A 455,004-nucleotide genomic window follows, 5' to 3' on the forward strand; every position below is an offset into this window, starting at 1 on the left:
GGTTCTCGCCGTGCTCGGCGATGCGCGGGGTGAAGTACCCGGACAGCGCCACGCCCCCCATGCCCATGCCGAAGATGCCGAGCGCGAGGCCCCGCTTGGCGGGCGGGAACCAGGAGTTGACGAGCGGGATGCCGATGGCGAACGTGGTGCCGCCCAGGCCGAGGAGGAACCCGACGGCGAGCATCGCCGCGTACGAGTCCTTCGCGAGGATCAGCAGCAGGACCGGAACGATCGTCAGCGCCGACACCAGCGGGAACATCCTCTTGGCGCCGTACCGGTCGGTGAGGGCGCCGACCGGGATCCGACCGAGCGAGCCGACGAGCACCGGCACGGCCACGAGCAGCGACTGCTCGGAGGAGCTGAGGTCGAGCCGGTCGCCGTACCAGCTCGCGATCGGCGCGATCAGATTCCAGGCCCAGAAGGTGAGCGTGAATCCGATGGTGGCCATCACCAGGTTCCGGTAGGCGGCTGCGGGGGGCTTCGCGACGGTGTCCACGCCCCCAGTCAAGATCGCGGGTCCGGCGGTGGCGCGCCGGACTGGGCCGTTCGAGGGCCCCGCGGCGGGCCCCGGTCCGGGCCGGCGCGCGGGCCCCGCGGGCTCACGGCCAGCGGACCGTGGTGGGCGGCCGCGCGTCGTCCGTGACCCGCAGGGCGGGGCCCCGCGGCGGTGCCGAGACCTCGACGGTGATGGCGCGGACCTCCGGCCGGCGGTGGGCCGCGGCCAGCGCGCTCCGCAGGGTGGCGAGGATCCGCTCGGCGTCGGCCTCGTCGACCAGGGTGTCGACCGCCCCGGAGAAGTGGACCGAGGGCTGGAAGCCGAGCAGCGCCGCCGCGCCGCCCGTCTCGCGCAGGACCCGGCCCCGGAACGACGCCGGCACCTCGGCCGGTGGCTGCTGGAGGGCGAAGATGGCCGTCCGCACCTCCTGGATCGTGGAGTCCAGCTCGTCCACGGCCCGCCCGAGCAGGGAGCTCTCCTCGACGGAACCGGCGGCCCGGCGCCGGGTGGACTCCAGCATCATCTCGGTGGCGAACAGCCGCTGGACGACCAGGTCGTGCAGGTCGCGCGCGATGCGGTCGCGGTCCTCGTACACCGCCAGCCGCTCCCGGTTGTGCTGGGCGTCCGCGAGGACCAGCGCGAGCGCCGCCTGCGAGGCGAACTGGGAGGCGAGCAGCCGGTCGACCGCCGTGTAGGGGCGCCCGCCGCGGCGCCGGGGGAGCGCGAGGGTGCCGATCAGCTTTCCGCCGCTCTGCAGCGGCAGCATCATCGAGGGCCCGAACCGCGACCGTACGTGCGTGGTCATCCGCGGGTCGGTGGCCGAGTCCTCGATGAACACGGGCTCCCCTCCGAGCAGCTGCTCCAGGACGGGCGATCCGGGCGCGATCGCCGTGCCGACCAGATCGCCCGGGTCGTCCGGCGTCGAGGCCGCCACGATCTCCATCCCGCCCTCCCCGGTGGGCTGGAGGACGACTCCCGCCGAGGCGTCGGCGAGCAGCCGGGCCTGCTCGGCGACCGTCGTCAGCGCGTCGGCCGCCGGCCTTCCGGCCAGCAGGGCGGTCGTGACCGCGGCCGCGCCCTCGATCCAGCGTTCGCGCTGCCGCGCGGTCTCGTACAGCCGGGCGTTGCCGATGGCGATGCCCGCTTGGGAGGCCAGGACCCGCAGCAGCGACTCGTCCTGCTCGGTGAAGGTGCCCGAGCGCTTCTCGGTCAGATAGAGGTTGCCGAAGACCTCGGTGTGGACCCGGATCGGCACGCCCAGGAAGGAGCGCATCTCGGGATGGCCCTCCGGGACGCCGGAGGAGCGCGGATCGGCGGTCAGGTCGTCCAGGCGCAGCGGCCGGGGGTCCTGGATGAGGACGCCGATCAGTCCGGTGCGGCCGTCGGGGAGATCACCGATCCGGGTCCGTTCGGCCTCGGTGAGACCGGACGTGAACAGGGCGGTGAGCCGCCGGCGCTCGGGATCGACGATCCCGAGCGCCCCGTAGCGCGCGCCCGCCAACTCGGTCGCGGAGTCCACGATGTGCTGGAGGGTGGCCCGCAGTTCGAGGTCCGTGCCGACGCTGAGGACGGCGTGCAGCAACGTCGGCAGGCGGGGAGCGGACGCGTCCCGGTCGGTGAGCGACATGGGTTCATTGTGGTGCGAAAGGGAGCAAATCGGGGTATCCGACGATCACTCCGTGTCGGCCAGCGGGTCGAGCACCATCGCCTGGATCTTGCCCTCCAGCATCGCGCCGAGGCCGAGGATGGCGCAGACGTCGGGCCGCTCGGCGATGTGCACCGGCATCCCGGTCGCCTCGCGCAGCATCTGGTCGAGGCCCGGCAGCAGGGCGCTTCCGCCGACCATCATGATGCCGCGCTCCGCCAGGTCGGCCACCAGGTCGGGCGGGCACTCGCGCAGGATCTTGCCGATGCCGTCGAGGACGGCGGTGAGCGGGGTGTGGATGGCGTCGCGCACGGCGGCGGTGTCGACGGTCACCGAACGGGCCAGGCCCGTGGCCACGTCGCGGCCGTGGATCTCGGTGAAGGTGGGGCCCTGGAGGGTCAGGCCGTTGCCGCTGAGGGCGAGTTGGAGCGGACGGACGGACTGGCTGGGCAGCATCAGCTCGTGCTGGTGGCGCAGGTGCTGGATGACGGCGTGGTCGATCGCGTCGCCGCCCACGGGGATGCGTTCGGCCGTGACGATCGACCCGAGGGAGAGCACGGCGACCTGGGTGGTGGCGGCCCCGCACACCATGATCATGGTCGCGGTGGGCTGCTCGACGGGGAGTCCGCAGCCCACGGCCGCCGCGATCAGGGTGTCGACCAGCTCGACCCGGCGGGCACCGAGACCGACGAGGGTCTCGACGGCCGCGCGCTGCGCGAGCGGGTCCGAGTCGTGCGGGGTGCAGGCCGCGGCACGCAGCCGGGGCTTGCGGCGCAGCTGGCGGCGGAGCTTCTCGCCGAGGAGGTGGCGCAGCATCCGCTGGGCCATGTCGATGTCGACGACGGTGCCGCCGGAGACGGGCCGGGTGACCCGGATGTAGTCGGGGGTGCGGCCGGTCATCTTCTCCGCCAGCGCGCCGACGGCGATCAGCGCTCCGGTACGGGTGTTCACGGCGGCCACACTGGGCTCGTCGACGACGAGGCCGGCGCCCTTGACGAAGACGCGGGTCCGGGCGGCCCCGAGGTCGACGGCGACATGGCAACGGCGCAGCTGTTCGAGACTGACGGTCACGGCAAGTCCTCCGGAGTGCGGTGCTGGCACGGAGCGAGGTGGTTCGCGGTGTCTACGCGGTCCTGTTGGCATCGTCCGCCTCCGCGCGGTGCGGCGCGCGTTGAGCTGCGCCGGCCGGGGGGCCGGGCCTGCTGACGGTGTGTCGGACGAGACGAGAGAGCTCACAGAGGCAGAAGAGGCTGCCGGGTGCGTGTCGTACGAGGCGGGAGTGGATCCTGTGTCGGACGTGTCGAACATGTCAGCTGCGTCGGACGTGTCGGACGAGGTGTCAGTGGCACACGTGCCGTACGGGCCGTGAGAGGCGCCTGTGGCTGATGGGGGGTGAGTGGCCGTGCCGGGTGTGCCGGCCGCGTCGTACGGGTCACAGGAGGCGCTGCAGCAGGCCCCAGGTGAACTCGGCGGCGCGCGGGGTGCCGTCGGGGAGGGTGAAGTCGAGGCGCAGCCGCGTCGGGGCGCTGCCGTCGCGGGGCCGGGCCGGCGGGAAGGCGTTGCCGACCTCGGCCAGTGTGCAGCTCCAGGGCCGCAGATCGTCCTCGGTGCGCAGTGCGGGGGAGGGGAAGCCGGGGGCGCGGACCAGGCCGCAGCCCCACACCGCGACGGGAGCGCGGCCGCCGAGCGGGCCCACCATGGCCTCCCAGCGCAGCTCGGGCCAGAGCGGCAGCGGCCAGCGCAGCACCTCGGACGCGTACGCCTCGACGGTGTGGCGGGACTCGGGCTCGCCGAGCGCCTTGCGGTACCGGTGGAGTTCGCCCGGACCCCTTCGGGCGTGGGCCCACGCCTGCCACCGGCGGTTGGCCTCCCGCATCTCGGCCCGGCTCGCACCCAGCGCCCGCCGGGCGTCGTCGACCAGTTCCGGCTGGTGGTCGGCCATCCGGCGCAGCAGCACGAGCTGGAACTCACGCGGTCCGAAGTCCGGTCCGGCGGGCTGGGAGCGGGGACCGAAACGGGACCCCGGAGACTCGGCTGACGTCATCCGCCCATCCTGCCCGAAGCGGGACTTTGGTGACGGCACGCCGTGGACCTGCGGTTTCCTTACAGGATCCTCACGTTCAGGGGTACCTGCGGTGTTCGGGCGCGACATAGCCTGCGGGCGCCATGGACTACTGCCACCAGTGCCGGCGGCATCTCAACGGCGCCCTCGCCTGTGCCGGGTGCGGGACCCCCGTCGAGGAGCTTCGGTACGAATCACCCCACACGACCGCTCACGCGGCCGAGGCCGAGCACGTCTACGAACTGGACCTGCTCGAGCCTCCGCGCCCCGCCCAGGGCGGCCGTCGTGCCGCCCGGCGCGCTGCCGTCGGACCCGCCGCCACGGGGCGCGCCGCCGCGCGCCGAGGCCGCCGATCGCGCGGCCGCAAGGGCCGCGCCGTCCTCGTCGGGGCGCTGGGGGTGGTGCTGGCCGCCGGCGCGCTGGGCCTGGCGAAGTCGGTCCTGGAACAGCCGGCCGAGGGCGGGGCCGCCACCGCCGTGCAGGAAGAGGACGTCGTCGAGAGCTCGCTGCCGCCCGAGCCCTCGCAGAGCCCCGAGGAGTCCGACGGGCCGGTGTCCGTCGAGAAGCCGGTCCAGGCGTCCCCCGTCGCCACCCGCGCACCGGCCTCCGGCGGGTCGGGCAAGGGCGGCTCGGGTACGGGCGGCGGCGGTTCGCAGGGCTCCGGCGGAGGGCCGGCGGAGCCCTCGGGCTCGCCCACGGCCTCCGCGTCCTCGTCGACCGGTGGGCCGACTCCGACCGCCACGATCTCGCGCGACCCCTCCTCCACCGCTTCGGGCGGTCTGCCGCCGACCACCGCACCGGCGCCCACGCCCAGCCCGACGGAGAAGCCCTGCACGCCGTTCCTGTGGTGGTGCGTCTGAGCGGCGGTCACGCGCGGGGCGTCAGAGCGCGCCCTCGCCCAGCATCCGCCTGAGCAGATCGCGCAGCAGCGCGCGCTCGGCCTCCGAGAGCCGGCTCAGCGGCTCCCGCGCGAAGTCGAGGGACTCGCGCAACCGGCGTGAGGTCTCCAGGCCCTCCGGGGTGGGCGCGGCCAGCTTGACGCGCCGGTCGTCCGGGTCCGGGCGCCGCTCCACCAGGCCGCGCGTCTCCAGCCGGTCCACGATCCCGGTGACGTTCGACGGCTCGCACCGGAGCTTCTGGGCGATCCTGCGCATGGGGACCGGCTCCAGGGAGAGCAGTCCGAGGACCCGCGCCTGGGCGCCGGTCAGCGAGTGCTGGGCCGCCGCCTGCTCGTACTCCGTGTAGTACCGCGCCACGACCGTGCCGATCAGCTCGACGACTTCGAGGGTCAGGGGGTCGGTGGGTGAGGTGGTCATGGGCCACATCGTACCCGGATACTTGACAACGTGAAATATCCAGGGGCATGGTTGTTTCAGGTTGTTAAGTATTGGCAACCTGAAGTTTTCTCAGAGTGAAGCATTCCCAGGAGGCCGTGCAGATGTCCGTACTTCCCGCGTCCAGCCGTGAGTGGCACCTCGTCGCCCGCCCGCACGGCTGGCCCACCCCGGCGGACTTCGCCCTGCGCGAGACGCCCGTCAGCGAGCCCGCCGAGGGCCGGATCCTCGTCAAGAACCTCCACTTCTCCGTCGACCCGTACATGCGCGGCCGGATGAACGACGTGAAGTCCTACGTCCCGCCGTTCAAGCTCGACCACCCCATGGACGGCGGCGCGGTCGGCCAGGTCGTCGCGTCCAACGCGGAGGGCTTCGCCGTCGGCGACCACGTGCTGCACGGTCTGGGCTGGCGCGAGTACGCCGACGTCCCGGCGCAGCACGCCACGAAGGTCGACCCGGAGCTCGCCCCGCTCTCCACCTACCTCGGCGTCCTCGGCATGACGGGCCTGACCGCCTACGCCGGCCTCTTCGAGGTCGCCTCCTTCAAGGAGGGCGACGCCGTCTTCGTCTCCGGCGCGGCCGGCGCCGTCGGCAGCCAGGTCGGCCAGATGGCCAGGCTCAAGGGTGCCTCCCGGGTCATCGGCTCCGCCGGTTCCGACGAGAAGGTCAAGCTCCTCGTCGAGGAGTACGGCTTCGACGCCGCCTTCAACTACAAGAACGGCCCCGTCCGCGACCAGCTGCGCGAGGCCGCCCCGGACGGCATCGACGTCTACTTCGACAACGTCGGCGGCGACCACCTCGAAGCCGCGATCTCCTCGCTGAACGTGCACGGCCGCGCCACCATCTGCGGCATGATCGCGCAGTACAACGACACCGAGCCGGTGCCCGGCCCGCGCAACATGGCCATGATCATCGGCAAGCGGCTGCGCCTCCAGGGCGTCCTCGTCGGCGACCACTACGGCCTGCAGGGCCAGTTCGTCCAGGAGGTCGGCGGCTGGCTGCGCTCCGGCGAGCTGAAGTACGGCGAGACCGTCGTCGAGGGCATCGAGAACGGCGTGGACGCCTTCCTCGGCCTGCTCCGCGGCGACAACACCGGAAAGATGATCGTCTCGGTGACCGGCTAGTCTTCCCTCAGCCGTCGCGATCGTGGGCGCGAGTCGCGGCGAACCATGAGAAGGAAGACCCAGATGTCCATACAGCAGTCCGACGTCCTGTACACGGCCATCGCCACCGCTCAGAACGGGCGCGACGGCCGTGTCGCCACCGACGACGGTCAGCTCGACGTCGTCGTCAACCCGCCCAAGGCCATGGGCGGGTCCGGCGCCGGCACCAACCCCGAGCAGCTCTTCGCCGCCGGGTACAGCGCCTGCTTCCAGGGCGCGCTGGGCGTCGTCGCCCGCAACGAGAACGCCGACATCTCCGGCTCGACGGTCACCGCCGAGGTCGGCATCGGCAAGAACGACGACGGCTTCGGCATCATCGTCAAGATCTCGGCCGCCATCCCGAACGTGGACGCCGAGACCGCGAAGAGCCTGATCGAGAAGGCCCACCAGGTCTGCCCGTACTCCAAGGCCACCCGCGGGAACATCACCGTCGAGCTCGCCGTCTGAGTTCCGCGTACGCTAGACGAGGGCCGCACCCCGACCGACCGGGGTGCGGCCCTCTCTGCATATGCCAAAGGCAATGCCGCGGAGTTTGTCAGGTTGAAGAATATGAATGACGAGGGTTGACGAACTCCTTTCGCGATCACTAGTTTCTGCGACGGCTCAGAAACCAGTACGACTCCGCGCTCACCGGCGCATCACCATCCTGGGCCGCCCTGTACGGCGCCACCTGCGTCCGTAAGCTCCGATTCCGGTTTACCCCTCACCCGGAGGCAGTCACTTTGAGCACGACACCCCCCATGCTTCTCCACCGTCCCGACCGAGCTCACGCCCGCCGATTCAGCGGCGTCTCCGAAGCGTCTCGGTCCATGTCCTGACGGTGCGGGCCGCGTAGCCCGCCCCCTGCCGGCCCGTTTCCCCACGGCCGTGCGTTCTCCCACTGTTTCCCGGTGAGTACCGGCTGATTCACGCGCTCTTCGCCCCCGGCGGTTCCCTGTGTCCGGCGCGTGCAATTCGGCATGCCTTCTTCCGGAATTGCCTGCACGGCATTCCGGCTGTTTCGACGCGTGTTCCTCCACTCTGCCCAACCCATCGAAAGGTTCCAGGCTGCGATGAGTGCTGCCCCGATCACGACGCCGGTCGAGCGACGGTCCCTGCCTGTCGGAGGAAAGGGGACCCTCTGGGCCGCCCGCCCCGCCTACGGCGTCTTCGAGTACCGCGGCCGGCCGCTGCGCATCGAGGTCGAGGACCCCGCCGAGGTCCTCTTCCCGACCGACTGCGGCCTGAGCCTGGTCGCCGCCCTCAACAACCCGAGCGCCCCGGACCCGCGCGGCCTCACCGCGTTCGACCTGGGCTGCGGCTCGGGCCTGTACACGGTCGCCCTGCTCGCGGGCGGCGCCTCCCACGTCACGGCCATGGACGTCAACGCCGCCGCCGCGGGGGACACGCTCGCCAACGTCGCCCGCAACGGGCTCGACGTCAACCGCGTGACCTGCGTCGCCGCCGATCTCGCCAGCTTCACGCCGGTCGAGAAGGCCGACCTCGTCGTGACCAACCCGCCGCACCTGCCGTACGACCCGCGCTACTCCACCGACAGCGGACTGGAGACGGCCCTGGTCGCCGGCCGCGAGGGCCGCGGCATGTACGACGCCGTCGTCGCCCGGATCGACGACCTGCTCGTGCCCGGCGGCCGGCTGGTCATGGCCCACTCCTCGCTCGCCGACGTGGCGCGCACGATTTCCGAGATGCGCGACAAGGGCTACGAGGTGCGCACCATCGAGGTCTGCGAGATGGACATTCCGCTGGAAAGCTACGCGGAACACAAGGAGATCATGCTCGGCCACCTCGAAAAGCTGCGGGCCGACGGTCGCGCCGAATTCGAGGGCGAGCGCTTCATGGTCCACGCACTGGAATTCACGCGTCCGTCCGACGCCGCCGGACTCTGATCGCTCCGCAACGCACCGAAATCGCACGAAAAAATCGACGAGGGGGAACGCATGACGATCGACGGAAGTGCGGTGCACGTGGCCGCGGAAGAGGTGGACGGCCTGCTGGGGCGCCACTTCGCCGAGAAGTTCGACGCCGCGGCGACGGCTGAAATACGTGAGAAATTCGCAGCGGAACACATCGTGCCGCTTCGCGGACTGCTTCCGCCGGAACTCTTCGGTCCGATCCGGGACGAGGCATTCGGCATCATGGACCGCTACGGCGTCAGCCACGACCTCACCTTCGAGATCACCGACGGCACCCCGCGCAGCATGACCACCGTCGGCCAGCCCGTCATCAAGGACGAGGGCCCGCTGATCGACGCCTTCTACTTCTCCCCGCAGGTCCTCGACCTCGTCTCCCGCGTCGTCGGCGAGAAGGTCCACACCTGCCCCTACGCCGGCGAGCACTACGTCATCAGCCGCCTGCTGAAGTCGGGCGACACCCACGGCTGGCACTGGGACGACTACACCTACGGCATCATCCTCGTCCTCGAGGCCCCGCACTACACCGAGGGCGGCTTCGTCCAGGCGGTCTCGCACACCTCCTGGGACAAGGAGAACCCCGACGTCCACGGCGCGCTGATCAGCAGCCAGGTCCGCTCCTACGCGCTGGAGCCCGGCGACGCGTACGTCGTGAAGACCAACACCACCATGCACCGTGTGTACCCGATCCGCGGCGAGGGCCGCCGCACGATCGTCAACATGACGCTGGCCAGCGAGGACGACCTCAGCCGCCCCATGACGCACGAGACCAACGACGCCCTCTTCGGCGGCGTCCGCGATCCGCGAGACGCCGGCTGACGCCCCGGTCGCCCACCGAGGAGCCAACGATGCAACCACGCGAGACGATGCGCGGCCTGCCGCGCCTCGTGCAACCCTTCCTGACCTGGGTGACCGGCGTGCCGCTGGCCGGCGCCGAGCCCCGCGTCATGTGGCGCCCCACCCTGGCCCTGATCGCCGGCGCGGTGCAGACCGCCGTCTCCGTCGCCGCCGGCGCCTGGGCCCTGACCCAGCCCTGGTACGTGCTCGTCCCGGTGCTGCTGCTCAGCTGGCCGGTCACCGCCGGCGGCATGCGGCGGCTGGACGTCGTCGTCGTCCACCAGACGCTGCACCGGATGTTCACCGCCTCCAAGGAGGGCAACCGGGTCGTCAGCGAACTGATCACCACCCTGCTGTGGCGCCCGCCCTTCGACGGCAACCGCCAGGAGCACCTCACCCACCACGCCTTCCCCTGCTCCCTCAAGGACGGCGACACGCTGTACCTGCAGAGCACCGGCGCCCGGCCCGGAATGAGCCGCCGGGAGTTCCGCGGCTACCTGCTGCGCGCGGTGCTCTCGCCCCGGCACCACTGGTCCTTCCTGTTCAGCCGGGTCCGGGCCAACTTCCTGACCCGTTCGCCGCTGTACCGGATGGCGATGGCCTACGGCTTCCTGGCCGCGACCGTCGCCCTGCTGGCGGTCACCGGCTGGTGGGCGCAGTGGCTGCTGCTCTGGTTCGTCCCGCTGACGTTCTTCTTCCAGAACCAGACCCTGCTCTACACGCTCAGCGAGCACCGCTGGTGGATCCACGACAACGCCGAGCGGCTCACCAAGGCACAGCGCGACGAGCTGACCTTCGGCCGGTTCTGCGGGGAGTCCGTCCCGGACACCGCCTCGCTGGGCGCGGCCGGCCGGCTCGCCGCCTGGACCGGCTGGTGGCTGCGGATGACGCTGCTCTACGCCCCGTACCGGATGTGCATCCTCGTCGGCGACACCGTGCAGCACGACCTGCACCACGTCCGGCCCAAGTGCGACTGGGCGAACTCCTCCTGGGTCCGCAACGACGACCTGGCGCAGGGCAACGCCGACCGCTACTACGAGGCGTGGGGCGGCCTGCTCACCCACGTCTACGTCGGCAACAGCGTCCGTGACTGGACCGCTGTGCCGTCCGCCCCCCTCACCCCGTCGACGGCGGGGTGACCCCGTGACCACACGAGCAAGGTCCATGAAGAAGATCCTCGTCGTCGACAGCACCGGACGCGGCCACGCGATCTGCGACCTGTTCACCCGCACCGACCCGGACGTGACCGTCTACTACGGCCCCGGCTGCGACGTGATCGACCACCCGCGCATCGTGCCCGCCCCGTCGGTCTCGCTGACCGACCCGGCCAGCGCCCTGTCGTTCCTGGAGCGGCACCCCGTCTCCTTCGTCTTCGTCTCCAACATCGACGCCCTGTCCCTGGGATACGTCGACGAGCTGCGCCGCGCCGGACACCGGGTCGTCGGCCCCACGCGGGCCGCCGCGGCGCTGGAGTCGAGCAAGACCCGCGGCAAGGAGTTCTGCGCCGACCACGGCATCCCCGTGCCCGAGTTCGAGGTCTTCACCGACCCCGAGAAGGCCAAGGAGTACCTGCGGACCCTCCCGTACCGCTGCGTCGTCAAGACCGACGGGCTGACCCCCGACGGCGACGGCTCGGTGGTCTGCGACTCGACGGCCGAAGCGGAGGCGGCCGTCGACCGATTCGCCCGCGAGTGCCGCGAGGGCCTGCGGCTGGTCGTCGAGGAACGCCTGACCGGACCCGAGATCTCGGTGTTCGCGCTGCTGGACGGGGACAGCGCCCTGCTGTTCCCCACCGGCCTCGACTACAAGCGCACCCTGGAGAACGACGCCGGCAAGAACTGCGACGGCATGGGCTCCGTCGCGCCGCACCCGGACGACAGCCCGGAGCTGCGCGAGGAGCTCCGGGCCGCCCTGGTCGAGCCGCTGCTGCGCGGACTCAGGGCGGAGGGCCTGGACTTCACCGGGTTCGTGTACATCGGCGCCATGCTCACCCCGCGCGGCCCCGTCGTCATCGAGATCAACGCGCGCTTCGGCGACTCCGAGGCGGAGGTCGTCCTGCCCGGGGTGCTCAGCGACTTCACCGCACTGTGCGAGGCGGTGCTCGCCCGCGAGCTGGGCCGGCACCGGCTGGAGACCGACGGCCTGGCCCGCTGCTCGGTCGCCCTCGTCCAGGGCAGCCTCGACCCGGGGTCCGCGGACGCCCTGGCCGGCTGGCCGTTCGGCCCCTTCGCCGTCGGCCAGGCGGTGAGCGGGCTGGACCGCGTCGACCCCGCCGAGGCCGTCGTCTTCTGCGCGAACGTCCGGCTCGACACCGCGGGCACCCCGCGCACCACGGGCGGCCGGGTGCTCCACGTGGTCGGCGCCGGCACCACGCCCGAGGAGGCGCGCGCCCGCGCCTACGGCCAGATCGAGCGCATCGGATTCCCCGGCATGCGCTATCGGACCGACATCGGGGCCGTCGCGGTTCCGGCAGGGAAGTGAGCACCCGATGCCCCGCAGAAGAGCGTTCGTACTCTTCGAGATGATGAACGCGATGCTCGTCACCGCGCAGGCCGCCAAGGCCCGCGGTTTCGAGATCGTCGCCCTCAACCGCAACCCGCTGTGCTCCGAAGGCCCGTTCACCGTGCCGGACGGGCTGGTCGACGAGTACGTCCAGGTCGCCTCCTGGACGGACCCCACCATCGTCGAGCCGCTCCTCAAGTACCTGGTCAACCGCTACGAGATCGTCGGCACCCACAGCGTGTTCGAGGGGGCGCTGCCCCACCAGGCCGCCCTCCGCGAGCTCGCCGGCCTGCCGACGACCGACCCCGCGACCCTGCGCCGCATCCTCGACAAGGCGCAGGTCCGCGCCCGGCTCCAGGAGGCCGGACTGACCGCCCTGCGGACGGCCCCGCTCGACGAGGCGCTCGCCTGGGAGACCTGGGGCTTCGACCGGCCCGCCGTGCTCAAGCCCGCCAACGGCACCGGCAGCGCCCTGTGCTTCGAGGTGTCCTCGCCCGAGGAACTCCGCGCGGCGATGGAGACGGTGGAGCGGACCGAGGTCGTCAACCCCCTGATGCGCGACTACATCCGGGCCCACGGCGCCTTCGTCCTGGAGGAGCGCGCGGAGGGCGAGCTGCTGTCCGTCGAGTCGATGGTGCACCGCGGCGAGGTCGGCTTCGTCGCCCTCACCGGCCGCTACGTGCTCGCCGCCGACCCGGTGGTCGAGCAGGGCACGCAACTGCCCTACTTCCACCCGCACATGGACCGGATCGTCGAGACCTCGCGCGCCGTGCACGAAGCCCTCGGCTTCCACCACGGCGGCACCCACCTGGAGTTCATGGTGGCCGAGGACGGGACCGCCGAGCTGATCGACTTCAACCCCCGCTCGGCCGGCTTCGCCTCCCCGGTCGCCACCGGCGCGGCCTACGGGGTCGACTTCGCCGAGGTGCTGGTCGACGTCGGCTGCGGCATCCGGCCCGATCTGTCCTTCACCGAGCGCACCCACCGGTTCGCCGTCGAGATGCTCGTGATGCCGCGCCCGGGGACCACCGAGTTCCTCTCGATCGAGTTCCCCGCCGACGCCCTCGCGGCCCGCGCCAGCAAGACCCGGGGCGAGAAGCTCAGCGGCCGGGCCGACCAGCTCGACGCCGTCGGCATGTTCATCGTCACCGGCGACACGGCGTCCGAGGCGCACCGGCGCGGCCTCGCGGCGCGGTGCGAGGTCGTCGTCAACGGCGAGCCCGTGGGCGACCACCCGCGCAACGCCGTCGCCCACTCCCGCCACATCGGCCGGGACCTCCCGGCCCCGACGCCGACCGGAGGCCCGCGGTGACCCGCACGCACGAAGAGGCAGTCATGACGCAGGACAGCGGCCCGGCCGCCGTGTTCGACAGCCGGGAGTCGGCGGTCCGCTCGTACTCCCGGTCCTTCCCCGCCACCTTCGAGACCGCCCAGCGGGAGTTCGTGACCGGCGCCGACGGCACCCGGTACCTCGACTTCCTCGCCGGAGCGGGCGCGTTGAACTACGGCCACAACCCCGCGTTCGCCAAGCGCGCCCTGATCGACTACATCGAGCGCGACGGCCTCACCCACGCCCTCGACCTGGCGACCACCGCCAAGCAGGACTTCCTGGAGACGTTCCAGGAACACGTCCTGGCGCCGCGCGGGCTGGACCACCGGGTCCAGTTCTGCAGCCCCTCCGGCACCAACGCGGTCGAGGCGGCCCTCAAGGTCGCCCGGCTCGTCACCGGACGGACCAACGTCGTCGCCTTCGGCGGCGGCTTCCACGGGGTGAGCACCGGCGCACTGGCCGCGGTCGGCTCGGAGTTCTACAAGGCCGGCCTCCACGCCACCCTGCCGAAGACGACCCACATCCCCTTCCCCGACTCCCCGATGGGTCCGTTCGACTCGCTCGACCTGCTCGACCGGCTGGTGTCGGACAGCAGCTCGGGCGTCGAGAAGCCGGCCGCGGTCATCGTGGAGACGGTGCAGTGCGAGGGCGGGGTGTACGTCGCGCCGACCGAGTTCCTCGTCGGCCTGCGGACCTGGTGCGACACCCACGGCGTGCTGATGATCGTCGACGACATCCAGGTCGGCTGCGGCCGCACCGGCACCTTCTTCTCCTTCGAACGCGCGGGTGTCCGGCCGGACCTGATCACCCTCTCGAAGTCGATCAGCGGATACGGCCTGCCCATGGCGCTGCTGCTGGTCAAGCCCGAGTACGACGTGTGGAAGCCGGGCCAGCACAACGGCACCTTCCGCGGCAACCAGCTCGCGTTCGTCGCCGCCGCGGAGACCATCCGCACCCACTGGGCGGACGGCGCGGGCGAGGCGTTCGGCGCCGAGGTGCGCCGCAAGGGCGACCTGGTCGCGGCCTACCTGGAGCAGAACGTGACCGCCCGCTTCCGCGCCTCGGTCCGGGGGCTCGGGCTGATCTGGGGCATCGACGTGAGCGCCGCCGGCATCTCCGGCGCGAAGATCTCCCGCCGCTGCTTCGAGCGCGGTCTGATCGTGGAGACCTGCGGCCGGGACAGCGAGGTCATCAAGATCCTCCCGCCGCTGATCGTGTCCGACGAGAGCCTGACGGCCGGCCTCGACGTGATCGTCGAGGCCCTCTACGACGAGGCCCAGGACGACCGGCGGACCACCGCGGGCGCCACCCCCGCCACGTCGACCACCGCCACCCCGTGACCACCGGAGGAACAGCCAGCATGAACACGATCCTGATCATCGGCGGGCGGCTGCAGGCCATCGAGAAGGCGAAGGCGCTCGGCCTGCGCGTCGTCCTCCTCCAGCACAAGGAGCGGCTGCTGCCCGGCCAGGCCGAGGCGGCCGACGCGCTGCTCCTGGTGGACTACCTCGACTGGGACGTGACCTGGCCGATCGTCCGCGCCGCCCACGAGGCGTACGGCTTCACGGCCGTCATGACCCTGGTCGAGCAGGCCACCGAGCTGGCCGGCCGGCTCAACGACCGGCTCGGCCTCGTCGGCACCTCCTACGAGGTGGCGAACCGCCTGCACGACAAGCTCCGGATGCGCGAGTGGCTGCACCACAGCGGCTTCGAGTCGGTGGGCTGCGCCGAGGTCAAGTCCGGTGACGACATCCGCGAGTTCGGCACCCGCCACGGCTACCCGGTGATCGTCAAGCCGCTCGACGGCACCGCGAGCCGCGGCATCGCCATCATCGAGGGCCCGGACGAGGCCGACGCCGCGTGGGCGGAGCTGGCCGGGCTGCGCGACCGCGACGACCTGCCCATGGCCACGTTCTACCCCGTCACCTCCTTCATCGCCGAGGAGTACATCGACGGCGTCGAGTACAGCGTCGAGTCGTTCTCCTTCGCGGGCCGCCACATCGTCGTCTCCGTCACCGGCAAGTTCCACGACGGCGTCGTCGAGATGGGCCACGCGCTGCCCGCGATCCTCGACCCCGAGGACGAGCGGACCATCGTGGACCACGTCGTCGGCTTCCTGACGGCCATCGGACTCAAGGACGGCGTCGGCCACACCGAGATCAAGCTGTCCTCCAAGGGCCCGCGGATCATCGAGGGCCACGACCGGGTGGCCGGTGACCGGCTGCTCGACTTCATGGCCGTCACCCACGGCGTCGACCTGGAGCAGTACGCGGCCGGCTGGCCGTTCCGCCTGGTCACCGAACTGCACGAGCGGCCCCGGGCGGTGCTCGGCGGCGCGACGAAGTGGGTCAACGGCCGGCCCGGCGTCGTCGAGTCCATCGAGGGCGTGGACGAGGTCCGCGCACTGCCCGGCGTCCTCGGCGTCGACGTGTACCTCGCGCCCGGCGACGTCATCAGCCCGATGACCGACAACTACGGCCGGCACGTCCAGGTCCTCGTCACCGCCGAGGACACCGCGGCCGCCATCGAGCGGTGCGACGGCCTCCTCGACCGGATCCGCGTGGTCACCCGGCCCGAACAGGGCTGACCCGCACCCGTCAGGCACGAACCGAAGCGAGAGAGAGCCAGGAAGTGGCAACCACCGTCGAACCCGAGTCGATAGGCCGGAAACTCGGCATCCCACGGTTGAAGGGGCACGGCAAGTTCGTCTCCGCGAGTCTGATCGACAGCCTCGGCACCGGACTGATCCTGGCGTTCACGGTGGTGTACTTCGCCCGGACCACCCCTGTGTCGCTGGCCGCGATCGGCGCCGCGATGACCCTGGCGCGGCTCCTCGCCCTGCCCACGTCGATGATCGTGGGCCCGCTGATCGACCGGTTCACCGCCCGTCGCACGGCGGCCTGGGGCAACCTGGTCTCGGTCCTGGGCTACCTCGGCTTCCTTCTGGCGCACTCCGTGTGGCAGATCGTGATCGTGGTCTTCCTCGTACAGGTGGGACACACCACCTACTGGACGTCCAGCAGCGGCCTGGTGGTGCTCGCCGCCCCCGAGGACCGGCGCACCACCTGGTTCGGCTTCATGACGGCCCTGCGCAACACGGCGATGGGCGTCGGCGGCGCGCTCGCCGCCTTCGCCTTCACGCTGGGGGAGGGGACCGCGCTCCACGCCATCGTCATCGGCAACGCGGCCAGCTACGTCCTCGCGGCCACCCTTCTCTACACCTGGCGGCCCGCACCCCAGGAGACCTCGCACGAGACCCCGCAGGCGACCGCCGACGTGATCCTCGACGCGGCCCCGGAGGAGCGGACCGCGCCGCCGGAGCAGCCCCGGGCCGGCTACGGAACGGTCCTGCGGGACGTCTCGTACACGCTGCTCATCGGGGTCAACGCCACCATGGTGTTCGCCCAGATGCTCATCAAGGTGCTGCTGGCGATCTACATCGTCGACGCGCTGGAGATGCCCGCCTGGACCGCGGGCACGCTGATCGTGGTCAACGCGATCCAGGTCTCCCTCACCCAGACCCTGGTCGCCCGCAAGGCCGAGTCCTCCCGGATGACCCGCGCCGTGATGCTCGCCGCGGTGCTCAACGCCGCCGCGTTCGTCCTCTTCGCCGTCCTCTACGTGACGCCGGACGCGGTGACCTACGTGGGGCTCTTCCTCGCGATGGTCGTCTTCACCCTCGGTGAGGTCATCGCCTTCCCCGCCCTCGACACCCTGAGCGTGTCGATGGCCCCCAGCACCATCCGTGGCCGCTACCTGGCCACCTACCAGCTGTCCTGGACCGTCGGCGAGGTCGTCGCGCCGGGACTGCTCACCTTCCTCCTCGCCCGGGGCGAGGTGCTGCCGATGGTCTTCCTCGCCTCGCTGAGCCTGCTGGCCATCCCGCTGCTCCTCGCCCTGGAGAAGCGAGTGAGGACCAAGACGTCCGAGACGGCCGGGACCACCGGGACGTCCGACGAGACCAAGACGATGACAGGAGAAAGCGCATGAAGACGGTCGTCGTGATTTCGACCCGGGGCTTCGGGGTGTTCCGCCACGACCTGCTGGTGGAGCCGGACCAGGTGCGGTTCGTCGGCATCTTCTCCGAGCAGGACAGCGCCAACGTCTCGCAGGAGGAGCGGAACTACTTCCACCAGATCCATGTGGTCCCGTGCGGCCTCGACGACCCTTCGTACACCGAGTCGTCGATCGCCGACCCGGCGTCCGTCCGGGCCCTCGTGCGCGAGCTCGCCGCGGAGTGCGCTCCCGGTGAGCTCACCCTGCACTGCTTCGACGAGCGGAACCTGCTGCTGACCGGCGAACTGCGCGAGGAGCTGGGGCTGCCCGGCCCCACGTACGACGAGCTGCTGCCCTACCGGGACAAGTGCCTGATGAAGGAGCGGCTGGCGGGCACCGGTCTGCGCGTGCCGAGGTTCGGCCGCTTCGACGCCGAGGCCAGCGCGGCGGACCCGGCGGCCTACCTGGACCGGATCGTCGCCGAGGTCGGCCTCCCCTTCGTGCTCAAGCCCGTCGACGCGGCCTCCGCCGACGGCGTCTACAAGGTCTTCACGGCGGAGGAGTTCTTCGCCCTGCCGGCGGACCTCGGGCGCTCGTACGAGTACGAGGAGCACATCGACGGCACCATGTACAGCGTCAACCTGGTGACGCAGAACGGCGAGACCGTCTTCCGCGGGGTCACCGAGTACCTGGTCAACTCCACCGAGGTGCAGAAGGGCCGGGTCAACGCCGACATCAACCTGATCGACTCCGACCCCCGGGTCGACCGCATGGTGGCCTTCACCGAGACCGTCCTGGACGCGCTCGGCCGGCTGGACGGCGGCAGCCACCTGGAGCTCTTCCACACGAAGGACGACGAGCTGGTCTTCCTGGAGGTCGGCGCCCGGTTCAAGGGGCTGGCCGGACTCGCGGCCATGCAGGAGAACTACGCGGTCGCGCTGCTCAACCTGGCCTTCGAGATCGAGGCCGGAGTGCGCAGCCACCCGTGGGACCAGGAGCAGATGTACTGCTTCGACGCGGTGATCCCCAAGCGTCCCGGCGTCGTCGCGGAGCTCCTGGACCCGGAGGTCGAGAGCGACTTCACGATGAAGTGGAAGGTGGAGCTCGGCGAGGAGATCAAGCAGGGCGCCTCGCTCATCGACAACGGCGGCACCTTCCTCGTCCGCAACAAGGACTACGAGACCCTCTACCGGGACTTCGAGAAGCTGGCCGGCTACACGCCGATCCGCTACACGGACGAGGTCTGACGCCGTGCTGCGACGCGCGCGCGAGGCGGACGACGTGGACATGGATTCGCTGCGCGCCACCGTCGGCCGCATCGTCGAGGCGGACCGCTTCGACGGCTGGCTGATCGAGCTGCCCGACCACGTGCTGGTCGCGGTCGCGGCGCCGCTCGAGATGCTCGGATTCCAGCACTATCTGACGCCGCCCCAGGACGATCTGCTGGTCAGGGCGGCCCGGGTGGTGTGGGACTCTGTGGCCGGTCTCCTGGACGACTGCCCGGCCGATCTGGCCGCCGAGTTCGCCTCCCTGGGCGCCGCCGTCACCCCGCGTGACGCCGGCGCGGTGGCGCGGCCAGGGGTGAGCCGAGCCGACGCGACATGAACGACAGGAGTCCCTCCGTGCACTACACCGGACTTGAACTGGACCGGGCCGGCGACCGCCGATCCGACGCGGCCTGGGTCGCTTCGCAGGCGTCCCGCCCCGGCACCCGGGTGCTCCCGCTCTGGCGCGACCAGTGCCTCACCCGGGGCGGGACACCGGTGGTACGGAGGGTCGCCGACGCGGCCGAGTTGCTCGACCAGGCCGCCGAGGCGGTGTTCCTGGGACTCGACGGGGACGAGGCGGTCTTCGCGGCCGACCTGTCCGCACTGGAGGAGGACCGGGCCCGCGACCTGGCCGGCGCCGACGCCGTCCAGGACGTCCGGCAGCTCGTCGCCGGCATCACCGCGGCCGAGGCCGGACTGCTCGCCTACGCGCGCGGCCTGCTGCACTGGCACCGCAACCAGCGGTTCTGCGGTGCCTGCGGCGGTCCCGCCGACTCCAGGGACGGCGGCCATCTGCGGGTCTGCCGCGACTGCGGAAAGCTCCTCTTCCCGCGCATCGAACCCGCCGTGATCATGCTGATCGAGCTGGCCGGTCAGCCCCGGCGCTGCCTGCTGGCACGGCACGCCAAGTCCGGGCCGCAGTCCTTCAGCACCCTCGCCGGCTTCGTCGAGATCGGCGAGAGCCTGGAGGACGCCGTGCGGCGCGAGGCCTTCGAGGAGGCGGGCGTCCAGGTGAAGTCCGTCGTCTACCAGGGCTCGCAGGCATGGCCCTTCCCGGCGGGCCTCATGGTCGGCTACCGCGCCGAGGCCGACACGGACACCGTCCGTGTCGACGGTGCCGAGGTGGTGGACGCGCGGTGGTTCACGGCGGCGGAACTGCGGGCCCGCATCGACGCCGGGCACGTCTACCGCGCCGACTCCATCGACAGGTTCCTCATCGAGGGCTGGCTCGCCGAGAACGACGCGAGCGCCGCGTCGACGGCGGCCGAAGCGCACGCCGCCGAGTCCGGCGACACGGAGTACACGGATGGATGAAACGGATGGATGACCTTCATGGATGACACGGATGGCTGACACAGCCGCGGCACCGACCACGCCCCGACGGCCACAGCCCGCGTCCCGGGTTCTGGCCGTCCCCGCCGCCGAGCCCGGTCAGGCGCTCGACTACTTCCTCCGGGCCCGGCTGGCCTGTGAGACGGACCCCTTCGACGTCCACCACGACGTGTCCGACGGGGTGGCCGGCTTCGTCCTGATCGACGCCCGGCAGGAGGCCGCGTACCGGGAGGAGACGCTTCCCGGCGCGCGCAGTGTTCCGCACCCCACGATGACCGCCGACGTCCTCGGCGCGCTCGACCCCGAACTCCTCTACGTGACCTTCGGCTGGGGTCCCGCCTGCAACGCCGGCACGAAGGCGGCGGCCGCGCTCGCGGCCGCCGGATTCCGGGTCAAGGAGATGATCGGCGGCCTGGAGTACTGGAAACGCCAGAACTATCCCACCACCGGAAGGGGCGAGTGACATGAGCGAAGAGATCAAGCGGGTCATCGACGAGGTGGACGGAATACGCAAGGGCCTGGACAGAAGCGCGGACCCACGCGACCCCGAATTCCTCGACGGGCTGCTGAAACAGATGGAGAAATCCCCGCATCTGCGTGAACAGCCCATCGCGCGGGCCCTCATGGAGGACCTGCGCGGGTTCGCGGAGGAGCCCCGGCTGCTGCGTACCAAGGCCCATGTCAACACCCGGCGTGACCAGCACATCTTCTCGTACTTCGATGCCTCGTACTTCCCCCGGCTGTCCCTGGACTACCTGACCTACGAGACGCTGCCGACCCACCCGCTGCTGGCCGAGCGGTACGCCAGCAACACCATGCCGGTGAACATCACCGCGTGCTCCGAGGGGTTCGATTCCCGGGTGGTCGTGGCGCTGTTCCCGGAGAACCACCTCGACGGCCGGCAGGACCCGGACGACCTGATCTTCTACTTCATCAACAAGTTCGTGGAACGCCACAACCGCATCACCCGCAAGATGATCGACGCGGTCATGGCGCCGGGTAGTTTCCCGCTCATCCAGGGCGCCGACGACGACCTCGTCGAATCCGCCTCCGCCTGGTGGGTGCGGCTGCACGAATTCCACCACCGGCAGGGCGACATGCCCATTCCCGACTACCTCCACGCCAAGAAGCTCAAGCCGCTCGCCGGTCTGGAGGAGCTCCGTGTCGACGTCTCCTCGATGCTGGTCTGCCTGAACGACGACGAGCTTCCCGCCGACGAGGCCCGGCGCGCCTACGAGTACATGCTCGCGGAACGCCTGCTGCGCTACGCGGTCGAGGGCATCCCCCGGCCCAACTACGACGCCGTCGCCTCCCAGTTGCTCTTCAACTACCTGTCCGAGAACGGCGGCATCGCCCTGCGCGGCGACCGGATCCACCTCGCGCCCGAACTCCCCGCGGTCCTGGCCCGTTTCCTGGACGAGATCGTGACCGTGGAACGGCGCATTCACACCGAGTCCGTGGCGGACGTCAAGGCCGGCCTGCTGGCGTTCACCAACGCCTACACCGACTACGACGAGGCGGCCAAGGACTACCGGCACATCCCGTTCTTCGCCGACGTCAAGCAGCGACTGGGCGTCTGACCCGCATGGCGCCACCACCGGCACCGCGGTGCTCGCTGCCCGCCCGGCTGGTCCTGGCCGCCCACGAGGACCCCAGGCTGCGCTCCCGGATGTTCCGGACGGAGCTGGGGTTCGGCGCGGCCGGCGCCGCCCTCCTCGAACTAGCCCTGGAGGGACGGATCAGCGTCTCGCACGACGAGATCGTGGTCCGCGGCGCACGGCGCTGTCCCGACCCGGTCGTCGACCTCGTCCTCGAACGGCTGCTGTTCGCCGACCGGGGACGAGGGCCGCGCGGCTGGGTCGAGCGGCTGGGCCCGGACGTTCTGGAGGGGACCCGGGACCAGCTGCTCGACCAGGGCCTGCTGGTGCCCGTACGGCGCCGGATCCTCGGGCTGTTCCCGGTCCACGGGTACGCGCTCGCCGACACCGGTCCCCGGCGCCCGGCGGACCCCGCCGTGACCTGGCTGCTCGACGCCCTCCGCCGGCCGACCGGGGCCCCGCGCCCGGAGTGCACGGACCCGGTCGTCCTCGCGGTCCGGGCCGCCACGGCGGCGGCGGCCCTCCCGCTCGCCTGCTCGGGCTGAGCGCGGGGGCCGCCCGGCCCGTCCGGAGCCCCCGGATAGGGTGATCGGCATGCGTGATTTCGGGGTGGGTTTCCGTTACCTGGTGCGAGGCCAGAAGTGGGTCGGCCGGCACGGCCGGTGGTTCGGCTTCGGGCTGCTGCCCGGTCTGGTGACGCTCGTGCTGTACGCGGGGGCGCTCATCGGTCTCGGCTACGGCGCCGACGACTTCACCGGCTGGGCGACGCCGTTCGCCGACGACTGGGGCTCGCCCTGGCAGGGGCTCTTCCGCGGCTTCCTGACCGGGCTCGTCTTCTGCTTCGGCCTGTTCCTCGCGGTGATCACCTTCACCGCGGTGACGCTGCTGGTCGGCCAGCCGTTCTACGAGTCCCTCTCCGAGCAGGTCGACCGCGCCGAGGGCGGCGACGTCCCCGAGTCCGGCCTCCCGCTCTGGCGCGAACTGTGGATCTCCGCGCGGGACAGCGTGCGGGTCCTGCTGCGGGTCGCGCTCTTCGGCGTCCTGCTCTTCGCGTGCGGTTTCATCCCGGTCGTCGGCCAGACGGTCGTCCCGGTGATCGGCTTCTGCGTCTCGGGCTTCTTCCTCGCCGAGGAACTCTCGGCCGTCGCACTCCAGCGCCGGGGTGTCGAGCTCAAGGAGCGGCTGGCCATGCTCCGCGGCCGCCGGGCGATGGCCCTCGGCTTCGGCGTCCCCCTCACCCTCTCCTTCCTGGTCCCGCTGGTGGCCGTGTTCCTGATGCCGGGCGCGGTCGCCGGCGCCACGCTGATGGCACGCGAGCTGACGGGGGAGTCGGACGACGCCGACGACGCCGACGACGCCGACGACGCCGACGACGCCGTCGGCCCCACGGCACCGGCCCCCGCCCCGGTCCGGCCGCCGGCCGGCAAGTAGCCGGCCCGCCGTTCCGCGGATTCCGCCGGCGGCCCCTGCGGCTACGGAGGGCTGTCCGGGAGCGGCTGCGGCACCGGGTCCAGGACCGGGTGCAGTTCCGTGCGGGCCTCCCACCAGGTGCGGTGGAAGGCGTTGTGGCCGACGTTCGCGAGGTAGGCGAGGGCCGCCGCGCGGTAGAGCAGGTCCGCGTCACGGGCCGGGACCGCCGCGCGGTTCCAGGCCAGCCGGATCCGGCCGTTGATCGGCTCGCCGTCCAGCGGCCGCAGCACCGTGCCCTCCGCCGGCAGCGCCGTGGGCTGGCTCAGTGAGATCGCGCGGCCCGAGGCGATCAGGTCGTAGTGCATCTTGCGGTCCGCGATCCGGTACCGCAGCGAGGGGGTGAACCCGGCCTTCGCGCAGGCGTCGACGAGGGCCTCCGGCCCGCCGTCGTCGTCCTCCACCAGCGTCATCCACGTCTCGCCCGCCAGGTCCGCCAGCGAGATCAGCCGCCGGTCCGCCAGCCGGTGCGCGGCCGACATCCGGACGCAGAACGGCTCCTTCGGGATCAGCGTCCGGGCCAGCGTGCCGTCCGGCAGCGGCACCTCGTGGTCGTTGACCTCGCCGTAGACGATCGCGTCGTAGCGGCCCGCGCCGAGCATCCGCGTCAGCGTGGTCACCGAGTGCTCCAGGCTCACGGCGATCTCCCGGCCGGTCATCACCGGCTCCAACTGCTCGATGAGCCCGTCGACGAGCACGAGGAGGATGCAGCCGAGCCGCAGCGAGGGGTGCGGGGCGGCGGCCCGTGCCCCGGCGGCCAGGGCGTCCATCTCGCCCAGGACCCGGCGTGCCCGGGACAGCACGAACTCGCCGAGCGGCGTGGGCCGTACGCCCTCCCTGCCGCGGAAGAACAGCTCGCCGCCCGCCGCCCGTTCGATCCGGCGCAGCTGCGCCGACAGCCCCGGCTGGGAGACCCCGAGCCGTACCGCCGCACGCCCCAGACTTCCCGCGTCGGCTATCCGGCAGACAGCCTCAAGATGCCTCAACTCCAGCTGCATCCGGGCAGCGTACGCACGGTGCGGCGGCGGCACCATAACGCGGGTCTTATGACCGGTGGGATGTCCCGAACTGGCCATGTCCACGCCCATACTCGGCGCGACGATCCGTCTCCCCCACCCTGAAACGGAGCAGACGTTGCACTCCATCAGACTCACGGCGGCCGTGGCAGCCCTCGCGCTGTCGGCGAGCCTCGCGACCGCCCTCGCCGGCCCCGCCGCCGCGGCCCCGCAGGCCGCGCCCGTGCCGCCCGGCCAGGGCAGGTCCCTCGCTCTCGCCGCCGCCGACAAGGCCGCGGACAGCGGGCTCGACGAGCTGCGCCACGGTGCCGACGAAGACCTCGTCCGCACCGCGGTCACCCCCTGGGCGAACGGGCTCTACTACGCCGCCTACCAGCGCACCTACCGCGGTCTCCCCGTCGTCGGCGGGGACGCCGTGGTCCTCTCGGACAGCGCCGGCAAGGTCCGCGACATCGCCGCCGCCCCGGCACCCGCCATCCGGATCCCCACGACGGCGAAGGTGACGGCCGCCGCGGCCCTCGCCACCGCCCGCGCCCAGCTGGCCACCGTCGAGAGCGCGAGCACGCCCGAACTCACCGTGCTGCTCAAGGGCGACAAGCCCGTCCTGACCTGGCACACCCGGGTCGTCGGCCGGACCGCGGCGGACGCCCCGAGCGCGCTCGACACCTATGTCGACGCACGGACCGGCGGCGTGGCCCGGTCCACGGACAAGATCCTGCACGCCGACGGGCGCGGCTACCACGACGGCAACGTCACCATCGACACGGCCGCCTCCTCGATGACCGACCCGAACCGCGGGGGCTTCAAGTGCGGCGGGCAGAACGGCAGCGCCTACACCGGCTCCTCGCCGTGGGGCAACGGCGGCGCCAACGACCTGGTCACCGCCTGCGTCGACATCATGTACGCGGCCCAGAAGGAACACTCCATGCTCAAGGAGTGGTTCGGCTACAACGGCCAGAACGGGCAGGGCGGCATGGTCCCCGCGCGGGCCGGCCTGAGCGAGGTGAACGCGTACTACGACGGTACGAAGACCACCTACGGGCGCAACCAGAACGGCACCAACCAGCTCACCGGCATCGACGTCGTGGCGCACGAGTACGGCCACGAGATATTCGACCGGACGCCCGGCAGCTCCGGTTCGAGCAACGAGAACGGCGGGCTCAACGAGTCCACCGGCGACATCTTCGGCGCGCTCACCGAGCACTACGCCAACAACCCCAACGACACCCCGGACTACACGGTCGGGGAGAAGCTGAACTTCCTCGGCGACAACAAGCCGATCCGCTACATGTACAACCCCTCGCTGCACAGCAACGACCCCAACTGCTACACCCAGTTGAACTCCGGCACCGAGGTGCACGCGGCGGCCGGCCCGCAGAACCACTGGTTCTACCTGCTCGCCGAGGGTTCCAACCCGGGCGGCGGCAAGCCCGGCAGCCCCATCTGTTCCGGCGGCCCGTCCTCCGTGACCGGCATCGGCATCCAGAAGGCCGGCAAGATCTTCATGGGCGCCCTGCTGAGCAAGACCTCCTCCTGGAACCACCTGGCGGCCCGCAAGGCGACCCTGGCCAGCGCCAAGAACACCTACGGCAGCGCCGAGTGCAACGCGGTGAAGGCCGCCTGGAACGCGGTCGCCGTGCCGGCCCAGTCCGGGGAGACCGACTGCGGCGGCACCACCACGCCGGACTTCTCGCTCGCCCTGAACCCGTCCTCCGGATCGGTCCAGCCCGGTGCCTCGGTGACCTCCACGGTCAACACCTCCACCACCGGCGGCAGCGCGCAGACCGTCCAGCTCTCCGCGAGCGGCGCGCCGAGCGGGGTCACGGTCTCCTTCAGCCCCACCTCGGTGACCTCGGGCGGCTCCTCCACGATGACCGTCCAGGTCGCCGCCGGCACGGCCCAGGGCACCTACCCGATCACCGTGACCGGAACGGGCTCCGCCACCCACACGGTGACGTACCAGCTGAGCGTCGGCACCACCACGCCGCCCACCGGCTGCGACGGCACCGAGTACACCTACCGGGGCACGCTGAGCTCCGGCCAGGCCCAGGCGCAGCCGGACGGCTCGTACTACTACTCGGCCGGCTCCGGCACCCACGTGGGCTGCCTCCGCGGCCCGGCGGGCACCGACTTCGACCTGTACCTGCAGAAGTGGAACGGCGCCAACTGGGCCGACGTGGCCGTCGGCGGCACCGAGGGAGCCGACGAGGACGTCCGCTACAACGGGACCGCCGGCTACTACCGCTACGTGGTCCACGCCTACAGCGGCTCCGGTGCCTACACGCTGGGCATCAGCGCCCCGTGACGGAGCCGGGTGCACCCGTCGACGGGCGGGGGGTCCGTGACGGGTGACGCCGAGACCGCCTCCCCGCGGTCGACGCCCCTGGCCGGGCGGCCGGTTCTCCGGCCGCCCGGCCTCGGCGCGCGTCAGACCGGGATGTGCGCCAGGACGTGTCCGGCGACCTCGCCGCCCGCGTCCGCGACCCGCTCCCCGTCCGGGCCCCAGGCTCCGGCGGCGCCGCACCCCACGCCGTCCTCGTTGCGGCCGAGGACGTTGCCCAGCACGACGTACAGGCCGAAGTCCCGGGCGCGCGCCGGATAGACCTTCTCGAACGAGTCGTTGTCGGCGGAGAGCACCGAACTGGCGAGATAGACCCGGCAGCCGTCGCCCGCCGCCCGCTCGGCCAGTTCCGGGAACCGGTTGTCGTAGCAGGTGGCCAGCGCGAACCCCACGCCGTCCAGCGCGAACCGGCCGTCCCGCGTGCCCGGCGTGAACACCTCCCGCTCGACGCCGTACAGGTGCTGCTTGTCGTAGCGCGCGAGCAGCGCGCCGTCGGGCCCCATCACCAGGGACGTGACGGCCGGCCGGCCGTCCGCGGCGCGCACCGGACCGTTGACCACGGCCGCGGCCCCGGCCGCGCGGCACGCCTCGCGGACGGGTTCGAGCCGGGGGTCGTCCTCGGTGAGCACGAGTGCGGGGGTGTCCCGGATCAGGCTCGGCTCGTAGCCGGACAGGGCGAGCTCGGCGAAGACGACGACGCGGGCGCCGTCCGCCCCGGCGGCCCGGACCAGCTCGGCCGCGGTGCGCACGTTGGCGTCGATGTCCCCGGCGACCGGGGCGAACTGGGTGGCTGCGACGATCATGACCCCCATCATCACAAGCGTTCGGCCCGCGGGGAACCCCGGGACCCGCTCAGGGCGTCGGCCGTCTCACGCAGCAGCCCCGGGAAGGCCGCGGCCGGCCGGCGCCCCTGAACTGCCCTACCGCCGTGCCGGCCCCTCCGGCCGCCGGCTCCCGGCGGCGACGGCGACGGCCACGATGGCGCGGACCTGGGTGATGATGTCGAGCCGGTTCCGCACGAACACGGGGTCGGTGACCGTCCCCGTCGCCGGATCCGTGTTGTCCGCGCCGAACTGGAGCACCGGGGTGTGGACATGGCCCCCGGACAGGGCCTCCAGACCGAGCCGGTCGCGCAGCAGGGTGGCCCGGTAGGCGATCTCGTTGGAGAGGTAGTTCCCGCCGCCGCCCGAGCGGGCCAGTGAGCCGGGCGTGGGCCCGTCGGCCCTGACCACCGGTTCGCTCGCCCCGGCCGGTATCTCCGTCACCGACGTGTTGTCGTAGACCGGGAAGCGCCCGGTGTCCGCCGCCGTGACGGCGCGGTACGGAAGCGTCGTCGCCGTCCACTGGGGCTGGGTCGCGGGGTCGGTCACGGGGACCGTCTCCGTGCGCGACACGTCGTCGTTGTCGGGGAAGCCGCCCCGCCAGGCCCCGTTGTGGCGTTCGAGGTCGAAGCGGCCGACCCGCCCCTGGCTGACCGTGGTGAACAGATCCGCCTCCGGCAGCCGGTGGCGCAGCGTCCGCTCCACGGTCCCGTCGGCGAAGTCCTGCCAGCGGACCGGGAAGACGGCCGTCTCGATCCGTGCGAGGCCGCCGTCCGCCGTCCGGATCCAGGTCCCGTCGAGGGCCAGGGCGGTGGCGCCGGACGGGTTGCCGATCCGGACGTCCCGGTCCAGCGTGAACGGGTCGAAGCCGGTCAGCAGCACCCGCTTGACGCCCGGGCCCGCCGGGAAGCGGATCGAGTCCTGACCCCGGGAGGACCGTTCGAGCCGGTCGAGGAGCCGGGCCCGGGCGGCGTCGTCCAGCGCGAAGGCGGGCTGCCAGGAGCGCAGGGCGCGGGTCAGCCCGAGCCGCGCCCAGTACAGCGGACGGTCGTCGTCCCGGCTCAGGTCGCCGGTCGCCGGCCCGCGTCCCTGGGCCCGGTCGACCGCCCGCCGCCACAGCCGCGCGCCCTGGCGGTCGACCGTACGCTCAGCCTCCCGGTAGGAGCCCGCGTTCGCGAGCGCGGCGGCGAACTCCGGTGCCACGGAGTCGAATCCGCTGCGGCGCAGGATCTCCCGCGGCACGGCCCGGTCGAGCCGGGCCTCCTCCACGGTGACGGGGGCGACGGCGGTGTCCGCCGCGGTCGCCGGCGGGCCTCCGAGGCCGAGGGCGGTGGCGGCGAGGGCGAGACAGAGCGAGACAGGGCGCATCCGTGACACGGGAGTCCTTCCGTCGGGTCCGGGCAGTATCCCGGCCTCACCGCAACTCCCGCTACGGCGCCCTCAGTCGTCCCTGAGGTCCCCGGGGTCACCGGCGTCCGGGCGGTGCGTTCCCCCCGCGTCCACCCGACCCCCGGCGTCCGCGGTGCCCAGGCCGAGCAGCCGCAGGAAGTCCCGGAACGCCGCCGGCATGTCCACCGCCGCCGGATCCAGGAGCCACTGGTACTGGAGCCCGTCCATCACCGCGGTGAGCAGCGGCGCGGCCCGCTCCGGGGTCAGCCCGCCGGGCAGCCGTTCGCCGAACTCCAACCGCAGGACCTTCGCCATCTCCTCGCGGACCTGGGTGTAGCGCTCGGTGAAGAAGTCCCTGGCCGGGTGCCCGTCCGTCACGCTCTCGCCGAGCAGCGCGGAGAAGGTCTGCACGATCCCCGGCCGCATGGCGTTGTACTCGACGAGGGAGTCGACGAGGTCGAGCCGCCACCCCTCCCGTCCGCGGCCGCCGCTGGTGTCCCAGGCGTCGCGCTCCTGGAGGACCGCGACGAGCAGGGCCTCCTTCGTCGGGAAGTAGTGCAGCAGTCCCTGCTGGGTGAGGCCGACCCGCTCGGCGACCGCGCCCAGCGAAGCGCCCCGGTAGCCGCGCTCCGCGATCACCTCGAGGGCCGCGCGCACGATGTCCGCCCGCCGTTCCTCGCTTCTGGCCCGCACCATCGCCGTGGCCCCCTTCCCGGGTCCCTGGGTGGAAGTCCTGTCGCACAGGACCGTACGGCATCTCAAGATAACGAAGAAGTAACGTAACCTACCGATCTACAGGGAGCCGGGTCACCATGGCCCCTCAGCACTTCGACGAGGAGGTACGGCCGTGGCAGAGACCCCTGCGGACACCGTTCGCGAACAGGCCGTCGACGCGGCACTCGCCCAGCTCGACCTGGACACCAAGACCCGGCTGCTGGCCGGCCGGGACATGTGGTCGCTCCCCGCCCTGCCGGAGATCGGACTGGCGTCCCTCGTCATGTCCGACGGCCCGATCGGCGTCCGCGGTGTGCGCTGGACCGCCGACGACCCCTCCGTCGCCCTGCCGTCGCCGACCGCCCTCGCCGCCTCCTGGGACCCGGCCCTGGCCCGCCGGGCCGGCCGCCTGCTCGCCCAGGAGGCCCGCCGCAAGGGCGTCCACGTCCTGCTCGCCCCCACGGTGAACCTGCACCGCTCACCGCTCGGCGGCCGCCACTTCGAGGCCTACAGCGAGGACCCCCACCTCACCGGCGAGATCGGCACCGGCTACGTCCTGGGCGTCCAGGACGGCGGCGTCGGCACCACGGTCAAGCACTTCGTCGCCAACGACGCCGAGACCGACCGCTTCACCGTGGACAACAGGGTCGCCCCGCGCCCGCTGCGCGAGCTCTACCTCGCCCCCTTCGAGGCCATCGTCGAGAACGCCCACCCCTGGGGCATCATGACCGCCTACAACGGGGTCAACGGCGTGACGATGACCGAGCACCGCCACCTGGTGAACGAGGTCCTGCGCGGTGAGTGGGGCTTCGACGGACTCAACGTCTCCGACTGGATGGCCGCCCGCTCCACCGTCGGCGACATCCAGGGCGGCCTCGACCTCGCCATGCCCGGCCCGCACACCGTCTACGGCGAGGCGCTCGCCGCCGCCGTCCGCGCCGGCGAGGTGGCCGAGTCGGCCGTCGATAGCGCCGCCCGCAACGTCCTGCGGCTGGCCGCCCGGGTCGGCGCCCTCGACGGCGCGCCCCCGGTCGTCACCGAGCCGCACGCCCCCCTCGACGGCGTGGAGGTCGCCCGCGAGGTCGCCCGCCGGGGTCTCGTCCTCGTCCGCAACGAGCGCGACGCGCTGCCGCTCGCCGCGTCCGGCACCGTCGCCCTGAGCGGCGCAGCGGCCCGCGACGCCCGCGTCCTCGGCGGCGGTTCGGCCCAGGTCTTCCCCGACCACGTCGTCTCCCCGCTCGACGGCCTCGCCGACGCCCTCCCGCCGGGCGCGCTCACCTACACCGTGGGCGCCGACCCCAGCGACGAACTCGTCCCCGCCGACCAGGGATTCACCCTCCGCGCCGTCTGCCGCGACGCCGCGGGAGCCGTCATCGGCGAGGGCACCCTGCCCAACGGCCAGGTCCAGTGGATCGGCGACGACCTCCCGGCCGGGGTCACCCACGAGACGCTCGCCTCCATCGAGGTCGTCGGCAGCTTCACCCCGCGCGAGAGCGGCGAGCACTCCTTCGGCACCCGGGGCCTGGGCGCCTTCACCCTCGGCATCGCGGGCGAGACCCTCTTCGAGGGCGTCCAGACGATGGGCCCGGAGACCGACCCCTTCGAGGCGTTCTTCGGCACCCCCGTCGAGCGCGCCACGGTGACGCTCACCGCCGGCGAGACGGTCGAGGTGTCCCTGCTGCACCCGCTCGACAAGGAGTTCGCGGCCCCGCTGGCGGCCGTGATGTTCTCCTTCGTCCACCTCGGTCCGCGCCGTGACCCCGACGAACTGATCGCCGAAGCCGCCGAGGCGGCACGCGCCGCCGACACCGCCGTCGTGGTCGTCGCGACGACGGAGCGCGTCGAGTCCGAGGGCTTCGACCGCACGGACCTGGCCCTGCCGGGCCGCCAGGACGACCTCGTACGGGCCGTGGCCGCCGCCAACCCGAACACCGTCGTCGTCGTCAACGCCGGCTCCCCGGTCGAGATGCCCTGGCGCGACGAGGTCGCGGCGATCCTCCTCAGCTGGTTCCCCGGCCAGGAGGGCGGGGCCGCGCTCGCCGACGTGCTGACCGGCGCCGCCGAGCCGGGCGGACGCCTGCCCACCACCTGGCCGGTCGCCCTCGCCGACACACCCGTCACCGAGGTCACCCCCACCGACGGCGTCCTCGACTACGCGGAGGGTCTCTTCATCGGCTACCGCGCCTGGGACCGCGCCGGCGCCGTGCCCGCGTACCCCTTCGGTCACGGCCTCGGCTACACCACCTGGACGTACGACGCCCTGGAGGTCACGGGGGCCACCGCCCGCGTCCGGATCACCAACACCGGCGCCCGGCCCGGCCGCGAGGTCGTGCAGGTCTACCTCGCGCCGCAGGACGACACGGTCGAGCGCCCGGCCCGCTGGCTGGCCGGCTTCGCGTCCGTCGAGGCGGGCCCCGGCGCGTCCGTCGAGGCCGAGATCCCGCTGGCCCGGCGCGCCTTCGAGATCTGGGACGAGGAGAAGTCCGCGTGGACCTTCGTCGCCGGAACGTACGAGGTCCGGGCCGCGCACTCGCTCGACGACACGCGTCTGACGACCACGCTGGAGATCTGACCCCCGTGAGCGGTCCCGGGGCGGAACCTGACATCCGCCCCGGGGCTTCAGCGCGTCCCGAAGCGGAAGCGGGTGGTCGAGACGAGGACCTCGCCCGGCCGCAGGACCGTGGACGGGAACTCCGGACGGTTCGGCGAGTCCGGGAAGTGCTGGGTCTCCAGCGCGACGCCGCCCAGCCCCGGATCGGCGTACACCTGGAGCCCCGGCTCGGTGGTCTCCACCGTGACCGTCCGGCCGGTGTCCGGCGCGTACAGCTCCGCGACGGCGTCCGGACCGCCCTCGTCCAGCACGAAGTTGTGGTCCAGCGGCATCGACAGCGGCCGGCCCGCCCGGAAGTCCAGCTCCGTGCCCGCGACCTCGGCGAACGCACCGGTCGGCAGGCCCGTCGCGTCGGTCGGCGTCCAGCGCGAGGCCGCCACCCGCAGCTCGTGCGGGCCGCTGCCCAGATCCCAGTACGAGTGGTTCGTCAGCGCCACCACCGTCGGCGCGTCGGTCCGCGCCCGGTAGGCGATCCGCAACGCCCCGTCCGGGTCCAGGGTGTACGCCGCGGAGACCTCCAGGCGGCCGGGGAAGCCCTCCTCGCCGTCCGGGCTGACCCGGGACAGCAGGACGCCGTCCGTGATCTCCCGCGCGTCCCAGACCCTCTTGTCGAAGCCGCGCTCTCCGCCGTGCAGACAGTTCGGCCCGCCGCTCAGCGGCAGCCGGTGCGTCCGTCCGTCGAGGGTGAAGGACCCGCCCGCGATCCGGTTGGCGTAACGCCCCACCAGGGCGCCGAAGAAGGGCTCCGGACGCTTCAGATACCCCGTCAGGTCGGGGAAGCCCAGGACCACGTCACCGGGCACACCGTCCCGGTCCGGCACCTGCACCGACTGCACGATCCCGCCGTACGTCAGCACCCGCACGCGGATCCCGCCGCGCTCCAGGGTCCAGCGCCGCACGTCCGTCCCCTCGACCGAACCGAAGGGCTCCTGCGTGATCCTCATGATCCAGAACCCTACGCGGGCGGCGCTTCCGCCGTCACCCGGCGGTGGGCGATCTCGGCGAGCCGCGCCTGTCCGTCCCGGCTCGGATGGAACCAGTCCCAGGGGCTGAGCTGCGCCTCGTCGAACCGGAAGGCGAACACCGCCCCGCCGTCGTACCGGCAGCGCGGATCCTTCGCGCAGACCTCCTTCAGGACCGCGTTGTACGCCACCACCCGGTCCTGCACCGTGGCGCGCCGCCGCTCGGCGGCCGCGCCCAGGTCCTCCGCGTCGGCCAGCATCGAGGCGCAGATCCCCAGCTTCCAGACCTGCCGCCCCACCGGGTTCGTCCGGCCCGTCGACCACAGCCGTTTGAGGTCAGGCACGCTCGACACGTACACCTGCGCCTTGGGCGCGGTCTTCCGCAGCCGGGCCAGCGCCGCCTCGAACGAGGAGCGGAACTCCTCGACCGGCGTCATCCGTTCGGGACTTTCCCGGCAGGCGTCGTTCGCGCCCATCATGACCGCCACCAGCTCCGGCGCGCGGGCACCGGCCTGGGCCATCTGCTCCGGCAGCTCCTCCATCCGGGCCCCGGACCGGGCGAGGTTCCAGCTGTGCCCCGCCAGCCGCTCCGGGCCGAGCAGCCGCAGGGCGAGGCTGTCGACCGCCGCGTCCGTGCCGGTCGCCCAGGACGCCTCCGGACAGTCCGTCAGGACGCCGCAGGCGTCGAAGGCCCGCGTGATGGAGTCGCCGACGGCGGCCACCGAGGCGGGGGAGCGGTCCCAGACGGGCGTCGGCCTCGGCTTCGGGCTCGCCGACCGGGACGGCGCGGCGGCCCCCGGCGGGGCCGCGTCGCAACCGGACAGGGTGCCCGCGCACAGCAGCACCGCCACCGCGGAGGCGACGGCGGTGCGAAAACGTTGTCGGGCGTGCATGCCTCGGCTTCTCCTCCGGCGTCCGTTCGGCGTCCTGGCGAGTGAAAGCTTGGTGTCCACCGGCCCCCGGACCGACCGTACGTCACCCCAAGGGCGGTGCGGCACGGTAGCTTTTCCCCCGTCGAACCAGAGGCACCTTTGCCAACCGGCTCCGGTAAATTACATCACGTCACATGCTGTCCCTTTTTCGGGGGTTTGTGGAGTTTTGCTCCCGATGCTGTTTACTGAGGCCGCTGGGAAGGCGAACCTCGTCCCACACTGGAGGTCCCGGTGACGACACGTGGAGTCCTGTACGTTCACTCCGCACCGCGCGCGCTCTGCCCGCACGTCGAATGGGCGGTCGCGGGTGTCCTCGGTGCGAGGGTCCAGCTCGACTGGATCCGTCAGCCGGCGTCGCCCGGCACCTGGAGAGCGGAGTTCTCCTGGCGGGGCGAGACCGGCACCGCCTCCAGACTCGCCTCCGCGCTGCGCGGCTGGCAGATGCTCCGCTTCGAGGTCACCGCGGAACCCTGCCCGACCGCCGAGGGCGAGCGCTACAGCGCCACCCCCGAACTCGGCATCTTCCACGCCGTGACCGGCATGCACGGCGACATCCTGATCCCCGAGGACCGGCTGCGCGCCGCGCTCGCCCGCTCGGTGCGGGGCGAGACGGACCTGGAGGCCGAGGTAGCCAAGCTGCTCGGCAAGCCCTGGGACGACGAACTGGAACCCTTCCGCTACGCGGGCGAGGGCGCGCCGGTCCGCTGGCTGCACCAGGTCGTCTGAGGGCCGTCCCGCGATCCCCGGTGGACCGGCGCGCGGCGCCGGACGCGGTGCGCCGCTCCGTCCTGTCCGGGCGGTGTTCCCGGGCCCGCGACGACGGCCGCCGTTCCCCCTGTCCGGTCCCCGCGCGGGGCCGCGGCCCGTGGACGGCACGAGGCCCCTGCCGGCGGGTGCCGGACAGGGGCCTCGGGTCAGCGTCGGGTGCGTCCGCGGATCAGACCGTGCGGAACGCCAGGACCACGTTGTGGCCGCCGAAGCCGAAGGAGTTGTTGATCGCCGCGATCGTGCCCTGCGGCAGCGGGCGCGGCTCGCCGATGACGATGTCCGCCTCGATGGCCGGGTCCAGCTCGTCGACGTTGATCGTCGGCGGGGCCGTCCGGTGGTGCAGCGCCAGGACCGTCGCGACGGTCTCGATGCCGCCCGCGCCGCCCAGCAGGTGACCGGTCATCGACTTCGTCGCGGAGATCGCGACGTGGTCGAGGTCGTCGCCCAGGATCTGGCGCAGCGCCTTGATCTCGGCGACGTCACCCTGCGGCGTCGAGGTGGCGTGCGCGTTGAGGTGCACGACCTCGGACGGCTTCAGGTCCGTGGAGTCCAGCAGGTTCTGCATCGCGGCGGCGATGCCCCGGCCGGTCGGCTCGGGCTGCGCGATGTGGTGGCTGTCGGCCGACAGGCCCTGGCCCAGCACCTCGCAGTAGATCTTCGCGCCGCGTGCCTTCGCGTGCTCCTCGGACTCCAGGACGACGACACCGGCGCCCTCGCCGAGCACGAAGCCGTCACGGGCGGTGTCGTACGGACGCGAGGCCTTGGTGGGCGCGTCGTTGTTCTTGGACATCGCCATCATGTTGGCGAAGGCCGCGATGGGAAGCGGGTGGATGGCCGCCTCGGTGCCGCCGGCCACGACCACGTCGGCCCGGCCGGTACGGATCATCTCGACGGCGTAGCCGATCGCCTCGGCGCCCGACGCGCAGGCGGAGACCGGGGTGTGCACGCCCGCCCGGGCGTTCACCTCCAGGCCGACGTTGGCGGAGGGGCCGTTCGGCATCAGCATGGGGACGGTGTGCGGGGAGACGCGGCGTACGCCCTTCTCCTTCAGCACGTCGTACTGGTCCAGCAGCGTGGTCACACCACCGATGCCGGAGGCGATGACGGTGCCGAGCCGCTCGGGCACGATCGTTTCGTCTTCGCCGGCGGGCGCGGTGTAGCCCGCGTCGGCCCACGCCTCGCGGGCCGCGATCAGCGCGAACTGCGCCGAGCGGTCCAGCTTGCGGGCCAGGGGGCGGGGCAGAACGTCGCCCGGGTCGACCGCGGCGGGCGCGGCGATCTGCACGGGCAGTTCGGCGAAGCGGTCGCCCTCGAGGGGCTTGACGCCGGAGCGTCCCGCCATCAGACCTTCCCAGGTCGATGCGGAATCGCCACCCAGCGGTGTGGTTGCGCCGAGACCGGTGACGACCACGGTGCGATTGGTCGAGCTCACAGGAATTCTTTCTCCACGTGTGTGATGGTCGAAATACGGCGCCACCGCCGGGTGGCGAACCGAATCAGCAAGGACCGAATCAGCCCTGGTGCTTCAGGATGTAGTCCGCGGCGTCGCCGACGGTCTTGAGGTTCTTGACGTCCTCGTCCGGGATCTTGACGTCGAAGCGCTCTTCGGCGGCGACAACGACCTCGACCATGGACAGGGAGTCGACGTCCAGGTCGTCGGTGAACGACTTGTCGAGCTCGACGTCCTCGGCCGGGATGCCGGCGATCTCGTTCACGATCTCGGCGAGACCTTCGACGATCTCTTCCTGGGTGAAGGCCATGTTGGCGCTCCTTCTGTGATTGCTTCGGTAAGGGGCTTCCGGGAGATCCGGTGTGCCTAGGGGAGGGTAACGACCGTGGCGGCGTAGACGAGACCCGCCCCGAAGCCGATGACGAGCGCGGTGTCGCCGCTCTTCGCCTGCCCGGTCGCCAGCATCCGCTCCATGGCGAGCGGAATGGAGGCGGCCGAGGTGTTGCCGGTGGTCTCGACGTCGCGGGCGACCGTGACGTTCTCCGGCAGCTTCAGGGTCTTCACCATCGAGTCGATGATCCGCATGTTGGCCTGGTGCGGGATGAAGACGTCCAGGTCCTCCGGCGCGATGCCGGCGGCGTCCAGCGCCTGCTGGGCGACCTTGGCCATCTCGAAGACGGCCCAGCGGAAGACCGCCTGACCCTCCTGCGTGATGGCCGGGAACTTGATCTCGCCCTTCTCGTTGAGGGGCAGCTTCGACACGTCGCCGACCTGGAACTCGTTCCACGGCACGGTCTGCTTGATCGTCTCGGACTTGTCGCCCTCGGAACCCCAGACGGTGGGGCCGATGTGCGGCTCGTCGGAGGGCCCGACGACCACGGCGCCCGCGCCGTCGCCGAACAGGAAGGCCGTCGCGCGGTCCTCCAGGTCGGTCAGGTCGCTCAGCCGCTCGACACCGATGACGAGGACGTACTCGGCCGAACCCTCGACGATCATGCCCTTGGCCAGCGTCAGGCCGTAGCCGAAGCCCGCGCAGCCGGCGGAGATGTCGAAGGCGGCCGGCTTGCCGGCGCCGATCTTGTCGGCGATCTCGGTCGCGACGGCCGGGGTCTGCTTGAAGTGCGAGACGGTGGAGACGACCACGGCGCCGATCTGCTCCGGGGCGATCCCGGCGTCCGCGATGGCCTTGCCGGCCGCCTCGACCGACATCGCGGTCACGGTCTCCTCGGGGGAGGCCCAGTGGCGGGTGGCGATGCCGGAGCGCGAGCGGATCCACTCGTCGGACGAGTCGATCGTCTCGAGGATCACCTCGTTCGGCACGACCCGGACCGGGCGGTAGCCGCCCACACCCAGGATCCGCGCGTACGGGGCGCCCTTGCTGGGCCTGATCTTCGACATGCTTCTCGACACTCCTTGTCAGGCTGCGGTGTGCTCGGCGACAAGCGTGCGGGCCGCGTCGAGGTCGTCGGGGGTCTTGAGGGCGACCGTGGCGACGCCCGGCAGGGCGCGCTTGGCCAGCCCGGTCAGGGTGCCGCCGGGGCACACCTCGATCAGGGCGGTGGCGCCCAGTGCCTTGAAGGTCTCCATGCACAGGTCCCAGCGGACCGGGTTCGCGACCTGGCCGACGAGGCGCGAGACGACCTCGGCGCCGGTGGCGACGGTCCGGCCGTCCTTGTTGGAGACGTAGGTGACCGACGGGTCGGCGACGGTCAGCTCGCCGGCCGCGGCCTCGAGCTTCGCGACCGCGGGGGCCATGTGGTGGGTGTGGAACGCGCCCGCCACCTTGAGGGGCACGACGCGGCGCACACCCTCGGGCTTGTCGGCCTCCAGGGCGGCCAGCTGCTCCAGCGTGCCGGCGGCCACGATCTGGCCGGCGCCGTTCACGTTGGCCGGGGTCAGGCCGAGCTTCTCCAGATGCGGGACGGTCACCTCGGGGTCGCCGCCGAGCAGCGCCGACATGCCGGTCTCGGTGATCGCGGCGGCCTCGGCCATCGCCAGACCACGGTTCCGTACGAGGCGCAGCGCGGCGGTGTCGTCGAGGACACCGGCGAAGGCGGCGGCGGTGATCTCACCGACGCTGTGGCCCGCGACGGCGCCGGGGGCCAGGTCACCGAGAGCGGCGGCCGACAGCAGACCGGCGGCCACCAGCAGCGGCTGGGCCACGGCGGTGTCGCGGATCTCGTCCGCGTCGGCCTTCGTGCCGTAGTGGGCGAGGTCGAGCCCGATCGCGTCGGACCAGGCCGCGATGCGGTCGGCGGCGCCGGGCAGTTCGAGCCAGGGAGTCAGGAAGCCGGGCGTCTGAGCGCCTTGGCCGGGAGCGACGAGTACGAGCACCCTCACACTCTCTCTTGTGGACGGTCCGGTGCGCCCGTGGGGACAGGGACGAAGAACCGTCGGGGGAATTGTTGGTGTTCGACAAAAGTCTAGGACTGCGGATCACCGTCGGCCAAGCGCCCCAGGATGAGGGCGATTCGCAGCGTGAACGCGGATCGGACATCGGAGGGTGACCAGCCGGTGACATCTGTCACACGTCGGAGCCGGTAGCGCACGGTGTTGGGATGGACGAACAACATCCGGGCGGCGCCTTCGAGGCTGCTCGCCTGCTCCAGATAGACACTCAGCGTCTCCAGGAGGGCCGAGCCCGCTTCCTCCAGCGGTCTGTAGATCTCCTCCACCAGCTGTTCGCGGGCCGAAGGGTCGGAGGCGATCGCGCGCTCCGGCAGCAGATCGTCCGCGAGAACCGGCCGCGGGGCGTCCTGCCAGGCCGAGCACGCCTTGAGGCCGGCGGCGGCGGCCTGTGCCGAGCGGGTCGCGGCGAGCAGGTCGGGGACGACGGGTCCGGCGACGACGGGCCCGGCCGCGTACGGCCCGATCAGGGCCTTCGCGACCTGGAGGGGGTTGTCGTTGCCGCCGGCGATCACCACGAGCCGGTCGCCGAGGACGCCGGTGAGGACCTGCAGCTTGGCGTGCCGGGCGGCGCGGCGGATCGCCTCGACGGTCAGCTCGCTGTCGCCGTCGGGGGCCGTGCCGAGGACGACGCAGACGTGGTCGGGGGAGTTCCAGCCGAGGGCGGCGGCCCGTGAGACCGCGCCCTCGTCCGCCTCCCCGGACAGGACCGCGTTGACCACCAGCGACTCCAGCCGCGCGTCCCACGCGCCGCGTGCCTCGGCGGCCTGGGCGTAGACCTGGGCGGTCGCGAACGCGATCTCGCGGGCGTAGACCAGGAGCGCCTCGCGCAGGATCGACTCGTCGCCGGGTGCGGCGACCTCGTCGATCGCCACCTCCATGACCTCGATGGTGGTGCGGACCATCTCGACGGTCTGCCGCAGCGTGATGGCCCGGGTCAGCTCCCGCGGCGCGGTCCCGAAGACGTCCGTGGAGATCGCCTGGGGGGTCTCCGGGTGCCGGAACCACTCGGTGAACGCGGCGATGCCGGCCTGGGCCACCAGACCGATCCACGACCGGTTCTCGGGCGGCATCGCCCGGTACCACGGCAGCGTCTCGTCCATGCGGGCAATGGCGTCGGCGGCGAGCCGCCCGGAGGACTGTTCGAGGCGCTTCAGGGTGGCGGTGTGCGGGTGAGCGGCGTTCGCGGGTTCAGACACGGGGACAAGACTGCCTTATCGGGACGGCGCCGTGCGGGGTCGGGGCGGTTTCGCCGGCCCGGGTCCGGCGGGCCCGGCGGGTCCGCCGTCCCGCCGGGGACGGGCCCGCGCCCCGGCCGGACCCCGTACCGTGGCCACCGTGATTCGCATCCAGCGCGCCGGCGACCGATACCCGGGGGGCGATCCCGATGCCGGGATCGAGACCCGGCACGCCTTCTCCTTCGGCGGTCACTACGACCCCGACAACCTCCGTTTCGGCGCGGTCCTCGCCTGCAACGAGGAGCGGCTCGCCCCCGGCGCCGGCTTCGCCGAGCACCCGCACAGCCACACCGAGATCGTCACCTGGGTCGTCGAGGGCGAGCTGACCCACCACGACTCGGCGGGCCACACCACCGTCGTCCGCCCCGGGGACGTGCAGCGCCTCAGCTCCGCCGGGGGCGTGCGGCACGAGGAGCGCAACGACGCGGACGTGCCGCTGGTCTTCGTCCAGATGTGGCTGGCGCCGCTGGAACCGGGCGGCGAGCCCTCGTACGAGATCGTCCGCGGCATCGCCGACTCCACGCCGTACGCGCTCCCGGAGGCGGCCTCGATGCTGCACGTCCGGCGCCTGACGGCGGGCGAACGGACGGCGGTCCCGGACGCCGGCCTCGTGTACGCGCACGTCGTGCGCGGCACCGTCCGCCTCGACGGCGAGGAACTCGGCCCCGGCGACGCGGCCCGGGTGACGGGAGCCGCGGGCCTCGCCCTGCTGGCCACCGCCGACGCCGAGGTCCTGCTGTGGGAGATGCGGGAACGCTGACCCGGGGCGCGGGGCCGGCGTGCTCACGCGGGCGTCAGTTCGCCAGCGCGCTCTTCGAACGCCACTTCTCCCAGCTCACGTTCCACGCCCCGTAGCCGTTGCCCTCGGCCACCGTGCCCTTGGTCTCCGCGCCCTTGATCTCGAAGGGGTCGCCCACCTTCACCATGGCGTAGAAGGCGGCGGCGTTCTCGGTGCTCATGCCGATACAGCCCGAACTGTGGTTCGCCCGGCCGAAGTAGGCCGCGTTCCACGGCGCCGCGTGCGCGTACATGCCCGACCAGGTCAGCCGCATCGAGTAGTCGACCATCTTGTCGTAGGCGTCGCCGAGCCCGACCGTCTCCGAGTTCATGTTGATCGTGCCCTCCTTCGCCATCAGCACCGCGGTGCCCCGCCAGGACCGCTTGTCCCCGCCGGGCGTGCCGCCCGAGACGGGGATGGTGCGCACCGCGCGCCCGTTCTTCTCCACGGTGAGCCGGTGGGCGTCCAGGTCGACCCTGACCACCTGCGCGTCGCCGACGGTGAAGCCGGTCCGGTAGTCGCGGACGAACCAGCTCCCGCCCGAGTCCGTCCCGTTCAGCCGGGCGTCGAGCGTCACCCGGGTTCCCGGCTTCCAGTACACCTGGGGCCGCCAGTCCGCCCGGTCCCGGCCCGAGTAGTCCTTCACCCAGCCCCAGGAGCCGACCGTGCCGTTCGAGGTGGTGACCTTGAGCTCCTTCTCCACCTCCGCCTTGTTCGTCACCGGCCGGTCGAACACGATCGACAGAGGCTGCCCGATCCCGACCGTCGTGTTCTTCCCCGGTGCCAGCGTCAGCTTGTTGACCAGCGAGGCCTTCTTCGTCGTGAACGACGACCGGGTCGTCGTCTCCTTCCCGCCGGCGCTGCGCGTCGTCGCCTCGACCGTGTACGAGGCACCCGGCACCGCCTTGCGGTCCGAGACCCACGACGCCCCGCCGGCCTCGGTGCGCCCCGCGAGCACCGCGCCGTCCTCGTCGGCCACCTTCACGGACGTCAGCGTTCCGTCCTTCGCCGTCACGGTCACCGGCCGCCCAGCCGCCGGGGACACGACGCTCACCTTCACCGGACGGTCCGCCGCGCCACCGGGCTTCGCGTCCTGCCCCTCCCGGGGCGCGCCCACCGCACCGGCCGTGCAGGCGGTGAGGGAGACGCTGAGGGCGACGGCCGCGAGTACCGGGCGTATGCGGGTGCGGACGGGATACACGGGAACCACGGAAGCCTCCGGAAAAGTGTGGGATGTTCCGGACTCTAGGTCGCCGCCCCGCCCCGGACACCCGCCCCGGCCCATGTGACGACGGCTATGGCGGAACGGTCATCGTCCGGTCACATTCGACGCGCGGACCGGTCAAAGTCGGCTGTGAGCATCCTGTGCGCCCCCCGAACGAGGGGCGGAACAAGGAGGCTCCCGTTGTGTCAGCGCTGCTCGTGACGGCCGCACCCACCGTGCGGGATACGCGACTTCGGATCGTCACCCCCGAGGTGTACCGCACCTTCCTGACCTCCCGCTCCACCGGCGCGGACGGCCCCAGCTTCCTCCAACTCCCCTCCTGGGTAAAGGTGAAGGACGGCTGGCAGCACCAGCTCGTCGGCTGGGACGGGGAGTCGGGGGAGCCGGCCGGAGTCGCCCTCGTCCTGCTGCGGCCCTTCCCCGGCACCCGCAAGTTCTTCGCGTACCTCCCCGAGGGGCCCGTCGCCGACTGGTCCGCACCGGACCTCGACGGCTGGCTCACCCCGCTGCTGCGGCATCTGCGGACCGCCGGCGCCTTCGCCGTGCGCATCGGCCCCACTCCCGCCTTCCGCCGCTGGGACGCCGCCACCCTCAAGGCGGGCACCGGGCCCGGCCGGAAGCTGGCCGACGTCCTCGCCAGCGAGGTCGACCCGCTCGGCACCGCCGTCGCCGAACGGCTGCGGGCCCGCGGCTGGCGCCGCTGCGGCGGCGACTCCGAGGACGGCGCCGACGCGCAGCCCCGCTTCGTGTACCAGGTCCCGCTCGCCGGGCGCACCACCGACGACCTCTGGAACGGCCTCAACCAGGAATGGCGGCGCAACGTCCGGAAGGCCCGCAAGTCCGGGGTCGAGACCGTCGTCGGCTCGGCCGCCGACCTGCCGGAGTTCTACCGGCTGCTGAGGATCACCGAGGAGCGCGACGGGTTCCGCCTCGGCCGCTCGCTCGCCTACTACCAGCGCCAGTACGAGGTCCTCAACGCCGAGCACCCGGGCCGCATGAAGCTCTACCTCGCCCGCCACGAGGGCGAGATCCTCGCCGCCCACACCATGATCACCGTCGGCGGCCGGGTCTGGTACCAGACCGGCGCCTCCGCCGACCACCGCCGCGAGGTCCGCCCCTCCAACGCCCTGCAGTGGCGGATGATGCTCGACGCCCACGCGCACGGCGCGGCCGTCTACGACATGCGCGGGATACCCTCCACTCTCGATCCGGGCGACCGCGCCCACGGCCTGCTGCGCTGGAAGCTGGGCACGGGCGGGCAGGCCGTCGAGACACTGGGGGAGTGGGAGACACCGTTGAACGGCACGACCAACCACGCGCTGTACCGGGCCTTCCAGGCCTACCTGGCCCGACGATGACGGCGACCGCCCTCGCGCCCGCGAAGACCGGCTCCTCCGTGCTGCGCAGCGGCGCGCTCATGGCCGCCGGCTCCCTCGTCTCGCGCGCCACCGGATTCGTACGCTCCGCCGTCGTCGCGGCGGCCCTCGGCGTCGGACTCGTCTCCGACGGGTACGCGGTCGGCAACTCCGTGCCCACGATCGTCTACATGCTGCTCCTGGGCGGAGCCCTCAACGCCGTCTTCGTCCCCGAACTGGTCAAGGCGGCAAAGGAACACGAGGACGGCGGCGCCGCCTACACCGACCGGCTGCTGACCGTGTGCGTGCTGGCCCTGCTGGCCCTCACGGCCGGCGCCGTCCTCGCGGCGCCCGCGATCGTCGACGCCTACACCGACTACACCGGCGCGCAGGAGTCGACGACCGTGGCGTTCGCCCGGTACTGCCTGCCGCAGATCTTCTTCCTCGGACTCTTCACGCTGCTGGGCCAGGTCCTCAACGCGCGCGGCCGGTTCGGCGCGATGATGTGGACGCCGGTCCTCAACAACCTCGTCGTCATCGCGGTGTTCGCGCTCTACCTGGTGACCGCCACGACCGGCGGCGGCGCGCTCACCGCGGGCGAGACCGCCCTGCTCGGCTGGGGCACCACGGCGGGCATCGCGCTCCAGGCCCTGGCCCTCGCACCGTCCCTGCGCGCGGCCGGATTCCGCTGGCGCCCGCGCTTCGACTGGCGCGGCAGCGGGCTGACGGCGCCCCTGCGCTCCGCCGGCTGGCTGGTGCTGCTGGTCCTCACCAACCAGGCCGCCTACTGGGTGACGACCCGGCTCGCGACGGCGGCGGGACAACGGGCGGGAGCCGGCGACGGCGCCGGGGGCTTCGGCTTCGCCGCGTACAACAACGCCTACCTGCTCTGGGCCGTGCCGCACGGCATCGTCACCGTGTCCCTGGTGACCGCACTGCTGCCCCGCATGAGCGGCTCGGCGGCCGACGGCGACCTGGCGGGCGTGCGGCGGGACGTCTCGTACGCGCTGCGGACGAGCGCGGCGGGCATCGTGCCGGCCGCCTGCGCCCTGTTCGCACTGGCCGCGCCGCTGATGGCGACGGTGTTCCAGTACGGCAGGACGGACGCCGACGACGTCCGGGCGATGGCCTGGATCCTGATGGCCTTCGCCCCCGGCCTGATCGCGCTGTCGGGCCAGTACGTCTGCACCCGCGCCTTTTACGCCCTGCGGGACACCCGCACCCCCTTCTTCCTGAACCTGGTGATCGCCGGACTCAACGCCGGCCTGTCGGTGACCGCGTACACGCTGCTCCCGGCGCACTGGGCGGTGGCGGGCATGGCCGCCGGATACTCGACCGCCCTGTGGGCGGGCTGGGCGCTGACGGCCTGGGCCCTCGCCCGGCGGCTGGGAACCGGCACGGAGCGGACGCACCCCCGCGCCCTGCCCGCGCTGGCCCGCCTGCTGGCCGCGGCCGTCCCGGCGGCCGGGGCGGGACTGCTCGTCGCCGACGCGGTCGGCCCCGCGGGAGCGGTCGCCGCGGACGCGGCCGGCGCCCTGGCCGTCCTCGGGGTCTTCGCCCTGCTGGCCCGCCCGTTGCGGCTCACCGAGCTGCAGGCCCTGCTGACGGGCGCGACCGGCCGGCTGCGCCGCCTCGCCCGCCGCCCCTGACCCGAACCTCCCCGCCGTCCGTCCCGTACCGCGCCCCCCGCCGTCCACCGCACCGGCCGCAGCCGCGAGCGGTTCCGTCCGCCCTCCCCACGGGGAGGGCGCTCGCACACTCTTGGGATACTCGCCAGATGCCTCGCGTGCTCCTCATAGAAGACGACCCCTCGGTACGCGAAGGGGTCGAACTCGGCCTGCGGCGGCGGGGACACGAGGTGCGGGCCGCCGCCACCGGAGAGGCGGGTCTCACCGCCCTCGGCGAGTTCCGCCCCGACCTCGTGCTGCTCGACCTGATGCTGCCCGGCATGAACGGCGTGCAGGTCTGCCGCCGGGTCCGGGAGAGCAGCCAGCTGCCGATCATCATGCTCACCGCCCGCGGCGACGACTTCGACGTGGTCGTCGGCCTGGAGGCCGGTGCCGACGACTACATCGTCAAGCCCGCCCGCACCGAGGTCATCGAGGCCCGCATCCGCGCCGTGCTGCGCCGGATCGAGGAGCCCGGCGGCGGACGGCCCGCCATCGAGTTCCACGGCGACCTCGCCGTCGACCGGGCCGGGCTCACCGTCGCCAAGTCCGGGGAACGGCTGGCCCTCGCCCCCTCCGAACTCAAGCTGCTGCTCCACCTGACCGCGGCCCCCGAGCAGGTCTTCAGCCGCCAGCAGCTCCTCGAACACGTCTGGGAGCACAGCTACCACGGCGACGCCCGGCTGGTCGACGCCTGCGTCCGCCGCCTCCGCAACAAGATCGAGGACGCCCCCGGGACCCCCCGCTACATCCAGACGCTGCGCGGCTTCGGCTACCGGTTCGGACCGCTGTGAGGCGCGCCCCGCGCGAGCGCACCGGCCCGCCCGCCCGCCGCTGGTGGGCCCGGCCCTTCGGACTGCGGACCCGGCTCGTTCTCGCCTTCCTCCTCGTCGCCGCCGTCGGCTGCGGCACCACCGCCGCCCTCACCTACCGGGCCGCCCGCAACGCCATCCTCGAACAGACCCAGAACACCGCGGTCTCCGCCTTCCGCGACGAGATCGGCCGGCTCGAGACCCCGCTCCCCGTCGACCGGACCGCGCTCTCCGTCCAGTTGCAGCGGATCGCCCGGCTGGGCAAGCCCCGGCCCTGGATGGTCTACGCCGAGTACGGCAGCGTCCGGGTCTCCTCCGCCCAGCGTCCGACGTCCACCGTCATCACCCCCGAACTGCGCGCCCGCGCCCAGGGCACCCCGCACGGCAGCTTCCAGCGGGTGCTGCGGGGAGGCACCCCGTACCTCACCATCGCCGTCCCCGCCGTCTTCCAGCCGTCCCCCCGCGTCACCGCGTTCCACCGCACCGGCCTGGTGTTCTACGCCGTCCTCGAACTCGACGAGGAGGAGGCCAACATCGAGGCGATGGTCACCGCGGCCCGCGACGGCGCCCTGCCCGCGCTGCTCGTCGCGCTCGTGCCGGCCCTCCTCGCCGCCCGCAGTGTCCTGCGCCCCGTACGCGACCTGCGCCGGGCCGCGCACAGCATGGGGCGCGGCGAGCTCGACACCCGCATCCAGGCCCGCGGCACCGACGAACTCGCCGACCTGGCACGCACCTTCAACGAGTCCGCGGCAGCACTGGAGAGCTCCGTGGCCGAACTGCGCGGCGCCGAGGCACGCGCCCGCCGGTTCGCCTCCGACGTCTCGCACGAACTGCGCACCCCGCTCGCCGGGATGCTGGCGGTCACCGAGGTCCTCGACGAGGACGCGGAAGGGCTCGACTCCGACACGGCCCGGGCCGTGCGCCTCATCAGCGCCGAGACCGGCAGGCTCGCCGACCTCGTCGAGGACCTCATGGAGATCTCCCGCTTCGACGCCCGGGCCGCCGAACTCCACACGGACGAGGTCGACGTGGCCGACTCGATCCGCAAGACCCTGCAGAGCCGCCGCTGGACCGACGCCGACACGATCGACACGGACCTCCCGTCCGGCATCCGCGCGCGCCTCGACCCGCGCCGCTTCGACGTGATCGTCGCCAACCTGGTCGGCAACGCGCTGCGGCACGGCCGCCCGCCCGTCACGGTCCGCCTCTCGACCGAGGGGCCGTGGCTGGTCACGGAGGTCGCCGACCACGGCCCGGGCATCCACGAGGACGTTCTGCCCCATGTCTTCGACCGTTTCTTCAAGGCCGATCCGGCCCGTACCCGCTCGTCCGGCAGCGGCCTCGGGCTGGCCATCACCCTGGAGAACACGCGGCTGCACGGCGGCACCGTCGAGGCGGCCAACCGGCCCGGCGGCGGAGCCGTCTTCACTCTGAGGATCCCGCTGTGAACCCCGGACGGACCCTGACCGCCGCGGCCGCGCTGGCGCTGGCCGCCGTGCTCGGCGGCTGCGGCATACAGAAGAGCGACGTGGTCGAGGCCGGCGACGCGGCGACGATCGCAGTCCAGCCGTCCCCGTCGTCCCGGCTCCTGTTCTTCTTCGTCGACCGGGACGGCGATCTGGTGCCCGTTGCCCGGCGGGTGGCCCCGCCGGGACCGGAGCAGGGCGTGGCGGACGGCGGCGCCGTCGGCGACGCGGGCGAGGGCTCGCCCGATCCGGGCACCACGGGCGGGGCCGGGCCGACCGCGAACCGGCCGCAGATCGCCACCGAGAAGATCCTCGCCCTGTTCCAGTACGGCCCGACGCCCGAGGAGCGGGCCGCCGGGCTCGACTCCCGGGTCCCGGTGCCGCGCACGGAGAAGCACGGGTTCATCGTGGACCGTCCCGGCGAGGACCCGCACGCGGACGAGGACGGCGTCCTGGAGATCCGGTTGTCGACGCAGCTGCTCGTGCACGACCTGGAGGAGGTCGCCGTCCAGCAGATCGTCTGCACGGCCGCCTACGCCGAGAGCCCGACCGGGCAGGCGCTCGTCACCCTCGTCGGCACCGACGGATCGCTCCCGCCCGCCCACTGCGGCTGAGGCCGCGGGGCGCCCGCCCCCCGCGGGGTCAGCCGCGCAGCTCGGCGAGCACCGCGTCGGTGAACGGCGGCCACGCCTCGACCGCCCACGGCCCGAAGGGCCGGTCGGTCAGGGCCACGCACGCGGCGCCGGCGTCGGGGTCGATCCACAGGAACGTGCCCGACTGGCCGAAGTGCCCGAAGGTGCGCGGCGAGGAGCCGGACCCCGTCCAGTGGGGCGACTTGGAGTCCCTGATCTCGAAACCGAGCCCCCAGTCGTTGGGCCGCTGGTGCCCGTAGCCCGGCAGGATGCCGGTGAGACCGGGGTGGGTGACCGTCATCGCGTCGAGCACGGTCCGCGCGTCGAGCAGCCGCGGCGCCTGCACCTCCGCGGCGAAGCGCACGAGATCGTCGACGGTCGACACCGCGTCCTTCGCGGGCGAGCCGTCCAGCGTCGTCGCGGTCATGCCCAGCGGCTCCAGGACCGCCTGGTGCAGGTAGTCGGCGAAGGGGATGTCCGTCGCCTTGGCGACATGGTCGCCGAGCACCTCGAAGCCGGTGTTGGAGTAGATCCGGCGGGCACCGGGCGCGGACATGACGCGCGGCTCGTCGAAGGCCAGACCCGAGGTGTGGGCCAGCAGGTGGCGGACGGTCGAGCCCTCGGGCCCGGCGGGCTCGTCGAGGTCGATCGCCCCCTCCTCGTACGCGACGAGGACGGCGTAGGCCGCCAGCGGCTTGGTGACCGAGGCCAGCGGGAACCGCTGTCCGGTCGGGCCGTGCGTCCCGGTCACGGTGCCGTCCGCGCGTACGACGGCGGCGGCCGCGGTGGGAACGGGCCAGTTCTCGATCATCGCCAGGCTCTGCATGCACCCGAGCCTACTGGGACGATGAACCTACTTGCTTCGAGTGCACTCCAAGTCCTTAGCGTGGAGGTCATGAGCGTGATCGAGAGCACCACTCCGACCCATCCGAGGCCGGACGGCCAGGACCGCTACACGATCAGCGAGGTGGCCGCCTGGACCGGCCTGACGGCGCACACCCTGCGCTGGTACGAGCGGATCGGGCTGATGCCGCACGTCGACCGCTCGCACACCGGCCAGCGGCGCTTCACCAACCGCGACCTCCAGTGGCTGGCCTTCGTCGGCAAGCTGCGGCTGACCGGGATGCCGGTCGCGTCGATGGTGCGGTACGCGGAGCTGGTGCGGGCAGGCGATCACACCTTCGCCGAACGGCGCGAGCTGCTGGAGACCACACGGCGGGACGTGGTGTCCCGCATGGCAGAGCTCCAGGACACGCTCGCCGTTCTGGACATCAAGATCAGTCACTATGGGGAGGCATGACCCGATGAGCAGGATTCCCACGACCCGGCTGGGCACCGACGGCCCGGAGATCGGTGTCCAGGGCTTCGGTGCCATGGGCATCAGCGAGTTCTACGGCGACACCGACGAGGCCGCGGCCCGCGACACCCTCGACGCGGCCCTGGAGGCCGGCGTCACCCTGATCGACACGGCGGACGTGTACGGGCAGGGCGCCAACGAGCGCTTCCTCGCGCCGTTCGTCGCCGCGCACCGCGACGAGATCACCCTCGCCACCAAGTTCGCCATCGAGCGGCGCCCCGACGACCCCCACTACCGGGGCATCCGCAACGACCCGGCCTACGTACGGCAGGCCGTCGAGGGCAGCCTGCGCCGCCTCGGCGTCGAGACCATCGACCTCTACTACATGCACCGCCGCGACCCGGCCGTGCCGCTCGCCGAATCGGTCGGGGCGATGGCCGAGCTCGTGCGGGAAGGCAAGGTCAGGCACCTGGGCCTGAGCGAGGTGACCGGCGCGGAGCTGCGCGAGGCGTACGCGGTGCACCCGATCGCCGCCCTCCAGTCGGAGTGGTCCCTCTTCTCCCGCGACGTCGAGCGCAGCGCGGTCGGCGCGGCGGCCGAGCTGGGCGTCACCCTCGTGCCGTACTCGCCGCTCGGCCGGGGCTTCCTGACCGGAGCCTTCGCGGACGCCTCCAAGGACCTCTCGGGCGGCGACTTCCGGCGTCACCAACCGCGTTTCACCGGCGAGAACGCGGTGCGCAACGCCGCGCTCCTGGAGCCGGTGCTGAAGATCGCGGCGGCCCACGGCGCGACGGCGGCGCAGGTCGCCCTCGCCTGGGTCCAGCAGCGGTCCGCCGTGCACGGCCTGACCGTCGTCCCGATCCCCGGCACCCGCAAGCGGTCCCGGCTGCTGGAGAACGCGGCGGCGACCCGGATCTCGCTCACGGACGCCGAACTGGCCGCCCTGGAGCCGATCGCCGGCCAGGTGGCTGGCGACCGGTACCCGGACATGAGCTCCACCGCGGCCGCCCGCGAGTAGCTCCCGGGGGCCGACCCCGCCAGGGCCGGTGAGACGGGGCGGCCGGCGACCTCGCCGTCGCGCCGCCCCGGCGGGACCCGCGTGCGGCCGGGGCAGGTCGCGCGGTTCACGCCAGTCCCAGCGCGAAGACCGCGAAGCCCGCCGCCAGCAGCCCCGCCGCCGCCCGGCGGGCCGTGCCGGTCCCGGCCCACGGCGACTCGAAGCCGCGCGCGTACCGGCCGACGAGGACGAGGAGCCCGGCGAAGAGCGGCATCCAGGCCAGCCGGGCGACGATCCAGCCGAGCGTGTCGGGCGCCGTGGTCAGCCCCGGCAACTCCCCGGCGTACGAGGCGGGGATCGCCGCGGCGAGCATCGCCGTCTGGTGCCAGCACAGGATCGTCATCGCCGACAGGTTGACGACCACGACCGGCGCCCACAGCGCGGGCCGACGCAGCAGCCGGCCCAGCCGGTCGCGCAGCAGGACGGCCAGTCCGCTCTGGGTGGCGGCGAGGGCCAGCACGAGCAGCGACGGCGGGTGGGAGTTCGTACGTGCCTCGCCGGGGACGCCCACCATCGAGGCGGGATAGCCGAAGAACAGGAGGAGAGCGGCGAAGAGGGCGGCGCCGCCGACGAGCAGACCCCAGGCGTGCCGCCGGGTGACCCTGCCCAGCCCCCAGGCGGCACCCAGCTGGTAGGCGAAGAGCCAGCCGGGGAGGATGTTCAGCACGCTCAGCCACGACGGCACGGCATCCGCGTACGGCCCGTAGCGCAGGAGGTCGACGACCGCGACCGTGCCGAGCAGCGGGGCCGCCGCCCACACGCCCGCCCGTTCGGCGGCGCGGACGCAGAGCGGGGTGAGCGCGGTGACGACGGTGTACACCCCGACGAACCACAGCGGCTGGACGACGAGGGTGGACGCCGTCCGCAGCGTGTCACCGGGCACCCCGAACCCGAGGTGGAGCAGCGGGAGAAGCAGCGCCCACACGGCCGTGACCCCGAGGACGGGCCGGCCGAGCCGGGCGATCCGCCCCTTGAGCCAGGCGCGGGAGGAGCCGGTGCGCCTGCCGTAGGACAGGACGGAGGAGCAGCCCCCGACCAGGAAGAAGATCCCGAGCATCTGGAGGATCCAGCTGACCGGGGCGAAGGGGCCGAAGGCCGACAGCGGGCTGGCGTTGTGGATCGCCCCGTCCGCGGAGAGCGTGAACCCGCCGAGCAGCCAGTGCCCGGTCGGCACGGCGAGCAGGGCCAGGGCGCGCAGCCCGTCGACGGCACGGTCGCGGTGCGCCGGGGTCCGCGCCTCGATCCGGGCGGCCAGGCTCCCGATCCGTCCCGTTCTCGCGGTCCCCTCCCGGTGCTCGGGTGCGTTCGTCGGCGTGCCGTGCGTGCGCGAGCTCATCGGGCGTCTCCCTGGGCGATGGCGGCGAAGGTGCGGAGGGACCGGGTGCCGGGGGCGAAGTAGCCGCCGTGGCCGGGGACGTCGTCGGCGGCGACGCGACGGGCGCCGAAGGCCGGGGCGGCCGGGTCCGGGCCGTGTCCCAGCCCCGCGAACTCCACGTGCGGGACCTTGTCGATCCAGTCGGTCGGGGCCTTGGCCGCCCACACGCGTGCCGAGGTGTTGAGCGCACCGGCGTCGGCGGCGCGCATGCCGGGGGAGCCGAGGACGACGAGGTCCTTGGCCTTCAGCTGGTGCGCGGCGAGGCCGCAGACGACGGAGCCGTAGCTGTGGCAGAACACGGCCGGGGTGGGCGTGCCGACGGCGGCGAGACCGTCCGTGAGGCGGACGAGCCGCTCGGCCCCCGCCTCGGCGAGCCTCCCGGTCGCGGCGTCCGGACCGACGCCCACGGGGGTGGTGTACCCGGCCCAGGCGATGACGGCGGTGTCGCCGCGGGTGGCCTCGCGCAGACCGGTCGCCATGGCGGCGAGCGGCGCGACGTTCCCGGCGTCGATGTCGGAGCCGGGGACGATCACGGCCAGGTGGCGGGCGGTCGCCGGGTCTCCGTAGACGAGGGCGACCTGCCCGCGGTCGCGGGGGTCGAACGCGAGGACCCGGGCGCCGCCGAACCGGGCGCCGACGGTACGGGCGTTGGCCTCGTACCGCAGGGCGAGGGGCGCTCCGTCGAGGTTCCCCACCACGGACGGGTGTTCCCTGACCAGCTCCTCGCGCCGCTGGTCGGTCAGTCCGGCGAAGAAGTCGCCGACCCGTTCCGGTGTCATGCGCTCCGGATCGGGCAGCCCGTCCGCGATCCAGGCCCTCGTCCCGACGGGCACCCCCGTCACGGCCTGCTGCGCGCTGCCGGACGCCCAGCCCGCCGTCCCCGCGACCGCGGTGACCGTGAGCGCCGCGGTGATCAGGGTCCTCGTGTAGCGGCCCATGTCCCGGCCCCTCCCCTTCGTCTCTCTCGTCGATGACGGGAGGAAGGTAGGGAGAGGGTGGGTGAGGGAGCGTCACACCGCGGGGCCAACCGTGCGGTGCTACCGGGGTAGGGGGTGGACGAGGGGCGGGCCCCCGGCGAGGGGTGGGGCTGTCCCCCGGCCGGCCCGGTCCGCGTCCCCGGTCGCCGCGAGCCGGGCGGGACCCGGGGCGTGTTGCGGCAGGCCCTCAGCGCGTCGCGTCGCCCGGGGTGACCAGGCCGGATTCGTACGCGAAGATGACCGCCTGCGCGCGGTCCCGCAGGTCCAGCTTCGCCAGGACCCGGCCGATGTGGGTCTTCACCGTCTGTTCCGCGAGGACCAGGTGGTCCGCGATCTCCTGGTTCGACAGCCCGCGGGCGATCAGTTCCAGTACCTCGGTCTCACGCGGCGTCAGGCCGTTGAGCCGCAGCGCGGCCCGGCCCGCTCGCGGCGCCGGGCGGGACGCGGCGAAGTCGGCGATCAGACGGCGCGTCACCGACGGGGCGAGCAGCGCCTCGCCGGCCGCCACCACCCGCACGGCGGCGATCAGGTCCGCCGGCGGCGCGTCCTTGAGGAGGAAGCCCGAGGCGCCCGCGCGCAGCGCCTCGTACACGTAGTCGTCCACGTCGAAGGTCGTCAGCATCAGCACCCGCGGCCGGTGCACCACGCCGGGCGGCGGGTTCAGGATCTCGCGCGCCGCCGCCAGGCCGTCCATCTCCGGCATCCGCACGTCCATCAGCACGACGTCCGGATGCGTGGACCGCGCCACGTCCACGCCCTGCCGCCCGTCCGGCGCCTCGCCCACCACGTCGATGTCGGCCTGCGCGGCGAGCAGCGCGGCGAATCCCGCCCGCACCATGGCCTGGTCGTCGACGATGATCACGCGGATGGTCACGAGGTGTCCTTCGAGGTCAGCGGGAGGCGCGCGGCCACCCGGAAGCCGCCGTCCGGCAGCGGGCCGGTGTCCAGCGTGCCGCCGGTCAACCGTACGCGTTCCCGCATGCCGACCAGCCCGTGCCCCGTGCCGGAGCCCTCCAGGGGCGAAGTGCGCTCCGGAGCCGGCCCGTTGACGACGAGCACATGGAGCCAGCGTCCGCCCTCTCCGCCGCCCGCCCCGTCGTCGGACCGCACCGACACCCGGGTCGCCGCGCCCGGCGCGTGCCGCACCACGTTGGCCAGCGCCTCCTGCACGATCCGGTACGCGGACAGGTCCACCGCCTGCGGCACGTCGCCGAGTTCGGCCGCCAGCGAGAGTTCGGCCGGCACCCCCGCCCGTACCGTCGCCTCGATCAGCTGCTGCACCCGGTCGAGCCCCGGCTGCGGAGCGCGTTCGCCCTCCGTCCCCTCGTTGCGCAGCACCACGAGCAGCCGGCGCATCTCGGCGAGCGACTCCCGCGCGCTCGCCGCGATCGAGGTGAACTCCTCGCGGGCGGCGTCCGGGAGTCCGGGGATGCGGTACGGCGCGGAGTCCGCCTGGACCGTGATCACGGACATGTGGTGCGCGACGACGTCGTGCAGTTCCCGTGCGATCCGGGCCCGTTCCTCCAGCAGGGTCCGGCGGGCGCGTTCCGCCTCGCTGATGGTCTCCTGCTCCACCAGCCGCCGCTGGGCGTCCCCCCGCTCGCGCAGTGTCGCGGTGAGCAGGAGGACCACCCCGCTCAGCACGAAGAGGAGCACCTGGACGCCGTTGGTGTGCTTCGGCGCGATGAGGACGAAGCCGAGACCGGCGGCTCCGGTCAGCAGCCACACCCCGAACAGGGCCCGGCGCGACTCGCGGAGCCCCAGGGCGAGCATCAGCGCCAGATAGCCGACCACCACCGGGGGTGTCCACGGCCAGGCGCGGCCGTCGAGCCCGTCGGCGCCCAGCGTCACGAAGGCCCCGGCGATGTCGGCCGCCCCGATGATCCACCACGCCTGGAGCGGACGGGTGACGGCGAGCAGCAGCGGCGCGGTCTGGGCGACGGCGAGCGCGCCTGCCAGCGCGCCGTTGACCTCGTAGTCGTTGACGAGGACGGTGATGGTGGAGGGGAGCAGCGAGGCGACGAAGGCGAGGGCGACGACGTACGGCAGCAGCCGCAGCCACCGCTTCGAGGCCGTCGCGAGCAGCGGGGCGCCCGGCCGGGTCGGGGTCGCGAGGGCGAGTCCGACGGCCTGCAGGGAATCCCCGGCGGGTGTGAGCAGTCGGGCGACGCGGGCGCGGAAGGTGGCGGGTTCGGTACTCATGGCCTGTTCAGGTTAGGCAGCGGGGCCGGCTCCTCGCGTCATACCGAGGGGCCGGTCCCGGACTCGTACCGGGGTATGACGGGCCGGCCTCCGAGGGCGCCGTCCCGTCCGGCCCTGCCTCGCCCCGGCTCCTCGTCCGGCCCTGTCCCGCCCCGGCCCCGGGTGCCGCGCGTCCCGTCCCCGGGTTCCGCGCGTCCCGTCCCGCCCGTCACAGCTCGGCCAGCAGCTCCGCCTTCTTCGCCGTGAACTCCTCGTCCGTCACCAGACCCGCCCGGTGCAGGTCGCCCAGCTGCCGGATCCGTTCGGCGATTCCCGCCGGGTCGCGCCGCTCGGCCTCCAGGGGCGTGGCCCGCCCCGCGCCCCGGATCGCCGCGAGGACCGACGCCGCGAACGGCAGCGACTCGTGGACCGGGCCGTAGCCGAGGCCGAAGACGACGGCCGCCGGGTCCCGGTCGGCCTGCGCGTGCTGCGGTTCGCCGTTCCGGGGCAGCAGCCGCAGGTACCCGTCGAACACGTCCGGCGAGCGCCACTCGATCCCGCTGAGCTCCCGTACCGGGAAGGTCTGGTCGCCCGCCTTCCACTTCTCCGAGGACGCGCCGGTCCAGAACCAGCGGAACGCGACCTCCGCCTTCCCGTCGAACGTCGCCTTCCCGTCGTACGCCTTGAAGGACTGCGGCCCCTCCGGGGCTGCCACCAGGAATCCGTCGGCCGGCCCGTCGTCCACGCCGCCCGGCCGGTCCGCCAGCACCGACCGCAGCTCGTCCCGGTAGTACTCGGCCAGCGTCTCGCGCTCGGCGGGCAGCACCAGCCGGTACGGGTCGCAGACGTCCTTCAGCTGGCCCGCCGCCGCCTCCATCAGAGGATCGGATCCCGGCCGCGGCACGGCGTGCAGCACGACGGTGCCCCGCTTGCCCGGGGCGAGCGTCACCGACGCCAACGCCTCGTGCGGGATGCGTCTTTCGCGCAGCGCCTGGAAGAGTCTCGGTGTGCGGATCCCCCGTTCGAAGCGGATGACGACGGCGTCGCTCTCGAACTCCCAGGTGGCATGAATTCCGGCCAGCACATCACCCATGTGCCTCATCGTATGCGGCCGACGCCTGTGCGTCGCCCCCCGCGTGAGGGCGCGATGCCGTGCGCTCTACGCGCGTCAGTCCTCTTCCGCGCCGGAGATTCCACGGCGGCAAGCGCTGTCGGCGCTCGCGCAGGTCAGGCGCTGGTACGCACCGACGCCTATCGCGGCGAAGTTGTCGAGGCTCTCCGTACCCGGCTCGAAATAGCCGGCATGGCCGGTCGCACCGGCCGCCGACAGCAGCCGTGCCCCGAACTCCGGCGCCACCGGGTCCGCGCCGTGCCCGACCCCGCCGACCTCCAGGTTCGGCACGTCCTGGATCCAGTCGTCCGCGTCCCGCATCGCCCAGACCCGGGCCCGGGTGGACAGGCCGGCCGCGCTCTCCACCCGCATGCCGGGAGATCCGGCCACCGCGACGTCCGTGACCCGGGCCGGGAGCCGGCGCGCGGCGACCCCGCAGAGCACGGAGCCGTAGCTGTGGCAGAACAGGCTGACGCGCGAGGTGCCGGGGAGCGCGTCGGTCATCTCCACCAGCCGCACGGCCCCGTTCTCGGCGAGCCGGCCCATCGCCGCGTCGATGCCGACCCCGACGGGCGCGGTGTAGTCGGCCCAGGCGATGACGGCGGTGCCCGAGTCGGGTGCCGCGCTCCGCTCGGCGGCGTACAGCGACTCCGCCATCCCGGCGGGGGCCGAGTACTTGCGCCGGCTCTTCTGGAAGGTGAGGAGGTTGGTGTCGACCCCCGGCACGATCACCGACACCCGCGGGGCCCGGTCCAGGTCGCCGAGCACCTCGGCCGTCCGCCCGGCGCCGCTGGGGTCGAAGGCGAGGATCTGCCGGTCCCGCCGCATCAGCGACATGAACCGGTGCACCCGGCGCAGTGCCTCGTGGCGGCCGCTCGCGTTCAGTCGAGGGTCGTCGACGCGGCCCCGTTCGGCGGCGAGCGCGCGGGTGAGGGACAGCCGGTTGGCGCGGTAGCGCAGGGTGACCGGCGCGCCGTTGAGGTTGCCGACGACCAGCGGGTGCGCGTCGGCGAGCCGGGCGCCCAGGGACGGGCCTATCGAGCCGAAGAACGAGGCGATCGTCCGGGCCGGCGAGGCCGGGTCGGGCAGGGCCCGGTGACCGACGCGGTCGCGCGCCCAGGCGCTGAGCGCGAGCGCCCGGGGATCCCCTGGCCCGCGCTGATGCCGGATCGTCGTCCAGCCGGTGGTCGTCAGGAGCACGAACACCACGGCCAGCGCGAGCAGCGTGCGCCAGACCGGGAGAGTGGGGGAGGAGTCGAAGGAAGTCACTGCGGGACACCCTAGGAGACGCGCGCGGCGCGCCGGGCAGGCGGGTGACGGGGATCACAGGGAGCGGGAGGTGGGGTGACGCTCGGTACGCGCGGGCGCACGCCCCGCAGGTTCGGGAGCGCCCCGGCAGGCGGGGTCCGTGGAGCGGGCGCTCCGCTGTATACGACGACCTCGCGGGGCCGGCGGACGGGCCCCTGGACGACCGCGCCCCTCGTGTCCGGCGGCAGGCGCTACGGCCGCCAGTGCGGGGCCAGGGCCGGGCCCAGCTGGTCCAGGTAGCGCTCCGTCAGTTCGCGGATCGCCTCCAGAGTCAGGTCGCCACCCCGTCCCCACAGCTGGCCCGTCACCCGCATCACGCCGCTGAAGGCCGCCACCGCGATGCGGGGCCGCGGGTCGGTGTCCACGTCGAGGCCCTCCCGCTCGGCGATCAGGCGGGCGATGCTCTCCTCCATCTCGGTGGAGCGGCGCAGGTGGGTGGCGAGGAGCGCCGGCGTCGACTCGATCATCCGGTACGTCCGCAGGTACAGCTCGACGGGGATGACCTCCATGACCGCCTCGCCGATGGTGTCCCAGGAGCTCAGCACCGCGTTGCGCATCGCGTCGAGCGGCCCCTCCTCGGCGGGCCGCTCGGCGAGCGCCCCGACGAAGCGCTCCTCCACCATCTGCTGGACGGCGAAGGCGACCTCCTCCTTGGACGCGAAGTAGCGGAAGAAGGTGCGCTGCGAGACCTCCACCGCCTCCGTGATCTCGTCCACGGTGGTGTGCTCGTACCCCTTGGTCGTGAACAGCTCCAGGGCCACGCGCAGCAAGGCGTCGCGCGTCCGCTGCTTCTTCCGCTCCCGCAGGCCGGAAGCCGTCACGGCATGGTCCATTTTCCGCCCTTTTTCCGACGCTTCGTGCTGCTCAGCGTACCTGTGAGCAACGTGTCAGTTACCGACGCGTGAATCGCTTTGTCAATTGTCAGTCGCTGACATTAGCCTTCCGGCATGACTAGTCAGATCACCGTGGAAAAGGCCCCGCAGGGTCAGGGGGGCGACCGGAGCCCCGCGCCGGCTCCGGCGAAGGGACTGCGCGGCCACCCCTGGCTGACTCTGTTCGCCGTCGCGATCGGCGTCATGATGGTGGCCCTCGACGGCACCATCGTCGCCATCGCCAACCCCGCCATCCAGAAGGACCTCGGCGCCTCGCTCGCCGACGTCCAGTGGATCACCAACGGCTACCTGCTCGCCCTCGCCGTCGCCCTGATCACGGCCGGCAAGCTGGGTGACCGGTTCGGCCACCGCCAGACCTTCCTCATCGGCATCGCCGGCTTCGCCGCCGCGTCCGGAGCGATCGGCCTCTCCGACTCGATCAGCCTCGTGATCGCGTTCCGCGTGCTCCAGGGCCTCTTCGGCGCCCTGCTGATGCCGGCCGCACTCGGCCTGCTGCGCGCCACCTTCCCCGCCGAGAAGCTGAACATGGCGATCGGCATCTGGGGCATGGTCATCGGCGCCTCCACCGCGGGCGGCCCGATCGTCGGCGGCCTGCTCGTCGAGCACGTCAGCTGGCAGTCCGTCTTCTTCGTCAACGTGCCCGTCGGCGTGGTCGCGCTCCTCTTCGGCCTGGTGATCCTCAAGGACCACCGCGCCGAGAACGCCCCGCGCTCCTTCGACATCCTCGGCATCCTGCTGCTCTCCGGCGCCATGGGCTCCCTCATCTGGGGCATCATCAAGGCCGGTGACTCCTGGGGCTGGGCGAGCGGCAACACCTGGGGCTTCCTGGGCGGCGCGATCCTGCTCTTCCTGCTCTTCGCCCTCTGGGAGACCAAGGTCAAGGAGCCGCTCATCCCGCTGGGCATGTTCCGCTCCGTGCCGCTGTCGGCCGGTGTGGTCCTCATGGTCCTCATGGCCTTCGCCTTCATGGGCGGCCTGTTCTTCGTGACCTTCTACCTCCAGGGCGTGAAGGGTCTCAGCCCGGTCGACAGCGGCCTGCACCTGCTTCCGCTGACCGCGATGATGATCGTCTCCTCGCCGCTGGCCGGCGCGCTCATCACCAAGTTCGGCCCCCGCATCCCGCTGGTCGGCGGCATGGTCTGCACCGCCGCCGCCATGTTCGGCATGATCACGCTCACCTCCGGGACGGGCACCCTCGCCATGTCCCTCTGGTTCGCCCTGCTCGGCCTGGGCCTCGCCCCGGTCATGGTCGGCGCCACCGAGGTCATCGTCGGCAACGCCCCGCTGGAGCTCTCCGGTGTGGCCGGCGGTCTGCAGCAGGCCGCGATGCAGGTCGGCGGCGCACTCGGCACGGCCGTGCTCGGCGCCGTCATGTCCTCCAAGGTCTCCGGCGCGTTCGCGGAGAACTGGAAGGACGCCGGCATCCCGGTACCGGCCGACCCGCGGCTGGAGCAGGCCGCCGAGTTCGGCATGGTCCCGCCGGAGCTGGCCAAGGCACCCGGCATGACCCCCGACCTGTTCGACAAGATCGGCGGCGTCATCCACGACACGTTCATGGACGGCATGGGCCAGGCCTTCACCGTCGCCGGAATCGTCGCCGTCGTCGCCGCCCTGGTCGCCACGCTCACCAAGCGCGGCGAGAACGCGGAGGCCGGCGCGGGCGCCGCCCACATCTGACCGCCCCGCACGTCGCACGTCGCACGCCGACGTCCGCGCCGCCCCCAGCGGCGGCGCGGTGACGCGGTTGAGCACACGGCCCCGCCGGACCTCGTCCGGCGGGGCCGTGTGCTGTCCGGGGGCCGTTCACTGTCCGGCGGGGCGGCTCGGAGGGCCGGTGTCCCGAGCGCAGGGCCGTGTTGTCCGGCGCGGGCCGCGCCGCCTTCGGCGGGTGCCACCGTCCGGCCGTCGTCACGCCGGGACGTCACCCGCCCGGCGGGGTGGTCACCCGTCCGGGTGGACCTGCGTGGGGGCCCTTCCCAAGCGGAGAGTCACTGCCGCAGAGTTCTGATTACAGAGAGTGACTATTTCGGGGGTTCAGCATCATGCGTACGAAGACCGTTCTCACCGTCGCCGCCCTGGCGGCGGCCACCCTGCTCACCGCCCTGCCGGCAACCACGGCCGGTGCCGTGACCACCGCGGCGCCGGGGCCACGGCTCGGCGCCTGCGGGCCCGGCCAGCTCTGCCTCTGGCCCAAGACCGACTTCCGAGGCAGGGCCGTGGCCCGCGAGCTGTCCGACACCGACATCGACAGCTGCGTCCCGCTCCCGGCCGGCACGACCGCCCAGTCCCTCGCCAACCGCACCGGGCGGCCGGTCACCACCTTCCAGTCGGCGGAGTGCGCGGAGACCGGCGCCTTCGAGACCTATCCGGGCGGGGGCACCTGGGTGCCGCAGTCGCCCCACCAGGTGCGGGCCTTCAAGATCTGGGAGCGGTAGCGGTGTCGCCCTGCGGCGGTACCCCGGTCGGCGCCGCGAGGCGCGCGACCTCGGCCCGCAGTTCCTTCACCTCGCGGGTCAGCGCTTCGAGCAGTTCGGTCTGGCGGCGCTCGGCCTCGTCGTCCCGGTCGAAGCGGGAGATGAACCAGGCGGCGATGTTGGCGGTCACGACACCGAGCAGCGCGATCCCGGAGAGCATCAGACCCACCGCCAGGATCCGGCCGAGTCCCGTCGTCGGCGCGTGGTCCCCGTAGCCCACGGTCGTCATCGTGGTGAACGACCACCAGACGGCGTCGCCGAGGGTCTTGATGTTGCCGTTCGGCGCGTCGCGCTCCACGTGCAGGACGGCCAGCGAGCCGAACATCATCAGCCCGACCACCGCGCCCGCCACGTACGTGGTGAGCGTTATCTGCGGGGCCATCCGGGCCCGCCGGCCCACCAGGAGGAGTGTGGAGACCAGACGCAGCAGCCGCAGCGGCTGCACGAGCGGCAGCAGCACCGCCAGCAGGTCCAGCGGATGGCCGCGGACGAAGGCCCACTTCGCCGGTGCGAGGGCCAGGCGGACGAGGTAGTCCAGCGCGAAGGCGACCCAGACGACCCACTCGGTCAGGGAGCAGACCGAGTGGACCCACGGATCCGCGTCGGGCAGCACGATCCGTACGGCGTAGGCGATGCCGAACGCCACCGCCAGCGCCAGCAGCGGCGTCTGGGTCCGCGCCTCCCAGTGTTCCCTCATGCGAGGCATCGTAGGGAACGCCGAAGGGCGGCGGGACCATCGGTCCCACCGCCCCTCACCAGGCGTGACTGTTGTCTCGCGGCCGTCCGGGCGGATGCCCGGCGCGGAAGGCCCCCGGCGGGCGCGTGCCCGCGCGGAGGATCTAGGCGTCGCCGCCCGCGGCGCCCGGGTCCGCAGCCGCCACGTCGAGAAGCTGGTAGCGGTCCACGGCCTGCTTCAGGACCGAGCGGTCGACCTTGCCGTCACGGGCCAGCTCGGTGAGGACCGCCAGCACGATCGACTGGGCGTCGATGTGGAAGTAGCGGCGGGCCGCACCGCGCGTGTCCGCGAAGCCGAAGCCGTCCGCGCCCAGCGAGGTGTAGGCGCCCGGGACCCAGCGGGAGATCTGGTCGGGGACGGAGCGCATCCAGTCCGAGACCGCCACGAAGGGACCCTGGGCTCCGGAGAGCTTCCGCGTCACGTACGGGACGCGCTGCTCCTCGTCGGGGTGGAGGAGGTTGTGCCGGTCGACGTCCACGGCCTCGCGGCGCAGCTCGTTCCACGACGTCGCCGACCAGACGTCGGCCCGTACGTTCCACTCCTCGGCGAGGATCCGCTGTGCCTCGACCGCCCACGGCACCGCGACACCGGAGGCCATGATCTGCGCGGGGATCGAGCCGGTCTCGCCGCGACGGTGGAGGTGGATGCCCTTGAGGATGCCCTCGACGTCCACGTCCTCCGGCTCCGCGGGGTGCTGGATCGGCTCGTTGTAGACGGTGAGGTAGTAGAAGACGTCCTCGGCGTCGGGGCCGTACATCCGGCGCAGGCCGTCCTTGACGATGTGCGCGATCTCGTAGCCGAAGGCGGGGTCGTAGGCGATGCAGCCCGGGTTCGTCGAGGCGAGCAGCTGCGAGTGGCCGTCCGCGTGCTGCAGGCCCTCGCCGGTCAGGGTCGTGCGGCCGGCGGTCGCGCCGAGCACGAAGCCGCGCGCGAGCTGGTCGGCCATCTGCCAGAACTGGTCGCCGGTCCGCTGGAAGCCGAACATCGAGTAGAAGACGTAGACCGGGATCAGCGGCTCGCCGTGCGTGGCGTACGCCGAACCCGCGGCGATCAGCGAGGCCGTGCAGCCCGCCTCCGAGATGCCGTCGTGCAGCATCTGGCCGGTCGGCGACTCCTTGTACGCCAGGAGCAGTTCGCGGTCCACGGCCTCGTACTGCTGGCCCAGCGGGTTGTAGATCTTGGCGCTCGGGAAGAACGCGTCCATGCCGAAGGTGCGGTACTCGTCGGGGGCGATCAGCACGAAACGCTTGCCGATCTCCTTGTCCCGCATGAGGTCCTTGAGGATGCGGACGAAGGCCATCGTGGTGGCGATCGACTGCTGCCCCGAGCCCTTCTTGGCCGCCGCGTAGGTGGCGTCCTCGGGCAGGGTCAGGGGCTTCGCCCGCACGACCCGGGTCGGGACGTACCCGCCCAGCGCCTTGCGGCGGTCGTGCATGTACTGGATCTCCTCCGAGTCGCGACCCGGGTGGTAGTACGGCGGGTAGCCCTCGTCCAGCTGCTTGTCCGTGATCGGGATGTGCAGCCGGTCGCGGAAGCGCTTGAGGTCGTCGACCGTCAGCTTCTTCATCTGGTGGGTCGCGTTGCGGCCCTCGAAGTTCGGGCCGAGGGTCCAGCCCTTGACCGTCTGCGCCAGCACCACGGTCGGCTGGCCCTTGTGGGCCTTGGCCGCCGCGAAGGCCGCGAAGATCTTGCGGTGGTCGTGGCCGCCGCGGCCCAGGTGCAGGATCTGCTGGTCCGACATGTTCTCGACCATCGAGCGCAGCCGCTGGTCGTCGCCGAAGAAGTGGTCGCGGATGTACGCGCCGGTCTCCGTCGCGTACGTCTGGAACTGGCCGTCCGGCGTCGAGTTCAGCTTGTTCACCAGGATGCCGTCGCGGTCCTGTGCGAGCAGCGGGTCCCAGGAGCGGTCCCAGACCAGCTTGATGACGTTCCAGCCGGCGCCCCGGAACTGCGACTCCAGCTCCTGGATGATCTTGCCGTTGCCGCGGACCGGCCCGTCCAGGCGCTGGAGGTTGCAGTTCACGACGAAGGTCAGGTTGTCCAGGCCCTCGCGGGCGGCGATGGACAGCTGGCCGAGCGACTCCGGCTCGTCCATCTCGCCGTCGCCGAGGAACGCCCAGACGTGCGACTTGGAGGTGTCGGCGATGCCGCGCGCCTCCATGTACCGGTTCATCCGGGCCTGGTAGATCGCGCCGAGGGGGCCGAGGCCCATCGAGACGGTCGGGAACTCCCAGAAGTCCGGCATCAGCCGCGGGTGCGGGTAGGAGGACAGGCCGTTCGGGTACTTCGACTTCTCCTGGCGGAAGGCGTCGAGCTGCGTCTCGTTCAGCCGGTCGAGGAGGTAGGCGCGGGCGTAGATGCCGGGGGAGGCGTGGCCCTGGAAGAAGATCTGGTCGCCGCCGTCGCCCTCGTCCTTGCCCCGGAAGAAGTGGTTGAAGCCGACGTCGTACAGCGAGGCCGAGGAGGCGAAGGTGGCGATGTGGCCGCCGACCCCGATGCCCGGGCGCTGGGCGCGCGAGACCATCACGGCCGCGTTCCACCGGGTCGCGTTGAGGACCTTGCGCTCGATCTCCTCGTTGCCGGGGAAGAAGGGCTCGTCCCGGGTGGCGATCGTGTTCACGTAGTCCGTGCTGCGCATCTCGGGCACGGCGACACGCTTCTCGCGCGCCCGCTCGATCAGGCGGAGCATCAGGTAGCGGGCCCGCTCCCGGCCCCGCTCGTCGACGGCGGCGTCGAGGGAGTCGAGCCATTCCTGGGTCTCTTCGGGATCGAAGTCCGGGACCTGGCTGGGAAGGCCGCCAATGATGATCGGGTTGCGATCGGATCCGGAAGCCACGCTGTTCCTTCGCTGTTCGGTGGAGCCCACGGGGAGGCCGGGAAGTCCATCGTGTACCCCGTCGGTGTCAAACGTCATCTCTACCGAGGGGTAACCCCCGTGGGGCGCCTGGTGGGGTCAAATCGCAACCTTACGCCCATCCCGCGCATGCGTTTCGTCCGCGCGTTCGGCAGACTGAAGCCGCACGAGACCACAAACCAGGGCGAAGAGTGTGTGCCGTGTCACGGAGCGGAGTGGATCCGGCCCGGAAGTTGCGGCGAGACGGCCCCAAACGTCACCGTTTCGGCGGTCTCGACGGCCGGGTACTTGCGCGATCCGCCCAGCCCGTGTGGACTACGGCCAGCGCCGCGCGTACGCGCGTGGCCGAAGCATTTTCCGATACATGATCAGGAGGCAAGCCGTGAGCGCGACCGCGGACCACGCGGAGGAGCGGACCAACCCGGCAGCGAGGCTGGGGTTCGAGCCCGGACAGGTGGTCCAGGAGATCGGTTACGACGAAGACGTCGACTTCGATCTCCGTGAAGGCATCGAGTCCATCATCGGGTCGGACCTGGTGGACGAGGACTACGACGACGTCGCCGACGCCGTCGTGCTCTGGTTCCGCGACGAGGACGGAGACCTCACCGACGCACTGGTGGACACCATCGGTCTTCTGGAGGACGGCGGCGTGATCTGGCTGCTGACGCCGAAGACCGGCCGCGACGGCTACATCGAGCCGAGCGACATCAGCGATGCCGCGCAGACCGCCGGTCTCTCCCAGACCAAGAGCGTCAGCGTCGCCAAGGACTGGGCGGGGAGCCGCCTGGTGGCGCCCAAGCGCTGACCCCACAGCAGCAGGGACCCCCGCCGGCACCGCCGGCGGGGGTCCCTTGCGTAGGCTGGGGCCTCACCTGTTCGGTCCAGTGGAGGGACGCGTACGTCATGGCGATCGAGGTCGGCACCAAGGCCCCCGAGTTCGAGCTCAAGGACAACCACGGCCGCACCGTCCGGCTCTCGGACTACCAGGGCGAGAAGAACGTCGTCCTGCTCTTCTACCCCTTCGCCTTCACCGGGGTCTGCACGGGCGAGCTGTGCGAGCTGCGCGACAACCTGCCGAAGTTCGTCAACGACGACACCCAGCTGCTCGCCGTCTCCAACGACTCCATCCACACCCTGCGCATCTTCGCCGAGCAGGAGGGCCTGGAGTACCCGCTCCTCTCCGACTTCTGGAAGCACGGCGAGGCGTCCCGCGCCTACGGCGTCTTCGACGAGGAGAAGGGCTGCGCCGTGCGCGGCACCTTCATCATCGACAAGGACGGCATGGTCCGCTGGAGCGTCGTCAACGCCCTGCCGGACGCCCGCGACCTGAACGACTACCTCAAGGCCCTCGACACCCTCTGAGGCCCGCCGGTCCACCGGACGGCACCCCGACCGGCCCCGCAGCCGTCGACACCTGCGGAACACCGGGGCGAATCGCCTGTCCAGGCCGGGAACCCGTCACTAGGATCCAGTCGTTGATCCGATGCCAACGCACGACGGGGGCGCTGCCCCTGGAAACCAATGGAGGGACTCGTGGGAGTCAGCCTCAGCAAGGGCGGCAACGTCTCGCTGACCAAGGAGGCCCCTGGCCTGACCGACGTCACCGTCGGTCTCGGCTGGGACGTCCGCACCACCACCGGTACGGACTTCGACCTCGACGCCAGCGCCATTCTGGTCAGCGCGGAGGGCAAGGTCCGCAACGACCAGGACTTCGTGTTCTTCAACAACCTGAAGAGCGCGGACGGCTCGGTCGAGCACACCGGTGACAACCTCACCGGTGAGGGCGAGGGCGACGACGAGCAGGTCAAGGTCAGCCTGGCCACGGTGCCCGCCGATGTAGCCAAGATCGTCTTCCCGGTGTCGATCTACGACGCCGAGAACCGCCAGCAGTCCTTCGGCCAGGTGCGCAACGCGTTCATCCGCGTCGTGAACCAGGCCGGCGGCGCCGAGATCGCCCGGTACGACCTCTCCGAGGACGCCTCGACGGAGACCGCCATGGTCTTCGGCGAGCTGTACCGCAACGGCGCGGAGTGGAAGTTCCGCGCGGTCGGCCAGGGCTACGCCTCCGGGCTCCGCGGCATCGCGCAGGACTTCGGCGTCAACGTCTGAGCCACGCACCGACCCCGTCCGGCGCCGCACTCTCCGTGCGGCGCCGGACGTGCCTCATCGGCCGTACGCGCGTCACCGGCCGGTCGCGCGCGCACGGGCCCGCACGCAGCAGTTCTCACCGGGGAGGAACCACATCATGGGCGTCACGCTCGCCAAGGGAGGCAACGTCTCCCTCTCCAAGGCCGCACCCAACCTGACCCAGGTGCTGGTCGGCCTCGGCTGGGACGCGCGCTCCACCACCGGCGCGCCCTTCGACCTCGACGCCAGCGCGCTGCTGTGCCAGGCGGGTCGCGTGCTCGGGGACGAGTTCTTCGTCTTCTACAACAACCTCAAGAGCCCGGAGGGCTCCGTCGAACACACCGGCGACAACCTCACCGGCGAGGGTGACGGCGACGACGAGTCGCTGATCGTCGACCTCAACCGGGTGCCGGCCCACTGCGACAAGATCGTCTTTCCGGTCTCGATCCACGACGCCGACAATCGGGGCCAGACATTCGGCCAGGTCAGCAATGCCTTCATCCGCGTGGTGAATCAGGCCGACGGGCAGGAACTCGCGCGCTACGACCTCTCCGAGGACGCCTCGACGGAGACCGCGATGATCTTCGGCGAGCTGTACCGCTACGGGGGCGAGTGGAAGTTCCGGGCGGTGGGACAGGGGTACGCGTCCGGGCTCCGGGGCATCGCTCTAGACTTCGGGGTCAACGTTTCGTAAAGCCGCGTACATAACACGATGGGGTAGCCAGTGGTTCTGAAAACCTTCGGCTGGTCGTTTGCCATTACGGCGCTCGGCCTGGTCGCAGCGGTGCTCTACGGGGGGTGGGAAGCGTTCGGGATCGTCGCGATCCTCTGCGTCCTCGAGATCTCGCTGTCCTTCGACAATGCGGTGGTCAACGCCGGAATCCTGAAGAAGATGAATGCCTTCTGGCAGAAGATCTTCCTCACGATCGGTGTGCTCATCGCCGTTTTCGGCATGCGGCTGGTCTTCCCCGTCGTGATCGTCGCCATCAGCGCCAAGATCGGGCCCATCGAGGCCGTCGACCTGGCACTCAACGATGCCGACCGCTATCAGGAGCTCGTGACCGACGCGCACCCGTCGATCGCGGCCTTCGGTGGCATGTTCCTGTTGATGATCTTCCTCGACTTCATCTTCGAGGACCGTGACATCCAGTGGCTGCGCTGGATCGAGCGTCCGCTCGCCAAGCTGGGCAAGGTCGACATGCTGTCGGTCTGCATCGCCCTCATCGTCCTGCTGGTCAGCTCGATGACCTTCGCGACCCACGCCCACCAGCACGGTGGCATGCACGTCGACAAGGCGCAGACGGTCCTCATCTCCGGTATCGCCGGTCTGATCACCTACCTCGTGGTCGGCGGTCTCTCCGGCTACTTCGAGAACAAGCTCGAGGAGGAGGAAGAGCGCGAGCACGAGGCGGAGGAGGAGGCCAAGCGCAGCGGCAAGAAGGTCTCCGCCGTGCAGCTGGCCGGCAAGGCCGCCTTCTTCATGTTCCTCTACCTCGAGGTCCTCGACGCGTCGTTCTCCTTCGACGGCGTCATCGGCGCCTTCGCCATCACCAACGACATCGTCCTGATGGCGCTCGGCCTCGGCGTCGGCGCCATGTACGTCCGTTCGCTCACGGTCTACCTGGTCCGCCAGGGCACCCTGGACGACTACGTCTACCTGGAGCACGGCGCCCACTACGCCATCGGCGCGCTCGCCGTGATCCTGATGGTCACCATCCAGTACGAGATCCCCGAGGTCGTCACCGGCCTCATCGGTGTCGCACTGATCGGCTGGTCCTTCTGGTCCTCCGTCCGCCGGAACAAGGCGATCGCGGCGGCCGAGGGAAAAGCTGACGCCTCGGACGACAAGACCGAGGTCTCTTCCGGGGTGTGACATCCCCGGCAACGAGGAACGCTTCACTGCGGGGCGGCCGGTGCACCCGGCCGCCCCGTCGCGCGTCCCCGCCCTGTCGGCGGGGACCAGTCACGAGTGGGGGGTGGGGACGCATGGCCTTCTGGGACGGCCTGTTTCCGGGCAGGGTGGCGCAGTTCGACTCGGGCAGCGCCTCGACCAACGCGATCGAACTGACCAAGCGACGTCCGGCGGTCTCGCTCACCAAGCAGGGAGCGGCCACCGGCAACCTCCGGGTCAACCTCTCCTGGCGGATGCGCACCTCGGACATCGAGGGCCGCTCCCGGCAGAGCGGCCGGCTGCTGCGCCACCCCTCGAAGCTGTTCAAGCCGGAGGTCGTCCAGGCGCACACCCAGGGCGTGGTCAACGTCGACCTGGACCTCGGCTGCATGTACGAGCTCGCGGACGGCAGCAAGGGCGTCGTACAGCCGCTGGGCGGCTTCTTCGGCTCCCTGAACGCGCCGCCGTACGTGAACCTCAGCGGCGACGACCGCTTCGGCGGCTCGTCCGGCGAGACGATCTTTGTCAACCTCGACCACCGGGACGCGATCAAGCGGCTGCTGTTCTTCGTCTACATCTACGACCAGACGCCCGCCTTCGACCGCACGCACGCGAAGGTCACGCTCTACCCGAGCAACGGCCCGCGGGTCGAGATCGAGCTCGACGAGCGCGCCCCGCAGGCCCGCTCCTGCGCCGTCTTCACGGTGGAGCGGGTCAAGGAGGAGCTGGTCGTCCGCCGCGAGGTCAAGTTCGTCTACGGCTTCCAGGCGGAACTGGACCGGCTGTACGGCTGGGGCCTGCAGTGGGGACGCGGCTACAAGACCAAGGCGTGACCCGTGGCCTTACGGACGGACGAACTGAGGACCCATCGGAGGCATCCGGAAGTTCGGGTCGGGTGCGGGCGCGGCGGCCGCCGCGGGCTGCGGGTAGCCGTACGCGGGCTGGGCCGAGGCCGGCTGCGGGTAGCCGTACGCGGGCCCGGTGCCCTCGCCGGGCTGCGGGTAGCCGTAGGCCGGGGGAGCGGACGGCCGGGGCGGCACGGCGACCGGAGCCGGCGACGGGCCGGGCACGTGCGCCACGGTCGCGTCGAGGTCCTGCCCGGGGGCCGGGTCCTGCGCGGGCGCCCCTGCCTCGTCCACGGCCTCGTCGACCGAGATCCCGAAGTCGGTGGCGAGCCCCACGAGGCCCGTCGGGTAGCCCTGTCCCACCGCGCGGAACTTCCACGTGTCCCCGCGCCGGTACAGCTCGCCGCAGATGATCGCCGTCTCCTCGCCCGTCTCCGCCGTCACGTCGAAGACGGCGAGCGGGTCCTGCTCCGACGAGACCGCGTCGTACACCAGGATCCGCAGGTCACGGACGGAACGGAAGGTGTCGCCGTCCGAGGAGGCGGCGATCACCACCTGGTCGACCGAGGGGTCGAGTCCGCCGAGATCGGCCTCGACCGTGTCGGTCAGCCCCTCGGCCACCCGCTTCTTCGGCAGCCGCCGCACCAGGCCCGACGGATGGCGCGGCTGGTTGTAGAAGACGAAGTCCTCGTCGGACCGCACCCGCCCGTCGGCGCCGAGGAGCAGGGCCGAGGCATCCACGTCGGGGACCCCGGGGCCCGGGGTCCAGCGGAGCACGGCCCGTACGGCCGCGGTGTCGAGAGGGACGTTGGAGCCCTTCAGCATCGCGTGCGTCATGGGCGTCATCCTGCCTTCCCCGCCCGGCCAGGGACAACGCGGGGGCCGTACCGATCCGGGGGAGATGCAGTGGATGCGGATGAGTTACCTGGATTTCATGCGCGAAGGGAACTAAGGACACCCACACCTACGTACTATTACCGGCCACATGTCTTCAGGGCCCGCAGCAGCAGTCGGGGGAGTTATCTTGCGTCATTTCGGGCACATCCCGTCCGCCACGCGGGCAGGGCTGTTCCACCAGGAGCCGGCCGAGTTCACGGCCGACTCGCCCGCGAACATCCTCGCCGTCGCCCTCGGCGCCACCCTCTACAGCCCGGCCACCCGGCCGCGCCTCGCCGATGACGTGCGCAAACAGGCCGCCCGCGGGGTCGTCTCCATGGTGCTCTGCCTGGAGGACTCCATCGCGGACGCCGACGTCGAGGGCGCCGAGGCCAACCTCGTCGAGCAGTTCGCCCAGCTCGCCGCCGGCGAGACCGGCGCGCCGGAAGACCTGCCGCTGCTCTTCATCCGGGTCCGCGAGCCCGGCCAGATCCCCGATCTGACCGCCCGCCTCGGCGACACCGTCCGCCTGCTCTCGGGCTTCGTCCTGCCGAAGTTCGACGAGCCCCGCGGGCGCGCGTTCCTCGACGCCCTCAGCACCGCCGAGACGGCCTGCGGACGGCGACTTTTCGCCATGCCCGTCCTCGAGTCGCCCGAGCTCCTGCACCTGGAGACCCGCGCCGCCACCCTCGCCGGCATCGCCACGCTCGTGAACGAGCACCGCGACCGCGTCCTGGCCCTGCGCCTCGGCGTCACCGACTTCTGCTCCGCCTACGGACTGCGCCGCTCGCCCGACATGACGGCCTACGACGTCCGGCTCGTCGCCCACGTCATCGCCGACGTCGTCAACGTCCTCGGCCGGTCCGACGGCACCGGCTTCACGATCACCGGCCCCGTCTGGGAGTACTTCCGGCTCGGCGAGCGCATGTTCAAGCCCCAGCTGCGCCGCAGCCCCTTCCTGGAGGGCCGCGCCGAGGACCTGCGCACCGCCCTCATCGAGCACGACCTCGACGGACTGCTGCGCGAGATCGAACTCGACCGGGCCAACGGCCTGCTCGGCAAGACCTGCATCCACCCCACCCACGTGATCCCGGTCCACGCACTCTCCGTGGTCAGCCACGAGGAGTTCAGTGACGCCCAGGACATCCTGCGTCCGGAGCGGGGCGGCGGCGGGGTGCTGCGCTCGGCATATACGAACAAAATGAATGAAGTGAAGCCGCATCGCGCGTGGGCCGAGCGCACCCTCCTGCGCGCCGAGGTGTTCGGCGTCGCCAAGGAGGACGTCGGCTTCGTGGATCTGCTCACCGCCGGACTGTCCGGCTGACGGAAGGTGAACCAAGACGTGGTGTGGTCGGGAACGTGGGTCGCAGAGCGGCTCGGCGTCGAACTGAACGGCGACGAGCAGCTTCCGGGCCTCCTTGGCCTCGCACTGCGCCGCAACCCCAGGCGAGCCCATCTGCTCGTCTCCAACGTGCTGGGCAAGCACGTGCCCCAGCGCCCCTCCGTGGTCCGCGACGCCGGCCACGCCCTGGGCGTACGGGTACGCGACCTGCTCGGCGACGAGGACGCGGCGCGCTCCGTCGTCCTCGGCTACGCGGAGACCGCGACCGGCCTCGGCCACAGCGTCGCCGACGGCCTGGGCCTCGCCCCCTACCTCCACTCCACCCGCCGGCCGGTGGACGGAGTCGCCCCCGCGGGCGGCTTCGAGGAGTCCCACTCGCACGCCACCTCGCACCTGCTCCTCCCCGAGGACCCCAAGCTGCTCGCCGGCGACGGACCCCTGGTCCTCGTCGACGACGAGTTCTCCACCGGGAACACCGTCCTCAACACCATCCGCGACCTGCACGCGCGCTACCCGCGCGACCGCTACGTGATCGTCGCCCTCGTCGACATGCGCACCCCCGCCGACCGCGACCGGCTCACCGCCTTCGCCGCCGAGATCGGCGCCCGCGTGGACCTCCTCACCCTCGCCGCGGGCACCGTCACCCTGCCCGACGGCGTCCTGGAGAAGGGCCAGGAGCTCGTCGCCCGCCACGAGACCGCGCCCGCCCCGGCCCCCGCGCCCCGCGCCGCCGCCTCCCGCGTCGTCCTGGACTGGCCCGAGGGCGTCCCGGACGGCGGCCGTCACGGCTTCACCCCCGAGCACCGCGCCCGCCTGGAGGCCGCCCTGCCCGCGCTGGCCGCCCAGGTCGCCGAGGCGCTGCCCCAGGCCCCCGGCGCGCCGCGGCCCCGCGTTCTCGTCCTCGGCTTCGAGGAGCTCATGTACGCCCCGCTGCGGCTCGGCACCGAACTGGAGCGGACCGGACACGACGTCGCGTACTCCACCACCACCCGCTCGCCCGTCCTCGCCGTCGACGACCCCGGCTACGCCATCCGCACCCGGCTCGTCTTCCCGGCCCACGACGCCCCCGCCGACGGACCCGGCGAGCGCTACGCCTACAACGTCGCGGGCGCCGGCTTCGACGCCGTCGTCGCCGTCGTCGACTCCGTCGCCGACACCCCCGACCTGCACGCCCCCGACGGCCTGCTGGCCCAGCTCGCCGCCCACGTCCCGCACGTGGTCCTGGCCGTCGTCCCCTCGTACGTGCCCGCTCCCGCCACCGAAGCTCCCGAAAGGAGCTCCATGCTGCCCGAGCCCCTCCGCGGCCCCGCCTTCTCCTCGTACGCCCCCGAGGAGGTCGGCTGGCTGCTCCAGGACCTCTCGGACGTCGAGCTGGAGGCCCCGACCGAGGAGCGCGAGGAGGCCATCCAGAGCGGCGGCGCCCACTACGCCGAGTCGCTGCCCGTCGAGTACCAGCCCAGCGCCCGGTACCAGGAGCTGTTCCAGGCGGCCCTGGAGACCTCCGCCGCCCGGATCGCCCGGGCCGTCGGCACCGTCACCGAGACCGTGCTCGCCGAACGCCCCGGCACCCCCGTCCTCGTCTCGCTCGCCCGCGCCGGCACCCCCGTCGGTGTCCTCATGCGCCGCTGGGCCCAGGCGCGCCACGGCCTCGACCTGCCGCACTACGCCGTCTCCATCGTCCGCGGCCGCGGCATCGACACCAACGCGCTGCGCTGGCTCGCCGCCCACCACGACCCCGCCGACGTCGTCTTCGTCGACGGCTGGACCGGCAAGGGCGCCATCACCCGCGAACTCGCCGAGGCCCTGGAAGCCCACCGGGAGAAGCACGGCGGCCCGGCCTTCGACCCGGAGATCGCGGTCCTCGCCGACCCCGGCTCCTGCGTGCGCACCTACGGCACCCGCGAGGACTTCCTCATCCCCTCCGCCTGCCTCAACTCCACCGTCTCCGGCCTCATATCGCGCACCGTGCTGCGCGCCGACCTGGTCGGACCCGACGACTTCCACGGCGGGAAGTTCTACCGCGAACTGGCCGGCGCCGATGTGTCGAACGACTTCCTGGACGCCGTCACCGTACGCTTCGACGAGGTCGCCGACTCCGTCGACGCCGAGGTCAAGGAGCTGCTGAGCGCCGACCGGACCCCCACCTGGGAGGGCTGGGCAGCCGTCGAGCGGATCAGCGAGGAGTACGGCATCCACGACGTCAACCTGGTCAAGCCCGGTGTCGGTGAGACCACCCGGGTCCTGCTGCGCCGCGTCCCCTGGAAGATCCTCGCCCAGCGCGGCGCCGGAGCCGACCTCGCCCACGTGCGCCTGCTCGCCGAACAGCGTGGGGTGCCCGTCGAGGAGGTCGACGGACTCCCGTACACCTGCGTGGGACTGATCCACCCCCAGTACACGCGGGGCGCCACCGGCGCCGACGGGAAGGCGGTGGTCTCCCAGTGAGCGCCACCATCATGGTCGCCAGCGACCTCGACCGGACCCTCATCTACTCCACGGCCGCCCTCGCCCTCGGCATGCCCGACGCGCAGGCGCCCCGGCTGCTCAGCATCGAGGTGCACGAGAGCAAGCCGCTGTCCTTCATGACCGAGGACGCCGCCGTACTCCTGGAGGAGCTGGCCACCGAGGCCGTCTTCGTCCCCACCACGACCCGCACGCGCAAGCAGTACCAGCGCATCCAGCTCCCCGGAACGGCCCCGACGTACGCGATCTGCGCCAACGGCGGCCACATCCTCGTCGACGGCGTCAGCGACCCCGACTGGCACGCGGCGGTCGTGCGCCGGCTCGCCGACGAGTGCGCGCCCCTCGCCGAGATCCGCGCCTACTTCACCGCCACCACCGACCTCTCCTGGGTGCGCAAGCACCGGGTGGCCGAAGACCTCTTCGCCTACCTCGTCGTCGAGCGCGAGCGCCTGCCCGACGAGTGGCTCCGGCGCTTCGGCGAGTGGGCCGACGGCCGCGGCTGGACCGTGTCGCTCCAGGGCCGCAAGGTCTACGCCGTGCCCAAGCCGCTCACCAAGAGCGCCGCGATGCGCGAGGTCGCCCGCCGCGCCGGCGCCACCCTCACCCTGGCCGCGGGCGACTCCCTGCTCGACGCCGACCTGCTCCTCGCCGCCGACCGGGCCTGGCGCCCCGGCCACGGCGAACTCGCCGACACCCAGTGGACCGCACCCCACCTCGACGCCCTCGGCGAGCGGGGCGTCGCGGCCGGCGAGGAGATCCTGCGCCGCCTCCTCGCGGCGGTACGGGCAGACCGCTCGACCGTGCCCCCGCAGACCGTCATTTCGCTCAACGGTTCCCCCGCCGCGCTCCCCGACCGGGCCTGAGCAACCGCAGCCCCAGGAACCACAGCACCGCGCCCGCCGCGACCACGAGCACCGCCTTCGAGTAGACCGACACGTACCCGGTGACCTCCTCCCAGTTGTCACCGAGGACGTAACCGGCCGACACGAAGGCGGTGTTCCACAACGCGCTGCCGAGCGCGGTGAGGACGAGGAACACCGGTAGCGGCATCCGCTCGACGCCCGCGGGAACCGACACCAGACTGCGGAAGATCGGCACCATCCGGCCGAAGAACACCGCCTTGGTGCCGTGCCGCAGGAACCACGCCTCCGTCCGCTCGATGTCCGCGACCTTCACCAGCGGCAGCCTCGCCGCGATCGCGAGGGTCCGCTCCCGGCCGAACAGCGCCCCCACCCCGTACAGCGCCAGCGCGCCGACGACCGAACCGAGCGTCGTCCACAGCAGCGCGGCGGCCAGGTCCATCCGCCCGTTCGCCGAGGCGAACCCCGCCAGCGGCAGGATCACCTCGCTCGGAATCGGCGGGAACAGGTTCTCCAGCGCGACGGCGATGCCCGCACCCGGGGCGCCGAGCGACTCCATGAGCTCGTTGATCCAGGTCTCCATGGCCTCCACGCTAGGAATCGGGCGCCCACCGCGGACTGATGGCGACCGCACGACAAGGTGCGGACAACCGCAGTGCGCGCACACGGCGCCTGCGTCTAGCGTGACCGATCATGAGCACTCTCGCCGGGCACACCATGCGTCTGCTGCGGACGGCCGCCGGGCTCGCCCTCGGCGCCGCCACCGCCGCGGCCGAGCTCCTCGGCCTGGTCGCCACCGTCCTCGCCCTGCTCCCCGTCCTTCCCTGGCCACGCGGCCGGCGCGCCGTCCTGCGCCGCGCGGCCGCCGCCGCCCGCGGCCTCGTCGCCCTGGAACGGCGACGGCTCGACCGCTTCCTCGACGTCCGACTCCCCAGCGGCCAGGACGACCCGGCCGCCCTCCGCTACCTCTGCGCCCGCTGGATGCTCGGAGTCCTCGGCGGCGTCGTCCTCCTCTGCGCCGGCTACGGGCTCGGGTTCGGCACCTTTGTCCTCTGGGGCTGGCTGGTCACCGACATCACCTTCCCCGGAATGGTCGCCCTCGGCAGCCTCGGAGGGCTCTTCCTGCTCTTCCTCTCCGTCCAGGGCGCCCTCGGAGTCGCCTCCCTGGAAGGCCAGTTGGCCCGCCGCTTCCTCGGCCCCAGCCTCGCCGAGGCGCTGGAGGCGCGGATCGCCCAACTCGCCACCAGCCGCGCGGAGGTCATGGACGCCGTGCACGACGAGCGCCGCCGCATCGAGCGCGACCTCCACGACGGGGTGCAGCAGCGGCTCGTCGCCCTCGGCATGCTCCTCGGCCGGGCCCGCCGGCTGCGCGGCCGCGATCCGGAAGGCGCCGACGCACTGCTCCTCCAGGCCCACGACGAGAGCCGGCGCGCCCTGGCCGAACTCCGCGAGGTGGCCTGGCGGGTCTACCCGGCCGTGCTGGACGAGTCGGGCCTGCGGGCCGCCCTGGAGACGGTCGCGGAACGCGGCCCGCTCCCGGTCGGCCTCGTCTACGAGGTGCCGCGACAACTGCCCAGAGCGGTCGAGACCGTCGCCTACTTCGTCGTCTCGGAGGCCGTCACCAATGTCGCCAAGCATGCGGGGGCGACCCGCATCGACATCCATGTCTCGCTGGAGGAGCAGGAGTTGAACGTACGCGTGAGCGACGACGGAACCGGCGGGGCGGACGCCTCCGGCAGCGGCCTGGCCGGCCTGGCGAGCCGGGCCGCGGCCCTGGACGGACGACTCGCGGTCGACAGCCCCGTCGGCGGCCCGACGGTCATCAGGGCGGAGCTGCCGTGCGTGTGATCCTCGCGGAGGACTCGACCCTGCTGCGCGAGGGGCTCGTGCGGCTCCTGGTGGAGGAGGGCCACGAGGTGACGGCGGCCGTCGGCAACGCGGTCGAACTCCTCGCCGCGGTCCGGGCGGACCCGCCGGACGTGGTCGTCGCCGACGTCCGGATGCCCCCGACCCACACCGACGAGGGCCTGCGGGCCGCCCTGGAGATCCGGCGGAGCAGCCCCGAGGTCGGGGTGCTCGTACTCTCGCAGTACGTGGAGCGGCGGTACGCGACCGAGCTGCTCACCGGCGACACGGGCGCGGTCGGCTACCTGCTCAAGGACCGGGTGGCGCAGGTCGACGAGTTCCTGGACGCCCTGGAACGGGTGGGGGACGGCCGCACCGCCTTCGACCCGGAGGTCGTCCGCCGCCTGCTCGTCCGCTCCTCCCACACCGACCCGCTGTCCCGCCTGACCCCGCGCGAGGGCGAAGTGCTGGCGGCGATGGCACAGGGACACACGAACGCGACGATCGCGGCCCGGCTGCACGTGTCGCAGAGCGCCGTGGAGAAACACATCAACGCGATCTTCGACAAGCTGGAGCTGACCGGCCGCGGCGAGGGCGGCGAGGGCTACAGCAAGCGGGTGCTGGCGGTGCTCCGGTACCTGGGCAGCTGAGGGCGCGCCCCGGCCGGACGGCCGTACAGCCGTCGGCCGGGGTGTTCCGTCGGGGCGCCGGCGCGGTCAGCCGCAGCAGCCGCCACCGCAGCAGCCGCCCCCACCCCCGCCGGCGGGCGCGGCGCCGCCCTTCGCGGTGCCGCCGACGGCGACGGCCGAGAGCAGCTTGACGGTGTCGTCGTGCCCGTCGGGGCAGGAGGCGGGCGCGGACGACTCGGCCATCGGCCGGTTCAGTTCGAACGTGTCGCCGCAGGTCCGGCAGCGGTATTCGTAGCGAGGCATGGGCCCAGGCTAGCGGGCGCCACGGCCCCGGCACACCGTGCGAGGCCGCCTGGGAAGCGTCTCAGTGGTGGCCGGCGCCCCGCTCCTCACGGATCTGTTCGACGACGCGCGCGGCGGTCGCGCGGACGGCCTCCAGCTCGGTCAGGAAGTGCCAGTAGTCGGGGTGCCGGCCGCTGTCCAGACCCTCGACGGCGCGATCGAGCCGGCCGACGGCGTCGTCGAGCGGGCGGGCGTGCCGCGGATCGGGGGTGCTGCGGCCGTCCATCGCCAGGCGCTGGGCGTCACGCACCGCGAACCGCGTGCGGTCGATCTCCTGCTTCGGGTCCTTGGCGACCGCGTCGAGCCTCCGCAGCCGGTCACCGGCCGCGGACACGGCCTCGTCGGTGCTGTTCAGCAGGGCCCGGGCGGTGGCGAGGAGACTGGTGGCATCCGGCCAGCGCTGCTCGGCCCGGGCCGCCGCGGCCTCCCGCAGCTTCTCCTCGGCCTGCCGCCCGGTCTCGGCGGCCTGCTCGGGAACGTGCTGGAGATCCTGCCAGCAGGCGGCCGAGAAACGGCGCCGGAGCTCCGAGAGCACCGGCTCGACGGCAGCGGCCCGGGTGGCGAGGGCCTGGGCGCGGGTACGCAGCGACACCAGGCGCTTGTCCGTCTCGGCCGCCCGCTCGGGCAGCCGCTCGGCCTCGGTGCGGACCGCCTCCGCGTCCCGCAGCACCTGGTCGGCGCGCTGGAGGGTCTCGGCGACACCGTGCCGTCCGGCGCCCTCGTTGAGCCGGGTGAGCTCGGGCCCGAGCGCCGCGAGCCGGGCGGCGAGGTCGTCGGCACGGAGCCCGGACTCCCGTACCGCGTCGAGCGCGGTGCTCGCGCCCCGCAGCGCCTGCCGGGCCCGCTCGACGGCGGGGGCGAGCCGGGCCAGCTGCGTCTCGGCCTTGTCCAGCAGCGGCCCGAGGCCCTGCTCGAAACGTTCCAGCTCCCCCCTGACCCGGACGAGCTCGTCCTTGGCGCGGGTCAGCTCGCCACGGGCCCGTACGGCGGTGGCCGCGTCCAGCTCGTCCCGGTCGAGATCGTGGGCGTCGACGGCCGTGATGTAGGCGTGGCTCACCTCGTCGATCCGCCGCCCCAGCGCGCCGAACTCCTCGACGGCGCGGCGGGCGCCGGGCGAATCGTCGACGGCCGTGATGGTCTCGATCGAGATCCGCAGATCGCGCTGGGCGGTGTCGAGTTCGTAGAACGCGGCGGCGGCATCGTCCTTCGCGGCCTGGGCCTCGGCCCGCTGACTCTCCCCGCGCCCACCGAACCAGCGCCGCGTGCCACCACCGGCGAAGGCACCGGGCAACAGGGCCAGACCCAGCAGCGGCAGCGCCACCATGAGCCGCAGCACGCCGCGACCCGCCCCCGCGGAGGCCTCCGGGCGCTCCCCGGATACGGCACGCGTCGCACTGCCCCTCGTGTGAGTCGCCGCCACTCCCACTCCCGTGTCCGCCGTGTCCGGTTCGGTTCATTCTCCCACCGGGTAAGGACGAACACACGGGCCGATCAGTTCACCGCACGGACGGTGACTTCTCCGTTGTCGCTGCGCGCGGTCACGGCGTGCCCGCCGCCCTTCGCGGTCGGCACGTCGATCCGGACGTCGCCGTTGTCGCTCCGACCGTCCACGTCGTAGGTGGCACGGGGCAGCGCGATGTCGATGCTGCCGTTGTCGGTGACGGCCTCGACCCGCCGCGGCACGGCGCCCAGCGCGAGCCGCACGTCCCCGTTGTCGGTGCGCGCGGCGACGTCGGTGGAGCCGGAGGCGTCCTCGACGACGACATTGCCGTTGCCGCTCCCCAGATCGAGCGCGCCGGTGGCGCGGCGGACGACGACGTCACCGTTGTCGGACCGGATCTTCAGGGGGGTCGCGAAGCCCGTGGCGGTCACCTTGCCGTTGTCGTCCTCCACGTTCACGGAGACACCGCGCGGCACCTGGATGCGGTGGACGGCCCCGCAGCTGGACGCGAGCGCGTCGCACTCCAGCCGGAGGGTGAGCCGGCCGTCGGCCATCCGCCAGGTCGCGTCGGGTCCGTCGCCCATGAACACCCACCCGTCGACCTGCCGGCTGACGCGGACGTCCTGGACGTCGGCGGGCACGATCTCCAGGTCGGAGTTGTCGGAGTCGATGGTGAGGGTCGTCCCGGAGAGGGCGAAGCTCTTCGACTCCACGGGCGCCCCCTCGACATCCGCGGACCCGCACCCGGTCACCCCGAGAGCGACGACGACGGCCCCGCCCGAGGCGAGGAGCATACGGATGCGGCGGCGAGCTGCCATGACGATCGAACCCCCAGGTGAAGCGCTGACTGTCCCCTCACGATAGGGACCCCTCACACCCCCGACGATCCGGCGACCCACCGCCCCTGTGGTGGGGCTACCCCCCGCTCCCTATCGGTTTGCGGGACCCACCCGTGGGCCATGTACGCTGTTGTTTCCTTGCACGGGCGCGTAGCTCAGGGGTAGAGCGCTGCTCTTACAAAGCAGATGTCGGCGGTTCGAAACCGTCCGCGCCCACCAGCAGGTAGCACGACAAAGGCCCAGGTCACCGGTACTGAACCGGGAGCCTGGGCCTTGTTCGTTCTTCGGCCGTGGAGGCGGGGGAGGGGCGCCGTGCCAGTCACGTGCCAGAAGCGTCGCCGGACTCGCCCGGCCGGACTTTCTTGATCTGCTCGTCGACGTGGGCGGCGATGGCGTGGTCACGCCCGTTCACCAGGTGCTGATAGATCAGCGCGGCCCGCACCGACGAGTGCCCCATCCGCTGCATCAGCTCACGCGTCGTGGCGCCGCCGGTCGCGGCGAGGGTGTTCCCGGTGTGGCGCAGATCGTGGAAGTGGACGTCTTTGAGCCCGGTGGTCTTCAGGGCCCGCAGCCACAGTCGGCGGAAGTTGTTCCGGCGCAGCTGCCCACCGCGGGCTCCGGTGAAGACCAGCCCGGTCCGACCCAGCTCGGCGTAGACCGCGAGATGAGTCGCCAGACTTTCCGCCAGTGAGGCCGGGAAGGCGACGGTGCGCACACCGGCCGCGCTCTTGGGCGTCTTGATCAGAATGCCGTCGGTACGGGTCTCGGCCAGAGAACGTCGTACGGCGACGGTTCGGCGGTCGAGGTCGACGTCATGGCGCTGAAGCGCGGCAAGCTCTCCGAAGCGGAGGCCGGTGAAGGACGCCAGCAGGATGAACACGCGGAAGCGCGCCGGCACGGCGTCGGCGAGTTGGAAGACCTCGGTAACGTCGAGGAACGGCCGCTCGGCCGTCTTGGCTGCCCCGGCACCCTTGATGCGGCAGGGGTTTCGCTGGATCACCTCGTCGTCGACCGCGGTGTTCAGGATGGCGCGGAGGATCTGGTACGCCTTGGCGACAGTCGGCTCACCGACACCCGACTCCAGGAGGGCAGCGCGCCAGCGGCGGATCTGGGGCGTGGTGATCTCACTCAGGACCACGTCCGCGAAGGTCGGCAGAATGTGGAGGCGCAGCGCGCTGCTGTTGCGTTCGCGGGTGGTCGCCGCGTAGTCACGTTCCTTGAACCAGGCATCGGCGTAGACCCCGAAGAGAACCTTGTCGTCCGGGTTCTTCCATTTGCCGTCGATGATCTCCGCTTCCTTGCGGACGAGCCACCGATCGGCATCGGTCTGCGAGGCAAACGTCTCGGGCGCGGATCGCGTCAGCCCGTCCGGCCCCTGATAGCGAGCCTGGAAACGACCTGAGGGCAGCTTGCGCACCGCACCGAAGCGGCGACGCTTTGCTTTGGTGTTCGCCATCAGGCCACCGCCGCGAATCGGCGACGAGTGGTGATCGGCTGGACGGTATGGGCAGCTATGAATTCCTCCAAAGCTCGCTCAGGGATACGTACATGGCGCCCGACCTTGACGAAGACGATCCTGCGCTCGGCGATGAGCCGACGAGGAAACCTCTCGGTTGTACCCAGCAATTCGGCAGCCTGCCCCACGGTCAGCAGTCGGTCGGTCATGCGGTTGCTCCCTCCAGGGCGAGTTGGTCGCGTAGGGCTTCGCGGGCGGTCTCACGGTTGAGCTGGATGTCCCGGGCGATGGAGGCGGCGAGGGCGGCCTCACCGGGGGAGTGGCCTTGGCCGGCGTACGTCCAGGAGGTGAGGACGAGGACGGTGTCCGGCTCGATGTCGTCGAGGCCGCGGGCGGTGCGTTCCTGGGCGGCGCGGTAGTCGGCGCGGGTCTGGCGCAGCTCGCTCAGAGTGGTGGAGTACTGGCGGGACTTGGTGGAGAAGTGGCCCCGGAAGCCGAGCATGTGGGCCCAGGCGAGGAGCCGACGATCCGGGTAGAGCGGGTCGAGGTCGAAGCAGGTTTCGACGAGGCGACGGGTGTGGTCGGGGACGCCGAGGAGGACGAGAGCCTCACGGTTGCCGATGCGGCGGTCGAGGCTGCCGGTGGTCTCGGCGGCTTTGGTGGCGTACTTGGCGATGTAGGAGGCGACGGCTTGTTCGGTGATGTCGGAGCCGTCGCCGAAGGCTTTGACGGGCCGGATGTCGAGCTGGGTGCCCCAGCGCAGGCGGCGTAACGGCTGATCACCGGCGGCAGGGACGGTGATGGTCGTGTACGAGTGCGCGGCAGCGGACTGGACCGAGGCGGTGAGGAGTTCGGTGGTGGCCCAGGACGGGGGCGGGGTGTCCGGTCCGTCCGGGCCGTCGAGGCGAACCACGACGTGGAAGTGGACGGCGCCGCGCTTCTGGAACTCGGCGACCTTCCCGTAGGAGATGCGGGCGACCTCCTTCAGGGCCCGCTGGGAGAGGCCGGCAGCGGCGGCGATCTCTCGGCGCAGCCGCTTGACGAAGCGGTCCCAGAGCTGTCCGGCGTGGTTGTTGAAGAGGACGGCGGCGGCGTAGTCGTACGACTCGGGATCGAGTGGGGTGCCCAATTCGGGGGTGTCCTCGGGGTGGCGGGTGCCGCAGCGGCATGGCCGGGCGCCGGGCCGGTTGTGGACCGGGCCGAACGACGGCGCCGTAAGGGTCAGGAACACGCGGGGGTGATCGCGAACCGTGCCGGGGATGTCTCGGCGGTCGTCTCCGGCGAGGCCGGCGCGGATGAGGTGGTAGGTGTCGCCCGCGTAGGTCCAGGCGCAGGCGGGGCAGCGAGAGGCCCGTCGGTTACCGCAGGCGACCCGGAGCCGTCCGCCGGGTTCGGTGTCGGTGGAGTAGCGGTGCAGGGTCTCGCCGGTGGTCTTGTCCTGCGTCAGCGTCCAGCCCTGGAGGTGGATGGGCTGGGAGCAGCCACCGGTGCGGTGGATCTGTTCCTTCCAGCGGTCGAAGCCGGGGGACCCGGCCACCCGGAGCAGGTCGCTCAGGGTGGCCGAGTCCAGGCCCGCCGCGGTGGCGGTGTCGGTCAAGGTGGTCACTTCCCGGCGCGGGTGAGGGCGGCGGGGATGGTGTGGCCGAGGCCCCGGCAGGTGGGGCAGTTGACGCGGATGGTGTCGCGGGTGCCGTCGGCGGCCTGGAGGCCGGTGGTGATGGTGGCGGTGGCGAAGCCGTCGCAGTCGCGGCAGACACGCGGGGTGGTCTGGGGCATCATGGGCTTTCCCTTTCGGGCCTGTTGGGTCTGGGAGGGGTCAGGCGCCCGGGGTGGCGGATGTTTGGCGACAGAGGCCGTCCCGGGGGCCGCTTAGCGTGTGTGGTTGCGCCTGCCGTGGCCCTTTGCCGCGTACATCGCCGCGTCGGCGGCCGAGAGGGCGTCGGTCAGGGTCGGGGCCAGCAGCTGGTCGCGGAGGCAGCAGCCGACGGAAGCGGAGATCGGCAGAACGTGGCCGTTGTGGGTGACCGGCTGGTCCAGGGCGGACCAGAGATCGAAGAGGTTGACGGTGCCGAGGTCGGTGACGATGGCGGCGAACTCGTCTCCACCGAGCCGGGCGGCGATGCCGTGCCGTCCGCACCAGTCGGTCAGGCGGCGGGCGGTTTCGGTGAGGACCGCGTCCCCGGCGGCATGACCATGCGTGTCGTTGATGGCCTTGAAGTCGTCCAGGTCGACCAGGAGAACGAGCGCACCGGGGTGCTTGGCGATGAGGCGTTCGGCGCGAGCGGTCCATCCGGCGCGGGTGTGCAGTCCGGTCAGGGGGTCGCGGCGGGCGGTGGCCAGGCGGCGCGAGAGCAGTCCGCCGTGCAGGACCCAGCCCAGGGCCGGTAAGCCCGCAGCGGCCATGGTGTACGTGTCCACGAAGGTCACCGGCCCTTCTGCATGTCGCGGACGAGCAGCCGCAGGACGACCGCCACGACCGCGATCGAGGCGCCGGTGATGGCGACGGCGAGCAGCATCGAGACGAGGACCGTGCCGACGATCAGGACGAGTCCGGCACCACCGGCGACGAGGGTGACCAGGCCGGACGGGGTGAGGCGGACGGCCGGGACCTGGACGCGGGGCGCGGCCGGGACGGGCGCCGGGGTGTGGTCGTGGTGGCAGGCCGCCGGCTCGATGTCGGTCGGGGTGGTCGGCAGGACGAGCGGGGTGACGATGCCGGTCGGGAGCGGGTTGACCGGGATGCGGGGGCGGAGCATGGCGGTTCTCCCTACTTGTTGATCGTGTTGTCGATGAGCGGGGCGAGGACGCTGTCGGCGAGGAGGTAGCCGCCGAGGAGGATCACGGCGACGAGCCACCAGGGCGGGCGGATGAGCTTGATGCCGAGGCCGCCGACGACGATCAGGGCGAGCCAGAGCGGGACGTCCATGACGCGGTTCTCCTTCGGTTCAGCGGGCGGTGCAGCGGTGGGTGCGGGCGGCGAGCTGGGCGGCGGAGGAGCTGGAGTAGTCGGCGGACCAGCCGCAGCGGTCGGCGGTGCAGACGGCGGCGTACTTGGTGCGGCCGTGGCGGTCGCGGTGGGTGCCGATCTGCACGGGGCCGATCCGCATCACGGAGTGGAAGCGGTCACGGGCGGGCATCGTGGTCTCCTTTCAGGCGAGTTGGGCGGCGATGGCGTTGGCCATCAGGGGCGGGACGCCGAGGCGGGCACGCAGGGTGTCGGCGTCGATCGGGTAGCCGGTCCGAGCGCGGTAGTCGTCGGCGACCTTCCGGGCGTGAGCGACGAGTGCCGGCGGTACGGCCACAGGAGCGGGTTCGGGCTCCGGGACCGGTTCCGGGACGGGGGAGGGCAGGGCCGGTGCGGCGGCGATCTCCGGCTCCGGCTCTAGCTCGGTCGTGTCGTCCCGCTCGATGACCGCTTCCACGGCCGCAGGCTCCTCGGTGTCCGTGGTGGGTTCGGCAGGCTGGGCGACCGCCGGGTGCCCGGGGGAGTGGACGAGGAGGGTGCCGCCGAGGAAGGCCAGGGCGGGCCATCCGGCGACGAGGATGCGCAGCCAGTCCGGCACGTCGGTGAGGTCGAGGAGTCCGGCGGTGGCGATGTTGGCGCCGAGGGATGCGGCCAGGGCGACGGTGAACCAGGTCCAGGCCGAGCGGGCCGAGGTGCCGGCGGCCCGGAGGCTCCGGAGCCGGTGCCAGGCGGCGACGAGGAGGAGATCGACGGAGACGGGGTAAGCCCACGCCTTCCATCCGGTCTGGCCGGCCGCTTCGGCGAGGTCGTGCAGGTGAGCGAAGGACAGGGCACCGGCGATCACGGCCTGTACGAGGACGGCGTCCGGCCGGAGCGTGGGGCGCATCGCGGTACCTCCTTCCTGGATCGACGGGGTCAGGTGGTGGCTTCGCCGGTGCCGAAGCAGGTCAGGCACAGGGCGGCCTGCTGGTGGTCGGTGTCGCGGAGCTTGCGGGAGCCGACGCGTACGGTCTCGGCGGTCTCACCGGCGCCGGTGCAGTCGGGGCACTTCTTCGGCGCGGTCTTCCGGGTGGTGGTCTTACGAGCGGCCATCGGGGCGCCTCCTTTCGGTTTCAGGCATGGGAGGGGTAGGGACCTGGCGTGAGACGGTCACGCCGGCCGTGGAGCGGGGTGGGTCAGGCGATCGCGGGAGCCGTGACGGTCGAGGGCGCCGCGGCTTTGCCCAGGGGCGGTAGGACGGGCCGGAAGGCGTCCAGCGCGGGAATCTCCGGGGTGCGGTGAGCCTGGGCGTTACAGGCGTTCACGGCCCGGCGCAGGGTGAGGTGCGGGGTGCGGATGCGGACCCAGCCGCCGGAGGAGTCGCCGACGACGGCGGTGCCGGGCCGATCGGTGGGGATCTGGATGGTGGCGAGGACGGCGTCCGGGGAGATGTCCCCGAAGGCCATGTTCGCGGAGGTCTCGTCGTTGACGCGGTGAGCGGTGCGGCCGGTGAGCTGGGCGCGGAGCATGGTGATGCCCTTGCCGAGTTCGGAGCCGAAGCGTTGCCCGCAGATCTCCAGGTAGATGCCGGCGGCGCGGCCGAGCTGGGAGAGCCGGACGAGGGAGGTGATGATCCGGTCCCGGCGCTTCTCCTCGTCCTTCGTGGCGAAGAGGGCGAGTTCGGCGACCTCATCGACGAGCAGGACGATCGGTGTCGGACGCAGGTGGTCGGGGAGGTCCCAGATGTCGGCGGTGATCTCCGCATCCGGGATGTCCGCGCTCAGCCGCTGCTCGTGCCGGATGAGCTGGTAGACGTCCTCCATGTGCCCGACGAGGGCATCGAGGAGTTCGGCCGCGGTGTCAGGGTTGTCGGCCAGGGCCGTGAACCTTCGGGCGAGCGGGGCGAGTTCCACGCCCTGCTTGCAGTCGATGCCGACCAGGGCCACATCGAGCGCGGCGAGGCCGGCGACGAGGTTGCGCTGATAGACGGACTTGCCGGACTGAGTGGCGCCGACGTTCAGCGCGTGCGGGATCTGACGGTAGTCGCGGTAGTAGACCTCTCCGTCCTCCCGCAGGGCGACCGGTACCCGCATCACCCCACCACCGGGCAGGGTGGGCATCTGCACTCGCTTGAGCACGTCGTAGCCGGTCATCCGCAGTTCCACCACACCTGAGCGGATCTCCCGGGTGGTGACGTTCCGCATGACGAACGAGTGCCGCAGCCGGTCCGAGGCGGCGGAGAAGTCGAAGGCGTCCTGTCCCGGGCGGAGCTTCACCCGAAGCACCAGGCCCGTCCGCGTCGGCCGCAGTCGGAGAATCCGAGGGGCCCGGGAGTCCGGGACGGGCCGGCCGGTGAGCTGGGCCAGGGCGAGGCGCCAGCGCGAAGGCGGGACGGTCAGCCCGCACGCGTCCATGACGGACGAGTACCGGACCAGGACCCGCACGATCGCGAGGCCGATGCCGAAGCTCATCCAGTACCAGGCCGGACGCTGCCACCGCAGCAACAGCGCGACCGTGGCGACCAGCGCGAGGGTGATCGTTAACGCGGTCATGGTCAGGCCGCCTGGGCGGCGGTGAGGGAGGTGACGGCGACGGCGCGGAAGCTGATGCCGTGGCGCTTCTGGCCGTTGAACTCGTTCTCCCAGGGCCGGGCGACGACGCCGGTCAGGGCGACCGGGGTGCCCATGGCCAGCTCGCCAGAGATGCCGGTCTCGGGGACGGTCAGGTTCAGGATCTCGGCGTTGCCGTCCATGACGAACATGACGTCGATCGTCATCAGCGTCGCGCCGGTCTCGCGGTCGGTGGCTACCTCACCAGTCTGCCGGTTCGCGATCTTCGGGGCCGGAGGCTGGGCCACCATCACCATGGCCGTGGTCGTGTCGACGGGGATCTGACGCATCGTCTTATCTCCTGATTTTGGAGCCTGCTTGAGCCCGCTCGTTCGGCGGCGAGACAAGAAAACCGCGACAGGCCATGGACGCATCACGACCCGTATGGACGTTTGGGGACGTCTGAGCTATCGTCAAAACGTCCCTAGCGTCCCTCAGTTGGGTGGTGTCGTGATGGCGAACGAGCGTCTGCGGGCGACGATTTCAGCGAAGGGGGAGACGATCCATTCGCTGGCCCAGCACGTAGGGGTAGACCCGAAGAGCGTCGAGCGTTGGATCACGACGGATCGAACTCCGCACCGAGGGCACCGCTGGAAGGCATCGAGCTTCCTGGGGGTCGATGAGGTCTACCTCTGGCCTTCGGTCTCCAAGCAGGCAGAGACAGCAAGTACCTCGGAACTGGTCACCTACTACCCCCACCGGGGTGCGGTGCCGGCTGCACTTTGGTCGTCACTCATCGAACGGGCCACCAGCCACGTCGAAATCCTGGTGTATGCAGGTCTGTTTCTCTTCGACAGTCACCCCGACCTGCCGGACCAGCTATCGGACAAGGCCAAGGCAGGAGCACAGGTTCGGATCCTCCTCGGCGACCCGGACTCTGAGATGGTCCGCCAGCGAGGCGAGGAGGAGGGCATTGGGAGTGACCTTGCAGCTCGCGCTCGCATCACCCGCCGATACCTCGAACCGGCAACGAAGACGCCGGGCGTCGAGGTCCGTCTGCACGACACGATCCTCTACAACTCGATCTACCGATTCGATGACGACGTCCTGGTCAACCCCCACGTTCTCGGGGCGCCGGCCGGACAGAACCCGGTCTTGCACTTCCGCTACATCCCCGGAGCCCGGACGTTCCGTCACTACATGAAGAGCTTTGACTACGCGTGGGAGCTTGGCACCCCGTCGTAGCAGGGATCGGCCATGGTCATGCGACGCTGGAGGTATGGCCCGCATCGATCACTTCAACGACCCGAATGCCCCGAAGGCGAACAGCATCGTCCCGTCTGTCACAATCGCCGCTCGCAACGAGGCAGGAGCGGTACTGCTGATCCACAAGACGGACAACGACCTGTGGGCTCTGCCCGGCGGGGGCGTGGACGTGGGCGAGTCGGTTGCCGCAGCAGCCGTACGAGAGACGAAGGAAGAGACGGGGCTCGACGTCGAGGTGACTGGGTTGGTAGGGATCTACACCAACCCGGCACACGTCATCGCGTACGACGATGGCGAGGTACGTCAGCAGTTCTCGATCTGCTTCACCGCGAAGATCACCGGTGGCGATTTGCGTACCAGCAGTGAGAGCAAGGAAGTCGCTTTCGTCAGCCCGGAACGGCTTGACGAACTGAACATCCACCCGTCGATGAGGCTGCGGATCGACCGCGCTCTGTCCGATGAGACCGAGCCTTACATCGGTTGACCGCCCAATCGAGCGAGGGTCCGTCCGACGGCGGCGCCCAGGTAGGGCCGAGCGTTGCTGATCGCGGTGTGGACCTCGGAGCCAGGTGCGTAGCGGACGAGGATCTCGTCAATGCGTCGTTCGAAGTCGAAGCTTTGACCGGCCGGACCCGTGGTCATGTCGGCGAAGATCAACGCGTCGAGAACCGGGGAGTCTTCCCGGTCGTACACAGCCAGTTCTGCCGAGAGTCCGCGCTGCTCGGCTTCGTACACGGCGCCTGAGTGATGGGCCACGAGCCGCACGAGGCGGTCGGGAGCACCGAGCGAGGCAAGGTGTCGGGCACCGTCCAGCGGGTGGAAACCCGTATCGCGCAGCTCGGGCGCGTACCCGATGTCGTGGAGCCAGGCTGCGGCGATGAGCAGATCGCGCTCATCCTCGGGGAGGGCCTTCGACGCCTCCACAGCCCGAGCAGCAACCGCTTGGGTGTGCAGCCAGCGATTCCCGAGCGGCGGCAACAAGGACTCAGCCAGCTCAGCCGCTCCATGAGGCGTATCCAGTGCAGAAGGCATGAACGGCACCGTAGCTCAACGAACGGAAGCCTCAACAGGCCAACCACTGGCCACAGGACGAGTGCGGTGAGAGTTTCTCTACTTCATCAAGGCACCCACCGCGCATAGCGCGGTGCGCGCGGCCCGTCGCCCGGGCCTGCGCTCCTGTCTACGCCCCGCTCCAGCCCGGGCGCCGGCCGCACGCCTGACAGCTTGGGTTGATGGGTAGCGAACCCACGTGGCCGAGGCAGTACGCGAGTGCGACTCAAAGCGATGCCTCCGGCGGGGGCGCTCAGACTCCGGGATGGGAGAGGGCCGTGCGCGGGTGTCGGCCGGTGGTGTGTAGCGGTGGGGGACTCCCATCCCGTCTGCCGTCGACCCAGGCAGAGCCGAGCAGACACGGCACCGGGCGTCCAGGTCGTTCGTACAGTGGCGCGCTCCACCTGGACGCCCGGCACCGCGCCTGCTCCACGGAGTGTGGGTCGACGGCAGACGGGACGGGAGTCAGAGGTGGGGGTGGCACACGAGCACTGCGTAACTTCAACTTCCAGCAGAGACTGAAAGGTAGTCCATATCCAGCTGCTCAGTACGCCGCATGTCTTCCATGCTGAAGAGCTCGGTAGTAGTCACCTGCGCAGAAATCGATTTGATGGCCCCGGTGGGCTCACAAAGCGACACCCATGCGTGTACCAGAGCCATCCACGCCTCAGCCCCCTCCGCCCCTGATGAGTTCGCAACATTCCTGGCCGCTTCGACGATGGAAACCGAAGGCAGATTGGGATCACCTTCGGGCCATGCCTCCACTTCAGGCAGCACATCAGGCTCCAGGATGAAGTGGAGAACTACCTCGATGGATTCGGCGCCCCAATTCGGCAACGCTTGCGCGCGGATCTGATGAATCTTCCGCAGGGCAGAGCCTTCATCGCTCTCCTTTGCATGCTTAGACACGATCTTGGATCGAAATCGAACCAACGAGTCATGGAGGTCATCCGGGAATGCGAACCTACCAAAGCGACGCGCCACTACTGCCGCGAAGTTTCGGATCTGCTCATCTGTCTCGACTCCATGAATCGGCTCCTGCCCGACCAGAATGCTCTTCTCGACAGTGAATGTCCGGGTCAAGTCTGCGGCCTGGTCTTCGCCGAGCTGTGGTAGCCAGACGAACTGAGTGGACTCATACTTCTGGATCTGGCGAATCTGGCCGGCAGGGATAGTCCTGACAGGGCAGAGCTGGACGAACGGCTGGGCTGAAACGTGTCGAACCACGTCACACGTCTGCGAGACAATCGCGTACCCCCCGGGCTCCGTGGAGTCCAAGATCGCCAGCTCGGGAGGCTGCCCATCGACGCTCGCTAGCGGAACACCTTCAATCCCACGCAAAGACTCAGCGGCAGCGGTCAGGGGGCGGCTCAAATCAACGAGTCGCACGGCAGAGACGTTTTTCATTACGTCACCTTGACGCCATTGGGTCGAAACATCACTTACCTGCTCACGGATGCGCGCCCATTGATCGTCAGCCGCTTCCTGGCTCCCCATTCACGCTCCGGTCGGCAGCCTTGCCAAGACGACGGCCGCCTCGAACGACTTCCGTGCCCGACAAGGGAGTTGGTTCAGTTGCTGCCAACAGCGTAGCCGCTGGGAGCTCCCCGCGAAGCGGCTTCCCGCGGTACTTCAGCTGATAATCGACCATCAGCTGGTAAGGCGAACGCTCCCCCGGGGCAGCCGCGAGAAGGTACCGCTTGGTAGCTTCCGCGTCTCCCTGATCGTGTCCTCGCACCACGGCAAGTTGGCGCCCGAGCAGGGCAGCGTGATGGTCCGTCATGCGCCCACCCGCAGCCCACATGTGAACTGCACGTCGACTGACACCAAAGATCCGAGCCACCTGCTGCCAACTGAGGCCTGACCGCTCTCGGAGCAGGCGGACCTCTGCTGCCGTGCCGATTTGCCCCTCTAGGACAGGGCGCGGGGCCACCGCCGTTCCGTCACCCGTCTGAAAACTGACGTAGGGGATCTCTTCCTGGCGCGGCGGGTTCGCATATGCTGTGCTGGCTGTTCCTGTGAGTCCCCAGAAGCTAAGCACGGCGGCCGATATCATGCGAACAGGCCTAGAGATGTCGCCATTGATGCGCGACCCTGTTGCCTCAGTTCGGGAACCAAATGAACGAGTAAGGGTAGTCACCTGAAACTCCTTATGAGTAGTGTTCCAGGAAGTCTTCAGTCACGAGCGCCCTAAACGCTCGATAAGCGGCATCAGCTAGGTCTCGAACGCGTACCGAGACATCCTCAGGTGAGTAATCCTCGGATTTGTCGGTGAATGCATCTAGGTCTAGGGCGCAGCTGAGCTCGTCTAGAACGGGAATCGTAGGCTCAACCATCCCGCCCGGTGGAATCCAAGCGCTTCGAACGAGCATCTTTTCTGATTCCTCAATGAAAAGTGCTTCGTTTACCGATTGGATCAGCGTGGCCTTTTCTGTTGATCTAGAAAGAGTCCACCCCGCTACGAGGTGAGGGCTGAGGAACCTGCCGATGTCCTGGAGTGGGCTTCCGGTGATTTGGTTGATGTATCGGATGCCAATCCGGTCGCAAAGCACCGGCTCGCCTACCACAGCAAGAGCTTCAAGGACTTCTTTCAGGCGGGTGCAGAAATCGTCCCTAGATGTGTACTTCGAGGTCTCAAGGGAAACGAACCCGTCGGAAAATGAGACTTGCCATACGCTCTCCCTATCGTGCAGCTGCCAAACGCCTGCTTGCCCCTCCTGCTGCATCACGCCGCTGGGAGTGATGAGGAAGTTCACACCGGTCTTCTGGCGGACGATTGGATAGGTCTTGCGAAGCAAACTGCTGAGACGGTGCTGACCGTCACCGAGTGCAATCTCTGGTACCGAAGGGAAGCGGACCTGGGTCAGCACACGCGTCAGCGGAGCCCGGCTCAAGGGCACCTCGATCGCGGGCATGTCTCCGAACAGTCCGTCTCCCATGCTTCACACCCTACTTCACACCTACCCACGATGCACCCGCCTTGCTGGACAAGAGCGGGCAGTCACCCTGATGGCGGCAGGAACAGGGGACCTGAGCTCGCCCGAGCGGGCACGGCAGCCCCTGGAAGCTCCATCGCAGCCCCAGTCTCAGTGGATGCTGTGGCTTGCAAGACAGGAGGGTGCAGGTGCGACCGTCTCTTGGGTTGGGCCTCATCATCGTGCGGGTGGCGTTGGCCTTGAAAGGTGCAGCGGGCGGAAAGCCCGACCTCTGCGCCATGGAACACCCGTGGACACACGGGGCCCGGCGAGCCTTCAGTAACCCGGTGACCTGTAGGACCAATCAAGGTGTACCCGCCCTGCTGAGTCGCGTGCGATCGGCGTCATCATGGTCGGCATGAACCCTGAAGTCAGCAGCGCGCCGACGGAGAGCGCCCAGGGCACGGCCGTGGTGGACGGTGCCGGACTGGTCTTCACGTGGGATGCGGACGCGCGCATCGAGGTACGCGACCTCGGAGGCGAGGTTGTGATCGAGGCGAATGCGACCGGTCTCCGGACGCTGGCTGGGCATCTGCTGGTGCTGGCCGGGGATGGTGTCCCCGATGGGGCCCATCTGCACCTCGAAGAAAGCAACGGGCTGGAGAAGGGGTCCATCAGCCTGGTGCTGGAGCGCAGCGACGAGGAGTAGCAGCGTCGGTGCACGGTCGCGGGCGGCGATGGCTGGGCTGCCTGTGGACCGTGCGAGGGAGCTCAGGGGTGACCGATGGCGACCAGGGGTGACACGTCGCCTACCAGGGTGACCCGGGGGCGCGCAGGTCAGAGGCCCTCGCCTACTGGTTCGCGCCCGGTGGGAGTCGGGCGAGATGGAGTGTGTTCCTCACCGCGGCGGTAGGTGAAGTGGCTCGTGGTGGTGCCAGATGAGGTAGCGGTCCTCGCGGCGCAGTTCGGCGGAGCCCCACTCGATGCGCATGACGCCCTGAGTCATGGAACAGGCGTAGGCGACGAGTACGAGCTTGACGTCCTCTGACAGCAGGGCGAGGTCGGGATGGGGCTCTTGCTCGTCCAACTCGTCGAGGCCCAGGTCGAAGGCTTGTTGCATGGGCTCGGGGCCGTGCCGGCGTATCAAGTTGGCTCGGAAGCCCGTGGCGCGTCGCAGTCGTGCCGCGGTGACGGGGACGTCTTTCTTCGCGTAGCGAAGCGGATAGATCACATGGTCGCCAAGGATCATGAGCGTTCGCCCCTGTAAGCGCACGGGCGTGGCCGCGGGGAGTGAGGCGAGGCCCACTTCTAATTCCTCGTACTGCGCGGCGTACAGGCCGTGTCCGTATGCCTCCAGGGTCTGGGTCTGCACTCCCTCGTGGCCGCTACGGGCTCGGGCATGGGCTCGAACCAGGCTGGCGGGGATTAGGTCGACCAAGGGTCCTGCGGCGTCGCCGAAGGTCTTCTCGGCCCACCCTGTCACGGTTGCCATGGCCTACCGCCCTTCCCCCTTGTGGCACCTGAGTGCCGAGCAGCATTCAACGAAACCGTGCAGGCTGGGTGCGAACAGCGCAAGGGGGCATACGGCGCATGACGAGGCGCACGGTGCCCAGCATCGGTTGCGCCGGGTGGCAGGTGACCGCCAGTGATGGGCCGTACCCTGCCGCCATGCGCAGAGGAGCGATCACACAGGAATCGGTGCTCAAGACCATCGCGGAGTACGACGAGTTGGGACAGGCTGCGTTCCTGGCGAAGTACGGCTTCGGCGAGGCTCGCTCGTACGTTGTGGTGCACGAGGGGCGGGAGTACGACTCCAAAGCCGTAGCCGGCGTGGCACACCAGTGGGATCAGGGGCGGGCCCTCAGACCTGATGAGTTCAGCGGAGGCAAGGAGCACGCCGCGGCGTGGCTGAAGCGCGCAGGCTTCCAAGTCAAGGCTGTCAAGAATCCTGACTGGGCCCGGGACGAGATCATCCTTGCCTGTCAGCTCGTGATGGAGAACGGCTGGAAAGGGCTGGATGCTCAGGACGCCAGGGTGGTCGAGTTGTCAGGCCTGCTCCAGCTGCTTCCCATCCACGCCGAGGCGGAGCGCAACGAGAAGTTCCGCAACCCGAACGGAGTGGCGCGCAAGACGTTCGATATCGCTACGCGACATCCGGAGTATCAGGGCAAGCCCACCAACGGCGGCTCTCTCGACGTCGCCGTGCTGATGGAGTTCCTTGCCCGGCCCGACGAGATGGCCGAGGTCGCTCGGCTCATTCGGCAAGGCATCGTGGCCGGCGAGCTGCAGAGCCTTGCGCCCACTGAGGATGAGGAGTTCGACGACTACAGCGCTCCTGAGGGACGGCTCCTCATGCGTCGGCACCAGGCTCGCGAGCGGAACAAGAGCCTGCGGAAGAAGAAGATCGCTACTGTGATTCAGCGCGGTGGGCGGCTGGCGTGTGAGGCGTGTGGGTTCGACTTCGAGGAGGTCTACGGCGACCGCGGTGCTGGGTACATCGAGTGCCATCATGTCGTGCCATTGCACGAAGCGGGCGAGGGGCGGACCAAGCTCAGCGATCTCGCCCTCATATGCGCCAACTGTCACCGTATGATTCACCGGCGGGCGCCTTGGTCGACCCCTGAGGAGCTGCGGGCCTCCATCGAGCGAAAGCATGCAGCTGACAGACGTGCCGCGGGAGCCGTTGCATGGCCACGCAGGACGGCTGACGAGCAGATGTCGAACCCGTGATCTGACATCAACATCGATGCACAGAGGCAGTTCCGGAGGGCTGTGAGCGACAGCCATCATCGGGGCTGGCAGGGTGTTCAGCCGCCATCGGACGAACTTACAAGGCTGCTATCGGCACCCGGGCCCGTGCCAGTTCCGTGCCAGATTGAGCAGTCAGCCACGGTCAATTGGGGTCCGCGGCGGTGCAAGCGAGCGTGGGGCGCGCAGCACCGTTGTGCGTCCATTGACCAGCCAAGACCCCTGTGTGATCGGCGCCAGGCTTACAAAGCAGATGTCGGCGGTTCGAAACCGTCCGCGCCCACCAGCACAAAGGCCCCCAGCCGATCTTGGCTGGGGGCCTTTGACATCCACATCTGACATCAACGGGGATGGTCGGTCACGACCGGGGCTGCCTCCTGAGTAGCCGGTCCATCTGGCTCCCCCGCGTCCGCAGCCATGATGGCCGCCAGCTGATCACACAGTCATGACCGCGCAGCCGACGTGGCGGATGACCAGTGAGCAAGCGAAACCCCTGGTCGAGCGTCTCTGGGACCCTGATACGCCCGAGGAGGAGTCCTCCGCGATCTTGGTCAGCCTTGAACAAGGCCTGGTCTGCCCGCCCATCCTCAACTTTGCGTACTGGGACTTCGACCCCGAGCTGACAGCCGAGAAAGTGGTCGACAGGGCCCTGAACTGCAAGCCGATCGCTCTCTGAGGGCAGCGCGGTAAGACTTTCTCTATTTCATCAAGGCACCCGCCGCGCACGGCGCGGCGCGCGCGGCCCGTCGCCCGGGCCGCCGCTCCCGCGCAGGCGCGCGCGGCCCGTCGCCCGGGCCGCCGCTCCCGCGCAGGCGCGCGCTGAAGGCGGCGTGAGAAGACCCCTGCACAGCCACGGACGCCTCCTCGGCGGTGTCTGGGAGAGCCGGACCGATGCCAAAGTGCCGGCGTCCGGGGAGATCGCTGCACGGCTCGGGATCGCCAACGGTGACTTGTGCGTCCGAACTGTTTACGAGTTCTGGCCGACGGTCGACCCGTGCACTTGTCGACGAGCTGGGAGCCGTACGACCTCACTGGCGGATCCCTCGTCGTCCTCCCTGAGGGCGGGCCTCACGCCGGGGTCGGCGTCGTGAACCGGATGGCCGACATCGGCGTCATGGTCAGCCACGTCGTTCAGCGCCCCGAGCGCGACAGGCCACTGCCGAGGACGTCTCACTCCTCGGCCTTCAGAAGGCCGCGCTTGTCACGCACATCCGGCGACCTGCTACAGCGGCCAGGGGCGGCCGGTGGAGGCGGCGGACATCGTCGTGCCCGCCGCACTGTGCGAGATCGTCCACGAGATTCCCATCAATCGCTAGGTCACCTCACGCCGGCAGGTCCGGCCAGCCGTCCTTGTTGGAGTAGCTCTCGAAGGAGTACCGGGTGAGGCGGTTCCACTCCCTGCCAGTGGCCAGCTCGTACGCCTTGTCCGGCACGTAGAGCAACCACTCGCCGTCGCACTCGCTGGAGGTGTACGGGGCGAACCTGTCGACGTCGAAGAAGACGCTCTCCCACACGGCCTGCCCTGCGGCCACCACAGCGCAACGTGTGTAGAGGAACACGTCGGAGGACTGCGGGAAGGGCCTGCCGTCCCGGGCCGTCAAGTCGACCACCGGCAGGGTGCCGAACTTCTCCTGGTCTAGACGGTAGAGAGCCTCGGCGTGGCGCTCCGCGAAGCCGATGATGTCGGGAACGGATCGGCGGCTCAGCACCTCGGCGAGGCGCTGGCAGCTCTCTTGCGTGGCTTCGCCGTCCAGGGTGGCGATCAGCGCCCAGAAGTCGGCCCATGTCATGGTCACGGGCGCAGGATGTCAGGGCGGTCTGACATCCACGGTTGACATCGATATCCGCCCGCTGGTCCGACCTGGCGGCATCGCCTGCAGCAAGTGGCTGAGCTAGGTGACGGTTGCCGACTAGAGTCGTCTCGCTACTGCTGGTTGTGGGGCCAGAACTCGGTGAATGCGCCGGGGTTCTGGGGGGAGGGGCCTGTAACGCATGAGTCGTCGCTCTAATGGATTGGTCGGCATTTGGGCCGAGGCTCAGCGCCAGCAGCAACGCCAAGTCGAGGCACAAGCCAGGCAACAGCGGGAACACGAGCGGCAGCAACGCGCTCATGAGCGGGCCCTGGCGCGCAGTCATCGTGAACAGCAAGCGGCCTATCGGCAGCAGCGAGACGCTGAGGCCAGGCGGCGAACCGAGGAGCTGGAAGCTCGAGTCGAGTCGCTACAGGGTCTGCTGGCCTTTGGGTGTCGTGCTCCAGCGTTCACCACCGCCGCTCTCACACGTCCCGAGGAGATTGCGGGGTTCTCCCCGGGGCAACTCGCCTACCCCGTACGGATGCCAGATCCGAACCAGTACCAGGCTCAGAGTGGTTGGACGGCCAACCGCCGGGCTCAGGCTCAAGCGGAGGCCCGGACCAGGTTCGAACGCGACTGGCAGGCCGCACAGGCTGCGGAGACACAGCGTCAACAACAGCTAGCGGCCTATCAACAGCAATACGACCAGTGGGCCACTGCGCAGCTGACAGAGATCCGTCGACACAACGCTGGCATCGATGAGATGGCAGCGGCACTCCGCAGTGGTGATCCCGATGCCGCAGTGGACTACTTCTCTGCTGCCCTCTACTCGTCTGCCGCGTGGCCGGAAGGATTGCCTCGTCAGATTACTGCTGCGTACGACTCGGCTGCACGTCAGCTCGTACTGAACTGGGAACTGCCCAAATACGACGTTGTTCCCGAAGCGAAGTCGGTCCGCTACATGCCTTCTGCGGACCAGGACAAGGAGACTGCTCGCCCCGCTGCCCAGCGTCGAGCGCTCTATCGGGACGTGCTCGCCCAGTGCCTACTCCTCGTTCTGCACGACCTGTTCGCAGCCGATGAGTTTGGTGCTCTGGAATCGGTTGCCCTGAACGGCTTCGTAGACGATCACGACCCGGCGACGGGCAGACAAGCACAGCTCTTCCTGGCCACGGTTATGGCAGCGCGTTCAACATTCGCAGGGCTCCACTTGGAGCAGGTGAACGCTGCTGATTGCCTGGTGGACGGTCTCCGAGGGCAACTGTCCGCCCGCCCCGATCAGCGAGCAACAGTACGACCCAGCCGGGTGCCCGAGGATGTCGGCAACGCTGTCGTCACTCACGGCGGAGACGAAGAACCGGATCTGTACGAAATGGATCCGCTCGAATTCGAGTCGCTGGTCGCCGACCTGTTCCGCGCCATGGGCATGCAGGCCGTGACGACTCAGCGATCAAACGACGGCGGTGTAGACGTCGACGCTCTGGACCCGACTCCGATCCGGGGCGGCAAGATCGTCGTGCAGGTGAAGCGCTACAGAAGCACCGTGCCACCCACCGCAGTGAGGGACTTGTACGGCACAGTTCAAGACGCGGGGGCGAACAAGGGCGTGCTAGTCACGACTTCCGGGTTCGGCCCCGGTTCGCACACTTTCGCCAACGGTAAGCCCCTGGAACTGGTGTCTGGCAGCGAATTGGTCGATCTGCTGCATCGACACGGGCTGCGCGGACGGCTGGGCAACCGCGGAAGCTCGGTTCCTGCCCAGCGAACGGAGTCGACTCCTGCGGCAGATTCGGACCACAACATCCTGGGAATGTCCTGGTCTGGCAGCGTCGCGCTGGACGTGTGCGCACTTGTCTGCAGTGGCAACCGGGCTCTGGACGATGATCATTTCGTCTTCTACAACAACCCTCAGACACCATACGGCGAGGTGCGCTCGTTTCCTGCTGCTGTACCGGACAAGGCTGCGATCCGGGTGTCCTTCGATGCCCTGCCCGAAAGGTCGGACCGACTCGTCCTCGTAGCTGCGATCGACCCCGCTGTGAACCCCGACGCGGATCTCTCCGGCTTCACCGAGGCGTGCATCCGACTGCTGGCCCCGTCGGGGGCCGAGCTCGGCCGGCTAGAGGTATCCGACGGCCGTGTCAACGAGACGGCCTTGGTGCTCGGTTCCTTCCGGCGTCGATCGACGGGGGACTGGGACTTCGTCATGGGAGGCAAGGGGTACAGGGGTGGTCTAGAGGAGCTGATCCGGGAGTACGGAATCAACGCCCAGTAGCCGCTCACTCTCGTGGTCACTGCCCTCCTTAGCATGTGCTTGGAGCCAAGCTAGCCATTCGCGTCGACCGACTGGCCAGGCGTGTCGCCGAGGGGCTTCAGTGACCCCTGTGGCGCTCATGACAGCATCCTCATCGACCGCTCGCGAAGAGCACAGGGACTCCGCGGTGGCGCAGCGTCGGCCCCGTGCAGTTCTCGGAGCACACAATGACAAGGGGCAGCATGGGCGAGACCTCAACGCATCAAGACTTCAGGGTCGGCGACGTTCTCCGGGTGACCTGCCCACCAGCCCAAGGCCGAGTGACTGCCGTGTCCCGCTTCCACGCTTCGGTCGAGTGGCCGTGGGCCGAGATCGATCCGCAGTCTCGGTTCAGGTGGAACGGCCAGAGGGCCTTCGGGATATCGCCGGACTCCCGAGACTGGACCATGAGCCTATTCAAAACCGACCCTGAGCCATGGAACCTGCAGGTTGGTGACACCTGCCTCGTAGGCATACCTGAGACGCTGGTGCGGATCACCGATATCGGTCGCTACGACCCGCCTCAGGATGTGGGCTGGCTTCCCCGCCCTCACACGATGCTCGGCGTAGTGCCTGTCGACTACCCCGCCGAGGCTCTTTCCGAGGACGACGGAGACACGATCGACCTCGACTCAGCGGCACCGGTGTCGATCGAGCTGGTGTCTCGAAGCTGATCCGAGCGTGACCTTCGCGTGCCCGATCACGCGGGATTTTACGGGGAATCACGGAGCAGATCACCCAGAAGACGCGACCGGCCCCTGACCATCGCTCCTGGTCAGAGGTCGGTCACCTGCGGTGGGTGTGGGATTTGAACCCACGGTGACTCGTGCCACGACGGTTTTCAAGACCTCTGCCCGACTCCTGTGACTCAGTGTGAAAGCGTCTGGCGGGTGGTTTCAGTCGGATGCCGGGAGACAATAGACGGCCTCATCGCGCCGGATGGGTCGTTGGCGCTGGTCATGGATCGCAGGGAATCTCAGCCAACCATTCCGGGGTGTAGCACTCGGCGAACGACCACTTCTGGTCCGAGTAGTGATCGTCTGTGCTGTCGGTGTACACCTCAAGCCTTCCTTGCGGCGTCAAGCGGTAGTACTCGCGAACCGGGTCACCCTCCACGGTGGGATAGGTCACCTTCAATTCCGCGCCCTCGCCGTTCTTGAGGGCTCGCTGGAGGCAGTCAATCTCCCGCGCCGCCTGTTTCTGCATCTCCTCACCTTGATCCAGGCTCACCTCGCCACAACTTGAGAACTCGGCTCTGGACTCCCAGCGTTCCTCGACTGGATCGTTCAGCATGCCGCAACCGGTGGCCAGCAAGGACATCAGCGCTACCGCGACGAGCCGCGCGCGGATCGAAACAGCCGCCATGCGGCGACGACGGGTCCTGCCTTGAGCGATCACGCCGCCCCCTTCCTGGCCGTCAGACGCGGCTTCGATCGAACCGGTTCCGTGCGCATGCGTGCAAGATCCGTGCCAGATCGAGCGGTCAGCCACGGTCGATCAAGGGGGAGTGACGGCGCAGAGGTCGTTGGCAGGCCCCGCTCCCCTATGTGGTGAACTGCAAGGGTTGTCCCGCGAGCGATGCCAGGCTTACACAGCAGATGTCGGCGGTTCGAAACAGCTCGCCGCGGGACACCCTTAGGGCATGCTCCTCCGGCTCGTCGGCCGGGGCCCCTGCGGTTTCGGCCTATATCGCCCAGGCTTCGAAGAGGCCTGACTCCCTCCCAAGGAAGAGCGCCGCCGAAGTCGGAATCAGCAAGCAGATGCCGATGCCGCCAAGCACATATGGTGCCGCTTTCGTCACCTTCGGGAAGCGGCCGGCGGATCGACGCTTGCGCGCAATGGCAAAGCGCCGGATCAACAGGGCGGTACTCAGCAAGAGCAGGAAGGCGCCGACGATCTGCAACGCCATCAGGACGCATGCAATAAGGAAAAGGAGCAGGTACGAGAGCAGCACCCCCACGGCTACCCTCACTTACTCCGATTTCGGCGTTGACAGAATCCGGTCGGCGTTCATTGCCGACGGCTGCAACCACGTGCAAGGCGGACAATAGGATCATGGTCTGGATCGCGTCAACCCGTGGAGCTGAACGTGGTGGCCGATGCGTGCCCGAGCGGTTGGTGAGTACAGGAGTCCACAGCGGCGCCCCGGCCTCCAGGCTGCTCGCTCTCCGGTGGCAGCGCAGACTGGGGCGCCATCCGCTTGATCACGTGCCCCGTGCGTGCCCGATCGCGCGAGGGCGCGGTGGCTTGCGGGGCGGGTCCGTCAGCCCGGACTCCCGGTAAGCGGCGCAGTGGCGGCGCGGTGTTGGTCGCCCGCCCGGGTTCCGCAGCCGCGCCTTGTTCGTGGTGGGGCCTGGGCTCGTCGCTCTGGGCCGCACCGTCAGGGTCTGCGCCGATCGACTTCCTGTCCGTGACTTGGCCGGCTACGACCGGAACACGAAGCGCCATTGCTGGTTCAGACCGAGATCGCCGTTGCTGCCGGCCGGATATGCCTGGACCACCGGAGCGCCGTGCTGCTGACTGGCATGGGCCACGTCCATCGCCATCCCGGTGTGGTCCACGACGATCCCGACGCTGTTCCCTACCTGGGGTACCAGACCGAGGGAGCCGTTCACGAGCGGAGCCCTCCCCGGCGGCTGTACGAACCACCACACCTGGTTGCTTCCGCCGTTGCAGGTTGCCTGGACCACCCGAGCGGCGTGCTGCCTGCTGCCATGCGCGACATCCAGGCACATGCCGGAATGCCGGGCCTGGATCCTGAACTTCTGGCCATCGCTGTAGGGCACCAGGCGCCACTGCTGGTTGTGACCGCCCCCGCACGTGGCCTGCACGATGGGGGCGCCATGCGTGTAGCTGTAGTTCGCGACGTCCAGGCACATGCCGGAGTGTTTGGCCTTGATCTGGTAGTAGCCGCTCCCGACCGGGGCCGTGGGTGCGGCGACGGCAGGACCTTCGAAGGCCGACAAGACGCCCACGGCCGCAAAGCCGGCACACAACGCAGCTCGCGACGCCCTTCGCAGGGTGTGAATCATGGCTCCACCTTCAAGCGGGCAGGCCGCCGAACCAGCGCTCTGGGGCAGGAATACGGCGGACACCGCGCGAGAGTGAGAGGGGAAATCCGGGTCGGAGACTCACGACCACCGGTACTGACCAGGCTAGGCCTCCACGAGCCCCGTCGCGACTCGGAGGCGTACTCCGCACAGCTGTCCGGACACACCCCGAGCTCCCGAGAGACGGCGTCAGTGCGGCGGTTGAGGCAGTTCGCCGCGGTGGCTGGGTGTACCCGGGACCCACATCCCTGACGGCCTGTGACCCCCGGGTCGACCTGCCGTCGCCAGAGACCTCGCACAGCAGGCGATGAGCATCATGTCGGGCGCCACGCATGAGACAGGAAGCCGCTACGGAGGTCGAGGGCTCCGGCACCACCGTCTCAGTTCCGTCTCGCTGAGCGACGGTCAGGCCCGTTCGGGAGAGCCCGGAAGCGAGAAGCCGTCCGGCGATCAACCGCACGCGAACGAGCCCGGACAGGGCACGCGCGCGGCACCGCCGACCTGCGCGGCGGACGGTGGGGGACATGCCGCTGGTGGCGTAATGGGGGGTTGGGGCCGTCTGGCGGGATGACGCTGTGTTGCGTCGGATGGCGGGGGCAGCCCGGGGTGCACACGTCGCGCGAGTGGTCCCTGAGCGGATCCACCGAAAAGGAGCCGGACATGGTCGAGGGTTCTGCAGGGCTGGCCGGACTGCTTGCCGCGGCGGAGGCAAGGATGCCTGTCGAGTCGGCCGAGGCGGTCGCCTTCGAGTTGACGAGGACCCTGGATGCCCGATCCGTGTCCTTCCTGATCACCGACTTCACGGGTAACGCCGTCGTATGTCTGACCAACACCCGAGCCGCCGAGGAACGGGAGCACATCAAGCTGCCCGGCACCGTCTACGAACAGGTACTGCGCGACCAACGGGTGTCCGTCCGCCCAGCCCCGGATGCCGACGGGCAGGTCCGGATCGTGGCCCCGGTGACCAACCGCGGGGATGCCGTCGGGCTGCTCGAGGTCTTCCTCCCGGAAGCCCCCGAACCCGCAACCGTGCAGACGATCGCCGAGGCGGCCCATGCCCTGGCCTACATCCTCATCGCCAACCGCCGCTTCACCGACCTTTACCAGTGGGGTCGCCGCACCCTCCCGGTGAACCTGGCGGCCGAGATCCAGAACACTCTCCTGCCCGACAGCCTCACCTGCGAAGCACCGCAGTTCACGATCTCCGGGGAGCTGATCCCGAGCGAGACGATCGCCGGCGATACCTTCGACCACTCCCTCGACCGACACACCCTTCATGTGTCCATCACCGACGCCATGGGGCACAACGTCCGTGCCGCCCTCATGGCCACCCTCTTCGTCGGCGCTCTGCGCTGTGCCCGGCGCAGTGGAGCCGATCTGGCCGAACAGGCCCGGCAGGCCCATCAGGCCCTGCTCGACCACGGACTCCTCGGCCCGCTGGTCACCGGCCAGCTCCTGCGCGTCGACCTGCGGACGGGAAGCGTCGGCTTCGTCAACGCCGGCCACCCCTGGCCCTGGCGCCTGCGCGGGGGACGCCTCGAACACATCACTCCCGAGATCGATCCGCCCTTCGGCGCCCCCCTGCCGCACCCGCACCGCGTCCAGTCTCTCCAGCTGCAACCAGGCGACCGCCTCATCCTGGTCACCGATGGCATGCTCGAGCGGAACGCCGCCGCCGAAGACCTTCCCACCCTGATCGAAAGCACCCGCGATCTGCATCCTCGCGATGCCGTTCACACGCTCACCCAGGCCGTTCTGCATGCCCAGCAGGGTGTCCTGCACGACGACGCCACCGTGGTCTGCCTGGACTGGCGAGGCACTCAGGACTAGGTCCTGCCCGGGCGATCTTCGAGGATCGGCGCACGGCGTCGGATGCGGTGCACGCCAGGCGGAGGGTCGTCCTTCAGGACACCGGATCGACGGCCTCGCGCCGGCGCGAGCCGGGCAACGCCGGTCACCAGCCCGTCGGGAGCGCTCCCCTCGACTCCGTTCGAGGTGGGGGACGTCGTGTGTGATCGGATAGGGGAATGAGCACTCGGACCCTGTACCTGTTCTCCAGCGCCGCCGCGCCCGTCCGCGACATCGCGCGGGTCATCGAGGACGCGCAGGCCGACGGCTGGGACGTCTGCCTCGGGCTGACCCCGACCGCGGCCCGGTGGCTCGGCGGATCGCTCGACGGGCTCGCGGCGCTGACCGGGCACCCCGTCCGCTGGGACCACGGCCTGCCCGGCGATCCGGAGCCGTGGCCCGTGGCCGACGCGATCCTGTTCGCCCCGGCCACCTTCAACAGCGTGAACGCCTGGGCCCTCGGGCTGACGTCGTCCTTCGTCGTCGGCGTGCTCGCCGAGGCGATCGGGAAGGGCACCCCCACGGCGGTCATGCCGTGCCTGAACGCCGCGCTCGCCGCGCACCCGCAGTTCGAGCAGTCCGTGGCCACGCTCCGCGCCGCCGGGGTGCGGGTCCTGCTCGGCGAGGGCGGTGCCGTACCGGACGGGTCGGGTCAGGCGAACGCGGCGGCCTACCCCTGGCGGACCGCCCTCGACGCCCTGCGCGAGCCGCGTCTCCACGTGTGACCGAGGTGACGGACTCGGCCGGCGTGGTTTCGCCGGTTCCGGTTGACGGCGCGGGGCGGCGGCGATGTACTCCGGGCATGTCAGACGTGGGGGACGGGGACGGCCCGGTGATCGAAGTGCGGCCCGGCGGCGGGGACATGACCCCGCAGGCGTATGTGGAGAGCCGGCTGCTGCAGTACCAGGAGTGGTACGACCGCAAGGCGACCAGGATGAAGGCCATGCATCTGCGGATGCGGACGGTCTCGGTCGTCGGGGGCGCGCTCGTGCCCGTACTGGTCAACCTGGATCTGTCGTTCGCACGGATCACGGCGACCGCGCTCAGCCTCGTCGTGGTCGCGTCGGTGTCGCTGGAGAGCGTCTACCGGTATCGCGAGCAGTGGAAGAACTACCGTTCCACCGAACAGCTGCTGGGGCACGAACGGATCTACTTCGAGACCAGGGTGGGCCCCTACCACCGGCTGCCCGAGCGGGACTGCTTCACCCTGCTCGTGGCGCGGGTCGAGAAGGCCATCGCCAGCGAGAACTCGGCGACCCTCAACGTCATGACGCTCGGCGGGCAGGTCGACGCCGACGTGCAGCAGCACGCCGTGCCGGCCGCGCGCCCGGTGCGCGGGGGCGGCTGAGGGTGGGCGAGTCCCCGGCCAGGGGCTTGGCCGGGGACTCGCCGTCAGGGGCGGGTCAGCACATCGTGTAGTCGACCCGGGTCGAGTTGTACGAGCAGTTGTCGACCCAGCGGCCGGACGGCGTGCGGAGCGTCGCCGTGTCGCGGTCGTTGTTCCAGACGTACGCCCCGCGGCCCTGGTAGAGCGTCGCCGACGTGTTCGTGCCGCGGCCCGTGCGGATCGTCACCGTCTTGCCCTTGCCGAGGGTGAAGGTGCCGAAGGTGTACTTGTGGTTCGCCGCGTCCGTCACCGTCCAGCCCTTCAGACTGACCGCCGCCGGGGTGGTGTTGCGTATCTGGACGTACTCGCCGTTGAGGCTGGTGTTGGAGCGGGTGTCCGAGCCCGGGCTGTCGTAGTAGATCTTGTAGACGTGGACCGAGCCGGCGGCCTGTGCCGGGGACGGCAGCAGGAGGAGGCCGGCGGCCGCCGCTGCGGCGGCAGCGACGACGGAGCGCGTACGGAGCATGAATGTCCCTCGGTTCTGCCGGGAGGTCACCGAATCGACCCCGGCGAGGACACAGAATACGCACGACGTTCACGCTTCAAGCACAACTTCCGGAATACGTACACGAATCCCCGTCGGGCCCTAGAATCCGGGCATGGCCGACGACGCTCTGCGGATCACCGTGCTCGGATCCGCCACGCCCTACCCCCGGCCCGGCAACCCCTGCTCCGGCTATCTCGTCGAGGGCGGGGGCGCGCGGGTGTGGGTGGACGCCGGCAGCGGGTCGCTCGGGGAGCTCCAGCGCCACACGGGGCTCGGGGAGCTCGACGCGGTGTGGATCTCGCACCTGCACGCCGACCACAGCGCCGACCTGCTCACGGCCTACTACGGCCTCCGGTACGCCGACGTCCGGCGCGACGCCCCGTTGCCGCTGTACGGGCCGCCCGGCATCGCCGACCGGCTCGCCGGCTTCCTCACCAACGGCCCCCTGCGCAGCCCGGTCGAGGACGCCTTCGCGGTCGAGGAGCTGCACGACGGGCACGAGGCCCGCGTCGGCGGGCTCACCCTGCACAGCCGGTCCGTGGAGCACGGAGGGCTGCCCGCCTTCGCCCTGCGGGTCGGGGACGCCGAAGGGCGTCGGATCGCCTACTCGGGGGACTGCGAGCCGTGCCCCGCCCTCACCGAACTCGCGCGCGACTGCGAGTTGTTCGTCTGCGAGGCCGACGGCGACCTGCCCGGGCACCACTCCGCGCCGCAGGCCGGGCGGAGCGCCGCCGACGCCGGCGCCGGTCGCCTGGTGGTGACGCACGTCGGACCGGGCACCGAGCCCGCGCAGGCCGTGGCGGAGGCGGCCGGGACGTTCGGGGGCGAGGTCGCCTACGCCGCGCCCGGCCGCGTCTTCGCCGTCACGCGTCGAAGTCGTACTCCAGGACGTACGACGCCGAGTCCAGCGTCATCTCGTTGAGCTCCACCGCCTCACCCGTCGCGGTGAAGGCCGTCCGGCCGATGAGGATCACGGGGGTGCCGAACTCCAGCGTGAGGCGGGACGATTCGTCGGCCGTCGGCATCCGGCAGCGGATCTCCTCCCGGAAGTGCACCGGCTGCCGGCCGAGTTCGGCCAGCCGCGCGTAGGTGCCGCCCGGGCCCGTGTCCGGCGTCGAGATCGGGGTGCCCTGGGCCAGGCGGGCGGGCAGGTAGGAGACGGAGAGCAGAACCGGTTTGTCGTCGAGGACGAAGCGGCGGCTGCGGACGCAGACCTGAGCGTCGGGCGTCAGCCCGAGCGCGTCGGCGACCCGGGTGTTCGCCGCCGTCTCGCGGACCTCGATCTGGTCCACCACCAGGGCGCGGTCCTCGATGTCCGCCGACCAGACCGAGCGGCCCGTGCCCCAGTGCTCCTGGGCGAGGCGGGGAATGCCCCGGCGGCGCAGCGGGCGGAAGGCGCGCACGAAGACCCCGGCGCCCTTGCGGGCCTCGGCCAGGCCCTCGTTGCGCAGGACGGACAGGGCCTGCCGAGCCGTCATCCGGGCCACCTCGTACGTGGTCATGAGGTCGTTCTCGCCGGGGAGCCGGTCGCCCGGGGCGAAAGCGCCTGCCTGGATGGCGGTTCTCAACTCGTCGGCGATGCGCTGGTACTTGGGCCGACGGCCGCTGTCCGGGTCAGTCATGGGTGGACCACTCCCTTCGTCTGCGGGACACCCTACGGCGCGCTCCTTCGCACCCGTGCACGCGTCTGGGCCGTCCCGCGCGGGCGATCCATCCATCGGGGGACATCTCTAGAGATACGTTGACAGGGAGGTGCCTCCAGGATTCCCTGTCTGTATCTCCAGAGATCTGCGACTCCGGGACGGAGGGGATTCGTGCAGTCACTGCCCGAGGTCGGGGACCTCGTACGCGATATCGCCACCGGGCGGGTCGGCTTCTACATGGACAGCGTCGCAGGCCGGTTCCTGATCCGGCCGGTCAGCGGCGGCAGTACGTGGGAGGCCGAGCCGGACGACGTACAGCTCGCGACCCCGATGCGGGAGTTGCGGGCGCGGGCCGCGGAGATCAACGCGCGAAGTCGGCGCGGCCTCAGCTGAGGCGCCCTCGCACGCCCGCGTCCGGCTCCGCCGCCCGGCTCCCTTTGCCCTGGCACACGGTGCCGTGCCGCGCCGGCCCGTGGTGTCGCGTCCGCCGGGCGGGCCCGGTCGCCTCGGGGCCGGCGGCCCCGTCGCCCCCGGTCGTACGCGTGCGCCCGCCCCGCGGACGCGCCGAGCCGCCGGTTGTCGGTGCCGCGCGCGACACTGGAGGCATGTGCCGAAGCATCAAGACGCTCCGCCCGCCCGCCCTCCCCGAAGAGGCGACCGAGGAGGACATGAGGGCCGCCGCCCTGCAGTACGTCCGCAAGGTCTCCGGCTTCCACCACCCCGCCGCCCACAACCGCGAGGTGTTCGACCGCGCCGTGGACGAGATCGCGGAGGCGACCGCCCGGCTGCTCGACGGCCTCGAGGTGCGCGGGGTCAGGAGGCCGCGACCGGAGGCGCAGCCGGACGCCGTATGACATAGGCGGCCAGCGCGCCCGCGAGGAACAGCGCGACCACGGAGACGCCCGCGCTGATCCAGGTCGGGCCCAGCCACAGCCCGCCGAGCCAGCCGAGCGCCACGCTGTAGCCCGCCCAGGCCACGCCGGCGAGGGCCGACCACGGCAGGAACTCCTTGATCCGGCGCCGGGCCGCGCCGGCGCCCAGGGAGACCACGGAACGCCCCGCCGGGGCGAAGCGCGCGATCACGACGAGCAGGCCGCCACCTCGCGCCAGCGCAGTGCCGAGACGTTCCTGCGCCCGGGTGAGGCGGCGCGAGCGGGCGATCGCCCGGTCCAGCCGGGCCCCACCGCGCCAGGCCAGCCGGTAGGCGACGTAGTCGCCGAGGACCGACGCCGTGGCCGCGCACAGCAGCAGCGGCAGGACGGAGGGCACGTCCGTCGACGTCGCGGTGGCCGTCGCCGCCGCCGTCGCGGCCGTGATCACCAGGATTCCGCTCGGCAGCACCGGCAGGAAGACGTCGAGGAGTACCGACGTCGCCACCGCCGCGTAGATCCACGGCCCCGCGGTCAGCGACCGCAGTGACCCTATGCTGTCGAGCACATTCACAGCGCCAGAGCCTACGCGGGCCGGGCGCCGCACACAGCGACCGGGGCCGGAAACCGCTCTTGCGGTCTCCGGCCCCGGTGGTGCACGGGTGTCACACGCCCGGCGCGGCAGGAGGGACGCCTGCCGCACCGGACGGCCACGGGGTCAGGCGGCGACCGGCGCGCGCCGCTCCTCGACCTGCTCCCCGGCGCCCGCGCTCCGGGCCCCGAAGAGCCGGTCCAGCGCGAGCGCGCCCGGCCCTGTGAACACGAGGAGCAGGAACACCCAGCAGAAGAGGGCCGCACCCTCGCCGCTGTTCTGCAGCGGGAAGAGCGCCTCGGGCTGGTGGACCTTGAAGTACGCGTACGCCATCGACCCGGAGGCGACGAACGCCGCGGTACGGGTACCCAGTCCGACCAGGACCAGGACACCCGCGACGAGCTGGATCACCGCCGCGTACCAGCCCGGCCAGGTGCCGGCCTCGACGGTGCCTCCGCCCATCGCGCCGCCGAGGACGCCGAAGAGCGAGGCGGCGCCGTGGCAGGCGAAGAGCAGGCCGACGACGATGCGGAACAGGCCGAGCGCGTAAGGCTGCGCCCGGTGGAGGCGGTTCGCCAGGTTGTTCATGGGGACGGACTCCTTCGGTCGTGTCCGTTCGTGGGGGAACGGAACGTGGGGGACGGAACCGATGAGGCCGTCAGGTTAGGCATCCCTCACCTGTACTTGCAAGTTCAACATTCGGCCACGTGGGCGGCTGTGGGGAGCGTCACCCCGCGTCGAGCACGCGCTCGTCGACGGTCACCAGGCCTGCCCCCGCCCGCGCCTGATCGAGGGTCAGCATCGCCGAACGCCCCCGCAGGGTCAGTGTCATGAGCTGGTTGCCGAACCACGGGCCGCCCGTCCTGCGCCAGCCGATCGAAGGCCGGGCCACCCGGCCGTGCCGGGCCAGCAGCCGCCCCAGCCGGCGCCCCGCCCGGCTCCAGCCGAAGCGGAAGCCGAGCCGTATCGACGCGGGGACGGCGTTGTGGAGCGGGGAGCAGGTCAGCTGGACCACCCGGGCCGGGGGGCCGCCGTCCGGCCAGCGGGGCTCCGCCACGTAGGCGTGGTGCACGTCCCCCGAGAGCACGCACACGGTGGCCGGCGCCGCCGCGGTGTCCACTCCCGGCGCGCGGCCGCCCGGGGGTCCGCCGGCGGCCTCCGCGAGCAGCCGCGTCAGCTCCTCGAACGACTCGGGGAACGCCGCCCAGTGCTCCAGGTCCGAGCGCTGCCGCAGCCGCTCCCCGAACCGGGCCCAGCGCCCGGCGGGCCCGCCCCGTTCGCCCCGGCACAGGGCCGCGTTCCAGGCCTCCGCGTCGTGGATCAGCGGCGGCAGGAGCCAGGGCAGCGAGGTGCCGACCAGCAGGTGGTCGTACGTGCCGGGGCCGTCCAGAGCCTGGGCGCGCACCCAGGCCGCCGTGGCCGGGTCCAGCATCGCCCGGGAGTCCTCCGTCAGGACACGCGCCGCCCGGGTGTCGACCATCAGGACGCGGGTCCGGCCGAAGTCCCTGCGGTGACTCCACCGCACCCGCGCCGGATCGGCGTCCGCCTCGGCCGCGAAGCGGCGGAGCGGCTCGGTCCCGTCGGGCACCGCGCGGATCTCGGCGTACAAGGGGTCGGCCGCCAGTTCCGCGGGGGAGAGGTTGCCGAGGTGCTGGTACACCCAGTACGACATCAGCCCGCTCACCACCCTCTCGTGCCACCAGTGCGTGGACCGCATCGTCGCGAGCCAGGCGGCGCTGGTGTTCCAGTCGTCGATCACGTCGTGATCGTCGAAGATCATGAGACTGGGGACGGTCGAGAGCAGCCAGCGGACCTCCGGGTCCCGCCAGGACTCGTCGTAGAGCCGGGTGTACTCCTCGTAGTCGCCGACCTCCGAGCCCGGGGCGTCGCGCGGGTCGCGGCGGGCGGCGAGCCAGCGGCGGGTGGCGGCCGAGGTCTCGTCCGCGTACACCTGGTCGCCCAGGAGCAGCAGGACGTCGGGCCGTTCGCGGCCCGGGTCGGCGATCAGGGCCGTCGCCAGGGTGTCGAGCGCGTCCGGGCCGACGGGGTCGTGGCCGGCGGCCGGTTTCGCCGCCCAGCGGCAGGAGCCGAAGGCGACCCGGAGTCCGTCGGCCGGCGTGCGGACGGTGCTCGGCGGGAAGCCGGAGCCGGGCTCCGGCCAGACCGGGCGGTCGTCGAGCAGGACCTCGTAGGCGGTCGCCACGCCCGGGGTCAGCCCGGTCACCGGGACCAGGGCGTAGTGGTGACCGGCGATCTGGAAGGTCCGTGCGCGGCCGCCCGCGCCGTCCGCGCACCTAATCTCCGCGGTGCACGGGCGGTCCGTCTCGACCCACACCGTCGCCGAGGTGCCCGTCACCCCGTCGACGTACCGCAGTACCGGTCCGATCCTGAGTCCGGCCGTCATCGTGATCCCCCTCCGCCGTTCCGCCGTACGGTACGGAACGACGGGGCGGATCACACGGGTACCGGCGTCAGCAGCCGTTCAGGACCGACTGGAGGGCGCTCTTCTCGGCGGAGTCGACGCTCAGGTTCCAGTAGTACTTCACGTGCACCCAGGCCCGGGCGTACGTGCAGCGGTACGCGGTGCGCGACGGCATCCACTCCGCCGGATCCTGGTCTCCCTTGGACTGGTTGACGTTGTCGGTGACGGCGATGAGCTGGGGGCGGGTCAGGTCGTTGGCGAAGGACTGCCGGCTGGCGGTGGTCCAGGAGCTCGCGCCCGAACGCCACGCCTCGGCGAGCGGGACCATGTGGTCGATGTCCAGGTCGGAGGCGGCGGTCCAGGTGGCGCCGTCGTACTGCGAGTACCAACTGCCGCTCACGGACGCACAGCTGGAGTCGGTGACGACGTTGACCCCGTCACGCTTGAGCACGGTCTCGCGGGTGTTGCAGGCGCCCGACTGGGTGATCCAGTGCGGGAAGAGGTCGCGGCTGTAACCGGTGGAGGAACCTTCCGCCTTGACCGTGAGCGAGGCGAGGTACGACCGCGCGGTGGCGGCGCTCACCGGCGTGGGCATCGCGGCCTGGGCGGTCGGGGCGGTGGCGAGGAGGCCGGTCACGGTGAGGGCGGCGGTGGCGCCGAGCACGGTGGCGCGGCGGGCTATTCGACGCGCGTAGACACTGGAGAGAGGCATGCGAACTCCCTTGGTGTGGGGGGACCTGGGCCGAACCGTCCCCGAGCGGGTGCCGGGTGGCCAGGTCATCGTGGCGGCGCGAGGTTTCCATGCGGGATGCGCCAGGTAACAGGGTGGCGACATGGGCACGTCACATCAAGGGGTCGAACGGGACTGACGAAGTGCCAGATCAGGCGCCGGCGCCGGGTCTTGCCCGGTACGTCCCACCTGGTCCACGGCGCCGGCCCTCGCGCGGGTGCCGCTCGTCCCGCGCGGGGCCGGGGGGGGTGTCCTGTCGATCAGGCCGAACCCGGCAGGAACCAGACGAGAGGCCCTGGCCCGCCCGGGCGGACGGCGCTCCCTGCGCCACACGCCCTACGGGACAGCCCTTAGGGTTTGGCGCGTGCTTCTCGACGTCGGCGTCGCTTTCGGGGTGGTCCTGGCCGTTCTGCTCGCGGCGGCCGCGGACGTGGTCGCGGTGGCGCGGCTCGGGAGGCCGCGCGACACCCTGGTCGCCGGCCTGCGGGCGGCCGTTCAGCTCGTGGCGGTGTCCCTCGTCATCGGATGGGTGATGCGGCACCTGCCGTTGCTGCTCGGATTCCTGCTGCTCATGTACGGGGTGGCGGTGTGGACCGCGGGGCGGCGCGTCACCCGGGCCGGCGCCGGCTGGTGGTGGGCGGGCCTGCCCATCGCGGCGGGGGTCGCGCCGGTCGTCGGCACGCTCGTCCTCACCGGGCTCGTCCCGGTGCGGGGCGTCGCGCTCATTCCGGTGACGGGCATCCTCATCGGGGGCGCGCTGACCGCGACCGTCCTCGGCGGGCGGCGCGCGCTGGACGAACTCGGGAACCGGTGGGGCGAGGTCGAGGCGGGGCTGGCCGTCGGCCTGGGGGAGCGGGAGGCGCGCCTCGAAGTGGCGCGCGAGGCGGCCTCGGACGCGTTGCTGCCCGGGCTCGACCAGACGAGGACGGTCGGTCTCGTCACGTTGCCCGGCGCCTTCGTCGGCATGCTGCTGGGCGGGGCGTCACCGTGGGAGGCGGGCGCGGTCCAGCTCTTCGTCCTCGTCGCGCTGATGGTCGTCCAGGCGGTCGCGGTGGCGGTGGTCCTGGAGCTGGTGGCGCGCGGCAGGCTGGTGCGCGGGCCGGCCGCCCGGGAGGGCGCGAAGCCGGGCCGGTGAGATGGGGCGAGACGGTGCGTGCCCGTCGCCTACGGCAGGACCGTGAGCCGGATCGTGCCGTCCTCGGAGACCGACAGCGCCAGGTCCGTGAGATCGCGGACGTGGATGTCGGGGCCGAAGGCGGCCGCCCGCGGTCCCACGCCCACCACGCGCATGCCGGCCGCGCGGCCGGCCTGGATCCCGGCCTCGGAGTCCTCGAAGACCACGCAGTCCTCCGGGGCGAAGCCCAGTTCCGCCGCGCCCTTGAGGAAGCCCTCCGGGTCCGGCTTGCTGGCGCCGACGCACTCCGCCGTGACCCGGATCGCCGGCATCGGCAGCCGTGCCGCGCCCATCCGGGCCCGCGCGAGGGCCGCGTCCGCGGAGGTGACCAGGGCGTGCGGGAGGGAGGCGATCGCGGTCATGAAGGCGGGGGCGCCCGGTACGGGCACGACGCCGTCGAGGTCGGCCGTCTCCTCGGCGAGCATCACCTTGTTGTCCGCGTGGTTCTCCGCCATGGGGCGCTCGGGCAGGAGGACGGCCATCGTCGCGTAGCCCTGGCGTCCGTGGACGACCTTGAGCGCCTCCACGGGGTCGAGCCCGTGCCGGACGGCCCAGCGGCGCCAGCAGCGCTCGACGACCGCGTCGGAGTTGACGAGGGTGCCGTCCATGTCGAGCAGGAGGGCGCGGGCGGTGAGCGTTGCCGGGGTGCTGGCGGGCATCAACGGTCTCCAGAAGGGGTGGAAGGAGAACGAAGTGGACCCGCCCACCGGTCAGGGAATGCGAGCGGGACCCACTTTGTTCCTTCACGATACAAAAAGCGGCGCGGCTCCGCCAATCCGTCCGCATCGCGGACCTCAGCCGCTCGTCTCCGCCTCCAGCGCCCGGCGGGTGTTCGACCCGTACACGCCCTCCTCGTCCCCGTCGATGTCCTTGTACGACTGGTACACCTCCACCGCGTGGCGGACCTTCCTGCCGTACTCGCCGTCCGACGGGCCGCTGTACAGCCAGAGCTGCCGCAGCCGGTCCTGGAGCTCCCGGACCTCGGGCCCCGAGTCGCCGTACCGCAGCGTCGGGCCGAGCGCGTCTCGTGACGGGTTCGGGGGCGCCACCGAGTTGCTCGGGGGCGTCGCGGACGACGCGGTGGCGCCGGTCGTGGCGGCCGCCGTGGTCCGGGTCGCGGAGGCGGTGGCCGTCGCTCGCGCGGACCGCGAGGCGGAGGCCGAAGCGGACGGCGACGCGGACGCGGAGGCGGACGGCGAGGCCGTCGGCGACTCGGAGACGGCGACGTTCTCGGACGCGCTCGACGTCACGGTGGGGACGGCCGCCCGGTCCTCGGTCGACTCACCGCCGTCGAAGATGCCCGACGCGAAGGCGGCGGTACCGACGACGGCCACCGCCACGGCCGCCGCGAGCGCGACGACCGCGCCGCGCCGACGGGTGGCGGGCCGCTCGGGCCCGTACCCCATCTCGAAGTCCTGTTCGGTGTCGTACGCGGACCCGGGGTCGGCGAAATCCGGCCCGGGGGCACCGGGCCCGGTGCCCGGCGCCGGGTACGGCGCGACCTCGGCCGCGAGGTGCGGCACCAGGCCGTCGGCGAAGTCCTGCGCGGCACCGGGTGCCGATCCGGCGACGGCGCCCGCGGCGACGCCGTGCTCCGTGCCCGCCGCGATGCCCGCGCCCCCGTTCCTGCCGTGCCCCACCGATGCCGCCGGCCCGCCGCCCTGCCCGCCGAGTCCGGGCAGCAGCAGCGGCATCGTCTCCGACGGGTCGCCGGTCGTCCCGGGCCCGGTGGCCGTCGGCGGCAGCGGCCGCCCGTGGCCACCGCCGGCACCCGGGTCCGTCAGCGGCGGAAGCCCGTGCGGGGCCTCCGGCGGCAGCGGTCCCGGTCCCACCGCTCCCGGCACGTACGGGGACAGCTCCCCGTACGACTCCGGGGCGCCGTACACCGGCCCGGCCGCGGGCGGAGCCGGCGGAAGCCCCTGCTCCGTCGCCGGCTGCGCGGGACCCGCCGACGGGTGTCCCGGACCCTCCCCTTGCCCGTACACCCCCTCCGGCGCCTCCAGCGTCACGTACGGCCGGATGCGCAGCGGGTCGAAGTCCTCCGCCTCCGCTATCCGCTTCCGGGCGCAGGCGCAGCCAGGTCTGTGTACACCGCATTCAGGACATGCTTGTCCGCTCACCATGGATCCCCTCCCCATACCAACTTGCGAGCGATTATGCAGGCCGTTCCTGGACGGGGAAGGGGCGGCAGCCCCCTCCCGCAGGCCATAACCGGACATTCGGATCAGGATGGAGGGGTTACGACCCCGAGGACACCCCCGGAGACGCCCATGGCCCAGGAAGTACGCCCGCCGGACATCGGCGGCGGCCCCGCGCCGGGGGAGGGGAGCAGCCGGCGAGGAGTCGTCGTCGCCATCGGCGCACTGCTCCTCGGCATGCTGCTCGCCGCACTCGACCAGACCATCGTCTCCACCGCGCTGCCGACCATCGTCAGCGAACTCGGCGGCCTCGAACACCTCTCCTGGGTCGTCACCGCGTACATGCTCGCGGCGACCGCCGCGACGCCGCTGTGGGGCAAGCTCGGCGACCAGTACGGCCGCAAGAAGCTCTTCCAGGCCGCCATCGTCATCTTCCTGATCGGCTCGGCGCTCTGCGGCGTCGCCCAGAACATGCCACAGCTCATCGCCTTCCGCGCGGTCCAGGGCCTCGGCGGCGGCGGACTCATGGTGCTGTCGATGGCGATCGTCGGCGACCTCGTGCCGCCCCGCGAACGCGGCCGGTACCAAGGGCTGTTCGGCGCCGTCTTCGGCGCCACCAGCGTCCTCGGCCCGCTCCTCGGCGGGCTCTTCACCCAGCACCTCTCCTGGCGCTGGGTCTTCTACATCAACCTGCCCATCGGCATCGTCGCCCTCTTCGTCATCGCCGCGGTGCTGCACATCCCGGCCCGCGGCACCCGCCACACCATCGACTACCTCGGCACCTTCCTCATCGCCTCGGTCGCCACCTGCCTGGTCCTCGTCGCCTCCCTCGGCGGCACCACCTGGGCCTGGGACTCCGCGCAGATCATCGGTCTCGCCGTGCTCGGCGCCGTCCTCCTCGTCGCCTTCGTCCGCGTCGAACGGCGGGCCGCCGAACCCGTCCTGCCCCTGAAGCTGTTCCGGATCCGGACCTTCACCCTCGTCTCGGTCATCAGCTTCGTGGTCGGCTTCGCGATGTTCGGCGCGATGACCTTCCTGCCGACGTTCCTCCAGGTCGTCCAGGGCGTCACCCCGACCATGTCCGGCGTCCACATGCTGCCCATGGTCCTCGGCCTGCTCATCACCTCGACCGCGTCCGGCCAGATCGTCTCCCGCACCGGCCGCTGGAAGGTCTTCCCCATCGCCGGCACCGGCATCACGGCGCTCGGGCTGCTGCTGCTCCACCGGCTGACGGAGACCAGCTCCACCTGGGAGATGAGCGTCTACTTCTTCGTCTTCGGCGCCGGACTCGGCCTGGTCATGCAGGTGCTCGTCCTCGTCGTGCAGAACGCGGTGTCGTACGAGGACCTCGGCGTCGCCACCTCCGGCGCGACCTTCTTCCGGTCCATCGGTGCGTCCTTCGGCGTCGCCGTCTTCGGCACGATCTTCACCAGCCGGCTCAACGCCGAACTGGACGCCGCGCTCGCCGGACAGACGCTCCCCCCGGGCACCGGCCCCGACCGGATCGCCGCCGACCCGCGCGCCATCTCCGCCCTGCCGGCGGACCTCCAGCCCTCGGTCCTGCACGCGTACTCGACCGCCATCACCGACGTCTTCCTGTACGCGGCACCCGTCGTCCTCGTCGCCTTCGTCACCGCCTGGTTCCTCAAGGAGGACAAGCTGCGCGGTTCGGTGACGGCCCCCGACACGAGTCAGACCCTCGCCTCCAACCCCGTGGAGCGCTCCTCGCACGACGAGTGCGCCCGCGCCCTGTCCGTGCTCGGTTCACGGGAGGGCCGCAAGGAGATCTACGAGAAGATCACCGAACGCGCCGGCTTCGACCTGCTGCCCGCGGCGAGCTGGCTGCTGCTGCGGATCCGCCGCCACGGCACCGTCGAACCGGCCCGGCTCGCCGAGGCCACGCCCGTACCGCTGCGGGCCATCACGGACGCCTCCCGCCAGGTGGAGGAACGCCGGCTGGTACAGCGCGAGGGCGTGCAACTCGTCCTGACGGAGGAGGGGCTCCTGGCCGCGACCCGGCTGGCGAAGGCCCGCGAGGACTCGCTCGCCGAACTGCTCGGCGACTGGTGGGGGCCCGAACGGCCCACGGACCTCGTGGCGCTGGTGGAGGAGCTGACGTCCGAGCTGTGCGGTTCGGACGCCGAACGGCCTTCCGCGCCCGAACCGCCCCGCGACCACCACGCGTAGGCTCCCGGACAGTCCGGGGGCGCGGGCCCCGTCGGGCCCCGGACGTTCAGAGCTTCTTGCCGTACCAGACATCCATGTACGGGCCCTCGCAGTAGGCGGGGATCTCCGCGTACCCGTGGCGGGTGTAGAGCGTGCGCGCCTCGATCAGGTCGAGCCGGGTGTTCAGGACCATCCTGTGCGCGCCGAGGTCGCGGGCGGCCGTCTCCAGCGTGTCGAGCAGCAGGCCGGCGCCGCCCGTGCCGCGGTACGGCGGGCGGACGTACACGCGGGTCAGCTCGGCGCGTTCGGCGTCGAGCATCAGCAGCCCGCCGCAGGCCGCCGGAGCACCCGCGAAGGCGCCGACGAGGAAGGCCCCGGTGGGCGCCGTCAGCAGCTCGACCCCGTCGCCCGCCAGCCCCTCGTCGATCTCGGCCTCGGTCGCCGGCCGCTTCCAGTAGCGGCCGGCGACCTCGCCGTAGTAGTCGCGGCGCAGGGCGGTGGCGTCCGGGGTGTCGACGCGTTCGGGGGAGAAGGACCAGCTCATGCGGGTCATTGTGGCCGGGGACGCCCCGGGCCCGCCTCCGAATTGACGGGCCCTCCCGCGCCCGGGGCACCCGGAGCCTTCCGCTCCCGACCGGACCGGACCAGGCCAGCCCGGACCCGGCTCTGCCTCCGGCTACTTGGGGGAAGCCTGCTGGACGACCTCGAAGGACCACAGAGTGGATCCCGTCGCGGCCGGCTTCGGGCGCTCGCCGCCGCCCTCGCCGCCCTCGCCGCCCGCGGTGCCCTGGTGGGCGGCCTTCATGGAACCGTTCATCCAGTTCTGGAAGTCCTCCTCGCTGCGCCAGCGGGTGTACACCAGGTACTGGTCCGTGCCCTCCACCGGGCGCAGCAGCTCGAACCACTCGAAGCCGTCGGAGCCCTCCACGGCCCCGGCCCGGGAGGCGAAGCGCCGCTCCAGCACCTCGCGCTGCTCCGCCGGGACACTCAGTACGTTGATCTTCACGATGCTCATGAAGGGCAGGATATGACCGTCATCGATCCGGCGACGCATACGGGTGCGATTCGGGCGCTGGCCGAGCGCTGGCTGCCCCACCTCGGCGACGGCGACTTCGTCTGCTCCCCGGCCGGACTGTGGCTGGCGCTGGCCGCCGTCGCCTCGGGGGCCCGGGGGGCGACCGCCACGGAGTTGCGGGGACTCCTCGGCGTCGAGGGGGACGCGGCGGCCGACGCGATGACGGTCGTGGGGCGGCGCGTCGGCCGGACCGGCGCGCTCTCGGTGGCGACCGGGGTGTGGAGCAGGGTGCCGGTGCTGACGTCGTTCCGGCAGGGGCTCCCCGACGTCGGCTTCGGCCCGCTGGGCGACCGGGCGCAGGAGGAACTCGACGCCTGGGTGCGGAAGTCCACCGACGGCCGGATCGACCGGCTGCCCGTCGCGCTCGACGGCACCGAGGACCTGGTCCTGGTCAACGCCCTTGCGCTGAAGGCCACATGGGCGACCCGCTTCCGCGCCGAGGACACCCGGCCCGCGCCGTTCACCGACCGGCGCGGCTCCACCGTCGACGTACCGACCATGCGCCGGCGGATCCCGGTGTCCTGGGCCTGGCGGGTCGGCGCGACCACCGTCGTCGAGCTGCCGTGCGCGGGCCCCGAAGGGACGGCGGCGCGGGTGCGGTTCGTGCTCGGAGCAGAGGGCGAGGGGCCGGCCGGGACCCTGCCCGCGGCCTGGGCGGCGCGCGGACGGCGGGCGGTGGAGGCGGACGGCGTCGACCTCGCGCTGCCCCGGTTCTCGCTGCGGACGAGGACGGAGGTGCACGGGCAGCTGCCGGCGCTCGGCGTCACCCGGTCCCTGCGCCCGGGCGCCGATTTCTCCGGGCTCTCCCCGCGGGAGCTGTTCCTCGCCGACGTCGTCCAGGAGGCGCTGGTCGAAGTCGCCGAGGATGGGGTGGAGGCGGCCGCCGTCACCGCCGTCGTGATGACCCGGAGCGCCGCCCGGCCCCGCCGGCAGGTCATCGAGGAGATCGTCTTCGACCGGCCCTTCGGTGTCGTCGTCCTCGACGGATCGGGCACCGTCCCCCTCTTCGCGGGCTGGCGGTCCAGCGCCCCCACGGGCTGAGCGGGTCCCGCTTGACGGCGCCCGGCATCAGGCGTAGTCCGGAACACGGGGATCGACCACTCCGGGAGGGAACGGAGAGGAGTCCCGTCATGCTCGGCGAACTGCTCGGCGAGATCCAGGGAGAGACCACGGGGACGCGAGTCCTGTCCACCGACGGGGGCCACCCCGTCGTGGAGGCATCGTTCCAGGCGACCGGCACGCTTCTGGGCGCACCGGTCAAGGACATGGGGACCTACGAGTCCCTCGTACGGCCCGACGGCACCCTCTTCGGCGAGGGCCAGGGCGTCACCATGACCCAGGACGGGGAGACCATCACCTGGCACGGCTCGGGTGTGGGACGTTTCAACGACTCCGGCGGGGTCGACTGGCGGGGCGCGCTGTTCTACGAGACCGCCGCCTCCTCCTTCGCCCGGCTCGTCGGCGTCGCGGCCCTGTTCGAGTTCGACACGGAGGAGAGCGGGAAGGTCTCGGGCCGGATTTACGAGTGGAGGTAGCCGCCTCGACGCGGCCCCGCACCGGTCAGCCGACGACGCGCGCCAGCAGCAGGCCGTCGTACCCCTTCGACCCCACCGTCTGGAGGGCCGTCGCGTCCAACCGCGGCTCGCGCGAGACGAGTTCGAGCATCTCGCGGGTGCCGGTGACGGCCGGGTCGTCCGGGTCGGGCTCGACGACGCGGCCGCCGCGCACCACGTTGTCGACGATGATCACCGTGCCGGGGCGGGAGAGCCTGAGCGCCCAGGACACGTAGTGCGGGTTGTTCACCTTGTCGGCGTCGACGAAGACCAGGTCGAACGGGCCCGCCCCCTCGGCCTCCAGCAGGGGGAGGGTGTCCAGCGCCGCCCCCGTGCGGACCTCGACGATCTCGTCGAGTCCGGCCCGGGCGATGTTGGCCCGGGCCACGTCAGCGTGCGCCGGGTCGTACTCGAGGCTGATCAGCCGGCCGTCGGCGGGCAGCGCGCGGGCCAGCCAGATCGTGCTGTACCCGCCCAGCGTGCCGATCTCCAGGACCGACCGCGCCCCGTGCACACGGGCCAGCAGGTGCAGCAGCTTGCCCTGGTTCGGGGCGACGGCGATCTCCGGGAGCCCGGCGGCCGTGGAGTCGGCCAGCGCGGCGGCGAGGGCGTCGTCGGCGGGTGCGAGCAGATCGGTGAAGTAGCGGTCCACGGCGGTCCATCGCTCTTGTGTCATGCGGCCGAACGTACCCCGGTGCCCCCGCGTCGCACCCGGATCGCCACGACGGAACCGACGGCCGCCACCAGGACGCCCGACACGGCCAGCAGCCACACCGGCACCCCGCCGGCGACGGTCAGCAACCGGTCCTCGAAGACGACCTCCCGGTACGGCGCGTCGGAGGGCGCGGCCCGCAGTTCGTGGTCGCCGTCGATCAGGGACGGGACCGGGAACTCCTGGTCCAGGGCGGTCAGATACACCTTTCCCGGCCCGGCGAGGTCCGCGAGGGGGCCTTCCGGTTCGACGGCTCCGGCGAACCTGACCTCGGGCGGGCGGCCGCCGATGTCCGTGCGCGGCTCCATGCGGTGGTCCGCGAGGACGTACAGGCCGAGCGACTGCGGGGTCTGCGCCAGCCGGGAGAGCCGCATCGGGTAGACGAGCCGGTCACTGGCGAAGGAGATCCGCAGCGGGTCGAGTCGGCCGTGCAGGGCCGTGCCGCGCTCCTGCGGCGCGAGGCGGACGGCGACGTACTCCCACTTCCGTTCGACGTAGGGCTCCAGTTCGGTGGCGAGCCGGTCCGAGAGCTCGAAGCCGTTCTCCTTCAGCCAGCCGCTGAGCGCCTTCGGATCGGTGGCGGTCAGCCGTGCCACGTCGAAGGGGCCGAGTCGTTCGCGGCCGACGACGCCGACGTCCGCTCCGGCGCCGGGCGGGGCGGCCGCCGCACCGTCCGTGTCGCCGCCGGCGAAGGGCCAGTCGTCGCCGCGCGGCCAGAAGTAGTGCCGTTCGCGGTGCTCGGGCCGGGTGATCCGGTCGAGCACGTCGAAGAGCGCCCCGTCGCCGAGCGTCACGTCGGCCCGGCCGGGTACCGGCATGATCCAGGCGGCCCGCTCCGCGGTCCCGCGCACGGTGAAGCGCATGACGATCTGTTCGGTGCGGCCGTCCCAGCGCACGGCCGAGGTCTCCCGGTCGACGCCGATGCGCTGGGTCCGGTCCGGGATCATGGCGCCGCAGCCGCAGGCGTACGCCGGTGCGACGAGTGAGCCGAGCTGCAGCGCGAGCAGCGCGAACAGCGTGGCCAGGATTCTGTGATTCCCCCGCATGCGGGTTCAGACGCGGCGCACCAAGATCCGGTTCCGGCGACTCCGGTCCGGGGCCGCCGCGCCCCGGGCCCACCGGCGGCCCCTGGCACCCGCCCCTGAGCCCCTGCCCACCGGCACCCGCGCCCCTGCATCGACGCCCGAGCCCGGCCCGGCGGGAGGCGGGGACGTCAGGCGTCGGGGGGAGCCCCCGCCTCCCTGCTCAGTCGGCGATCCGGACCCGCAGCTCCTTGATCCCGTTCAGCCAGGCGGCGCGCAGCCGACGGGGTTCACCGGCCGGCACGAGGTCGGGCAGGACGTCCGCGAGCGCGTGGAAGATCAGCTCGATCTCGTTGATGGCGAGGGACTTGCCCAGGCAGAAGTGCGGACCGCCACCGCCGAAGCCCAGGTGCGGATTGGGGTCGCGGGTGATGTCGAAGTTCTCCGGGTTCTCGAAGACCTCGGGGTCGTTGTTGGCGGAGGAGTAGAAGAGCCCGATCCGGTCGCCCTTGCGGATCTTCTGGCCGCCGAGCTCGGTGTCCTGGGTGGCCGTGCGCTGGAAGGAGACCACCGGCGTGGCCCAGCGGACGATCTCCTCGGCGGCCGTCGCCGGGCGCTCCCGCTTGAAGAGCTCCCACTGCTCGGGGTGGGTGAGGAAGGCGTGCATGCCGTGGCTGATGGCGTTGCGGGTGGTCTCGTTGCCGGCCACGGCGAGCAGCAGGACGAAGAAGCCGAACTCGTCGGAGGAGAGGTTGCCCTGACCCTCGGCGGCGACGAGCTGGGTCACGATGTCCTTGGCCGGACACTCCTTGCGGGCCGCGGCCAGGTTCATGGAGTAGCCGATGAGTTCCATGGCGGACTCGGCGCCGATCTCCTCGGTGATGGCGTACTCGGGGTCGTCGTACGCCACCATCTTGTTCGACCAGTCGAAGATCCGGGCGCGGTCCTCCTGCGGGACGCCGATGAGTTCGGCGATGGCCTGGAGCGGCAGTTCGACGGCGACCCGGGTGACGAAGTCGAAGGAGCCGTCGGCGTCGGCGCTCCGCCTCGCCTCCTCGGCGATCGCGCGGGCGCGTTCGCGCAGGGCCGTCTCCAGACTCCGGATGGCGCGGGGCGTGAAACCGCGCTGGACGATCTGGCGGACCCGGGTGTGCTCCGGCGGGTCCATGTTGAGCATGATCAGCTTCTGGACCTCGATCTGGTCCCGGGTGATGTGCTCGTTGAAGCGGATGACGGCCGTGTTCTCCGCGGAGGAGAACAGTTCGGGGTGGGTGGAGACGTACTTGACGTCCGCGTGCCGCGTCACGGCCCAGTAGCCCTCGTCGTCGAAGCCCGTGACGCCGCGCGGCTGGGGGCACCACCAGACGGGCGCGGTCTGCCGGAGCCGCGCGAACTCCGGGAAGGGGATGCGGCTGTGGAGCAGGTCGGGGTCGGTGGCGTCGAACCCTTCGGGGAGGTGAGGGCAGGGCATCGGCAACACGCTCCATTGTCTGACGGCCCATCAGAAGTTGCCCGAAAGGTAGTAACGAGTTCTACAAGTGGCAAGGCCCGTGGCGGGAAGTGTTGCCGGAAGGCGGTGCACGCAGGTGTGTGCACAACTCTTGCGTACCCGCGGTAGCAGTCATAAGACTGCACTCAGAACTAGAACGCGTACTAGTTCCCTGCGGCGGGGTGCCGGGACACCCCGCCCGGGCGAGGAGAGGACGAGCTCATGGCCGCGGAACCCGTCATCGTCGAAGCCGTACGCACCCCCATCGGCAAGCGCGGAGGCGCGCTCGCCAACCTGCACCCCGCCTACCTGCTGGGCGAGACCTACCGTGAACTCCTCGGGCGCACCGGCATCCACGCCGACTGCGTCGAGCAGATCGTCGGCGGCACCGTCACCCACGCCGGCGAGCAGTCCATGAACCCGGCGCGCAACGCCTGGCTCGCCATGGGCCTGCCCTACGAGACCGCCGCGACCACCGTCGACTGCCAGTGCGGTTCCTCGCAGCAGGCCAGTCACATGGTCGCCAACATGATCGCCTCCGGGGTCATCGACGTCGGCATCAGCTGTGGCGTGGAGGCCATGTCGCGGGTGCCGCTCGGCTCCGGCTCCAAGCACGGCCCCGGCAAGCCCTGGCCGGACGAGTGGAACGTCGACCTGCCCAACCAGTTCGAGGCGGCCGAGCGGATCGCCCGCCGCCGGGGGCTCGGTCGCGAACGGGTCGACTCGCTCGGGCTGCTGTCCCAGGAGCGGGCCGCCGACGCCTGGGCCGAGGAGCGCTTCAAGCGGGAGACCTTCGCCGTCCAGGTCCCCACCACCGAGGAGGAGCAGGCCGCCGGGCAGGGCATGTGGCGCCTCGTCGACCGCGACGAGGGGCTGCGCGACACCAGCATGGAGGCGCTCGCCCGGCTCAAGCCGGTCATGCCCACCGCCGTCCACACCGCCGGGAACTCCTCCCAGATCTCCGACGGCGCCTGCGCGCTGATGTGGGCGTCCAAGCGGATGGCCCGCGCGCTCAAGCTCCGCCCCCGCGCCCGGATCGTGGCCCAGGCTCTGGTCGGCTCCGACCCGCACTTCCACCTCGACGGCCCCGTCGACGCGACCCGGGCGGTCCTCGGCAAGGCGGGGATGTCGCTCCGGGACATCGACCTCGTCGAGATCAACGAGGCCTTCGCCTCGGTGGTGCTCAGCTGGGCGCAGGTCTTCGACCAGGACCTGGAGAAGGTCAACGTCAACGGCGGCGCCATCGCCCTCGGCCACCCGGTGGGGGCGACCGGGGCGCGCCTCATCACCACCGCGCTGCACGAGCTGGAACGCACGGACAAGGAGTTCGCCCTGATCACGATGTGCGCGGGCGGCGCGCTGGCGACCGGCACCATCATCCAGCGGCTCTGACCCCCCAGGGGTGTCCGGGGCCCGGGACGGCGGCAGGAACGGCGCCGCGAAAGCCCAGGAGAACGCGGCAGGCCCCGCCCCTCCGAGCGGAGGGCGGGGCCTTGCGTATGCGTGCGCGGCTGCCGGTGGCGGTACGAGGTGCTCTTAGTACCAGCCGTTGGCCTGCCAGAACGACCAGGCGGCGTTCGGGCTGCCGTAGCGCTCGTTCATGTAGTTCAGACCCCACTTGATCTGCGTGGCGGGGTTCGTCTTCCAGTCGGAACCGGCCGAGGCCATCTTCGAGGCCGGAAGGGCCTGGACCAGGCCGTAGGCGCCGCTGGAGGAGTTGGTGGCCGTGAAGTTCCACCCGGACTCGTGCTCGACGATCTTGCTGAAGGCCTGGTACTGGCCAGCAGGGACGATCTTCTTGGCGATCTCCTGCGGGCTGGCGGCCGAGGCCGAAGCGGTCGTTCCCAGCACCGCACCCGAGGCGGCCAGCAGCACGGCTGCGGAGGCGGCGACGGTCTTCTTGCGGTCGGAGACACGAGTGGCGATGGAGCGGATCAAGGGAGACACCTTACGTCGGGGACATGTCTGCGCCGGGCGATTCGGGCAAGCCGGAACCAGAGCCCGGGGAATCCGGGAACCGGGGGATTCGGCCTGTCCGGGGGAGCAGCGGCGAACGCTTGCTGCCCGGCGACGTCCACCAGAGAAGCAGGGCCGGAAGAGCGACGCAACGACCCCTTGTACTAGTGCCCATCGCACCCCCGCGGAAGGTCCCGGGGCCGGACCCATGGCGTTTTCGCGGTCCAGAACCGGTTATGGGGGGATTTGGAAGGGTGTGACCCGCTACTACTCCGGGCCGTAGGGGACTTTGGTCGTGTGGGGCGCCTCACCGCGAAGGGACCCTTCCGAGGGCTCGAATGTGACCTGGGCCTCGAAGTTGGCCCGCCGCGTCGCCCGTCGCAGCGCCCGCAGGAGCGTGCCGCCGACGGTGAGCGTGAGGACGACGGTCAGCACGGCGCGGCCCAGGTCCCAGCCGAGCGAGGTCGCCAGCACGTAGGCCAGGAACCGCACCAGGTTCTCGTCCACCGGCTGCCCCGGCTGGAACGAGACCCCGTGCGCGAGACCACCGACCGTCACCCAGCCGTACAGATTGGTGACGGTGCCGTACGCGAACGCCGCGACGAAGCCGTAGGCCGCCAGCACCAGCAGCTCGCCCCGACCCCGCAGCCGCTCCGGCCCCGGCAGCAGACCGGCCCCCATGGTGAACCAGCCCATCGCCAGCATCTGCACCGGCATCCACGGCCCCACCCCGCCGGTGAGCAGGGCGGACGCGAACATCGTCACCGAGCCGAGGACGAAACCGAAGCCCGGCCCCAGAACCCGGCCGCTCAGCACCATCAGGAAGAACATCGGCTCGATCCCGGCCGTCCCGGCGCCCAGCGGCCGCAGCGCGGCCCCCACCGCCGCCAGCACGCCCAGCATCGCGACCGCCTTCGCGTCCATGCCGCAGTCGGCGATCGTCGCGACCACCACGCCGATCAGCAGCGGCAGCAGCGCCGCGAACAGCCACGGCGCGTCCGCGGCATGCGTGGTGACCGCGGCGTCACCGTCCGCGAGCAGCGGCCATCCGATGGCGATCAGCCCGATCACGGAGACGAGAAGGAGGGCGGCGACGGAACGCGGTCCGAGCCGGATCGGACGGGCCCCCGCGCTCACAGCGCCTCCCGTACCTGCTCGACCGTGAGCCAGGGCTGCGGGGCGAGGATCTTGGCGACCTGAGGGGAGAAGGCGGGGGAGGAGACGACCACGTCGGCGGTCGGGCCGTCCGCCACCACCTCGCCGGAGGCCAGGATCACCACGCGGTGCGCCAGCTCCGCCGCGAGTTCCACGTCGTGCGTGGCGAGCACGATGGCGTGCCCCTCGGCGGCCAGCGCGCGCAGATGCGCGACGAGCCGGCCCTTGGCCGCGTAGTCCAGACCCCGGGTCGGCTCGTCGAGCAGCAGCAGCGGCGGACGCCCGGTGAGGACGACGGCCAGGGCGAGCGCCAGACGCTGGCCCTCCGACAGGTCCCGGGGATGAGTCCCGTCCGTCACCCCCGGCAGCAGCTCCGACACGAGGGCGCGGCAGCTCCCGGGCGAGGCGCCCGCGTCCGCGTCGGCCGCCGCGCACTCGGCGGCGACCGTGTCCGCGTACAGCAGGTCCCGCGGCTCCTGCGGCACCAGGCCCACCCGCCGGATCAGCTCGCGGGGATCCGTACGGTGCGGGGCCCGGCCACCCACCAGCACACTGCCGGACGTCGGCTCGACCATCCCGACGAGCGAACCGAGCAGCGTCGACTTCCCGGCGCCGTTGCGCCCCATCAGCGCGACCGTCTCGCCCGGCGCGACCCGCAGGTCGACCCGCCGGAGCGCCTCGACCCGGCCCCGCCGCACCCCGAGCCCGCGGACGTCGACCAGGCCCGGCTCCCCGGCCCGCCCCGACGCTTCCACGCCGCCGCTCCGACGCCGGAACGGCGAGAACCGCCCCCGCCGCCCGGAGCCGGACGCCTCGGAAGCCGGGCCGGCGTCCCGCACCGGCGGCGCGGCCGGCACGGCCGGGACCGGGCTCGCCGGGGACACGTCCCCGAGCCGCTCCCGCAGCCCGGCCGCCTCCCGACGTGCGTCGCGGACCGTCAGCGGCAGCGGACTCCAGCCCGCGAGCCGGCCCAGCGCCACCACCGGCGGACACACCGGGGACACCGCCATGACCTCGGCCGGCGGACCCATCACACCCTCGGGCAGCAACAGCACCCGGTCCGCGTACTGCACCACACGCTCCAGACGGTGCTCCGCCATCAGCACCGTCGTCCCCAGATCGTGGACCAGCCGCTGGAGCACCGCGAGCACGTCCTCCGCCGCCGCCGGGTCAAGCGCCGACGTCGGCTCGTCCAGGACCAGCACCCGGGGATGCGGGGTCAGCACCGAGCCGATCGCGACCCGCTGCTGCTGCCCCCCGGACAGGGTGGCGATCGGCCGGTCGCGCAGCTCCGCCAGCCCCAGCAGGTCCAGCGTCTCCTCCACCCGGCGCCGCATCACCGCCGGCGCCAGACCCAGCGACTCCATCCCGTACGCCAGCTCGTCCTCGACCGTGTCCGTCACGAAGTGCGCCTGCGGATCCTGGCCCACCGTCCCGACCACGTCCGCCAGTTCGCGCGGCTTGTGCGTCCGGGTGTCCCGCCCCGCGACCGTCACCCGGCCCGTCAGCGTCCCGCCCGTGAAGTGCGGGACGAGCCCCGACACCGCGCCGAGCAACGTCGACTTGCCGACCCCCGACGGGCCGACGAGCAGCACCAGTTCGCCCTCGGGGACCGTCAGGTCCAGATTCCGCAGCGTCGGCGCACCCCTCTCGGCGTACGTCACCGAGACGTTCTCGAAGCGGATCACGAGGAGACCTCCTTGGCAGCGGGCACCGGAGCGACGAACGCGGGCAGCAGGCCCACCAGGACCGAGACGGCGGGCCACACCGGCAGCTCCGGCGCCACCAGGGGCACGACCCCCGGATGCAGGGCCCCGTACGCGTACGCGTTCGCCCGGATCATCAGCGCCGCCACCGCGACACCCGAACCGGCGACCAGCCACGCCCTGCCCCCCCACCGGTCCGGCCGGTACCGGGTCCGGACCGCCCGCCGGCCGCCGAGCCGCAGGCCGGCCATGGCCGCGACGAGTCCGGCGACGACGAGCGGCAGCCCGTACGAGGCGCCCTCCGCGGCCAGCAGACCGTACGAACCGGCGCACATCCCCAGCAGCCCGCCCAGCGTCAGCACGTTCGTCGTCCGCCGCACGGCCACCGGGACCTGCGCCGTACGCCCGTACCCGCGCGCGTCCATCGACGCCGCCACCGCGACCGACCGCTCCAGGGCGCCCTCCAGGACCGGCAGCCCGATCTGCAGAACCGCCCGCACCCCGCCCGTCGGCCGCCCCCGCAACCGCCGGGCCGTCCTCAGCCGCATCACGTCCGCGACCATGTTCGGCGCGAAGGTCATGGCCACCACCACCGCCACCCCGGCCTCGTAGAGCGCACCCGGCAGCGACTTCAGCAGCCGCGCCGGATTGGCCAGCGCGTTCGCCGCACCCACACAGATCAACAGGGTCGCCAGCTTCAGGCCGTCGTACAGCGCGAACACCACCTGCTCGGCGGTGACCCGGCCCCCGATCCGCACCCCCTGCGCCCACTCCGGCAACGGCACCTCGGGCAGCGTGACCAGCACGTGCGAACCCGGGATCGGCGAGCCCAGGACGACCGAGAACACCACCCGCAGGAACACCACGAACAGGCCCAGCTTCACGAACGCCCCGTACGAGCGCGCCCAGGGCGCGTCGGTACGGCGGGCCGCCACGACATAGCCGGCGACCCCGACGATCAGACCGAGGACCAGCGGATTGGTGGTGCGGGACGCGGCCACCGCCAGACCGAGCGCCCACAGCCACCAGGCGCCGGCGTGCAGGGCGTTGGAGCGGTTCGCCTCCGGGGCGCGCAGCGGTGTCATCGCCGGCGGCGGGCCTGCCGGACGGCCGCGCCACCGAGCAGGAGCACGGCCGCTCCGCCCGCGACGATCCCGACGGACGGGCCGGCGCCGTCGTCCTCCCCGGCGCTCTCCCGCGTGCCGTCCGAGGACGTCGGCCGACCGCCGCCCGGCTTCTCGGTGGCGGTCGCGCCGGACGGCGGCGTGTCCGCCACCTGCTCGCCGCAGCCCCGCGCCGGGTAGCCCGCGATCCCGCACAGCAGCGCGGCGCTGTCGTAGCGCAGCGGCTTGGCGACCGCCGCCAGCGCCTCCGCGCTCGTCGCGTCCTCGCGCACCTGCGCGCAGCCGGTCCTCAGCGCGGGCGCCGGCGGCTGCTCGCCCTGCGGCGCGTCCGCCGGAACGCCGAAGTCGACCACGACCGCGACGCGCTTGGTGCCGGCCTTCGCCCGGGTGTCGGCGCACACCGCCGTGAAGTCGGGGGCGACCGAGGGACGTGCCGCGTCGTTCGAGTCCTTGCTGACCGCGAAGCGGAAGCCGTTCACGTCGCCGTCCGCGGGCCGGGCCGTCGCCGGGCCCTGCGTGGCGTACGCCCATGTGCCGCCGCCGTCGCTCTCCCAGAACGACCAGTAGCGGTAGCCCGCGGCCTGCGCGGGTGCGGCGCCGGCCAGCGCCGCGAAGGCCGCCGCGAGCAAGGCGACGGCGAGCACGGCGGCGGACCGCGGCGCGGTGCCCGGGCGCGACCGGCCGGCCGGTCCCGGGGCGGCGCCGGCGAGCCGGGCCCTCACTTCTTGCGGCCGCTGATCAGGAAGCCGACGCCGACACCCACCACCATGCCGATGCCGATGATCCACCACAGGTCGAAGCCGGAGTCGTCGTCCTCGGCCTCGTCACCCGCCGAGGACGCGGCGGTGGCCGTGGCCTGCGGCGCCGGGCCGCTGGCGTTCAGCGCCTTGAGGAGGTCGGTCGAACCGAAGTGGCGCGGGTCGACGCCCATCGCGTTCGAGGCGAAGACGAGCTGCGCGTAGGCGGCGGGGCCGTTGTCCCGGGCCCAGCCGAGGGCGTTCTGCTCCAGCCAGGTCAGTGCCCCGTTCGCCTCCTTCATGGCGCCGGACGCGGCGAGCGCGACGACCGCGTCGGCGGTGTTGCCGAAGTCGGGCAGCGGGGCCGTCTCGGCGGCGCCGGGCATCGGCGGGGTGTCCAGGTGACCGGTCTTCGCGAGGGCGGTGGCCAGGTAGGAGGCGCCGTTGAGGGCGGCCCGCTCGGCGGTCGGCTTGGGCAGGTCCGTGCAGACCGGGGCCTGCTCCGGCGTCACACCGCGGGCGGTGATGCCCTTGCCGAGACCCGCGAGGGTGGCGGCCGCGGTGGCGTCGGCGTTCGCGAGCAGCTTGCCGCTCTTGTCGGGCTGGTAGGCGAAGGCGCCCGCGCCGTCCTTGACCGCGCAGGGCACGGCGAAGCCGAGCAGCGCGTCGTACGGGGTCTTGCCGGCGGTGGACCTGACCTCGCCCGGCTTCTCGCCCAGGGCGGCGAGCGCGCCGATCACGATCGAGGTGGAGTTGGCGTCGCTGGGGCTGCCGGGGTTGTAGCCCCAGCCGCCGTCCTTGTTCTGCACGCCCTTGAGCCAGCCCGCACCGGCCTTGGCCGCCTTGCCGACCGCCTCGGGGTCGGCGCTCTCGCGCCGCACCCCGGACAGCGCCTGGACGGCGACGGCGGTGGCGTTGGTGTCGAGCATGGTGGCCGGGTCGCAGGGCTTGGCCGGATCCGGACGGTACGAGGCGAAGGCACCGCTCTCGCACTGCTGACGCTGCAGCCAGGTCACGGCCTGCTCGGCGGGCTGGACGTTGTTCGTCCGCTGGGCGATGAAGGCGAGCGACTGGCGCCAGACACCGTCGTACGTCGGGTCCTTCTCGCCGTACAGCCCGGCGGGGATCACGGGCGCGGGGGTGGGCGACGGCGACGGCGCGGCGAACGCGGTCGGGGCCATCCCGGTGCACAGCACGGTGGCGGCTGCGAGCGCGGCGGCGCCTCGGCGAACGGTGATCATGCGTGCTGGCCTCTCCTGCGGCCGGGCACCGGCACGCACAAGGGCACCAGGCTCGGCTCCGTATTCCTCGACGGTGCCGGCGCTCACGTCCCGGACGGGGCATTCCGACTCACCGACGGCGGCCTGGGAGGCTGCGAGGACGGCTCACGGTTGCGGGTCAGCGCCGGATTCCCACCGGCTTCCCCCCGCACGGGCATGATGACGACGCGCCCACTGTACCGGGCCGTAGGGGGCCCGCCCCGTGGGTGCGAGGCGCCTCACACCGCGACGTACGCCACCGGGTCCGTGCCCTCGGCCCGCTCCGCCCGTCCCAGCTTCACCAGCCGCCGCACATGGGCCTCGGCCTCGCTGACGGCGATGTTCCGCGACCCGCTCGGGATCTGCTCCCACGGCCGGTTCCACTCCATCCGCTCGGCCAGCTGCCAGGGCGTGAGCGGCGTCGTCAGCAGGTCGAGCAGGCCGGTCAGCCGCTCCTCGTGGTGGTCGAGCAGTTCGCGCACCCGGCCGGCGGCGTCGGCGAAGGCGTGCTGGTGGGCGGGGAGCACCTCGGCGACGCCGAGGCGGCCGATGCGCTCCAGCGAGTCCAGGTAGTCGCCGAGCGGATCGGTGACGGTGGCGTCGTCGGGGTCTTCGTAGAGCCCGATGTGCGGGGTGATGCCGGGCAGCAGGTGGTCGCCGGAGAAGAGCCGGCCGTGGCCGGGCAGTCGCGCGGGATGCTCCTCCTCCAGGTGGAGGCAGACGTGCCCGGGCGTGTGGCCGGGGGTCCAGATCGCCCGCAGCCGCCGTCCGGCCAGGTCGAGCAGCTCGCCGGGGACGATCTCGCGGTCGGGCAGGGCCGAGCGCAGCCCGGGAAGCGCCCGGATCCGGCGGCCCGACCGGGCGGCGAGCAGCGGGGCGGTGTGCTCCTCGGGGGCGCCGACGGCGGCCAGCTTGCGCGCGAGGTAGTCGAGCCAGGCGGCGGGCTCGGAGGCGCGGGTGCGGCGTACGACGTCGGTGTCGGCGGCGTGCATGGCGATCCACGCACCGGACTCCTCGCGGACCTTGCCCGAGAGGCCGTGGTGGTCGGGGTGGTGGTGGGTGATGACGACACCGTGCACCTCGCGCACGGAGGTCCCCAACGCCTCCAGCCCGTCGGAGAGTTCGCTCCAGGACGCCGGATCGTCCCAGCCGGTGTCGATCAGGACGGGACCGCGATCGGTGTCGAGGAGATGGACGAGGGTGTGGCCGAGCGGGTTGTCCGGAATGGGAACCCGGATCGACCAGACGCCTCCACCGTGCTCGGTCACCTGGGTCATGGGCCCTCATCTCTGCGCGACGCACGGCACTTGCTCGACCAGGGCCACTATAACGAGAACTGACGATGCGTCAGAGAGGGTGGGCGAATCATCCCCGCACCGCCTTCGCACCGGCGGGGGGCGGGGGTCCCGCGCGGTGGAGCGGCCGCCGCCCGTCATGAGACGGACCCCGCTCCAGCGGAGGAGCCAGGTGGACGCGGCGGCGGCCGTCCCCCGAGCTTGTCGGCGCCCGCGGTTCGGTGGGGAGTGGGGTGATGTGTAGGCGGGTGTGGGGTTGGCTGGCCTACTGTCGGTGGTCTGGTGCCGGGGTTGCGTCGGGGGTGTGGGTTGGTCGGCGATGTCGGTCGGGTGTTCGTCAGTCATGCGGGGGCGGACCGGGCGTGGGCGGAGTGGGTGGCCTGGCAGTTGGTGGATGCCGGCTACGAGGTGGAGCTGGACTACTGGGACTGGGGCGCGGGGGAGAACTTCGTCCTGAAGATGAACGCCGCGCTGGCCTCGGGGCGGATGCTGGCGGTGTTCTCGGAGGCGTACTTCGACCCGGTCCGGTTCACGACCGCGGAGTGGACGGCCGTCCTCGCGGCGAAGCAGAAGCTGATCCCGGTGCGGATCGACTCCACGCCTGCCCCGCCCGTCCTGCGCCCACTGCTCGCGCCCTCGCTGGCGGGCCTGGGCGAGGACGAGGCGCGGACGGTGCTCCTTCAGGCGGTGGGCGGGCCGCGCCGTCCTGACGGCCGGCCCGGATTCCCCGGCGATGCGGGCCGGTTACGGGGGGTGGGCGGCTCGGTTCCACGGCTGCCGGGCAGCCTGCCGCGGGTGTGGAACCTGCCGGGGCGCAACGCCGGGTTCACCGGCCGGGACGATCTGCTGGTGCGGCTGCGGCAGACACTCGCGTCGGGTTCCCGGGTGGCGGTGCAGGCTCTACGCGGCCGGGGCGGGGTGGGCAAGACGCAGCTGGCGATCGAGTACGGGCACCGGTTCGCCGGGGAGTACGAGCTGGTGTGGTGGATCCGCTCCGAGGAACCAGCCCTGATTCCCGATCAGTTAGCGGAGTTGGCGGTCAAGACCGGAGCGGCGCAGGCCGGCATCGCTTCGGGTGAGGCGTGCGAGGCGCTGACGGAGGAACTGCGCACCCGGGGGCGTTGGCTGCTGGTCTTCGACAACGCCGAGGACCCCGCCGCCCTGAGCCCGTTTCTGCCCGGGGGGAACGGGCATGTGCTGATCACCTCCCGCAATCCCCACTGGCACGACCAGGCTGTGGCGGTGGAGGTGGACGCCTTCGCCCGCACCGAATCGATCACCCTGCTGCGCTCCCGTGTCCCGGGTCTGAGCGAGGCCGATGCGGACCGGCTGGCGCAGCCGCTGGAGGACCTGCCGCTGGCCCTGGTCCAGGCCGCCGCCCTCCTCACCGACGGCCTCACGGTCGCCCAGTACCTGCAACTGCTCCAGGAGCGGATCAGCGAGGTCCTGGACGAAGGCTGCCCCGACACCTACCCGGTCTCGCTGGCGGCCCAGATCCGCCTGAGCACCCGACACCTGGCCACGACCCGACCCGACGCGTTGACTCTGCTGCGGGCCTGCGCGTTGCTGGCACCCGAACCCTTCCCCCTGCACACGTGCACCCACCCCGTCACCGACCCGTCGCCGTCGCTGACGGGACTGCTCAGCAACCCCCTCGCGGTCCGCACCGCCCTGCGTGCCCTTGCCGCGCAGGGTCTGGCACGCATCCAGGACGGCACAATGCAGTTGCACCGCCTCACCCAGGCCGTGATCCGCGACCAGCTCACCCCGGCCGACTACGCGGATGCGGCCCGGGCCGCGGAAACCCTCCTCACCGCCGCCTATCCCGGTGGCGCAGCGCACCCTGAGACCTGGCCCGCCTGGCCCGCGCTGGTGCCCCACCTGCTCGCCCTGGAGCCCGGTGACTTCACGACTGCGGACGGCCGGTTCGCGGCATGCGAGGCATGCTGGTACCTCATGGACCGCGGCAGCGCTCCCGCCGCCCTGCCCCGCCTGCAACAGCTGCACGACACCTGGACGCAGCAACTGGGCCCGGACCATCCGCACACCCGGTGGGCCGTCAACTACCTCACCCGCGCCTACGGCGAGACCCACGACCTCACGAAGGCCCACGCCTTGGCCGAGGACACGCTGGCCCGCCGACGGCGGGTGCTGGGTGAGGACCACCCCGACACACTGAGCAGTGCCCACAGTCTCGCCATCCGGCTGGCTGCGCTGGGGGAGAACGAGGCCGCACGCGCCTTGGCCGAGGACACGTTGGCCCGCAGGCGGCGGGTGCTGGGTGAGGACCATCCCAACACTCTGCGCAGCGCCAACAACCTGGCCATCCGGCTGGCTGCGCTGGGGGAGATCGAGGCCGCCCACGCCTTGGCCGAGGACACGTTGGCCCGCAGGCGGCGGGTGCTGGGTGAGGACCACCCCGACACCCTGACCAGTGCGCACAACCTCGCGATCTGGCTGGCTGAGCTGGGGGAGAACGAAGCCGCACAGGCCCTTGCCGAGGACACGTTGACCCGCCGACGCCGGGTGCTGGGTGAGGACCACCCCAACACCCTGCGCAGCGCCAAGCAGCTCGAAGAGCTGGCGGAAGACGGATCCGCCTGATCCGGCGCCAAAGACGCGGATAGCCGAACGGCGCGGGCAGGCGAGGCCGAGGCTCTGCGGCGCCGTGCCGGCCAGCCCGAGCAGCGGGAGTCGGACCCGGACACCCGTCGACGACATGGAACGAAAGCTCGGAGGGCGTCCGCCGGCCCAGAGACGGCTTAAGCGGCATGACACAGGCCCCACCCGCGCCGAACCCGCTGGTGGGGGCCCGTCCTGCCCTGAGCCTGGCCAAGTATAACTAGAACTGGTATCAGTTCTGAAACACAGTCAGAAACCATCGCGGGTTCCGGGAGGCAGTCGGTCATGACCGAGCTTGTGGAGCACGGAAAGCTGTTCATCGGCGGAGCACTGGCCGACCCGCTCGGCGGTGATGTCATCGAGGTCGTCTCGCCCCACACCGAGGAGGTCATCGGCCGGGTGCCGCACGCCTCCGAGGCCGACGTCGACCGGGCCGTCGCCGCCGCGCGCGCGGCCTTCGACCACGGCCCCTGGCCGCGGACGACCCTGGAGGAGCGGATCGAGGTCGTCGGCCGCATCAAGGACGCCGTCGCCGTGCGCCACGAGGAGATCGCCCGCTCCATCTCCTCCCAGAACGGCTCCCCGTACTCGTGGAGCGTGCTCGCGCAGGCGCTCGGCGCGATGATGGTGTGGGACGCCGCCATCACCGTCGCGCGCGACTTCCCGTTCGAGGAGCGGCGCGCGGGCGTGCTCGGGCCGCTTCTGCTGCGCCGCGAGCCGGTGGGCGTGGTCGCCGCCGTCGTGCCCTGGAACGTGCCGCAGTTCACGGCCGCGGCGAAGCTCGGCCCCGCGCTGCTCGCCGGCTGTTCGGTGATCCTCAAGCCGTCGCCGGAGTCCCCCCTCGACTCCTACATCCTCGCCGAGATCGCGGCCGAGGCCGGACTGCCGGAGGGCGTGCTGTCGATCCTGCCCGCCGACCGCGAGGTCAGCGAGTACCTGGTCGGGCACCCGGGCGTCGACAAGGTCTCCTTCACCGGGTCCGTCGCCGCCGGCAAGCGCGTGATGGAGGTGGCCTCGCGCAACCTCACCCGCGTCACGCTGGAGCTCGGCGGCAAGTCCGCGGCCGTCGTCCTGCCCGACGCGGACCTGGCGACCGCCGTCGCCGGGATCGTCCCCGCCGCCTGGATGAACAACGGCCAGGCGTGCGTCGCCCAGACCCGGATCCTCGTACCGCGCAGCCGGTACGACGAGATCGCCGAGGCGTTCGCGGCGGCGGCCGGCGCGCTGGCCGTCGGCGACCCGCTCGACCCGGCCACCCAGGTCGGCCCCCTGGTCGCCCGGCGCCAGCAGCAGCGGTCGCTCGACTACATCAGGCTCGGCCAGGAGGAAGGCGCCAAGATCCTCACGGGCGGCGGCCGGCCGGCCGGACTCGACCGGGGCTGGTACGTCGAGCCCACCCTCTTCGGCGGTGTCGACAACACGATGCGCATCGCCCGGGAGGAGATATTCGGCCCGGTCATCTGCCTCCTGCCCTACGGCGACGAGAACGAGGCCCTGCGCATCGCGAACGACTCCGACTACGGGCTGAGCGGCAGCGTCTGGACCGGGGACGTGGAGCACGGCGTCGACTTCGCCCGCCGGGTGCGCACCGGCACCTTCAACGTCAACACCTTCAGCCTCGACATGCTGGGCCCGTTCGGCGGCTACAAGAACTCCGGCCTGGGACGGGAGTTCGGTCCCGAGGGACTCGGCGCGTACCTGGAGCACAAGATGATCCACCTGCCCGCCGGCTATGAGGGGCCCGGTGGCGCGTGATGGGGGACCGCTGGCTCGTGGAGGTCGACCGGGGGGTCTGCATCGGTTCCGGCATGTGCGTCAACCACGCTCCGCACGGCTTCCGTCTGGACACGGCCCGTCAGTCGCACCCCACCGCACCGGAGTCGGACGCGAACGAGGGCGTCCTCGCGGCGGCCGAGGGCTGCCCGGTGGAGGCGATCCTGATCACCCTCCTGGACGGCGGGGAGCCGGTCTTCCCGCCGGAGGAGTAACCGAGGAGTCGTTCCCACGTGCAAAACTTCTGCCTTGATCACGGGGGCAACGGGCCCGCGTGCGCCCAGGATCGGGAGCGTTGTGCGCAAGGCGAAGTGGGTGGCTGCGGCCGCCGGTGTGGTGATGCTGGTCGCGGGCTGCGGCGGCGAGGGCGGTTCGGACAAGGGCCAGGGCGGTTCGTCGTCGGCGGGCTCGACCGCCGGGTCCTCCGGCGGCGGCTCGGAGGCGGGCGGCGACCTCGACGGCGCCGCGGTCACCAAGGAGATCGCGGCGGCGGCCACGGCCGCCGGCTTCACCGAGAAGACCTCGGACGACCCGGTGCCGGCCGAGCTCAAGAACTGCATGGTGTCCTGGCAGGCCGACGCCGACAAGGCGGCCGACCCGAAGAAGTCCTTCGACGCCACCACGGCGGCGCTGGGCAAGGGCGGCTGGAAGGAGGGGCAGAAGGTGGACCAGAGCGGTTCCACCGTCATGTCCCTGACCAAGAGCGACTGGACCGTGAAGGCCAGCCGGCACGGCATGTCCGGCTTCCAGATGGTCCTCTTCGTCGCCACGGACAACGGCGCCGAGTGCGAGGCGCTGTTCAAGGCCGACCTGGAGAAGAACAAGAAGTCCTGAGGGCTGCCCGAGGGCCTGTCGGTCGCCGCGACGGCGTCGGCGCGCGTCGCCGGCCGGGCCGGCCGGCGGCCGGCCGCTCAGTGCGAGGCCGTGAGCCGTCCGCGGCCCTCCGGGGGCGTGGCCGGCTCGGCCGGCGCCGTCAGGTCGATCAGCCGGCAGACGGTCTCGATGTCGATCTTCACCTGCGCGATCGACGCCCGGCCCGAGAGCCAGGTGATCAGGGCCGAGTGCCAGGTGTGCTCGATCACGCGCACCGCGGACAGCTGCTGCGGTGTCGGCTGCTCCAGACCCATCGAGTCCAGGATGATCGCCGTGGTCACCCGGGACACCGTGTCCACCTCCGGGCTGACGCTCCGGTCGGCGAACGTCAGTGCCCGCACCATCGCGTCCGCGAGCTGCGGTTCCCGCTGGAGCGCGCGGAACGCCCGCATCAGCGTCTCCGCCACCCGCTCCGCCGCCGTCGCGCCCGCCGGAGGCCGCTTCCGCAAGGTGGTGTGCATGTGCTGGAGCTGGTCCTGCATCGTCGCGACCAGCAGATGGATCTTGGAGGGGAAGTAGCGGTACAGCGTCCCCAGCGCCACCCCGGCCGCCTCGGCGACCTCACGCATCTGTACGGCCTCGAAGCCGCCCCGCCCGGCCAGCTGCGCGCTGGCGTGCAGGATGCGGCGACGGCGCGCCTCCTGGCGCTCTGTCAGGGGCGGCGAGTCGGGTCTGTCTTCCGCGGTCATGGGTCCCGTTCCGTGCGGTGAGGGAGCGACAGTATGGCGCGCTGCCCGCCGTGGCGCGAATCACCTGATCCGGCTCTTACGGCGGAGCTACCTGCCGGTAGATTCAGTGCTCCTTGAAGGATCAAGAACGATCAAGTCTGTAACTTGTTCTAGATTAGCGCGAGCGGTTACGCTCCCGCGAAACGCAAGCTCGAAGGGGGCAGCGAGTGACCGCTGAGGCCATAGAAGCAGGCCCCCGCCAGGGCGTCGCCATCGACGGTGACCGTCCGTTGCGGATCGCTCTCCTGACGTACAAGGGGAACCCGTTCTGCGGCGGCCAGGGGGTCTACGTACGGCACCTCTCCCGCGAACTGGCCCGCCTCGGGCACAGCGTCGAGGTCATCGGCTCGCAGCCCTACCCGACCCTGGACGAAGGCGTTCCGCTCACCGAGCTGGCCAGCCTCGACCTCTACCGGTCGCCGGACCCGTTCCGCACGCCCAAGCGCGACGAGTACCGCGACTGGATCGACGCGCTCGAGGTCGCCACCATGTGGACCGGCGGCTTCCCCGAGCCGCTCACCTTCTCGCTGCGCGCCCGGCGCATGCTCGCCGCCCGCCGCGGCGACTTCGACGTCGTGCACGACAACCAGACGCTCGGCTACGGACTCCTCGGCGGCCCCGGCGCGATCGGCGCCCCCCTGGTCACCACCATCCACCACCCCATCACCGTCGACCGGCAGCTCGAACTCGACGCCGCCGCCGACTGGAAGCGCCGCGCCTCCGTCCGCCGCTGGTACGGCTTCACCCGGATGCAGAAGCGGGTCGCCCGCCGGCTGCCGTCCGTGCTGACCGTGTCCGGCACCTCCCGCCAGGAGATCGTCGACCACCTCGGCGTACGGGACGCCCGCATCCGCGTCGTCCACATCGGCGCCGACACCGACCTGTGGTCGCCCGACCCCTCCGTCGCCGAGGTCCCGGGCCGGATCGTCACCACCTCCAGCGCCGACGTCCCCCTCAAGGGCCTGATCCACCTGATCGAGGCCCTCGCCAAGCTGCGCACCGAGAACCCGGCCGCCCACCTCGTCGTCGTCGGCAAGCGCGCCGAGGACGGCCCGGTCGCCCAGGCCATCGAGCGCTACGGGCTCCACGACGCCGTCGAGTTCGTCAAGGGGATCTCCGACGCAGAGCTCGTGGACCTCGTGCGCTCCGCCCAGGTCTCCTGCGTGCCCTCCCTGTACGAGGGGTTCTCCCTGCCCGCCGCCGAGGCCATGGCGACCGGCACCCCCCTCGTCGCCACCACCGGCGGCGCGATCCCCGAGGTCGCGGGCCCCGACGGCGAGACCTGCCTCGCGGTGCCCCCCGGCGACGCGGGCGCGCTCGCCGCCGCCCTCGGCCGGACGCTCGACGACGCCGAGCTCCGCGCCCGCCTGGGCGCCGCCGGCCGGGCGAGGGTCCTGGCGAACTTCACCTGGGCCCGGGCCGCCCAGGGCACGGCGGACCTCTACCGCGAGGCCATCGCCCGCCAGGGAGCGCGCCGGTGACCGCCCGCGGACACCGCGCCGCGCCGAACCACCACCCCCACTCCCGCCCCGCGGGATCCCCCCTGTCCCGCACCGCGGGTACGACTCCGGGCCGCCCCGCGGCCCCCGGCCATCCGGAAGGGCAGACCTCGTGCTGACCGTCGACTTCACCCGCTTCCCGCTCGCCCCCGGCGACCGCGTGCTCGACCTGGGCTGCGGTGCGGGCCGGCACGCCTTCGAGTGCTACCGGCGCGGCGCCCAGGTCGTGGCCCTCGACCAGAACGGCGAGGAGATCCGCGAGGTCGCCAAGTGGTTCGCGGCGATGAAGGAGGCCGGCGAGGCCCCGGCGGGCGCCACCGCGACCGCCATGGAGGGCGACGCGCTCAACCTGCCCTTCCCCGACGACTCCTTCGACGTCGTGATCATCTCCGAGGTCATGGAGCACATCCCGGACGACAAGGGCGTCCTCGCCGAGATGGTCCGGGTGCTCCGCCCCGGTGGCCGGATCGCGATCACCGTCCCGCGCTACGGACCCGAGAAGGTCTGCTGGGCGCTCTCCGACGAGTACCACGAGGTCGAGGGCGGCCACATCCGCATCTACAAGGCCGACGAGCTCCTCGGCAAGATCCGCCAGGCCGGCCTGCGGCCGTACGGCAGCCACCACGCCCACGCGCTGCACGCCCCCTACTGGTGGCTCAAGTGCGCCTTCGGCGTGGACAACGACAAGGCGCTGCCGGTCCGGGCGTACCACAAGCTCCTGGTCTGGGACATCATGAAGAAGCCCGCCGTGACCCGGGTCGCCGAGCAGCTGCTCAACCCGGTGGTCGGCAAGAGCTTCGTGGTCTACGCGACCAAGCCCCACCTGCCCTCCACCGGCTCCGACGCCGCCGGGGCCGGCGCGTGACGAGTCCCGAGCGGATCGCGGAACACCTGCTCCTGCCCGGTGTCCTGACCGCCGAGCAGGCCGCCGAGACCGTCGCCGGCATCCTCGCCGGCCAGCGCGCTGACGGCGCCATACCCTGGTTCCGCGGCCACCACCTCGACCCCTGGGACCACACCGAGGCCGCGATGGCCCTCGACGCGGCCGGCGAACACGCCGCCGCGGCCCGGGCGTACGACTGGCTGGCCCGGCACCAGAACGGCGACGGCTCCTGGTACGCGGCGTACCACGACGGCGAGCACGACCGGGTCACCGACCACAGTCGCGAGAGCAACTTCGTGGCCTACGTCGCCGTCGGCGTCTGGCACCACTACCTGGCGACCGGCGACGACGCCTTCCTCGACCGGATGTGGCCCGTCGTCTACGCGGCCGTCGAGTTCGTGCTGGCGCTCCAGCAGCCGGGCGGCGAGATCGGCTGGAAGCGCGAGGCCGACGGGACACCGGTCGACGACGCACTGCTGACCGGCAGTTCGTCCATCCACCAGGCACTGCGCTGCGCCCTCGCCATCGCCGAGACGCGCGAGGAACCGCAGCCCGACTGGGAGCTCGCGGCCGGCGCCCTCGGACACGCGATCCGCCGTCACCCCGAGCGCTTCCTCGACAAGTCCCGCTACTCCATGGACTGGTACTACCCGGTCCTCGGCGGCGCGCTCACCGGGCCGGCGGCGAAGGCCCGCATCGACGCGCACTGGGACGACTTCGTGGTGCCCGGACTCGGCGTCCGCTGCGTGCTGCCCAACCCCTGGGTGACGGGCGGCGAGAGCTGCGAACTCGCCCTCGCCCTCTGGGCGACGGGGGAGTCGGACCGGGCCCTGGAGATCCTCCAGTCCATCCAGCACCTGCGGGCCGAGGGCGGCATGTACTGGACGGGATACGTCTTCGAGGGCGACACGGCCGTGTGGCCCGAGGAGCTCACCACCTGGACCGCCGGATCGCTGCTGCTCGCCGTCGCGGCACTCGGCGGCGACGAGGCGACGGTGGCGGTGTTCGGCGGCGAACGGCTGCCGAAGGGGCTCGATCCCGACTGCTGTTGACCATTTGGGAACAGTGTTCCCCAAACGGTAAAGCCACGGCAAAGTGGTCCTCTCCCCGGTTCTACGATGTCCGCGTTCATGGCTGGCATGAACATGCGTGACAGATGCGGGAGAGCAGGACCAAGTGGACGGTGCGGGGACTGTCAGCGGTAGATCCGGAGCTGCGGCCGAGGAGCTGGCGAGCGAACTGCTCGCCCTGAAGAAGGCGTCGGGACTGAGCTTCGCCCAGCTCAGCCAGAAGACCCACTACGCGAAGTCGTCGTGGGAGCGATGGGTGAACGGCAAGCAGTTCCCGCCGCGTGACGCGGTCGAGAGCCTGGCCCGGCTGTGCGAGACGCCGCCGGCGCGGCTCCTCGACGTCTGGGACCGGGCCGACGGGGAGCGGGCACTCGCCACCGGGCGGGAGTCCGAACTCCCGGAGTCCGGCACGGGCGCCGGTGCGGCGGAGGCGGGCGCTGCCGCCGACGCCGTGCCGCAGCCGGCCGTCGCGGGCGTGGATGCCGCCCCCGAGGCCGGTGCCGAGGCCGCCCCGGCGCGGCGCGGACGCCGCGGGCTGTGGATCTCGGCCGTCGTCGGTCTGGCCCTGGTGGCGGGCGCTGCCGCCGCCTACGCCTACGCCGGCGTCGGCACCGGCGGCGAGGAGCCGGCCGCCCGGCCCACCGTCAAGATCGCCGGCCCCGCGACGGGCTGCGAGGGGACCGGGTGCGAGGGCAAGGACCCGAAGAAGATGAACTGCGGTGCCGACGCCGTCACCGTACGCACCGGCTCCATCCCCAAGGACCTGGTGATGGAGCTGCGGTACAGCAAGGCCTGCCAGGCGGCCTGGGGCCGCATCACCTTCGCCGAGGTCGGCGCCACCGTCGTCGTCAACAACTCGGACGGCGCCGCCGCGGCCGACGTCGTGCACTACGACCGGGACGTCTACACGCCCCTGATCGCGGCGCCGGAGTCGGGCTCGACCTGGGTCTGCGCCTCACTGCCCAAGGGCAAGCAGAGCTGCACCGGCTACTTCGTGCCCAGCCAGGAGCACTGACCCGGGCTCAGACGGACGTGGGGCAGCCGTACGTGATGTCGATCGCGACGACGCCGGAGCCCAGGCCGAAGCTCTGCCCCGGACGCAGCTGGTCGATGAAGCCGCTGGAGAACTTCAGCCAGGCGCAGTCCTCGTTCCGCGCGTTGGTGACCCAGCGCGCGGTACGCGTCTTGGCGCTGGTGGTCTGCCAGCCCGTGTCCTTGTACATGGTCAGGATGGCGCCGTTGCCGTCCTGGAAGCAGACGTAGGGCCAGGGGCACGAGGCCGCGGCGGCGGGGCTCGCGGTGGCGCCGCTCAGGCACGTCGCGGCCAGCAGTCCGGCGAGGGCGACGGACGCGGACTTCGAGCGGTTCTTCCGGTTGTTCCGGTTCTTCATGGACTCACCTGGAGGGGACGGGCGTGGAAGCCGGCCCGGAGGAAGCACCGGGCCGGCACGCGGCACGCGAGGAAGACGGACAACCCGACGCACCCCCGTGTCGTCGGGTCGTTCGGGACGGAAGACTGCCAACCCTCCCGCTGCCGGGTCTTGGACAAAAACGAACAGCGGGCGACGTCCCGTCGGGCCCGGGTCCCACGGGCCTCCCGCGCCCGCCGGTTCGGCCGGCCGGCCCGTCGGCCCGCCCGTCCCCGACCCCGGTCAGCCGGCCAGCCAGGGACTCGCCGCGGCACGCGCCGCCAGGAACCGGCCCGGCGGCATGCCCGTCATCGCCCTGAACTCGCGGCTGAGGTGGGACTGGTCGCAGAAACCGCAGCCGAGCGCGGCGTCGACGGCGGAGCTCCCCGCCGTCAGCAGCCGGATCGCCCGGTTGAGCCGCAGGATGCGGGCCAGGCGCTTCGGCGGCAGCCCGATCTGCTCGCGGAATCGATTCTCCAGATGGCGCAGGCTCCACCCCGTCCGAGCCGCCAGCTCCGTCATCGGCACGGCCCCCGACGTCCGGTTCAGCAGCTGCCAGGCCCCCAGCACCGCCGGCGACGGCCCGCGGGACGGCGCGGCCTCGGCCGCCCAGCGCAGCAGCGTCTCGTCGAGCACGGCGAACCGGCCGTGCCAGTCGGGAGCGGCCTCCAGCGCGCCGGCGAGATCCCGGGCCCGGCGGCCCAGCACGTCGGCCGGATCCGTCACCGTGTCCGCGAGCTCGCCCAGGGGGGTGCCGAACAGCCGGTACGCCGCCCAGGGCGCGAGGGTCAGCTCCACCCCGTGCAGGTCTCCCTGATGACCCAGTACCCGCGCACGGGTGTGCAACCCCGACACCACCGACGTGTGCACCGGGGCACGGTCCCCGGACTCCCGCCGGACTCCCGCCCGACCGATCCGCATCTCGCTGCCGAACCCGATGAGCAGCGACACCCGGCCGCTCGGCACCACCAGCCGCTCCTGAGCCAGACCGGCCGTCGACCGGAAGCCCCTGTACACCCCGATGCCCGGCCGGAGCCGCGCGTCCGGCCGCGCGTAGAACCACTGGCATCTCCCGCCCGCCTCACAGACACGGCGCCTCACCATGAACGAAGTCCCCCCAGGGTCCGGAACCGTCCCGGACCGTCCCGGACCGTCCCGATCACTCTCGGATCACCCGGTCGGGGAGGGCCAGAGACGGCGCCGTCCCAGGGATGGAGCGGGACGTCCCACGGCCCTGACCTGCCGTGATGCCGCGAACGAGGGACATGCGGACGACGGGTGGAGCCCGGCGAGGCCGGACTCGCGGGCGCCGAGGTCGGCGACCGGGTCCCTAGCCCGGTTCTCCGGACGCCTCCCGGGAACCCCGGCCGTTCAGCTCCGCGAGGACCCGTAGGGTCGCCGGGTCCGGCGCCGTCACCAGCAGGTCGGTGACCGGGCCCTTGCGCCAGAGCTCAAGCCGTTCGGCGATCCTCTCCTCCGGTCCGACGAGCGAGATCTCGTCAGCGAAGGCGTCGGGCACGGCGAGCACGGCCTCCTCGCGCCGCCCGGCCGCGAACAGCTCCTGGATGCGCCGGGCCTCGGCCTCGTACCCCATCCGCCCCATCAGGTCGGCGTGGAAGTTGCGGGCCGCGTGTCCCATGCCGCCGATGTAGAAGCCGAGCATCGCCTTGACCGGCAGCAGCCCCTCGGCGAGGTCGTCGCAGACCCGGGCGCGGACCAGGGGAGCGACCAGGAAGCCCTCGGGCAGCGCCGCAGGCAGGTCGTACACCTGCGCGTACCGGGTCGGCGACCAGTAGAGCGGCAGCCAGCCGTCCGCGAGGGTGAGGGTCTGGGCGATGTTCTTCGGCCCCTCGGCGCCGAGCAGGACGGGCAGGTCCGCCCGGAGCGGGTGGGTGATCGACTTGAGCGCCTTCCCCAGGCCGGTGCCGTCCGCCCCCGCGTAGGGGTGGGAGTGGAAGCGCCCGTCCAGCGCCACCGGCTCCTCGCGGCGCAGCACCTGGCGGACGACGTCCACGTACTCGCGGGTCGCGGTGAGCGGGCTGCGCGGGAAGGGGCGGCCGTACCAGCCCTCGACGACCTGCGGTCCGGAGAGCCCCAGACCGAGCATCATCCGCCCGCCGGAGAGATGGTCGAGGGTGAGGGCGTGCATGGCCGTGGCGGTCGGGGTCCGGGCCGCCATCTGCGCGACGGCGGTGCCGAGCCGGATCCGGCTGGTGTGCGCGGCGATCCAGGTCAGCGCGGTGAACGCGTCGGACCCCCAGGCCTCGGCCGTCCACACGGAGTCGTAGCCGAGTCCCTCGGCCTCCCGGGCGAGCGCGAGGTGGTCGGGGGAGGGGCCGCGTCCCCAGTAGCCGAGGGCGAGTCCGAGACGCATGGACCCCACCAACCTTTCTGACGGGTCGTCAGTTCATGGATGGGGGGACTGTACGACAACGGCCCCGCCCCCGGAAGGGATTCCGGGGGCGGGGCCGTCGGGCGGTACTGCTGCCGATGTGTCCGGTCAGCCGCGCTGGATGCCGGTCGTGTCCTGCAGGACACCGCGCCGGCCGTCCTGGGTCTGGGCGATCAGGCCGGGACCACGCTGCTCGACCGCCAGGTACCAGGTACCGGGGGCCAGTTCGGCGATCGGCGACGGCGAGCCGTCCTCGCCGTACAGCGGACGGGCGACCGGGACCGCGAACCAGAAGGGCGAGAAGTCCCCCGAACCCTGCGGGGCCTGGGCCTGCGGGGCCTGGGCGGCGGCCGGCGGCTGCTGGCCCTGGGCACCGAAGGGGGAACCGTGCGGCTGGCCCTGCTGCGGGTCGGGCTGCCCCGGGTACGGCTGCTGCTGGGCGCCCGGGTAGCCGTAGCCGTTCGGGACGCCGGGCTGGCCCGGCTGCACGCCGTACGGCTGCTGCGCCTGCGGCGACGGAGCGCTCATCAGCGGGGCCTTCAGGGCCGGCACCAGCGGGCTGGCGACCGCCGCGCCCGCGAGGACCAGAGCGGCGATCAGGCCGAGGATGAGGCCGGCGCCGGCGTTCTCCGACTCGAAGACCCACATGAGCAGCGTCCAGGCGGAGGCGATGGCGAACGCGGCACCGACCTGGCCGAGCTCCAGGCCGGCCACCTTGCGCTGCTGCGGCAGGCCGTGCGAGACGACGACCAGCGCGGCACCGGCGATGCCGAGGAAGAACGAGCCCCAGCCCAGCGGCGAGATCTCCCAGGAGTTGGGAATGTCGATGGAGTCGCAGATCGACGCGCTTGCTTCACAGCTCGAAGTGCCGAGGAACGAGGCGATGAACAGCACCACCGCTGCACCGATCAGCACGCCATCGCCTCGAGTGAGGGAGCGGATATTCACGTAAGAGTCCTTCGTCGGGTCGTCTCGTCGGGGTGGCGCGAAGCACGGGGGCGGCCCCATCGTACGGAGCGAATCTATCGCTCGCCGGTTCTACCCCTCGAGGTAGGTCCTGATGCCGTCCGCGAGCCCCTGTGCCGCCTTCTGGCGCCACGCCGCATCGGTCAGCAGTGCGGCGTCCTTCGGATCACGCATATTGCCGCATTCGACGAAGACCTTGGGGACGGTTGAGAGATTGAGCCCGCCGAGATCGTCGCGGACGTCCAATCCCGTACCGGAACCGATGTAGTTGGAGGGTGATGTGTGCGTCGCGCGCGCGAAGTGTGTGGCGATGTCCTCGCCGAGCGCACGGGACGGGCCGACGATCTTCGCGGTGTCGGCGCCGCCGGAGTCCACCCGTGCGGGCAGGATCACATGGAAGCCACGGTTCCCTGTCGCGGAGCCGTCGGCGTGCACGGACACGACGGCGTCGGCCCGGGCGGCGTTGCCGGTCCGGGCCCGCTCGTCGATGCACGGGCCGAAGGGGCGGTCGGCGTCATGGGTCAGTACGACCTTCGCGCCCAGCCCCTTGAGGAGATCGCGCAGGCGATGCGAGACGTCCAGGGTGAACGCGGCTTCGGTGTAGCCGGCATTGGTCGACGTGCCGGTCGTGTCGCACTCCTTGCGTGCGGTACCGATGTCGACCTTCTGATTGATCTCCTTGGAATGCCGGAAATTGCCGGGGTTGTGTCCGGGATCGACGACGACCGTGCGACCGGCCAGGGGAAGCCGGCCGGGAGCGTCGTCTCCGGAGCCCGTGCTCCCCGTGGTGCCGGTCGCCTCCGCCGGGCCGGACGGGTCGGCAGAGGCGCGAGGCGCCGGAGAGGACGATGTGGCGTCGGGCACACCCGACGCGTTGTCGGCCGCCCTGCCGCAGCCCGCCAGCGCGACACACCCGAGGGCGCATCCGAGCAGGGCGAGGGTGGGGGCGAGGGACTTCCGGTGGTCGTACGGCACCCCGCGACTCTAATGCGAGCCGCCGGAGGCGATGCGCGGCCCGCCGATCACGATCGAATAGTTCGTCGGCGCTGCGTGACTGTGGAGGGATTGTGACGGGTATGGGGAGGGTGCGCCGGTGAGCGGCATCGCGCACGGACCACGGGGGGCACTGTGGCGGGGGAAGAACAGCACGAGGCACGTCCGGAGCCGGAGGACCGCGCACCCGGTGCCGCGGACGCCTTACCGGAGGGGCCGGGCACCCCGGACGGGGGCGACGGCAGGACCGTCGCCGAGACGCCCTGGGCCTACGGACCCGGGAGCACGTCCGGCGCCGGAGCGGGCGAGGGGGCCGGGGCGTTCGGCGGCGGGCACGGGGCGCCGACCGTGACCGCCTCGCCGTGGGCGGCCGGCGGAGCGATCCCGCCGCCACCCGGGCAGCCGCCCGTCATCGGCTCGTCCACGCCGGGCCTGCCCGGCCCGCCGGTGCCGCTCGAATCGAACCCCGCCCAGGCCGTCCTGGTCGGGCTGCTGAACCTCTCCTGCCTCGGCCTCGGCTACGTGCTCCTCAAGCACTGGCGGTCCGCCGCCGTGTGCTGGGCCGCCACCGTGATCCTGCTCGTGATCGCCCTGCCCGCCGACGTCGACGGCGTGCCCCCCGGCGCACTCATCGGCTACGGCCTGTTCCTGCTGGCCGCCGCGGCCGACGGGGCGCGGCGCGGACTGCGCGCCCCGCTCGTCCTGGGCCCCGCCGGCCCGGCGGACGCGGGCAGCGGGAGACCGAGCCGGCTGCGGTTCGCGCTCCCGCTCGCGGTCGTCCTGCTGCTCGTGCCGGTCGGCGGCTCGGTGGCCTACGGAGCCGCACGGGACGAGGCCGTGGAGCAGTCGTACCTCGACCGGCTGGCGGCGGCGGACACCCTCGTGAAGGCCGTCGAAGGACAGAGCTTCGGCGGGGCCGCGGAGAACTACCGCAAGGCGCTGGCCACGTACCAGGAGCTCGGCACGAAGCACGCCGGCTCCCGCGCCGGACGGCTCGTCCCCGACCGGCTCGCCGCCTACTACCGCAGCGTGTCCGTCCCGTACGAGCAGAAGAAGTACTGCGAGGCCGTAGAACCCCTCAAGCACCTGCGCGACCTGCCGACGAAGGTGGACCGCGGGCTCCTCACCGGCCTGATCGGCAAGGCAGACGAACCGCTGGCCCAGTCCTGGTACGAGTGCGGCACCAGCAGCATCGGCAAGGCGGGCGCCGAGCGGACGGCCGGAGACCAGCTCAACGCCCTGCTCACGACCTTCCCGCAGTCGCCGCACGCGACCAAGGTCGAGGCCGCGGTCAAGGACAGCATCCGCACCCGCGCCGCCGCGCTCGACGGCTCCTCCATCGACCCGTGCGAGACGGTGACCGAACTGCGGCGCGTCGGCACGACCGTCGACCTGCTGCCCCGGGACACGTACACCGCGCTCTCGAGGGAGAACGGCGAGGCGGTGGAGAAGGGCGACTTCAACTGCGGGGTCAAGCAGTTCAAGGACAAGGAGTACACGGACGCCAGGACGTCGATGACCGAGTTCGTCACGACGTACCCGGGCAGCCGGAGGGCCGCCCAGGCACGGAACATCGCCATCGCCGCGGAGATCGCCCAGGAGGCCCCGGCGGCCGGCGCCAAGCTGCCCCCGGCGACGGCGCCCGGCGGGTCCCGGATGGTCATGGTCGTGTCCAACGACGGGCCGGGGGAGGTCGAACTGCTCTACACGGGGCCGATCACCGGACGGGTCACGCTGAAGTCCTGCGGGACGTGCAGGACGTACCCCGGCAGCCTGGCCGCGCTGAACACGCAGAAGGTGAAGGCGTGCACGGGCCCGTCGTCCAAGTACCCGAAGGCGACCCTGCTGCTCCCGCCGGGCAACTACCACTTCCTGCAGAAGCGGGACAGCTCGAACACGTCGATGGCGGTGAACAAGGCGAGCACGACGAAGATCGAGTCGGGGTACAGCTACACGAACTGCCTGTACGTGACCTCGGGCCTGGGGTTCTGAGGGGCGGGGGCGGTAGGGGGAGGGGGCGGAGGGGGGCGTCGGGGTGGGGGCGCTTGGGGGGGTGCGGGTCCTGGCTCTTGGGGCCGGGCGCCTCGGTGGCTTCTGGTGGTTGGCCGCCCTCTCTCCGAGTGTGGCGGGTTACGGCGCCGCTTCAAGGGCGCTCCTTCGTCGCGTCGCTGCGCGATGGGCTGCGCCCACCCTTGACCCGTCGCCTCCACCCGCCTTTTCACACTCGGAGGGCGGCCCGGGGGAGGGGCCAGGCGGGGGGTTCGGGGTGCCCCGGGCGCCGTAGGCGGCCATCGGCATTCGGGGTGGCTTCCCGCACCCATTGAATGGGGTGACGCGGCGGCGCTTAGCGGCAATCCGTCGTGTCTTGGCTGGGATTCATGCCCCGCTGGTCATTCCCGGTGGTGGGTGAAGCCGGATCCGAGAGCCCTTGGAAAAGTCGACGCCTCAAGCCGGCCCCCCTCCGGTCCGGTGTCGATCCTTCACCGGCAGTGGGACTCCCGGATGACGCTAGCGCGTACATTACCTGCGGTAACCCAGACGAGATAAGGAACTTCACGGGCATATCGGACTCTCGGAGGGCTTAATGTACGCCGTAGCGTCATTGAGCAGTCGATCCCGGGTCGGCGATGGGGCTGGTGGGGCGGATGGGATCCGCGCGACCGCCGCCCCACGCGACCAATGCCCCTGACCCGAGCCAGCGATGACGGCTCCGGATTCGGATTCACCCACCACCGGGAATGACCAGCGGGGCATGAATCCCAGCCGACAGACGAGCGGCATCCGCTAAGCCAAGCCCACTGCCCCATTCAATGGCTGCGGGAAGCCACCCCAAAAGCTGTCGGCCGCCTACGGCGCCCGGGGCACCCCGAACCCCCCGCCTGGCCCCTCCCCCGGGCCGCCCTCCGAGTGTGAAAAGGCAGCCGGGGCCGGGCGGTCAAGGGTGGAGCGAAGCGAAATCGGCGAAGCCGACGCGACGAAGGAGCGCCCTTGAGGGCACGGACCCGGCTGCCACACTCGGAGAGAGGGCGGCCAACCACCAGAAGCCACCCAAGACCGGCCAGCCCCAAGAGCCAGGACCCGCACCCCCCAAGCGCCCCGCCCCGCCCCCCGCCCCCCTCAGGGCTTGCGGCGGAGGACCCGCAGGGAGTCCGTCACCGAGATCTCCTCGAAGTCGCCCGACTCCAGCGCCCGGCAGTAGATCCGGTACGGGGCCTGGCCGCCGTCCTCCGGGTTCGGGAAGACGTCGTGGATGACGAGGATCCCGCCCGCCGCGACCTTCGGCGCCCAGCCCTCGTAGTCCGCCGTCGCGTGCTCGTCCGTGTGACCGCCGTCGATGAAGACGAAGCCCAGCGCTCCGGTCCACACCTTCGCGACCTGCGGGGAACGTCCCACCACCGCGATCACGTGATCCTCCAGGCCCGCCTTGTGCAGGGTCCGGCGGAACGTCGGCAGGGTGTCCATCAGGCCGACCTCCGGGTCCACGACGGTCTCGTCGTGGTACTCCCACCCCGGCTGCTGCTCCTCGCTGCCCCGGTGGTGGTCCACGGTCAGTACGACCGTCCCCGCCTCCCGGGCCACGTCGGCCAGCAGGATCGTCGAGCGCCCGCAGTAGGTGCCGACCTCGAGGAGCGGCAGCCCGAGCTTCGCCGCCTCGGCGGCGGCCTCGTACAGCGCGAGCCCTTCCTTCACGGGCATGAAGCCCTTCGCGGCCTCGAAGGCGGAGAGAATCTCCGGAGCGGGCATCGGTCCTCCTACTGGCGGGTACAGACGTGCGAGCGCCCATGGTGCCCTACGCGCCGCGGGCGGACCACACCCGCCGTCGCGGTGGGGCCGCCGCCACCTGCGCCGACGGCGCCGGCGGGCCCCGGCCCGTGCCTCCGCCGCCCTCCCGGCCGTCGTTGCGCGCACCCGGTCCGGAGGGCGGGGCGTCACCGGTCTAGAGCGGCGCCAGGACCTCGCGCAGTCGGACGAGGGTCGCCTTCCACGGTCCGGCCTCGTCGGTCTCGCCCCACAGTTCGAGGAGTTCCGAGGGTTCCGTGAGGACCCGGTCCAGGGCCTCGACCGCGAGCGGGCGCAGCTCCACCGGCAGTTCCGGCAGCGCTTCGTCCGGGCCGTAGGGGGCGGGGACGGGGTCCCCGCCCGGGCACTGCGAGGCGACGAGTGCGGCCGCGGCGACTGCCTGCACCGCGACGTCGCTGTCCAGGTAGTCCGTGCCCGTCTCGATCACCTCGCCGAGTGTGGCCCGGATGAGCGCGGCGCGCTCGGCCGGGGGTGTGTCGTCGAGGTCGCCCGAGAAGTCGGCGGCGGTGTCGTTGTCGAAGGGGCCGATGTCCCAGGTGCCCATGATGCGTTCACTTCCGATCGTTCGATCGCCGCCGGTCTGACGTGCGTACCGTGATCGTGGCAGCTGCCTCTGACAGTCGGGCGGTGGCCGGGAGCCGGCGACCTCCTCGCCCTGCGGCCGGCGATCGACGTTCGGCATTCGGCGTGTATCTGACCTTCCGTCAGATTGGAACGTGTTCTAGTCTGCCGCGCATGGGCATCGCCATCACGCAGGAACAGCGGGAGTTGGCCGGGTCCGTGCGCGGATGGCTGGCGCGCACCGTGCCTCCCGAGGAGGTGCGCAAGCACCTCGACGTCCCCGACATCGCCACCGGCCGGCCCGTCTACTGGGACGCCGCCGCCGGGCAGGGGCTCCTCGGCATCCACCTGCCCGAGGAGCACGGCGGCGGGGGCGGCGATCTCGTCGACCTGGCCGTCGTCCTGGAGGAGGCCGGGCAGGCGTTGCTGCCTGGGCCCTACCTCCCCACCGTCCTCGCCGCGGAAGTGCTCCGGCGCGCCCACGACGCCGCCCCGGGCCCCCGGTCGACCGGGGCGGCCGCGCCCTGCGCCGTCCGCGAAGCCGCCGGCCTTCTCGCCGGTCTCGCCGATGGGACGCGGACCGGGGCCGTGGCGCTCGGGCCCGGCACCCTGACGGCCGTCGGCACCGCCGACGGGTACCGGCTGGACGGGGTCGCGCCGCCCGTCCTCGGGGGCGGGCAGGCCGACCTGCTCGTCCTCGCCGCCCGCACCGCCGACGGCACCGTCTGGCTGGCCGCCGACGCCCGGGACCTCGCGGTACGGACCCACGAGAGCGCCGACCCCACCCGGCCGACCGCGGAGGTGGCCGCCGACGGGGTCCACGTCCCGGGGGACCGGCTCCTCGCCGTCGACTCCGCCCTCGTGCGCGACCTCGCCGCCGTGCTGTTCGCCGCCGACGCCTGCGGGACGGGCGCCCGGGCGCTGGACACCGCCGCCGCGTACGCCAAGGTGCGCGAGCAGTTCGGGCAGCCCATCGGGCGGTTCCAGGGGGTCAAGCACCTCTGCGCCGACATGCTGGTCCGGGTCGAGCAGGCCCGCACGCTGACCTGGGACGCGGCCCGGGCGGCCGGTGCCGGCCCTGCGGGGCCGCGGTCCCTGACGGCCGCCCTCGCCGCGGCCACCGCTCTCGACGCCGCCTACACGTGCGCCAAGGACTGCATCCAGATCCTCGGCGGGATCGGCTTCACCTGGGAGCACGACGCCCACCTCCAGCTGCGCCGGGCCCTCGTCGCCCGGCAGCTCCTGGGCGGCGGTGACGGCCACCGCTCCCGGGCCGTTCGTCTCGCCGCCGACGGCGTCCGGCGCGAGCTGCGCCTCGAACTCCCCCCGGAGGCCGACGACTTCCGCGCCGCCGCCCGTGAGGCGCTCGCCGTCGCCGTCGGTCTTGACCCGCGCGCCGCGCGCCGCGCCCTCGCCCCCACCGGCTACGCCGCCCCGCACCTGCCGGCGCCGTACGGACTCGACGCCGGACCGCTGCGGCAACTCGCCGTGCAGCGGGAACTGGACGCGGCGGGAATCACCCTCGCCGGGCTCGGCATCGCCACCTGGGTCGTCCCCTCCCTGCTCGCCTACGGGACCCCCGAACAGCAGGCCCGCCACCTCGGCCCCACCCTGAGCGGCGACCGGCTGTGGTGCCAGCTGTTCTCCGAGCCGGACGCCGGCTCCGACCTGGCCGCTCTGCGCACCCGGGCCGAACGGACCGAGGACGGCCGCTGGCGGATCAACGGGCAGAAGGTGTGGACGAGCGCGGCGCAGTGGGCCGACCACGGCATCCTGCTCGCCCGCACCGACCCCGACGCGCCCAAGCACCGGGGGCTCACGTACTTCCTCGTCGACATGAGGAACACGCCGGGGATCGACATCCGGCCGCTGAAGGAGATCACCGGGGACTCCCTCTTCAACGAGGTCTACTTCGACGACGCGCTGCTGCCCGCCGACGCCGTCGTGGGCGCCGTGGACGACGGCTGGCGCGTCGCCCGCAACACCCTCGGCAACGAACGCGTCCACATGGCCGACCAGGTCGCCTTCGACTCCGGCCTCGAAGCGCTGATCGAGCGGGCGGACGGCGCCGGCGACTCCGTACGCGTGCGGATCGGCGCGCTCGCGGCCGAGGCGCACGCGCTCGCCTGCATCGGGCTGCGCACCACGATGCTCCAGGTGTCGGGCCTGGAACCGGGCGCCGGAGCCAGCGTCCGCAAGCTCGTCCAGACCCTCCACCAGCAGAAGGTCGCCGAGCTCACGCTCGAACTGCTCGGGCCGGAGGGCGCCGTGCGCGAGGGGGCGGGGGAGCGGGCCGTGCACGGGCTGCTGATGTCCCGCTGTCTGACGATCGCGGGCGGCACCACACAGGTTCAGCTCAATGTCGTCGCCGAGCGGCTGCTCGGCCTGCCGCGGGACTGAGGGGATCGGAAGATGGGGAAGGCGTACATCGTCGGCGTCGGAATGACGAAGTTCGAGAAGCCGGAGACGCGCGACTGGCAGTACTGGGACATGGCGAGGGAGGCGGGGACGGCGGCGCTCGCCGACGCGGGCGTGGACTACGCGCGGGTGGAGCAGGTGCCGGTCGGCTACTGCTTCCAGGCGTCCACGGCCGGGCAGCGCGCCGCGTACGAGCTCGGGCTGACCGGCGTGCCCGTCTACAACGTCAACAACAACTGCGCGACGGCGTCGACGGCGCTGATGATGGCCCGCCAGTTCGTCGAGGGCGGGGTGGCCGACTGCGTCCTCGCGCTCGGCTTCGAGAAGATGACCCGCGGTGCGCTCGGCGGCGGATCGGGCGCCGGTGACTTCAGTGCCTCGCCGGTCGCCCGTCACTACGGGATCATGGCCGCCGGCCACGGCTTCGAGATGTCCCCGCCGACCGCGCAGATCTTCGGCAACGCGGCCCGTGAGCACATGGAGCGGTACGGGACGACGGAGGTCCAGCTGGCGGCCGTCGGCGCCAAGAACCACCGGCATTCGGCGAACAACCCCTACGCCCAGTTCCGGGACGTGTACTCGGTCGAGGAGATCCTCGCCGCCAAGACCGTCCACCGGCCGCTGACCAGGCTGCAGTGCTCGCCGACGTCGGACGGTTCGGCGGCCGCGGTCGTCGTGTCGGAGCGGTTCGTCGTGGAGCACGGCCTGCACGACAAGGCGGTGGAGATCGTGGCCCAGTCGATGACGACGGACACCGAGGAGTCCTTCGCCTCCGGGTCGTGCATCGACGCGGTCGGCCTGCCGATGTCCCGGGCCGCGGCCCGGCAGGTGTACGAGCGGTCGGGCCTCGGCATCGAGGACGTCGACGTCGTCGAGCTCCACGACTGCTTCTCCGTCAACGAGCTGCTGACGTACGAGGCCCTCGGGATGTGCGAGGAGGGGGCGTCGGGGAAGCTCGTGGAGTCCGGCGCGACGACGTACGGCGGGCGGTGGGTGGTGAACCCGTCGGGCGGGCTGATCTCCAAGGGGCATCCGCTGGGCGCCACCGGGCTGGCGCAGACCGCCGAACTGGTCTGGCAGCTGCGGGGTGAGGCGGGTGCCCGGCAGGTGGCCGGGGCGCGGGTGGGCCTCGCGCACAACATCGGCCTCGGCGGCGCGGCCGTGGTGACCCTGCTGCGCCGTTCCTAGAGAGGGGGCGGGGCGGGCGGACCTACGTCCGTGGTCCCGGGCCCGTACATCGATTTTCTGATGTACGGGCCACGGAGGCTCTGCGACCATGACCCGCATGGTCCACACCGAGTCAGCGGCGGAGCAGTCCGCCCACGCACGCCCCGCCCCGCGCGCCTGGCTGGTGGTGCTCGCCGCCTGTGCGGGGCAGTTCCTCGTCGTCCTCGACGTGTCCGTGGTGAACGTCGCGCTGCCGTCGATGCGGGCCGATCTCGGCCTGTCGGCCACCGGGCTGCAGTGGGTGCTCAGCGCGTACTCGATCGCCTTCGCCGGCTTCATGCTGCTGGGCGGGCGGGCGGCCGACCTGTTCGGCCGGAAGCGGATGTTCCTGCTGGGTCTCGGGCTCTTCACCGCGGCGTCCGTGGCGGGCGGTCTGGCGCAGGAGGGCTGGCAGCTGGTCGCGGGCCGTGCCGTGCAGGGGCTGGGGGCGGCGGTCCTGGCGCCCGCGACGCTCACCATCGTGACGGCCGCCGTCCCCGCGGGCTCGGCCCGGACGCGTGCCATCGGGACCTGGACGGCGGTCGGCGCGGCCGGTGGCGCGGCGGGCGGCTTCGTCGGCGGTGTCCTGGTGGACCTGCTGTCCTGGCGCTGGGTCCTGCTGATCAACGTCCCGGTCGGGGTGCTCGTCCTCGCCGGCGCCGCGCTGTGGCTGCGCGAGAGCCGGACCGCGGCGGGCCGGCGGCTCGACCTGCCGGGTGCGGTGCTGGTCACCGGCGGTCTGGCGGCCGTCGCCTACGGCATCGTGCAGACGGAGGAGGTGGGCTGGGGCTCCCGTTCGACGCTGGTGCCGCTGCTCGGCGGCCTGGCGCTGCTGGCCGTCTTCGTCACGGTGGAGGCGCGTACGGCGGCGCCGCTGATGCCCCTGCGGCTGTTCCGTTCGCGGGCGGTCTCGGCGGCCAACGTGGCGATCCTGCTGTGCGGTTCGACGTCGTTCTCGATGTGGTTCTTCATGACGGTGTACGCGCAGAACGTTCTCGGGTACACGCCGCTGGAGGCCGGGCTCGCCCTGGTGCCGAGCTCGGTCAGCGTCATCCTCGGCTCGAAGCTGGCGCCCCGTCTGATGCCGGCCACCGGCGCCCGGGCGCTCGCGGTCATCGGTGCCGTCGTGGCCGCGGCGGGCTTCGCCTGGCAGTCCACGATGACCGCCGACGGCACGTTCCTGGGGATCATCCTGGGTCCCGGCATCCTGATGATGGCGGGTATGGGGCTGCTGACCACGCCGCTCGCCACCCTCGCCACGTCGAGCGCGCCGCCCGGCGAGGCGGGGCTGGTCTCGGGGCTGGTCAACACCTCCCGCACGATGGGCGGCGCGCTGGGTCTGGCGGTGCTCTCCACCGTCGCCGCGTCCCGCACGGGCGGTGCCGCCGACCCGCAGGCCCTGACGGAGGGCTACGCGCTGGCCTTCCGCACGGCGGCGGGGGTGCTGCTGGCGGGCGCGCTGCTGATGCTGCTGTGGTTGCCGAAGCGGCGGCCCGCGGGGTCTCCCGAGCCCGCGGTCTGAGCGGCGGGACCTCCCGGCCGCCTGCGAGGAGTCTCCGCCGGTCGGCGCGGCCGTGGGCCACCGGGTGCTACAGCCAGCCCTGCTGCCGTGCCGCCCGCACCGCCTCCATGCGGTTGCGGGTGCCCGTCTTGCCGATCGCCGAGGAGAGGTAGTTGCGGACCGTCGACTCCGAGAGGTGGAGCGAGGCCGCGATGTCGGCGATGGTCGCGCCGTCGACGGACGCGCCGAGCGCGTCCCGTTCGCGTGCGGTCAGCGGGTTCGGGCCCGCGCCGAGGGCGGCCGCGGCGAGGGCCGGGTCGATGACCGTCTCGCCGCGCAGGACCCGGCGGATCGCCTCCGCGAGTTCCTCCACCGGGCCGTCCTTGACCAGGAAGCCCGCCGCGCCGGCCTCCATCGCCCGGCGCAGGTAGCCGGGCCGGCCGAAGGTGGTGAGGATCAGGACCCGGCAGTCGGGGGCCTGGTCGCGCAGGTCGGCCGCGGCGTCCAGACCCGAGCGGCCCGGGAGTTCGATGTCCAGCAGGGCCACCTCGGGGCGGCCGGCCAGGGCCGCGTCCACGATCTCGTCGCCGCGGCCGACCTGGGCCACGACCTCGATGTCGGGTTCCAAGCCGAGCAGCAGCGCCAGGGCGCCCCGCATCATGCCCTGGTCCTCGGCGAGGAGAACTCTGATCATTCGGTCGGCTCCAGCTCCGTCGACGCCAGGGCCGCCACGGGCAGTTCCGCGGTGACCCGGAACCCGCCGCGCGGCGCGGGTCCCGACTCCAGGGTGCCGCCTGCGGAGGCGACGCGCTCGCGCAGGCCCGTGAGTCCGCTGCCCGCCGCGCTCCCGTCGGCACCGCGGCCGTCGTCCGTGACCGTCAGCCGGACCCGCTCGGGGGTGCCGCCGACGTCGATCTCGCAGCGGGTCGCGTGGCTGTGCCGAACGGCGTTCGTGGCCGACTCCCGGACGACCCAGCTGAGCAGGGCCTCCGTGTGGGGTGCCAGCGGCGGCCCCGACTGCCGGACGACCGGCTCGATCCCGGCCGAGGACAGGGCGTCGCGGGCCCGGTCGAGTTCGGTGGCGAGGCTGCCCTCCCGGTAGCCGGTGACGGCCTCGCGGATCTCGGTGAGGGCCTGGCGGCCCACGGACTCGATGTCGGACACCTGGGCCAGCGCCGCGTCGATGTCGCGCGGGGCGAGCCGCCGGGCGGCCTCCGACTTCACCACGACGACGGACAGGGTGTGGCCGAGCAGGTCGTGCAGGTCGCGGGAGAACCGCAGCCGTTCCTTCTCCACCGCGGTGCGCGCCAACTCCTCCTTGGTACGGCGGAGTTCCTTCACGGTCTCGGAGAGGGTGAGGACCGCGGACGTGACCATGGCCGAGATGAAGGTGCCGTACACGACGTTGATCGCGCCCCAGCCGTCCCGGTAGCCGGCGACGGCGCCGGCCACGACGCACAGGGGGAGGACCACCTGGGCCAGTCTCCGGCCGCGCAGGACCGAGCCGGCGGCGAGGCCGAGCAGCGGGAAGTAGAGCAGCCAGGGGCCGCCGTACGCGAGGGCCAGGAAGAGGGTGACCGCCGTCATGGTGCCGAGCAGCCACCAGGTGGCCGGCGCCTCCCGGCTGCGCCGGTGGAAGGCGCGGAAGACGACGGAGATGTAGAGGGAGTTGAAGAGCAGGACGCCGATCCCGCCGATCCAGGGGTCGGGTGTCTCGCCGTGGAGGAGGTTGGAGACCGCGCCCATGCCCATCAGCAGCCAGGGCAGCATGGTGAAGCCGTTCGGCGGCCCCATCTCCTCGGCGGTGCGTTCGCGTCGTTTCCCCGTACCTCTCATGACCGCTCCCCTCACGCCGTCCTGCCGGCACGACCGTACGAGACCACGGCGTACGCCCCGAGCACCAGCGCCCGGCGGGCGATCACGGTGACGGTGGCGGCGCCGGGCGTGCTGCCGAGGTCGCCGCCGGCCGCGCGGGCGGCGCGGCCCGGCAGGGCGACGGTCTCGCCGCGCCGGATCCCGAGGTCGACGCCGTCGAGGGCGCGGACCGGGCCGAAGGTCTGGTGGACGCCCTCGATGGCGACCGCGGGCTCGTTCCTCATGTCCACGACGCTACGGAGCGGGGCGGGTGCGGCGGCAGGCGTGAATGTACGGACCCGGCGGTGACAAATGTCCCGGGTCCCCTCCCCGACACGACATCTGACATGCCGTCAGGAGGGTTCACAACTCCTGACGGCTCGGCTATACATGAGGATCACCGACCTAGAACGCGTTCTAGAACGGCGCGTACGGGGCGGTCCCGCACGGCCTCGGTGCGGCCGACGGTGCGGACGGTCGCACCGAGGTCCTTCCCTCTTCACGGATCCCCACGGATCTCCAAGGAGCAGCATCCCGATGCCCATTGATGCCGCCAAGGCCGTCGCCGCCGAGCCCCGCAGTGCCGAGATCGGCTGGGACCACAAGGACGTCCAGCTCTACCACCTCGGTCTCGGCGCCGGCACGCCCGCCACGGACCCCGACGAGCTCCGCTACACCCTCGAGTCCCGGCTCCACGTGCTGCCCAGCTTCGCCACGGTCGCCGGCGCCGGCATGGGCGCCGTCGGCGGCCTCTCCGCCCCGGGCATCGACGTGAACCTGGCCGCGGTCCTGCACGGCGGCCAGAGCATCACCCTGCACCGCCCGATCCCCGTCGCGGGCCGGGCCGTCACCACCTCCCGCGTCGCCGCCGTCCACGACAAGGGCAAGGCCGCCGTCCTCGTCCTGCGCTCCGAGACCGCCGACGACGACGGCCCGCTGTGGACCAGCGACGCCCAGATCTTCGTCCGGGGCGAGGGCGGCTGGGGTGGCGACCGCGGACCCTCCGAGCGTCTCGAAACGCCCGATCGCGAGCCGGACAGGACCGTCGAGCGGCCCGTCCGCGAGGACCAGGCGCTGCTCTACCGGCTCTCCGGTGACTGGAACCCGCTGCACGCCGACCCCGAGTTCGCCAAGCTGGCCGGCTTCGACCGGCCGATCCTGCACGGCCTCTGCTCGTACGGCATGACCCTCAAGGCGGTGGTGGACACCGTGCTCGGCGGCGACGTCGCCCGGGTCCGCTCGTACCGCACGCGCTTCGCCGGGGTCGTCTTCCCGGGCGAGACCCTGCGCATCCGGATGTGGGCCGGGGACGGCCGCGTCCAGGTGACGGTGACGGCCGTGGAGCGCGACGACGCCCCGGTCCTCGCCGACACCCTCGTCGAACACTCGTAGATCCATCCCGGAGGGAGCCGCACCATGCGCGCAGCCGTACTGCACGAGATCGGCCAGGACAAACTCGAAGTGCTCGACGACGTCGAGGCCGTGGGCTTCGGCCCCGGCAAGGTGAGGATCCGCGTCCGGGCGACCGGGCTGTGCCACTCCGACGTCTCCGCCATGAGCGGTGTGCTGCCGCAGCCCGCGCCTTTCGTCCCCGGTCACGAGGGCGCGGGTGAGATCGTCGACCTCGGCGACGGCGTCACCGGGCTGACCGAGGGCCAGCGGGTGCTGCTGTGCTGGCTGCCCGCCTGCGGGATCTGTCCGGCCTGCAAGCGCGGCCAGACGCAGCTGTGCCTGGCCGGCTTCATGAACGCGGGCACGCCCAACTTCAAGCGGCCCGGCGGGGACCTCTTCGGATTCGCCGGCACCGGCACCTTCGCCGAGGAGGTCGTCGTCGACGCGGGCTGCGCCGTCCCGATCCCCGACGACGTGCCCTTCGACATCGCGGCGCTGATCGGCTGCGGCGTGACGACCGGCCTCGGCGCGGCGATCAACACGGCCAAGGTGGAAGCCGGTTCGTCGGTCGCCGTCATCGGCTGCGGAGGCGTCGGCATCTCCGCCATCCAGGGCGCCAAGCTCCAGGGGGCCGCCCAGATCATCGCCGTCGACCCGGTCGCGTCCCGGCGCGAGGCCGCCCTGCGGTTCGGGGCGACGGAGGCGGTGGCGCCCGACGCGCTCGGCGACGCCAAGCAGCGGATCACGGCGGGCGAGGGCTTCGACTACGTCTTCGAGGTCGTCGGGAAGTCCGCCACCGCCCGGACCGCCTACGAGACGACCCGGCGGGGCGGCACCCTGTGCGTGGTCGGCGCGGGAGCGCTCGACGACCACCTCCAGCTCAGCATGTTCGAGCTGTTCTTCGACGAGAAGCGGATCCTGCCGTCCATGTACGGCGGCGGCGACGTGCTGCGTTCGTACGAGCGGGCCATCGCGCTGTGGCGCGCGGGCCGGATCGACCTGGAGTCGCTGATCACCCACCGGGTCCCGCTGTCGGGGATCAACGAGGCGCTGGAGCAGATGCGCACGGGCGTGGCGCTGCGCACCTGCATCGAGATCTGAGAGGACACCGCGAGATGGCACTCCCTCTGGAGGGGTTGAGCGCGATCGTCACCGGCGCGGGCCGGGGCCTCGGCCGGGCCGAGGCGCTGGAGCTGGCGCGGCTGGGGGCGGCGGTCGTCGTGAACGACTACGGCCGGCCGGGGCGCGACGGCTCCGGCGCGGCCTCGGCGGCGCCGGCCGAAGGGGTCGCCGAGGAGATCCGCGCGGCCGGCGGCCGGGCGGTCGCGCACCTGGGCGACGTGGCCGACTTCGGGACCGCCCGGGAGCTGGTCGACCTGGCGGTGGAGACCTTCGGGAAGCTGGACGTCCTGGTCAACAACGCGGGGATCCTGCGGGACCGGATGGTCTTCTCGATGAGCGAGGACGAGTGGGACTCGGTCGTCCGGGTGCATCTGAAGGGGCACTTCAACACCACGCACTTCGCGGCGGCGCACTGGCGCGGGCGGGCGAAGGCCGGGGAGTCCGGCGTCTACGGCCGGATCGTCAACACGTCGTCGGAGGCGTTCCTGGCCGGCTCGGCGGGCCAGCCGAACTACGCGGCGGCCAAGGGCGGGATCGTGGGGCTGACGACCTCGACGGCCCTGGCGCTGGCGAAGTACGGGGTGACGGCGAACGCGATCTGCCCGCGGGCCCGGACGCGGATGACGGAGGACGTCTTCGCGGGCTTCGCGGAACCGACCGCCGAGGGGGAGCTGGATCCGCTGTCGCCGGAGCACGTGGCGCCGCTGGTGGGGTATCTGGCGTCGCCCGCGGCGGCGGTGGTGAACGGTCAGCTGCTGGTCGTCCACGGCGGGATGGTGGCGATTGTCGACCGGCCGAGGGTGGCGGCGAAGTTCGACACGGCGAAGGACGTCTTCACCTACGAGGAGCTGGACGGGCTGCTGTCCGCGCACTACGCGGGGCGGCCGGCGGGGGAGACCTTCGCGGCGGCGGAGGTGCTGGGCCTCAGGAAGGGCTGAGGGCTCTCGTGCGGATCGGGCCGGGCTCGCGGTGTCCTGGGCGCCGGTCGCGGCGGAGAGGAGAACGGGCCCCGGGGGAGTCCCCCGGGGCCCGTTCGCTCAGTGCGCTTCCGGTTCGCGGCGGTGGCGGCCGTGCGGGGAGGACGTGGTGTCCTCCGCGGGCGCCGAGGGTCCGCGGTGCTTGCCGGACCCGTTCGGCTCCGACCCGTCCGTGCTTGCTTGCGACATGCTGGAACTCACCCCGTAGTGATCTCTGTTGCTGTGCGACCCGAGAGTCTAACCAGCGGCTTTGGCGTCCGTGAGGGGTGCCTGCTGCAGGGGCACCGGCCGGCAGACCCGGGGTTCGAGCGCGGCCGGTTCCGGTTCGCACGGCACCTCCAGGTCGGTGAGGCCGCAGGGTGCTTCCGCCGTCGTGTACGGCAGTCGGAGGACGCCCTCGGGCGTCCACAGTCCCGCCCCGGCGAGCCATCCCGCGGGCGCCGACGTCTGGTGCATCCGGCGCCCCGACGGCCGCCACATCCCGACCCAGCTGCCGGTCGCCGCGTCGATCCGCAGCGCGACCCCGCAGCTCTCCGGCAGCAGCACCTGGCCCGGCTGCACCGCGAACGGGGTGACCGCGGCGTCGTCGAGGCGCAGGCAGTCCGGGAACCGGACCGGCAGCAGGCTGCCGAGCACGCCCCAGCCGAGCCGGTCGTGCCCCGGGGACGGCGCGTCGGACCGGAGCAGCAGCAGTCCGCTGTCCGGGTCGGCCATCAGCAGCCGGTCGTCGCTCTCCTCGGTGATCTGGAGGAGCGGTGTCACCTCGCCGCCCCGTTCGAGGTCGACCGCCACCGCCTTCACCGGCCCGTCGTCCAGGCGGCGGTCCAGGGCCAGCATCCGCCCCGTGCGGTCCAGCCACACCCCGCCCGAGCAGCGGCCCTTGATCTCGGCGACCTGCTCCGGTCCGAACGCCCCGCCCGCCACCAGCCACAGCGTCGTCGTGTCCGGGCCGGCGCACAGGGCGTAGGCGCAGATGCCGTCCGGCGAGGGCGGCAGCAGGGTCAGCTCCTCGGCCTCCACCGCGCCCAGGGTCAGTTCGCCCGTCCCCGGCCCGGTCGGGTACAGCAGCGAGAACGTGTGGCGCTTCCCGTCCACCCGGCGTGCGGCGAGCACCCGTCCGTCCGCCAGCGGCAGCAGCCGGGTCGTGGGGTCCTCGGGCTGGTCCAGCGGCAGCGGGACGGCGTACGGCTCCGGGCCGTCGAGTGTCCAGCGCTCCGCGTACAGGGCGTCCCCGGCGCCCGCGAGCCGCGCCGCGTACGCCCCGTTCGCCGTGATGATGATCTCTGTCGGCCGTACCGCGCCGTTGTCCTCCGCCGCGGTCTCGATGGCACAGGCTGTCATCGACTCGTCACCTCCGGCCACCGAAGCTAGTTTTCGCACTTCCAGCCGAACAACACGAGCTCCGGCAATTCACACATTGGGATGGCGCTGAACCGATTTTGCTGAGGGGGGAGTGGGGGTTGTGCTGAAGAGACAAGGGGTGCGCGAGGTAAGGCGACCCTGAATGGAGTCTGCGACTCCGGGTGCGGGCGCCTCTCCCGTCCCGGTCGCGAACCGCCGCACCCGTCCTCGTGCGCGAGTCCCTCCCCCTCCCTCCGCCGACGTGGCACCGCCGCCGCGCTCGGTCCCGCGGCCCGCGGAGGGAGCGACGGGGCCCGGACACGTGCGCAGGTGAGAGGGATGGCGGGGGCGGGAAGTCCGCGTCGCCGGCGGCGGGGGCGTCGGCGACGTCGCCGCCAGGACCGCGGCCGTGGGCACGGACGCCCCGCCCTGCCGGTTCCCCCGCACCGCCACCCCCGCCCTCGGCGCGACGAAGATCGAGTCCGCCCCGGGGCGGGTCGTCGTCCTCGACGTCGGCGAGCTCGACGACGTCGTCCCGCCCGGCGCGAAGCCCGTCGGTCACGTCCCCTGGCGACGGGGACGATGGCATCCCCACGTATCTCCGGAAAGGACGCGGGCGACCCCGATTCCTTCGGGCGCCCGCCAGGGGAACCGCCGCGGGCCCGGCGTGACGGCGGCCGGCCGAGTCCTGGACGACCTGTGCGGCGGCCTCGCCGACCGGCGGGGTGCCGACCGGCGGGATCCGGAGCCTCCGCGCCCCTCCCACGGCACCCCCGGGCCCCGCGGCGGCCCGCCCCCGCAGGACGCGGCGGGAACGGCGGCGCCCTCGCCGCCCACGGGGCAGGAGGACGGGGTACGCAGGGCAGGTAGCCTTTGCTCCGTGCCCCGTCTGTCTGAAGTCATCGCCGAACTCGACGCCCTCTGGCCGCCCGAGCGGGCCGAGCAGTGGGACGCCGTCGGCACGGTGTGCGGCGAGCCCGACGCCTCCGTCACCCGCGTCCTGTTCGCCGTCGACCCCGTCCAGGAGATCGCCGACGAGGCGGTCGCGCTCGGCGCCGACCTGATCGTCACCCACCACCCGCTCTACCTGCGCGGGACGACGACGGTCGCGGCCTCCCACTTCAAGGGACGCGTCGTGCACACGCTGATCAAGCACGACATCGCCCTGCACGTCGCCCACACCAACGCCGACACCGCCGACCCCGGGGTCTCCGACGCCCTCGCCGGCGCCCTCGACCTGCGGATCACCGGCCCCCTGGTCCCCGAGAACAACCTCGGCCGGATCTGCGAACTGGACCAGCCCGAGACCCTGGCCCAGTTCGCGGCCCGCGCCGCGAAGCGGCTCCCCGCCACCGCGCAGGGCATCCGCGTCGCGGGCGACCCCGACATGACCGTCCGCCGGGTCGCCGTCAGCGGCGGCTCCGGCGACAGCCTCTTCGACGCGGTACGGGCCGCCGGCGTGGACGCGTTCCTCACCGCCGACCTGCGCCACCACCCGGTCTCCGAGGCCACCCAGCACGCGGCCCACTCCGGCCGGCCCGGCCCGGGCCTGGTCGACGCCGCCCACTGGGCCACCGAGTGGCCCTGGTGCGAGCAGGCCGCCGCCCAGCTCGACGAGATCTCCGACCGTCACGGCTGGGACCTCCGCGTCCACGTCTCGAAGACGGTCACCGACCCCTGGTCCTCCCACCACACCTCCCCTGGAGCCCCCAACTGAACGCCGCGCCCGCCGACCAGATCCGACTCCTCGACGTCCAGTCCCTGGACGTACGTCTCCAGCAGCTCGCCCACAAGCGCAGGTCCCTGCCCGAGCACGCCGAGATCGAGTCGCTGACCAAGGACCTCACCCAGCTGCGCGACCTGCTCGTCGCCGCGCAGACCGAGGAGAGCGACTGCGCCCGCGAGCAGACCAAGGCCGAGCAGGACGTCGACCAGGTCCGCCAGCGCGCCGTGCGGGACCAGCAGCGCCTCGACTCCGGCGCCGTCTCCTCCCCGAAGGACCTGGAGAACCTCCAGCGGGAGATCACCTCGCTGGCCAAGCGCCAAGGCGACCTCGAGGACATCGTCCTGGAGGTGATGGAGCGCCGCGAGTCCGCGCAGGAGCGGGTCGCCGAGCTGACCGAGCGCGCCTCCGCCGTCCAGGCCAAGACCGACGACGCGACCTCCCGTCGCGACGCCGCGCAGGCCGAGCTGGACCGCGACGCCGCCTCCGTCGCCAAGGAGCGCGAGCTGATCGCCGGCTCCGTCCCGGCCGACCTGCTCAAGCTCTACGAGAAGCTGCGTGAGCAGCAGGGTGGTGTCGGCGCCGCCCGGCTGTACCAGCGCAGGTGCGAGGGCTGCCACATCGAGCTGAACATCACCGAGCTGAACGAGGTCCGGGCCGCCGCCGCCGACACGGTCGTACGCTGCGAGAACTGCCGCCGGATCCTCGTCCGCACGTCGGAGTCCGGCCTGTAATGACGGCCAGGGAACTGATCGTCGAGGCCGACGGCGGCTCCCGGGGCAACCCGGGGCCCGCCGGCTACGGCGCGGTGGTCCTGGACCCGGCGACCGGGGAGACCCTCGCGGAGGCCGCCGAGTACATCGGCGTCGCCACCAACAACGTCGCCGAGTACAAGGGCCTGATCGCCGGGCTGAAGGCGGCGCGCGAGCTGTTCCCCGACGCCGCCGTCCACGTCCGGATGGACTCCAAGCTGGTCGTCGAGCAGATGTCCGGCCGCTGGAAGATCAAGCACCCCGACATGAAGCCGCTCGCAGCGGAGGCCGGCCGGGTCTACCCGGCGGGGCAGGTCCGCTACGAGTGGATCCCGCGCGAGCGGAACAAGCACGCCGACCGACTCGCGAACGAGGCGATGGACGCGGGCAAGCAGGGCCGGCAGTGGCAGCCTGCGGACTCCTCGGGGTCCTTCGCCGCCCGTGACGCGGCCGCGGCCCGCGCGGCCGCCGCACCGCCCCCGTCGGGTCCCCCCGGCGACGCCACGGCCGGCGCGGCACGGGCCCGCGCGGCCCTGACGGGCACGGGCGCCGGCAGGAGCACGGGAACCGGCACGGGCGGCTCCGGGCACGCCGGGCAGTCCGACGACGCGCTCTTCCCCGCGGACGAGGCCGTCGCGGCCCAGGCCCGCGCGTCGCTGGCCGCGGCCGGCACCGCCGAACGGGAGTCCGCCGCGGCGGCACGGTCCGGGTCCGGACTCGCCGAGGCGAGCGGGGACTTCGAGGCCGAGGCGGCCGCCGAGGGACACGCGGGCCACGACGGGCGGGGCCGGACGCACGCCCCCGCCGCCGAGGCGCCCCCCGCACAGGGCTGGACCGGACCCGACATGGGCGCCCCGGCCACCTTCGTCCTGCTGCGCCACGGGGAGACCGCCCTCACCCCGGAGAAGCGGTTCTCCGGAAGCGGCGGCACCGACCCCGAGCTCTCGGCCGCCGGACTGCGGCAGGCCGAAGCCGTCGCCGCCGCGCTCGCCGCCCGGGGCACGATCCAGGAGATCGTCAGCTCGCCGCTCACGCGCTGCCGCCAGACCGCCGAGACCGTCGCCGCCCGTCTGGGCCTGTCCGTACGGATCGAGGAAGGGCTCCGCGAGACCGACTTCGGGGCCTGGGAGGGGCTGACCTTCGCCGAGGTCCGCGACCGCCACGCCGAGGACCTCGACGCCTGGCTCGCCTCGCCGAAGGCCGAGCCGACGGGTGGGGGCGAGAGCTTCGCGACCGTCGCCCGCCGCGTCGCGGCGACCCGCGACCGGCTGACGGCGGCCCACGCCGGCCGTACGGTCCTCCTGGTCACGCACGTGACGCCGATCAAGACCCTGATCCGGCTGGCGCTCGGCGCCCCGCCGGAGTCGCTGTTCCGGATGGAGCTGTCGGCGGCCTCCCTGTCGGCGGTGGCCTACTACGCGGACGGCAACGCCTCCGTACGGCTCCTCAACGACACCGCGCACCTGAGGTGACCGGCCACGGGGCGACGGGCCGGGCACCCGGAAAAGACGTGGCCCGCCCCGCCGCCTCGTAGCACCATCGGGTCATGACCTGGCACTTCACCGAGCAGGCCGAGGTGTTCCGGCGTGCCGCGGCCGCCCCGCTTGCGGCCGATCCGGCCCGGCACACCGCCGTGCTCACCCTCGTCGACGGAGCGGAGCTCCTCGGCTGGTGGACCGGACCGGACGGCCGCGTCACCGGCACCTGCGTGGTCTCCCCGCCCGGCGTGCCGGTCCTCGGCGTCATGACCGCGCCGGTCGCCCGCGCCCTGGCCCGCGCCCTGCCCGGCGCCGGTGCGGTGACCGGCGTACGGGGCGAGGCGGCCGTCTGCGAGGCCTTCGCCCGCGCCCTCGGCCGCCCCTGGACCACCACCCGCCGGATGCGGCTCTTCCGGCTCGACGCGCTCACCCCGCCGGAACCGGCGCCACCGGGCCGGGCACGGCGGGCGACCATGGCGGAGATCCCCTTCGCCGTGGCGTGGGCCCGGCAGTTCGCCCGCGACGTCGGCGAGACGGCCGACACCGATCCCACCGCGAACATCACCACCCGTGTCTCCGAAGGCCGCCTGTACTTCTGGGAGGCGCACGGCGCCCCCCGGTCGATGGCGAGCGTCTCGCCGACCCTCGCCGGCCAAGCGCGGGTGTCCCTCGTCCGTACCCCGCCGGAGGAACGCGGACGGGGCTTCGCGGGGGCCGTCACCAGTGCGGTCAGCCGCGCCGCCCTGGACGCGGGCGCCGAGCAGGTCCTGCTCTTCACCGACCTGGCCAACCCGACGAGCAACGCCCTGTACCAGCGGCTGGGTTACCGCCCGCTGGGCGACCACGCGGCGCTCGCGATCGACGCCCGCGCGTGAGGGGCGGGCGCCGGCGCCCGGGACGGCTCAGCGGGGGCCGCCCGCGACCGGTGCGACCGGCAGGATCGCCCGCAGCCCTCAGGCCGGCCCCCGGGTCGTCCGCAGCCCCGCGGCCTCGCGGGCCAGTGACTCCACCCGCGCCCAGTCGCGGGACGCGAGCGCGTCGGGCGGCAGCATCCAGGTGCCGCCGACGCAGGCGACGTTGGGCAGGGCGAGATAGGACGGCGCTGACGCGAGCGAGATGCCGCCGGTCGGGCAGAAGCGGGCCCGCGGGAGCGGTCCGGCCAGGGACGAGAGATAACGGACGCCGCCGGCGGCCTCCGCCGGGAAGAACTTCATGTCCCGGACGCCGTGCTCCAGCAGGGCCACGACCTCCGAGGTCGTCGAGACGCCCGGCAGGAACGGCACGCCCGACTCGCGCATCGCGCCCAGCAGGCCTGCCGTCCAGCCGGGGCTGACGAGGAACCGTGCCCCCGCGCCGACCGCGTCAGCGACGCCGGCCGGGGAGACGACGGTGCCGGCGCCGACGACCGCCCGGGGGACCTCGGCGGCGATCGCACGGACGGCGTCCAGTGCGGCCGGCGTCCGCAGCGTCACCTCGATCAGCGGCAGCCCGCCGGCCACCAGGGCACGGGCCAGCGGGACGGCGTCGGCGGCGTCCTCGATCACGACGACCGGGACGACGGGGGCTTCGGGGGCAAGGTCGAGCACGCTCTCCATGGGCTCATCGTGCCGAGGGGAAGCGTGATGCGCAACGCTCGTTGCGCATGCTGCAATGACATTGATGCGGCGGTCCGGCGGGACCTCTTCAGAGGGGGGTGTCCCGCCGTACTGCCGGGCCGGATCACGTCCTCCGCACGGGGTCGAGGGGGTGCCCGCCGATCGTCCGGGAGGGGCCTAGGTGTATTGACTCGCAGGGTTGTTCACACGGGTGATGGGCGGTTTGCCGCCGAGTGCGGTGTGGCAGCGGTGGTGGTTGTAGGTGTGGAGGAAGTCTGCCAGGGCTTCGGTGCGCTCGTTGTTTGAGTGGTAGGGCTTCAGGTAGGCCCATTCGTCGAGCAGGGTGCGGTTGAAGCGTTCGACCTTGCCGTTGGTCTGCGGCCGGTAGGCACGGGTCAGCTTTCCGGTCGCACCGAGCTCGGCGAGGGCGTTTTTCCAGGCCAGGCCCTTGCGGTAGGCCCAGGCGTTGTCGGTCAGGACTCGCTCGATGTGGTCGATGCCGTGGCTGTGGAAGAAGGCGGCCGCGCGGGTCAGGAAGCCTGCGCAGGTCGCGACCTTCTCGTCGCTGTGGATCTCGCTGTAGGCGAGGCGGGAGTGGTCGTCGACGGCGGAGTGCACGTAGTCGAAGCCCATGCCGCGGATCGGCCGGCCGGCCTCGCGGCCGTTGGTCTTGTGGCCGCCGCCGTCGGGGATCCGGCCGAGTTTCTTCACGTCCACGTGGATCAGTTCGCCGGGCCGGTCGCGTTCGTATCGGCGGATCACCGTGCCGGTCGGCCGGTCCAGCCATGTGAGCCGGTGCAGGTGGTGGCGGGTGAGGATGCGGTGGACGGTGGAGGCGGGCAGGCCCAGGATCGGGCCGATCCGGGCGGGTCCGAGTTTGCGGTCCCGGCGCAGGTCGCAGACCCGGGCCTCGATCGCCGGCGGGGTTCGGTGCGGTGTCGAGTGCGGGCGGCTGGAACGGTCGTGCAGCCCGGCCTGTCCCTCGGCTCGCCAACGGCGGATCCATTTGTGGGCGGTGGCCCGGGAGATGCCCATCTCGGCCGCGACATGAGCGACCGGACGGCCCGATTCGACACGTTCGACCAGCAGTCGTCTCCCGAAGACGGTCAGTCGGGCATTACGGTGGGACACGAAGGCCTCCGTGCGGTGAAGATTCGACACCTCCACCACACACGGGGGCCTTCGCCATGTTCAAGACCCAACCGTGTCAACAACGTCCGTGATCAATACACCTAGGTCCTGTCCGGGCGATCTTCTCGGGCCCGCGACGACGGCTGCGGCGTCTCGCGGCGTTGTCGGAGTCGCCCGAGTACGCCCAGTACGAGGGCGATCCTCCGCCTTGCGATACACCACATCCGACGCCGCGGGCCGATCCTCGAAGATCGCCCGGACAGGACCTAGTGGATCTCGTCCACCAACACGTCCAGGGCCCCCGCCCGGCCCTCCTCCACCACGTATCCCAGGTCCCGCAGGATCTCGACCAGTTCCTGTCGCCGCTTCGGCCGCGCCCCGGCCTCCAGCAGGCTCCGGACGATCCGGCCCTTCGTCGCCTTGTTGAAGTGGCTGACCACCTTCCGGGTCGGCGCGTGCAGCACCCGCACCGTCGCGGTCCGCTCCGCCGACTCGCCCTTCGGCTTCCAGGCCGAGGCGTACGCCGACGAGCGCAGGTCGAGGACGAGCCCGTCCCCTGCGGCCTCGGGCATCACGGTGGCCATCGCACCCCGCCAGTGCGCGCCGAGCGCTCCCAGACCCGGCAGCTTCACGCCCATCGAGCAGCGGTACGACGGGATCCGATCGTCCACCCGGACCGCTCCCCACAGCCCGGAGAACACGAGCAGCGACTCCCGGGCGCGCCTGCGCGCCGCCGCGTCGAGGGTGGCCAGGCCCAGCGCGTCGTACAGCACGCCCGTGTAGATCTCCCCGGCAGGCCGGGCCCCCGCCGTGCGCAGTTCGGTGTTCTTGGCGATCTCGCCGCGCAGTCCCTCGCTCAGACCGAGCACCTCGCGCGCCTTCTCCTCGTCGGCGGCGCACAGCTCGACCAGCTCGTCCAGGACCGCCGCCCGGGCCCCGGCCAGGCCCGGCAGGGACAGCGACTCCGGCTTGAGCGGTGCGCCACGGCCCGAGGCGGCCTTTCCTTCGGAGGGCGGCAACAGCACGAGCACGGCGGTTCTCCTTCGTACGTACGGGGTGGGGGTGCGGCCCCGGCTGTTCAGCCTACAAAGCCGGCGGCGCCCGCCGGTCCCGCGTCCACCGCCGCTCCCCGTACGTCCGGGCCCGGCCCCGCCCGGACGCCGACGTGCCGGGGCCCCGGCACGGCCATACGCTCGGTCCATGCCCCGCCGCCACCTCCACGTGACCGGCGCAGCCGAGGCTCCGCTGCGGGCCGCCCTGCGCGCACTGCGTACCGAGCTCGCGATCCCCGACGCCTTCCCGCCCGCCGTCCTCGCCGAGGCGGACGCCGCGGCCAAAGCCCCCCGCCTCCCCGGGCACGACGCGACGGACATCCCCTTCTTCACGATCGACCCGCCCACCTCCACCGACCTCGACCAGGCCATGCACCTGGCCCGGCGCGCCGACGGCGGCTACCGCGTCCACTACGCCATCGCCGACGTCGCCGCCTTCGTCACGCCCGGCTCCGCCCTCGACACCGAGGCCCACCGCAGGCGCCTCACCCTCTACTTCCCCGACGGCAAGGTGCCCCTGCACCCGCCGGTGCTCTCCCAAGGCGCGGCCAGCCTGCTGCCCGGCGAACCCCGGCCCGCGCTGCTGTGGCGGATCGACCTCGACGCCGAGGGCCGCCGCGTCGCCACCGACCTGCGCCGCGCCCTCGTGCGCAGCCGCGCCAAGCTCGACTACGCGGGCGTCCAGCGCCGCATCGACGACGGCACGGCCGAGGAGCCGCTGGCCCTCCTGAGGGACGTCGGCCGGCTCCGCGAGGCGCTCGAATCCGAGCGCGGCGGGATCTCCCTCAACGTCCCCGAGCAGGAGATCGTCGAGCAGGACCGCACCTACTCCCTCGCCTACCGGGCGCCGCTCCCCGCCGACGGCTGGAACGCGCAGATCTCCCTCCTGACCGGCATGGCCGCGGCCGACCTCATGACGGCGGCGGGCACCGGGATCCTGCGCACGCTCCCCACCGCCCCCGACGGCGCCGTCGCCCGGCTGCGCCTCTCCGCGCAGGCCCTCGGGGTCGACTGGCCGCACCACGTCTCGTACGCGGACGTCGTCCGCTCCGCCGACCCCTCCGACCCCCGCCACGCCGCCTTCCTGCAGGACTGCACCAGCCTGCTGCGGGGGGCCGGCTACACCGTGTTCACCGACGGCAACGTGCCCACGCCCGCGGTCCACGCGGCGGTGGCCGACGAGTACACCCACTGCACCGCCCCGTTGCGCCGGCTGGTCGACCGGTACGCGGGCGAGCTCTGTGTGGCGGCCGTGGCGGGGGAGGAGCCGCCGGAGTGGGTACGGGCCGCCCTGCCGGCGCTTCCCGACGAGATGGCGGCCGGCTCGCGGCTCGCCAACACCGTCGAGCGCGAGTCGGTCGACATCGTCGAGGCCGCCCTGCTGCGGGAGCGGGTCGGCGAGATCTTCGACGCGTACGTCATCGACGTGAAGGACCGCGAGCCGGCCGTCGGGACCGTGCATCTGGAGGATCCTGCGGTGGTGGCCCGGGTCGAGGGCGGTGACTCCCGGCTCCCGCTGGGGGAATGGCTGAGGGTCAGGCTGACGCAGGCGGACCCGGGAGCGGCGAAGGTGCGGTTCGCGCCGGCGTAGCCCCCGCCCGCCCGGCCGGAACCCGGTCGGCGGCCTCCTCCGCGGGCGCCGGAGTGTCCTCGTCCGGAGCCGTCGGGGCGTCCCGTGCCTCGGCGAGCGCGCCCGCGAGGGCCCGGGCGAGCGCGCGGGCGTCGTCGGCGTGGCAGCGCACGATCCGCACGGGACGGGGCCTGCCGAGGAGCCGGGGCGCGTCGACCGGCTCCCTCAGTTCGACGGTGAGGGAGGTCTGCGAGCCGACGGCGAGGTCGAGTTCGCCCTCGGCCTTCTCGTGCGAGAACCGCAGCTCGTGCCGGACGGCGGCGATCCGCTCCAGCGGGACGAGGAGGTCGACGTGTGCGGCCTGGCGCAGCCGCAGGCCGTCGGGGCCGAGGACGTGCGGCCGGGTCACGGACGCGGCGTGCAGCCCGAGCACGAACAGCACGGTGTAGACGTCGAGGACGAGGACGACGGCGTGGACGACCGGCAGGCCGGCGAGCAGGTACGACATGCCGACCGTCTCGACGAGGCAGACGAACGCGAAGCCGTACATGAGGGCCGCCTGGTCACGGGCGTGCGGGAAGGGCGTGTCGCCCGCGCGGACGCCGACGCGGCGGCGCGCGACCCACAGGCCGAGGCTCGCCAGCAGCCGCAGCTCGTGACCGGCCAGCCGGAGCACCGGCTCGGGCACGAGCTCGGTGAGCGCGTCCCGGCGCGCCACCCCGCGCCGGCGCAGCCGGACGAAGACCCAGGCCCCGGCGGCGAGCAGGAGCAGGGTGGCGGCCTCCGCGGCCAGGACGGCCTGCTCGGGTATCCGCACCCCCGCGACGAGGCAGACCGCGAGGACGAGTTCCGCCGGCAGGACGGCGTACCCCGCCCCCCGCAGCAGGCGGATGCCCGGGCCCCGCCGCCGGGGCACGGCGCTCTTCCCACGGTCGGTGCCGCGGCGACCGTACGGCGCGGGGCTCACGCCGCACGCTCCCGGACCAGTCGCAGCGCATGGCGGACGGCGGCGGTCTGCGCGGCGGAGAAGACGCCGAAGAAGGCGTCGGTGACCCGGCCCTCGGGCAGGCCCTCGTCGCCGAGCTGCGCCACGACCGCGTCCGGCAGGCAGGCCGCGAGCGCCTGCCCGGCGTCCGCCACCCGGGGATCCCCGGGGTCCGCCCCGGCGAGCGCGTCGAGCCGGGCGTACACGTCGTGCAGGCGTTCCCGCGCGCCCGGCGCCTCCGCCATCTCCCGCATCGCCCCGATCAGCCGGGCCCGCTCGTCATCGGGGGTCACGGTGTCGAGCAGCCCCAGCATCTCCCGGTCCATGGCGGCGGTGGGGGACGCGGGGACCTCGCCGATGCCCGCGAACAGTCCGGTGAGCTCCGCCGAGAACGGCCCCTCGGCGTTCAGCCGCCCCGCCCGGGCCTCGTCGAGCAGCCCGGCGAGCCGCGCCCGCCGTTCCCGGATCACCGCCTCCTGCCGCCCGAGATCGGCGTCGAGCTCCTCCAGCACCTCCACCAGCTCGCGTCCGGCGTCGTCGGCGAGCACGTCCCCGACCTCGTCGAGCCCGAGTCCCAGTTCGGCCAGCCGGCGGATCCGGGCGAGCAGGACGGCGTCCCGGATGTCGTACTCCCGGTACCCGTTGGCCCGCCGTACGGGCTCGGGCAGCAGCCCGAGCCGGTGGTAGTGCCGCACGGCCCGCGGGGTGACCCCGACGAGCGCGGCGATCTCGCCGATTCGCATGAGCCCAGTACAAACCCTGACGCTGCGACAAGGTCAAGCGGACCGCGACCGGGGCTCGCCCGTCACGGCGCCGGCCCCGCACGGGAGGCGGAGGCGTCCGGCCCCCGCCGCCCGGGCGGGTAGCATGGGCGGCACGGCAGACGAGCCGGGCGGGCGGCCGCGTGGGGATCCTCGGATCCTCCCGAGGAACGTCCGGGCTCCACAGGGCAGGGTGGTGGCTAACGGCCACCCGGGGTGACCCGCGGGACAGTGCCACAGAAAACAGACCGCCGGGGACCTCGGTCCCCGGTAAGGGTGAAACGGTGGTGTAAGAGACCACCAGCGCCTGAGGTGACTCAGGCGGCTAGGTAAACCCCACCCGGAGCAAGGTCAAGAGGGGTCGCCTGGTGACAGGCGGCCCTGCGCGGACGTTCGAGGGCTGCTCGCCCGAGTCCGCGGGTAGACCGCACGAGGCCGGCGGCAACGCCGGCCCTAGATGGATGGCCGTCACCCCGACGACCGCGAGGTCCCGGGGGACAGAACCCGGCGTACAGCCCGGCTCGTCTGCCGCCAAGGGCCCATGACCAGGGAACATACTGGTCATGGCCCTTTCTTGCCGAGTCGCGAGCTTGGTCGAACCCCGGTCCGTACCGGCTCAAACCGGACCTCACGGCTAGGAGCGTAGCCACGAAGGTAGCCATTGCGGGCACTCGTCCTGATCACTGGGTTGCGGTGATTCTCCGCGCCTTGTAGCCCGGCCAAGTGTCAAATCCATGAGATTTCCGCTGCTGCTCGCCGCTCAGGATGGCAGACGACGCAGGAACGGGCTCGGGGTGCCGTGCCAGAAGATGTCGAGGCTGTCGCGTGCCCGGGTCACCGCCACGAACAGCAGGGATCGTGCTCGCTGGAGTTCCTTCCGGTAGCGGGCTGGGTCCAGCTGACGCAATCGGTTGACCTGTTCGCGGGGGACCAGACCGTCGCTGACGCCGGCGATGATCATGCGCTGGTACTCCAACCCTTTGAACCGGAACATGGTTCCGATGTGGACTCCGGGCTCGCCCCGGGCGCCGTCGGCGCCGATCTCCAAGGCCCGGATGCCGTGTTCCCCGAGTGTGTGTCCCAGCTCACTCGCCATCACATTGGTGGGAACGCAGATGGCGATCTGCTCGTGTGCGATCCGCTCTTCCGGCTGGGCGTCCCAGGCCAGGATGTGTGCGGCGATCGAGTCACGTTCCGTCTGCCAGTCCGTGCACGGGTGCATGCCGGGTGCGCTGCCGCTGAGCACGGAACGGTATCCGGCGAGGGTCTCCGAGTTCCCGTCGAGGTCGTCGTACGTCTCCTCGCCCAGCATCTCCAGCGCGGAGCGCAGGATCTGCCGTGTTGTGCGATAGCTGAGACTGAGCTTTGCGGACCGGCCCCGGATGTTGATACCGAGACTGCCCAGCGTCACCTGGTTCTTGTAGATGCGCTGGTGGGTGTCGCCCACCAGAAACAGGTCGTCCGAGTCGCGGGCCGTCATGGCGCGCAGCATCTTCCAGTGAGCGGGGCCCAGGTCCTGAGCCTCGTCGACCACGATGTGCCGGTACCGGTAGCGGAGCCAACCACGCGAGCCGTCCTGGAGGTGGATGTTGTCCAGGCCGCCCGCTTCCTCCCGCTGCCGTTCGATGGCGCGGATGCGCTGCTCGCGCCCTATTTCCAGACGGGCGGCCCGTTCGGCGACCTGGTCCCACGTCTGACGCCCGAGCCGGTCCAGACGCTGCGTGAAGCGTTCGGCGAGCTGCCAGATGGCGGCCCGTTCAGCCCGGCCGATGTTCTTGCCGCGTCCTGCCCGGCGAGCCCGGAAGTAGTCGGTGCGGGTGCCGACGGCCTGTCCGAGGATCACCTGCGTCCACTCGTCGTGCAGGAACTCCGCGTCCCAGCCGCTCTCGCCGAGTTCGTCGAGCATCGCACGCCATTCCCGGACGGCCTGGCTGTCGTCGATGGTCTGCTTGCGGCTGCCGGGCTCGGCTTCCCTCACGACGCGTAGCGCGAGCTGGTCGACGTGGCTCACCTCCACCCGCGACAGCAACTGCTCACCGCCCAGTTCCAGGAGGCGGGAGCGCAGGTCGGCAGCGAGATTCTTGTTGTAGGTGGTCAACAGCACCGGCTTGCTGTGACCGGACGGCAGCTGGGACACGAGGTGGCGGACGCGGTGCAGGGCGACGATGGTCTTCCCGGTGCCTGGGCCGCCACCGACCCGTGCGGGACCGGAGTAGCGGCGCTCGACCAGCTTGGACTGAGCAGGGTGGAGGAAGACCTTCCAACGACCGAAGTCCCCTGCCTCCAAGGCCTCGCGCAGCGCGTCGTCGGACGTGGTGACAACGGTGGCCGGCCGTTCGGCTGCCGTCTGGAAGTCCTCGGTGTCGACAGGCTCCGGAGCGGCGACGGGGGCGGTGACCTCGTCCAGTACCTCTTCGAAGGGCTTTCCGTCGTAGAGCGCGAGCAGGACTTCGCCGGTGAGCTGCGGAGCGTACTCGATCAGGCCGAGGAGCTGTTCATCGGTGGTGAGTGAGCGGATGACCGGAACCAAGGGCTCGGCCACGCCCAGTTCGATCAGCTGCCCGTCGGTCCAGGCGGCGAACAGCGGCTCAGGAGCAGGCGGTTGGGCTTCGGCGGGCGGAACCGGGGCGGACGGGGCGGCGGGCGACGGCTCCTGCGGCGGGATGCGCCGCAGCACGCTGTCCTCCACCACCTGGAGGTCGACGTACTCGATACCACCGGTGACGGTGTTGATTCCGTACGCCAGCCGGTCGTAGACCTCCTTGCGGTGCTTGACCGAGACGATGAGCCAGTCGTCCTCGGCCAGACGGAGCAGCAGGGCGCGGTACTCGTCGTTGATCCGAGCGGACCAGATGCGGCTGTCGCCCTTGAGCTGCTTCAGCTTGAGCCCCGGTGTCCGCGGGTTCTCCTTGAACTTGTGCTGGAAGTCGAACAGCGCGCCCTTGACCGTGCGCGGGAGCCGGAGGATCTCCTTGTCAGCCTTGTCGAGCAGGCGCAGCGTCACGCCCCCGGTCCTCGTCATGCCAACTCCCCGTTTTCGTTATCGTTCTTGTCGTTCTTGCAGTTCCTGGCTGTGCCGACCTCCGGCCGCCCGGCCTCCCTTTGGCTGCCGTCGCTTGTCCGCGTGGCAGCGTCCCCGAGGCGTCCGGCGATCTCCTCCGCGGTCCATTCGCCCGCCGGACGTACGTCCCAATGGGCGGCGGCGAAGGCACGGTCACGGTCCTGTGCCTCGTGATCCGGCTCGTCGGGCGTCCCTTGCGGCGCCAGCACCACGCCGAGCCGGGCGTCCGGCCAGGCCAGTTCGGCCTGCCAGCCGTGTTCGTCGAGTTCGAAGCCGTCCTCAGGCGCGGGAACGCCCAGGTCCGCGAGCGCGTGAGCCAGTTCGGCCAGGCCGGCTTCGTCGGGGTCCACGTACTCCAGTACCGCGTCCCAGGCGCCGTCCCGCCGGGGCCGGGTGCCGGACGGCGGTTCATCGGTCGTTCGCGCCGGTACCGCGGGCAGTCCGGCGGTCATGGCAACCGGTGGCAGGCTGTCCGGGGCCCACTGAGGCTCGCCGGCGACCACTGGCGTGACCCGCGTCGAGGACAGCCACCCCTGGCCGCCGGTCACGGTCAGTACGTCGGCGGTGAAGCCGTGGAGCAGCGTGGTGGTGAGCTGGGCGCTGTCGCCCCCGCCGTGCTCCAGGAACTGCAGCACGTTGCTCCAGTACAGCCAGGCCTGCCAACGCCTTCTGTGGGTCTTTTCCTCCGTGAGGGCTTGGGCGCTGTCGTCGAGGAGTGTCAGCCCCGTCCAGGTCGGGGGCCGGTGCCGCACGTCGGCGACCAGGACGAGGCGGCATCCGGACCTGTCCGTCGCCGCGAGGACGCGCACAGGCCCCTTCGGCTCGTCCACGACCTCGTCGTGCAATGCCGCCTCGACGGCTCGGCCGACCGCTTCCGCCGCGACCGGTGCGTCCCGCAGGCCGGGCGCGCCGATGAGCCCGGCCACGGTGGCTTCGGCGCGATGATGCCACCGTCGCGCGTCAGGGTCACGGAGGTAGGCCAGCAGCAGCTCGGCCGGGTTGACCCAGACGGTTTCCGACAGCTCTCCGGGCAGCCCACCCCGCGTCTGGGCGTAGTAGGAGCGCGCCCGGTCCTGCGCGGTGCGGTCGTACGGCATCCACACCGGATCGACGGGGGCGACTCCGGCATAGCCGGTGTCGCGGACGCGGAGCCGCCACTCCTTGACGTCGTAGTACGTCAGTTGGAACACCCTCAGCCCGTCGGCCCGCAGCCGTGCCCGTTTCGTTGCGTCGTCCGCGAGACGGTTGTGCTCGGGGCTCGCGTGATACCGGTATCCGTCCAGATAGACGGGGAGCCGTGGTCCGGGAGCGTCGAGCCGCTCGAAGAGCACGTCGGGCCGGGTGCCGTCCAGGACGCGCTGCTGCGAGACCCGCCAGCTCACGGTGGCTCCGTCGCCGGTCGTCAGCCGCAGATCCAGTGCCCGGGTGCCCGCCGGGGTGGTGTACGTGTTCGCCGCCGCACGGGACTCCGGCTGCTTGGCCCACTCCTCCAGCGTGTCGACGAACATGACCTCCAGGTCGCTCTCCGCCTGCTGTTCCAGCGGGATCTGGCGGGTCGTCGAGACCGGTGAGGTCCGCCAGCGCTCGCCGTCGGCGCCCAGCAGTTCGTCCAGCATGGACTGGACTTCGCGGCGGGAGACCCGGTCGTAGTCCGACGGGGGCACCCTGCGCAGGAGGCACTGGTGGCAGCCATCCAACTCCTTCTGCTGGCACCGGCAGTTCTCGATGACCTCGCGTGCCTTCAGCAGCACCTCGCGGAACCCGGCCGCGGATGCCAGCCTGTGCAGATAGCCGGTGCCGCCGGGCAGCCGGTCGTAGACGACCAGGAAGCGCCGCGGGAAGTCGGAGCCGAGTTGGTCCGGACTGTCCGGCATCGAGGCTGCGGCGATCTCGATGTGGTCGGGGTCGCCGCCGTAGCGCGCCGCGATACCGGCGAACAGCGCCGCGGTGAATGAGGCGAGCCGTTCCCGGGCCCGCGTGACGGAGGCGGGCAGCAGAATGCGTACGGCTTCCGTGGTCAACTCGTGGGCCAGCAGCAGCGGTACGTCCTGACCCGTCTCTCGCCTCTCGCCGTGCCCGGAGCCCTGAGTGCGTCGCCGGGGGCACCACAGCAGATGATGGGCGCTCCCCTTCGTGGCAGCGGCCCCCGACTCGGTCAGCGCGTGCTGCGACTGGTCCACGACCGGTCGGCCGTCCGCCGTCGCGCCGCCGCAACTCGTGCATACGTAGAACGGGTTGATCCGGACGTCCTCGCCCGCCAGCGGAACCGTGGAGCTGCCGTCCTGCCGGTCGAGCCCCAGGTTCAGCGTTCTGATGACGGCCCGGCGGGAGAAGTCCACGCCGAAGGTCGCCGTGTCGTGCCGCCAGGAACCGGTCGCCAGGTGCGCGGGGTCGATGTCCACGGTGGTGATGACCGCGTACTGTCGGCGGGCGCGCTCGTCGCGGTCGTCGCGCACCCGTGCGTCGTCCCGCTTGTCGCGTGCCACGACCCGACGCGGCTTGAGCACGTACTGGACACACCCCGCGTCCGCGATCTCACGTCCGTCACAGCGCGGACAGGGCGAGGTGTCGGTCTGGGCGTCGCGTGTGCGCGCGTAGCCGCAGGCCGGGCACAGTCGCCACACCGACCAGGCCCGCCGTTCCGGGCTGCCGATGTCGAGGGCGCGTACCACGTGCTTGTAGCCGTTGACGTAGAAGCTGTTGCCCGGGGCGAGTTCGGTCAGGGCGATCTTGCTGGAGCGCTCGTAGTCGCGGGTCTCGCTGCGGTAGACGCGAGGCGTACCGGCGGGGGTGCGGTGTTCCTTCGGCGCGTCGGTCCCGCCGGGCGTCTGGGCGGTTTCGTCGGTGTCCGAGGGGACCTCGGACCAGTACAGCGTGGCCTCCAGCTGCGTCGTGGTGTCGGCCAGGCTGTAGTTCGGCAGGAGACCCAGCTCGACGAGCGTGCCGTGCGCGCTGGTGCGGCTCAGGTCCCGCAACAGATCGCCGGTGCTGCGGCGCTCGGCGAGCAGCTCCCGCCGTTCGCGGTCCTGGACCTCGTCCGTGCGGGCCAAGGAGTCGACAGCCTCGTCGATGGCGGCGATCCTGCGCCGCAGTTCTTCCCGCCGTCCCGTCCAGTCCTCCTCCGCCTCCTGGAGCGCGCGCACGATGCCGCCGTTCGCGTACTCCTGGAGCGCGTCGGCGGCGTGCGCGGACACCCCGGCGTCGTCACCGTCCCGCGCGGGAGAGTCACCTGGGCCTTGCACGGGGGACCCACCCTCAGGGAACAGGGCCAGGAACTGCTCGACGAGTGTCGCCCCATGCGTCTGTGCGGCATCCGCGAGGTCCTGGCACCAACCCGTCGTTCCGAAGAGCGCGGACGCCAGCCGGGGCACCGGCTGCAACTGCTCGCCGTCCGCGGTCCTGAGCCCGCCCCGCGCGGCGAGATCCAGGAGCCACGCGGTGTACTGGCGGCGCAGGATCTCCACCGCCGACAGATAGCAGCCCGGCGGCACGATGTCGCCCGCGATCATCTCTCGAGGCTGGTCCAGGTAGTACAGGTCCCGAGCCCTGCGTCCACCGAACGCGACGACCAGCGCGTTGCCCGTCTTACGTCCCGCGCGGCCCGACTGCTGTACGTAGTTCGCGGGCCCCTTCGGCAGCGAGCCGATCAGGACGGCCGACAGGTCGCCGATGTCGATGCCGAGTTCGAGCGTGGGTGTGCAGGACAGGACGTTCGGGTCGGTGTAGTGCGTGCCGGCGCGGAAGGTCCGCTCGACCCGCTCGCGCTGCGCACGGGTCAGCATGCCGGTGTGCTCGGCCGTCACGACACGGAAGGTGCCACCGGTCAGGTAGAGCCGCCGGTAGTAGTCGTTCGTGTAGTCCCGCTCCTGCAGAGCACTGAAGCCCGCCCCGGTGACGCCTCCGCTGCCGCCGCCCGGTTCGGACGGTGCAGAGAGGCGCATCCCTGGTTGCGGCGGTGTCAGGTACCCCTTGCACCGGTAGCGCGGGCACGGATGGCCGTACCAGCGAGTACGCCGCTCCGGGGGCACGACCTGTTGCCAGCCGCAGTCCTCGCACGCCACGAACGCCTTGTTGACAATTGAGTCGTCCAGCAGCCGAACCTGGATGTGGCCCGGCTGGAGACCGTAGACGCGCGTGGTGCGGTCCTTCGTGGTGCGCACGCTGAGCACGTGCTCGTCGGCCAGGGCGGGCAGCAGCCGGCGGAGGTACTCGGTGGCCCCGGCGGCGTCCAGCCCCAGACAGCGGCGGGTCCAGTCCTGGAACCAGGCCTGCCGACCGGTGACCACGTCGAACTCTGTCCTGTCCTTCTGGCCGTCCAACAGAAATCTCGGCGGGGCGACCCCTTCAGGGAACGCGGGCATGCCGTCCGGTCGCCGCCCACTGATGAGGAACCGGTCGGCTCCGGCCTCCCGCATCCACTGTTCCAGCCACCGGTGCCGGACCGCGCCGCGCAGCCGCAGCCGCTCCAGAAGGCCACGCACATAAGCGAGATACCGCTCGGGTGTCGGGAGTCCGCCTGTCATCACCATCTGGCCCGGCAGCGCGAGGTGCAGATCACGGGCGAGGTCGGTGACCCGCTCAGGGTTCTCGACGACGACCTCGGCGGCGGCCGTCCGCGTGAGCTCCAGGGTGCGACCGAGCCGTGACCGCAGCCCGAACTCCATGACCGTGGCGAACGCCAGCCGTTCACCGATCAGCCGCCAGGTACGGGCGTCTCCGGTACCGCGCCCCGACAACACCCGGTCGACACCCGGCTCGTCGTGCAGATCCGGCGGTACGACGGCGGCCAGCGCCTCGGGGTCGTCCACCGAATCGAGTACGTTGCCGATCAGGTCGTTGAGCGCCGTCGCCGCGCCCGAGTCGTCGAGGTTGTGCGCGAGCAGCGACCTCAACGAGAACTTGTACGAGGCGTTGGCGACGTACCCGGCGCGGTGCGCGGCGTCCTGCGTCGAGTCGTTGAACAGCAGCGTCTTGCGTTCCTCCGGGACCAGCGCGATGTCCCCACCCGTGAAGAGCTGGGTGACCGTGGCCGAGGCGAGCGCCGCCTGTGCCGTACCGAGGAACCGGATGCTGTTGTCGGTGTTGCACGCCGGACAGCGGTCGTCCCTGGCTGCCTTGTCGGCGGTCTTCTTGTCGAGCAGCGCGAGCGCGAACCAGGCGTCCACCAGGTCCCCGTCGTCTCCCGCAGTCGGTAGCCGGTAGGTGCCCTGCGCCCCGTCGAGTACCACCACGGAGAGTGGATCGACGCCGCTGCCCGCGGGCAGTCGCCCGGCCAGCGCGTCGAGTGCCTGGCGCCGCTCCGGCTCGGTCGCGGAGATGAAGTAGCGGATGCGGCGCTTGTCACGGCCGACGCCGGCCCGCCAGATCCGGTCCTGTGCCATGACGAGCTGCTGCGGATCGGCCTCCGGGGACAGCGCTGCCCAGCCGGATCGCCCGCACGCGCGACAGTAGACGGCGGGCAGGTGCACCTGCGCGGGCCGCACCGCCGTATCCGTGCCTGCCAGGGGCTGCGGCCGGTTCGCCCCGCCCGAGAACCCGTTGTCCGAGGAGGTCCCGTCTTCGTCCTCCGAGGGGGGAGCCGCGGCCAGGGCAGCGCGCCGGGCCTGCGCGCGGTCGTCCTCGTACCAGCGGAATTCTGGTGTCCGGCCTACCCCGCGCAGCACACGCGTCACCGGCCGCACCCAGAGGTGGGCCTCCACGTGCAGCAGCGGACGCGGACGCCGTTCGTCGGAGTCGGGGTCCCGGGCGGCGGACAGCAGGGCCACGAAACGGGACAGGGCTTGCAGCACCAGCTGCGGATTCTCCCGGGCGGTGCGCCCCCAGGCGTATCCGAAGCGCGCGAGCCGGTCCCGTAGCCCCCACTCGTCCAGCGGCTCCCCGTCGAGCAGCGCGAGCACGCCTTGCGTGAAGTCGTGCCGCTTCAGCAGACGGCCGATACGGAACGCGTCGAGGCCCTGCCGCCCCAGCATGCGGGCGGCGAGCCCGTCCAGGTCCAGCAGGTCCGGCTTCGCCTCCACGCCTGCGCCGCCCGACACCGCGATGACCTCCTGCGGAGTGGGCGGCTCGGGAAGCGCGTAGTCGACCTCGCCGGTGAACTCCTCGGCGGTCATCCGCTCCTCGCCGATGACCGCGTCCGCCGTGAACGGCATGCCGAACACCTGCGCCGCTACGTCCAGGATGCCCCCGGCCGGCGTGCCCGCCCTCCCCGCGCCGAGCGTCGCGGAGGTAGCCACGGGGCAGATCCGCCCCAGCGGACGGTCCGGCCGCGTCGCGCCGACCGCCGTCGCCAGCCGGCGCAGCAGCATGGCCACGTCGGTGCCCTGCGCGCCGTCGTAGGTGTGGAACTCGTCCAGCACTACGTACGCGACGTCTGCGCCTTCCCACAGGGCCCGGTCCTCGCCGCGCTGCAGGAGCAGGTCCAGCATCTTGTAGTTGGTGATCAGCACGTCCGGCGGGGAGACACGCATTTCCTCGCGCCGGGTCAGGACCCGCCGGAAGTCGGTGTCCGGCCGGTCGCCGATGTACAGACCCGCGGTCACCTGGGCGAGGTCGGTCGCGGTCAGGTAGTCGCTGATGCGGCCCGCCTGGTCGGTGGCCAGCGCGTTCATCGGATACAGGAGTACGGCCTTCACACCGCGCCGCCCGAGAGCCTGCTGCCGTCGGCAATGGTCGAGCACCGGTACCAGGAACGACTCCGTCTTGCCGGAACCCGTGCCGGTCGTCACGAGCGTCGGCTCGGCTTCCCTGCCGCCCAGTGTGCTGAGCCGCTGCCATGCCCTGGCTTGGTGCCGCCAGGGTGTGAACTCGGGCCGCCACTCCAGATGCCGTTCCCACCCGTCGTCCGCCTTGTGGAACGGCGTCCTGATCCGCAGATACGGGCCCCGAAAGATCCCCGACTCCGGGTCCCCCAGAAACCGCTCCAGCGCCCGCCGGGTGTCGTCGTCGGCCAACGCGTAGGTCGTCGTGAGGTACTGCGTCAGACTGCCCCGCAGCTGCGCGGCGGCCAGAGTGGGTTTCACGACGCTCCCCTTCGTCTGTGGATCCCGAGACGCTTGCGTGGCAGCGGTCGCCTCGTGTGGTGCGGATCAACCGTATAGCGCAGGTCGGACACTGTGTGAGGGGACGGGTACACCCGCGGTCCGGGTGATGCGGCGCAGACCCGCTGTCGCATCGGACGTGCCCAGCCGCGAACCGGTGGCTGATTGGCGCCCTTTCCGGCCCCGGCCAATGGTTTCACCCTGAAGGAAAACAAGGAAACACCGTGCACGGGCAGCGCCGAGGGGGGACGCCATGTCCGTACCGCTGTACGTTCCCGTCCTGCCGACCCGGCCGCACGCCACGGCCGCCTACCGTGAGCTGACGCCGGACGTACAGCGCCGGGTCGCTCCCCTGTGGACACTGCCTCCCCGCCCCGGCATGCTGCCGAAGCCGCTGGCCGAACGGATCGGCAAGGACGCCGACGGCGTCGCCGCCGCACAGCGCCACGGATCCGCGTGGTTGGACGCGCCGTTCGCCGACGCCACCGAAGCCGCGGTCCTGGCCGAGGCTCTCACCCTCGACTGGTGGGACCACCGCAACCTGCGGCCCGTAACCGGACCCGGACGCCCCGTCGCGCAGCAGTCACTCGCCCTCGCCGTGGCTCGGCGACGCGAGGACGTACTCGGTATCCGCGTGCGTCTCCCCGGCGAGTGGAACGACGGCACAGCCTCGGGCGTCAGCGAGTTGCTGGACCGGCTTCCCGCGAACCACCCGGCCGCCCTCTTCCTCGACCTCTGCACGGTCCTGCCCGACCGCTCCGAAGCCGCCAAGGAGACGCTGCGCGCCCTGGACGCCCTGATCCCGCTCATCTCGTGGCGCACCGTGACCGTGGTGGCGGACGGCTTCCCCGAACCGCCGGCCGACTTCCGGGAAGGCGCCCCGTACGAGGCCCCGCGCACGGACTGGGAAACCTGGCACGAAATCCAGCACGGCGAACGCCTGTACCTCCCGCGACTCCGCTACGGCGACTACGGAATCCACCCCGCCACGTACGTCACCCAGACCCCGCCCGCGCACGGCGGAGGCCCGCCGTGGGGCATCCTCCGCTACACCACCGCCCGTTCCTACCACCTGTCCAAGGTGCCGCACGGCAGGCAGTACGACGACGCCAACCGAGAGGCCGTGCGCTGTCTCACCAGGCTCGCGGACTTCCGGGGCGCGGAGGCGGGAACAGGAGAGAGGTGGTTGCGCGACCGGACCGAAGGCTCAGTCAGCATCGGTAACCACTCGACGTGGAACAAGGTGGGCGACATCCAGCACATGAAGTTCGTGGTGCGGAGCCTTGGCCTGTGAGCGTTCCCGAGCCGAGTGGAGCCGAGCCGAGGCCAGTCGGACCGGCTCGAGACTGCCAAGCTTTATGCCTCGGGGAACGCCTGCTGACCGGGCATGGGTGCGTAACGACGCTGCCTGCGCAAGCGGTTGGCGAGCGCCTTGTCGTACCCCTGAGCGTGGTTGCGCTTGTGCCGCTCCTTGACCGTCTCGCGCAGCGGGCCCGTGGCCCTCTCGACGGCGAGGACTACAGACATCTTGTCCTCCTCGGCCCGTTGCGCACCGATTGCCGCGAGTTCCTCAATCGTTGTGCCGACGGTGCCCACCAATCCATTCTTGATGAGCGTGGTGAACTCGGTGTTCGTCAGATACCGGTCGATCTGGGGGTACCCGAGCAGCCGTCCGCCATTGGGGCCCCGCGTGACGTCGTCTTCCAGTAGAAGCCGCACGTACGGTACGGGCAAATACATGCCGGGCGAGGGGCCTGGATCGATGGTTTCCGTCAGGGGCCAGTAGGAGAGCTTCACAAAGCATGGATCAGGGCCGAGCCGCCATTCGTGGGGAAGGCCCGCTGGGCGGCTGAGGGCGGCCACGCGCTCCAGTCGGTCCAGCTGACTCAGCAGTTTCTTGTCAACGCGAATCCAGCGATTTCCGGCCTCGTGCGGCAGGCGCTTGTACTGCACCAGCACGAAGCTTTGTGTCGGCTCATGGTAGGAAATCAGGTCGGTGCCGAGGCGGGTTTCGACCGGTGATGCGTTGACGTTCGCGATTTCGATTCGGCGGCCGAGGTGTTCGAAGACTTGGATATCGCATCGGAAGGCAGATCCGAGAGAGCCGCCGACATACGGAGGCCCCATGGCCTGGAAGACGTCGTCTCCGTCGAAGAAGTGATGCATGTCGTAGTCGAGTAGCGACGGTTCGTAGGGTTCGGCGATCAAACCAGCCAGAGCTGGCGCGTGGCGATCGGCCGGACGGCGCCAAGCGGCAAGCCGAGCAGGCGGAATCCCCACGGTTGCCATTGCCAGCCGGGCAGCTTCGAGTTGCTCCTGCCAAGAGGCGTCCTCGGCCCGACTCAGCGGATCGAGGCGTTCTGGCTCGGCGGCCTCACCCAGAAAGTCGAGCAGCTGGCGCAGCATCTCATGGTGCTGGGCGAGGGCCGAAAGGAGAGCTTCGGACGCGACGGCGTCGAGGATGGTGAATTCCCTGTCCGAAGCAGCAACGATCACGTTGCGGACATCAAGGGGCAATTTCGCTTCGATGGCCTGTAACGAGACCGAGATGGGGCACTCTCGTAGCAGTTCCACGTTGACCCGGGAGTCGACTGCGGCCACCTTCTCTCCGCGTGGCTGTCGTACGACCCCCAGCCAAACCAGCGGAGCCCGCCCGGCCACGGACGACCGTCTGACGAGCAGAGTGATCTGCGGCTCAGAACCATTCGGCAAGGACTCGGCAGCGACAGTCTTGGTGAAGGACCGCTTCAGCCGTAAGTCCATGTCAATACGGTCAAGTTCCTTCTCGCTGAGCGCTATGACGTAAACCATGCACGGAGAGTACGCGAGTCATCGCGGCTTCCCGAGGGCGGGCAAGCTGCTGGTGAGGGGGACAGCCCGTCTCCGCCCACACGGTCTTCCCGGGGCCCATCGCCCGGGGCTCGATGCCCCACCGGTCGGCCAGAGCGGCTACGAGCATCAGCCCACGACCGGTCTCGGCGTCACCGGGAGCCTCCCGCGGGGAGAGCGGCGGCACGCGCTCCGCACGCGTGTCGGAGACCTCCACGCGCAGCGCCTCGCTGGTAATGACGAGTCGCACCTCGAAGTCGCGCCCCTGTACGTGCCCGTGGCGTACGGCGTTGGCGGCCAGCTCTGCCGTGATGAGGGTCAGCGTCTCGTTGGCGGTGGACGTATGAGGGTGGCCCCACGCGTCGAGCCGGTCGGCGACCAATCGGCGGGCGAGGCGGGCGCCGCGCGGAGTGGAGCTGAAGCGCATCGTGAACTCGACGGTCGTGGCCCCCACTTCTGCCGAGTCACGTGTTGCGGCCACCGACATGATGGTGGGCGAGTGCTTCCTGTTCATGGCGCCTACGCTGCCGGGCGCACACGGATGTGCCCAGGGCCGACGCGCACACAGCGAGCCACCGTAGGCGACGGTGTGTGGCGTGTAGGCGGCGGTGTGCGGCAGTTCCCTGGATCTACTCCCCGTACTCCCGCAGCAGCTTGTTGAGGTTGCGGATCTTGTCCACGTCCTCCTTCGGTAGGGGATCGCTGCTGTTGAAGTGCATGACGTTGTTGCGGATCCTGCGGATCTCCTCAAGCCGGTCGATGAACACCTTGCGGTCAAGCGGCCATCCCAGTTGCTGCCACAGGTCGGGGTTCTCCAGTACGCGCTTGTAGTCGCCGACGCTCATGTCGCCGAAGGAGGTGATGCGTTCTCCCTTCGGGTCGCAGAGTCTTGTGACCTCGGGCAGGGTGAAGGCGTCCGCGATGACCTGCCGCAACCTGCGGTCCATCTCACCGATCAGGAGGAAGTGTCCGGCCAGTTCGCCGTAGGCCTTGGCCACGTCGGCGGCGGTGACGATGCCGGCGATGGCGTTCCGCTGGTCACGGACGAGGACGAAGTCGTGTTCGGCCAGTGTGGGAAGGACATCGATCAGGTCGTGGTCGTAACGTACGTCCCGGGCGTCCACGATGGCCTGGGAGAGATGGGCGCCGGGGTCGGCGTGCCGGGCACGCGCTATCGACTTCCACGAGACGGATCCCCGCAGGTTGTGCGGACCGGCTAGGACGGGGAGCTGCGAGAAGTCGTGGAGCACCATCAGCGTGATGACCTCCTCGAAGGTGGCGGTCAGCTTCACGCTGACGACACCGCCGAGGGCGGAGGGCAGGGTGCCTACGGTGAGCCCGGTCTCGCGTGACTCCTGTTCTTCGGACGTGCCGACCGACGCTGTGAGGGGCGCTGAAGACCCGGCGAGAGGAATGTCCTCGGCACCCTCTTCCGCAGCCTTGACCAGCTGGACCGTGGCGGTCAGGGGGACCTTGTCGAACTCGGGCGAGGTGATGAGGCTGTGGTTGGCGAGGTCGGCCTCGATCTGTTCATTGACCAGTCCCCGGCCGGTCGCACCCCACCAGCCCAGCAGCTCCTGCACGGTGAGGGTGAACGGGCTGCCTGCCTCGGCCGACTCTCGTGCGTTCTTCAGCCGGGCATGGCGTTCACCGGGGGACAGCGACGTCTGTCGCTCCTCCTCAGGTTCCGTGGGCTCGGCTTCCTCCGCGGCCCGGTCCAGCAGCTCCTGGCGCAACTGCGTCAGGAATCTGCCGTCGTCCACCTGCCAAGCCTCCCATCCGTCGAACGTCCCGTACCCGACAGCGGCCGTGGCCGCCTTGGAGGGCGAGCGGAACTCCTCGCCGTCCGCCAGCCGGATCCATCCCCGGGGCGTGACCGTGGCGTCGTGCGACTCGCCCATCCGGGGGCGTACGAACCTCAGCTGCTCGCCTTCTGTGAGCAGCCCGGCACTGAGGAGGTCGGTGAGTGTCACCCGTCGTCCGTCCAGGAGGTAGCGGGCGCGGGACTGCGTCTCTGCGGGGCCGACGGTGGAATCAGTCATGTCACCTGCGTCTTTGTCGGTGGGGGAGGGGCGCAATTGTCTGTTTCAGAGGTGGCGCCCGATGTGGGCGATGCGGATGGCCTTCTCGTCGTGAACGAGCCGGAAGTAGATGCGGCCGGCGCCTCGGTTGAGGTTTCCGTGCAATTGGAAACACTCGTCCTTGCCGTTGTCCTCCCACATCCGGTCCTTGCGGGCGTTCTCGTGCTCGCCTCTGATGTTCGGGGCCTCCCAGTGCGGCCCGGTGGGGGAAGCCGGGTCCCACTGGGCCGCGGTGGCCTCAAGCTGTCGCAGCAATTGGCGGGCTCCCTTGAACCACCGCGGGTCGAGGTTTTCCAGATCGTCCTTCACCCGGTCGAGAAATTGGAGGTGGGGGAAGAAGTCCGCTCGTCCCGCCCAGAGTTCGGCTCCGCTGGAGACGCGGTCCAGTCCCTCCCTGAGGATCCACTCCTCGTGTTTGGCGAGGTGTGCCTTCCGGGAGGTGTGCCGGACCTGGTCCCTGTACTCGTCGGCGACGACGTCTCCGGGCTCGGGGCCCTCGGACAGCTCCTCGATGTCCAGATCCAGCCAGGCGGTGTCCCACTCCGGGGCCAGCGGGAGACTGAGGGCGAGTCCGTCCGCCATCAAGGCCGCGCGAAGTCCATGGACGTCGACTCCCTTGAAGCGGTGCCATATGTCGTCCCGCTCCTCCATCGCCGCCGCGTGCAGAGCCGCTGTGAAGGTGACACAGCGGTCGCGCATTCGCTGGAAGTAGAGAGCTTCTTCCTTGTTGCGGGCGTCATTGCGCCACTGCGCGTAGTAATAACCTTGTGCGAGTTCCGTTTCGTCGAACGGATTCTGCGTAGCGAGGCTGATGCCGCGCAGACGCTGTAACCGCCTCAGCACGCCCACGAAGGTGCGCATGCCCTCCGAGACTTCGTCCGCTCCGCAATCGGACGCACAGGACTGTTCGTTGAGAAACACGTGCAGCGGCACGCCCCACCCCATTCTCGTTCCGCACCGATCACCCCGACCCCCCGGGGCGCTTCAATGACTCCGTGCTGCAGCTCAGTCGAGCAGTTGGTCGAGGGAGTTCTCCCACTCGTCGAAGAAGCCCTCGGGCCACTCGGAGAGCCGCCCGTCCGGCCCGATGACCGGGCTGACGACCTCCGAGGTCTGATCCTTTCGACGGAAGTAGTGCACGGCGGTCGCGTCGGCGCTCAGCAGCTCCTGCTTGACCCGTAGCCGCAGGCCGTTGAGTACGTGGTCGCTGTGCGTCTCCATTACGATCTGTGCCCCGCTCGCCGCCGCCGCGCTCGCCAGGTACGCCATCCAGGTCTGGCCCTGCGGATGCAGGTGCGCCTCCGGGTTCTCCAGCAGGATCAGCGTCCCAGGCTTGGCCGACAGGCAGGCCACGACGATCGGCAGGACGTACGTGAGTCCGAAGCCGACGTTGGTGGGGCGGTAGCGGTTGGACTGGGAGACTCCGGAGCCGAAGCGGTAACTGAGCCGGACCGTGTCGGTTCCGTCGATGCCGGCCGCTTCCAGGCTCACCCCGGGGCAGAGCTTCTGCATCCAGGCTTCTGTCTGACCGAGCAGAGTGGCGGACGCCGCGTCGGGGACCAGGAGCGCGGGGGCCTCGACCGGATCGTCCTGGTGGGCACGCAGGTAGTTCACGGTGTGCTCACCATGCGCGCCGAGGAAACCGCGCGTGGACACGGCGTGGTGCGAGCGCGGGTAGCTGACCTGTGGTGAAACGCGGTCGGCCTTCAGGTACTGGAAGCCCGGCCCGAACAGGGTCGGAAGCAGACCGGCATGATCCCGGCCGTCCCTGTCCCCGCCCTTGTCCGACAGCAGCTTCAGATGGTCGGCTTCCCGCTCGTAGAGGGCGCTCCACTCGATGGAAGCTCCGTCGCCGCGCACCCCGAGCGTGATGTGCGGACCTGTCTCGTCGTACGACTCGTGTCGTACGTCCTGTCCGATGCCGAGCTGGACCAACTCCTCGTTGAGGAGCAGCCCGGCCTCGCCGCCGCCGACCGGCGCAAGGTCACCGGACTCGTACGACTGCCGCAGCAGTGCCAGGGACTGGAGTACAGAACTCTTTCCGGAGGAGTTGAGTCCGGTGAGCAGGGTGAACGGGGCCAGACAAAGTTCCTGGTGGGCGAACGCCTTGAAGTTGGTGAGAGTGAGCGACTCAAGCATTCGTGGACTCCAACACCTCGCGGAACAGGTCCTTCATGGACTGGAAGCGGTAATTGACCTTGTCGGCGTCGCCGGTGCCGGAGGAGATGGCATCGTAGAAGGCCGGGTCGTCCATCAGCTTCTTGAATCTCTCCTCCACGAGGCGCGCCCGCCGGCAAAGGGTCTTGATCTCTTCCGGGGTGCACTCGGCCAGGGTGACGGCCTGTACTTCGAAGAGAGCCTTGTTGATGGGGTAGCGGCGTGCTGATCCAGCGAACTGCTTACGAAATGCGTGCTCCCCAAAAACGCGGGCGCTGGCGAGCATAGTGCGGTAGAAGCGTCTCTCCAGATCGAGCAGCTCCGACGGCGTGAGAGTGTTGACATGGCGCATGGCCTCACGCAGGAAACCGTCGAAGTCCTGGGTTACGTACCGCTCCGGTGGCGTCATCCAGAACGCCAGGAATCGCAGGCACAGTTCGCGCTCTGCCATGCGGCTGGGAGAGACGCTGCGTGCCGTCGCATACAGGAAGAACAGGCTTTCCGAGAGCCTGGCGAGCAGATCCCGTGCTGGCCCTGGAATGAGCGCGTGCCGAAGCTCCTGCTGGGAGAGAGGCAACCCCCCGGTGTTGATCCGCGTGAAGATGTTGAACCGGGCCTCTTCGGGCGTGCCTTTGCGGATCAGCAGCAAGGACAGCTCGGTCTCCAGGACACGGGTCTGCATGCGCCCGGGCAGGTCCTCGAACCTCTTGCCGTTGTATTCGAGGTACTCCAGGTTCCTCAGCACCAGAGGGTCCAACCCGGCGGCCTCGGGCTTGACGAACCGGACGATGGTGGTGAGCCGCTGCACCCCGTCCACGACGGTCCAGGAGTCGTCGGCCTCCTCCGCCACATAGATCGTGGGCAGCGCGATGCGTAGAAGAAGGGACTCGATCAGTCTGCTCTGGGCCGTCTCGTTCCAGATGCCGGAGCGCCGCTGGAAGTCGGGTTGTAGATCGATGAGCCCTCGTTTGAGGCGCTGAAGCATCAGGTCGATTGTCGTCGCGCGCGGATAGACGTCGATCAGCTCCGGATCGAATGGCGCCCGGTGGCTCGGACCGAGGTCCTCCGCCTCGATTCCGGCACTGAGTCCGGTGTCGGTCAGCTCGACGAGCGGTTCGTCGTTCCGCGGTGTCGAGGACGCGGCGGACGCGGGGTCCGGTGAGGACTGTTCCGGCTCCGGCACGGGAGCGCTGCCGACCAAGATGTGCCCCTCCGCAAACGTGCATGCCACCCATGAATCGAACGTGTCCGTACAGTAGCTGATCGGCTACGGTCAGCGCCCTGCGTTCCACCGCAGTCCCCGGCCGAACTCAGCGGCCGATACCGCCATGGTGGGAGCAGGTTCCGCGGCCGGTGGAGCCGGAGACCCAGCCGTCGCGGCAAACGGTCCCGGGAAGCGCGGCCGTGGGCGTCGGAACTGCGAGGGTAGGCGGTGGAGCTGATGTGGCGGGCAGTGGCGGCAAGGTGTTGACGGCGGTCCAGCAGTTTCCCCGGTCACCGATCCAATAGGCCTGGGGTGCGGTGTCCGGGCAATCCCCGTACGGAGTGCCGGCCGGTACGAGGCCCTGTTCCACGAAGAGGTCCACCGTCGTGTCCAGAGCACTTGCGGGGGCTTTCGTCGGAACGACCTCACGCTTCACCTCGACGAGGCGGACGGCCAGCCCGCGGCCGTCGGTCGGCAGTACCCCGTAGGCCGTCCTCGACATGGTCGCCGAGGCGCTCACGTGGCCGAAGTAGGTGTACTCAGTGGCAAGCGAGTGCTGCTCGGAGTCGAGGAACTCGACGGTGACGTAGTAGTTGGCTTCGCCCGTGCCGGTGTTCTTCACCGTGATGTCCACGGCGCTCATTCCCGAGTCCTCGTCCGAGCACCGCACGTCGCCCAGCTCGACCTGACGTACGGGCCCGGAAGCGCGCGTGGGAGTAGCTGAGACGTCGGACGCGACGGGCGGACAGAAGTCGCTCTGCGCCTGGCCGGTGCGCGGCTGAGCCGAGCAGCCGGTGGCGAGAAGCAACGCGACTACCGCGACGACCGACAACCTCATGCTCTCCACTGGCGATCCCCCATCGCTGTCCGGCCGCCCCGGACGACGCTTGCGTAAGTCGGCGCCAGGGCGCGGATCTCCATGTCTCTGTCTGCCTAGACGTGTTCTCGTCCGTGCGGATTTGCCCCGAGCGTGTCACCGTCGCTGGGCAGACGGCGCCGGATTGGGTACGCGGCGGTTGAACACCCACACACCCTGTGACTGAGTCGCCCCCATGACCCGTCCAGCGACCCGCAGCCACGGATTCGCCTTCTGGAAGGGCGCGAAGTTGTCGTTCGAGATGATGACTCCGCTGACCTCCTCGGCGATGCTGATCACCAGGGCGTCGCCCCGTCCCTCGGTCCCGGCCGGAGGCTGTACGACGGTGCCGTCGGCGATGGCTGCCTCCACGAGGGGCCTCTCCTCGGCGGATACGTCGTGGCGCAGGGTGGCGTCGACCACCACGTGGATGTCGCGATCGGGGTGCTTGAACCGCAGCGATCGGACAGCGGCCTGCAATGCCGCGAAGCTCGGCTTTCCGCCCGCTGCACGCGGCGGGCGTCCGTTCCAGGCGAGGTTGGATCCGTCGATTACGAGCGGCGGCGCGGCCGTGTTCGCGCCGGCGGACTGGGGCGCGGAGCGAGGCGGGGCGGGCTTGGGCGCCCCGTTGCTGCCCTGGCCTTGGGGCCGGACCTGCTGGGGATGGGTTGGGGTGGTCGCGGGCCGGGTGGTCGGGGCGAGTGCGAGCAGCCGGTGGAGCTCCTTCTTCACCTCCGGCAGGACGTTCCCGTCCCCGAATACATTCACCTCGCCGTCGAGGACGACCTCGCCGGTCTTCTGCAGGGTCGCCCGGACGGTCAGCAGGCCTTCCTTGCTGTAGGTGTACTCCAGGTCGAAGACACCGTCCTCGGCTGTGCAGTGTCGGGGGTAGGTCAGAACAAGGTCGGTCAGTTTGACGTTGTCCGGATGGCCGACCTCGCGGTCCGGGTCTCCCTCCCACACCTCGACGGTCAGTTGGGAGACGTTGTCCTTCGTCGGCTCGTACGACTTCACGCGCTGCTGCGGAAGGCGCTGGTTGCGGTCGATGAGGGCGCTGAACTTCCTTCTGCCCTCACGGTCCTTGGTGATCGTGCCCAGGGCGTGCGTGTTGACCACCCGGATGATGCTCTTCAGCTCGCCGTCCATGGCGGCGGCGCTGATCGCCGCTCCCTCAGCGACCGCGGTCATCGGGTCGCACAGGGAGGTGTCCACAAGTTCGCAGTCGAGTGCCTCCGAGACCGCGGCGCGCACTGCCGGGATCTGGCTGCTGCCGCCGATCATCAGTACCGCGGTGAGGTCCTGCGGGTCGATCCGAGCCTGCTCCAGGCATTCCTCAACCGGATCGAGGGCCCGGTTGATGAGGTCCTGGATGGTCTCGGAGAACTCGTCCTGCCCGATCTCGACGGTGACGTCGTCGGGCGTTTGGATGCGGACCGATTCCTGGTGGGAGAGGAGGATTTTGGCCCGCTCGATCTCCAGGGCGAACATCCGCTTCTCGGAATCGCTCCAACGCCCGCGGGCGGGCGCCTGGTCGAGAACCATGCGGCGGAGCCGGGCGTCGATCTCCAGGCCGCCGAGGCGGTTGACGCCCCGGCTCGCCTTCTCGTCGAAGAACCCGTCGTCGTGAAGGAGGAGAGTGGCGTCCATCGTGCCGCCACCCCAGTCGAAGACCAGGAACTCGCCGTCGATCTCCATCTCGTGCGCGTATGCGATCGCCGCCGCCGTCGGCTCGTTCAGCAGGGTGCGGACCGTGATGCCCGCGGCACGGGCGGCCTCGCGGGTCCGGAAACGGGCCGCGCCGGTCGCGTTGGCGGGCACAGTGATGACTGCCTCGCGGATCTCGGTAGCGGCCTCCTCCTCCGCCGCCCCCGCGATGGCGTGGAAGACCCCGGCGGCAGCGGTGGTCGCGGCGAAGCGTTCACCGCCCAGTTTGACGAACGGCTCCTCGCGCAGCACCCGCTTGCACGCCTCTACGGCCCGCTCGGAACGGAGTTTCGCCTCCCAGCCGAACAGGGTGCCCGGCCGCAGGGAACTCGTGCCGACGACTGACGGGTAGAGCAGCTCGAACCCCTCGCGCCTCCAGTTCGCGTCCAGGCCCTGCCCGCCGATCTCCAGCAACTCGACGTATTCGCCGTTCCACTGGGCGGCGACCGAGTTGGTGGTCCCGAAGTCGATTCCGGCAGCCGTCATGCTTCCTCCCCCGCCCTCACACCCGCGGGCCCGGCGATGCGCCGGAGCTGCCCTGCGAGAATGACCTTTCCCGTCAACTCATCCACGTACGCCGGACTCAGCAGTTCGAAGGCGTCTCCCTCGCCCTCCGTCACCACGAACCGGTCGCTCTCCTCGGGCTCTGTCACCCGCAGCAGTCGTAGTTCCCGCAGGTGCGCCGCCATCGCCCCCTCGACGGTCTCGCGGCTGTCTCCCGCCCGGGACCAGAGCAGCGCGTCGATCTCGGCGAGACGACCGGCGAACTGGGCGCGGGTACGGAACTCGTCCAGGACCGCCCTGCGCACCGCAGCGGTGAGCGCGCCGGCCGGGGGCACCTCGTCGGCCCCGGCGGCCTCCAGCGCCTCCGGCACGCGGGCCGCCACCCCTTTGATGACTGTCATCGCGTCGATCGGATCAGGACCAGGAGGGGCTTCGCCGACACCGGTCTCCGCGGGCTTGACCTCGGTGTCCGTGTGCTGCGCCCGGCGGCGTTTCAGACCTCCGGGTTTGTGCGGTGGCGGCGCGCCCTGCGCTCCGGGTTGCGTCTGGCCACACGCGGGACACGGGCGATGTGCTCGCTGTCTCTTCGGAGTCTTCTTCTTCGGAGGCATCAGTGCTGCTCGGCTTCGTTCGGCTCGGACGGTTGGTCAGGACTACGGCGCGGAACTGTGGCGGTCGAGGCGTGGGGCGGTGGTCCGGAAGTCTTCGAGCAGCTCGGCGGCGGCACGGGCACGGATGGCTTCCAGCTCGCCGCCACTGGTGACCGAAGTCCGGCGTTGCAGGGCCTCCACCGGGGGCACCAGATGGTTCGGCACCTGACAGGGCATGACGTATCGCGACCGGTCGAGCGGCAATTGATAGAAGACGTCCCAGCCCGCCTCGCCGCGCAGCGCGCCCCGGATGCGTTCCTCGGCCATGTTCAGGTCTGACTGGGCTTTGGCGTCACCTTCGCGCTCCCGGAAGATGTCCCGGCAGCGTTCCTCCCACCCGTCGGCCCCGTGATCGAGGCCGATGTCGAGGAAGGGATTGTTGAACGGACCACGGTCGTTCCTTCTCGTCCCCCGCCAGGCGCGAAAGAGCCGGAGGTTGCGTTCGGCGACGGCTCCTCCCTGCGCGGCGGCCTTACCGGCGTACTCCTCGGCGGAGTCGAGAAGCCTGTCCCGTCCGGCGGGCGAATCGTGCTGTTCGCTCTGCGCCACGGCCACGTACGCCGCGAGGGCGAGGGCCTCCTGTGCCAGCTCGGCGGGAACCTTGCGGTTGCTCACGCTGCCCCGGGTGAGGGAGTAGGCCTGTTGCGCTGCCGCATCCAGATCACCGGCCTTCACGAGGTCGTAGGCACGGTTCAGGGCTACGAGAGCGTAGAACGGACTGCGTCCGGCGTCGACAAGACTCCCGGGGCGCCACAGGGTGGCCATCAGCAGCCAGAGCCCCCGGTCCTCGGTCATGCTCGGCGGCCACTGCCCGGACAGTGCACCGGACTTGAGGTCGCGTAGCTCGATCTGCTGAGTCCGGGGCAGAGCCGCGTCGAGTGCGTTCATGGCCGTCACGTCGCCGTCCATCACGACGTCGTACAGCAGGTCCCACACATCGTCCGGTTCCTGTCGGACGAGGGTCTCTCCGCGGAGGAACGACTGCCGGCGTAGATAGGCCTGCCACGCGAGACGTTCGGCCTGCTCATTGGTGATGTTGGCGGGGGTGAGACGCGCCCGCAGATAGAGGCCTTCCTCCGCGTCCCGTCTTGTCCAGGGTGCGTCCTCGGGCATGAGGCCACCGTGGTCGATCAGATCGTCGATGACGGACAGCGGCGCCCATGCGAGAAGATCGTCGAGAAAGCGGTTCGGCACAGGTATCGCGCCGCGCGTGGCGGCGGTTGCGAAGAGGCTGAAGGCGGGGCCGCCCGAGATCGCCTGGGAACGCTTGCTGACGAGATCCAGGCTGGGCGCTGTCGAACACAACACCCTGCACCGCTCCAGGCCCGCCTCGTTGAGCCACCGCACGCCGTTGGCCCAGAGGCTTCGCAGATGGCCCAGGACCGACTCCGGCGGCAGGAGCATCAACCCCGCGTGTACCGCGGGCAGCAGGCTCTCGCGGTCCGGATCGCCATCGAGGGCCTGCGAGAGGACTGCCCGCTCTGCCTCCGGCATGCCAGCGGCGGCTGTTGCCTCCGTGAGCATGGCCTGCACGGCTTCGACCGCGTCGCTGCCTCCGACGCCGAGCCAGCGCCACTTGCGCTGGACGAAACCGCTCACGCCTGAGGAGCCCTGCCTCTCCCGGCGTTCACGCGCACGCTGCAGGCGTTCTTTTTCAGCGGCTTTCGCCGCCTGACGAGCGGCTATCGGGTCCGTCGTGTCGTACACCCCGACAGATTATCCGCGCCGTCTGACAATCCACATCGTCTCGCACGTTTCGTGACCATGGATGATGAGCGGATACACCCACGGTCGACTGGCTCGGTAGCTACTCGGCATCGTCGGCAGTGGCCTCGGATCCAGTTGATTTCGTAGACCCCGTGTCCGTGGTCTCGCCCTGCCCGCCCGCCTCGATGGGCACGTGGCGTCGACGTTGCAGCTCATCGCGTTCCACGTCAGGGATCGTCATCGACTCGGCGAGCACGGCGGCGAGCGCGTCCACTTGAGTGGCGTCCATGTCTGCCTGGAAGAGCCACCGGATGTTCTCCTCGCGTGTGATGAGGTCGATCGCCAAGCGTGCGTTCTTGTCCTGGGTGGTCGCTGTCCGGACGTATCGCACTTGGTCGATCGGGATGACTTGACGGATCTCACCTTGTTCAAGGAACGCGTTCGACTTGGCGGTGATGATGCGGCGATCCGTGACGGCGACCAGCGTCTTCGCCGCCATCTTGTCCCTCCCGGCGGTCAGCTTCTCCTTCGCTCCGCCGAAGATCGCGGAAATGGGACCGAGAGCATCGAGCTGATCGGGGAAGCCGAGGACACGCAGGGTCTCACCGTCCTCGAGGAACCATCGCAGGATGCGAAGGTGCGGCTTGAGATCCAGTGACGTGGGTGCGCAGACGACGCCCGGAGCCTCCAGCGGAGGGGCCGGCGGATGGAGGGCATCGGCAAGAGGCTCGATCGCCTCCAGAAGACGGGCGGAGGCTTGGCGGGCTGCGATCGACTCCTTCCGCTTCCCCGGCAGTGGCAGTGTGTCGCGTCCGGGGAGCTCGGCGATGACGCGCAGCTCCCGCGTCAGCGAGTCGGCGAGGCTCGTCGCCTCGGTGAGAGCGGAGTCGAGCTCCGCGCGAGTGTCGCGCGCGATGACGTCGACGAGCCGCGCCTCGTCAGCGTCTTCGCGTCCAGCGGCTCTCGCCCTGCCGGCGCGGAGTGCCTGATACCCGGTCCATGCCTTGAGGGAGGACAGCAGGGCGTTGGCGTCGAAGACGATCGCCTCGGCGTTCAGTTGGAGATACTCGCGGCGGCGACTCGCGTCGGCTCGATCGATCTGCTTGACGTGGCCACGGACGTTCAGCCTGTATAGGTCGAGCTGTTTACGCAGCGCCGCTTCGCTACCCGCGACGTTGTCCCACAAGGAGGCGGGGACCGATTCGATCTCCCGCGCTTGGTCGACCGCGCGATCGATGGTGGCGACGAGCCCCGTCAGTTCGGTCCACTGCTCGTTGCGGATGGCTGTGAGTACCTGGCTCGTCAGCGCGATGTTGGTCCTGACGAGGTCCGTGACCTCATTCAGCTGCATCTGAAGGCCGACCATGGCCAGCGCCGGCCCGATCGACGCCGCGGACTGTGCCCTGCGTACCGAAGTCACGGCCTCGAAGCGAGCCGCGTGCACGATGCGGACCCGACCACCACTGCGGAGGAGCACCGCTCCGAGATTCGCGCCGTCCTTGACGGCGAGCGTTGCACCGGCATTCAGCCAGGCCTGTGTCGCGGCGCTGAGTCTGTAGAGCCCCTGCACGCTGGCGAGTGCGTTGCCGAGATTGCCGGCCACGGTCGCCGTGTTCCCGATCGCGGCCAGGACCGTGGAGATCTGCTTGCGGTCGGCGGCCGACACGATCCCGAAGTCGAGCAGATCGGGCTTGAGTTCCGCCGGAACCTCAGCGCCACAGACGACAGCAACCCCTGGCAGCACCTCCACCAGGACCGTCGGTGCCGTCGCTGAGTCGATGTCCGAGTCGGGTGTCGGATCGTCCACCACAGGGGAGTCGGCGGTATCGCTCCGGCCGTTTTCCTCAGGCTCGGCGATCTCCATTGAGTCCGAAGGGTTCTGCATGCGATGTCCTCCCCCAAGAGCGCGCGACGGCCAGACCTCGTCGGCGTTCGCCGCCGAAGTCTACGGTTCGACGCCCTGTGGTCGAGCCTGAATTCACCAGGCGGAGGCGCGCAGCCGTCCGGTGGACCCAGCTTGTTCCACTGGGTGTCGGTGGCCAACGTGCCCTCTGGCAGCTTCTCCGCCTCTGCCGCATTCCCCGGCCCCCTGGCTGAAGTACTTGAGCCAGGCGAGCGGTCACGCCGGCGCGCCGAGGACTGGCACGCCGAGATGTGGTTGGACGACGCCGACAACATCGCCTTGTACGCGAAGGTCTGGCGCACCCTGCGTGAGTCGGCGGTGTACGGGGCCGTCGCCCACAACGTCGTCAACGCGGCCAGGCGTGCCCTGAACCCGAGTTGACGGGTCGCCTGGGCGCCGAGGCTAGAGATCGCAGCTGTCGAGGCGTAGTCGGGCGGCCCGGTGGTCGGCTGTCTGCCCAGGTCGGCACCGGGGCACGGGAAGCCGCGACGCGGTGGTGCGCGATGTTCTTGAAAGCCCCTGGGGTAACTACCGACCCAACCAAACCCGGCCTGTTCGCCCGCGAGTTGGGGCGCCACTCGTTCGAGTGATGGGAGCGTCGGCTCGTCAGCCGGGTGGGGTACGGTCGCCGCACACACAACCGCAAACAGAGAACGGCCCCCGGCAGGACGGCAATCCCGGCGAGGGCCTGACCAACCAGGAAGATGATGGCTTCCCGATGGCTGACCCGCAGTCTAACGCGGCCCTGCCCGCACACCCGTCGCCCGAGCGGCAGTCGCCGCCCGCGCCTCCAGCACTCCCGCCGGACGCGCCCCGCGCCGGAGTCCTCCACGTACGGCACCGCCACACCGAGCGCTACACCGTCGTCGGTAACCACCTCGCCCAGCACCCCCGCCTCTCCGCCACGGCTATCGGCATCGGCGTCCACATCCAGTCCCTGCCCGATGGCGCCTCGGTCACCATCAAGGCGCTGACCCTGCGCTTCCCGGAGGGCGAGGTGACGATCGGCAGGGCGTTGAGGGAGCTGGAGGAGGCCGGGTACCTCGTGCGTCGCCGGGTGCCGCTCGGGGGTGGCCGGATCGCCACGCGTACGTTCTTTCTCGATCATCCGAGGGCTGTTGTACACGCCTCGGTGGCGGGCGGCAGCTTGGAGGCCGTTACTCCTGGGGCGGCTGCCGGGCCTGAACCTGGAGTTCCGTCTGTACCTGGGCCGGTGGCTGTTCCGGTGGCGGCGGAAGTCTCGGTTCCGGTTTGCGCACGTACGAGGAGTGCCGCCCCCGAACCCGTCACGGTGCCCACCGGCCCGGCGGCTGACCTGCTCGCGCGTTTACGGCTCGTCGACACCCGGCTGTTGCTGTCCGAACGGGACGTCGCGCGGCTCGTGCCCGCCGTCGAGACCTGGCTCGGCCGTGCCGCGACGCCGGACCAGATCACCCGCACGCTCACCGCGGGCCTGCCGCCCGAGGCCGACCCCATCCGCCACCCGGCGAGCTTCGTCGAATACCGCCTGACGACTCTTCTCCCGCCGCCATTGCCGACGGCGCCCATCCGCACGGCGACGGCGGCGACGCACCCAGCACAGCGGGCGCCGCTGGTCACCTGCGACGGCTGCGAACGCGCGATCCGTACGCATGATCCGCGCGCATTGTGCCGCGAGTGCAGGGAACGCCATGACCGCGGCAAGGCCAGAGTGGTCAACTTGGCCGCCTGAACGCTTGTGCGGGTGAACTTTCGAGCTTCGGCGACGTGGGCAGCGTGTGCTTTCTACGGTGTTCGTTGATCGGTACGGGTGGTGGAGGTGAGCAAGCGGATGAGCGAACTGGCAGGGGAGCCGGACGGAACCGCGGCTGCGGTCATGGGCTCGGACGTCGGGACGGAGTCTCCGGGGCCGCCCGAGCCAGACTCAGGCATCCTCCGCGTGTTCGGACGGCAGTTGAAACGCTTCCGGCTGCGGGCGGGGTTGGAGCGAGCCGAGTTCGGTGCGCGGACCGGCTACTCGGCGTCCACGATCGCGGCGTTCGAACAGGGGAGGCGGGTACCGCCGCCTCGGTTCATCGATGTGGCGGACGGGCTGCTGGACGCGGGCGGGGTTCTCCAGGAGATGAAGGAGGAGGTGGCGAGGGCTCAGTATCCGGCGTTCTTTCGGGATGCGGCTCGGTTGGAGGCGGAGGCGGTTGAGCTGCACGTGTACGCGACGAAAGCCGTGCCAGGACTGCTGCAAACGAAGGAGTACGCGAGGGCTGTGTTCGCCATGTGGCGGCCCTTGCTGCCGGAAGGAGTCATCACGCAGCGAGTGGCAGCGAGGCTTGCTCGACACGAGTTCTTCGCTCGGGAGCCGCTGCCCACCATCAGCTTCGTGATCGAGGAGGCGGTGCTGCGAAGGCCGCTGGGGGGCTGGCCCGTTATGCGGGGTCAGTTGGAAAACATCCTGCGCTACGGACAGCGGCGAAACGTCGAAATCCAGGTGATTCCGACAGAGCTGGAGGAGCACGCTGGGCTGGAAGGCCCGTTCACCTTGATCGAGACGCGTGACGGGCGCAGGATCGCATATGTGGAGGGGCACAAGGACAGTCGTCTGCATACGGAGCGCAAGCCGGTCCGGGAGATCGAGGAGCAGTACGGCATCCTCAGAGCACAAGCGCTCACTCCGCGTGCATCGTTGACCTTCATCGAGAAGTTGCTGGGAGACCAATGAACGCCAAAGAGATTGCCGCTGCCGTTCCCGAATCGGCGTGGTTCAAGAGCAGCTACAGCACCGGTTCCGGTGGCGAGTGTGTCGAGGTGGCTGCCCGCCCTTACACGATCCATGTGCGGGACTCCAAGGACACCGCCCGCCCGGGGCTGGTTGTTGGCACAGGCGCCTGGGCGGCGTTCGTCGGGTACACGGTGGATCAGGCCGTCTAACCTGGTCGGCAGGCTTCTGGACGGCTCAGCGTCGGCGCGGATTCGGGGCAGACGCTTCGGACCACTGGCCAAGTTCGTGGACGAAGTCCTTGTAGGAGCGGTTGGTACCGGTCGGGCCCGAGGCCAGTAGGCCAAGCGACCGGGCCTGCTCGGCGACCTTGGGTCCGTCGCACTCCCGGAATGCTGGCGAACCGAGCTTGCGCTTCAGGTCTTCCTTGGGGCTCTTGATGGTTCCGGTGTCGCGGCCTTGGAGCTGCGCGGGAACCTTCCAGTTGGGCCGGACGGCCGGGAAGGCGTCCGGGAATAGTAAGAGCCACGCCTCCGACTCCCAAGCGGCAAGCGCCAACGCTGAGTTGCAGGGGCTCTCGCGGGATAGTGCTCCGGCGACGTTCGCTCGGACACGGGTGTACTCGGCGTCCGTGTAGCCGTCCAGGCCCTCGTGGATCACCAGGCCGACGAGTGGGCCCTTCGCTCGGAGCGCGCGGCCCTTCGCTTTGCCAACGATGGTGCGGACGCGGGCCGCGAGGTCGGGCCCGGAGGCCGTCTTGAGGCGGGTTTTGTCGCTGATCTCGACCAGGCGGGCGCTGCCCAGATCTGGATGGTGCTGCTTGATGATCTCGGCGACGATCCGGCAGTCGTTGGAGTCCTCGCCGACCAGCACGATGACGCCGCGCCCCTGGGGGCCTCTGCTCCCGGCCACTACAGCTCGTCTCCCGTCAGGTCACCGCCAAGAACACCGGAGAACCACAGCTCACCGAGCGGCAGGTCCCCGCTCTCCTCGACGATCGCACTCACCTCGTCCGTGCTGATCGCGGGAATGAGCGAGGCGCCCTCGTCGTCCCGCTCGCAGATCACGATCTCCTCGGGCAAGAGTCGGTCGGTGAGCGCCGGGGAGTGCGTCGCGACGATGAACTGGGTCCGTTCGCTGGCTTCCCTCAGGCGCTCGACGATCACCCTCAGCGCCTGAGGGCGGAGACCGTGGTCGATCTCCTCGACACATGTGAGCGCGGGGGGCGTGGGGTCGTGGAGCAGGGCCAGGAGACCGAGGAGGCGGACGGTCCCGTAAGAGGCGTCGGCGAGGGGGGTGGGCTGCCGCAGCCCGCGCTCACGCAGGATGACAGTGACCTGATCTGCCCGGCCTCCGACGTGGACGAATTCGATGTCCAGCAACTGCGGAAGGACGGAACGGGCGTCGTCGACCAGCCGGTTCCAGAGGTCGTCATCGCCCGTATGGAGCGTGTACAGGAAGGCGGCCAAGTTGTCTGCGTCGGATGACAGGTCGCCGTGGTCGACGCGGGAAGGTCGGCGTGCCGCATCGACGTTCACGTCGAACACGCGGAACGAGGAGAGTTGCTGCGCCACCCGGGCCACCTCGGTTCCACCCTCGGTGCTGGTCAGGCGGGGGAGTGTGGACAGACCGCTGCTGAGTCGCTGGATACCGAACTCGCTGCTGTCCTCAAGACCGCTGCTCGGCCGAGTATCGACCACTGTGGCGCGCTCGCCCGACACAGTGATGCGGCGGCCTCGTCCCCGCGTCCGCTTGAACTGGAAGCTCTCGCTGCGGGTGAGTCGGTAACGGCCGCTGTCCTTGTTGCTGGGCGCCGAGTAGCGCCGGACCTTGAGGTCGTATTCGTCGGGGGCGTTGGGGCTTGAGTGGGTGGTCCAGGTGGCCTTGAGCCGGATCCGGAGGGTGGTCGGGGGCTTGGGGCCGCCCCAGAACGCGACCTCGTCGAAGCCACCCCGGGATTCTAGGGCGGGTTCGAGGTCGGTACGGATGATGTCAGCGAGCAGGTCGAACACCTTGAGGACGTTCGACTTGCCGACACCGTTCGCACCGACGAGGACCGTCAGCGGACCTAACGGGATCGTCACGTCCCGCAGGCTGCGGAAGTTCTCCACGTGCAGTTCGACCAACTGTCCTGGCATAGACCGGAACCTATCGGGAGGCGTGGGCCGGGGTGGGGTACGGCGGGTGTGGCGTCGGCACACACCACTGACGGTCAGCCATCCACCGACACTTCACGCCCGCCGTCCGCCGGCTCGGGCGGCGTCCACCGCCCTGCGGAAATCTCGGCGTCCAGCCGCGCCTGGAAGTGAGCGTGCGCACCCCGCATTTCCGCCTCGCGGTCCGCTTTATAGAACGGGGGGATGTACCCGTCGGGGGGTGGGGTGGTGTTGGGCGATTCGAGGTGGGCGAGGAGGGTCGGGTAGGTTTCCTTGGTTTGTCCGTATCCATAGGTGTGATGGCTTGCAGCGACCTTCCGGCCTTTGGCATCGAAATACATCTCCGATTCCCGCTGGGCGAGGATGTAGTAGCGAGATGTGTAGATAGCGGCCAATTCATCGGCGGAGATGCCAATCCAAACAGAGGCAAGTGCGTCGAGTTCTACCAGCGCTGCACGGCGCTCGTACTCCGTGCGAAGAGGGCTGTTGCATTCCCAATCCGAAGTGAGACTCGTAGCCAACGGGGCAAGATTGGGCCACTTATTGGCCCAATCTTCATAGTGAGGCCAGGTCGGATGGAAGAGCTGGCGCCAGAGGGGCGCGTAAGCATTCGTTAGGCAATTTAGGCGCATAGTGCGGATTAGGAGGCCTTGGGCAAGGGGGTGTGTAGATGACGCGGCGGGCATCTGGCGCACACCCGCCGGGGTGAGATCTGCCCGTCCGGTAATTCTTAGGAGATAGTCAAAGGGTAGGGACGCCCAAAATCCTGCGTTCAGAGTGGTGAGCCGAACATTGTCCAGTGCCATGGTCTGGACGGTGTATAGGTGTGCAGGTCCTGGCGGGATGAGTGCAGCAAATAGACTGCGTTCTCCATCGAAGGCGATCATACGACGCCAAGCGAGACGGAAGTAGTCCGTATATCGTTTCCCGTCCCAATCAACCTGCGCGTCTTGGTATACGCTCAATTCTGCAGCGCGCAGGTAATTTGTTCGAGGTGTCAGACTCTTTGGAAGTGTGGTGAGATCGTAGTCGCTGTAATCATTGTGATTGCGCAGGGGGTGATTTGGTTGCTTCTCGAACGGCGTAGCAATTCCAAAATGCGGCCCCTGCAAGATTACTTCGTAAAGGTTCTCCGGCTTGCCCTCGGCCCATCGGATGATGCCAGCCTTCCTCGCGTTCGCTTCGTCGTAGCCTCGGCTTATCCGCGGGTTGTGCTGGGAGATCCGCTCGGCTGCGTTCGAAAGGGTCGCGATGGCGGCTTCTTCGTGGATGGTTACCGGATAGAGGAGTGGGGTTCGATCGATAGGTGCTTCGGTCTCTCCGGAAAGTTTCTGCCACTCTTTCAGGCGGTCCCAAGTTACATGGACGAGGCGGTCGCGGTGTGGTGTCAAATCCCACGCTCCACCTCGTTTGATGCCGGGAATTGACCCCTTGCCATCGTGCTTGAGTGAGTTTGTGAGGGTTTCTGCCTCGAATAGCCAGCTCACGTGAGGGAAGTTAATCTGCTTGCTCTGGCCATACACATTCACCGAGAACTGGCGGGTTTCTTTGATGTCGGGGAATACTTTTCGCTGATTCCAGAAATGTGCATGGAACCTCAAGTGGCGGTAGGTTGCGGCCCGCAGGGATCCTTCTCTTGTTCCACCAAAATGTGAATCTGGGTGAATTAGTCCAGAGGTTCCGGCCGGGCTGGCGTTAGACCAGACCTTGCACATGAATGCCCGGTACAGATCCGGCTGTGTCCCTTCGAAGAGAGGGTAATTCTCGGGTGCGCTAAGCATTGAGGCCATGCTGGTATTTGACGCCAACTCGGATGTGTAGAAAAGGCGACCTTCGTTGTTGAGTGTTTCATCTCTGCGTGAACGCTTCTCGCTAGCGGTAGGCTTGTCAGTGAGGGCGAACCAAGGATCGAGTTCCGCAAGAACGACATCCTCTTCCCACCTCGGCCGGACCCAAGGCGGATTCCCGACCTGCAAGTCATACCCACCCTTGGCAAACACCTGCGCGAAGTCCAGCTCCCAATGGAAGAACCCCTGCGCCCGCGCCACATCCCCCGCAACCCCCGCCCAGGGGAACCGCAGCTCCAGCTGCTGGAAATGCTCCATGCCCATCAAATCGGGCAGCGCATCCTCATAAGGCTCAAGCTCAGCCAGCGACCCGAACTCCGCCACCAGCGAGTCAGCCGGAACATCCTCCGTGCCAACCAACGCCTCCGCGAACTCCAGCCAGTCGTCCAGCCCCGCCAGCGGAACCACCGCCCGCTTGCGCGTACCCCCGATGGCCTCCTTGCGCCGCCCCGCGCGCCGGCGCTCCATCGAGGCCGCCGTCAGCTCGCCGCCCCCGGTGATCTCGCCGAACAGATCCTCCGTCTCCCAGGACATGAGCACCCCGGACTCGCCCGCAGCCCGCAGCCCCTCCGCCACTGCACCCGAGGGAAGCTCCTCAGCCCCCCGCGCGTACACCGCCGCCGTACCGTCCAGCAGCCCAGCCTCCTGCACCGGCCAGAACCACAGCGCGCACCACGCGTCCATCAGCGTCTTCAGGCGCCAGTAGGGAGTGTCCGGAGCCGTCAAATCAGCGACGACCTTGTCCCGCTGTACCGCGACCTCCGGCGACCGCAGCCAGCCGTCCTCCGCGCCCCACACGTCGATCCGTCGCGAGATGTCCCGCTCGGAGATCTCCAGGCGTCGTACAACCAACCCCCACAGGAACTCAACCCTCCGGGCCGCAGCCTGAAGTCGTTCCGCCTGCTTGGCAGTTGGCGTGCGTGTGATCATCTTGCGCCAGTTGCCCAGCGCCCGTGCCGCCTCCGGGGCCAGCGCCTTCGCCTCCTTCTCGGCCGCGACCGCGCCCCACTCCTTCGCGGGGAGGAGGAAGTGGTGGACGGCGTTCTCGGTGACCCGCTGCACCGAGCCGCTTCGGGTGGTGCGCTCGGTCACCGTCACCGGGAGGCCGTTCGCCGCCTCCGTCAGCGGGAAGCGTTCCGGCGTCGTCCCCAGCCAGGCCGCCTTCTTCAGCTTCTCCGGCGGGTACACCTCACGCCGGCCGCCGATCAGCGAGTTGCCGCGCCGCAGGTGCAGGCCGAACCACGGGGCCTCCATGCCGGGGTGCATGGTGTTGAGCCACAGCGACACCTCCGCCAGCTCCACGGCCGTCTCGTTGAGGTCGACGCCGTAGGAGTTGTGCAGGGCGACGTAGGCCTTCGCCTTCTGGAACTCGACGGCGTACTTCTCCGTGTCGATCGGCGTGCCCAGCTCCTCCTGGCGGCGGCGCAGGTACTCCGCCGCGACCTGGTTGATGGCCTCGTTGAGGAAGGCCCCGGACCCGAGCGCCGGCTCGCAGATCTTCCAGTCGAGCAGCTCGCGCGCCTCGGTCGTCGTACCGTCCTGGTCCAGGCGGTGCTGGAGGGCCAGTTGGACCGTGACCTTGGTGAGGGACTCGGGGGTGTAGTACGAGGCTGACGTCTGGCGTTCGCGGCCGGACAGGCGGTAGACGAACGAGCCGGGGGCGTACCTGACGCGGACGTCCTCGCCGGTCTCCTCGTCGCGGCGGTGCACGAACACGTTCCCCGGATAGTCGTCGACCTTCGACTTCGGGATGAGCCAGGAACCGTCCTTCGGGTCGCCGTTCTTCGCGACCTCGTACAGTTCCTCGTCGCCCGCGATGAACCCGCTGTACGACATCAGGCCCTCGTACACGGCCCCGAGCTGGTTGATGCCGAGCTGGGCGTACGAGATGAAGCCGCCGCGCTCGCCCTTCTTGCCGCGCGTGATCATCAGCAGGCGCAGCACCTTGTAGAGGGTGGCGTTCCGCAGCCGGGTGTCCAGGACGCCGCCTGAGCCCTCAAGGCCGGCCTCGTCGTCATCGTCGTCGGTGTCGTCGTAGGGGTGCGGGATCGTGCCGAGGCCGATCAGCCGGATCGACTCCGGTTCGAAAAGCTTGGAGTGCAGCGGCTCGAAACGCAGGCCCACGTCCTCGCTGGCCTTGGGGGTGGCCTCCACGCCGTCCGCTTCCGCCCCTGCGGGGCCGTGCGTCCGCCGCGAGCGGTAGCCCTCCTGCACCTTGCGGAAGAGCAGGTCCAGTGACTCGTACAGATACGTGCCCTGCCGGGACTTCTCGTCGACGAGGTCCCGTTCGGCGATCAGTTCGCCGAGGCGGCCGAGGCCGTATCCCTGCTGGTACTCGGGATAGTCGGCGGGCAGGATGCCCAGTTCGGGGCGGGCCTCCGCGTAGAGGAGGAACAGGACTCGGTAGAGGTAGCGGAGCGACTCGCGAGTCAACTGCTTGCCGAGGTCGGGCAGTTCGCCGATGTCCTCGGGGCGTACGCCCTGCTCGCGCAGCCGGGCGAGGACCTCGCCCGCGATCAGCTCGACGCTCAGCCGCAGACCGTCGCGCAGTTCGCTGGAGACACCCACCGCGTGCTTGGTGGACTTGCCGACGAGTTCCGCAAGGGGGTTCTCGCCGCCCTCGTCCGGCGTGCGCAGTGAGTCCGCGCCGAACAGGGCGGCGATCGTGTCGAGTTCGCCGCCCGCCTTGGTGTCGTTGCGCTGGAGGGCCGCGTCGAGGGAGACCGCGAGGTAGCGGCCCTCGCCCCACACCATCCGGTCCGCGAGGACGACGACCCCGCCGACCAGCAGCAGCACGTAACGGGGCGCGTCCTCGCACGCGAAGAGGAACGAGGCGAGCTTCGAGCCCGTCGGCACGGTGTTGCGGCCGTCCAGCGGTACCGGCTCCAGGAGGCGGCCGGGGCCCTCCGGGTCGAGGGCGGCGTCCGTTTCGGCGGCCCAGCCGCAGTCGACCGCGACCAGGCCCTTCTCGGCGTGCGCGACCCGGACCTCGTACGGCTGGTCGGCGCGCGTGACCGTCATCGTGCGCGGCTTGGCGTCGTAGCCGAGCGCGCGCAGCACCTCCGCGTTCAGGGCGCGGACCCGCTCGCACCAGGCGGGGGAGTCGTACGTCGCCGAGTCGTCCTCGGTGTCCTGGGCGGCCGCCGTGCCGTCCTCGTCGTCCTCGGGGAGCGCGAAGGAGGAACGGGCCCGGAAGTAGCGGCGGCGCAGCTCACGCAGGCCCGCGCGCGGGGTGACCGGCAGGGCGTCGGCGTCCAATTCTCCCGGCACCGCTTCGGCCGCTGCGTCGGCCCCCGCCGTGGCCGCCCGCTCGGCCTCCGCCCTCGCCTCGTCCTCGCGCTGCTTCCAGGCGGCCAGCAGGCCCGACTTGAGGTCCTTGGGCAGCACCTCGGCGAGGTAGTGCGCCGAGAAGTAGTCTCCTCGGTTGACCAGGGAGTCGTACGTCATGTCCGGTCTCTTCTCAGGGAATCTCAGGTCGGGAGGTCTGGCGGGCGACAGGGCGGCGGGCCGGGCCGTGGGCGGGCGTCGGCTCAGGCCGTGGACGGCGGACGCGCGGGCGCTTCCGGGTCGGGGACCAGGACGGCGAGGACCCGCATCAGGGGGCGGCCGGTGGTCAGCAGCGAGTCCGCGAGCGAGGCGAGCGACTTCTTCGTCCGCTCCCCGGCGAGGGTGGGCTGCTCCCAGTCGCCCAGACGGGCCTTGTAGTCGTCGATCGGCTTGCGCAGCGGCTCGTCCCAGGCGTCGCGGTGCCGGTCGAGGAATTGCTCGGCGGCGGCCAGTGCGTCGGGGATGCCGGCCTCCAGCGCCGTCGCCGGTTCGCTGTGGCGCATCGGGTTGGCCATGGTCGGTCCGACCCCGGAGCGGTGCAGCAGGCCGACCATGTCGTCCTCGACCGTGCCGCCCCGCGTCACGCCCATCCACTTGACGACGGTCGGACGGCCCAGCGCGTTGGAGTAGACGCCCTGCACGAGGTACGTGGGCTCGGGCACGTCCGCCGTGATGATCAGCGCCTCCTGCCGGCCCAGGCGTACCAGGACCTTGTCCGTGAGCCACTCCACCACCGGATGCAGGTCCGTGAGCAGGGAGATCTCCGGCCAGCTGGACGTGGACGACTCGCGGGCCCGCTTCAGGGAGTGCTCGGCGAGCCGGCGGTTGAAGGTCACCAACAGCCGCTCGCGCAGGCGCTGTTCGCGTACGTAGTCCAGCGGGAGCGCCTTGAGGCGGTGCACCAGGTCGGTGGGCGGGCGGAAGGACAGCAGGCCCGACTCGGTGTCGCGGTGCAGGTCCAGGCTGGTGGTCGCGTCGGGGAACACCTCGCTCAGCGCCTCGTCGAGGAACTCGGCGGTCGACGTGAACAGCCGGGGTACCGCCGCGCTGCCCGGTGCGGACGTGCCGGCGCCACTTCCTTCGGTGTCCTGCGGAGCGCCGTCCTCCGCGCCCGGTCCGGCGTCGCCCACCGAACCGAAGAAGTCCGCCAGGAAGTCGTCCATGGCCGCGTCCGCCTCCGCCTCCGCCCGGTGCGCGTCCAGCGACTCGTCCACCGTACGGCCGCGCAGCAGATCCTGGATGAGGGACTTCTCCTCGGCCTCCGCCCGGTACAGGCCCGTCACCGCCTCGGCCGTGCCCAGCGCCCGGTGCGCCTGGTCCTCCCGGTCCAGCAGCCGCTCCGCCACCACCGTGTCATCCTTGGCGCCCTCCACCTCACTGGTGAGGATCAGCGCGCGGAACTGTGGCTGGTGCGCCTGCCCGTACCGGTCGATACGGCCGTTGCGCTGCTCGATGCGGATCAGCGACCACGGCACGTCGTAGTGGATCAGCTGGTGGCACTGGCGGTGCAGGTTGACGCCCTCGGACGCCACATCGCCGGTCAGCAGGACGCGTACCGGCGCGTCCGCCAGGCCGAAGTCCTCCACGCACTGCATCTGCTGCTCGTCCGACAGGCCGCCGTGCATCACGCGCGTCGACTCCTCGGCCGCCCGGCCCCGGAAGCCGAGCGCGGCCGGCAGCACCGTGCGCAGCCACTCCAGGGTCTGCACTCGCTCGGAGAAGACCACCACCCGCGCGTCCGACTTCGGGCCGACACCGATCGTCTTCAGCTGCTCGACCAGCGCCGCGAACTTCGCCGAGTCCGCTTCCGTCAGCGGCTCCACCAGTTCCTGGAGCGTGCGCAACGCGGCGAGTTCGGCTCGGGTCGCCGTCGGTTCGTCCTTCTTCTCCAGTGTCTTGATACGTGCGCTGACTGTCGCCTTCAGGGCGGCGTGCGAGGACAGGAACGACTTGAGCAGCGTGTACGGGAAGAGAGGGACGCCGCTCACCGAGGTGCCGTTCTCTCCGGGCAGCCAGACGGCCGCCAGCTCCTCGAAGATCTTCTCCTCTGCGGGTGTCGCCGCACACCGCACCGACTGCGAGGGGCCCCGGTCCGCCCACTGGCCCTTCATCTGCTCGCGGACCTCGGGGCTGATCTTCGTACGGCGGATGAAGAGGTGCTCGATGTCCTCGGCGCGGTAGTGCTCCGGGTCGCGGATCGCCGCCGGGTCGAGGAGGCCGATCAGCTCCGCGAACGACTTCGCGTCACCGTTGTGCGGGGTCGCCGAGGCCAGGATCAGGGCGTCCGTGCGCGGAGCGAGGATCTGCGCGAGCTGGTTGCGCAGGGAGCCGCGGTTGATCAGGTTGTGCGACTCGTCGATGACGACCGCGTCCCAGTTGATCCTCTCCAGGTGGTGCTTGTACTGGTCGGTGTTCTTCAGGGTGTCGATCGAGACGATGACCCGCTTGAAGTACGTGAACGGGTTCCGGCCCGCCGGGATCTCCCGCTGGATCCGCTCGATGCCGACCGAGTCCAGCCGTACGAGAGGGATCGCGAACCGGGTCCACAGCTCGTGCTGGAACTGCTCCAGGACGTGCTGCGGGGTGACTACCAGGATGCGCTCACCGCGCCCCCGACGGATCAGCTCGGCCAGCGTCAGACCGATCTCCAGGGTCTTGCCGAGCCCCACCACGTCGGCGATCAGCAGCCGCGGGCGCAGGTTGCGGCCCGACAGGGCCAGCTCGGCGGGGCGGCGCTGGTAGGGGAGGGAGTCGAGGAGGAACGAATCGGCGAGGGCCAGTCGGCGCTCGGACTGGGGGAGCGCGGTCTTGCGCAGGACCGCCTCAAGGAAGAGACGGGAGCGGCGGAAGTTCGACGACTCGTCCCGGACCAGCTTCGTACGGCGGGGGTCGATCAGCTCGATCGTGTCCAGGCCCGTGAAGAACACGGCTTCCTGGTCCCGTACGAAGTCGGAGACGCCGACGACGTCAACCTTCGCGCCGTCGTGCTCGGTGCGTACGGAGTTCCGCACGAGCCACACCTCGTCGCGCACAAAGACCTGCGCGCCTGCCGGGAACTGGTCCTCCCCGTCGGGGCGAGGGTCCACCGGTGCGGTGCTGCTCTGCTGGGCGGTCACCCGCTGCCTCCCGTGTCCGTCATGCTGTGCTGTTGTCGCGGCCGTCGCCCGGCTCGGGCGGACCTGCCGCTCACGCTGTTGTACCGCTCCACTGTGCCGTATGGGCGGCAAAGTGCGTGAACCACCCTCACCGGGGCAGACCCGCAGGTCAATGGCGCGCGGTGCGAGGGCGCCGGGGGAGGCACCTTGAACGGTGTGTGGGACGGGAGTCAGAACGCGGCACGTGCCGCGTACGCCTCGCGCAGCTGCTGGGCGGTGCGGCGCGCCTGGGCGGAATGGCGCAGGGAACGAGCCGGGGTCCGACCGGTGGGGCGGGGCCGCCGTGGCACGTCCTCGCTCGGAGCGCTCTGCTGGTGCTCCGCGCTCGGAGGCACGGGGGCCGTGGGCGCCGATTGAGCGGGTGGCCCGGCCTGTGTCGTCTGCTGCGGCGCGGCGAGATGCATGGTGGGCTGGGTATCCGGAGCGGGCCCGTCCACGACCACGGGCAGGGTCGGCGGTTCGTCATGACGCGGCCCGGCTGCCGGATCGGACATGGCAGGGACGGGAACAGGAAGGGTGCTTTCCGGCGGCGCCGGTAGGAGCGTCGGGAAGTCATGAGGGGGCGCGGCCGTGTAGGTGGTGAGACGCCGGCGTGCCTGCGCGAGCTTCAGCCCCTGCGCCTCGACCAGGCCACGGCACTGCTGGACGACCTCGGTGATCGTGGGCCGGTCCTGAGCGTGGTGGGACAGCATGGCCGTCAGGAGGGGGACCAGCTCGGGTGGCGCTCCCGTCAGATCGGGGGCGGTCCTCGGATCGGTCACCATGTGGAACAGCACGTGGATGTTGTTCGCGTGGTACGGCAGGTGGCCCGTCGCGGCGAACAGCAGAACCGTACCCAGTGCGTACACGTCGACGGCGCTCGTCAGCGGCTTCCCGCCGTTGGCCTGCTCGGGCGGCATGCACGACGGGGTGCCCACGACCGTGTTGGCGGCGGTGAGGGAAGCGCTCGACTCGGCGAAAACCGCGAGGCCGAAGTCGATGATCTTGGGACCGTTCGGGCCGAGCAGGATGTTCGCGGGCTTCAGGTCCCGGTGCAGCAGTCCCTGCTTGTGCACATATCCCAGGCCTTCGGCAAGGGTAGCGCCGACGGACAGGACGAGGAGTGCGGGCAGCGGGCCGTGGGTCACCACATGCTTGCCGAGGTCCGGACCCTCCACGTACTCCGTGGCCAGCCAGGGCTGTTCCGCCTCCGCATCCGCGTCGAGGAGCTGTGCGATCCGCGCGCCCCAGACCGTCTTCAGGATCTCGATCTCCTGCGCGAAGCGCAGCCGGGCGGTCGAATCGACGACCGACGGCTTGATGATCTTCACCGCGGCCGGCTCACCGCCCGGAGACTCGCCCAGGTACACCTGTCCCATGCCGCCCTGGCCAATCCGGCCCAGCAGCTCGAAGCCGCCGATCTGTGCCGGATCCTCGGGGCTGAGCGGCGTGGTCTGCACGTCTGTGTCTGTCCTTCGGTCGGGTCCGCCGGTCGGGAGCTGTCGAAGCGGCTCCGAAACAAGCTAGCCGATCCGGCCGACAACCTGAGCACATCGAGCGGACCGTCTGAAGCCCCGATGGCGATGAAGCCTCCCGGCCCGGAATGCTTGGGAACGAGGGAGGCTGGTCCTGCCGATCTGCAGCAGGCGTGGAGGTCCGCGACCCCTGCACGAAGGCTGATTCCGTAAACGGGGAACCGTGCCGCGTCCTGCCCCGTCCTCGCGACTTCCGATGAGGGGGCCAGCTTGCGTAGCCGTCAGAGTAGCCGTGGGCGCGGTCAATTGGAATGTTTACGCAGGTCATAGCGCTGCGATGACTCTCCCCGGCGTACAGCCCGGCTCGTCTGCCTTCCGGATTCGGGGAGCCCCCGACCGTGACACCGGTCGGGGGCTCTTTCCGTCCGGGACGGCCCTCAGCGGTCGCAGGCGACGCCGTCCCCGTCCCGGTCGAGGGCGGCGCGGTAGCCGGGTTCGCCGCTGCGGATCGGTGCGGCGTGCGCCGCTCGGGCGGCCGCGCAGTTCGCGTAGTACACGCCCCCGCCGCCGGTCGTCCCGCCGTCCGTCGTCCCGCCGTCGCGCGTGGAGCCGTCCGCCTCGTCGTTCCCCGCGGCCGTCCCGCCCGTGTCCGGACGCAGCGCGGTGTTCGGGTTCGGCGGGCACGCGGTCGCCGGGGCGGTCAGGGAGAGGTAGGCCGTCTGGTACTGCGGGGTCTGGACCTCCTCGGCCGGGCGCGGGTCCTGGAAGCAGACCTTCCAGGCGGCCACGTCCTCGGGGAGCGTGACGTCGGTGTACGCGCTCCGCGGCTCGCTCGCCCTGAACCCGGTCCGTGCGATCACCTGCGAGGCCTCGTCGAAGGTCTTGCCGGTGACGGCCGGCATCTTCGGCCACGGCACCTTGTCGCCGTCCTTCGCCGGGCACAGGGCGTCGATCCGGACGACACCGAAGTCCAGCACGGGCCGCCCGCCCGGCTGTTCGTCGGCCGGCGTCTGGAAGCAGACCTTCCATCCGTCGGCGTCCCACTGGGCGGCGTCCTGGTCGGAGGCGTCGTGCGAGACGGAGTCGTACCCGGCCGTCCGAGCGCCCGACTTCGCCTCATCGAGGCTCCTGCCCACGAAGGTCGGCGGGCCGGTGGGCGTCGGCCGGGCGGTCGGGCCGCCCGTCGCGGCACCCGCCGACGCGGTGGCCCGCGGCTCGGCGTCGGCCGCGGGGTCCGCGGGCGGCGGGTCGGCGAACAGCAGCACGAGGAACCACAGGCCCGACAGGACGGTGGCGACGATCTTCCGGTTGCGGCTCCACCGGCCCAGCCAGGTCAGCGCGATGCCGACGGGTGGCAGGACGACCAGCGTCGCGACGGCCAGTGCCGGGTGCCGCCACCACGCCCGGGCGGGCGCGGCGGGGGGCGGGTACGGCGACTGCGGCGGTGGGGGCGGGTACACGGGGCTCCTCGCGGCAGGGCCGCTCGCGGCGGCGGTCAAGTGCCCGGATCCTACTAAGAGTTGCGGTTCGCCCACGGGGAGTACGGAAAGTCCGGGGCCGGGAGGGGCCCGGGGGCGCCGTGTGGTGCGCGGCCCGCAGCGGCCGCGCCCGGGCCGGATGGGTGCTCAGGCCGGCAGGGACCGCTCGGCCACCCGCCGCAGATGCCCGGCGAAGACGTCGCCGGCCTCGGGGGTGAGGGTGCGCAGCGCGACCATCGCCGTGATGATCACGTCGGAGAGTTCGGCCTCCACGTCCTGCCAGGAATGACTGGTGCCCTTGCGCGGGTTCTGGCCGGTCGCGCCGATCACGGCCTGCGCGACCTCGCCGACCTCCTCGGAGAGCTTCAGGACCCGCAGCAGGACCTCCTGCCCCGGCTGCAGGTCCTGATGGTCGGTGAGCCAGCCGTGCAGCCGGTCGATGGTGCTCCAGGCGTCGTCCATGTGGGCCAGCCTGCCAGGTGGGGCGCGCGGACGACGCCCGGACGCGGGACACCGCCGATCCGGGTGAACCGGGCCGGGCGGCGGCCGCCCGTGCCGCTCGCCCAGGTGGCCGAGTCCGTCCGCTGAACGCGGCACCCCGGCGGCCCGGGTTCACCCGGATCGGGGGCCGCCAGGTGTACGGGTAGGCCATGACCATCCCCGTGGACAAACTCACCGACCCCGCCGTGCGCGCCTTCGTCACGGCCCTCAACGCCAACGACCGCGACGCCTTCCGCACCGCACTCGTCGACGGCGCCACCATGTCCGACGACGGTTCGGAGCGCGACCTCGACGACTGGACCGACAAGGAGATCTTCTCCTCGCGCGGCCACATGGAGATCGAGTCCGTCAAGGACGGCGGGCACGCGCTCGTCGCCCGCTTCCGCAACGACACCTGGGGCGAGATGCGCACCCGCTGGCGCTTCGTCGTCGAGGGCGGCAAGGTCGCCCGCTTCGAGACCGGCCAGGCCTAACGCCGTACGGGCGGGGCCGGTCGGCGCGGCGGAAGGACGGTCGGAGGGTGACCGGCGGGCCCGCCCCGCGCCCCGCGCCCCGCCCGCGGGGCGTGCCCCCGCGCCCCGCCCGGCCCGCTCGCTACCCCCGGCCGATGTACGGCATGGTCGTCGCCATCACCGTCGCGAACTGCACGTTCGCCTCCAGCGGCAGCCCCGCCATGTGCACCACCGTCGCCGCCACGTCGGCGGCGTCCATCACCGGCTCCACCGCCAGTTCGCCGTTGGCCTGCAGGATCCCGGTCCGCATCCGCGCCGTCATCTCCGTCGCCGCGTTCCCGATGTCCAGCTGCCCGCAGGCGATCCGGTACGGGCGGCCTTCCAGCGACAGCGACTTCGTCAGCCCCGTCATCGCGTGCTTGGTCGCGGTGTACGCGATGGAGTGCGGGCGCGGCACGTGCGCCGAGATCGAGCCGTTGTTGATGATCCGGCCGCCTTGCGGGGCCTGTTCCCGCATGGTCCGGAACGCCGCCTGCGCGCACAGGAACGCGCCCGTCAGGTTGACGTCGACGGCCGCCCGCCAGGTCTCGTAGTCGAGGTCCTCGACCGCGACTCCGCCGCCCGCGAACGTCCCGGCGTTGTTGAACAGCAGGTCGACCCGGCCGAACCGGTCCCGTACCGCCTCGAACAGAGCCGTCACTGCCTGCGGCGACGTCACGTCGGTCGGGACGCAGAGGGTCTCTCCCGAGCTCACGGCCGCGGCCGTCTCCTCCAGGGCCTCCTGCCTGCGGCCCGCCAGCGCCACCGACCAGCCGGCCTCCGCGAGGGCCCGTGCCACGCTCCGGCCGATACCCGAACCCGCTCCCGTCACCACTGCCACACGCGACTCAGTGCTCATGGGCGCGCAGCGTACGGGAGGTCGGTGCACAGGGAACTCATCTGTCCGACACGCGGATGTTCTGTACCCGACAACCCTGGGTCTTCCCGTGCCACTCCAATACCGGACGGACAACATCCGTCAGGGGAGGGGCTCATGACACCCGCGCAGACCCACACCGACGAACTCCGCGCCGCCGCGGCCCGGTTCGGCCGCCGCCGGTTCCTCACCGTCACCGGGGCGGCCGCCGCGCTCGCCTTCGCCGTCAACCTTCCGGCCGCCGGTGCCGCGAGCGCCGCCGAACTCGACGCCCGCCGGATCACCGAGGACCCGTTCACCCTCGGGGTGGCCTCGGGAGACCCGCTGCCCGGCTCCGTGCTGCTGTGGACCCGGCTCGCCCCCCGCCCCTTCCAGGCCGACGCCGGGCTGCCGCGCGAGCGGGTCGCCGTCCGGTGGGAACTGGCCCACGACGAGCGGTTCCGCAGGATCGCCGGACGGGGGACGGCCACCGCCCGCCCGGAGTTCCAGCACACCGTGCACGTCGAGGTCGGCCACCTCGCCCCGGGCCGGGCGTACTTCTACCGCTTCCGCGCCGGCGACTGGGTCAGCCCCGTGGGCCGCACCCGCACCGCGCCCGCCCCCGGGGCCCGGATCTCCGGCCTCACCCTCGCCGCCGTGTCCTGCCAGGCCTACCACGACGGCTACTTCACGGCCTACAAGCACCTCGCCGACGAGGACCTCGACGTCGTCTTCCACCTCGGCGACTACCTCTACGAGTACGCCGTGAACGCCACCGGCGGCGCCCGCGCCTACACCGACCGCCGGCTGCCCGACGTCTTCGACCGGGAGACCCTCACCCTGGAGGACTACCGGCTGCGCTACGCCCTCTACAAGTCGGACCCCGAGCTGAGGGCCGCGCACGCCGCACACCCCTTCGTCGTCACGTGGGACGACCACGAGACCGAGAACAACTACGCGGACGACATCCCCGAGAACGACGTGCCGCCGGAGGAGTTCCTCGCCCGCCGCGCCGCCGCCTACCGCGCCTACTGGGAGAACCAGCCGCTGCGCGCGCCCCAGCGGCCCGTCGGCCCCGACATGAAGCTCTACCGCCGCCTGCGCTTCGGCCGGCTCGCGCAGTTCGACGTCCTCGACACCCGCCAGTACCGCTCCGACCAGGCGTACGGCGACGGCTGGCAGGTCCCCGGACCGGAGTCCGAGGACCCCTCCCGCACCCTGACCGGCGCCACCCAGGAGCGGTGGCTGATCGACGGGTGGCGGCGGTCGGACGCGCGCTGGAACGTCGTGCCGCAGCAGGTCGTGTTCGCCGAGCGCCGCAACGTCCCGACCGCCGGCTACAAGCTGTCCATGGACTCCTGGGACGGCTACCCGGCCTCCCGGCAGCGGGTCCTGGACGGGGCCGCCGCCGCCGGCGTCGACAACCTGATGGTCCTCACCGGCGACGTCCACGTCGGCCACGCGTTCGACCTCAAGGCCGACTTCCGCGACCCGGCCTCCCGGACCGTCGGCACGGAGATCGTCGCCACCTCCATCGCCAGCGGCAAGGACGGCGCGGACCGGCCGGCCAACCACGACGCCCTGACCCGGGCCAACCCGCACATGAGGTTCTACAACGGGCGGCGCGGATACGTGAAGGTCGCGCTCGGCGAGCGCAGCGCGCGGGCGGACTTCCGTACGGTGACGGCCGTGACGACCCCGGGTGCCCCGGTCGCCACGGCCGCGTCCTTCGTCACGGAGGCGGGGAGGCCGGGCCTCACGCCGGCCTAGGTCCTGTCCGGGCCTCCGCCCGGATCGGTACCGCCGCGCGCCCGGCCGGATCCGTCCCGATCCGGCCGGGCGCGCCGCGGCTCACCCTCGTCCGTGCCGCGGCGCCGTCACACCCGTGCCGAGGCCCGCTCCGCGGGATAGCGGACGCCGATGCGGTCCCGCACCGCGTCGAGCGTCCGCATCACCGCGAGCGAACCGTCCAGCGGGACCAGCGGCGACTCGGTCTCGCCGGCCCGCAGGCACCGCATGACCTCGGCCGCCTCGTGCCGGAAGGTGTACCGCTCGGCGGTGCCGTCGCCCGCGATCACGTGGTCCTCCGGCTCGTGACCCGTCCGGTGCAGGGTGAACCGCTCCGGGTGGAAGAAGCCGCGCGGGAAGTCGATCCGGCCCCGCGAGCCCGTCACGGAGGCGGTCATCGGGGTGTCCGCCGCGATCGAGCAGGACAGCAGGGCCGAGGCCCCGGAGTCCGACCAGCCCAGCAGCACGGCCGTGTTCAGGTCCACGCCCTCCGGCGAGAGCAGCGCGTGCGCCTGGACGGAGTCGGGTTCGCCGAGCAGCAGCTGCGCGAACGAGACCGGGTACACCCCGAGGTCGAGGAGCGCCCCGCCGCCCACGGCGGGATCACGCAGCCGGTGGTCGGCCGCGAAGGGACCTTCGAGGCCGAAGTCCGCCTGGACGGTCCGGACCTCGCCGATCGCCCCGTCCGCGACCAGGGCGGCCACCCGCCGGATCAGCGGGTTGCAGTACATCCACATGGCCTCCATCAGGAAGAGGCCCCGGTCCCGGGCGAGCGCGACCAGCTCCTCCGCCTCGACGGCGTCGATCGTGAACGCCTTCTCGCACAGGACGGCCTTGCCCGCTTCGAGGGCGAGTCCGGCCGCTGCCCGGTGGGCGTGGTGCGGCGTCGCCACGTACACCACGTCCACGTCCGGGTCGGCGGCCAGCGCGGCCCAGTCCCCGTAAGCCCGTGGTATCCCGAAGCGATCGGCGAAGGACTTCGCCGTCGCCTCCGTGCGGGAGGCGACGGCCACCACCTCCGCGTCTTCCATCCCCAGCAGGTCGGTGGTGAACTGCGCCGCGATCCCTCCGGTCGCCAGCACGCCCCACCGCACGGTCGTTCCGGATCTCCCCATGCCTCACCTCGGAAATAGGTCTCGACCACCCCGGACGAGCTGAGAGCATAGGGAAAGATTCAACGAAATGGAGCAGTCGATGCCGGAGAGCGGCCAGACCACGGCGCAAGGCCATATATCCACCGGCTCCCCCACGGACGGAGTCGCCGCCCGCCGCGCGGGGCTGCTCGTGACCCTCGTCCTCGGTGGTCTCACGGCGCTCCCGCCGCTCTCCATGGACATGTACCTGCCTGCATTGCCGGAGGTCACCGAGGCGCTGCGCTCACCCGCGGCGACCATCCAGCTCACCCTCACCGCCTGCCTCGCCGGCATGGCGCTGGGCCAGCTCGTCGTCGGCCCGATGAGCGACCGGTGGGGGCGCCGCCGCCCGCTGCTCATCGGCATGATCGTGTACGTCGCCGCCACCGCCGTCTGCGCGCTGGCGCCCTCCGCCGAACTGCTCATCGGCTTCCGGCTGCTCCAGGGCCTCGCGGGCGCGGCCGGCATCGTGATCGCCCGGGCCGTCGTCCGCGACCTGTACGACGGCGTCGAGATGGCCCGCTTCTTCTCCACCCTCATGCTGATCTCCGGCGTCGCCCCGATCATCGCCCCGCTCATCGGCGGCCAGATCCTGCGGATCGCCGACTGGCGGGGCGTCTTCCACGTCCTCACCCTCATCGGCGTGCTGCTCACCCTCGTCGTCTGGCGCTTCCTCGGCGAGACCCTGCCGCCGGAGCGGCGGCACGAGGGCGGGGTCGGCGAGGCGCTGCGCACCATGCGCGGACTGCTCGCGGACCGGGTCTTCACCGGCTACATGCTGTCCGGCGGACTGGCCTTCGCCGTCCTCTTCGCCTACATCAGCGCCTCGCCCTTCGTGGTGCAGGAGATCTACGGGGCCTCGCCGCAGACCTTCAGCCTGCTCTTCGGGCTCAACTCCATCGGCCTCGTCGCCGTCGGCCAGGTCAACGGCAAGCTGCTCGTCGGCCGGGTCAGCCTGGACAAGGCGCTCGGCTGGGGGCTGTGCGTCATCCTGCTGGCCTCGGTGGCGCTGCTGCTGATGACGAGCGGGGTCTTCGGCGAGGTGGGCCTGGTCCCGATCGCCGCGGGTCTGTTCGTGCTGATGTCCGCGATGGGCCTGGCGATGCCCAACACCAACGCGCAGGCGCTGATGCGCACCCCGCACGCGGCGGGCTCGGCGTCCGCGCTGCTCGGTACCTCCTCCTTCCTCATCGGGGCGGTCGCCTCGCCCCTCGTCGGGATCGCGGGGGAGGCGACGGCGGTGCCCATGGCCGTCGTGCAGCTGGTCTGCGCGACGGCGGCGCTCACCTGCTTCCTGGGCCTCTGCCGCCCGTGGCGCGGCCGCGAGCAGCGGAAGGCCGTCTGAGCCGAGGGGTCCGGCGGGCGGCCCGCCCGGCTCGCGGCGCCCTCCGAGCACCCGCGTCGGCGCCCTGCGGCGCCCGGGGTCCGGCGGGCGGCCGGAGCGCCCGCGCGCGCCGCCTAACATGTCCGGGTGAACGCCTCTCCTCCGACCGCTCCCACCGCCGACACCCTGCGGGCCGCGCTCGCCGGGCTCCTCGACGGGCTGCCCCCGCGGCAGGCGGCGTCGGCCGTCGAGCGCCTGATCGCCAACTACCGCGGGACCACGCCCACCGACGCCCCCGTGCTGCGCGACCGGTCCGACGTCGCCGCGTACGCCGCGTACCGGATGCCGGCGACCTTCGAGGCGGTACGTGCGGCGCTCGACGCGCTGCGGGACGCGGCACCCGAGTGGGAGCCGGCCGCGCACACGGACATCGGCGGCGGCACCGGCGCGGCGAGCTGGGCGGTCGCCGAGGCATGGGAGGGTGCGGCCCGCACGACGGTCCTGGACTGGGCGGAGCCGGCCCTCGCGCTGGGACGGGAGCTCGCCGAGGGCGTCTTCGCGGCGGAGTGGCGGCGGGCCCGGATCAGCGGGGCGCTCACGCTCGACGGGACCGACCTCGTGACGGTCTCCTACGTCCTGAAGGAGCTGACCGAATCCGATCGCCGGGCGGTCGTCACCGAGGCCGCGCGGGCGGCTCAGGCCGTCGTGATCGTGGAGCCGGGCACGCCCGACGGCTACGAACGGATCATCGCCGCGCGGTCGCTGCTCGTGGAGGCGGGGCTGACGGTCGCGGCGCCGTGCCCGCACAGCGGCGCCTGCCCGATCGAACCGGGTACGGACTGGTGCCACTTCGCGGCGCGGGTGAGCCGTTCCTCGCTGCACCGCCAGGTGAAGGGCGGCTCGCTGCCGTACGAGGACGAGAAGTTCAGCTACGTCGCGGCGACCCGCTTCCCCGTCGTGCCGGCGCCCGCGCGGATCACGCGCAGGCCGCAGATCCGCAAGGGGCAGGTCCTGCTCGACCTGTGCGGGCCCCCGGAGGCGGGACTGACCCGCGAGACGGTCACCAAGCGCCACGGTGCGCTCTACCGTGCGGCGCGCGACGCCGACTGGGGCGACGCCTGGCCGCCGGAGGACTGAGCCCGCGGCGCTCGGCCCGCGGGTGCGACCCCCGGAGGCGTGACGCCCCCGGGGGCGGGGCGGGTGTCAGGCCGCCGTGCGCAGCTCCTGGGTGCAGCACTTGACGCTGCCGCCGCCCTTGAGGAGTTCCGACAGGTCCATGCCCACCGGGTCGAAGCCCCGGTTCCGCAGCGGTTCGAACAGGCCCACCGCGGCCTGGGGCAGCAGCACGTGCAGGCCGTCACTGACGGCGTTCAGGCCGAGCGCCGCGGCGTCGCGCTCCGTGGCCAGCAGGGCGTCGGGGAAGAGCCGGGCCAGGACGGCCCTGCTCCCGGGGGAGAAGGCGCCCGGGTAGTACATGATCTCGTCGCGGGCGTCGTCCAGGACGCACAGCGCCGTGTCCAGGTGGTAGTAGCGCGGGTCCACCAGCTCCAGACCGATCACCGGGCGGCCGAAGTACTCCTGTGCCTCGTCGTGCGAGAGCGGGCTGGAGCGGAAGCCGCGGCCGGCCAGGATCCAGGAGGCGGTCACGGCGAAGTCGCCCTCGCCCTCGTTCACGTGCTCCGGCTCCCACAGGTCCGCGTAACCGTTCCTGCGGAACCAGTCCAGGTGTGCCGCCGCCTCGTCCGTGCGCTCCGGGTGGGCGAACCGGGCGCCGAGCACCCGGCCGTCCACGACGGTCGCGCCGTTCGCGGCGAAGACCATGTCCGGCAGGCCCGGTTGCGGGTCGAGCAGCTCGACGGCGTGGCCGAGCGAGCCGTAGCGGTCGCGGAGGTCCTCCCACTGGGCGAGGGCCAGGGGCAGGTCGACCGGTTTCGTGGGGTCCATCCAGGGGTTGATGGAGTACGTCACCTCGAAGTGCGTGGGTGGGCACATCAGGTAACGGCGAAGCGAAGCCTCGCGCGGAGTAGGGCGCAATGAGGGCTCCTCACGGACGGTGGTTCGGATGGTCCCCATGGTCCGCCCTCCCCGGCGTCCGCGCAGTGAACCGTTCGGGTGGTTCGGCCGAATATCGGCGTGGCACAGGCGGCGAGACGCGTCGTCTCGCGACTGCTAGATTGCTTCCATGTCCGACACCAAGGCCCCCGACGCCTCGCGCCGCAGCGAACGCTCCCGCCGCGCCATCTACGACGCCGCCCTCGCCCTCGTCACCGAGTCCGGGTACACCAGGACCACGATCGAGGGCATCGCCGCCCGCGCGGGTGTCGGCAAGCAGACGATCTACCGCTGGTGGCCCTCCAAGTCCGCCGTCCTGCTCGACGCCTTCCTCGACCTCGCCGCCCGGGCCCACGAGGCCCTCGGCGGCGACTCCGGGAGTGAGATCCCCGACACCGGGGACCTCGCCGCCGACCTCAGGTTCGTGCTGCGCGCGACCGTGGACGAGCTGAACGACCCGACCTACGACGGCCCCACCCGCGCGCTGGCGGCCGAGGGCCTGGTCGATCCGGAGCTCGGCGCCCGGTTCGTCGAGCGGCTCCTCGAACCCCAGCTCCAGTACTACGCGCGCCGCATCGAGGCCGCCCAGGCGGCCGGGGACGTCGACCCCGCCGTCGACCCGCGCATCGCCCTCGAACTCCTGGTCGGCCCGCTGAACCACCGCTGGCAGCACCGCACCCTGCCGCTGACCCACGCCTACGCCGACACCCTCGTCGACTACGTCCTGCGCGGTATCGCCCCCCGCTCCTGAGGTCCCTGTGCGCCGTCCCACCCCACCCCGGTTGGGAAGTCCGGTCACCCGGAGCGCAGGATGGTGGGACCATGGGCAGAGCCGAACGGGCGAGCACGAGCGTGTGAGGGGATAGATGGGCGACGGCAAAGGCCGCTACCGCGGCACGGAGAGCAGGCTCGCGGGCTGGCTGCGCAGGCGCCCCCGCCGCACCCCCGCGGACGACGGGAACGACCGCGAGAAGCTGCTCCTGGCCGTCGCCGCCGCGGGAATGCCCCTCGCCCCCGCCGCGTATCCGGTCGGCTACCGATGTTCCTGCGAGCGCATGGGCTGTCCCACCCCGGCCCGGCATCCGGTGTCCTTCGCCTGGCAGACCCAGTCGACCACCGACCGCGCCCAGATCGAACGCTGGGCCCGTGCCGAGCCGGGCGCGAACTTCGTCACCGCCACCGGCATGGTGCACGACGTCCTCGACGTCCCGCTGGAGGCCGGGCGCGCCGCCCTGGCCCGGCTCCTCGACCAGGGGATCGACGTCGGCCCCGTCGCCGAGTCCGCGCCGACCGCGGGCGACGGCGGCCGGATGCTCTTCTTCACCGCCACCCGAGGCACCCCCGAGGACGAGGACGAGTGGTGGCCCTGCGAGCTGGACTGCCATCCGGAGACCATGGACGAGCATCCCGGGCTGCGCTGGCACTGCCGGGGCAGCTACGTGCTCCTGCCGCCGTCCCGGCTCATCGGTGACGAGGAGGAGCATCCGGGCGTCTCCTGGGCCCGCGGCCCCGAGCACCCGCTGCCGGACCCCCTGAACCTGCTGGAGACCCTCACCGACGCCTGCGCCCGGCACCTCGCCGAGCAGGAGCAGCAGTCGGGCCACGAGGTCGCCTGGCCGTTGAGCCGTTGAGCCCCGCGGGTCCTGTCCGCCCGGACAGGACCCGGACCGCCTACGAGCCCTCCGCCGCCGTCACGCCCTGCAGCCGCCCCGCGACCGTGACCCCGTCCTGCGCCGCGCCCGCCGGCTTCACGAGCACCGCCTGGCTGGACACCCACGTCTTGGTGACCGACCGCTTGATCTCGCCGGTCAGCAGGGCCTTCACATCGGCGCCGACCTTCGGGCGGTAGCCCTGGGCCGCGGTCTGCCGCTCGAAGTACTTCGTCGCGAAGAAGACCAGCGCCCCGCCCTCGCGCGTCGCGAGCCCCAGCGGCGCGAAGTCGCCGGTGTCCGTGGCCTCGTCGATGTACTGGGTGGCGAGACCGGCCCGCTGGGCCGACTTCTGCCGCTCGGTCCGCCACACCGAGGTGTGCGGACCGGCGGCGAACGGCCCGGGCCGGCCGGTCGAGAGGTAGGAGACGTACTCCCTGCCGAGGTTCTGCGGCGCGACCGCCAGCCGCGTGGAGTCGGGTGGGACCGGGACCGCGAAGCCGGCGTCGTCGGTCGCGAAGGCCGGCACCTCGTCCGGGGTGAGGATCGTCAGATAGGCGACCTCCCACAACTGCGTGGCGCCGTTGCGGACGAACACCAGCAGCCACCGGTTGTCGCCGGGGCCCTGGTCGGTGTCCCGGTTGGAGTCGGTGTCCGCGACGAACCAGCGCGGCCAGCCCGCCTTCTTCGGCAGCAGGAACTTCGCGTCCGACAGCTCCAGCGGCACGTGGCCCGGGTTCCCGTTCGGACTTGTGACCGAACGGGACTTCAGGCCCGCCTGGTTGATCGCCCCGAGCGGACCGGTGACCCGGCCCGCGGTGAGGGCCGGGTCGTTCGCCTTGTCGCCCTTGTTGTAGGCGTCGACGAAGTCCTTGAGAGCCTGCTCGGCCTCAGACTTCGTCGCCGCCGGCAGGAGCTCCAGCTCGCCGTGCACCGTCACGCAGCTGCTCGCCGTCAGCGCCAGCACCGTCGCCGCCGCCGTCGCCACGAGCGCCCTCGCCGGCCGCCTCAGCTTTCTCATCGGTCGCCTTCTGCTCCTTCACCCGCACGGACGGAACCGACCCTACCGGGGCCAGGAACAGGACGAGTGTCGGGATCAGATAGAGCGCCCACACCGTGACCTGAACGACCGTCGGGTCGGGCTGGAAGTTGAAGACGCCCTTCAGCAGGGTGCCGTACCAGCTGTCCGGCGGGATCGTCTCCGAGACGTCGAAGGCCTTGTTCGCGAGGCCCCCGACGAAACGCGCCTCCTGCAGGTCGTGCACGCCGTACGCCAGCACGCCGGCCGCCACCACGACCAGCATGCCGCCGGTCCAGGTGAAGAACTTCGCCAGGTTGATCCTGAGCGCGCCGCGGTAGAACAGCCAGCCGAGGACGATCGCGGTCGCGATGCCCAGCAGCACGCCGGCCAGCGGGGCGGACGTGCCGTCCTGCGAGGCCCGTACGGACGCCCACACGAACAGCGCCGTCTCCAGGCCCTCGCGGCCCACGGCCAGGAAGGCCGTGGCGACCAGCGCGCCGGTGCCCATCTGCAGCGCCGCGTCCAGCCGCCCGTGCAGCTCCTTCCTCAGGTGCCGCGCCGTCCGACGCATCCAGAAGACCATCCAGGTCACCAGGCACACGGCGACGATGGAGAGCGAGCCGCCCAGCAGCTCCTGCGCCTCGAACGTCAGCTCCTGCGAGCCGAATTCGAGGGCGAAGCCGAAGGCCAGGGCCAGCGAGACCGCCACCCCGATGCCGATCCAGATCGGCTTCAGGGCGTCACGGCGGCCCGTCTTCACCAGGTACGCGATGAGGATGCAGACGACCAGGCTGGCCTCCAGGCCCTCGCGGAGGCCGATCAGATAGTTGCCGAACACGCCGGCTCCCTTCGGTAATGCCCGACCACTGCTACGAGAACAGCGCCCGGCCCCACCAGTCGTCCTTGTCGCGGACGCCCGGCGGGACGGCGAACAGCGCCGAACCCACGTGCTGGATGTACTCGTTGAGGACGTCGGCCCGTGCCAGCGAGGTCTGTACCGGGATGAAGCCCTTGCGGACGTCGCGCTGGTACGCGAGGAAGAACAGGCCCGCGTCGAGGCGGCCCAGGCCGTCCGTGCCGTCCGTGAAGGAGTAGCCGCGGCGCAGGATCGTCGCCCCGTCGTTGGAGTCCGGGTGCGCGAGCCGGACGTGCGCCTCCGGCTTCATCGCCTTCAGGAACGGCTCGTCGTGCTCCTTGGCCTTGCCGACCGGCGCGCCCTCGCGCTTGTCGCGGCCGAAGATGTCCTCCTGCTCCTGGAGCGAGGTGCGGTCCCAGGTCTCGATGTTCATCCGGATCCGGCGCGCCACCAGGTAGGAGCCGCCCGCCATCCACGCGGGGCCGTCCTTCTCGGCGGCCCACACGTGCTTGTCGAGCGCGGCGGTGTCGGTGCCCGCGATGTTCCGGGTGCCGTCCTTGAAGCCCATCATGTTGCGCGGGGTCTGCGCCTCGGGCGTCGTCGAGGAGGTCTTGCCGAAACCGAGCTGCGACCAGCGGACCGCGACCTTGCCGAAGCCGATCCGGGCCAGATTGCGGATCGCGTGCACCGCGACCTGGGGGTCGTCGGCGCAGGCCTGGACGCACAGGTCGCCGCCGCTGCGGGCCGGGTCCAGGTTGTCGCCGGGGAACTTCGGCAGGTCGACCAGGGCCCCGGGTCGCCGGTCCTTCAGGCCGAAGCGCCCGTCGAACAGGGAGGGGCCGAAGCCGATGGTGAGCGTGAGGCGGCACGGCTTGAGGCCGAGGGCCTCGCCGGTGTCGTCCGGCGGAGCCTCCGGCAGGCCGCCGTAGGCGCCCTCGCCGACCTCGTGACCGGCCGTCATGAGCTCGGCGGCGCGCGTCCAGTCCTTGAGGAGCTGGACGAGCTCGGCCCGGTCCTTCGTCTTCACGTCGAAGGCCGCGAAGTGCAGCCGGTCCTGGACGGCGCTGGCGATGCCGGCCTGGTGGGGGCCGTGGAAGGGGACGGCGGAGCCGCTGTCGGCGGCGGGCACCGTGGTGTCCCCGCTGCGGGTCAGGGCGACGGCGCCGCCGGCCGCGGCGGCGCCGAGCGCGAGCCCGGCACCTCCCCAGCCCAGCACCTTGCGCCGAGAGGCCGTCGGCTCGTTCGGGTGTTCGGTCGACTCGGTCATCTGGTCCTCCCGGCTTACTTCACGACCGCGGCGGCGAGCTTGGAGAGCGGCTCGGCCAGCGCGTTGACGCCGTCCGAGAGCTCCTTGCGCTCCGTCTCGCCGACCTTCTCGTAGGAGGTGAAGACGTAGGAGGCCTTGTCCGTGCGGTACTTGTCCAGGAGCGCGTTCAGGGCCGCGAACTGCTTGTCCAAGTCGGCGACGAGCTTCGGGTCGTTCTTGGAGGCGACCGGCTTGAGCAGCTCGAAGGACTTCTGGGCGCCCTCGACGTTCGCCTTGAAGTCGACCAGGTCGGTGTGGGAGTAACGCTCCTCCTCACCCGTGACCTTGCCGCTGGCGACCTCGTCCAGGAGCTCCTTGGCACCGTTGGCCATCGAGGTGGGGGTGATGTCGGCCTTGCCGACGCGCTTCACCCAGTCCGCGAGGTCCTTGTCGAGGAGGTCGGCGAGCTGCTTCTCGCGGTCGCCGATCTTCTTGTCCTGCCAGAGCGCCTTCTCCAGGCGGTGCCAGCCGGTCCAGTCCTTGGCCGGGTCCTGGCCGTCCTCCAGGCCGTCCTCGCGGACGTCGACCTTCGGGTCGATGTCGCCGAAGGACTCCGCGACCGGCTCGGTGCGCTCCCAGCCGATGCGGGAGTCGGCGTAGGCCTTCTTCGCGGCCTCGACGTCACCGGCGCGGACGGCGTCGGTGAAGACCTTCACCTTCGGCAGGGTCTCCTCGGCCTGCGCCTGCACGTACTGGCGGTAGGCGGCGACGGCGGCGTCCATCTCGGGGGAGCGCGCAGCACCCTTGGCGCCACCGGTGACGGTGACCTTCTGGCTGATGCCCGCGCCCTTCATGCCCGGCTTGCAGACGATCGCGTAGTCGCCGGCCTTGACCTCGGCGGTGATGTTCGCCTTGGTGGAGGGGCCGATGTTCTCGCGCTCGGTGACGATCCGGCCGTCCGGGTAGAGGACGTAGACCTCGGTGACCTTGGAACCCTGGTTCTCCACGGCGAGCTTCACGTGCCCGGCGGGGAACTCGGTCTTGGAGACGGTGCAGGAGTCGTCCTTCGCGACGACCTGGACGGCGCCGTCGCCCTTGGCGTCGCTTTTCTCGGCGCAGCCCGTGACAGCGGTCAGAGCTGCCGCGGTCGCGGCGGCGGTGACGACGGAGAGACGGACGGCTCGCATAGAGGGCTCCATGGAAGGACGAGGGTGCCGGGAACGGGTTCGTCCGGCGGTGAGGCGGACCTAACTTAACCGAGGCTTACCTGAGCGGTACCCAGGCGTCCAGTGATTCAGCTCTCAGGTTCCCGGCGGGGGCACGGCGGGATCACAGCTCGCTCATGGCCGACCCATGGCAGGGTCAAGTACGGGTAAAGCCAGTCGATTCGGGTGTTTTGCGAAGAGGAGGCGCCGCGTGGGGACGACGCGGGGCACGCCCGTGCCGCGGACGCGGCAGGCGCGCGGGATATCGCCCGGTCCGGGGCCTCCCGGCCTTACCGCGAAGGCCCCGCCCGGGCGTGTCCGATTGCGGGTGATCCGGCGGAACGGGACTCCTGGATGCTTCAATTCCGCCATGAACACGACCGTGACTGACATCGTGCGCAGCGCCACCGACATCGACGTACTGCGCGTCTTCTGCGCCGGCGACGGCCGGTACGGCAACGCCCTCGGCGTCGTACGCGACGGCCGTACGCACCCCGACGAGGCGTCCCGGCAGGCGCTCGCCAAGGAACTCGGCTTCAGCGAGACGGTGTTCGTCGACGACCCGGAGCGCGGCGTCGTCGACATCTACACGCCCGGCGTCCGGCTGCCGTTCGCCGGGTATCCGGTGGTCGGCGTGGCCTGGCTGCTGGATCTGGAGGTCGTCTGTCCGCCGGTGGGCGAGGTGTGGGTGCGCGGCGACGGGGAGTTCACCTGGATCGAGGCCCGTGCCGAGTGGGCCCCGCCGCGGACCCTGCGGCGGTACGCCTCGGCCGCGGAGGTCGACGCGCTGGAGGTGCCCGAGCCGGGGGAGTGGATCTACGCCTGGGCCTGGGAGGACGAGGCGGCCGGCCGCGTCCGGGCGCGGGCCTTCCCGGGGCGCGGGGACGGCATCGACGAGGACGAGGCCACCGGCGCGGCGGCGATCCTGCTGACGGCCGAGCTGGGCCGGGCCCTGAACATCACGCAGGGCCGGGGTTCACAGCTCCTGACAGCACCCGGCCCCGACGGCGTGATCGAACTCGGCGGGCGGGTCCGGCTGGAGGCGATGCTGGCGCCGCCGCTCACGAGCTGAGTCCGGCGGCGGGGACGTCTCCCCGCCCACGAGCGGACTCCGGGTGGGGGTACGTCCCCGCACCCGGGCCCGCGCGGGCTTTCAGGCGCTGAGCGGGAACTCGCCGGCCAGCTCGCGGAACACCGCGCCGTTGAAGTCGAAGGCGCGCTTGCACTCGTCGACGATCCGCTGCTTCTCCAGGTCGTCGGCGGCCACGCCGTCGAGCAGTTCGCGGTAGCCGCGCTTGAAGGCGGCCGGGTTGGCGATCTTCTCGAAGACGTAGAAACGGACGCCGTCGCCCTTGCGGGCGAACCCCCAGGTGCGCTCCGCCCGGTCGCGGATGATCTGGCCGCCGGAGAGGTCGCCGAGGTAGCGCGTGTAGTGGTGCGCCACGTATCCGGCGGGCCACTCGCGGGCGCAGTGCGCGACGCGCTCCGCGTAGGCCGCCGTGGCGGGCAGCGGGGAGAGCCCGGCGCGCCAGTCCGGGCCCCGCAGGTGGGCCAGGTCCTGCTCCAGCGCGGCCGTGCGGAACAGCTCCGGCTGTATGAAGGGCCCGGCGACGCGGTCGCCCTCGAGCGCCCCGGCGCCCTCCTCCAGGGCCCGGTACACGAACCAGAGCTGCTCCGTGTAGCGCGCGTAGGCGTCCACGCCGAGCCGTCCGCCCAGGAGGTCGCTCATGAACGTCGACGTCTCGGCCTCGGTGTGCTGCTCGTGCGAGGCCGTGCGGATGAGCGTCGAGAAGGGCGTGTCCAAGGCGTGCCTCCGGGACCTTGCCGATGGGGACGGGAACCTGCTGGAATACTGCTACTTAGGCTTACCTAAGTCAATTGGTTCCCGACGTCCTGTCGGTAAGAAGCTACCCCGCGCGGGCGTCAGGGCAACGTGAGGATTTCGGTCCCGGTGTCCGTCACCACGAGGGTGTGCTCGAACTGCGCGGTCCGCTTCCGGTCCTTGGTCACGACGGTCCACCCGTCGTCCCACATGTCGTACTCGTGGGTGCCCAGCGTCAGCATCGGCTCGATGGTGAACGTCATGCCCGGCTGGATCACCGTGGTCGCGTGCGGGGAGTCGTAGTGCGGGATGATCAGGCCGGAGTGGAAGGACGAGTTGATGCCGTGCCCGGTGAAGTCCCGGACGACGCCGTAGCCGAAGCGCTTGGCGTACGACTCGATGACCCGCCCGATGATGTTGATCTGGCGGCCGGGCTTCACGGCCTTGATGGCGCGGTTCAGGGACTCGCGGGTCCGCTCGACCAGCAGCCGCGACTCCTCGTCGACGTCACCGCACAGGTAGGTCGCGTTGTTGTCGCCGTGGACGCCGTGGATGTACGCCGTGACGTCGAGGTTCACGATGTCGCCGTCGTTGAGGACGGTGGAGTCCGGGATGCCGTGGCAGATGACCTCGTTGACCGAGGAGCACAGCGACTTCGGGAACCCGCGGTAGCCGAGGGTGGAGGGGTAGGCCCCGTGGTCGCACATGAACTCGTGCGCGACCCGGTCCAGCTCGTCCGTGGTCACGCCGGGGGCGATGTGCTTGGCGGCCTCCTCCATCGCCTGGGCGGCGATGCGACCGGCGATCCGCATCCGCTCGACGGTGTCGGAGTCCTGCACCTCCGGTCCCTTGTACGGCGTGGGGGCGGGCTTCCCGACGTACTCGGGACGGCGGATGGCTCCCGGAACGGAGCGGTGGGGGGAGAGTTCCCCGGGCACGAGCAGCGACTGGCCAGACATACCAGCGAGTCTAACGACCGGGTCTGGGGCAGCATGGCGACAGAGGAAGGAGCCGACGATGGCCCTGTTCAAGAAGCGCACGGCGGGCAAGCCGGGCGAGTGGTACTACTGCCTGGAGCACAAGAAGGTCGAGGAGGGCCCCGAGTGCCCGGCCAAGAACCGCTTCGGCCCGTACGCGTCCCGTGAGGAGGCGGCCCACGCCATGGAGACGGCGAAGGAACGCAACCTGGAGTGGGAGAACGACCCGAAGTGGCACGACGCCCCGGCGTCCGACGGCTCCCGGGACGACACCCCGGACTAAGGGGTGTCCGAGGCCCTGCCCCGGCGATCTCCAGGGCGGCTCTGACGCCGAGGCCCTGACGCCGAGGCCCTGACCCCGGGGGTCGCCCGGCCGGCCCCTTCGCGCGCCGGCCGGGACGGCCGCGGTCCGTGCCGCGCCCGTCCCGGCCGGCGCGCGAAGGCACTCGATCGGGCGATCCGGCACGGCGGCCGTACCCGCTCGCGCGGTGTGCCGGACGGGCTTCCGGCTACCCGACCTCCGACGTCTCCCGCCCCCGCGCCGCCTTCCGGCGCACCGCGTCCTCGTCCGTCGCGGCGTCGTACGTCAGCAGCCGGGGCAGCGTCAGGCAGAGCAGGCCCACCGAGGCGACGCAGGCCAGCCCGCCCGACCAGATCGCCGGGCGGGTGCCGGTCCAGCCGGCCATCGCACCGGCGCGGACCTGCCCCAGCTGGGGGCCGACGCTGTAGGACAGGACCTCGATGCCGGCCAGCCGGCCGCGGAGCTCCTCCGGGATCGTCTGGTTCCAGATCGTGGAGCGGCCCAGTCCGCTCAGCATGTCGCCGGCGCCGGCGAAGGCCAGGCACAGCAGCACCAGCCAGATGTCGTCGAACCGGCCGGCCAGCGCGATCGCGAGTCCCCAGCCCGCCGCGCCGAACACCACCAGGAGGCCGTGCCGGCGGACCTTCGAGGTCCAGCCGCTGGTGAGGCCGAGGACGAGGGAGCCGACCGATCCGGCCGCGTACATCAGGCCCAGCGCCCAGTCGGCGTCCAGCTCGTCCGCGAGGAACGGGAAGATCGTGTTCGGGAAGGCGAAGAACATCGCCGCGAGGTCGATCGCGTAGGTGCCCAGCAGCACCGGCCGCGACCAGGCGTAGCGCGCCCCCTCCGCGATGCCGCGCAGCGAGGGCTTCTCGGCGTCGGGCGCGGGCGGGGCGGGGGCCAGCCGGCGGCAGAGCAGCACCGACGCGGCGAAGCCGGCGATCGTCAGGCCGTAGGCCGGCGCGTGCCCGGCGTAGGCGACCACGAGGCCCGCGAGCGCCGGGCCCGCGATCGCGCCCGTCTGCCACCGCAGCGAGTTGAGCGCGGCCGCGGCGGTCTGCTGCTCGTGCGGCACGATGCGGGCGAGGAGGGAGTCCAGCGCGGGTCGCTGGAGCCCGGCCAGCGCGGAGACGCAGGCCGCGACGAGGTACAGGGGCCAGAGCATCGGCGAGGGCAGCAGCGCGTTCAGGAACAGGACCAGCGCGAGGACCCCCAGTCCGGCCTCGGTGAGGATGATCACCTTGCGCCGGTCGACCGCGTCGGCGAGTGCCCCGCCGTAGAGACCGAACACCACCAACGGGACCAGCTCCACCGCGCCCATCGCCCCCACGGCGAACGGCGAGTTCGTGAGGTCCTTGATCTGGAGGGGCAGGGCGATCAGCGCCATGAAGCTGCTGAAGTACGTCACCAGCCCCTGGATCCACAGCAGCCGGAAGTCGGCGGACGACCGCCACGGCGCCGTGTCGGGCAGGACGGATGCCAGTCTCACCGACAGCTTGGAGGTCACGAGGGGTCATGCTCGTGCCGATCGGTGCCGGAGGCAACCGGATTTCGTCCCCCCTACCAGGGCGCCTGCGGAGGGACCGTCAGGTGGTCGGCCAGTGCGGAGAGCCGGTCCCGGAAGCGTCGCCGGCCGCGTGCGGCGGGCAGGCTGTTCTCCCCGGCCGCCGCGCTGACCAGGTGCTGGACCGTGTCCAGGTCGACCTCCGCCGAGGCGTCCACCGTGAGCGCCTCGTGCGCCAGTCCGTGCACCTCGGGATCGCCGCCGTCCAGCGACAGGACCGTCGCCCCGGCCCGGCGGGCGTCGTGCACCCGCTCCAGGAGGCCGGCGTCGGCCCGCTCGGGGGCGACCATCAGCAGCGTCGACCCCCGGCCGGCCGACTCCAGCCGGTTCAGCCCGACCGCCAGGTGCGCCGGATCCCCGGGCCGCACTCGGTGCCGGACCAGCGTCGGCGCCAGCTCCGGCTGCCCGGACCAGGCCGCCTCGTCGACCAGGTGCGCGGCCAGGTGCCAGGGCTCGTACCCGGCCGTCCCCACCAGGAGCAGCCCGCCGCCCCGGGGCACGACGGAGGCCCGCAGGGCGCCCGCGAACCGGCGGGCCTCCCGGGGCCACGCCGTTCCGGCCAGTACTTCCCGCAGCAACGCGACGCGTACGGCATCCATGGGGCCGCATACTGCCGCAGCCGGGCCCCGCGCCGGGGCCGGTCGCGCGCATTCCACCCGTACGGGACACCCGTCCGCCCGACCGGCCAGTAATGTCGGGTCCATGACTTCCGACACCCCCTCTCCCGCTCCCGCGCCCAAGGACCCCTGGGACCTGCCCGACGTCTCCGGACTCGTCGTCGGTGTCCTCGGCGGGACCGGCGACCAGGGCCGCGGCCTCGCCTACCGGCTCGCCAAGGCCGGCCAGAAGGTGATCATCGGTTCGCGTGCCGCCGACCGCGCCCGGGCCGCCGCCGGCGAGCTCGGCCTCGGCGTCGAAGGAGCCGACAACGCCGAGTGCGCCCGCCGCAGCGACATCGTGATCGTCGCCGTTCCGTGGGACGGGCACGCCAAGACCCTCGAAACCCTGCGGGACGAGCTGGCGGGCAAGCTCGTCGTCGACTGCGTCAACCCGCTCGGCTTCGACAAGAAGGGCGCCTACGCCCTGAAGCCCGCGGAGGGGTCCGCCGCCGAACAGGCCGCCGCCCTGCTGCCCGGCTCCCGGGTCACCGCCGCCTTCCACCACCTCTCCGCGGTGCTCCTCCAGGACGCCTCCATCGACGAGATCGACACGGACGTGATGGTCCTCGGCGAGGAGCGCGCCGACGTCGAGATCGTCCAGGCGCTCGCCGGCCGCATCCCCGGCATGCGGGGCGTCTTCGCGGGCCGGCTCCGCAACGCCCACCAGGTCGAGTCGCTCGTCGCCAACCTGATCTCGGTCAACCGCCGCTACAAGGCGCACGCCGGGCTGCGCGTCACCGACGTCTGAGCGCCCCGTCCGGGCGCCTGCGGGCACGGGCGCGGGCATGGGGGACACTGGTCGGGCACCATCAGCCGTATCGGACAGGAGCCGACCCCCATGCCCCGCCTCGCTCTCTACGCCCTCGTCGTCTGCGCCCTCGCCGTGGTCGCGGCCGTCGTCTCCTTCGTCCAGGGCAGCTTCCTCGGCGTGATCTGGGTGCTGCTCGCCGGCCTGTCCTCGAACATGGCCTGGTACTACGTCCGCCGGGCCAAGGCCGAGCGCACCGCGGCCTCCGAGGCGTAAGGACCCGGGGAGCGTCTGGCCGGGCTCGCCGGGACACCCGTGAGGCCCGGCCCCCGTGAAGCCCGGCGCCCGTCCGGCCCCGCCCGTCCGGCCCGGACCCGGAGCGCCAGGGCTCAGCCCACCCGGCAGAGCTCCGGCGTCTCCTGCCAGAACCGGAACAGCTCCGAGCCGCAGTAGCGGTACACCTCCGGCACCCCGAGCGAGCGCATCAGCGCGTCGATCGTGTCGAAGAACGCGCCGTTGACCGCCGGCACGAAGAGCAGCGCGATCACGACGAAGAACCCGTACGGCGCGTACGGCTCGATCTGCCGCTTCAGCCGGTACGACAGCCACGGCTCGACGACCCCGTACCCGTCGAGGCCGGGCACCGGCAGCAGGTTCAGCAGTGCCGCCGTCACCTGGAGGAACGCCAGGAAGGCCAGCGCGAAGCGGAAGGGCAGCGGCACGCCGTCGAGCAGGTGCAGCCAGAAGGGCGCCGTGCAGACGACCGCGAACAGGACGTTGGCCAGCGGCCCCGCGACCGAGATCAGGCTGTGCTTCCAGCGGCCCCGGATCCGGCCCTGCTCGATGAAGACCGCGCCGCCCGGCAGACCGATGCCGCCCATGATCACGAAGAGCACCGGCAGGATGATGCTGAGCACGGCGTGGGTGTACGCGAGCGGGTTGAGCGTGAGGTAGCCCTTCGCCCCGATCGTGATGTCCCCGCTGTGCAGCGCGGTGCGGGCGTGCGCGTACTCGTGCAGGCACAGCGACACGATCCAGGCCGAGGTCACGAAGAGGAAGACCGCGAGACCGGGAGAGGTCGCGAAGCCGGTCCACACGGCCCAGCCGGTGACCGCCATGACGGCGAGGATCGCCAGGAAGACCGGGCTGATCCTGCGCTCGTGGCTGCGGGTGGTGGCCGTGGACATCGGTGGGACTCCCTGGAGGACGGGGTGCTGTGCGGGAAACGTGCCGGGGTGGGGGTGAGTTCCTGCGATGTCCCCCGGCTCACGGAGAATAGGGCCTGTGCGCTACTCAGTCCTCGGCCCCACCCTCGCCCACCGCCCCGACGGCACCCCCGTCCCCGTCGGCGGTCCCCGGCTGCGGGCCCTGGTGACCGTGCTCGCGCTGCGGGCCGGGCGCGCCGTCCCCGTCCCCGTCCTCGTCGACGAGGTCTGGCACGGGGAGCCGCCCGCGGACGGCGCCGCGGCGCTCCAGGCCCTGGTCGGGCGGGCCCGCCGGGCGCTCGGGCACGAGGCCGTGGTCTCCGCGGACGGCGGCTACCGGCTCGCCGCGGACCCCGAGGACGTGGACGCGCGGCGCTTCGAACGGCTCGCGGCTGACGGCCTCCACGCCCTGGAGTCAGGGGATCCGGCCCGCGCCGCCGGGCTCCTCGACGAGGCCCTCGGGCTCTGGCGGGGACCCGCGCTCGCCGACCTGCCCGACCGCGCGGCCGAGGCGTCCCGCTGGGAGGCCCGCCGCCTGGACGCCCGTCGCGCCCGCCTCGGCGCCGCCCTCGCCCTCGGACAGGCCGCCACCGTCCTGCCCGAACTCGCCGCGCTCTGCGAGGAACACCCGCTGGACGAACTGCTCCAGGCCCTGCGGATCCGGGCGCTGCGCGACACCGGCCGGGCGGCCGAGGCCCTCGCGGCCTACGACGCGGTCCGCCGCGAACTCGCCGGCCGGCTCGGGACCGACCCGTCCCCCGCGCTGCGGGCCCTGCACACGGAGCTCCTGGCCACGGACCCGGCCACCGCCCCCACCGCCTCGGCCCCCGGCTCCGCCCCGGCCTCCGCCGGGACCACCGGCAACCTCCGCGCCCGGCTGACCAGTTTCGTCGGGCGCGAGAGGGACATCGCCGCCGTACGGGAGGACCTGCGCGGCGCCCGGCTCGTCACGCTCCTCGGGCCCGGCGGCGCCGGCAAGACCCGGCTCTCCCAGGAGGTCGCGGACGTCGCGTCCGACGCGTGGCCGGACGGGGTGTGGCTGGCCGAACTGGCCCCCGTCACCGACCCGCAGGCCGTGGCCGAGGCCGTCCTCGGCGCCGTCGGCGCGCGCCAGACCGTCCTCAGGGGCGCCGGCGCCGAGGAACTGCGCACGAACGTCCACGACGACCCGGTGGGGCGTCTGGTGGAGCATTGCGGGTCGCGGCGGTTGCTGTTGTTGCTGGACAACTGTGAGCACGTGGTGGGTGCGGTGGCGGGGTTGGTGGAGGTGTTGTTGGCGCGGTGTCCGGGGGTGTCGGTGTTGGCGACGAGTCGGGAGCCGTTGGGGGTGCCGGGGGAGTTCGTGCGTGCGGTGGGGCCGTTGTCGCGGGGTGAGGCGTTGCGGTTGTTGGGGGAGCGGGGTGCTGCGGCGCGTGCGGGTTTCACGGTGTCGGAGGATGCGGAGGCGTGTGCGGAGATCGGTCGGCGGTTGGACGGGTTGCCGTTGGCGATCGAGTTGGCGGCGGCGCGGTTGCGGTTGTTGAGTCCGCGGCAGATCGCGGATCGGTTGGACGATCGGTTCGCGTTGTTGACGTCGGGGGCGCGGACGGTGTTGCCGCGTCAGCAGACGTTGCGTGCGGTGGTGGACTGGTCGTGGGATCTGCTGGACGAGGGTGAGCGGGGGGTGTTGCGGCGGCTTTCGGTGTTTTCGGGCGGGTGTGGTCTGGAGGCGGCGGAGGCGGTGTGCGGGGGGTCCGGTGGGGGTGGGGCCGGGGTGTTGGGCGTGTTGGGTGCGTTGGTGGACAAGTCGTTGGTGGTGGCGGCTCCTTCGGAGGAGGGGGTGATGCGTTACCGGTTGCTGGAGACGGTGGGGGAGTACGCGGGAGAGCGGTTGGACGAGGCGGGTGATCGTGCGGTGGCCGAGCGGCGGCATCTGACGTACTACCGCGAACTCGCCCGCACCACCGACCCCGAACTCCGCGGCGGCGGACAGCTCGCGGCCATGGCCCGCTTCCGCCTCGAGTACGAGAACCTGCGGACCGCCCTGCGCCGCGCCGTCGCCGCCCGGGACGAGCACGAGGCGCTCAGCCTCGTCCACGCCCTCCTCTGGTACTGGCAGATGCGCGACCTGCGTGCCGACGCCCTGCACTGGGCCGAGGCCGTCGCCGCCCTCGGCCCCGACCCGTTCGGGCCGGACGCGCCGCCCGTCGTCCCCCTCTTCGAGCACGTCACCGCCGCGCCGCCGCCGTTCGACGAGGACACGCTGTGGGAGGCCCGGCGCGGGGCGCGGCTCATCGAGCTGCTGAACATGGACCACCAGACCGGCCGCTGGACCACCCCCGAGGGCATCGAGCGACTGCGGCGCATCACCGACGCCTACCCGCCCGGGCTGCCGCAGACCTGCCGGCTGCCCGGCTCCTTCTCCGTCTTCGCGGTGCTGCTGACCGGCGACGTCGAGGGGATGCGCACCTCGCTCGACGCCACCGTCGAAGCCTGCCGGACCCACGGCTACGCCTGGGAGCTGGCCAACATCCTCCAGCTGCGCGCCAACATGCTTGCCAACCGGGTCTCCTGGGCCGACGGAGCGAGCGCCGACGCCGACGAGAGCCTGGGCATCTTCCTCCGCCTCGACGACGCCTGGGGCGCGGCCGAGGCGCTCTCCTCGCGGGGCGAGGCCCGCGAGAAGCGCTGCGAGTTCGAGGGCGCGGCCGAGGACTTCGCCGCGGCCATCGGATACGCGGAGCGGATCGGCGCCCAGTCCCAGATGGCGTTGCTGCGGGCCCGCTACGCCGACACGCTCGCCGCCGTCGGCCGGCACGAGGAGAGCGAGGCGATCCTGCGCCAGGTCCTTGCGGAGGGTCCCGGGCGCGGCCACGAGCCGATGCTCGCCGCGCGGATCTTCCTCGCGATGCTCCTCGGCCGGACCGGCCGCACCGCCGAGGCGCGCGAGCAGCTCACCGAGCTGCTGGGCGAGTTCGGCTCCGACACCCTGTCGATCTTCGAGGGCTTCACCTTCGGCAGCCTGGCCTGGCTCGACAACCTGGACGGCCGGTACGCGGCGGCCCTGAAGCTCGTCAGGGAGGCCCTGGACCGGGCGACCGGCGCCCTGTCGCTGATGGTCGCCCCGCAGATGCCTACGATCCACCTGGTCACCGCCGCCTGGGCGCTGGCCGGTCTCGGCGGCGACGACGCCACCCGCGCCGCCCGGCTCCTCGGCGCCGTCCCGGACCTGCTCCCGAACGAACACCGCCTCGCCCCGATGGAGCGGGAGAACCTGGACGCGGCCACCGCGCTGACCCGGTCCGTACTCGGCGACGCGGCGTTCGAGGCCGCGTACGCCGAGGGCGGTGGCCTCTCCCTGGAGGAGGCCACCGCCCTGCTCGACGGCGCCGACGCGATCACGAGGCGCGCCGAGTCCTGACGTTCCCGGGCCGTCCCCGGGCGGATCAGGTCTTCTTGCGGAACTTGGCGACCGCGAGCGGCGCCGTGACGACCGTGATCGCCACTGCCCAGCCGAGGGTCATCCACACCGAGTGGGCGACCGGACCGCCGTTGATCAGGTTCCTCGCCGCGTCGGCCAGGTTGGACAGCGGGTTGTAGTCGGTGAAGGTCTCCAGCCAGCCGGGCATCGAGGTCGGCGGAGCGAAGATCGAGGAGCCGAACTGGAGCGGCATCAGTACGATCATGGCCATTCCCTGGACGGCCTGGGCCGTCTTCAGCGTGAGACCGAGCAGGATGAAGATCCACATCAGCGAGGCGCCGAACACCATCGACAGGCCGATGGCGGCGAAGAGGTCGAGGACCGAGGTCTTGATCTCCATGCCGAGCAGGAAGCCCATGCCGAGCAGGATCGCGGTGGCGATCAGCATGCGGCCGACCTCGACGACGATCTTCGCGATGAGGACGGAGGACCGGGCGATCGGCATCGTGCGGAACCGGTCCATGACCCCCTTCTTGAAGTCGTCGTTGATGCCGGTGCCGACGGCCATGGCGATGTTCATGCCCATCATCGCCATCAGGCCGGGGACCACGTAGTTCACGTACGCGTCGTTGTTGCCCTTGCCGGAGATCGCGCCGCCGAAGACGTACACGAACAGCAGGACGAAGATGATCGGCATCAGGACCGCGTCGAACATCGACTCCGGGTCCTGCTTGATCTGCAGCGCGTTGCGGCGCACCAGGGCGCCGATGTGGCGGAGGTTGTTCCGCAGGCCGATCCGTCCCTCGCCGGGCTGCGCGGCGCGCATCGGCGCCGGCCCGGGGGCGGAGCCGGCGGGCGACTTCGAGAGCTGCGTGGTCGTGGTGGTGCTCATGCGGCGACCTCCTCGGGAAGCGTGTCGGACACGGTGGCCTTCTCGCCCGTGATGGCCAGGAACACCTCGTCCAGGCTGGGCAGGTGGGTACCGATGTGGGCGATGCCGTAGCCGCGGGCGCCGAGCAGGCCGACGACGGCCGTCAGCTGCTCGTCGCTGAGGATCGGCACGTAGAGCGCGCCCTCGTCGGGGACGACGGTGGCGCCGGCGACGCCGTCCAGGCCGGACTCGCGCAGGGCGCCCGCCATGGCGGGCAGGTCGGCGGAGTCCACCGGGCGGACGGTCAGCGTGCGGCCGCCCACCCGCGCCTTGAGCTCGTCGACTTTGCCGTTGGCAATGACCCGGCCGCGGTCGATGACCGTCAGCTCGCTGGCGAGCTGCTCGGCCTCCTCCATGTACTGGGTGGTGAGCAGCACGGTCACGCCCTCGGAGACCATGTTCTGGACCTCGTCCCACACCTCGTTGCGGGTGCGGGGGTCGAGACCGGTGGTGGGCTCGTCCAGGTAGAGGACGGCGGGCCGGCCGATCATCGAGGCGGCCAGGTCGAGGCGCCGCCGCATGCCGCCGGAGTAGTTCATCGCCGGCCGCTTGGCGGCCTCGGTGAGGGAGAAGCGCTCCAGCATCTCGTCGGCGCGGCGCCGGGCGTCGGCGCGGGACAGGTCGAGCAGCCGCCCGATCATGTAGAGGTTCTCCCAGCCGGAGAGCTTCTCGTCGACCGAGGCGTACTGGCCGGTGAGGCCGATGGTGCGGCGGAGCTGGCGGGGCTGCTTCACCACGTCGTACCCGGCGACCCGGGCGGTCCCGGCGTCCGGGACGATCAGGGTGGACAGGCAGCGCACGAGGGTGGTCTTGCCGGCGCCGTTCGGGCCGAGGACCCCGAGCACCGTGCCTTCCCGGACGTCCAGGTCGACCCCGTCCAGGGCCTTCGTCTCGCCGTAGTGCTTCACGAGGCCCCGGACCTCGACGGCGTTGGTGTGTGATCGCGTCATGGCCACTACTAGACCAGCCGCCACCGACAACCCTCCGACAGACGACCGACAGCGGCTCCGGACGCGCCGACAGCCCGCCGATGGGGGATGTCGGCGGGCTGTCGTCCGTACCGCGATGGCGCGAGGGGAAGCCCCGGTGACCAGGGCGGATCAGGGAGCCGACGGGCTCCCCGGGGTCAGTGGAAGGTGTGCTCCTCGGCGGGGAAGGCCCCACCGCTGACGTCCTCCGCGAAGGCGCGCGCGGCGTCGCCGAGCGTCTGGCGCAGGTTGGCGTACTGCTTGGTGAAGCGCGGCACCTTGCCGCCGGTGAGGCCGGCCATGTCCGTCCAGACGAGGACCTGAGCGTCGGTCTCGGGCCCCGCGCCGATGCCGATGGTCGGGATGTGCAGGGAGCGGGTCACCTCGGCGGCCAGCTCGGACGGCACGAGCTCCAGGACGACCGCGAAGGCGCCGGCGTCCTGGGCCGCCTTGGCGTCGCTCAGCAGCCGGTGCGCGGCCTCGTCGCTGCGGCCCTGCACCCGGTAGCCCATGGTGTTGACGGACTGCGGGGTCAGGCCGAGGTGGGACATCACCGGGATGCCGGCCTGGACCAGCAGCTCGGTCTGCGGCAGCGAACGCTCGCCGCCCTCCAGCTTGACCGCGCCGACGCCGGCGTCCTTGACCAGCCGGGTGGCGTTGCGCAGGGCCTGGACGGGCCCTTCCTGGTACGAGCCGAAGGGGAGGTCGCCGACGACGAGGGCCCGCTTGGTGCCCCGCACGACGGCGGCGGACAGCAGGGTCATCTCGTCCATCGTCACGGGCACGGTGGTGTCGTAGCCGAGGTGACAGTTGCCCATCGAGTCGCCGACGAGGACGACCGGGATGCCCGCCTCGTCGAACACGGACGCCGTCATGGCGTCGTAGGCGGTGAGCATGGGCCACTTCTCGCCGCGGGCCTTGGCGGCGGCGATGTCGTGGACGGTGATGCGGCGCGTGCCCGTGCCTCCGTACAGCGCCTTGCTGCTGTCGGGGGACTGCGTCGGGGCAGGCTGAAGCGTCATGGTGAACGGCTCCTTCGTCATCTCGAGGCGCCCTGACGGCGTCCCCGGATCACGTCCATGGTGGCACTTCACGAGGCGGCGGGGGAAGTGGGCCGGAGTGGTGCTGTTCACACGCCGACCGGGCGAACCCTTCCGATACGAGACGGCGCCGTATCGAAATACGGGTAGGCGTGGCGGCATGTCCCAGCCGTCCGCCGTTCCCGCGGCACCCCGGATCCCCGAGGCCGTCCACCGCCGCCGCTGGGTGGTCCTCGGCGTCCTGACGCTCAGCCTGCTGATCGTCGTCCTCGACAACTCGATCCTGAACGTCGCCGTCAAGACGATCGCCAGCCCCGCCCCCACCGGCATCGGCGCCGGTCAGAGCGAGCTGGAATGGGCGATCAACTCCTACACCCTCGTCTTCGCCGGACTGCTGTTCACGGCGGGGCTGCTGGGCGACCGATGGGGCCGCAAGAAGGTGCTCCTCTTCGGCATCGCCGTCTTCGGTGCGGGCTCCGCGCTCGCCGCGTTCTCCGGATCCCCCGGCGAGCTCATCACCTACCGGGCCGTCATGGGCCTGGGCGCCGCCTTCGTGATGCCCGCCACCCTCGCCGTCCTGATGAACGTCTTCGAGCGCGAGGAACAGCCCCGGGCCATCGGCATCTGGGCGGGCAGCGTCGGGGTCGCCATCGCGGTCGGCCCGATCACCGGCGGCATCCTCCTCGAACACTTCTGGTGGGGCTCGATCTTCCTGGTCAACGTGCCGGTCGTGATCCTCGCCTTCGTGCTGATGGCCTGGCTGGTGCCCGACTCCCGCGACCCCGCGCCCGGCCGGATCGACGTGCCGGGCGTCTTCCTGTCCGTCGTCGGCCTCGTCCTCCTCGTGTACGGGATCATCCGCGGCGGCGAGCTGGCCGACTTCACGGACCCCACCGTCCTCGCCCCGCTGCTCGCGGGCCTCGCGGTCCTCGTCGGCTTCGTCCTGCACGAGAAGCGCAGCGACCACCCGGCGATCGACATCGGCTACTTCGCCAAGCCCGCGTTCTCCGCCGCCGTGGCCGCCATCGCGCTGGTCTTCTTCGCGCTGATGGGCGTCACCTTCTTCTCCGCCTTCTACCTGCAGAGCGTGCGGGGCTACAGCGCGCTGCAGGCCGGACTGCTGATCCTGCCCATCGCCGCCGCGCAGCTGGTGTTCTCGCCCCGGGCGCGACTGGCCGTCGAACGCTTCGGCGCGCGGGTGGTGTGCGCCGGGGGCATGCTGCTGGTCGCCGCGGGCCTGACCGCCTTCACCTTCTTCGACGCGCACACGCCGGTGTGGACCCTGGAGCTGGTGTTCTTCGCGCAGGGCCTGGGAATGGCGCACATCATGCCGCCGGTTACCGTCGCCGTGATGCAGGCCCTGCCCCGGGAGAAGGCCGGCTCGGGTTCGGCGATCAACAACACCTTCCGGCAGGTGGGGGGCGCGCTCGGGGTGGCGGTGCTCGGATCGGTGCTCTCGGCCACCTACCGGGGCGAGATCGAGGGCCACCTGACCGGGCTGCCCGCGGGCCTGCGGGACACGGCCGGCGAGTCGATCGAGGCCACCCTCGGAGTCGCCGCGCGGCTCGGCCCGGAGGGGTCGGCGCTGGTGGCGCCCGCGTACCACGCCTTCCTCGACGCCATGCACGTCACGGCCGCCTGCTCGGCCGCGATCGCCCTGTTCGGCGCGGTCGTCGTGGCCGCCTTCCTGCCGGGCCGCCGGGCGGGCGGACCGGGCGCCCCCGGCGGGCCGGAGTCCGTCGCGAAGCCCGAACCGGAGTCGGACGCCGGGGCGAGCGCGCCGGTCCGGAGCTAGGTCCTGTCCGGGCGATCTTCGAGGACCGGCCGCGGCGTCGGATGTGGTGCATCGCAAGGCGGAGGATCGCCCTCGTACTGGGCGTACTCGGGCGACTCCGACAACGCCGCGAGGTGCCGCAGCCGTCGTCGCGGGCCCGAGAAGATCGCCCGGACAGGGCCTAGCCGCTGCCCTGCCGGGAAAGCCCCGGTGGGACCGGCCTTCCGGACGCCGCCCGTCTCCGGGGGCCGCCGTGGCGGTGGCGCCGCCGGGGATCGGGAGGATGCGAACAGGTGACGGCAGGTGTCCCGCGGTGACGGCGAAAGGCGGAGCGGACGTGTCCCTCGAAGACGACGGCGCCCCGAAGGGCCCGCGGGGCGGGGGCGCCGCACGGCGCGGGCGGCCGCGCAGCGAGGCCGCCGAGCGGGCGATCCTGGCGGCGGCGACCTCGCTCCTGGAGGAGGGGGTCCCGCTCGCCGACCTGTCGATCGAGCGGATCGCCCGCACCGCCGGGGTCGGGAAGGCCACCATCTACCGCCGCTGGCCCGGCAAGGAGGAGCTCTTCGTCGACCTCCTGCGCTCCGTCGAGCCGCCCGATCCGGCACTCCCCGGCACCTCCGTCCGCGACGACCTCGTCACGCTGCTCGAGTCGCTGCGCCGGCGCGGACTCGCCGAACGGAGTTCGGCCCTGCTGCACAACGTCTTCTCGCAGATGCGGCTGTATCCCAAGCTGTGGGAGGCGTACCACGCGACCGTGATCGAGCCGCGCCGACGGATCGGCCTGGACGTGCTGCGCCGGGGCATCGAGGCCGGCGAGATCCGGGCCGACCTCGACCTCGAACTGCTCGACGACCTCTTCGTCGGGCCTCTCCTGCTGCGCACCGTCATCCGGCCCGGCGCCCCGCCGGACCCCGGTCTGCCGGAGCGGGTCGTCGACGCCGTCCTGTCCGGCGTGCGCCCCGAAGCTGACCGAACCGTACGAATGTGCGCGTTCTGTCACAGCCGCACCGCCCGGGCCACCCGCAGGAACCCGCCGCGCCGCTCTGTCGTCCCCCGTGGCAGTACGACGGACCCGTCATCACCTAGTGTCGACGTCGGGTCACCGAGCAAGGCAGTGAGGACAGAGTGATGGCGCGGGTGGACATGACGGAGACCGAGAACGGCGGCGCACGGGACGAGCGCTCCGGATCGCGGTTCCGATCGGTGCTCGGGCGCCGGCTGGGCGACCGGGGCATCTGGCGCCGCGGGATCCTGCTGGCGGTCTGCGCCGTCCTGCTCACGCTGCTGATGGTCCTGCACTCCGACATCCCCAACCGCATCGGCAACCTCGGCAGCCTCACCGAGACCTTCCTGCCCTGGCTCGGCCTGCTCGTGCCGGTGCTGCTGGTCCTCGCACTGCTGCGGCGCTCCGCGACCGCGCTGATCGCCCTGCTGCTGCCGGCCGTGGTCTGGCTCAACCTCTTCGGCGGCCTGGTCACGGACAAGTCCGCCGACGGCGGCGACCTCACCGTCGCGACCCACAACGTGAACGCCGACAACCCGGACCCCGAGGGCACGGCCCGCCAGATCGCGGCGTCCGGTGCCGACGTGGTCGCGCTGGAGGAGCTCAAGGGCGAGATGGTCCCGGTCTACGAGCGCGGCCTGGCCGACACGTACGCCTACCACTCCGTGCAGGGCACCGTCGGGCTGTGGAGCAAGTACCCGATGCGCGACACGCGTGAGGTCGACATCCGGATGGGCTGGACCCGCGCCATGCGCTCGACCGTCACCACCCCCCAGGGCGCGGTGGCCGTGTACGTCGCCCACCTGCCGTCCGTGCGGGTCAAGCTGAACGCCGGCTTCACCGCCAACCAGCGCGACCGGAGCGCCAACGCGCTCGGCGAGGCCATCGCCGACGACGCGAACCGCAGGGTCATCCTGCTCGGCGACCTCAACGGCACCATGAACGACCGCTCGCTGAACGCCGTCACCTCGCAGCTGCGCTCCACGCAGGGCGCCTCCGGCGACGGCTTCGGCTTCAGCTGGCCGGCCTCGTCCCCGATGGCCCGGATCGACCAGATCATGGTCAAGGGCGTGGAGCCGGTCTCGTCCTGGACGCTCGCGGAGACCGAGAGCGACCACCTGCCGATCGCGGCGCGCATCAGCCTGTGACGGCACGCGCCGGAAACCTCCCCTTCACCCGCGTTTTCCATCGGGCGGGGAGCCTTTGTTAAGTTGCAGAACTAACTTCTCGAAAGGCTCTCCCATGCCCCTGGCGCTGCTCGCGCTCGCCGTCTCCGCCTTCGGCATCGGCACCACCGAGTTCGTGATGATGGGCCTGCTGCCCAACGTCGCCGGCGACCTCGGCACCTCCGTCCCCACCGCCGGGTACCTCGTCTCCGCCTACGCGATCGGTGTCGTCATCGGCGCCCCGCTGCTCACCGCCCTCGGCTCGCGGGTCCCGCGCAAGCGGATGCTCCTGCTGCTGATGGCCCTGTTCACGGTCGGCAACCTGGCCTCCGCGCTGGCGCCCGGCTTCGGCTGGCTCGTGGCCGGCCGGGTCCTGGCCGGGCTCCCGCACGGCGCGTTCTTCGGCGTCGGTGCCGTCGTCGCCGCCCGCCTGGTCCCCGAGGGCCGGCAGGCGCGGGCGGTGGCCACGATGTTCCTCGGCCTGACCGTCGCCAACATCCTGGGCGTCCCGGCCGCGACCCTCCTCGGCCAGCACCTCGGCTGGCGGGCCACCTTCCTGGTCGTCACCGCCATCGGCCTGCTCGCCATGGCGGCACTCGCCCGGCTCGTGCCGCGGGTACCGGTCGACGCGCAGCAGAGCCTGGGCCGTGAACTGCGCGCGCTCGGCCGCCCCCAGGTGCTGCTCGGCCTGCTCACCGCGGTCTTCGGCTTCGCCGGCGTCTTCGCCGTCTACTCCTACCTCGCCTCGATGACCACCGAGGTGATGGGCTTCGGCGAGTCCTCGGTCACCCTCGTGCTCGCCCTCTTCGGGATCGGCATGACGGCCGGCGCGCTCGCCGCGGGCCCCCTCACCGACCGCGCGCTGCGCCCGACGCTCTACGGTTCGCTGGCCGCGCTCGCCCTCGTGCTGGTCGCCTTCCGCTTCACCGTCCACGTGCCGTGGCTGGCGCTCGTGACCGTCGTCGTCCTCGGCGCGGTCGGTTTCATGACCACCACCCCGCTCCAGATGCTGGTGATGAACAAGGCCAAGGACGCCCCGACCCTCGCCTCCGCCTCCAACCACTCCGCCTTCAACCTGGCCAACGCGGGCGGGGCCTGGGCCGGCGGCGCCGCCGTCGCGGCCGGCTGGGGCTGGACCTCCCCGGCGCTCGTCGGCGCCGTCCTGACGGTGGTGGGCCTGGCGGTCGCCGCCGCGGCCGGACTGCTCGACCTGCGGGGCGGCACGCCCGAGGGGGCTTCCCGCGTCGTCGCGAAAAGCCCCCTCCGTGCGGCGGGAACGCCGGCCGGCGGCGCGCCGGCCGGCGGCGCGCCGGCCGGCGGCGCGCCGGCCCCGGTCAGCGAGCCGTCGTCTCCCGCCAGCGGTTCGTGATCGGAAGCCGGCGGTCCTTGCCGAACCCCTTCGCCGAGATCTTGGTGCCCGGCGGGTACTGGCGCCGCTTGTACTCCGCCGCGTCCACCAGGCGCAGCGTGCGCGCCACCAGCTCCTCGTCGAAGCCGGCCGCGACGATCGCGTCCTTGCCCTGGTCGCGGTCGACGTACATCGCGAGGATCCGGTCCAGGACGTCGTAGTCCGGGAGGGAGTCGGTGTCGACCTGCCCCGGGCGCAGCTCCGCGCTCGGGGGCTTGGAGATCGAGTTCTCCGGGATCGGCGGGGTCTGACCGCGGTCCTCGGCCGCCCGGTTGCGCCAGCGGGCGAGCCGGAACACCGTCGACTTGTACACGTCCTTGATCGGGCCGTACGCGCCGACGGAGTCTCCGTACAGAGTGGAGTAGCCCACCGCCAGCTCGGACTTGTTGCCCGGCGCGAGGACGATGTGGCCCTCCTGGTTGGACAGCGCCATCAGCAGGGTGCCGCGCAGCCGGGACTGGAGGTTCTCCTCCGCCAGGCCGGACAGGCCCAGCGCCCCCATGTACGCGTCGAACATCGGCTCGATCGACACCGTGCGGAAGTTCAGGCCGGTGCGCCGGGCCAGTTCGGCGGCGTCGCTCCGGGAGTGGTCCGAGGAGTACTTCGACGGCATCGAGACCCCGTACACGTTCTGCGCGCCGACCGCGTCGCAGGCGATCGCGGCGACGAGCGCCGAGTCGATGCCGCCGGACAGGCCGACGAGGACGGACCGGAAGCCGTTCTTCGCGGCGTACGCACGCAGGCCCACGACGAGCGCCGAGTACACCTCCTCGTCGTCGTCGAGCCGGTGGGCGTAACCGCCCGTCAGCTCCCGCTCGTAGGCGGGCAGCGGCTCCTCGGAGAGGACCACCCGGTCGATCCGCAGCCCGTCGTCCACGACGCCGGTCGGCGCGTCGGCCGAGGCGGCCGGCAGGTCGAGGTCGAGGATCACGCTTCCCTCGGAGAACTGCGGGGCACGGGCGACGACTTCGCCGGCGGCGTCGACGACGATCGAGTCACCGTCGAAGACCAGCTCGTCCTGACCGCCCATCATCGCGAGGTACGCGGTGGTGCAGCCGGCCTCCTGGGCGCGCTTGCGGACCAGTTCGAGCCGGGTGTCGTCCTTGTCCCGCTCGTACGGGGAGGCGTTGATCGAGACGAGCAGCCCCGCCCGCGCGCTGCGGGCCGCCGGCACCCGGCCGCCGTCCTGCCAGAGGTCCTCGCAGATCGCGAGGGCGACGTCGACGCCGTGGACCCGGACGACGGGCATGGTGTCGCCCTGGACGAAGTAGCGGTACTCGTCGAAGACGCCGTAGTTGGGCAGGTGGTGCTTGGCGAACCGCAGCACCACCTCGCCCCCGTACAGCACGGCGGCGGCGTTCTCGGGGGATCCGGCGGGCCGGCCGAGGCGCGGGCGGTCCCGCTCGGAGCGGTCGAGGTAGCCGACGATCACCGGCAGTTCCCCGAAGCCCTCCGCGGCCAGGCGCCCGGCGAGCGCCCGCAGGGCGTCCCGGGACGCCTCCACGAACGAGGAGCGCAGGGCCAGGTCCTCGACGGGGTAGCCGGTGAGCACCATTTCGGGGAACGCGACGAGGTGCGCGCCCTGCTCGGCGGCGTGCCGGGTCCAGTGGACGATCGCCTCGGCGTTCCCGGCGAGGTCGCCGACGGTCGAGTCGATCTGATTCAGAGCGAGACGTAGTTGAGGCACGGGCTCAGTGTAATCGTCAGACCGACGCTATGTCCTGGGATACGGGAGCCCGGCGGGAACGGTCCGGCGGAAACTGCCGTCGGACCGGGCCCTGCGCGAGGGTCACGCGGTGGGACCCGTCCAGATCGCGTCCTCGTAGTCCAGCACCTTGGGACCCACTTCCAGCTGCATCTCGCCGTCGGCGTTCGCGGGCAGCGAGAAGGCGAACTTCCCCTTGGCCTGCTTGCCCGGCAGCAGCCGGCCCCTGAACGGCTCGGAGGCGCCGCTGCCGTCGAAGATCTGACCCGCCGCCGCTCCCGCGCCGTCCCGGACGCTGGGCAGGGCCGTGGTGATGTCCACCGCCTTGTCGGTCCCGTTGACGAGGGTGATCGTCACCTGGAAGGCGCTGTTGCCCTTGGTGTGACCGGCCGCGAACTCGTCCGGCCGGTACGCGCGCGGCTTGGAGACGGTCACCTTCATGCCGTCGGGGTAGGTGTGCGTCCCGCCGAACGCCAGCGCCGCCGGCGCGGACTCCGTCGGCAGGTCGTCGGGCGTGGCGGGACCCGGCTCGGAGGGGGCGGCCGTGGCCGACTCCTGCTCGCGCATCTCCTTCTCCAGGTCGTCCGCCACGTCGCCGACCGCCATGACGATGACGACCAGCCACACGAGCGAGACGACGACGGTGACGGCGCCGAGGACGATGCCGGCGACGGCCGCGCCCTTGTCGCTCGCCTCGCCCCGGCGGGCACGGGCGTGACCGACCAGACCGAGCACGAGGGAGAGCACGCCCAGGACACCGCCCAGCCAGAACAGGAACGGGACGATCCCGAGGACCAGCCCCACGATGCCGGTGACCAGCGCGGCGATGCCGAGGCCGTTGCGGGCCTGGCGCACCGGCGGTGGCGGCGGCCCCCAGGGCATCTGGGCGGGGGCGTGCGGGGGCATGGTCATGCGGCATCCTTCGCTGCGGGCGCGGGGGGCGGGGAGGGACTCCTCGGCCGGCACCGGCACACAGGCCCCCCTGGTGATCATGACCGTATGGCGGCGGTACGCGGGGGCGCCAGGGATTTTGCGGGCGAGACGGGTTCGTGACCCGGGCTCGGTGCCGCGGCCCACCCGGCCGGTGCGGCTGCGGCGCCTCCCGCCCACCCGGCGCGGGCACCCGCCTCCCGCCCGGCTCCCCGGACCCGCCTCCCGCCCGGCTCCCCGGACCCGCCGCTCGCCCGGCTCCCCGGACCCGCCGCTCGCCCGGCGCCGCTCGCCCGGTGCCGGTCGGCGGCTCCGGGCGCCGCTCGTGGCAGGCTGGCTCGCGGCAGCCGCCGTCTCCGTGGCCGAGGAGCGCCCTTGAGCAGGTTCGTCCGCGTCGGCGGAGTGGCCCATCACGTCGTCGTGGAGGGCTCCGGGCCCGTCTGCGTCCTCAGCGCGGGCCTCGCCATGTGCTGGTTCGACTGGGACCCGGTCGTCCGGCTGCTCGCCCCGCACCGCACGGTCGTCCGCTTCGACCGCCCCGGTCACGGGCTCTCCGCCCCCGCCGCCGTCCCGCCCAGCGCGGCAGGCGAGGCCCACCGGATAGCCGGAGTCCTCGACGCGCTGGGCCTGCCCGGCCCCGCCACCGTCGTCGGCCACTCCATCGCCGGTTTCCACGCCGAGGCCCACGCCCGCCTGTACCCGGCCCGTACCGCCGGGGTCGTCCTCGTCGACTCCTCCGTCGAGGAACAGGCCCGGCCGCCCGCCGCCCCCGCCCTGCGCACCGCCGTGGCCCGCGCCCTCGGCACGGTGCTCGGCGCCGCCGGAGCCCCGGCCGCCCTCGGCCCGGCCGTCCGCCGCGCCGGCGTGCGGCTGTCACGCCCCACGGGCGGCGACCCGGCACCCGTCGCCCTCGTCCGCGCCTGCTACGCCACGACCCGCGTGCTGCGCGGCGCGCTCCTGGAGAACACCCACTACCGCGCCGTCGCCGCCGAACTCCTCGCCCTGCGCGAGCGCTTCCCGCTCCCGCCGGACCTGCCCGTCACCGTCCTCGCGGCCCCGGACGGGTCGGCCCGCTGGGACCGGCGCCAGCGCACGCTGGCCCGGCGGCTCGGCGCCCGCTACGAGGCGGTCGAGCCGTCGGGCCATCTGATGATGCTGGACCGCCCGGACGCGGTGGCACGGGCGGTTCTGCGCACCGGCGGTCAGGACGAGGCGTAGACGCTCGCGCAGAACGCCTGCATCTGCTCGTCCGACAGGTGCTGGGCCAGATCGGCCTCACTGATCATTCCGATGAGCCGCTTGTCCTCGATGACGGGGAGCCGGCGGATCTGATGACCCTGCATCTCCTCCAGGACCGCGCCGACGTCCGCGCCCGAGTCGATCCAGCGCGGGGTGCCCTGCGCCATCTCGCCACAGGTGACCTTCGCCGGGTCGTGGCCCATGGCGACACAGCCCACGACGATGTCGCGGTCCGTGATGATGCCGCACAGCCGTTCCTGCTCGTCGGCTATGGGAAGCGCGCCCACGTTGAGGTCGCGCATCATCTGCGCCGCACGGTCGAGCGTTTCGTGCCGGGGGATCCACTGGGCCCCGGGGTGCATGATGTCCTTGGCCGTGGTCATGGGGTGCGTACCTCCGTAGAACGACGTCGTACGTACGTCCCCGAGCCTCACCCATTGTCCGCGTACGGGGCGGCCCCCGCGACCGCTGGGATCACGGGGGCCGCCCGGCCTTCGGGAGCGTCAGCCGCGCGGCTTCGCGCCCCGCGCGGCCAGCAGATCCGCCATCAGCGCCAGCTCGGACTCCTGGGCCTCGACCATGCCCTGGGCGAGCTTCCGCTCGATGTCCACGGAGCACTTCTCCACACAGCCGCGGGCCATGTGGACGCCGCCCTTGTGGTGGTCGGACATCAGCTGGAGGTAGAGGATCTCGGCCTGGCGGCCCTCGGCCTTCCGCAGCCGGTCCAGCTCCGTCTTCGTCGCCATGCCGGGCATCAGCGCCCCGTCGAGCGGGCCGGCGTCACCGTGGCCGCCCATGCCCATCCAGGACATCGGCTCGGTGCCGGACTCCACCTTCGGCAGCCCCCACAGGTCCAGCCAGCCCAGCATCATGCCGCGCTGGTTGGCCTGCGTGTTGGCGATGTCGTACGCCAGCCGGCGCACCTCCTCGTCCTTCGTCCGGTCCCGGACGATGAACGACATCTCCACGGCCTGCTGGTGGTGCACCGACATGTCGCGGGCGAAGCCCGCGTCCGCCGACTCCGTGACGGGCGTCCGCGGCTCCGCGTCGCGCTGGGCCGAGGCGACCGTGAGGGCGCCGCCGGCGAACAGCAGCGCCAGGACGACGGCGGTGATCGCCGCCCACTGCGTGCGGTTCGGGCGGGACCCGCTCACTGGCCCGTCCCGGCGGCGCCCTGACCCTCGGCGCCCAGCCCGCCGGTGCACGCGGCACCCGGCTCCGGGGTCTGCGGGCCCTGCACGTACTTGGTGAAGAACGCGTCCACGCGCGGGTCGCTCGCGCCGTCCACGGTCACCTGCTTGCCCCAGGCGCTCAGCATGATCGCGCCGGCCTGGTCGTCGACCGGGCTCATCAGGGAGTACGGCGTCTTGCCGACCTTCTCGGCCAGCTTCTTCACGTCCGCCTCGGCGGCCTTCTTGCTGTACGTGACCCAGACCGCGCCGTGCTCCAGGGAGTGCACGGCGTTCCTCTCGGCGATCTTCTGCTGGTAGACGTCGCCGTCGCAGTTCATCCAGACCTGGTCGTGGTCGCCGCCGACCGGGGGCTTCATCGGGTACGTCACGGCGTTGGTGACGTGGTTGCGGCCGAGCTTCTTGGCGTCCCAGGACTTCTCGTCCTTGATGGGCGCCTTGGCCGCGGCCTCCTTCTGCTCCTTCTTGTCGGCCTGGTCCTTCAGCACGTAGCCGCCGAAGCCGACGAGGGCCAGGACGACGACGGTGGAGACACTGATGGTGAGGATGCGGTTGCGGCGGTCGCGGGCCTTCTCGGCGCGCCGCATCTCCTCTATGCGGGCACGGCGGTCGGAGGCGGCGGAGCGGTTGGCGGCCATGGTGATTCGTCCTTCTGTGGTGAGGGGGGTCGTCACGCGTCGGTCGGGACGCGGCGGGCGGGTGCTGCGGGTGACCCGACCGTCACGTCCGCAGGACTTGAAGGACGTGCAGGTCCGGCGCACGCGGCTGTGCGCCGGGGCGGGGAGCCCGGCCGGTGTCGTGCGACGGGCCGGTGCCCGGCGGCCGGCCCTCCGCGCGCAGCGGGGGGTCGAGCGGCGGGGCGGTCAGCACCGCGGGGCTGAGCGACGGGAAGAGCGAGCAGTCGCCGCGGTCGTACGGGCACACGTACTCGTCCGCACCGGACCGGTCCGCGCCGCGCGCGACGACGCCGGCGACGTCCGTGCCGTCGGCGGCGTGGCGCTCGTGCGCCCGCGGGGCCGTGCCGTGCGCCGGACCGCCGCCCAGACAGACGAAGAGCGCGGCGAGGAGCGTCGCCACGGCACTCATCAGTGCCACGGGACGCGCGCGCCGGGTCAGGCGGACGAGTGGAGGGCCCCCCATGGGCGGAGATCGTAGTGGCCGACGGACCCGGAGGGCACGGGTGGGTGGACGCCCGGGGTGATCGGACGCGCGAGAACGGCCCCCTCCCCCGTTACCTGTGTCACACCCGAGCAGGCACTATGGGTGTGCAACGTGCGCGAAACCATGTGGTGGGATGCTCAGGTGCCCTCCGATATGCCCAAGGCGGTGGGAACAGGCGGCCTGACCAGCAAAGATGGGTGTGGAAATGGACAAGCAGCAGGAATTCGTGCTCCGGACGCTCGAGGAGCGTGACATCCGGTTCGTGCGCCTGTGGTTCACCGACGTGCTCGGCTTCCTGAAGTCGGTCGCCGTGGCGCCCGCCGAGCTTGAGCAGGCATTTGACGAAGGCATCGGCTTCGACGGGTCCGCCATCGAGGGCTTCGCCCGTGTATACGAGTCGGACATGATCGCGAAGCCGGATCCGGGCACCTTCCAGATCCTGCCGTGGCGCGCCGAGGCCCCGGGCACGGCCCGGATGTTCTGCGACATCCTGATGCCCGACGGTTCGCCGTCCTTCGCCGACCCGCGGTTCGTCCTGAAGCGGATGCTGGCCAAGACGTCCGACCTCGGCTTCACCTTCTACACGCACCCCGAGATCGAGTTCTTCCTCCTGAAGGACAAGCCGCTCGACGGTTCGACCCCCACGCCCGCCGACAACTCCGGCTACTTCGACCACACCCCGCAGAACGTCGGCATGGACTTCCGCCGCCAGGCGATCACCATGCTGGAGTCGATGGGCATCTCGGTGGAGTTCTCCCACCACGAGGGCGCGCCCGGCCAGCAGGAGATCGACCTCAGGTACGCGGACGCGCTGTCCACGGCCGACAACATCATGACCTTCCGCCTGGTCATGAAGCAGGTCGCGCTGGAGCAGGGCGTGCAGGCGACGTTCATGCCGAAGCCGTTCTCGCAGTACCCGGGCTCGGGGATGCACACCCACCTCTCCCTCTTCGAGGGCGACCGGAACGCCTTCTACGAGTCGGGTGCGGAGTACCAGCTGTCCAAGGTGGGCCGCTCCTTCATCGCCGGCCTGCTCAAGCACGCCGCCGAGATCTCGGCCGTCACCAACCAGTGGGTCAACTCCTACAAGCGCATCTGGGGCGGCTCGGCGCGCAGCGCGGGCGCGGGCGGCGAGGCCCCTTCGTACATCTGCTGGGGCCACAACAACCGCTCGGCCCTGATCCGCGTCCCGATGTACAAGCCCGGCAAGACGGGCTCCTCCCGCGTCGAGGTCCGCTCCATCGACTCCGGCGCGAACCCGTACCTGACCTACGCCGTCCTGCTGGCGGCGGGCCTCAAGGGCATCGAGGAGGGCTACGAGCTCCCGGCGGGCGCGGACGACGACGTCTGGGCGCTCTCGGACGCCGAGCGCCGCGCGATGGGCATCGAGCCGCTGCCGCAGAACCTGGGCGAGGCGATCGCCCTGATGGAGAAGAGCGAACTGGTCGCCGAGACGCTCGGTGAGCACGTCTTCGACTTCTTCCTGCGCAACAAGAAGCAGGAGTGGGAGGAGTACCGCTCCGAGGTGACGGCCTTCGAGCTGCGGAAGAACCTGCCGGTGCTGTAAGGCCAGGTCAGCGGGGGTGCCCCCGCGGAACGACGGTCGGGGCTGGTGGCGGTGAGCCACCGGCCCCGAGCCGTCTCACCCGCCCTGGGCCGTCTCACCGCCCCTGGGCCGGTGACGGTGAGCCGTCCGGCGCCGAGTGGGTCGCCGTGCCCCTCCGGCCGGTGGTCCGTGGCTCGGGGCAGCCGCTCAGGCGACGGTCGTCGGGGTGTCGCGCAGGGTGACGTTGGCGTGGCTCTCCTGGAAGCTCTGGTCGGAGACCAGGGTCAGCCGGGCCGTGGACCGGAACTCCGGAAGAGTGGTGGAGCCGCAGGACACCATCGTGGTCCTGAGCTTGGCGATGGTCACGGCGAGCCCTTCGTCGAGGTCGCCGGCGTACGGGACGTAGCCGTCGACGCCTTCTTCGAAGATCAGGCCCTGACCTCCTTGCCCGTAGCGCTGCCAGTTGCGGGCACGGTTCGAGCCCTCGCCCCAGTACTCCTTCACGAAGCCGTCCCGGGTGGGGAGCTTCGCACCGGCCGCCTGGTCGAAGCGGGCGAAGTAACGCCCCATCATGACGAAGTCGGCTCCCATCGCCAGTGCCAGGGCCACGTGGTAGTCGTGCACCAGCCCGCCGTCGGAGCAGATCGGCACGTACTCGCCGGTGCGGTCGCGGAAGGCGTCCCGGGCGGCGGCGACGTCCAGGACCGCGCTGGCCTGGCCGCGGCCGATGCCCTTCTGGTCGCGGGTGATGCAGATGGAGCCGCCGCCCACGCCGACCTTGACGAAGTCCGCACCGGCCTCGGCGAGGAAGGTGAACGCCTCGCCGTCGACCACGTTGCCGCCGCCGGTGGGGATCTCCGGGTAGTGCTTCTTCACCCAGTTCAGGGCCTGCGCCTGCCAGTCGCTGTAGCCGTCGGAGGAGTCGAAGCACAGGGCGTCGGCGCCGGCCTCCAGCAGGGCGGGAACGCGCTCCCGGTAGTCGTGGGTGTTGATGCCCGCGCCCACCCGCAGGCGCTTGGCGCTGTCGACGGCCTGGTTCGGGAAGCGCTTGTTGTCCGTGTAGTCGGACCGGAAGACCAGGTACTGCAGGTGGCCCTCGGCGTCGAGCACCGGGAGACAGTCGAGCCGCTGGTCCCACAACCGGGCGTTGGCTTCGGAGAGCGTGGTGTCGGCCGCGGCGTGAGGAAGGTCGGCGACGGCGGTCATCCGACCGCTCACGGGTCCGTCGAGGTCGTGGCGCTGCGGGTGGAAGTCGCGGGAGGTCACCAGGCCGAGCAGGAGGCCGGTGGCGCTGCCGTCGTGGGTGACCGCGGCGGTGCTGTGACCGGTGCGCCGCATGACGGCGACCAGGTGGCTCAGGCTGTCGTCGGGGCGGACGTTGGTGTCGCTGGTGACGAATCCGGCCTTGAAGTTCTTCACCTGGCGGACGGCCGCGGCCTGGTCCTGGACCGACTGGTTGTGGTGCAGGAAGCTCAGCCCGCCGTTGCGTGCGAGCGCGACGGCGAGTTCCGGTGTGCTGACGGCCTGCATGATCGCGGACGTGAACGGGGAGCCGAGTTCGATCGCCGACGGCTCTCCGGCGGCGTGCCGCACCAGGGGCGTGCGCAGGTCGACCGTCGCGGGCGAGCAGTCGGTCCGGGTCCGGTTGGGCAGGAGCAGAAACTCGTTGAACGTCCTCGAGACCTCGGCGATGACCTGTGCCACTCGTTCCTCCTGACCCGTCGACCGGAACCCGACTGCCCGGCCGTGAAGGCCGCCCCATGTCCCAGGACCGGGCGGGCAGGTGACGGCATGACAGCTGCGGAGGTGCCACGAGCTGCGGCGGAGTCCTGACCTGCCCGGGGTTCTCGCCGGGGCGGTCGTGACCTGGGACCCTATCGACTGGCCCCGCCGCTGCGCGAATCCCGTCCTCTTCCCCGGAACGACGATCCCCGTCGCCCCCCCGGCCGGGCGTGTGGCAGGCTGCGGCGACGAACCCCACCCGGGTCGGCGCGCCCGTACGAGCTCTCCGGCCGCACCATGCTTCAGGAGCACCACCCGTGAACGGAAAGCGCCGCCGTCTTCTGCTGGCCGCCATCGACCCCCTGCTGGAGGCCGGAGAGCGCGTCGAGGTCACGACGATCGTGAACCTCAGCTCCGTCTCCGTACGGCGGACCGCGGCGTTCGCGGTGGCCTCGGCGGTCGTGAGCGCCGGCGCGATGAGCGTGATACCGGTCCCGGTGCCGATGTACCTCGCCATGACCGACCGTCGCCTCTTCGTCTTCCGGGCCGACCCGACGTTCGCCAGAACCGGGGAGCACCTGATGACCATCCCGCGGGCCGGCCTCGTCCGTACGGCGGTCCGGGAGCGTTTCCTCAACTCGTCGTTCGTCGTCTCCTCGGGGGACCGCCCGCAGGGGCTGAAGATCGTCTTCCCGTTGCTCGGCCGCAAGGAGCGGGACGTCATCGCGGCGGCCCTGCCCGTGGCCGCCTGACCCGGCGGACGGCGGGAATCGTGGAGCTGAGGCCCATCGCGGTCAACCGGGTCGCGCACGCCGGACTCGGCATCGTGCCGGGCGTCCTGGCCGTCGGCGAGGGCGTCGGGGCCACCGGCGTGGCGGACAGGGTGACCGCAGGAGTGATCGCGGCGCTGTGCGCGGTGCTCGGCGTACGCGGGTACCGGCTGGGCGTGCGGTGTGCGGCCGGACGGCTCACCGTCCGGGGCTGGTTCTGGACCCGGACCATCGAACGACACCGCGTCACCGAGATCACCGGCTTTCCCGCCGTCCGGTGGACGGCGCCGTCCGGGCGGCGGCGCTGGACGCCGGTCACGGCGTTCATGAGCGACGGGGGAGAGCTCGCTGTGGTGCGCCGCAGCAAGCGGGACAACAGGGCCGCCCTTCGGCGATGGGCGGCCGGGAGAGGCAGATGACCGCCCGCCCATCGGCGAAGGGCGGTCAAGGGTGGGGACGGCCCGCCGACGCCGGACCGGCCGACGGCAGCAGCGCCGGCAGGGCGCCGTCGCTCCCCGCCGCGCGCGCCGACGTAGAGGAGGGGCCCGCTCCCCTGCGGCAGCCCCGCCTGCGATGACATCGGCGCCCGAGGGGCCGGGCAACCGGCACGCGTCCGAACGGGGCCGTGGCGACGGGCGCGCCGTGCAGCGCCGAGTGGCCGGGAAAGGTCTTTGACCGCCGCCCGGTGCTGTCCGACACTGCCCCGGTGAAGACCGACAAGGGCAGCGCGCCCCTACGGACCGAGCGGCTGACGCTGCATCCCCTCACCCCCGCCGAGGCCGAGCGGATCGTCAACGGGACGCCGGGCGCGGGGGATCGCTGGGGGCGCGGCTACCCGTCCGACGGGGACGTGGCCGGGGCGTCCGGTTACCTGCGCGTGCGGGCGGACCACGGCGATCCCGGGGTGTTCGGGGCGTACGAGATACGGCGGCGCGAGGACGGGGAGGCGGTCGGCGGGATCGGCTTCCACGGGCCGCCGGACGACGAGCGTTTCGTGACCGTCGGCTACGGGCTGACCGAGGCCGTCCGGGGGCAGGGCTACGCCCGCGAGGCGCTGTCGGAGCTGATCCGGGTCGCCGGCGAGGCCGGTGCCGCCGGGGTGAAGGGCGACGCCGACCTCGGGAACGTCGCCTCCCAGCGGGTGATGGAGGCCGTGGGCATGCTGTTCGTCCGCGAGGACGATCAACTGCGCCACTACCGGCTCGTGTTCCCCGCCGGTGGTGCGTGACGACCCGGAGGCACCGGCTTCGCCGCGGGATCAGCGCTGCGACAGCTCCGACGGCGCCTCCTGGACCACCCAGCCGTTGCCGTCGGGGTCCTCGAAGGACATGAACGAGTTCCAGGTGTCGCCCTTGCCGTCCTCCCAGCCCGTCGCGCCCACGTGGCGGATGGGGGAGACGTCCACGCCCCGGTCGAGGAGTTCGGCGCGGGCCGCATCGATGTCCGTGACGCAGAGCTGCAGACCGTGCAGGGTGCCCGGCGTCATGCTCCGGGTCCCCGGGGCGCCCGGCATGCCCGACAGCATGGCGATCGAGCAGCGCGAGCCCGGCGGGGTCGCCTGGATGATCCGCATCCCGGGCGCCACCTCTTCGTCGAGGTCGATCTTGAAACCGCACCTGTCGCCGTAGAACTCCTTCGCCCGGTCCATGTCGGTGACGGGGACGGGGACGACTTCGAGCGTCCAGTTCATCGAGACTCTCCTTGGAAACGCCAGCGGGTCTGGCCGAACGGCTCGCCCTTGGCGAAGCCGAACGCCGTACGGGGCGCCACCGCGAACACCAGGGCCGTCCCACCGTCGCCCACGAACGCGCCGTCGCGCACGTCGAAACGCCAGTTCGGCCCGTACTTCCCGACGTAGGCGTCCGCGAGCGCCCGGAGCCGCTCCTCGTCCGTCACCCGGACGGCTTCCCCCTCGATCACCAGGTCGAATCCCTCGGCGAGATCGTTCGTCCCGGTGGTGAGGACCACCTCGGGGCGGACCGCCAGGTTGCGCGCCTTGCGTTCGTCGGGACCGGTGCAGAAGTGCAGCGCGCCCTCCGACCAGACGGCGATGAGCGGGGTGACGTGCGGGCGGCCGTCCGGCCGGACCGTGGTCAGCCAGAACACCTCGGCCGCGGTGAGCCGGGCGACGGCCGCCGGCCAGTCCGCGGCGTGCGCCCTCGGGTCGCTGTAGCGGGCGTCCAGGGAGGTCTCGATCGGCACGGGGTGCCCCTCTCGTCGAGCGGTAGCGGTGTCACGGCTTCAACGAGGCAGACCGTGTCAGGGCGCGAAACTCATCGCCGCCGGTCCACCCGGGCCCGGCACACCGCCGTCCGCCGCACCCCCGATTCCGGACCCGGCGCCACGCACTCCCGGGGCGACCCCGGCATCCGCTCCGGATAGGCTCGATCGAGGGACATCGACGGCGGAGGGAACGGCGGAATGACGGTGCCGGGACGCAGGAGCAGTACCTTCTCGCGGCTGCTGCGACACGGGTTCACCGATCCGTCCGGGGCCGAGCGGCTGCTCGACCTGCCCGAGCTGGCCGCACTGCGCGGCGACCCCGTCCTGCTCGACGCCCTCGGCGCCACGGCCGACCCGGATCTGGCCCTGCGCGGCCTGGTCCGGCTCGTCGAGGCGCAGCCCGACGACGAGCGGCAGACCCTCACCGCCACGCTGCTCGCGGCCAAGCCCTTCCGGGACCGGCTGCTCGGTGTCCTCGGCACCTCCGAGGCCCTCGGCGACCACCTCGCCCGCCACCCGCACGACTGGCAGACGCTCGTCACCTACGAGGCGACCGATCTGCACCCCGGGGTGGCCGAGTTCGAGCAGGGACTGGCCGAGGCGACCGACCCGGTCACGCTCCGGGTCGCCTACCGCCGTTGCCTCCTCGCGATAGCGGCCCGGGACGTCTGCGGCACCATCGACGTCGCCCAGACCGCCGCCGAACTGGCCGACCTCGCCACCGCGACCCTCCGGGCCGCCCTCGCCATCGCCCGCACCGCCGCGCCGGCCGACGCGGCCCTGTGCCGGCTCGCCGTCATCGCGATGGGCAAGTGCGGCGGCCACGAGCTCAACTACGTGTCCGACGTCGACGTGATCTTCGTCGGCGAACCCGTCGAGGGCGCCGAAGAGGGCAAGGCGATCCAGGCGGCGACCCGCCTCGCCTCGCATCTGATGCGGATCTGCTCGGAGACCACCGTCGAGGGCACCATCTGGCCCGTCGACGCCAACCTCCGCCCAGAGGGCCGCAACGGCCCGCTCGTCCGCACCCTCTCCTCCCATCTCGCCTACTACCAGCGCTGGGCCAAGACCTGGGAGTTCCAGGCCCTGCTCAAGGCCCGCTCGGTGGCCGGGGACCCGGAGCTGGGCGCCGACTACATCGACGCCGTCTCCCCGCTCGTCTGGCAGGCCGCCGAGCGGGAGAACTTCGTCCCCGACGTGCAGAAGATGCGCCGGCGGGTCGTCGACAACATCCCCGCCGCACAGGTCGAACGCGAGCTCAAGCTCGGGCCCGGCGGCCTGCGGGACGTCGAGTTCGCCGTCCAGCTCCTTCAGTTGGTGCACGGCCGCGGCGACGCCACCCTGCACAGCGGCACCACCCTCGACGCGCTCGGGGCGCTCGCCGCCGGCGGCTACGTCGGCCGCGCGGACGCGGCCCAGCTCGACGAGGCGTACCGCTTCCTGCGGGCCCTGGAACACCGCATCCAGCTCTACCGGCTGCGCCGCACCCATCTCGTGCCGGAGGACGAGACGGACCTGCGCCGTCTCGGCCGCTCGCTCGGCCTGCGCACGGACCCGGTCGCCGAGCTCAACAAGGAATGGCGCCGGCATGCCTCGGTCGTCCGCCGGCTGCACGAGAAGATCTTCTACCGCCCGCTGCTCGACGCCGTCGCCCAGCTCACCCCCGGCGAGACCCGGCTCAGCCCCAAGGCCGCCGGTCAGCGCCTGGAGGCGCTCGGCTACGCCGATCCCGTCGCCGCGCTGCGCCATCTGGAGGCACTCGCGTCGGGCGTGACCCGCAAGGCCGCGATCCAGCGGACGCTGCTGCCCGTGCTGCTCGGCTGGTTCGCCGACTCCGCCGACCCGGACGCCGGACTGCTGGGCTTCCGCAAGGTCTCCGACGCGCTCGGCAAGACCCCCTGGTACCTGCGCCTGCTGCGCGACGAGGGGGCCGCGGCGGAGAACCTCGCGCGCGTGCTGTCCGCCGGGCGGCTCGCCCCCGACCTGCTGCTGCGCGCCCCCGAGGCGGTCGCGATCCTGGGCGACCCGGAAGGGCTCCGGCCGCGCGGCCGCGAGCACCTGGAGCAGGAGGTCCTGGCGGCGGTCGGCCGGGCCGACGGGGCCGAGCAAGGGGTCGCCGCGGCCCGCGGCGTACGGCGCCGGGAGCTGTTCCGTACCGCCGCGGCCGATCTCATCGCCTCGTACGGCACCGAGGAGAGTGCCCGCGCGACCGACCCCGGCGCGCTGGTCGACCAGGTCGGCCGGGCCGTCACCGACCTCAACGCGGCGGCGATCGCGGGCGCGTTGCGCGCGGCCGTGCGGGCCGAGTGGGGCGACACGCTGCCGACCCGGTTCGCGGTGATCGGCATGGGGCGCTTCGGCGGCCACGAACTGGGCTACGGCTCCGACGCCGACGTCCTGTTCGTGCACGAGCCCCGCGAGGGCGTCGACGAGCAGGAGGCCGGCCGGGCCGCCAACCGGATCGTCACCGAGATGCGCCGCCTCCTCCAGCTCCCCACCACCGACCCGCCGTTGCTGATCGACGCCGACCTGCGTCCGGAGGGCAAGAGCGGGCCCCTCGTCCGTACGCTGAAGTCGTACGAGGCCTACTACCACCGCTGGGCGCTGGTCTGGGAGAGCCAGGCCCTGCTGCGCGCCGACCCGCTGGCCGGCGACATGGAGCTGGGGCGGCGGTTCATCGAGATGGTCGACCCGCTGCGCTATCCCGCCGAGGGCCTGGGGGAGGACGCCGTCCGCGAGATCCGCCGCCTCAAGGCACGGATGGAGACCGAGCGCATGCCGCGCGGCGCCGATCCCACCCTGCACGCGAAGCTCGGCCGCGGCGGTCTGAGCGACGTGGAGTGGACCGTCCAGCTCCTCCAGATGCGCCACGGCTGGGTCGAGCCGGGCCTGCGCACCACCCGGACCCGCGAGGCGCTGGCCGCCGCCCACGCCGCCGGGCTGATCCCCACGGACGAGGCCCAGATCCTGGACGAGGCGTGGGTCCTGGCGACCCGCGTCCGCAACGCGGTGATGCTGGTGCGTGGCCGGCCGGGCGACACCTTCCCCTCGGACGGGCGTGAACTGGCCGCGGTCGGCCGGTACCTGGGCTACGAGCCCGGGCACGTCGGCGAGATGGTCGACGACTACCGGCGGATCACCCGGCGGGCCCGGGCGGTGATGGAGGAACTGTTCTACGGGGCCGCCTGAGGGCCGTCCCCGCCCCGGGGCCGTTTCCCCCGGCGCCACCGGAGGAACGGCCGGGCACACGGGCGACCGGACGGAGGCCCCGCCTGTTCTACGCTCTTCTCAGGAAGGTCTCGGGCAATTCAACCGGAGGTCGGATGCCGGAGCAGGGCCGGGAGACCGGAGCGGACCCGGGCGCCGTTTCCCGGCGGGCCCTTCGGCCTGCCGGACTGGCCGCGGTCGCCGACCCGGGGATGGACCGGTTCGCCCGGCTGGTGTCCCGTCTGCTGAGGGTGCCGGTGGCCCTGGTGTCCCTGGTCGAGGAGGAGCGCCAGATCCTGCCCGGCATGATCGGGCTGCCGGAGCCCTGGGCGGGGGAGCGGGCGCTGCCGCTGTCCCACTCGCTCTGCCGGTACGTGGTGGAGTCCGGGCGGCCCCTGATCGTGCCCGACGCCCGGGCCGACGACCGGCTGCGCGGCAGCCCCGCGATCCGGGACCTCGGCGTGATCGCCTACGCGGGACTGCCGCTGACCGACGCCGACGGACTCGTCCTGGGCTCCCTCTGCGGCATGGACCACCAGCCCAGGGCCTGGGACCCGGGAGAGCCGACCGACCTGAAGGACCTGGCCGCGGCCTGCTCCGCCGAGCTGAGGCTGAGGATCCTGTCCGCCCAGCACAGCTCGGCGCGGAAGGTGCTGGAGACGGCCCGGGCCGCCGCCGAGCACGCCCGGAGCGACGCGGAGCGCCTCGAGCAGGAGGCCCAGGCCGGCCTGGACCACGCCGAACTGCTGCTGAAGGCCTCGGAGGAGCTGGCCCAGACCTCCGGACTTGAAGACGTGCGGCAACGGCTGCGTGACCTGTTCGGCGGCGTCGGGAAGCCCTCGTACGTCGGGCTGCTCGTCGCGGACAGGGAGGAACTGCACCGCGTCCCCGGTCCGGACGAGGCGGACGGCGTGGAACCCGAGATCCTCACCCTCCCCGCCGATGCCACGTCCCCCAGCGCGCGAGCCCTGCGGGAACGACGGACCGTGTTCGTGCCCGACCGTGACGCCCTCGTCGCCGGCTACGGCCCGGAGACGGTCGCCTTCTTCGACGGCATGGGCCTCACCACGATCCTCTGCCTGCCGCTCTGGGGGCGACGCACCCTCCTGGGCGTCCTCGCGATCTGCTGGACCAAGCGCCACAGAGTGAGCATCCCCGAGCGGGCCGCCCTCACCGCAGCGTCCGGGTACGTCGCACAGGCGGTGGAACGGGCCCTCTACCTGGACGAGCGGATCTCCGTCGCCCGCCAGCTCCAGGCCGCCATGCTCACCGACCTCCCGCTCGCCGACGGCATGGAGATCAGCGCCCTGTACCAGGCGGCCGCCGACGACAACATGGTCGGCGGCGACTGGTACGACGCGTACCACCTGCCGCCCGCGGCCTCCGGCGGCCCCGCGGCGCTCGTGGTCACGGTGGGCGACATCATCGGGCACGACATGCACGCCGCGACCGTGATGGGCCAGCTCCGCAGCATGCTGTGCCAGGCCACCCTCGACCATCCCCCGTACAGCCCCGCCACCGCTCTGAGCGCCCTCGAGGCGGCCTGCTCCGTCCTGCCCATCGTCGCCGGCGGGACACTCGTCCACGCCCGTCTCGACCCCGTCGACGGCAGTCCCGACTGGACCCTCACCTGGTCGAACGCCGGCCACCCCCCGCCCCTGCTGCGGGCTCCGGACGGCCGGGTCACGCCTCTGGAGCAGCACGACGTCCTCCTCCACCAGGCACTCGGCCCGGCCCACCGGACCGAGCACCGCCGCGCACTCCCCTCGGGTTCGACCCTGCTGCTCTACACCGACGGGCTCATCGAGCGCCGCGGCCACGACCTCGACGCCGCCATCGCGCAGGTCTCCGCCCTGCTCGCCCGCCACGGCGGAGAACCGCTTCCCGACCTGCTCCACCGGATCAGCAGCCGGCTGGTGGACGGGGCCCCCGAGGACGACATCGTCCTGCTCGCCCTGCGCATCCCCTGACGACGATCCCGCGGTGCGGACCGGCTCGGTGAGGCAGGCTCCGCGGTTCGTCGAGAACGTGACGTGGGGCCGCACTTCAACGGGGCGATGCCGGGTAGTCGCCGGAGGAGCGTCCCCGGATCGGGCCGTCGACCTCCGACGTCGCCCCGCGGTCTACGAAGAGTGAATCCGACCATGAACGCATTGCCCACGGTGTGCCCCCCACCCGCACCGGCTGAACCGGGGAGCGACTTCGCCCGACTCTCCAGGAAGATCCAGGCCGCCGGACTCATGAGCCGGCGCCCGGGCTACTACACGTCCCGCATCGCCGCGGTGACCGCCTCGTACGCGCTCGCATGGACCGCCTTCGTGCTGATCGCCGACAGCTGGTGGACCCTCGCGGTCGCCGTGCTGCTCGCCTTCGTCTTCGGGCAGGTCGCCCTGCTGGCCCACGACGTCGCGCATCGCCAGGTCTTCCGGCTGCGCAGGTCCAGTGAGCGCTTCGGGCGCATCGCGGGCAATCTCGGCATCGGCATGGGATACGGCTGGTGGCAGGACAAGCACACGCGTCACCACGCCAACCCCAACCACGAGGAGCTCGACCCCGACCTCAACCCCGACATCCTCGTCTGGACGCAGGACCAGGCCCGCGCGGCGACGGGACTGCCACGCCTCCTGGGCCGCCGCCAGGCGCGGCTGTTCTTCCCCCTGCTCACGCTCGAAGGCTTCAACCTGCACGTGTCCGGGATGCGGTCGCTGGCCGACAGCTCCCTCAGGAACCGGGTGGGGGAGGGCGTCCTGCTCGTCACCCACTGCGCGGCCTACCTCGGGGCACTGTTCCTGGTACTGCCGCCCGGCAAGGCGGTCGTCTTCCTCCTCGTCCACCAATGCCTCTTCGGTGTCTACCTCGGCTCGATCTTCGCCCCGAACCACAAGGGCATGCCGATCCTGCGCGGCGCCGACCGCCCTGACTTCCTGCGCCGCCAGGTGCTGACCTCCCGCGACGTGCGGGGCGGGCGGTTCACGGACGTCGTCCTCGGCGGCCTGAACTACCAGATCGAGCACCACCTCTTCCCGAGCATGCCCAGCCCGCACCTGCGCCTGGCGCAGCCGATCGTCCGCGGCCACTGCCAGGAGCTGGGGGTGAGCTACCAGGAGACCGGTCTGATCGCCTCCTACCGCATGACCCTCGCCAGCCTCCACGAAGCGGGGGCGCCGATCCGCGGGCCTCGTCTCGAGGCCGCGCCGGGTCCGGGGACGTCCTGAGACCGCCGACGTGCCCGCGGGCGGATCCGACGGTGTCCGCCGGCGATCCGGTCGAGGCTCCGGCCGACGAGACGGCGCAGCCGCCCGTCCGGCGCACGGTGGCCGTCGGCCGCGTCACCTGCCGGAGCTGACCTTCCGGCCCGTGGAGTCGGCGGGGCCGGTGGGCCCCGTGGGGCCGGTCGGTCCGGCCGGGCGGGTGGCTCCGGCGGCCGCGGGGTCCGGGGCCGCCGCGGCATCCGGCGCCTCGGCGGCACGGTCGGCACCCGCCGGCCCGCCCCGGGCGACCGGCTTCGCCGATTCCACCAGCTTGGGCAGCCCCTGCGGCAGCGAGCCGTACCAGAAGTACGAGACGGCGAAGCCGAAGGCGAGGCAGATCATGCCGCCCACCGCGTCGAGCCAGAAGTGGTTGGCGGTCGCCACGATCACGACCAGGGTCGCCGCCGGGTAGAGCAGGCCGAGGATGCGCGCCCACGGCGCGGAGGCCAGCGCGAAGATCATGAGACCGCACCAGAGCGACCAGCCGATGTGCATCGACGGCATCGCCGCGTACTGGTTCGACATGTGCTTGAGGTTGCCCGAGGCCATCGAGCCCCAGGTGTGGTGCACCAGCACCGTGTCGATGAAGTCCTGGCCGTTCATCAGCCGGGGCGGCGCGAGCGGATACAGGTAGTAACCGACCAGGGCCACACCCGTGGTGGCGAACAGGACCGTGCGGGACGCCGCGTAACGGCCCGGCTGCCATCGGTACAGCCAGACCAGCACACCGATCGTGATGACGAAGTGCAGGGTGGCGTAGTAGTAGTTCATCGACACGATCAGCCATGTCACCGAGTTCACGGTGTGGTTGACCGTCTGCTCCACGGCGAGGCCGAGGGACTGCTCGACGCGCCAGATCCAGTCGGCGTTCTCGAGCGCCTCGGCCTTCTGCTCCGGTACCGCGTTGCGGATGAGCGAGTACGTCCAGTAACTGACCGCGATCAGCAGGACCTCGAACCATATGCGCGGCCGTCGGGGCGTGCGGGCGCGCAGTCGTGCGAACCTGCCGTCGGCCGCGATGGGTGACGGGGTGGCGGCCTGCTGGCCTTCCAAACGCTTCACGGTCGATTCACCCATAGGGAGAGAGTCTGCCAGATCCGTTCCCCCCGACCGATCATCCCTCGGTCGGGTACGGGATGCACGCGCTCCGCCTCGCGGACGAGGCGGAGACCGCCTGGGATCAGGGATTTCTCGGGGTCGGGGCGGATGCGGTCGAACCGCGAACCACCAGCTCGGGCATGAACACGAACTCGCTGTGCGGAGCCGGGGTGCCCCCGACCTCCTCCAGCAGGGCCCGGACCGCGGCCTGACCCATGGCCTGGACGGGCTGGCGGATCGTGGTCAGCGGGGGGTCGGTGAAGGCTATGAGCGGGGAGTCGTCGAAACCGACCACCGAGACGTCCCTCGGCACGTCGAGTCCCTGCTGGCGGGCGGCCCGGATGGCGCCGAGCGCCATCATGTCGCTCGCGCAGACCACGGCCGTGCACCCCCGGGAGATCAGCGCGCCGGCCGCCGCCTGCCCGCCTTCGAGGGTGTACAGCGAGTGCTGGATCAGCTCCGCGGACTGCTCCGGGTCGAGCCCGAGCCGTTCCCGCATGCCGAGCTGGAAGCCCTCGATCTTGCGCAGCACGGGCACGAAGCGCTTGGGCCCCACCGCGAGGCCGATCCGGGTGTGCCCCAGGGCCGCGAGGTGGGTGACCGCCAACTGCATCGCGGCCCGGTCGTCGGGCGAGACGAAGGGGGCCTGGACCTTGGGCGAGAAGCCGTTGAGCAGAACGTAGGGAACGCCCTTGCCGCGCAGCTGGTCGTAGCGGGTCATGTCGGCCGTCGTGTCGGCGTGCAGGCCGGAGACGAAGATGATGCCGGAGACCCCGCGCTCGACGAGCATGTCGGTGAGCTCGTCCTCGGTGGACCCGCCGGGGGTCTGCGTGGCGAGGACCGGGGTGTACCCCTGTCGTGTCAGAGCCTGTCCGATGACCTGCGCGAGGGCCGGGAAGATCGGGTTGTCCAGTTCGGGGGTTATCAGCCCGACGAGCCCTGCGCTGCGCTGGCGCAGCCGGACCGGGCGCTCGTATCCGAGTACGTCGAGTGCGGCAAGCACGGACTCACGGGTGGCCGCGGCCACACCGGGCTTGCCGTTGAGCACGCGGCTGACTGTGGCTTCACTGACCCCCGCCTGGGTTGCGATGTCGGCAAGCCGCGCGGTCATGGGGTTGGACTGTACCGGTCGCACGTCAGATTGCCCACCAAACGCAGGACTCGGCCGGAACCCGGACCTTCTCCGCGCCCGGCCCCGGGGCGGCGCCGGACACCGGTTCCCGCGCCGGCGAGGGGAGCACGGGCACGGCCGCGGACGTCCCGGGTGGGCCCGCGTCGGTCGCGGACCCCGCAGCCGGTCCGGCATCGCTGCCGAGCAGGAGCGATCCCCGCAGCGGCAGGTCCACCGGGTGGGCCGTGGTGTTCAGGGCGACCAGGACGCCGCCGCCCTCACCGCGGCGGCGGAAGACCAGCACCCCCTCGGGGGCGTCCAGCCACTCCACCGCGTCCCCCGCGCCGAGTGCCGGGTGCTCGCGGCGCAGCCGGAGCGCCGCGCGGTAGAGCTCCAGGGTGGAGGCGGGGTCCCCGGTCTGCGCCGCCACGCTCAGCCCGGCCCACTCGGCGGGCTGGGGGAGCCAGGCACCGGCCGGGCCGAAGCCGTACGAGGGGCCCTCGGGTGTCCACGGCAGGGGCACCCGGCAGCCGTCCCGCAGCCCGTCCTGCCCGTCGCCGCGCAGGAAGGCCGGGTCCTGCCGGAGCCCGTCGGGGAGGTCGGCGACCTCGGGCAGCCCCAGCTCCTCGCCCTGGTACAGGTACACGGAGCCGGGCAGCGCCAGCATGAGCAGCGCCGCCGCCCGGGCCCGCCGCAGGCCCGCGACGGGGTCGCCCGCCCCGTAGCGCGTCGGATGCCGTACGACGTCGTGGTTGGAGAGCACCCACGTCGTCGGCGCCCCCACCGCGGCCGTGGCGCGCAGTGACTCCTCGGCGACCGCGCGCAGCGCCGCCGCGTCCCAGGCGCAGTTCAGGAACTGGAAGTTGAACGCCTGGTGCAGCTCGTCCGGGCGGACGTAGCGGGCCAGCCGCTCCGGGGTCGGCGCCCAGGCCTCGGCCACCCCGATGCGGTCGGGGCCGTACGACTCCAGCAGCCGCCGCCAGCCGCGGTGGATCTCGTGCACCCCGTCCTGGTCGAAGAACGGCAGCCGCTGGATCCCGATCAGGCTCGCCTGCTGCCCGTGGCCGATGTCGGGCAGTCCGGGCGCCTTGACCATGCCGTGGGCGACGTCGATCCGGAACCCGTCGACCCCCAGATCCAGCCAGAAGCGCAGCACGGAGTCGAACTCGGCCCGCACCTCCGCGTTCTCCCAGTTCAGGTCCGGTTGCTCGGGCGCGAACAGGTGCAGGTACCAGGAGCCGTCCTCGACGCGTGTCCAGGCCGGCCCGCCGAAGACGGACTCCCAGTCGTTGGGCGGCTCGGCGCCGTCCGGCCCGCGCCCCGGGCGGAAGACGTAGCGGTCCCGGCCCACCCCGGCCCGCGCCGCCTCGAACCAGGGATGCCGCTCCGAGGTGTGGTTGGGGACGATGTCCACGATGACCTTCAGGCCGAGCCCGTGCGCCGCGCGCACCAGGTCGTCCGCGTCCGCCAGGTCGCCGAAGACCGGATCGACCGCGCGGTAGTCCGCCACGTCGTAGCCGCCGTCGGCCTGCGGGGAGGCGTAGAACGGCGTGAGCCACACCGCGTCCGCGCCCAGCCGCGCCAGGTGCGGCAGCCGCTCCCGCGCCCCGCGCAGGTCGCCGATCCCGTCTCCGTCGCTGTCCGAGAACGAGCGGACGTACACCTGGTAGATGACCGCGTCCCGCCACCATTGCGGGCGGGCGCCGCAAGGACTTGCAGACTGCGGCAACGACGGGGAGGTGAGCTCGTGAGCCATGCGCGGGGTCCCTCTCGCGTGGGCGTCGTACAGGTGTCGTGGTGACAACGACTTCCAAGTCGTCATGAAACGGTCATGAAAGTGCTTGTGGAAAGGCTTGCAGGCCGCTCCGGGTCCCGCAAGACCCCCTCTAATCGCTCTGTCAAGCGACTCGATGGACACCTTCGGGACACGCGGATGTAACGATCCCCGGCCCTTGCAGAAATTTCACGCAAGCTCTTTCGGCTCGTTTTCATCCCTGTTACGTTCCTGGCAACCCGGGGCGCCGCGAGGGAGCGGTCGCATGAGGAAGGTCTTCGCCCCTCGTCCAACCGGGATCTTGTTGAAGGAGTTCACATGCGGCGTGGCATAGCGGCCACCGCGCTGGTCGCGGCCCTGGGCGTCACCCTGGCGGCGTGCGGGAGTGGCGACGGCGGCAACAACAACGGCGGCTCGAAGGGCTCGGGCGAGCTCTCCGGCACCGTCACGTGGTGGGACACCTCCACGGTCGGCAGCGAGGACAAGGTCTTCAAGAAGGTCGCCGAGGACTTCACGAAGAAGCACCCGAAGGTCACCGTCAAGTATGTGAACGTGCCGTTCGGTGAGGCGCAGAACAAGTTCAAGAACGCCGCCCAGTCCGGCTCCGGCGCCCCCGACGTCATCCGTTCCGAGGTCGCCTGGACCCCCGACTTCGCGAACCTGGGCTACCTCGCCCCGCTCGACGGCACCCCGGCGCTGAAGGACGACTCGGACTTCATGAAGCAGGCGGCCGCGTCGACCAAGTACAACGGCAAGACCTACGCCGTGCCTCAGGTCATCGACTCCATGGGCATCTTCTACAACAAGAAGATCTTCAAGGACGCCGGCGTCGAGGTCCCCAAGACGATCGACGAGCTCAAGACCGTCTCCGCCAAGATCAAGGAGAAGACCGGCAAGACCGGTCTCTACCTGCGCGGCGACGACGCCTACTGGTTCCTCTCCTTCCTCTACGGCGAGGGCGGCGACCTGGTCGACGCCAAGCAGAAGAAGATCACCGTCGACAGCCCCGCCGGTGTGAAGGCCATGAAGACCGTCAAGGACCTCGTGGACTCCAAGGCCGCGATCACCGACGCGACCAACGGCTGGGACAACATGCAGGCCGCCTTCAAGGACGGCAAGGTCGCGATGATGATCAACGGCCCGTGGGCCGTCTCCGACACCTTCGCCGGCAAGGAGTTCGCCGACAAGGCCAACCTCGGCATCGCGCCGGTGCCCGCCGGCTCGGCCGGCCAGGGCGCCCCGCAGGGCGGTCACAACCTCGCCGTCTACGCGGGCTCCAAGAACCTGGACGCCTCGTACGCCTTCACCGAGTACATGACGTCCGCCGAGACCCAGGCCAAGATCGCGGCCGAGCTGAGCCTGCTCCCGACGCGTGAGTCCGTCTACGGCAACTCCAAGGTCGCGGGCAACGACATGATCGGCTTCTTCAAGCCGGTCGTCGACAAGGCCGTCGAGCGCCCCTGGATCCCGGAGACCGGCAGCCTCTTCGCCCCGCTGGTGACCGAGTACACCAAGGTCCTCACCGGCCAGACCAGCCCGGAGTCGGGAGCCAAGGCGGCCGGTGACGCCTACCGCAAGCTCCTGAAGGACTGGAAGTAACAAGGAAGGCAGGCCGGCTGATGGCTGTGGACACCAGCAGCCAGTCGGTGGCGAAGGCCGCGGGCGACAACGTCGCCCGCGGCCGGAGCCGCGGTACTGGCACCTCGCGGCGCAAGGCCCGGGGCTCTCTCTCCACCCACTGGTACGCCTGGGCGATGATCGCCCCGGTGACCGTGGTGATCGCCGTGATCATCGGATATCCGCTGATCCGCGGCGTCTACCTGTCGCTCACCGACGCCAACGAGCGCAACGTCGCGCGGAGCATCGGCGTCAACCACATCCCGGCCACCTACGAGTTCGTGGGCCTGGACAACTACGCCGACGCGCTCTCCGGCAACCAGTTCCTCGGCACGCTCGGCTGGACGATGCTGTGGACGGTGTCCTGCGTCTCGGTGACCTTCGCCCTCGGCCTGGCCCTCGCCAACATCCTCAACCGGCGGATCGCCGGCCGCTCCCTCTACCGGATGCTGCTGATCCTGCCCTGGGCCGTCCCCGGCTTCGTCTCCGTCTTCGCCTGGCGCTTCCTCTACGACGAGCGCCGCGGCATCCTCAACCAGGTGCTCGCCGGCGGCGGCATCGACGCCGTGCCGTGGCTCAACGACCCCACCTGGGCCAAGTTCTCGGTCATCGCCGTCAACGTCTGGCTCGGCGTGCCGTTCATGATGGTCGCCCTCCTCGGCGGTCTGCAGTCCATCCCCGGTGAGCTCTACGAGGCCGCCGAGATGGACGGCGCGAGCGCCTGGCAGCGCTTCCGGCACATCACGATGCCCGGGCTGCGCTCGGTGTCCACCACCGTGATCCTGCTGAGCACCATCTGGACCTTCAACATGTTCCCGGTGATCTTCCTGCTCACCCGGGGCGGGCCCGGCGAGGCCACCCAGATCCTCGTCACCCAGGCGTACAAGTTCTCCTTCGAGATCAGCCCGCGGGACTTCGCCCAGTCCTCCACCTGGGGCGTCCTGATCCTGGTCCTCCTGATGGTCTTCGCCGCGGTCTACCGGCGAGTCCTCCGCAAGCAGGGAGAAGTCTGGTGACCACCGCAGACACCACCGCCACGAACGGCCCGCGCCGCGGCCGCCGCTCGCCGCTCGCCTCGATCGGGCTGCACACCACGCTCGTCGTGGCCTCAGTGATCGCCGTCTTCCCGGTGCTGTGGGTCTTCCTGACCTCCATCAAGCCCGCGAAGTACGCGACCACGACCGACTTCTTCAAGGAGTCGACCTTCGAGAACTACACGAACCTGCTGAACGACACCCCGTTCCTCACCTGGTTCGGCAACTCTCTGCTCGTCGCCGCCCTGACCACGCTCCTGGGCGTCTTCATCTCGTCGACCACCGGCTACGCCATCAGCCGCTTCCGCTTCCCCGGCAAGCGCGGGCTGATGTGGACGCTGCTGATCACCCAGATGTTCCCGGTCGCCGTCCTGATCGTGCCGATCTACAACATCATGGCGTCGATGGGCCTGCTCAACCAGCCCGCCGGCCTGGTCATCACCTACCTGACCATCGCCGTGCCGTTCTGCGCCTGGATGATGAAGGGCTTCTTCGACACCATCCCCCGCGAGATCGACGAGTCGGGACAGGTCGACGGACTCACCCCCTTCGGCACCTTCTGGCGGCTGATCCTGCCGCTCGCCAAGCCGGGCATCGCGGTGACCGCGTTCTACTCCTTCATCACCGCCTGGGGCGAGGTCGCCTACGCCTCCGCGTTCATGGTCGGGGACGAGAACCTCACCCTCGCCGGCGGTCTGCAGAAGTTCGTCAACCAGTACGGCGCCCAGTGGGGCCCGATGTCCGCGGCCTCCGTGCTCATCGCCATCCCCGCGGCGCTCGTGTTCCTCGTCGCCCAGCGGCACCTGGTGACCGGCATGTCCGCCGGCGCCGTCAAGGGCTGAGCGCCCCGGCCGCGCCCGCCCGCCCGTGTACGCACCCTCCTTATCTCTCAGGGAAGACATGACCCAGCACCTCACCGCCCCCGCCGCCGCCCCCACCACCGGCACGCACACGGGCTGGTGGCGCGACGCGGTGATCTACCAGGTCTACCCGCGCAGCTTCGCCGACGGAAACGGCGACGGCATGGGCGACCTGGAAGGAATCCGCAGCCGGCTGCCCTACCTGAAGGACCTCGGCGTCGACGCCGTCTGGCTCAGCCCGTTCTACGCCTCCCCACAGGCCGACGCGGGCTACGACGTCGCCGACTACCGGGCCATCGACCCCATGTTCGGCAGCCTCCTCGACGCCGACGCCGTCATCCGCGAGGCCCACGGGCTCGGCCTGCGGATCATCGTCGACCTCGTGCCCAACCACTCGTCCGACCAGCACGAGTGGTTCCAGCGCGCGCTGCGCGACGGCGCCGGTTCGCCGCTGCGCGAGCGCTACCACTTCCGGCCCGGCAAGGGCGTCGACGGCGAACTGCCGCCCAACGACTGGGAGTCCATCTTCGGTGGTCCCGCCTGGACGCGGACCCAGGACCCGGACGGCACCCCGGGCGAGTGGTACCTGCACCTCTTCGCGCCCGAGCAGCCCGACTTCAACTGGGAGCATCCGGCGGTCCGCGACGAGTTCCGCTCGATCCTGCGCTTCTGGCTGGACATGGGCGTCGACGGCTTCCGCGTCGACGTCGCCCACGGACTGGTCAAGGCCGAGGGCCTGCCCGACATCGGCGCGCACGACCAGCTGAAGCTGCTCGGCAACGACGTCATGCCCTTCTTCGACCAGGACGGCGTCCACGAGATCTACCGCTCGTGGCGTCAGGTCCTCTCCGAGTACGACGGCGAGCGGGTCCTGGTCGCCGAGGCGTGGACCCCCACCGTCGAGCGCACCGCCCACTACGTGCGCCCCGACGAGATGCACCAGGCCTTCAACTTCCAGTACCTGGGCACCCACTGGGACGCGGCCGAGCTGCGCCGGGTCATCGACGACTCGCTCGCCGCGATGCGGCCGGTCGGCGCGCCCACCACCTGGGTCCTGTCGAACCACGACGTCACCCGGCACGCCACCCGGTTCGCCAACCCGGCGGGCCTGGGCACCCAGCTGCGCGAGGCCGGCGACCGCGAGCTCGGCCTGCGCCGGGCGCGCGCCGCGACGCTGCTGATGCTCGCGCTGCCCGGCTCCGCCTACGTCTACCAGGGCGAGGAGCTCGGCCTGCCGGACGTCACCGACCTGCCCGACGAGGTCCGCCAGGACCCGTCGTTCTTCCGGGCCACCGGACAGGACGGCTTCCGCGACGGCTGCCGGGTGCCGCTGCCGTGGACGGTCGAGGGTTCCTCCTACGGCTTCGGCGACGGCGGCAGCTGGCTGCCGCAGCCCGCCACCTGGGGCGGGCTGAGCGTCGAGGCGCAGGCCGGTGACCCCGGCTCCACCCTGGAGCTGTACCGCAGCGCGCTGGCCGTGCGCCGCGAACAGCCCGGACTCGGTGCGGGCGAGGGCGTCGAGTGGCAGGAGGCACCCGAGGGTGTGCTCTCCTTCCGCCGCGACGGCTTCGTCTGCACCGCCAACACCACCGGCCGGGCCATCTCCGTCCCGCTGCCCGGCCGGTTCCTGCTTGCCAACGAGCCGGTGGGTCTCTCCGCCGCGGACGGCGTGGTCGAGCTGCCCGCGGACACCACCGTCTGGTGGGCGGTGTGACGATCCCCCTGCCGCGGGGCGCCGGGAACGGCGCCCCGCGGCTCGCGGACATCGCGGCCCAGTCCGGCGTCAGCGAGGCGACGGTCAGCCGGGTGCTCAACGGCAAGGCCGGGGTGGCCGGTGCGACCCGGCACCGGGTCCTCGCCGCGCTCGACGTACTCGGCTACGAGCGTCCGGTACGGCTGAAACGGCGCAGCGCCGGCCTGGTCGGCCTGGTCGTGCCCGAGCTGACCAACCCGATCTTCCCGGCCTTCGCGCAGGTCGTCGAACAGGTGCTGGCGGGTCACGGCTACACGCCCGTGCTCTGCACCCAGATGCCCGGCGGCGCCACCGAGGACGAGCTGGTCGACCAGCTGGTGGAGCGCGGTGTCTGCGGCATCGTGTTCCTCTCCGGGCTGCACGCGGACGCCGCGGCCGATCCGGGCCGCTACGTCCGGCTGGCCGCGCGGGGCGTCCCGTTCGTCCTCATCAACGGCTTCAACGAGCACATCGACGCCAACTTCGTCTCACCCGACGACCGGGCGGCGGCGCGGATGGCCGTGCGGCACCTGGTCGAACTCGGCCACGAGCGCATCGGTCTCGCCATCGGCCCCACCCGCTACGTGCCCTCCCGCCGCAAGGCGGAGGGCTTCGCGGCCGAACTGCACCTCCTGCTCGGGATCGAGAAGGAGGAGGCCGAACGCTACGTGCGTCCCACGCTGTTCGGCGTCGAGGGCGGCCACGCGGCCGCCGACATCCTGCTCGACCAGGGCTGCACCGGCATCGTCTGCGGCTCCGACCTGATGGCGCTCGGCGCGATCCGCGCGGTGCGCGCCCGGGGCCTCGACGTGCCCGCCGACGTGTCGGTGGTCGGCTTCGACGACTCCCCGCTCATCGCCTTCACCGATCCGCCGCTGACCACCGTGCGCCAGCCGGTGCAGGCGATGGCGACGGCGGCGGTCGGGGCGCTGCTGGAGGAGATCGAGGGAAACCCGGTGCAGCGCACCGAGTTCGTCTTCCAGCCGGAGCTGGTCGTGCGGGGGTCCACGGCGCAGCCGCCGGCCCGCCCGTCGCTGCAACTGCTTGCGTAACTCCTTGCGTTGTGGGGGTTCAAAGGGTTGACCGGGTGTCGGGGCACTCGTACGGTCACGGCTGAAAACAGTTGCTGCTATTTTCGGCAACTTCTTGCGACAGTGAAGTCGGCAGGAGGAATCATGGCCAGAAAGACCGTGGCCGCTGCACTCGCCTTCGTGGCGGGAGCCGCTGTGGCCGTCACGGCACCCGCCCCCGCGCAGGCCGCCCCGCCCGGTGAGAAGGACGTCACCGCGGTCATGTTCGAGTGGAAGTTCGCCTCCGTGGCGAAGGCCTGCACCGAGCAGCTGGGCCCCGCGGGATACGGCTACGTGCAGGTCTCGCCGCCCCAGGAGCGCATCCAGGGCAGCACGTGGTGGACCGCGTACCAGCCCGTCAGCTACAAGATCGCCGGCCCCCTCGGCGACCGCACCGCCTTCAAGAGCATGGTCGACACCTGTCACGCGGCGGGCGTGAAGGTCGTCGCCGACACCGTCGTCAACCACATGGCCAACGCGTCGGGCACGGGAACGGGCGGGACCTCGTTCTCCAAGTACGACTACCCCGGCCTGTACTCCGGCACCGACATGGACGACTGCCGGGCCACCATCTCCAACTACCAGGACCGGGCGAACGTCCAGAACTGCGAGCTCGTCGGCCTGCCGGACCTCGACACCGGCGAGGACTGGGTGCGCGGCCGGATAGCCGGTTACATGAACGACCTGCTCTCGCTCGGCGTGGACGGCTTCCGCATCGACGCGGCCAAGCACATGCCGGCGGCGGATCTCGCGAACATCAAGTCACGTCTGAGCAATCCCGGCGTGTACTGGAAGCAGGAGGCGATCTACGGCGCCGGCGAGGCCGTCTCGCCCAGCGAGTACCTCGGCAACGGCGACGTGCAGGAGTTCCGTTACGCCCGGGACCTCAAGCGGATCTTCGGCTCCGAGAAGCTCTCCCACCTGAGCAACTTCGGCGAGTCCTGGGGCTACATGGCCTCCGGCAAGTCCGGCGTGTTCGTCGACAACCACGACACCGAGCGCGGCGGCGACACCCTCAACTACAAGGCGGGCGCCACCTACACGCTCGCCTCGGTCTTCATGCTGGCCTGGCCCTACGGCTCCCCGGACGTCCACTCCGGCTACGAGTGGACGGACAAGGACGCCGGCGCACCGGGCGGCGGCCAGGTGAACGCCTGCTACAGCGACGGCTGGAAGTGCCAGCACGCCTGGCGCGAGATCTCCTCGATGGTCGGCTTCCGCAACGCGGCCCGGGGCACCTCCGTCACGAACTGGTGGGACAACGGCAACAACGCGATCGCGTTCGGCCGCGGCGACAAGGCGTACGTGGCGATCAACCACGAGACCTCGGCGCTGTCCCGCACCTTCCAGACCTCGCTGGCCGCCGGCACCTACTGCGACGTGCAGAGCGGCGGCACGGTCACCGTGAACGCGTCCGGCCAGTTCACCGCGACGCTGGCCGCCAACACCGCGGTCGCCCTGCACACGAACGCCCGGACCTGCTCAGGCGGCTCCACCCCGCCGCCGGCCGCCGCCGGAGCCTCGTTCAACGTGAACGCCACCACCGTGGTCGGCCAGGACATCTACGTCACCGGCAACCAGTCCGCCCTCGGCAACTGGTCCCCGGCCGCCGCCCCCAAGCTGGACCCGGCGAGCTACCCCGTCTGGAAGCTGACCGTCTCCCTGCCCGCGGGCACGTCCTTCGAGTACAAGTACGTCCGCAAGGACGCGGCGGGCAACGTGACCTGGGAATCGGGCGCGAACCGCACGGCCACGGTCCCGGCTTCCGGCCAGATCGTCCTGAACGACACCTTCCGCAACTGACCCCACCGTTCCGCCAGGGCCGCCCCGCCGGGGCGGCCCCCCTTCCCGTACCTCCTGGGAGAACCCCCGTGATACGCAAGAGAACGGCTGCCGTCGTGGCCGCCGCCCTGTGCGCCGCGCTGGTGCCGGCCCTCCCGGCCGCCGGTGCGCAGGCGCCACCCGCCCCGCCCTCCGACCGTGCCCTCGCGGCCCAGCCCGCCCGCCACGACCTCACCCGCGAGCAGTTCTACTTCGTGCTGCCCGACCGCTTCGCCAACGGGGACACCCGCAACGACCGCGGCGGGCTGACCGGCACCCGGCTCGACACCGGGTTCGACCCCACCGACAAGGGGTTCTACCAGGGCGGCGACCTCAAGGGCCTCACCCAGCGGCTCGACTACATCAAGGGCCTGGGCACCACCGCCATCTGGATGGCGCCGATCTTCAAGAACCAGCCCGTGCAGGGGACCGGCAAGGACGCCTCCGCCGGCTACCACGGCTACTGGATCACCGACTTCACCCAGGTCGACCCCCACTTCGGCACCAACGCCGACCTGGAGAGGCTGATCGACCAGGCCCACGCCAAGGGCATGAAGGTCTTCTTCGACGTCATCACCAACCACACGGCCGACGTCGTGGACTACCGGGAACAGTCCTACGGCTACCTCGCCAAGGGCGCCTTCCCCTATCTGACCAAGGACGGCGTGCCGTTCGACGACGCCGACTACGCCGACGGCACCCGTCGCTTCCCCGCCGTCGACCGCGACTCCTTCCCCCGCACTCCCGTCGTCGCCGAGGACAAGAAGAACCTCAAGGTCCCGGCCTGGCTCAACGACCCGACGATGTACCACAACCGGGGCGACTCCACCTTCGCCGGCGAGTCCTCCGCGCACGGCGACTTCGTCGGCCTGGACGACCTGTGGACCGAGCGCCCCGAGGTCGTCGAGGGCATGGAGAAGATCTACCAGCGCTGGGTGCGCGACTTCGACATCGACGGATTCCGCATCGACACCGTCAAGCACGTCAACACCGAGTTCTGGACCCAGTGGGCGACCGCGCTGGACGCCTACGCCCGGAAGCACGGGCGCGACGACTTCTTCATGTTCGGCGAGGTCTACTCCGCGGACCCGGCCGTCACCGCCCCGTACGTCACCGAGGGCCGGCTGGACGCCACGCTCGACTTCCCCTTCCAGGACGCCGCCCGCACCTTCGCCTCCCAGGGCGGCTCCGCGGACAAGCTGGCGAACCTCTTCGCCCAGGACTACCGCTACACCACCGACAAGGCCAACGCGTACGAGTCGGTCCCCTTCCTCGGCAACCACGACATGGGCCGCTTCGGCGCCTTCCTCAAGCAGGACAACCCGAAGGCCGACGACGCGGAACTCCTCCGGCGCTACCGGCTCGCCAACGAGCTGATGTTCCTCGGCCGCGGCAACCCGGTCGTCTACTACGGCGACGAGCAGGGCTTCACCGGCCCCGGCGGCGACAAGGACGCCCGCCAGACCCTCTTCGCCTCGAAGACCGCCGACTACCTCGACGACGACCAGCTCGGCACCGACCGGACCCACGCGAGCGACGCGTACGACACCTCCCACCCGCTCTACCGGCAGATCGCCGCGCTGTCCGCGCTGACCAAGAGGCACCCGGCGCTGCGTGACGGCGTCCAGCAGGAGCGCCTGGCCCAGGGCTCCGTCTACGCCTTCTCCCGCACCGACGCGCGCGCGAAGACCGAGTACGTCGTCGCCGTGAACAGCGCCACCGAGCCCAGGACCGTCGAGATCCCGACCGCCTCCGCAGGCATGGGATTCAGCACCGTCCACGGTGGTACCGCCCGCGTCACCAGCGGCGGCGACCGCAGGATCAGCGTCACCGTCCCCGCCCTCGGCTCCGTCGTCCTCAAGGCCGACAAGCCCCTCGGCACGACCGCGGCGCGGCCCTCCCTCACCCTCAAGGCCCCCGACGCCGGAGCCACCGGCACCGTGGAGATCTCCGCCGACGTCCAGGGCGGAGACCTCGCCCGCGTCGTCTTCGCCGCCCAGACCGGCAACGGCAGGTGGCAGGTCCTCGGCTCCGCCGACCACGCCCCGTACAAGGTCACCCAGAAGGTGACCGCCCCCGCCGGAACGGCCCTGCGCTACAAGGCGGTCGTCGTCGACGCCGCCGGCCGCACGGCCGCCGCCACCGCCGCCACCACCAGCGGCGCCCCGGCCGTCGAGCAGCCGCCGACCGCCACCCAGCGCGACTACGCGATCGTCCACTACAAGCGCCCCGACGGCGACTACGCCGACTGGGGCCTCTACACCTGGGGCGACATCGCCGACGGCGAGGGCACCAGCTGGCCCGCCGGCAAGCCGTTCACCGGCCGCGACGCCTACGGCGCCTTCGCCTACGTCAAGCTCAAGCCCGGCGCCTCCTCCGTCGGCTTCATCGCCGTGAACAAGGACGGTGTCAAGGACACCGACGCCGACCGCAGCATCGACCTGTCCAAGACCGGCGAGGTGTGGATCGAGCAGGGCAGGCCGGAGGTCCTCGGCGCGGCCCCCGAGGGCGCCTACCCGCCCCAGGACACGACGAAGGCGGTGCTGCACTACAAGCGCGCCGACGGCGACTACGCCGGCTGGGGCCTGCACACCTGGACCGGCGCAGCGAACCCCACCGACTGGACCAAGCCGCTGGAGCCGGTCCGCACCGACGCGTACGGAGCGGTCTACGAGGTTCCGCTGGCCGCCGGGGCGACCTCCCTCAGCTACATCCTGCACAAGGGCGACGAGAAGGACCTGCCGTCCGACCAGTCCCTCGACCTGAAGGCGAACGGCCACGAGGTGTGGATGCTCGGCGGCCAGGAGAAGTACCTCCTGCCGCAGCCCAAGGGGAGCGGCGCCGCCCTCGACCTCACCAAGTCCCAGGCCGTCTGGATCGACGAGACCACGCTCGCCTGGAACGGCAGCGACGCCGCCGCCTCCAGCGTGCTCCTCGCCTCCCGCGACGGATCGATCACCGTGAAGGACGGCGCCCTCACCGGTGACCGCACGGTGCTGCGCCTGAACCCGGTCACGCTCACCGACGCGCAGAAGGCCGCCTTCCCGCACCTGAAGTCCTCCGGTGCCTTCACCGTCGACCCGCGCGACCGCGACCGCGTCCGCGGGGCGCTCAAGGGCCAGCTCGTCGCCGCCCAGTACGCGGCGAACGGCGCCGTCCTCACGGCCACCGGCGTCCAGCTCGCCGGCGTGCTCGACGACCTCTACGCCGCGAAGGCCACCCGCGCCGCCCTCGGCCCGGTGTTCCGCTCGGGACGTCCCACCCTCTCCCTGTGGGCCCCCACCGCCCAGTCCGTCGCGCTCGAACTCGACGGAAAGACGGTGCCGATGCGCCGCGACGACGCCTCCGGCGTCTGGTCGGTCACCGGCACCCCCGCCTGGAACGGCAAGCCCTATCGCTACGTCGTGAAGGTCTGGGCGCCCAGCGTGCGCCAGATCGTCACCAACAAGGTCACCGACCCCTACTCCACCGCCCTGACCACCGACTCGGCCCGCAGCCTCGTCGTCGACCTCGCCGACCCCCGCCTCGCCCCCAAGGGCTGGCAGGGTCTGAAGAAGCCCGCCGCCGTCCCGCTGCGCGACGCCCAGATCCAGGAACTCCACATCCGCGACTTCTCGGTCGCGGACGCCACCGCCGTCCCCGCCCACAAGGGCACCTACCTCGCCTTCACCGACACCGGCAGCAAGGGCTCCCGGCACCTGAAGGCCCTCGCCGGCTCCGGCACCTCCTACGTCCACCTGCTGCCGGCCTTCGACATCGGCACCGTTCCCGAGAAGAAGTCGGAGCAGACCGAGCCGGCCTGCGACCTCAAGGTCCTCGCCCCCGACTCCGAGGAGCAGCAGGCCTGCGTCGCCGCCGCCGCGGCCAAGGACGCCTACAACTGGGGCTACGACCCGCTGCACTACACGGTCCCCGAGGGCTCGTACGCCACCGACCCCGAAGGCACCCGCCGCACGGTGGAGTTCCGGCAGATGGTCCAGTCCCTGAACGGCGCCGGACTGCGCACCGTCATGGACGTCGTCTACAACCACACCGTGGCCGCCGGACAGGCCGACAAGTCCGTCCTCGACCGGATCGTGCCCGGCTACTACCAGCGCCTGCTGGCCGACGGCTCGGTCGCCACCTCCACCTGCTGCGCCAACACGGCGCCCGAGAACGCCATGATGGGCAAGCTCGTCGTCGACTCGGTCGTCACCTGGGCCAAGGAGTACAAGGTCGACGGCTTCCGCTTCGACCTCATGGGCCACCACCCGAAGGAGAACATCCTCGCCGTCCGCAAGGCCCTCGACGGCCTCACCGTCGCCGAGGACGGCGTCGACGGAAAGGCGATCGTCCTCTACGGCGAGGGCTGGAACTTCGGCGAGATCGCCGACGACGCCCGATTCGTCCAGGCCACCCAGAAGAACATGGCCGGCACCGGCGTCGCCACCTTCTCCGACCGGGCCCGTGACGCCGTCCGCGGCGGCGGTCCCTTCGACGAGGACCCCGGGGTCCAGGGCTTCGCCTCCGGCCTGTTCACCGACCCCAACTCCTCCTCGGCCAACGGCACCCCGGCGGAGCAGAAGGCCCGCCTCCTGCACTACCAGGACCTGATCAAGGTCGGCCTCTCCGGCAACCTGGCGTCCTACAGCTTCACCGACACCGCCGGGCGCACGGTCAAGGGCTCCCAGGTCGACTACAACGGCTCGCCGGCCGGCTACGCCGCCGTCCCCGGCGACGCCCTCGCCTACGCCGACGCGCACGACAACGAGTCCCTGTACGACGCCCTCGCCTTCAAGCTCCCGGCGGCCACCCCGGCCGCCGACCGGGCCAGGATGCAGGTCCTCGCGATGGCCACGGCGACGCTCTCGCAGGGTCCCGCGCTCTCCCAGGCGGGCTCGGACCTGCTGCGCTCCAAGTCCCTCGACCGCAACTCGTTCGACAGCGGCGACTGGTTCAACGCGATCCACTGGGACTGCCGCGACGGCAACGGATTCGGCCGCGGGCTGCCCCCGGCCGCCGACAACAAGGCCAAGTGGGGCTACGGCAAGCCGCTGCTCACCACTCCGTCCCTGACGGTCGGCTGCGCGCAGATCGACGGCTCCTCCGCCGCGTACCGGGATCTGCAGAAGATCCGCTCGACCGAGCCGGTCTTCTCCCTGGCCACCGCGGAGCAGGTGCAGGACGCGCTGTCCTTCCCGCTCTCCGGCACCGGTGAGACCCCGGGCGTGATCACCATGCGCCTCGGCGACCTGGTCGTGGTCTTCAACGCCACCCCGGAGCGGCAGACCCAGCGGGTCGCCGCACTGGCCGGCAAGGACTACGCGCTCCACCCGGTCCAGGCCGCCGGCTCGGACGCCACCGTCAAGTCCGCCGGCTACGCGAAGGAGTCGGGCACCTTCACGGTCCCGGCCCGGACCGTGGCGGTCTTCACGGGCCGCTGAGCACATCCGTCCGCGCACCGGCCCGGCCCACGGGCCGGTGCGCGGACGCCTGACCGGCCGGCTCCCGCCGGCCGGTCAGGCCAGGACCTTCTCCAGCAGTGTGACCCGGTAGCGCCGCCCGTCCGGCGCCGTCTTCTCCAGGTCGTCGCCGACCGTCGTGTAGCCGGCGGCCTCGTAGTAGCCGCGCAACCGCGGATTGCGCGTCTCGCAGTCCAGCCGCGCCATCCGCCGCCCGCGGGTCGCGATCCGCTCCTCCGCGTGGGCGAGGAGCGTCCGCCCGGTGCCGGCCGGCGCGGCGGCACGGTCGGTCATCAGCCGGTGGACGTAGCCGGCCACCGGGGGCTGCTCGCCCCAGACCTGCTCGTCCTTCCACCACAGCTCGTACGCCCCGAGCGCCGTGCCCCCGTGCGAGGCGAGCCACACCTCGCCGACGGCCATCCGCGTGCGGAAGTGGCCGCGGTCCTTGTCGCCGGGCTTCCACTGCTCTATGCCCTGGCGGATCATCCACCGCGCCGTCGCGTCGAACATCTTCACCAGAAGGTCGAGATCGCCGTCGTCCGCCTGTCGGAATGTCACTTGTACCGTCATGGCGATCACCGTAAGGGTGTGGCCAGAGGTTCCTTCGACCGGGAGTGAGACGACCGATGCCCCAGATCACCGTGGACTACTCCGCACCGCTCGACCGGCGCGGCTTCGCGCTCGCCCTGCACCCGCTCGTCGTCGACACGGTCGACACCGTGATCGACGCCTGCAAGACCCGCTTCCGCGAGATCGAGGAGACGGTCTGCGGCGACGGTTCGACCGACGACGTCGTGGTCCACGTCGACATCGCGCTGCTCGCGGGCCGCTCGGAGGAGACCAAGGCGCGTCTCACCGAGGCCGTGCTCGCCCTGCTGCCGCTGCACCTCAAGCAGAAGGACGGCGTGCGGATCTCGGCCGAGGTACGTGACCTCGCCCCCTCCTACCGCAGCCGCTGAGACGGCACGCGGGGCCCCAGTTCCAGGAGCCGGCCGACCAGATCGCCGAACGGGCCGTCGGCCGGCTCGCCCGCGAGGATCCGGACCAGCACCTCGGCCATCTCCTCGTCGTACGCGGCGCTCACCGCGGCCAGTGCGGCGAAGTCGTGCACCAGCTGCACCTCCAGCTCCGCGCGCGGGATCCGGCGCCCGTCCAGCCAGAGCAGCGCCGTCGACTCGGCGAGCGACACCCAGGAGCGGACGACCAGTTCGAGCCGGGCCGAGGGCTTCCCGACCTCCAGGTGCGCCAGGATCTGCTCGTACGCGGCCTGCCGCACCTCGTCGATCATCGCGTTCGTGGTGGAGGAGCCGACGGCGGGACCGCCGCGCATCAGGGCGGAGAAGCCCGGACCGTGCTCGTCGACGAAGTCGAAGAACCGGCCCATCACCCGCAGCAGCCGCGCCCCCAGGGGGCCCTGCGGCGGTTCCACGAACCGGGCGGCCAGCTCGTCGGCCGCCCGCCGCAGCGCCGCCTCGTACAGGCTCTGCTTGCCCGGGAAGTAGTGGTAGACCAGAGGCCGGGAGATCCCGGCGGCCGCGGCGATCTCGTCGATGGAGACGTCGTCGGGGGAGCGGTGGCTGAACAACTCCAGCGCCACCCCGATGAGCTGCTGCCTGCGCTCCTCGACGCCCATCCTTCGGCGTACTCCGGTCGTCATGCGAACAGCCTAACGGGCGTCCGTTACGCTCCCACCACATGAGCGCTTCTGACCAGGACACAACAGCCCGGACGGCCACCGCGGACGAGAAGCCGGACACGGACCCGACTCCCGTCGCGGACGCGCCCGCGGCGGGGGAGAAGCGCCGGGCCGCCGAGCCGCGCGAGGCCGTCCGGGACGGGGTCCCGGCCGAGGCCGTGTCCGCCACGGAGGAGCCCGAGGGGAAGTCCGCCGGGACGCCCGGCGGAGAGCCGGGGAAGGGCGAACTCGCCGCGGCGGAGCCGGTCGAGGGCGCCGGCGCCGGCGAGGAGCACGCCGAGGACACCGCCCTGGACACCGACGACGACGCCGGGCACCGCGCCGGGGACGCCGACGGGACCGAGGTCGACGAGACCGAGGCCGACGAGGACGGGGCCTCGGGCGAGGACGAGCCGGCCGAGGGCATGACGCCGAAGCAGGCCCGTCGGCTGCGGGTCGCCGCCGCCTCCGTGCTGCTGGTCGCGATGGCCGCGGTGCTGGTCGTCCGGCTGGCCAGCCGCACGTCCGTCCTGGTCGTCGGGGTGTACGGACTGGCCATGATCCTCTGCGGCGTGGTCATCGAGCTGTCCCGCAACGGGCGGACCCGGCTGGGTACCTGGCTCCTGGTGGGCGGCCTCGCCGCCGCGCTCGCCTTCGACTGGCTGATCCTGCCCTGACCGCCGGCTCCGTCGCCGTCCGGGCCCCGGGGACCGGAGTCAGAGGTCGAGGACGAGCCGTCCGCCCGCGCAGCGCGACACGCAGATCAGCATCGAGTCGGCCCGCTCGGCGTCGGTGAGCAGCTCGTCGCGGTGATCGATCTCGCCCTCCACGACCCGCTGTTGGCAGGTGCCGCAGAATCCCTGTTCGCAGGAGTACGGGACCCCCGGCAGCGCGGACCGGACGGCGGCGAGCACCGACTGCTCCGGCGCCACCGTCACGGTGCGTCCGGAGCGGCGGAGTTCGACCTCGAAGGCGTCGCCACCCGTCGTCGCCGCGGGGGAGAAGCGCTCCAGACGGGGAGAACGGCCCTCGGGCAGGGCGGCGGTCACGGCGTCCATCAGCCCGTCGGGACCGCAGCAGTAGACGGCCGTCTCGGCAGGGACCCCGGCCAGGAAGCCGAGTTCGGGCAGGCCCGACTCGTCCTCGGCGACCACGGTCACGCGCCGGCCGGGCGCGCCCTGCTTCTCGACCTGGTCGAGGTACGGCATGGTGGCCCGGCTGCGCCCGCAGTACAGCAGGCGCCAGTCGGCTCCGGCGGCCTCCGCGGCCCGCAGCATCGGCAGGATCGGCGTGATCCCGATGCCTCCGGCGACGAACACGTAGGCGGGGGCGTCGACGAGCGGGAAACGGTTGCGGGGCCCTCGGATCTCGATCTCCGTGCCCTCGTGCAGCTGGTCGTGGACCTCGCGCGAGCCGCCCCGGCCGCCCGGCTCGATCAGCCGGGTGGCGACGGTGTAGGTGCCGGTGTCGGCCGGGTCGCCGCAGAGCGAGTACTGCCGCACCAGGCCGGACGGCAGCACCAGGTCGAGGTGGGCGCCCGGCTGCCACGCGGGGAGCCCGGTGCCTTCGAGGCGCAGCTGCACGACGCCCTCGGCGGGCACGGTGCGCTCGGTGACGAGGACCCGGCGGGTGACGGTGGCGAGCCGGCCGCGGCCCGACACCGGCTCGTCGAGCGAGGGCATCGGCCACAGCGGGGCGGCGCCGATCCGGCGCCGCATGGCGCGCCTGGCGAGGAGCGCCGCCCCCGCGACGAGGGCGACGGTACGCAGACGGGGCATGCTCAGCGACCTCCGTTGGCGCCGGGGGAGCGGGTCAGGTAGGCCACCGCCTGCGCCGTGTCGCCCTCCTGGGAGGGGTGGTACGCGCGGCTGAGGTAGCGCGGGACGGCGCGCAGCAGGTCGGGAGTGGCCGGCAGCACGCCCTGGCGGCCCCTGCGCACGAACTGGCCGACCGAGGCCCTGCCGTCGAGCAGGGTGGGGTCGTTCTCCATGAAGAAGCGGACACCGCGCTGCCAGAGGAAGACCAGGGCTCCGAAGGCGGCGGCCCAGGTGCGGGCGCGACGGCGGTAGCCGCCGTCCAGGTGCATGAACAGCTCGAAGGCGACCGAGCGGTGCTCGACCTCCTCCGCGCCGTGCCAGCGCAGCAGGTCCAGCATCGTCGGGTCGGCGCCGCGCCGGTCCAGCTCGTCGGCGTTGAGGACCCAGTTGCCGAGGAAGGCGGTGTAGTGCTCGATCGCGGCGATCAGGGCGACCCGCTCCATCAGCCACCAGCGCCGCGGCGCGCCGGGCGGCAGGGTCCGGTCGCCGAGCAGCTTCTCGAAGAACCAGTCCACCTGCGCCGTGTAGGGGGTGGGGTCGAGGCCGAGCCGCTTGAGATGGGGGAGGACGTCGTCGTGTGCCTGGGAGTGCACGGCCTCCTGGCCGACGAAGCCGATGACGTCCGCACGCAGCCGGTCGTCGGTGATGTACGGGAGCACCTGCTTGTAGACGTGCACGAACCAGCGTTCGCCGGCCGGGAGCAGCAGGTGCAGCACGTTGATGGTGTGGGTGGTGAACGGATCGCCGGGAACCCAGTGCAGCGGGGTCTTCTCCCAGTCGAAGGAGACCTTGCGGGCCTTGAGTTCGATGTGCTCGGACGCCACCGGTGCAGGCTGCGTATTAGACATGGCGTCAATGTACTGATGGGTAGGCAGTTGGCAACAGGGTGGTGCACGGGCTTTCTGCCGTGGCCAGGCGGCCGGCCGGCCAGGTGGTCACCTGGCCGGGACAGCCCTTAGCGCAGGGCTCCCACCCGCGCCCCGCCCCGCAGCGTGCCGTTCAGGTCCGCCCGCGCCCCCGCCTTCGCCTTCAGCGCCAGCAGATGGCCCTCCGTCCGGCCCGTGACCCCGCCCGAGGTCTCCAGGGACGCGAAGTCGCTCGTCCCGGCGGCCAGGACGTACCACTGCCCGCTCCGGGCCTGCCACAGCACACCGGCCAGCACCCGGGGGTCGCGCACGCCGCAGGCAGGGGAGTCCTCGGCCTGCGCCGCGAGCGCCGCCGGGACCGGCGGACGGGCCGCCGCCCCCGGGCCGCCCGCGCCGGCCGGGGCGGGATCGGGCGCCTGGAACTGGGCGAGGGTCCTGCTGCCGTTGCCCCGCCAGGTCTCCGCGCGCGTGCACACCCAGGCGGCCCGCCCGCCGTTCTCCGGCAGCGGCTGCGCGGCGAACCGCCAGGAGTTCACCGAGCGCACCCCGCGCGAGCGCACCGCCGACAGCTGGCACGCGGTCCGCGCCCAGGCGGCACGCGCCTCCCCGCCCGTCGCGTCCACCGGCGCCGCCGGAGGCCCCGACAGCAGGCGGGCCGGGGTCAGCTCGCCCAGATCGGTCAGCAGCCGCAGCCCCGTCTCGTCCCGTACCTGGAGCGTGTTCCACGAGGTGCACGTCCGGGCCTGTGCCGGGCTCAGCACCGGATCGGTCACCCCGTCCGCGCTCCGGCGCAGCGCCCACGGCTCCTTCGCCGGCGCCAGCAGGTCCCGCACCGCCGTCTCCCGCACCCACGGAGCCGTCAGGTAGCGGACGTTGCCCGAGCTGCGCGAGACGACCAGGGCCGCCGACCCGACCGCGTCCGCCCCGTCGGTCCGGGCGAAGTCCAGCGCGGCGCCGCTCGTGCTCCCGACCGGCTCGGCGTACCGCACCGCGCGCAGCCCGTCGTGGAAGAGCACCACGCGCGCCCCGTCGACCTCGCCCGCGTACAGCAGCTGCGGGGAGCCCATCGGCGGTCCCACCGGTGTCCCGGGCGTCGCCGAGGACTGCACCGAACCGCCGGGCCGCGCCCAGACGGCGAGCGCGCGGCGCAGCAGCGCCCGGTCGCCGGTCAGACCGCCCCGCTCCGGCCACACCGAGAAGTCCGTCCGCGTCGAGCTCTGCCACACGGCCGGGGCGATCCGGCGTACCCGCCCCGGATCGAGCGCCGCCTCCGCCGCCGGATTGCGGGCGTACGAAGGAGCCGCAGCACCGTTTCTGCCCCAGCCGTCCCCGGGCAGCCCGAGCAGGGTCCCGCACACCACGACGGCCGCCGCGGCGGCGAGCGCGGCCTTGCCGTGCTGACGGCGCCGCATCAGATCGGTGGGCCGGGCCTGCAGCGAACACGGGTCGAACTCGGCCGAGTCCAGCAGCGCCGCCGCGCCGCCGCCACCCGTGAGGGCGGCCTCGTCCGCGGCCGCGAGGGCCGCGCGGGCCGTCTCCTCGTCGACCCCGGCCACCCGGAGCACCCGCAGCACCTCGGGGTCGCCCTGGCGCTCCAGACCCCGCAGCACGTACGCGGCCCGCGCGGGACCCGACAGGGCGGAGAGCCGCTGGTCCAGGGCGAGTTCGTCGGCGCCGCCGGCGCGCGGGAACAGTCGCAGACCCCAGACCTGGGGCAGCAGAGGCGGGAACTGGGCCCGGCGCGGCAGGGCACGGCGCCGCAGCGGCAGTCCGGCGACCAGCGCCTGCCGGAGCACCTCGCCCCGCACGTAGGCGTATCCGGGATCGACCGCGTCCTCGGGCGTGCGCGGGGCGGCGGGCTCGCGCAGCGAGGTACGGCGCCGTGGCAGCGACCGCTGGACCAGCGCGTGGGCGGTCAGGACCCGCCGGTTGCGCCCCAGGGAGGGCGGCAGCACGAGATACGCGATCCGCACCAGCCGCGGATAGTGCTCGACGAGCGCGGCCTCGGCCTGCTCGACGTCGACGGGACCGAGGGGGGAGGGTCCGGGTTCCTGAGTGCTCACGTTCAGCAGAACGAGCGAATCATCCGATGGTCACCCCGGCCGGTCCGGGTGGTCGGCGCACCCGGGGGCGGGGCCGGCGGACGGCGGACCGGACCGTCGCCCCGCCGTCTCCCGGCCGCTTGAGCCTCGTGGACCGTCAGGCCTCGTGGACCGTCAGCCGCTCGCGGATCACCTTCGTCACCTCGTCCGGGACTCCCAGGCCCTCCCGTACGTACGCCTCCATCGAGCCGTGCCTGCGCGCCACCTCGTCGAGCGCCGCCTCCAGGTACTCCGGCACGACCCCGATCAGCGCCAGGGCCAGCTCCGGGTCGCCGCCCTGTGCCGTGAAGCCCTCGATCATCGGCGCGAACGCCAGCCGGACGGCCGGATTGACCGACAGGTACTCCGTCATCACGGTCTCCGCGTCCGCGCCGAGCAGGGACAGCACGATCGTCGCCGCCCAGCCGGTGCGGTCCTTGCCCGCCGTGCAGTGGAAGAGCAGCGGTCCGCCGTAGGGGTCGCCCAGCTCGGTGAGGAACGCCCGGTACGAGGCGCGGGCCGAGTCGGTGGTCACGAAGGCCCGGTACGTCTTCGCGAAGGCCGCCTGCGCCCTGCCCCCGCCGAGAACCTCCTCGGCCAGCGCCGGGTCGGAGAGCAGGGTCTTCAGCCGGGCTGCCGGCGGCAGCCCGCTGGCCGCCAGATGGTCGGCGAGCACGTCCGCCACGAGCAGCCGCCCGCCGGCCGGGATCCGGTCGGGCCGATCGGCGCGCTCGGCCGCGGTCCGGAAGTCGACCACGGTGCGGATGCCCAGCGCGCCCACCACGGTGTCGGCCGGATCCAGGCGGTCGAGGTGGCCCGAACGGAAGATCCGGCCGGAGCGGACGCTGCGGCCCTGTCCGAGCGGGAGGGTGCCGAGGTCGCGGAGGTTGGCGACCGTGGCGGCGGGAATGGCGGGCATGGCGTCGACTCCTCCGGATCGGTCCTTTTCGTACCAAACCGTAATCGATCGGATTCCATCAGTCCTGCACGTTCGGTCCCGGAACGCCTGATCGAAGGGGCAGGATGGGCGGATGCTGATGCGTACACGGCGAATCACGACGGCGGCGGTACTGGCCGCGACGGTGCTGGTGAGCGGGTGCGGCCGGGACGAGGCTCCCCAGGAGGCGACCGGCACGCTGGAGCAGATCGCCGCCAAGGCGGACTGCGCTCCGGACATCCAGACGGACGCGGCCGAACTCCGCCAGGCGCAGTGCGCGACGGACGACGGGAAGTGGATCCTGCTCACCTTCGCGACCGACCGCGGCCAGCGCGAGTGGATCAACCAGGCCAAGGACTACGGCGGTTCGTACCTCGTCGGCCGCAAGTGGGTCGCGGCCGGGGACGCCGGGGCGGTGACGGCCCTGCGCGGCCGGCTCGGCGGGACGGTCGAGACCGCCGCGCCGCACGAGCCCCACGCGGGCCAGTCGTCGCACTCCTCGCACACCGGACACCACTGACCCGCTCACCGGCGCCGGGGAGGGCTCGCCCGCCCCGGCGCTTCGGGACGAGCCGGTACGAGGAGGGAGGCCCGTACCGGGGTCCTGGGTCCTTACCGGGGTCCTGGGTGCGTGCCGGAGCCGGCCGGGCACGGGCCGGGCCCGGCCCCCTGTGCCAGGGACCGGGCCCGGAGCCGGACCGTCTCCCGGACCCGGCGGTTCCGGGCCGGTCCGGGAGAACGGCGTCAGGTGCAGCGACGCCCCTCGTTGATGCAGCCCACCAGCCGCTTCATCAGACGCTGGTCGAAGACGTTGATGAAGTCGCCGTGGTCCGTGACCGGCTTGTGCAGCTGCTCGGGGAAGGAGTCGACGGCGAATCCCGGACCCGGCGGAACGTTGTAGACGATCCGCTGCACGAGCTGCGGAATCGCCCGGAAGCCGTTCTTGCAGCGGCCGCTGTTCGGATCGGCGAAGGCCACGTGGGTGCGGTGGTTGGCGCTGTCGGTGTTCTTCCCGTCCCAGCAGCTCTGGAAGCGGAACGTCCGCACGACCTTGCTGCCCTGGGGGCAGATCGGGTACTTGTCCTTCAGCTGGCGGTTCTCGAACCCGGTGCACGACCAGGAGGCGTTGGCGTTGGCGTTGCCGTTGACGAACGCCTTGGCGTCACCGGTGATGATCCGCAGGAAGCGCGGCATCGCCGTGACCTTGGAGACCGGGTTGCCGACGAAGTTCAGGGTCACCTGCGACGGTGTCTGGATCTCGCCGACGTTCTTGTCCTTGCCACCGCCGTCGGCCTGGGCGTCGTTCTCCGCCTGGCCGTTCTGGAGCCGGAGGACGGGCCAGTAGTAGGTCGAACGGTCGCCCTGGTTGCGGCAGGTGGTCCGGCCCGCCGCGAGGTCGTCGTCGCTGGCGAAGGCGTCGTTGGCCTGGTTGCCCACGTAGTCGTGCATGTGGTGGGCGCCGTTGCTCACGCCCGGCGCGACGATGACGTTGTCCGGGTTGAACTTCCCGTTGGCGTTCGTGCCGCAGTTGGTGCTGAACGTGCCGCGGGAGGCGCCGGAACGCTGCCGCGGGGTCTTCACGTTGGGCTGCACCGAACGGATGTCGACGAAGTCGGAGGCCTCGGGGCCGTTGCCGGCCTGCCCCTGCTCCTCCTTCTCGTCCCCGCCGTCACCTTCGTCCCCGCCGTCGCCTTCGTTGCCGGCGTCACCCTCGTTCCCGGCATTGCCGGCGTTCGCGCCGTCCCCGGCGCCGCCCGCGCTGCCTCCGTTCTGCCCGTCGCCCTTCTGCTCGTCGTCCTCGCGCAGCTTGCACGGCGCGAGGGCCTCCAGGTTCTTGGGCGCCTCGCCCTCCTGGTCGAGCAGCTGGACCATCCGCTGGATGATGTTCAGCCGCTCGTTCTTCAGCGGCGTCAGGATCTGCTGCTCCGCCAAGGCCGGATCGCTCTCCATGCGCTGCTTGCTGTCGGCGAACCGCTGGTACGCGATGGTGATCTGGCTGTCCAGGATGGCCAGTTGCTGGTCCATCACGCCCCGCACGGAGTCGGGCACCTCGGGCAGGCTGTTGGCCACCTCGGGGCAGGCGATGGTGGAGAGCGCGGTCGTCCCGCGGGCCGGCTGCTGCTTACCGCCCCAGCCTTCGCCGGCCGAGGCATAGACATTGGCGGCCACGATGCCGCCCCCGCCCAGAAGCAGGGCGACGGAGGCGGCGACCGCTCTTTTCACGCGAGTCGAACGTTTACGTGTGCGTCCCATGCGGCTCTATACGGACGCCACCCGCATCGTGTTCACTCCGGAATCAGGGATTTCTCCACGCCCCTTACGTCGCAGTGTCGGTGACGGATCGTCAGGTGGCGAGCAGGGCCGCCTCCTTCTCCGCGGACAGTCCGACCACCGGCCGGTCGGGGCGCTGCGGCGCCACCCCGCCGATCGACTCCAGCCAGGTCCAGGTGTCCGCGACCGTCTCCGCCGCCGGCCTGCACCGCAGTCCCGCCGCCACCGCCTTGGCGACGTCGGCCGTGTGCATCGCGTCGTACATCTCGCCCGGCGGGATCCAGACCGGCAGGTCCGACCACGGCTCGACACCCGCGGCGAGGATCTCCTCCGGATCGGTCCACCGCAGCTCGGCCTTCCCGCCCGTGACCCGCACGCAGGCGTCCAGCAGCTCGCCCATCGTGGTGTGACCGGCCGGGGAGACGAGGTTGTACGGGCCGGCGAGCCCGGCCTCGGCGGCGTCCAGCATCCACTCGGCGAGGTCGCGGACGTCGATGTACTGCAACGGCAGGGTGCGCGGCCCCGGCGCGAGGACCGGGCCGCCCTTGGCGATCCGGTCCAGCCACCAGGGCAGCCGGCCGATGTTCTCGTACGGGCCGACGATCAGACCCGCGCGGACCATCAGGGAGCGGTCGGGGCCGAAAGCCTCGCGGACGGCCAGTTCCCCGCCCCGCTTGGCCGGCGCGTACGGCACCGCGCCGGCGTCCGGCGAACCGTCGACCAGCGGGCCGTCCTCGCCGAGGCCGGCCGCCGGCGGCCAGGTGTACACGGAGCGGCTCGACACGTAGACGAACCGGCCGACCCGGTCCGCGAGCAGCCGGGCCGCGTCCCGCACCGCCGAGGGCGCGCCCGACCAGGTGTCGACGACGACGTCCCAGGTCCCCTCGGCCAGGGCCGCGAGGCCGTCCGGTGCCGTCCGGTCACCGAGCAGCGACCGCACCCCGTCCGGCGCCCGGTGCCGGCCCCGGTGAAAGACCGTCACCTCCCAGCCGCGCGCGAGCGCCGCCTCGACCGTCGCGCGGCCCACGAATTCCGTTCCACCCAACATCAGGAGTCTCATGGCATCGACTCTGCAGCGCCCGCGACCAGGCACGGAAGCCGTTCCGCTGGCAGGGGAATCCGAGGGGTCTCCCGCGCCGCGGGCGGGGATGTCACCATGTCCGGACGATGACCGATGCCCAGTCGCCGATCCGCGTCCTGCGTGCCGCCCTGTTCGCGGCCGTATGCGTGTCTCTGGCAGCTGTGGGGCATTTGTTCATGTCTGCGCACGAGCTCGCGCCGTCCGCGCTCTCCCTGGCCTTCGCCGTCACCGGCGGACTGGCCTGGCTCGGGGGCGGCCGCCGGCGCGGCACCGTGGCGATCGGCGGCGGACTGCTGGCCGTCCAGGCCGCACTGCACCTGATCTTCTCGTCGGTCCGCTCCCACGACGGGACCCACCACGCCGGCCCGGCCGACGGGACCGCGGGCGACCACGCCCTGACGGACACGGCGGCCGCGGACGCGGCCTCGTCCGCCGCGCACCTGGCCGGCTCGGTGATGGCCCACCCCATGGCCATGGACATGGAGCAGCCGCTGACCGCGACCGCGGGACACACCCCGCTCGGCATGCTGGCCGCCCACCTCCTCGCCGCCCTCGTCTGCGGTCTCTGGCTGGCCCGCGGCGAGGCCGCGCTCTTCGCACTCGCCCGCACCGTCGGCACCCTCGCCTTCACCCCGCTGCGGCTCCTCCTCGCCGTCGTCCGCGTCCGGGTCCCCGAACTCCCGCAGCCCGTCCCCCCGCGCCGCCCGCACACCCGCCGGCTGCGCGGCGTCGTCCTCGCCCAGGCCCTCTCCCGGCGCGGCCCGCCCCGGCTGTCCGCACCCCGCGCCACCGCCCTCGGAGCACACGTCTGACCCGGGGGCCGATTCCCCCTGTCGACACCGACTCCTAGGACAGTCATGACCATTGACGGTTCCGCGCGCCCGGAAACGGCCGAGGCCGCCGACGCGCCCACCGAGCCCACCCCGTCCGCGAGATCCCCCCGGGGCTGGAGCGCCCTGCGCCCCCTCGTCCTGCGGATGCACTTCTACGCGGGCGTCCTCATCGCCCCCTTCCTGCTGGTCGCCGCGGCCAGCGGACTCCTCTACGCGCTCTCCTTCCAGGCGGAGAAGGTCCTCTACGCCCACGAGCTGGAGGTCCCCGTCGGCGACGAGGTCCTGCCCCTCTCCCGGCAGGTGCACGCCGCCACCGAGGCCAACCCGAACGGCACCGTCACCGCCGTCTGGCCCTCGGCGGAGGAGGGCGCCACCACGCGCGTGCTGATGGCCGGCCCCGACGTCGAGGAAGGCAAGTCGCTCGCCGTCTTCGTCGACCCCTACACCGGGGACATACGGGGGCAGCTCCCCAGCTACGGCAGCTCGGGCGCCCTCCCGCTGCGCGCCTGGCTCGACGAACTCCACCGGGACCTCCACCTCGGCGACCTCGGCCGCAACTACAGCGAGCTGGCCGCCAGCTGGCTGTGGGTGGTCGCACTCGGCGGTCTGCTGCTGTGGATCGGCCGCCGCAGGAGCAGCCGGCGCGCCCTCTTCGTCCCGGAGCGGGGCCCCAGGTCCCGCCGCCGCACCCTGTCCTGGCACGGCTCGGTCGGTCTGTGGGCCGTCGCCGGCCTCGTCGTCCTCTCCGCCACCGGCCTGACCTGGTCGCGTTACGCGGGTGAGAACATCGGCGCGGTCCAGGACCAGCTCGGCGGCGCCACCCCCGCCGTCTCCGCCACCCTCGGCGGCGGCGCCGGAGACGGCGGACACGAGGGCCACGGAGACGGCCATCAGGCCCCCGCCACCGCGCAGGGCCCCGACGTCGGCATCGACCGCGTCGTCGAGGCGGCCCGGGCGGCCGGCATCGAGGGGAGGACCTCGGTGATCCTGCCCTCCGAAGGCAAGGGTTACGTCGTCAAGGAGACCGACGCCCAGTTCCCCGTCCACCTGGACTCGGTGGCGGTCGACCCGGCCGACGGGGCGATCATGGACGAGCTGCGCTTCGCCGACCACCCGGTCCTGGCGAAGCTGACCCGCTTCGGCATCGACGCCCACATGGGCACGTTCCTCGGCCTGTTCAACCAGCTGCTCCTCGCCGCCCTCGCGCTCGCCCTGATCCTGCTGATCCTCTGGGGCTACCGCATGTGGTGGCTGCGCCGCCCGGGGCGGCCGGTGGCCCGCGGGGCGTGGCGGAAGGTCCCGCCGACGATGCTGCTGCCGCTGGCCGCCGTCACGGCCGCCGTGGGCTGGTTCGTGCCGATGCTCGGCCTCAGCCTGCTGGCCTTCCTGGCCGTCGACATCGTGACCGGCCTGGCCGCCAGGGCGGGGTCCCGACGCCGGGACCCCGCCGAGAGCGCCTGACCGCCGGTCAGGGGGTGTACTTGTAGCCGACCCGCCGCACGGTCTGGATCGTGTGGCGGTGCTCGGCTCCCAGCTTGCGGCGCAGCCGGGCCACGTGGACGTCGACGGTCCGGCCGTCGCCGACGTGGCCGTACCCCCACACCGTGGTCACCAACTGGTCGCGGGTGTGCACCCGGTGGGGGTGTGCCACGAGATGGGCGAGCAGCTCGAACTCCAGATACGTCAGGTCCAGCGTCCGCCCGTCCACGACGGCGATCCGCTGCACGCCGTCGATGGCCACCGGCCCCTGCTCCTCCGTCGCCACGGGCGGCGCCGGAACGGGGGCCACGGGCAGCCGGGGCTCCTGGTCCGCCGGCACGAGGACGAGGTAGCCGACCATCGGCGGGCGGCCGGGCAGCGTGGGCAGCGCGTGCTGCGGCGCGGGCAGCAGGGTGGCGCCGGGCGGCAGGAAGTCCGCGACCTGCGCGAGGTCCACGACCTCGTTCGGATCGACGGCGCGCAGTCGGTGACGTCCGGGTCGGACGGCGGTGAGGGAGGCGGTCTGGGTGTGGGCCATGGCAGGTCAGCTCTTTCGCGCGGGGGAACGGACGGAGAGGCGTACGTCGTGCGCGTCGGCCGAAGGCCGGAGGGATCGGACCGGACCGATCGGGGCTTTAGAGGGCCGACGCGTTCATCGCGCGGCAACACACCCGGTCGAAGTCGTGGTGCTGACGGGAAGGCCAGAACGGCTCGAGGTCGTGACGACCCGTCGCGGTGTCGTTCTGCATGATGGCCATATCCCTACTCTACTACTCGGGAATGCGGACGGACCCCGGTTTGCGGCTCGGATCGTGGCGGTTCCGGGGGTGACGATCGTCTCCCGGCCGGCGTGACCGGCCGTCGCGGACCCGCGTCCGTGGCCTCCTCGTTCCCGCCGGCCGCACCCGCACCGACGCCGCAGGGGGCGCCCACCATGTGGTGGGCGCCCCCTGCGGGCGGAGCGTCGCGGATCAGACCTGGCCGGCCTTCGCCAGGGCCTCGCAGCAGGTGTCCACCAGGAGGCGGGTCACCACGTACGGGTCGACGTTCGCGTTCGGGCGACGGTCCTCGATGTAGCCCTTCTGGTCCTGCTCGACCTGCCACGGGATGCGGACCGAGGCGCCGCGGTCGGAGACACCGTAGGAGTACTGGTCCCACGGGGCGGTCTCGTGCAGACCCGTCAGGCGGTCGTCGATGCCGGCGCCGTAGTTCTTGACGTGGTCGAGCGGCTTCGAGCCCTCGCCCAGCGACTCGGCCGCGGTGATGATCGCGTCGTAGCCCTCGCGCATCGCCTTCGTCGAGAAGTTGGTGTGCGCGCCCGCGCCGTTCCAGTCGCCCTTCACCGGCTTCGGGTCCAGCGTCGCCGAGACCTTGAAGTCCTCGGCCGTGCGGTAGAGCAGCCAGCGCGCGACCCACAGCTGGTCCGCGACCTCGAGCGGCGCCAGCGGGCCGACCTGGAACTCCCACTGGCCCGGCATGACCTCGGCGTTGATGCCCGAGATGCCCAGGCCCGCCGTCAGGCAGTTCTCCAGGTGCGCCTCGACGATGTCACGGCCGAAGATCTCGTCCGCGCCGACACCGCAGTAGTAGCCGCCCTGCGGGGCCGGGAAGCCGCCGACCGGGAAGCCGAGCGGGCGCTCGCCGTCGAAGAAGGTGTACTCCTGCTCGATGCCGAAGATCGGCTCCTGCGCGGCGTACTTGGCGTAGACCTCGGCCAGCGCGGCGCGGGTGTTCGACTCGTGCGGCGTCATGTCCGTGTTCAGGACCTCGCACATCACCAGGATGTCGTCGCCGCCGCGGATCGGGTCCGGGCAGACGTAGACCGGCTTGAGGACCCGGTCCGAGGCGTGGCCCTTGGCCTGGTTCGTGCTGGATCCGTCGAAGCCCCAGATCGGCAGCTCGGCGAGCGTCGCGCCCGAGCCCGGCAGGATCTTCGTCTTGGAACGGAGCTTCGCGGTCGGCTCGGTGCCGTCGATCCAGATGTACTCAGCCTTGAAGGTCACGGGCCTCATCCTTTGGGCGTGCTGCTGCGGGTGCCCGCGGCGGCTCGCTACGCTGCGAGAGCTGCGGTGTGTCTGCGCGCAGCTTCGCAACACGGGATTTCCCGGCCGTTGCCCGTTTGTGAACCCCGTGTTACTCAGCTTTCCTGCTTTTCCCGCAGGCGCTGTGCGATCACCTGTGCGTTCAGCAGGGGACCGAGGCCGGCCGCCCCGATGCGGCGGACGAGCTCCGCGTACGACGTGCCGAGCGCCTCCGCCGTGCGGCCGAGGTGCCAGTCGTCGTGCGCGAGGCGGCGCAGCAGATGGCCCTTGCGGATCTGGTTCTCGGAGAGCCGGAAGGTCTTCAGATAGACCGTCCGCCCCTTGTGGTCGCTGATGAGCTCGCCGATGTGCTGCTCCTGGCCCCCGCGCAGGAACGGGGGGAGGAAGCGGTACAGATCGTACGAACCCATCCGGTGGACGCGCTCGAAGGCGTACGGCGTCTCCAGCAGGTCGCGTGCCATCAGCGACGTGTGCGCCCGTGCCCAGGCCCGCTCCTGCTCCCGGGCCGCCGCCCGCAGGTCCGCCAGCGTCCGGAGCCCGCCGGAGTCCGCGACGCGCGCCGCGAACCCCGGCACCGGGGCGCCGTAGAAGGCGTACTGGTGGACCAGCTCGCCGTACAGGTCCTCGATCAGGGTGGAGTGCAGCCGGCGGTAGTCCGCGGGGTGCGGGACGACGAAGGCCGCGGCCAGGGAGTCCGCCACGTACAGCATCAGACCGCACTGGCCGGGGTGGATCTCGAAGACCCGCAGCGCCTCGGCGAGTCCGGGCACCCACCGGCCGGCGTAGGCCGCCTCGGCGCGCGGCGACAGCCCCTGGCCGACCGCCTGCCGGGACCACTCGTCCCAGACCGTGGACGGGCCGCCGAAGTGCAGCGCGAGATAGCCCTCCAGCGCGAGGTGCAGCGGGAGGAAGCGCAGCCGGGGTTCGGCCCGGCCGTCCCTGGCGCGGCGCCGCTTCGCCATCCGGTGGTGCCGGCGCACCGGGACGGTCTCGGGATCGCCGCCGAGCCGGGTGCCGTACGCCGCGGCCTCACGGCCGTCCCCCGACCAGTCCGCGACGAACCCGTGCGGGATGTACGAGGTGTACGCCGTGCCGTCGCCGACGTCCACGCTTCCGTGCCCCCCGTAGACCTCGCGGTGCAGCCGCAGTCCCGCCACCGGCTCGTCGCGGACGAGGGGCACCAGCCGGACGCCGCCCCACACCTGCGCGGCGCGCACCTCCAGACCCGTCAGATCGATCCTGCTCATCGTGCGTCCCCCAGGAAGAGCGCGACCCGCCGGTCCAGATGGGCCCGGAGCTCGGCCATGCCCGTGCGGCCCTCGGCGAACCCGGCGATCTCCACCAGGGCCACGAGGTCCTCCGCGTCCCTGATCCCGGCCGTCGGGACACTCGGCGCGAGCCGGCGCACGTCGAACCCGTCCGCGTCGTATACGGGGTTCACGTGCACGACACTGGTCCGTCGCAGGGGATCGATCCGGGTCCGCCACACGCGCAGCACCTCGCCCGCCAGCCCGGGAGGGGCGTTGTCCCAGCCGTCGGAGACGACGACCAGGCGCTCGGGCGCGTCCTCCAGGGCGTCGAGGATCCGCATCCCGAGCGGGGTCGGCCCCCAGGGGCGGACGAGGAGGGCGTCGGTGGCGCCCGAGGTCCAGTGCGCCGTGTACGCCCCGGGTGCGGCCAGCGCCCCGAGCAGGTGGTGGCAGGCCAGTGCGACGGCCAGCGGGCGCCGTCGCTTCACGCCGGAGCCGGACGCGGAGTGGCTGTCGTCGAGGACCGCCGCGACCCGCCCCCAGGTGCCGGCGAGCGGCCCCGCCACCCGGCGGGCCGCCGCGCGCAGCGCTCCGGTCAGTTCGCCGCGCCGTGTCACCCGCTCCTCGGTGGACAGGGACAGGACGTACGACGCCAGCCGGGTGAGCGGCATGGCGGTGAGGTCGGCGGCGGGCCCGGTGCGCTGGGTGCGGAGCCGTTCGAGGCGGGTCATGCGGGGCGCGATCCGCTCCAGGAAGACCGCGCGGGGGATGCCGTGCCGGGCGGCGAACCCCTCGGCGACGGTGAAGGGCAGTGCGTACAGCGCTCCCTGCTCGTGGTGCGCGCGGCGGTGCGCGTCGAGGAGGGGGTGCTCGTAGCGGACCCGGCGGCGGGGCGCGAAGAGGAAGTCGCCCACCTCGGGGTCGGGGAGCCGTCGGTGGACGTGCCGGGCGGCGGCCTTGAGTCCGGCGCGGTACTTCACGGCGTCGAGCCCGAGTCCGTCGGGCCCGCCGCGCACGGCGCGGGACGCCAGCCAGTCGCGGACGATCGCGCGGGTGCGGCGGTTGTTGACCTTGGCGGCGCGCAGGGCCCGGAAGACCCCGTACACCCGCTGCGGCGGCAGCAGCGCGAGGCGGGCGGCGATGAGGCGGCCCTCGGCGCGCTTTGCGTCGGGGCCGCCGGCCTCGTCGGCGGTCCGCAGCAGCTGTTCGACGATGATCGCGGCGTTGTGGTCGTTGATGTCGAGCGCGAGCGCGGCGGCGTACACGGGACGGTGGTTGACGCGCACGTAGGCGTGCAGGAAGTCCAGGGACAGCCGCTGCTCGTCGGCCGAGGACCGGAACTCGCGCTGCCCCGTCGCGGTGACGGCCGCGTTGACGAAGAGGAGTACGTCCTCGGCGGCGATGAGGTCGGAGAGCGTCTCCGTCATGGGTTCCCCCGGGGCGCAGGCGAAAAGGGTGCCGGCCGGGGAATGGGGGCGCGAACAGCGAATACGTTGCTTCAGAGGCAGGTCCCGGAAGTCGCACCGGAGTCCCGCGGCCGGCGGGGGAAACCTAGCCCGAAAGTCCCTCGCGGTGCCACCGGATTGACGGCGGTCGCCGGCCGGCGGCGCACCGGAACGGCGGTCGCGGCGCGCCGCGGACGGGACGTCGGACCGTCCGCCGTGGGACGGGTCTGCCCGCGACCGTGCGGGACGGGGTGTCGTGGGGGACGGCAGACTGGGGGCATGACGAAGCATTCCGGGACCACGCCCCGCATCGGACTCCTCGGCACCGGCCCCTGGGCCGAGCGCACCCACGCGCCGGTCCTGGCCGCGCACCCGGGCGTCGAGTTCAGCGGTGTCTGGGGCAGACGGCCCGAGGCCGCGGCCGCGCTCGCCGCGACCTGCGGGACACGGGCGTACGAGGACGTCGACGCGCTCCTCGCGGCCAGCGACGCCGTGGCCCTCGCGCTGCCCCCGGACATCCAGGCCCCGCTCGCCGTCCGGGCCGCGGCCGCCGGCTGCCACGTGCTCATGGACAAGCCGGTGGCGACGACCGTCGGCGGGGCCCGCGAGGTGGCCGAGGCGGTGGAGAAGGCCGGGGTCGCGTCCGTGGTCTTCTGCACGCTGCGGTTCGCCGAGCCGACGGCCCGGTGGATCGACGAACAGGCGGCGGCGGGCGGCTGGTTCCTGGGGGAGGCCCACTGGCTGGGCGCCCTCTTCGCACCGGGCTCGGCGAGCCCGTACGCCGCCTCGCCCTGGCGGCGCGAGAAGGGCGGACTGTGGGACGTCGGCCCGCACGTGCTCTCGGTCTACCTGCCCGTCCTCGGCGACGTCACGGAGGTCACCGCGGTGCCGGGCCCGGCGGACACCCGTCATCTGGTCCTGCGGCACGCCTCGGGCGCGAGCAGCACGGCGACGCTGACCCTGAGCGCCCCGCCGGAGGCGGCCGAGGCCGCCCTCACGCTGCACGGCACGCGGGGCAGGACGGCCATGCCCGCGTGGGAGGGCGCGCTCGGGGCGTTCGAGGGGGCGATGGACGCGCTCCTCGAAGCGGCCCGGACTGGAGTTCCGCACGCGTGCGACGCCCGCTTCGGGCTCCGGCTGACGGAGATCCTCGCCGAGGCGGAGGCCCAGGTGGCGGCCCGGGCCTGAGCCGGGCCACGGACGGCGGTGGAGGCGGGGAGCGAATTCCGGGTACGGCGCGGAGGCTCCGGGGCCCGTCCCACAGGGCGCACCGGAGCCTCCGCCCCCTTCCTCCCTTCTCAGCCCACCCGCTCGATCCGGGCCTTCCGGATCAGGAACTTGCCCGGTTCACGGACCTGCTCGAAGGCCTCGTTGTTGAGCAGGACACAGCTTCCGGAGACGGAGGTGACCTCGACCGTCGTCGACTTGGAGTTGTCCAGGTTGGTGACCTTGAGCTTGGTGCCGAGGGGGAACTGGTTGCTGGACGCGGCCGGCGCCCCGCCCTCGCCGGACAGCGTCACCGTGGACCCGGCACAGACGACGTCCCCGCCCTGGCCACCGCCGGCCTGTCCGCCCGCCCCCTGTCCGCCCGCCCCCTGGCCGTCGCCGCCCTGTCCGCCGGCGGGCGGTGCAGGGTTCGCCGCCGCGGGCGGTGCGGCCGGCGGGGCCGAGGGTGCCGCGCCGACCGTCATTCCCCCCGAACCGGCGCCCTCCGCGCACCCCGAGGCCACCTGCTTCCGCCGGATCTCCGCGAGCACCGCTTCCCGGTTGGCGATCCGCGCCTCCGACAGGGCGTCCGGTTTGGCACGCTGGTCCGCGATGAAGGCCTCGTTGTTGGCGAACGCCGTGGCCAGACCGTCACAGGCCACCGACGCCTGGCTCGTCCCGGTCATCACCACGGCCGTGCCCCCGACGAGCACGGCCGCGCCTGCCAGCAGCGCGAGCTTCTTCTTCTGGCTGAGCGTTTTCCTGCGTGACACGTGAGGCTCCGTTCGTTTCCTGCGGTCCCTGTGGCGTCAGATACGCGGAGCGCGCCGGTTTCGCTCAATTCCCTTCGGGAGGAACCTCGTTGAGTGCCTCGGTGAGCGCGGTGCACAGGGCGTCCAGGGCCGCCTCGTACAGCCGGTCCGGCGGCGTCGCGTAGCCGACGACCAGGCCGTCCTGCCGTCCCGGCGCCACCGCCCGCGGATGCCGGTACCCGTCCAGACCCTCCACCGCGACCCCGTGCCGTGCCGCCGCCGCGACCGCCGCCCGCTCCGTCCCCGGGGGGAGCTCCACCACCGCGTGCAGCCCGGCCGCGATCCCGGTGACCCGCACCCGGGGCACCCGCGCGGCGAGCACCGCCACCAGCCGGTCGCGGCGTCCGCGGTGGTGCCGGCGCATGAGCCGCACATGCCGGTCGTACGCCCCCGACTCGACGAGGTCGGCGAGGGTCAGCTGGTCCGTGGCGGAGGTGTACGGCTCCCGTTCACCCTTGGCCGCCAAGACGCCGGGCACCAGCGCCGGCGGGAGCACGATCCAGCCGATCCGCAGCGCGGGGGAGAGGCTCTTGCTGACCGAGCCGATGAGGACCGTGCGGTCCGGATCGAGATCCTGCAGCGCGCCGACGGGACCGCGGTCGTAGCGGAACTCCCCGTCGTAGTCGTCCTCCAGCACCAGCCCGCCGGTCTTCCTGGCCCACTCGACGACGGCCGAGCGCCGCTCGGCGTGCAACGGCCCGCCGGTCGGGAACTGATGGGCGGGCGTCAGGAGCACCGCACCGACACCGCGGGGGAGCCGGGACACCCGGGCGCCGTCCTCGTCCACGGCGACGGGCACGGTCCGGACCCCGGCCTCGGCGAGCAGCGCCCGGTGGAAGGGGAGCCCGTACGCCTCCACCGCCCAGGGCGTCCCGCCCGCGACCCGGGCGAGCAGCCGCAGCGCGTGCGCCGCGCCCGCGCAGACCACGATCCGCTCCGCCGTCGTCCGGACGCCCCGGACCCGCGCCAGATACCCGGCGAGCGCCCTCCGCAGCTCGACCCGCCCCTGCGGGTCGCCGATGCCGAAGACCTCGTGAGGCGCCGCCGTCAGCGCCCGCCGCGCCGAGGCCAGCCACGCCGCACGGGGGAACCGGGCGGGGTCGGGCCTGCCCTGGACCAGGTCGTACGGAAGAGGGGCCGGCCCGTCCGCCGCCGGGCCGCCCGGCGAGCTCCCCGGTTCCCGTTCCGCGGACGCCGCCCGAGCGGCCACCCGGGTGCCGGAGCCCTGACGCGAGGTCAGCCACCCCTCCGCGACCAGCTCCGCGTACGCGTCGGCCACCGTGTTCCGCGCCAGCCCCAGATCGGCGGCGAGCGACCGGTAGGGCGGGAGCCGGACCCCGGGGGCCAGCCGTCCGCTGCGTACGGCCTCCCGCAGGGCGCGGATCAGGACCGCCCGCCGGCTGCCGGTGCCGGTCAGCTCCAGATGCAGATCGGCCCCGAGGACCTCGGCGACCTCGCTCCACGTACCCGTCACGGCGTGGCCGGCCCGTCGGGGGCCGGGCCCTGCGGCGCGGCCAGGAGGTCCCGGACACCGGTGAGGAAGCCGCGCACGGCCGCCCGCTCCTTGCCGTCGAAGGCCCGCAGCAGCGCGACCGACCCCTCGATCAGCGGCCCGAAGTGCGCCTGCCCCAGCTCCTTGGCCCCCTCCTCGACCCGCAGCAGGACCCGGCGCCGGTCGCGCGCGTCCCGCACCCGGGTGACGTGACCGAGCCGTTCCAGCCGGTCGATCACAGCCGTCGTCCCTGCGGAGTTGAGCCCGAGCTGCGCGCCGAGACCGCCCGCCGTGGCGTCGGCGCCCGCCCGCTCGGCGTCGAGCAGACAGATCAACGCCCGGACGTCCGTGGGGTGCATGCCGTGGCGCTCGGCGAACTCGCCCTGTCGCAGGCCGTACTCGACGGTGACGGCGCGCAGCAGATGGAAGATCTCCCGCTCGGGTTCCTCGGACACGTGATCCCCTTCGACCTCGACGCGTATCATCTCGCTCAGCGAGATTATCGCTGAGCGAGTAGACGAACTCCGTCAGGAGGCACCGCCATGCCCCGGAGCACGCCCCGTGCCACGCCCCCGGCCTTCCTCGCCGCCTACGACGCCGTCCTCGCCCAGTGGCCCGAGGACACCGTCCACACCGATCTCACCACACCGTACGGACGCACCCACGTGCACGGCACCGGACCGGAGGGCGCCCCGCCGGTCCTGCTGCTGCCGGGCGGCGGCGCCACCTCCACCGGCTGGTACCCGACGGCCGCGGCACTCGGCGGGACCCATCGCGTCCACGCGGTCGACCTCGTCGGCGAGCCGGGCCGCAGCGTGCCGGACGCCACGCGCCCGCTCCGCACCGTCGACGACCTGGCCGGCTGGCTCGACGCGGTCCTGACGGGCCTCGGCCTCGCCTCGGCCGCGCTCGTGGGCCACTCCTACGGCGCGTGGATCGCGCTCCGGTACGCACTGCGGGCGCCGGACCGCGTCGACCGACTGGTCCTGCTCGACCCGACGAACTGCTTCGCCGGTTTCGGCCCGCGCTACCTGCTGCGCGCCCTGCCGATGCTGCTCCGCCCCACACCGGCCCGGACCCGCTCGTTCCTGCGCTGGGAGACCGGGGGCGCGCCCCTCGACCCGGCATGGTGCGAACTGGCCGCGTGCGCGGCGGAGTTCCCCACCGTGCGCCCCGTCACCGGCCCGCGACCCCCGGCGGCGCGGCTGGCCGCCCTGTCCCCGCCGACCCTGCTCCTGACGGCCGGGCGGAGCAGGGCGCACGACGTCGGCCGTGTCGAGGCCCGGGCGCGGGCGGCCGTCCCCGGTCTGGAGACGGCGAGGCTGCCCGACGCCACCCACCACACCCTGCCGGTCGGCGCCTCGCCGGCGACGAACGAACGGATCGCCGCCTTCCTCGCCCGGTGACGGACCGGGGCTCGGCGGCGGTGGCCGGTGGCGGCCCGGGGGCGGCCCGGGGCGCTACGGGTGCGCCGTACGCGTGGGGGTTCAGCGGCCGAGGGCGTCCCGGACGGCCTCCTCGGTCCGCCCCACCACGGCCGTGCCGTCCTCGGCGGTGATGATGGGCCGCTGGATCAGCTTCGGGTGGGCCGCCAGCGCCTCCACCCAGCGGTCCCGGTTCGCGGCGTCCTTCGGCCAGTCCCTCAGCCCCAGCTCCTTGGCGGCGTCCTCCTGGGTGCGGGTGATGTCCCAGGGTTCGAGGCCGAGCCGCGCCAGGACGGCCCGGATCTCGTCCGGGTCGGGCACGTCCTCCAGGTAGCGGCGCACGGTGTAGTCGGCGCCCTCCGCGTCGAGCAGGGTGAGGGCGCTGCGGCACTTGGAACAGGCGGGGTTGATCCAGATCTCCATGGCGCCAACGTACCGCGCGAAGAACCTCCAAACCCCCTCTGGCCAGGGATGATTGTCAGTGGGCGCGGGTAAAATCAGAGGTGAAGGTGAGGGTCCCGGGGAGGGCCCGCACCCACCGTTCGCCAGGAGGTCGCCCATGGCCGTCGCCACGATCCGGACACCGTCAGTCGAACCCTGGAAGCCCCTTCGGAAGCAGCCGCTCCCCGCGGGCCGTCCCCGCGAGTGGTACGTCACCCACAACCGCCGCCTGAAGGCCATGCGCCTGGCGATCGCCCTGCTCGACGCGGGCGTCCACCACCCGGCCAAGGCAGGGAACGCGAAGATACGCGCCGCGGCCGATCTGCTCGGCATCCACCCGCCCTCCGACACCACCTGCCAGATGGTCCGCGCCCTGATCCGTTACGGCCGCTGACCCCGATCCGCTCGACGCACGACGAGGGCCGCCGCCCCGGAATCCCGGGACGGCGGCCCTCGCCGTCGTCGTCAGCCGGCCGGGCGACCGGCCGGCTGACGGTGAGGTGGTCTAGAGGTCGTAGTACAGCTCGAACTCGTGCGGGTGCGGACGCAGCTGGATCGGGGCGATCTCGTTGGTCCGCTTGTAGTCGATCCAGGTCTCGATGAGGTCGGAGGTGAAGACACCGCCGGCCTGGAGGTACTCGTTGTCCGCCTCCAGGGCCTCGAGGACCGCCGGGAGCGAGGTCGGGACCTGGGCGACGCCCGCGTGCTCCTCCGGGGCCAGCTCGTACAGGTCCTTGTCGATGGGCTCGGCCGGCTCGATCTTGTTCTTGATGCCGTCGAGGCCCGCGAGGAGGAGGGCGGAGAAGGCGAGGTACGGGTTCGAGGACGGGTCCGGCGCGCGGAACTCGACGCGCTTGGCCTTCGGGTTCGAGCCCGTGATCGGGATGCGCATGGCGGCGGAGCGGTTGCGCTGCGAGTAGACCAGGTTGACCGGGGCCTCGAAGCCCGGGACCAGGCGGTGGTAGGAGTTCACCGTCGGGTTGGTGAACGCCAGCAGCGACGGGGCGTGCTTCAGGATGCCGCCGATGTAGTAGCGGGCGGTGTCCGAGAGGCCGGCGTAGCCCTGCTCGTCGTAGAACAGCGGGTCGCCGTTCGACCACAGCGACTGGTGGACGTGCATGCCCGAGCCGTTGTCGCCGAAGATCGGCTTCGGCATGAAGGTCGCGGTCTTGCCGTTGCGCCAGGCGACGTTCTTCACGATGTACTTGAAGAGCATCAGGTCGTCGGCCGCGGCGAGCAGCGTGTTGAACTTGTAGTTGATCTCGGCCTGGCCGGCGGTGCCGACCTCGTGGTGCTGGCGCTCGACCTGAAGGCCGACGTTCTCCAGCTCCAGGGAGATCTCGGAGCGCAGGTCGGCGAAGTGGTCGACCGGCGGGGCCGGGAAGTAGCCGCCCTTGTAGCGGACCTTGTAGCCGCGGTTGTTCTCCTCCGCACCGGTGTTCCAGGCGCCGGCCTCGGAGTCGATGTGGTAGAAGCCCTGGTTCGCCGAGGTCTCGAAGCGCACCGAGTCGAAGACGTAGAACTCCGCCTCGGGGCCGAAGTAGGCGGTGTCGGCGATGCCGGTGGAGGCGAGGTACGCCTCGGCCTTCTTGGCGATGTTGCGCGGGTCACGGCTGTACTGCTCGCCCGTGATCGGGTCGTGGATGAAGAAGTTGATGTTGAGCGTCTTGTCCCGGCGGAACGGGTCGAGACGGGCGGTCGACAGGTCCGCGCGCAGGGCCATGTCCGACTCGTGGATCGCCTGGAAGCCGCGGATCGACGAACCGTCGAAGGCGAGCTCGTCGGCCGGGTCGAACGCCGTCGCCGGGATCGTGAAGTGCTGCATCACTCCCGGAAGGTCACAGAAACGGACGTCGACCATCTTGACGTCGTTGTCCTTGATGAACTTCTTGGCCTCGTCGGCGTTCTGGAACATCCAACTCCTCCTACTCCCGGCCCGGGGGTGGGGCGGGGTTGCAGCTTGGTCGTGCGGCCAGTGCGGTGGCACACGCTGGACCCGACCATAGGCAGACGGGATTTCTCAAGCATGACCCATTTGTTTCGACCAAGTTAACCGGGCTGGGGCCGGCCGGCATCGCGGAGCGCCGTGGCGGACCCGGGCCGAAGTGATCAAAAACGGGCGCAGTACCGTGGACGCGTGGACAACAGGCAAGCAATGGGATCGTGGCTCTCGGGACCCCGCGCGGCGGCCGAGGACGCAGGCGTCGACTTCGGTTACCGGGGGGAGCAGCTCGGACTCCCCGAAGAGGGGCCGGGCTCCATCGCCCGCCCCGGCCGGCGGATCGGCGCCCTCGTCGTCGACTGGGCGCTGTGCATGCTGATCGCATACGGTCTCGTCACCCATGGCTACAACCAGGCGACGGGCAACTGGGCCCTGGTCATCCTGCTCGTCCTGAGCGTGCTCACGGTCGGAACCGTCGGCTCCACGCCCGGCAAGCGGATCTTCGGCCTCCGCGTCGCCTCGGTGAACGGCGGACGCCTGGGCGCGATCCGCGTGGTGATCCGCAGCGTGCTCGTCTGCCTCGCCATCCCGGCCCTCATCTGGGACCGCGACGGCCGCGGCCTCCACGACCGCCTCGCGGGCGCCGTCCAGGTCCGCATCTAGGGGGTGTCTTGCCGATCACGCCGGAGACGGAGTCGCAGGACACCGCGAGCCCGGCAAGATCGGCAAGACGCCCCCTAGGACCTGCCTCACGGCCCACCGGGCCCGTACGCGCCCCTCGCGGGACGGTGCGGGGCCCGTCGTGCGTCCGGGGAAGCCCACGGAAGAGGAAGGGCGCCCAGGAACCTCTCGGTCCCGGGGCGCCCTTCGTGTGTCGGGGGGCCGGCGTCCTCAGCGCATCTTTCCGCCGCGCGGCATCCGCATGCCCTTCGGCATCGGACCCTTCGGCAGCGGCATGTTGCTCATCAGGTCGCCCATCGCCCGGAGCCGGTCGTTGGCGACCGTCACCTGCGGGCCACTGAGCACCCGCGGCAGCTTCAGCATGGTCGTACGGACCTTCTTCAGCGGCACCTGGCCCTCGCCCTCGCCGACGATGATGTCGGTCACCGGGACGTCGACGACGATGCGGGCCATCTTCTTCTTCTCGGCGGCCAGCAGCGTCTTGAGCCGGTTCGGGTTGCCCTCGGCCACCAGCACGATGCCGGCCCGGCCGACCGCGCGGTGCACGACGTCCTGGTTGCGGTTCATCGCGACCGCCGGGGTCGTCGTCCAGCCTCGCCCGACGTTCTGCAGGACCGCCGCGGCAGCGCCCGGCTGGCCCTCCATCTGCCCGAACGCGGCCCGCTCGGCACGCCGTCCGAAGATGATCGCCATCGCGAGCAGTGCCAGGACGAAGCCCAGAATGCCCAGGTAGACCGGGTGTCCGATCAGGAAGCCGATCGCGAGGAGGACACCGAGTACGACGATGCCCACGCCCGCGACGACAAGCCCGACCTTAGGGTCGGCCTTTCGGGTCATCTTGTACGTGAGGGCGATCTGCTTCAGTCGCCCTTGGTTCGCAGCGTCTCCGCTGCTCGTGTTTGCCTTCCTCGCCATGCCCTGAAGTTTACGTGGCCCGCGAAGCGTGACCAGCCACGGCCTCCAGTACGTGCTGTGCCTCGACCCGGTCCCTGGCCCGGCGGCGGTCCTCCAGGACGGAGTTCCAGGCGTTTCGGCGGGCGGTCCGCTGTCCGCCGCCGAGCAGCAGCGCCTCGACGACCTTCAGGGCGTCGGTGACGGACGGGATCGCGGTGGCGCGGACGTGTGTCGCGGCCTGCATGGCGGGGTCCTCCCTCAAGCACGGATCAGATGAGAGGTGGGGGCGAGCGGGGATGTGGCGGTGAGTGAAGCCAGGCTCACAGACTGGTGTTACCAGTGCGTGACTCGGTGGTCAAACACTGATGAAACGTTGATGCGGCCATTTGCGGTAACCGGTGGACGACGACGCGGCCCGTGCACCCCGCCTGAGCTGCAGGGGTGCACGGGCCGCGCGAGATCCGGCCACTACCGGCCAGTAACAACTTGTGCGCCGATTCACACGGTTGCGGCGCCTTCCGCTCCGGCTCGGCTCCGCTGCCTGGTGTCGGGGGTCGCGCTGCGGCTCGCCACCGCTGCGGGCGCGTGCCCGCCCTCGTTCCTCGGGCGGACCCGCACCCTACGCTCCGGCTCGGCTCCGCTGCCTGGTGTCGGGGGTCGCGCTGCGGCTCGCCACCGCTGCGGGCGCGTGCCCGCCCTCGTTCCTCGGGCGGACCCGCACCCTACGCTCCGGCTCGGCTCCGCTGCTCCATGGCCTGCTGGTAGAGGCGGCCGGCCCGGTACGAGGAACGGACCAGCGGGCCCGACATCACGCCGGAGAAGCCGATCTCGTCGGCCTCCTCCTTCAGCTCCACGAACTCCTGCGGCTTCACCCAGCGCTCCACGGGGTGGTGCCGGACCGACGGACGCAGGTACTGCGTGATCGTGATCAGCTCGCAGCCGGCGTCGTGCAGCTGCTGCAGCGCCTCGCTGACCTCCTCGCGGGTCTCGCCCATGCCGAGGATCAGGTTCGACTTCGTGACCAGACCGTAGTCACGCGCCTTCGTGATGACGTCCAGCGAACGCTCGTAACGGAAGCCCGGACGGATCCGCTTGAAGATCCGCGGCACCGTCTCGACGTTGTGCGCGAACACCTCGGGACGGGAGTCGAAGACCTCCTTCAGGAGCTCCGGCACCGCGTTGAAGTCAGGGGCGAGCAGCTCGACCTTCGTACGGCCGTCGGCGCGGCCCGCGGTCTGCTCGTGGATCTGGCGCACCGTCTCCGCGTACAGCCAGGCGCCGCCGTCCTCCAGGTCGTCGCGGGCGACGCCGGTGATCGTGGCGTAGTTCAGGTCCATCGTGACGACCGACTCGCCCACCCGGCGCGGCTCGTCACGGTCGAGCGCCTCGGGCTTGCCCGTGTCGATCTGGCAGAAGTCGCAGCGCCGCGTGCACTGGTCGCCACCGATGAGGAAGGTGGCCTCGCGGTCCTCCCAGCACTCGAAGATGTTGGGGCAGCCCGCCTCCTGGCAGACCGTGTGCAGGCCCTCGCTCTTCACGAGACCCTGCATCTTCGTGTACTCGGGGCCCATCTTCGCCCGGGTCTTGATCCACTCGGGCTTGCGCTCGATGGGGGTCTGGGCGTTACGGACCTCCAGGCGCAGCATCTTGCGTCCGTCGGGTGCGACTGCGGACACGACCGGCTCCCTGTAGCTTCGATTCTTCGGCGCACACCAGGGTACGCCCGTTGTTCGTACGGTTTTACGTCTGGCCAACCTGTGGCCATGGTCCGGCATTCCCACCGGGCGGTCCGGCGGACCCTCCCGGTCCGGTCCGATGTCCGGTCGCGGCAGGGCTTCCGCCCGGCCTCCCGGCCCCGTCCTAGGCGGAGACCGGCGCCGTTTCGCGCTCGATCTCGCGCGGCTTCAGCTCCGCGTTCTCCAGGACTGCCTTCAGGTGCTTCTCCACCACCGGCAGCACCTCCTCGATCGTGACCTCCCGGCCCAGCTCGCCGGCGAGCGAGGCCACGCCGGCGTCCCGGATCCCGCACGGGATGATCCGGTCGAACCAGGTGTTGTCCGGGTTCACGTTCAGCGCGAAGCCGTGCATCGTGACGCCCTTGGCGACCCGGATGCCGATCGCCGCCAGCTTCCGGTCCTCGCGGCGCTGGCCGGCGTTGGACGGAGCGTACTCCGGGCCGTTCAGACGGGGATCGAACTCCTCGTCGGTCAGCCGCGGATCGAAGTCGAGCGAGAGGCCGCCGAGCGCCGGGCGCTGCTCGACCGGGTCGCCCAGCACCCACACGCCGCTGCGGCCCTCGATCCGGGTGGTCGTCACGCCGAACTCGGCGGCGGTGAGGATCAGCGCCTCCTCCAGGCGGCGGACGTGCGCGACGACGTCGACCGGGCGGGGCAGCTTCATGATCGGGTAGCCGACCAGCTGGCCGGGGCCGTGCCAGGTGATCTTGCCGCCGCGGTCCACGTCGACGACCGGCGTCCCGTCCAGCGGGCGCTCGCTCTCGGCGGTCCGGCGGCCGGCGGTGTAGACGGGCGGATGCTCCAGGAGCAGACAGGTGTCGTCGATCTCGTCGGCGAACCTGGCCGCGTGCACCTCGCGCTGCTTGTCCCAGGCCGCCCGGTACTCGACGGCCTCGTCGCCGAAGCCCAAGCGGACGAATCGCAGCTCACTCACGGCAATGCCTCCTCCTGAGTGCCGGACGCCGGCACGCGGGGATCGTCCCGGCCGGCACGGCACCATGCGTCATTCGCGCCCATGCCACTGTACGGCGGCGGCGCGGACACCCGTTCGGCAGGTGCGAGAGCACGAGGCGGGTGAATACGCCGGCTACGTCAGCGACGCCCCCAATCCTCACACGATCGGATGAATGTGGGCCGAAGGTGCCGGTACAGGCGGTGGAGCCCGCTAAATTCACGCCGTTCCATGAGGGCCCACACGGGTTGCCACCCGGGCCCGGAAGGCAGGAGACCGCACAGCTGATGACGGAACGACCTCCGCAGCGCACCCCGAACCGCCAGCTCGCCGCGCTCATCGCCGAAGCCGGTTTCTCCAACGCGGGCCTGGCCAGAAGGGTCGACCAGCTCGGTCTGGAGCACGGGCTCGACCTGCGGTACGACAAGACGTCCGTGACCCGCTGGCTGCGCGGCCAGCAGCCGAGGGGCACGACGCCCGCCCTGATCGCCGAGGTCTTCACCCGCCGCCTGGGCCGCCGGCTCTCCGCCCAGGACCTCGGGCTCGACGCCTGCGCGCCGGTCTACGCCGGGCTGGAGTTCGCGGCGACGCCCGAGGAGGCCGTCGACATCGTCAGCGGTCTGTGGCGGAAGGACTCCGGCAGCCAGGTCGAGCTCCGCAAGATCGCCTTCACCCCGGCGGGACTCGTCGTCCCGAGCCGGGACTGGCTGATCGGCCGGGCCGACGAGCGGGTGGCCCGCGGGGAGGCGGCCGTACCGCACGGACGGGTCGGCGCGGACGGCCGGGCCGGTGCCGAGGCGCGTGCGGCGGGGCTCGGCGCGACCGACCGGCGGCCCGGTGCCGCGGTCGGCCTGGAGAGCCGTCCGGGACTCGGCGCGGGCCCGGAGGCGGGCCGCTTCGTCGGCGACGGGCGACGGGTGCCGCAGGACCCGCGCGTCCCGGTGCAGGGGCGCGCGTCGGTGCCGCGTCAGCGGGGCGGCGAGCGGGCACCCGGGCAGCGCGTCTCCAGCGGCGACATCGCGGCACTGCGCTCGGTCGGCGAACTCTTCCGCACCCTCGACCACGCCTACGGAGGCGGCCACGCCCGCCAGGCCCTCGTCCGGTACCTGGAGCACGAGGCGGAGCCGATGCTGCGGGGCACGTACGGGGAGTCCGTCGGGCGCCGCCTGTTCGGCGCCGCCGCCGACCTCACCCGGCTGGCCGGCTGGACCTCGTACGACATCGCGGCCCACGGTCTCGCCCAGCGGTACTTCGTCCAGTCGCTGCGCCTCGCGCAGGCCGCCGGAGACCGGGCCTACGGCTCGTACGTCCTGATCACGATGAGCCGGCAGGCGGTGTACCTCGGCCACGGGCGCGAGGCGGTGCAGCTCGCCCGTGTCGCCCAGCAGGGCGTCGGGTCCGCGGCGCCGCCGGTCGTCCAGGGGCTGCTGCACGCGGTGGAGGCGCGGGCCCACGCGGTGCTGGGGGAGGCGCGGCCGTGCAGCGCCTCGCTCGCCCGGGCCGAGCGGGCTCTGGAGGCGGCCCGTCCGGGTGACGAGGTGCCCTACTGGGCGCGGTCGTTCGACGAGGGCCAGCTGGCCGACGAGTTCGGCCACTGCCACCGGGACCTCCAGCAGTACCGGCCGGCCGCGCAGCACGCGGAGCGCTCCCTCCAGCTCCGCGCGCCCGGCTTCGCCCGCAGCCGGCTCTTCTGCCGGGTGGTGCTGGCCACGGCGCGGCTGGGCCTCGGCGAACTGGACCAGGCGTGCGCCCTGGGCGCGGAGGCGGCCCAGCAGGCATCCGAGATGCGCTCGGCGAGGGCGGTGGAGTACATCCGCGACTTCGAACGCCGGCTGGAGCCGTACCGCGACGCGGCGGCGGTCCGCACCTACCGCGACCGCGTCGCCGCGATCGGCTGACGGCGCCAGACGGCCGGCACGTCGTCGGCGGCCCTTCCCGGACCGAGGGCGGACCGCCGGCCGGGCCGCCCGCCACGGACCACCCCGGAGCCCCGGTGCGGCGGGGCTCCGGGGTCGGAGGAGGGCGGCGCGGGATCCGCTCCGGCCCTCCCCTCCCGCCACGGGACGACGCTCAGGCCACCGCGTCCAGGGGCGGGGTCTCCCGGTGCGAGGGCACGCCGAGGTCCGTCAGGAGGGCGTGGGCGGCGCGGCGGCCCGAGAGCAGGGCCGACTGGGGGGTGCCCGCGTCGCGGTGGTCGCCGCAGACGTAGAGCCCCGCGAGCAGCCTGACCGGGCGCCGCGGGTCGTACGGCGGGGGCATCGCCGGGATCGCGTCCCGGGTGTGGTGCATGCCGAGCAGCTCCCACTCGTCCGTCGACGTGCCATACAGCGTCGCGAGGTGCTTGCGGACCCGGCGGTCCGCGTCGTCCGGCGGGGTGCCGAGGACCGTCGAGGTGACCAGGGTCCGGCCCCGGGGCGCCCGGGTCGGGTCGACCGCGCTCATCACCGCCGAATGCGCGACCGGGCCTCCCGGGTCGGACTCCAGGACCAGGACCGGTTCGGAGGTGGGGGCCGCCGGCGCGGTGTGGTGCAGGACCGTCACCGCGTGGAAGCCGGGCGCCCGCAGCCCCGGCAGCAGCTCCGCCGCGGTACGGGCCCCGGTCGCCACGACGACCGAACGGCAGCCGAACCCGCCGTGCCCCTCCGTCATGACGCCGTTCGCGGAGACCTCGGTGACCCGGACGCCCGTACGGACCGTGCCCGGCGGAAGCGTCGCCGCGAGCAGGGCGGGCACGGCGTCCGAACCGCCCTCCGGCACGCACAGCCGTCCCCGTGCGAACGCCCGCAGGGCGAGGTCGGCCACGCGCCGCGAGGTGGTGAGGTCGGGATCGCCGAGCAGCGCGGCGAGCAGCGGGCGCAGGAACCCCTCGACCGTTCGGGCGGGCAGACGGGCCGTCAGTGCCTCGCGGGCGGTCCGTTCCTCGCGCGTCAGCAGTCGCTGCGCGGGTGTGGCGGCCAGGCGCGTCAGGGCGGCGCCCAGGCGGGCCTGATCGAGCGAGGCGGCCGGATTTCGGGGGGCGCTCGCCAGGGCGCGCGCCATCGTGAACGCCCCCCTCACGCTCCCCGGCTCGCCGGTCCTGACGTAGCGTCCGTCACTGTGCAGCAGGGCCCCGGGCGCGAACGACCGCAGGACGAGCCCGTCGAGGCCCGGGTTGCGGCGCAGCTCGGCGTACGAGGTGGTCAGCAGTGGCCCGACCCGGTCGAGCCGGAAGCCGTCGACGTCGTCGGTGACCATCCGGCCGCCCACCCGTGGCCCGGCCTCCAGGACGGTGACGCCGACTCCGGCGCTGGTCAGCCGGTGAGCGGCCATGAGCCCCGCGATTCCGGCTCCGACGACGACGACGTCCGTGTGGTGTGCGTGGCGTGCGGTACTGAGCACGTGCCCCTCCCCAGGTCGGCGCGGCTGGTGGGAGGCCTATGCCCCCAACAGACCCTCGGAATGCCCGAGTTCGCATTCAGGGACCGACAAGCCTAGGCAGCGCTCCCACGGCCGCCAGCCGCGCGTGCCGGGGTGCACGCAGCACGGGGTCGCACACGTGTCCGCCCCCATGGCTTCCGGCCGGGGGTTCTTCCGGCCACGCGCGCGCTCACCGGAGGTGCGCCCGTGCTCCCGGGCCGTGCGCGTGCTGCCGGAGTCCGGCGGCCTCAGGCCGCCGCGCGGATCGCGTCGTCGATCGTCGGGAAGGCGAAGTCGAACCCCGACTCCAGCAGGCGCGCCGGCAGCACCCGCTGACTGCCCAGCACGTCCTGCGCGAAGTCCCCGAGGACCGCCCTCAGGGCGGACGCGGGCACGGTGAACAGGGTCGGCCGGCGCAGCACCCGACCCATCGCGGCCGTCACCTCGCGGTTGGTGACCGGCTCGGGCGCGGTCAGGTTCACCGGCCCCGAGACGGCGTCGGTGTCGATCAGGTGCCGGAGGGCGGCCACCTCGTCGTGCAGGGAGATGAAGCTCCAGTACTGGCTGCCGTCGCCCATCCGGCCGCCGACCCCGGCGCGGAAGAGGGGGAAGAGCCGCCCCCAGGCACCGCCCTCGCGAGCCACCACCAGGCCCGTGCGGGCGTACGCGACCCGGATGCCGGCCTCCTCGGCGGGAGCCGCCGCCGCTTCCCACTCCACGCACACCGAGGGCAGGAAGCCCTCGCCCGCGGGGGCGCTCTCGTCCACCGCGCGCGAGCCGGTGTCGCCGTAGTAGCCGAGCGCCGTCCCGCACACCAGGACCTTCGGCGGCTCCGCGAGCGAGGCGAGGGCCTGGGCGATCGCCGTCGTGCCGAGCACCCGGCTGTCCCGGATCTCCTTCTTGTACGCCTCGTTCCAGCGGCGCTCGCCGACACCGGCGCCCGCCAGGTGCACGACGGCGTCGACGCCGACGAGGCCGGCGGTGTCCACGTGGAGCCGTGCGGGGTCCCACTCGACCTCGTCGGCGGCCCGCGCCGGGCGCCGGACGAGACGGAGGACGTCGTGGCCGTCGGCGCGCAGGGAGCGCACCAGGGCCGTGCCGATGAGTCCGGAGGCGCCGGTGACGGCCACCCGCGTGCGAGAACGAGAGCGCTGCATGGGGACATCCTGCCCTTCCCGGGCGCGTCGTGGCACAGTGACCGTCATGATCGCGCCGGAGACGCAGATACGCCTCGCCCGTCCCGGGGACGAGCAGGCCCTGGGGGAGTTGGACCGCGCCACCTGGTCCACGCTGCACGCCGTGCAGCCGCCGCCGCGGGCGCCGTACCCCCCGTTCTTCGACGAGCGGCACCTGCCCGAGCACTACCTGGTCGCCCAGCGGGGCGAGGAGGTCGTCGGCTACCTGCGCCTGGTGCCGGCCACCCCGCTCGCCTGCAACACGCACGTCCGCCAGATCCAGGGCCTGGCCGTCGCCGAGAGCGCCCGGGGCCGCGGCGTGGCCCGCGCCCTGCTGCGCGCCGCGCTGGCGGAGGCCCGCCGGCAGGGCGCCACCCGGATCACCCTGCGCGTCCTGGGCCACAACGCGCCCGCCCGCGCGCTCTACGCCTCGGAGGGCTTCGCCGTCGAGGGCGTGCTGCCCGGCGAGTTCCTGCTGGACGGCGCGTACGTCGACGACGTCCTCATGGGCCGCCCGCTCGACGCCTGAGATCCGCCGGGCCGCCGCCCGACGTGCCCACCCGGTGCCCGGCGCTCAGTCCCGCCCGCCGTCCGGGGCGGTGCCCGGTGTGGGGTCCGTGGTCGCGGCCGCACCGCCGTCGGGTGCCGTGCCCGTGCCCGCGTCCGGTCCCAGCAGGCGCATCCCGCCCATCAGTTCCCGCAGGCACCGCACCGCGAGCCCGGCCGGTGCGCCCCGGCCGCGGACGGGCGCGTCCGTCTCCGCCCAGGTCTCCAGCGCGATCCGGATCGCGTCCGTCGCCGCTGCCGCCGTCAGCCGGACGCCCAGCGGATCGGCGTCCGGGCCGGCGAGCGCGGCGACGACGGAGCGCAGCTGCTCCTCGGACTCCTGGTTGACCCGGTACCAGACGGCCCGCAGCGCCGGGTCCCGCGCCGCGGCCCGCAGCAGACCGCGCGTCCAGCGCAGCCCCTCGGCGGCCTCCTCGTCGGCCGCGGCGAGCGACTCGGCGACCGAGCGCTCCAGCGCCTCGGGCAGGGCCGCCCCCGGCTCGGTGGCGGCGAGCCGCTCCCGCCAGCGGTCCGCGCCGACCGCGAGGAGCGGGGCGACGGCGTCCTGCTTGGAGCGGAAGTAGCGGTAGAAGGTGCGCAGGGCGACCCCGGCCCGCTGGGAGATGTCCTCCGCCGTCGTGCCGTCCGGGCCGCGCTCGGTGAAGAGCTCGGCGGCGGCACGCGCGATGTCGAGCTGCGTGGCCGCCTTGCGGCGCTCGGTCAGGGAGAGGGGCTTGGTGCTCACCGTACGAAGCCTACGCCGTGCCCCTGCCAGGTGTGCACTCCGTGCAGCTATGGCAAAACGTGCCACCCGGGCGTACGGTGGCACCTACATCGAGTGCGCCGCGCACCGAGCACGCGAGCCCCGGACCAGCACCGGGCCGCCGAGCACACCGAACACACGGCAGCGAGCCGTCGAGAGGTCGGACAGGACATGAACCGCTACGAAGGACGCCGCGCACTGGTCACCGGCGGCGGATCGGGCATCGGCCAGGCCACCGTGCTGCGCATGCTCGCCGAGGGCGGCCGAGTCGTCGCCGCCGACATCAGCGAGGCCGGTCTGAAGGACACCGTGGCGCGGGCGGGCGGGCACGCGGACCGCCTGACGACCGTCGTCCTGGACGTGGCCGACGAGGCTTCCGTACGCGCGGGCGTCGCCGCCGCCGTCGAGGCGCTCGGCGGCCTGGACGCGCTGGTCAACGCCGCCGGCATCCTGCGCTCCTCGCACACCCACGAGACCGGTCTCGACCTCTTCGAGCAGGTCGTCCGGATCAACCTCACCGGCACCTTCCTCGTCATCCGCGAGGCGATCCCCGCACTCCTGGAGGGCGACGGCGCCGCCGTGGTCAACTTCTCCTCCACCTCGGCGGTGTTCGCCCACCCGTACATGGCGGCGTACGCGGCCAGCAAGGGCGGCATCCAGTCCATGACCCACGCCCTCGCCGCCGAGTACGCCCGGCAGGGCATCCGCTTCACCGCGGTGCAGCCCGGCTCCATCTCCTCCGGCATGACCGACGGCACCGGCGCCAGCCGGCAGAGCGTCGGCCCCGGCCTGCCCGAGGACGCCGACCTCTCCCTCTTCATGAAGCTCGCCCCGGCCCTCGGCCAGGGCTTCGCCGGCCCGGAGACCGTCGCCGGCGTCGTCGCCATGCTCGCCTCGGAGGACGGGAAGTTCATCACCGGCACCGAGGTCAGGATCGACGGCGGGACGCACTTCTGACGTCCCCCTCGCCGCCCGCGTCCTCGGGGGCCGCGCCACCGTCGTCACCGGCGCCTCCTCCGGCACCGGCGAGGGCCGGGTCTCCGTGGGCAGCGCCGGCGCCGTCCGGAGCGAAATCGTCCGGGCGGCCCGCCCCGACCGGGCCGAGGTCCCCGCGCCCCACACCCGCTCGGACGGTCCCGCCGGGCGGGTGACTGGTTGGCGGCGTGCCCCGGGCTGATACTGGGAGGGGCTCTCAAGGTCATGGACGCAAGTGGTGGACGCCCGGTGGCGGCGCAGACGATGACCGACGGACCGGGCGTGGCCCGGGGTGCCGGCGGGTGGCTGGGAGCCGTCCCGGTGGCCCTCGCGGCGACGGATCCGGACGGCCGGATCGTGCACTGGGATCCGGTGGCGGAGCAGCTGCTCGGATACCGGGCGCGGGACGCCGTCGGGCGGCACGTGGTCGAGCTGCTGCACCCGGACGCGGACCGGAGCCTGGGCCGGTCCCTGTGGGAAGGGGCGGCGGCCGGGCACGGCGTGATGGGCTCCGTGACGGCCTGGCACCGCGACGGCCGGCCCGTGGAGCTGGAGATCTGGGCGCGCCCGGCCGGTGCCGGCGCCGAGCCGGGGGTCCTCGTCTTCGCCGCCGAGGCGCACTCCTCGGCCCGGGTGCGCGGTTCCTCGGTGGTGTGGGACGGCCTGTTCTCGCACTCGCCGGTCGGGATCGCGGTCTTCGACACCGGTCTCAGGTTCCTGCGGGTGAACGCCGCGCTGCAGCGGATGAACGGCCTGCCCGAGGCCGCGCACGCCGGACTGACCCTGCCGCAGGTGCTGCCCGAGGTGAACGCGCGCGAGATGGAGGCGGTGATGCGCCGCGTCCTGGACACGGGCGAGCCGGTCGTCGACTTCCGCCGGGTCGGCCGCACCCCCGCGCAGCCCCGGCGGGATGGCGTGTGGTCCGTGGCGTTCGTACGACTGGAGGACGCGGAGGGTCTGCCCGTGGGCATCGCCGCCTCGATGACGGACATCACCGCCGTGGAGGGGACCAGGATGCAGGCCGAGGAGGCCCGCGCCCGCCTGGCCCTGCTGAACGAGGCCAGTATCAAGATCGGCACGACGCTGGATCTGGAGCGCACCGCCCAGGAACTGGCCGACGTCGCCGTCCCCGGCCTGGCGGACGTCGTCACGGTCGACCTGCTCGAATCGCTCGCCGAAGGCGGCGAGGTCGGAGACGGCCTGGTCGGCGGCGCGGCGCTGCGGCGCCTCGGCAAGGCACCCCGCGCCGGATCCCTGGTCGCCGGCGTCCTCGCGCCGCTCGACCGGACCCTGCAGTTCCCCGCCGCCGCGCCCTACTCCCAGGCCCTGGCCCGGCGCCGGCCCTACCTGCTCACCCACCTCGACGAGAAGGTCGTCGCCGCGGCCGCGCCGTACTCGGACACGCCGAGGAAGCTGCTGCTGCTGGGAGTCCGCTCCTTCCTGATGGTGCCGCTGATCGCCCGGGAGAAGGTCCTGGGGCTCGCCACCTTCTACCGCACGGGCGAGCAGCCGCCCTTCGACGGCACCGACGTGGAACTGGCCGGCGAGCTGGCCGCCCGGGCGGCCGTGTGCGCGGACAACGCGCGCCTGTACGGCCGCGAGCACGACACCGCCGTGGCGCTCCAGCGCAGCATGCTGCCCCAGCACATCACCCCGCCGGCGGGCATCGAGATCGCCCACCGCTACCTCGCGGCGAGCGACGTCAACGAGGTCGGCGGCGACTGGTACGACGTCGTGTCCCTGTCCGGGGGCAAGGCCGCCCTGCTGATCGGGGACGTCATGGGCCACGGCACCGCCGCCGCGGCCGTCATGGGACGCCTGTCCTCCACCGTGCGGGCCCTGGCCCGCCTCGACCTGGAGCCCGTCGAGGTGCTCATGCAGCTGGAGGCGGTGCTGGCCGACCTCGCCGAGCCGATGCTGGCGACGTTCCTCTACGCGATGTGCGACCCGGCCACCGGCCGCTGCCGGATCACCCGGGCCGGGCATCCGCCGCCGGCCGTCGTCACCCCCGACGGCCGGGCCCGACTGCTGGACCTGCCGGCGGGCGCCCCGCTGGGCATCGGCGGCATCACGTTCACCACCAGCGACGTCAGCCTGCCCCCGGGAAGCCTTCTCGTCCTGTACACCGACGGACTCGTCGAGGCCCGCGGTACGGACATCGACGCGCGCCTCGAAGAACTCACCCGCCGGCTCGCCGATCCCGGGCCCTCGCTCGACGACCTGTGCGACGTGATCGTCACCCGCCTCGTGCCCGGCCCGCCCGCGGACGACGTCGCCCTCCTCGTCGCCCGCATCGGCACTCCCTGACGGACACCCCGGCGCCCGCCAGGACCGGGCGGGCGGGACCGGCCGGACCTATGCCCCGAAGCGCTCCCACAGGCGCGGGAAGCGGGCCGCGAGCACCCCGTCGTCCTCCAGGTCGAAGGTTCCGCCCTCCGGCTCGGCCGGCTGCGGGGGGATCCCCAGATCCGGCGCCTCGGCGCCGGTCAGCTGCTCGTACGCCTCGTCCGCGGCGAACCCGAGCTCCTCGCCGTCCCCGTCGATCTCCTCGTCGAAATCGCCGAGCAGCTCCGCGAGCGAGTCCGGATCGTGCACCCCGCCCTCGAAGACCTCCCGGCCCTGGCCGATCAGCCAGCAGCGGAAGTAGTCGAAGGCGTCGTCGCTCGCACCGTCGAGCAGCACCGCCGCCGCGCCCCACAACTCCCAGGAGTAGGCCCGGTGATAGCGGGCCTCGAAGTGGCGGGCGAAGTCGAGCACGGAGTCCGGGTCGAGCTGCAGGAGCCGTTCCACGAGCAGGTCGGCCTGATCCTCGGGGTCGCCCTCGGCGGCCTCGCGGCTGGAATCGATGATCTCCCAGAACTCCGTCTCGTCCATCACGGGACAAGCATCGGCCCTGGCCGGGGGCGACGCACCCGGAAACACCCAAAATCAATCCGGACAGAGGATGTCGTACTTTCCTGTCACGCTCGATCCATGACGACTGAACCGAAGCCGCTCGGCGGCAGGATCGCACTGGTCGCGGGCGCCACGCGGGGTGCGGGCCGGGGTATCGCCGTACAGCTGGGCGCGGCGGGCGCCACCGTGTACGTCACCGGGCGCACCACGCGCGGGAAGGCCAGCGAGGTCGGCCGGACGACCGAGACCATCGAGGAGACGGCCGAGCTGGTGACGGCGGCCGGCGGCGAGGGCATCGCCGTGCCCACCGACCATCTGGAGATCGACCAGGTCGAGGCGCTCGTCGCACGCATCGACAGGGAGCAGGGCCGGCTCGACGTCCTCGTCAACGACGTCTGGGGCGGCGAGCACCTGGTCGAGTTCGACAAGAAGGTGTGGGAGACCGACCTGGCGGGCGGGCTGCGGATGCTGGAGCTCGGCGTGCGGACCCACGCGATCACCTCCCGTCTCGCGGTGCCCCTGCTGATCAGGCACCCCGGCGCCCTGGTCGTCGAGATGACCGACGGCACGGCGGAGTACAACACCCGCTTCCGGCTCAACTTCTTCTACGACCTGGTGAAGAACGCCCCGATCCGGATGGCGTTCGCCCTCGCCCACGACCTGAAGGACGTCGGCGGCACCGCCGTCGCGCTCACACCGGGATGGCTGCGCTCGGAGCAGATGCTCGCCGCCTTCGAGGTCACGGAGGAGAACTGGCGCGACGCCGTCGAGAAGGTCCCCGGCTTCGAGATCGCCGAGTCCCCCGCCTACGTCGGCCGCGCGGTGGCCGCTCTCGCCGCCGACCCCGACCGGGCCCGCTGGAACGGCCGGTCGCTCGACAGCGGGAGTCTCGCCAGGGAGTACGGCTTCACGGACGCCGACGGCTCCCGGCCGGACGCCTGGGGCTACATGATCGCGGGTGAGACCGGGAACCCGGACGTGGCGGACTACCGGTAGAGCGCCGCGAGGGCCCGGGACGCCTCGGCCAGACGGGACCGCAGGGAATCCGGTCCGAGGACCTCCGCGTCCGGGCCCAGGGAGAGGAGCTGACTGAAGGCGACCTCCTCGTTCTCCACGGGGAGCGTCGCCGTCACGCGGCCCTCGGCGTCCGTCGAGCCGGCCGCCAGCGCCTCCTCGGCCGCCGCGCGGTCCGTCACGTACGGCAGCCGGCGCGCCCCCGCCGGCGAGAGGCGCAGCACGACCTCGGCGCGCAGGATCGACCGGGCGAACTCCGCGGCGCGCTCGGCCCAGAAGGCAGGCAGGTCGAACCCCTCGTCCCGTTCGAAGCGTTCCCCGGTGCGGACGACGGCCGTGAAGCGGTCCATCCGGTACGTCCGGAAGGCCGTGCCGGAACGCGCGCACAGGTACCAGACGCCCGCCTTCAGGACGAGGCCGTACGGGGAGAGTTCGCGCTCCACCTCGCGGTCGCCGCGCCGGTAGCGGGCGGAGATCGTCCGGTCGTCCCAGACCGCCTCCGCGACCGGCGGCAGCCACTCCGGGGTCGCCGGCTCCTGGTACCAGCCCGGAGCGTCGAGCAGGAAGCGCTGTGCCGCGGAGTCCGGGGCGTCGCGCAGCGAGGGCAGCAGCGCCGCCGAGACCTTCAGCCGGGCGGCCGAGGCCGCGTCCTCCAGGCCCATCTCCCGCAGCGCGCCCGGCAGCCCCGACAGGAAGAGCGCCTCGGCCTCGCCGCGCGCCAGACCGGTCAGCCGGGTGCGGTAGCCGCCGATCAGCCGGTACCCGCCTGCCCTGCCCCGGTCCGCATACACCGGAACCCCCGCCTCCGAGAGGGCGAGGGCATCGCGGGTGACGGTCCGCTCGGACACCTCCAGCTCCTCGGCCAGTTCGGCCGCCGTCATGGCGGTACGGGACTGGAGCAGCAGGACCATCTTGATCAGCCGGGCGGCGCGCATGAATCCATCATGCGTGCCGCCACCGACAGCCGGGCCGGGGAACTACAGGCCGTAGCGCTCGCGCGCCTCCTTCACGGCCGAGGCCGGGACCTCGCCGCGACGGGCGAGCTGGGCGAGGGCCGCGACCACGATCGACTGCGCGTCGACACCGAAGTGGCGGCGGGCCGCGTCACGCGTGTCCGAGAGACCGAAGCCGTCCGCGCCGAGCGAGGACCAGTCCTGCTCGACCCACTGCGCGATCTGGTCCGGGACCTGGCGCATGTAGTCGGAGACGGCCAGGACCGGGGACTCCACGCCCTCCAGCGCCGTGCGGATGTACGGCACCTTCTCCTCGCCGCGCAGGATCGCCGCGTCGGCCTCCAGCGCGTCACGCCGCAGCTCCGTCCAGGAGGTGGCGGACCACACGTCGGCGCCCACGCCCCACTCCTCGGCGAGCAGCTTCTGCGCCTGCAGGGCCCAGTGGATCGCCGTGCCCGAACCGAGGAGCTGGATCCGCGACGGGTTCGCCGGCAGGTCGAGGCCCGCGGACTCCGCCGTGTTGAAGCGGTACAGGCCCTTGACGATGCCCTCGTCGATCCCGGCGGGCTTGGCCGGCTGCGGCATCGGCTCGTTGTAGACCGTGAGGTAGTAGAAGACGTCCTGGTCCTCGCCCGGAGCCGCCTCGCCGTACATGCGGCGCAGACCCTCCTTGACGATGGCCGCGACCTCGTAGGCGAACGCCGGGTCGTACGTCAGCGCCGCCGGGTTGGTCGCCGCGATGACCGGTGAGTGGCCGTCCGCGTGCTGCAGACCCTCACCCGTCAGGGTCGTACGCCCCGCGGTGGCGCCGACGAGGAAGCCGCGGCCCAGCTGGTCGCCGAGCTGCCACATCTGGTCGGCGGTCCGCTGCCAGCCGAACATCGAGTAGAAGATGTAGAAGGGGATCATCGCCTCGCCGTGCGTGGAGTACGCGGTGGACGCGGCGATGAAGTCGGCCATCGAGCCGGCCTCGGTGATGCCCTCGTTCAGGATCTGGCCGTTGACGGCTTCCTTGTAGTACATCAGCTGGTCGCGGTCGACCGGCTCGTACGTCTGGCCCTTCGGCGAGTAGATGCCGAGCGACGGGAACAGCGACTCCATACCGAAGGTACGGGCCTCGTCCGGCACGATCGGGACCCAGCGCTTGCCGGTCTCCTTGTCGCGGACCAGGTCCTTGACCAGGCGGACGAACGCCATCGTGGTCGCCATCGACTGCGAGCCGGAGCCCTTGTCGAAGGCGGCGAACGACTTGTCGGCCGGGGCCGGCAGCGGGGAGAGGGCGTGCGTGCGGCGGGCCGGGGCCGGGCCGCCGAGGGCCGCGCGGCGCTCCTGGAGGTAGCGGACCTCGGGGGAGTCGGCGCCGGGGTGGCCGTACGGCACCACGCCGTCGACGAACTGCGCGTCCGAGATCGGCAGGCCCAGCAGGTCCCGCATGTTCTTGAACTCGTCCACCGAGAGCTTCTTCATCTGGTGGTTCGCGTTCTTGGAGGCGAAGCCCTCGCCGAGGGTGAAGCCCTTCACGGTCTGCGCGAGGATGACCGTCGGCGCGCCCTTGAACTCCAGGGCGGCCTTGTAGGCGGCGTACACCTTGCGCGGCTCGTGGCCACCGCGGGAGAGGTGGAAGCACTCCAGGATCTTGTCGTCGCTCAGCAGCTGCGCCATCGCGACGAGCGCCGGGTCCTTGCCGAAGAAGTCCTGGCGGATGTAGGCGGCGTCGCGGGTCTGGTACGTCTGCACCTGCGCGTCGGGGACCTCGCGGAGCCGGCGGACCAGCGCGCCGGTGGTGTCGAGCTGGAACAGCTCGTCCCAGGCGCCGCCCCACAGGGACTTCACGACGTTCCAGCCGGCACCGCGGAACTGGGCCTCCAGCTCCTGCACGATCTTGAAGTTGGCGCGGACCGGGCCGTCGAGGCGCTGCAGGTTGCAGTTGATGACGAAGGTCAGGTTGTCGAGACCCTCGCGGGCCGCCAGCGCGAGGGCGGCGGTCGACTCGGGCTCGTCCATCTCGCCGTCACCGAGGAACGCCCACACGTGCGAGGCGGAGACGTCCTTGATGGAGCGGTTGGTCAGATAGCGGTTGAAGCGCGCCTGGTAGATCGCCGAGAGCGGGCCCAGACCCATGGAGACGGTCGGGAACTCCCACAGCCAGGGAAGGCGGCGCGGGTGCGGGTAGGAGGGCAGGCCCTTGCCGCCCGACTCCTGCCGGAAGTTGTCGAGGTGCTCCTCGGTGAGGCGCCCGTCGAGGAAGGCGCGGGCGTAGATGCCGGGGGAGGCGTGGCCCTGGATGTAGAGCTGGTCGCCGGAGCCGTCCCCCTCCTTGCCCTGGAAGAAGTGGTTGAAGCCGGTCTCGTAGAGCCAGGCGGCGGAGGCGAAGGTGGCGATGTGGCCGCCGACGCCGTGCTTGGCGCCGCGGGAGACCATCGCGGCCGCGTTCCAGCGGTTCCACGCGGTGATCTTCCGCTCCATCTCCTCGTCACCGTCGATGACGGGCTCCGCGGAGGTGGGGATGGTGTTGACGTAGTCCGTCTCCAGCAGCTTGGGCAGGGCCAGGCCGGCGCCCTCGGCGTGCTGGAGCGTGCGGCGCATCAGGTAGGCGGCCCGGTGGGGGCCGGCGGCCTTGGTGACGGCGTCGAGGGAGGCCGCCCACTCGGCGGTCTCCTCGGTGTCACGGTCCGGGAGCTGGTCGAGCTCACTCGGAATCTTGCCTACGGGATCGGTCATGATCGCCGCCTTCCGGACAGATGGGGGTGGAGAAGGGGTGCCTTGTCTGGCAGGACAGGGCGAAGGCCGGGGTTGCGGCCCGCCGAAGACTGTATGTCGCCGATCGATGATCGATCAAAGGGTTGAAGGGGAAAACCTCTTCAGATCGAGAAAGTCGGCACAGGGTGCCGCGAAACTGGGCACCCGGTGCCTTGTTTTCGCAGGTGGGGAGCCGGATGAGGGGGTGCCCGCACGAATGAGCGAAGCCCCGCCGGGCGGGGCTTCGGACGGAAAGGAGCGTCGGGACCGGGGCCGGAGGCCCCTCCGTGCGGTGGTGTTCCGGGTCTCGGGCAGGGCGAGACGCCTTCTAGGCCCGCGGGGCGCAGCCCAGGACGTGGGCCTTCACGAGCGCGCCGATGTTCGGGTCCCCGCGGCGGAAGGCCTCCACGAGCTCCTGGTGCTCCTCCGCGTACGACTTCTGGACCGTGCCGAGCCAGCGGATCGACAGGGCCGTGAAGACCTCGATGCCCAGGCCCTCCCAGGTGTGCAGCAGCACGCCGTTCCCGGCCGCCTTCACCAGCTCGCGGTGGAACGCCACCGTGTGCCGCACCTGCGCCGTCCCGTCGGCGGTGCGGTCCGCCTCGTACAGGGCCGTGACGTGCGGCTCCAGGGTCGAGCAGTCGGCCGCGAGCCGCCCTGCCGCCAGCTCGGCCGCGATCTGCTCCAGACCGGCCCGGACGGGGTAGCTCTCCTCCAGGTCGGCCGCCGTGAGGTTCCGTACCCGTACGCCCTTGTTGGGCGCCGACTCGATCAGGCGCAGCGACTCCAGCTCGCGCAGCGCCTCCCTGACCGGTGTCTGGCTGACCTCCAGCTCGGTGGCGATCCGTCGCTCCACGATCCGCTCGCCCGGCTTCCAGCGCCCGCTGACGATGCCCTCCACGATGTGCTCGCGGATCTGCTCGCGAAGCGAGTGGACGACAGGGATGGTCATGGAGCAGCTCCTTAGGGAGGGCGTTGACCTCTAGACAATACGGCGGCGCCCCCGTCCGGAAACACTTCCCGACGGGGGCGCTGCTGGTGAGGCTTGTTACAGCTCAGTAGCTTGCGCTTCCGGGCTGCGGGCCTCCGTGCTTCACAGGCCGAGCTCGACCTCGAACTCGCCGGCCTCGAGGATCGCCTTGACCGCGGTCAGGTAGCGGGCGGCGTCCGCGCCGTCCACCAGACGGTGGTCGTAGGAGAGCGTCAGGTAGGTCATGTCGCGCACGCCGATGACGGTGCCCTCGGCGGTCTCGATGACGGCGGGACGCTTCACCGTGGCGCCGATGCCCAGGATGGCGACCTGGTTCGGCGGGACGATGATCGTGTCGAACAGCGCACCGCGCGAGCCGGTGTTGCTGATCGTGAAGGTCGCACCGGACAGCTCGTCCGGCGTGATCTTGCTGGCGCGGACCTTGCCCGCCAGGTCGGCCGTGGCCTTGGAGATGCCGGCGATGTTCAGGTCGCCCGCACCCTTGATGACCGGCGTCATCAGACCCTTCTCGGAGTCCACGGCGATGCCGATGTTCTCCGAGTCGAAGTACGTGATGGTGCCCTCGTCCTCGTTGATCCGGGCGTTGATGACCGGGTGGGCCTTCAGCGCCTGGGCCGCCGCCTTCACGAAGAACGGCATCGGGGACAGCTTGACGCCCTCACGGGCGGCGAAGGAGGCCTTCGCCTGCTCGCGCAGCCGCATCAGCTTGGTGATGTCGACCTCGACGACCGAGGACAGCTGGGCCTGGCCGTGCAGCGCCTTCATCATGTTGTCGCCGATGACCTTGCGCATGCGGGTCATCTTGACGGTCTGACCGCGCAGCGGGGAGACCTCGAGGGCCGGGGCCTTCGACGCGGCCGGAGCGGCAGCGGCGGGGGCCGGGGCGGCCTTCTTGGCCTCGGCGGCCGCGAGGACGTCCTGCTTGCGGATGCGGCCGCCGACGCCGGAGCCCTTGACCGACGCCAGGTCGACACCGTTCTCGGTGGCGAGCTTGCGGACCAGCGGGGTGACGTAGGCGCCGTCGTCCGCCGGCTGTACGGCGGGGGCGGCGGCCGGCGCCGGGGTGACCGGGGCCGGTGCGGGCGCCGGTGCGGGCGCCGGGGCGGCGGCCGGAGCGGCCGGGGCGGCGACCGGGGCAGCCGGAGCCGGGGCCGGGGTCGCGGGAGCGGCCGGGGCCGGAGCCGGAGCGGCGGGGGCGGCGGCCGGAGCCGGGGCGGCGGCCGGAGCGGCACCCGCGGCACCGATGACGGCCAGCTTGGCGCCGACCTCGGCGGTCTCGTCCTCGGCGACGACGATCTCCAGCAGGACACCCGAGGTCGGGGCCGGGATCTCGGTGTCGACCTTGTCCGTGGAGACCTCGAGCAGCGGCTCGTCGGCCTCGACCGAGTCGCCGACCGACTTCAGCCAGCGGGTGACGGTGCCCTCGGTGACGCTCTCGCCCAGCGCGGGCAGCACGACGTCGGTGCCGGAGGCACCACCGGCGGCCGGAGCGGCCGGGGCCTCGGCGGCGGGCGCCGGGGCGGCGGGTGCCTCGGCCGCGGGGGCCGGGGCGGGGGCCTCGGCGGCGGGCGCCGGGGCAGCGGATTCGGCGGCGGGGGCCTCGGCGGCGGCGGGCGCGCCCGAGCCGTCGTCGATGATCGCCAGCTCGGCGCCGACCTCGACGGTCTCGTCCTCGGCGACCTTGATGGAGGCGAGGATGCCCGAGGCGGGGGCGGGGATCTCGGTGTCGACCTTGTCGGTCGACACCTCGAGCAGCGGCTCGTCGGCCTCGACGCGCTCGCCCTCGGCCTTGAGCCAGCGGGTGACGGTGCCCTCGGTGACGCTCTCGCCGAGCGCCGGCAGGGTTACGGAAACCGACATGGTTTCAGTTGCTCCTAACGGTGGGGTCTCCCCGGCTCGCGCGGCGCGCCGAGCGGGGGAGGTGCGGAAAGTGGTCGTCGCGCCCGGTCGACTGGATCAGTCGTGGGAGTGGAGGGGCTTGCCTGCGAGGGCCAGGTGAGCCTCGCCGAGCGCCTCGTTCTGCGTCGGGTGGGCGTGGATGAGCTGCGCGACCTCGGCCGGCAGCGCCTCCCAGTTGTAGATCAGCTGCGCTTCGCCGACCTGCTCGCCCATGCGGTCACCGACCATGTGGACGCCGACCACGGCACCGTCCTTGACCTGGACGAGCTTGATCTCGCCCGCGGTCTTGAGGATCTTGCTCTTGCCGTTGCCCGCGAGGTTGTACTTCAGGGCGACGACCTTGTCCGCGCCGTAGATCTCCTTGGCCTTGGCCTCGGTGATGCCGACGGAGGCGACCTCGGGGTGGCAGTACGTCACCCGGGGCACGCCGTCGTAGTCGATCGGAACGGTCTTCAGTCCGGCCAGCCGCTCCGCCACCAGGATGCCCTCGGCGAAGCCCACGTGCGCGAGCTGGAGCGTCGGGACGAGGTCGCCCACGGCCGAGATCGTCGGCACGTTGGTGCGCATGTACTCGTCGGCGAGGACGTAGCCGCGGTCCATGGCGACGCCCTGCTCCTCGTAGCCGAGGCCGGCCGAGACGGGGCCGCGGCCGATGGCGACGAGCAGGACCTCCGCCTCGAAGGTCTTGCCGTCGGCCAGGGTGACCTTGACGCCGCTGTCGGTGTACTCGGCGGACTGGAAGAACGTGCCGAGGTTGAACTTGATGCCGCGCTTGCGGAAGGCGCGCTCAAGAAGCTTGGAGCTGTTCTCGTCCTCGACCGGGACCAGGTGCTTCAGGCCCTCGATGACCGTGACGTCGGTGCCGAAGGACTTCCACGCGGACGCGAACTCGACGCCGATGACACCGCCGCCGAGGATGATCGCGGACTCCGGGACACGGTCCAGGGTCAGCGCGTGGTCCGAGGAGATGATCCGGTTGCCGTCGATCTCCAGGCCGGGCAGCGACTTCGGTACGGAGCCGGTGGCCAGGAGGATGTGACGACCCTCGACACGACGGCCGTCCACGTCGACGGAGGTCGGCGAGGAGAGCCGTCCGTGACCCTCGATGTAGGTCACCTTGCGGGAGGCGACGAGACCCTGCAGACCCTTGTACAGGCCCGAGATCACGTCGTCCTTGTACTTGTGCACGGCCTTGATGTCGATGCCCTCGAAGGAGGCCTTGACACCGAACTGCTCCGCCTCGCGCGCCTGGTCGGCGACCTCGCCGGCGTGGAGCAGGGCCTTCGTGGGAATGCAGCCGTTGTGCAGGCAGGTGCCGCCGAGCTTGTTCTTCTCGATCAGTGCGACGTCCAGGCCCAGCTGCGCTCCGCGCAGCGCCGCGGCGTAACCGCCGCTACCGCCGCCGAGGATCACTAGGTCGAAAACGGTGCTGGCGTCGTTCGCCACGTCACGTCCTCCATGCATGTGCGCCGGTCGCCGGTCTCCGATGACCGGGCGGCGGCTGGTGTTCGGCCGCTTCTGGTTCGGCCCTGTGGTGGGGGCCCTGTCCTGCCGAGAACCCATCTTCGCACTTGTTGACGGGAGGCGGGACGCGGGGCCGGTGTGTGAGACCGGGCGATCGTCGGTACCCGTGGGTAATAGGGGTGGACGACGCTGCGGATTTCGTCGAGAGCGCAACGGCCCCCGGGCGGGAACCCGGGGGCCGTCGCGTGGGGCCGGGCCGATCCCGGTCCGGCCCCGCCGAGGATCAGACCTCGCCGTCGGCGGTGCGCTCCGCCAGCTTGACCAGCGTGCGGACCGCGGAGCCCGTGCCGCCCTTGGGGGTGTAGCCGTAGGGCGCGCCCTCGTGGAAGGCCGGGCCGGCGATGTCGAGGTGGGCCCAGGTGATGCCCTCGCCGACGAACTCCTGCAGGAAGAGGCCGGCGACCAGGCCGCCGCCCATCCGCTCGCCCATGTTGGCGATGTCGGCGGTGGGCGAGTCCATGCCCTTGCGCAGGTCCGCGGGGAGCGGCATCGGCCAGGACTGCTCGCCGACCTCCTCGGCGATCTCGTGGATCGCGGTCCGGTAGTCGTCGTCGTTGGCCATGATGCCGAAGGTGCGGTTGCCCAGCGCCAGGACCATCGCACCGGTCAGCGTCGCCACGTCGACGATCGCGTCCGGGTGCTCCTCGGAGGCCCGGGTCAGCGCGTCGGCCAGGACGAGCCGGCCCTCGGCGTCGGTGTTCAGCACCTCGACGGTCTTGCCGCTGTACATGCGCAGCACGTCGCCGGGGCGGGTGGCAGAGCCCGACGGCATGTTCTCGGCCAGCGCCAGCCAGCCCGTGACGTTGACGGGCACGCCGATGCGGGCGGCGGCGACGACCGCGGCGAACACGGCGGCCGCGCCGCTCATGTCGCACTTCATCGTCTCGTTGTGGCCGGCCGGCTTGAGGGAGATGCCGCCCGAGTCGTAGGTGATGCCCTTGCCGACCAGGGCCAGGGTCTTCTCCGCCTCGGGGTGGGTGTAGGCGATCCGGACCAGGCGCGGCGGGTTCTCGGAACCGACGCCGACGCCGAGGATGCCGCCGTAGCCGCCCTTGGCGAGCGCCTTCTCGTCGAGGACCTGGACCTTGAGGCCGTGCTCCTTGCCCGCGGCCTGCGCCACGGCGGCGAAGGCGGCCGGGGTGAGGTCGTTCGGCGGCATGTTGATCAGGTCGCGGGCGCGCTTGATCTCCTCGGTGAGTGCCTGGGCGCGCTCCGCGGCGGCCTTGTGGGCCTTGTCGCGCGGCTTCGCGCCGAGGAGGGCGACCTCGGCCAGCGGCTTGCGGGCGTCGCCGTTCTTGCTGTCCTGGTACGCGGTGTAGGCGTAGGCGCCGAGCAGCGCGCCCTCCGCGATCGCCTCGGCGTCCTCGGCGCCGGAGATCGGCAGCGCGAACGCGGCCTTCTTCGTGCCGGTCAGGGTGCGGGCGGCGGTGCCGGCGGCGCGGCGCAGGGCCTCGGCGTCGTAACCCTCGCCGTCCTCGGGGGCCGAGCCCAGGCCCACGGCCAGGACGACGGGGGCCTTCAGGCCGGCGGGGGCGGGCAGCTTGGTCGCCTCACCCTCGGCACCCGAAGCACCGAGGGTCTCCAGGACGGCGGCGAGCTTTCCGTCGAACGCCTGGTCCACGGCCTCGGCGCCCGGGGCGACGACCAGGGCCTTGCCGGACTTCGCGACGCCGACGACGAGGGCGTCGGCACGCAGCGTCGCCGCGCCGGCGGTGCTGAGAGTGAGAGCAGTCACGGTGGTGAAATCTCGCTTCCATTGAGTTCTGTGGCGGTCGAGGGATGGGCCGACCGTGCCCGCCGCATCGTATTTCGGCCCGGAGAGCGCCGAGAACGAGCCTACGCTCGCCGCTCGCGTTCGATCACGGCGACGGTGATTCACTCGTCCGAGGTGTCTCTTTCACGTTTACCGCTCACGCCGCGGGGGCTCGCTCAGAATCGCCTCATTCACGCAAGGGCGGCACTCCCGTCCACGCATCATCTCCACAGGTTCCCTCCTGCCCGGAGGGCCTGCCGAAGGGGACACCACCACGATGGACTCTGCCGGATCCCGCCTGCCCGGAGCCGCCCGGACCACGGCGCTCGTCACCGCCGCGCTGCTCGCCACCGTCGTCCCGTCCGCCGGTGCCCGCGCCGCCGAACCGGCACCGCGGATCGATCTGACCGTCCTCGTCGTGGACGACGGGGGCAGCGCCGTGGAGGCGATCACCTCCGAGCTGCGCTCCACCGGGGTGCCCTACCGCAGCGTCGACCTGAACGAGTCCGGCCGCCCCGTCATCGACGCCGGATTCCTCAGCGACACCGTCGACGGCCGCCCCCGGGCCAAGTACCAGGGCGTCGTCCTGCCCCACGAGTCCGCCTTCGGACCCGACTCCGCCGAGCAGGCCGCGCTGGCCGCCTACGAGCGCGCCTTCGGCATCCCGCAGGTCGACGCCCACACCTGGGCCCACCCCGAGGTCGGCCTCGACTACACGACCGACGGGGGCTTCTCCGGCGTCCTCGACGGCACGACCGCCACCGTCACCGCCGCCGGCCGCGGCGGCCCCTTCCGCTACCTCGACGGTCCGCTGGCCTTCGAGGACGGCGACCCGTCCGTCTCCGAGAGCTACGGCTACGCCGGGCGGCCCCGCGCGGGCTACACCAGCTACCTCGACATGCCCGTCGCGGGCGGCGGCCGGGCCAGCCTCGTCGGGGAGTACGTCCACGACGGGCGCCGCGAACTGGTCGTCACCTTCGCCTACAACCAGTACCAGCGGCAGTTCCGGGTGCTCGCCCGCGGCATCGTCGAATGGCTCACCCAGGGCGTCCACCTCGGCCGGTCCCACAGCTGGTTCTCCGTCCACGTCGACGACGTCCTCGCCCCCGACGCCCGCTGGGACACCGTCCGCAACTGCACCCCCGGCGACTTCGACTGCACCGGCGCCGACGACGCGGAAGCCGCGCCGATCCGGATGACCGCCGCCGACGCGCGGTACGCCGCGGCCTGGCAGAAGACCGCCGGCCTCACCCTCGACATGGTCTACAACGGCGGCCAGGGCGAGCAGTGGAAGACCGAGCACGGCGGCACCGACCCGCTCGCCGCGCAGCTCGTCGCCGACCGCGCCCAGTACCGGTGGGTCAACCACACCTTCACGCACCCCTTCCTCGGCTGCGTGCAGGACAACACCACCGTCCCGTGGAAGTGCGCCACGAACACCTCCGGCGCCCCGCTGTGGACGAGCCGCGCCGAGATCTCCGGGCAGATCCGCGACAACATCGACTGGGCCGTCGGCAAGGGGATCTCGGTCGACCGCGGCGAGCTCGTCACCGGCGAGCACTCGGGGCTCAGGACCCTTCCGCAGCAGCCCGTCGACAATCCCCACCTCGCCGGGGCCCTCGCCGACAATGGCGTGAAATGGACGGCGAGCGACAACTCGCGCGAGCCCTCGCAGCGCGCCGTCGGCGCCGCGAGGACCGTCCCCCGACACCCCATGAACGTGTACTACAACGTTGGCACGGCCGCCGAGATGGCCGACGAGTACAACTGGATCTACACCGCGCGCGCCGACGGCGGCAGCGGGATCTGCGAGGGCGACCCCACCTCCAGCTGCCTGCCCGCCCCGCTCGACACGGCCACCGGCTACGCCTCCCACATCGTGCCGCAGGAGGCCCGCACCGCCCTCTCCCACATCGTGTCGAACGACCCGCGCCCGCACTACGTCCACCAGTCCAACCTCGCCGAGGAGCGCCTGCTCTACCCCGTCCTCGACCGGGTCCTCGCCGACTACCGCGCCCTCTTCGCCGACAACACCCCGCTGGTCAACCCGCGTCAGAGCGAGGCGGGCACCGAGCTGAGCCGGCGCGCCGCCTGGGACGAGGCGCTGGCGGCCGGCCGGGTCACCGCGTACCGCGTCGGCGGCACCGTCACCGTCCGCGTCCCGTCCGGCGTGACCGCCCCGGTCACCGTCCCCGAGGGAACCCGCAAGCAACTCCTGCTCGGCACCGCCGCGTTCGGGACGGCGTACGCGGGAGCCCGGTCGGCCTGGACCACGCCCGAGGCACTCCAGAGCGCCGTCACGCTCAAGCTGCCGACCACCTGACGACCGACCAGACGCTCCGGGGGGAACCGCACATGCCGAGCAGCGGCCGTCACGTCACCATGCTCACCGAAGGCACCTATCCGCACGTCCACGGCGGCGTGAGCACCTGGTGCGACCAGCTCGTCCGCGGCATGCCGGAGGTCGACTTCAACGTCCTCGCGCTCACCGGCAGCGGACGTGAACCGGTCACCTGGGAACTGCCGCCCAACGTGTACCGGCACACCTCCTTCCCGCTCTGGGGCGCCCCGCAGGGGCCGGCCGCGCTCACCGGCGCGCGCCGTCCCCCGCGGGGACGCGACGGACGCCGCTTCACCGACACCTACGAACGGTTCCTGCTGGCGCTCCTCGACCCCGACGCGGGCTGCGACTTCGGCGAGGGCCTCTACGCGCTGGCCGAACTCGCCCGCCGCGGAGGGCTCACCGCAGCCCTGCGCTCCGAACGCGTCCTGCGGGCGCTGATGTGGATCTGGAGGATGCCGCATCTGCCGACGGCCGCGGCCCGGCCCACCGTCCACGACGCCCTGACCGCCACGGACCTGCTGGAGCACGCGCTGCGACCGCTCGCCGCCCGCGTCCCCGACGACTGCGTCGCGCACGCCGTCTCCAGCGGACTCGCCACCCTGCCGGCGCTCGCCGCCCAGCACTTCGAAGGGGTGCCCTTCCTGCTCACCGAACACGGCATCTACCTCCGCGAGCGCTATCTCGGCTACCGCACCGAGGCCCAACGCTGGCCGGTCAAGGTCCTCATGCTCGGCTTCTACCGCGAGCTGAACTCGCTGGGCTACCGCAAGGCCGACCTCATCACCCCGTGCAACCAGTACAACCGGCGCTGGGAGGAACGAGGCGGCGCGCCCGCCGACCGCATCCGGACGGTCTACAACGGCGTCGACCCGCGGGCCTTCCCCTTCGCCGAGGCCGAACCCGAGGTCCCGACCCTCAGCTGGGCCGGCCGGATCGACCCGATCAAGGACCTGGAGACCCTGGTCCGGGCGTACGCCATCGCCCGCGCCGAACTCCCCGAACTGCGACTGCGGTTGTTCGGGCCGGTCCCGGCGGGCGGCGAGGACTACCGGACCCGCCTGGAGAAGCTGGCGGCCGAACTCGGCGTGACGGACGGCGTCACCTTCGAGGGCCGGATCTCCGACGTGGCCCGCGCCTACGCCGCCGGCAACGTGGTGATGCTCTCCTCGATCAGCGAGGGCTTCCCCTTCTCCCTGATCGAGGCGATGTCCTGCGGCCGGGCCACGGTGTCGACGGACGTCGGCGGGGTGCGGGAGGCCGTCGGCGACACCGGGATCGTCGTGCCGCCGCGCGAGCCGGCCGTGATGGCCGCGGCCGTGACCGACCTCCTGCGGGACGGGGAGCGACGGGCCGAGCTGGGACGCCGGGCCCGGCAGCGGGTCGTCGACCGGTTCACGCTGCACCGCTCGGTGGACGGCTTCCGCCGGATCTACCGCGAACTGGCGGGCCGCCCGGCCGATCCGGCCCCCGAGCCGGCGGACTGGACGGTCCGGCTCACCGACCCATGGCGCCAGGAACTCGTCGGAGGGGGCTCCCTGTCGTGAGCGGCTCGCTCTGGCTCAGGAACGGCACGATGCGGGACACCCTGCCGTACGTCCCCCGCCCGCGCCCGGCCGGCCGCCCGGCCGGGACGCCGCGCGGCCTGCCGCACGCGCGCCGCGTCGCACCGGAGGCACCCCCGGCGACCGGCCGCGACACGGCGCTCCCGCCCTACGGCCGCGGTGACGGGCCACCGGGACGGCGGCTCCCGGCCGGACGGGAGGCCGCGACCAACCGGTGCGCCCCGGCGCACGGCGCGCCCGGAAGCCCCGGACCGGGCTCCACGCGGACCTCGACGGCCCTCGCCCCCGACCCGCTCGACGAACTCGCCGAGCGGCTCGACGCCCTGACCGCCGTGGCCGTCCACCCCGACGAGATAGCCGCGATCCTCGAGTCCGACGGCATGACCGACGACCACATCCGGCTCACCTACGGGCGCGCCGACTCCTTCGCCCTCGCCGAGGACCTCTACGCCCGCCTGGAGCGGCGGCACCCCGGACCGGAGGCGGCCGGCGAGTCCGGCGGACCCTGGCACGGCGAACTCGCCGGCTGCCTCCTGCGCGGCCTCCTCTTCGCCCTCCCCGGGCTCGCCTACGTCCTCGGGGCACCCCTCCTGGCAGGCCCCCGCGGCGCCCACGGCCTGCCCGCGGGCACGATCCCCCTGCTGGCAGGGGCCGTCGTCGGGTGGGTCTGGAACCAGACCCTGTCCCACCGCGCCTACTGCCGGCTGGGCCTCGGCGACCGCCGCGCCGCCCTCCGCGCCCTCGCCGTCGGCGCCCCCTCCGGGGCCCTGGCCGGCACGCTCGTCGCGCTCGCCGCGGCGCTCGCGACCGGGCCCGTGGGCCTGCCGGCCATGGCGTTCGCGGCCGGCCAGTCGCTCTACCTCGCCGCGGCGACCGTCCTGCTGGTCCTCGGCCGCGAACGGGCCCTGCTCGGCGCCCTGCTGCCGCTCGCGGGCGCCGTGCCCGCCTTCCACCACGACCTTCCGCACCCGCTGCGCACCGGCCTCCTGCTGGCCTCGCTCGCGGCGACCACGGCCTGCGCGGTGAACGTCCTCGGGCCGGGCCTCCGCGGCGGCCCGAAGGACGGCACGGCGGGCGCCGCCCACCCGGCCCGGACCGCACGGAGCCCCCGGGCCGGCGGAGCCCCGCCGCTCGCCGCCTCCCTCCCGTACGGCCTGTTCGGCCTCGGCACCGGACTCCTCGTGCTGTACACCGCGGTCGGCGACGTCCTCGCCGCCGGCCCCGCCGCCGCGGTCGCCGCCCCCTCCGCCGTCGCCCTCACGCTGTCCATGGGCCCGGCCGAATGGCTGCTGCACCGCTTCCGCAGCGAGAGCCTCGCCGGCCTGCGCACCCTCACCAGCGCCCACGCCTTCGCGCGCGCCACCACCGTGACGCTCGCCCTCTGCCTCGGCGCCTACCTGGCCTGCCTGCTGGCCCTGGCCTCCGTCGGCACCCTGCTCTGGCCCGACGCCCCCCGGCTGACCGGCCCCCGGCTCGTCTCGCTGCTCCTCGTGGGCGTGGTGCTCTGGCTCGGACTCCTGCTCCAGGCGTTCGGCGCGGTCCGCGCCGCCGCCGTGGTGTGCGCGATCGCCGCCGCGGCACAGATCCTCGCGCCGGCCGCCGCTCCCGCCGTCGCCGGGGGAGCCGCCGCCGTCCTCACCGTCCTCGCCCGTGTCCTGCTGGTCCGGCCCACCGCCCACCGCTCCTAGGGGGCCGTCTTGTCCGTGAACTCCCGCCTGCTGGTCCCCTTCTACGAGCATCCGGCCGACCGGCCGGACGCCTGGAGCGCGGTGATCGAGGCCGCGCCGTCCCTGTACGGCGTCGTCCTCAACCCGGCGAGCGGGGCGGGGGAGCGTCCCGACCCCGCGTTCGCGGACGTCGCCGCCCGCCTGCGGGCGGCCGGCACGTGGGTGCTCGGGTACACCGACACCGCGTACGGCAGGCGCCCGCACGGCGAGGTCGTCGCCGAACTGCTGCGCCACCGCGACTGGTACGGGGCCGACGGCGCCTTCCTCGACCAGGTGCCCACCGAGGCGGAGGCGCTCGCCCACTACCGCCGCCTCTCCGTCGCCGCCCGCTCCGCCGGTGCCCGGGCCGTCGTGCTCAACCACGGGGCCCACCCCGACCCCGGATACGCGGAACTCGCCGACCTGCTGGTCACCTTCGAGGGGCCGTGGGACACCTACCGGAACCTCGACCTGCCCGTCGCCGACCACTACTGCCACCTCGTCTACGCCGCCCCGTCCGACGTCCGGCCGGCCACCCCCGTCCACTGCGCGGTCCCGGGGGCCGGCGCCCACCCGTGGGGCACGCTGCCCCACGGCCTGGAGCCGGAGCCCGCCCGATGAGACGTCTGATCCCGCTGCTCGCCGCCCTGTTGCTCGCGATGGCCTGCACCGCCGCTCCCGAGGGGCCGGACTCCCCGGACGGTGCGCGCGGCTCCGGCGGCCCGGCACGGTCCGGGCGCTGGCTGCCGAAGCCGGGCCTCGCGTGGCAGTGGCAGCTCAGCGGCCGGCTCGACCCGGCCGTGGACGTCCCCGTCTACGACATCGACGGCTTCGACCACCCGGCCGGCACGGTCGCGGACCTGCACCGGCGCGGCCGGAAGGTGATCTGCTACCTGTCCACCGGGGCCTGGGAGGAGTTCCGCCCGGACGCCGCGAGGTTCCCCGCGTCCCTGCTCGGCCTGGGCAACGGCTGGGAGGGCGAGCGCTGGCTCGACATCCGCCGCACCGACGTCCTCGGACCGCTGATGGCCGCCCGTCTGGACATGTGCCGGGCCAAGGGCTTCGACGCGGTCGAACCGGACAACATGGACGGCTACCGGAACCGCACGGGCTTCCCCCTCACCGCCGCGGACCAGCTCCGCTACAACCGGCTGATCGCCGCGCTGGCCCACGACCGCGGCCTCGCGGTCGGCCTGAAGAACGACCTGGACCAGATCCCGCAGCTGGTCGACGACTTCGACTTCGCCGTCAACGAGCAGTGCGCCCAGTACGGCGAGTGCGAGCGGCTGGCGCCGTTCGTCCGGGCGGGCAAGGCGGTCTTCCACGTCGAGTACGAGCGGGAGACGGGGGAGTTCTGCCCGCAGACCACCCGGCTGGGCCTGAGCTCGATGCGGAAGCGGTACGAGCTGGACGCGTGGCGCCGCCCCTGCCCCTGAGGGGGCCGGTGTGGAGCCGAGGACGACGGGGAGCCCGCCCCGGCTCCGACGCCCGACGCGCGACCGGAGGGGCACGGCGTCCGGTCGGGCCGGTGAAAAGCGGTGGACAGGCCGCAGCCGCCGGGCGAACATCCTCGCGATGAACAGCGAACCTCTCCCCGCCGCCAAGAACGTCCGATTCGTCGAGCTCAGCGCGAAGGCGCTCCGGGCGCTCGCCGACGGAGACCTCGCCGGCGGCAGCGCCGAGGCCGGAGTCGCCCTCGACGAGCACTTCGTCGGCGACCGGGCCCGATGGATCTTCGGCCATCGCGCCGACCAGCTCGCCGCGGACCCGTCCGCCGCGCCCTGGACGACACGGGCCGCGGTGTCCGAACCGGACGGCACCGTCGTCGGCGACGCCGGGTTCCACGGGCCGCCGGACGAGGCCGGACTGGTGGAGATCGGCTACACCGTCGTGCCCCGGTTCCGCCGCCGGGGCTACGCCCGCGCCATGGTGGCGGCGCTGCTCGCCCGAGCCGCCGCCGAACCCGGAGTCAGGACCGTGCGGGCCACCATCGGATCCGACAACACGGCATCCCTGGCCACGATCGCGGGCTTCGGCTTCACGCGTGTCGGCGAGCGGAGCGACGGACGTGACGGGATCGCGATCGTCTTCGAGATCCCGGCGGACGCGACGCGGGTCTGAGCCACCGCGCCGGGACCGGACGTCGACGGGCCGTCATCCGGAAGGCCGCCCTCCGAGGCATCACGCGAAACGGTCACCCCAGCGTCAGCGCCACCAGTGCCGCCGTGGCCGCGGTCTCCTCCACCGCCCCGAACACGTCTCCCGTGACGCCGCCGAAGCGCCGTACGCACCGCCGCAGCAGCAGTGCCGCGGCCGCGAGGGCCGCGCCCGCCGCCAGGACGTGCCGGACCGCGTCGTACGGGGAGAACACCGCGCCCGCGACCGCGCACAGACCGAGCACCAGGCCGGTGGCCAGCGCCGCGGGGCCGACCGGGACGGTCGACGCGACCATCGCGCCCAGGCCCTCCGGGCGCGCCGCCGGGATGCCGGTGCGGGAGGCGTGGGTGAGGGCGAGGCGGGCGACGGTCGCGGCGAGCGCGGCGGCGACCGCGCCCTGTGCCCAGCCCTCGTCGTACAGCCGGTAGAGCGCCGCCACCTGGGCGAACAGGGTGAAGAGCAGCACGATGACGCCGAACGGCCCGATGTCGGACTGCTTCATGACGCGCAGGGCGTCCCCGGCCGGCTTCGCGCTGCCGAGGCCGTCCGCGGTGTCCGCGAGTCCGTCCAGGTGCAGGCCCCGGGTCATCACCGCCGGCACCGCCGCCGTGATCACGGCGGCGAGCAGCGGGCCCGAGCCGAGCAGCAGGAACACCCCGCCGAGCGCCGCCGAGCAGAGGCCGACGACCAGGCCGGCGAGGGGCGCCCAGAGCATGCCGGCCCGCGCCGCGTCCCGGTCCCAGCGGGTGATGCGGGCGGGAAGCACCGTGAGGGTGCCGAAAGCGAAACGCAGGCCGTCCATCCGGGCAGGGTAATGGGCGTCCTCGGACGGTAAATTGCGCATACCCCAATAAATCGTGCGATCAGAAGCGGGTGGCATGGGTCACTGGTTCACGCGCAACATCATCGAGCCGGGGAAGCTCCCGACACTGCTCGCCCTGTCCTCGTTCCTCCTGACCTTCCTGATCACCCGGACCGTCACCCGGCTGATCCGGGCCGGGAAGGGGCCGTTCCGCAACGTCTCGTCAGCGGGCGGGCTGCACATCCACCATGTCGTCCCGGGCGTCGTGCTGACCGTCCTCGGCGGTTTCGGCGCCGTCGCCAGCGACCGGCACGGCGTCGGTGCCGCCGTCTTCGCGATCGTGTTCGGGATGGGCGCGGGGCTCGTCCTCGACGAGTTCGCGCTGATCCTCCACCTCGACGACGTGTACTGGTCCGAGCAGGGCCGGAAGAGCGTCGAGGTCGTCGTCCTCACCGCGGCGCTGGTCATGCTGGCCCTCGGCGGCTTCTCGCCCCTGGGCGTCAACGACCTCACCGGCGACGAGCGGCAGAACCGGGCCGCCTTCCTGGTCACCGTCCTGGTGAACTTCCTCTTCGTCCTCGTGTCCCTGGTGAAGGGCAAGTTCCGGATCGCCGTGATCGGGGCGCTGGTGCCGTTCGTCGCCCTCGTCGGGGCCGTGCGGCTGGCCCGCCCCGGGTCCTGGTGGTCGCGGCACTTCTACCGCCGCCGCCACCGGGCCCGAGCCCGCTCGCGCCTGCGCACGTACCGGCACGACAGGCGCTGGAACCGGGTGCGGCGGCGGGTTCAGGACGTGATCGGCGGCTTCCAGGAGCGGGTCCCCGCGAGCATCTCGGGGCCCGGTCCCGGCTCGGGTCCGGGGCCGGGTGCCGGTTCCGGCTCCGGCTCGGGGTCCGGCTCCGGCTCCGGCGACTGATCCCCGCCCCGCCGCTCCCGCCACCGCGTGCCGGCGATGATCAGCAGCACGGCCGCGATCGCCGCCAGGTGCTCCTTGCCGGCGAGGTTGTTCTTGATCAGCACCTCGACGACCATCGCCGACATCACCAGCGCCCCGGTCCAGCGGGCCCGGTAGCGCCAACACACGTACACCGCGAGGCCCACCACGGCGGCCGACGGGCCGGTGTCGACCACCTGGGCGTCCGAGGCCGGCAGGCCGAACGGGCTGTCCGGCCCGAGCGCGACGGCCGCCCGGGCGTACAGCGTCCCGGCGAGCGTCGCCACGTAGGCGATCGTGAGGGTCCGCCACCGGCCCAGGCAGATCTCGGCGATGCCGAAGACGAGCAGCACCTGCGCCAGCGCGCCCCACACCGGTAGGTCGAGCGCCGGTACGAACAGCGACAGCGGGGTCCGCAGCAGCGCGAGCCACAGCGGGTCCTCGGCCCGGACCGAGCCGATGTCCTGGACGGGCCGGTAGCCCCAGTCCTGGTTCTGCACGACCTGGAACAGCGCCGTGAGGCACACCGCGCTCAGCGTCATCGCGATCGCGCGCCACCGGCGCGCGACCAGTCCGGCCCGCACGGTGGCGTACAGCGGTCCCCACTCGCGGTGGGCGAAGTCCCGGAGGGCCGACCTCACCGCGTGCCCTCCAGATGTCTGCGGTACAGCCACCTCGGCAGACCGGGCGCCTCCAGGAAGCCCTCGGCGCGGCCCGCGGCGAGTCCGATGCGCAGCAGGTCGGCGCTCTTCTCGAAGAGCATGAATCGGGGCTCCCAGATCGGTCGGTACTTGGCGTTGGCGCGGTACAGCGACTCGATCTGCCACCAGCGGGAGAAGAAGCTGAGCAGCGAACGCCACATGCGCAGCACGGGTCCCGCCCCGAGCTTCGAGCCACGTTCGAAGACGGAGCGGAACATCGCGAAGTTGAGTGAGACCTGGGTGATCCCGATCTCCCCGGCGCGCTGCAGGAGCTCGATGACCATGAACTCCATCAGGCCGTTCTCCGAGTCCCGGTCACGGCGCATCAGGTCCAGCGAGAGCCCCTTCGGGCCCCAGGGCACGAAGGAGAGCACGGCGCGCAGCCTGCCCTCGTCGTCGGTGCACTCCAGCATCACGCAGCGGCCGTCCCGCGGATCGCCGAGCCGGCCGAGGGCCATCGAGAAGCCGCGCTCGGTGGCCCCGTCGCGCCAGTCGTCGGCCTTGCGCAGCAGCTCGTCCATCTCGTCGGTGGGGATCTCCTCGTGCCGCCGGATGCGGACCTCGTAGCCGGCCCGCTTGACCCGGTTGAACGCCTGCCGGACCGTGCGCATGGCCCGGCCGTCGAGGGTGAACTCGTCGGTCTCCACGATCGCCTCGTCGCCCAGTTCGAGGGCGTCGAGGCCGTGCCGGGCGTAGATGGTGCCGGCCTCCTCGCTCGCCCCCATCACGGCGGGGATCCAGCCGTGCTCGCGGGCCTCGGCCAGCCAGGGCTCGATCGCCCCGGGCCAGGCCTCGGGGTCGCCGATGGGGTCGCCCGAGGCGAGCGAGACGCCGCCGACGACCCGGTAGGCGACGGCGGCCTTCCCGCTGGCCGACCAGACCACGCTCTTCTCGCGGCGCAGCGCGAAGTAGCCGAGGGAGTCCCGGTCCCCGTGCTTGTCCAGCAGGCCCCGCAGCTTGTCCTCGTCCTGCGCGGTCAGCGGGTCGACCGCCCGGCGCGAGCGGAACGCGGCGTAGAGCACGGCGATGAGCAGCAGGGTCGACAGGACGTTGATCGTGACGTTGACCCAGCCGGGCGTGGCGATGCCGTCGTAGGCCGAGTCGTCGGCGGCCAGCGTGATCAGCCGCAGCACGCCGTAGCGCCAGCGTTCCAGGAAGGTCGAGGTACCGGTGGAGGTGTTGGTGACGGTCACGAGCAGTGCGGCGAGCAGCGAGGTGACGAGCAGTCCGCCGACCGCGACGACCGCGGCCAGCCACGGGTTGGAGCGGTCGCCCTTGGCGTAGAACTCCTTGCGGCCCAGCACCAGCGCGAGCACGAAGGCGGCGGTGAGGACGACGGAGATCCAGTTCTGGGCGTGCTGCCGGATCTCCGGGAAGATCATGGCGACGACGAAGAGCAGCAGGAAGAGCCCGCTCAGCACGATGTTGAGGATCCACGCGGCGCGCTTGCGGCGGCGCATGGTGATCGCGAGGAAGAGCGTGAAGACGCCCGAGGCGAAGCCCGCCGTGAGCAGGTACGGCGTGAAGTAGTTGTCGGTGTTGTGTCTGCGGAGGTCCTGGCCGAACGAGACCCAGACGGCGCTCAGGAAGTTGACGAACGTGACGGCGCGCAGGTACCAGACGGCGAACGCGGCGCTGCGCCGCGAGCGGGCGGTGCCCCCGGGCGCTCCTTCGGTGGACAAACGGACCTCTCCCATGAAAAGCGATCATATGGGGCATCGCCTGTCATGACGGGGCGTCGGAGACGGCCGCCCGCGCGTTGGGGGTCCCCCCAGGACGAAGTCCTAGGGGGAGGGGCCGTGTCCGGCGCCGTCGTCCGTCTCAGTCCTCCTCGGCCGGCGTGTCCGCCGGCTCCTCCGGAGCGGTCGGCTCCGTCGGAAGCGGCTCCTCGGGCCGCTCCGGCAGCTCCGCGGCGAGTGCCGCCGCGGCCTGGACGAGGGGAAGAGCGAGCAGTGCCCCGGTTCCCTCGCCCACAGTGACGCCGTGGTCCAGCAGAGGGTTGAGCGCCATCCGGTCCAGCGCCTTGGCCTGCGCCGGCTCGCCGCTCACCTGCCCCGCCAGCCACCAGTCCGGGGCCCGGAACGCCGCCCGCTGCGCGACCAGCGCGCAGGCCGCGCCCACCACGCCGTCCAGCAGCACCGGCATCCTGCGCACCGCGCTCTGCAGCAGGAAGCCGGTCATGGCCGCCAGGTCCGCACCGCCCACCGCGGCGAGCAGCTCCAACTGGTCGCCGAGCACCGGCCGGGCGCGCCGCAGCGCGTCCCGGACCGCCGCGCACTTGCGCATCCACGCCAGGTCGTCGATCCCGGCCCCGCCGCGGCCGGTGACCACCGAGGCGTCCGTGCCGCACAGCGCCGCGACGAGCGTCGCCGCCGGGGTCGTCCCGCCGACGCTCAGGTCGCCGAGGACGACCAGGTCCGTGCCGGAGTCCGCCTCCTCGTCGGCGATCGCCATGCCGAGCCGGATCGCGGCCTCGGTCTCCTCGGCCGTCAGCGCGTTCTCGACGTCGATCCGGCCGCTGCCGCGCCGCACCCGGTGGCGCACCACGTCGGCGGGCAGCAGCCCGGGGTCGCAGTCGAGCCCCGCGTCCACCACCCGCACCGGCACCCCCGCGCTGCGCGCCAGCACCGCGACCGGGCTCGCGCCCTCCAGCACGGCACGGACCAGTTCGTACGCGCCACCCGCCGGCCGGCCGGACACGCCGAGCGAGGCCACCCCGTGATCGCCCGCGAAGAGCACCACCCGCGGCTGCTCGATCGCCCGCACCGTGACCGAACCCTGCGCCGCCGACAGCCATTCGCCCAGCTCGTCGAGCCGGCCGAGCGCGCCGGGCGGCACGGTCAGGCGCTCGCGGCGTTCCTCGGCGTCACGCCGTATCCCCCCGTCGGGGCGCTCGATCAGATCGGAGAAGTCGTCCAGGTTCACGGTGTTCCGCCTTGGGAGATCAACGAGGCCATCGATGATCCGCACCCTACCCGCGCAGCACCAGCGCCTGGCCTGCGACGACCAGCAGGACCTGCTCGCACTCCCCGGCGAAGGCCGCGTTCAGCCGGCCCAGCTCGTCCCGGAACCGGCGTCCCGACGCCGTCGCCGGCACCACTCCCGAACCGACCTCGTTCGTCACGGCGACGACCGTGCGGCCGGTGGCCCGCACCGCCGCGACCAGGTCCGCGACCCTGGTCTCCAACTCCTCCCGGCCGCCGTCCGCCCACCGCTCGTCGTCCCACGCCCCGACCCGGTCCATGGCGTCCGTCAGCCACAGGGACAGACAGTCGATCAGCAGCGGCGGACCCTCCTCGGCGAGCAGCGGCACGAGGTCGCAGCTCTCGGTGGTCCGCCAGGACGACGGCCGCCGCTCCCGGTGCAGATGCACCCGCTGGTCCCACTCCGGGTCGCCCTCGCGGACCCCGCCGGTCGCCACGTACACCACCTCGGGGAACGTCTCCAGGCGCCGCTCGGCCTCCACCGACTTGCCCGAACGGGCTCCGCCGGTCACCAGGGTGCGGCGTGGCACCTCCGGCACGTCGTGGTACTCCCCGACGTACAGGGTCGTGCCGTCCGGCACCGCCCGTGCCCCGGCCGCCGCCAGCCGCCGGTCCAGCTCGGCCCCCCACGGTGCGTCGTGGTCCAGGTGCACGGCGACGACGTCGGTGGCCGGTCCGACCGCGCCGGCCGCCCGCAGCCGGGCCAGCGCGTCCGGCCGGCCGGTGACGTCGGCGACGACCGTGTCGTACGGCCGCCCCTCGTCGTGCAGCCCCGCGGGGGATCCGGCCGGCGGCAGGTAGAGCAGCCGCTCGCCGTCGGGGGCCGTCACCTCGTACCCCGTACCGGGGGAGTCCATCGCCACCGCCCGCACCCGGTGCCCGCTGATCAGCGTCAGCTCGCGCCCGTCCGGAACACGTCCGGCGGTCGGCAGACCGGCCGGCATCTCGACGGCCGGACCGTCGTGCGGGTGGGTCAGCAGCACCTGCCGCACCCCCACCAGCGAGTGCCCCGACCGGGCAGCGGCCAGCGCGGCGCCCGGCGTCAGGTCGAGCAGCAGCGCCCCGTCCACCAGCAGCGAGGTCGCGGCCCGCGCCAGAGTGCCGCGGGCGGTCGCGCACACGGCGCACGGACAGTCGGGGCGGGGGAGTCCGACGGGGGCGCCGGTGCCGAGCAATGTCAGTTCCACCCACTGATCCTCCCGCGTCACCGCGACGGGTGCACGCCCGGCTACGCTGCGGGCAGGAAACCGATCATCCGGTGAAGCCCAGGAGGCGGACATGGCATGGACGTGGCGTTTCGAGAAGTCCGACGGCACCGAGGTCCAGCCGGCGGTGGCGCCGGACGAGTTCACGACCCAGGGTGACGCCGAGTCGTGGATCGGGGAGAACTGGAAGGACCTCCTGGAGGGCGGCGCGGACCAGGTCACGCTCTCCGAGGACGGTGCCAAGATCTACGGGCCGATGGCCCTGGACGCCGAGGCGTAGTCACCCGTGGCGGCCACCCGTCCCGCCGGGGAACCCCTCGGTCGCGGACGGGTGGAGACGCCCGCCGGCAGCGTCCCGTGGGCCGGCGTCCGACCCGCGGGCCCCTCACCCGCGTCCGGGGATCAGCCTCGGACGCCGCACAGGTGCAGCAGGGCCGCCACCCGCCGGTACGGCTCGGTCCGCCCCGCCCGGTCCTCGGCGGCGAGCAGCCGTTCCAGCTCGTCGGCGGCCGGCAGGCCGACATCGGCCGCCACGCCGTCGGTCAGGACCCGCACCCCGTACCAGGCGTGCAGGGGCGCCGCGATCCCCGCCAGCGTCACGGTCAGCGCGTCGAGCCGGTCGGCGCGCACCTTGACCCCGTTGTCGTCCGGGTACGTGTCCGCGTCGAAGCCGGCCAGTGCGCCGGCCCAGTCCCCGGCGAGCCCCGGCCGCAGGGCCAGCGCCTCCCCGTTCCGTACGACCAGGGACAGCAGACCGCCGGGCGCCAGCATCCGGGCCAGGCCCGCGAGCAGCGCGTCCGGCTCCTGCGCGTACATGAGCACGCCGTGGCAGAGCACCACGTCGAAACTGCCGGGCAGGAAGTGGACGCCCGTCTCGCGGCCGTCGCCCTCGATCAGGCGGACCCGCTCGCGGATCCCGGCCGGTTCGGTGGCCAGCGAGTCACGGGCCGCCTTGAGCAGTTCGGGATCGGCCTCGAGGCCGGTCACCGTGTGACCGGCCCGGGCCAGCCTCAGGGCCTGGAAGCCCTGCCCCATCCCCGCGTCGAGGATGCGCAGCCGCTGGCCCACCGGATAGCGGGCGGCTATCTGCTCGTCCAGCTGGCGCGCGATCAGCTCCAGACGGACGGTGTCGCGCAGTCCACCGTGACCGGCGGGCCAGGGGGAGACGGCGGGCAGCACCGGACTACCCGTACCGGCGCCGGAGCCGGAGCCGTCCCCGCTCAGGGTCGCTCTCCGCGCTTGACCTGCGGCTTCGGCAGTCGCAGTCGGCGCATCTGGAGCGTACGCATGAGGCCGTAGGCCACGGCACCGCGCTTCGGCTCGTTCGGGAAGCGCTCGTTCAGCTGCTTCTTCAGACGGAGCCAGATGCCGATCGAGTCGATGACGATCAGGACGATCACACCGAGCCACAGCAGCAGCGAGATGTTCTGCAGCGACGGGACCCGGATCATCGACAGGACCAGGATCACGACGGCCATCGGCAGGAAGAACTCGGCGATGGCGAAGCGGGAGTCGACGAAGTCGCGCACGAAGCGGCGCACCGGGCCCTTGTCGCGGGCCGGCAGGTAGCGCTCGTCGCCGCTCGCCAGTGCCTCGCGCTGGCGGGCGAGATCGGTACGGCGGGCCTCGCGCTGGCGCTTGGCGGCCTCCTTGCGGTCGGTCGGCACCGTCGCGGCGCGACGGCGCTGGGTCTGCGCCTCGCTCCGCTTCGGTGTCGGGCGGCCCTTGGGGGCCTCGGGGTCGCGGGGCTGCTTGGAGAGGTCCGCCGTCACCTTGTCGGTGGGGGCCTTCTCTTCCTTGGAACGGCTACGGAACACAAAACCCAAGGGTACGTGGTGCGAGGCATGGACCCCAGTCCCGCCGGGAACGATCCGCTAACAGCCTGCGTCTGTGGGGGTACGTCCGGACGACGTGCGGGGTTTCCCCGAGGGGGCCGTCTACTCCCTGGGCCTGAGAGTGCTCGCGCGCAGTCGTCCTTGGGGAGGAGCACTTCCGCCCCCGAACAGTGCGGTAATGGAGGCAGGGACCGTACTGTGGATCCTGTTGGAGTGCTTGAGCCGAGTCCGTCAGAAGGGGGCGCGCGAAGCCCATGAGCGGTGTCATGAAGCGTATGGGGATGATCTTCCGCGCGAAGGCAAACAAGGCCCTTGACCGGGCCGAGGATCCGCGCGAGACCCTTGATTACTCCTACCAGAAGCAGCTGGAGCTGCTGCAGAAGGTCCGCAGGGGTGTCGCCGACGTGGCGACCTCCCGCAAGCGGCTCGAACTGCAGCTGAACCAGCTCCAGGGCCAGTCCGCCAAGCTGGAGGACCAGGGCCGCAAGGCGCTGGCCCTCGGCCGCGAGGACCTGGCCCGTGAGGCACTGTCCCGGCGGGCCGCCCTGCAGCAGCAGGTGAGCGACCTGGAGGTGCAGCACCAGACCCTGCAGGGCGAGGAGGAGAAGCTCACCCTGGCCGCGCAGCGGCTCCAGGCCAAGGTCGACGCCTTCCGTACGAAGAAGGAGACGATCAAGGCGACCTACACGGCCGCCCAGGCGCAGACCCGGATCGCCGAGTCCTTCTCCGGCATCTCGGAGGAGATGAGCGACGTCGGCGTCGCCATCCAGCGTGCCGAGGACAAGACGGCCCAGCTCCAGGCCCGGGCCGGTGCGATCGACGAGCTGCTCGCCTCCGGGGCGCTCGACGACCAGTCCGGCCTCGCCAAGGACGACATCCAGGCGGAGCTCGACCGGCTGTCCGGCGGCACGGACGTCGAGCTGGAGCTCCAGCGGATGAAGGCGGAACTGGCCGGCGGCCCCTCGTCCTCCCAGCAGGCGATCGAGGGCGGCGACGGCGCGGCCGCCCCGCAGGACAAGCCGCAGTCCCACCCGCGGTTCGACAAGCAGTAACGAGCTCTCCAAGGACGGCGCATCATGATCGTCAGGATCATGGGGGAGGGCCAGTGGAAGCTGGCCGACGACCGCTTCACCGAGCTGAACACGCTGGACGCCGAGCTGCTGGCCGAGATGGAGTCGGGCGACGAGGACGGCTTCCGCCGCACCCTCGGTGCCCTGCTCGACGCGGTCCGGCGCCTCGGCGACCCCCTTCCCGACGCCTCCCTGGAGCCGTCGGAGCTGATCCTTCCGTCGGCGGACGCGACCCTCGACGAGGTGCGCGAGATGCTGTCCGACGACGGCCTCATCCCGGGCTGAGCCCGGCACTCCACAGCACACGGTGCCCCGTCGCCCCCGAAGGGCGGCGGGGCACCGCGCGTGTCCGGCCCCGTACCGGCGCGTGTCCGCTCCCGTGCCGCCGCGTGCGCCACCCGGCCCCGTACCGGCGCCGCGGCCGCACCCCGTACCGTTGCTTGGCGTGACCCCCACCGGCACCCCCTTCGCCCGACCCCGCCACTGGCTGCGCACCCATCCGCTCGCCTTCGACGGGGCGCTCGCGTTCGCCGTGCTGGTCTGCATGGTCACCGGGTCCTTCGCCGACCCCCACGGCAGCCCCAACGGCCCCACCTTCGGCGACCGCACCCCCGACGCCGGCGGCGTCGTCCTCATGGTCCTGGGGGCCGCCGCCCTCGTGCCGCGCCGCCGCCACCCGATCGCCGTACTCGTCTTCACCTGTGCCGTCACCCTGGTCGGGCTGGTCAGCGACAACCGCCCCGCCCCGGTCGCCATGAGCGCCGTCGTCGCCCTTTTCACCGTCGCCGCGCACACCGACCGGCCCACCACCTGGCGGGTCGGCCTGCTCACCATGACCGTGCTCACGGGGGCGGCGATGCTCTTCGGGCCCAACCCCTGGTACGCGCAGGAGAACGTCGGCGTCTTCGCCTGGACCGGCATGGCCGCCGCCGCGGGCGACGCCGTCCGCAGCCGCCGCGCCTTCGTCGACGCCATCCGGGAGCGCGCCGAGCGCGCCGAACGGACCCGCGACGAGGAGGCCCGGCGCCGGGTCGCCGAGGAACGCCTGCGCATCGCCCGCGACCTGCACGACGTCGTCGCGCACCACATCGCCCTGGTCAACGTCCAGGCCGGGGTCGCCGCCCATGTCATGGACAAGCGCCCCGACCAGGCCAAGGAAGCCCTCGCGCACGTCCGCGACGCCAGTCGCTCCGCGCTCGACGAGCTGCGCGCCACCGTCGGCCTGCTCCGCCAGTCCGGCGACCCGGAGGCGCCCACCGAGCCCGCCCCGGGACTCGCCGTCCTCGACGCGCTGCTCGACACCTTCCGCAACGCCGGACTGCCCGTGCAGCTGGCCCGTGCCGACGAGGACACGAGCCTCCCCGCGGCCGTCGACCTCGCCGCGTTCCGGATCATCCAGGAGGCCCTGACCAACGTGCGCAAGCACGCCGGCCAGGACGCCAAGGCGGAGGTCAGCGTCGTGCGGGTCGGCCGCACCGTGGAGATCACCGTCCTGGACGACGGCGTACCGCAGCCGGTGCCGCCCGCCGACACCGGCGGCCACGGCCTCCTCGGCATGCGGGAACGCGTCACCGCCCTCGGCGGCACGCTCACCGCCGCACCCCGCTACGGCGGCGGCTTCCGGGTGCAGGCGATACTGCCCGCGACGACCTGTACGGGGGAGGACCGATGACGATCAGGGTGCTGCTCGCCGACGACCAGGCCCTGCTCCGCAGCGCCTTCAAGGTGCTCGTGGACTCCGAGCCGGACATGGAGGTCGTCGCCGAGGCCGCCGACGGCGCCGAAGCCTTCGCGAAGGCCCGCTCCGAGCGGGCCGACGTCGTCCTCATGGACATCCGGATGCCCGGGACCGACGGTCTCGCCGCCACCCGCATGATCACCGCGGACCCGGCGCTCTCCGACGTCCGGATCGTCATGCTGACCACCTTCGAGGTGGACGAGTACGTCGTGCAGTCGCTGCGCGCGGGAGCCTCCGGCTTCCTCGGCAAGGGCGCGGAACCGGAGGAGCTGCTCAACGCGATCCGGATCGCCGCCGCCGGCGACGCCCTGCTCTCGCCCGTGGCGACCAAGGGCCTGATCGCCAGGTTCCTCGCCCAGGGCGGCGGTGCCGACCTCGGCGACGGCGAGCACGGCCGGGCCCACTCCGAGCGGCTGGCCGCGCTGACCACCCGCGAGCGGGAGGTCCTGGTCCTCGTCGCCGGCGGTCACTCCAACGACGAGATCGCCGAACGCCTCGCCGTCAGCCCCCTCACGGTGAAGACCCACGTGAACCGCGCCATGGCCAAACTCGGCGCCCGCGACCGCGCCCAGCTGGTGGTCACGGCCTACGAATCGGGCCTGGTACGTCCGAAGGTGGAGTGAGGCGGGACCCCGGCGTACTCCAGACGCGGTATGCGCGGCATAAGGATCTGGGCCCGGGGGCCGACGAATCCGGCCCCGGCGTGACGGAGGGTGGACACCGGGCACTCCTGGGGCATTCCCCGGCGCCCGCCCGCCGAGTACGCCACAGAAGAGAGACCCCATGTCCTGGCTGTCCAGATTCAGCCTCGCGCAACGGGCCCTGATCGGGCTGATGTCCATCGTCGCCATCGTCTTCGGGGCGATCGCGATCCCGCAGCTGAAGCAGCAGCTGCTCCCCTCGATCGAACTCCCGATGGTGTCGGTCCTGGCCCAGTACCAGGGCGCGTCGCCCGACGTGGTCGAGAAGCAGGTCGTCGAACCCCTCGAATCCACCATCAAGGCCGTCGACGGCATCAAGGGCGTCACCTCCACCGCCTCCGAGGGCAGCGCCGTCATCATGGCCACCTTCGAGTACGGCGACGAGGGCACCAAGCAGCTCGTCGCCGACGTCCAGCAGGCGGTGAACCGCGCCCGGGCGGTGCTGCCCGACAGCGTCGACCCGCAGGTCGTGGCCGGCTCGACCGACGACATCCCGACCGTCGTCCTCGCCGTCACCTCCGACAAGGACCAGCAGGCGCTCGCCGACCAGCTGGAGCGGACCGTCGTCCCGGCCCTCGAGGACATCGAGGGCGTGGGCCAGGTCTCCGTCGACGGCGTCCAGGACCTCCAGGTCTCCGTCACGCCGGACGACAGGAAGCTCGCGGCGGCCGGCCTCGACACGATGCGGCTCGCCGAGGCGATCAAGGCGGGCGGCGGCACCGTGCCGGCCGGATCCTTCTCCGAGGCCGGCAAGAGCCGCACCGTCCAGGTCGGCGGCGGCTACACCTCGCTGCGGCAGATCCAGGACCTGCGCATCAAGCCCGCGAAGGGCAAGGCCGTCCGCCTCGCCGACGTGGCGAAGGTCGAGCAGCAGGAGTCCTCACGGGTCTCCATCACCCGTACCGACGGCCGGCCCAGCCTCGCCGTCCTGGCGACCATGGACAAGGACGGCAGCGCCGTCGCGATCTCCGACGCCGTCAAGGGGAAGCTGCCCGACCTCCGCAAGGACCTGGGCGCCGGCGCCGAGCTGACCGTGGTCTCCGACCAGGGGCCGGCCGTCGCCAAGTCCATCTCCGGCCTGACCACCGAGGGCGCGCTCGGCCTCGTCATGGCGGTCCTGGTGATCCTGGTCTTCCTGGCCTCGATCCGCTCCACGCTGGTCACCGCGGTCTCCATCCCGCTCTCGGTCGTTCTGGCCCTGATCGTCCTGTGGACCCGTGACCTGTCGCTCAACATGCTGACCCTCGGCGCGCTCACCATCGCCATCGGCCGGGTCGTCGACGACTCGATCGTGGTCCTGGAGAACATCAAGCGTCACCTCGGCTACGGCGAGGAGCGCGAGTCCGCGATCCTCACCGCGGTCCGCGAGGTGGCCGGCGCGGTCACCTCCTCGACGCTCACCACGGTCGCGGTCTTCCTGCCGATCGGCCTGGTCGGCGGCATGGTCGGCGAGCTGTTCGGCTCGTTCAGCCTGACGGTCACCGCCGCCCTGCTGGCCTCCCTCCTGGTCTCGCTCACCGTCGTCCCGGTCCTGTCGTACTGGTTCCTGCGCGCCCCCAAGGGCACGTCCGAGGACCCGGAGGAGGCCCGCCGGCTCGCCGAGGAGAAGGAGGACCGCAGCCGCCTGCAGCGCCTGTACGTCCCCGTCCTGCGGTTCGCGACCCGCCGCCGCCTCACCAGCGTGGCGATCGCCGTCGTCGTCCTCATCGGCACCTTCGGCATGGCCCCGCTGCTCAAGACCAACTTCTTCGACCAGGGCGAGCAGGAGGTCCTCAGCATCAAGCAGGAGCTGGCGCCGGGCACCAGCCTCGCCGCCTCCGACGAGGCCGCGAAGAAGGTCGAGAAGGTCCTCGCCGACACCGAGGGCGTGAAGGACTACCAGGTCACCGTCGGCTCCTCCGGCTTCCTGGCCGCCTTCGGCGGCGGCACGGGCGCCAACCAGGCCTCGTACCAGGTGACCCTGGAGGAGTCCGCGACGTACGAGAAGACCCGCGACGCCATCGACGCGGCGCTCGGGAAGCTCGACGGCATCGGCGACACGACGATCGCGGCGGGCGACGGCTTCGGCAGCCAGGACCTCAGCGTGGTGGTCAAGGCCTCCGACGCCGAGACGCTGAAGAAGGCCTCCGAGGCCGTACGGGCCGAGGTCGCGAAGCTCGACGACGTCACCGACGTCCAGAGCGACCTGTCCCAGTCCGTGCCGCGCATCTCCGTCAAGGCCACCGCCAAGGCGGCGGACCTCGGCCTGGACGACACCACGCTCGGGATGGCCGTGGCCCAGGCGGTCCGCGGCACCCCGGCCGGCAAGGCGATCCTCGACGACACCGAGCGCGACGTCGTCCTGACCTCCGCCCGGCGGGCCACGACCATGGCGGAGCTCAAGGCCCTGCCCATCGGCCCGGTCACGCTCGGCGACATCGCCGACGTGAAGCTGGTGCCCGGCCCGGTCTCGATGACCAGGATCGACGGCGCCCGTGCCGCGACCATCACGGCCAAGCCGACCGGCGACAACACGGGCGCGGTCAGCGCCTCCCTCCAGACGAAGATCAACGCGCTGGACCTGCCGGAGGGCGCCACCGCCTCCATCGGCGGTGTCTCCGAGGACCAGTCCGAGGCGTTCGTGAACCTGGGCCTGGCGATGCTCGCGGCGATCGCGATCGTCTTCATGCTCCTGGTCGCGACCTTCAAGTCGCTGATCCAGCCGCTGATCCTGCTGGTCTCCATCCCGTTCGCGGCGACCGGCGCCCTCGGCCTGCTGGTCGTCACCGGCACGGCGATGGGCGTCCCGGCGATGATCGGCATGCTGATGCTGATCGGCATCGTGGTCACCAACGCGATCGTCCTGATCGACCTGATCAACCAGTACCGGGCCCAGGGCCTCGGCGTCGTCGAGGCGGTCGTCGAGGGTGGCCGCCACCGGCTGCGCCCGATCCTGATGACCGCGCTGGCGACGATCTTCGCGCTGCTGCCGATGGCGCTGGGCATCACCGGCGAGGGCGGCTTCATCGCCCAGCCGCTGGCCGTGGTCGTGATCGGCGGTCTGATCACCTCGACGCTGCTCACGCTGCTGCTCGTCCCGACGCTGTACGCGATGGTCGAGCTGCGCAAGGAGCGCCGGGCGAAGAAGAAGGCCGCCCGGCGCGCGGCCAAGGCCATGGCGGACCTTCCGCAGCAGGCCGGGGACGCGGACCTGCTGGAGGTCTGATGCCACCGGGCCCGCCCGCTCGCGGGCGGGCCCACCGGACGCCGAAGGGCGCCCCGCACGTCGTGCGGGGCGCCCTTCGGCGTTTCTCCCTGTCCTGCTCCGCGTCCGCCCGGGACCCCCGCGGAGGCCGGGACGCTCCCTACGGGAGGGCGAGCATCCGCTCCAGCGCGAGCTTCGCGAAGCTCTCCGTCTCCGGGTCGACCTGGATGTGGTTGACCAGGTTGCCCTCGGCCAGCGACTCCAGCGTCCACACCAGGTGCGGCAGGTCGATGCGGTTCATCGTCGAGCAGAAGCAGACCGTCTTGTCGAGGAAGACGACCTCCTTGTCCGGGTGCGCGGCGGCCACGCGGCGGACCAGGTTCAGCTCGGTGCCGATCGCCCACTTCGAGCCGGCCGGGGCCGCCTCCAGGGTCTTGATGATGTACTCCGTGGAGCCCACGTGGTCCGCGGCGGCGACGACCTCGTGCTTGCACTCCGGGTGCACCAGCACGTTCACGCCGGGGATCCGCGCGCGCACGTCCTCGACCGAGTCCAGCGAGAAGCGGCCGTGCACCGAGCAGTGACCCCGCCACAGGATCATCTTCGCGGCGCGCAGCTCCTCGACGGTCAGGCCGCCGTTCGGCTTGTGCGGGTTGTAGAGGACGCAGTCCTCCAGGGACATCCCCATCTCGCGCACGGCGGTGTTGCGGCCCAGGTGCTGGTCCGGCAGGAAGAGCACCTTCTCGCCCTGCTCGAACGCCCAGTCCAGCGCGCGCTTGGCGTTCGACGAGGTGCAGATCGTGCCGCCGTGCTTGCCGGTGAAGGCCTTGATGTCGGCCGAGGAGTTCATGTACGAGACGGGCACGACCTGTTCGGCGACACCGGCCTCGGTCAGCACGTCCCAGCACTCGGCGACCTGCTCGGCGGTGGCCATGTCGGCCATCGAGCAGCCCGCGGCGAGGTCCGGCAGCACGACCTTCTGGGCGTCGGAGGTCAGGATGTCCGCCGACTCGGCCATGAAGTGCACGCCGCAGAAGACGATGTACTCGGCCTCCGGACGCGCGGCCGCGTCGCGGGCGAGCTTGAAGGAGTCGCCGGTGACGTCGGCGAACTGGATGACCTCGTCACGCTGGTAGTGGTGGCCGAGGACGAAGACCTTGTCCCCGAGCTTCTCCTTGGCCGCGCGGGCGCGCTCCACCAGGTCCGGGTCGGAGGGCGACGGCAGGTCGCCCGGACACTCCACGCCGCGCTCGCTCTTCGGGTCGGCCTCACGGCCGAGCAGCAGGAGGGCGAGGGGGGTCGGCTGGACGTCCAGGGGCTGGGCGGTGGTCACGTCACGCACCCTTTCTTTTCCAAAATCATTGCGGCTCGGCCGCTCCAGTGGAGCCGGTGCGGCACATGCACCGGAGGCTTTTCGTCTAAATGACGCTATCTATCATAACCGCTTCACGTCAGTTTGACGATGTCCATAGTGTCGATGTGACGAATTCGCGCGGGCCGGATCGGCGCTGGTTCGGACGGCGATGTGCGAGCATGAAAGGGAAAGACACGCACTCGGCCCGGAATGAATCCGCGGCCCCGCCGGTTGCAACCCTCGGCAAGCAGTCTCCGTACAACCCGGGAGAGAAGCAGATGTCCGTATCGGACGAGAAGACCACTGTCAGCGACGGCATCCTCCTGTCTGACGCCGCCGCGGCCAAGGTCAAGGCCCTGCTCGACCAGGAAGGCCGTGACGACCTGGCGCTGCGCGTCGCCGTTCAGCCCGGTGGCTGCTCCGGCCTGCGTTACCAGCTCTTCTTCGACGAGCGCTCGCTCGACGGCGACGTCGTCAAGGACTTCGACGGCGTCAAGGTCGTCACCGACCGCATGAGCGCCCCGTACCTGGGCGGCGCCTCGATCGACTTCGTCGACACCATCGAGAAGCAGGGCTTCACGATCGACAACCCGAATGCCACGGGCTCCTGCGCCTGCGGCGACTCGTTCAGCTAAAGGCCTGCCCGGGCGGTCTGAGGATCGCCCCGCGCGGGACCTGAGCGGAACGCACGACGAAGGCGGCCACCCGGTGCTCCGGGGGCCGCCTTCGTCGTACCCGGCCGCCTGCCGGGCTCCGGGGATTACTGCCGCGGTACGGGCTCCCCGCTCGCCGCGTCGGTCACGGTCCGGCCGGCCAGCGGCTGGTCCAGCGTCACCGTCTTCGTCACCTCCACGGCCATGGCGATGCACGCCCGGCCCGGATCGGTGGGCTTCTCCGTCACGCGCACCGCGACGCTGTCCGCGCTCTGCCGCGCCGTCACCGTGTACTCGCTGCACACCCCGCCCCAGAAGGTCACCGACAGCTTCGTGCCGGCCGCGTCGACGCGGTACGACCCGATCTGCCGGGCGGGCGCGGTGCCCTCGTCCGGAGACGGCTTCGCCGGGGGCGCCAGGTACTCCGGAGCCACCGCCGTCTGCACCACCGTGTAGGGCTTGGCCCCGGCCGCCGGCTCCACCGCGAACAGCCAGGACGGCACGAGGACCCGGGTGCCGTCGACGTACTGCGACGCCAGGCCGAAGACGGCCCCCGTCACCTTCAGCACCGGCCGCGGAGCCGTCGTGCACGGCAGGTCGGTGCCGGTCGGGCCGCCGGTCGTGCCGTCGTCCCGCGTCGTCGCGGGCGGGTCGGTCGCACAGCCGCCGACGCCGTGCCGGCCCGGGCCGGACGACGCCTCGTTCAGCTCCTCCAGCGCCTTCTTCGCGCCGATCACCGGATAGACCGCGCCCTTCGCGGGCGCCTTCAGCTGCCCGCTGCCCGCCACCAGGGACCCGTCGGGACCGACATGGATCCCGGTCGACCAGCCGTAGGTCGGCAGCCCGTCCACGACCGGCTCGGCGTTCACCACCCGCACCGAGCCGCCCATCAGCTGGGTGGCGTCCACCTTCGCGTCGTCCTGCCCGACCGCCTTCAGGACGGGAGCCGCCGCGGCCCTCGCCGCCGCCTCGCCGACCGGTGTGCCGCCGCGCGGGGGCCTGGCCTCGCCCGGGGGCGGGCACGCCTTCCCCTTCAGGCACGTGTCGCCGACCGGACCGCCGTCGTACCGCGCGAACGTCCAGCTGCCCGGTGCCTGCTCCGACACGTCGAGCCGCAGCCCCGACCCGTCCTTCTCCGGGGCGATCCGCCACACCCCGTCCTGGAGCGCCGGGGTGCCCGCGATGCCGAGGGCCTTCGCCAGCCGGGTCACCTCCGCCGAGGTGACCCGGCCCTCGGGCCGGTGGACCGCGGCCGAGGAGGGTCCCTGGGGGAGCGGACCCTTGGCCTGGTAGACCGCGTCGCCGCCGTGCGGGTCCGGCTCGCCGGGCGCGATGCCGGGCCCGGGGTCGTCGCCCGACGCCTTGGCGTCCAGGCGCAGCGGCGGGGGCGAGCCCGCCCCCCGCGCGGCGTCGGACGCGCCGCCGTCACCACTCTCGGACGCCGTGGTCGCGAGGTACACGCCACCGCCGCCGGCCAGCAGCACTCCCGCCGCCACCGATGCGACCAGCAGCGGGGTACGCCTGGGTCGTCGGTTCTCCGTACCGCTCACCACTCGCTCCTTCATCCGGTGGAAGACACCGATGGGACGGAACGGGCGAGCGGCTGGTTCCGTCCCTCAGACGCCGTATTCGGAAGTCGCGTCGATCAGCCGTGCCGAAGCGGCCGGAACGACGACGCCGTGGATCAGTGCCGGGGAGACCGGAGCGGGCGCGTCGGGCGCGGGAACGACCCAGTGAGGGGCCATCCGCGCGCTGTCGCCGCGCAGCTGGGCCAGGCTGAACTCGGACTCCTGATGCTCGCGGGGAGCAGGGTACGTGGACATGTGGGCACCGTATGCATGGCACGCCTTCGGAAAAAAGACCTACTCTGGGGTAGTTTCCCCTGTTCGGCAGCGGCGCCGTCACCCGGTAGCGTGAGCTGTCACTCTCTCCCGTCCCGCAGGAGCGCCCAGCCGTGCGTATCGCAGTCACCGGCTCCATCGCCACCGACCACCTCATGACCTTCCCCGGCCGGTTCGCAGACCAGCTCGTCGCGGACCAGTTGCACACGGTCTCGCTCTCGTTCCTGGTCGACAACCTCGACGTGCGACGGGGAGGTGTCGGCCCGAACATCTGCTTCGGCATGGGTCAGCTCGGCGGCCGCCCGATCCTCGTGGGCGCGGCGGGCTACGACTTCGACGAGTACCGCGCGTGGCTCGACCGCCACGGCGTCGACACCGGCTCGGTGCGGATCTCCGAGGTCCTGCACACGGCCCGCTTCGTGTGCACCACGGACAAGGACCACAACCAGATCGGCTCCTTCTACACCGGCGCGATGAGCGAGGCCCGGCTGATCGAGCTGAAGGCCGTCGCCGACCGCGTGGGCGGCCTGGACCTGGTGCTGATCGGCGCGGACGACCCCGAGGCCATGCTGCGCCACACCGAGGAGTGCAAGGCGCGCGAGATCCCCTTCGCCGCCGACTTCTCGCAGCAGATCGCGCGCATGGAGGGCCGGGAGATCCGCACCCTCCTCGACGGGGCGACCTACCTCTTCTCCAACGAGTACGAGAAGGGCCTCATCGAGTCCAAGACGGGCTGGACCGACGAGGAGATCCTCGGCCGCGTCGGGCACCGCGTCACCACCCTCGGCTCGCGCGGCGTGCGCATCGAGCGGGCCGGCGAGCCGGTCATCGAGGTCGGCTGCGCCGAGGAGGACGCCAAGGTCGACCCGACGGGCGTCGGCGACGCGTTCCGCGCGGGCTTCCTGACCGGTCTGTCCTGGGGCGTCAGCCTGGAGCGCGCGGCCCAGGTCGGCTGCATGCTCGCGACGCTGGTCATCGAGACCCTCGGCACGCAGGAGTACACCCTCCGCCGTACCAACTTCATGGAGCGCTTCACCAAGGCGTACGGCGACGAGGCCGCCGCCGAGGTCCAGGCGCACCTGGCCTGACCCCCCGGGGGCCACGCCCCCTGCCCGCGGCGCCGGCCGGGTCCACCCCGTCCGGCGCCGCGGCGCGTCCGGCCCCGGACGGGACCCGGAGGATGCCTGCGGACCCTGCCGGGCACGCGGCCCGGAGCCGGCCCGCCCCGTACCTCCACGGCCACGCCCCGCGGAGGCCGCTCAGGACACCCGCCGCACCACGTACGCCGTGCCGCCCCCCTCCGAGGGCTCCTCGCCCACGTACTCCTGCCCCCGCATCTCGCACCAGGCCGGGATGTCCAGCCGCGCCGCCTCGTCGTCGGCGAGGACCGTGACCGTGCCGCCGACCGGAACGTCGCCGATCACCTTGGCCAGCTCGATGACCGGGATCGGGCACCTCCGGCCCAGGGCGTCCACCACGAGGGACGCCGGGGCCGCCGCCGCGACCGCGGTCGCCGCGCTCCGCGGCGCGCCCAGCCGTTCCCGTACGGACGCGACCACGCCGGGCAGCACCTCCAGGAAGCGGTCCACGTCCTCCTCCGGGGTGCCCGCCGGCAGCGACACCCGGACGTTGCCCTCGCTGAGCACCCCCATGGCGCGCAGGACATGGCTGGGCGTCAGGGTCGAGCTGGTGCACGACGAGCCGGACGAAACGGAGAAACCCTCCCGATCCAGCTCGTGCAGCAGCGTCTCGCCGTCGACGTAGAGGCAGGAGAAGGTGACGAGGTGGGGGAGCCGGCGCACCGGGTCGCCCACCACCTCCACGTCCGGCACCAGCTCCGGCACCCGGGCGCGGATCCGGTCCACCAGGACGCGCAGCCGCGCCGCCTCGGCCGCCGCCTCCGCCCGCACCGCCCGCAGCGAGGCCGCCGCCGCCACGATCGCCGGCAGGTTCGCGAAGCCCGGCGCCCGCCCCGACTCCCTCTCGTCGGACGGGCCTTGGGCCGCGAACCGGATGCCCTTGCGCACCGCCAGCAGCCCCACCCCCGCCGGACCGCCCCACTTGTGCGCACTGGCCGCGAGCAGTGACCAGGCGCCCTCGACCGGCCCCCAGCCGAGCGACTGCGCGGCGTCCACCAGGAGCGGCACCCCCGCGGCCCGGCAGGCCTCGGCGACCTCCGCCACCGGCTGCTCCGTCCCCACCTCGTGATTGGCGGACTGCAGACACGCCAGCGCGGTGCCCTCGTCCAGGGCCGCGGTGAAGTCCGCGACCCGGACCGCCCCGGTCCGCCCGACCGGGACCTCCGTCATCGTGCCGCCGGCCGCCGCGTGCGCCTCGCCGGCGTGCAGGACGGAGGAGTGCTCGACCGCCGAGACCACCAGACGGTTCCCGACACGCCGGCGCCCCGCGAGCGCTCCGGAAACCCCCGCGTGAACAGCGCGTGTCCCCGAAGGAGTGAACACCAGCTCGTCGGGGCGGCAGCCCACCGCGTCCGCCGCGGCCTCCCGCGCCGCGTCCAGCAGCAGCCGCGCGCGGCGGCCCTCGCGGTACAGCCGGGCCGGGTCGGCCCAGCCCTCGTCCAGGGAGGCGAGCAGCGCCTGGCGGGCGACAGGGTGCAGCGGAGCGGCGGAGGCGGCGTCGAAGTAGGGCATCCGCCCACGCTAACCGGCCCTCCGTAAGGCCCCGTCAGATGCCCCGCCCGCGCCGCCGATCGCCCACCGGTCGGCCCCCCGGGACCGCACTGCGGAATGCCAGGGTCCACCCCTTCGGGGAGTCGGACGGCGCGTTGGGCACCCTCCCCGCGCGACCCCAAATAGCGTCCAGTAGGGTTTGGTCCGCATAAACATCCAAACCCCTGCCCGCGGCCGGGGCGGCGACCGACCAGCGAGACGGCCGTAGCCGGACCAGCGCGGGCCGAGACTCTCGGGAAGGCGCTACGTGAGTCCCAACGGCTCCGACCGCTCGTCGCGGCGCCCGATGCGGCGGAAGCTGCCGCAGGTGCTGACTGCGGGCCTGATCCTGGCGACAGCCACTGGCTGCTCGTACAACTGGGAAGACTTCCCCCGCCTTGGTATGCCCACCCCGGTGACGGAAGAGGCGCCTACGATCCTCTCCCTGTGGCAGGGCTCGTGGGCGGCTGCGCTCGTCACGGGCATCCTGGTGTGGGGACTGATCCTGTGGTCCGTCATCTTCCACCGGCGCAGTCGCACCAAGGTGGAGGTACCTCCGCAGACCCGGTACAACATGCCCATCGAGGCGCTGTACACGGTCACCCCGCTCATCATCGTGTCGGTGCTCTTCTACTTCACCGCGCGCGACGAGTCGAAGCTCCTCTCACTCGCCGACAAGCCGGCCCACACGATCAACGTGGTCGGCTATCAGTGGAGCTGGGGCTTCAACTACATCGAGAACGTGCCGGGCGTGAAGGGTGACGCACAGATCGCCCCGAACCTCGACGCCATTCCGGACAAGTACCAGGACGACTTCCCGGCGAACGCCGGTGGCGTCTACGACGCCGGCATCCCCGGCGACCGGAACCCGCAGACCGGCAACCCGGGCCCGACCCTGGTCCTGCCCAAGGGCGAGAAGGTCCGGTTCGTCCTGACCTCCCGTGACGTCATCCACTCCTTCTGGGTGGTCCCCTTCCTGTTCAAGCAGGACGTCATCCCCGGTCACACCAACGTCTTCGAGGTGACCCCGTCACAGGAAGGCACCTTCATGGGCAAGTGTGCCGAGCTGTGCGGTGTCGACCACTCCCGGATGCTCTTCAACGTCAAGGTGGTCTCCCCGGAGCGCTACCAGGAGTACCTGAAGGAGCTGGCGGAGAAGGGGCAGACCGGCTACATCCCGTCGGGCATTGAGCAGACGGACCCGGCCAGGAATGCGGAGAAGAACCAACTGTGAGCATCCTCAACGAACCCCAGGGTGCCGCCGCAGCTGAGGACTCGTACGAGAACGAGCTGCCCGTGCGGCGCAGTCAGCCCGGCAACGTCGTGATCAAGTGGCTGACCACCACGGACCACAAGACCATCGGCACGATGTACCTGGTCACGTCGTTCGCGTTCTTCTGCATCGGCGGTCTGATGGCGCTCTTCATGCGCGCCGAGCTGGCCCGTCCGGGTACGCAGATCATGTCGAACGAGCAGTTCAACCAGGCGTTCACGATGCACGGCACGATCATGCTGCTGATGTTCGCGACGCCGCTGTTCGCCGGATTCGCGAACTGGATCATGCCGCTGCAGATCGGCGCGCCCGACGTGGCGTTCCCGCGGCTGAACATGTTCGCGTACTGGCTGTACCTCTTCGGCTCGATCATCGCGGTGGCCGGCTTCCTCACCCCGCAGGGTGCGGCCGACTTCGGCTGGTTCGCCTACTCCCCGCTGTCGGACGCCGTCCGCTCGCCGGGTGTCGGCGCCGACATGTGGATCATGGGTCTGGCCTTCTCCGGCTTCGGCACGATCCTCGGCTCGGTCAACTTCATCACCACGATCATCTGCATGCGCGCTCCTGGCATGACGATGTTCCGCATGCCGATCTTCACCTGGAACGTGCTGCTGACCGGTGTCCTGGTCCTGCTCGCCTTCCCGGTCCTCGCGGCCGCGCTGTTCGCCCTGGAGGCGGACCGGAAGTTCGGTGCCCACGTCTTCGACGCGTCCAACGGCGGCGCCTTGCTCTGGCAACACCTCTTCTGGTTCTTCGGACACCCAGAGGTGTACATCATCGCCCTGCCGTTCTTCGGCATCGTCTCCGAGGTCATCCCGGTCTTCAGCCGCAAGCCGATGTTCGGCTACATCGGCCTGGTGGCCGCGACCATCGCGATCGCGGGTCTGTCCGTGACCGTGTGGGCCCACCACATGTACGTCACCGGCGGCGTGCTCCTGCCGTTCTTCTCCTTCATGACGTTCCTCATCGCCGTACCGACCGGCGTGAAGTTCTTCAACTGGATCGGAACGATGTGGAAGGGCTCGTTGTCCTTCGAGACACCGATGCTCTGGACGATCGGCTTCCTGGTCACCTTCACCTTCGGTGGTCTCACCGGCGTCATCCTGGCCTCGCCGCCGATGGACTTCCACGTCTCGGACTCGTACTTCGTGGTGGCGCACTTCCACTACGTCGTGTTCGGCACCGTCGTCTTCGCGATGTTCGCCGGCTTCCACTTCTGGTGGCCGAAGTTCACCGGCAAGATGCTGGACGAGCGCCTGGGCAAGATGACCTTCTGGACGCTGTTCATCGGCTTCCACGGCACCTTCCTGGTGCAGCACTGGCTGGGTGCCGAGGGCATGCCGCGTCGTTACGCGGACTACCTGAACGCCGACGGCTTCACCGCGCTGAACACGATCTCGACGATCTCCTCCTTCCTGCTGGGCCTGTCGATCCTGCCGTTCTTCTACAACGTCTGGAAGACCGCCAAGTACGGCAAGAAGATCGAGGTCGACGACCCGTGGGGCTACGGCCGTTCGCTCGAATGGGCGACGTCCTGCCCGCCGCCGCGGCACAACTTCCTCACCCTCCCGCGGATCCGTTCCGAATCCCCGGCGTTCGACCTGCACCACCCCGAGATCGCGGCCGTCGACCAGCTCGAGAACCACGGTCCGGTCAAGGCCCTCGCGGGTGAGAAGGAGGCCGGCAAGTGAAGATCCAGGGCAAGATGTTCATCTGGCTGAGCGTCTTCGTGCTCGCCATGGCCATCCTCTACGGCGTGTGGTCGAAGGAGCCGGTCGGTACCACGGCCCTCTTCCTGGCCTTCGGCCTCTGCATCATGATCGGCTACTACCTGGCCTTCACGGCCCGGCGCGTGGACGCCATGGCGCAGGACGACAAGGAGGCGGACGTCGCGGACGAGGCCGGTGAGGTGGGCTTCTTCGCCCCCCACAGCTGGCAGCCGCTCTCGCTCGCCGTCGGTGGTGCGCTCGCGTTCCTGGCCATCGCCATGGGCTGGTGGATCCTGTACTTCTCGGCTCCGCTGATCCTGGTCGGCCTCTTCGGCTGGGTGTTCGAGTTCTACCGCGGTGAGAACCAGAACCAGTAGCCCGTACGCTCCACCCGCAGGACCCCGAGGGGCCCGGCCACTTCGTCACCGAAGTGGCCGGGCCCCTCGTTTGCAGCACTCGACGCGCTGGGTCCGAGGATTGTTCTTACGGTGATGTCATGAACGACACGCCGCGCATTCGGACTGTTCTGAGCTGCACTCTTTTGGCCCTCACGGTCACCGCCGCGGGCAGCGCCTGTTCGGCCTCCGAGGACCATCCGCTGTCGGCCAAGCCGTACGACGCGGGGCAGCAGATCTCCTTCAACGCCCCGGCGGACGGCAAGAAGGCCGACCCGGACAAGGCGCTGGAGATCACGGTCAAGGACGAGGAGGGCCGCATCACCGACGTGACGGCCACCGACGAGACCGGACACCACCTGGCGGGCGAACTCACCGCGGACGGGCAGCGCTGGCGCTCCACCGGCGCGCTGACGTCCGGCGGCCGGTACACCGTCAAGGTCTCCACGGAGGACGACGACGGCGCGCCCGGCAGCCGTACGTACACGTTCGAGACGGCTGCGGCCAAGCGGGCGCTGACCGTGGCGTTCGGCCCGGAGGCGGGCACCTACGGCGTCGGCCAGCCCATCACCGCCGAACTCAGCCTCCCCGTGAAGGACAAGGCGGCCAGAGCCGTCGTCGAACGGGCGCTGAAGGTGCGCTCCACGCCCGCCGTCGAGGGCGCCTGGTACTGGGTGGACGACAAGAAACTGCACTACCGTCCGAAGGAGTACTGGCCCGCCGGCGCGGCGATCAGCGTCTCCGGGAACCTCGCCGGGGTGAAGGTCGGCGACAAGCTCTACGGCGGCGCGTCGAAGCCGCTGAAGCTGACGATCGGCGACCGGATCGAGGCGGTCGCGGACGCCGGAACGTACTCGATGACCGTGCGGCGCAACGGAGAAGTGATCAAGACCATGCCGGTGACCACCGGCAAACCGGGCTTCTCCACCCGAAACGGCATCAAGGTCGTGCTCGGCAAGGAGTACTACGTCCGGATGCGGGGCACCAGCGTCGGCATCGCGGAGGGCAGCTCCGAGTCCTACGACCTGCCCGTCTACTACGCGACCCGGGTCACCTGGAGTGGTGAATACGTCCACGCGGCGCCCTGGTCCGTCGGCTCGCAGGGGTTCGCGAACGTCAGCCACGGCTGCGTCGGCATGTCGACGGGCAACGCGGCCTGGTTCTTCGAAACCGTCCGTCCGGGTGACATCGTGCAGACCGTCAACAGCATCGGCGACACGATGGACCCGTTCGGGAACGGCTTCGGCGACTGGAACCTGGCCTGGGACAAGTGGCGCCAGGGCAGCGCACTGACCGGCGTCGCCGCCGGCGGCACGGCGACCGCCGTCACCACCGACACCGCCCGCCTCCGACCGTCTGTCTGATTTTGAAGGGGGCTCGGTTCGCCTCCGGGCGCCCCCACCCCGGCGAGTGAGCCGAAGGGCGCTGCGGGCGTCGAGAGGGAGAACGCGCGGAGGCCGCGAGGAACGAGTGGCCGAGCACGGTCGACCGTCGACGCACGCAACAGGGCGCCCGGAGGCGAACCGAGCCTCGTACTACAGAGACAGCGCGAGGCGGGAACGCAGCAGGGCGGCCAGGGAGGCCGCGAAATCGACCGGTTCGACCGGGAGGGTCACCGCGGCGTCCGCGCGGCTCCAGGTGGCCAGCCAGGCGTCCTGCGGGCGGCCGATCAGCAGCAGCACCGGCGGGCAGTGGAAGATCTCGTCCTTGATCTGGCGGCACACGCCCATCCCGCCCGCCGGCACGGCCTCGCCGTCCAGCACGCAGACGTCGATCCCACCCTCGTCCAGGTGCTTCAGCACCGCCGGGAGTGTCGCGCACTCGATGAACTCGACCGGGGGAACGTCGGGAGCGGGCCTGCGTCCCGCCGCGAGACGTACCTGCTCGCGGGTGTTCGCATCGTCGCTGTAGACCAGGACCGTGGCGCTCGACTGCATCGTTCCTCCGTGAAGGTCATCAACCGATGCGGCGGATGCTACTCCGTCCCACTGCCCGTCAACACCGCTTCGACACCGGATCGGAGGGCCCTTCGATGGGCCGTTCGGGCTGGACACGGGCCCCTGACACTCCGAACGGCACCCCCCGGAGTGAGGGCGGGATAAGCGACCGACATAATGTCGGTCGTGGCGACAGTAACGACAGTAGAAACCGGGCACGCGCACCCGTCGGTCAATCGACCGAACCTCACCAGCGTCGGAACCATCATTTGGTTGAGTTCCGAGCTGATGTTCTTCGCGGCCCTCTTCGCGATGTACTTCACCCTGCGATCGGTGACGGGACCCGAGTTCTGGGAGGAGCAGGCCTCGAACCTGAACTTCCCGTTCTCGGCGACCAACACCACGATCCTGGTGCTCTCCTCCCTCACCTGCCAGCTCGGCGTCTTCGCCGCGGAGCGGGGCGATGTGAAGAAGCTCCGGACGTGGTTCATCATCACGTTCGTGATGGGTTCGATCTTCATCGGCGGTCAGGTCTTCGAGTACACCGAGCTGGTGAAGCACGAGGGCCTCTCGCTCTCGTCGGACCCGTACGGCTCGGTGTTCTACCTGACCACCGGCTTCCACGGCCTGCACGTGACGGGCGGTCTCATCGCCTTCCTGCTGGTCCTGGGCCGGACGTACGCCGCCAAGAGGTTCACTCACGAGCAGGCAACCGCCGCCATCGTCGTGTCCTACTACTGGCACTTCGTCGATGTCGTCTGGATCGGCCTCTTCGCCACGATCTACATGATCAAGTAATCGGGTCTCCGACCCGAGCACATCCAGCAAGCATCGACGCAGAAGATCCTGACACCGGGGTAATCCGTGAAAAAGCTCTCCGCACGACGACGCCATCCGCTGGCGGCGGTCGTCGTCCTACTTCTCGCGCTGGCGGCCACTGGGGGGCTGTACGCCGCGTTCGCGCCCGCGGGCACGGCGAAGGCCGATGAAACCGCCCAGTCCCTCGCCATCGAGGAGGGCAAGAAGCTCTACTCCGTCGGCTGCGCCAGCTGCCACGGAACCGGCGGTCAGGGCACCTCTGACGGCCCCTCGCTGGTCGGCGTCGGCTCCGCCGCCGTGGACTTCCAGGTCGGCACGGGCCGTATGCCCGCCCAGCAGCCGGGCGCCCAGGTCCCGAAGAAGAAGGTCATCTACTCGCAGGCCGAGATCGATCTGCTTGCGGCGTACATCGCCTCTCTCGGTGCCGGCCCGATCACGCCGAAGGCGGGCCAGTACAGCCCCGACGGCGCCGACATCGCCCGTGGTGGCGAACTGTTCCGTACGAACTGCGCCCAGTGCCACAACTTCACCGGTGAGGGCGGCGCGCTGACGCACGGCAAGTACGCCCCCAACCTCGAAGGCGTGAGCGAGAAGCACCTGTACGAGGCCATGCAGACCGGCCCGCAGAACATGCCCTCCTTCCCCGACACCACGATGCCGGAGAAGGAGAAGAGGGACATCATCGCGTACGTCAAGGCCGTCAACAGCGACGAGGCCGACAGCCCCGGCGGACTCAGCCTGGGTGGCCTCGGCCCCGTCAGCGAGGGTCTGTTCGGATGGGTGTTCGGACTGGGTGCGCTCATCGCAGTTGCCGTCTGGGTCGCGGCCCACACCGCTAAGGCCAAGAAGTCATGAGTAGCCAAGAGATTCCAGAAGAGAACCTGCCCGCAGCGCAGGACACCGCGCACGGCGCGGTGATGGTCGCCGACGACCCGTTCGCCGACCCGGGCCTCCCGCCCCACAAGCCCCGCATCCAGGACATCGACGAGCGGGCCGCCCGGCGGTCCGAGCGCGCGGTCGCCCTGATGTTCACGTTGTCGATGCTGGCCACGATCGGCTTCATCGCCTCCTACGTGATCTTCCCGGTCGATCAGATCGTGTACATCTGGCCCTTCGGCCGGGTGTCCGCGCTCAACTTCGCCCTGGGTCTGACCCTCGGTGCCGCGCTGTTCCTCATCGGCGCGGGCGCGGTCCACTGGGCCCGCACCCTGATGTCGGATGTGGAGATGGCGGACGACCGTCACGCCATCCAGGCCGACACGGAGACCAAGGCGAAGGTCATGGCCGACTTCGCCGCCGGTGCCTCCGAGTCCGGCATGGGCCGGCGCAAGCTGATCCGCAACACGATGTTCGGCGCGCTGGCGCTCGTCCCGCTCTCCGGCGTCGTCCTGCTGCGTGACATGGGTCCGCTGCCGGAGAAGAAGCTCCGCAGCACGATGTGGGCCAAGGGCCTGCAGCTGATCAACATGAACACGCACGAGCCGCTCCGTCCCGAGGACGTCGCGGTCGGCTCGCTGACCTTCGCCATGCCGGAGGGTCTGTCGGAGCACGACCACGACTTCCAGGTCGAGATCGCCAAGGCTGCCCTGATGATCGTCCGGATCCAGCCGGAGGACATCAAGGACAAGCGCGAGCTCGAGTGGTCGCACGACGGCATCGTCGCCTTCTCGAAGATCTGCACCCACGTGGGTTGCCCGATCTCCCTGTACGAGCAGCAGACGCACCACGTGCTCTGCCCGTGCCACCAGTCCACTTTCGACCTGTCCGACGGCGCCCGCGTCATCTTCGGCCCGGCCGGCCACGCTCTCCCGCAGCTGCGGATCGGCGTGAACGACAAGGGCTTCCTCGAGGCGCTCGGCGACTTCGACGAGCCCGTCGGTCCTGCCTTCTGGGAGCGCGGATGAGCACTGTGACGGATACCAAGAAGAAGGCCCCCGCCGGTGAGCGGGTCGCCGACTGGGCCGACGGCCGCCTCGGGATCTACTCCCTGGCCAAGGCCAACATGCGGAAGATCTTCCCGGACCACTGGTCCTTCATGCTCGGTGAGATCTGCCTCTACAGCTTCATCATCATCATCCTGACGGGCGTCTACCTGACGATGTTCTTCCACCCGTCGATGAACGAGGTGGAGTACCACGGCAGCTACATCCCGCTCCAGGGTCAGCTGATGTCCGAGGCGTTCAACTCGACCATGCACATCTCCTTCGATGTGCGCGGTGGTCTGCTCATCCGGCAGATCCACCACTGGGCGGCGCTGATCTTCCTCGCCGGCATGTTCGTGCACATGATGCGCGTGTTCTTCACGGGCGCGTTCCGCAAGCCGCGTGAGATCAACTGGCTGTTCGGCTTCCTGCTGTTCTTCCTGGGCATGTTCACCGGCTTCACCGGCTACTCGCTCCCGGACGACCTGCTCTCCGGCACCGGTGTCCGCTTCATGCAGGGCGCGATCCTGTCCGTGCCGATCATCGGCACGTACCTGTCGATGTTCCTGTTCGGCGGGGAGTTCCCCGGCGGCGACTTCGTGGCCCGGTTCTACTCGGCCCACATCCTGCTGCTGCCCGGCATCATGCTGGGTCTGGTGGTCGCCCACCTGATCCTGGTCTTCTACCACAAGCACACGCAGTTCGAGGGCCCCGGCCGGACGAACAAGAACGTCGTGGGCATGCCGCTGCTGCCGGTCTACATGGCCAAGGCCGGAGGCTTCTTCTTCCTGGTCTTCGGTGTCATCTCGGTCATCGCGGCGATCGCCTCGATCAACCCGATCTGGGCGATCGGCCCGTACCGGCCGGACCAGGTGTCCACCGGCGCCCAGCCCGACTGGTACATGGGCTTCGCCGAGGGTCTGATCCGTGTCATGCCGGGCTGGGAGATCAACCTCTGGGGCCACACGCTGGTCCTGGGCGTGATGATCCCGCTGGCGATCTTCCCGGCGGTCCTGGCCGCCATCGCGGTCTACCCGTTCATCGAGTCCTGGATCACGGGCGACAAGCGCGAGCACCACATCGCGCAGCGCCCGCGCAACGCTCCGACGCGCACCGCCTTCGGTGTCGCCTGGATCACCGCGTACATGGTCATGCTCATCGGTGGTGGAAACGACCTCTGGGCCACCCACTTCCACCTGTCGCTGAACTCGATCACCTGGTTCGTCCGGATCTTCTTCTTCGTCGGACCGGTCATCGCCTTCGTCGTCACCAAGCGGATCTGCCTCGGCCTCCAGCGCCGGGACAAGGACAAGGTGCTGCACGGACGCGAGTCCGGCATCATCAAGCGCCTGCCGCACGGTGAGTTCGTCGAGGTCCACCAGCCGCTCAGCCAGGGCGAGCTGTACCGCCTCACGGCGCACGAGCAGAACCAGCCGGCCGAGCTCGGCCCGCTGGTCGACGAGAACGGTGTGGAGCGCAAGGTCGGCGCCATCGAGAGGCTCCGGGTCAAGCTCAACCGGAGCTACTACGGCGAGGACAGCCAGATCGCCAAGCCCACCGCCGAGGAGTACAAGGAGATCACCAGCGGCCACGGCCACCACTGATCACCTGACCTGAAGGTCGCCACGGCAGGAGCCCCGTCCATTCGATGGACGGGGCTCTTTGCCGTGCCGCCGGCTCGATAGGGTGGGATCACCACCGATACGTGTCGAACCTGGAGCTGCCATGAGCGCTGTGACCCCCGCTGGAGGACCTACCACGGCGGGTCGCTCCTGGCCGGCCGTGCTGAACACCCTGCTGGACGGCGGCGACCTCGGCACCGAGGACTCGGCCTGGGCGATGGACCGCATCATGAGCGGCGAGGCCACCGACGTGCAGATCGCCGGCTTCGCGGTGGCCCTGCGCGCCAAGGGCGAGACCGTCGAGGAGATCACCGGCCTCGTCCGCACGATGTACGCGCACGCCAACACCATCGAGGTGCCCGGCCGCACCGTGGACATCGTCGGCACCGGCGGCGACGGCGCGAAGACGGTCAACATCTCCACCATGTCGGCGATCGTGGTGGCCGGCACCGGGGCCAAGGTCGTCAAGCACGGCAACCGGGCGGCCTCCTCGGCATCGGGCGCCTCCGACGTCCTGGAGAAGCTCGGCGTCAACCTGGAGCTCACCCCGCGGCGGGTGGCCGAGGTCGCCGAGGAGGCCGGCATCACCTTCTGCTTCGCGGTCAAGTTCCACCCGGCGCTGCGTCACGTCGCCACCGCCCGCGGGCAGCTCGGTGTGCGCACCGTCTTCAACTTCCTCGGCCCGCTCACCAACCCGGCCCGGGTCAGGTCCCAGGCCACCGGTGTGGCCGACGCCCGGATGGCCCCGATCATGGCGGGCGTACTCGCCGAGCGCGGCTCCTCGGCCCTGGTCTTCCGCGGTGACGACGGCCTCGACGAGCTCACCACCACGGCCACCTCCCGGGTGTGGGTGGTCCGGGACGGCGCGGTGCGCGAGGAGTCCTTCGACCCGCGGGACGTCGGCATCGAGCTGGTGCCGGTGGAGGCGCTGCGCGGCGCCGACGCCTCCTTCAACGCGGACGTGGCCCGCCGGCTGCTGGCGGGCGAGACCGGTCCGGTACGGGACGCGGTGCTGCTCAACTCGGCGGCCGCGCTCACGGCACTCGACCCCGGCGCAGGCACGCTGACGGAGCAGCTCGCGTCCGGCATCGCGAAGGCGGCGGAGTCGATCGACTCCGGCGCGGCGCGGCAGGCCCTGGAGCGCTGGGTCGCGGCCAGCAACGCGTAGCGAGCGTCTCAGGGACGACCGGTGGGGCCCCGCTGCGGCGGGGCCCTTTCGTGTCCCGGGATCCGGACACGGGTTGCGCCGGAGCGATCACGTGGCATAACTTCGGAGCAGGTCATGAGTGACAGCGTTCAGGCCCCGGCTTGCTGTCCGGCAACCCTCCGTCCGTGGCGGGGTGCCCCGGGTGAAGACCAGGCCGTGGACAGCAAGGTCCGCGGCAAGCGCGGACCCCTGCGGAACCCTGGGGTCCTTGGTCCTCGAGGGAGCAGTCTCGTGAGCAAGCGAATGTGCTAGGGCCTCCGGCCCTCCTTCTTTCCCTCCATGCGGCCCTCCGTGCCGCCTGTCGAGGCAACTCCCGTACGCGGCACCCTTCTTCGTCGTGCCCTGCGGGCTTCTCACGTCACCGTCCCCTCCTCGGCCGAGGGGACACTCCGTCCCGCAGGGAGACTTCGCCATGTCCGCGTGCCCGAACGCCGCCACCGCCTCCGTCATCGCCACCGTGCCCGTCGCGGCCGGCGAGCCCGTCACCGCCGCCGACTCCGCCGATCCGTGCTGCGCGGCCCCGCTCCCGGTGCTCGGCCGGGACGTCACCGTCCCCCTGGTGACCGGCGGCGAGGTCAGCTACGCCGCGCTCGACTACGCGGCCAGCGCCCCGGCGCTCCAGCGGGTGTGGGACGACGTCGCCGCGTACGCCCCGTACTACGGCAGCGTCCACCGGGGCGCCGGCTACCTCTCGCAGCTGTCCACCGACCTCTTCGAGAACAGCCGGGTCACCGTCGCCGAGTTCCTCGACTGCCGCCCCGACGACCAGGTCGTCTTCACCCGCTCCACCACCGACTCGCTGAACCTGCTCGCCGCCGTGGTCCCGGCCGACTGCCAGGTCTTCGTCTTCGAGACCGAGCACCACGCCTCGCTGCTGCCCTGGAAGGACGCCCAGGTCAGCTATCTCAACGCGCCGCGCACGCCCGCCCAGGCCGTCGAGATCCTGGAGCGGGCCCTGGGCGCCCGCGAGCCGCACGGTCCGGCGCTGGTCTGCGTGACCGGCGCGTCCAACGTCACCGGCGAACTGTGGCCGGTCAAGGAACTCGCCGCCGCCGCGCACGCCCACGGCGCCCGCATCGTCCTCGACGCCGCCCAGCTCGCGCCCCACCACCCCGTGTCCGTCCGGGAGTCGGACGTCGACTGGGTGGCCTTCTCCGGCCACAAGCTGTACGCCCCCTTCGGCTCCGGTGTCCTCGCCGGACGGGCCGACTGGCTCCAGGAGGCCGAGCCGTACCTGGCGGGCGGCGGCGCCTCCCGCAAGGTCGCCCGCCGGGCCGACGGGGGAGTGGACGTCGAGTGGCACACCACCGCCGCCCGCCACGAGGCCGGATCCCCGAACGTCATCGGCGTCTACTCGATCGCCTCCGCCTGCAAGGCGCTGACCGAGGCCGGCTTCGACTCCCTGGTCGCCCGCGAGCAGCACCTGATCGCCACGGTGCGCGCGGGCCTGGCCGAGGTGCCCGAGGTCAGGGTGCTCTCGCTGTTCGGCGACGACTCCCCGCGCGTCGGCGTCATCTCCTTCGTGGTGGAGGGCTGGAACAGCTCGCACTTCGCCGCCGCGCTCTCCGCCGAGTACGGCATCGGCGTCCGCGACGGCCTCTTCTGCGCCCACCCGCTGGTGCGGACCCTGCTGGGCAGCGACCCGCAGGACGTCGGCGAGTGCGGCGCCCCGGAGGCCGAGCCGGGCGAGCGGTCGCTGAACGCCATCCGGGTCAGCTTCGGCGCCGGTACGCCGGACGAGCACGTGGAGCGTTTCGTCGGCGCCGTACGGGAGCTCGTCCGCGACGGCGCGCAGTGGAAGTACCGCACCGAGGACGGCCGCTGCGTGCCGGACCGCGGCTGACCACCCACTCGTACGAGTGAAGGGGGCCTCCCCGGGAGGCCCCCTTCCGTCGTGACGGGTGTTACGACTCCAGGCCGATGGCGAAGGCCGCTTCCAGGTCGTGCTGGGAGTACGTGCGGAACGCGACGTGCGTGTCCGTGGCCTCGACGCCGGGGATCTTGCTGATGCGGCCCGGGATGACGTCCGCCAGGTCGTCGTGCTTCGGCACGCGCACCATGGCGATCAGGTCGTAGGTACCGGTGACCGAGAAGACCTCGCTGACGCTGTCGAGCGAGGCGATCGACTCCGCGATCTCGGGGATGCGGTCCACGCTGGTCTTGATGAGCACGATCGCGGTGATCACGGCTGTCTTACTCCCTCGGTCGCCGCGGCTGGGGCCTTCACTCTAGGGCCTGCCTTCAAAGTAGCGCCGGTGGGGCTGCGGGCGCCGCGAGCTCACCGATCCGGCCCGATCCCGACGAAAGGCCCTAGCCCGCCCGGCTGCCGTCGCCGTCGCGCCGGGGAAGCACCCTGCGGCCGCCCCGCCGGCGGTACCGGCCCCAGGCGTAGAGGAAGCCCACGGCGAAGCCGACCACGTGCGCCAGATAGGCGACCCCGGGTCCCGCCCCGGCCGCCCGGGCGGCCAGCCACTGGAGCACGAACCAGAAGACCAGCACGATCCACGCGGGGAACCGCAGCGGCAGGAAGAGGAGGAAGGGGAAGAGGCTGGTGACCCGGGAGCGGGGGAAGAGGTAGAGGAACGCCCCGAGCACCCCCGAGATCGCCCCCGACGCCCCGACCAGGGTCTGCTCGCTGCTCGCGTAGGCGGCGGCATAGCCGAGCAGGGCGAGGTAGCCGCAGGCGAGGTAGAAGAGCAGGAACGGCACCGGCCCCATCCGCTCCTCGGCCATCGCGCCGAAGACGTAGAGGAACAGCATGTTCCCGAGCAGATGCAGCCAGCTGCCGTGCACGAACAGCGCGGTGAGCGGGGTCAGCAGGGCGCGCGGCTCGCTGTCCATCAGCTCCGCCGGCACCACTCCCCAGCGGTGGAAGTACGCGCTCTGGGCGATCAGGGACGCGTCCCCGGTGCCGTGCGCCGGGATCAGCCCGGAGACCGGGCTGATCAGGAACGCGAGGCAGCAGAGGGCGATCAGGCCGTACGTCACCGTCGGTCCGTTCCGCGCGCCGTGCCAGGCGCCGAGGGCCGCTCCCCGCCAGTCGATCATGGACAGATCATGACGTACCGGGGTCGACGCGGACAGAGCGCCTCGCCGGGGCGCGCGGTACCGGCCCGTGCGCCGGGCTCCGCCTGAGCAGGGCGTACCCCGATGGCCGTAGGGTACGGGCATTACATCCGCAGTTCGACGGCGCACCGCGGCTCCCGCACCTGGTATCACGCACCAAGAAACGAGGACGGCACGATGACGGCGATTCCCCAGCCGACCGCCGAGACCCGCTGGCGCTGCACACTCTGCGGCAATCTGACCCGATTCGACGTGACCCGCTCCTCCAAGGTCGTCGAGTACATCCATCTGGACCTTGCCGGGGAGCCCAAGGTGGAGGAGCGCGAGGTGGTCAGTGAGACCATCGAGTCGGTCCGCTGTCGCTGGTGCAACGCGGTGGACCAGATCGAGCTGGTGGACAGGCCGGGCAGCGCTTCCTGACGGAGCGCTGCGAATGACAGTGGGGTGACGGATCGTGGAGCAGCCCACGCGTGGTGACGAACCGGCCGGCGCGGCGGACGAGGCCGCCGAGGCGCTCGACCGGCCGCTGCCGGACGGCGTGCGGCGCAAGGTCGTCGCGCTGGTCGCCGACGCCTTCGGCGGGCTGACCGTCGCGGAGCTGCCCGCGCCCCTGCGGCAGTACGCGCGCTTCACCGCGAGCCGGCGGGCCAAGTTCGCCGGCAACGCGATGGCCGCGGCCCTGGAGAGCGACCCGCTCTTCCGGCAGCGCATCGGCGAGCGTTTCAAGGACGCCCAGCCCGAGCTGGCCGGTGCGGTCGAGTCCGGCGCGCCGCCGGCCGCCGCCGACCCCGTCGACGTCGCCGCGGCGGCCTACGTCCTGCGCCCGGCGGGCTGGGTCAAGCTGGTCGCCGCCGCCGGCGAGGAGGCCCAGCGCGCCGACGCCGAGCGGGCCGACGAGGCCGGGCGGCGCGAGCTGGAGCGGCTGCGCGAGGAGGTCGCGCACGCCAAGGAGCGCGGCCGGAGCGAGACCGAGCAACTGCGCCACGACCTGGAGACCACCCGCAAGGAAGCGGAATCGCTTCACCGCAAGCTGCGCAGTGCCCAGAGCGACGTGAAGCGCGGCGAGGCCGCCCTGCGCCGTGCCCAGGCCGAGATCGACACCGTCAAGGCGGAGGCCGCGGCACAGGTCTCGGCCGCCGAGAGCGAGAGCCGCCGGCTCAAGTCGCGGCTCGCCGAGGTGGAGGCGGCGCTGGAGGCGAGCCGTCGTGCCGCCCGTGAGGGGCGCTCGGTCGAGGACATGCGCCTGCGACTGCTGCTGGACACCGTCCTGGAATCGGCGCAGGGGCTGCGCCGTGAACTGGCCCTGCCGCCCGCCTCCATGCACCCCGCCGACACCGTCGACGCGGTGGAGCCCGGCCGGATGTCGCCGAAGGACATCGCGGCCCGCGCGCTCTCGGAGACCGACCCGGCGCTCCTCGACCAGCTCCTCGAACTGCCGCAGGCGCACCTGGTCGTGGACGGCTACAACGTCACGAAGACCGGCTATCCGACCATGCCGCTGGAGAAGCAGCGGCTGCGGCTGCTCGGCGGGCTCTCCGCGCTCGCCGCCCGCTCGGGCGCCGAGATCACCTGCGTCTTCGACGGGGCCGAGCTGGCGGCCCCGGTGCTGCTCGCGCCGCCGCGCGGGGTGCGGGTGCTGTTCTCGAAGCCGGGTGTCACCGCGGACGAGCTGATCCGCCAGCTGGTGCGCGCCGAGCCTCCGGGCCGTCCCGTCGTGGTGGTCTCCACCGACCGTGAAGTCGCCGACGGAGTCGCGAAGTCCGGAGCCCGGCCGGTCGCGTCCGCATTGTTGCTGAAGCGCCTTTCGCGCGTCTCGTGACTTCTCGTAACTCCTGGGTCTAATGCCCGAATTCTGGAGGGCACACCGTCAAGTGGCCATTACTGCCCGTGCGGTGTCTGTAAATAATGTGCTGCGTGAGCGAGATTTTGCTCATGAGGATTTGAACTGATCACAGCTAGGTCACTAGGGTCGGGCCTCGAACCTTCGCGCGGTTGATCATCTATCGGGGATGGCAGCGGAGGAACCGCCTGCCGCAGCCTGGTTGGCGGCTCGAGGAAGAAGGAGATCGCCTTCGTGGCGTCCCACCGTCGTCCCAAGCAGCCGAGCCGCACCCGTGTGACCGTGCTCACCGTGACCGCCGCCGCCGCTGTCGCGCTCACCGCCCAGTCCGGCGCCCAGGCGGCTCCGAAGCCGAAGATCGACGACGTGAAGTCGAAGGTCGACAAGCTGCACCACGAGGCCGAGGAGGCCACGGAGCAGTACAACCTCGCCGAGGAGCGCCGCGGCAAGCTGCAGAAGGAGATCGGGGCCCTCCAGGACAAGGTGGCCCGCGGTCAGCAGGAGCTCAACACCCTGCGCGACAACATCGGTTCGGTCGCCAGCGCCCAGTACCGCTCCGGCGGCATCGACCCGGCGATCCAGCTCTTCCTCTCCTCCGACCCGGACACCTACCTCGACAAGGCGTCCGCGATCGACCAGCTCGGCGCCAAGCAGGCCGACGTGCTGCAGTCGATCCAGGCCAAGCAGCGCACCCTCGCCCAGCAGCGGGCCGAGGCGACGACGAAGCTCGCCGACCTCGAGGACGTCCGCAAGACCCTCGGCGAGAAGAAGAAGGCCTTCCAGGGCAAGCTCGCCGACGCGCAGAAGCTGCTCAACTCGCTGACCGCCGCCGAGCGCGCCAAGATCCAGCAGGACGAGCTGCGTGCCAGCCGCGCCGCCGGCGACCGGGTCGACCTCGGCAACGAGGTGCCCGCCTCGCAGCGTGGCGCCGCCGCGCTCAGCGCCGCCGCCACCCAGATCGGCAAGCCGTACGTCTCCGGCGCCGAGGGCCCCAACTCGTACGACTGCTCGGGTCTGACCCAGTGGGCCTACCGCCAGGCCGGCGTGTCGCTCACCCGCACCACGTACACCCAGCAGAACGACGGTGTGAAGATCGGCCGCAGCCAGCTCAAGCCGGGCGACCTGGTCTTCTTCAACAACCTGTCCCACGTGGCCCTGTACGCGGGCAACAACACGATCCTGCACGCCCCCAAGCCGGGCGCCTCGGTCCGCTACGAGTCGATGAGCTACATGGGCACGTTCCAGTTCGGTGTGCGCGTCTGACGCCTCCGACTCCGTCGCGCGGGGCCCCTCCGGGAGCCTCCGGCACGACGCCCAATCGGGTGGTTCGTCGCGTTCGTGACTGACCTGACGCCCCGCCGGTGACCTGTGGTCTCCGGCGGGGCGTCACTTTGTGTGCCCGGCGCCTTCGTTGGTGCGGGGTGGATCTCGGGCTACTGTCTGCCGCGCCAGTCTGCGTAGATGCCGAACGGAGCGCGATACGTGGCGTCCCACCGACGACCCGTGAGGGTCACCGTCCTGACCGCCGCCGCGGCGGCGACCGCTGCCACGGCGCTCGGCGCCGTCCCCGCGAGCGCCGACCCGAGCGGTACCCCGGCTGCCGGCCGGGCCGCCGTCGACCGACTCTTCGAGGAGGCCGAACGGGCCACCGAGGGCTACAACAAGGCCGACGAGCGGGCGGACGCCCTGCGCAGGACGGTCTCCCGGGCCCAGGACAGCGTGGCGCGCGGCCAGGAGCGGATCAACCTCATGCGGGGCTCGCTCGGCATGGTCGCCGGCGCGCAGTACCGCTCCGGCGGCATGGACCCGGCCCTCGCCCTGCTGCTCTCGGCCGACCCCGACTCCTACCTGGAGCGGGCCTCGGTGCTCGACCGGGTCACCGCCCGGCAGGGCGCGGCCCTCGGCCGGCTCCGGCACGAGCAGCGGCGGCTCCACCAGCAGCGGACGGAGGCGACCCGGCTGCTGGCGGAGCTGGAGCGCAGCCGGACCCAGGTCGCCCGGCACAAGCGCACGGTCGAGCGGAAGCTCGCCGAGGCCCGGCGGGTGCTGCAGTCCCTGAGCGGGCCGGAGCGCGCGGACTTCGACCGCTCCGCGCGTGCCTCGCGGTCCGGCCGCGAGGAGTCCCTGCCGCCGCTCGCCGACCTCGGCCCGGCTTCGGGGCGGGCCGCGGCGGCGGTGATCGCCGCGCGCAGCGCGATCGGCAAGCCCTACGTCTGGGGCGCGACGGGCCCGTCCGCCTTCGACTGCTCCGGGCTGATGGTCTGGTCGTTCCGGCAGGCCGGCATCAGCCTGCCGCGGACCTCCTCGGCCCAGCGATACGCGGGACGGCAGGTGCCCCTCTCGCAGGCGCAGCCCGGCGACCTGGTCACGTACCGCAGCGACGCCAGCCACGTGGCCGTCTACGCCGGTAACGGGCAGGTGATCCACGCCCCGTACCCGGGGGCCCGGGTGCGCTACGACCCGGTCGGGATGATGTCGCACGCGACGGTGACCCGGGTCTGACCTCCTGCCGGGCCGTCCGTCCGCTCGTACGCCCGCCCGGGTGCCTGCCCGTACGATCGAGTGCGTGGCAGGTCAGGGGTGCGGAACGGTGCGACGGGCGGCGGCCTGTCTGCTGGTGACCCTGCTGACCCTGGCCGGATGCGGTGCCCCCGGATCCGGCGGCACCGCCGACCCGGCGTCCCGGGAGATCCAGAGCCTGCTCGACCGGCACGCCCGCGCGCTGCTCGCCCGGGACGAGGCGGCCTTCGTCGCCGGGGTCGATCCGGCGCTCGCGCCCGCCGCGCTGATGGAGTTCGACCGGCTCGCCGAGGTGCCGCTCGGCGCCTGGGGCTACCGGGTGACGGACGTGGACCGGGTGGACGGAGGCCGGGCGACCGCCCGGACCGAGCTCAGCTACCGGATCAGCGGCTACGACTCCGGGCCGGTCACCACCGAGCGGGTGCTCGACCTGGCGGAACGGGACGGCCGCTGGTACGTCACCGCGGACCGGCCCGCCAAGGGCGCCGCCCAGCAGCTCTGGCAGCAGGGCGACGTGGAGGCGGTACGGGGAGGGCGCAGCCTCGTCCTCGGCGTCGGGCAGTCGCGCGAGCGGCTCACGGCGATCGCGGCGGCGGCGGACCGGGCGGTCCCCGCGGTCTCCGCGGCCTGGCCGGTGCCGTGGGCGGGCCGGGTGGTCGTCCTCGTCCCGGCCTCCCTGGAGGGGATGGGCGGTCTGCTCGGCGCGCCGGGCGCCTCGTACCGGGGGATCGCGGCCGTCACCACGGGCGAGGTCGGCGGTGGTCCGGACGCGCCCGCGGACCGGGTGATCGTGAACCCCGACGCGTACGGGGTGCTCGGCGGCTTCGGCCGGCAGGTGGTCCTCACCCACGAGACCACGCACGTGGCCACCCGCGCGCACACCTCGGCCGCCACCCCGGTCTGGCTCTCGGAGGGCTTCGCGGACTGGGCGGCCTACCGGGGCACCGGGCGTACGGCCGCCCAGGCCGCGCCGGAACTGCGGCGCGCGGTCCGGGCGGGTGACACCCCCGCGCGGCTCCCCGAGGACGGGGAGTTCGCCTTCGGCGGGGACGCGGAGGCGCTGGCCCGTGCCTACGAGAGCGGCTGGCTGGCCTGCGAGCTGATCGCCGACCGCTGGGGCGAGAAGGCCCTGACCGGCTTCTACCGCGCGGTGGGCGGGCATCCCGGCCGGGACGGCGCGGTGGAGAAGGCCCTGCGGGACGTGCTGGACACCACCCCGGAGGACTTCACCGCGGCCTGGCGCGCCTACCTCGTACGACGTCTGGCCTGAGCGCCGGGGCCGGCCTGAGCGCCGGGGCTCCGGAGCCGGGGCCCGGGCGCCGGGGACCGGCCAGGGAGTTCAGGGAGCCCCGGGGGAGTCCGGGCCGGCGGCCTCCAGCTCGGCCAGCGCCTCCGCCAGCCATTCCTTCTCCGCGGTGCCGGTAGCGCGGGCGATCCGGAGCATGCCCCGGCGGAAGAGGTCGGGCTCGTCCTCCGCGCGCACCGGCGCGCCGCCCTCGTAGAAGAAGCTGGCGGGCGTGTGGAGGAAGACCTGGCGGCGGCGCAGCACCGCGGCCCGCTCGGCGGGATCGGGGAGCAGGCTCAGGAAGGCGAGCAGGGTGAAGAAGCGCTGGCCGTCGGTGATGTCGGCCTCCTTGGGCGCGCGCAGGCGGGCGAGGAGCTCCGCACGGCCGTCGGGTGTGAGCGACAGCGTCCGGCGCGGTGCCGCGCCGGTGCCCGGTTCCGTACGCCGTTCCAGCAGTCCCGCCTTCACCATGCGGGTGATCGCCGGGTAGAGGGCGCCGTCGCTGACGGGACGCACGTGGCCGCTGAGCCCCTGGATGCGGTCCTTCAGCTCGTACCCGTGCAGCGGCCTGTCGTGCAGAAAGCCGAGGATCGACAGCTCCAGCATCCGGCCCCTCCTGTTCGCTTGTCCCGGACCTCCCCTCCATGCTACCTCTTTTCGAGATACCTCTAATCGAGGTAAAACGAAACGAGGGGGCAGGCATGACGATCCGGCACCGGCACACCCTGATCCGGCTGGCGTACCCGGTCTACGGCGAACTCCTCGCCGGCGTCGCCGCCGGGATCATCTCCATGGTCTGGGTCGCCCGCCTCGGCGGGGACGCGGTCGCCGCCGTCGCCGTCGCGACCAACGTCGAGAACGTCCTCCTCGGCGTCGTGCTCATGGCGGCCTCCGGCACCACCGTCCTCGTCGCCCGCGCCCGCGGCGCCGGGGACCCCGGCGCCCTACGGGCCGCCGTCCGCGGCGGCTGGGCGCTCGCCGCCCTGCTGGTCCCGCCGGTCACCGTCGGCGGGTTCCTGCTGCGCGAACCCCTCGCCCGGCTCGTCCTCGGCGGCGACGGCACCTCCGCCCTCGCCCTGGCCACCGCCTACTTCGCGATCTCCCTGCCGGGCATGGCCGTCTTCTTCGCCACCACCGTCCTCGACGGCATCCTCAAGGGGGCCGGCGACACCCGCACCCCGATGCGGCTCGCCTTCCTCGCCAACGGTCTGATCCTCGTCCTCGACCCGCTCCTCATCCACGCCCACGGAGTGCCGGGCGCCGCCCTCGCGACCGTCCTGGGCCGCTCCGCCGCCCTCGGCGTGGGCCTGTGGGTGCTGCGCCGCAACCCCCTCCTGCGCGCCGCGCGGGCCGCCCTTCCCCCCACGGGCACGGCTGCCGCCCTGCGCCGCACCGTCGCCACCGGACTGCCCATGTCCGTCGACTTCGTCGTCCGGATGACGGGGACCCTCGCCCTCGTCGCCGTGGTCGCGCGCCTCGGCGTCACCCAGGTCGCCGCGTACGGCATCGCCACCAAGGCCATGTACGTCGCGACCATGGCCTTCTACTCCGTCCGCCAGGCGGCCGCCATCCACACGGCGCACCTGCTCGGAACGGGTCGCGACGAACGCGCGGCCGTCGGCCGGCAGGCCCTGGTCCTCGGCGGGGTCCTCGGCACGGCGGCCGCCGGCCTGCTGTTCCTCACCGCCGACCTCGTGATGCGCGGCTTCGGGGCGTCCCCCGACGTGGCGGAGGCCGGCGCCCTCTTCCTGCGCTGCCTGGGGCCCTGTCTCGTGCTGACGGCCGGGTTCATCGCGCTCGCGGGGGTCTTCGAGGGCAGTGGCGGCAGCCCGCTGCTCGCCAGGATCACGGTCGCGGGCGTGCTCGCCCAGCTCCCCCTGGCGTACGCCCTCTCCGGGCTCGGGCTGCCGGGCGTGACGCTGGCGATGGGGCTGGCGATGGCCGGGCAGTGCACGGCCCTCGGCCTGCTGCACCGCCGCACGCCCAGCCCTCAGGCGACCGGCAGGGTCCTCGAACGGTCACGCTGAGCCGGCACCGACGCCGGCGTGAGACGCGGCTCCGTCACCGTCTGCCGCCACAGGACGCGGCAGGCGGAGAGCGTGGCGGCGACCAGCAGGCCGTTGCGCACGAGCAGCAGGGCGATACCCAGCGGATCGCTGTGCGAGACGTGCGAGAACCACACCGGGAACTCGAACTGCGTGACGGCGGTCGCCCACACCACCAGGTGGACCGGCCGACGCATCCGGCTCGTCCGGTGGACCAGGCACACCGCGGCCAGCCCGACCAGCCAGATCATGTACTGCGGGCTGATCACCCGGCTCGTGGTGGTGAAGAGCAGCACCGCGACGAAGGCCGCGTCCGCCGGCGTCGTCGTCGAGAACGCGCGTGCCCGTATGCGCCACAGCAGCAGCCAGGCGAAGGCCGCGACCGTCAGCACCATCGCGGCGGAGGTGACGGTGGAGACGTACGGCCCGAGGAACTCCACGGAGCCGTAGTTCAGCCGGGCCTCGCCCTCCCAGCCGAAGTGCCGGGCCACGTGGAAGACGAGCGAACCGAGCGACTCGACCTCCGTGCCCCGGTCGCGCTGGAAGGTCAGGAACGCCAGCGCCCCCGGCGCCGCGAGCGTGCACAGCAGCAGGACACCCGCCGCCGCGCCCGCCGCCGTCGACCAGGACCGGAAGGTGGCGCGGCCGCGGGGGGTGCCCGCGAGGAGCAGCGCGGGCCAGACCTTCAGCGTCGCGCCGAAACCGGCCAGGGCGCCCATCACGCGCGGATGGCGCAGCCCGGCGAGCAGGGCGGCGACGGCCACCGCGGTGACCATCAGGTCGTACCGCGCGTACGCGGTCGGACCGAGCAGCGGGACCCCCGCCACCCAGATCCAGGCGCCGCGCTGGGAACGCCCGGGCCGGCGGCCCGTGTACCGCAGCAGCCCGAAGACGAACGCGTCGCACAGGAAGGCGAGGACGAAGAAGGCGGCGGAGTAGCCCAGGAACGGCAGCAGCGCGGGGGAGAGGATCGCCAGGGCGGCGGCCGGCGGGTACTGCCAGGTGACGTCGTCCAGCGGGTACGTGCCGGTCCTCAGGACCTCGTACCAGCCCTGGTAGATCTGCTCGACGTCACTGGTGACGTCCGGGCCGGGGACCGTGACGACCTTGAAGACGCAGAGGAGCAGGACGATCCGGGTGACGCTCCACAGCGTGACGGGATGACGCAGGAACCCGCGCAGGGATCTGTCCGGGCCGCTCCCCGGGCCCGGCCGCGCGTCCCCCGCCGTCCTCGCGACCGAAGCCGCGTCGGTGTCCGGACCCGGGTCCGTAGTCGTGCCCGTGCCGGCGCGCGCCGCGCCCAGTACGCCCGTCATCCCTACCTCGTCCTTGTCCTGTCGGTCCGCTCGCGCGGAGGTGGTGGTGCCGGGCGGGGAGTGCGGCCCCTGTAGATTCGGCCACGATGCACAAGACCCTGATCGTAACCAACGACTTCCCGCCCCGCCCCGGTGGAATCCAGGCGTTCCTGCACAACATGGCGCTGCGCCTGGATCCCGAGCGGACCGTGGTCTACGCCTCCACCTGGAAGCGCAGCCGCGAGGGCATCGAGGCGACCGCCGCGTTCGACGCCGAGCAGCCTTTCACGGTCGTACGCGACCGCACCACCATGCTGCTGCCCACTCCCCGCGTGACCGCGCGGGCGGCCGGGCTGCTCCGCGAGCACGGCTGCACCTCGGTCTGGTTCGGGGCGGCGGCCCCGCTCGGGCTGATGGCCCCCGCGCTGCGCCGTGCCGGCGCGCGCCGGCTGGTGGCCACCACGCACGGGCACGAGGCGGGCTGGGCGCAGCTGCCCGCGGCCCGGCAGCTGCTGCGGCGGATCGGCGAGGGCACGGACACGATCACCTACCTCGGCGAGTACACCCGCTCCCGGATTGCGACGGCGCTGACCCCGGCCGCGGCCGGCCGCATGGTGCAGCTCCCGCCGGGCGTGGACGAGAAGACCTTCCACCCGGGCTCGGGCGGCGAGGCGGTACGGGAGCGGCTCGGGCTCAGCGACCGGCCGGTGGTCGTCTGCGTCTCGCGGCTGGTCCCGCGCAAGGGACAGGACACGCTGATCCTGGCCATGCCCGAGATCCTGCGGCGCGTGCCGGACGCGGTGCTGCTGATCGTCGGCGGCGGTCCCTACGAGGACGACCTGCGGCGGCTCGCCCGGGAGACCGGGGTGGCCGGCTCCGTGCGCTTCACCGGCGCCGTGCCGTGGGAGGAGCTGCCGGCGCACTACGGCGCCGGAGACGTCTTCGCGATGCCCTGCCGCACGCGCCGCGGCGGCCTCGACGTCGAGGGCCTCGGCATCGTCTACCTGGAGGCCTCGGCCACCGGGCTGCCCGTCGTCGCCGGCGACTCCGGCGGGGCGCCGGACGCCGTCCTGGACGGCGAGACCGGCTGGGTCGTGCGCGGCGGGATCCCCGAGGAGTCGGCGGACCGCATCGCGACGCTGCTCCTCGACCCCGAGCTGCGCCGGCGGATGGGCGAGCGGGGCCGCCGGTGGGTCGAGGACCGCTGGCGCTGGGACCTGCTCGCCGAGCGCCTGAGGGAACTGCTCTGACCGGCGGCCCGGGTGACCGCTCCGCGCGGCCGCCCGGGTCACCGCGCGGCGCGCGTCCCGGCCGCGGACGTCAGGCGGGCAGGTAGTCGGTCAGCGCGCAGCCGTCCACCAGGAGTTCCTCGTGGCGGTAGCCCTGGGGTATCGCGAAGTCCTTCTCGCAGGTGAAGAGCAGGACGCCGGACTTCTTCAGTTCCTCGGCGGACATCCGGTCGTCCGCCACGAGCGCGAAGTCCTGGCCGAGCAGGAAGCGGCCGCCCGCCCCCTCGGCCGCGGCCTTGCGGTTCGCCTGCTGGAACTTCTCCATGTCCGCGACGGACAGCAGCGTGAGCGTGACCCTGCTGTCGTTCCCGCACACCGCACGCGCCTCGATGCCCCACGCCGGGTCGCCGGACTCCCGGCTCATGGCGCCGCTGTCGCTGCCGGCCCGCAGGTCGCTGCAGAGGGTGTGTTGCCCGACGAGCTTCTCGAGCCCCGCCATGTCACCCGCCCTGGGCAGTCCGGCGTCCTCGCCCCAGGCCCCGGCACAGCCCGTGACACTGACCAGCGCGACGAGGGCCGCCCCCACTACCGCGGTGCGCTTGAGCCGCATGAATCCCCTGCTCCTCTTGTTTCGATGGCCGGTGTCCCGGCGCGCGCGAACGCCCCCGGCGTCCGCGAAGCGGTGGCGCCGGGGGCGTGCCGAGCGTACGTCAGGCGTGGTAGATGGCTTCGATCTCGTCCGCGAAGTCCTTCGCCACCACGTTGCGCTTGAGCTTCAGCGAGGGCGTGATGTGGCCGGCCTCCTCGGTGAACTGCGAGTTCAGGACCCGGAATTTCCGCACCGACTCCGCCTTCGACACCGCCGCGTTGCCGTCGTCGATCGCGCGCTGGACCTCCGCGAGGAGGTCGGCGTCGTCGCGCAGGGAGGCCGCCGTGGAGTCCGCCGGCTTGCCGTGCTCGACGGCCCAGCGGGTCAGGAACTCCTCGTCCAGGGTCACCAGCGCGCCCACGAACGGGCGCCCGTCGCCCACCACCATGCACTCCGCGACCAGCGCGTGCGCCCGGATCCGGTCCTCGATGACGGCCGGGGCGACGTTCTTGCCGCCCGCCGTCACCAGGATCTCCTTCTTGCGGCCGGTGATCGCGAGGTAGCCGTCCTCGTCCAGCGTGCCGATGTCACCGGTGTGGAACCAGCCGTCGGCCAGCGCCTCGGCGGTCGCCGCCTCGTTCTGCCAGTAGCCGCTGAAGATGTGCTCGCCGTGCAGCAGGACCTCGCCGTCGTCGGCGATCCGCACCACCGAGCCCGGCAGCGGCTGGCCGACCGTGCCGATCTTCTGCCGGTCCCACGGGTTGAAGGCGGTCGCGGCACACGACTCCGTCAGGCCGTAGCCCTCCAGCACCGTGAAGCCGATGCCGCGGAAGAAGTGCCCGAGCCGCTCGCCCAGCGGCGCGCCGCCCGAGATCGCGTACTCGCCGCGGCCGCCGAGGACGGCCCGCAGCTTGGAGAAGACCAGCTTGTCGAAGACCTTGTGCTTGACCTTGAGGCCGAAGGACGGGCCCTGCGGGGTGCCGAGCGCGCGGCTGTACGCGATCGCCGTGTGCGCGGCCTTGTCGAAGATCTTGCCCTTGCCGTCGGCCTGGGCCTTGGCGCGCGCCGAGTTGTAGACCTTCTCGAAGACGCGCGGCACACCGAGGACCAGCGTCGGCCGGAAGGCGGCCAGCTCGTCGGTGAGGTTCTTGATGTCCGGCACGCAGCCCAGCTTGATCGGCGCCATGACGGAGGCGACCTCGACCAGACGTCCGAAGACGTGGGCGGCGGGCAGGAAGAGCAGGACGGAACACTCGCCGGTCCGGAAGAGCGGCTTCAGGCGCTCCACCACGTTGCCGCACTCGGCGAAGAACGCCCGGTGCGTCAGCACACAGCCCTTGGGGCGGCCGGTGGTGCCGGAGGTGTAGACGATCGTCGCGATGTCGTCCGCGTTCGCCGCCGACATCCGCTCGTCGAGCAGCTCGTCGGTGACCTCGGCGCCCGCGGCGGTCAGCCGGGCGACGGCGTCGTCCTCGATCTGCCAGACGCCCTTGAGCGCCGGCAGGGACGCCCGGACGGACTCGACCGACTCCGCGTGCGCCGCCGACTCCACGAGGGCGAGGGAGGCGGCCGAGTCGCCGAGGATCCACTGGATCTGCTCGGGCGAGCTGGTCTCGTACACGGGCACGGTGACCGCGCCCGCGCTCCAGATGGCGAAGTCGAGGAGAACCCACTCGTAGCGGGTCCGGGACAGCAGGGCCACCCGGTCGCCCGGCTGCACGCCGGCGGCGATCAGCCCCTTGGCAGCCCCGCGGACCTCGGCGAGGAACTGCTTGGCGGTGACGTCCGTCCAGACGCCGGCCACCTTGCGCCCCATCACGGCGACATCTGGGTGCTGAGAGGCGTTGCGGCGGATGAGATCCGTCAGGTTGCCGTCCGTGGGGACCTCGTACAGGGCCGGAAGGCTGAACTCGCGCAAGACTGCTGCTCCTCATCGGGCGCCGGCGCCACGGCTCTGTGTGATGCACCGGTGCGGTCCAAGATCGGGCAGGGGTGCTCAGTGGGGGTGAGCACGACTGGACTGCTCGGACGTTACCCACCAGTACTCGGTTCCCGATAGGGGGTCCTGGCCAGATGTTCGGTGCGTCACATACGTGTGGCGGTGCTTCGCGCACAGTAGTCCACGTCTTCGACGACTTGGAAGTAACCGCAGGTCCGACGCCCTAAGGTGAATTCCATGCCAGGCATGAGAGTCCATGTGGTCAGTGACGTGCACGGTAACGCCGGCGCCCTCGCCAGGGCGGGAGAGGGGGCGGACGCCCTGATCTGCCTGGGTGACCTGGTGCTCTTCCTCGACTACGCCGACCACAGCCGGGGGATCTTCCCCGACCTGTTCGGGGTCGAGAACGCCGACCTGATCGTCGCCCTGCGCACCGCGCGCCGCTTCGACGAGGCCCGCGACCTGGGGCGGCGGCTCTGGTCCGAGCTGGACGTCGACCGCGACACCGCGATCGAGTCCGCGGTCCGCCGCCAGTACGCGGAACTCTTCGCGGCCTTCCCGACACCCACCTACGCGACCTACGGCAACGTCGACGTGCCCGGCCTGTGGCCCGAGTACGCCCGCCCGGGCACCACGGTCCTCGACGGCGGCCGGGCCGAGATCGGCGGACTGGTCTTCGGCTTCGTGGGCGGCGGGCTGCGCACCCCCATGCGGACGCCGTACGAGATCTCCGACGAGGAGTACGCGGCGAAGGTCGAGGCGCTCGGGGACGTCGACGTGCTGTGCAGCCACATCCCGCCCGACGTGCCGGAACTGACCTACGACACGGTGGCGCGCCGCTTCGAGCGCGGCAGCCGGGCCCTGCTGGACGCCATCCACCGCACCCGGCCCCGGTACGCGCTGTTCGGGCACGTCCACCAGCCGCTGGTGCGCCGGATGCGGATAGGCGCGACCGAGTGCGTGAACGTCGGACACTTCGCCTCGACGGGCAGGCCGTGGGCGCTGGAGTGGTGAGCGGTGCGGGGCGGGTGCCGGGGGCGCGATAGCCTTCGGGTCGGCACGCCAGTGCCCTTACGACTTCCGCCGGACCGCACAGTGGAGGAACCACCGCGATGGCCGAACACACCAGCTCGAGCATCACCATCGAGGCGGCACCGGCCGACGTCATGGGCGTGATCGCCGACTTCGTCCGCTACCCCGAGTGGACGGGCGAGGTGAAGGAGGCCGAGGTCCTGGAGACCGACGCGGCCGGCCGCGCCGAGAAGGTCCGGCTGCTGCTGGACGCCGGGGCCATCAAGGACGACCACACCCTGGCGTACACCTGGACCGGCGACAACGAGGTCAGCTGGACGCTGGTCAAGTCCCAGATGCTGCGCGCCCTGGACGGCTCCTACCGGCTGGCCCCGGCGGCCGGCGGCGGCCGCACCGAGGTCACCTACCAGCTGACGGTCGACGTCAAGATCCCGATGCTCGGCATGATCAAGCGCAAGGCGGAGAAGGTCATCATCGACCGCGCGCTGGCCGGCCTGAAGAAGCGCGTCGAGGCGGGCGTCTAGGGCGTGTTGCGAAAGTCCCGCCTGCCTCGCGACGCCTGGCACGCACGCTCGCCGCGTTGTCGGGATCGCCCGAGTACGCCCAGTACGAGGGCAACCCTCCGCCTTGCGATCGCACGCACCAGACGCCGCGAGGCCCGCCCTTCGGGCGCACGGCGCTACTTTCGCAACCCGCCCTAGGCCCTGCGCGGGCGGTCCTCGGGGATCGTCCGACCGGTGCCGCCACGCGTCCCGGTACCGTCGCCGCATGCGGATCATCCTTGTCACAGGCCCCGGCGGCGCCGGACGCACCACCGTCGCCGCGGCGACCGCCCTCGTCGAGGCGTGGGCCGGCCGCCGCGTGCTGCTGGTATCGGCGGACGCCGCGTCCGCCACGGTCCTCGGCGACGGGGACCTGCCCGACGGCCTGCGGATCCACCGCCCCGACCCCGGAGCCGACTTCCGCCGCGAGTTTCTCGCCCTCCAGACCCGGCTCGGCACCGCCTTCGACCTGCTCGGCGCGGCCCCCTTCGAGGAGGCCGAACTCACCGAGCTGCCCGGCAGCGACCGGTTCGCCCTGCTCCGCGCCCTGCGGGACGCCGCCGCCGGGGACCACGACCTCGTCGTCGTCGACATGCCCCCGCTGCCCGACGCGCTCGCCGTGCTGGCCCTGCCCGAACAGCTCCGCCGCTATCTGCGCCGCCTCCTGCCGCCCGAGCGACAGGCCGCCCGCGCCCTGCGCCCGATGCTGGCCCAGCTGGCCGGCGTCCCGATGCCCGCCCAGTGGCTGTACGAGACCACCGCCCGGTGGGAGACCGAGCTCGCCGCCGTCCAGGCGGTCGTCGACGCCCCGGACACCACCGTCCGCCTCGTCGTCGAACCCGGCCCGGCCGCCACCGACGCCCTCCGCACCGCCCGGCTCGCCCTCGCCCTCCAGGGCGTCGCCCTCGACCTCGTCGTCGCGAACCGGGTGCTCCCCGCCGAGTCCGCGGACCCCTGGCTCGCCGGGCTGACCGCGCAGCAGCACGAGCACCTGGCACGCCTGCGCGAGGCCCACCCGTCCGTCCACGAGCTCCCGCACCTCGGCCGGGACCCCCGGGGCCCCGAGGACCTCGCCCTCCTCGGCGCCGTCCGGCACGATGCCCACGCCGTCGACGCTCCCGGGCACACCGTCGAGGACCGTCGCGACCAGGACGGGGTCCTCGTCTGGCACCTGCCGCTGCCCGGCGCGGTCAAGGGCGAGGTCTCGCTCGTCCGCCGCGGCGACGAACTCCTGCTCGCCGTCGGAGCGTTCCGGCGCAGCCTGCCCCTGCCGGGCGCCCTGCGCCGCTGCACCGTCACGGGAGCCGGGCTCGTCGAGGGCGACCTGCGCGTCCGGTTCACCCCGGATCCCGGGCTCTGGCCGAAGACCCCGTGACACGGCGTGTACCGTCGACGGTAGAAGCCTAAGGAGTACGCCATGAGCGATTCGGACGCCTGGGCCAAGGCCTGCGCCGAGGACCTGGAGGCCGAGAAGGCCCGCCGTCGCGCGCGGAACGGCGCGGAGCCCGGCTCCGCGGCCGAGGAGTTCCGCAAGCTCTTCGACGCCGTCGCCGACAAGGTCTCCACGCTGCGGAACCCGCTGACGGGCATGGCCGCCCAGGGAGCCGTGCAGCAGTTCGTCAACCAGGCGAAGGCGGCCGTCGAGCCGGTCATCGAGCGGAACCCGCAGGTCTTCGACCACCTCGCGGCGGCCGGCAACGAGCTGCTCGCCGCCTACCGGTCGGCGGTCGAGGGCCACGAGACCCGCTGGACACGGGACGACGACCGGCGCACGGACGGTCTGGGCGGCGACGATCTCCGCAAGGACGAGCCGCGCAAGGACGACGACGGGCCCGGAACCGGGCAGCACATCGACCTGGACTGACCGGGACGACCGGCCCCCTCGGGTACGGTTGGGCATAGCGGGGCTCGACCGAAAACTGAGGGACACATGGGACTCACCATCGGCGTCGACATCGGCGGCACGAAGATCGCGGCCGGCGTGGTCGACGAGGAGGGCAACATCCTCGACACGCACAAGGTGCCCACCCCGCCGACCCCCGAAGGCATCGTCGACGCGATCGCAGCGGCCGTCTCCGAGGCCGGCAGGGGCCACCAGATCGAGGCCGTGGGCATCGGTGCCGCGGGCTACGTCGACGACAAGCGCGCCACCGTCCTCTTCGCGCCGAACATCGACTGGCGGCACGAGCCGCTGAAGGACAAGGTCGAGCAGCGGGTGGGCCTCCCGGTCGTCGTCGAGAACGACGCGAACGCGGCGGCCTGGGGCGAGTACCGGTTCGGCGCGGGGCAGGGACACGAGGACGTCATCTGCATCACGCTCGGCACGGGCCTCGGCGGCGGCATCATCATCGGCAACAAGCTTCGGCGGGGCCGCTTCGGCGTGGCCGCCGAGTTCGGCCACATCCGGGTCGTTCCGGACGGCCTGCTGTGCGGCTGCGGCAGCCAGGGCTGCTGGGAGCAGTACGCCTCGGGGCGCGCGCTCGTCCGGTACGCCCGGCAGCGCGCCAACGCGACGCCGGAGAACGCCGAGATCCTGCTCGGCCTCGGCGACGGCACACCCGAGGGCATCCAGGGCAAGCACGTCAGCGCCGCCGCCCGCCAGGGCGACAAGGTGGCCGTGGACTCCTTCCGCGAACTGGCCCGCTGGGCGGGCGCGGGTCTCGCGGACCTCGCGTCGCTGTTCGACCCGTCGGCCTTCATCGTCGGCGGCGGTGTCTCCGACGAGGGCGACCTGGTGCTCGACCCGATCCGGAAGTCCTTCCGGCGCTGGCTGATCGGCGGACAGTGGCGTCCGCACGCCCAGGTCCTCGCGGCCAAGCTGGGCAACAAGGCCGGCCTGGTCGGCGCGGCCGACCTGGCACGCCAGGGCTAGGGCCTGTCGGGAGCGTCGCCCTCCCCGTACGCCCGTCGCGTCCTCCACGGATGCGGCGGGCGTTGTCGTATGTTGCTGGCCATGGCGATCAGTGACCTGCCCAACTCCCGCACAGAGGAAGACGGTTCGGCCGTCGTCCGGGTGCTGAGCTACAACGTCCGGTCCCTGCGGGACGACGAGGACGCCCTCGCCCGGGTCGTCCGGGCCTGCGCGCCCGATCTGGTCTTCGTCCAGGAGGCGCCGCGGTTCTTCCGCTGGCGCAAGCACGCGGCCCGGCTCGCCGCGAAGAGCGAACTGGTCGTGCTCACCGGCGGCGCCACGGCCGCGGGGCCGTTGCTGATGTGCTCGCTGCGGGCCACGGTGGAGCGCACCGAGGACGTCCTGCTTCCGCTCACGCCCGGGCTGCACCGGCGCGGCTTCGCCACCGCCGTCGTCCGCTTCGGCGGAGCCCGGGTCGGCGCGGTCAGCTGCCATCTGAGCCTGCGGAAGGACGAGCGCTACGCCCAGGCCGGGATGCTGCTCGACCGGGTCGCCGCGCTCGGCGTACCGCACACCCTCGTCGCCGGCGACCTGAACGAACGCCCCGACGGCCCGAGCTTCACCCGCCTGGCGAAGGAACTCCAGGACGGCTGGGCGGTCAGCCCGTGGGGCGGCGAGTACACCTCGCCGTCCGGCGCCCCGCACCAGCGCATCGACGCGATCCTGGCCACCCCGGGCGTGGAGTTCCTCGGCTGCGGCGTCCCGACGGACCTGCCCGAGGCGGACCTGCGGGCGGCGACGGACCACCTCCCGGTCCTGGCGGCGGTCCGCATCCCGGCCGGCTGACCGACGGGGCCGCCGGCCGGCGCCCGCGGCCCGGGCGCGTGGCATCCGGCCCGCGCGGGCCGCGGGCCGTCCGGGGGAGCGGGCGTCCCCGGCTACACGACCGCGCCGCGCCCCGGGTCGTCGTAGCCGTCCTCGTCGTCGTCGTGCCTCATCCGGGCCACCAGCGTCGCGAAGCCGCCCAGGAAGCCGCCGACGCAGACGGTCGTCAGCCACCAGGTCATGTCCCACTGGAGCAGTACCGCGAGCAGCATCAGCACCGGGCCGCCCACCACGCCCAGCCACGCGAACTTCGTCGTCGCGTCGGCCTCGGGCAGCGGAGGCGGCTCCGGGGGCACGAAGTGGCCCTCGTCGCCGTCGCGGCCGTCGGGGGTCCGGTCGTCACCGGTCTCGTCGTCCGGGTCCGCCACCGCGTAGTCCCGCGGACCCGTCCCCACGCGCACGCCGGGCGCGAACACGATCGAGCTGCCGAGGGCGGGCTTGTCCGGCTTCCCCGGTTCCTCCGGGTCGGCGGCCGGGCCCTGGTGGTCCTCGTCGTCCTCGTCCCCGCCCTGGTCCTCCTCCGGGAGCGCCAGGTCCTCCACCGACCGGAAGGGCCGGGCCCCCGGCGGGTCCGCCGGCTCATCGCCGTACCCGGCGACGATCGCGGCCCAGGCCGCCTCCTCGTCGATGGGCTGCGGCTCGCGCTCGCCGTCCTGCTGTTCAGCCACCGCTCGTGCTCCCCTTCTCGTCGGCCGCCAGCGGAGCGAGCCGGCCCACGAACGCCCAGCTCTCCTCGAAGATCCGCTCCGCATCATGGTCCAACGTCGCCACGTGGTAGCTCTGTTCCAGCAGGATCTCCGTCACGTCCGTCGAGGAGACCCGGCTCAGGACACGGGCCGAGTCGGCCGGCGGCACCACGTGGTCCTGCGGGCTGTGCAGCAGTACCAGCGGCTGCGTGACCTGCGGCAGCTCCGCGTCGACGACCTGGAAGAAGCGCCGCAGCGAGTGCGCCGCGTGCAGCGGGACGCGGTCGTAGCCGACCTCGGTCGCCCCCTCCTTGGCGATGTCGCTGGCGATGCCCTTGGTGGAGGCGACGAGGTGGCGGGCCACCGGCAGCGCGTGCGCGGCCAGGCCGTGCACCTTGTTGCCCGGGTTGACGAGGACGATCCCGCGGATCGCGTCGCCGTAGCGGGCCGCGAGCCGCAGGGTCAGCGCCCCGCCCATGGAGAGGCCGAAGACGAAGACCGTCTCGCACCGCGCGAGCAGTTCCTGCAGGGCGCGGTCCACCTCCGCGTACCAGTCGTGCCAGGTGGTGAGCTGCATGTCCTCCCAGCGGGTGCCGTGCCCGGGCAGCAGGGGCAGCGACACCGTCAGCCCGCGCTCGGCCAGGTACTCGGCCCAGGGGCGCAGCGACTGAGGGGAACCGGTGAATCCGTGACAGAGAAGGACGCCTACCTCCCCGCCCTCATGGCGGTACGGCTCAGCTCCAGGAAGGACCGGCACCGGGGTCTCCTGTTCGTGGGTTCGACGAAGCGACGACAAAAGGGGAAGGACCTTCACCGTACGCGACCGGACCGACACCGACCAGGGCCGTTCGCACGATGGTGCCGAGCCCGTCGCGGCTCGGCCGAGGCCGTACGGGATAAGGTCTCTCCCACAGCACACGGAAGGTACCCGAGTTGATCTACGGCGCAATGAAGTTCTCCATCGGAGGGTCCCTGAAGCTCGCCTTCAGGCCTTGGGTGGAGGGCCTCGAGAACATTCCCGCCGAGGGGCCGGCGATCCTCGCGAGCAACCACCTGTCGTTCTCCGACTCGTTCTTCCTGCCGGCCGTCCTGGACCGCAAGGTCACCTTCATCGCCAAGGCCGAGTACTTCACCTCGCCGGGCGTGAAGGGCAAGCTCACCGCCGCCTTCTTCAAGGGCGTCGGCCAGCTTCCGGTGGACCGTTCCGGCGCGCGCGGCGCGGGCGAGGCGGCCATCAAGGCCGGCATCGAGGTCATCGAGAAGGGCGGGCTCTTCGGGATCTACCCGGAGGGCACCCGCTCGCCCGACGGGCGGCTCTACCGCGGCAAGCCCGGCGGCCTCGCGCGCGTGGCCCTCGCCACCGGAGCGCCCGTGATCCCGGTCGCGATGATCGACACGGAGAAGATCCAGCCGCCCGGCAAGGTCGTCCCCAAGCTGATGCGCCCGGGGATCCGGATCGGCCAGCCGCTGGACTTCACCCGCTACCAGGGCATGGAGGGGGACCGCTTCATCCTCCGCTCGGTGACCGACGAGGTCATGTACGAGATCATGAAGCTGTCCGGCCAGGAGTACGTCGACATCTACGCGACCGCCGCCAAGCGGCAGATCGCGGAGGCCGAGAAGGCCGCGAAGGAGGCCGTCAAGGCCGAGATCGCGGCGCGGGAAGAGTCCGGCGCGTAACCCCTGCGGGGGCGGACCCGGGGTGGGTGGGGGAGATGGCCAAGCGCGAGCGTGTCGTGCGCATGTCGGTCGAGCAGCCGCTGTGGCGCGCGCTCACCGCCTACCGCGTCCTGACGATGATCTACGCGGTACTGATCTTCGTCTTCGCCCGTGACGCCTTCGAACGGCCGTGGGTGGCGGTCGCGTTCCTCGCCGTGATGTGCGTGTGGACGCTGGCCACCCTCCCGAAGGTGGCGAACGCGGTCAGCTGCACCAAGGGCTTCCTGGTCGCCGACCTCGCGATCGCCCTCGTCGGCATCCTGCTCACCCCGCTCGCGGACGAGCAGGCCCGGTCGGTCGACGGCCCGACGCTGCCCTCCATATGGACGGCCGGAGCCGTCCTCGCGTACGCGATCAAGGGCGGCTGGCGCTGGGCCGGCTTCGCCTCCTCGCTGGTGGCCGTCGCCAACCTGGCCGAGCGCGGCAGCCCCAGCCGGGACACGCTCCACAACGTCCTGCTGGTCTGGGTGGCGTCCATCGCCATCGGCTACGTCGTGGAGGTCGCCCGCGCCTCCGAACGCACCCTGGCCCGCGCCCTGGAGATCGAGGCCGCCACCCGCGAGCGGGAGCGGCTCGCCCGCGACATCCACGACAGCGTCCTCCAGGTGCTGGCGATGGTGCAGCGGCGGGGCACCGCGCTGGGCGGCGAGGCCGCCGAGCTGGGCCGGATGGCCGGGGAACAGGAGGTCGCGTTGCGCACCCTGGTCGCCGGCGGGCTCACCCGGCCCTCACTGGTCTCCGAGGACGAGTCCGAGGGCGCGGTGGTCCGCTTCGTCGAGGAGCCGGACGACGACGCTCCGGTCGACCTGCGCACCCTGCTCGCCCCGCGGGCGGGTGCACGGGTCACGCTCTCCGACCCGGGCGTGCCGGTCCTGCTGGCGCCGGCCGCGGCCCGCGAGCTGACCGCCGCCGTGTTCGCCGCCCTGGACAACGTCCGGGTGCACGCGGGCGGGGACGCGCGGGCGTGGATCCTGGTCGAGGACTGGTCCGACGAGGTCGTCGTCACGGTCCGGGACGACGGCCCCGGCATCCCGGACGGGCGGCTCGCGCAGGCCGAGGGCGAAGGCCGGATGGGCGTCGCCCTGTCCATCCGGGGACGGCTGCGGGATCTGGGCGGAACGGCCGAGCTGATCTCGGTACCGGGCCAGGGCACGGAAGTGGAACTGAAGGTCCCGCGGGACCCACGGGGGAAGGTGAACGGATAGATGAGCGAGCAGCAGACGCGGACCGACCGGCCGGCGGACGGCCGCCCGGTCAGGGTGATGGTCGTCGACGACCACCCGATGTGGCGGGACGCGGTCGCCCGCGACCTCGCCGAGGCCGGACTGGACGTGGTCGCCACGGCCGGCGACGGCGAGCAGGCCGTGCGGCGCGCGAAGGCCGTCGGCCCGGACGTCCTCGTGCTCGACCTGAACCTGCCGGCCAAGCCCGGCGTGCAGGTGTGCAAGGAGCTCGTCGGCGCCGACCCCACGCTGCGGGTCCTGGTGCTCTCCGCCAGCGGCGAGCACGCCGACGTGCTGGAGGCGGTCAAGTCCGGTGCCACCGGCTACCTGCTCAAGTCCGCCAGCACCGCCGAGCTGATCGACGCCGTGCACCGCACCGCCGTGGGCGACCCCGTCTTCACCCCCGGCCTCGCGGGCCTGGTGCTCGGCGAGTACCGCCGCCTGGCCTCCGAGCCGGAGCCGGCCGCGGGCGCCGACGAGCCGAAGGCCCCCCAGCTCACCGAGCGCGAGACCGAGGTGCTGCGCCTGGTCGCCAAGGGACTGAGCTACAAGCAGATCGCCGAACGTCTGGTCATCTCGCACCGCACCGTGCAGAACCACGTCCAGAACACCCTGGGCAAGCTCCAGCTGCACAACCGCGTGGAGCTGGTCCGGTACGCCATCGAGCGCGGCCTCGACGACGCCTGAGGCCGGACGCCCCGGGGGCCGGGCGCCTCCGGGGGTCGTATATTCGCCGGGACCAGACAATTCCGGCACACCCCGGAGGGGCTCCGTGGAAATCCTGGCGTTCGGCGTGCAGGCGGACGAGAAGCCGATGATCGAGAAGGCCTTCGAGGGCCACCACGACGTCCGCTGCCTGGAGGTCTTCCTCACCGAGGACACCGCGCCCATCGCGGCCGGCTACGAGATCGTCTCCAGCAGCGTCAACGCCGACCTCGGCGGCCGCGTGCTGCGCACCCTCCACGCCGGGGGCACCCGGATGATTTCCCAGCGCTCCACCGGCTTCAACAACATCGACCTCGACGTCGCCGCCCGGCTCGGCCTCACCATCGCCCGCGTCTCGTACTACTCCCCGTACTCCGTCGCCGAGTTCGCCTGGACCCTGGCGACGGCCGTCAACCGCCGGATCGTCCGCGCCTCCAACCGGACCCGCGACTTCGACTTCCGGCTCGCCGGACTGATGGGCCGCGACCTGCGCGGCCGCACCGTCGGCGTCGTCGGCACCGGGAAGATCGGCGAGGCCTTCACCCGGATCGCCCACGGCTACGGCATGAGGCTGCTCGGCTGGGACATCGCCGAGAACCCCGCCTGCCTGGAGCTCGGCATGACGTACGTCGACAAGGAGCAGCTCTTCGCCGAGGCCGACCTGATCAGCCTCCACGTCCCGCTGCTCCCCGCCACCCAGCGGCTGATCGACGCCGCCGCCCTCAAGGCGATGAAGGACGACGCGCTGCTGGTGAACTCCAGCCGCGGCGGCCTGATCGACACTGAGGCGCTCGTCACCGAACTCCGCGCCGGCCGGTTCGCCGGGGTCGGCCTCGACGTGTACGAGGCGGAGGCCGGGCTCTTCTTCCTCGACAAGTCCCTGGAGGTCGTCCGGGACGACACCCTGGCCCGGCTCATGACCTTCCCGAACGTCCTGGTCACCTCCCACCAGGCCTACTACACCCTCGACGCGGTCGGCCAGATCATCGACGCCACCGTGCGGAACGTCCTCGACTACCTCGCGGGCCGGCGCAGCGAGAACGTCCTGGTCCCGTCCGACACCCCCTAAGGGCTGTCCCGTAATCCCCGGCGGGCGCACGACGCCGGCTACGGCACTCCCCCAGCCTTCGGCCGGGGGTGCCCCCACGCTGCGTTGTCGGATCGCCCGAATACGCCCAGTATGAGAGCGGCCCTCCGCCTTGCGATGCACCGCATCCGACGCCGTGCGCCAACCCACCGCGGATTACGGGACAGCCCTTAGAAGGACCGCCCTAGACCAGCACCCCGGCGAGCAGCGACGCGGTCAGCGCGGCCCCGTCCCGGGTCAGGACCGACTCCGGGTGGAACTGCACACCGGCGAAGCCCGGACCGCGCAGCGCGTGCACCTCGTCCGTGGCCGGGTCGCGGCTCACCTCGATCCGGTGCAGCGCCAGCTCCGTCGCGGCCCGGTCGTCGCAGCGGGCCGTGAAGCTGTTGTAGAAGCCCACCGTCTGCTCCTGCCCGAAGAGGTCGATCCGCATCTGCGCGCCCTGGAAGGGGGTCCGCTTGCGCACGATCTCCAGACCCAGCTCCGCCGCGATCAGCTCGTGGCCCAGGCACACCCCGAGCAGCCCGTGCCGGTGTTCCCGTACGAGATCGGCCGTGAGCGCGCGGAGGAACCGCATCTTCGGATCGGCCGCGTCACCCGGGTCGCCCGGCCCCGGACCGAGCACGACCGGCCCCTCGTGGCCGAGCGCCAGCTCCCGCAGCCCCGGCTCGTCGTAGCGGAGCACCGAGACCTCCAGGCCGGAGGAGCGCAGCAGGTGCGCGAGCATCGCCGTGAAGGTGTCCTCCGCGTCGACGACCAGCGCGTGGCCCGTCAGCTCGGCCGCCCGCACCTGCATCTTCAGCCAGAACGGCGCGAGGTCCGCCCGCCGTGCGTCCAGGGCCGCCCGGACCCGCGGGTCCTCGGCCAGCCGCGGCGCCCGCGGCGAGGCGTCGCGGGGCCGCCCCTCCCGCACACCGAGCGCCGTGAGGACCCCCGCCGCCTTGGCGTGGGTCTCGGCGACCTCGCCCGCCGGGTCGGAGTGGCGCACCAGCGTCGCGCCCACCGGTACCCGCAGCCGGCCGTCCGCGTCGATGTCCGCGGTCCGGATCAGGATGGGGGAGTCCAGGGTCTGGGTCCCCGTGGCGTCCGTGCCGAGCAGCGCCAGCGCGCCCGCGTAGTAGCCGCGGCCGCCGGTCTCGTGGCGCTCGATGACCCGGCAGGCGTTCTGCACCGGCGAGCCGGTGACGGTCGCCGCGAACATGGTCTCCCGCAGGACCTCCCGCACGTCGAGGGATGAACGGCCGCGCAGCTCGTACTCCGTATGGGCGAGATGCGCCATCTCCTTGAGACGCGGCCCGATCACCACCCCGCCCCGGTCGCCGACGGTGCACATCATCTTCAGCTCCTCGTCGACCACCATGGAGAGCTCCTCCGTCTCCTTGCGGTCGGCCAGGAAGGCCAGCAGGTCCTCGGGGGTCGGGGCCGCGCCGGCCGGATACCGGTAGGTGCCGCTGATCGGGTTCATCACGACCGTCCCGCCGGACATCCGGACGTGCACCTCCGGGCTCGCGCCGACCAGCGTGCGGGACCCCGTGTGGACGACGAAGGTCCAGTACGCGCCCCGCTCGCCCGCCAGCAGCCGCCGGAAGAGCGCGAGCGCGTCGGCCCGCCCGAAGCCGGGGATCTCGCCCGTGTAGGTCCGGCGGATGACGAAGTTCGCCCCTTCGCCCGAGCCGATCTCCTCCTCCACGACCCGGCGCACCGTCCGCGCGTAGAGCTCGTCCGACACGTCGAAGCCGCCGCCCTCGACCCGTACCTCGTGGGCCGGAAGCCGCTCCATCGCCTCGGACAGCGGCAGCTCGTACGTCTCCTCGGCGACGAGGAAGGACAGCGGAGTGCCGTCGTCGCGGACGTCGAAGCCGCGCTCCCGGATCTGCCGGAACGGCACGAGGGCGAGGGTCGGCCGGTCGCCGACCGGCAGCTCGGCGAGCCGCTCGGCCTCGTGGACGGCGCCGATCAGCACCTCGACGGTGTCGTGGTCACGTCCGGGGGTGCGTCGGCGCAGCAGCGCGAACGGGGGGCAGGAGTCGTCGAGGAGACGGGAGAGGTCCATGCGGTACGTCGTTCCTTCCGTGGAGCGGAGAGGAACGGCCCTGGAAACGGAAGAAGGCCGCCCCTCGGGCGGCCTTCGCGTGTTCGGGTACGCGCAGTCAGTGGGCCGCCGGATGAGCGGTCCACCACCAGTCACGGGTCGTCTGCGCGAACATGCCGGTGATGGTAGCCCATCCAAGATGTCCCGTCCGTCTCTTCCGTCTCATCAAGCGGTCACTGGCGTGGACGGAGTCCTCGGCCACGTACTGTGGGTCGTGTGACCGTGAACGCTGAACCCCACGCCGTCGCCAAGGCGACCTGGCGAGACCTGCCCGCGGCGCAGCAGCCTGAGTACCCCGATGCCGAGGCTCTGCGCGATGTGATCGCGGACCTCGAGTCGTATCCCCCGCTCGTGTTCGCGGGCGAGTGCGACCAGCTGCGCGCCCGGATGGGAGCCGTCGCCCGTGGCGAGGCGTTCCTGCTCCAGGGTGGCGACTGCGCCGAGGCCTTCGACGCCGTGTCCGCCGACCACATCCGTGCCAAGCTCAAGACGCTCCTCCAGATGAGCGCCGTCCTCACCTACGCGGCCTCCGTGCCCGTCGTGAAGGTCGGCCGCATCGCGGGGCAGTACTCGAAGCCCCGTTCCAAAGGGACCGAGACCCGCGACGGCGTGACCCTGCCGACCTACCGCGGCGACTCCGTCAACGGCTTCGACTTCAACGAGAAGGCCCGCGTCCCGGACCCCGAGCGCCTCAAGCGGATGTACAACGCCTCCGCCTCGACGCTCAACCTGGTGCGCGCCTTCACCACCGGTGGTTACGCCGACCTGCGCCAGGTGCACGCCTGGAACCAGGACTTCGTGAAGTCGTCCCCCTCGGGACAGCGCTACGAGCAGCTGGCGCGCGAGATCGACAACGCGCTGAACTTCATGAAGGCCTGCGGCACCGACCCGGCCGAGTTCAAGGCGGTGGAGTTCTACTCCTCGCACGAGGCGCTGCTGCTCGCCTACGAGGGCGCGCTGACCCGCACGGACTCGCGTACCGGCAAGCTGTACGACACCTCCGGCCACATGGTCTGGATCGGTGAGCGCACCCGCCAGCTGGACCACGCGCACATCGAGTTCTGCGCGCAGATCGCCAACCCGGTCGGCATCAAGCTCGGCCCGACCACCACGGTCGACGAGGCGCTGACGTACATCGACCGCCTGGACCCCGAGCGCGAGCCGGGCCGGCTGACCTTCGTCGTCCGCATGGGCGCCGACAAGGTCCGGGACAAGCTCCCGGAGCTGGTCGAGAAGGTCACCGCCTCCGGCGCGGTCGTCGCCTGGGTGACGGACCCGATGCACGGCAACACCTTCGAGGCGGCCTCGGGGCACAAGACCCGGCGCTTCGACGACGTGCTCGACGAGGTCAAGGGCTTCTTCGAGGTCCACAAGGCCCTCGGCACCCACCCCGGCGGCATCCACGTCGAGCTCACCGGTGACGACGTCACCGAGTGCGTGGGCGGCGGCGACGAGATCTTCGTCGACGACCTGCACCAGCGCTACGAGACGGCCTGCGACCCGCGCCTCAACCGCAGCCAGTCGCTGGACCTGGCGTTCCTGGTGGCGGAGATGTACCGCGACCAGTGAGCGTGATCAGTAGGTAGCTTCCTACGACGGTGGGGCACGGATCGATGTGATCCGTGCCCCACCGTCGTCACGAGGGCTTTTACGCGCCAGACCCGCCGGGTAAGGTTAGGTTAGCCTTATCGATCCCGGCGGGAGGTGAACCGCGTGTACGTCTGCTCATGCTTCGGTGTCACGGAAAAGCAGGTCAAGGAGCACGCGGACGCGGGCGCCTGCACGCCTCGCCAGATCGCCTCCGCCTGCAAGGCCGGCACCGACTGCGGCTCCTGCGTACGACGCATTCAAGCCATACTGGGCCGCGGCAACTGCCCGCGACGGGAGCTCGTGGACCAGGGCATCCCGGCCCTGACGAGTGAGCCGGCCGTACCGGAGGAGCTCTCCGAGGCCGCCTGAGGGCCGCTCTCCCGCCTGCGGCGCCGTGTACCGCCCGCCGCCCCCGGGGCGGGACCTAGCTCGGCTGCTCGATCAGCGTCGAGATGTACAGCGCCTCGCCCAGGCTCTCGATGAGCTCCAGCTGGGTGTCGAGGTAGTCGATGTGGTGCTCCTCGTCGGCCAGGATCTCCTCGAAGAGGTTCGCCGAGGTGATGTCGCCCTTGGTGCGCATGACCTCGATGCCGCGCTTGAGGCGGTCGATCGCCTCCACCTCCACCTGGCGGTCCGCCTGGAACATCTCCGTGATGGTCTGGCCGACCCGGACGTGGAAGAGCCGCTGGTAGTTGGGCAGGCCGTCCAGCATCAGGATGCGCTCGGTCAGCTTGTCCGCGTGCTTCATCTCGTCGATGGACTCTTCGCGGGTGTACTTGGCGAGCTTCGTCCAGCCCTTGTTGTCCTGGATGCGGTAGTGCAGCCAGTACTGGTTGATGGCCGTCAGCTCGCCGGTCAGCTGCTCGTTGAGGAACTCGAGGACCTCGGGGTCGCCCTGCATCGCAGAGGCTCCTTCCACGCATGTCTGTGTCGTGACTGGGCAGGATGGCGGCATCCTCGCACCACGCATGGGGGGCGTCCAGTAAGTGCAGGCTTAGTGGGAGTTGCCCGAATCGCACGAGGTCGGAGGTTGCCTGGTCATGACCACCCCTCGCGGTCTGTCACCATGGATGACATGGGTCAGCCGGAGAGCGGAGTACACCGGGAAGCAGGACAGTCGGATCTTCCGCCGGGACAGCGGCTGCAACGCGGCTGGCCGGTCACCCATTACGGTCCCGTCCCCAAGTTCAAGCCGGACCGCTGGGAGTTCAGGGTCTTCGGTGCCACGGCGGACGGCGACAAGCGGTGCTGGAACCACGAGGAGTTCTCGGCCCTGCCGTTCGCGACGGTCGTGGCCGATCTCCACTGCGTGACGAAGTTCAGCATGCTGGGGGCCGAATGGGGCGGCGTCCCCGCCCGGACGATCCTCGACCTGGCCCCGCCGGCCGCGAACGTCACGCACGTGATGGTCTGGGCCGAGTACGGCTTCAGCGCCAACATGCGCCTGGCCGACTTCGCCTCGGAGCGCACGATCTTCGCCACCCACAAGGATGGTGAGCTGCTCACCGCCGAGCACGGCTTCCCGCTCCGGCTCGTCGTCCCGCACCTCTACGCCTGGAAGGGCCCGAAGTGGGTTCGCGGCGTGGAGTACATGACCGCCGACCGCCGCGGCTTCTGGGAGGAGCGCGGCTACCACAACATCGGCGACCCGTGGACGGAGCAGCGCTACTCCTACCAGGAGGAGCCGGGGGACGGACCGGAGCTGTAGCCCCGGCGGTCCGCCCCCGGTCCGTTCAGTGGTGGTACCGGTGCACCACCGCGTGTCCCTTGCCCCGGCCGATCATCCACTTGTTGACCGGCGTGGTGAGGACGAAGGCGGCGGCCAGCGCGATCGCGAGGACGACCCAGAACAACGCGTCCGTCAGGTGCGCGTCCATGGCGCCCGGCCACAGGGCGATCACGCCGTTGTCGATCAGTTCCATGACGGCGATCGAGAGGGTGTCGGCGGCCAGCGCGACCTTGAAGGCGGTCCGGAAGTCGACGCCGGCCTTCAGGACGCCGCGCAGGGTGAGCGCGTAGCCGAAGAAGAAGGCCAGGACGATCGCCAGGACCATCGTCGGCATGTTGCCCCAGCCCAGCGCGGTACCGATGACCATGCCGAGCACCTCGCCGATGGCGCAGCCGGTGAGGCAGTGCAGCGTCGCCTTGGCGGCCGTGGCCCAGGTGACCCCGCCGGAGGCGTGGTGCGCGTGATGACTCCCGTGCCCGCCGCTGTCGTGGCCCTCGTGACCTCCGTGGGCCTGGTGGCTCCCGTGGCCCTCGTGGCCGGTGTGGTGGTGCTCGGTGTGCGCTTCGTGCTCCATGACGGGCCCCAAACGTCGAGTAGCGGTTCCTGCCTCTTCAGGAACCGTATACCCCCCTGGGGTATTCCTCAACGGTGTGATGCGCGTGCCGGGCCGATCACTCCCTGAGCTTCTTCAGCCGCTCCACGTCCGCCGCGTGCCCCTCGGGCCCGCCGGGCGTCTCGATGACCAGCGGCACGCCCTCGGTCGCCGGGTGGGTGAACAGCGTCCGGAACGGCTCCTCGCCGATGTGCCCGGCGCCGATGTTCGCGTGCCGGTCCTTGTGGGCGCCGACGACGTCCTCGGAGTCGTTGGCGTGGATCAGCTTCAGCCGTCCCTCTCCGACGGTCGCCACCAGCTCGTCCAGGGTGCGCGCCATGCCGTCCGGCCCGGTCAGGTCGTGGCCGGCGGCGAAGATGTGACAGGTGTCCAGGCAGATCCCCAGCCGGGGGTGGTGGTCGAGGGCGTCGAAGTACGGGCCGAGGTCCTCCGCCCGCGAGCAGAGCGAGGAGCCCTGCCCCGCCGTCGACTCCAGCAGCAGGAACGGGTCGTCGTCGTGGGTCAGCTCGTCCAGCAGCGGGCGCATCCGCTCCCGCACCTGCGCCAGCGCCACCTCGCGCGGCCGGCCGCCGGTCGCCGAGCCGGTGTGCACCACCACACCCCGCGCACCGATCTCCCGGGCGCGGCGCAGCGAGTGGCGCAGTGAGGTCACCGAGTGCTCGACGGTGGCCTCGGTGTGGGAGCCGAAGTTGATCAGGTACGGGGCGTGCACCCAGGCGGACAGGCCCTCGGCCTCGCACTCCGCGCGGAAGCGTTCGTCCTGCGCCGGGTTGCCGGCGGGCGTCGCCCAGCCGCGCGGGTTGGCGACGAAGACCTGCACGGTCTCGGCGCCGAGCGTGCGTGCGTAGCCGAGTCCTACGGTGGCGAGGCCGCCGGCCACGGGGACGTGGCCGCCGACGGGGTTGCGCATGAGTCTCTACAGTCCCTTGATCGTGATGGTGATCGTGGAGCCCTCGGCCGCCGTGGAGCCGCCGCCGACGGACTGCTCCGCGACCGTGTTCCCGAGGTAGGGGAAGGACTTCTCGACCTTCACCTCGAAGCCCGCGCCCTCCAGCTCCTCGCGCGCCTCGTCGACCGTGGCGCCCACGACGTCCGGTACCGCAACCATCTTCGGGCCCTTGGAGACCGTGAGGGTGATCGTGTCCCCCTTGGCGGCCCGGCTGCCCTCGGCCAGCGACTGGGCGGCGATCGTGCCCGCGTCCTCGGGGGAGTCGATCCGCTCGGTGGCGACCCGCACGGTGAGGCCGGCCTCCTGGAGCGTGCTCGTCGCGTCCGCCACGCTCTCGCCGGTCACGTCCGGGACGTCGATCGGGGCGCCCTTGCTGACGACCAGGGCGACCGCGGAGTCGGGGGTGCGCTCGGTGCCCGGCTCGGGGTCCGAGCCGATCACCGCGCCCTGCGGGACCGACCGGCTGAAGGTGTTCGTGACCACGCCGGTGGCCAGCCCCTCCTGCTCCAGCAGTTTCTTCGCCTCGGCCAGCGGCTTGCCCTTGAGGTTGGGGACCTTCACGACCTCGGGCCCGCGCGAGAGGGTCAGCTTCACCGAGCCGTTGCCGCGGATCCGCTCGCCGGGGGCCGGGTCGGTGTGCATCACGGTGCCGCGCTCGTAGACCTCGCTGAAGGCGCGGTCCGTCGTGCCGACGTCGAGCCCGGCGTCGGCGAGCCGCTTCGTGGCCTCGGCCTCCGTCTGGCCGAGCACGGCCGGGACCCGGGTGAACTGGCCGGAATTGATGTACCAGACGCCCGTGCCGATCCCCAGGATCAGCAGGACGGCGGCGACGACCAGCAGCGGACCGCGGGACAGCAGGGGTGCCCGGCCCGGCCCCGGGGCCGGGGGGAGTCCGGGTGTCGGGTGCGCGGCCGGCACGGGCACCGGCGGCGGGGTCAGCCTGCTGGTGTGCTCGGGCAGGACGCGCGGGATCACGCTGGTCGGGTCCTCGGACGGGGCGGCCGGCCCGGCGGCGTCCTCGCGGCGCGCCTGCGGCGGCACCAGGTCCAGCTGTTCGTCGCTCAGCGCGGCGCGGGCCTCCCGGGTCCGGGCCAGCAGGTCGACGGCGTCGTGGGGGCGGACGTCCGCGTTGCGCGCGGTGGCGCCCGCGACCAGTTCGTCCAGTTCGAGCGCGAGGCCCGGGACGGCGGCCGACGGGGCGGGCACGTCGGTGTTCAGATGCCGGTAGAGCACCTGGGCGGGGGTGTCCCCGGTGTGCGGCTTGCCGCCGGTCAGCATCTCGTACAGGACGACACCGCAGGCGTACACGTCGGCGCGGGTGTCGGCGGTGCCGTGCTCGATCTGCTCGGGCGCGAGGTAGGAGACGGTGCCGAGGACGGCGCCGGTGGTCTGGGTGGCGGAGCCGACGGCCCGTACGAGCCCGAAGTCGGCGACCTTGACCCGGCCGTCGTCCCCTATCAGCACGTTCTCCGGCTTCATGTCCCGGTGCACGAACCCGGCCCGGTGCGCGGCGCCGAGCGCGGCGAGCACCGGCTCCAGGATGTCGAGGGCGGCGCGGGGCTGGAGGGCGCCGCGTTCGCGCAGGACGTCGCGCAGCGTGCAGCCGGCGACGTACTCCATGGCGAGGTAGACGTACGCGCCGTCCGCGCCCTGGTCGAAGACCCCCACGACGTTCGGGTGGGACAGCCGAGCGACGGACTTCGCCTCGCGGATGAACCGCTCGACGAAGGTCGCGTCCGTGGCGAGCGACGGGTGCATCACCTTGAGCGCGAGCACCCGGTCGAGCCGGATGTCGACGGCCCGGTAGACCGTGGCCATCCCGCCGACGGCGATGCGCGCGTCGACGCGGTAGCGGCCGTCGAGCAGCTGCCCGACGAGAGGGTCCTGAAGGGTCGTGTCCACGGCCCCGAGTTTACGAGTCCGGGGGCACGGCGCGGTCCGCGTGGCCGGGACGGGCCCGTACTGCAGCCGAGCTGTGACGGCGCGGGGACCCGGGACACCCGTCCCCGGCGGGCCGCGGGGGCGGCGCTCCGCCCCCGCGGCACCCCCGTCGTCAGAACGCCGGGCGCTCCGGATCCAGGTGCGCCCGGCCCCCGGTCGGCGAGGACGCCTCGGCGAAGTGGCGGCGGGGGATGCGGCCCGCCCGGCGGGCCAGCCGGCCCGCCTCCACGGCGTGCCGCATCGCCTCCGCCATCAGCACCGGCTCCTGCGCCCGGGTCACCGCGGAGGCGAGCATCACCGCCGCGCAGCCCAGCTCCATCGCGAGCGCCGCGTCCGATGCCGTCCCGGCCCCCGCGTCCAGGATGACCGGCACCTGCGCGCGCTCCACGATCAGGGAGAAGTTGTGCGGGTTGCGGATCCCGAGCCCGGAGCCGATGGGCGAGCCCAGCGGCATGATCGCCGCGCACCCGACGTCCTCCAGCTTCTTCGCGAGGACCGGATCGTCGTTGGTGTACGGCAGCACCGTGAAGCCGTCGTCGACCAGGATCTCCGCCGCGTCGAGCAGCTCCACCGCGTCCGGCAGCAGGGTCCGCTCGTCGGCGACGACCTCCAGCTTGATCCAGTCGGTGCCCAGCGCCTCGCGGGCGAGCCGGGCCGTCAGCACGGCCTCGCCCGCGGTGAAGCAGCCCGCCGTGTTGGGCAGGACCCGGATGCCCAGCCGGTCCAGGACGGACAGCACCGAGCCCTGCACCGTCGGGTCGAGCCGCCGCATCGCGACCGTCGTGAGCTCGGTGCCGCTGGCGACCAGCGAGCGCTCCAGCACGTCGAGGCTGGGCGCCCCGCCCGTGCCCATGATCAGGCGCGAGGTGAACTCCGTGCCGCCGAGGACGAGGAGATCGTCGGACATGGCTCAGCCTCCCTGCACCGCGGTGAGGACCTCGACCCGGTCGCCCTCGCCGAGGAGCGTCGCGGACCACCGGCTGCGCGGCACGACCGCCTCGTTGACCGCCGCGGCCACGCCGGCGGGCGCCGTGGTCAGGGTGGCGACCAGGACGTCGAGGGAGAGGGGGCCGGCGAGCACGCGCGGCTCCCCGTTCACGGAGACGTTCATGCGGGCTGCTCCTGACGTGCGTGCACCAGGGGTGCGGGGGAGAAACGGCGGGGGGTGAAGGGGCGCGCCTCGTCCGGCAGCGTGCCGGTGGCCAGGGCCTCGGCCATGACGTCGCCCGTGACGGGAGTGAGCAGCACCCCGTTGCGGTAGTGGCCGGTGGCCAGAAGGAGGCCCGGCAGGGCGCTCGGGCCGAGCATCGGCGCGTTGTCCGGCGAGCCGGGGCGCAGACCGGCCCGGGTCTCGGTGAGCGGCAGTTCGGTGATGCCGGGCACCAGCTCGTGGGCGTCGCGCAGCAGCTCGTACACCCCGCCCGCGGTCACCGTCGTGTCCCAGCCCAGCTCCTCGCTGGTCGCGCCGACCACGAGCTCGCCGCTCTCGCGCGGCACCAGGTAGACGTGGCTGCCGCGGACGACGGCACGGACGGTCCGGGACAGGAACGGCGCGTACGCCGGCGGCACGGTGAGCCGCAGCACCTGGCCCTTCACCGGGCGTACGGGCGGCAGGACCTCGTCCGGTACACCGGCCAGCCGGCCGCTGAGGCTGCCGCCGGCCAGCACGACCTGGTCCGCGGGGAGCTCCGTCCCGTCGTCGAGCACCGCGCCCACGGCCTGGTCCCGGGCCAACGTCAGCCGTTCCGCGACCGCCCGGTGGAAGATCACGCCGGCCCGTTCGCAGGCGGTGACCAGGGCGGCGGCGAGCCGGCGCGGATCGACCTGGTGGTCGCCGTCGACCCGCAGCCCGCCCCGCACACCCGGTGCCAGCATCGGCTCCAGGCGCCGGGAGTCGCGCCCGCTGAGCCACTCCGACTCCAGGCCGCAGCGGGTCTGCAGCGCGTGCAGTTCCCGCAGGTGCGCGCGGTCGTCGGCGTCGAGCGCGACGGCGAGCGTGCCGCAGGCGCGGTAGCCGACGTCGTGCCCCGTGGCCTCGTGGAGTTCGGCGACGAACCCCGGATAGCGGCGCGCGGAGGCGAGGTTGAGGCCGAGCAGGGTCTCCTCGCCGTAGTGGAGCTCGGTGACGGCGGCGAGCATGCCCGCCGCCACGGCGGCGGCCCCGCCGCCCGGTTCGGGGTCGACGACGGCGGTGCGCAGTCCGCGCAGCGCGGTCCGCCAGGCCGTGACCAGGCCGATGATTCCGCCCCCGATGACGAGGACGTCCGATCCTGAACGTGGCTGCATGGGCGTCCAGCCCCTCCCTTCGCCGGCATGACCCGGATCAGGTTCGTACGGTCGGAGGCCGTCGCAGCCTCCCTCTCAGCCCGGTGCGTCCGGACTCCCGCGAGTGCTTTACGTCGGCCAGACTAGCCCCCGCCCCGTTCCGCTCCCAGGCCCACCCTTACTGACGGTTCGTCAGATGCGTAAGGTGGACGGGTGAGCGAGCAGAAGCAGTCATCGCAGCGCGTGGTCGTCGTGGGTGCCGGAATGGCAGGCGTGCAGACCGCCGTCGCCCTGCGCGAACAGGGCTTCACCGGCCCCGTCACCCTCATCGGCGCCGAGCCGCACCAGCCCTACGACCGGCCGCCGCTCTCCAAGGCGGTCCTCCTCGGCAAGGCCGAGGACTCCGCCTTCGACGTCGACTTCGAGGCGCTCGGCATCGGGCTGCGCCTCGGCCTGGACGTGACCGGTCTGCGCGCCGCCGACCACGAGATCGACACCGAGTCCGGCCCCGTCCCGTACGACGTCCTCGTCCTCGCCACCGGGGCCCGGCCCGTCACCCTGCCGGGCACCGAGGGCGTTCCCGGCGTCCACCTGCTGCGCACCCTGGACGACGCCGCCCGCCTCAAGCCCGTCCTGGAGCGGCGGCACGACATCGTGGTCGTCGGCGCGGGCTGGATCGGCGCCGAGTTCACCACCGCCGCGCGCGAGGCGGGGTGCGCCGTCACGGTCGTCGAGGCCGCCGAGCGGCCCCTGTTCGGCGCGCTGCCCGCCGAGGTCGCCGCGCCCATGGCCGGGTGGTACGCCGAGAGCGGCGCCGAACTCCTCACCCACGCGCGGGTGGCGGCGGTCGAACCCGGCCGCGCCGTCCTCGCCGACGGCCGGCACCTGCCCGCCGACGCGGTCGTCGTCGGCATCGGCGCGCGGCCCGCCACCGACTGGCTCGACGGCTCCGGCATCGCCCTCGACGCGGGCGGCTCCATCACCGCCGACGCGCGGCTGCGCACCTCGCTGCCCGATGTGTACGCCGTCGGCGACTGCGCCTCCTTCCCGTCCGCCCGCTACGGCGAACGGCTCCTGGTCCACCACTGGGACAACGCGCTGCAGGGCCCGCGCACGGTCGCGGCCGACATCGTCGGCGACGCCCCCGAGGACTACGACCCGGTCCCGTACTTCTGGTCCGAGCAGTTCGGCCGCTTCGTGCAGTACGCCGGCCACCACACCGGCGCCCGCGACCTCGTCCGCCGCGGCGACCCGGCCGGCGCCGCCTGGTCCGTGCTCTGGCTGCGCGACGGCGTGCTCGTCGCGCTGCTGGCCGTCGGGCGCCCGCGCGACCTGGCCCAGGGGCGCAAGCTGATCGAGGCGGGCGCCCGGCTCGACCCGGACCGCGCGGCCGACCCCGCCGTCCCCCTGAAGGCGGCGGCCGTCTAGGTCCTGTCCGGGCGGTCTTCGAGGATCGGCCCGCGGCGTCGGATGTGGTGCATCGCAAGGCGGAGGATCGCCCTCGTACTGGGCGTACTCGGGCGACTCCGACAACGCCGCGAGACGCCGCAGCCGTCGTCGCGGGCCCGAGAAGATCGCCCGGACAGGACCTGGGTCCTGTCCGAGAGGGAAGGGCCCAGTGCCCGGAATTCACCGATCCGGCCCGATCCGGAGGGACATCCACCGGGCCCGACTACCGGCTGTCAGCCCGGGATGGCAGGCTTGTCCCGTGACCGAGATTGACGCAAAGACCGATGCTCTCGTCCCCGCCTGGCTCTACCTCCCCGACATCGCGGAAATGCTCGACGTCGAGGTGACGCGCGTCCGGCAGCTGGTCAAGGAAGGCCAGCTCATCGCCGTGCGCCGCGGTGAGAACAGGGCGCTCCAGGTGCCTGCCGCCTTCATCCAGGGCGACAAGGTGGTCAAGGGTCTGGCCGGGACCCTGACGCTCCTGAAGGACGACGGCTTCACCGACGAAGAGATGCTGGAGTGGCTCTTCACTCCCGACCCCAGCCTGCCGGGCACGCCCGCGCAGGCCCTCAGCGAGAATCGCGGCACGGAGGTGAAGCGCCGCGCCCAGGCGCTCGCCGTCTGACGCACCGACGACACCACAGCAGGTTCCGTGGGGACCGGGCCACGCCCGGCCCCCACGGAACCGCCGCACCGACGGGGGGATCCACCCATGCCCACACCTCGCGCCCGGCTCGCCGACGCCCGGCTCTACCTGTGCACGGACGCCCGCAGGAGCCAGGGCGACCTGCCCGCGTTCCTCGACGCCGTGCTGTCGTCGGGTGTGGACATCGTGCAGCTGCGCGACAAGGGCATGGAGGCCGGTGAGGAGCTGGAACACCTCGCCGTGTTCGCCGACGCCTGCCGCCGCCACGGCAAGCTGCTCGCCGTGAACGACCGGGCCGACGTCGCCCACGCCATCGGCACCGATGTGCTGCACCTGGGGCAGGGCGACCTGCCGGTGCCCGCCGCCCGGGCGATTCTGGGCGACGGCGTCCTCGTCGGCCGCTCCTGCCACGCCGAGTCCGAGGTGGACGCGGCCGCCGCGGAGCCCGGTGTCGACTACTTCTGCACCGGACCCTGCTGGCCCACCCCCACCAAGCCGGGGCGGTACGCGCCGGGGCTCGGGCTCGTGCGGTACGCCGCCGCCCTGGAGCAGGACCGGCCGTGGTTCGCCATCGGCGGGATCGACGAGACCACCCTCGACGAGGTCCTCGACGCCGGCGCCCGCCGGATCGTCGTCGTCCGCGCGATCACCGAGGCCGACGACCCGGCCGCGGCGGCCGCCCGGCTCGCCAAGCGGGTCCGCGAGCGCACCGCCCGGACAGGACCTGGCCTCAGGACCCGAGTGTCTTGACGATCTTGCCGGGAGCCCGGCAAGATCGACGGGACGCTCCTGGATCCGCCCGGTATCGCCCTCCGGTCCCTGTCCAAAAACGTGTCCATTCTGCGGACCCGGCTTCTGCGGTGGGAGGACCACGTCTAACCTGCCCGTATGGCTCTCGGAACCGCTTCCACACGGTCGGATCGCGCCCGCACGGTGCGCGACATTCTCGCGTCCGGAAAGTGCTCGTACTCGTTCGAGTTCTTCGCGCCCCGCACGGAGAAGGGCGAGCGGAGCCTGTGGAAGGCGCTGCGCCATGTCGAGCAGGTCGGTCCGAGCTTCGTCTCCGTGACCTACGGTGCCGGCGGCTCCACCCGCGGCGGGACGGTCAAGGCCACCCAGGAGATCGCCGCAGACACCACCCTCACGCCCGTCGCCCACCTCACGGCGGTCGACCACTCGGTCGCCGAGCTGCGCAACGTCCTGGGGCAGTACGCCGACGCCGGCATCCGCAACATGCTCGCCCTGCGCGGCGACCCGCCCGGCGACCCGCTCGGCACCTGGGTCGAGCACCCCGAGGGCGTCCGCTACGCCGCCGACCTGGTCCGGCTGATCAAGGAGTCCGGCGACTTCTGCGTCGGCGTGGCCGCGTTCCCCGAGATGCACCCCCGTTCCGACGACTGGGACGCGGACATCCGGCACTTCGTGGACAAGTGCCGCGCCGGTGCCGACTACGCCATCACCCAGATGTTCTTCGACCCGGAGAGCTACCTGCGGATGCGTGACAGCGTCGAGAAGGCCGGCTGCGAGACGCCGATCATCCCCGAGGTCATGCCCGTGGTGAACGCCCGTACCCTGGACAGGCTGCCCCAGCTGAGCAACGCGGTCTTCCCCGGGGACGTGAAAGAACGGATCCTCGCCGTCAAGGACGATCCGACCGCTGTACGCTCCATTGGCATCGAGTTCGCGACGGAGTTCTGTGCGCGTCTGCTCTCCGAGGGTGTCCCCGGACTGCACTTCATCACGCTGAACAACTCCGCCGCGACGCTGGAGATCTACGAGAATCTCGGACTGCACGAGCAGTCGTGATCGGCGTACCCGCCCCCGACCCGCGGCGGTGGCCGTAGGAGAGGGGCGGGCATGGGGTGGACGGTCCTCTACATCGCGTTCGGTGTCGTCGCGTTGTGGCTGTTGGGTGAGGTACTGCTCCAGTACAAGGCGCGGCTGCGCTGGCGCCTGCTCGCGTTCAGCGGCTTCCTGGCGGTGGTCCTCGGCGTCCTGCTGCCGTCCGTCGCCGTGATCATCGCGGGGGCGATCGCCTTCGCGGTCGGACAGACCTACGTCACCCTGTCGTTCCGTCGCGGCTTCTCCACCGGCTGGGCGATCGGCGGGAGCCCGGGCGCGAGCCGTCGCCGCCGGTCGGGCCCGCCGGCCGAGGCGCGCCCCACCCTGGAGGTCACCGACCTCTCCTACGAGCCGGTGGAACCCGCGCCGGACGAGACCGCCGCGGTCTACGAGCCCGAGCCGATGCCCGAGGACACCGGCCAGTACGGCGTCTACGACCCCTCCTACGCCGGCGGTGCCCAGCAGGAGCAGCAGCCCGCCTACAGCGCGGGCTACGACTCCTACGGGGCGGGCTACGACCAGCAGGGCTACGACCCGTCGGCGTACCCGCAGCAGGGGTACGACTACGGCGCGGGCGGGCAGCAGCAGTACGCCGCCTACTCCGACCCGTACATCGGCCCGGGCACGGACGGCCAGCAGTACACCTCGTACGACTACGGCACGGGCGGCCAGCAGCAGTACGCCGCCTACCAGGACCCGTACGCCGCCTCGTACGGCTACGACACCCCGCCCGGCGGGGTGTGGGTGCCGCAGCAGCGGGAGGGCGAGCAGCCCCCGCAGCAGCCGGGCTACGAGCCGTACGACAACGACCAGCAGTACCGGTACTGACGGGCTCCGGGTCCGCCCCGCCCCGTGGGGCGGGGCGTCACTGCGAGCCGCGGAACTCCGCGCCCTCCACGATCAGGCCCGCGACCAGCGCCCCCGACATGCCCGCGTGGGCGAGCCCGCCGCCCGGGTGGGACCAGCCGCCGGCGAAGTACAGGCCGGGCAGCGCGGAGGCGTTGGCCGCCGGCAGGAAGGACCCGCGGTCGCCCGCGAGGGCGGGGCCGGGGACCTCGGCGACGCCCGTCTCCCGGCGGGTGTCCTCAGGGGTGCGGACCTCCTGCCACAGCAGCCGCCGGCGAAGGCCCGGAACGGCGGACCCGGCCGCCGTCACCATCTCCTCGGCGATCTCCGCCCAGTCGTGCTCCGGGTGGAGGCCCACGGTCGCGGTGACCGTGACCGCCTCGTGCTCGCCGTCGGGGCGCGCCGACGGGTCGTCGGGCCGCAGCACCGTCGTGGTGGGGTGTCCCCCGGTGCCGTGGACCACCGTCCGGTGCACGGCACCCGCCTCCCGCGCGCCGCGCAGGGCCAGACAGACCGTCAACCGCCCCGTCCGTCGGCCCCGGTCCCACGGCCGGTCGCCCCGGCTCTCCCGGCCCACGACGTGATGCCGGTACAGCGCGGGAACCGGCGCGCCCGCGACGACGTGGTCCGCCTCGGCCACCTCGCCGCCCGCCAGCTCGATCCCGGCGGCCCGGCCGTCCTTCTCCCGCACGCCGGTGACCTCGGCCCCGAAGACGAACTCCACCCGGCGCGCGAGGCACCGCTCGTACACGGCGTCCGCGAGCGCCCGGACGCCGCCCGTCACGTACCAGGTGCCGAAGGTCTGCTCCATGTACGGCAGGACGGCCGCCGACGCGGGGGCGCCGACCGGATCGAAGCCGTACGACCAGACGTAGGACTCCAGCAGCGCGATCAGCCGGGGGTCGCGCAGCTCCCGCGCTCCGACCTGGGCCAGGGCGGTGGTGCGGGACCGCAGGAACGGCGCCTTCAGGGCCGGGTAGGGCTCGCGGGCCGCCGCGGAGACGTCCGCGGCCTGCGGCTCCTCCAGCAGCGGGCGGCGGGTGCGGTCCCAGGTCTCGCGGGCACGGACCAGGAAGTCCCCCCAGCGCTCCCCGGCGCCGGCGCCGAGGGCCGCGTCCAGCGCGGACAGCGTGCCGGCGCGCGAGGCGTTGGGCAGGTCGACCCGGGTGCCGTCGGCGAAGACGTGCCGGCTCGCCGGGTCGACCTGCGTCAGCGTGACGCGGTCCTCCAGCGGCTCCTTGCCCGTCTTGACGAACAGGTCACGGTAGACGGCGGGCAGATGCAGCAACTGGGGGCCGGTGTCGAAGGCGAAGCCGTCCCGCTCGAAGCGGCCGACGCCGCCGCCGTACGTCGCCGCGCGCTCGTACACCGTCACCCGGTGGCCGGCCACGGCCAGCCGGGCCGCAGCCGCCATGGCGCCCATCCCGGCGCCGATCACCACAATCCGTGCCATGCCAGGGACCCTATCCGCCCCCGCCGGCACCCCGGTCAGCCGGGCGGTCCCGGAACCCGGGCCCCCGCCGCCGCGAGCCGCCGCTCCTCACGGCGCTGCGCCCTGCGGCGCAGGAAACGGCGGATCCGGTGGGCGAGGAAGCCCAGTATCACCAGCCCGAGCAGCAGCAGGACGGCCGCGATGACCGCCGCCGCCTGCGGGTTGAAGATCGCGAAGGTGACGATCCCCGCCACCCCGAGATCCTCGGCCAGGCTGAGGGTGATGTTGGAGAACGGTTCCGGCGAGGTGTTGACCGCCATCCGGGTCCCGGCCTTGACGACATGGCTCAGCAGGGCGGTCGTCCCGCCGACCGCGCCCGCGGCCAGCTCCGGCAGCGACCCCGACTGTCCGGCGAGCAGGGCACCCACGACGGCGCCGGCGATCGGCCGGATCACCGTGTGGACGGAGTCCCAGACCGAGTCGACGTAGGGGATCTTGTCCGCCACCGCCTCGCAGAGGAAGAGCACCCCGGCGGCGATCAGCACGTCGGTGCGCTCCAGCGACGCGGGCACCTCGTCGCTGAGGCCGGTGATGCCGAAGAGGCCGAGCAGCAGGACCACCGCGTAGGCGTTGATCCCGCTGGCCCAGCCGCTGGTGAAGACCAGGGGGAGTACGGACACGGTCGCGATCGTAGTCAGGCCGCGACGCCCGCGCGTGGGCATCGGCACGGACGGCTGAGTACCCGTACCTAGGCGGCGAGATGAGTAGTTGCGCGGATGGGCTTCGACCTGCGCGGACGGCAGAGTGGAGGCAACGGAAGGGGCGCGGCTCCGCACCGCCGGCACGGGGCGGCGGAGCGGGGTCGCGCACCTGCCGGCACGGGGGTGCACGGGGGCACGGGGGTGCTCACGGGGGAAGTGGAAAAGAAGAGCGCCGGTTCGGCGAGGCTCGGGGGGATCGAGCCTCGCAGGACCGGCGCTCTTCTCGTGCTCCGCCCGGCTCGGGCCGGCGGCGGGGGAGCCGACCCGCGCGGAGCGGGAGGTTCAGCAGCCGCTCACCCGGCCGTGCAGCAGGCGGGACAGCGCGCTGTGGACGTCGTCGATCGAGCGTTCGCTCTGGAAGGCCTGCCAGTCCAGCGCGGCCACCAGGACCATGCCGACCAGCGCCGCCGCTGTGAGCGGGATGTCGATCTCCCCGCTCAGCTCGCCGGCCTCGACGCCGTCGCGGAGCACGCCCTCCACCACCGCGACCGCCTGCTGGCGGACCACCAGGAGGGTGGAGTTCCACGCCCGGTTGGTGCGCCAGAGCTCGGCCACGTACAGCTGGGTGAAGGCCGGGTAGCGGTCGATGAAGACCAGACCGGCCCGGATCATCGCGTCCAGCGCGTCGACCCGGCTGCCCCCTCGTTCCGCCGTCTCCTCGGCCGCGTCCCGCAGCGAGGCGGTGAGCAGGCCGACACCGTGCCGCAGCAGCTCCTCGAAGAGCTCGGTCTTGCTCTTGAAGTTGTAGTAGACCGTGCCCTTGGCGACGCCCGCGCGCTCGGCGATCTCGTCCACCGTCGTCGCCGAGAAGCCCTGCTCGGCGATGAGGGTGACGGCGGCCTCGTAGAGCTTCGCGCGCGTGGCCCGGCGTCTGGTGCTGCTGCTGTCCATGGGACCGATTCTCACAGGTCCGGCGGGAGTCACAGGGACAGTTCCGGGTGGAGCCGGTCCATCGTCCACACCTGCTTGCGCCGGGCCGAGACGGCCGTCAGCGCCAGCGCGCCCACCGTGAACGCGGTCAGGACCGCCACCGCCTGCCAGACCGGCCCCATGCCGCCGCCCGTGATCAGCCGCCGCAGCGCCTCGACCACGTGGGTCATCGGCAGGAACGGGTGGATCGCGTTGAAGAACCCGGGGCTGGTCTGCACCGGGTAGGTGCCGCCCGCCGAGGTGAGCTGCAGCATCAGGACCGCGAGCACCAGGATCCGGCCCGCCGCGCCGAAGCGGGCGTTGAGCCACTGGATGATCGCCGCGAAGCAGCAGGTCACCAGGCCGAGGAAGCCGACCGTGCCGGCCGCCCTGGCCATCTGCAGGCCCAGCCCCCAGTGCAGCACGGACATCAGCGCCGCGACCTGGAGCACTCCGATCGCCGCGACCGGGAGCCAGCCGGCCAGGGCGATCCGCCAGGCGGACGCTCCGGCCGCGAGGGCGCGCCGGTTGAGCGGCTGGATCAGCATGTACGCCACCATCGCGCCGACCCAGAGGGAGAGCGGGATGAAGTACGGGGCGAAACCGGTGCCGTAGTTGGGCGCCTTGTGCAGCGACTGGGAGGCGAGCTCCACCGGGTCGGCCATGACCTCGGTGCGGCGGTCGCGGTCCTGCTTGTCGTAGTCGGGGATCTTCTCGACGCCGTCGTGGAGGCCGGTGGCGAGCTCCCCGGAGCCGTCGGCCAGCTTGAACAGGCCGCCGTCGAGCTCGCCCGCGCCCTTCTTGAGCCGGCCGACACCGGAGTCGAGACCGGCCGAGCCCGTCTTGGCGCTGGTGAGCCCGGTGTGCAGGGTGTCGGCACCCTTGGCGACCTTGTGCGCGCCCGAGTTGAGGTCGTTGATCTTCTTGACCGCGCCCTCGAGGTCCTCGTCCAGGTGCGGCGCGGCCTTGGCCAGCGCGTCCGCCTGCTTCTGCAGCGTGGCCAGCTGCCCGTCGAGCTTCTTCAGGTCGCCCGTGTTGTCCTTGGTCAGCTCGTGCAGGTCGTCGGCGATCTTCGCCACGTCGTCCGCGCTGACCTTGGCCTCCTTGAGGACGGGGCAGGCCTTGGGGTCGGGCAGGGGGTTGTCGACGCACTCCTTCTTGTACAGCGCCTCCAGCTTGTCGTCGGCGATGTGCGCGGCGCTGCGGGCGAGGGGCGCGCGCCGCACCAGGTCGTCCAGGTCGTGGCGGACGGCCTGTACGGAGTGGGAGACCAGACGGGCGGTGTCACCGATCGACTTGCCGTTGTCCTTCAGGAACGGGCGGATCCGACCGGCGGTGCCGTTGACCTTGTCGGCGAGCGCCTGGGTGCCGCCGGCCACCTGCCGGGAGCCGGTCTCCAGGTCGCCCGCGCCCTTGTCGAGCTTCTTGAGGCCGGAGGCGAGGTCGCCACTGCCCTTCTTGGCGTCCTTCAGACCGTCGGCGAGGCTCTTGGAGCCCTTCTTCGCCTTGTCCACGCCGTCCTTGACCTGGCCGGCGCCCTTGGCCGCCTCCGCCGTCGCGTCGTGGATGTCGGAGAAGGAGATGAAGATCCGGTCGAGGAAGCTGCGCGAGGACTTGGTGGAGGCGGCGGTGCGGACCTCGGAGAACACCGTGCGGGAGATCTGCCCGACGATGTAGTTGTTGCCGTCGTTCGTCCGCACCTTCAGGGCCCCGGTCTCGGGGGCGTCGCCGGAGCTGGAGGCGATCCGCGAGCTGAAGTCGCCGGGCATGGTCAGGGAGAGGTAGTACGTCCCGTCCTCCACGCCGGCGGCGGCCTCCTCGTCGCTCACCTCGTGCCACTCGAAGACCGCGCTCTCGCGCAGGCCCTTGGTGATGTCCGCGCCGGCGTTGATCTTCTGGCCGCCGGCGGTGGCACCCCGGTCCTCGTTGACGAGCGCGACCGGGATCCGGTCGAGCCTGCTGTACGGGTCCCAGAAGGACCACAGGTACAGCGCGCCGTACAGCAGCGGCAGCAGCAGGATCGCGACGAGCGCGGCGCGCGGCAGCTTCCCCCTGCCGAAGCGCTTCAGCTCAAGCGCGGCCAGTCTCGGCGAACGCATCGCTCTCCCCCTCCTCGATGGTGTTCTCGGTGTCTTCGGTGTCTTCGGCGTCGTCGGTGCTGTCGGTCTCGTCGGTGGCCTGCGCGGCCGGCGTGTCCCCGCCGGACCGGGCGTCCGACGCGCCGCCGTCGGTGCCCGGCCGGTCCTCGTCGGCGGCCTGCGCGGAGGTGCCCGCCTCCGCCGCGTCCTGCGGCTCGTCGGTGGCCTGCGCGTCCGCGTCGTCCGTGTCGTCCGTGTCGTCCGTCTCGTCCGGGTCCTCGGCCCCGGTGCCCGTCGGTTCCCCGTCGGCGTCCGCCGACGCGCCGTCGCCCGCCGTGGTGGTGATCCGCAGGGCGCCCTCGGGTGCCTCGCTGCACACGGCCAGCACGGTCGTCCCCGCGTCGGCGACCGAGCGCAGCAGTGCCCAGGCCTCGGCCCGGTCGGCGTCCGAGAGCTTGAGGTCGGTGTCGTCCAGGGCCAGCACGCGGGGCCGGCCGATCAGCGCGAGGGCGACCGAGAGGCGCAGGGCCTCCAGCCGCTCCAGGTCCCGCACGGAGGTCCGGCCGGACTTGGGCAGGGCGTCCCGGTCGAGGCCGGCCGCCGCCAGTGCCTCGTCGATCCGGGCCCTGGTCGCGGCGGCCCGCTCGGCGGGGTGCCGCACCAGCGCGCGGACCGAGCCGTCGTAGCGGCGCTGGAGCAGAGCCCGCTCGCGCAGGTGCTCGTCGACGGTGAGCGCCGGGTCGAGGTCGCTGACGCCCGGCACGGGGCCCAGTGCGCTGATCCGGCGGACGGCGGCCATCCTGCGCGGCAGCCGCAGACCGGCGACCTCGGCGTGGCCCTCGTGTGCCTTCATCCGCCCGGTGAGGGCGAGCAGCAGACAGGTGCGGCCCGAGCCGGACGGTCCTTCGATCGCGACGAGCGAGCCGGGCTCGGCCCGCAGGCCGACCTCGCGGAAGACCCAGCCGCGCGGTCCCTTCAGCCCGAAGCCGTCCGCGACCACGGCGGCGCCGTGCGGCTCGTCCGGGTTCGCTTCCACGGACCCCCACCCCCAGATTCCCCTTTTGAACTGACCAGTCAGTTCAAAAACTTACCCCCGGATCCGCCCTGAAGGCAAAAGGTCCAGGTCAGCCGGATTGTCAGTGGCGGACTGCACGATGGATACACACGGCCACAGTGCCGTCACACGACGACAGGAGGCTCGTCATGACCAGCTCCTCAGCAGCAGCCGCGCCCCGGCGCCGCAGCACCGGTCGCCCTGCCCCCGCACTGGTCGGACCCCCGACCGACATCCACCCCGTCCTGCGCCGCGCCACCGCCCCGCCCGCCGCACTCGACCTGCTCGCCCAGGCCCGCGCCGGCATCGAGGAGGCCGCCGCCCTCGACCTGCCCCACGAGCGCTACGCCACGGCCCACCTCGCCGCGCTGCGCACCGCGGCCGCCGTGCTCGCCGCCCGCGGCCGGCCCGAGACCAGTCCCCGCAAGCGCGCCCGGATCCGGAGCGCCTGGGAAGTCCTCCCCGAGATAGCCCCCGAGCTGACGGAGTGGAGCGCGCTCTTCGCCTCGGGTGCCGAGCGCCGGGCCCGCGCCGAGGCGGGCATCGCCGCGGCGGCCGGCCGGCGGGACGCCGACGACCTGATCCGGGACGCCGCCATGTTCCTGCGCCTGGTCGAGCGGATGCTCGTCCTCCAGCCCGTACTGCCCCGCCAGCCCGGGGCGGACGACGCCGTGAGGTGAGCGGGGGGACGGCGCCCGAGGCCATAGGGTGGGGAGCGTTCGTACCCGTAGCGAGGAGTCAACAGCCGTGCCGGACCCTTCCCCTGTCTTCGGTCGAGAGGCGTCGTCGCGTCCGTCGCGCGCCTCCCTGCGCACCGCCGTCGTCTGGGACGTCCTGAAAGAGGCGCTCGACCGCCGGGCCAAGGCCACCGGGAAGGACGGCCTCGACGTCCTCGACACGGGCGGCGGCTCCGGCAACTTCGCGGTCCCGGTGGCCCGACTCGGCCACCGGGTCACCGTCGTCGACCCCAGCCCCAACGCCCTGTTCGCGCTGGAGCGCCGGGCCGCCGAGGCGGGCGTCGCCGATCGTGTCAGCGGCGTGCAGGGCGACGTGCGCGGCCTGTTCGACGTGGTCGAGCGGGAGGGGTACGACGCGGTGCTCTGCCACGGTGTCCTGGAGTACGTGGACGACCCGGCCGAGGGCGTGCGCAACGCGGTCGCCGCGCTCCGGCCCGGCGGCGCCCTCAGTCTGCTCGCCGCCGGCCTGGGCGGTGCCGTCCTCGCCCGCGCGCTGGCCGGCCACTTCAGCGAGGCCCGCCAGGCGCTGAGCGACCCCGCGGGCCGCTGGGGAGCAGGCGACCCGGTGCCCCGGCGCTTCACCGCCGAGCAGCTCACCGACCTGGCCGCGGAGGCCGGCCTGGACGTCGGCGCGGTGCACGGCGTGCGGATCTTCGCCGACCTGGTTCCCGGGGCCCTGGTCGACACCGAGCCCGGTGCCGCGGAGGCCCTGCTCAGGCTGGAGGAGGCCGCCGCCGAGCTGCCGTCCTTCCAGGCCATCGCCACCCAGCTGCACCTCCTGGGCGAGAAGCGCGCCTGACACCCGGCCGGCGGCACGCGGCCGGCCGGCCGGGGACGACAGCCCCCACCGTGCTGATCAGCGACGCAGCCGCACATGGAGTACGCCACAGGCCCCCCGATCGCGCCCGTGTCCCCGTATGATCGGGGGACACCATCCGGCATGACGGGCAGGGCCCTGGGGAATCAACGCCTCAGCAACCGAACCGCATGGCGGCCCGGATTGGCGATTTGGCGTTGAGGGCGGGTTTCACGGGGGCGAATCCCTGCCTATCCTGAAAGGGCCGCATACCGGTCGCCCCCGCGACCGACGACTAGGAGGACTCCGTGCCGCTCTCGGAGCACGAGCAGCGAATGCTCGAGCAGATGGAGCGAGCGCTGTACGCCGAAGATCCCAAGTTCGCGACAGCGCTCGAGGGAAGCGGACTGCGTACGTACACCCGGCGACGGGTCTACCAAGCGGTCGCCGGCTTCCTGGTGGGTATCGCGCTCCTCATGGCCGGAATGGTCGCTCAGCAGATCTGGATCAGCGTGGTGGGGTTCCTCGTCATGCTGGGCTGCGCGGTCCTGGCGGTCACCGGATGGCGCAAGGCGCCCAAGCCGGGCGAGCAGCAGGCGAGGGGCGGGGCGGCCGGCGGCCGTCAGGCCCGACAGCGCCGCTCGATGATGCACCGCATCGAGGAACGGTGGCAGCGCCGCCGGGACGAACAGCAGGACGGCCACTGACGGCCCCCTGAGCGGAGGAATCCCCTCCGACCACGACGACTCCGAGCCCCGAGGCCCGGCACCCCCAGGTGCCCCGGCCCCGGGGCTCGTCGTGTGTCCGGACCCACGGCTCCCACCGGAACCGCACGCGCGGACCGGCCGGCCTGCCAGCTGCCCTTCGGGGCGCCACGGACTCCGACGACCCCGTTCCGGCAGAGCGGCCGACGCCCGACCCCGGCCCGTCGCCGCCCGCCCCCGCGGTCTCGCTGCGCCACGGTGTCCACTGCCCCGCCCGCGCTCCGGCGAACCCGCCCATCGCCGCCCTGTGCTGTCCCCTCCCCGCCCGCGGCGGGGGAGGGGACAGCACGGGAAGGGTTCAGCCCTCGCCGCGGGACGGCCGGCGGACCAGCGTCGTCAGCCGGTCCGTCAGGGCCCGGCGGCGGGACGACCAGACGTCCGTCAGCGCCGCCCACCGGGCCGAGGCCGCCCAGAGCACCCGGGCCGCCGACCGGGGCGCGAGCAGGGCCCGCAGCCGGGTCCGCCGGCCGGCCGCCGCGTGGAAGCCCGCCCTGACCAGGGCGACCTCCTCCGCCAGGCCCGTGCCCGGCCGGGGCCGGGGGGCGTAGAGGACCTGCTCCACCGCCCGCGCCACCCGGTGCACCGCGTCGGCCGCCTCGCCGTCCAGGCCGCCCAGCCGGACGACCCGCGCGGCCGTCCGCCGCGGCGTCTGCGACTCGTCGGGTACGACCCCGTGGTCCCAGGCCGTGTCGTTGAGCTCCTGCCACGCGGCGAGCGTGCGCGCCGCCGCGTCCTCGGCGGAGCGGCCCGTGGAGCCGAGCCGCCGGGCCCGTACCCTCGTGCGCCACAGCAGGGGCGTGAGCGGCAGCGCCAGCAGCACGACCACGCCCAGCACGATCAGCACCACCGTCAGCGGCGGCACCCCGCCGTCGTCCGACGAGGCCCCGGCCGCCGCCGGGTCCGGGCCGCAGTCGCCCTGGCGGCGCATCCGCGGCGAGCAGCTCTCCGAGGCGCTCGGCGCGGCCGAGGGCTGGGCGGAGGCCGAGGCGCTCGGCTGGGCCGGTCCGGTCGGCGTGCCGGTCGGGGACTGGTCCCGGGTGTACTCCGGAGTGGAGCCCCGCGTCGGCGTCGGTTCGAACCGGGTCCAGCCCACGCCCTCGAAGTACAGCTCGGGCCAGGCGTGCGCGTCCCGGATGCCCACCGACAGCGTGCCGTCGGCCTGCGGGGTGCCCGGCATGAAGCCGACCGCCACCCGGGCCGGGATGCCCAGCGAACGGGCCATCGCCGCCATCGAGAAGGAGAAGTGGACGCAGAAGCCCTCCTTCTGGCGCAGGAAGCGCGAGATCGCCTGGACCCCGGTCCCCGACTCGACCTCGACGTCGTAGCGGAAGCCGCCGTCGCGTGCGAACCAGTCCTGCAGCTTCACGGCCCGCTCGTAGTCGTTCCGGGCGCCCCTGGTGACCGTCAGCGCCGTCGACCGCACGTCGGCGGGCAGCGAGTCGGGGACCCGCGTGTACTCGCTCCGCAGCTTCTGCGGGGGAGCGGAGGCCGCGCCCAGCTGCTCGGCCGTCGGCCGCACGTCCAGGCTCGTGACCTGGTACTCCGCGCCCTTGGTGTTCTGGCCGTCGTCGCCGACGAGCATCCGCCCGGCCGGTTCGAAGCGCCAGCGTCCGCCGATCGCCACCCGGGACGCCGGGTACGGCATCGGGAGCCACTTCTGCTCGTAGGTGCGGGAGGCCACGAAGTTGCTCGTCACCTCCTGGGCCCGGACGTCCTGGCCGAGCCCGTCCGGCCACGGCAGCAGCTCGGGCACGTCCTTGATCGGGCGGACCGAGGACTTCCACGAGGTGCCGTCGAACTGGTCGAGCGCCACGAGCCGCAGGTACATGCCGCTGGTGTCGGTCGCGTTGGTCCGGTAGCGGAGCACCTCGCGGTCCTCGGGCTGCCGCAGGTTGTCCTGGATGGAGACCAGCGGGTTCACGGCCGAGATGGTGCCGCCCTTGCCGCCGGCGCCCGGACCCTCGCCCGGGCCGCCGAACAGTCCGCCGGTGAGCCCCGGCAGCGCCAGCGGCACCACCAGCGCGACGCCCATCGCGACCACGCCGATCCGCCGGCCGGTCCGCACCGGGGCGAGCACCTGCCCGCTCTCGGAGACCCCCGAGCCCTGGCGGCCGGTGCGCGGCGCGCCGCCGAACACCCGCCCCCACTGCGAGAGCCGGTCGCGGCCCTCGGCGAGCAGGAGCAGCAGGTAGCCGGAGGAGGCCAGCAGGAACCACAGCCAGCTGGCGTCGCCGCCGGACAGGCCCGCGGCCACCGAGTACAGCGCCAGCAGGGGCAGTCCGGCCGGGGCCGCCGCCCGGAAGGTCACCGCGAGCGTGTCCACCAGCAGGCCGATCGCCACGACGCCGCAGACCAGCATGAGGCGGATGCCCTCGGTGTCCGGCGCGGGGGTGGCGTACCGGCCGACGTCCTCGGCGCCCGCCTGGAACAGTGCGGCGAACCGGGCGAACGCCGCCGGCCCGGGAACCACCCCGAGCAGCGCCTCCTCGCGGGCGAAGACCAGGGTCAGGGCGAGCAGCGTCACCACTGCCTGGGCCGTGATCGTCAGGGGCCGGGCCAGCGGCACCCGCCGGGTCAGCGCGCCGACCCCGCTCTGCAGCGCGAGCAGCAGCGCCGCGGTGAAGATCCAGGTGGCCGGCTTCACCAGGGGCAGCAGCGCGCCCGAGGCGGTCAGGGTCGCGCCGAAGGCGCCCACCGTCAGCCGTCCGCGCCCGCTCATGACCGTCCTCCCCAGGTGTCGCCCACGGTGCTCTCCGCGCGCATGCCGCCGGCCTGCTGCCACAGCTCGGCGAGTGCGGCGCCGGGCGGCACGGCCAGTGCCGTCCAGCCCGCCTCCCGCAGTTGCCGCAGCCGCTCCTCGACCGCGCCGGCGACCGCGCCGCCGGTCAGCCAGGAACCGCTGTCCAGCAGGAAGGCGACGGCCGCGCCGCTGCGCTGCCGCATCCGGGCGGCCAGCGCCGCCTGCTCCTCGTCGATGTCGCCGAAGAAGGCGACCAGCAGCCCTTCGTTCCCGCCGCGCAGCACGTCGTGAGCCCGCGAGATCCCGGCCCCGTCGGAATGGTCGACGACGGCGAGGGTGTCCATCATCAGGCCGGCCGCCTCGGCCGAGTCCTGCGACGAGCCAGCGAAGCCCTCGGCGCCGTCGCCCGGCACCGCGGTGCCGGTGTCGGTGAGCAGCCGGACCGAGTAGCCGCGCTCCAGCATGTGCACCAGGGCGGAGGCGGCGCCCGAGACCGCCCACTCGAAGGCCGAGTCGGGGCCCGCTCCCTGGTAGGCGAGGGCGCGGGTGTCGAGCAGCACCGTGCAGCGGGCCCGCTGCGGCTGTTCCTCGCGACGGACCATCAGCTCGCCGTAGCGGGCGGTGGAGCGCCAGTGGACCCGGCGCAGGTCGTCGCCGTGGCGGTAGGTCCGCGGAATGACGTCGTCGTCCCCGGACAGCGCCAGGGAGCGCTGCCGGCCGTCCCCGTATCCGGCCGCCTCGCCGGCCAGCCGCACCGGGGGCAGCGGCTCGGTCCGGGGCACCACGGTCAGCATGTCGTGGGCGCTGAAGGAGCGGGTCAGCTCGCACATCCCGAACGGGTCGTTCAGGCGCAGCTGGAGCGGCCCCAGGGGGAAGCGTCCGCGCAGGTCCGAGCGGACCCGGTAGGACACCTCGCGCCGGCCGCCCGCCTCGACCCGGTCCAGCACGAAGCGGGGCCTCGGCCCGAGCATGTACGGGACGTGGTCCTGGAGCATCAGCAGGCCGGTGGGCAGCTTCGACACGTTCTCCATGCGCAGATGGACGCGCGCCTCGGAGCCGACCGCCACCCGCTGGGGGGAGAGCCGGCGGCTGCCGGCGACGCGGTAGCGGGTGCGGTGCAGCACGCCGACGCAGATCAGCGGCAGTACGGCGAGCAGGAGTCCGACGCGCAGCAGGTCGCCCTGGCCGAGGACGTAGGCGCAGATCGCGGCGGCGATCCCGGCGGCGAGGAAGGACCGGCCGCGGGTGGTGAGCCCGCCCAGGGCGGCCCGCAGGCCGCCCTGACCGTCCCCCTGCTGCCCCTCCGGCCCGGCAGCGGTGGTCATCACAGCTGCCGGACGCCGGGCTGCTGCTGGCCGTAGAGCGGGCGGGCGCCCGTGGCGGGGGCCGGTCCGGCGGGCGGCGCGGAGGCCGGGACGGGCGTGCGCTGCAGGATGTCGAGCACGACCTGCTCCGCGGTGCGCCGGTTGAGCTGTGCCTGCGCGGTGGGCAGCAGGCGGTGGGCGAGTACCGGCACGGCCAGCGACTGGAGGTCGTCGGGCAGGACGTACTCCCGGCCGCTGAGGGCGGCGGACGCCCTGGCGGCGCGCACCAGGTGCAGCGTGGCGCGGGGGGAGGCGCCCAGTCTGAGATCGGGGTGGGTCCGGGTCGCGGCGACGAGGTCCACGGCGTAGCGGCGGACGGCGTCGGCGACGTGCACCCCCCGCACCGTCTCGATCAGCTTCAGGATGTCGTGGGCGTGCGCCACCGGCTGCAGGTCGTCCAGCGGGGAGAGGGCGCCGTGCACGTCCAGCATCTGGAGCTCGGCCTCGGGGCTGGGGTAGCCGATCGAGACACGGGCCATGAAGCGGTCGCGCTGGGCCTCGGGGAGCGGGTAGGTACCCTCCATCTCCACCGGGTTCTGGGTGGCGACCACCATGAACGGGCTGGGCAGCTCGTAGGTCTGGCCGTCCACGGTGACCTGGCGCTCCTCCAGCGACTCCAGGAGCGCGGACTGCGTCTTCGGCGAGGCGCGGTTGATCTCGTCGCCGATCACGATCTGCGCGAAGACCGCGCCCGGCTTGAACTCGAAGTCCCGCCGCTGCTGGTCGAAGATGGACACGCCCGTGATGTCCGACGGCAGCAGGTCCGGCGTGAACTGGATACGGCGCACCGAGCAGTCGATGGACCGCGCGAGCGTCTTCGCCAGCATGGTCTTGCCGACGCCGGGGACATCCTCGATCAGAAGATGTCCCTCGGCGAGCAGCACGGTCAGCGAAAGCCGTACGACCTCAGGCTTGCCCTCGATCACTGCCTCCACCGACCTGCGGATGCGCTCCGCTGCGGTGGTCAGATCTGCGAGGCTCGCTCGATCGTCATAGGTCGTCACCCGGCCCTCCTCGGCCCTTTCACCGGGCCGGGCGCCACTGACGGCCCGGCCCACCCCGACACACGGACACCGCTTTCCCGGGGGTTTCCGGGTGGTGCCACCGGAGCATTGTTGTTGCCCGTGGCTCGATGTGTCACTTGCCCGGGGACAAAACCGGTGTTTATGCCGGGGTTTGCCGGGTCAAGCCGGGTCGATCTCGCGCAGCAGACCGGTCGTCACGTCGAAGACGAAGCCCCGGACGTCGTCTGTGTGCAGGAGGAAGGGGGAGGTCCGCACCCGCTGCATCGACTGCCGGACATCCTGCTCGACGTCGCGGAACGCCTCGACCGCCCAGGACGGCCGCTGGCCGACCTCCATCTCCAGCTCGTGCCGGAAGTCCTCGGTGAGCGATTCCAGGCCGCAACCGGTGTGGTGGATCAGCACGACGCTGCGCGTCCCGAGGGCGCGCTGGCTGATCGTGAGGGAACGGATCACGTCGTCGGTGACGACACCGCCCGCGTTGCGGATGGTGTGGCAGTCGCCGAGCTCCAGGCCGAGGGCGCGGTGCAGGTCGAGGCGGGCGTCCATGCAGGCGACGACGGCGACGTTCAGGACGGGCCGGGCGTCCATGCCCGGGTCGGTGAAGGCCGCCGCGTAGCGACCGTTCGCCTCGACGAGCCGGTCGGTGACCGTCCGGTCCGACGCTATGGCGTCGGCGGCGTGGGAAGTGTGTGCAGAGGTCGACATGAGGTCGACGGTAATGGTCACAGGGCTCACCGGCCCGCTGTGAGAGCGGACAAAGAACGTCAATGAGCCTTGTTGTGAGGTAACCCACAGGCGTGAGGTGTCCGGGCCCGTACGGGTGATGTGCCCGGAATGTCGGTGTCGAGTCGCCGGCCTGCGCGACGCGCCAGCCGGTTGATTGACCGTCGGGGCCAGTGGACTAAAGTGACGCGGAGTTCACGGAGACATCGAGCGAATTCAGCGGATTCTCCCCCGCGTGTGCGGCGGTACGTACGGCTCGGCCTCCTCCCGCTCGCCGGCCGGCCGACGCGCCTTACCGGCGCCGGCCTGCCACTTCCCCTTTCTGCGAGCGGGCGGGGACCCGGTGGTGCGTACCTGCCGCGCCGGATCTGAGAGGGCGCATTGAGCAACGACCGCCACGTCCCGGTGATGCTCCAGCGGTGCCTGGACATGCTGGCCCCGGCCCTGGAGGAGCGCCCCGGCGCGGTGGTCGTCGACTGCACCCTCGGCCTCGGCGGCCACAGCGAGGCCCTGCTCCGCCGGTTCCCCGAGGCGCGGCTGATCGCCCTCGACCGGGACAAGGAGGCACTGCGGCTCTCCGGCGAGCGGCTGGCCCCGTACGGCGAGCGCGCCACGCTCGTGCACGCCGTGTACGACGAGCTGCCCGAGGTCCTCGACCGGCTCGGCGTCCCCCGCGTCGACGGCGTCCTCTTCGACCTCGGAGTCTCCTCCATGCAGCTCGACGAGGCCGACCGCGGCTTCGCCTACGCGCAGGACGCCCCGCTCGACATGCGCATGGACCAGACGACCGGCATGAGCGCGGCCGAGGTCCTCAACACCTACCCGGCCGGTGAGCTCGTCCGCATCCTGCGCGCCTACGGCGAGGAGAAGCAGGCCAAGCGCATCGTCTCCGCCGTCGTGCGCGAACGCGAGAAGGAGCCGTTCAGCAACAGCGCCCGCCTGGTCGAGCTGATCCGCGACTCGCTGCCGCAGGCCGCCAAGCGCACCGGAGGGAACCCCGCCAAGCGCACCTTCCAGGCCCTGCGGATCGAGGTCAACGGCGAACTGACCGTCCTGGAGCGGGCGATCCCGGCGGCCGTGAAGGCGCTCGCGGTGCGCGGCCGGATCGCGGTCCTGTCGTACCACTCGCTGGAGGACCGGCTGGTCAAGCAGGTCTTCGCGGCCGGCGCGGCGAACACGGCCCCGCCCGGCCTGCCGGTCGTGCCGGAGCGCTACCAGCCCCGCCTCAGGCTGCTCACCCGCGGCGCCGAGCTCCCCACGGAGGAGGAGGTCGCCGAGAACCGCCGCGCCGCCCCGGCCCGGCTGCGGGGCGCGGAGCGGATCCGGGAGGACGAGACCTCGTGACGGGGAAGGGGCCGCTCAAGGGGCGGGCCGCGCGGCTCGGGCGGCTCATGCCGTCGGGGCCCAGCACCGCCGCCCGCACGCCCTTCGTCCTGCTGGTCGTGGTCCTGCTCGGCGGCGGCCTGATCACCCTGCTGCTGCTCAACTCCGCCCTCAACCAGGGCTCCTTCAAGCTCAGCGAGCTGAAGAAGAAGACCACCGAGCTGACCGACGAGGAGCAGGCCCTCCAGCGGGACGTGGACGACTACTCCGCTCCCGACGCGCTGGAGCGGCGGGCCCGCGAGCTCGGCATGGTCCCGGGCGGCAGCCCGGCGTTCCTCGACCCCGACGGCACCGTGCGCGGCGAACCCTCCGAGGCCGACGCCCCCACGCCCGACCCGGCGCCGACCACGGCGAAGCCCACGGCCGGCGCCACGCCCACCACCGCGAGCACGTCCCCCGACACGCCGGTGCGGACGCCCGCGAACACCCCCGACACGCCGAAGACGACCGCGCCCGCCCCGACCAGATCCGGCAGGTGACCGCTGTGCCTCCCAAGGAGCCCCCGCGCCGGCGGGTGCCCGGCCCCGCCCGGCCCGCGTCCCCCCGGTCCGGCTCCGCCGGCCGCGGCGCCCGACCCGCGGCACCGCGTGCGGGCGCGCCGCGTTCGGGCGGGTCCCGCGCGAGCGCGCCACGCCGGCCCGCCTCCCGGCCCCCGGCCAGGCCGCGCACCATCCGGCTCGGCAGCCCCAAACCCCGGCTGCGGCTGATCTCCCTCGGGCTGACCCTGGTGATGCTGGTCTTCGTCGTCCGGCTGCTCCAGGTGCAGGCCGTCGACGCCAGCGCGTACGCCGCCAAGGCCGAGAAGCACCGCTACCAGGAGTACACGCTCTCCGCCGACCGCGGCGAGATCACCGACCGCGCCGGGATCGCCCTCGCGGCGAGCGTCGACGCCTACGACATCACCGCCGACCCCAAGCTCTTCACCCCCGAGGACAGCAAGGTCCGCGACGCGCCGGAACAGGCCGCCGCCCTCCTCGCGCCGCTCCTCGGCAAGGAACCCGCCGAACTCGTCGGGAAGCTCCGCACCCCCAAGTCGCGCTACGTCATGCTGGCCCGCAAGCAGACCCCGCAGGTCTGGAAGCAGATCAAGGACCTCAAGAAGGTCTACGAGCAGAAGGCCAAGGTCTCCCAGGGCGGCAACGGGATCAACCTGCTCGCCGGCATCATCAGCGAACCCAGCACCAAGCGCGTGTATCCCAACGGCGAACTCGCGGCCGGGATACTGGGTTACGTCAACGCCGAGGGCCGCGGCGCCGGCGGTCTGGAGTCCATGCTCGACGCGGAACTCGCCGGCAAGGACGGAAAGATCCGCTACGCCCAGTCCGGGGGCCGCCGGGTGCCCACCGCGGGCTCCAAGGGCACCCCGGCCGTGCCCGGCTCGGACATCGAGCTGACCATCGACCGGGACGTCCAGTGGGCAGCCCAGCAGGCGATCACCGAACAGGTGCGCGAGTCCCGGGCGGACCGCGGCTACGTGATAGTGCAGAACACCCGGACCGGCGAGGTGCTGGCCATGGCCAACGCCCCCGGCTTCGACCCCAACGACCTGTCCGCGGCCAACTCCACCGCGATGGGCAACGCGTCCCTCCAGGACGCCTACGAGCCCGGCTCCACCAGCAAGGTGATGTCCATGGCCGCGGTCCTGGAGGAGGGCGTGGCGAGCCCGGACACCCACGTCACCGTCCCCAACCGGCTGCACCGCGGCGACCGGCTGTTCAAGGACGACATCGACCACCCCACCTGGTACCTGACGCTCAACGGCGTCCTCGCCAAGTCGAGCAACATCGGCACGATCCTGGCCACCGGCCAGCTGGGCAAGAGCCAGGCCGAGTCCAACCGGGTCCTCTACTCGTACCTGCGCAAGTTCGGCATCGGCAGCCCCACCGGGCTCGCCTACCCGGGGGAGACCCCGGGCATCCTCGCCAAGCCCGAGGACTGGTCGACCTCGCAGCAGTACACGATCCCCTTCGGCCAGGGCCTGTCCGTCAACGCCATGCAGGCCACCTCGGTCTACTCGACCATCGCCAACGGCGGTGTCCGGATCGAACCCACGCTCGTACGCGGCACCAGGGGGCCGGACGGCCGCTTCACCCCCGCCCCCGCCCCGAAGCAGACCCGTGTGGTCAGCGCCAAGACCGCCAAGACCCTCGCGCAGATGCTCGAATCGGTGGTCGGCAACGAGGAGGGCACCGGCACCAAGGCCCGCATCCCCGGCTACCGGGTGGCGGGCAAGACCGGTACGGCCAACCGGGTCGACCCCGAACTCGGCCGCTACAAGGGCTACACCGCCTCGTTCGCGGGCTTCGCGCCCGCCGACGATCCCCAGATCACGGTCTACTGCGCCATCCAGAACCCGACCAAGGGCAGCTACTTCGGCGGCCAGATCTGCGGACCCATCTACAAGAAGGTCATGGAGTTCGCCCTCAAGACGCTCCACGTGGCCCCGACGGGCAACGCGCCCGCCCGGCTGCCCGTGACCTTCGCCGCCAGCGAGTGACGACCCGGGAGCACCAGTGACCACGATCATCCCAGATTCCGGGAACCGGAAATCGAACTCCGGCGACGTCCGGGCCTCTTTTGGCCCCGCGGCGGGTACGCCCGGTACGCTCACCGCCGTGCCACACGCTGATCAGTACCGAACCGCCCCGCCCCGTCCGGAGCAGGCCCGCCCCACACCCCTGGGCGATCTGGCCGCCCGGCTCGGCATCGAGACTCCCGGCACCGGTGACGTCTCGGGCATCACCCACGACTCCAGGGCGGTACGTCCCGGGGACGTCTACGCGGCCCTTCCCGGTGCCCGGCTGCACGGCGCCGACTTCGCCGCCCAGGCCGCCGGACTCGGTGCCGCGGCGATCCTCACCGACCCGTCCGGTGCCGACCGCGCCGCCGCGACCGGGTTGCCGGTGCTCGTCGTGGCGGACCCGCGCGGCCGCATGGGCGAGCTGGCCGCCGAGATCTACGGCCGGCCCGGTGAGGACCTCCTCCAGATCGGCATCACCGGCACCTCGGGCAAGACCACCACCGCCTACCTCGTCGAAGGCGGACTCCGGGCGGCCGGTCACGCGACCGGCCTGGTCGGCACGGTCGAGATGCGGATCGGCGACGAGCGCATCAAGTCCGAGCGCACGACCCCCGAAGCCACCGACCTGCAGGCCCTGTTCGCGGTCATGCGGGAACGCGGCGTCGACGCGGTGGCCATGGAGGTCTCCAGCCACGCCCTCGTGCTCGGCCGGGTCGACGGCTGCGTCTTCGACGTCGCCGTCTTCAACAACCTCAGCCCGGAGCACATGGAGTTCCACTCCGACATGGAGGACTACTTCCGGGCCAAGGCGCAGCTGTTCACGCCCCAGCGCAGCAGGCGGGGCGTGGTGAACCTCGACGACGACTACGGCCGCCGGCTGGCCGGCGAGTCCTCCGTCCCCGTCGTCACCTTCTCCGCCACGGGCGACCCGGGAGCCGACTGGCGCGCCGAGGACGTCGTCCTCGGCGCCGCCGAGTCGACCTTCACCGTCGTCGGCCCGAAGGGCGAGCGGATCTCCGCCACCGCCCCGCTGCCCGGCCCCTTCAACGTCGCCAACACCCTCGCCGCGATCGTCACCCTCGCGGTCGCCGGGACCGACCCGCAGACCGCCGCGGACGGCGTGGCCGCCGTGCCCGGCGTCCCGGGCCGCCTGGAGCGCGTCGACGCGGGCCAGCCCTACCTGGCCGTCGTCGACTACGCCCACAAGACCGACGCCGTCGAATCGGTCCTGCGCTCCCTGCGCGAGGTCACCGAGGGCCGGCTCCACGTCGTGCTCGGCTGCGGCGGCGACCGCGACACCACCAAGCGCGGCCCGATGGGCGCCGCGGCGGCCAGGCTGGCCGACACCGCCGTACTGACCTCCGACAACCCCCGCTCCGAGGACCCGCTCGCGATCCTCGTGGCGATGCTCTCGGGCGCGGCGGAGGTGCCCGCGGACGAGCGCGGCGACGTCCTGGTCGACGCCGACCGGGCCGCGGCCATCGCCGCGGCCGTGGCGCGTGCCCGGCCCGGAGACACCGTGCTCGTGGCGGGCAAGGGCCATGAGCAGGGGCAGGACATCGCCGGGGTGGTCCGCCCCTTCGACGACCGCCGGATCCTGCGCGAAGCGATTGAACGCAGCCTCAAGAACAGTCAGGGATAAGTAGTGATCGCCCTCTCCCTCGCCGAGATCGCCGAAATCGTCGGCGGGCAGTCGTACGACATACCGGATCCGGCCGCACTGGTCACCGGTCCCGTCGTCATCGACTCCCGCGAGGTGAAGACCGGCAGCCTCTTCGCCGCCTTCGCCGGTGAGCACGTCGACGGCCACGACTACGCGGTGCGCGCCGTCGAGGCGGGCGCGACGGCCGTCCTGGCCGCGCGCCCCGTCGGCGTGCCCGCCATCGTCGTGGCCGACGTCCAGAGCGCCCTCGGAGCCCTCGCCCGCGCGGTCGTCGAACGCCTCGGCACCGACGTCGTCGCGCTCACCGGCTCCGCCGGCAAGACCTCCACGAAGGACCTGATCGCCCAGGTCCTCCAGCACCACGCCCCCACCGTGTGGACCCCCGGCTCGCTCAACAACGAGATCGGGCTGCCGTTGACCGCGCTGCGCGCGGGCGACGACACCCGGCACCTCGTCCTCGAGATGGGCGCCCGGGGCATCGGCCACATCCGCTACCTCACCGGACTGACCCCGCCGCGCATCGGACTCGTCCTGAACGTGGGGACCGCCCACATCGGCGAGTTCGGGGGCCGCGAGCAGATCGCGCAGGCCAAGGGCGAGCTCGTCGAGTCCCTGCCGCCCGCCGACCGGGGCGGCGTGGCGGTCCTCAACGCCGACGACCCCCTCGTCCGCGCCATGGCGTCGCGCACCCGCGCGCGCGTGACGCTGTTCGGAGAGTCGGACGAAGCGGCCGTACGTGCCGAGAACGTCCGGCTCACAGCGAGCGGACAGCCCTCTTTCAAGCTCCACACACCCACCGGGTGCAGTGACGTGACCTTGCGCCTGTACGGTGAGCACCACGTGTCGAACGCGCTCGCCGCGGCCGCCGTCGCGCACGAGCTGGGCATGCCCGTCGAGGAGATCGCCACCGCGCTCTCCGAGGCAGGGACCCTGTCGCGCTGGCGCATGGAGGTCACCGAGCGTTCGGACGGCGTGACGATCGTCAACGACGCCTACAACGCCAACCCCGAGTCCATGCGGGCCGCCCTGCGCGCGCTCGCGGCCATGGGGCGGGCGACTCGGGCCCAGGGGGGCCGGACGTGGGCGGTGCTCGGCAGGATGGCCGAGCTCGGTGACGCGTCGCTCGTCGAGCACGACGCGGTCGGACGGCTCGCCGTCCGGCTCAACGTCAGCAAGCTCGTGGCGGTCGGGGACAGGGAAGCGTCCTGGTTGCAACTGGGCGCTTATAACGAGGGTTCGTGGGGTGAGGAGTCGGTGCACGTGTCCGACGCGCGGGCGGCGATCGACCTGTTGCGCAGTGAGCTGCGCCCGGGAGACGTCGTGCTGGTGAAGGCGTCCAGGTCGGTAGGCCTCGAACAGGTCGCCCTGGCACTGCTCGACTCCGAGAGCGAGGTTTCCGGCCGATGAGGCAGATCCTCTTCGCGGGGGCCATCGGGCTCTTCCTGACCCTGATCGGCACCCCGCTGCTCATCAAGCTCCTGGCGCGCAAGGGGTACGGGCAGTTCATCCGCGACGACGGCCCGCGCGGCCACGCCGGCAAGAAGGGCACGCCCACCATGGGCGGCATCTCCTTCATCCTGGCCACGCTCATCGCGTACGCGCTCGCCAAGGTCATCACCGGCGAGGACCCGACGTACTCGGGCGTGCTGGTGCTCTTCCTGATGGCCGGCATGGGCCTCGTCGGCTTCCTCGACGACTACATCAAGATCGTCAAGCAGCGGTCGCTGGGCCTGCGGGCCAAGGCGAAGATGGCCGGCCAGCTGATCGTCGGCATCGCCTTCGCCGTGCTCTCGCTGCAGTTCGCCGACCTGCGCGGACTCACCCCGGCCTCCACCCGGCTCTCCTTCATCACCGACTTCGGCTGGGCCATCGGACCGGTGCTGTTCGTGGTCTGGGCGCTGTTCATGATCCTGGCCATGTCCAACGGCGTGAACCTGACGGACGGTCTGGACGGCCTGGCCACCGGCGCGTCGGTGATGGTCTTCGGCGCCTACACCTTCATCGGGCTCTGGCAGTTCCAGGAGTCCTGCGCCAACGCCATGACGCTGACCAACCCGAACGCCTGCTTCGAGGTCCGCGACCCGCTCGACCTCGCGGTCGTCGCCTCCGCCCTGATGGGTGCCTGCTTCGGCTTCCTGTGGTGGAACACCTCGCCCGCCAAGATCTTCATGGGTGACACCGGCTCCCTGGCGCTCGGCGGCGCGCTCGCCGGCCTCGCCATCTGCTCGCGCACCGAGCTGCTGCTCGCCCTGCTCGGCGGGCTCTTCGTGATGATCACGATGTCCGTGGTCATCCAGGTCGGCTCCTTCAAGATGACCGGCAAGCGCGTCTTCCGGATGGCCCCCCTCCAGCACCACTTCGAGCTCAAGGGGTGGTCCGAGGTCCTGGTCGTCGTCCGGTTCTGGATCATCCAGGGCATGTGCGTGATCGTGGGCCTGGGCCTCTTCTACGCGGGATGGGCAGCCGAAAAGTGAGCACGGATCAGCAGGTCCCCGACTGGCAGGGCAAGCGCGTCACCGTCGCCGGGCTCGGCGTGAGCGGCATCCCCGCCGCCCGCGTCCTGCACGGCCTCGGCGCGGTCGTGACCGTCGTCAACGACGGCGACGACGAGCGCTCCCGGGCGCAGGCCGCCGAGCTGGAGGCGGAGGGCATCGCCGTCCGCCTCGGCGACGGGGCGACCCTGCCGGAGGGCACCGAGCTGATCGTCACCACGCCGGGCTGGCGCCCCGACAAGCCCCTGTTCGCCGCCGCCGCCGAGGCGGGCGTCGAGGTCTGGGGCGACGTCGAGCTGGCCTGGCGGCTCCGCGGCCCCGGGGCCGCCCCCTGGCTCGCGGTCACCGGCACCAACGGCAAGACCACGACCGTCCGGATGCTCGCCTCGATCCTGGAGGCGGCCGGACTGCGGACCGCCGCCGTGGGCAACATCGGCGTCTCGCTGCTCGACGCCGTCCTCGACCGGGAGACGTACGGCGACCTCGACGTCCTCGCCGTGGAACTCTCCAGCTACCAGCTCCACTGGGCGCCCTCGCTGCGCGCCCACTCGGCCGCCGTGCTCAACCTGGCGCCCGACCACCTCGACTGGCACGGCTCCATGGAGGCGTACGCCGCCGACAAGGGCCGGATCTACGAGGGCAACACCATCGCCTGCGTCTACAACGCGGCGGACAAGGCCACCGAGGACCTGGTCCGCGAGGCCGACGTCGAGGAGGGCTGCCGGGCGATCGGCTTCACCCTCGCCACCCCCGGTCCCTCGCAGCTCGGCGTCGTCGAGGGCATCCTGGTCGACCGCGCCTTCGTCGAGAACCGGCAGAAGCAGGCCCAGGAGCTGGCCGAGGTCGCGGACGTGAACCCCCCGGCCCCGCACAACATCGCCAACGCCCTGGCCGCCGCCGCCCTGGCCCGCGCCTACGGCGTGGAGCCCAGGGCCGTACGGGACGGGCTGCGGGCCTTCCGCCCCGACCCGCACCGCATCGAACTGGTCGAGGAGATCGAGGGCGTCGTGTACGTCGACGACTCCAAGGCGACCAACACCCACGCGGCGGAAGCCTCGTTGGCGGCCTACGACCCGATCGTCTGGATCGCCGGCGGCCTCGCCAAGGGGGCCACGTTCGACGAGCTCGTCAGCCGGTCGGCCAAGAGGCTGCGCGGCGTCGTGCTGATCGGCGCCGACCGCGCGCTGATCCGCGAAGCCTTGGCGCGACACGCCCCCGAGGTCCCGGTGGTGGACCTCGACCGGACCGACACTGGGGCGATGTCCGCGGCGGTCCGCGAGGCGGCCGGCCTCGCCCGGCCCGGAGACACGGTCCTGCTGGCCCCGGCCTGCGCCTCGATGGACATGTTCGCCAACTACAACAAGCGGGGCGAGGCGTTCGCGGACGCGGTCCGTTCCCTCGCCACGACCGGGCGCGCCTGACCTGACCAGCAAGGAGGTCCGGCGGAGCCGGGCACGACTGGAGGGGACAGCGACCATGCCGAGCAGAATCGTGGGGACCCGTCGGCCGTCCGCCGCACGCGGCGCCGGCCGCACCCCGCCGCCGCGCACGCCACGCGCCGGCGGCGTGCGGCGGACCTTCGAACAGGCCCGCCGCGCCTGGGACCGGCCGCTGACCGCGTACTACGTGATCTTCGGGGCCGGGCTGCTCATCACCACCCTCGGCCTGGTGATGGTCTACTCGGCGTCGATGATCACGGCGCTGCGCTACGACCTCGTCCCCTCGTACTTCTTCCGCAAGCAGTTCTTCGCCGCGATCCTCGGTGCCGCGCTGCTCCTGGTGGCCTCCCGGATGCCGGTCCGGCTGCACCGCGCGCTCGCCTACCCGATCCTCGTCGGCGCCGTCTTCCTGATGGTGCTGGTGCAGATCCCGGGGATAGGGCACGCGGTCGGCGGCAACCAGAACTGGATCTCCCTGGGCGGCCCGTTCATGCTCCAGCCCAGCGAGTTCGGCAAGCTCGCGCTGATCCTGTGGGGTGCCGACCTGCTGGCCCGCAAACAGGACATGCGGCTGCTGACCCAGTGGAAGCACATGCTCGTGCCGCTGGTCCCGGTGACGTTCATGCTGCTCGGGCTGATCATGCTCGGCGGTGACATGGGCACCGCGATCGTGCTCAGCGCGATCCTCTTCGGCCTGCTGTGGACGGCCGGCGCGCCCACGCGGCTCTTCGTCGGCGTGCTCGCCTTCGCCGGCGGGATCGGCTTCCTGCTGATCAAGACCAGCGAGAACCGGTTGAAGCGGTTCGCCTGCATCGGTGCCACCGACCCCGGCGGAGAGGGTGCTCCCTGTCTGCAGGCCGCACACGGCATCTATGCTCTGGCATCAGGCGGATGGTTCGGTTCCGGTCTCGGTGCAAGTGTGGAAAAATGGGGCCAACTACCCGAAGCACACACTGACTTCATCTTCGCCGTCACCGGGGAGGAACTGGGTCTGGCGGGGACGCTGTCGGTACTCGCCCTGTTCGCGGCTCTAGGCTATGCGGGTATCCGCGTGGCCGGAGGCACGGAGGACCCCTTCGTGAGGTACGCCGCGGGAGGTGTGACCACGTGGATCACGGCCCAGGCCGTGGTCAACATCGGTGCGGTGCTCGGTCTGCTGCCGATCGCCGGGGTCCCGCTCCCGCTGTTCTCCTACGGGGGATCGGCCCTGCTGCCGACCATGTTCGCCGTCGGGCTGCTGATCGCCTTCGCGCGACAGGAACCCGCCGCGAGAGCGGCCCTGGCCATGCGGCGCCCCAACTGGGGAAAGCGGGCCGGGATGAGATGGAAGTCGATGCGACGGCGTGTCAAGAAGCGTCCGTCCGGAGAGCGGTGAATTTCGGTGCATGTCGTACTCGCCGGCGGGGGGACCGCCGGCCACATCGAGCCGGCGCTCGCCCTCGCGGACGCCCTGCGCAGGCAGGACCCGAGCGTGGGGATCACGGCGCTCGGCACGGAGAAGGGTCTGGAGACCCGTCTCGTGCCCGAGCGGGGCTACGAGTTGGCCCTCATCCCCGCCGTCCCGCTGCCGCGCAAGCCCACCCCCGAGCTGATCACGGTCCCCGGGCGGCTCCGCGGCACCATCAAGGCCGCCGAGCAGATCCTGGAGCGCACCAAGGCGGACTGCGTGGTCGGCTTCGGCGGCTACGTGGCCCTGCCCGGCTATCTGGCCGCCAAGCGGCTCGGAGTGCCGATCGTGGTCCACGAGGCCAACGCGCGGCCCGGCCTGGCCAACAAGATCGGGTCCCGGTACGCGGCCGGGGTCGGCGTCGCCACGCCCGACTCCAAGCTCCGCAACGCCCGCTACATCGGCATCCCGCTGCGGCACACCATCGCCACCCTGGACCGCGCCCGCATGCGCCCGGAGGCGCGCGCCGCGTTCGGTCTCGACCCGAACCTGCCGACCCTGCTGGTCTCCGGCGGCTCACAGGGCGCCCGGCGGCTCAACGAGGTCATCCAGCAGATCGCTCCGGTGCTCCAGCGCTCGGGGATCCAGATCCTGCACGCGGTGGGCCCCAAGAACGAAGTGCCGCGCGTCGACAACATGCCCGGTATGCCGCCGTACGTACCGGTACCGTACGTGGACCGGATGGATCTCGCGTACGCCGCGGCCGACATGATGCTCTGCCGCGCGGGCGCCATGACCGTCGCCGAGCTCTCCGCCGTCGGGCTTCCGGCCGCTTACGTCCCGCTGCCCATCGGCAACGGCGAACAGCGGCTCAACGCCCAGCCGGTGGTCAAGGCCGGCGGCGGACTGCTGGTCGACGACGCGGAGCTGACGCCGCAGTGGGTCCAGGGCAACGTCCTGCCCGTCCTCGCCGATCCGCACCGGCTGTACGAGATGTCCCGCGCCGCGTCCGAGTTCGGCCGCCGGGACGCCGACGAGCTGCTCGTCGGCATGGTGTACGAGGCGATCGCCGCCCACCGGCAGGGATAGGGCGGCAGCGGAAGGCAGGGGAACGCCAGGTGGCAGCCGGACCGACGACAGCCGAGAAGAGCGGCGCGAGCAAGCCGGAGGGGTCGTCGGACCGGTCACCCCGCCCGGGTATCCGGAATCGCCGTGAGGGGCGTTTCCGGGTCCCCGGGCCGCGGTTGCTGATGATCGCCGCGGCCCTCGTCCTGCTCGTCGCGAGCGGGATCTGGGCGCTCTACGGCTCCTCGTGGTTCCGGGTCGAGCAGGTCACGACGTCCGGCACGCAGGTTCTGACGCCACGTGAAGTGGAGGCGGTCGCGGCCGTTCCGGTCGGGGCTCCGCTCGTCTCCGTCGACACCGAGGCGATCACGTCGCGACTGCTGCGGGGACTGCCCCGGATCGACACCGTCGAGGTCGTCCGTTCCTGGCCGCACGGAATCGGTCTGAAAGTGACGGAACGCAAGCCGGTCCTCTTGCTGGAAAAGGGCGGAAAGTTCATCGAAGTGGACGCCACCGGAACGCGTTTCGCCACGGTGGACCGGGCACCGCGCGGAGTGCCGAAACTCGTCCTGGACGTCTCCGCCTCCCCGAGCCTCCGCCGCTTCGACGCGGACCGGCTGCTGCTCGAAGCGGTGGGCGTGACGGGCGAACTCCCGGAGAAAGTCGCCCGGGACGCTCGTGTCGTGCGCGTCGCCTCGTACGACTCCATCACTCTGGAACTCGGCGGGGGCCGTACGGTCTTCTGGGGAAGCGGCGAGGACGGCGAGGTCAAAGCGCGCGTACTGGTCGCTTTGATGAAAGCAACCCCCAAAGCAGGGCACTTCGATGTAAGCGCCCCCACAGCCCCTGCGGCAGCCGGGAGTTGACCTTCATCGTCGCTGGCCAGGACCCTGGTTGGCCAGCGCTACGGGTGATCACATAGGGTGAAAAGAAAAACGGGAGGTTCGGCGTGTTCGTTGAACGTGCGCCACTTGTCGACTTAGTGTCCTGTTCGGAAGAGTCCAGCGAACAGAGACACTGGTAACCCTAAACTTCAAGGTTAGGGTTCGGGTCGGCGTTTCGGACCGTCCCAATCGGCATCCGTCGTCGCAACGCGACTACCACCGCGAAGCGGCGACACGTAACTCGAGGCGAGAGGCCTTCGACGTGGCAGCACCGCAGAACTACCTCGCAGTCATCAAGGTCATCGGTGTCGGCGGCGGTGGTGTCAATGCCATCAACCGAATGATCGAGGTCGGTCTCAAGGGCGTCGAGTTCATCGCCATCAACACGGACGCGCAAGCGCTGTTGATGAGCGACGCCGACGTCAAGCTCGACGTCGGTCGTGAACTCACCCGGGGCCTCGGCGCCGGGGCCAACCCGGCCGTCGGCCGCAAGGCGGCAGAGGACCACCGTGAGGAGATCGAGGAGGTCCTCAAGGGGGCCGACATGGTCTTCGTCACCGCCGGCGAAGGCGGCGGCACCGGCACCGGCGGCGCGCCCGTCGTCGCCAACATCGCGCGCTCTCTCGGCGCCCTGACGATCGGTGTGGTCACCCGGCCGTTCACCTTCGAGGGCCGCCGTCGCGCCAACCAGGCGGAGGACGGCATCGCCGAGCTCCGCGAAGAGGTCGACACCCTCATCGTCATCCCGAACGACCGGCTGCTCTCGATCTCGGACCGTCAGGTCTCCGTGCTCGACGCCTTCAAGTCGGCCGACCAGGTGCTGCTGAGCGGTGTGCAGGGCATCACCGACCTCATCACCACCCCCGGTCTGATCAACCTCGACTTCGCCGACGTCAAGTCGGTCATGTCCGAGGCCGGTTCGGCGCTCATGGGCATCGGTTCCGCCCGCGGCGACGACCGCGCGGTGGCCGCCGCGGAGATGGCGATCTCCTCGCCGCTCCTGGAGGCCTCCATCGACGGCGCCCGCGGCGTGCTGCTCTCCATCTCCGGTGGCTCGGACCTCGGTCTCTTCGAGATCAACGAGGCCGCGCAGCTGGTGAGCGAGGCCGCCCACCCCGAGGCCAACATCATCTTCGGCGCCGTCATCGACGACGCCCTGGGCGACGAGGTGCGGGTCACGGTCATCGCGGCCGGCTTCGACGGCGGCCAGCCGCCGGCCCGCCGGGACAACATCCTCGGCTCGGCCTCGGCCAAGCGGGAGGAGCCGACCCCGGCGCCGCGCGTCACCGAGACCCAGCGCCCGCTGGGCGGACTCGGCACGGTCACGCCGCGGGAGGAGCCGGCCGCGCCGGCCGAGCCCGTGCCGTCGGTCAACGAGTCCCCGGTTCAGCCGCCCGTACCGCCGGCGGTCCCCTCCGCGCGCCCCTACCCGGACACGCAGGCGGAAGAGCTGGACGTCCCGGACTTCCTGAAGTGATCCGGTCGACGTGATAGGGCAGCACGACCACACGAGCGGCGCGCACTTCGCCTTCACCGACAGGTGGGGCGGGGTGAGCGCCGTTCCGTACGAGGAGCTGAACCTCGGCGGCGCGGTGGGGGACGACCCCGCCGCCGTCCTGGCCAACCGGGCACGAGTCGCCGCGGCCCTGGGACTCGACCCGGCGCTGGTCGTCTGGATGAACCAGGTGCACGGGCCCGACGTCGCGGTGGTCGACGGCCCCTGGGCCGCGGACCGCGAGATCCCGTCGGTGGACGCGCTCGTCACCGCCCGACGCGGACTCGCCCTGGCGGTCCTCACCGCGGACTGCACCCCCGTCCTGCTCGCCGACCCCGTCGCCGGGGTGGTGGCCGCCGCCCACGCGGGGCGGCCCGGCATGGTGGCCGGGGTCGTCCCCGCCGCGGTGAAGGCGATGGTCGATCTCGGCGCGGAGCCCTCCCGCATCACGGCCCGGACCGGGCCCGCCGTCTGCGGGCGCTGCTACGAGGTCCCGCGGGAGATGCGGGCCGAGGTCTCCGGGATCGAGCCGGCCGCGTGGGCCGAGACCTCCTGGGGCACCCCGGCCGTCGACGTCACCGCCGGAGTGCACGCCCAGCTCGAACGGCTCGGGGTCCGGGACCGGCGGGCCGACGGGATCTGCACCCGCGAGTCGGGCGACCACTACTCGTACCGCCGCGATCGCACCACGGGGCGACTCGCGGGATATGTCTGGTTGGACTGAGAGAGACATGACGGGCATGACGGGCCGCAAGGCCGAACTCGCCGAGAACCTGGCGCGGGTGGAGGAGCGGATCTCGGCCGCCTGTGCCTCCGCCGGGCGCGAGCGGGAGGAGGTGACCCTGATCGTGGTCACCAAGACCTACCCCGCGAGCGACGTCCGGTTGCTGCACGAACTCGGCGTCCGCGACGTCGCCGAGAACAAGGACCAGGACGCGGCCCCCAAGGCCGCCGCCTGTGCGGATCTGGACCTCCGCTGGCACTTCGTCGGCCAGTTGCAGACCAACAAGGTCCGTTCTGTGACGGGTTATGCGGATGTCGTGCAGTCGGTCGACCGCCTGAAGCTCGTGACGGCGCTGTCGGCGGCGGCCGGGAAGGCCGGCCGGGAGCTGGGATGTCTGCTCCAGGTCGCCCTCGACGCCGAGTCGGGCGCGCGGGGCGACCGGGGCGGCGTGGCGCCGGACGGCATCGAGGAGTTGGCCGCCGCGGTGGACGCGGCACCCGGACTGAGGCTCGACGGACTGATGACCGTCGCCCCGCTCGCCGGTCCGTACGCGGGGCGGCGACGAGCGGCTTTCGACCACCTCATGGATTTGTCGACTGCCCTGCGCGCGACCCGTCCGGCTGCGAACATGGTGTCGGCGGGGATGAGTGCGGACCTCGAGGAGGCCGTGGCGGCCGGAGCGACACATGTGCGCATCGGTACGGCGGTACTGGGTGTCCGCCCCAGGCTCGGGTAACGTCGCCAAGCAAGTCGGACCACAGCAGAAAATATGGTCATTCCCACTGATAGGTGGGCAGACCCCGTGGATCGCGGGCACTTGGTGACACTGCGGCCCTTGCGCAAGGGCGATCCACCACAGAGCGGAGGACTCAGAGAATGGCCGGCGCGATGCGCAAGATGGCGGTCTACCTCGGCCTCGTGGAGGACGATGGGTACGACGGCCGGGGATTCGACCCCGACGACGACTTCGAACCCGAACTGGAGCCGGAGCCCGAGCGCGACCGGCGCCACCACCAGCCCCCTCGCCAGCTGGAGCGTGAGGAGCCGGTCCGCGTGGTGGCCCAGGCCGCCCCCCGCGAGCCGGTTGCCCATTCCGCCCCGCTTTCCGCCGAAAGCGGACGCCCGGCTCGCATCGCCCCCGTGGCGTCCATCACACCTGAACGCCCGAGCCTGGAGAAGAACGCACCGGTGATCATGCCCAAGGTCGTGTCCGAGCGGGAGCCCTACCGCATCACCACTTTGCACCCGCGGACCTACAACGAGGCCCGTACCATCGGGGAACACTTCCGCGAGGGCACCCCGGTGATCATGAATCTCACGGAGATGGACGACACGGATGCGAAGCGACTTGTCGACTTTGCCGCCGGACTCGTCTTCGGGCTCCATGGCAGCATTGAGCGCGTGACGCAGAAGGTGTTCCTGTTGTCGCCTGCTAACGTCGATGTCACGGCGGAGGACAAGGCCCGCATCGCAGAGGGCGGATTCTTCAACCAGAGCTGAGAACACGAGACCGGAACGGGCCGGCCGCGAGGCCGGGCAAGCGAGAGTAAAGCCAGGGGAGAGGGAAGCGCGGGATGGGCGTCGCACTACAAGTGGTCTACATCGCTCTGATGTGCTTCCTCATCGTGCTGATCTTCCGGCTGGTCATGGACTACGTCTTCCAGTTCGCCCGCGCATGGCAACCCGGCAAGGCGATGGTGGTCGTTCTCGAGGCCACCTACACTGTCACCGATCCACCGCTCAAGCTTCTGCGGCGGTTCATCCCGCCGTTGCGTCTCGGGGGCGTGGCACTCGACCTGTCCTTCTTCGTTCTGATGATCATTGTCTACATTCTGATCTCCGTCGTGAGCAGCTTCGCGAGGTGAATGTGGACGATACGGTCTTGCCGACTGCCGACGACTACGTAGAGGTGAAGAAGAGATGCCGTTGACCCCTGAGGATGTGCGGAACAAGCAGTTCACGACCGTCCGCCTCCGAGAAGGCTACGACGAGGACGAGGTCGATGCCTTCCTCGACGAGGTCGAGGGTGAACTGACCCGCCTGCTCCGCGAGAACGAGGACCTGCGCGCCAAGCTGGCCGCCGCGACGCGTGCCGCCGCGCAGAACCAGCAGCAGGGCATGCGCAAGCCGCCGGAGCCGCAGGATCGTCCCGGCGGTCCCGGTGCCCCCGTGCCCGCCGCCATATCCGGTCCGCCGGTCCAGCAGCAGCCCCCGCAGATGGGCCCGCCGCAGCTGCCGTCCGGTGCCCCGCAGCTTCCCGCCGGCCCCGGCGGACACGGCCCCGGCCCGATGCAGGGCGGCCCCATGGGCGGCCCCGGTCCGATGCAGGGCGGCCCCATGCAGGGCGGCCCCATGGGTCAGCAGATGGGCGGCCCCATGGGTCACCCGCAGCAGCAGATGCAGCCGCCGATGCAGCAGCAGGGTCCGGGTGGCGACAGCGCCGCTCGTGTCCTCTCGCTGGCCCAGCAGACGGCCGACCAGGCGATCGCGGAGGCCCGTTCCGAGGCCAACAAGATCGTCGGCGAGGCCCGGTCGCGCGCCGAGGGCCTGGAGCGGGACGCCCGTGCCAAGGCCGACGCGCTGGAGCGGGACGCGCAGGAGAAGCACCGCGTCGCGATGGGCTCGCTGGAGTCGGCCCGCGCCACGCTGGAGCGCAAGGTCGAGGACCTGCGCGGCTTCGAGCGCGAGTACCGCACGCGTCTGAAGTCCTACCTCGAGTCGCAGCTGCGCCAGCTGGAGACCCAGGCCGACGATTCGCTGGCTCCGCCGCGGACCCCGGCCGCGGCCTCCCTGCCGCCGGCCCCGTCGATGGCCTCGGCGGGTGCGGGTGCCCCGTCGTACGGCAACGGAGGCATGGGTGGTGCTCCGTCCATGGGCGGTGGCCCGTCCTACGGCGGCCAGCAGCAGATGTCCCCGGCGATGACCCAGCCGATGGCACCGGTCCGGCCGCAGGCGCCGCAGCCGATGCAGCAGGCGCCGGCGCCGATGCGCGGCTTCCTGATCGACGAGGACGACAACTGACGGCAGGCGGTGGCGTGACCACCGCGTAGCCGTCGGCAGGCTGCAAGGGCCGGGCCCCTGGGAGACCAGGGTCCCGGCCCTTCGCCGTACCCGGGGACGGCGCACGCCCCGGGGCCCGGTCCGGCCCCGGGTACGGCGAAGGGCCGGGACACACTCCCTGGCCCGGTCCGGCCCAGGGCCCCTCCGGTCCGCGGCCGCGAGGCCCCGGGAGCCGGGCCGGCACCGCCCCGGCCCGGGTCGGGCTCCGCACCGGGCAGGTGGCGGGTCGTCGCCGACGGAGGGCCGCGTCACGCCGCGGATCCGCCGTCGCACGCCCCGCGCACCCGGAGCCACGGCCCGCCCGCGCCTAGTCCTGTCCGGGCGATCTTCGAGGACCGGCCGCGGCGTCGGATGTGGTGCATCGCAAGGCGGAGGATCGCCCTCGTACTGGGCGTACTCGGGCGACTCCGACAACGCCGCGAGGTGCCGCAGCCGTCGTCGCGGGCCCGAGAAGATCGCCCGGACAGGACCTAGCGCCCCGCCCCGCACGCCGGAGGCCCGGCACCCCACCGAAGGGGTGCCGGGCCTCTGGCGGAGCGCCTACGCCTTGCGGAGGCGGAACGTCAGGGAGAGGGACTCGTCCGTGAACGGGGCGCCGAAGCCGGCGTCCGCCTCGCCCCGGGCGTGGTCCGTCGCCAGGACCTCGTCCGCGATCAGGTCCGCGTGCGCCGTCAGCGCCTCCGTCGTCTCCGCGGAGTCCGAGGTCCAGCGCAGGGCGATCCGGTCCGCCACGTCCAGGCCGCTGTTCTTGCGGGCCTCCTGGATCAGGCGGATCGCGTCACGCGCCAGGCCGGCCCGCCGCAGCTCCGGAGTGATCTCCAGGTCCAGGGCGACCGTCGCGCCGGAGTCCGAGGCGACCGACCAGCCCTCCCGCGGGGTCTCCGTGATGATGATCTCGTCGGGGCCGACCGTGATCGTCTCGCCGTCGACCTCCAGCGTCGCCTCGCCGGAGCGCAGCGCCAGCGACAGCGCCGCCGCGTCCGCCGCCGCGACCGCCTTCGCCACGTCCTGGACGCCCTTGCCGAAGCGCTTGCCCAGCGCCCGGAAGTTCGCCTTCGCGGTCGTGTCGACCAGTGAGCCGCCGACCTCGCTGAGCGATGCCAGCGAGGAGACGTTCAGCTCCTCCGTGATCTGCGCCCGCAGCTCGTCGGAGAGCGCGGCGAAGCCGTGGGCGGCCACCAGGGCGCGGGAGAGCGGCTGGCGGGTCTTGACGCCGGACTCCGCCCGCGTCGCCCGGCCCAGCTCCACCAGGCGCCGCACCAGCAGCATCTGCTGGGACAGCTCCGGGTCGACGGCCGTGAGGTCCGCCTCCGGCCAGGTGGAGAGGTGGACCGACTCGGGTGCGTCGGGCGTCACGGGGACCACCAGGTCCTGCCAGACGCGCTCCGTGATGAACGGCGTCAGCGGGGCCATCAGGCGGGTGACCGTCTCGATCACGTCGTGCAGGGTGCGCAGCGCCGCCGCGTCGCCCTGCCAGAACCGGCGGCGCGAGCGCCGCACGTACCAGTTCGACAGGTCGTCGACGAAGGAGGAGACCAGCTTGCCCGCGCGCTGGGTGTCGTAGGACTCCAGCGCCTGTGTGACCTGGTCCACCAGCGCGTTGAGCTCGCTCAGCAGCCAGCGGTCCAGGACCGTGCGGTCCGCCGGCGCCGGGTCCGCCGCGGACGGCGCCCAGCCGGACGTACGGGCGTACAGCGCCTGGAAGGCGACCGTGTTCCAGTACGTCAGCAGGGTCTTGCGCACGACCTCCTGGATCGTGCCGTGACCGACCCGGCGGGCCGCCCACGGGGAGCCGCCGGCCGCCATGAACCAGCGCACCGCGTCCGCGCCGTGCCGGTCCATCAGCGGGATCGGGTCCAGGGTGTTGCCGAGGTGCTTGGACATCTTGCGGCCGTCCTCGGCGAGGATGTGGCCCAGGCAGACCACGTTCTCGTACGAGGACTTGTCGAAGACCAGCGTGCCGACCGCCATCAGCGTGTAGAACCAGCCGCGCGTCTGGTCGATGGCCTCGGAGATGAACTGCGCCGGGTACCGGCTCTCGAACAGCTCCTTGTTCTTGTACGGGTACCCGTACTGCGCGAACGGCATCGAGCCCGAGTCGTACCAGGCGTCGATGACCTCCGGGACGCGCGTCGCCTCGGCCGAGCAGCCCTCGTGGCCGCAGGTGAAGGTGACGTCGTCGATGTACGGGCGGTGCGGGTCCAGGGACGACTGGTCCGTGCCGGTCAGCCGCGAGAGCTCCTCGCGGGAACCGACGCAGGTGAGGTGGCCCTCCTCGCAGCGCCAGATCGGCAGCGGGGTGCCCCAGTAGCGGTTGCGGGAGAGCGCCCAGTCGATGTTGTTGCTCAGCCAGTCGCCGAAGCGGCCGTGCTTGACGGTGTCCGGGAACCAGTTCGTCTTCTCGTTCTCCTGGAGGAGACGGTCCTTGACGGCGGTGGTGCGGATGTACCAGGAGGGCTGCGCGTAGTAGAGCAGCGCCGTGTGGCAGCGCCAGCAGTGCGGGTAGCTGTGCTCGTACGGGACGTGCCGGAAGAGCAGGCCGCGGGCGCCCAGGTCCGCGGTGAGGGCCTCGTCGGCCTTCTTGAAGAAGACGCCGCCGACCAGCGGCACGTCCTCCTCGAAGGTGCCGTCGGGGCGGACCGGGTTCACGACCGGCAGGCCGTAGGACCGGCAGACCTTGAGGTCGTCCTCGCCGAAGGCGGGGGACTGGTGCACGAGACCCGTGCCGTCCTCGGTGGTCACGTACTCGGCGTTGACGACGTAGTGCGCCTCGGCCGGACGCTGTCCGTCGGTTCCCTCGCCGACGCTCGGGAACTCCACCAGCTCGAAGGGGCGCTGGTACGTCCAGCGCTCCATCTCGGCGCCGGTGAAGGTCTCGCCGGTGGTCACCCAGCCTTCGCCGAGGGCCTTGTCGACCAGCGGCTCGGCGACGACCAGCTGCTCATCGCCGTCCGTGGCGACGACGTAGGTCACCTCGGGGTGGGCCGCGACCGCCGTGTTGGAGACCAGGGTCCAGGGGGTCGTCGTCCAGACCAGGAGCGCCGCCCGGCCGGCCAGCGGACCGGAGGTCAGCGGGAAGCGGACGAAGACGGACGGGTCGACGACGGTCTCGTAGCCCTGCGCCAGCTCGTGGTCCGAGAGGCCGGTGCCGCAGCGCGGGCACCAGGGGGCGACGCGGTGGTCCTGCACGAGCAGGCCCTTGTCGAAGATCTGCTTCAGCGACCACCAGACCGACTCGATGTACTCGGGGTCCATGGTCCGGTACGCGTCGTCGAGGTCGACCCAGTAACCCATGCGGGTCGTGAGCTCGGCGAAGGCGTCGGTGTGGCGGGTCACCGACTCGCGGCACTTGTCGTTGAAGGCCGCGATGCCGTACGCCTCGATGTCCTTCTTGCCGGCGAAGCCGAGTTCCTTCTCGACGGCGAGTTCGACGGGCAGCCCGTGGCAGTCCCAGCCGGCCTTGCGGGCCACGTGGTAGCCGCGCATGGTCCGGAAGCGGGGGAAGACGTCCTTGAAGACGCGGGCCTCGATGTGGTGGGCACCGGGCATGCCGTTGGCGGTCGGCGGGCCCTCGTAGAACACCCACTCGGGGCGGCCCTCGGACTGCTCCAGGGTCTTGGCGAAGACCTTGCTCTCGCGCCAGAAGTCGAGAACGGCGTGCTCGAGCGCGGGCAGGTCGACCTGGGCGGGCACCTGGCGGTATTGCGGCGGCGTCATGGGGTGAGCTCCTCCGGCGGACTGCTTCGTTTCCGTCCGGAGGGACGAGAGCGCCGTGCTGCGCGCTTCCCGCGGTACCACCCTCCTTGGCCCCGGGCGTGCGCCCGTGGCCCCCTCATTGGGGTCGCGATGCCGGGTCTACTCGCCTCACGGCTTTCTTCCGGCGGCTCCGGGGTGATGCTTCACATCGGGCTGGCCCCCGGGCTCTCACCGTCCCCGGGTCGCTCATGGCTGCGTACGACGCTACTCGTCCCCATCCAAGCCTTTCGCTGGGCCCAGTGTAC

402 protein-coding genes, 1 tRNA gene, 1 other RNA gene, 4 pseudogenes and 3 riboswitches (1 of these 411 cut by a window edge) are annotated in these 455,004 nt (G+C 72.0%); of the genes and pseudogenes, 201 read left to right on the top strand and 207 right to left on the bottom strand.

What is annotated here, in order from left to right:
* The 4 genes from ACE1OA_RS23610 to ACE1OA_RS23625 all read right to left on the bottom strand — a co-directional run.
* Positions 1-448 carry the 5' end (the start) of a nitrate/nitrite transporter gene (locus ACE1OA_RS23610; RefSeq protein ID WP_356599165.1) on the bottom strand. 740 nt of this gene lie to the left of the window's left edge, so 448 of the gene's 1,188 nt are visible here — the first part of the coding sequence; the start codon lies at positions 446-448; its stop codon lies beyond the left edge, outside the window.
* A gap of 151 nt (positions 449-599) precedes the next feature.
* A complete protein-coding gene (locus tag ACE1OA_RS23615) occupies positions 600-2,123 on the bottom strand; it encodes a sensor histidine kinase (RefSeq protein ID WP_432753327.1) in 1,524 nt (507 codons plus the stop codon).
* Between the two features lie 45 nt (positions 2,124-2,168).
* The gene (locus tag ACE1OA_RS23620) at positions 2,169-3,212 is read right to left on the bottom strand and encodes a rod shape-determining protein (protein ID WP_356598514.1); all 1,044 of its coding nucleotides are present in this window, start codon (positions 3,210-3,212) and stop codon (positions 2,169-2,171) included.
* Positions 3,213-3,573: 361 nt separating this feature from the next.
* Positions 3,574-4,185 (bottom strand): hypothetical protein, encoded by a 612-nt coding sequence (locus ACE1OA_RS23625; protein WP_432753328.1) that lies wholly within the window; start codon positions 4,183-4,185, stop codon positions 3,574-3,576.
* Between the two features lie 122 nt (positions 4,186-4,307).
* Between ACE1OA_RS23625 and ACE1OA_RS23630 the strand changes: the two genes are divergently transcribed.
* Complete coding sequence (locus tag ACE1OA_RS23630) at positions 4,308-5,063, top strand: SCO2400 family protein (protein WP_356598512.1); 756 nt, start codon at positions 4,308-4,310, stop codon at positions 5,061-5,063.
* 21 nt (positions 5,064-5,084) lie between these two features.
* On the opposite strand, the gene ACE1OA_RS23635 is transcribed toward ACE1OA_RS23630, so the two are convergent.
* Positions 5,085-5,519 carry a MarR family winged helix-turn-helix transcriptional regulator gene (locus ACE1OA_RS23635; protein WP_356598510.1) on the bottom strand — a complete coding sequence of 145 codons (435 nt, stop codon included), beginning with the start codon at positions 5,517-5,519 and terminating at the stop codon, positions 5,085-5,087.
* A 122-nt stretch (positions 5,520-5,641) separates the two neighbouring features.
* On the opposite strand from ACE1OA_RS23635, the gene ACE1OA_RS23640 reads away from it, so the two are divergent.
* The 17 genes from ACE1OA_RS23640 to ACE1OA_RS23720 all read left to right on the top strand — a co-directional run bounded on the left by ACE1OA_RS23640 (position 5,642) and on the right by ACE1OA_RS23720 (position 22,904).
* Positions 5,642-6,661 carry an NADP-dependent oxidoreductase gene (locus tag ACE1OA_RS23640; protein ID WP_432753329.1) on the top strand — a complete coding sequence of 340 codons (1,020 nt, stop codon included), beginning with the start codon at positions 5,642-5,644 and terminating at the stop codon, positions 6,659-6,661.
* 63 nt (positions 6,662-6,724) lie between these two features.
* Complete coding sequence (locus tag ACE1OA_RS23645) at positions 6,725-7,147, top strand: organic hydroperoxide resistance protein (RefSeq protein ID WP_356598506.1); 423 nt, start codon at positions 6,725-6,727, stop codon at positions 7,145-7,147.
* A gap of 605 nt (positions 7,148-7,752) precedes the next feature.
* Positions 7,753-8,586 carry a methyltransferase gene (locus ACE1OA_RS23650; protein ID WP_432753330.1) on the top strand — a complete coding sequence of 278 codons (834 nt, stop codon included), beginning with the start codon at positions 7,753-7,755 and terminating at the stop codon, positions 8,584-8,586.
* A gap of 51 nt (positions 8,587-8,637) precedes the next feature.
* On the top strand, positions 8,638-9,429 hold the full coding sequence (locus ACE1OA_RS23655; RefSeq protein WP_356598502.1) for a HalD/BesD family halogenase: 792 nt from the start codon (positions 8,638-8,640) through the stop codon (positions 9,427-9,429).
* Positions 9,430-9,458: 29 nt separating this feature from the next.
* Positions 9,459-10,586: a fatty acid desaturase gene (locus ACE1OA_RS23660; RefSeq protein ID WP_432753331.1), complete on the top strand. Its 1,128-nt coding sequence runs from the start codon at positions 9,459-9,461 to the stop codon at positions 10,584-10,586.
* 4 nt (positions 10,587-10,590) lie between these two features.
* Positions 10,591-11,928 carry a phosphoribosylamine--glycine ligase gene (purD, locus tag ACE1OA_RS23665; protein ID WP_432753332.1) on the top strand — a complete coding sequence of 446 codons (1,338 nt, stop codon included), beginning with the start codon at positions 10,591-10,593 and terminating at the stop codon, positions 11,926-11,928.
* Between the two features lie 7 nt (positions 11,929-11,935).
* Complete coding sequence (locus ACE1OA_RS23670; protein WP_356598496.1) at positions 11,936-13,261, top strand: ATP-grasp domain-containing protein; 1,326 nt, start codon at positions 11,936-11,938, stop codon at positions 13,259-13,261.
* Between the two features lie 23 nt (positions 13,262-13,284).
* Positions 13,285-14,619, top strand: coding sequence for an aspartate aminotransferase family protein (locus tag ACE1OA_RS23675; protein WP_356598494.1), 1,335 nt, complete (start codon positions 13,285-13,287; stop codon positions 14,617-14,619).
* Positions 14,620-14,639: 20 nt separating this feature from the next.
* Complete coding sequence (locus ACE1OA_RS23680; RefSeq protein WP_356598492.1) at positions 14,640-15,866, top strand: ATP-grasp domain-containing protein; 1,227 nt, start codon at positions 14,640-14,642, stop codon at positions 15,864-15,866.
* A 44-nt stretch (positions 15,867-15,910) separates the two neighbouring features.
* Complete coding sequence (locus ACE1OA_RS23685; protein WP_356598490.1) at positions 15,911-17,269, top strand: MFS transporter; 1,359 nt, start codon at positions 15,911-15,913, stop codon at positions 17,267-17,269.
* A complete protein-coding gene (locus tag ACE1OA_RS23690; RefSeq protein ID WP_356598488.1) occupies positions 17,266-18,522 on the top strand; it encodes an ATP-grasp domain-containing protein in 1,257 nt (418 codons plus the stop codon). The genes ACE1OA_RS23685 and ACE1OA_RS23690 overlap by 4 nt, the downstream gene beginning before the upstream one ends.
* Positions 18,523-18,526: 4 nt before the next feature.
* Positions 18,527-18,880 (top strand): hypothetical protein, encoded by a 354-nt coding sequence (locus ACE1OA_RS23695; RefSeq protein ID WP_356598486.1) that lies wholly within the window; start codon positions 18,527-18,529, stop codon positions 18,878-18,880.
* A complete protein-coding gene (gene nudC, locus ACE1OA_RS23700) occupies positions 18,877-19,857 on the top strand; it encodes an NAD(+) diphosphatase (RefSeq protein ID WP_432753333.1) in 981 nt (326 codons plus the stop codon). Before ACE1OA_RS23695 ends, nudC begins: the two co-directional genes overlap by 4 nt.
* Positions 19,858-19,888: 31 nt before the next feature.
* Positions 19,889-20,338 carry a rhodanese-like domain-containing protein gene (locus tag ACE1OA_RS23705; RefSeq protein WP_356598481.1) on the top strand — a complete coding sequence of 150 codons (450 nt, stop codon included), beginning with the start codon at positions 19,889-19,891 and terminating at the stop codon, positions 20,336-20,338.
* 1 nt (position 20,339) lies between these two features.
* Positions 20,340-21,455 (top strand): DUF6421 family protein, encoded by a 1,116-nt coding sequence (locus tag ACE1OA_RS23710; protein ID WP_356598479.1) that lies wholly within the window; start codon positions 20,340-20,342, stop codon positions 21,453-21,455.
* A gap of 5 nt (positions 21,456-21,460) precedes the next feature.
* Positions 21,461-22,018 (top strand): GOLPH3/VPS74 family protein, encoded by a 558-nt coding sequence (locus ACE1OA_RS23715; protein WP_356773954.1) that lies wholly within the window; start codon positions 21,461-21,463, stop codon positions 22,016-22,018.
* A gap of 49 nt (positions 22,019-22,067) precedes the next feature.
* Complete coding sequence (locus tag ACE1OA_RS23720; RefSeq protein WP_432753334.1) at positions 22,068-22,904, top strand: EI24 domain-containing protein; 837 nt, start codon at positions 22,068-22,070, stop codon at positions 22,902-22,904.
* A gap of 41 nt (positions 22,905-22,945) precedes the next feature.
* Here the strand turns inward: ACE1OA_RS23720 and ACE1OA_RS23725 are convergent, their stop codons facing one another.
* Positions 22,946-23,938 (bottom strand): LysR family transcriptional regulator, encoded by a 993-nt coding sequence (locus ACE1OA_RS23725; RefSeq protein ID WP_432753335.1) that lies wholly within the window; start codon positions 23,936-23,938, stop codon positions 22,946-22,948.
* A 136-nt stretch (positions 23,939-24,074) separates the two neighbouring features.
* On the opposite strand from ACE1OA_RS23725, the gene ACE1OA_RS23730 reads away from it, so the two are divergent.
* Positions 24,075-26,261, top strand: coding sequence for a M4 family metallopeptidase (locus ACE1OA_RS23730; RefSeq protein WP_384867412.1), 2,187 nt, complete (start codon positions 24,075-24,077; stop codon positions 26,259-26,261).
* A 122-nt stretch (positions 26,262-26,383) separates the two neighbouring features.
* Here the strand turns inward: ACE1OA_RS23730 and ACE1OA_RS23735 are convergent, their stop codons facing one another.
* The 3 genes from ACE1OA_RS23735 to ACE1OA_RS23745 form a co-directional block, all read right to left on the bottom strand.
* Positions 26,384-27,100 carry a carbon-nitrogen hydrolase family protein gene (locus ACE1OA_RS23735; RefSeq protein ID WP_384867414.1) on the bottom strand — a complete coding sequence of 239 codons (717 nt, stop codon included), beginning with the start codon at positions 27,098-27,100 and terminating at the stop codon, positions 26,384-26,386.
* Positions 27,101-27,217: 117 nt separating this feature from the next.
* Positions 27,218-28,486 (bottom strand): pyroglutamyl peptidase, encoded by a 1,269-nt coding sequence (locus tag ACE1OA_RS23740; RefSeq protein ID WP_432753336.1) that lies wholly within the window; start codon positions 28,484-28,486, stop codon positions 27,218-27,220.
* A gap of 72 nt (positions 28,487-28,558) precedes the next feature.
* Entirely contained in the window at positions 28,559-29,203 is a 645-nt protein-coding gene (locus ACE1OA_RS23745; protein ID WP_356598465.1) for a TetR/AcrR family transcriptional regulator, read from the bottom strand.
* Positions 29,204-29,354: 151 nt separating this feature from the next.
* Between ACE1OA_RS23745 and ACE1OA_RS23750 the strand changes: the two genes are divergently transcribed.
* Entirely contained in the window at positions 29,355-31,793 is a 2,439-nt protein-coding gene (locus ACE1OA_RS23750) for a beta-glucosidase family protein (RefSeq protein WP_386540059.1), read from the top strand.
* 47 nt (positions 31,794-31,840) lie between these two features.
* Here ACE1OA_RS23750 and ACE1OA_RS23755 read toward each other — a convergent pair whose 3' ends face one another.
* Positions 31,841-32,776: an aldose epimerase family protein gene (locus ACE1OA_RS23755; RefSeq protein ID WP_432753337.1), complete on the bottom strand. Its 936-nt coding sequence runs from the start codon at positions 32,774-32,776 to the stop codon at positions 31,841-31,843.
* A gap of 11 nt (positions 32,777-32,787) precedes the next feature.
* A complete protein-coding gene (locus ACE1OA_RS23760) occupies positions 32,788-33,687 on the bottom strand; it encodes an SGNH/GDSL hydrolase family protein (protein ID WP_432753338.1) in 900 nt (299 codons plus the stop codon).
* A 270-nt stretch (positions 33,688-33,957) separates the two neighbouring features.
* Between ACE1OA_RS23760 and ACE1OA_RS23765 the strand changes: the two genes are divergently transcribed.
* Positions 33,958-34,452 carry a DUF3145 domain-containing protein gene (locus tag ACE1OA_RS23765; protein WP_147977856.1) on the top strand — a complete coding sequence of 165 codons (495 nt, stop codon included), beginning with the start codon at positions 33,958-33,960 and terminating at the stop codon, positions 34,450-34,452.
* A 211-nt stretch (positions 34,453-34,663) separates the two neighbouring features.
* Here the strand turns inward: ACE1OA_RS23765 and fabF are convergent, their stop codons facing one another.
* The 5 genes from fabF to fasR form a co-directional block, all read right to left on the bottom strand.
* A complete protein-coding gene (fabF, locus tag ACE1OA_RS23770; protein ID WP_356598456.1) occupies positions 34,664-35,926 on the bottom strand; it encodes a beta-ketoacyl-ACP synthase II in 1,263 nt (420 codons plus the stop codon).
* A 79-nt stretch (positions 35,927-36,005) separates the two neighbouring features.
* Positions 36,006-36,254 carry an acyl carrier protein gene (locus ACE1OA_RS23775; RefSeq protein WP_356598454.1) on the bottom strand — a complete coding sequence of 83 codons (249 nt, stop codon included), beginning with the start codon at positions 36,252-36,254 and terminating at the stop codon, positions 36,006-36,008.
* Between the two features lie 56 nt (positions 36,255-36,310).
* Positions 36,311-37,342, bottom strand: a complete 1,032-nt coding sequence (locus ACE1OA_RS23780) for a ketoacyl-ACP synthase III (protein WP_356598452.1) — start codon at positions 37,340-37,342, stop codon at positions 36,311-36,313.
* Between the two features lie 18 nt (positions 37,343-37,360).
* Positions 37,361-38,278 (bottom strand): ACP S-malonyltransferase, encoded by a 918-nt coding sequence (locus ACE1OA_RS23785; RefSeq protein ID WP_432753339.1) that lies wholly within the window; start codon positions 38,276-38,278, stop codon positions 37,361-37,363.
* A gap of 89 nt (positions 38,279-38,367) precedes the next feature.
* Positions 38,368-39,549 (bottom strand): fatty acid biosynthesis transcriptional regulator FasR, encoded by a 1,182-nt coding sequence (gene fasR / locus ACE1OA_RS23790; RefSeq protein ID WP_356598448.1) that lies wholly within the window; start codon positions 39,547-39,549, stop codon positions 38,368-38,370.
* A 142-nt stretch (positions 39,550-39,691) separates the two neighbouring features.
* On the opposite strand from fasR, the gene ACE1OA_RS23795 reads away from it, so the two are divergent.
* Positions 39,692-40,348: a pirin family protein gene (locus ACE1OA_RS23795; RefSeq protein WP_384867561.1), complete on the top strand. Its 657-nt coding sequence runs from the start codon at positions 39,692-39,694 to the stop codon at positions 40,346-40,348.
* A gap of 34 nt (positions 40,349-40,382) precedes the next feature.
* Here the strand turns inward: ACE1OA_RS23795 and ACE1OA_RS23800 are convergent, their stop codons facing one another.
* On the bottom strand, positions 40,383-41,567 hold the full coding sequence (locus ACE1OA_RS23800) for a L,D-transpeptidase (RefSeq protein WP_384867563.1): 1,185 nt from the start codon (positions 41,565-41,567) through the stop codon (positions 40,383-40,385).
* A gap of 206 nt (positions 41,568-41,773) precedes the next feature.
* On the opposite strand from ACE1OA_RS23800, the gene ACE1OA_RS23805 reads away from it, so the two are divergent.
* The 5 genes from ACE1OA_RS23805 (at position 41,774) to ACE1OA_RS23825 (ending at position 47,505) form a co-directional block, all read left to right on the top strand.
* Positions 41,774-42,949 (top strand): lipid II:glycine glycyltransferase FemX, encoded by a 1,176-nt coding sequence (locus ACE1OA_RS23805; RefSeq protein ID WP_432753340.1) that lies wholly within the window; start codon positions 41,774-41,776, stop codon positions 42,947-42,949.
* Positions 42,946-44,595, top strand: a complete 1,650-nt coding sequence (murJ, locus tag ACE1OA_RS23810) for a murein biosynthesis integral membrane protein MurJ (protein ID WP_432753341.1) — start codon at positions 42,946-42,948, stop codon at positions 44,593-44,595. The genes ACE1OA_RS23805 and murJ overlap by 4 nt, the downstream gene beginning before the upstream one ends.
* Before the next feature lie 128 nt (positions 44,596-44,723).
* Positions 44,724-45,407: a response regulator gene (locus ACE1OA_RS23815; protein ID WP_384867426.1), complete on the top strand. Its 684-nt coding sequence runs from the start codon at positions 44,724-44,726 to the stop codon at positions 45,405-45,407.
* Positions 45,404-46,873, top strand: coding sequence for a sensor histidine kinase (locus ACE1OA_RS23820; protein WP_356598439.1), 1,470 nt, complete (start codon positions 45,404-45,406; stop codon positions 46,871-46,873). The genes ACE1OA_RS23815 and ACE1OA_RS23820 overlap by 4 nt, the downstream gene beginning before the upstream one ends.
* Positions 46,870-47,505, top strand: coding sequence for a hypothetical protein (locus ACE1OA_RS23825; RefSeq protein ID WP_356773978.1), 636 nt, complete (start codon positions 46,870-46,872; stop codon positions 47,503-47,505). The genes ACE1OA_RS23820 and ACE1OA_RS23825 overlap by 4 nt, the downstream gene beginning before the upstream one ends.
* Before the next feature lie 28 nt (positions 47,506-47,533).
* On the opposite strand, the gene ACE1OA_RS23830 is transcribed toward ACE1OA_RS23825, so the two are convergent.
* Positions 47,534-48,349, bottom strand: a complete 816-nt coding sequence (locus ACE1OA_RS23830) for a serine hydrolase domain-containing protein (protein WP_432753342.1) — start codon at positions 48,347-48,349, stop codon at positions 47,534-47,536.
* 69 nt (positions 48,350-48,418) lie between these two features.
* Between ACE1OA_RS23830 and ACE1OA_RS23835 the strand changes: the two genes are divergently transcribed.
* The gene (locus tag ACE1OA_RS23835) at positions 48,419-48,823 is read left to right on the top strand and encodes a MerR family transcriptional regulator (protein WP_356598433.1); all 405 of its coding nucleotides are present in this window, start codon (positions 48,419-48,421) and stop codon (positions 48,821-48,823) included.
* Positions 48,824-48,827: 4 nt separating this feature from the next.
* Positions 48,828-49,838 (top strand): aldo/keto reductase, encoded by a 1,011-nt coding sequence (locus ACE1OA_RS23840; RefSeq protein ID WP_356598431.1) that lies wholly within the window; start codon positions 48,828-48,830, stop codon positions 49,836-49,838.
* A gap of 106 nt (positions 49,839-49,944) precedes the next feature.
* Here the strand turns inward: ACE1OA_RS23840 and ACE1OA_RS23845 are convergent, their stop codons facing one another.
* From ACE1OA_RS23845 to ACE1OA_RS23875, 7 genes are all read right to left on the bottom strand, one after another.
* Positions 49,945-51,213: an acyltransferase family protein gene (locus ACE1OA_RS23845; protein ID WP_432753343.1), complete on the bottom strand. Its 1,269-nt coding sequence runs from the start codon at positions 51,211-51,213 to the stop codon at positions 49,945-49,947.
* Entirely contained in the window at positions 51,210-52,190 is a 981-nt protein-coding gene (locus ACE1OA_RS23850; RefSeq protein WP_432753344.1) for an alpha/beta hydrolase, read from the bottom strand. Before ACE1OA_RS23850 ends, ACE1OA_RS23845 begins: the two co-directional genes overlap by 4 nt.
* A 226-nt stretch (positions 52,191-52,416) precedes the next feature.
* Positions 52,417-53,103, bottom strand: a complete 687-nt coding sequence (locus ACE1OA_RS23855) for a response regulator transcription factor (protein WP_356598425.1) — start codon at positions 53,101-53,103, stop codon at positions 52,417-52,419.
* Positions 53,100-54,431 (bottom strand): sensor histidine kinase, encoded by a 1,332-nt coding sequence (locus ACE1OA_RS23860; protein WP_356598423.1) that lies wholly within the window; start codon positions 54,429-54,431, stop codon positions 53,100-53,102. Before ACE1OA_RS23860 ends, ACE1OA_RS23855 begins: the two co-directional genes overlap by 4 nt.
* A 208-nt stretch (positions 54,432-54,639) precedes the next feature.
* Entirely contained in the window at positions 54,640-55,503 is an 864-nt protein-coding gene (locus ACE1OA_RS23865; RefSeq protein WP_356773988.1) for a DUF4429 domain-containing protein, read from the bottom strand.
* Between the two features lie 75 nt (positions 55,504-55,578).
* Positions 55,579-56,790: an alpha/beta hydrolase gene (locus ACE1OA_RS23870; protein ID WP_384867438.1), complete on the bottom strand. Its 1,212-nt coding sequence runs from the start codon at positions 56,788-56,790 to the stop codon at positions 55,579-55,581.
* A gap of 230 nt (positions 56,791-57,020) precedes the next feature.
* Complete coding sequence (locus ACE1OA_RS23875) at positions 57,021-57,662, bottom strand: TetR family transcriptional regulator (RefSeq protein ID WP_356598416.1); 642 nt, start codon at positions 57,660-57,662, stop codon at positions 57,021-57,023.
* 114 nt (positions 57,663-57,776) lie between these two features.
* Between ACE1OA_RS23875 and ACE1OA_RS23880 the strand changes: the two genes are divergently transcribed.
* Positions 57,777-59,399, top strand: a complete 1,623-nt coding sequence (locus ACE1OA_RS23880; protein WP_432753345.1) for an MFS transporter — start codon at positions 57,777-57,779, stop codon at positions 59,397-59,399.
* Positions 59,400-59,764: 365 nt separating this feature from the next.
* Positions 59,765-60,157 carry a peptidase inhibitor family I36 protein gene (locus ACE1OA_RS23885; RefSeq protein ID WP_356598412.1) on the top strand — a complete coding sequence of 131 codons (393 nt, stop codon included), beginning with the start codon at positions 59,765-59,767 and terminating at the stop codon, positions 60,155-60,157.
* Here the strand turns inward: ACE1OA_RS23885 and ACE1OA_RS23890 are convergent.
* Together ACE1OA_RS23890 and aceE (ACE1OA_RS23895) are read right to left on the bottom strand one after the other, a co-directional pair.
* Positions 60,138-60,902: a potassium channel family protein gene (locus ACE1OA_RS23890; RefSeq protein WP_384867443.1), complete on the bottom strand. Its 765-nt coding sequence runs from the start codon at positions 60,900-60,902 to the stop codon at positions 60,138-60,140. The genes ACE1OA_RS23885 and ACE1OA_RS23890 overlap by 20 nt on opposite strands.
* Positions 60,903-61,035: 133 nt before the next feature.
* On the bottom strand, positions 61,036-63,768 hold the full coding sequence (aceE, locus tag ACE1OA_RS23895; protein WP_384867445.1) for a pyruvate dehydrogenase (acetyl-transferring), homodimeric type: 2,733 nt from the start codon (positions 63,766-63,768) through the stop codon (positions 61,036-61,038).
* A 400-nt stretch (positions 63,769-64,168) separates the two neighbouring features.
* On the opposite strand from aceE (ACE1OA_RS23895), the gene ACE1OA_RS23900 reads away from it, so the two are divergent.
* The 6 genes from ACE1OA_RS23900 (at position 64,169) to ACE1OA_RS23925 (ending at position 68,637) form a co-directional block, all read left to right on the top strand.
* Positions 64,169-64,591: a DUF3052 domain-containing protein gene (locus ACE1OA_RS23900; protein ID WP_147977839.1), complete on the top strand. Its 423-nt coding sequence runs from the start codon at positions 64,169-64,171 to the stop codon at positions 64,589-64,591.
* 98 nt (positions 64,592-64,689) lie between these two features.
* Entirely contained in the window at positions 64,690-65,148 is a 459-nt protein-coding gene (locus tag ACE1OA_RS23905) for a peroxiredoxin (protein WP_356598406.1), read from the top strand.
* 171 nt (positions 65,149-65,319) lie between these two features.
* Complete coding sequence (locus ACE1OA_RS23910) at positions 65,320-65,895, top strand: TerD family protein (protein WP_356598404.1); 576 nt, start codon at positions 65,320-65,322, stop codon at positions 65,893-65,895.
* Positions 65,896-66,031: 136 nt separating this feature from the next.
* A complete protein-coding gene (locus tag ACE1OA_RS23915) occupies positions 66,032-66,607 on the top strand; it encodes a TerD family protein (protein WP_356598402.1) in 576 nt (191 codons plus the stop codon).
* Positions 66,608-66,637: 30 nt separating this feature from the next.
* Positions 66,638-67,786 carry a DUF475 domain-containing protein gene (locus ACE1OA_RS23920; RefSeq protein WP_356598400.1) on the top strand — a complete coding sequence of 383 codons (1,149 nt, stop codon included), beginning with the start codon at positions 66,638-66,640 and terminating at the stop codon, positions 67,784-67,786.
* Between the two features lie 113 nt (positions 67,787-67,899).
* Positions 67,900-68,637, top strand: a complete 738-nt coding sequence (locus ACE1OA_RS23925) for a TerD family protein (protein ID WP_356598398.1) — start codon at positions 67,900-67,902, stop codon at positions 68,635-68,637.
* 9 nt (positions 68,638-68,646) lie between these two features.
* Here the strand turns inward: ACE1OA_RS23925 and ACE1OA_RS23930 are convergent, their stop codons facing one another.
* A complete protein-coding gene (locus ACE1OA_RS23930) occupies positions 68,647-69,495 on the bottom strand; it encodes a TerD family protein (protein WP_356773996.1) in 849 nt (282 codons plus the stop codon).
* Between the two features lie 178 nt (positions 69,496-69,673).
* On the opposite strand from ACE1OA_RS23930, the gene ACE1OA_RS23935 reads away from it, so the two are divergent.
* From ACE1OA_RS23935 to ACE1OA_RS23945, 3 genes are read left to right on the top strand one after another with little or no spacing between them, the layout of a single operon-like run.
* Entirely contained in the window at positions 69,674-70,849 is a 1,176-nt protein-coding gene (locus ACE1OA_RS23935) for an HpcH/HpaI aldolase/citrate lyase family protein (RefSeq protein WP_356598394.1), read from the top strand.
* 18 nt (positions 70,850-70,867) lie between these two features.
* Positions 70,868-73,309 carry a phosphoribosyltransferase gene (locus ACE1OA_RS23940; RefSeq protein WP_356598392.1) on the top strand — a complete coding sequence of 814 codons (2,442 nt, stop codon included), beginning with the start codon at positions 70,868-70,870 and terminating at the stop codon, positions 73,307-73,309.
* An 11-nt stretch (positions 73,310-73,320) separates the two neighbouring features.
* Positions 73,321-74,190: an HAD family hydrolase gene (locus ACE1OA_RS23945; RefSeq protein WP_356599160.1), complete on the top strand. Its 870-nt coding sequence runs from the start codon at positions 73,321-73,323 to the stop codon at positions 74,188-74,190.
* Here the strand turns inward: ACE1OA_RS23945 and ACE1OA_RS23950 are convergent.
* The gene (locus ACE1OA_RS23950) at positions 74,153-74,770 is read right to left on the bottom strand and encodes a DedA family protein (protein ID WP_384867449.1); all 618 of its coding nucleotides are present in this window, start codon (positions 74,768-74,770) and stop codon (positions 74,153-74,155) included. The genes ACE1OA_RS23945 and ACE1OA_RS23950 overlap by 38 nt on opposite strands.
* Before the next feature lie 110 nt (positions 74,771-74,880).
* On the opposite strand from ACE1OA_RS23950, the gene ACE1OA_RS23955 reads away from it, so the two are divergent.
* A complete protein-coding gene (locus ACE1OA_RS23955) occupies positions 74,881-76,035 on the top strand; it encodes a sensor histidine kinase (RefSeq protein WP_432753346.1) in 1,155 nt (384 codons plus the stop codon).
* On the top strand, positions 76,026-76,682 hold the full coding sequence (locus ACE1OA_RS23960; protein WP_356598385.1) for a response regulator transcription factor: 657 nt from the start codon (positions 76,026-76,028) through the stop codon (positions 76,680-76,682). The genes ACE1OA_RS23955 and ACE1OA_RS23960 overlap by 10 nt, the downstream gene beginning before the upstream one ends.
* Positions 76,683-76,748: 66 nt before the next feature.
* Here the strand turns inward: ACE1OA_RS23960 and ACE1OA_RS23965 are convergent, their stop codons facing one another.
* From ACE1OA_RS23965 to ACE1OA_RS23975, 3 genes are all read right to left on the bottom strand, one after another.
* Positions 76,749-76,964, bottom strand: coding sequence for an FmdB family zinc ribbon protein (locus ACE1OA_RS23965; protein ID WP_356598383.1), 216 nt, complete (start codon positions 76,962-76,964; stop codon positions 76,749-76,751).
* Positions 76,965-77,025: 61 nt separating this feature from the next.
* Complete coding sequence (locus ACE1OA_RS23970; protein ID WP_432754091.1) at positions 77,026-78,327, bottom strand: hypothetical protein; 1,302 nt, start codon at positions 78,325-78,327, stop codon at positions 77,026-77,028.
* A gap of 167 nt (positions 78,328-78,494) precedes the next feature.
* Positions 78,495-79,262: a DUF4097 family beta strand repeat-containing protein gene (locus tag ACE1OA_RS23975; RefSeq protein ID WP_384867453.1), complete on the bottom strand. Its 768-nt coding sequence runs from the start codon at positions 79,260-79,262 to the stop codon at positions 78,495-78,497.
* 165 nt (positions 79,263-79,427) lie between these two features.
* Here ACE1OA_RS23975 and ACE1OA_RS23980 point away from each other — a divergent pair.
* Positions 79,428-79,502 (top strand) — tRNA-Val (locus tag ACE1OA_RS23980).
* 100 nt (positions 79,503-79,602) lie between these two features.
* On the opposite strand, the gene ACE1OA_RS23985 is transcribed toward ACE1OA_RS23980, so the two are convergent.
* The 12 genes from ACE1OA_RS23985 to ACE1OA_RS24040 form a co-directional block, all read right to left on the bottom strand.
* Positions 79,603-80,739, bottom strand: a complete 1,137-nt coding sequence (locus ACE1OA_RS23985) for a tyrosine-type recombinase/integrase (RefSeq protein WP_432753347.1) — start codon at positions 80,737-80,739, stop codon at positions 79,603-79,605.
* Positions 80,739-80,948 (bottom strand): excisionase family DNA-binding protein, encoded by a 210-nt coding sequence (locus tag ACE1OA_RS23990; protein WP_225799697.1) that lies wholly within the window; start codon positions 80,946-80,948, stop codon positions 80,739-80,741. The genes ACE1OA_RS23985 and ACE1OA_RS23990 overlap by 1 nt, the downstream gene beginning before the upstream one ends.
* On the bottom strand, positions 80,945-82,336 hold the full coding sequence (repSA, locus tag ACE1OA_RS23995; RefSeq protein ID WP_432753348.1) for a replication initiator protein RepSA: 1,392 nt from the start codon (positions 82,334-82,336) through the stop codon (positions 80,945-80,947). Before repSA ends, ACE1OA_RS23990 begins: the two co-directional genes overlap by 4 nt.
* A 5-nt stretch (positions 82,337-82,341) precedes the next feature.
* Entirely contained in the window at positions 82,342-82,518 is a 177-nt protein-coding gene (locus tag ACE1OA_RS24000; RefSeq protein ID WP_432753349.1) for a hypothetical protein, read from the bottom strand.
* A 90-nt stretch (positions 82,519-82,608) separates the two neighbouring features.
* Complete coding sequence (locus ACE1OA_RS24005) at positions 82,609-83,157, bottom strand: GGDEF domain-containing protein (protein WP_432754092.1); 549 nt, start codon at positions 83,155-83,157, stop codon at positions 82,609-82,611.
* Positions 83,158-83,162: 5 nt separating this feature from the next.
* Positions 83,163-83,495 carry a SpdD-like protein gene (locus tag ACE1OA_RS24010; RefSeq protein WP_432753350.1) on the bottom strand — a complete coding sequence of 111 codons (333 nt, stop codon included), beginning with the start codon at positions 83,493-83,495 and terminating at the stop codon, positions 83,163-83,165.
* Positions 83,496-83,506: 11 nt separating this feature from the next.
* Entirely contained in the window at positions 83,507-83,665 is a 159-nt protein-coding gene (locus ACE1OA_RS24015; protein ID WP_190103575.1) for a hypothetical protein, read from the bottom strand.
* Positions 83,666-83,684: 19 nt separating this feature from the next.
* A complete protein-coding gene (locus ACE1OA_RS24020; protein WP_225799694.1) occupies positions 83,685-83,876 on the bottom strand; it encodes a mobile element transfer protein in 192 nt (63 codons plus the stop codon).
* A gap of 12 nt (positions 83,877-83,888) precedes the next feature.
* Positions 83,889-84,590: a DUF2637 domain-containing protein gene (locus tag ACE1OA_RS24025; RefSeq protein ID WP_432753351.1), complete on the bottom strand. Its 702-nt coding sequence runs from the start codon at positions 84,588-84,590 to the stop codon at positions 83,889-83,891.
* A 29-nt stretch (positions 84,591-84,619) separates the two neighbouring features.
* Positions 84,620-84,796 (bottom strand): hypothetical protein, encoded by a 177-nt coding sequence (locus tag ACE1OA_RS24030; protein WP_384527267.1) that lies wholly within the window; start codon positions 84,794-84,796, stop codon positions 84,620-84,622.
* 83 nt (positions 84,797-84,879) lie between these two features.
* Complete coding sequence (locus ACE1OA_RS24035; protein WP_432753352.1) at positions 84,880-86,235, bottom strand: FtsK/SpoIIIE domain-containing protein; 1,356 nt, start codon at positions 86,233-86,235, stop codon at positions 84,880-84,882.
* Between the two features lie 2 nt (positions 86,236-86,237).
* Positions 86,238-86,582: a hypothetical protein gene (locus tag ACE1OA_RS24040; RefSeq protein ID WP_432753353.1), complete on the bottom strand. Its 345-nt coding sequence runs from the start codon at positions 86,580-86,582 to the stop codon at positions 86,238-86,240.
* 163 nt (positions 86,583-86,745) lie between these two features.
* Between ACE1OA_RS24040 and ACE1OA_RS24045 the strand changes: the two genes are divergently transcribed.
* Positions 86,746-87,477 (top strand): XRE family transcriptional regulator, encoded by a 732-nt coding sequence (locus tag ACE1OA_RS24045; RefSeq protein ID WP_402441990.1) that lies wholly within the window; start codon positions 86,746-86,748, stop codon positions 87,475-87,477.
* Between the two features lie 34 nt (positions 87,478-87,511).
* Positions 87,512-87,982 carry an NUDIX hydrolase gene (locus ACE1OA_RS24050; RefSeq protein WP_432753354.1) on the top strand — a complete coding sequence of 157 codons (471 nt, stop codon included), beginning with the start codon at positions 87,512-87,514 and terminating at the stop codon, positions 87,980-87,982.
* Here ACE1OA_RS24050 and ACE1OA_RS24055 read toward each other — a convergent pair.
* From ACE1OA_RS24055 to ACE1OA_RS24065, 3 genes are all read right to left on the bottom strand, one after another.
* Positions 87,970-88,530, bottom strand: coding sequence for an HD domain-containing protein (locus tag ACE1OA_RS24055; protein ID WP_432753355.1), 561 nt, complete (start codon positions 88,528-88,530; stop codon positions 87,970-87,972). The two genes, ACE1OA_RS24050 and ACE1OA_RS24055, sit on opposite strands and share 13 nt — an antisense overlap.
* A 519-nt stretch (positions 88,531-89,049) precedes the next feature.
* Positions 89,050-90,045, bottom strand: a complete 996-nt coding sequence (locus ACE1OA_RS24060; RefSeq protein ID WP_432753356.1) for a hypothetical protein — start codon at positions 90,043-90,045, stop codon at positions 89,050-89,052.
* A gap of 653 nt (positions 90,046-90,698) precedes the next feature.
* Entirely contained in the window at positions 90,699-91,487 is a 789-nt protein-coding gene (locus tag ACE1OA_RS24065; RefSeq protein ID WP_432753357.1) for a TIGR04255 family protein, read from the bottom strand.
* 394 nt (positions 91,488-91,881) lie between these two features.
* Here ACE1OA_RS24065 and ACE1OA_RS24070 point away from each other — a divergent pair, with 394 nt between their 5' ends.
* The gene (locus ACE1OA_RS24070) at positions 91,882-92,172 is read left to right on the top strand and encodes an Imm32 family immunity protein (protein ID WP_432753358.1); all 291 of its coding nucleotides are present in this window, start codon (positions 91,882-91,884) and stop codon (positions 92,170-92,172) included.
* Positions 92,173-92,361: 189 nt separating this feature from the next.
* Here the strand turns inward: ACE1OA_RS24070 and ACE1OA_RS24075 are convergent, their stop codons facing one another.
* A complete protein-coding gene (locus ACE1OA_RS24075; RefSeq protein WP_432753359.1) occupies positions 92,362-92,583 on the bottom strand; it encodes a hypothetical protein in 222 nt (73 codons plus the stop codon).
* Between the two features lie 548 nt (positions 92,584-93,131).
* On the opposite strand from ACE1OA_RS24075, the gene ACE1OA_RS24080 reads away from it, so the two are divergent.
* The 3 genes and pseudogenes from ACE1OA_RS24080 to ACE1OA_RS24090 all read left to right on the top strand — a co-directional run.
* On the top strand, positions 93,132-94,193 hold the full coding sequence (locus tag ACE1OA_RS24080; protein WP_432753360.1) for an HNH endonuclease: 1,062 nt from the start codon (positions 93,132-93,134) through the stop codon (positions 94,191-94,193).
* Between the two features lie 463 nt (positions 94,194-94,656).
* Positions 94,657-94,887 (top strand): hypothetical protein, encoded by a 231-nt coding sequence (locus ACE1OA_RS24085; protein WP_432753361.1) that lies wholly within the window; start codon positions 94,657-94,659, stop codon positions 94,885-94,887.
* An 88-nt stretch (positions 94,888-94,975) separates the two neighbouring features.
* Positions 94,976-95,527, top strand: a pseudogene (locus ACE1OA_RS24090) (UTRA domain-containing protein); the annotation flags it as partial.
* A gap of 6 nt (positions 95,528-95,533) precedes the next feature.
* On the opposite strand, the gene ACE1OA_RS24095 reads toward ACE1OA_RS24090, so the two are convergent.
* Positions 95,534-96,001, bottom strand: coding sequence for a DUF4240 domain-containing protein (locus tag ACE1OA_RS24095; RefSeq protein WP_432754093.1), 468 nt, complete (start codon positions 95,999-96,001; stop codon positions 95,534-95,536).
* Between the two features lie 202 nt (positions 96,002-96,203).
* On the opposite strand from ACE1OA_RS24095, the gene ACE1OA_RS24100 reads away from it, so the two are divergent.
* Positions 96,204-98,279, top strand: coding sequence for a restriction endonuclease (locus ACE1OA_RS24100; protein ID WP_432753362.1), 2,076 nt, complete (start codon positions 96,204-96,206; stop codon positions 98,277-98,279).
* Positions 98,280-98,464: 185 nt separating this feature from the next.
* Positions 98,465-98,971: a hypothetical protein gene (locus tag ACE1OA_RS24105; RefSeq protein ID WP_432753363.1), complete on the top strand. Its 507-nt coding sequence runs from the start codon at positions 98,465-98,467 to the stop codon at positions 98,969-98,971.
* A 283-nt stretch (positions 98,972-99,254) separates the two neighbouring features.
* Here the strand turns inward: ACE1OA_RS24105 and ACE1OA_RS24110 are convergent, their stop codons facing one another.
* The 3 genes from ACE1OA_RS24110 to ACE1OA_RS24120 all read right to left on the bottom strand — a co-directional run bounded on the left by ACE1OA_RS24110 (position 99,255) and on the right by ACE1OA_RS24120 (position 101,329).
* Positions 99,255-99,788: a hypothetical protein gene (locus tag ACE1OA_RS24110; RefSeq protein ID WP_432753364.1), complete on the bottom strand. Its 534-nt coding sequence runs from the start codon at positions 99,786-99,788 to the stop codon at positions 99,255-99,257.
* Positions 99,789-99,981: 193 nt separating this feature from the next.
* On the bottom strand, positions 99,982-100,257 hold the full coding sequence (locus ACE1OA_RS24115) for a hypothetical protein (RefSeq protein WP_432753365.1): 276 nt from the start codon (positions 100,255-100,257) through the stop codon (positions 99,982-99,984).
* A gap of 463 nt (positions 100,258-100,720) precedes the next feature.
* Positions 100,721-101,329: an RICIN domain-containing protein gene (locus tag ACE1OA_RS24120; RefSeq protein ID WP_356598342.1), complete on the bottom strand. Its 609-nt coding sequence runs from the start codon at positions 101,327-101,329 to the stop codon at positions 100,721-100,723.
* A gap of 678 nt (positions 101,330-102,007) precedes the next feature.
* Between ACE1OA_RS24120 and ACE1OA_RS24125 the strand changes: the two genes are divergently transcribed.
* From ACE1OA_RS24125 to ACE1OA_RS24135, 3 genes are all read left to right on the top strand, one after another.
* Entirely contained in the window at positions 102,008-103,177 is a 1,170-nt protein-coding gene (locus ACE1OA_RS24125) for a PP2C family protein-serine/threonine phosphatase (protein ID WP_432753366.1), read from the top strand.
* Between the two features lie 197 nt (positions 103,178-103,374).
* Positions 103,375-103,920, top strand: a complete 546-nt coding sequence (locus tag ACE1OA_RS24130) for a flavoprotein (RefSeq protein ID WP_386541606.1) — start codon at positions 103,375-103,377, stop codon at positions 103,918-103,920.
* Positions 103,921-103,997: 77 nt separating this feature from the next.
* Positions 103,998-104,543 (top strand): DUF4231 domain-containing protein, encoded by a 546-nt coding sequence (locus ACE1OA_RS24135; protein ID WP_384867505.1) that lies wholly within the window; start codon positions 103,998-104,000, stop codon positions 104,541-104,543.
* A gap of 55 nt (positions 104,544-104,598) precedes the next feature.
* Here ACE1OA_RS24135 and ACE1OA_RS24140 read toward each other — a convergent pair whose 3' ends face one another.
* The gene (locus tag ACE1OA_RS24140) at positions 104,599-105,048 is read right to left on the bottom strand and encodes a lamin tail domain-containing protein (protein ID WP_432753367.1); all 450 of its coding nucleotides are present in this window, start codon (positions 105,046-105,048) and stop codon (positions 104,599-104,601) included.
* A gap of 133 nt (positions 105,049-105,181) precedes the next feature.
* On the opposite strand from ACE1OA_RS24140, the gene ACE1OA_RS24145 reads away from it, so the two are divergent.
* Complete coding sequence (locus ACE1OA_RS24145) at positions 105,182-105,991, top strand: MBL fold metallo-hydrolase (protein WP_356774061.1); 810 nt, start codon at positions 105,182-105,184, stop codon at positions 105,989-105,991.
* On the opposite strand, the gene ACE1OA_RS24150 is transcribed toward ACE1OA_RS24145, so the two are convergent.
* Positions 105,933-106,691 carry a GntR family transcriptional regulator gene (locus ACE1OA_RS24150; RefSeq protein ID WP_432753368.1) on the bottom strand — a complete coding sequence of 253 codons (759 nt, stop codon included), beginning with the start codon at positions 106,689-106,691 and terminating at the stop codon, positions 105,933-105,935. The genes ACE1OA_RS24145 and ACE1OA_RS24150 overlap by 59 nt on opposite strands.
* 192 nt (positions 106,692-106,883) lie before the next feature.
* Here ACE1OA_RS24150 and ACE1OA_RS24155 point away from each other — a divergent pair, with 192 nt between their 5' ends.
* Together ACE1OA_RS24155 and ACE1OA_RS24160 are read left to right on the top strand one after the other, a co-directional pair.
* Positions 106,884-107,105, top strand: coding sequence for a hypothetical protein (locus ACE1OA_RS24155; RefSeq protein WP_356598328.1), 222 nt, complete (start codon positions 106,884-106,886; stop codon positions 107,103-107,105).
* 212 nt (positions 107,106-107,317) lie between these two features.
* Positions 107,318-107,566 (top strand): DUF2277 domain-containing protein, encoded by a 249-nt coding sequence (locus ACE1OA_RS24160; RefSeq protein ID WP_356598326.1) that lies wholly within the window; start codon positions 107,318-107,320, stop codon positions 107,564-107,566.
* Here the strand turns inward: ACE1OA_RS24160 and ACE1OA_RS24165 are convergent.
* The 4 genes from ACE1OA_RS24165 to ACE1OA_RS24180 form a co-directional block, all read right to left on the bottom strand.
* On the bottom strand, positions 107,526-108,149 hold the full coding sequence (locus tag ACE1OA_RS24165; RefSeq protein ID WP_384867567.1) for a DedA family protein: 624 nt from the start codon (positions 108,147-108,149) through the stop codon (positions 107,526-107,528). The genes ACE1OA_RS24160 and ACE1OA_RS24165 overlap by 41 nt on opposite strands.
* Before the next feature lie 150 nt (positions 108,150-108,299).
* On the bottom strand, positions 108,300-108,752 hold the full coding sequence (locus tag ACE1OA_RS24170; protein ID WP_356599156.1) for a DoxX family protein: 453 nt from the start codon (positions 108,750-108,752) through the stop codon (positions 108,300-108,302).
* Positions 108,753-108,900: 148 nt separating this feature from the next.
* Positions 108,901-110,577, bottom strand: a complete 1,677-nt coding sequence (locus tag ACE1OA_RS24175; RefSeq protein ID WP_432753369.1) for an alkaline phosphatase D family protein — start codon at positions 110,575-110,577, stop codon at positions 108,901-108,903.
* Positions 110,578-110,644: 67 nt separating this feature from the next.
* Positions 110,645-111,307 (bottom strand): HNH endonuclease family protein, encoded by a 663-nt coding sequence (locus ACE1OA_RS24180; RefSeq protein WP_356598320.1) that lies wholly within the window; start codon positions 111,305-111,307, stop codon positions 110,645-110,647.
* Between the two features lie 382 nt (positions 111,308-111,689).
* On the opposite strand from ACE1OA_RS24180, the gene ACE1OA_RS24185 reads away from it, so the two are divergent.
* Positions 111,690-112,460 carry an ABC transporter permease gene (locus ACE1OA_RS24185; RefSeq protein ID WP_432753370.1) on the top strand — a complete coding sequence of 257 codons (771 nt, stop codon included), beginning with the start codon at positions 111,690-111,692 and terminating at the stop codon, positions 112,458-112,460.
* A 29-nt stretch (positions 112,461-112,489) separates the two neighbouring features.
* Here ACE1OA_RS24185 and ACE1OA_RS24190 read toward each other — a convergent pair whose 3' ends face one another.
* Together ACE1OA_RS24190 and ACE1OA_RS24195 are read right to left on the bottom strand one after the other, a co-directional pair.
* Positions 112,490-113,158, bottom strand: coding sequence for an HAD-IA family hydrolase (locus ACE1OA_RS24190; RefSeq protein ID WP_356774071.1), 669 nt, complete (start codon positions 113,156-113,158; stop codon positions 112,490-112,492).
* A gap of 135 nt (positions 113,159-113,293) precedes the next feature.
* Positions 113,294-114,622, bottom strand: a complete 1,329-nt coding sequence (locus ACE1OA_RS24195; RefSeq protein ID WP_432753371.1) for a peptidoglycan-binding domain-containing protein — start codon at positions 114,620-114,622, stop codon at positions 113,294-113,296.
* Between the two features lie 147 nt (positions 114,623-114,769).
* On the opposite strand from ACE1OA_RS24195, the gene ACE1OA_RS24200 reads away from it, so the two are divergent.
* The gene (locus tag ACE1OA_RS24200) at positions 114,770-116,824 is read left to right on the top strand and encodes an MDR family MFS transporter (RefSeq protein WP_356598312.1); all 2,055 of its coding nucleotides are present in this window, start codon (positions 114,770-114,772) and stop codon (positions 116,822-116,824) included.
* 46 nt (positions 116,825-116,870) lie between these two features.
* Here the strand turns inward: ACE1OA_RS24200 and ACE1OA_RS24205 are convergent, their stop codons facing one another.
* Entirely contained in the window at positions 116,871-117,347 is a 477-nt protein-coding gene (locus ACE1OA_RS24205; RefSeq protein ID WP_356598310.1) for a GNAT family N-acetyltransferase, read from the bottom strand.
* Positions 117,348-117,479: 132 nt separating this feature from the next.
* Entirely contained in the window at positions 117,480-117,818 is a 339-nt protein-coding gene (locus tag ACE1OA_RS24210) for an antibiotic biosynthesis monooxygenase family protein (protein ID WP_356598308.1), read from the bottom strand.
* 12 nt (positions 117,819-117,830) lie between these two features.
* Here ACE1OA_RS24210 and ACE1OA_RS24215 point away from each other — a divergent pair, with 12 nt between their 5' ends.
* Both ACE1OA_RS24215 and ACE1OA_RS24220 read left to right on the top strand, forming a co-directional pair.
* Positions 117,831-118,919: a serpin family protein gene (locus tag ACE1OA_RS24215; protein WP_432753372.1), complete on the top strand. Its 1,089-nt coding sequence runs from the start codon at positions 117,831-117,833 to the stop codon at positions 118,917-118,919.
* 89 nt (positions 118,920-119,008) lie between these two features.
* Complete coding sequence (locus ACE1OA_RS24220) at positions 119,009-119,413, top strand: hypothetical protein (protein WP_356598304.1); 405 nt, start codon at positions 119,009-119,011, stop codon at positions 119,411-119,413.
* Between the two features lie 25 nt (positions 119,414-119,438).
* Here ACE1OA_RS24220 and ACE1OA_RS24225 read toward each other — a convergent pair whose 3' ends face one another.
* The 3 genes from ACE1OA_RS24225 to ACE1OA_RS24235 all read right to left on the bottom strand — a co-directional run bounded on the left by ACE1OA_RS24225 (position 119,439) and on the right by ACE1OA_RS24235 (position 122,636).
* The gene (locus ACE1OA_RS24225) at positions 119,439-120,107 is read right to left on the bottom strand and encodes an O-methyltransferase (protein WP_356598302.1); all 669 of its coding nucleotides are present in this window, start codon (positions 120,105-120,107) and stop codon (positions 119,439-119,441) included.
* Positions 120,104-121,189: a DUF2330 domain-containing protein gene (locus ACE1OA_RS24230; protein ID WP_432753373.1), complete on the bottom strand. Its 1,086-nt coding sequence runs from the start codon at positions 121,187-121,189 to the stop codon at positions 120,104-120,106. The genes ACE1OA_RS24225 and ACE1OA_RS24230 overlap by 4 nt, the downstream gene beginning before the upstream one ends.
* Positions 121,190-121,388: 199 nt before the next feature.
* A complete protein-coding gene (locus ACE1OA_RS24235; protein ID WP_356774086.1) occupies positions 121,389-122,636 on the bottom strand; it encodes a cytochrome P450 in 1,248 nt (415 codons plus the stop codon).
* 240 nt (positions 122,637-122,876) lie between these two features.
* Here ACE1OA_RS24235 and ACE1OA_RS24240 point away from each other — a divergent pair, with 240 nt between their 5' ends.
* Entirely contained in the window at positions 122,877-124,046 is a 1,170-nt protein-coding gene (locus ACE1OA_RS24240) for a steroid 3-ketoacyl-CoA thiolase (RefSeq protein WP_356598296.1), read from the top strand.
* A 144-nt stretch (positions 124,047-124,190) separates the two neighbouring features.
* Here the strand turns inward: ACE1OA_RS24240 and ACE1OA_RS24245 are convergent, their stop codons facing one another.
* The 7 genes from ACE1OA_RS24245 to ACE1OA_RS24275 all read right to left on the bottom strand — a co-directional run bounded on the left by ACE1OA_RS24245 (position 124,191) and on the right by ACE1OA_RS24275 (position 131,868).
* Positions 124,191-124,592 carry a transglycosylase SLT domain-containing protein gene (locus ACE1OA_RS24245; RefSeq protein WP_147977813.1) on the bottom strand — a complete coding sequence of 134 codons (402 nt, stop codon included), beginning with the start codon at positions 124,590-124,592 and terminating at the stop codon, positions 124,191-124,193.
* Between the two features lie 285 nt (positions 124,593-124,877).
* Positions 124,878-125,747: an ECF transporter S component gene (locus ACE1OA_RS24250; RefSeq protein ID WP_384867529.1), complete on the bottom strand. Its 870-nt coding sequence runs from the start codon at positions 125,745-125,747 to the stop codon at positions 124,878-124,880.
* On the bottom strand, positions 125,744-127,453 hold the full coding sequence (locus ACE1OA_RS24255) for an ABC transporter ATP-binding protein (protein ID WP_432753374.1): 1,710 nt from the start codon (positions 127,451-127,453) through the stop codon (positions 125,744-125,746). The genes ACE1OA_RS24250 and ACE1OA_RS24255 overlap by 4 nt, the downstream gene beginning before the upstream one ends.
* Positions 127,450-128,556, bottom strand: a complete 1,107-nt coding sequence (locus ACE1OA_RS24260; RefSeq protein WP_384867531.1) for an energy-coupling factor transporter transmembrane protein EcfT — start codon at positions 128,554-128,556, stop codon at positions 127,450-127,452. The genes ACE1OA_RS24255 and ACE1OA_RS24260 overlap by 4 nt, the downstream gene beginning before the upstream one ends.
* A complete protein-coding gene (locus tag ACE1OA_RS24265) occupies positions 128,553-129,239 on the bottom strand; it encodes an SCO2322 family protein (protein WP_384867533.1) in 687 nt (228 codons plus the stop codon). Before ACE1OA_RS24265 ends, ACE1OA_RS24260 begins: the two co-directional genes overlap by 4 nt.
* A gap of 74 nt (positions 129,240-129,313) precedes the next feature.
* Positions 129,314-130,573 (bottom strand): prenyltransferase/squalene oxidase repeat-containing protein, encoded by a 1,260-nt coding sequence (locus ACE1OA_RS24270; protein ID WP_384867535.1) that lies wholly within the window; start codon positions 130,571-130,573, stop codon positions 129,314-129,316.
* A gap of 97 nt (positions 130,574-130,670) precedes the next feature.
* Positions 130,671-130,758: riboswitch (cobalamin riboswitch) on the bottom strand.
* Positions 130,759-130,830: 72 nt separating this feature from the next.
* Complete coding sequence (locus ACE1OA_RS24275; RefSeq protein WP_356598286.1) at positions 130,831-131,868, bottom strand: MBL fold metallo-hydrolase; 1,038 nt, start codon at positions 131,866-131,868, stop codon at positions 130,831-130,833.
* Between the two features lie 348 nt (positions 131,869-132,216).
* Here ACE1OA_RS24275 and fxsT point away from each other — a divergent pair, with 348 nt between their 5' ends.
* From fxsT to ACE1OA_RS24295, 4 genes are all read left to right on the top strand, one after another.
* Positions 132,217-134,490: an FxSxx-COOH system tetratricopeptide repeat protein gene (fxsT, locus tag ACE1OA_RS24280; protein WP_432753375.1), complete on the top strand. Its 2,274-nt coding sequence runs from the start codon at positions 132,217-132,219 to the stop codon at positions 134,488-134,490.
* 303 nt (positions 134,491-134,793) lie between these two features.
* The gene (locus tag ACE1OA_RS24285) at positions 134,794-136,263 is read left to right on the top strand and encodes an aldehyde dehydrogenase (protein WP_356598284.1); all 1,470 of its coding nucleotides are present in this window, start codon (positions 134,794-134,796) and stop codon (positions 136,261-136,263) included.
* On the top strand, positions 136,263-136,496 hold the full coding sequence (locus tag ACE1OA_RS24290; protein ID WP_147977806.1) for a ferredoxin: 234 nt from the start codon (positions 136,263-136,265) through the stop codon (positions 136,494-136,496). The genes ACE1OA_RS24285 and ACE1OA_RS24290 overlap by 1 nt, the downstream gene beginning before the upstream one ends.
* Before the next feature lie 82 nt (positions 136,497-136,578).
* Positions 136,579-137,115: a hypothetical protein gene (locus ACE1OA_RS24295; RefSeq protein ID WP_384867543.1), complete on the top strand. Its 537-nt coding sequence runs from the start codon at positions 136,579-136,581 to the stop codon at positions 137,113-137,115.
* 77 nt (positions 137,116-137,192) lie between these two features.
* On the opposite strand, the gene ACE1OA_RS24300 is transcribed toward ACE1OA_RS24295, so the two are convergent.
* Positions 137,193-137,843, bottom strand: a complete 651-nt coding sequence (locus ACE1OA_RS24300) for a TetR family transcriptional regulator (protein WP_432753376.1) — start codon at positions 137,841-137,843, stop codon at positions 137,193-137,195.
* 206 nt (positions 137,844-138,049) lie between these two features.
* On the opposite strand from ACE1OA_RS24300, the gene ACE1OA_RS24305 reads away from it, so the two are divergent.
* From ACE1OA_RS24305 to ACE1OA_RS24320, 4 genes are all read left to right on the top strand, one after another.
* The gene (locus ACE1OA_RS24305) at positions 138,050-139,363 is read left to right on the top strand and encodes a glycosyltransferase family 4 protein (protein ID WP_356598277.1); all 1,314 of its coding nucleotides are present in this window, start codon (positions 138,050-138,052) and stop codon (positions 139,361-139,363) included.
* A 130-nt stretch (positions 139,364-139,493) separates the two neighbouring features.
* A complete protein-coding gene (locus tag ACE1OA_RS24310) occupies positions 139,494-140,246 on the top strand; it encodes a class I SAM-dependent methyltransferase (RefSeq protein ID WP_356598275.1) in 753 nt (250 codons plus the stop codon).
* Complete coding sequence (locus ACE1OA_RS24315) at positions 140,243-141,316, top strand: prenyltransferase (RefSeq protein ID WP_356598273.1); 1,074 nt, start codon at positions 140,243-140,245, stop codon at positions 141,314-141,316. Before ACE1OA_RS24310 ends, ACE1OA_RS24315 begins: the two co-directional genes overlap by 4 nt.
* 97 nt (positions 141,317-141,413) lie before the next feature.
* Complete coding sequence (locus ACE1OA_RS24320) at positions 141,414-142,349, top strand: DUF2690 domain-containing protein (protein ID WP_386541638.1); 936 nt, start codon at positions 141,414-141,416, stop codon at positions 142,347-142,349.
* Positions 142,350-142,356: 7 nt separating this feature from the next.
* Here ACE1OA_RS24320 and ACE1OA_RS24325 read toward each other — a convergent pair whose 3' ends face one another.
* The 5 genes from ACE1OA_RS24325 to ACE1OA_RS24345 form a co-directional block, all read right to left on the bottom strand.
* A complete protein-coding gene (locus ACE1OA_RS24325; RefSeq protein WP_386541640.1) occupies positions 142,357-142,725 on the bottom strand; it encodes a hypothetical protein in 369 nt (122 codons plus the stop codon).
* A 261-nt stretch (positions 142,726-142,986) separates the two neighbouring features.
* The gene (locus ACE1OA_RS24330; RefSeq protein WP_386541641.1) at positions 142,987-143,847 is read right to left on the bottom strand and encodes a helix-turn-helix domain-containing protein; all 861 of its coding nucleotides are present in this window, start codon (positions 143,845-143,847) and stop codon (positions 142,987-142,989) included.
* A gap of 226 nt (positions 143,848-144,073) precedes the next feature.
* Entirely contained in the window at positions 144,074-145,117 is a 1,044-nt protein-coding gene (locus ACE1OA_RS24335; RefSeq protein WP_386541643.1) for an LLM class F420-dependent oxidoreductase, read from the bottom strand.
* Between the two features lie 126 nt (positions 145,118-145,243).
* The gene (locus ACE1OA_RS24340; RefSeq protein ID WP_386541645.1) at positions 145,244-146,083 is read right to left on the bottom strand and encodes a DUF5336 domain-containing protein; all 840 of its coding nucleotides are present in this window, start codon (positions 146,081-146,083) and stop codon (positions 145,244-145,246) included.
* 90 nt (positions 146,084-146,173) lie between these two features.
* Positions 146,174-147,076 (bottom strand): N-acetylmuramoyl-L-alanine amidase, encoded by a 903-nt coding sequence (locus tag ACE1OA_RS24345; protein ID WP_386541647.1) that lies wholly within the window; start codon positions 147,074-147,076, stop codon positions 146,174-146,176.
* Positions 147,077-147,229: 153 nt separating this feature from the next.
* On the opposite strand from ACE1OA_RS24345, the gene ACE1OA_RS24350 reads away from it, so the two are divergent.
* The gene (locus ACE1OA_RS24350; RefSeq protein WP_432753377.1) at positions 147,230-149,086 is read left to right on the top strand and encodes a hypothetical protein; all 1,857 of its coding nucleotides are present in this window, start codon (positions 147,230-147,232) and stop codon (positions 149,084-149,086) included.
* Between the two features lie 1,125 nt (positions 149,087-150,211).
* Here the strand turns inward: ACE1OA_RS24350 and ACE1OA_RS24355 are convergent.
* Together ACE1OA_RS24355 and ACE1OA_RS24360 are read right to left on the bottom strand one after the other, a co-directional pair.
* Complete coding sequence (locus tag ACE1OA_RS24355) at positions 150,212-150,838, bottom strand: class I SAM-dependent methyltransferase (protein WP_386545388.1); 627 nt, start codon at positions 150,836-150,838, stop codon at positions 150,212-150,214.
* A 193-nt stretch (positions 150,839-151,031) separates the two neighbouring features.
* On the bottom strand, positions 151,032-151,439 hold the full coding sequence (locus ACE1OA_RS24360) for a DUF4259 domain-containing protein (protein ID WP_356609103.1): 408 nt from the start codon (positions 151,437-151,439) through the stop codon (positions 151,032-151,034).
* A 191-nt stretch (positions 151,440-151,630) separates the two neighbouring features.
* Here ACE1OA_RS24360 and ACE1OA_RS24365 point away from each other — a divergent pair, with 191 nt between their 5' ends.
* The 3 genes from ACE1OA_RS24365 to ACE1OA_RS24375 all read left to right on the top strand — a co-directional run bounded on the left by ACE1OA_RS24365 (position 151,631) and on the right by ACE1OA_RS24375 (position 156,602).
* Entirely contained in the window at positions 151,631-153,856 is a 2,226-nt protein-coding gene (locus ACE1OA_RS24365) for an acyl-CoA dehydrogenase (RefSeq protein ID WP_386545392.1), read from the top strand.
* Between the two features lie 12 nt (positions 153,857-153,868).
* Positions 153,869-155,062: a lipid-transfer protein gene (locus ACE1OA_RS24370; protein ID WP_386545395.1), complete on the top strand. Its 1,194-nt coding sequence runs from the start codon at positions 153,869-153,871 to the stop codon at positions 155,060-155,062.
* Between the two features lie 97 nt (positions 155,063-155,159).
* The gene (locus ACE1OA_RS24375) at positions 155,160-156,602 is read left to right on the top strand and encodes an MFS transporter (RefSeq protein WP_386545418.1); all 1,443 of its coding nucleotides are present in this window, start codon (positions 155,160-155,162) and stop codon (positions 156,600-156,602) included.
* A 67-nt stretch (positions 156,603-156,669) separates the two neighbouring features.
* On the opposite strand, the gene ACE1OA_RS24380 is transcribed toward ACE1OA_RS24375, so the two are convergent.
* The 3 genes from ACE1OA_RS24380 to ACE1OA_RS24390 are packed head-to-tail and all read right to left on the bottom strand — an operon-like array spanning position 156,670 to position 158,680.
* Entirely contained in the window at positions 156,670-157,275 is a 606-nt protein-coding gene (locus ACE1OA_RS24380; protein WP_386545398.1) for a response regulator, read from the bottom strand.
* Entirely contained in the window at positions 157,272-158,417 is a 1,146-nt protein-coding gene (locus tag ACE1OA_RS24385) for a sensor histidine kinase (protein WP_384873864.1), read from the bottom strand. Before ACE1OA_RS24385 ends, ACE1OA_RS24380 begins: the two co-directional genes overlap by 4 nt.
* An 11-nt stretch (positions 158,418-158,428) precedes the next feature.
* Complete coding sequence (locus ACE1OA_RS24390; protein WP_432753378.1) at positions 158,429-158,680, bottom strand: hypothetical protein; 252 nt, start codon at positions 158,678-158,680, stop codon at positions 158,429-158,431.
* A 292-nt stretch (positions 158,681-158,972) separates the two neighbouring features.
* On the opposite strand from ACE1OA_RS24390, the gene ACE1OA_RS24395 reads away from it, so the two are divergent.
* Genes ACE1OA_RS24395 through ACE1OA_RS24405 form a run of 3 tightly spaced genes read left to right on the top strand, consistent with a single transcriptional unit; the run spans position 158,973 to position 161,887 of the window.
* Positions 158,973-159,827 (top strand): MaoC/PaaZ C-terminal domain-containing protein, encoded by an 855-nt coding sequence (locus tag ACE1OA_RS24395; protein WP_361316623.1) that lies wholly within the window; start codon positions 158,973-158,975, stop codon positions 159,825-159,827.
* A gap of 24 nt (positions 159,828-159,851) precedes the next feature.
* Positions 159,852-160,928 (top strand): Zn-dependent alcohol dehydrogenase, encoded by a 1,077-nt coding sequence (locus ACE1OA_RS24400; RefSeq protein ID WP_432753379.1) that lies wholly within the window; start codon positions 159,852-159,854, stop codon positions 160,926-160,928.
* Between the two features lie 14 nt (positions 160,929-160,942).
* Positions 160,943-161,887, top strand: coding sequence for a 3-oxoacyl-ACP reductase (locus ACE1OA_RS24405; protein WP_356609119.1), 945 nt, complete (start codon positions 160,943-160,945; stop codon positions 161,885-161,887).
* A gap of 276 nt (positions 161,888-162,163) precedes the next feature.
* On the opposite strand, the gene ACE1OA_RS24410 is transcribed toward ACE1OA_RS24405, so the two are convergent.
* The gene (locus tag ACE1OA_RS24410) at positions 162,164-163,267 is read right to left on the bottom strand and encodes a hypothetical protein (RefSeq protein WP_432753380.1); all 1,104 of its coding nucleotides are present in this window, start codon (positions 163,265-163,267) and stop codon (positions 162,164-162,166) included.
* Between the two features lie 880 nt (positions 163,268-164,147).
* Here ACE1OA_RS24410 and ACE1OA_RS24415 point away from each other — a divergent pair.
* The 4 genes from ACE1OA_RS24415 to ACE1OA_RS24430 all read left to right on the top strand — a co-directional run bounded on the left by ACE1OA_RS24415 (position 164,148) and on the right by ACE1OA_RS24430 (position 168,095).
* Complete coding sequence (locus ACE1OA_RS24415) at positions 164,148-164,984, top strand: Nif3-like dinuclear metal center hexameric protein (RefSeq protein WP_356609123.1); 837 nt, start codon at positions 164,148-164,150, stop codon at positions 164,982-164,984.
* Positions 164,981-165,724, top strand: a complete 744-nt coding sequence (locus ACE1OA_RS24420) for a zinc ribbon domain-containing protein (protein ID WP_356609186.1) — start codon at positions 164,981-164,983, stop codon at positions 165,722-165,724. Before ACE1OA_RS24415 ends, ACE1OA_RS24420 begins: the two co-directional genes overlap by 4 nt.
* The gene (locus ACE1OA_RS24425; protein ID WP_432753381.1) at positions 165,724-167,214 is read left to right on the top strand and encodes a bifunctional RNase H/acid phosphatase; all 1,491 of its coding nucleotides are present in this window, start codon (positions 165,724-165,726) and stop codon (positions 167,212-167,214) included. The genes ACE1OA_RS24420 and ACE1OA_RS24425 overlap by 1 nt, the downstream gene beginning before the upstream one ends.
* Positions 167,215-167,288: 74 nt before the next feature.
* A complete protein-coding gene (locus tag ACE1OA_RS24430) occupies positions 167,289-168,095 on the top strand; it encodes a GNAT family N-acetyltransferase (RefSeq protein WP_432753382.1) in 807 nt (268 codons plus the stop codon).
* 78 nt (positions 168,096-168,173) lie between these two features.
* On the opposite strand, the gene eda is transcribed toward ACE1OA_RS24430, so the two are convergent.
* The 3 genes from eda to yaaA all read right to left on the bottom strand — a co-directional run bounded on the left by eda (position 168,174) and on the right by yaaA (position 170,977).
* Positions 168,174-168,815 (bottom strand): bifunctional 4-hydroxy-2-oxoglutarate aldolase/2-dehydro-3-deoxy-phosphogluconate aldolase, encoded by a 642-nt coding sequence (gene eda / locus ACE1OA_RS24435; protein ID WP_432753383.1) that lies wholly within the window; start codon positions 168,813-168,815, stop codon positions 168,174-168,176.
* A gap of 177 nt (positions 168,816-168,992) precedes the next feature.
* Complete coding sequence (locus ACE1OA_RS24440) at positions 168,993-169,946, bottom strand: IS481 family transposase (RefSeq protein ID WP_361309278.1); 954 nt, start codon at positions 169,944-169,946, stop codon at positions 168,993-168,995.
* 266 nt (positions 169,947-170,212) lie between these two features.
* Entirely contained in the window at positions 170,213-170,977 is a 765-nt protein-coding gene (yaaA, locus tag ACE1OA_RS24445; protein WP_384873887.1) for a peroxide stress protein YaaA, read from the bottom strand.
* A 169-nt stretch (positions 170,978-171,146) separates the two neighbouring features.
* On the opposite strand from yaaA, the gene ACE1OA_RS24450 reads away from it, so the two are divergent.
* On the top strand, positions 171,147-172,589 hold the full coding sequence (locus tag ACE1OA_RS24450; RefSeq protein WP_432753384.1) for an RNB domain-containing ribonuclease: 1,443 nt from the start codon (positions 171,147-171,149) through the stop codon (positions 172,587-172,589).
* On the opposite strand, the gene ACE1OA_RS24455 is transcribed toward ACE1OA_RS24450, so the two are convergent.
* Entirely contained in the window at positions 172,534-173,535 is a 1,002-nt protein-coding gene (locus ACE1OA_RS24455) for a hypothetical protein (protein ID WP_432753385.1), read from the bottom strand. The two genes, ACE1OA_RS24450 and ACE1OA_RS24455, sit on opposite strands and share 56 nt — an antisense overlap.
* Positions 173,532-174,296, bottom strand: coding sequence for a MerR family transcriptional regulator (locus tag ACE1OA_RS24460; RefSeq protein ID WP_432753386.1), 765 nt, complete (start codon positions 174,294-174,296; stop codon positions 173,532-173,534). The genes ACE1OA_RS24455 and ACE1OA_RS24460 overlap by 4 nt, the downstream gene beginning before the upstream one ends.
* 141 nt (positions 174,297-174,437) lie before the next feature.
* Between ACE1OA_RS24460 and rnpB the strand changes: the two genes are divergently transcribed.
* An RNA gene (rnpB, locus tag ACE1OA_RS24465) (RNase P RNA component class A) lies at positions 174,438-174,842 on the top strand.
* 232 nt (positions 174,843-175,074) lie between these two features.
* On the opposite strand, the gene ACE1OA_RS24470 is transcribed toward rnpB, so the two are convergent.
* Both ACE1OA_RS24470 and ACE1OA_RS24475 read right to left on the bottom strand, forming a co-directional pair.
* A complete protein-coding gene (locus ACE1OA_RS24470; protein WP_432753387.1) occupies positions 175,075-177,336 on the bottom strand; it encodes a UvrD-helicase domain-containing protein in 2,262 nt (753 codons plus the stop codon).
* Entirely contained in the window at positions 177,333-184,394 is a 7,062-nt protein-coding gene (locus tag ACE1OA_RS24475; protein ID WP_432753388.1) for a DEAD/DEAH box helicase, read from the bottom strand. Before ACE1OA_RS24475 ends, ACE1OA_RS24470 begins: the two co-directional genes overlap by 4 nt.
* Positions 184,395-184,665: 271 nt before the next feature.
* Between ACE1OA_RS24475 and ACE1OA_RS24480 the strand changes: the two genes are divergently transcribed.
* Entirely contained in the window at positions 184,666-185,706 is a 1,041-nt protein-coding gene (locus ACE1OA_RS24480) for a beta family protein (RefSeq protein ID WP_432753389.1), read from the top strand.
* Positions 185,707-185,768: 62 nt separating this feature from the next.
* On the opposite strand, the gene ACE1OA_RS24485 is transcribed toward ACE1OA_RS24480, so the two are convergent.
* From ACE1OA_RS24485 to ACE1OA_RS24535, 11 genes are all read right to left on the bottom strand, one after another.
* Entirely contained in the window at positions 185,769-187,223 is a 1,455-nt protein-coding gene (locus tag ACE1OA_RS24485) for a hypothetical protein (protein WP_432753390.1), read from the bottom strand.
* Entirely contained in the window at positions 187,186-187,755 is a 570-nt protein-coding gene (locus tag ACE1OA_RS24490; protein ID WP_432753391.1) for an ATP-binding protein, read from the bottom strand. Before ACE1OA_RS24490 ends, ACE1OA_RS24485 begins: the two co-directional genes overlap by 38 nt.
* 115 nt (positions 187,756-187,870) lie before the next feature.
* The gene (locus ACE1OA_RS24495) at positions 187,871-189,283 is read right to left on the bottom strand and encodes a CBS domain-containing protein (protein WP_432753392.1); all 1,413 of its coding nucleotides are present in this window, start codon (positions 189,281-189,283) and stop codon (positions 187,871-187,873) included.
* 45 nt (positions 189,284-189,328) lie between these two features.
* On the bottom strand, positions 189,329-190,255 hold the full coding sequence (locus ACE1OA_RS24500; RefSeq protein ID WP_432753393.1) for a hypothetical protein: 927 nt from the start codon (positions 190,253-190,255) through the stop codon (positions 189,329-189,331).
* Positions 190,256-190,327: 72 nt separating this feature from the next.
* The gene (locus ACE1OA_RS24505; RefSeq protein WP_432753394.1) at positions 190,328-191,461 is read right to left on the bottom strand and encodes an AAA family ATPase; all 1,134 of its coding nucleotides are present in this window, start codon (positions 191,459-191,461) and stop codon (positions 190,328-190,330) included.
* Entirely contained in the window at positions 191,454-192,680 is a 1,227-nt protein-coding gene (locus ACE1OA_RS24510) for a DUF262 domain-containing protein (RefSeq protein WP_284434267.1), read from the bottom strand. Before ACE1OA_RS24510 ends, ACE1OA_RS24505 begins: the two co-directional genes overlap by 8 nt.
* A 109-nt stretch (positions 192,681-192,789) precedes the next feature.
* Positions 192,790-193,515, bottom strand: coding sequence for a hypothetical protein (locus tag ACE1OA_RS24515; protein WP_432753395.1), 726 nt, complete (start codon positions 193,513-193,515; stop codon positions 192,790-192,792).
* Positions 193,516-193,656: 141 nt separating this feature from the next.
* Complete coding sequence (locus ACE1OA_RS24520; protein ID WP_432753396.1) at positions 193,657-195,729, bottom strand: Hsp70 family protein; 2,073 nt, start codon at positions 195,727-195,729, stop codon at positions 193,657-193,659.
* Positions 195,726-196,148: a hypothetical protein gene (locus tag ACE1OA_RS24525; protein WP_432753397.1), complete on the bottom strand. Its 423-nt coding sequence runs from the start codon at positions 196,146-196,148 to the stop codon at positions 195,726-195,728. Before ACE1OA_RS24525 ends, ACE1OA_RS24520 begins: the two co-directional genes overlap by 4 nt.
* 252 nt (positions 196,149-196,400) lie before the next feature.
* Entirely contained in the window at positions 196,401-198,104 is a 1,704-nt protein-coding gene (locus ACE1OA_RS24530) for a hypothetical protein (protein WP_432753398.1), read from the bottom strand.
* 100 nt (positions 198,105-198,204) lie between these two features.
* A complete protein-coding gene (locus tag ACE1OA_RS24535) occupies positions 198,205-199,968 on the bottom strand; it encodes a hypothetical protein (RefSeq protein WP_432753399.1) in 1,764 nt (587 codons plus the stop codon).
* Between the two features lie 267 nt (positions 199,969-200,235).
* Here ACE1OA_RS24535 and ACE1OA_RS24540 point away from each other — a divergent pair.
* From ACE1OA_RS24540 to ACE1OA_RS24555, 4 genes and pseudogenes are all read left to right on the top strand, one after another.
* Positions 200,236-200,388: pseudogene (locus tag ACE1OA_RS24540) on the top strand (transcriptional regulator); the annotation flags it as partial.
* Between the two features lie 337 nt (positions 200,389-200,725).
* On the top strand, positions 200,726-201,718 hold the full coding sequence (locus ACE1OA_RS24545; protein ID WP_432753400.1) for a hypothetical protein: 993 nt from the start codon (positions 200,726-200,728) through the stop codon (positions 201,716-201,718).
* Positions 201,719-201,862: 144 nt separating this feature from the next.
* Positions 201,863-202,702 carry a helix-turn-helix domain-containing protein gene (locus ACE1OA_RS24550; protein ID WP_432754094.1) on the top strand — a complete coding sequence of 280 codons (840 nt, stop codon included), beginning with the start codon at positions 201,863-201,865 and terminating at the stop codon, positions 202,700-202,702.
* Positions 202,699-202,911 (top strand): DUF397 domain-containing protein, encoded by a 213-nt coding sequence (locus ACE1OA_RS24555; RefSeq protein ID WP_432753401.1) that lies wholly within the window; start codon positions 202,699-202,701, stop codon positions 202,909-202,911. Before ACE1OA_RS24550 ends, ACE1OA_RS24555 begins: the two co-directional genes overlap by 4 nt.
* A gap of 25 nt (positions 202,912-202,936) precedes the next feature.
* Here ACE1OA_RS24555 and ACE1OA_RS24560 read toward each other — a convergent pair whose 3' ends face one another.
* The 7 genes from ACE1OA_RS24560 to ACE1OA_RS24590 form a co-directional block, all read right to left on the bottom strand.
* Positions 202,937-203,572, bottom strand: a complete 636-nt coding sequence (locus ACE1OA_RS24560; protein ID WP_432753402.1) for a hypothetical protein — start codon at positions 203,570-203,572, stop codon at positions 202,937-202,939.
* A 38-nt stretch (positions 203,573-203,610) separates the two neighbouring features.
* Complete coding sequence (locus ACE1OA_RS24565; RefSeq protein WP_432753403.1) at positions 203,611-204,837, bottom strand: AAA family ATPase; 1,227 nt, start codon at positions 204,835-204,837, stop codon at positions 203,611-203,613.
* Between the two features lie 74 nt (positions 204,838-204,911).
* A complete protein-coding gene (locus tag ACE1OA_RS24570; RefSeq protein WP_432753404.1) occupies positions 204,912-210,149 on the bottom strand; it encodes a class I SAM-dependent DNA methyltransferase in 5,238 nt (1,745 codons plus the stop codon).
* An 83-nt stretch (positions 210,150-210,232) separates the two neighbouring features.
* Positions 210,233-213,145, bottom strand: coding sequence for a DEAD/DEAH box helicase (locus ACE1OA_RS24575; RefSeq protein ID WP_432753405.1), 2,913 nt, complete (start codon positions 213,143-213,145; stop codon positions 210,233-210,235).
* Between the two features lie 209 nt (positions 213,146-213,354).
* Positions 213,355-214,623 carry a protein kinase domain-containing protein gene (locus ACE1OA_RS24580; protein ID WP_432753406.1) on the bottom strand — a complete coding sequence of 423 codons (1,269 nt, stop codon included), beginning with the start codon at positions 214,621-214,623 and terminating at the stop codon, positions 213,355-213,357.
* A gap of 452 nt (positions 214,624-215,075) precedes the next feature.
* Positions 215,076-216,098, bottom strand: coding sequence for an excalibur calcium-binding domain-containing protein (locus ACE1OA_RS24585; RefSeq protein ID WP_432753407.1), 1,023 nt, complete (start codon positions 216,096-216,098; stop codon positions 215,076-215,078).
* Positions 216,099-216,263: 165 nt separating this feature from the next.
* Positions 216,264-216,578: a MazG-like family protein gene (locus ACE1OA_RS24590; protein ID WP_356609139.1), complete on the bottom strand. Its 315-nt coding sequence runs from the start codon at positions 216,576-216,578 to the stop codon at positions 216,264-216,266.
* Between the two features lie 188 nt (positions 216,579-216,766).
* Here ACE1OA_RS24590 and ACE1OA_RS24595 point away from each other — a divergent pair, with 188 nt between their 5' ends.
* Complete coding sequence (locus ACE1OA_RS24595) at positions 216,767-217,090, top strand: nuclear transport factor 2 family protein (protein WP_356609141.1); 324 nt, start codon at positions 216,767-216,769, stop codon at positions 217,088-217,090.
* A 121-nt stretch (positions 217,091-217,211) separates the two neighbouring features.
* On the opposite strand, the gene ACE1OA_RS24600 is transcribed toward ACE1OA_RS24595, so the two are convergent.
* On the bottom strand, positions 217,212-217,967 hold the full coding sequence (locus tag ACE1OA_RS24600; RefSeq protein ID WP_432753408.1) for an SDR family oxidoreductase: 756 nt from the start codon (positions 217,965-217,967) through the stop codon (positions 217,212-217,214).
* Positions 217,968-218,102: 135 nt separating this feature from the next.
* Between ACE1OA_RS24600 and ACE1OA_RS24605 the strand changes: the two genes are divergently transcribed.
* A complete protein-coding gene (locus tag ACE1OA_RS24605) occupies positions 218,103-219,734 on the top strand; it encodes an alkaline phosphatase D family protein (protein WP_432753409.1) in 1,632 nt (543 codons plus the stop codon).
* Positions 219,735-219,841: 107 nt separating this feature from the next.
* Here ACE1OA_RS24605 and ACE1OA_RS24610 read toward each other — a convergent pair whose 3' ends face one another.
* Entirely contained in the window at positions 219,842-220,867 is a 1,026-nt protein-coding gene (locus tag ACE1OA_RS24610) for a Gfo/Idh/MocA family protein (protein ID WP_432753410.1), read from the bottom strand.
* Between the two features lie 67 nt (positions 220,868-220,934).
* Here ACE1OA_RS24610 and ACE1OA_RS24615 point away from each other — a divergent pair, with 67 nt between their 5' ends.
* Complete coding sequence (locus ACE1OA_RS24615; RefSeq protein WP_386541230.1) at positions 220,935-222,230, top strand: Bcr/CflA family multidrug efflux MFS transporter; 1,296 nt, start codon at positions 220,935-220,937, stop codon at positions 222,228-222,230.
* 126 nt (positions 222,231-222,356) lie between these two features.
* The gene (locus tag ACE1OA_RS24620; RefSeq protein ID WP_432753411.1) at positions 222,357-223,346 is read left to right on the top strand and encodes a small ribosomal subunit Rsm22 family protein; all 990 of its coding nucleotides are present in this window, start codon (positions 222,357-222,359) and stop codon (positions 223,344-223,346) included.
* Positions 223,347-223,412: 66 nt separating this feature from the next.
* Here the strand turns inward: ACE1OA_RS24620 and ddaH are convergent, their stop codons facing one another.
* Positions 223,413-224,282 (bottom strand): dimethylargininase, encoded by an 870-nt coding sequence (gene ddaH / locus ACE1OA_RS24625; protein ID WP_361316656.1) that lies wholly within the window; start codon positions 224,280-224,282, stop codon positions 223,413-223,415.
* 109 nt (positions 224,283-224,391) lie between these two features.
* Here ddaH and ACE1OA_RS24630 point away from each other — a divergent pair, with 109 nt between their 5' ends.
* Both ACE1OA_RS24630 and ACE1OA_RS24635 read left to right on the top strand, forming a co-directional pair.
* Positions 224,392-225,012, top strand: a complete 621-nt coding sequence (locus ACE1OA_RS24630) for a TetR/AcrR family transcriptional regulator (RefSeq protein WP_432753412.1) — start codon at positions 224,392-224,394, stop codon at positions 225,010-225,012.
* Positions 225,013-225,127: 115 nt separating this feature from the next.
* Positions 225,128-225,892, top strand: a complete 765-nt coding sequence (locus ACE1OA_RS24635; protein ID WP_356609155.1) for a bifunctional DNA primase/polymerase — start codon at positions 225,128-225,130, stop codon at positions 225,890-225,892.
* A gap of 40 nt (positions 225,893-225,932) precedes the next feature.
* Here the strand turns inward: ACE1OA_RS24635 and ACE1OA_RS24640 are convergent, their stop codons facing one another.
* Genes ACE1OA_RS24640 through efeO form a run of 4 tightly spaced genes read right to left on the bottom strand, consistent with a single transcriptional unit; the run spans position 225,933 to position 230,220 of the window.
* A complete protein-coding gene (locus tag ACE1OA_RS24640) occupies positions 225,933-226,898 on the bottom strand; it encodes a hypothetical protein (RefSeq protein ID WP_356609192.1) in 966 nt (321 codons plus the stop codon).
* Positions 226,801-227,769 carry an iron uptake transporter permease EfeU gene (gene efeU / locus ACE1OA_RS24645; protein ID WP_386541224.1) on the bottom strand — a complete coding sequence of 323 codons (969 nt, stop codon included), beginning with the start codon at positions 227,767-227,769 and terminating at the stop codon, positions 226,801-226,803. The genes ACE1OA_RS24640 and efeU overlap by 98 nt, the downstream gene beginning before the upstream one ends.
* 31 nt (positions 227,770-227,800) lie before the next feature.
* Positions 227,801-229,054 carry an iron uptake transporter deferrochelatase/peroxidase subunit gene (efeB, locus tag ACE1OA_RS24650; protein ID WP_356609159.1) on the bottom strand — a complete coding sequence of 418 codons (1,254 nt, stop codon included), beginning with the start codon at positions 229,052-229,054 and terminating at the stop codon, positions 227,801-227,803.
* A gap of 14 nt (positions 229,055-229,068) precedes the next feature.
* Entirely contained in the window at positions 229,069-230,220 is a 1,152-nt protein-coding gene (gene efeO / locus ACE1OA_RS24655) for an iron uptake system protein EfeO (RefSeq protein WP_384873932.1), read from the bottom strand.
* Between the two features lie 388 nt (positions 230,221-230,608).
* On the opposite strand from efeO, the gene ACE1OA_RS24660 reads away from it, so the two are divergent.
* The gene (locus tag ACE1OA_RS24660; protein WP_432753413.1) at positions 230,609-231,310 is read left to right on the top strand and encodes a PhzF family phenazine biosynthesis protein; all 702 of its coding nucleotides are present in this window, start codon (positions 230,609-230,611) and stop codon (positions 231,308-231,310) included.
* An 81-nt stretch (positions 231,311-231,391) separates the two neighbouring features.
* Here ACE1OA_RS24660 and ACE1OA_RS24665 read toward each other — a convergent pair whose 3' ends face one another.
* The gene (locus ACE1OA_RS24665) at positions 231,392-232,042 is read right to left on the bottom strand and encodes a heme oxygenase (biliverdin-producing) (protein WP_384873936.1); all 651 of its coding nucleotides are present in this window, start codon (positions 232,040-232,042) and stop codon (positions 231,392-231,394) included.
* Positions 232,043-232,161: 119 nt separating this feature from the next.
* Positions 232,162-233,019: a type I methionyl aminopeptidase gene (gene map, locus ACE1OA_RS24670; protein ID WP_356609168.1), complete on the bottom strand. Its 858-nt coding sequence runs from the start codon at positions 233,017-233,019 to the stop codon at positions 232,162-232,164.
* A 58-nt stretch (positions 233,020-233,077) separates the two neighbouring features.
* On the opposite strand from map, the gene ACE1OA_RS24675 reads away from it, so the two are divergent.
* On the top strand, positions 233,078-233,320 hold the full coding sequence (locus ACE1OA_RS24675; RefSeq protein WP_356609170.1) for a hypothetical protein: 243 nt from the start codon (positions 233,078-233,080) through the stop codon (positions 233,318-233,320).
* 226 nt (positions 233,321-233,546) lie between these two features.
* On the opposite strand, the gene ACE1OA_RS24680 is transcribed toward ACE1OA_RS24675, so the two are convergent.
* Together ACE1OA_RS24680 and ACE1OA_RS24685 are read right to left on the bottom strand one after the other, a co-directional pair.
* Positions 233,547-234,845 carry an MFS transporter gene (locus ACE1OA_RS24680; RefSeq protein ID WP_432753414.1) on the bottom strand — a complete coding sequence of 433 codons (1,299 nt, stop codon included), beginning with the start codon at positions 234,843-234,845 and terminating at the stop codon, positions 233,547-233,549.
* Positions 234,846-234,898: 53 nt separating this feature from the next.
* Positions 234,899-235,501 (bottom strand): hypothetical protein, encoded by a 603-nt coding sequence (locus ACE1OA_RS24685; protein ID WP_356774174.1) that lies wholly within the window; start codon positions 235,499-235,501, stop codon positions 234,899-234,901.
* A 103-nt stretch (positions 235,502-235,604) separates the two neighbouring features.
* Here ACE1OA_RS24685 and npdG point away from each other — a divergent pair, with 103 nt between their 5' ends.
* Together npdG and ACE1OA_RS24695 are read left to right on the top strand one after the other, a co-directional pair.
* Positions 235,605-236,309: an NADPH-dependent F420 reductase gene (gene npdG / locus ACE1OA_RS24690; RefSeq protein ID WP_356609176.1), complete on the top strand. Its 705-nt coding sequence runs from the start codon at positions 235,605-235,607 to the stop codon at positions 236,307-236,309.
* Between the two features lie 90 nt (positions 236,310-236,399).
* Entirely contained in the window at positions 236,400-236,585 is a 186-nt protein-coding gene (locus ACE1OA_RS24695) for a hypothetical protein (RefSeq protein WP_356609178.1), read from the top strand.
* 113 nt (positions 236,586-236,698) lie between these two features.
* On the opposite strand, the gene ACE1OA_RS24700 is transcribed toward ACE1OA_RS24695, so the two are convergent.
* On the bottom strand, positions 236,699-237,496 hold the full coding sequence (locus ACE1OA_RS24700; RefSeq protein ID WP_356609180.1) for a site-2 protease family protein: 798 nt from the start codon (positions 237,494-237,496) through the stop codon (positions 236,699-236,701).
* A 97-nt stretch (positions 237,497-237,593) separates the two neighbouring features.
* Between ACE1OA_RS24700 and ACE1OA_RS24705 the strand changes: the two genes are divergently transcribed.
* Positions 237,594-240,914 carry a BTAD domain-containing putative transcriptional regulator gene (locus tag ACE1OA_RS24705; RefSeq protein WP_386541216.1) on the top strand — a complete coding sequence of 1,107 codons (3,321 nt, stop codon included), beginning with the start codon at positions 237,594-237,596 and terminating at the stop codon, positions 240,912-240,914.
* Positions 240,915-240,939: 25 nt separating this feature from the next.
* On the opposite strand, the gene ACE1OA_RS24710 is transcribed toward ACE1OA_RS24705, so the two are convergent.
* From ACE1OA_RS24710 to panB, 3 genes are all read right to left on the bottom strand, one after another.
* Positions 240,940-241,806, bottom strand: a complete 867-nt coding sequence (locus ACE1OA_RS24710; protein ID WP_356609253.1) for an ABC transporter permease — start codon at positions 241,804-241,806, stop codon at positions 240,940-240,942.
* Entirely contained in the window at positions 241,803-242,795 is a 993-nt protein-coding gene (locus tag ACE1OA_RS24715; protein WP_356609251.1) for an ATP-binding cassette domain-containing protein, read from the bottom strand. Before ACE1OA_RS24715 ends, ACE1OA_RS24710 begins: the two co-directional genes overlap by 4 nt.
* A 176-nt stretch (positions 242,796-242,971) precedes the next feature.
* Positions 242,972-243,835 carry a 3-methyl-2-oxobutanoate hydroxymethyltransferase gene (panB, locus tag ACE1OA_RS24720; protein WP_356609249.1) on the bottom strand — a complete coding sequence of 288 codons (864 nt, stop codon included), beginning with the start codon at positions 243,833-243,835 and terminating at the stop codon, positions 242,972-242,974.
* 178 nt (positions 243,836-244,013) lie between these two features.
* Between panB and ACE1OA_RS24725 the strand changes: the two genes are divergently transcribed.
* The 4 genes and pseudogenes from ACE1OA_RS24725 (at position 244,014) to ACE1OA_RS24740 (ending at position 249,165) form a co-directional block, all read left to right on the top strand.
* Positions 244,014-245,648 carry an MFS transporter gene (locus ACE1OA_RS24725; protein WP_432753415.1) on the top strand — a complete coding sequence of 545 codons (1,635 nt, stop codon included), beginning with the start codon at positions 244,014-244,016 and terminating at the stop codon, positions 245,646-245,648.
* A gap of 262 nt (positions 245,649-245,910) precedes the next feature.
* Positions 245,911-246,588, top strand: a pseudogene (locus ACE1OA_RS24730) (TetR/AcrR family transcriptional regulator); the annotation flags it as partial.
* A gap of 167 nt (positions 246,589-246,755) precedes the next feature.
* Complete coding sequence (locus tag ACE1OA_RS24735; protein ID WP_384868549.1) at positions 246,756-247,778, top strand: endonuclease/exonuclease/phosphatase family protein; 1,023 nt, start codon at positions 246,756-246,758, stop codon at positions 247,776-247,778.
* 94 nt (positions 247,779-247,872) lie between these two features.
* Complete coding sequence (locus ACE1OA_RS24740) at positions 247,873-249,165, top strand: MFS transporter (protein WP_432753416.1); 1,293 nt, start codon at positions 247,873-247,875, stop codon at positions 249,163-249,165.
* Here the strand turns inward: ACE1OA_RS24740 and ACE1OA_RS24745 are convergent.
* Together ACE1OA_RS24745 and ACE1OA_RS24750 are read right to left on the bottom strand one after the other, a co-directional pair.
* Positions 249,131-250,891: an NAD+ synthase gene (locus tag ACE1OA_RS24745; RefSeq protein ID WP_356609241.1), complete on the bottom strand. Its 1,761-nt coding sequence runs from the start codon at positions 250,889-250,891 to the stop codon at positions 249,131-249,133. The genes ACE1OA_RS24740 and ACE1OA_RS24745 overlap by 35 nt on opposite strands.
* A 102-nt stretch (positions 250,892-250,993) precedes the next feature.
* Positions 250,994-251,821, bottom strand: a complete 828-nt coding sequence (locus ACE1OA_RS24750; protein WP_432753417.1) for a DUF4190 domain-containing protein — start codon at positions 251,819-251,821, stop codon at positions 250,994-250,996.
* A 393-nt stretch (positions 251,822-252,214) separates the two neighbouring features.
* On the opposite strand from ACE1OA_RS24750, the gene ACE1OA_RS24755 reads away from it, so the two are divergent.
* Complete coding sequence (locus tag ACE1OA_RS24755) at positions 252,215-253,057, top strand: alpha/beta fold hydrolase (RefSeq protein WP_432753418.1); 843 nt, start codon at positions 252,215-252,217, stop codon at positions 253,055-253,057.
* On the opposite strand, the gene ACE1OA_RS24760 is transcribed toward ACE1OA_RS24755, so the two are convergent.
* From ACE1OA_RS24760 to ACE1OA_RS24775, 4 genes are all read right to left on the bottom strand, one after another.
* Positions 253,042-253,461: a CBS domain-containing protein gene (locus tag ACE1OA_RS24760; RefSeq protein ID WP_356609235.1), complete on the bottom strand. Its 420-nt coding sequence runs from the start codon at positions 253,459-253,461 to the stop codon at positions 253,042-253,044. The genes ACE1OA_RS24755 and ACE1OA_RS24760 overlap by 16 nt on opposite strands.
* A 120-nt stretch (positions 253,462-253,581) precedes the next feature.
* Positions 253,582-254,232: a DUF305 domain-containing protein gene (locus ACE1OA_RS24765; protein WP_356609233.1), complete on the bottom strand. Its 651-nt coding sequence runs from the start codon at positions 254,230-254,232 to the stop codon at positions 253,582-253,584.
* Positions 254,229-254,906, bottom strand: a complete 678-nt coding sequence (locus ACE1OA_RS24770) for a DUF3105 domain-containing protein (RefSeq protein ID WP_356609231.1) — start codon at positions 254,904-254,906, stop codon at positions 254,229-254,231. The genes ACE1OA_RS24765 and ACE1OA_RS24770 overlap by 4 nt, the downstream gene beginning before the upstream one ends.
* An 82-nt stretch (positions 254,907-254,988) precedes the next feature.
* Positions 254,989-255,408, bottom strand: a complete 420-nt coding sequence (locus ACE1OA_RS24775; protein WP_356609229.1) for a hypothetical protein — start codon at positions 255,406-255,408, stop codon at positions 254,989-254,991.
* 226 nt (positions 255,409-255,634) lie between these two features.
* Here ACE1OA_RS24775 and glnA (ACE1OA_RS24780) point away from each other — a divergent pair, with 226 nt between their 5' ends.
* Positions 255,635-256,996, top strand: a complete 1,362-nt coding sequence (gene glnA / locus ACE1OA_RS24780; RefSeq protein ID WP_147977741.1) for a type I glutamate--ammonia ligase — start codon at positions 255,635-255,637, stop codon at positions 256,994-256,996.
* A 186-nt stretch (positions 256,997-257,182) separates the two neighbouring features.
* On the opposite strand, the gene ACE1OA_RS24785 is transcribed toward glnA (ACE1OA_RS24780), so the two are convergent.
* Complete coding sequence (locus ACE1OA_RS24785) at positions 257,183-258,679, bottom strand: IMP dehydrogenase (protein ID WP_432753419.1); 1,497 nt, start codon at positions 258,677-258,679, stop codon at positions 257,183-257,185.
* 335 nt (positions 258,680-259,014) lie between these two features.
* On the opposite strand from ACE1OA_RS24785, the gene ACE1OA_RS24790 reads away from it, so the two are divergent.
* The 3 genes from ACE1OA_RS24790 to ACE1OA_RS24800 all read left to right on the top strand — a co-directional run bounded on the left by ACE1OA_RS24790 (position 259,015) and on the right by ACE1OA_RS24800 (position 260,695).
* Positions 259,015-259,449 carry a hypothetical protein gene (locus ACE1OA_RS24790; protein WP_356609225.1) on the top strand — a complete coding sequence of 145 codons (435 nt, stop codon included), beginning with the start codon at positions 259,015-259,017 and terminating at the stop codon, positions 259,447-259,449.
* Between the two features lie 20 nt (positions 259,450-259,469).
* The gene (locus ACE1OA_RS24795) at positions 259,470-259,886 is read left to right on the top strand and encodes a hypothetical protein (RefSeq protein ID WP_432753420.1); all 417 of its coding nucleotides are present in this window, start codon (positions 259,470-259,472) and stop codon (positions 259,884-259,886) included.
* A 287-nt stretch (positions 259,887-260,173) separates the two neighbouring features.
* Entirely contained in the window at positions 260,174-260,695 is a 522-nt protein-coding gene (locus ACE1OA_RS24800) for a GNAT family N-acetyltransferase (protein ID WP_356609221.1), read from the top strand.
* 30 nt (positions 260,696-260,725) lie between these two features.
* Here ACE1OA_RS24800 and ACE1OA_RS24805 read toward each other — a convergent pair whose 3' ends face one another.
* Both ACE1OA_RS24805 and ACE1OA_RS24810 read right to left on the bottom strand, forming a co-directional pair.
* Positions 260,726-261,157 carry a VOC family protein gene (locus ACE1OA_RS24805; RefSeq protein WP_356609219.1) on the bottom strand — a complete coding sequence of 144 codons (432 nt, stop codon included), beginning with the start codon at positions 261,155-261,157 and terminating at the stop codon, positions 260,726-260,728.
* Entirely contained in the window at positions 261,154-261,669 is a 516-nt protein-coding gene (locus ACE1OA_RS24810) for a pyridoxamine 5'-phosphate oxidase family protein (RefSeq protein ID WP_432753421.1), read from the bottom strand. Before ACE1OA_RS24810 ends, ACE1OA_RS24805 begins: the two co-directional genes overlap by 4 nt.
* Positions 261,670-261,888: 219 nt before the next feature.
* Between ACE1OA_RS24810 and ACE1OA_RS24815 the strand changes: the two genes are divergently transcribed.
* The 3 genes from ACE1OA_RS24815 to ACE1OA_RS24825 all read left to right on the top strand — a co-directional run bounded on the left by ACE1OA_RS24815 (position 261,889) and on the right by ACE1OA_RS24825 (position 268,112).
* Positions 261,889-264,879, top strand: a complete 2,991-nt coding sequence (locus ACE1OA_RS24815; protein ID WP_361317019.1) for a bifunctional [glutamine synthetase] adenylyltransferase/[glutamine synthetase]-adenylyl-L-tyrosine phosphorylase — start codon at positions 261,889-261,891, stop codon at positions 264,877-264,879.
* A gap of 134 nt (positions 264,880-265,013) precedes the next feature.
* Entirely contained in the window at positions 265,014-266,867 is a 1,854-nt protein-coding gene (locus tag ACE1OA_RS24820) for a GAF domain-containing SpoIIE family protein phosphatase (protein WP_432753422.1), read from the top strand.
* A 174-nt stretch (positions 266,868-267,041) separates the two neighbouring features.
* Positions 267,042-268,112, top strand: coding sequence for a fatty acid desaturase family protein (locus ACE1OA_RS24825; protein ID WP_432753423.1), 1,071 nt, complete (start codon positions 267,042-267,044; stop codon positions 268,110-268,112).
* Positions 268,113-268,226: 114 nt separating this feature from the next.
* On the opposite strand, the gene ACE1OA_RS24830 is transcribed toward ACE1OA_RS24825, so the two are convergent.
* From ACE1OA_RS24830 to ACE1OA_RS24840, 3 genes are all read right to left on the bottom strand, one after another.
* A complete protein-coding gene (locus tag ACE1OA_RS24830; RefSeq protein WP_432753424.1) occupies positions 268,227-269,225 on the bottom strand; it encodes a phosphatase PAP2 family protein in 999 nt (332 codons plus the stop codon).
* Between the two features lie 103 nt (positions 269,226-269,328).
* Positions 269,329-270,357, bottom strand: coding sequence for a LacI family DNA-binding transcriptional regulator (locus tag ACE1OA_RS24835; protein WP_356609207.1), 1,029 nt, complete (start codon positions 270,355-270,357; stop codon positions 269,329-269,331).
* A gap of 25 nt (positions 270,358-270,382) precedes the next feature.
* Entirely contained in the window at positions 270,383-272,113 is a 1,731-nt protein-coding gene (locus ACE1OA_RS24840) for a glycoside hydrolase family 13 protein (protein WP_432753425.1), read from the bottom strand.
* A gap of 336 nt (positions 272,114-272,449) precedes the next feature.
* Here ACE1OA_RS24840 and ACE1OA_RS24845 point away from each other — a divergent pair, with 336 nt between their 5' ends.
* The 7 genes from ACE1OA_RS24845 to pulA all read left to right on the top strand — a co-directional run bounded on the left by ACE1OA_RS24845 (position 272,450) and on the right by pulA (position 285,688).
* Positions 272,450-273,730 carry an extracellular solute-binding protein gene (locus ACE1OA_RS24845; protein WP_384868575.1) on the top strand — a complete coding sequence of 427 codons (1,281 nt, stop codon included), beginning with the start codon at positions 272,450-272,452 and terminating at the stop codon, positions 273,728-273,730.
* Positions 273,731-273,750: 20 nt separating this feature from the next.
* Complete coding sequence (locus tag ACE1OA_RS24850) at positions 273,751-274,764, top strand: carbohydrate ABC transporter permease (RefSeq protein ID WP_147977729.1); 1,014 nt, start codon at positions 273,751-273,753, stop codon at positions 274,762-274,764.
* The gene (locus tag ACE1OA_RS24855) at positions 274,758-275,624 is read left to right on the top strand and encodes a sugar ABC transporter permease (RefSeq protein WP_356609256.1); all 867 of its coding nucleotides are present in this window, start codon (positions 274,758-274,760) and stop codon (positions 275,622-275,624) included. The genes ACE1OA_RS24850 and ACE1OA_RS24855 overlap by 7 nt, the downstream gene beginning before the upstream one ends.
* Positions 275,625-275,682: 58 nt before the next feature.
* On the top strand, positions 275,683-277,356 hold the full coding sequence (locus ACE1OA_RS24860; protein WP_384868577.1) for a glycoside hydrolase family 13 protein: 1,674 nt from the start codon (positions 275,683-275,685) through the stop codon (positions 277,354-277,356).
* Positions 277,344-278,426: a LacI family DNA-binding transcriptional regulator gene (locus ACE1OA_RS24865; protein ID WP_356609199.1), complete on the top strand. Its 1,083-nt coding sequence runs from the start codon at positions 277,344-277,346 to the stop codon at positions 278,424-278,426. The genes ACE1OA_RS24860 and ACE1OA_RS24865 overlap by 13 nt, the downstream gene beginning before the upstream one ends.
* A 123-nt stretch (positions 278,427-278,549) precedes the next feature.
* A complete protein-coding gene (locus ACE1OA_RS24870) occupies positions 278,550-280,247 on the top strand; it encodes a carbohydrate-binding module family 20 domain-containing protein (RefSeq protein ID WP_384868579.1) in 1,698 nt (565 codons plus the stop codon).
* 68 nt (positions 280,248-280,315) lie between these two features.
* Entirely contained in the window at positions 280,316-285,688 is a 5,373-nt protein-coding gene (pulA, locus tag ACE1OA_RS24875) for a pullulanase-type alpha-1,6-glucosidase (RefSeq protein ID WP_432753426.1), read from the top strand.
* A gap of 75 nt (positions 285,689-285,763) precedes the next feature.
* Here pulA and ACE1OA_RS24880 read toward each other — a convergent pair whose 3' ends face one another.
* Positions 285,764-286,276 (bottom strand): GNAT family N-acetyltransferase, encoded by a 513-nt coding sequence (locus ACE1OA_RS24880; RefSeq protein ID WP_356609948.1) that lies wholly within the window; start codon positions 286,274-286,276, stop codon positions 285,764-285,766.
* Positions 286,277-286,332: 56 nt separating this feature from the next.
* Between ACE1OA_RS24880 and ACE1OA_RS24885 the strand changes: the two genes are divergently transcribed.
* Complete coding sequence (locus ACE1OA_RS24885; RefSeq protein ID WP_356609946.1) at positions 286,333-286,665, top strand: 5-carboxymethyl-2-hydroxymuconate Delta-isomerase; 333 nt, start codon at positions 286,333-286,335, stop codon at positions 286,663-286,665.
* Here ACE1OA_RS24885 and ACE1OA_RS24890 read toward each other — a convergent pair.
* Entirely contained in the window at positions 286,650-287,363 is a 714-nt protein-coding gene (locus ACE1OA_RS24890) for a TetR/AcrR family transcriptional regulator (protein ID WP_432753427.1), read from the bottom strand. The two genes, ACE1OA_RS24885 and ACE1OA_RS24890, sit on opposite strands and share 16 nt — an antisense overlap.
* 38 nt (positions 287,364-287,401) lie before the next feature.
* Here ACE1OA_RS24890 and ACE1OA_RS24895 point away from each other — a divergent pair, with 38 nt between their 5' ends.
* Positions 287,402-288,058, top strand: a complete 657-nt coding sequence (locus ACE1OA_RS24895; RefSeq protein ID WP_432753428.1) for a hypothetical protein — start codon at positions 287,402-287,404, stop codon at positions 288,056-288,058.
* Positions 288,059-288,097: 39 nt separating this feature from the next.
* Here ACE1OA_RS24895 and ACE1OA_RS24900 read toward each other — a convergent pair whose 3' ends face one another.
* The 4 genes from ACE1OA_RS24900 to ACE1OA_RS24915 form a co-directional block, all read right to left on the bottom strand.
* Positions 288,098-289,165, bottom strand: a complete 1,068-nt coding sequence (locus ACE1OA_RS24900) for a PDR/VanB family oxidoreductase (RefSeq protein WP_356609954.1) — start codon at positions 289,163-289,165, stop codon at positions 288,098-288,100.
* Positions 289,162-290,046, bottom strand: coding sequence for a metal-dependent hydrolase (locus tag ACE1OA_RS24905; RefSeq protein ID WP_356609944.1), 885 nt, complete (start codon positions 290,044-290,046; stop codon positions 289,162-289,164). The genes ACE1OA_RS24900 and ACE1OA_RS24905 overlap by 4 nt, the downstream gene beginning before the upstream one ends.
* A 107-nt stretch (positions 290,047-290,153) precedes the next feature.
* Entirely contained in the window at positions 290,154-292,127 is a 1,974-nt protein-coding gene (locus ACE1OA_RS24910; RefSeq protein ID WP_432753429.1) for a hypothetical protein, read from the bottom strand.
* Between the two features lie 136 nt (positions 292,128-292,263).
* Entirely contained in the window at positions 292,264-293,064 is an 801-nt protein-coding gene (locus tag ACE1OA_RS24915) for a tyrosine-protein phosphatase (protein ID WP_356609942.1), read from the bottom strand.
* A gap of 118 nt (positions 293,065-293,182) precedes the next feature.
* Here ACE1OA_RS24915 and ACE1OA_RS24920 point away from each other — a divergent pair, with 118 nt between their 5' ends.
* Positions 293,183-293,602 carry a hypothetical protein gene (locus ACE1OA_RS24920; RefSeq protein WP_356776486.1) on the top strand — a complete coding sequence of 140 codons (420 nt, stop codon included), beginning with the start codon at positions 293,183-293,185 and terminating at the stop codon, positions 293,600-293,602.
* 224 nt (positions 293,603-293,826) lie between these two features.
* Here ACE1OA_RS24920 and ACE1OA_RS24925 read toward each other — a convergent pair whose 3' ends face one another.
* Positions 293,827-295,335 carry a DUF1996 domain-containing protein gene (locus ACE1OA_RS24925; protein ID WP_356603062.1) on the bottom strand — a complete coding sequence of 503 codons (1,509 nt, stop codon included), beginning with the start codon at positions 295,333-295,335 and terminating at the stop codon, positions 293,827-293,829.
* A gap of 91 nt (positions 295,336-295,426) precedes the next feature.
* Positions 295,427-296,413 (bottom strand): NAD-dependent epimerase/dehydratase family protein, encoded by a 987-nt coding sequence (locus tag ACE1OA_RS24930; protein ID WP_386544737.1) that lies wholly within the window; start codon positions 296,411-296,413, stop codon positions 295,427-295,429.
* Positions 296,414-296,610: 197 nt separating this feature from the next.
* Between ACE1OA_RS24930 and ACE1OA_RS24935 the strand changes: the two genes are divergently transcribed.
* Together ACE1OA_RS24935 and ACE1OA_RS24940 are read left to right on the top strand one after the other, a co-directional pair.
* A complete protein-coding gene (locus ACE1OA_RS24935) occupies positions 296,611-297,246 on the top strand; it encodes a hypothetical protein (protein ID WP_356603066.1) in 636 nt (211 codons plus the stop codon).
* Positions 297,247-297,291: 45 nt separating this feature from the next.
* On the top strand, positions 297,292-298,728 hold the full coding sequence (locus ACE1OA_RS24940) for a PepSY-associated TM helix domain-containing protein (RefSeq protein WP_386544734.1): 1,437 nt from the start codon (positions 297,292-297,294) through the stop codon (positions 298,726-298,728).
* Positions 298,729-298,735: 7 nt separating this feature from the next.
* Here ACE1OA_RS24940 and ACE1OA_RS24945 read toward each other — a convergent pair whose 3' ends face one another.
* The 5 genes from ACE1OA_RS24945 to ACE1OA_RS24965 all read right to left on the bottom strand — a co-directional run bounded on the left by ACE1OA_RS24945 (position 298,736) and on the right by ACE1OA_RS24965 (position 303,465).
* Positions 298,736-299,284, bottom strand: a complete 549-nt coding sequence (locus tag ACE1OA_RS24945) for a winged helix-turn-helix domain-containing protein (RefSeq protein ID WP_432753430.1) — start codon at positions 299,282-299,284, stop codon at positions 298,736-298,738.
* Between the two features lie 97 nt (positions 299,285-299,381).
* Positions 299,382-299,504, bottom strand: coding sequence for a hypothetical protein (locus ACE1OA_RS24950; protein WP_261992104.1), 123 nt, complete (start codon positions 299,502-299,504; stop codon positions 299,382-299,384).
* Positions 299,505-299,717: 213 nt separating this feature from the next.
* Positions 299,718-300,749: a glutamine synthetase gene (gene glnII, locus ACE1OA_RS24955; protein WP_386544729.1), complete on the bottom strand. Its 1,032-nt coding sequence runs from the start codon at positions 300,747-300,749 to the stop codon at positions 299,718-299,720.
* Between the two features lie 134 nt (positions 300,750-300,883).
* The gene (locus ACE1OA_RS24960) at positions 300,884-302,035 is read right to left on the bottom strand and encodes an ARPP-2 domain-containing protein (RefSeq protein WP_356603074.1); all 1,152 of its coding nucleotides are present in this window, start codon (positions 302,033-302,035) and stop codon (positions 300,884-300,886) included.
* The gene (locus tag ACE1OA_RS24965; RefSeq protein WP_386544726.1) at positions 302,032-303,465 is read right to left on the bottom strand and encodes a hypothetical protein; all 1,434 of its coding nucleotides are present in this window, start codon (positions 303,463-303,465) and stop codon (positions 302,032-302,034) included. Before ACE1OA_RS24965 ends, ACE1OA_RS24960 begins: the two co-directional genes overlap by 4 nt.
* Before the next feature lie 297 nt (positions 303,466-303,762).
* Between ACE1OA_RS24965 and ACE1OA_RS24970 the strand changes: the two genes are divergently transcribed.
* Positions 303,763-304,671, top strand: a complete 909-nt coding sequence (locus ACE1OA_RS24970) for a Gfo/Idh/MocA family protein (RefSeq protein WP_386544724.1) — start codon at positions 303,763-303,765, stop codon at positions 304,669-304,671.
* A 110-nt stretch (positions 304,672-304,781) separates the two neighbouring features.
* Here the strand turns inward: ACE1OA_RS24970 and ACE1OA_RS24975 are convergent, their stop codons facing one another.
* The 3 genes from ACE1OA_RS24975 to ACE1OA_RS24985 form a co-directional block, all read right to left on the bottom strand.
* Entirely contained in the window at positions 304,782-305,462 is a 681-nt protein-coding gene (locus tag ACE1OA_RS24975; protein WP_386544721.1) for a hypothetical protein, read from the bottom strand.
* A gap of 64 nt (positions 305,463-305,526) precedes the next feature.
* On the bottom strand, positions 305,527-306,975 hold the full coding sequence (locus ACE1OA_RS24980) for a PLP-dependent aminotransferase family protein (RefSeq protein ID WP_386544718.1): 1,449 nt from the start codon (positions 306,973-306,975) through the stop codon (positions 305,527-305,529).
* Positions 306,972-307,478, bottom strand: coding sequence for a MarR family transcriptional regulator (locus ACE1OA_RS24985; RefSeq protein WP_356603084.1), 507 nt, complete (start codon positions 307,476-307,478; stop codon positions 306,972-306,974). Before ACE1OA_RS24985 ends, ACE1OA_RS24980 begins: the two co-directional genes overlap by 4 nt.
* Before the next feature lie 57 nt (positions 307,479-307,535).
* On the opposite strand from ACE1OA_RS24985, the gene ACE1OA_RS24990 reads away from it, so the two are divergent.
* Positions 307,536-308,399: an alpha/beta fold hydrolase gene (locus ACE1OA_RS24990; RefSeq protein ID WP_384868603.1), complete on the top strand. Its 864-nt coding sequence runs from the start codon at positions 307,536-307,538 to the stop codon at positions 308,397-308,399.
* Positions 308,400-308,480: 81 nt separating this feature from the next.
* Here the strand turns inward: ACE1OA_RS24990 and ACE1OA_RS24995 are convergent, their stop codons facing one another.
* Positions 308,481-308,840, bottom strand: a complete 360-nt coding sequence (locus tag ACE1OA_RS24995) for an arsenate reductase family protein (protein WP_356603088.1) — start codon at positions 308,838-308,840, stop codon at positions 308,481-308,483.
* Positions 308,841-308,976: 136 nt separating this feature from the next.
* Here ACE1OA_RS24995 and ACE1OA_RS25000 point away from each other — a divergent pair, with 136 nt between their 5' ends.
* Complete coding sequence (locus ACE1OA_RS25000) at positions 308,977-309,252, top strand: hypothetical protein (RefSeq protein WP_386544715.1); 276 nt, start codon at positions 308,977-308,979, stop codon at positions 309,250-309,252.
* Positions 309,253-309,363: 111 nt separating this feature from the next.
* On the opposite strand, the gene glnA (ACE1OA_RS25005) is transcribed toward ACE1OA_RS25000, so the two are convergent.
* Positions 309,364-310,773, bottom strand: coding sequence for a type I glutamate--ammonia ligase (glnA, locus tag ACE1OA_RS25005; RefSeq protein ID WP_356603092.1), 1,410 nt, complete (start codon positions 310,771-310,773; stop codon positions 309,364-309,366).
* A gap of 222 nt (positions 310,774-310,995) precedes the next feature.
* On the opposite strand from glnA (ACE1OA_RS25005), the gene ACE1OA_RS25010 reads away from it, so the two are divergent.
* A complete protein-coding gene (locus tag ACE1OA_RS25010) occupies positions 310,996-311,463 on the top strand; it encodes an RDD family protein (protein ID WP_356776468.1) in 468 nt (155 codons plus the stop codon).
* Between the two features lie 228 nt (positions 311,464-311,691).
* Here the strand turns inward: ACE1OA_RS25010 and ACE1OA_RS25015 are convergent, their stop codons facing one another.
* The 4 genes from ACE1OA_RS25015 to lipB all read right to left on the bottom strand — a co-directional run bounded on the left by ACE1OA_RS25015 (position 311,692) and on the right by lipB (position 315,045).
* Positions 311,692-312,396 carry a DUF4191 domain-containing protein gene (locus tag ACE1OA_RS25015; protein WP_147977701.1) on the bottom strand — a complete coding sequence of 235 codons (705 nt, stop codon included), beginning with the start codon at positions 312,394-312,396 and terminating at the stop codon, positions 311,692-311,694.
* A 10-nt stretch (positions 312,397-312,406) separates the two neighbouring features.
* Positions 312,407-312,619, bottom strand: a complete 213-nt coding sequence (locus ACE1OA_RS25020) for an SCO2195 family GlnR-regulated protein (protein WP_356603096.1) — start codon at positions 312,617-312,619, stop codon at positions 312,407-312,409.
* Between the two features lie 478 nt (positions 312,620-313,097).
* The gene (gene lipA, locus ACE1OA_RS25025; protein ID WP_356603098.1) at positions 313,098-314,051 is read right to left on the bottom strand and encodes a lipoyl synthase; all 954 of its coding nucleotides are present in this window, start codon (positions 314,049-314,051) and stop codon (positions 313,098-313,100) included.
* A 184-nt stretch (positions 314,052-314,235) separates the two neighbouring features.
* Complete coding sequence (gene lipB / locus ACE1OA_RS25030) at positions 314,236-315,045, bottom strand: lipoyl(octanoyl) transferase LipB (protein WP_356603100.1); 810 nt, start codon at positions 315,043-315,045, stop codon at positions 314,236-314,238.
* Positions 315,046-315,350: 305 nt separating this feature from the next.
* On the opposite strand from lipB, the gene ACE1OA_RS25035 reads away from it, so the two are divergent.
* On the top strand, positions 315,351-316,961 hold the full coding sequence (locus tag ACE1OA_RS25035; protein WP_356776464.1) for a regulator: 1,611 nt from the start codon (positions 315,351-315,353) through the stop codon (positions 316,959-316,961).
* A 172-nt stretch (positions 316,962-317,133) separates the two neighbouring features.
* Here the strand turns inward: ACE1OA_RS25035 and ACE1OA_RS25040 are convergent, their stop codons facing one another.
* Positions 317,134-318,441, bottom strand: coding sequence for an NAD(P)/FAD-dependent oxidoreductase (locus ACE1OA_RS25040; protein WP_356603104.1), 1,308 nt, complete (start codon positions 318,439-318,441; stop codon positions 317,134-317,136).
* A 266-nt stretch (positions 318,442-318,707) separates the two neighbouring features.
* Positions 318,708-319,616, bottom strand: a complete 909-nt coding sequence (locus tag ACE1OA_RS25045; RefSeq protein ID WP_356603106.1) for a TIGR01777 family oxidoreductase — start codon at positions 319,614-319,616, stop codon at positions 318,708-318,710.
* A gap of 46 nt (positions 319,617-319,662) precedes the next feature.
* Between ACE1OA_RS25045 and ACE1OA_RS25050 the strand changes: the two genes are divergently transcribed.
* Positions 319,663-320,163, top strand: a complete 501-nt coding sequence (locus ACE1OA_RS25050) for a GNAT family N-acetyltransferase (RefSeq protein WP_432753431.1) — start codon at positions 319,663-319,665, stop codon at positions 320,161-320,163.
* 45 nt (positions 320,164-320,208) lie between these two features.
* Here the strand turns inward: ACE1OA_RS25050 and ACE1OA_RS25055 are convergent, their stop codons facing one another.
* A complete protein-coding gene (locus ACE1OA_RS25055) occupies positions 320,209-320,925 on the bottom strand; it encodes a TetR/AcrR family transcriptional regulator (protein ID WP_356603110.1) in 717 nt (238 codons plus the stop codon).
* A gap of 189 nt (positions 320,926-321,114) precedes the next feature.
* On the opposite strand from ACE1OA_RS25055, the gene ACE1OA_RS25060 reads away from it, so the two are divergent.
* Positions 321,115-321,900: an SDR family NAD(P)-dependent oxidoreductase gene (locus tag ACE1OA_RS25060; RefSeq protein ID WP_386544948.1), complete on the top strand. Its 786-nt coding sequence runs from the start codon at positions 321,115-321,117 to the stop codon at positions 321,898-321,900.
* 243 nt (positions 321,901-322,143) lie between these two features.
* Positions 322,144-324,225 (top strand): SpoIIE family protein phosphatase, encoded by a 2,082-nt coding sequence (locus tag ACE1OA_RS25065; RefSeq protein WP_356603114.1) that lies wholly within the window; start codon positions 322,144-322,146, stop codon positions 324,223-324,225.
* Between the two features lie 48 nt (positions 324,226-324,273).
* Here the strand turns inward: ACE1OA_RS25065 and ACE1OA_RS25070 are convergent, their stop codons facing one another.
* Positions 324,274-324,792, bottom strand: coding sequence for a DUF4240 domain-containing protein (locus ACE1OA_RS25070; RefSeq protein WP_384868690.1), 519 nt, complete (start codon positions 324,790-324,792; stop codon positions 324,274-324,276).
* A gap of 99 nt (positions 324,793-324,891) precedes the next feature.
* Here ACE1OA_RS25070 and ACE1OA_RS25075 point away from each other — a divergent pair, with 99 nt between their 5' ends.
* Entirely contained in the window at positions 324,892-325,809 is a 918-nt protein-coding gene (locus ACE1OA_RS25075) for an SDR family oxidoreductase (RefSeq protein WP_356603116.1), read from the top strand.
* On the opposite strand, the gene ACE1OA_RS25080 is transcribed toward ACE1OA_RS25075, so the two are convergent.
* From ACE1OA_RS25080 to ACE1OA_RS25105, 6 genes are all read right to left on the bottom strand, one after another.
* Positions 325,800-326,762, bottom strand: a complete 963-nt coding sequence (locus tag ACE1OA_RS25080; protein ID WP_386544944.1) for a helix-turn-helix transcriptional regulator — start codon at positions 326,760-326,762, stop codon at positions 325,800-325,802. The genes ACE1OA_RS25075 and ACE1OA_RS25080 overlap by 10 nt on opposite strands.
* Positions 326,763-326,804: 42 nt before the next feature.
* Positions 326,805-329,501, bottom strand: a complete 2,697-nt coding sequence (aceE, locus tag ACE1OA_RS25085) for a pyruvate dehydrogenase (acetyl-transferring), homodimeric type (RefSeq protein ID WP_356603120.1) — start codon at positions 329,499-329,501, stop codon at positions 326,805-326,807.
* A gap of 346 nt (positions 329,502-329,847) precedes the next feature.
* Positions 329,848-330,471: a GntR family transcriptional regulator gene (locus ACE1OA_RS25090; protein ID WP_356603122.1), complete on the bottom strand. Its 624-nt coding sequence runs from the start codon at positions 330,469-330,471 to the stop codon at positions 329,848-329,850.
* A gap of 141 nt (positions 330,472-330,612) precedes the next feature.
* Positions 330,613-332,370: a 2-oxoglutarate dehydrogenase, E2 component, dihydrolipoamide succinyltransferase gene (gene sucB / locus ACE1OA_RS25095; RefSeq protein ID WP_432753432.1), complete on the bottom strand. Its 1,758-nt coding sequence runs from the start codon at positions 332,368-332,370 to the stop codon at positions 330,613-330,615.
* Between the two features lie 96 nt (positions 332,371-332,466).
* A complete protein-coding gene (lpdA, locus tag ACE1OA_RS25100; protein WP_356603126.1) occupies positions 332,467-333,855 on the bottom strand; it encodes a dihydrolipoyl dehydrogenase in 1,389 nt (462 codons plus the stop codon).
* 301 nt (positions 333,856-334,156) lie between these two features.
* The gene (locus tag ACE1OA_RS25105; protein ID WP_356603128.1) at positions 334,157-335,668 is read right to left on the bottom strand and encodes a leucyl aminopeptidase; all 1,512 of its coding nucleotides are present in this window, start codon (positions 335,666-335,668) and stop codon (positions 334,157-334,159) included.
* Between the two features lie 295 nt (positions 335,669-335,963).
* Here ACE1OA_RS25105 and ACE1OA_RS25110 point away from each other — a divergent pair, with 295 nt between their 5' ends.
* The 6 genes from ACE1OA_RS25110 to ACE1OA_RS25135 all read left to right on the top strand — a co-directional run bounded on the left by ACE1OA_RS25110 (position 335,964) and on the right by ACE1OA_RS25135 (position 343,419).
* On the top strand, positions 335,964-338,009 hold the full coding sequence (locus ACE1OA_RS25110) for a hypothetical protein (RefSeq protein WP_432753433.1): 2,046 nt from the start codon (positions 335,964-335,966) through the stop codon (positions 338,007-338,009).
* A gap of 32 nt (positions 338,010-338,041) precedes the next feature.
* A complete protein-coding gene (pelF, locus tag ACE1OA_RS25115) occupies positions 338,042-339,574 on the top strand; it encodes a GT4 family glycosyltransferase PelF (RefSeq protein ID WP_432753434.1) in 1,533 nt (510 codons plus the stop codon).
* Positions 339,571-341,280, top strand: a complete 1,710-nt coding sequence (locus ACE1OA_RS25120; protein WP_432753435.1) for a hypothetical protein — start codon at positions 339,571-339,573, stop codon at positions 341,278-341,280. The genes pelF and ACE1OA_RS25120 overlap by 4 nt, the downstream gene beginning before the upstream one ends.
* A gap of 15 nt (positions 341,281-341,295) precedes the next feature.
* Complete coding sequence (locus ACE1OA_RS25125) at positions 341,296-341,919, top strand: spherulation-specific family 4 protein (RefSeq protein WP_356603444.1); 624 nt, start codon at positions 341,296-341,298, stop codon at positions 341,917-341,919.
* A complete protein-coding gene (locus ACE1OA_RS25130) occupies positions 341,916-342,734 on the top strand; it encodes an endo alpha-1,4 polygalactosaminidase (protein WP_384868627.1) in 819 nt (272 codons plus the stop codon). Before ACE1OA_RS25125 ends, ACE1OA_RS25130 begins: the two co-directional genes overlap by 4 nt.
* A 139-nt stretch (positions 342,735-342,873) precedes the next feature.
* Positions 342,874-343,419 (top strand): GNAT family N-acetyltransferase, encoded by a 546-nt coding sequence (locus ACE1OA_RS25135; protein ID WP_384868629.1) that lies wholly within the window; start codon positions 342,874-342,876, stop codon positions 343,417-343,419.
* A gap of 73 nt (positions 343,420-343,492) precedes the next feature.
* Here the strand turns inward: ACE1OA_RS25135 and ACE1OA_RS25140 are convergent, their stop codons facing one another.
* Positions 343,493-344,257 (bottom strand): adenosylcobinamide-GDP ribazoletransferase, encoded by a 765-nt coding sequence (locus tag ACE1OA_RS25140; RefSeq protein ID WP_384868631.1) that lies wholly within the window; start codon positions 344,255-344,257, stop codon positions 343,493-343,495.
* Between the two features lie 76 nt (positions 344,258-344,333).
* On the opposite strand from ACE1OA_RS25140, the gene ACE1OA_RS25145 reads away from it, so the two are divergent.
* The gene (locus ACE1OA_RS25145) at positions 344,334-345,170 is read left to right on the top strand and encodes a hypothetical protein (protein ID WP_386544311.1); all 837 of its coding nucleotides are present in this window, start codon (positions 344,334-344,336) and stop codon (positions 345,168-345,170) included.
* Here the strand turns inward: ACE1OA_RS25145 and ACE1OA_RS25150 are convergent.
* The 4 genes and pseudogenes from ACE1OA_RS25150 to ACE1OA_RS25165 all read right to left on the bottom strand — a co-directional run.
* Positions 345,169-345,829: pseudogene (locus tag ACE1OA_RS25150) on the bottom strand (hypothetical protein); the annotation flags it as partial. The gene ACE1OA_RS25145 and the pseudogene ACE1OA_RS25150 sit on opposite strands and share 2 nt — an antisense overlap.
* On the bottom strand, positions 345,826-347,586 hold the full coding sequence (locus ACE1OA_RS25155) for a phosphatidylglycerol lysyltransferase domain-containing protein (RefSeq protein ID WP_384868692.1): 1,761 nt from the start codon (positions 347,584-347,586) through the stop codon (positions 345,826-345,828). The pseudogene ACE1OA_RS25150 and the gene ACE1OA_RS25155, both read right to left, overlap by 4 nt.
* Before the next feature lie 124 nt (positions 347,587-347,710).
* Positions 347,711-348,814 carry a nicotinate-nucleotide--dimethylbenzimidazole phosphoribosyltransferase gene (cobT, locus tag ACE1OA_RS25160; protein ID WP_384868634.1) on the bottom strand — a complete coding sequence of 368 codons (1,104 nt, stop codon included), beginning with the start codon at positions 348,812-348,814 and terminating at the stop codon, positions 347,711-347,713.
* Positions 348,815-348,860: 46 nt separating this feature from the next.
* Complete coding sequence (locus ACE1OA_RS25165) at positions 348,861-350,060, bottom strand: bifunctional adenosylcobinamide kinase/adenosylcobinamide-phosphate guanylyltransferase (RefSeq protein ID WP_356776428.1); 1,200 nt, start codon at positions 350,058-350,060, stop codon at positions 348,861-348,863.
* Between the two features lie 91 nt (positions 350,061-350,151).
* On the opposite strand from ACE1OA_RS25165, the gene ACE1OA_RS25170 reads away from it, so the two are divergent.
* Positions 350,152-350,358, top strand: coding sequence for a hypothetical protein (locus ACE1OA_RS25170; RefSeq protein ID WP_356603150.1), 207 nt, complete (start codon positions 350,152-350,154; stop codon positions 350,356-350,358).
* Between the two features lie 122 nt (positions 350,359-350,480).
* Here ACE1OA_RS25170 and ACE1OA_RS25175 read toward each other — a convergent pair whose 3' ends face one another.
* A complete protein-coding gene (locus tag ACE1OA_RS25175) occupies positions 350,481-351,257 on the bottom strand; it encodes a class I SAM-dependent methyltransferase (protein WP_384868638.1) in 777 nt (258 codons plus the stop codon).
* 41 nt (positions 351,258-351,298) lie between these two features.
* Complete coding sequence (locus ACE1OA_RS25180; RefSeq protein ID WP_361313135.1) at positions 351,299-351,895, bottom strand: DUF3043 domain-containing protein; 597 nt, start codon at positions 351,893-351,895, stop codon at positions 351,299-351,301.
* A 272-nt stretch (positions 351,896-352,167) separates the two neighbouring features.
* Here ACE1OA_RS25180 and ACE1OA_RS25185 point away from each other — a divergent pair, with 272 nt between their 5' ends.
* From ACE1OA_RS25185 to ACE1OA_RS25205, 5 genes are all read left to right on the top strand, one after another.
* A complete protein-coding gene (locus ACE1OA_RS25185) occupies positions 352,168-352,965 on the top strand; it encodes a PspA/IM30 family protein (protein WP_356776424.1) in 798 nt (265 codons plus the stop codon).
* Positions 352,966-352,989: 24 nt separating this feature from the next.
* Entirely contained in the window at positions 352,990-353,268 is a 279-nt protein-coding gene (pspAA, locus tag ACE1OA_RS25190; protein ID WP_356603158.1) for a PspA-associated protein PspAA, read from the top strand.
* A 160-nt stretch (positions 353,269-353,428) separates the two neighbouring features.
* Complete coding sequence (locus ACE1OA_RS25195; protein WP_356603160.1) at positions 353,429-354,655, top strand: sensor histidine kinase; 1,227 nt, start codon at positions 353,429-353,431, stop codon at positions 354,653-354,655.
* The gene (locus tag ACE1OA_RS25200; protein ID WP_356603162.1) at positions 354,652-355,344 is read left to right on the top strand and encodes a response regulator transcription factor; all 693 of its coding nucleotides are present in this window, start codon (positions 354,652-354,654) and stop codon (positions 355,342-355,344) included. The genes ACE1OA_RS25195 and ACE1OA_RS25200 overlap by 4 nt, the downstream gene beginning before the upstream one ends.
* A gap of 160 nt (positions 355,345-355,504) precedes the next feature.
* The gene (locus ACE1OA_RS25205; RefSeq protein WP_384868642.1) at positions 355,505-358,627 is read left to right on the top strand and encodes an efflux RND transporter permease subunit; all 3,123 of its coding nucleotides are present in this window, start codon (positions 355,505-355,507) and stop codon (positions 358,625-358,627) included.
* A 139-nt stretch (positions 358,628-358,766) separates the two neighbouring features.
* Here the strand turns inward: ACE1OA_RS25205 and nadA are convergent, their stop codons facing one another.
* Complete coding sequence (nadA, locus tag ACE1OA_RS25210) at positions 358,767-359,948, bottom strand: quinolinate synthase NadA (RefSeq protein ID WP_356776419.1); 1,182 nt, start codon at positions 359,946-359,948, stop codon at positions 358,767-358,769.
* 290 nt (positions 359,949-360,238) lie between these two features.
* On the opposite strand from nadA, the gene ACE1OA_RS25215 reads away from it, so the two are divergent.
* Positions 360,239-360,595 (top strand): HesB/IscA family protein, encoded by a 357-nt coding sequence (locus ACE1OA_RS25215; RefSeq protein WP_018848827.1) that lies wholly within the window; start codon positions 360,239-360,241, stop codon positions 360,593-360,595.
* A 125-nt stretch (positions 360,596-360,720) separates the two neighbouring features.
* On the opposite strand, the gene ACE1OA_RS25220 is transcribed toward ACE1OA_RS25215, so the two are convergent.
* Positions 360,721-362,163: a hypothetical protein gene (locus tag ACE1OA_RS25220; RefSeq protein WP_356603168.1), complete on the bottom strand. Its 1,443-nt coding sequence runs from the start codon at positions 362,161-362,163 to the stop codon at positions 360,721-360,723.
* Positions 362,164-362,229: 66 nt separating this feature from the next.
* Positions 362,230-362,436, bottom strand: a complete 207-nt coding sequence (locus ACE1OA_RS25225; RefSeq protein ID WP_356603170.1) for a hypothetical protein — start codon at positions 362,434-362,436, stop codon at positions 362,230-362,232.
* 131 nt (positions 362,437-362,567) lie between these two features.
* Between ACE1OA_RS25225 and ACE1OA_RS25230 the strand changes: the two genes are divergently transcribed.
* A complete protein-coding gene (locus ACE1OA_RS25230) occupies positions 362,568-363,542 on the top strand; it encodes a carbohydrate kinase family protein (protein WP_147977667.1) in 975 nt (324 codons plus the stop codon).
* A gap of 171 nt (positions 363,543-363,713) precedes the next feature.
* Here the strand turns inward: ACE1OA_RS25230 and ACE1OA_RS25235 are convergent, their stop codons facing one another.
* Positions 363,714-365,105, bottom strand: coding sequence for a cysteine desulfurase/sulfurtransferase TusA family protein (locus ACE1OA_RS25235; RefSeq protein WP_356603172.1), 1,392 nt, complete (start codon positions 365,103-365,105; stop codon positions 363,714-363,716).
* A 286-nt stretch (positions 365,106-365,391) separates the two neighbouring features.
* On the opposite strand from ACE1OA_RS25235, the gene ctaC reads away from it, so the two are divergent.
* From ctaC to ACE1OA_RS25255, 4 genes are all read left to right on the top strand, one after another.
* Positions 365,392-366,357: an aa3-type cytochrome oxidase subunit II gene (gene ctaC / locus ACE1OA_RS25240; protein WP_356603174.1), complete on the top strand. Its 966-nt coding sequence runs from the start codon at positions 365,392-365,394 to the stop codon at positions 366,355-366,357.
* Positions 366,354-368,087, top strand: coding sequence for an aa3-type cytochrome oxidase subunit I (gene ctaD, locus ACE1OA_RS25245; protein ID WP_356603176.1), 1,734 nt, complete (start codon positions 366,354-366,356; stop codon positions 368,085-368,087). The genes ctaC and ctaD overlap by 4 nt, the downstream gene beginning before the upstream one ends.
* The gene (locus ACE1OA_RS25250; protein WP_147977664.1) at positions 368,084-368,482 is read left to right on the top strand and encodes a cytochrome c oxidase subunit 4; all 399 of its coding nucleotides are present in this window, start codon (positions 368,084-368,086) and stop codon (positions 368,480-368,482) included. The genes ctaD and ACE1OA_RS25250 overlap by 4 nt, the downstream gene beginning before the upstream one ends.
* 119 nt (positions 368,483-368,601) lie before the next feature.
* Positions 368,602-369,864, top strand: coding sequence for a L,D-transpeptidase (locus tag ACE1OA_RS25255; RefSeq protein ID WP_356603178.1), 1,263 nt, complete (start codon positions 368,602-368,604; stop codon positions 369,862-369,864).
* A 171-nt stretch (positions 369,865-370,035) separates the two neighbouring features.
* Here the strand turns inward: ACE1OA_RS25255 and ACE1OA_RS25260 are convergent, their stop codons facing one another.
* Entirely contained in the window at positions 370,036-370,437 is a 402-nt protein-coding gene (locus tag ACE1OA_RS25260; RefSeq protein WP_356603180.1) for a hypothetical protein, read from the bottom strand.
* A 177-nt stretch (positions 370,438-370,614) separates the two neighbouring features.
* Between ACE1OA_RS25260 and ctaE the strand changes: the two genes are divergently transcribed.
* The 6 genes from ctaE to ACE1OA_RS25290 all read left to right on the top strand — a co-directional run bounded on the left by ctaE (position 370,615) and on the right by ACE1OA_RS25290 (position 377,850).
* On the top strand, positions 370,615-371,235 hold the full coding sequence (gene ctaE, locus ACE1OA_RS25265) for an aa3-type cytochrome oxidase subunit III (RefSeq protein WP_356603182.1): 621 nt from the start codon (positions 370,615-370,617) through the stop codon (positions 371,233-371,235).
* A 66-nt stretch (positions 371,236-371,301) separates the two neighbouring features.
* Positions 371,302-372,111 (top strand): cytochrome bc1 complex diheme cytochrome c subunit, encoded by an 810-nt coding sequence (gene qcrC / locus ACE1OA_RS25270; protein WP_356603184.1) that lies wholly within the window; start codon positions 371,302-371,304, stop codon positions 372,109-372,111.
* Positions 372,108-373,160 (top strand): cytochrome bc1 complex Rieske iron-sulfur subunit, encoded by a 1,053-nt coding sequence (qcrA, locus tag ACE1OA_RS25275; protein WP_147977659.1) that lies wholly within the window; start codon positions 372,108-372,110, stop codon positions 373,158-373,160. The genes qcrC and qcrA overlap by 4 nt, the downstream gene beginning before the upstream one ends.
* Positions 373,157-374,782: a cytochrome bc1 complex cytochrome b subunit gene (gene qcrB / locus ACE1OA_RS25280; RefSeq protein WP_356603186.1), complete on the top strand. Its 1,626-nt coding sequence runs from the start codon at positions 373,157-373,159 to the stop codon at positions 374,780-374,782. The genes qcrA and qcrB overlap by 4 nt, the downstream gene beginning before the upstream one ends.
* Positions 374,783-374,903: 121 nt before the next feature.
* Complete coding sequence (gene trpD, locus ACE1OA_RS25285; protein ID WP_356603188.1) at positions 374,904-375,968, top strand: anthranilate phosphoribosyltransferase; 1,065 nt, start codon at positions 374,904-374,906, stop codon at positions 375,966-375,968.
* Positions 375,969-376,078: 110 nt separating this feature from the next.
* A riboswitch (SAM riboswitch) is annotated at positions 376,079-376,195 on the top strand.
* 224 nt (positions 376,196-376,419) lie between these two features.
* Positions 376,420-377,850, top strand: a complete 1,431-nt coding sequence (locus tag ACE1OA_RS25290; RefSeq protein WP_384868650.1) for an aminotransferase class V-fold PLP-dependent enzyme — start codon at positions 376,420-376,422, stop codon at positions 377,848-377,850.
* A 61-nt stretch (positions 377,851-377,911) separates the two neighbouring features.
* Here the strand turns inward: ACE1OA_RS25290 and ACE1OA_RS25295 are convergent, their stop codons facing one another.
* Together ACE1OA_RS25295 and ACE1OA_RS25300 are read right to left on the bottom strand one after the other, a co-directional pair.
* On the bottom strand, positions 377,912-378,193 hold the full coding sequence (locus ACE1OA_RS25295) for an Lrp/AsnC family transcriptional regulator (RefSeq protein WP_147977657.1): 282 nt from the start codon (positions 378,191-378,193) through the stop codon (positions 377,912-377,914).
* A gap of 124 nt (positions 378,194-378,317) precedes the next feature.
* Positions 378,318-379,055, bottom strand: a complete 738-nt coding sequence (locus ACE1OA_RS25300) for a rhomboid family intramembrane serine protease (protein WP_356603193.1) — start codon at positions 379,053-379,055, stop codon at positions 378,318-378,320.
* A gap of 195 nt (positions 379,056-379,250) precedes the next feature.
* Here ACE1OA_RS25300 and ACE1OA_RS25305 point away from each other — a divergent pair, with 195 nt between their 5' ends.
* The 5 genes from ACE1OA_RS25305 to ACE1OA_RS25325 all read left to right on the top strand — a co-directional run bounded on the left by ACE1OA_RS25305 (position 379,251) and on the right by ACE1OA_RS25325 (position 384,703).
* Positions 379,251-379,493, top strand: coding sequence for a hypothetical protein (locus tag ACE1OA_RS25305; protein WP_147977656.1), 243 nt, complete (start codon positions 379,251-379,253; stop codon positions 379,491-379,493).
* A 34-nt stretch (positions 379,494-379,527) separates the two neighbouring features.
* Entirely contained in the window at positions 379,528-380,892 is a 1,365-nt protein-coding gene (locus ACE1OA_RS25310; RefSeq protein WP_356603195.1) for an NYN domain-containing protein, read from the top strand.
* Between the two features lie 255 nt (positions 380,893-381,147).
* A complete protein-coding gene (locus ACE1OA_RS25315; RefSeq protein WP_356603197.1) occupies positions 381,148-382,176 on the top strand; it encodes a C40 family peptidase in 1,029 nt (342 codons plus the stop codon).
* Between the two features lie 198 nt (positions 382,177-382,374).
* Positions 382,375-383,415 carry an NlpC/P60 family protein gene (locus tag ACE1OA_RS25320; RefSeq protein ID WP_386543524.1) on the top strand — a complete coding sequence of 347 codons (1,041 nt, stop codon included), beginning with the start codon at positions 382,375-382,377 and terminating at the stop codon, positions 383,413-383,415.
* A 64-nt stretch (positions 383,416-383,479) separates the two neighbouring features.
* Positions 383,480-384,703 (top strand): hypothetical protein, encoded by a 1,224-nt coding sequence (locus ACE1OA_RS25325; protein WP_432753436.1) that lies wholly within the window; start codon positions 383,480-383,482, stop codon positions 384,701-384,703.
* Positions 384,704-384,772: 69 nt separating this feature from the next.
* On the opposite strand, the gene ACE1OA_RS25330 is transcribed toward ACE1OA_RS25325, so the two are convergent.
* Positions 384,773-385,324 (bottom strand): PadR family transcriptional regulator, encoded by a 552-nt coding sequence (locus ACE1OA_RS25330; RefSeq protein WP_356776404.1) that lies wholly within the window; start codon positions 385,322-385,324, stop codon positions 384,773-384,775.
* 95 nt (positions 385,325-385,419) lie between these two features.
* On the opposite strand from ACE1OA_RS25330, the gene ACE1OA_RS25335 reads away from it, so the two are divergent.
* Entirely contained in the window at positions 385,420-386,745 is a 1,326-nt protein-coding gene (locus ACE1OA_RS25335) for an MATE family efflux transporter (protein WP_432753437.1), read from the top strand.
* On the opposite strand, the gene ACE1OA_RS25340 is transcribed toward ACE1OA_RS25335, so the two are convergent.
* Positions 386,709-388,079 carry a glycosyltransferase 87 family protein gene (locus ACE1OA_RS25340; protein ID WP_384868661.1) on the bottom strand — a complete coding sequence of 457 codons (1,371 nt, stop codon included), beginning with the start codon at positions 388,077-388,079 and terminating at the stop codon, positions 386,709-386,711. The two genes, ACE1OA_RS25335 and ACE1OA_RS25340, sit on opposite strands and share 37 nt — an antisense overlap.
* A gap of 86 nt (positions 388,080-388,165) precedes the next feature.
* On the opposite strand from ACE1OA_RS25340, the gene ACE1OA_RS25345 reads away from it, so the two are divergent.
* A complete protein-coding gene (locus ACE1OA_RS25345) occupies positions 388,166-389,308 on the top strand; it encodes a glycosyltransferase family 4 protein (RefSeq protein ID WP_356603207.1) in 1,143 nt (380 codons plus the stop codon).
* Positions 389,309-389,378: 70 nt separating this feature from the next.
* On the opposite strand, the gene ACE1OA_RS25350 is transcribed toward ACE1OA_RS25345, so the two are convergent.
* Positions 389,379-389,897, bottom strand: a complete 519-nt coding sequence (locus tag ACE1OA_RS25350; protein ID WP_356603209.1) for a hypothetical protein — start codon at positions 389,895-389,897, stop codon at positions 389,379-389,381.
* A gap of 100 nt (positions 389,898-389,997) precedes the next feature.
* Positions 389,998-391,794, bottom strand: coding sequence for an AMP-dependent synthetase/ligase (locus ACE1OA_RS25355; RefSeq protein WP_356776400.1), 1,797 nt, complete (start codon positions 391,792-391,794; stop codon positions 389,998-390,000).
* Positions 391,795-392,061: 267 nt separating this feature from the next.
* Here ACE1OA_RS25355 and ACE1OA_RS25360 point away from each other — a divergent pair, with 267 nt between their 5' ends.
* The 6 genes from ACE1OA_RS25360 (at position 392,062) to ACE1OA_RS25385 (ending at position 397,086) form a co-directional block, all read left to right on the top strand.
* Positions 392,062-392,829, top strand: coding sequence for a metallophosphoesterase family protein (locus ACE1OA_RS25360; protein ID WP_356603448.1), 768 nt, complete (start codon positions 392,062-392,064; stop codon positions 392,827-392,829).
* Positions 392,830-392,927: 98 nt separating this feature from the next.
* The gene (locus ACE1OA_RS25365; RefSeq protein WP_147977645.1) at positions 392,928-393,371 is read left to right on the top strand and encodes an SRPBCC family protein; all 444 of its coding nucleotides are present in this window, start codon (positions 392,928-392,930) and stop codon (positions 393,369-393,371) included.
* 244 nt (positions 393,372-393,615) lie between these two features.
* Positions 393,616-394,764 carry an ArsA family ATPase gene (locus tag ACE1OA_RS25370; RefSeq protein ID WP_356603213.1) on the top strand — a complete coding sequence of 383 codons (1,149 nt, stop codon included), beginning with the start codon at positions 393,616-393,618 and terminating at the stop codon, positions 394,762-394,764.
* 42 nt (positions 394,765-394,806) lie between these two features.
* Complete coding sequence (locus ACE1OA_RS25375) at positions 394,807-395,253, top strand: DUF5304 domain-containing protein (RefSeq protein ID WP_356776395.1); 447 nt, start codon at positions 394,807-394,809, stop codon at positions 395,251-395,253.
* Between the two features lie 66 nt (positions 395,254-395,319).
* Entirely contained in the window at positions 395,320-396,261 is a 942-nt protein-coding gene (locus ACE1OA_RS25380) for an ROK family glucokinase (protein ID WP_356603217.1), read from the top strand.
* A gap of 81 nt (positions 396,262-396,342) precedes the next feature.
* On the top strand, positions 396,343-397,086 hold the full coding sequence (locus ACE1OA_RS25385; RefSeq protein ID WP_356603219.1) for an endonuclease/exonuclease/phosphatase family protein: 744 nt from the start codon (positions 396,343-396,345) through the stop codon (positions 397,084-397,086).
* A 92-nt stretch (positions 397,087-397,178) separates the two neighbouring features.
* Here ACE1OA_RS25385 and ACE1OA_RS25390 read toward each other — a convergent pair whose 3' ends face one another.
* Together ACE1OA_RS25390 and ACE1OA_RS25395 are read right to left on the bottom strand one after the other, a co-directional pair.
* Complete coding sequence (locus ACE1OA_RS25390) at positions 397,179-397,793, bottom strand: hypothetical protein (protein WP_432753438.1); 615 nt, start codon at positions 397,791-397,793, stop codon at positions 397,179-397,181.
* The gene (locus ACE1OA_RS25395; RefSeq protein ID WP_356603223.1) at positions 397,786-398,568 is read right to left on the bottom strand and encodes an alpha/beta hydrolase; all 783 of its coding nucleotides are present in this window, start codon (positions 398,566-398,568) and stop codon (positions 397,786-397,788) included. The genes ACE1OA_RS25390 and ACE1OA_RS25395 overlap by 8 nt, the downstream gene beginning before the upstream one ends.
* 191 nt (positions 398,569-398,759) lie before the next feature.
* Between ACE1OA_RS25395 and ACE1OA_RS25400 the strand changes: the two genes are divergently transcribed.
* The 4 genes from ACE1OA_RS25400 to ACE1OA_RS25415 all read left to right on the top strand — a co-directional run bounded on the left by ACE1OA_RS25400 (position 398,760) and on the right by ACE1OA_RS25415 (position 402,527).
* A complete protein-coding gene (locus ACE1OA_RS25400) occupies positions 398,760-399,491 on the top strand; it encodes a lysophospholipid acyltransferase family protein (protein WP_384868696.1) in 732 nt (243 codons plus the stop codon).
* Positions 399,492-399,526: 35 nt separating this feature from the next.
* Positions 399,527-400,735, top strand: a complete 1,209-nt coding sequence (gene macS / locus ACE1OA_RS25405; RefSeq protein ID WP_356603227.1) for a MacS family sensor histidine kinase — start codon at positions 399,527-399,529, stop codon at positions 400,733-400,735.
* A complete protein-coding gene (locus tag ACE1OA_RS25410; RefSeq protein WP_356603229.1) occupies positions 400,736-401,440 on the top strand; it encodes a response regulator transcription factor in 705 nt (234 codons plus the stop codon).
* An 85-nt stretch (positions 401,441-401,525) separates the two neighbouring features.
* Positions 401,526-402,527: a 2-hydroxyacid dehydrogenase gene (locus ACE1OA_RS25415; RefSeq protein WP_361312878.1), complete on the top strand. Its 1,002-nt coding sequence runs from the start codon at positions 401,526-401,528 to the stop codon at positions 402,525-402,527.
* A 202-nt stretch (positions 402,528-402,729) separates the two neighbouring features.
* Here the strand turns inward: ACE1OA_RS25415 and ACE1OA_RS25420 are convergent, their stop codons facing one another.
* On the bottom strand, positions 402,730-404,598 hold the full coding sequence (locus ACE1OA_RS25420) for an anthranilate synthase family protein (protein WP_432753439.1): 1,869 nt from the start codon (positions 404,596-404,598) through the stop codon (positions 402,730-402,732).
* Between the two features lie 97 nt (positions 404,599-404,695).
* Positions 404,696-404,803, bottom strand: a complete 108-nt coding sequence (locus ACE1OA_RS25425) for a trp operon leader peptide (RefSeq protein WP_356603235.1) — start codon at positions 404,801-404,803, stop codon at positions 404,696-404,698.
* A 50-nt stretch (positions 404,804-404,853) separates the two neighbouring features.
* On the opposite strand from ACE1OA_RS25425, the gene ACE1OA_RS25430 reads away from it, so the two are divergent.
* Together ACE1OA_RS25430 and ACE1OA_RS25435 are read left to right on the top strand one after the other, a co-directional pair.
* Complete coding sequence (locus ACE1OA_RS25430) at positions 404,854-406,206, top strand: class II 3-deoxy-7-phosphoheptulonate synthase (RefSeq protein WP_384868671.1); 1,353 nt, start codon at positions 404,854-404,856, stop codon at positions 406,204-406,206.
* 135 nt (positions 406,207-406,341) lie between these two features.
* Positions 406,342-406,596: a (2Fe-2S)-binding protein gene (locus ACE1OA_RS25435; protein WP_356603237.1), complete on the top strand. Its 255-nt coding sequence runs from the start codon at positions 406,342-406,344 to the stop codon at positions 406,594-406,596.
* A 55-nt stretch (positions 406,597-406,651) separates the two neighbouring features.
* Here ACE1OA_RS25435 and bfr read toward each other — a convergent pair whose 3' ends face one another.
* Positions 406,652-407,128: a bacterioferritin gene (gene bfr / locus ACE1OA_RS25440; RefSeq protein WP_147977631.1), complete on the bottom strand. Its 477-nt coding sequence runs from the start codon at positions 407,126-407,128 to the stop codon at positions 406,652-406,654.
* Positions 407,129-407,302: 174 nt separating this feature from the next.
* Here bfr and ACE1OA_RS25445 point away from each other — a divergent pair, with 174 nt between their 5' ends.
* Positions 407,303-407,935 carry a sulfite oxidase-like oxidoreductase gene (locus ACE1OA_RS25445; protein ID WP_356603239.1) on the top strand — a complete coding sequence of 211 codons (633 nt, stop codon included), beginning with the start codon at positions 407,303-407,305 and terminating at the stop codon, positions 407,933-407,935.
* Between the two features lie 25 nt (positions 407,936-407,960).
* On the opposite strand, the gene ACE1OA_RS25450 is transcribed toward ACE1OA_RS25445, so the two are convergent.
* The 6 genes from ACE1OA_RS25450 to thiO all read right to left on the bottom strand — a co-directional run bounded on the left by ACE1OA_RS25450 (position 407,961) and on the right by thiO (position 413,745).
* Entirely contained in the window at positions 407,961-408,530 is a 570-nt protein-coding gene (locus ACE1OA_RS25450; protein WP_356776387.1) for a DUF4396 domain-containing protein, read from the bottom strand.
* Between the two features lie 97 nt (positions 408,531-408,627).
* Entirely contained in the window at positions 408,628-409,479 is an 852-nt protein-coding gene (locus ACE1OA_RS25455; RefSeq protein WP_361312885.1) for a deoxyribonuclease IV, read from the bottom strand.
* Positions 409,480-409,485: 6 nt separating this feature from the next.
* Positions 409,486-411,420 carry a Stk1 family PASTA domain-containing Ser/Thr kinase gene (gene pknB / locus ACE1OA_RS25460; RefSeq protein ID WP_432753440.1) on the bottom strand — a complete coding sequence of 645 codons (1,935 nt, stop codon included), beginning with the start codon at positions 411,418-411,420 and terminating at the stop codon, positions 409,486-409,488.
* Between the two features lie 151 nt (positions 411,421-411,571).
* Positions 411,572-412,366, bottom strand: a complete 795-nt coding sequence (locus tag ACE1OA_RS25465; RefSeq protein ID WP_432753441.1) for a thiazole synthase — start codon at positions 412,364-412,366, stop codon at positions 411,572-411,574.
* A 3-nt stretch (positions 412,367-412,369) separates the two neighbouring features.
* Positions 412,370-412,570 carry a sulfur carrier protein ThiS gene (gene thiS, locus ACE1OA_RS25470; RefSeq protein WP_432753442.1) on the bottom strand — a complete coding sequence of 67 codons (201 nt, stop codon included), beginning with the start codon at positions 412,568-412,570 and terminating at the stop codon, positions 412,370-412,372.
* Positions 412,567-413,745 (bottom strand): glycine oxidase ThiO, encoded by a 1,179-nt coding sequence (thiO, locus tag ACE1OA_RS25475; RefSeq protein WP_432753443.1) that lies wholly within the window; start codon positions 413,743-413,745, stop codon positions 412,567-412,569. The genes thiS and thiO overlap by 4 nt, the downstream gene beginning before the upstream one ends.
* Positions 413,743-413,856, bottom strand: a riboswitch (TPP riboswitch). It overlaps the preceding gene by 3 nt.
* Positions 413,857-413,988: 132 nt before the next feature.
* On the opposite strand from thiO, the gene ACE1OA_RS25480 reads away from it, so the two are divergent.
* The 5 genes from ACE1OA_RS25480 to ACE1OA_RS25500 all read left to right on the top strand — a co-directional run bounded on the left by ACE1OA_RS25480 (position 413,989) and on the right by ACE1OA_RS25500 (position 418,489).
* The gene (locus ACE1OA_RS25480; RefSeq protein ID WP_432754095.1) at positions 413,989-415,152 is read left to right on the top strand and encodes an NAD(P)/FAD-dependent oxidoreductase; all 1,164 of its coding nucleotides are present in this window, start codon (positions 413,989-413,991) and stop codon (positions 415,150-415,152) included.
* Between the two features lie 280 nt (positions 415,153-415,432).
* Positions 415,433-415,798, top strand: a complete 366-nt coding sequence (locus ACE1OA_RS25485) for an Rv2175c family DNA-binding protein (protein ID WP_147977623.1) — start codon at positions 415,433-415,435, stop codon at positions 415,796-415,798.
* A gap of 87 nt (positions 415,799-415,885) precedes the next feature.
* Positions 415,886-416,569, top strand: a complete 684-nt coding sequence (gene thiE / locus ACE1OA_RS25490; RefSeq protein ID WP_356603257.1) for a thiamine phosphate synthase — start codon at positions 415,886-415,888, stop codon at positions 416,567-416,569.
* Between the two features lie 138 nt (positions 416,570-416,707).
* Entirely contained in the window at positions 416,708-417,625 is a 918-nt protein-coding gene (gene metF / locus ACE1OA_RS25495) for a methylenetetrahydrofolate reductase [NAD(P)H] (RefSeq protein ID WP_356603259.1), read from the top strand.
* 51 nt (positions 417,626-417,676) lie between these two features.
* Positions 417,677-418,489, top strand: coding sequence for a hypothetical protein (locus ACE1OA_RS25500; RefSeq protein WP_356776375.1), 813 nt, complete (start codon positions 417,677-417,679; stop codon positions 418,487-418,489).
* Positions 418,490-418,526: 37 nt separating this feature from the next.
* Here ACE1OA_RS25500 and ACE1OA_RS25505 read toward each other — a convergent pair whose 3' ends face one another.
* From ACE1OA_RS25505 to ACE1OA_RS25525, 5 genes are all read right to left on the bottom strand, one after another.
* The gene (locus tag ACE1OA_RS25505; protein ID WP_432753444.1) at positions 418,527-419,960 is read right to left on the bottom strand and encodes a phytoene desaturase family protein; all 1,434 of its coding nucleotides are present in this window, start codon (positions 419,958-419,960) and stop codon (positions 418,527-418,529) included.
* A gap of 35 nt (positions 419,961-419,995) precedes the next feature.
* Entirely contained in the window at positions 419,996-420,619 is a 624-nt protein-coding gene (locus ACE1OA_RS25510; RefSeq protein ID WP_384874879.1) for a DUF4126 domain-containing protein, read from the bottom strand.
* Positions 420,620-420,982: 363 nt separating this feature from the next.
* Positions 420,983-421,591 carry a TetR/AcrR family transcriptional regulator gene (locus ACE1OA_RS25515; protein ID WP_356603267.1) on the bottom strand — a complete coding sequence of 203 codons (609 nt, stop codon included), beginning with the start codon at positions 421,589-421,591 and terminating at the stop codon, positions 420,983-420,985.
* Between the two features lie 29 nt (positions 421,592-421,620).
* On the bottom strand, positions 421,621-423,708 hold the full coding sequence (locus ACE1OA_RS25520; protein WP_432753445.1) for a YhgE/Pip family protein: 2,088 nt from the start codon (positions 423,706-423,708) through the stop codon (positions 421,621-421,623).
* Positions 423,680-424,723 carry an ATP-binding cassette domain-containing protein gene (locus ACE1OA_RS25525; RefSeq protein ID WP_432753446.1) on the bottom strand — a complete coding sequence of 348 codons (1,044 nt, stop codon included), beginning with the start codon at positions 424,721-424,723 and terminating at the stop codon, positions 423,680-423,682. The genes ACE1OA_RS25520 and ACE1OA_RS25525 overlap by 29 nt, the downstream gene beginning before the upstream one ends.
* A gap of 167 nt (positions 424,724-424,890) precedes the next feature.
* On the opposite strand from ACE1OA_RS25525, the gene ACE1OA_RS25530 reads away from it, so the two are divergent.
* The 3 genes from ACE1OA_RS25530 (at position 424,891) to ACE1OA_RS25540 (ending at position 426,981) form a co-directional block, all read left to right on the top strand.
* A complete protein-coding gene (locus ACE1OA_RS25530) occupies positions 424,891-425,421 on the top strand; it encodes an SAV_6107 family HEPN domain-containing protein (RefSeq protein WP_356603273.1) in 531 nt (176 codons plus the stop codon).
* Between the two features lie 67 nt (positions 425,422-425,488).
* On the top strand, positions 425,489-426,277 hold the full coding sequence (locus ACE1OA_RS25535; protein ID WP_356603275.1) for a methyltransferase: 789 nt from the start codon (positions 425,489-425,491) through the stop codon (positions 426,275-426,277).
* 305 nt (positions 426,278-426,582) lie between these two features.
* Positions 426,583-426,981, top strand: coding sequence for a DUF3040 domain-containing protein (locus tag ACE1OA_RS25540; protein WP_356603277.1), 399 nt, complete (start codon positions 426,583-426,585; stop codon positions 426,979-426,981).
* A gap of 355 nt (positions 426,982-427,336) precedes the next feature.
* Here ACE1OA_RS25540 and ACE1OA_RS25545 read toward each other — a convergent pair whose 3' ends face one another.
* The 4 genes from ACE1OA_RS25545 to ACE1OA_RS25560 form a co-directional block, all read right to left on the bottom strand.
* Complete coding sequence (locus ACE1OA_RS25545; protein ID WP_432753447.1) at positions 427,337-429,757, bottom strand: transglutaminase TgpA family protein; 2,421 nt, start codon at positions 429,755-429,757, stop codon at positions 427,337-427,339.
* Entirely contained in the window at positions 429,754-431,103 is a 1,350-nt protein-coding gene (locus ACE1OA_RS25550) for a DUF58 domain-containing protein (protein ID WP_356603281.1), read from the bottom strand. The genes ACE1OA_RS25545 and ACE1OA_RS25550 overlap by 4 nt, the downstream gene beginning before the upstream one ends.
* Positions 431,103-432,146 carry an AAA family ATPase gene (locus tag ACE1OA_RS25555; protein ID WP_432753448.1) on the bottom strand — a complete coding sequence of 348 codons (1,044 nt, stop codon included), beginning with the start codon at positions 432,144-432,146 and terminating at the stop codon, positions 431,103-431,105. Before ACE1OA_RS25555 ends, ACE1OA_RS25550 begins: the two co-directional genes overlap by 1 nt.
* A 180-nt stretch (positions 432,147-432,326) precedes the next feature.
* Positions 432,327-432,872, bottom strand: a complete 546-nt coding sequence (locus tag ACE1OA_RS25560; protein WP_356776363.1) for a beta-class carbonic anhydrase — start codon at positions 432,870-432,872, stop codon at positions 432,327-432,329.
* A gap of 399 nt (positions 432,873-433,271) precedes the next feature.
* On the opposite strand from ACE1OA_RS25560, the gene rsmH reads away from it, so the two are divergent.
* The 16 genes from rsmH to ACE1OA_RS25640 all read left to right on the top strand — a co-directional run bounded on the left by rsmH (position 433,272) and on the right by ACE1OA_RS25640 (position 450,964).
* Positions 433,272-434,234 (top strand): 16S rRNA (cytosine(1402)-N(4))-methyltransferase RsmH, encoded by a 963-nt coding sequence (gene rsmH, locus ACE1OA_RS25565; protein WP_147977608.1) that lies wholly within the window; start codon positions 433,272-433,274, stop codon positions 434,232-434,234.
* A gap of 47 nt (positions 434,235-434,281) precedes the next feature.
* Positions 434,282-434,752 (top strand): FtsB family cell division protein, encoded by a 471-nt coding sequence (locus ACE1OA_RS25570; RefSeq protein ID WP_356603450.1) that lies wholly within the window; start codon positions 434,282-434,284, stop codon positions 434,750-434,752.
* Between the two features lie 5 nt (positions 434,753-434,757).
* A complete protein-coding gene (locus ACE1OA_RS25575; protein ID WP_432754096.1) occupies positions 434,758-436,770 on the top strand; it encodes a peptidoglycan D,D-transpeptidase FtsI family protein in 2,013 nt (670 codons plus the stop codon).
* A 16-nt stretch (positions 436,771-436,786) separates the two neighbouring features.
* The gene (locus ACE1OA_RS25580) at positions 436,787-438,436 is read left to right on the top strand and encodes a UDP-N-acetylmuramoyl-L-alanyl-D-glutamate--2,6-diaminopimelate ligase (protein ID WP_386542655.1); all 1,650 of its coding nucleotides are present in this window, start codon (positions 436,787-436,789) and stop codon (positions 438,434-438,436) included.
* 3 nt (positions 438,437-438,439) lie between these two features.
* Complete coding sequence (locus ACE1OA_RS25585) at positions 438,440-439,864, top strand: UDP-N-acetylmuramoyl-tripeptide--D-alanyl-D-alanine ligase (RefSeq protein WP_356603289.1); 1,425 nt, start codon at positions 438,440-438,442, stop codon at positions 439,862-439,864.
* The gene (gene mraY / locus ACE1OA_RS25590) at positions 439,861-440,931 is read left to right on the top strand and encodes a phospho-N-acetylmuramoyl-pentapeptide-transferase (RefSeq protein ID WP_147977605.1); all 1,071 of its coding nucleotides are present in this window, start codon (positions 439,861-439,863) and stop codon (positions 440,929-440,931) included. The genes ACE1OA_RS25585 and mraY overlap by 4 nt, the downstream gene beginning before the upstream one ends.
* Complete coding sequence (gene murD / locus ACE1OA_RS25595; protein ID WP_432753449.1) at positions 440,913-442,370, top strand: UDP-N-acetylmuramoyl-L-alanine--D-glutamate ligase; 1,458 nt, start codon at positions 440,913-440,915, stop codon at positions 442,368-442,370. The genes mraY and murD overlap by 19 nt, the downstream gene beginning before the upstream one ends.
* Positions 442,371-442,425: 55 nt before the next feature.
* On the top strand, positions 442,426-443,763 hold the full coding sequence (gene ftsW, locus ACE1OA_RS25600; RefSeq protein ID WP_356603294.1) for a putative lipid II flippase FtsW: 1,338 nt from the start codon (positions 442,426-442,428) through the stop codon (positions 443,761-443,763).
* A 6-nt stretch (positions 443,764-443,769) separates the two neighbouring features.
* On the top strand, positions 443,770-444,864 hold the full coding sequence (gene murG, locus ACE1OA_RS25605; protein WP_356603296.1) for an undecaprenyldiphospho-muramoylpentapeptide beta-N-acetylglucosaminyltransferase: 1,095 nt from the start codon (positions 443,770-443,772) through the stop codon (positions 444,862-444,864).
* 161 nt (positions 444,865-445,025) lie between these two features.
* Positions 445,026-445,706, top strand: a complete 681-nt coding sequence (locus tag ACE1OA_RS25610; protein ID WP_386542651.1) for a cell division protein FtsQ/DivIB — start codon at positions 445,026-445,028, stop codon at positions 445,704-445,706.
* Between the two features lie 280 nt (positions 445,707-445,986).
* Positions 445,987-447,201, top strand: coding sequence for a cell division protein FtsZ (ftsZ, locus tag ACE1OA_RS25615; protein WP_356603300.1), 1,215 nt, complete (start codon positions 445,987-445,989; stop codon positions 447,199-447,201).
* Positions 447,202-447,211: 10 nt separating this feature from the next.
* The gene (gene pgeF, locus ACE1OA_RS25620; RefSeq protein ID WP_356603302.1) at positions 447,212-447,943 is read left to right on the top strand and encodes a peptidoglycan editing factor PgeF; all 732 of its coding nucleotides are present in this window, start codon (positions 447,212-447,214) and stop codon (positions 447,941-447,943) included.
* 16 nt (positions 447,944-447,959) lie between these two features.
* Positions 447,960-448,679: a YggS family pyridoxal phosphate-dependent enzyme gene (locus ACE1OA_RS25625; RefSeq protein ID WP_356603454.1), complete on the top strand. Its 720-nt coding sequence runs from the start codon at positions 447,960-447,962 to the stop codon at positions 448,677-448,679.
* Positions 448,680-448,819: 140 nt separating this feature from the next.
* Complete coding sequence (locus tag ACE1OA_RS25630) at positions 448,820-449,443, top strand: cell division protein SepF (protein ID WP_147977598.1); 624 nt, start codon at positions 448,820-448,822, stop codon at positions 449,441-449,443.
* A gap of 74 nt (positions 449,444-449,517) precedes the next feature.
* On the top strand, positions 449,518-449,808 hold the full coding sequence (locus ACE1OA_RS25635; RefSeq protein WP_147977597.1) for a YggT family protein: 291 nt from the start codon (positions 449,518-449,520) through the stop codon (positions 449,806-449,808).
* A 55-nt stretch (positions 449,809-449,863) separates the two neighbouring features.
* Positions 449,864-450,964 (top strand): DivIVA domain-containing protein, encoded by a 1,101-nt coding sequence (locus tag ACE1OA_RS25640; RefSeq protein ID WP_356603305.1) that lies wholly within the window; start codon positions 449,864-449,866, stop codon positions 450,962-450,964.
* 579 nt (positions 450,965-451,543) lie between these two features.
* On the opposite strand, the gene ileS is transcribed toward ACE1OA_RS25640, so the two are convergent.
* The gene (gene ileS / locus ACE1OA_RS25645; protein WP_384870462.1) at positions 451,544-454,720 is read right to left on the bottom strand and encodes an isoleucine--tRNA ligase; all 3,177 of its coding nucleotides are present in this window, start codon (positions 454,718-454,720) and stop codon (positions 451,544-451,546) included.
* Positions 454,721-455,004 lie beyond the last annotated feature (284 nt).

The organism is Streptomyces sp. JL2001 (assembly GCF_050917515.1).
Lineage (GTDB): Bacteria > Actinomycetota > Actinomycetes > Streptomycetales > Streptomycetaceae > Streptomyces.

Excerpts from the sequence above, each read along its gene's own strand:
- ACE1OA_RS24225 (WP_356598302.1), bottom strand. The coding sequence starts at position 120,107 with ATGACACAAGAGCGATGGACCGCCGTGGACCGCTACTTCACCGATCTG.
- ACE1OA_RS24270 (WP_384867535.1), bottom strand. The coding sequence starts at position 130,573 with ATGATCACCGTTCGCCGAGGCGCCGCCGCGCTCGCAGCCGCCACCGTG.
- ACE1OA_RS24545 (WP_432753400.1), top strand. The coding sequence starts at position 200,726 with ATGGCTGACCCGCAGTCTAACGCGGCCCTGCCCGCACACCCGTCGCCC.
- ACE1OA_RS24915 (WP_356609942.1), bottom strand. The coding sequence starts at position 293,064 with ATGCCCGCCATTCCCGCCGCCACGGTCGCCAACCTCCGCGACCTCGGC.
- ACE1OA_RS24830 (WP_432753424.1), bottom strand. The coding sequence starts at position 269,225 with ATGGGTGAATCGACCGTGAAGCGTTTGGAAGGCCAGCAGGCCGCCACC.
- qcrB (WP_356603186.1), top strand. The coding sequence starts at position 373,157 with ATGAGCACTGTGACGGATACCAAGAAGAAGGCCCCCGCCGGTGAGCGG.
- ACE1OA_RS25630 (WP_147977598.1), top strand. The coding sequence starts at position 448,820 with ATGGCCGGCGCGATGCGCAAGATGGCGGTCTACCTCGGCCTCGTGGAG.
- ACE1OA_RS24495 (WP_432753392.1), bottom strand. The coding sequence starts at position 189,283 with ATGACTGATTCCACCGTCGGCCCCGCAGAGACGCAGTCCCGCGCCCGC.
- trpD (WP_356603188.1), top strand. The coding sequence starts at position 374,904 with ATGAGCGCTGTGACCCCCGCTGGAGGACCTACCACGGCGGGTCGCTCC.
- ACE1OA_RS25515 (WP_356603267.1), bottom strand. The coding sequence starts at position 421,591 with ATGGACAGCAGCAGCACCAGACGCCGGGCCACGCGCGCGAAGCTCTAC.
- ACE1OA_RS24050 (WP_432753354.1), top strand. The coding sequence starts at position 87,512 with ATGGCCCGCATCGATCACTTCAACGACCCGAATGCCCCGAAGGCGAAC.
- ACE1OA_RS25060 (WP_386544948.1), top strand. The coding sequence starts at position 321,115 with ATGAACCGCTACGAAGGACGCCGCGCACTGGTCACCGGCGGCGGATCG.
- ACE1OA_RS23945 (WP_356599160.1), top strand. The coding sequence starts at position 73,321 with ATGGTCGCCAGCGACCTCGACCGGACCCTCATCTACTCCACGGCCGCC.
- ACE1OA_RS23975 (WP_384867453.1), bottom strand. The coding sequence starts at position 79,262 with ATGGCAGCTCGCCGCCGCATCCGTATGCTCCTCGCCTCGGGCGGGGCC.
- ACE1OA_RS24365 (WP_386545392.1), top strand. The coding sequence starts at position 151,631 with ATGGGCATCGCCATCACGCAGGAACAGCGGGAGTTGGCCGGGTCCGTG.
- ACE1OA_RS24490 (WP_432753391.1), bottom strand. The coding sequence starts at position 187,755 with ATGAACAGGAAGCACTCGCCCACCATCATGTCGGTGGCCGCAACACGT.
- ACE1OA_RS25345 (WP_356603207.1), top strand. The coding sequence starts at position 388,166 with ATGCACAAGACCCTGATCGTAACCAACGACTTCCCGCCCCGCCCCGGT.
- ACE1OA_RS25365 (WP_147977645.1), top strand. The coding sequence starts at position 392,928 with ATGGCCGAACACACCAGCTCGAGCATCACCATCGAGGCGGCACCGGCC.
- eda (WP_432753383.1), bottom strand. The coding sequence starts at position 168,815 with ATGGAGAGCGTGCTCGACCTTGCCCCCGAAGCCCCCGTCGTCCCGGTC.
- ACE1OA_RS24610 (WP_432753410.1), bottom strand. The coding sequence starts at position 220,867 with ATGGGGAGATCCGGAACGACCGTGCGGTGGGGCGTGCTGGCGACCGGA.
- ACE1OA_RS24775 (WP_356609229.1), bottom strand. The coding sequence starts at position 255,408 with ATGGGGGGCCCTCCACTCGTCCGCCTGACCCGGCGCGCGCGTCCCGTG.
- ACE1OA_RS24740 (WP_432753416.1), top strand. The coding sequence starts at position 247,873 with ATGCCCCTGGCGCTGCTCGCGCTCGCCGTCTCCGCCTTCGGCATCGGC.
- ACE1OA_RS25380 (WP_356603217.1), top strand. The coding sequence starts at position 395,320 with ATGGGACTCACCATCGGCGTCGACATCGGCGGCACGAAGATCGCGGCC.
- ACE1OA_RS24205 (WP_356598310.1), bottom strand. The coding sequence starts at position 117,347 with ATGAGCTGGTCCTTCTCCCCCGAACGCGTCGACACCCCGGACGCCACC.
- ACE1OA_RS23660 (WP_432753331.1), top strand. The coding sequence starts at position 9,459 with ATGCAACCACGCGAGACGATGCGCGGCCTGCCGCGCCTCGTGCAACCC.
- thiE (WP_356603257.1), top strand. The coding sequence starts at position 415,886 with ATGCCCACACCTCGCGCCCGGCTCGCCGACGCCCGGCTCTACCTGTGC.
- ACE1OA_RS24870 (WP_384868579.1), top strand. The coding sequence starts at position 278,550 with ATGGCCAGAAAGACCGTGGCCGCTGCACTCGCCTTCGTGGCGGGAGCC.
- ACE1OA_RS24140 (WP_432753367.1), bottom strand. The coding sequence starts at position 105,048 with ATGCTCCGTACGCGCTCCGTCGTCGCTGCCGCCGCAGCGGCGGCCGCC.
- ACE1OA_RS23625 (WP_432753328.1), bottom strand. The coding sequence starts at position 4,185 with ATGACGTCAGCCGAGTCTCCGGGGTCCCGTTTCGGTCCCCGCTCCCAG.
- pelF (WP_432753434.1), top strand. The coding sequence starts at position 338,042 with ATGCCGAGCAGCGGCCGTCACGTCACCATGCTCACCGAAGGCACCTAT.
- thiS (WP_432753442.1), bottom strand. The coding sequence starts at position 412,570 with ATGAACGTCTCCGTGAACGGGGAGCCGCGCGTGCTCGCCGGCCCCCTC.
- ACE1OA_RS25640 (WP_356603305.1), top strand. The coding sequence starts at position 449,864 with ATGCCGTTGACCCCTGAGGATGTGCGGAACAAGCAGTTCACGACCGTC.
- ACE1OA_RS25410 (WP_356603229.1), top strand. The coding sequence starts at position 400,736 with ATGAGCGAGCAGCAGACGCGGACCGACCGGCCGGCGGACGGCCGCCCG.
- ACE1OA_RS24860 (WP_384868577.1), top strand. The coding sequence starts at position 275,683 with ATGACCCAGCACCTCACCGCCCCCGCCGCCGCCCCCACCACCGGCACG.
- ACE1OA_RS24195 (WP_432753371.1), bottom strand. The coding sequence starts at position 114,622 with ATGGTGAGCGGACAAGCATGTCCTGAATGCGGTGTACACAGACCTGGC.
- ACE1OA_RS24235 (WP_356774086.1), bottom strand. The coding sequence starts at position 122,636 with ATGCCCTGCCCTCACCTCCCCGAAGGGTTCGACGCCACCGACCCCGAC.
- ACE1OA_RS24160 (WP_356598326.1), top strand. The coding sequence starts at position 107,318 with ATGTGCCGAAGCATCAAGACGCTCCGCCCGCCCGCCCTCCCCGAAGAG.
- ACE1OA_RS23675 (WP_356598494.1), top strand. The coding sequence starts at position 13,285 with ATGACGCAGGACAGCGGCCCGGCCGCCGTGTTCGACAGCCGGGAGTCG.
- ACE1OA_RS23830 (WP_432753342.1), bottom strand. The coding sequence starts at position 48,349 with ATGCAGAGCCTGGCGATGATCGAGAACTGGCCCGTTCCCACCGCGGCC.
- ACE1OA_RS24935 (WP_356603066.1), top strand. The coding sequence starts at position 296,611 with ATGTCTGCGCACGAGCTCGCGCCGTCCGCGCTCTCCCTGGCCTTCGCC.
- ddaH (WP_361316656.1), bottom strand. The coding sequence starts at position 224,282 with ATGGGGACCATCCGAACCACCGTCCGTGAGGAGCCCTCATTGCGCCCT.
- ACE1OA_RS24930 (WP_386544737.1), bottom strand. The coding sequence starts at position 296,413 with ATGAGACTCCTGATGTTGGGTGGAACGGAATTCGTGGGCCGCGCGACG.
- mraY (WP_147977605.1), top strand. The coding sequence starts at position 439,861 with ATGAGGCAGATCCTCTTCGCGGGGGCCATCGGGCTCTTCCTGACCCTG.
- ACE1OA_RS24925 (WP_356603062.1), bottom strand. The coding sequence starts at position 295,335 with ATGGGACGCACACGTAAACGTTCGACTCGCGTGAAAAGAGCGGTCGCC.
- ACE1OA_RS23640 (WP_432753329.1), top strand. The coding sequence starts at position 5,642 with ATGTCCGTACTTCCCGCGTCCAGCCGTGAGTGGCACCTCGTCGCCCGC.
- ACE1OA_RS25465 (WP_432753441.1), bottom strand. The coding sequence starts at position 412,366 with ATGTCCGACGATCTCCTCGTCCTCGGCGGCACGGAGTTCACCTCGCGC.
- macS (WP_356603227.1), top strand. The coding sequence starts at position 399,527 with ATGGCCAAGCGCGAGCGTGTCGTGCGCATGTCGGTCGAGCAGCCGCTG.
- ACE1OA_RS24770 (WP_356609231.1), bottom strand. The coding sequence starts at position 254,906 with ATGGCCGCCAACCGCTCCGCCGCCTCCGACCGCCGTGCCCGCATAGAG.
- ACE1OA_RS23725 (WP_432753335.1), bottom strand. The coding sequence starts at position 23,938 with ATGCAGCTGGAGTTGAGGCATCTTGAGGCTGTCTGCCGGATAGCCGAC.
- ACE1OA_RS24990 (WP_384868603.1), top strand. The coding sequence starts at position 307,536 with ATGCCCCGGAGCACGCCCCGTGCCACGCCCCCGGCCTTCCTCGCCGCC.
- efeO (WP_384873932.1), bottom strand. The coding sequence starts at position 230,220 with ATGCGAGCCGTCCGTCTCTCCGTCGTCACCGCCGCCGCGACCGCGGCA.
- ACE1OA_RS24725 (WP_432753415.1), top strand. The coding sequence starts at position 244,014 with ATGTCCCAGCCGTCCGCCGTTCCCGCGGCACCCCGGATCCCCGAGGCC.
- ACE1OA_RS24805 (WP_356609219.1), bottom strand. The coding sequence starts at position 261,157 with ATGAACTGGACGCTCGAAGTCGTCCCCGTCCCCGTCACCGACATGGAC.
- efeB (WP_356609159.1), bottom strand. The coding sequence starts at position 229,054 with ATGACCGAGTCGACCGAACACCCGAACGAGCCGACGGCCTCTCGGCGC.
- ACE1OA_RS24130 (WP_386541606.1), top strand. The coding sequence starts at position 103,375 with ATGAGCACTCGGACCCTGTACCTGTTCTCCAGCGCCGCCGCGCCCGTC.
- ACE1OA_RS24030 (WP_384527267.1), bottom strand. The coding sequence starts at position 84,796 with ATGGCCGCTCGTAAGACCACCACCCGGAAGACCGCGCCGAAGAAGTGC.
- ACE1OA_RS24430 (WP_432753382.1), top strand. The coding sequence starts at position 167,289 with ATGACCTGGCACTTCACCGAGCAGGCCGAGGTGTTCCGGCGTGCCGCG.
- ACE1OA_RS24410 (WP_432753380.1), bottom strand. The coding sequence starts at position 163,267 with ATGACAGCCTGTGCCATCGAGACCGCGGCGGAGGACAACGGCGCGGTA.
- ACE1OA_RS25130 (WP_384868627.1), top strand. The coding sequence starts at position 341,916 with ATGAGACGTCTGATCCCGCTGCTCGCCGCCCTGTTGCTCGCGATGGCC.
- ACE1OA_RS23965 (WP_356598383.1), bottom strand. The coding sequence starts at position 76,964 with ATGCCTCGCTACGAATACCGCTGCCGGACCTGCGGCGACACGTTCGAA.
- ACE1OA_RS23635 (WP_356598510.1), bottom strand. The coding sequence starts at position 5,519 with ATGACCACCTCACCCACCGACCCCCTGACCCTCGAAGTCGTCGAGCTG.
- bfr (WP_147977631.1), bottom strand. The coding sequence starts at position 407,128 with ATGCAGGGCGACCCCGAGGTCCTCGAGTTCCTCAACGAGCAGCTGACC.
- ACE1OA_RS23710 (WP_356598479.1), top strand. The coding sequence starts at position 20,340 with ATGAGCGAAGAGATCAAGCGGGTCATCGACGAGGTGGACGGAATACGC.
- ACE1OA_RS24450 (WP_432753384.1), top strand. The coding sequence starts at position 171,147 with ATGCCCCGCCGCCACCTCCACGTGACCGGCGCAGCCGAGGCTCCGCTG.
- ACE1OA_RS24020 (WP_225799694.1), bottom strand. The coding sequence starts at position 83,876 with ATGCCCGCCCGTGACCGCTTCCACTCCGTGATGCGGATCGGCCCCGTG.
- ACE1OA_RS25330 (WP_356776404.1), bottom strand. The coding sequence starts at position 385,324 with ATGCTGGAGCTGTCGATCCTCGGCTTTCTGCACGACAGGCCGCTGCAC.
- ACE1OA_RS23985 (WP_432753347.1), bottom strand. The coding sequence starts at position 80,739 with ATGGCGAACACCAAAGCAAAGCGTCGCCGCTTCGGTGCGGTGCGCAAG.
- ACE1OA_RS24070 (WP_432753358.1), top strand. The coding sequence starts at position 91,882 with ATGAACCCTGAAGTCAGCAGCGCGCCGACGGAGAGCGCCCAGGGCACG.
- ACE1OA_RS25185 (WP_356776424.1), top strand. The coding sequence starts at position 352,168 with ATGAGCGGTGTCATGAAGCGTATGGGGATGATCTTCCGCGCGAAGGCA.
- ACE1OA_RS24605 (WP_432753409.1), top strand. The coding sequence starts at position 218,103 with ATGACACCCGCGCAGACCCACACCGACGAACTCCGCGCCGCCGCGGCC.
- ACE1OA_RS23990 (WP_225799697.1), bottom strand. The coding sequence starts at position 80,948 with ATGACCGACCGACTGCTGACCGTGGGGCAGGCTGCCGAATTGCTGGGT.
- ACE1OA_RS25070 (WP_384868690.1), bottom strand. The coding sequence starts at position 324,792 with ATGGACGAGACGGAGTTCTGGGAGATCATCGATTCCAGCCGCGAGGCC.
- ACE1OA_RS24060 (WP_432753356.1), bottom strand. The coding sequence starts at position 90,045 with ATGGGGAGCCAGGAAGCGGCTGACGATCAATGGGCGCGCATCCGTGAG.
- ACE1OA_RS24950 (WP_261992104.1), bottom strand. The coding sequence starts at position 299,504 with ATGGCCATCATGCAGAACGACACCGCGACGGGTCGTCACGACCTCGAG.
- ACE1OA_RS23735 (WP_384867414.1), bottom strand. The coding sequence starts at position 27,100 with ATGATCGTCGCAGCCACCCAGTTCGCCCCGGTCGCCGGGGACATCGAC.
- ftsW (WP_356603294.1), top strand. The coding sequence starts at position 442,426 with ATGCCGAGCAGAATCGTGGGGACCCGTCGGCCGTCCGCCGCACGCGGC.
- ACE1OA_RS24940 (WP_386544734.1), top strand. The coding sequence starts at position 297,292 with ATGACCATTGACGGTTCCGCGCGCCCGGAAACGGCCGAGGCCGCCGAC.
- ACE1OA_RS24820 (WP_432753422.1), top strand. The coding sequence starts at position 265,014 with ATGCCGGAGCAGGGCCGGGAGACCGGAGCGGACCCGGGCGCCGTTTCC.
- ACE1OA_RS23655 (WP_356598502.1), top strand. The coding sequence starts at position 8,638 with ATGACGATCGACGGAAGTGCGGTGCACGTGGCCGCGGAAGAGGTGGAC.
- ACE1OA_RS24385 (WP_384873864.1), bottom strand. The coding sequence starts at position 158,417 with ATGAGAGGTACGGGGAAACGACGCGAACGCACCGCCGAGGAGATGGGG.
- ACE1OA_RS23630 (WP_356598512.1), top strand. The coding sequence starts at position 4,308 with ATGGACTACTGCCACCAGTGCCGGCGGCATCTCAACGGCGCCCTCGCC.
- ACE1OA_RS24595 (WP_356609141.1), top strand. The coding sequence starts at position 216,767 with ATGACCATCCCCGTGGACAAACTCACCGACCCCGCCGTGCGCGCCTTC.
- ACE1OA_RS23950 (WP_384867449.1), bottom strand. The coding sequence starts at position 74,770 with ATGGAGACCTGGATCAACGAGCTCATGGAGTCGCTCGGCGCCCCGGGT.
- ACE1OA_RS25065 (WP_356603114.1), top strand. The coding sequence starts at position 322,144 with ATGGACGCAAGTGGTGGACGCCCGGTGGCGGCGCAGACGATGACCGAC.
- ACE1OA_RS23860 (WP_356598423.1), bottom strand. The coding sequence starts at position 54,431 with ATGAGTACCGAACCCGCCACCTTCCGCGCCCGCGTCGCCCGACTGCTC.
- ACE1OA_RS24635 (WP_356609155.1), top strand. The coding sequence starts at position 225,128 with ATGGGCGACGGCAAAGGCCGCTACCGCGGCACGGAGAGCAGGCTCGCG.
- ACE1OA_RS24945 (WP_432753430.1), bottom strand. The coding sequence starts at position 299,284 with ATGGCCCACACCCAGACCGCCTCCCTCACCGCCGTCCGACCCGGACGT.
- ACE1OA_RS24240 (WP_356598296.1), top strand. The coding sequence starts at position 122,877 with ATGGCCGCGGAACCCGTCATCGTCGAAGCCGTACGCACCCCCATCGGC.
- ACE1OA_RS23925 (WP_356598398.1), top strand. The coding sequence starts at position 67,900 with ATGGCCTTCTGGGACGGCCTGTTTCCGGGCAGGGTGGCGCAGTTCGAC.
- ACE1OA_RS24535 (WP_432753399.1), bottom strand. The coding sequence starts at position 199,968 with ATGGAGATCGCCGAGCCTGAGGAAAACGGCCGGAGCGATACCGCCGAC.
- ACE1OA_RS23840 (WP_356598431.1), top strand. The coding sequence starts at position 48,828 with ATGAGCAGGATTCCCACGACCCGGCTGGGCACCGACGGCCCGGAGATC.
- murJ (WP_432753341.1), top strand. The coding sequence starts at position 42,946 with ATGACGGCGACCGCCCTCGCGCCCGCGAAGACCGGCTCCTCCGTGCTG.
- ACE1OA_RS24285 (WP_356598284.1), top strand. The coding sequence starts at position 134,794 with ATGACCGAGCTTGTGGAGCACGGAAAGCTGTTCATCGGCGGAGCACTG.
- ACE1OA_RS24995 (WP_356603088.1), bottom strand. The coding sequence starts at position 308,840 with ATGGAGATCTGGATCAACCCCGCCTGTTCCAAGTGCCGCAGCGCCCTC.
- ACE1OA_RS25370 (WP_356603213.1), top strand. The coding sequence starts at position 393,616 with ATGCGGATCATCCTTGTCACAGGCCCCGGCGGCGCCGGACGCACCACC.
- ACE1OA_RS24335 (WP_386541643.1), bottom strand. The coding sequence starts at position 145,117 with ATGCGTCTCGGACTCGCCCTCGGCTACTGGGGACGCGGCCCCTCCCCC.
- ACE1OA_RS24845 (WP_384868575.1), top strand. The coding sequence starts at position 272,450 with ATGCGGCGTGGCATAGCGGCCACCGCGCTGGTCGCGGCCCTGGGCGTC.
- ACE1OA_RS25145 (WP_386544311.1), top strand. The coding sequence starts at position 344,334 with ATGGGTCACTGGTTCACGCGCAACATCATCGAGCCGGGGAAGCTCCCG.
- ACE1OA_RS24375 (WP_386545418.1), top strand. The coding sequence starts at position 155,160 with ATGGTCCACACCGAGTCAGCGGCGGAGCAGTCCGCCCACGCACGCCCC.
- ACE1OA_RS24120 (WP_356598342.1), bottom strand. The coding sequence starts at position 101,329 with ATGATTCACACCCTGCGAAGGGCGTCGCGAGCTGCGTTGTGTGCCGGC.
- ACE1OA_RS24000 (WP_432753349.1), bottom strand. The coding sequence starts at position 82,518 with ATGATGCCCCAGACCACCCCGCGTGTCTGCCGCGACTGCGACGGCTTC.
- ACE1OA_RS23845 (WP_432753343.1), bottom strand. The coding sequence starts at position 51,213 with ATGAGCTCGCGCACGCACGGCACGCCGACGAACGCACCCGAGCACCGG.
- ACE1OA_RS24055 (WP_432753355.1), bottom strand. The coding sequence starts at position 88,530 with ATGCCTTCTGCACTGGATACGCCTCATGGAGCGGCTGAGCTGGCTGAG.
- ACE1OA_RS23885 (WP_356598412.1), top strand. The coding sequence starts at position 59,765 with ATGCGTACGAAGACCGTTCTCACCGTCGCCGCCCTGGCGGCGGCCACC.
- ACE1OA_RS25455 (WP_361312885.1), bottom strand. The coding sequence starts at position 409,479 with ATGCGCAACCCCGTCGGCGGCCACGTCCCCGTGGCCGGCGGCCTCGCC.
- ACE1OA_RS25350 (WP_356603209.1), bottom strand. The coding sequence starts at position 389,897 with ATGCGGCTCAAGCGCACCGCGGTAGTGGGGGCGGCCCTCGTCGCGCTG.
- ACE1OA_RS25425 (WP_356603235.1), bottom strand. The coding sequence starts at position 404,803 with ATGAGACGGAAGAGACGGACGGGACATCTTGGATGGGCTACCATCACC.
- panB (WP_356609249.1), bottom strand. The coding sequence starts at position 243,835 with ATGACGCTTCAGCCTGCCCCGACGCAGTCCCCCGACAGCAGCAAGGCG.
- ACE1OA_RS23865 (WP_356773988.1), bottom strand. The coding sequence starts at position 55,503 with ATGGGTGATGTGCTGGCCGGAATTCATGCCACCTGGGAGTTCGAGAGC.
- ACE1OA_RS23835 (WP_356598433.1), top strand. The coding sequence starts at position 48,419 with ATGAGCGTGATCGAGAGCACCACTCCGACCCATCCGAGGCCGGACGGC.
- ACE1OA_RS24040 (WP_432753353.1), bottom strand. The coding sequence starts at position 86,582 with ATGCGTCAGATCCCCGTCGACACGACCACGGCCATGGTGATGGTGGCC.
- ACE1OA_RS23615 (WP_432753327.1), bottom strand. The coding sequence starts at position 2,123 with ATGTCGCTCACCGACCGGGACGCGTCCGCTCCCCGCCTGCCGACGTTG.
- ACE1OA_RS24920 (WP_356776486.1), top strand. The coding sequence starts at position 293,183 with ATGCGTACACGGCGAATCACGACGGCGGCGGTACTGGCCGCGACGGTG.
- ACE1OA_RS25480 (WP_432754095.1), top strand. The coding sequence starts at position 413,989 with ATGGCAGGCGTGCAGACCGCCGTCGCCCTGCGCGAACAGGGCTTCACC.
- ACE1OA_RS25375 (WP_356776395.1), top strand. The coding sequence starts at position 394,807 with ATGAGCGATTCGGACGCCTGGGCCAAGGCCTGCGCCGAGGACCTGGAG.
- ACE1OA_RS23970 (WP_432754091.1), bottom strand. The coding sequence starts at position 78,327 with ATGGTGGCGCTGCCGCTGCTGGGTCTGGCCCTGTTGCCCGGTGCCTTC.
- qcrA (WP_147977659.1), top strand. The coding sequence starts at position 372,108 with ATGAGTAGCCAAGAGATTCCAGAAGAGAACCTGCCCGCAGCGCAGGAC.
- ACE1OA_RS25335 (WP_432753437.1), top strand. The coding sequence starts at position 385,420 with ATGACGATCCGGCACCGGCACACCCTGATCCGGCTGGCGTACCCGGTC.
- ACE1OA_RS24260 (WP_384867531.1), bottom strand. The coding sequence starts at position 128,556 with ATGACACCGCTGCGCGCCCCGGAGGCGAACCGCTCCAACGCCCTGCAC.
- ACE1OA_RS25080 (WP_386544944.1), bottom strand. The coding sequence starts at position 326,762 with ATGCGCGCCGCCCGGCTGATCAAGATGGTCCTGCTGCTCCAGTCCCGT.
- ACE1OA_RS24835 (WP_356609207.1), bottom strand. The coding sequence starts at position 270,357 with ATGACCGCGCGGCTTGCCGACATCGCAACCCAGGCGGGGGTCAGTGAA.
- ACE1OA_RS23875 (WP_356598416.1), bottom strand. The coding sequence starts at position 57,662 with ATGGACCATGCCGTGACGGCTTCCGGCCTGCGGGAGCGGAAGAAGCAG.
- ACE1OA_RS25530 (WP_356603273.1), top strand. The coding sequence starts at position 424,891 with ATGACCAGCTCCTCAGCAGCAGCCGCGCCCCGGCGCCGCAGCACCGGT.
- ACE1OA_RS25550 (WP_356603281.1), bottom strand. The coding sequence starts at position 431,103 with ATGACCACCGCTGCCGGGCCGGAGGGGCAGCAGGGGGACGGTCAGGGC.
- ACE1OA_RS23720 (WP_432753334.1), top strand. The coding sequence starts at position 22,068 with ATGCGTGATTTCGGGGTGGGTTTCCGTTACCTGGTGCGAGGCCAGAAG.
- ACE1OA_RS24150 (WP_432753368.1), bottom strand. The coding sequence starts at position 106,691 with ATGACTGACCCGGACAGCGGCCGTCGGCCCAAGTACCAGCGCATCGCC.
- npdG (WP_356609176.1), top strand. The coding sequence starts at position 235,605 with ATGACTTCCGACACCCCCTCTCCCGCTCCCGCGCCCAAGGACCCCTGG.
- ACE1OA_RS25520 (WP_432753445.1), bottom strand. The coding sequence starts at position 423,708 with ATGCGTTCGCCGAGACTGGCCGCGCTTGAGCTGAAGCGCTTCGGCAGG.
- ACE1OA_RS23670 (WP_356598496.1), top strand. The coding sequence starts at position 11,936 with ATGCCCCGCAGAAGAGCGTTCGTACTCTTCGAGATGATGAACGCGATG.
- ACE1OA_RS24885 (WP_356609946.1), top strand. The coding sequence starts at position 286,333 with ATGCCCCAGATCACCGTGGACTACTCCGCACCGCTCGACCGGCGCGGC.
- ACE1OA_RS23915 (WP_356598402.1), top strand. The coding sequence starts at position 66,032 with ATGGGCGTCACGCTCGCCAAGGGAGGCAACGTCTCCCTCTCCAAGGCC.
- ACE1OA_RS24180 (WP_356598320.1), bottom strand. The coding sequence starts at position 111,307 with ATGCCTCTCTCCAGTGTCTACGCGCGTCGAATAGCCCGCCGCGCCACC.
- ACE1OA_RS24330 (WP_386541641.1), bottom strand. The coding sequence starts at position 143,847 with ATGGTGAGGCGCCGTGTCTGTGAGGCGGGCGGGAGATGCCAGTGGTTC.
- ACE1OA_RS24135 (WP_384867505.1), top strand. The coding sequence starts at position 103,998 with ATGTCAGACGTGGGGGACGGGGACGGCCCGGTGATCGAAGTGCGGCCC.
- ACE1OA_RS24985 (WP_356603084.1), bottom strand. The coding sequence starts at position 307,478 with ATGATACGCGTCGAGGTCGAAGGGGATCACGTGTCCGAGGAACCCGAG.
- ACE1OA_RS25205 (WP_384868642.1), top strand. The coding sequence starts at position 355,505 with ATGTCCTGGCTGTCCAGATTCAGCCTCGCGCAACGGGCCCTGATCGGG.
- ACE1OA_RS24220 (WP_356598304.1), top strand. The coding sequence starts at position 119,009 with ATGCTCGGCGAACTGCTCGGCGAGATCCAGGGAGAGACCACGGGGACG.
- ACE1OA_RS24895 (WP_432753428.1), top strand. The coding sequence starts at position 287,402 with ATGAGCGCTTCTGACCAGGACACAACAGCCCGGACGGCCACCGCGGAC.
- ACE1OA_RS24565 (WP_432753403.1), bottom strand. The coding sequence starts at position 204,837 with ATGCCAGGACAGTTGGTCGAACTGCACGTGGAGAACTTCCGCAGCCTG.
- ACE1OA_RS24360 (WP_356609103.1), bottom strand. The coding sequence starts at position 151,439 with ATGGGCACCTGGGACATCGGCCCCTTCGACAACGACACCGCCGCCGAC.
- ACE1OA_RS24675 (WP_356609170.1), top strand. The coding sequence starts at position 233,078 with ATGGCCCTGTTCAAGAAGCGCACGGCGGGCAAGCCGGGCGAGTGGTAC.
- ACE1OA_RS24750 (WP_432753417.1), bottom strand. The coding sequence starts at position 251,821 with ATGACCATGCCCCCGCACGCCCCCGCCCAGATGCCCTGGGGGCCGCCG.
- ACE1OA_RS24210 (WP_356598308.1), bottom strand. The coding sequence starts at position 117,818 with ATGAGCATCGTGAAGATCAACGTACTGAGTGTCCCGGCGGAGCAGCGC.
- ACE1OA_RS24890 (WP_432753427.1), bottom strand. The coding sequence starts at position 287,363 with ATGACGACCGGAGTACGCCGAAGGATGGGCGTCGAGGAGCGCAGGCAG.
- nudC (WP_432753333.1), top strand. The coding sequence starts at position 18,877 with ATGAACGACAGGAGTCCCTCCGTGCACTACACCGGACTTGAACTGGAC.
- ACE1OA_RS24615 (WP_386541230.1), top strand. The coding sequence starts at position 220,935 with ATGGAGCAGTCGATGCCGGAGAGCGGCCAGACCACGGCGCAAGGCCAT.
- ACE1OA_RS24715 (WP_356609251.1), bottom strand. The coding sequence starts at position 242,795 with ATGACGCGATCACACACCAACGCCGTCGAGGTCCGGGGCCTCGTGAAG.
- ACE1OA_RS23890 (WP_384867443.1), bottom strand. The coding sequence starts at position 60,902 with ATGCCTCGCATGAGGGAACACTGGGAGGCGCGGACCCAGACGCCGCTG.
- ACE1OA_RS24275 (WP_356598286.1), bottom strand. The coding sequence starts at position 131,868 with ATGACCCAGGTGACCGAGCACGGTGGAGGCGTCTGGTCGATCCGGGTT.
- ACE1OA_RS24815 (WP_361317019.1), top strand. The coding sequence starts at position 261,889 with ATGACGGTGCCGGGACGCAGGAGCAGTACCTTCTCGCGGCTGCTGCGA.
- ACE1OA_RS23745 (WP_356598465.1), bottom strand. The coding sequence starts at position 29,203 with ATGGTGCGGGCCAGAAGCGAGGAACGGCGGGCGGACATCGTGCGCGCG.
- ACE1OA_RS24035 (WP_432753352.1), bottom strand. The coding sequence starts at position 86,235 with ATGACCGCGTTAACGATCACCCTCGCGCTGGTCGCCACGGTCGCGCTG.
- ACE1OA_RS25625 (WP_356603454.1), top strand. The coding sequence starts at position 447,960 with ATGACGGGCCGCAAGGCCGAACTCGCCGAGAACCTGGCGCGGGTGGAG.
- ACE1OA_RS24470 (WP_432753387.1), bottom strand. The coding sequence starts at position 177,336 with ATGACGAGGACCGGGGGCGTGACGCTGCGCCTGCTCGACAAGGCTGAC.
- ACE1OA_RS24710 (WP_356609253.1), bottom strand. The coding sequence starts at position 241,806 with ATGAGCACCACCACGACCACGCAGCTCTCGAAGTCGCCCGCCGGCTCC.
- ACE1OA_RS24425 (WP_432753381.1), top strand. The coding sequence starts at position 165,724 with ATGACGGCCAGGGAACTGATCGTCGAGGCCGACGGCGGCTCCCGGGGC.
- ACE1OA_RS24555 (WP_432753401.1), top strand. The coding sequence starts at position 202,699 with ATGAACGCCAAAGAGATTGCCGCTGCCGTTCCCGAATCGGCGTGGTTC.
- ACE1OA_RS25045 (WP_356603106.1), bottom strand. The coding sequence starts at position 319,616 with ATGCAGCGCTCTCGTTCTCGCACGCGGGTGGCCGTCACCGGCGCCTCC.
- thiO (WP_432753443.1), bottom strand. The coding sequence starts at position 413,745 with ATGCAGCCACGTTCAGGATCGGACGTCCTCGTCATCGGGGGCGGAATC.
- ACE1OA_RS24175 (WP_432753369.1), bottom strand. The coding sequence starts at position 110,577 with ATGACGGCCGGACTCAGGATCGGACCGGTACTGCGGTACGTCGACGGG.
- ACE1OA_RS24145 (WP_356774061.1), top strand. The coding sequence starts at position 105,182 with ATGGCCGACGACGCTCTGCGGATCACCGTGCTCGGATCCGCCACGCCC.
- ACE1OA_RS23755 (WP_432753337.1), bottom strand. The coding sequence starts at position 32,776 with ATGAGGATCACGCAGGAGCCCTTCGGTTCGGTCGAGGGGACGGACGTG.
- ACE1OA_RS25320 (WP_386543524.1), top strand. The coding sequence starts at position 382,375 with ATGCCGAACGGAGCGCGATACGTGGCGTCCCACCGACGACCCGTGAGG.
- ACE1OA_RS25000 (WP_386544715.1), top strand. The coding sequence starts at position 308,977 with ATGGCCGTCGCCACGATCCGGACACCGTCAGTCGAACCCTGGAAGCCC.
- ACE1OA_RS25200 (WP_356603162.1), top strand. The coding sequence starts at position 354,652 with ATGACGATCAGGGTGCTGCTCGCCGACGACCAGGCCCTGCTCCGCAGC.
- ACE1OA_RS24685 (WP_356774174.1), bottom strand. The coding sequence starts at position 235,501 with ATGGATGCCGTACGCGTCGCGTTGCTGCGGGAAGTACTGGCCGGAACG.
- ACE1OA_RS24600 (WP_432753408.1), bottom strand. The coding sequence starts at position 217,967 with ATGAGCACTGAGTCGCGTGTGGCAGTGGTGACGGGAGCGGGTTCGGGT.
- ACE1OA_RS23955 (WP_432753346.1), top strand. The coding sequence starts at position 74,881 with ATGAGCACTCTCGCCGGGCACACCATGCGTCTGCTGCGGACGGCCGCC.
- ACE1OA_RS25090 (WP_356603122.1), bottom strand. The coding sequence starts at position 330,471 with ATGACCATCCCTGTCGTCCACTCGCTTCGCGAGCAGATCCGCGAGCAC.
- map (WP_356609168.1), bottom strand. The coding sequence starts at position 233,019 with ATGTCTGGCCAGTCGCTGCTCGTGCCCGGGGAACTCTCCCCCCACCGC.
- metF (WP_356603259.1), top strand. The coding sequence starts at position 416,708 with ATGGCTCTCGGAACCGCTTCCACACGGTCGGATCGCGCCCGCACGGTG.
- ACE1OA_RS24390 (WP_432753378.1), bottom strand. The coding sequence starts at position 158,680 with ATGAGGAACGAGCCCGCGGTCGCCATCGAGGGCGTCCACCAGACCTTC.
- ACE1OA_RS24010 (WP_432753350.1), bottom strand. The coding sequence starts at position 83,495 with ATGCTCCGCCCCCGCATCCCGGTCAACCCGCTCCCGACCGGCATCGTC.
- ACE1OA_RS24065 (WP_432753357.1), bottom strand. The coding sequence starts at position 91,487 with ATGGGAGACGGACTGTTCGGAGACATGCCCGCGATCGAGGTGCCCTTG.
- ACE1OA_RS25140 (WP_384868631.1), bottom strand. The coding sequence starts at position 344,257 with ATGGACGGCCTGCGTTTCGCTTTCGGCACCCTCACGGTGCTTCCCGCC.
- ACE1OA_RS25560 (WP_356776363.1), bottom strand. The coding sequence starts at position 432,872 with ATGTCGACCTCTGCACACACTTCCCACGCCGCCGACGCCATAGCGTCG.
- ACE1OA_RS24045 (WP_402441990.1), top strand. The coding sequence starts at position 86,746 with ATGGCGAACGAGCGTCTGCGGGCGACGATTTCAGCGAAGGGGGAGACG.
- ACE1OA_RS24370 (WP_386545395.1), top strand. The coding sequence starts at position 153,869 with ATGGGGAAGGCGTACATCGTCGGCGTCGGAATGACGAAGTTCGAGAAG.
- ACE1OA_RS23905 (WP_356598406.1), top strand. The coding sequence starts at position 64,690 with ATGGCGATCGAGGTCGGCACCAAGGCCCCCGAGTTCGAGCTCAAGGAC.
- ACE1OA_RS24695 (WP_356609178.1), top strand. The coding sequence starts at position 236,400 with ATGCCCCGCCTCGCTCTCTACGCCCTCGTCGTCTGCGCCCTCGCCGTG.
- ACE1OA_RS24190 (WP_356774071.1), bottom strand. The coding sequence starts at position 113,158 with ATGCCCGCCAGCACCCCGGCAACGCTCACCGCCCGCGCCCTCCTGCTC.
- ACE1OA_RS25075 (WP_356603116.1), top strand. The coding sequence starts at position 324,892 with ATGACGACTGAACCGAAGCCGCTCGGCGGCAGGATCGCACTGGTCGCG.
- ACE1OA_RS24405 (WP_356609119.1), top strand. The coding sequence starts at position 160,943 with ATGGCACTCCCTCTGGAGGGGTTGAGCGCGATCGTCACCGGCGCGGGC.
- ACE1OA_RS24550 (WP_432754094.1), top strand. The coding sequence starts at position 201,863 with ATGGGCTCGGACGTCGGGACGGAGTCTCCGGGGCCGCCCGAGCCAGAC.
- ACE1OA_RS23880 (WP_432753345.1), top strand. The coding sequence starts at position 57,777 with ATGACTAGTCAGATCACCGTGGAAAAGGCCCCGCAGGGTCAGGGGGGC.
- ACE1OA_RS23930 (WP_356773996.1), bottom strand. The coding sequence starts at position 69,495 with ATGACGCCCATGACGCACGCGATGCTGAAGGGCTCCAACGTCCCTCTC.
- ileS (WP_384870462.1), bottom strand. The coding sequence starts at position 454,720 with ATGACGCCGCCGCAATACCGCCAGGTGCCCGCCCAGGTCGACCTGCCC.
- ACE1OA_RS25340 (WP_384868661.1), bottom strand. The coding sequence starts at position 388,079 with ATGACGGGCGTACTGGGCGCGGCGCGCGCCGGCACGGGCACGACTACG.
- ACE1OA_RS24590 (WP_356609139.1), bottom strand. The coding sequence starts at position 216,578 with ATGGACGACGCCTGGAGCACCATCGACCGGCTGCACGGCTGGCTCACC.
- ACE1OA_RS25610 (WP_386542651.1), top strand. The coding sequence starts at position 445,026 with ATGATCGCCGCGGCCCTCGTCCTGCTCGTCGCGAGCGGGATCTGGGCG.
- ACE1OA_RS24100 (WP_432753362.1), top strand. The coding sequence starts at position 96,204 with ATGAGTCGTCGCTCTAATGGATTGGTCGGCATTTGGGCCGAGGCTCAG.
- ACE1OA_RS24505 (WP_432753394.1), bottom strand. The coding sequence starts at position 191,461 with ATGCTTGAGTCGCTCACTCTCACCAACTTCAAGGCGTTCGCCCACCAG.
- ACE1OA_RS24480 (WP_432753389.1), top strand. The coding sequence starts at position 184,666 with ATGTCCGTACCGCTGTACGTTCCCGTCCTGCCGACCCGGCCGCACGCC.
- glnA (WP_356603092.1), bottom strand. The coding sequence starts at position 310,773 with ATGTTCCAGAACGCCGACGAGGCCAAGAAGTTCATCAAGGACAACGAC.
- ACE1OA_RS24325 (WP_386541640.1), bottom strand. The coding sequence starts at position 142,725 with ATGAAGAACCGGAACAACCGGAAGAACCGCTCGAAGTCCGCGTCCGTC.
- ACE1OA_RS24965 (WP_386544726.1), bottom strand. The coding sequence starts at position 303,465 with ATGACGGAGACGCTCTCCGACCTCATCGCCGCCGAGGACGTACTCCTC.
- ACE1OA_RS25300 (WP_356603193.1), bottom strand. The coding sequence starts at position 379,055 with ATGATCGACTGGCGGGGAGCGGCCCTCGGCGCCTGGCACGGCGCGCGG.
- ACE1OA_RS23690 (WP_356598488.1), top strand. The coding sequence starts at position 17,266 with ATGAAGACGGTCGTCGTGATTTCGACCCGGGGCTTCGGGGTGTTCCGC.
- ACE1OA_RS23715 (WP_356773954.1), top strand. The coding sequence starts at position 21,461 with ATGGCGCCACCACCGGCACCGCGGTGCTCGCTGCCCGCCCGGCTGGTC.
- ACE1OA_RS23680 (WP_356598492.1), top strand. The coding sequence starts at position 14,640 with ATGAACACGATCCTGATCATCGGCGGGCGGCTGCAGGCCATCGAGAAG.
- ACE1OA_RS25400 (WP_384868696.1), top strand. The coding sequence starts at position 398,760 with ATGAAGTTCTCCATCGGAGGGTCCCTGAAGCTCGCCTTCAGGCCTTGG.
- pspAA (WP_356603158.1), top strand. The coding sequence starts at position 352,990 with ATGATCGTCAGGATCATGGGGGAGGGCCAGTGGAAGCTGGCCGACGAC.
- ACE1OA_RS24355 (WP_386545388.1), bottom strand. The coding sequence starts at position 150,838 with ATGCCCGCTCCGGAGATTCTCTCCGCCTTCGAGGCCGCGAAGGGCTTC.
- ACE1OA_RS25015 (WP_147977701.1), bottom strand. The coding sequence starts at position 312,396 with ATGGCGAGGAAGGCAAACACGAGCAGCGGAGACGCTGCGAACCAAGGG.
- ACE1OA_RS25305 (WP_147977656.1), top strand. The coding sequence starts at position 379,251 with ATGACGGCGATTCCCCAGCCGACCGCCGAGACCCGCTGGCGCTGCACA.
- ACE1OA_RS24025 (WP_432753351.1), bottom strand. The coding sequence starts at position 84,590 with ATGCGCCCCACGCTCCGGCCGGACGCCGTCCTCGTACAGGCCGTGATC.
- ACE1OA_RS24015 (WP_190103575.1), bottom strand. The coding sequence starts at position 83,665 with ATGGACGTCCCGCTCTGGCTCGCCCTGATCGTCGTCGGCGGCCTCGGC.
- ACE1OA_RS23740 (WP_432753336.1), bottom strand. The coding sequence starts at position 28,486 with ATGCGCCCTGTCTCGCTCTGTCTCGCCCTCGCCGCCACCGCCCTCGGC.
- ACE1OA_RS23645 (WP_356598506.1), top strand. The coding sequence starts at position 6,725 with ATGTCCATACAGCAGTCCGACGTCCTGTACACGGCCATCGCCACCGCT.
- ACE1OA_RS24075 (WP_432753359.1), bottom strand. The coding sequence starts at position 92,583 with ATGCAACAAGCCTTCGACCTGGGCCTCGACGAGTTGGACGAGCAAGAG.
- ACE1OA_RS24395 (WP_361316623.1), top strand. The coding sequence starts at position 158,973 with ATGCCCATTGATGCCGCCAAGGCCGTCGCCGCCGAGCCCCGCAGTGCC.
- ACE1OA_RS25170 (WP_356603150.1), top strand. The coding sequence starts at position 350,152 with ATGGCATGGACGTGGCGTTTCGAGAAGTCCGACGGCACCGAGGTCCAG.
- ACE1OA_RS25225 (WP_356603170.1), bottom strand. The coding sequence starts at position 362,436 with ATGTCCACGTACCCTGCTCCCCGCGAGCATCAGGAGTCCGAGTTCAGC.
- ACE1OA_RS24300 (WP_432753376.1), bottom strand. The coding sequence starts at position 137,843 with ATGACCGCGGAAGACAGACCCGACTCGCCGCCCCTGACAGAGCGCCAG.
- ACE1OA_RS24400 (WP_432753379.1), top strand. The coding sequence starts at position 159,852 with ATGCGCGCAGCCGTACTGCACGAGATCGGCCAGGACAAACTCGAAGTG.
- ACE1OA_RS25420 (WP_432753439.1), bottom strand. The coding sequence starts at position 404,598 with ATGGACCTCTCCCGTCTCCTCGACGACTCCTGCCCCCCGTTCGCGCTG.
- sucB (WP_432753432.1), bottom strand. The coding sequence starts at position 332,370 with ATGTCGGTTTCCGTAACCCTGCCGGCGCTCGGCGAGAGCGTCACCGAG.
- ACE1OA_RS24960 (WP_356603074.1), bottom strand. The coding sequence starts at position 302,035 with ATGAGCAGGATCGATCTGACGGGTCTGGAGGTGCGCGCCGCGCAGGTG.
- ACE1OA_RS24825 (WP_432753423.1), top strand. The coding sequence starts at position 267,042 with ATGAACGCATTGCCCACGGTGTGCCCCCCACCCGCACCGGCTGAACCG.
- ACE1OA_RS25035 (WP_356776464.1), top strand. The coding sequence starts at position 315,351 with ATGACGGAACGACCTCCGCAGCGCACCCCGAACCGCCAGCTCGCCGCG.
- ACE1OA_RS24095 (WP_432754093.1), bottom strand. The coding sequence starts at position 96,001 with ATGACATGGGCCGACTTCTGGGCGCTGATCGCCACCCTGGACGGCGAA.
- ACE1OA_RS24380 (WP_386545398.1), bottom strand. The coding sequence starts at position 157,275 with ATGATCAGAGTTCTCCTCGCCGAGGACCAGGGCATGATGCGGGGCGCC.
- ACE1OA_RS25445 (WP_356603239.1), top strand. The coding sequence starts at position 407,303 with ATGGGTCAGCCGGAGAGCGGAGTACACCGGGAAGCAGGACAGTCGGAT.
- ACE1OA_RS24760 (WP_356609235.1), bottom strand. The coding sequence starts at position 253,461 with ATGACCACGGCCAAGGACATCATGCACCCCGGGGCCCAGTGGATCCCC.
- ACE1OA_RS25260 (WP_356603180.1), bottom strand. The coding sequence starts at position 370,437 with ATGCAGTCGAGCGCCACGGTCCTGGTCTACAGCGACGATGCGAACACC.
- ACE1OA_RS24215 (WP_432753372.1), top strand. The coding sequence starts at position 117,831 with ATGACCGTCATCGATCCGGCGACGCATACGGGTGCGATTCGGGCGCTG.
- ACE1OA_RS24880 (WP_356609948.1), bottom strand. The coding sequence starts at position 286,276 with ATGACGGTACAAGTGACATTCCGACAGGCGGACGACGGCGATCTCGAC.
- ACE1OA_RS25255 (WP_356603178.1), top strand. The coding sequence starts at position 368,602 with ATGAACGACACGCCGCGCATTCGGACTGTTCTGAGCTGCACTCTTTTG.
- ACE1OA_RS25135 (WP_384868629.1), top strand. The coding sequence starts at position 342,874 with ATGAACAGCGAACCTCTCCCCGCCGCCAAGAACGTCCGATTCGTCGAG.
- murD (WP_432753449.1), top strand. The coding sequence starts at position 440,913 with ATGGGCAGCCGAAAAGTGAGCACGGATCAGCAGGTCCCCGACTGGCAG.
- glnA (WP_147977741.1), top strand. The coding sequence starts at position 255,635 with ATGGACAAGCAGCAGGAATTCGTGCTCCGGACGCTCGAGGAGCGTGAC.
- ACE1OA_RS24735 (WP_384868549.1), top strand. The coding sequence starts at position 246,756 with ATGGCGCGGGTGGACATGACGGAGACCGAGAACGGCGGCGCACGGGAC.
- ACE1OA_RS23760 (WP_432753338.1), bottom strand. The coding sequence starts at position 33,687 with ATGCACGCCCGACAACGTTTTCGCACCGCCGTCGCCTCCGCGGTGGCG.
- ACE1OA_RS24970 (WP_386544724.1), top strand. The coding sequence starts at position 303,763 with ATGACGAAGCATTCCGGGACCACGCCCCGCATCGGACTCCTCGGCACC.
- ACE1OA_RS25020 (WP_356603096.1), bottom strand. The coding sequence starts at position 312,619 with ATGCAGGCCGCGACACACGTCCGCGCCACCGCGATCCCGTCCGTCACC.
- aceE (WP_356603120.1), bottom strand. The coding sequence starts at position 329,501 with ATGACCGATCCCGTAGGCAAGATTCCGAGTGAGCTCGACCAGCTCCCG.
- ACE1OA_RS24630 (WP_432753412.1), top strand. The coding sequence starts at position 224,392 with ATGTCCGACACCAAGGCCCCCGACGCCTCGCGCCGCAGCGAACGCTCC.
- ctaE (WP_356603182.1), top strand. The coding sequence starts at position 370,615 with ATGTCGGTCGTGGCGACAGTAACGACAGTAGAAACCGGGCACGCGCAC.
- ACE1OA_RS25500 (WP_356776375.1), top strand. The coding sequence starts at position 417,677 with ATGGGGTGGACGGTCCTCTACATCGCGTTCGGTGTCGTCGCGTTGTGG.
- ACE1OA_RS25215 (WP_018848827.1), top strand. The coding sequence starts at position 360,239 with ATGTCCGTATCGGACGAGAAGACCACTGTCAGCGACGGCATCCTCCTG.
- ACE1OA_RS25050 (WP_432753431.1), top strand. The coding sequence starts at position 319,663 with ATGATCGCGCCGGAGACGCAGATACGCCTCGCCCGTCCCGGGGACGAG.
- ACE1OA_RS23850 (WP_432753344.1), bottom strand. The coding sequence starts at position 52,190 with ATGGGCCGCTACACGAGGACCCTGATCACCGCGGCGCTCACGGTCACC.
- ACE1OA_RS25635 (WP_147977597.1), top strand. The coding sequence starts at position 449,518 with ATGGGCGTCGCACTACAAGTGGTCTACATCGCTCTGATGTGCTTCCTC.
- ACE1OA_RS23780 (WP_356598452.1), bottom strand. The coding sequence starts at position 37,342 with ATGTCGAAGATCAGGCCCAGCAAGGGCGCCCCGTACGCGCGGATCCTG.
- ACE1OA_RS24905 (WP_356609944.1), bottom strand. The coding sequence starts at position 290,046 with ATGTCTAATACGCAGCCTGCACCGGTGGCGTCCGAGCACATCGAACTC.
- ACE1OA_RS23815 (WP_384867426.1), top strand. The coding sequence starts at position 44,724 with ATGCCTCGCGTGCTCCTCATAGAAGACGACCCCTCGGTACGCGAAGGG.
- ACE1OA_RS25570 (WP_356603450.1), top strand. The coding sequence starts at position 434,282 with ATGCCGTCGGGGCCCAGCACCGCCGCCCGCACGCCCTTCGTCCTGCTG.
- ACE1OA_RS24460 (WP_432753386.1), bottom strand. The coding sequence starts at position 174,296 with ATGCGAATCGGCGAGATCGCCGCGCTCGTCGGGGTCACCCCGCGGGCC.
- ACE1OA_RS24700 (WP_356609180.1), bottom strand. The coding sequence starts at position 237,496 with ATGTCCACGGCCACCACCCGCAGCCACGAGCGCAGGATCAGCCCGGTC.
- ACE1OA_RS24850 (WP_147977729.1), top strand. The coding sequence starts at position 273,751 with ATGGCTGTGGACACCAGCAGCCAGTCGGTGGCGAAGGCCGCGGGCGAC.
- ACE1OA_RS23650 (WP_432753330.1), top strand. The coding sequence starts at position 7,753 with ATGAGTGCTGCCCCGATCACGACGCCGGTCGAGCGACGGTCCCTGCCT.
- ACE1OA_RS25385 (WP_356603219.1), top strand. The coding sequence starts at position 396,343 with ATGGCGATCAGTGACCTGCCCAACTCCCGCACAGAGGAAGACGGTTCG.
- ACE1OA_RS23705 (WP_356598481.1), top strand. The coding sequence starts at position 19,889 with ATGGCTGACACAGCCGCGGCACCGACCACGCCCCGACGGCCACAGCCC.
- ACE1OA_RS24525 (WP_432753397.1), bottom strand. The coding sequence starts at position 196,148 with ATGACAGTCATCAAAGGGGTGGCGGCCCGCGTGCCGGAGGCGCTGGAG.
- ACE1OA_RS25360 (WP_356603448.1), top strand. The coding sequence starts at position 392,062 with ATGAGAGTCCATGTGGTCAGTGACGTGCACGGTAACGCCGGCGCCCTC.
- ACE1OA_RS24200 (WP_356598312.1), top strand. The coding sequence starts at position 114,770 with ATGGCCCAGGAAGTACGCCCGCCGGACATCGGCGGCGGCCCCGCGCCG.
- ACE1OA_RS25110 (WP_432753433.1), top strand. The coding sequence starts at position 335,964 with ATGGACTCTGCCGGATCCCGCCTGCCCGGAGCCGCCCGGACCACGGCG.
- ACE1OA_RS24840 (WP_432753425.1), bottom strand. The coding sequence starts at position 272,113 with ATGGCTCACGAGCTCACCTCCCCGTCGTTGCCGCAGTCTGCAAGTCCT.
- ACE1OA_RS24485 (WP_432753390.1), bottom strand. The coding sequence starts at position 187,223 with ATGGTTTACGTCATAGCGCTCAGCGAGAAGGAACTTGACCGTATTGAC.
- ACE1OA_RS24570 (WP_432753404.1), bottom strand. The coding sequence starts at position 210,149 with ATGACGTACGACTCCCTGGTCAACCGAGGAGACTACTTCTCGGCGCAC.
- ACE1OA_RS23775 (WP_356598454.1), bottom strand. The coding sequence starts at position 36,254 with ATGGCCTTCACCCAGGAAGAGATCGTCGAAGGTCTCGCCGAGATCGTG.
- ACE1OA_RS25545 (WP_432753447.1), bottom strand. The coding sequence starts at position 429,757 with ATGAGCGGGCGCGGACGGCTGACGGTGGGCGCCTTCGGCGCGACCCTG.
- ACE1OA_RS24085 (WP_432753361.1), top strand. The coding sequence starts at position 94,657 with ATGACCGCGCAGCCGACGTGGCGGATGACCAGTGAGCAAGCGAAACCC.
- ACE1OA_RS25450 (WP_356776387.1), bottom strand. The coding sequence starts at position 408,530 with ATGGAGCACGAAGCGCACACCGAGCACCACCACACCGGCCACGAGGGC.
- ACE1OA_RS24660 (WP_432753413.1), top strand. The coding sequence starts at position 230,609 with ATGAACACGACCGTGACTGACATCGTGCGCAGCGCCACCGACATCGAC.
- ACE1OA_RS25235 (WP_356603172.1), bottom strand. The coding sequence starts at position 365,105 with ATGCCCTACTTCGACGCCGCCTCCGCCGCTCCGCTGCACCCTGTCGCC.
- ACE1OA_RS24230 (WP_432753373.1), bottom strand. The coding sequence starts at position 121,189 with ATGCGGGGGAATCACAGAATCCTGGCCACGCTGTTCGCGCTGCTCGCG.
- ACE1OA_RS24520 (WP_432753396.1), bottom strand. The coding sequence starts at position 195,729 with ATGACGGCTGCCGGAATCGACTTCGGGACCACCAACTCGGTCGCCGCC.
- ACE1OA_RS25290 (WP_384868650.1), top strand. The coding sequence starts at position 376,420 with ATGTCCGCGTGCCCGAACGCCGCCACCGCCTCCGTCATCGCCACCGTG.
- ACE1OA_RS25155 (WP_384868692.1), bottom strand. The coding sequence starts at position 347,586 with ATGGGAGAGGTCCGTTTGTCCACCGAAGGAGCGCCCGGGGGCACCGCC.
- ACE1OA_RS25505 (WP_432753444.1), bottom strand. The coding sequence starts at position 419,960 with ATGGCACGGATTGTGGTGATCGGCGCCGGGATGGGCGCCATGGCGGCT.
- ACE1OA_RS24080 (WP_432753360.1), top strand. The coding sequence starts at position 93,132 with ATGCGCAGAGGAGCGATCACACAGGAATCGGTGCTCAAGACCATCGCG.
- ACE1OA_RS24290 (WP_147977806.1), top strand. The coding sequence starts at position 136,263 with ATGGGGGACCGCTGGCTCGTGGAGGTCGACCGGGGGGTCTGCATCGGT.
- ACE1OA_RS24125 (WP_432753366.1), top strand. The coding sequence starts at position 102,008 with ATGGTCGAGGGTTCTGCAGGGCTGGCCGGACTGCTTGCCGCGGCGGAG.